This window comes from Mesorhizobium sp. USDA 3734, from assembly GCF_056279665.1.
In genome coordinates, this window is record NZ_JBWCCW010000001.1 from 6,124,604 (window position 1) to 6,579,280 (window position 454,677).

The window sequence follows — 454,677 nt, forward strand, 5'->3', positions numbered from 1 at the left end:
CGGTTCGACGGCAGCGCAGATCGCCTGCGCCTTAAAGCAGCGCGTGCGGAAGCGGCAGCCGGATGGCGGATTGAGCGGGCTCGGCACGTCGCCGGTCAGCACGATCCGCTCGCGCTTGCGCTCCTTCTCGGGATTGGCGAGCGGCACCGCCGACAGCAGCGCCTGGGTATAGGGATGCAGCGCCCTCGAATAGAGCTCGGCCGCCGGCGCGATCTCGACGATCTTGCCGAGATACATCACCGCGACCTGATGCGAGATGTGACGCACGACCGAGAGGTCATGGGCGATGAACAGATAGGATGTGCCGAAGGACTGCTGGATATCCTTGAGCAAATTGAGCACGCCGGCCTGCACCGAAACGTCGAGGGCCGACACCGGCTCGTCAAGGATCACCACTTGCGGGTTCAGCGCGAGCGCGCGGGCGATGACCACGCGCTGACGCTGGCCGCCGGACAGTTCGTGCGGATAGCGCTTGCCGTGCTCGGGATTGAGCCGGACGAGTTCGAGCAGTTCGGTGACGCGCGCGCGGCGGTCGGACGCCGACATGTCGCTCATGCGCAAAGGTTCGGCGATGTTGTCGGCAATGCGCATGCGCGGATGCAGCGAACCGTAGGGATCCTGGAAGACCAGCTGGATGTAGCGCCGCATCAGGCGCATGTCTTCGTGGTTGAGCGCGAGCAGGTTCTGGCCACGGAACCAGCTCTCGCCGCTGGTCGGCTCGATCAGCCGCATCAGGCAGCGCCCGAGGGTCGACTTGCCGCAACCGGATTCGCCGACGAGGCCCAGCGTTTCGCCGGGCGCTACGTCGAACGAGACATCGGCGACCGCCCGCACATGGGCAACGGCGCGGTCGAAGACGAGGCCGCCGCGAACCGGAAAGTCCTTGACGAGATGGCGAACCGACAATGCCGGCGCCGGTTTGGTTTCCGCCTGGAGTTGCTCCGCTGCGCTCATGGGGCCACGCTTCCATTGTCCAGGCTTACCGCCGCCAGCGCGGCGCTGTGGAACGGCGGCAAGGTCGTCGCGAAATGGCAGGCCGAGAACCGGCCGCCGATGTCGTGCAGTGGCGGGTCCTCGGTCCGGCAGCGCGCCTCGGCATAGATGCAGCGCGGATGGAAGGCGCAGCCGCCCGGCAAGCGGCCAAGTGCGGGCGGCGAGCCGTCGATCGAAAACAGCCGCTCGCGGCTTTCCTCGAGATTGGGGATCGAGGCGATAAGGCCGCGCGTGTAGGGATGGCGCGGGTCGTCGAACAACTCGGACACGCCAGCCTGTTCGACGACGCGGCCGGAATAGACGACCGCGACACGGTCGGCATGACCGGCGACGACGCCGAGATCATGGGTGATCAGCACCAGGCCGAGACCGAGCTTTTCCTGCAGCGAGCGCAGCACCGACAGGATCTGCGCCTGCACGGTGACATCGAGTGCCGTGGTCGGTTCGTCGGCGATCAACAGGTCGGGATCGTTGGCAACGGCCATGGCGATGACGGCGCGCTGGCGCATGCCGCCGGAGAATTCATGCGGATACTGGTTGACGCGGCGCTCGGGCTGCGGGATCGCCACCAGATGGAGCAGTTCCACGGCGCGCGCCATCGCCTGTTTGCGCGTCACGCGCTGATGCAGCCTGACCGCCTCGGCGATCTGGGCGCCGACGGTCATCACCGGGTTGAGCGAAGACAGCGGGTCCTGAAAAATCATGGCGATGCGCGCGCCCCTGATCTTGCGCATCTCGCGCGCCGGTTTGCCGACCAGTTCGTCGCCGTTGAAGCGGACCGAGCCGGTGACCACCGCGTTCTTGGAGGTCAGGCCGAGCGCGGCGAGCATGCCGACGGACTTGCCCGAACCGGACTCGCCGACAATGCCGACCACCTCGCCCTTGGCGACATCGAGGTCGATGCCGCGCACCGCTTCGAACTGATTGCCCGCCCGCCTGAACCCGACCCGCAGGCCGCGTATGGACAGCAGCGGCTCGCGCTCGCCCGCCTTGTCGACTGCGCCGGACTGCGCTGAAGATATCTGTGCGCTCATCGCCTAGTCCGACCTTGGATCGAGAATGTCGCGCAAGCCGTCGCCGATAAAGTTGAAGCCGAGCACGATGGTGAGGATGGCGACGCCGGGACCGAAGGCGATCCACCATTGGTAGAAATGGACGGCGCCATCGGAGATCATCGACCCCCATTCGGGCGTCGGCGGCGTGGCGCCCAGCCCGATGAAGCTGAGCGACGCGGCAAGCAGCACGACCTGGCCGAGATCCATCGTCGCGCTGATCAGCACGGGGGTCCAGCAAAGCGGCAATATGTGCGTGAACAGCACGCGGCGTGGCCTGGCGCCGGCGGCGATCGCCGCCTCGACATGCTCGCGCTCCTTCACCTCCAGCACCTGCGCCCGCATAAGACGGGCATAGACCGGCCACCAGACGAGCACCATGGCGATGGCGGCATTGCCGAGGCCGGGCCCAAGTGACGCCGCGACGGCCATGGCGAGCAGCATCGGCGGGAACGACAAGGTCACGTCGACAAGCCGCATGATCGCCGCACCGGTCAGGCCGCCGACGAAGCCGGAGATGGCGCCAAGCAGTGAGCCGATGACGACCGCAGAGACGACGACCAGAACCGCGATCGGCAGCGAATGCGCCGCCCCGTGCAAGGTGCGGGCGAGCACATCGCGGCCGAGCGCGTCGGTGCCCAGCCAGTGCGCCCAGCTCGGCGGCTGGAGCCGGCGCGCCACCATTTCGAGCGGATCGAACTGCACGACCAGATTGGCGAAGACGGTCATGAACAGCCAGAACAGGATGACGACCGTGCCGATGACCAAAGGCGCGGTCAGCCACTCGGGAACGGCAGCGGAACGGGATCTGGTTGCGGCCGCCGACATCAGCTCAATCTCACGCGCGGATTGGCCACGACATAGAGTATGTCGGTGATGAGGTTGGTGACCAGGAAGGCGAGGCCGCCGACAATCGTGACGCCGATGATCGCCGGGAAGTCGAGAGCGCGGGCCGCCTCGACGGCATAGGAGCCCATGCCTGGCCAGGAAAAGATGGTTTCGGTCAGCACCGCGCCGGTGATCAGATAGGCGAAGGAATAGCCGATGACGGTCAGGGTCGGCACCATGGTGTTGCGCAGCGCGTGCACGATGACGACGCGGAACTCGCTCGCCCCCTTGGCGCGCGCGGTGAGCACGAACTCGCGGCTCATCACGTCCAGCATGTTGGCGCGCACCAGCCGCGATATGGTGCCCGAAACCGTCCAGCCGAGCACGAAGGCCGGCAGAAGCAGGTGCCAGAGCGCGTCCTTGAAGACGGTCCAGTCGCCAACCAGCAGCGAATCGATGGTCAGGAAGCCGGTGATGCCGGGCGGCAATGCCAGCCGGGCATCAACCCTGCCCGGCCCCGGCAGCCAGTTCAGCATGACAGAGAAGATGAAAAGAAGGCCGAGCCCCGACCAGAACACCGGCAGCGACGAGCCGAACAAAGCGAACAGCCGCGCACCATGGTCAATCAGGCTGTTGCGGAAATAGGCGGCCAGCACGCCAAGCACGATGCCGAGCGTGGTGCCGAAGATCATCGCGGCGAAAACCAGTTCGAGCGTTGCCGGCAAGCGGTAGAGAATGTCGGTGCCGACATTGCGCTTGGTGATGAAGGAGGTGCCAAGATCGCCGCTCAGCAGATTACCAAGATATATCATATAGCGTTCCGGCAGCGGACGATCGAGACCCCAGCGCGCCTTGGCCGCGGCCACCACCTCCGGGTTGCTCATCTGCTGTTCGGCGACAATGGCTGTCAGCGGATCGCCCTTGGTCACCGTGGTGATCAGGAAGGCGATGGTGACGATGCCGAGCACCAGAAACGGCATTGCGATAAGCCGGCGCAAAATATAGCGAGACACGTGGCTACCTTCACAAGGAGGGGCTTCGTAGGATGGCACAAGGCGCTGAGAGATGCCATCGATGGAAGCATATTGACAGCGCCGGAAAGGGCCTGTCAATATAAATGGAATTTAATTTCATTTTTGATCGACCGTACCGGCGGCACCGGCCCGACAGGCGGACGACAACGCCAGAAAGACCCAGCGTGCGCAAGCGAGCGACCAGGGACGAGACGGAGCTTGAAGGCGAAGGCGCGCAGCTTTCGTCGTCGCTGGTGCGCGGGCTCGGCATCCTGCGCGCCTTCCGGCCAGGCGACGCCTCGCTCGGAAACCAGGACATCATCGCGCGGACCGGCCTGCCCAAAGCCACGGTGTCGCGCATCACCTATACGCTGAGCGCGCTCGGCTATCTCCTGTACGACAAGGATCTTGGCCGCTACAGCCTGGGACCGGCCACTGTGGCGCTGGGTTATTCCGCGCTGAGTTCCAGCGCCGTCGTGCACGTCGCCAGGCCGCTGATGCAGCCGCTGGCCGACCTGACGGGCGCGGCGGTGGCGCTCGGCACGCGCGACAGCCTCAACATGGTCTATCTGGCCAACTGCCGGTCGGAGAGCCTTGTCACGCTGCGGCTCAATCCCGGCTCCTATCTGCCGATCTGGAAGACATCGATGGGGCTGGCCTATGCGGCGGCCTTGTCACCCGAGGAGCGCGCCGGCCTTGTGCGGGCTTTGCAGGAGGCGGAGTCGGACAAGGCAGTGATGATCCATGCTGCGATCGACGATGCGATCGCCCAGTATGCACGGCAGGGCTACGTAACGTCGTTCGGCGCCTGGCACAGTTATATCCATGCGGTCGGCGTGCCGTTCCGCCCGCGTGACGGCTCGCCGCTGGTTGCCATCACCTGCGGCGGTATCGGCGAGATCATCACCGAGGACCGCGCGCATGCCGAGATCGGACCGGCGCTGGTGGCGATGGTGAAAGCACTGGACGACCAGCTCGAGGGAAATCCCGTGTGATCCCGGCACGGGATTGGCCCAGACGATCGGCCTGCATGCAGGCTTGAACTTGCCTGGTGGTGCCCGCACAGTCGCCGCCGATGGTACAGCGGTCGCGCGTCGTTGGCGTCCATCGGGTTCAGGTGACGGGGGAAATCAGATGCCGATGAATTTTGCAGGACGATTCAGCGATCGGGCGGCGGTCATCACCGGCGGCGCATCGGGCATCGGTTTGGCGGTGGCTCAGAGAATCGTCGAAGAGGGCGGACGGGTTTGCGTCTGGGATCGCGATCCTGCCCAGATCGAACAGGCCAAGGCCAGCCTTCCCGGCCTCCACGGGGTGACAGTGGACGTTGCCGATGCCGTCGGCGTTGCAAATGCCGCCACACGGACGATCGAAGCGCTTGGCGGTGTCGATATCCTGGTCACCAGTGCGGCGATCACCGGGCCGAACATGACGACCTGGAACTATTCGACCGAGGATTGGCAGAAGGTCATCAACATCAACATCAACGGCGTCTTCTACTGCAACAAGGCGCTCGTCCCGCACATGCTCGAGCGCAACTATGGCCGCATCGTCAACATCGCCTCGATCGCCGGCAAGGAAGGCAATCCCAACGCCTCCGCCTACAGCACCTCGAAGGCCGCGGTGATCGGTCTGACCAAGTCGCTCGGCAAGGAACTGGCCAAGACCAAGGTGACGGTCAATTGCGTCACACCGGCGGCCGTACGCACCGCGATCTTCAAGCAGATGAGCCAGGAGCACATCGACTTCATGCTGTCCAAGATACCGATGGCGCGCTTTGGCGAAGTCGACGAGGTGGCGGCGCTGATCTGCTGGATCGTCTCGGAGGAGTGTTCGTTCACGACGGCCGCCGTGTTCGACGTTTCCGGCGGCCGCGCCACCTACTGAGGCCGGACGCATCTCAATTCCGCGTGACGGTGCAGCGAACGGGAGCGTACGGGCGTATAGTTGCAGGCTCCGAATCGGCAAGTCGCAACAAGGTAGCGGGAAACCATGACACGGGATGCAGCCATCCGGCGGGAGCTTGCTTTTGCTTAGAGCCGAGCCTGCCGCACTGTCCGACGACGAGCTTCTGGAGCGCTATCAGCGCGCCGCCTTCGGCTATTTCCTCGAGAATGTGAACCCGGAAAACGGATTGGTCGCCGATACGTCGCGGTCGAATTCGCCGGCCAGCATCGCTGTCGTCGGCTTCGCGCTGTCCTGCTATCCGATCGGCGTCGAGCGCGGCTGGATGACACGCGAGGCGGCGGTGAAGCTGACGCTTGCCGCGCTGCGTTTCTTCTCGACCAGCCTGCAAGGCAATGGCGACGAGGTCACCGGCCACAAGGGTTTCTATTACCATTTCCTCGACATGCGGACCGGCCTGCGCGTCTGGCGTTGCGAACTGTCGATGGTGGATACCGCATTGCTGATATCAGGCATGCTGGTGGCGGCATCCTATTTCTCCGGCGAGGATGAGGAGGAGGCGAGAATCCGGGAACTGGCCGAGGCGCTCTACCGGCGCGTCGACTGGCGGTGGGCGCAGGGAAGCACGCCCACCTTGCGGCAGGGCTGGAAGCCGAAGAGCGGCTTTCTCCACTATGGCTGGGAAGGCTACAACGAAGCGACGATCCTCTACGTGCTGTCGATGGCCTCGCCCGACAGCCCGACCTCGGACAACAGCTACGAGGGCTGGACGGCGACCTACCAGTGGGAAAACATCTACGGCTACGACGTGCTCTATGGCGGTCCGCTGTTCATGCACCAGTTCTCGCATGCCTGGATCGACTTTGCCGGCATCCGCGACGCCTTCATGCGAGAGAAGAACTCCGACTATTTCGAAAACAGCCGCCGCGCGACCTACCTGCATCGCGACTATGCGCGCCACAACCCTTACGGCTACGGCGGCTACGACGAGAATTTGTGGGGACTTTCGGCGGGCGACGGCCCAGGCGGCTTTCGCACCAGCGTGGAGCGACAGCGCCGCCGGTTTTCCGGCTATGCCGCGCGCGGCGCGCCGTTCGGACCTGATGACGGGACGATCGCCCCATGGTCCTATCCGGCATCGCTGCCTTTCGCGCCGGACATCTGCCTGGCGGCCTTGCGCCATCTCGGGGATCGCTATCCCGAGGTGATCGATAATTTCCGGCTGCCGAGCGGCTTCAACCCGACATTGGCGAACCGGCGGAAATTCGGCCGGCACGGCTGGGTGTCGGAAGGCCATTACGGGCTGGATCAGGGCATCGTGGTGATGATGATCGAGAACCATCGGTCAGGACTGATCTGGAGGCTGATGCGGTCCAATCAGCATATCCGCCGCGGCCTGAGCAAGGCCGGATTCAGCGGCGGCTGGCTGTCGTCGCCGGCAAGCCCGGCGAGGGATGGCGGCGATGGCGCGTGACCGGACCAGGGCTCCCGCCTTCCCCGTCGACAGCAACGACATCAACCTGATCAAGAGCGCCCATCCGCCGCACTGGAAGAACCCGCAGCCCGACGGCCCTTACAATCTGGTCGTCATCGGCGCCGGGCCGGCCGGGTTGACCGCCGCGCGCGAGGCGGCAAACCTCGGTGCGAAAGTCGCGCTGATCGAGCGCGGGCTGATCGGCGGCGCCCGCGTCAATGTCGGCTGCATCCCGTCGAAAGCGATCATCCGCACGGCCAGGCTCTATGCCGATATGCGCGATGCCGAGACTTTTGGCGGCGACACGCCGGACCGTCTTCACGTCGACTTTCAGCGGGCCATGACGCGGATGCGGCAGATTCGACAACGGATCAGCCGTGCCGATTCGGCCGCGAGCCTGGCCTCCGAAGGCATGGACCTTTATTTCGGCGAAGCGCGATTTTCCGGACCGGACGCTGTCACGGTTGCCGGGCAAACCCTGCGTTTCAGGAAGGCGCTGGTTGCGACGGGCGCACGGGCGGCCCTGCCGACGATTCCGGGTCTCACCGAGGCCGGCTATCTCAGCAACGAGACCATGTTCGATCTCACGAACTGCCCGAAGCGGCTTCTGGTCATCGGTGGCGGCCCGCTCGGTTGCGAGGCGGCGCAGGCCTTCTGCCTGCTGGGTGCGAAGGTCATCCTGGCGCAGCGGGAACCGATGTTCCTGCCTGGCGAGGAACGCGATGCCGCCCAGATCCTCTCGGACGCTCTGGCGCGCGAAGGGGTCGAGGTTCGCCTCAACACCGAGGTGGTCGCGGTGCGCACAGGAGGCGGCAGGAAGCTCGCCGACCTGGTGCGCGACGACGAGACGACGACGATTTCCGTCGACGAGATCATCACCGGCATCGGCCGTTCGCCCAATGTCGATGGTCTCGATCTGGAGAACGCCGGGGTGGCGTACGACGCCGCCGGCATCAAAGTGGACGATTATCTCCGGACCACCAATCCGCGCATCTATGCGGCGGGCGACGTCTGCCTCGCATACAAATTCACCCATACCGCCGAGGCAACGGCTCGCATGGTCGTGCACAACGCCTTGTTTCTCGGACGCAGCAAACTGAGCGAACTGGTCATTCCGTGGTGCACCTACACCGATCCGGAGATCGCCCATGTCGGCCTCTATCCGGCGGAGGCGCGCCAGAACGGTATCCCGGTCAAGACCTATACGGTGCTGATGCACGATGTCGCCCGTGCGGTGATGGACGGCGAGGAAGAGGGCTTTGTCAAAATCCACGTCCGGGAGGGCTCCGACCGCATCCTGGGTGCCACGGTCGTCGCCAGCCATGCCGGCGAGATGATCAATGCGGTGTCGCTGGCGATCAAGTCAGGCATGGGACTGCTCGCGCTGGCCGACGTCATCCATCCCTTCCCGACGCAGGCACAAGGCATAAAGATGGCCGCCGACGCCTACAGGCGAACGCGGTTCACCTCATTCTGGAGACATGTCACGACGCGTTGGCTGGAGCGGTCCAGACGATGACGCCATCCGGCGCTTGACGAAAGACCCGTTCCGCTCAACAAGTCGAAGCTGGTTCTATGGCTGCGGGGCCGTCTTGAATGCCGTCTGGAATAAAGTCTTTGGTGCAGTTGCGGGCGCACAGCCCGGGGCGCACGTTTCGAACACCATGAGTTCGCACGTGGCCCTGCCGGCGCGGAATGCCGAAAGGCGTACGCTTGTCGTGACCCACGATCCAGCCTTTCCGCCGACCTCCGGCGCGGATCTGAGAAATCACCGCAACGCAGCGGCGGCCGCCGAATTCGGCCCGGTCTGCCTGGTGTCGGTGCGGCCGCAAGCCGTGGAAGCTGCCGATCCGTCGATCCGCACCGAGGCCTTGTCGATCGAGGGAGAGGCCCGCTCCGGCTCGATCGGTTGGTGGCGCATAAGGGCGGAGCATCGCATTTCGCGTGCCGCCTTGACGCGGCTGGAGACACTGGTTCGAGACTTCCGCCCGGACACCGTGCTGGTCGAGGGTATCGGCCTGTTCAAGCTGCTGCGGCCTTTGCGAGGGCTGACGAAACAGCTCATCCTCGACATGCACAATGTCGAGTCCGACCTGGCAGGACAGTTGCGGGGCGTCGATGCGAAGCGACCTGCCGTGGCGACGATCACCGCCGGCCTTGGCATCAGGCGTCTCGAGCGAAAGGCGCTTGCCCTTGTCGACAGGGTCTGGGTCTGCTCGGGTCAAGATCGCGACAGGCTGACGGCCTTCTCCCGGCACAAGGTGCCGATCGATGTCGTTCCAAACGGAATTCCCCACGCCGCGCACAGTCCCGAAACGCTACAAGCCGAGCCCGGGGCGGGCAACGGCTTTCCGGTGATCCTGTTTATCGGCCATCTCGGCTATCCGCCAAACGTCGATGCCGTCGGTCGGTTAGCCGGCTCCATATTGCCGCGCATCCGACAGGCCTTGCCGGCCGCGACGCTGGTTCTCGCCGGACGCAACCCGAAGCCCGCCGTGCAGGCGCTGGCCGGATTGCCTGGCGTGGAGCTCGTCGAAGACCCCGAGAGCGTAGCACCGCTGCTATCCAGGGCGCATCTCAGCATCATGCCGCTTGCGGCAGGCGGCGGTACGCGCATCAAGATCCTCGAGGCGATGGCCTGGGGCGTGCCGGTGATCGCGACGCCGCTGGCGGCCGAGGGTCTGGACCTGGTCGAAAACAAGGAGTTGCTGCTGTCGGATACCGATGAAGGGCTTGCCGACATGGCTGTCGGGCTTAGCCTGGAGACCGACCGCAGGGCACGCCAGCGCATACGCGCGCATCAAGCGGTATGGGCCAGGTTCGGCCCGCAAGCCATCCGCAAGGCCGTCCGCGGCGGACTGGGACTGGACGAGGCCGGCGCATGATTCCAACGATCCTTCACCAGACGTGGAAGAGCGACATCGTTCCGGCCCGTTTCCAGGCCTATGTCGAGAGCTGGAAGCGGCATAACCCGGACTGGACATTCCTATTCTGGAACGACCGGATGCTGCTGGAATTCATCGCCGAGCACTATCCGGATTTCCTGCCGACCTTCTGCAGCTATCTGAACGGCGTGCTGCGCGCCGACGCGGCGCGCTACCTGCTGCTCTATCATTTCGGTGGGGTCTATGCCGACATCGACTGCGAATGCGTCGCCCCTTTCGATCCTGTCATGGACGAGGACCGCATCGTGCTGTGCAAGGAACCCGCTTCGCACACCAGCGTCCAGGCGGAATTCCGCGGCTTGCCCTATCTGCTCTTCAACGGAACGATAGCGAGCCCGCCCAGGCATCCCTTCTGGCTGCATGTACTGTCGCTGTTGCCCGGACTGGCTCAGGCCAAGGACGTTCTCGACGCGACCGGCCCTTGCCTGCTGACATCAGCCCAGCGCGGCTATGGCGATCAGAAGGCCTTCCTCATACATCCCCCGACGCTGTTCTCTCCGGTGGATTCGGCCGGATCGAGAGAGCCAGACAGGGGAACAACGCTTTCAGTTCACCATTGGGCGGGCACATGGTGGACGCCGGAACCAGCGCCGGGGTGGGGCACCAGGCTGCGCAATCATCTCTACCGTGGCTGGTATCATCTGACGCGAGGCGCCCATCTTGATGAGGCCACGGCAAGGGCAAGTGTCAGCCAGTCGGCGCTTGTGGCAGCGTCGCCGGCGGGCCAGAATATTGCCGTCCTGGTGCCGCTTCGCGATGCGGCCGAGCATATCCAGCCGTTCCTCGATCTCCTGCGGACGCTGGACTATCCCAAGGACAGGATCAAGCTGGTGTTCTGCGAAGGCGACAGCGTCGATGGAAGCTGGGAAAGGCTACAGGCGGCAACGGCGCAATTGGCCGGCAAATATCGTGACATTGTCCTTCTGCAGAAACATGTCGGCACCATCCTCGACAGGGCAAAGCGGGCAAAGCCGCGCATGCAACGCGTCCGGCGCGGCACCATTGCCAAGGTGCGCAACCACCTGATCGATCATGGGCTGGACGACGACGACGACTGGGCGCTGTGGATCGATGTCGATGTCTGGCGTTTTCCCGGCGATGCCTTGAACCGCCTGATCGCCACCGGACATCGCATCGCGGTCCCCAACTGCGTGAAGATCGCCGGCGGCGCCAGCTTCGATCACAACAGTTTCATCACGACGCGGTCGACGAGGGACTACCGGTACTATCGCCATATGCGCGGCGGGCTTTACCAGCCGCCCCTGCAATCGCAGGGCCGCCTCCATCTCAGCGATGTCAGGCATCTCGACATCATCGGTCTCGATGCAGTCGGCGGAACCATGCTTCTCGTCGATGCCGCTTTGCATCGCGGCGGCCTTCGTTTCCCCGAGCTTCCCTACCGCGATCTTATCGAGACCGAAGGCCTCGGCGCCCTTGCCAACGATCTCGGCATCAGGCCGGTCGGCCTGCCCAAGCTGGAAATACTACATGTTCCCTGGTGAGGCGGCGGCCTGCCGAAGCTCTTGCCGAATGGGCTCAAGATAGGTTTGCGGCCGCAGACGTTCCCACAGATAGTCCCGGTCGGTCAGATGCGCGACCTCATCTATCCAGCGTTTCGGCGCCTCGGGGTCCCTGACCTCACGCCATTCGTCGACGACAATGACAGGAAGCCCTTGGTAGAGCGGGTCGAGTGGCGAGGTTCTGGTGACGACGATGCAGCCGAGATAAAGCAGTTCCCATGTCCTGTGACAGTCCAGACCATTGCCTTCGGTGGACAGCACAAGCGGGTATTGCGAGTACAGCTCCCAGATCGAGCGCTGCGATACACGTTTCGTCAGGAAATCGACATGAGGGCACCCCTCCAGGGCGTCGAGCAATTCCCGGCGCTGCCTGGACCCTTTGCTGATGCTGAAGTCGCAGAAAATTCTGGCCGGGCGACGACCCGCATTGTCCTGCCGGTCGCGCATGGTTTCCAGTTGCCTCACCAGCCCCGCGGGCGTTGCAAGGGAACGTGGCGTGTGAAGATCGAGCCCGATGGGGAAAGGTTTGATCCTGGGGTGGTCGCCATCGCAGTTCTGGCTGTACCAGGACACCAGGAAAGGGTTGGCAAGAAGCCGGTCGACCGTATCCTTCGCCAAATCGGACGGCACCGAGGCGTCGCCGTCGGTGGTCAGCAGCGTGAATGGCGCCTTGATGGTCGGCAGCACGACCTTGGCGAATGTATCGAGATCGCAGGTTTGCGGATCCCTGGCCAAGGTGCTCAGGCGCACCCAGACGATGCCATGCGCGCCGCCAAAGTGATCGCGGAAAAATGCCTCGCTCTGCGTCGATTCGGTCGGCGCGTAGCGATACCAGGGCGGTCCGGCGAAATCGCAGAAATGCCCGATCCCCTGCGACCACAGAACCGGAGGAACGCCGAGAAACCTCAGCGCCCTGGGATAGACGTCTTTCTTCAGACGTGCCCATCGCAACCTGCCCATCGGTAACGCTTAGCCCAGACGCCAGCATCGTTGCAACGTCTCGTCTGGCAAGGACACAGCGTCAGGCGGCGGTCTCGCGCGCCGCAACTGGCTGACGATCTCGCCGGCCGCGTCGGCGATGTGTTTTCTCGACAAGCGCGCGGTCTCGGCGATGTCCCTTCGGCGATAGGCCTCGAAGAGCTCGCGATGCTCCTGCAGAGCTTTGGCCTGTGCCTTGGCGGGCTCGATCTGCAGACCCAAATAGCGGTCGGCGGAGTTGTAGAGCCTCTGGACGACGGCCATCGAACGCGGCCGCATCGAGGGTTCGAGCAATGCGGTGTGGAACGCCCAGTTGAGACGGCTGAGGTCCTTGGGATCATCGCCTCGGGCGGTGGCAGCCTCATAGGCGCGCATCGATTTTTCGATGGCCGCAATGTCCTGATCCGAGACGTGCGCGATCGCCTTTTCGACCAGGAAAGGCTCAAGCATACGCGCATCGAAAAGGTCGATCGCATCGTCGGCGGACAACTCCGACATGACAGCACCGCGATGCGTCCTGATGACGACCAGGCCGTCCGCCTCCAGTTGCAGAAGCGCCTCGCGCACCGGGATCCGGCTCACGCCAAGCTCGGCGGCGATGGCTTCCTGGCGGATTTGATGTCCGCCAGGGTAATCTCCGCCGATGATCCTGGCGGCAATGCACTCGGCGACCGTCGCCGTCACGGTCTGGCGCTGCAGCAGCGGCTTGTTGGTGGCGGCCATGGGCGTCCTGCGTCAGTCCTGCTGCCTGAGCTCTTCGATCGCCGCCTCGATGATGGCGGTGACGCGTGCGCGCTCTTCGCCGACCAGGGGCAGACGCGGCGTCGAAATGCTTACGGTTCAGCGCGGCAGCGCACGCCTCAATCGTGCATCTCGCCGTCGATGGCGTGGTGCGGCGGCGGGTTAAGCCAGGTCAGGTTTTGCACTGTCATTCCTTCGCGCCGCTCCAATCTAGATGTGCGTGGCGGGTTGCCGGCCCGATCATCCTGCACGCCCGATCAGCCCGGCATGATCAGATGATCAGCCCGGCATGATCAGATGATCAGCCCGGCATGATCGGCCGACGGCCGATCAGCCTGCGAACGTATAGGCGGTCTTCACCGTGGTGTAGAATTCCGCGGCGTAGCGGCCCTGTTCGCGCGGGCCGTAGCTCGAGCCCTTGCGGCCGCCGAAGGGAACATGGAAGTCGACACCCGCCGTCGGCAGGTTGACCATCACCATGCCGGCCTCCGAATTGCGCTTGAAGTGGGTGGCGTGCTTGAGGCTTGAGGTGCAGATGCCCGAGGTCAAGCCGAAGGGCGTGTCGTTGGCGACGGCAAGCGCCTCGTCATAGTCCTTGACGCGGATGACGCTGGCGACAGGTCCGAAAATCTCCTCGCGCGAACTGCGCATGGCGTTAGTGGCCTCAGTCAGCAATGCCGGCTGCAAGTAGAAGCCCGGCGTCTTGCGGTCGAGCCGCTCGCCGCCGAAGGCGAGCGTAGCGCCTTCCCTGACGCCGATGGCGATATAGTCCTCGTCCTGCTTCAGCTGTGTCGCGTCGACGACCGGACCGATCTGGGTCTGCGCGTCGAGCGCGTCGCCGATGACCAGTTTGCTCATGCGATCCTTGAGGGCATCGACGAAACGGTCGTGAATGCCGTCGGTCACGATCAGCCTGGACGAGGCGGTGCAGCGCTGGCCGGTCGAGAAGAAGGCGCCATTGAGCGCGCAATCGACGGCGATCGCGAGGTCGGCATCGTCGAGCACGACCAGCGGGTTCTTGCCGCCCATTTCAAGCTGGAACTTGCGCATATGCTCGATGCTTGCAGCGGCGACACGCTTGCCGGTGCCGACCGAGCCGGTGAAGCTGATGGCGTTGACATCAGGACTGTCGAGCATCGCCTGGCCGACGACCGAGCCCTTGCCCATGACGAGATTGAGCACGCCCTTCGGCAGGCCGGCGCGATGCAGGATGTCGACGATCGTCCAGGCGCTCTCGGGGACAAGTTCGGCCGGCTTGAAGACGACGGTGTTGCCGTAGGTCAGCGCCGGGGCGATCTTCCAGGCCGGAATGGCGATGGGAAAATTCCACGGCGTGATGATGCCGACCACGCCGACCGCCTCGCGCGTCATCTCGACGCCGACGCCAGGCCGCACGCTCGGCACGACCTCTCCGGTCAAGCGCAATGTTTCGCCGGCAAAGAAATCGAATATCTGCGCGGCACGAATGGTCTCGCCTATGCCCTCGGCCCGCGTCTTGCCTTCCTCACGCGCCAGATTGCGGCCGATCTCGTCCTTGCGCGCCATGATCTCGTCCGCCGCCTTTTTCAGCACCGCGTGGCGCGCCAGCGGACCGGAGCGGGACCATGCCGGAAACGCCGCCTTGGCCGCCGCGATCGCCTGCCCCGCCTGCTCGGCTCCCGCGGATGCATAATCGCCGACGACATCGCCGGTATCCGAGGGGTTGATGTTGCGCGAACCGGCCTCGCCGACCCATTCGCCATCGATGAGATTCTGTCGAAACAGCGTCATGTCCTTGTCTTCCTGCTGGTTGGCCGCGCGGGCATCTGTCTGAACTGGTATTTGCCAGACAATTGCCTTGCGGGAAAGCACGCACTGAGCCTGGCGCCGCGACAAAAACCCCCCTCACCTGCGCTGTACCGATGGCGTGGCGGTGACAGCGCCATAGTGATCCCCAATCCGGCTAACATCCGCGCGGCATCGTCGAAGGCCGGTTGAATAGCTCTGTACAGTCATGTCCATAGCCTTGATTTGCCTGATGCAGCGTGTCATTCGTCGTGTCGATGGCAGCTCTCGAGACGACGATCCAGCGCGCCGGCGCAACCGGTAACATCAAGGCCACTCGCGAAGACTGGCTGAAGCTTGCGCTTGAAACGTTGATCTCGGATGGCGTCGAGCGTGTCCGCGTGCTGACGCTGGGCCAGAAGCTCGACGTGTCGCGCTCCAGCTTCTACTGGTATTTCAAGAGCCGACAGGACCTGCTCGACCAGTTGCTCGACTATTGGCGGCAGACCAACACTAAATTCATCGTCGAACGCGCCAGGCGGCCTTCCGCCACCGTCATCCGCGGGGTGATGAGCATTTTCGAATGCTGGGTGGACGAAAGGCTGTTCGATCCGCAGCTGGATTTCGCGATCAGAGCCTGGGCACGTCGCTCGCCTGCCATCCGGCGCGCGCTCGACGAGGCCGACGAGGAGCGCGTCAACGCCATTCGCGACATGTTCATGCACCATGGCTATGACGAGGTGGATGCGTTCGTGCGGGCCCGTGTGCTCTATTTCATGCAGATCGGATATTACTCGCTCGAACTCAACGAGCCGATGAGCAGCCGCATTTCATACGTCGCGTCCTATCTGCGCAGCTTCACCGGCCAGGAGCCTTCGGCCGAGGATATCGAGGACTTCTCGCGCTATGTCGAGAAGACGCTCGCCGGCAACCGGTAGGCACACCCAGCGCCCATAAATCGCCACGGCTCCCAAACAACCAGCACGTTTGCTTCGCTGACAGGCGAAGGCGGCTTCCTCTCGCTCCGGCGATCGGGTTAAAGGTCCGCAACCTACTAGACACATATGTACAATGCCGATACGCTGTGCCTCACGACTGGGTGGAGTGCGACAGGATGAAATCCCAATACCGGGCTATCGTCATCGGCGGCGGCGTGGTTGGAGCCTCGGTGCTCTACCATCTGGCAAAGTTCGGCTGGAGCGACGTCGCGCTGATCGAACGCGAGGTGCTGACCGCAGGGTCGAGCTGGCACGCGGCCGGCGGTTTCCATGCGCTCAACGCCGATCCCAACATCGCCGCCCTGCAGGCCTATACGATCGACCTGCTCTCGGAGGTCGAGAAGGAATCGGGTCAAAGCATCGGCATGCACATGACCGGCGGCATCTCGGTCGCCTCGGCGCCGGAGCGCTGGGAATGGCTGAAGGCCTCCTACCGCATCTTCCAGACCATGGGCATCGACGATGTCCACCTCGTCGGCGTCGACGAGATCCGGGAACGCTGCCCGATCCTCAACACCGACGGCATGCTGGGTGGACTCTATGCCGCGCGCGCGAAGGCCATATCGATCCCTCGGGCGTCGTGCACGCCTATGCCAAGGCAGCCAGGCTGCGCGGCGCCGACATCATCGAGCACAACCGCGTGCTGGAACTGAACCGCCGCGCCGACGACAGCTGGGACGTGGTCACCGAGAAGGGCACGGTGATTGCCGAGCACGTCGTCAATGCCGGCGGGCTGTGGGCCAAGCAGGTCGGCAGGATGGCCGGCATCGACCTGCCGGTGTCGCCGATGGAGCACCATTATCTCGTCACCGAGGCGCTGCCCGAAATCCAGGCGCTGGACAAGGAATTGCCGCTGATCGTCGATCTCGAAGGCTTCACCTACATGCGCCAGGAGCAGAAGGGCCTGTTGCTCGGCATCTACGAGATCAACCACAAGCACTGGAACATGGACGGAGCGCCGTGGGACTACGGCATCGAACTGATCCAGGAAGACACCGACCGCATCGCCGACGAACTTGCGCTCGGCTTCAGCCGTTACCCCTGCCTGGAGAATGCCGGCATCAAGCGCTGGGTGAATGGCGCCTTCACCTTCTCGCCGGACGGCAACCCGCTGGTCGGCCCGGTGCGCGGCGTTCCCAATTACTGGGTGGCGTGCGGCGTCATGGCCGGCTTCCTGCAAGGCGGTGGCGTCGGCAAGTCGCTGGCCGAATGGATGATCCATGGCGAGCCGGAAGCCGACGTCTACGGCATGGACATCGCCCGCTACGGCGACTTCGCTTCCAACCGCGAATACATCAGGCAGACCACCGGGCAATTCTACTCGCGCCGTTTCGTCATGAGCTATCCCAACGAGCAGCTGCCTGCGGGACGACCCTTGAAGACGGCCGGCGCGCATGACGCCATGGATGCCGCCGGGGCGCGCTGGGGCAATTCCTGGGGCATGGAAGTGCCGCTCTATTTCGGGCCGCAAGGCTTCGTCGAAACACCGACATTGAAGCGCTCCAACGCTTTCGACATCGTCGCGCAGGAATGCCGCAAGGTGCGCGAAGGTGTAGGCCTGCTCGATATATCAGCCTTCTCGCGCTACGAGATTTCTGGGCCGCAGGCTGAAGCCTGGCTCGACCGGCTGCTTGCCTGTGCACTGCCGAAGCCTGGACGCGCCAAACTCGCGCCGATGCTGGGCGAAAACGGGAAGCTCAAGGGCGACCTCACCGTCTTCAACTGGGGCGATGGCTCCTGGTGGATCATGGGGTCCTACTATCTACGCCAGTGGCATATGCGCTGGTTCGAGCAACATATGAGCGACGGCGTCACCGTCCGCGACATTTCCGACACGGTCGTCGGCTTCTCGCTGGCCGGTCCCAATGCGCGAACGCTGCTGGAGCGCCTGACACATCAGGATGTCTCGCACGAGGCTTTCGGCTTCCTCGCCTGCAAGACGCTGGATGTCGGCCTGGTGCGGGCCAAGGTCGGGCGGCTGTCGGTCATCGGCGAGCTTGGCTACGAGATCCACTGCCAGGCCAATGAACACGCCGGACTGCGCCGCGCGCTGCTGGCGGCGGGCAAGGATCTGGGCGTGACCGAGTATGGCTTCGGCGCGGTCAATTCGCTGCGGCTCGAAAAGAGCTTTGGCATCTGGTCGCGCGAGTTCACGCAGGACTATACGCCAGCCGAGACCGGGATGGACCGCTGGGTCGCCTTCGACAAGGGCGATTTCATCGGGCGTGAGCCGGCCCTGAAAGAGCAGAAGGCTCCATCGAGGCGCACGCTGGTGACGCTCGAAATCGACGCGGAGGATGCCGATGCCGGCGGCTACGAGCCGGTCTGGAACAGAGGCAGGCTTGCCGGCTTCGTCACCTCCGGCGGCTATGGCCATACGGTCGGCAAGAGCCTCGCCATGGCGCTGGTCGAGCGCGAGGCGGCCGATATCGATACGCAGTTGACAACCCACATCGTCGGCGTCGAAAGAGGTGCGCGCGTCATCGCTTCCTCGCCATACGATTCACTGGGCAAGGCGATGCGGGCATGACCGATCGAACCGGCGCCATCGGTGCAAAAGACCATGCGATGATCCACGCTCCTTTCCGAAAATCAGGCCTGTCCGGCACGCCATGACCCGACGCTATTCCGCTCTGTCGCTGTTCAAGGAGGGTCTGGCCGGCCAGACCGGCTGGCAGCCGGCCTGGCGCTCGCCCGAGCCGAAACCGTCCTATGACGCGATCGTCATTGGCGGTGGCGGCCATGGGCTGGCGACGGCTTACTACCTGGCCAAGAACCACAACATCGCCAGAGTGGCGGTGCTGGAAAAGGGCTGGATCGGCGGCGGCAATACGGGCCGCAACACCACCGTGGTGCGCTCCAACTACTATTATCCCGAAAGTGTCGAGCTCTACGGGCTGGCGCACCGGCTCTATGAGGGGCTGGCCAAGGACCTGAACTACAACGTCATGCTGTCGCAGCGCGGCATGGTCAATCTGTGCCACTCGACCGCCGAGATGGAGATCGGCGCGCGCACCGTCAACGCCATGCAGATCAACGGCATCGATGCCGAGCTGTTTTCGCCTGACGATGTGCGCCGGGTGGCGCCGATCTACAATTTTTCGCCGGATGCGCGCTTCCCGGTGTTCGGCGGCATCTGGCAAGGCAGGGCCGGAACGGCGCGCCATGACGCGGTCGCCTGGGGCTATGCGCGGGCGGCAAGCCGGCTCGGGGTCGACATCATCCAGAATTGCGAGATCACCGATTTCATCATCGAGGGCGGCCGCTGCCGCGGCGTCCAGACGACGCGTGGCGCGATCCGGGCCGAGCGCATCGGCATGGCGGTGGCCGGTCACTCGTCGGTGCTGGCGGCCAAGGCCGGCTTCCGCCTGCCGATCAATTCCTATGCGCTGCAGGCCTGCGTTTCCGAGCCGGTCAAGCCGATCCTCGACACGGTGGTGCTGTCGCCCGGCTGCGGCGTCTATGTCAGCCAGTCGGACAAGGGCGAGATCGTCATCGGCGGCGGGCTCGACCGCATCCCCTCCTATGCGCAACGCGGCAATCTGCCGACGCTGGAGGCGGTGATTGCCGGCCTGCTGGAGATGTTCCCGATCTTCGGCCAGCTCAAGCTGATGCGGCAATGGGCCGGCATTGTCGACGTCGTGCCGGACTCCTCGCCGATCATCGGCGAATCGCCCCTACCGGGACTGTTCCTCAATTGCGGCTGGGGCACGGGCGGCTTCAAGGCCATTCCAGCCGGCGGCACGCTGCTGGCGCACTTGCTGGCGACAGGCAAGCACAACGACATCAGCCGCCCCTTCGACCTCGATCGCTTCGCCACCGGGCGGCTGATCGACGAAGCGGCCGGCTCCGGCATCGCGCATTAGAGGTTTGCCATGCAGCTCTTTCCTTGCCCATTCTGCGGCCCGCGTGACGAGACCGAATTCCACTATGGCGGCGATGCCGGCAACATCAGGCCGGATGGCGCCAACGTTCCGATCGATCGCTGGGCCGGCTACCTCTATCTGCGCACCAATCCGAAAGGCACGGCGCGCGAGATCTGGGTCCACATGACCTGCGGCGAGTTCTTCGTCATGGAACGGGACACCGTCACCCACAAGGTGCTGTCCTCGGCCGCTCTCGGCGGGGAGCACGCGGCGTGACCGCCTCGCGTCTTGCCACAGGCGGCAGCGCCCTCGACCGCTCGCGCCCGATCCGTTTCAGCTTCGACGGCGCCGCCGTACATGGCTTTGCCGGCGACACCATCGCCTCAGCGCTGCTGGCCAGCGATGTCGCGGTGGTCGGCCGCAGCTTCAAATATCACCGGCCGCGCGGCATCTGGGGCGCCGGCGTCGAGGAACCGAACGCGCTGGTCGATCTCGGCGGTAGTTTGCCGGCGACGCCCAACACGCGCGCCACGACCGAGCCGGCACGCGACGGGCTGGTGGCGAGAAGCGTCAACGCCACGCCCAGTGCACTGGCCGACCGCAACGCCTTCCTCGACCGTTTTGCGCGCTTCATTCCGGCGGCGTTCTACTACAAGACCTTCATGTGGCCGGACTGGCACAGGTTCGAGCCGCGCATCCGCGCCATGGCGGGGCTGGGCAAGGTCGATGCGGACTGGACCTCGCCGGGCACAGCAGACCAGATCAACCATCATTGCGACCTGCTGGTGGTGGGCGCGGGACCGGCAGGGCTGGCGGCGGCAAGACTGGCGTCTGGTGCTGGTTTGACCGTCACACTGGTCGACGATCAGCAGAATCCTGGCGGATCGCTCGGCCATCGTGCCGGTGAGGTCGATGGCAAGCCGGCGGCTGCCTGGATCGAGGAGACGGTTGCAGAGCTTGCCGCTGCCGGTCAGCTGTTCCTGCCTTCGACCACCGCCTTCGGCATCTACGACCACAATCTGGTCGGGCTGAACCAGCGCCATCCCGACGGCCGGCCGGATACGCTGTGGCGGCTCAGGCCGCGCCAGATCGTGTTGGCGACCGGCGCCATCGAGCGGCCGCTGCCTTTCGCCAACAATGACCTGCCGGGCATCATGTCGGCGGATGCGGCGCTCGCCTATCTCAGGCGCCACGCTGTGCTGGTCGGCCGCCGTATCGTCGTCGCCACCAACAATGACAGCGCCTATGAGGTGGCCATGGCGCTCGCCGAGGCCGGGGCTGAAGTCACGCTTGTCGACATCGGGCGCGACGGCACGCCCGCCGCGCCCGCCAATGTCCGGCTGGTCAAAGGGCGCGCCCTGACTTCCGCCAGCGGCAGACTGCGCGTCGATGGCGTGACGCTCGACGACGGCACGAGGTTGGATGCCGATTGCGTGCTGGTCTCCGGCGGCTGGACGCCGACGATTCATCTCTTCGGCCAGGCCAAGGGCAAGCTCGCCTGGAGCGAGGCGCGCGCGGCCTTCCTGCCGGGCGATCCGGTCGACGGCATCGCCGTGGCGGGTGCGGCAGCCGGCACGGTCTCCCTGTCGGACGTGTTCGCCAGTTCGGCGACGGCTGTTGCATCGATTGGCCAGGCGAAAGCAACGATTCCACGCAGCACCGGATCGGAGGCGACGGGCGGCATAGTGGCGGCATGGCCGATGCCAGGCTCGAAGGGGCGCATCTGGATCGACTACCAGAACGACGTGACGGTGAAGGACGTCGAGCTTGCGGCCCGCGAAAACTTCATCTCGGTCGAACATCTGAAGCGCTACACCACGCTCGGCATGGCGACCGATCAGGGCAAGACCTCCAACCTGCCGGGCCTGGCGCTGATGGCCGGCATCACCGGCCGCACGGTGCCGGAGGTCGGCACCACCACGTATCGGCCGCCGTTCACGCCGGTGCCATTGGCAAGCTTTGCCGGCGCGCGCGTCGGCGAATTGATGGCGCCGGTGCGCCGGCTGCCGCTGGAGACTATCCACCGCGCCAGCGGCGCTGTCTTCCAGGAATATGGCGGCTGGCTGCGCCCGGCCCACTATGGCGGCGGCGCTGACGCGGAACGCTCAATACAGGATGAGGCGCGGCGCGCCCGCCAGTCGGTCGCGCTGTTCGATGGTTCGACGCTCGGCAAGATCGAGGTGATCGGGCCGCAGGCGGGCGCGTTCGTCGATTTTCTCTATTACAACACCATGTCGACGCTGAAACCGGGCCGCTGCCGCTATGGCTTCATGCTGTCGGAGAACGGCGTGGTCTTCGACGACGGCGTTCTGGTGCGGCTGGACGAGCATCGCTTCGTCGTGTCGTGCTCGTCCTCGCATGTCGCTGCCGTGCATGCGCGGCTGGAGGAATGGCGCCAGGACCGTTTTGGCCGCGGCGCGGTCTACATCCACAACGCCACATCAGACATGGCAACGCTGACCGTTTCGGGGCCGAACGCTCGAAAACTACTCGAAACTCTGGATCTCGGTCTTTCGCTCGACGATGCCGACCTGCCGCATATGGCCATCGGTCATGGGACCTATGCCGGCGACGAGATCCGCATCGCCCGCGTCAGCTTCACCGGCGACCGGAGCTACGAAATCTCGATCCGGGCGGATCGCGCCGAGCCGTTATGGGCGCAACTGCGCCAGGCCGGCCAGACGTTCGACGCCGTCGTCATCGGCCTCGAAGCGCTGATGATCCTGCGCGCCGAGAAAGGTTTCATCGTCATCGGCAAGGACACCGACGGCACCACGCTGCCGCACGATCTCGGCGTCGAGGGTCCGCGTGCCAAACGCCAGAGCGAGTTCGTCGGCCGTCGCTCGCTGTTTACCGAAGAGGCCTCGCGCGGAAACCGCATGCAGCTTGTCGGGCTTACGGTGCCGCAAGGCGAAGCGCCGCTGCCAACCGGCGCGCATGGCATCAAACGGATCGACGGCAGATTGCGCAGCCAGGGCTTTGTCACCTCGAGCTACCAGAGCCCGACGCTTGGCCGCCCGGTTGCGCTTGGCCTGATCGAGCGCGGCGCGGCCCGCCACGGCGAGGCGATCGAAATCCAGCACCTCGGCAAGATCAGCAAGGCGACGATTACCGCCCCTTGCGCCTTCGACCCGGCAGGAGACCGGCTGCATGCGTGATCTCGCGGAAAAATGGGCTGTCGCGCCGGACTGGCAGTCGGCGGTGATCACGGCGCCCGGCCTTGTGGTGCGCGCGGTCTGCGGCCTCAACCAGTTGCTGGTCAGCGGCGACCTCGACGCCTGGACACGGGCTTCCGGCGTCGATGGAACTGGCGTGGGTGCCTTTGGCATCGCGCAGGGCGACCGCTACGCGGCGCGGCTGGCGCGCGACCGGTTGCTCGTCGTCTCCAACAACCCGCTCGCCATCGCGACGGGCTGGCACGCAGACGGGTTCGCGGTGACGGCGATCAGCGCCGGGTTGCAAATATTCGAGGCCGAGGGCACGGCGCTCGACGCTTTCATCGCGCGAGGGACAACGCTCGATCCCGGCCAAGCGAGTGCCAGTGCAGCACTTTCCTTCGCCGGCATCAGCGCCATAGTCTATCGCCACGACGGCAAGCTGCGTATCCATGTCGACCGCGGTCTTGCGGCCTATCTCTGGACATGGATGGAAAGTGTCGCCGGCAACATTGCCGCCGGATCAGCCGCTTAGCCGGCGACACGTCAGAGCGTGAACGACCAGAACAGGCAGGCCAGCGTCGCGGCGGCAAAGACGACGAAGAACAGGCTGCGCAGCAGCACGTTGCGGCGCAGCTCGTTCATGACGAAGTGACAACCGACGATCGCCGCCACAAACAGGAACCGCCAGTTCAGCAATGCCCACACGGCGCTGCCCTGGCCGAAAGCCCATCTGGCGACCAGGCAGCCGACGATGGTCGCGAACAGCGCGATCACGGTCCAGAAGAGGGCGTCGGCGGCATGGGTCAGGACAATGCCGGCCGCCCTGATCGGCAGGATCATCATCAGCATCGCGCTGAAGAAATAGACAGCGGCAATCGGGATGAACGCGCCGGCATCGGCAATACCGTCAAGGCGCCTGACGCCGATCGCGCCATAGGGATAGCCGTGCCTGGCCACAGCCAGGCTCAACGCCATGAGCAAGGCGGTCAGCACCGCGACCAGTGCGAAGGAGGTGAGGGCTTTGCTCATGACGTTCCTGTCCCAGACGAATCAGACAGGAACGTTTTTAGCGGCTGGTCGTAAATTGCGCGTAAGCGAGGGCGCTACCCTCGCTTATTTCGATCGCGGCGCAATCTGGTGACGGCAGGCTATTCGGCGGCGATCCTGCCTGCCGAGCGGTTGGCCAGCACGAAGCCGACCTCGTCGACCGCCTGCGCCGCACGCTTCAGGATGGCCTCGGAGCGCAGCACGCCGTCGGTGAAATCCTTGTCGGTGGCGTAGACGGCGGTCGGCAGGGCAAAGGCCTCGAAGAAGCCGAACAGCGGCCGCAGCTGATGCTCGACGATCAGGGCATGGCGCTCGCCGCCGCCGGTCGCCGTCAACACGATGGGCTTTCCCCGCAATGCTGCCGGATCGATCAGGTCGAAGAAATGCTTGAACAGACCGGTATAGCTGCCCTTGTAGGTCGGCGACCCGACGACAAGCACGTCCGCGGCGAGGATTTGTTCCAAGATCGCGCGCGCCTGGCCGTCGAGATCGCGGGCCCATTTCGCCGTTCCCAGCGACGGGCCGAGATCCTCGATATCATAGGTGTTCGCCGACAGGCCGTGGCTGGCGGCGATGTCCCTGGTGACCAGATCGACGAAGGCGCGCGTCTTTGACGGCCGGGTGATGTTGCCGGAAAAGCCGACGACTGTTGGGGTTGACATGGCAGTGGGCCTCTCTTGGATGGTCGAAGTTTTGATGCGGCGGGCCGTCGGCCCGCCGGGTGGAGAATCAGCTCCAGGCGTGCAGCGGCGGATTTTCGCCGTTGAGGAAATATTTGCCGAGGATCGAATATTTCCAGCGCACCGGATCGTGCAGCGTGTGCGTGCGCGCGTTGCGCCAATGCCGGTCGAGATTGTGTTCGGCCAGCGTCGAGCGGGTTCCCGCCAGCTCGAACAGCTTGTTGGTGGCGGCGATGGCGATCTCGGTCGACAGGATTTTCGCCTCGGCGGTGACGATCTGGGCGTGCGCCACCGTCTCGGCGGTCGGTTCGACCACCGCGCGGTCGATTGCCAGGCCGGCCTTTTCCAGCAGCGCCTGCGCCGCGTGCAGGCGCAGCGTCAGGTCGCCGACGGCCTGGATGGTGTAGGGATCGTCCCAGGCATTGTCGACGCCGCTGTCGATCCAGGCGCGGCTTTTGGTTTTGACGAAATTGACGGTCTCGTCGATCGCCGCCTGGGCGATACCGGTATCCACCGCCACCTGGATGATCTGGAAGATAGCGCCGTCGGCGGTCGGTCTGTCGTAGCCCTTGTAGCCCGGCACCAGATGCGTCTTCGGCACCTTGACGTTGTCGATGATGACGGTGCCGGACAGCGTCGTGCGCTGGCCGAAGCTCGACCAGTCGTCGATGACCGTCAGGCCCGGTGCGCCACGGTCGGCGATCGCATACCAGGCGCGGCCTTCGTCATCGAGCGCCACGATTGGCACCAGATGCGCAAGCAGCGCGCCGGAGGAATAGAATTTGCGGCCGTTGACGACGACATGGTCGCCGGCATCGGTGAAACGGGTCTCGAAATCGGCGGCGCGCTTCGAGCCGAACTCGGAAAAGGCATTGCCGAAACGCGTGCCCTTCAGCGCTTCGGCGAACAGCAGCTTCTGCTGGTTGGCGTCGGAAACGGTACGGATCGCGGCGACGACGCCGAGATGGTTCTGGGCGATCTGGCCGATCGAGGAATCGGCCGCCGAGATGATCTCGATCACCTTGGCCAGCGTCACGTAGGACACTTCCGGCCCGCCGAATGCCTTGGGCACATTGATCGACCATAAGCCGCTTTGCGAAAATGCATCCAGCTCCGCAACCGGCCAGATGCGCTCGCGATCGCGCTTTGAGGAATCCTTGACGAATTCGGCGGCGAGCGCACGGGCAATCGCAATCGCTTCGGCATCATCCCTGATGACGTGAGCCGGCGCCGACGGCCTTGCGACCGGCGGCACGGCGGCGGAGGCGTGGTCTGTCTTGACGGTCGAGACGGTCATTTCACTGCTCCTTGATACTAGATTTCAGGCAACGGCATGGAGATGGGCTGGCTTGGCAGCCGGCGATGGCTGCTGGCCGAGATAGAAGGCCCTGATGTCCTCGCGCTGGCGAAGCTCGGCGGCCACCCCGGAGAGAACGGAGACGCCGTTTTCCAGCACCGTGGCTTGGTCGGCATAACGAAGCGCCACCGCCGAGTTCTGCTCGGCGACCAGGATCGACAGGCCGGTCTCGCGGTTGAGTTTTCTCAAGCTCTGGAAAATGTCCTGGACGATGAGCGGGGCCAGCCCCATCGACGGTTCGTCGAGGACCAGCAGGCGCGGCCGCGACATCAGCGCCCGGCCAATCGCCGTCATCTGCTGTTCGCCGCCGGAGGTCAGGCCGGACAGTGTCCGGCGCTTTTCCCGGAGACGCGGGAAATAGCCATAAATACGTTCGAGGTCCGCGCCGATCTCGGCACGGCTACCGCTGCGGCCGATGCCGCCCGCGACAAGATTTTCTTCGACAGTGAGGCTCTTGAAGCAGTGGCGGCCTTCCAGCACCTGAACCAGCCCGGCACGCACGAGATCGCCCGGTTTGCGGCGTGAAACATCTGAGCCTTCATAGCGGATGGTGCCGGCATTGACCTGGCCGCGCTCGGCCGGGAGCAGGTTGGAGACGGCCTTCAGCGTCGTGGTCTTGCCGGCGCCATTGGCGCCGAGCAGCGCCAGGATCTGGCCGCGCCGAAGCTCGAAGCTGACGCCATGCAGCGCCGTGATGGCGTGGTTGTAGGTGGCATGGACAGCGTCCACTGCAAGAATGACGTCATCGTCCGGCATGGGCTCTCGTTTCCGTGGTTCGATGAACCGAAACAGGCCGGGCGCTATGGAAACCGATCCGCAGCGCCCGGCCTTGGCTGATCAGTTGGTGGTCACCGCGTCGGCATCGTCGGCGGTGCGCAGCTTGATGCCCTTCTCGGCGGCATAGGCCTCGGCGGACTTCTCGATGATCGGCCGCAGCAGCGCCCAGTCCGGCGCGATCCAGTCGGAGACGACGTTCCACTTCTTGCCGTCCCACTGCTGGAAGGTCACGTAGCCTTCGCCCTCGTGGTTGTCCCAGCTGACATTGATGGAGTGGAACAGGTCCTTGGCACCGAGCGCCTCGACCTTGGCCGGATCAAGCTTGAGATGTTCGAAGCCCCAGCGGACCTCGTCGCCGGTCAGCGTGCGGTGGCCGAACTTCTCCTGCGCAACGCGGATCGCCTCGACATTGAGGATGCCGTTGACGATGCCGAGGTTGTGGTAGACTGAGCCGATGCGCGACTTATCTTCCAGATTGCCCTTGCCGGCGTCGTAGACCGTCTTCACGATCTCCTGCACCACCGGGTAGGAGTTGCCGGAAGCCTGGGTGGTGATCGCGGTGTAGCCCTTGGCGGCATCGCCGGCCGGGATGACGTCCTCTTCGGAATTCGACCAGACATTGCCAACGATGTGATCGACGGGATAGCCGACCTTGACCGCCGTCTTCAGCGCCACCGGGTTCATCACGCCCCAGCCGCGCAGGACGACGAAGTCTGGCTTTGCGCGGCGGATCGTCAGCCACTGCGATTGCTGCTCGTTGCCGGGATGCGGCACCTCGATCTGCTGCACGGTGAAGCCGTATTTCTGCGCCAGCAGTTCATAGATCGGTATGGTTTCCTTGCCGTAGGGCGAGCCGTGATAGAGCACGACGATCTTCTTGCCCTTCAACTTGTCGATGCCGCCTTCCTTCGAGGCGATGTAGTTCACGATGCCTGAGGTCTCGCTGTAGGGATTGAGCAGCAGCGGGAAGACGTAAGGAAACACCCGCCCGTCGGTGGAGTCGGTGCGGCCATGGTTGACGGTGATCAGCGGCACCTTGTCGGCGGTGATGCGGTCGATCATGGCATAGGCGATGCCGACCGAGAGCGGGTTCCAGGCGGCAGCGCCAGCATGGCTCTTCTGCCGCTCGTAGCATTCGACGCCGCGCTCGACCTCATACTGGGTCTCGCATTCATCCCAGGTCAGCTTGACGCCGTTGACGCCGCCGTCGCGGATGTTGATGAGGTTGAGATAGTCGATGAAGCCACCGAAGAAGCCGGTCCCGCCGGCCGCATAAGGCCCGACGCGATAGCTCTGCAGCGGGAAATATTGTTCGTCGGCGTGCGCGGCGGGCAAGGCCACCGACACGATCATCGCCGCGGACAGCGCCGCCGCCTTGATTGTGCTGAGGAAATTCATTGTCGAGGTACTCCCGGTATGGGGCCGTCTTGGGTTCGGCCTTTGGTTCATTTTCGGATGCGGTTCATTTCAGATGCATGGAGCTCAAGTCGTCTGCCAGGCGAACAGGAGCCGTCTTCGGATCCTGTCCCACAGCGCCACCAGCCCGTCGGGTTCGAGGATCAGAAACAGGATGATGAGCGCGCCCAGCACGATGCGCTGGCTCATGTCAAGCACGCCCGAGTCGAAGAGATCGCCGAGCAGGAAGCCGCCGAGGCGCGATAAGCCAAGTGGAAAGACGACGATGAGGGCGGCGCCGAAGAAGGCGCCACGGATCGACGCCAGGCCGCCGATGATGATGATGAACAGGATCTGGAACGAACGATCGAGATCGAAGCCGTCCGGCTCGACGGTTCGCAGATACGCGAAGGCCCAGATGACGCCGGCAACGCCGATGATGAAGGACGAGATGGCAAAGGCCAGGAGCTTGGTCTTCAGCACCGGGATGCCGATGATGCGGGCGGCGGTTTCATTGTCGCGGATGGCGATGAAGTTGCGCCCGGTCTGCGACGTGACAAGCCGGTGTGCGAGGAAAGTGAGGACGCTGACGATTGTTAGCGCGAAGAGATAACGGCCGATGGCGCCGTCAAGCGCGAAGCCTGAAATCGAAAGTCGCGGCGCATCGATGACGCCGGAAGCCGAGTTATTGGAGAACCAGCTGAATTTGGTCAGCGCCCATTGCACGAAGAACTGCGCGGCAAGCGTCGAGACGGCGAGATAAAAACCCTTCAGCCGCAGGCTGGGCAGGCCGAAGACGATGCCGATCGCGGCGGCGACGATACCGGCCAGGAAGATGCTGCCGATCAACGGCAGGCCCTCGACGCGCAGGTTGAAATTGTAGGCGGCGAAGGCGCCCGCCGCCATGAAGGCAGCGCTCCCGAGCGACACCTGGCCAGCATAGCCGGTCAGGATGTTCAAGCCCACTCCGGCGAGGCTGAGCGCCAGGAACGGCAGCAGGATGGCTTCGAACAGATAGCTCGAGCCAATCAGCGGCACGACGCCATAGGCGAAGGCGAGCAGCAGGACTGGTACGACCCATTTCGGCAGCACCGGCGCGGAGGAGAAGTCGCTTGTTATCGCGGTCATCGCTCAGATCCTCTCGACGAGCTTCTGGCCAAACAGGCCGGAAGGGCGGATCAGCAGGAAGACGAGCGCGACGACATAGGCGAACCAGCTCTCTATGCCGCCGCCGAAATAGTCGCCGATATAGACCTCGGCGAGCTTCTCGCTGGCGCCGATCAAGAGCCCGCCGACGATGGCGCCGAGGATGGAGTCGAAGCCGCCGAGCACCAGCACCGGCAGCGCCTTCAGCACCACCAGGGACAGCGAGAACTGCACGCCGAGGCGTGCGCCCCAGAGCAGTCCCGCCACCAGCGCGACGAGGCCGGCGGCAGCCCAGACGGTGGCCCAGATCAAGGGCAGCCTGAGGCCGACCGCGAGAGCCGCGAACTGGTCGTCGGCGACGGCACGGAAGGAGAGCCCTATGCGGGTGTAGCGGAAGAACAGCGACAGCAGGAGGACCATGCCGGCGGCAACCACGGCGGCGAAGATGTCGAACTGGCTGATCAGCACACCGCCGATTTCGAGCGGCACATCCTCGATGCCGAGATCGAGGCCATGGACCTGCGTGCCCCAGATTAGCTGGGCGGCGCCCTCGATGATGTAGGACAGGCCGAGCGTCGCCATGAACAGGGTGATCGGCGGCTTGTTGGTCAGCGGCCTCAGCACCGTACGCTCGATGGCGACACCCATCGCCACCATGATGGCGAAGGTGATCACCAGCGCCAGTGCGAACGGAATGCCGCGCTCGACAAGGCTGACGAAGGTGAGGGCCGCGAACAAGAGCATCGCGCCTTGCGCGAAATTGAGCACGCCCGAGGTCTTGTAGATCAGCACGAAGCCGATCGCGACCAGCGAATACATGACGCCGGAGAGCAGGCCGCCGACGAGCACTTCGATGAAGAACTGGTAGTCGAAATCGGCGATCATATGCCTGCCCCGTCCTCATTGTCGGAGGTGACGCCGAGATAGGCATCGATGACGCGCTGGTCGTTCCTGACTTCATCGGGCGTGGCGTCGGCGATCTTGCGGCCGTAATCGAGAACGGCGATGCGGTCGGACAGGCCCATGACGACGCCGACATCGTGCTCGATCAGTACAACGGTGGTGGCGAAGCGGTCGCGCGCGGCACGGACGAATCCCGCCATCTCGCTCTTTTCGCTTGATGTCATGCCGGCCATCGGCTCGTCGAGCAGAAGCAGGCGCGGCTCAGCGACCAGCGCGCGAGCCAGTTCGACCCGCTTCTGCAGCCCGTAAGGCAGCGTGCCGGCAAGACGGTCGCGGACAGCGGTGAGATCGAGGAATTCGAGGATCTGTTCGGCACGGCTGAGAGAGTCGCGCTGCTCGCCGCGCGAGCGGCCGATGCCGAGCACCTGGCCGGCGAAGTTGGAGCGGACCTTGTAAGCGAGGCCGGAAGCAACATTGTCGAGGACACTGAGGCCCTTGAACAGTGCTAGGTTCTGGAAGGTCCTGGCGACGCCGAGATGGGCCAGCCGCTGCGTCGGCACCTGGGCATAGACGGCGCCGTCGAGTTGGACATGGCCGCGATCCGGCCGGTAGACGCCGCTGATGACGTTGATCAGCGAACTCTTGCCGGCGCCATTCGGGCCGATGATGGCGCGGATCTCGCCGGGGCGGACCGACAGGTCGACATCGGCCAGTGCCACGACGCCGCCGAACGACAGGCCGATCCCCTGGAGCGAAAGCAGCGGAGAGGCGACGCCGGCAACGGAGCCGCTCGGATCGCCGTTGGCTGCGGGCTGCTGCTCCGGCGGGCTTGACGGCAGGCCGCGCGCAAAGACTTCCGGTGCATAGGCGGAAGCCTCCATCACTCCGAGCGTATAACTGGGCAGAGGCATTCCATCGTCCTCGATTGCTGCAGCAGGCGCGCAAATCCTCATTGCGGCTCGATGGCTCGAGCGCGCCGGATAGCTTTCATGCGTGTGCCGGCGGGAGCCTGTCCGGCCAGCCTGTGGGGTGACTACTCCGCCGCCAGCGACGCTGCCGCCTCGGCGTTTTCCAGTTCGCGAACGAGCGGGATGACATGTTTGCCGAAATACTCGACCTCTTCCTGGAAGTGCAGGAAGCCGAGCAGGATGAGATCGGCCCCAGCGCGCTTCAGGTCGACGATGCGCTCGGCGACTTGCCTCGGCGTGCCGATCAGGTTCGAGCGGAAGCCGTCATTGTACTGGACCAGATCGTCGAAGGACGATTTTGCCCAATTGCCCTCGCCTTCCGGCGAGGCCTTGCCGGCATTCTTGACCTCGTGGCCAAAGGCGTTGACCGCCTCGGGGTTGGCCTTGGCGATGATTTCGGCGAGCACTGCCCTGGCCTCGTCCTCGGTCTCGCGGACAACCGCGAAAGCGTTGACGCCAACCTTGACGGAATGGTTGTTGGCCTTCGCCTTGGCCCTGATGTCGTCGACCTGCTTGGCGATCTCGGCCGGCGTGTTGCCGTTGGTGAAGTACCAGTCCGAGACGCGCGATGCCATGTCGCGCGCGGCGCGCGACGAGCCGCCCTGGAAGATCTCGGGCAGCGGCTGCTGCGGCTTCGGCTTCAGCGAATATTCGTTGAAGCGGTAGAAATCACCGCGGAAAGTGAAGCTGTCCTCAGCCCATATTCCGCGTAGCGCACGGATGAATTCCTCCGAGCGGCGATAGCGCTCGTCATGGTCGAGCCAATGCTCGCCGATGGCGTGGAATTCGCCACGGAACCAGCCGGAGACGAGGTTGATGGCGACACGGCCGTTGGTCAAATAGCTGATGGTGGCGATCTGCTTGGCCGCCAGCGCCGGGTTCCAGGGTCCGGGCAGGATCGCCGCGATGACCTTGAGTGTGGTGGTCGCCGCCAGCAGATCATGGCTGAATGCCACCGATTCATGCTGCTCGTCAGCGCCATAACCGGCGGTGAAACGGATCTGGCTGAGCGCATAGTCGAAGCCGGACTTCTCGGCGATCTGCGCCAGCTTGCGGTTGTACTCAGCCGAATGGTTGGTGCGCTGCTCGATGTTGGAGATCACCAGGCCACCCGAAACATTGGGCACCCAGTAGGCGAATTTGATCGCGTCGGTTTCTGCGTGTGCCATGAACTGTCTCCCATTCAGGCCGTGTCGTTGATCACTCCGGCCGCGCCGGCTTTCCCAATATTTATTATGTTTATAGAATATATATACAAAGAAGGATTTTCCGTTTTTGGAGCCCTATTGGGACGGAAATACCAATTTTATCAGGCCAACCCGGCTTGCCGGGGTCAGCCCGCGACCGAACCACGAGCGGTGTTTGCGCTGACGGCCCCGACTGGCGTGTCGAGCAGCTTTGCAATTTCGGCCGCAACCGTCTGGGCATGGCGGGCAACCTCGGGCAGGCCCATGAGTTCGCCGAAAGTCCCTCGTGCCAAAGGACCCGCGACGAAGAGGGTCGTGACTGCCTTGCCATCCCGGCCGACGGCGCGGCTGTCGAGACTGGTCTCGATGCCCAGCCCGTATTGATCGGCCCTGATCAGCCCCGCCTCGGTCAGCGAGCGCAATGCCGGGTTGAGCTGCAGTGCCTGCCCATGGGCCGGACCCGTGGTGTTGATGACGGCATCGAAGCGCGCCGTCTCGATCCGCGTCTGCCCGCGCCGTTGAAAGCTGACCGCCAGGCTGCCGTCCTCATCGTTCGATGCGACAAGCCTGGCGGCGATGGTGTCGAACGTGCCGGCAGCACGGCGCCGGTCGAGCACGGAAGCGACCTGTGGAGCGATCCTGAAGCGATGAACGTCCCAGAACACGCGCAGCTGGCGGACCAGCCTTGCCCGCTCCGGCGGCGAAAGTGCGGCCCACAGCACCGGCCCCTGCAGGCGCAACTGATCGAAGACCGACTGCCAGTTGACATTGGCCGCACGCGCGGCCGCCAGCGACACACGGATGTCTTCCAGCAGCCGAAGCGCCGTTGTGGCCGGGACCGAGGCAAAATCGCCGAAGGGCTCACCCCTGGTATCCGGGTGGCCGCGCGAGCGTAAGCCGCGGCGCGACAGCGACAGGATGCGGCCGCGATGTCCGCGGCGGTCGAGCTCGGCGACCATGTCGGCCGAGGTCAAGCCAGAGCCGACGATCAACACCGGCGCGTCCGGACCGATCCCGGCAAGTGCTGATGGCGCGTACGGATCGGCGATGAAACCCGGCGCCTCCGACAGGTGGATCAGCGCGGCTGGAATCCCGGGCCGCGGGTGCGTCGCTGCCAGGACGACGATGTCGGCGGCGACTGGCCCTGTGCTGGTGTGCACGGTCCAGCCCGCGCCATTGGTATCGTGCGTCACGCGTGTGGCGGTCCCTTCAACATGGTGGACAACGCCGGAACCGAGATAGGGCGCCAGATGCTCGGCAACATAGCGACCGAACACGCGCCGGCGTGGATAGGCGTCGCCATTCTTCCAGATCGCGTCCGCGTCGCGCTCGAGTTCCCCATTGTCCGTCAACCAGCGTGCAAAGTGCTGCGGATCGTCCGGAGCCATGCTCATCCTGACCGCAGGGACATTGACCCGGTGCGACGGCTCCCCGCTGGAATAGGCAAGGCCGCCGCCAAGCAGCGGTCGCGGCTCGATCACGGAAATCGACAGGTGCGCCGGTCGATGTGACCACGCCAGGTGCCAGGCCACCGCCGCGCCGGAAAAGCCGCCGCCAATTATGGCGACACGCAGCCGGCGGATCGGAGGGAGCGCGTTCATGAAGCGCTGGCGAGCGACTTCGGCCGGTGGTCGCCGGCGATGGTCTCGCCGAACGGGCCGGTGTTGACGGACGAAGCGGCAGCTTTGACCGGATGATCGGTCGGCAGTTTCGGCAGCACCAGTTCACCGAAGCGGTAGGCTTCTTCGAGATGCGGATAGCCGGACAGGATGAAGGTGTCGATGCCGAGGCGCCGGTATTCGTCGATGCGCTCGGCGATCGTGTCGGGGTCACCGACCAGTGCGGTCCCCGCGCCGCCGCGCACCAGACCGACGCCGGCCCAGAGGTTGGGCGCGATCTCGAGCTTGGCGCGATTGCCGCCATGCAGCGCGCTCATCCGCGCCTGGCCGACCGAATCCATGCGGGCAAAGACCTTCTGTGCCGAGGCGATCGTCGCGTCGTCGAGCCGGCTGATCAGCCGGTCGGCGGCGGCCCAGGCTTCCTCGGTCGTTTCACGGGCGATGACATGCAGGCGAATGCCGAAGGAGAGTTTGCGGCCCGCCTTCTCGGCCAGTTCACGAACGCCATCCAGCTTGCGCTCGACGTCGGCGGGCGGCTCGCCCCAGGTCAGGTACTTGTCGATCTCCTGCGCCGCCACCACGGATCCGGCGTCGGATGAGCCGCCGAAATAGAGCGGCGGATAGGGCGTCTGCACCGGCGGAAACAGCAGCCTTCCATCTTCGATGCGGAAGTGCTTTCCCTCGTGCTCGACCGTCTCGCCGCTCAGCACCCGCTTGTAGATCCGCAGGAACTCCTGCGTCACCTCATAGCGTTCGGCGTGCAACAGGAAGATGCCGTCGCCCTTGTTCTCCAGCGGATCGCCGCCGGTGACCACGTTGATCAGCAAGCGCCCGTTGGAGATGCGGTCGAGCGTCGCCGTCATGCGCGCGGCCAGCGTTGGCGATTGCAGGCCCGGTCGCACGGCGACGAGGAAGCGCAAGCGCTCGGTCAGCGGCACAAGCGCTGACGCGATCACCCAGGAATCCTCGCATGCCCGACCGGTCGGCAGCAGCACGCCGTAGTAACCCAGCGTGTCGGCAGCCTTCGCCACTTGCGTCAGATAGGGCAGATCGACGGCCCTGCCGCCTTCTGTCGTGCCGAGATAACGGCTGTCGCCATGCGTCGGCAGAAACCAAAGCACCTTGATGCGTTCTGGAATGTCCTTGGTCATGGCCTGTCTCCCGCGGTCTGAGGGAGGCGGCCGGCTATGCCTGCTGTGGTTGAGCGCTGGCGTAAGAGAGTAGGCATGGCGTGGTCCTGTCCGGATAAAACCAGATCGCCAGTGCAGATTGCTTATTCCACAAATTCTGTAGAGTTAGTTTATTCTAAATCCGCTGACCGGATTAGAAATTCTCTCCATCCGCCCGAACCCGAATTCACGGGCTGCCACGCTTTGCTCGGGCGGCCAGGCGGCTGGCCTGTTATCCCCGGCATCGGATTCCGGCAGCGACGGGCGAATTGCAGGCCGAAGCCGCCCCACGTATTAGGGGCTTTCTGATTTTCATTCTAATCTGACCATTTCCGGCGACCTAAGCCACGGATTTCCCATGGACCTGGATCCTTCGACTCTCAATCGGGCTGTTCCGCTCCGCGATCAGATCTATCACCAGATTCGCAACCTTATCGTCGTCGGACAGATGAGGCCCGGGGAAGTGATCAACGAGGTGGCCATCGCGGAAGCGCTCGGTGTTTCGCGTACCCCGGTGCGCGAAGCGGTCAAGCGCATCAGCGACGAGGGTCTGGTCACCATCCTGGCGCAGACCGGCACCTATGTCGCACCGATCAGCCGGGCCGACCTGGAAGAAGCCTACGTCATCCGCCGGGCCCTGGAGATGGAAAGCGCAAGGCGCGCGGCCGCCAAGTTCTCACCGGCAGCCGGCGAATTGCTGGAAGACAATATGGCGGCGCACCGGCTTGCCATATCGCAGGGCAGATATGCCACCGCGATACAACTCGACGATGTCTTTCACCGCACCATCGCCGAAATCTGCGGCCTGCCGATGATCTGGAGAGCCGTAGACATCTCCAAGGCGCAGATGGACCGCGGCCGCCATCTCGTCATTCCGAAGCCAGGCTATGGCGAACAGACGATCGAGCAGCATGAAGCCATCTTCGAGGCTTTGAGGCATCACGACGCCGAGGGCGCCGCGCAAGCGATGGAACGCCATCTCGAGACGTCGTTGCGCAACACGCTCGAAGTCGCGGCCGACCTTCTCGGCTGAAACCGCTGGAGGCACGCCGCCAGCTTCGCTAAGGCCGTGACGATCGACCTGTCGGGCGGGCTGACGGCCTATTGGTCAGGAGCTGGCGCTAGGCAACCGGCCGAGGCCGGCCGCAAAGCGCGCCACCATCGCCAGGCCGATCTCGCTGGGCCGCATCGCCGGAGCGCGGTCGTGGATCGGGATGCCGGCACGGGCGCCGAACAACCGTTTGCCGTAGCAGATCAGGTTTTCGATGCCTTGCATGACGAAGACCGCCGCCGGCAGCATTCTTGCATACTCGGCCTCGGCCGTTGCTTCGTCTGCGGCCCGGAACGCGTTGTAGGCGCGCAGGGCGAGGTCGATGCTATCCGGCGCCAGGATCATGCCACGGCAACCGATGCGGAAATTGTCGACCAGCTCCAGGCCGCCGCGTCCGTTGAAAACCGGAATCCGGCCTTCGGTGCGTTCGATCACTCCGGCAATATCGGTGACCGGACCCTCGCCCTTGATCAGCCTTATGTTGGGATGCAGCGTGACGAGCTCACGGATTTCGTCTGATGACAGGCCGCGCCCGAAAAAGGCCGGCGCATTCTGGATCGCCACCGGCAGGTCGGTCGCCTCGGCAACGCGGCCGAAGAACTTGATGTATTCCGGCGCACCGTAGACCCCGACCGGCGGCGGCTGCAGGATCACCCAATCCGCTCCCACGCTTTCAGCATGGCGAAGCTGTGCCACCTGCTCGGCCACCGAAGCGCCGAAGATGGTGAAGGCGAGCGGCACTTTTCCGGCGGTGTCTTCCGCCGTCCAGTCCATGATCGTGAGGCGCTCGGCCTCGGTCAGCTTGGCGACTTCCGTCGCCAGGCCAAGCGAAGCCATGCCATGAACGCCGGTCGCCAGGCAGATCTCGACCTGCCTGCGCATCGCCGCGCGGTCCAGCCGTTCGTTCTCATCAAAGAGCGTGTAGAGGATGGCGTGAATGCCATGGAAATCATCGGGCTTGAATTTTGTCACGCGGACCTCAATGGCTTTCGCGCGGAATGGCGTGGCCACGGCTGCCGACGAGAAAGTCGAGGTCGGCACCGCGATCCGCCTGCAGCACATGGTCGACGTAAAGGCCCTGATAGCCGCCGCGCATCGCCGGCTCCGGCGCAGCCCAGGATGTCCGCCGCCGCGCCAGCTCCTGTTCGGACACGTCGAGATGCAGCTTCCGCGCTTCTACATCGAGCTCGATGAAGTCGCCGCTCCTGACCAGCGCCAGCGGGCCGCCGACAGCGGCTTCGGGTGCGGCATGCAGAACGACGGTGCCGAAGGCAGTGCCGGACATGCGGGCATCGGAGATGCGGATCATGTCGCGGACGCCTTGCTTCAGCAGCTTCCGAGGCAGCGCCATGTTGCCGACCTCGGCCATCCCCGGATAGCCCTTGGGGCCACAATTCTTCAGCACCATGATCGAGCCCTCGTCGATGTCGAGCAAGGGATCGTCGACGCGCGCCTTGTAGTCGTCGATGTCCTCGAAGACGACGGCACGGCCGCGATGCTTCATCAACTGTGGTGAGGCGGCTGATGGTTTGATGATGGCGCCGTCGGGCGCCAGATTGCCGCGCAGCACCGCAATGCCGCCCTGCGGCGTGAGCGCCTTGTCGCGCGGGCGGATAACCTCGGGATTGTAGTTTTGGGCATTCGCGATGTTGTCGCGCACGCTCTTGCCGGTGACGGTCAACGCGTCGAGATCGAGCAGATCGGCGATCTCTTTCATGACAGCCGGAATGCCGCCGGCATAACAGAAATCCTCCATCAGGAAGCGGCCCGACGGCATCAGGTCGAGGATGGTCGGCACGTCGCGGCCATATCTGTCCCAATCGTCCAGCGTCAGCTCGGTGCCGACACGGCCGGCAATCGCCAACATATGCACGACCGCATTTGTCGAGCCGCCGATGGCGCCATTGACGCGGATCGCGTTGGCGAAGGCTGCCCTCGTGAGGATGGCCGACGGGCGCAAATCCTCATTGACCATCTCGACGATGCGCCGCCCGGTCATGCGGGCGATGCGGCTGCGGCGCGCGTCGACGGCGGGATAGGCGGCGTTGCCGGGCAGTGCCAGGCCGAGCGCCTCGACCATCGAAGCCATGGTCGAGGCGGTGCCCATGGTCATGCAATGGCCAGGCGAGCGCGACATGGCGCTCTCGGCATTGGCGAAATCCTGTTCACTCATGACGCCGGCGCGGACATCCTCGGAGAATTTCCACACATCGGTGCCCGAGCCGATCTCGCGGCCCTGGAAGCGGCCATTGAGCATCGGCCCGCCCGAGATGACGATCGACGGCAGGTCGCAGGAGGCCGCACCCATGACCAGCGACGGCGTGGTCTTGTCGCAGCCGGCCATCAGCACGACGCCATCCATCGGATTGCCGCGGATCGCCTCCTCGACATCCATCGAGGCAAGGTTGCGAAACAGCATCGCCGTCGGGCGCAGATTGGATTCGCCGCAGGAGAACACAGGAAATTCGAGCGGCAGGCCGCCGGCTTCCAGCACGCCCGCCTTGATGTGCTCGATCAGGCCACGGAAATGCACGTGGCAGGGCGTGAATTCGGAGAAGGTGTTGCAGATGCCGATCACCGGGCGGCCGTCGAAAGCATCGTCGGGCAGGCCGTTGTTCTTCATCCAACTGCGGTGGATGAAGGCATCCTTGCCCAAACCGCCGAACCAGTGCTGCGATCGTCTCTTGGTCATGGTTTTTGCCGGCGCTCAGGCGGGATGCTGGAGCTGGCTCAGCCCGCCATCGACGACGAGCGTGGCCGCGTTCATGAACGGGCACTCGTCGGAAATCATGAACACGGCTGCAAGCGCGATCTCGCGCGCCGAGGCGATGCGGCCGCCGGGATGCAGCGCCATGGTGTTCGCGCGTGCTGCGGCCGGATCAGGAAAACCGTTCCAGTAGTCGATGGCCTTCTGGGTCTCGACATAGCCGGGCGCCAGCGCGTTCACGCGCACGCCTTGCGCCGCATATTCGAGCGCCAGCGATTTAGTCAGGCCGAGCAGCGCGTGCTTGGCGACCGGATAGGGGAAGGTGTGCGGGATGATGGTGAAGCTGTGCGTCGAGGCGATGTTGAGGATGCCGCCGCCGCCGCTCGCGATCATGCCGGGCAGCACCGCCTTGCTGCAGTTCCAGGCGCCCTTGACGTTGACGTCGAAATTGCGGTTCCACTCCTCCTCGGTCGCCTCGAGTGGCGTCGAGAACACATTGACCCCGGCATTGTTGATCAGCGCGTTGATCGGACCGATTTCGGCGGTCGCTTGGCTGACGGCAGCGGCAATCGCGGCGCCGTCACTGATGTCAGCTGCCGCATGCCCGACATGGCCTTGCGGTGCGGCGAGGCCGGCGACGGTCTTGTCCAGCAACGCGCCGTCGCGGTCGACCAGGAACAGCCTTGCGCCTTCGGCAAGGCAGGCCTCGGCGATGGCCAGACCGATGCCTTGCGCGGCGCCGGTCAGGAAGATGCGTTTGCCGGAAAGGCGCTCAGCCATTTTTGTCCCTCCAGCTTAACGCCGACCCAGTGCCGACGAGCGCAGATTGTCGAGCAGCACGGCCAGCAGCAGGATCACGCCACGCACGATGTACTGGTAGAAGGCCGGGATGTTGAGCAGGTTCATGGCGTTCTCGGCGATACCCATGATCAGCACGCCGACGATGACGCCCGACATGGTGGCGCGGCCACCGGCAAGCGAAACGCCACCGAGCACACAGGCCGAGATGACCGAGAGTTCGAGCCCGACCGCCGCGTTGGGCTGGCCCGAGGTGATGCGCGACGCCAGCAGGATGCCGGCGATGCCGCAGACGACGCCCTGCAGCGCAAAGATCCAGATGCGCGTCCGGTCGACATTGACGCCGGCAAGACGCGAGGCCTCCGGATTGCCGCCGATGGCCAGCGTGTTCTTGCCGAAGACGGTGCGGTTGAGCACGAAGCCGAAGATGCAAAACAGGATGGCGAGCACCCAGACCGGTGTCGGTATGCCGAGCAGTTTCGACAGCGCGAGCTGGTAGAAATCCGGGCTGTTGATGCCGACGGCGCGGCCGTCGGACGCGATCAGCGCAAGGCCGCGCACGATCTGCATGGTGGCCAGCGTCGTGATCAGCGCGTTGATGCGGAATTTGGCGATGACGACGCCGTTGATGAAGCCGACGAAGGCGCCGCAGGCGATTGCCGCCAGGAGGCCGAGCAGGATCGAGCCGGTGGCGTTCGACGCCATAACCGCGACCATGCCGGCAAAGGCGACGATGGAACCTACCGACAGGTCGAAGTCGCGGGCGGCAAGGCAGAACATCATGGTGCAGGCGACGATGCCGACGGTGACCACCGACTGCAGCAGGCCGAGCATGTTGCGGTCGGTGAGGAAGTTCGGCACTAGCAGCGACACCAGCGCGAAGGCGACGATGAAGATGACGACGAGCCCCTGTTCGCCGAGCAGGATTTTTTTCAACTGGTCGGTCATGCCAAGTCCTCAGGATGCGATCGCGTCGGGGGTTTTCTGATCGGGGAGAGCAGCGGCCAGGATCGCCCTTTCGGCGAACTGGTCGCGGGTGAGTTCGGCACTGACGCGGCCGCCGCACATCACCAGGATGCGGTCGCAGATGCCCATCACCTCCGGCAGTTCGGAGGAGACGACGACGATCGCCATGCCGTCCTGCGCAAGCTGGTAGAGCAGCTCGTAGATCTCCGATTTGGCACCGACATCGATACCGCGCGTCGGCTCGTCGATGATGAGAACCCGCACGCCCTGTTCGGACAACCAGCGGCCAAGGATGACCTTCTGCTGGTTGCCGCCGGAGAGGTTGATGATGTCCTGCTTGCGTGACGGCGTGCGCACCTTCAGCTTCTTGATGAAGGTTTCGGCCGTGGCGATCTCGCTGGCGCGGTTGAGCATGCCGAAGCGCGTGTGATGGCGCCGCGACGAGATGTTGATGTTCTCCTCGACCGAGCGGCCCTGGATGATGCCGTCATGCTTGCGATCCTCCGAGCACAGCACGATGCCGGCCCGGATCGTGCCACGCGGATCGGTGGCGCGGACCAGCTTGCCGTCGACGGTGACGGTGCCGCCCGAGCGCGGATCGGCGCCGTAGACCAGCCGCATCAGTTCCGAGCGCCCGGCGCCAATCAGGCCGAAGAAGCCGACGATCTCGCCGGCGCGGGCCTCGAAGCTGGCCGGTGTCTTCAGCTTGGCTCCGGACAAGGCCTCGACCTTCAGTCTGATATCTCCGGGCTGGCGCGGGCGAAAACCCCAGATATCGGATATTTCGCGGCCGACCATTTCGGCGACGACCTGGTCGCGGGTGACGCCTTTCAGGGACGCATGGTGCGCCGCGAGCTTGCCGTCGCGTAGCACGGTCAGGCTATCGCAGAGCCGGAACACTTCGTCGAGCCTGTGCGAGACATAGATGATGACCTTGCCCTCGCCGCGCAGGCGGTCGATCAGGGCAAACAGGATTTCGCTTTCGCGCGAGGACAGCGACGAGGTCGGCTCGTCCAGCGCGATGACGCGTGCGTCCAGCATGATCGCCTTGGCGATCTCGACCATCTGGCGTTCGCCGATCGACAGCGTCTTGACCTTGCGGCGCATGTCGATGTCGATGCCGGCCGATTTCAGCTTGGCGCCGACGTCGTCCAGCATCCGGCGGCCGGCGATGATGCCGACGTTGGCGGGGAAACGCCCGAGGCTGAGGTTTTCGGCAACGGTGAGTTCCGGAACCAGCTGCAATTCCTGGTGGATGACGATGACGCCATTGTCGAAGGCATCCCGGGTCGAGGCATAGGCCTGGACCTTGCCGTCGATGCTTATCTCGCCCTCATCGGCATGCTGGTCGCCGGACAGGATCTTGATCAGGGTGGATTTGCCGGCGCCGTTCTCGCCCATCAGGCCGTGCACGGCGCCCTTGTCGACGCCGAACGAGACGTCCGACAGCGCCTTGACGCCCGGATAGGTCTTGGTGATGTGCGAGAAGTCGAGATAGGACAAGGGCGCCGATCCTTCTTGTGCCATGGCAAACAGGCGGCGGGATGAGCCGCCGCCTGTTTGTACAGGGAGGATTATTCGATGCCGAGACCCTGGCGGACCTTCTGGTAGTCGTCGCGCTTGGCGAGTGCACCCGAGGTCAGGATCAGCTTCTCCGGTTCCTTGTTGTTGGCAACCCAGTCGTACATGTTGAGCGCGGTCTCGTAGCCATGGCGCTTCGGTGAGATGATCACCGTGCCGACGAAGCCGGTGGCGGTCGGCTTCTTGAACTCGTTGATCGCCGAATCCGCACCGCCAATGCCGACGCCGATCATGCCATCCGCCGGAATGCCGACACTTTCGGCTGCACGCACCGCACCCAGCACCGCCTCGTCGTTGAGGCCGAAGGAGACCCACTTCTTGATGTCGGCATGAGCGTTGAGCACGACCGTCGCGGCATTGAGGGCAGCTTCCGTGTCGGTCTTGGCTTGCGGCGCGTCGAAGATGTTCTCAGCCTTGAAGCCGTTCGCCTTGAGCACCGAGATGGCGCCTTCGACGCGATCGACCGCGGTCGGCAGCTGGTCGTAGGAGACGCGGATGGCCCCGACCTCGTCGGCCTTCCAGCCGCGCGCCTTCATCTCGTCGACGATCGCCTGGCCGACGGCCTCGCCGATCTTGGTTGCCGAGATGCCCATATGCGGCACGTCTTCCAGCGCCTTGCCGTCAGCGCCGACCAGACGGTCGTCGACGGTCATCAGCTTGAGATTGTTGGCAGCGGCCTTGGCGACGATGCCGGGTCCGAGTTTCACGTCGGGCGTGCAGACGATGAAACCCTGCGCGCCCTGGGCGCCGAGATTGTCGATCGCCGACATCAGCTTCTCACCGTCCTCGGCGCCGATCTTGACCAGGGTAAAACCCTTTTCCTTGGCGGCCTGGTCGGCGAATTTCCATTCGTCCTGGAACCACGGCTCCTCGGGCTGTTTGACGATGAAACCGATCTTGGTGTCCTGAGCATATGCAGCGATGGCCGTGACGGACAGCACGGCAAGCGCGCCCGCTACGAGCGCGGTCTTCAAAAGTCGCATGATTTCCTCCCAGCGATAGGCCGGGCGCTCAGCCCGGATGTCGGAGTGTCTATTCGTTTTTATCATACTCGTCAATTGATCTGGTATGATAATTAATGTACATGCTCAGACCAACGACCGCTGGCGCAAATCATCCGCATCCTTTAAGGCCGGACCGGTTGTGCGAAACCAGCGGGTTCGCCGCCTTGGAGGAGGGCTGAGGTGACCGAGATTTTGAAGAAGGCACCCGGCGACACCCGCCGCCCGCGCGTCATGCCCGATGTGACCAAGGCGATGGCCTCGGACATCTTTTCCGGGCGCTACCCGGCCGGATCCTCCTTGCCGACCGAAAACGAACTCGGCGTCGAATATGGCGTCAGCCGCACCGTCATCCGCGAGGCCCTGAAGGTGCTGGCGGCCAAAGGGCTGGTGCTGTCGCGGCCGCGCGTCGGCACCATCGTCTGCAACGAGGACGACTGGAACATCATCGACCCGCAGGTGCTTGCCTGGCACGCACCGCATGCGCTGGACGACAAGCTCTTCGACGCCATTCTTGAAACGCGCCGGGCCATCGAGCCGCTGGTTGCCGAACTGGCTGCCACCCGCGCGACGCTGCAGGAGATCGCCGATCTCGAAGCCGCCTGGCGCGGCATGGCCGGCGCCGGCGAGGATCTCGCCGCCTTCTCGCGCAGCGACATCGCTTTCCACCAGATCGTCTATGCCGCGAGCCACAACCCGATCTTTCGCCAGATCGGCAATCTGATCGACACAGGGCTGAAATTCTCGCTGGAGGCGACGGCGGTGATTTCGCTCGACCGGCGCATGGAGGCCGTGGCGGCGCACCGCGAGGTGGTCGAGGCACTGCGCATGCGCGATGCCGAGGCGGCACGTGGGGCGGCAAACAGGATCCTCGACCTCGCGGCGCGCGACCTCGTCAGCGCCAAGAAACTCAAGAGCAACTGAGACAGCGCATGAAAATCATCTCGCTCACCACCTACATCGTTCCGCCGCGCTGGCTGTTCCTGAAGATCGAAACCGATGCCGGCGTCACCGGCTGGGGTGAGCCGGTCGTCGAAGGCCGGGCGCTGACCGTCGAGGCAGCGGTGAAGGAGCTTGGCGATTACCTCATCGGCAAAGACCCCCGCCTGATCGAGGACCACTGGACGGTGATGCATCGCGGCGGCTTCTATCGCGGCGGACCGATCCTGATGAGCGCCATTGCCGGCATCGACCAGGCGCTGTGGGACATCAAGGGCAAGGCGCTCGGCGTGCCCGTGCACGAACTGCTCGGCGGCAAGCTGCGCGACACGATCAAGGTCTATTCCTGGATCGGCGGCGACCGGCCTGCGGAGGTCGCGGCCGGTGCCAGGGAAATGGTGGCGCGCGGCTTCCTGGCGCTGAAGATGAACGGCACCGAGGAACTGCAGATCGTCGACAGCCATGACAAGATCGATGCGGCGGTCGAACGCGTCGCCATGGTGCGCGAGGCTGTCGGACCCAACATCGGCATCGCCGTCGATTTCCACGGCCGCGTGCACCGGCCGATGGCGCGCGCCCTGGTCAAGGAGCTCGAGCCCTACCGGCTGATGTTCATCGAGGAGCCGGTGCTCAGCGAAAACCGCGAGGCGCTGAAGGAGATCGCAGCGCTTGGCTCGACGCCGATCGCGCTCGGAGAGCGGCTCTACAGCCGCTGGGACTTCAAGTCGGTGTTCGAGGAAGGCGTCGTCGACATCATCCAGCCCGACCTGTCGCATGCCGGCGGCATCACCGAATGCCGCAAGATCGCGGCGATGGCGGAGGCCTATGACGTGGCGGTGGCGCCGCACTGCCCGCTCGGGCCGATCGCGCTTGCCGCATGCCTGCAGCTCGACGCGGTCAGCTACAACTGCTTCATCCAGGAACAGAGCCTCGGCATCCACTACAACGCCGCCAACGACCTGCTCGATTACGCCGCCAACAAGGATGTCTTCCGCTACGAGGATGGCTATGTCGCCATCCCCGACGGCCCGGGCCTGGGTGTCGAGATCGACGAGGACTACGTCAAGGAACGCGCCAGGGAAGGCCACCGCTGGCGCAATCCGATCTGGCGCCACAAGGACGGCTCCTTCGCCGAGTGGTGACGGGATTGTCGCTCGCCTTTCACCGGTTGCCGGTCCGGGTAAAAAGCCGCTTCCAGTTCCTGATCCGTTTTGCGGTCGGCACCGTCATTGTGTCTTCGGGCGATTGCGCGGCCTGACTGTTTTCGACGGAGCCACCACGTGCTTGCAGGAATTGCTGGAGACGTGGCCTGTCGATCTTGCCGGTTGGTGTCAACGGCAACGACTCGATCGCATGGATTCGGCCTGGAATTTTCCACGGCGGCAGGATCAGCCTCAAGCCGGCCCGCAGCGCGTCAGACCGAAACAAGGCCCCCGGCTTCATCACGACGAAGGCAGCAAGGGAATGGGCATCCTGGCGGAGCTCGGTGATGACGGCGGCTTCACCCACCGTTGGAAGCTGCAGCAAAGCCTGCTCGATTTCCCGTATTTCGACGCGATAGCCGCGAATCTTGACCTGGTCGTCGCGGCGCCCGAGGAATTCAAGACTGCCATCGCTCGACAGGCGGCCGATGTCGCCTGTGTGAAACAGGCGCTGGTCGGGAAAACCGGGGGCGTCGCGAAAATACTTCGCCGTTTCGGAAGGCTGGCGCCAATAGCCGTCGGCCAGAAAGGCACTGCGCACGACGAGTTCACCGACGCCGCCCGGTTCGACCGGTTGCCCGTCCTCATCGACGACCAGGAGAAACTTGTCGGCGACCGGTCGGGGCGCCGGCACCGTGCCTGATGTGGGTATCTCGCCCGGAGCCACCGATGCCACGGCGATATGGCCGGCCTCGGTGGAAGAGAAGCGATGGCGCAAGCCGCAGGACGGGGCGAAGCGACGGCGCCATTGCTCGATGTCGGAGGCAATGACCGTCTGACCTGCCAGCGCCACCAGCCGGACCGAAGGATGCAGGCCCTTGCCGTCGATCATCTCCAGATATTTGCGAAACAGCATCACGGGCGGGTGCAGCAGCGTGATGCGACGCTCGTCGATCCACGCGCCGAGATCGCCGAGACCGCGCGATGCGGCGTCGTAGAGTTCGAGCGTGGCTCCGTTCAGCAGCGCTCCGAAGACATCCGCCTCCGATGAAGCGAAACTGCAATAGGTCAGAAGAGACTGCCGGTCGGTGGCGGCCAGCCCGTCATACCCTGCACAAAGCCAGGCCCTGTGCAGCACGGTGCGATGGCTCTTGACCACACCTTTCGGCCGCCCGGTGCTTCCCGACGTGTAGAAGATCGCGGCCGGGTCGCGCGGGTCGACCGGAACATGCAGTGCATCGGCGGAGTAGCGCAGGTCGATGTCTTCGAGCAGGAGAAGCCGGCTGTCATCGCCGACAAGGTCGCGCGCTGCTGCGGCGTGAGCCGCGTCGGTCAGCAGCAGGTCCGGGGCGGCATCGCCGATGATGTCACGCTGGGCCTTGAGCGGCATTGCCGGATGGACGCACAGGAATGCCTTCGCCGCCTTGAGCACGGCCAGCGCGCATATCACCATCTCAGGCGAATGGTCGACAAGATAGGCGACGCATCCGTGCCCGGGCTGCGTGCGCTCGAGGATCGCCCGGGCCAGTTGATTGGTCCGCCGGTCGACCTCGCCATAGGTCCACGGCCTGTCGCCGCCACCAATCGCCACGTGCGAGCCGAAGCTGCGCACCACATTGTCGAATCGCGCCGGGATGCTTCCGTCCAGCTCGGTTCGATCGAACGTCAGCAGCTCAGCCATGGCTTTCGGCAAACCGGCTTTCCCCGACGATCTCCAGTCTGGCATCGAACCCGGCCTTGCGCGCGTAGGCGAGGAGTACCTTGTAGGTCGATGACCTCAGCCGCACGCCTTCACTCAGGCTCTGTTGGCGGGTGCGCAGTTCCATTTCGCCCGGGATGAGGATTTCATTGGCGTTTTCGGCGTGTTCGCCATTCCTGGTCTGCTCGATGAGACGATCGACGCGCTCGGTGAAGTCGACGATGGGCATGAACCGCTCGGGATCGAGCGCCATGAAGAAATGGCCGTAGTCCGGCGCGTGAGAGCCTTCACGTAACCTGTCCTGATGGTGGTCGCTGCCAAAACCGGCGCCTGTGAGCACGCCGGCAAGCACTTCCATCACCATGGCCAGACCGTAGCCCTTGTGTCCGCCGATCGGTACGCCGAGCCCGGCCGCGAGATCGCTAAGGTCTGTCGAAGGCCGCCCGAACCGGTCCAGAATCCAGCCCGCCGGCAACGGACTGCCTTCGGCAACCGACAGGCCGATCTTGCCGCGCGGCGCAACGCTCATGGCGACGTCGAGAAGGATGGGAAAATGGCGCCCCGCCGGAATGCCGACGCCGAGCGGGTTGTTGCCGAATGTCGGCGTGACGCCGCCGGTCGGCGCCAGGATCAGCGGTCCGTTGGTGGTGCACAGGCCGATCAGCCCTTTCCGTGCTGCCTGCCAGACATAGTGGCCGGCGGCGCCGAAATGATTGGAGCGGCGGACACTGACAATGCCGACGCCGTGCTTGCCCGCCTTTTCAATGGCGAGGTCCATCGCCACCATGCTGATCCACTGGCCGGGGCCGTTGTCGCCATCGATGCGGGCGATGATGGCGCTGTCATGCTCGATGCGGATTTGCGGATGCGCATTGATCTTGCCCGAAGCAATCCGCGTGGCGTAGCGGGGAATGCTGACAATGTCGTGCGTTGGCTGTCCGCGCAGGCTTGCCTCGAGCTGCACTTCCGTGACGATCGCCGCCCCCTGCGCGCCCAGCCCGGCCCGTGCCAGCGCTTCGCGGCCATAGGCACGGAGGCTTTCGATCGTCACCAGAACTTTCGCCGCGTCCGCACCCGCCGGTGCAGCCGCAACGGTTTGCCCAAGGCCCGCCTGGGAGGCAGAGCGCGCTAGATCGGCGATCGTCTGGTGCTGGTAGAGCTGACGCAGATCGATGGCCAGGCCGGCTTTGCCGGCTTCGACGACGATGTTGATGCTGAGGAGGGAATTGCCTCCGAGGTCGAAGAAATTGTCGTGCAGGCCGACCTCCTCCAGCCTCAGCACCTTCTTCCAGACCGCCGCCAGGATCGTCTCGGCCTCCGTTCGCGCCACGCCATGCAACCCGGTCTGGCTCAAAGGGGGTATGCCGGCAATTGACCGCGTCGCCGCTTGCGGCTGGCTGGCGAGCAGAGCCCGCCGGTCGATCTTGCCGTTTGGCGTGCGCGGCAAGCGATCCAGGATGACGATGCGTTGAGGCAGCATGTATCGCGGCAGCTGCCGTCGCAGAAAATCGCGCAGTTGCCGAGACAGAGTTTGCGCATCATGCGGCGCATTGACCGCAACGAAGGCGACCAGGCGTTTGCGATCGCCGATATCGTCATCTTCGATGGCATCCTCGACAACACCAACGAGACATTCGCGCACCTCCGGATGCGTGTGGAGTGCAGCCTCGATCTCACCCGGTTCGATGCGGAAGCCGTGAATCTTGATCTGTTCGTCGGCACGCCCGACGATTTCGATCGTCCCGTCAGGCAGGTAGCGCGCCAGATCGCCGGTTCGCTGCAGCCGCTCGCCCGCGCTGAACGGGTTCGGCACGAGGTTGCTGGCCCCGGAGCGATTGATATAGCCGCGACCGACACCAGCGCCGCCGATATACAGCTCGCCGCTGATGCCGACCGGAACCGGACGGCGGGACGTGTCCAGCACATAGGCCTGCGTATTGGCGATCGGCCACCCGATCGGGATCATTCCCGCCGTGCCGGCCTCGACCGGAATGGGATGGACCGTCACGATTCCCGTCGTCTCGGTCTGGCCAAACATGTTGATGAATTCCGTCGCCGGCTTGCAGAGGCGCCGCCACTTTTCGACCAAGGCGCCCGGCAGGGGCTCGCTGGCCCACAACATCAGCCGCACCCGATTGTCGAGCAGTCCTTGGCCCACGGATGGATCGAGCGACATCAGCACATGCAGGCAGCCGGCCGAAAAGGATGGAACGAGATCCACCACCGACACGCGCTGGCGGCGCACCATCTCGAACAGCATATGCGGGTCGCTGATTTCCTCGGCCGAGGCGATCGAAACCGCCGCACCGCACGACAAGGGAACGGCAAACTGGCGTATCGACGAGGAAAACGAAAACGAGGCGGTGTGCAGCCATGTGTCGTATGGTTCGAGCCCGACGGCGCGGACCATTGCCTGCGCATAGTGACCGACATTCGCCTGCGTGATCATGGCGCCCTTGGGCCGGCCGGTGGAGCCCGACGTGTAGATGACGTAGGCGAGCGCATCAGGCAGAGCGAGGATGCCCGGATTGCCGGGATCCTGTTCCGCGACGGACGCCTGGCAGGCGTCGATGCAAATGGCCTGCCTAGCGGCAGCTTGGCCCGGTGCCTCCGGCTGAAACGCGGCGCCGAATTTCGGCAACAGCGATGTCTCCGTGATGAGCAGTGCCGCACCCGCATCGGCCAGCATGAAGGCAATGCGATCGGGCGGGTAATCGGGATCGAGCGGCAGAAACGCGCCGCCCGCCTTCCACACGCCAAGCAGCACCGCCAGCACCTCGGCCGACCTTGGCAGACAGACCGCCGTTAGTGTCTCGCGGGCGACGCCGCAACTGCTGAAATAGCCCGCGAAGCGGTTGGCCCGCTCATTCAGTTCGCGATAGGTGAACCGCTGATCCTGGTCCAGCACGGCGACAGCGTCTGGCGTCCGCTGGACCTGCGCCTCAAACAGCTGGATATAGTCCTTCCCCAGCAATTCGTCGGCTTGCGTGCGGTTCCAGCCGGTCTCGATCTGGCGACGATCGACCTCGGGCAACAGCGGCAATTGCGAGAGCGTTTGCGCGGGATCGCTTGCTATGCCTTCGAGCAAGGTCTGGAACTGCCGGGCCAGCCGATCGATGGCGGCAGGCTCATGGAGATCGGCGTTGAATTGCCAGGTCGCGGCCATCCCGTCCGGGGTTTCCGACAGGTACAGAGTGAGATCGAATTTCGCCATCGCCTTGTCGATGGCCAGCTTCTGTGCAGCAAGACCCTGCGCGAAATCGAAAGACGGTCCCGCCACATGATCCGGGACGTTCTGGAACGCGAACATGACCTGGAACAGGGGCGTGTGGCCGGGATCGCGCGCGATCTTCAGCTGGTCAACGATGCGTTCGACAGCGACATCCTGATGCGCGTAGGCGTCGAGCGCCGTCGAGCGGATGCGGCCGAGCAATTCGACGAAGGACGGGTCGCCGCCAAGCGTCGTGCGCAAAACCAGCGTGTTGGCGAAGAAGCCGATGAGCGGCTCCAGTTCCCTCCTCGGGCGATTGGCGATCGGCACGCCGACGACGCAATCATCCTGCCCGTTGTAGCGGAAGAGCAATGTCTTGAAGGCCGCCAGAAAGACCATGAACACGGTCGCGTCCTGGCTTCGGCCGAGGATCTTCAGGCGATCCGTCGTTTGACGATCGATCTCGACCTGCACTGTGCCCCCGCGATGGGACTGGACCGCCGGGCGGGGCCGGTCTGTCGGCAGCGTGCAGGTCGGCGGCAGAGCCTTGAGTTGCCGGACCCAGTATGCGGTCTGGCGTTCGATCTCCGCGGTCTCGATGCCGCGCTGTTGCCAGGCGGCGAAGTCGCCGAACTGCAGCGGCAGCTCCGCGAGCGGCGACGCCCTATTGTCATGAAAGGCTTGGTAAAGCTGCTTCAGCTCGGCATGCAGCACACTGATCGACCAGCCATCGCAGATGATGTGGTGCATGGTCAGCAGGAGGGCATGGTCCTGCTCGGCCAGCCGAACCAGGCTGGCGCGAAACAACGGACCTTGCGCCAGATCGAACGGTGCAGCACTTTCCTGCGTGGCGATGCGCATGGCCTCGGCGGTTCGCGCGTCCACCGCGTGGCCGGTCAGGTCGATCGTCTCCAGCCTGGTTTCCTGAGATCCGGAAACGACCTGGACCGGGTCGCCGTCGCGCAGGTGAAAGGTCGTGCGCAAGATGTCGTGGCGTCGGCGTATCTCGTCGAGCGCCAACGCCAGTGCACGCTCATCAAGCGCGCCTCTCAGCCACAGCGAGGCCGACATGGTGTAAGCGCTGCCGGCGCCCATCCGGTCGAGAAAAAAGACGCGCTGCTGGGCTGAGGAAAGCGGTGCAGGCATCCCTTCTTGTCGACGAGGAATGCGTATCGTTGCCGGCCCGGACGTCGATCCCCGCTCCAGCCGCGCCAGACCATCCGCGACGAGGTTGGCCATCTCTTCGCCGATGCGCCGGGAAAGCCGCGCCACTGTCGGGTAGTCAAACATGCAGTCGACCGGCAATGTGACCTCGAATATGGCATGCAACCGGGCGAGAACCTGCATTGCGGTCAGTGAATGACCGCCAAGGTCGAAGAAGTCGTCATCGATGCCGGGCGGTTCGGTTCCCAGAATCTCGGCAAAGACCGCCGCCACCCGGCGCTCGATCGCGGTTCGCGCAACCATCTTGCCGGCCTGCGACGGAACAGGTTGACCGTCCTGTTCTTGCAGGTTCAGCGCCAGAGCCAGATGCCTGCGATTGAGCTTTCCGCCGGCATCGACCGGAATCTCATCCACCAGCGCGATCCGCTGCGGCACTTTGGAGCGCGCCAGCCGCTCGGCGACAAAGCCGCGGATCTGCTGCGTCGACAGCGCTTTCCCCGGCCTGGGAATGACCGCCGCGGCAACAGTCTCGCCAAGCACTGGATGGGGGATGCCGAAGACGACCGCCTGTTCGATGTCGGGATGGTCGAGCAGGACTTGCTCCACCAGCGCCGGCGCGATCTTTTCGCCGCCGCGATTGATGGTGTCCGCCAGGCGGCCGGAAACGAACAGATAGCCGTCTGCGTCGAGATGGCCCCTGTCTCCTGTCCGCAGCCAGCCATCGACGAAAGCAGCCTCATTGGCGGCGGGATTGCCATCGTAGCCAGGCATGACATTGGCGCCACGAATGACGATTTCGCCGCTCTCGTCCGGCATCAGGAGACGTCCGGCGTCATCCATGATGGCGATCCGCGGGCCAGCGGACCTGCCGACGGAGCCGCGCTTGCGTTCGAACGGCGGCAGGCCGTTGCTGGCAATTTGCGGCGCCGCCTCGGTCATCCCATAGGCCTCGACGAACGGTACGCCGAATATGCCTTCAATATCCGCGATCCATTGGGATGGCATTGGCGCAGAAGCCGAACGGATGAAGCGCAGCCCGGCCCGACGCGGGTCTCCCCGGTAAAAACGTATCTGGTCGAGGATCGTACGATGGATGGCCGGCGAAGCCGAATACCAGGTCGGCCTGAATTCTTCGAGGCCGCTGAAAAAGCGGTCGGCGGAAAAGCCCGCCAGGCTGACGTAGCAACTCCCTGAAACCAGCGATGCCAAAAGACTGCTGATGCCATGGATATGGAACAGCGGCATCACGCCCAGGCAGCGGTCGGTGTGCCGCAGATCCAGTGCCGCGCAGATGTCCTGTGCCGAAACGCAGAGGTTTCGATGGGTCAGCGGCACCAGCTTGGGCCGCGCCGACGTGCCCGAGGTGAACAGCAGCAGCGCGGTATCGTCCGGCGTTGCCGCATCCTGTCGTGAGGCCTTGCGCCTGTTATCGCGATGCGTCTCGCCGGCACCGGTCAGCGAAAAGCGCCCGGCCGCCGCACCCGGCTCGGCAAGCAATTGCAGGACGCGGATATCGAGCGACGCCGCCACGGCAAGCAGCGGCGATTGCCAGCCATGCGGCACGATCAGCGTCGTGGCACGCAGCACGGCCAGCTGCGATTCAAGTTCGCGCACCGGCCAGGCGGGGTTCAAGGGAGCGCATGCCGCATTGGCTGCGACGGCCACGATCGCTACCGCGGCTTCCGCACCCTCGGGCAGCAGCAACGCGACACGGTCGGATAGGCCGATGCCCTCCAGCGCCAGCGCCTCGCCGACATAGCGGATCTGGGCAGCCAGCCCTTCAAAGGTCAGCGCTGGCCGTCCCTCGGCCAGAAGGGCCACCGTCTGCGAATTGTGTCCGGCATGCCGGTCCACATGGTCACGTATCGTGCCCATCAGATCCCGATCCGGGATCGACGTCGATCAGAAATAGCCACCGCTCAACCCAAAAAGCCTTTGCCCGGTCCCCTGAGTGCTTGCTGGCGGCGCGGCTGTCAACGCGCGGAGAGCTCAAAACATGAAAACAGGGTTCCGTCGCTGCTGCCGAAGCGACCCTCAAAACAGCGGCTGTCGATCGCCGCCAGGCGCTTTGAGGGAACGATCTGGGCCTTGGCGGCGTGTTTCTCCACATCCAGTTCGACGCGAACATCGTGAAACGCCAAAAACCGGCCGGTAAGCGGGAAATACATTTTGTAGAACGCTTCCTTGATCACGAACAGAAGCTTTGGCTGGTCGCAGCCGAGACGCCTTTCGATCTCGTCCCGCCCCTCTAGTTCGGCAGCGTCGGACACCAATTGCGCCAGTTCGCACGAGAGGAAAGAGGCCTCCTCGATGTCGATGCCGATGCCGAGGAATTCGGCGGATGATCCGACGGCGACGACGCACAGGTTTCGGGTATGAGAGATGGAACCGACAAACCCTGTCGGCCATAGCGGCGCACGATTGTCCCCGATCGGGATGACGCTGCCGCCCGCGCCAAAGCCCTGCAACGCCTGCCGTGCGTAAAAGCGTCCTGCGCGAAATTCACGGCGTCGCGCCGGCACGACATTGCCCAGCGAAAGTTCTTCCTCAAGCAGCAGGTCGCGATCGGCTGGTGTGAGATCGCCGCCCTCGACGACGATGCCATGGCTAACCAACCGCCGGAAAGCTGCCACCAGCTGGACTGACGAACGATCGTCGCGGAGTTCCGGCTCAACAGGCAATGCCATTCCTTTGCCGGTGCAATTGCCGCCATTCGATGCTGTCGCGAGTTGTATCAGAGCGTCGGCGACCCGGCCAAGGCCCAGGGCTGAGACAAGCGCCGTCCCTGTCAGGCGTCGTAAAACGCGACGCTGGCAAGCCTTTGAAGAGGTGCGGTTATTCCTGCAAGGAAAGAGCCGGTTTTGCAGAAAGACTGTTTGGTGGAGCCAATCGGGATCGAACCGACGACCTCTTGAATGCCATTCAAGCGCTCTCCCAACTGAGCTATGGCCCCACTTCCGGCAGTCAACCGGCACCGTTTCCGGCGAAGAGATCCGGCGCGGGTTGGAGACCGCGCCGTTAGTGCAGGCGGCTTCTAACCCCGCCTTTCCCAGATATCAAGCCTTCGAGAGCCGCTTTTTCTTCACAGGCCACGAAAGCCTGCAAACGCCCGCTTTCAAGGCCGATCAGACCTCGTCGTCGTCGTCGCCGACGCCGATCATGTCGGCGACGTCGTCGTCTTCTTCCTCTTCGTCGGCAAGGAAAGTGTCATCCTCGTCGTCGCCGAGGTCGACATCGTCCTCGTCATCGCCAAGATCCGGCAGGTCGTCGCCCTTGACGTCCTCGTCCGCCTCTTCGAGCGAGACGACCTCAACGCCCTCTTCTTCCTCGGCGTCCACTTCCTTCTCGGCCACTTCCTCTTCCTCCTCGAGAGCGGCAATCTTGCCTTCCTCGAAATAGGAACGCGGATAGGTCTTGCCGGTGTAGGGCGAGACGATCGGGTCCTTGTTCAGGTCGTAGAATTTTCGGCCCGTCTCCGGGTCGATACGTTTTGTGCCAAGTTCGGTTTTTGCCACGGCAAGCCTCGTCAATAAAAGAGTGGTCCCCTTAACCACAGTTTGCAGCGCTGTCAAAGCGAAAAGCCGGCGTCACAAAACCATGCATTGGAAGGCCTCGCGTCAAGTGACGACCATTGGGGATGACCATTTCGACCCGCCGTGATACGAGACCGCCGCAACAAATGAAAAGCGCCGGCCCGCCGGCATTCCGTCCAGGGAAATTCCATGTCTCACGCCGCCGCCCCCAAGCCGGCCACCGCCCGTCGATCCCCAGCCCTTTCCGGCACCGCTCGCGTGCCGGGCGACAAGTCGATCTCGCACCGTTCCTTCATGTTCGGCGGCCTCGCCTCCGGCGAGACCCGCATCACTGGCCTGCTCGAAGGCGAGGACGTGATGCGCACGGGCGCGGCCATGAAGGCGATGGGCGCGCATATCGAGAAGCATGGCGCCGAGTGGGTAATCCGCGGCACCGGCAATGGCGCGCTGCTGCAGCCGGAAGGGCCGCTCGATTTCGGCAATGCCGGCACCGGCTCGCGGCTCACCATGGGCCTTGTCGGCACTTATGACATGGAAACGACGTTCATCGGCGACGCCTCGCTGTCGGGCCGGCCGATGGGCCGCGTGCTCGAACCGTTGCGCCAGATGGGCGTGCAGGTGCTGAAGGCGACGCCGGGCGACCGCATGCCGATCACGCTGCATGGGCCCAAGCACGCCGCACCGATCACCTACCGCGTGCCGATGGCCTCTGCGCAGGTGAAGTCTGCGGTGCTGCTCGCCGGGCTGAACACGCCGGGCATCACCACCGTCATCGAACCCGTGATGACGCGCGATCACACTGAAAAGATGCTGAAAGGATTTGGCGCCAACCTGTCGGTCGAGACCGACGAGCGCGGCGTGCGCCACATCTTCATCGAAGGCCAGGGCAAGCTGACGGGGCAGACCATCGCGGTGCCGGGCGACCCGTCCTCGGCCGGTTTTCCGCTGGTGGCCGCACTGATCGTGCCGGGTTCGGACATTGTTATTGAAAACGTGCTGATGAACCCGACCCGCACCGGACTTCTGCTGACGCTGCAGGAGATGGGCGGCAAGATCGACATCCTCAACCCGCGCAATGCCGGCGGCGAGGATGTCGCCGACCTGCGCGTGCGTTACTCCGAACTGAAGGGCGTTATCGTGCCGCCGGAGCGGGCGCCATCGATGATCGACGAATATCCGGTGCTCGCCGTCGCCGCCAGCTTCGCCGAGGGCGAAACGCTGATGCAGGGGCTGGAGGAACTGCGGGTGAAGGAATCCGACCGGCTGTCGGCCGTCGCCAACGGGCTGAAGCTAAACGGCGTCGACTGCACCGAGGGCGAAGCCTCGCTCGCCGTGCGTGGCAAACCGGGCGGCAAGGGGCTTGGCGGCCATCCCAACGGCCAGGACACGACCGTGCAGACCCATCTCGACCACCGCATCGCCATGAGTTTTCTGGTGATGGGGCTGGCGACGGAAAAGCCGGTCACTATCGACGACCAGGCGATGATCGCGACGAGTTTTCCGGAATTCATGGGGTTGATGACAGGACTGGGCGCGGAGATCGAGTGAGCCTAGAGATCAAACATGGCTGAGCTCAAAAGAGTATTCATCTCTTATTCGCACGATTCCCAAGTTCATAAAGAATGGGTTCTCAACCTCGCATCTTTCTTGGTGGAGCGCGGGGTGGATGTTGCCTTAGACCAATGGGACGTGGACCTTGGCGATGACCTAGCAAAATTCATGGAGCAGTCGCTCAGGGAAACCGATCGAGTTCTTTTGATCTGCACCGACAACTACGTGGAAAAGGCGAACGCTGGCATTGGCGGCGTAGGTTATGAAAAAACAATCGCTACGGCTCAAATTCTATCCAACAAATATCGCCGCAGGCGATTCATCCCTATTGTACGGGACGTTGCGGGGGACGAGAAGGTGCCAACCTTCTTTGGTGCAGCGCGATACCTCGATCTCTCGGTGGGGAAAGATACTCCCGAAGCTCGCGAGGCCTTGCTTCAAAGCATCTACGAAGTGAATTCCTCCAAGCCAACACTAGGCTCAACCCCCTACATTCCGCCTTCCGCACCCGCTCTTGCTAGTTCTCGGTCCGAGACGCGACGCATTAAAGAAAGTGACCCTTTGGTCGCCTTCAGCGAACGTTTCTCGCAGGCATTTCCTGGCGTACGTGGCGTCGAGTGGTTCAACGAACCTAGGGTCGTAGCAGAGCGGTTAGCAATCTTGCTATCGCCACCCTTGTCATTCGAGGATGGCCAGCATCTTGCTTGGTGGTGGCGCGGCCTTCGAAACATGCAGATCGAACGCTTCGAACATCTAGAGGCGCAAAACTTCCTGATGGACGCGGATGAAATCAATGTGAAGCGAATTGCCGCTGTCAATAATGGACTCTATTATCGCAATTTTGTTTACGTTGAAACTAATCCCGATCCCGAAACTGGCCTATACTCTTGGCGCGATGGTGAGATTAACAGCGCTATTGAGGGAACCGGCTTTGCAAATGAGGAATACGGCTTAGTCGATGGAAGGCTCCTTGTGCGGCGATCGGAGTATGATGATGGGGCTGCAATTATCGACGGCAAGCCAGTCGACATACGCGGCAGGGTAGAGCTAAGGATACGGTATATAACTCCATACAACTTCCTGATTGCTCCGAACCAATCACCTATAAACAACCCAGAATTTGATTTACCACTCCAAAAATACCTCGACTCCTTGGTTCAAGGAACCAACACCTTCGACGAAATGTGTGATGCGATTCTGAAATTGCGTAGGCAACGCAGGTTAAGTTGAGTACGTCTTGTGAATGACACCACCTTCACCATCGCCATCGACGGACCCGCCGGCGCGGGCAAGGGCACCCTCGCCCGGCGGCTCGCCGACCACTACCGGCTGAACCTGCTCGACACCGGTCTCACCTATCGCGCAGTGGCCTATGCGCTGATCCAACACGCGCTGCCGCTCGACAATGTCTCGGCCGCCGAAACCGCTGCCCGCCAGGTTGATCTGGCCAAGCTCGACCGCACGGTGCTGTCGGCGCATGCAGTCGGCGAGGCTGCCTCGAAGGTCGCCGTGTATCCGACAGTGCGGCGCATCCTCGTCGAAAAGCAGCGTGACTTCGCCAAGACACCGCCGGGTGCGGTGCTGGACGGGCGCGACATCGGCACTGTCGTCTGCCCCGACGCCGACATCAAACTCTATGTGACGGCCAGCGCCGAGGTGCGGGCGCGGCGGCGGCTGGCCGAGATCGAAAGCATCGGCGGCACCGCTGATTTCACCGAGATCCTCGCCGATATCGTGCGCCGCGACGAGCGCGACATGGGCCGTGCGGACTCACCTTTGAAGCCAGCGGCCGACGCGCACTTGCTTGATACCAGCGAAATGGCTATAGAAGCCGCGTTTCTTGCAGCCATGGCGATCATCGACGACGTCTTGGCCAAGAGAGACAAGGCCTGATCCGGGTTTTCCCTCGTGTTTCCGTTGTCGGAGGCGAAGAAAATACCCATATCGGGCACGAACCAGCCTGCCAGCATTCTTCATGCGCCGGAATTGCCGCTTAAAGAGCGGCCCAGGGCTTTTGTAGCCCGGAACGCCGGCAGGCCAACGCAACGCTAACCCACGGCGCCCGTCCCGCATGAGATGCGGGGCACTCCAGGAGAAACAATGTCAGCTGCAAATCCCACTCGCGATGATTTCGCGAGCCTGCTCGAAGAATCATTTTCCGCCGGCCATTCCGGCGAAGGCCAGGTCGTCAAGGGCACGATCACCGCGATCGAAAAGGACATGGCCATCATCGACGTCGGCCTCAAGGTCGAAGGCCGCGTGCCGCTGAAGGAATTCGGCGTCAAGGGCAAGGACACCACCCTGAAGGTTGGTGACACCGTCGAAGTCTATGTCGAGCGCATCGAAAACGCGCTTGGCGAAGCGATGCTGTCGCGTGAGAAGGCCCGCCGCGAAGAGAGCTGGGTCCGTCTCGAAGAGAAGTTCACCAAGGGCGAGCGCGTCGAAGGCGTCATCTTCAACCAGGTCAAGGGCGGCTTCACCGTCGACCTCGACGGCGCCGTGGCCTTCCTGCCGCGCAGCCAGGTCGATATCCGCCCGATCCGCGACGTCTCGCCGCTAATGCACAACCCGCAGCCCTTCGAGATCCTCAAGATGGATCGCCGCCGCGGCAACATCGTGGTGTCGCGCCGTACCGTGCTCGAGGAGAGCCGCGCCGAACAGCGTTCGGAAATCGTGCAGAACCTCGAAGAAGGCCAGGTTGTCGAAGGCGTCGTCAAGAACATCACCGATTACGGTGCGTTCGTCGACCTCGGCGGCATCGACGGCCTGCTGCATGTCACCGACATGGCATGGCGCCGCGTCAACCATCCGACCGAAATCCTCAACATCGGTCAGACGGTCAAGGTGCAGATCATCCGCATCAACCAGGAAACCCACCGCATCTCGCTCGGCATGAAGCAGCTCGAGAGCGATCCGTGGTCCGAGATCGGCACCAAGTTCCCGATCGGCAAGAAGATCAAGGGCACCGTCACCAACATCACCGACTACGGCGCGTTCGTCGAGCTGGAGCCGGGCATCGAGGGTCTCATCCACGTTTCGGAAATGTCGTGGACGAAGAAGAACGTGCATCCCGGCAAGATCCTGTCGACGACCCAGGAAGTCGACGTGGTGGTGCTCGAGGTCGATCCGGCCAAGCGTCGCATCTCGCTCGGCCTCAAGCAGACGCTCGAGAATCCGTGGCAGGCTTTCGCCTCTAGCCATCCGGTCGGCAGCCAGGTCGAGGGCGAGGTCAAGAACAAGACCGAGTTCGGCCTGTTCATCGGCCTCGAAGGCGACGTGGACGGCATGGTGCACCTTTCCGACCTCGACTGGACCCGTCCGGGCGAGCAGGTCATCGAAGAGTACAATCGCGGCGACATGGTCAAGGCGCAGGTGCTCGACGTCGACATCGACAAGGAGCGCATCTCGCTCGGCATCAAGCAGCTGGCCAAGGATACGGTCGGCGAAGCGGCGACTTCCGGCGAACTGCGCAAGAACGCGGTCGTCACCTGTGAAGTCATCGGCGTCAAGGATGGCGGTCTGGAAGTGCGGCTGGTCGACAGCGGCATCGAAACCTTCATCAAGCGCTCCGATCTGAGCCGTGACCGCGACGAGCAGCGCCCCGAGCGCTTCACCGTCGGCCAGAAGGTCGACGCCCGCGTCATCGCCTTCGACAAGAAGACCCGCAAGCTGCAGGTCTCGATCAAGGCGCTGGAAATCGCCGAAGAGAAGGAAGCGGTCGCTCAGTACGGCTCGACCGACTCCGGCGCTTCGCTGGGCGACATCCTGGGTGCCGCGCTGAAGAAGCAGGGCAGCTAAGTCCTTCGCATAGCGAAGTCCTTCGCACAGGCTCGAAAACAAAACCCCGCCGGAGCGATCCGGCGGGGTTTTTCTTTGACCGACGTGAAAGGTTGGAAGGTTACGCCCTGCCGTAAAGCGGCACCAGCGTGCCGCTCATCGCCTGGTTGGCCGGCGAGGCAAGGTAGGCGATGGCCTCGGCGGCGGCTTCGAGGCTGACCCATCTGGTGACATCGGCATCCGGCATGTCGGCGCGGTTTGCCGGCGTGTCGAGCGTCGACGGCGCCACGGCATTGACCAGGATGCCCTTGTGCTTCAGTTCCTCGGCCATCGCCACAGTCATCGCCGCCACCGCCGCCTTGCTGGCCGCGTAAGCGACCGAACCGGCGCCCCTGCGCGGTTCCAACGCCGCCCGTGCGGCGATGTTGACGATGCGGCCTGCCGTGCCTGACGACAGCATCGAACGGACCGCGGCGCGGCAGCACAGGAAGGCGGTGCGTGCATTGGTGTCCATCATCTCGGCAAAGGACGCCGACTCGATCTTTTCCACAGGTGCCGAGGTGAAGCCGCCGGCCAGGTGGATCGAGCCCCAGAGGCCTGGAACCTGACTGTAGAACGCCTCGACCTTGGCGGGGTCCGAGAGATCGACATTGTGCACCAGCTGGACACGGTCATGCGTGGTGAAGGGGAAATGCGTAGGTGCGGCGGCATGGGCATTGGGCACATGGCAGATCGCGCCGTCACTCAGCAGTTTGCCGACAACCGCACCGCCGAGCGCACCGGTTCCGCCGGTCACGACGATATGCTTGCCTTCAAGTGTTTCCGTCATCTTGGACGCTCCTGTCATTTTTTTATCGTTAGGTCGTTTCTTAGCCACGCCGACGCGAAGCGTCGCGCCTTTCGAGCCGTCACTCAATTGAAATCTCGACATGGCAGTTGTCGCGTCTTTGCATGCGTCCGCCCACAGGTCAGCCGTGGGTCATGCCAGCCGGGACGGGAACCACACGCCACTGATATTCAGTCAACCGTGATTTCGATGACGCGCGGCAGTCCGGTTGCCCGTGCGCGTTTCAGCGCGTCCGCCAGAGCGTCGATATCGGCAAGCCGTTCGGCGCCGATGCCATAGGCCTCGGCCAGCTTGCAGAAATCCGGCGGCGCCGGCGACACGCCGACCGGCTCGACGCCGACATCGAGCATCGAGGTTTCGATCTCGCGATAGCCTCTGTTATTCCAGACGACGAAGATGACCGGTGCCTGGGCATCGAGTGCGGCGCCCAGTTCCGGCAGCGTGAACTGAAAGCCGCCGTCGCCGGTGAGGCAGACAACCGGCGCATCGGGCACCGCAAGGGCGGCGCCGATCGCCGCCGGCGGGCCATAGCCGAGGGCGCCGAAGCCGGTGGCGGCATTGAACCAGCCGCCCGGCCGGTCATGGTCGTAATAGAGGTTGGCGGCGTAGATCGGCTGCGTCGAATCGCCGACGATGAGCGCGCCCGGCAAGGCGTCGCGGATCATCTCGACGGCGCACACCTGCGCCTGCAGGGTCGGATTGAGTTCGGCAAAGGCCGCTTTTCGTGCAGCGGCGGCGCGCGACGACCCGCCCTCGCTCGCCGGGACATGGCCCGTTTCCAGAAGCAGCGCTTCGAGCGCCTCGGCGCAATCGGCCTGGATCGAAACCGTCGCCGGGCGGCGGGCAAGCTGGTCGGCGCCGATATCGATGCGGATCAGATTGGCGGGCAGGACGAAGCCGCCATCGCTGTAGCCGTCATAGTCGGTCGGGCCGAATTCGGTGCCCGCGGCAATGACCAGATCGGCGTCGGCCATCAGCGCCCGCACTGCCTTCAGGCTGGGACTGGCTGGCACGCAAAGCGGATGCCCATGCAGCAGGCCGCGCGCATTGGCGGTCTGGACGACCGGCGCTCCCAGACGTTCGGCCAGACGCCGCAAGGGCGCTTCGGCGCGTTTGGCGCCGCCGCCGACCAGGATCAGCGGGCGGCGCGCGGCCGCGATGAGTTCGGCCGCGCTGGCAATTGCAGCACCTTCCGGAGCGGGTGGCGCCACATTGCTCAGCAGGGCAGCGATGCCATCCGCCGGCTTGACCATGACGTCGGTCGGGATCTCGATATGCACCGGCCCGGGCCGCGCCGATGAAAACAGGGCGAAGGCCTGCGCCAGGGCACCGGGCAATTCGCTGGCCTCGGTGACGCGTTGCGAAAACAGCGCCACTTTCTCCATCATGCCGCGCTGGTCGGGCAATTCATGCAGAAAGCCCAGACCCTTGCCCAGCGTCGGCATGGCGTTGACGCCTGATATCACCAGCATCGGCACCGAATCGGCGCGTGCCTGGCCCATGGCGGTGATGGTGTTGGTCAGCCCCGGTCCGGTGATGACGAAAGCGACACCCGGCCTGCCGCTGGCGCGCGCATAGCCGTCGGCCATGAAGCCGGCGCCCTGTTCGTGGCGCGGCGTGACGTGGCGGATCTTGGAGCGCGCCAGCCCACGGTAGAGTTCGACCGTGTGCACGCCGGGAATGCCGAAGACCGTATCGACGCCATGGGCTTCGAGCAGTGAAATGAGCGCCTCGCCGACGGTGGACCCAATGGTGGTTTCAGTGGTGGTCCCAATGGTGGTCATTGGCGCAGCACCGGGCGCGTCAGGCAGGTCGGGCCGCCCTCGCAGGCGATGCAGAGCGCATCCGCCTCGAAGGTGGAAACCACGCAACCGGCCGCCTGCATGGCAGCCGCCGTCCTGGGAAAACCGGCAACGGCGATGACCTGGCGCGGCGCGGTCGGCAGCACGTTGAGGCTGAGCCCGTTGGAAGCGAAGAACTCGTCGGCGTCGCCCTCGACCAGCTTGATGCCGCGCGCGCGCAGCAACTGGTAGAAGGCGGCCGGCAGCAAGGGCGCGTAGACCAGCGCCAGATCGTCGGCGAGCGGACTGATCACCGACATCAGATGCAGGCAGGCTTCCTCGCCGTGCCACAGCGGCAGGTCGAAGCCAAAAACCGAAATGCCCTTCGGCGAAAGCAGGTTCGACAGCTGCTGGATACCGTCCTGGTTTGTGCGCACGCCACGGCCGACGGCCAGCGTGTTTGCATCTACCCAGACGCAATCGCCGCCTTCCACCTGGCCAGGGCTTTCGAGACGGCCAAGGATGGGAATGCCCATGCGCTTGTAGGCTGTCTCATGCAGACCGGGCTCGGCCCGGCGCAGCGCCTTACCCATGGCAAGAATGATCGCGCCATGATCGGTCATCAGCGACGGATCATGGGTGAAGACGGAATCGGCCAGCCCGTCATCGGCATCCGTCAGCCATTCGATCTCGGCGCCGGAGGCCGCGACCATGCCGGTCAACTGCTCATGCTGGGCTGCGGCCTTTTGCGGATCGAAACCCGGACCATAGTGCCATTCCTGTGCCCTGGCATGACGCATGGCGCTGGCGGCGGACCGCATCAGCACGCGTTTCAGGGGTCCGGCCATGGACTGCGACCCGTATGATTTGCCCACTAACTTCTCCCGAAACGTCCGTTGCCGCCACTAACCACTACAGCAAGCTGTGATCAATAGTCCAAAAACCATGGTTGACGGAGGCAAGCGGAACGGTCCATCCTGAGAATGGGAACTCTGTCCAGTGACGGTTAATGGGTAAAAGAATCCAGCAGCGACCAATTCGACAGCTCCGAGAAGCGTCGAAGGGATGACGGCCACAAGCGCCGCATCCGTACTGAAACACACGGCGCAGGACGGCGCCGCCGAAGCCATCCATGTCGAGAACCTGCACAAGAAGTTCGGTGAATTGCATGTGCTGAAGGGTGTCTCGCTGTCGGCGCGCGACGGCGAGGTGATCGCCATCATCGGTGGTTCAGGCTCGGGCAAATCGACGCTGCTGCGCTGCATCAACTGCCTGGAGAACCCGACCAGCGGCATCATCCGCGTCAATGGCGAGGAGATCAAGCTCAAGGCCGACAGCCATGGCCACACGGTTCCGGCCGACCGCAAGCAGATCGAGCGCATCCGCTCCAAGCTCGGCATGGTGTTCCAGAATTTCAATCTGTGGAGCCACATGACGCTGATCGAGAACGTCATCGAGGTTCCCGTGCATGTGCTTGGCGTCAAGCGCGATGTGGCGATAAGCGAAGCCGAAAAGCTGCTCGCTCGCGTGGGGCTGGCCGAAAAGCGCGACGTCTATCCGGCCTATCTGTCGGGCGGCCAGCAGCAGCGCGCCGCGATCGCCCGGGCACTGGCCATCAATCCGCGCGTCATGCTGTTCGACGAGCCGACCTCGGCGCTCGATCCCGAGCTGGTCGGCGAGGTGCTGAAGGTGATCGGCGACCTGGCGCGCGAAGGCCGCACCATGGTGCTGGTCACCCACGAGATGAAGTTCGCCCGCGAGGTCGCGACGCATGTCGTCTATCTCTACAATGGATTGGTCGAGGAAGAAGGACCGCCCGAGCAGATCTTCGGCGCGCCCAGATCCGAAAGGCTGAAGCAGTTCATCCGCAACATCGGCTAGGACAGGCCGGGACGGAAGAAAACCGGGAACCAACAACAAACTGGGAGTCGTGACATGAAGACCGTTCTGAAGACATTCGCCGCAGCGCTGCTGCTCGGCGTCGCCGCCATGGGCGTGGCCAAAGCCGATCCGGTCAAGATCGGCGTCGCCGCCGAGCCTTATCCGCCCTTCACCTCGCCCGATGCTTCGGGCAAATGGGTCGGCTGGGAGATCGATTTCATCGACGCCGTCTGCGCCGAAGAGAAGCTCGACTGCGTCATCACCCCGGTTGCCTGGGACGGCATCATCCCGGCGCTGACGACCAAGAAGATCGACCTCATCGTCTCCTCGATGTCGATCACCGCCGAACGCGAGAAGACGATCGACTTCTCTGACAAATACTATAACACCCCGACCGCGATCATCGGCCCGAAGGACCAGAAATTCGGCTCCTCGCCGGACGACCTCAAGGGCAAAGTGCTCGGCGTGCAGGTTTCGACGGTGCATGCCGTCTACGCCAAGAAGCACTTTGGCAGCACAGCTTCCGAGATCAAGGAATACCAGACACAGGACGAAGCCAACAATGATCTTGCCGCCGGCCGCCTCGATGCGGTGCAGGCCGATTCCATTGCTCTTGGTGAATTCCTCAAATCGGACCAGGGCAAGGCCTGCTGCGATCTGAAGGGCATGGTCGCTCCGGACGACGAAGTGCTCGGACCGGGCGTCGGCGCCGGCGTGCGCAAGGAAGACACCGAGCTGAAGGGCAAAATCAACGCCGGCATCAAGGCGATCCGCGCCAACGGCAAATATGACGAGATCTCGAAGAAGTATTTCGACTTCGACATTTACGGCGGCGGCGCCCAGTCGAACTGACGATCCTCGCATGAGCTGAGGGGCATGGCGCCGATGCCACGCCCCTCCTGCCCGATCTTTCCCAGGCATGTTTGCCACCGACGTTGCCGTCGGTGGTTAGAGCCAACACTTCGGGGGCGACGCTGATCGACGCATTTCTTTCGGCCTCGGCGGCCGGTATCATCGAACTTCTCTCGCCCAATCCGCCGGGCTGGGGCCGGGTTCTTTTGGTTGGACTGCTCCATTCGATCGAAATCGCGCTGGGCGCCACCTGCCTCGGCCTTTTGATCGGCACCGGCGGCGCCTATGGCAAGCTCTACGGCGGGCCGGTGGTGCGCGATCTGCTGGCGGTCTACACCACCATCGTTCGCGCCGTGCCCGAACTGGTGCTGATCCTGCTGCTCTATTATGCCGGAACCGACCTGATCAACCAGGCGCTGACGGCGATGGGCTATCAGCGCGTCGACATCAGCGGCCTCGCCGCCGGCATCGTCGTGCTCGGCTTTGTGCAGGGCGCCTATTCGACCGAGGTGATACGCGGCGCGATCCTGGCCATTCCGCAAGGCCAGATCGAAGCGGCCCGCGCCTATGGCATGTCCCCCGGCCTGCTGCTGCGGCGCATAACACTGCCAGCAATGCTGCCTTTTGCGATACCGGGCCTCGCCAATCTCTGGCTGATCGCCACCAAGGACACCGCGCTGCTGGCGGTCGTCGGTTTCTCCGAACTGGCGCTGGCAACGCGGCAAGCGGCCGGTGTCACCAAAGCCTATTTCACCTTCTTTTTCGCTGCGGGCGTGCTCTATCTGCTGCTGTCGCTGTTTTCCAATCTGCTCATCGGCCGGCTCGAGGCCTGGTCGCGACGCGGCATGCCTTCGCTCAAGGAGGCGCGCTGATGGCGAATGAAGCGGCCATCATCAACGCCGTCGCGCGAACGTCGCTGTGGCTGCAGCCGCACCGCATCGTGCTGATCCTGATCGCACTGGGCCTGGTTCTGTCGGCGGCCTTTTTCATGCGCTGGGACTGGCTGCCGCAATATTATGAAATGGGCTTGATCGGCATCTGGCGCTCGCTGTGGATCCTGGCCGTCACCTGCGTGCTGGGCTTCCTGCTCGCCGTGCCGCTCGGGCTGGCGCAGGCCACCGGCTCCTTCTGGTTCGCCGCGCCCGCCAAGGTGTTCTGCACGGTGATCCGGGGCACGCCGCTGCTGATCCAGCTGTGGTTGCTCTATTACGGCCTGGGTTCGCTGTTCCCGCAATATCCGTGGATCCGCGAATCCTGGATGTGGCCGTATCTCAGGCAAGCCTGGCCCTATGGCGTGCTGGCGTTGACTTTGTCGTTCGCCGGCTATGAGGGCGAGGTGATGCGCGGCGCCTTTGCCGGCGTGCCCAAGGGACAACTGGAGGCCGCCCGCGCCTTCGGCATGAGCCGGTGGAAGACGTTCCGGCGCATCTGGCTGCCGCAAGCCATCTACCGGGCGCTGCCGACGCTGACCGGCGAGACCGTGCTGCAATTGAAGTCGACGCCGCTGGTGGCGACGATCAGCGTCATCGACATCTTCGCCGTTTCGTCCAAGGTGCGGCAGGACACCTACCTCACCTACGAGCCCTTGCTGCTGCTGGCGCTGATCTACATGACGATCACCGGCATTCTGGTCTTCGCCTTCAGCAGGATAGAGGCCAGGATCCCGAACAAGATCGGCTAGTGAGTTAGCGAATAGGGAATAGCGAATAGCAAGCGCCCGCCATTTCCGGTACTCCCTACTCGTTATTCGCTATTCGCTTAGGAACTCAATGTGATGCAACTCAGTCTCGACCAGGCAAAAGGACTGTGCCGGATGGCGGCACTTGGCGCCGGCGCCAATGAGGAAGCGGCACAATCGCTCACCGCTTCGATCGTCGCAGCCGAGGCGGAAGGGCTTTCGAGCGTAGGCCTGTCGCATTTCATCGATTACCTCGAGGCCCTGGAAGCCGGACGCATCGACGGCAACGCCGACCCGGTGATCACCCGGCCGGCGCTGGCGGTCTATCTCTCCGATGCACGCGGCGGGCTGGCGCATACAGGCTTCGACCGCACCATCGACGACCTCGCCAAGGCGGCAAAACTGTTCGGCGTCGCCATCTTCTCGCAGAAGAACGCCTATACGTGCGGCGCGCTCGGCTATTTCACCGGGCGCCTGGCGGCGCAGGGACTGGTGTCGTTCGCCGCCACCAACGGCCCGGCCGTGCTTGCCGGCTCGGGCTCGGTCAAGCCGGTCTACTGCACCAACCCGATGTCGTTTGCCGCGCCCGCAGCCGACGGCGCGCCGCTGGTCATCGACCAGTCGTCGAGCGCCACCGCTTTCGTCAACATCCGCAAGGCGGCCGAGGACGGCAAGACAATCCCCGAAGGCTGGGCGCTGGACGCCAGCGGCAACCCGACCACCGACCCAGCCGCCGCCATGAAGGGCGCCATGCTTGCCTTCGGCGGCCAGCGCGGCGCCAACATCGCGCTAATGGTCGAGGTGCTGGCGGCGGGCCTGTCGGGCGCCAACTGGTCGCTCGACGCACCATGGTTCAGCGGCGGGCCGGACAGCCCCGGCACCGGGCTGTTCGTGCTCGCGGTCGAGCCCAAGCTGCTCGATCCCGATTTCGAGCAGCGGATGAAGGACCAGCTCGACCGGCTGCGGCGGCGCTTCGGCGTGCACGTGCCCGGCCGTGCCCGGGCCGAAGCCGCCGAGAAGGCGCAAGCGCGCGGCATCACCGCGTCCAAGGCGGTGGTGCAGCGCATTTCCGAATTCGCCGCCCGCTATTCTTCCTGAACAACCCATTAGATATCAGATAGTTATCCGAAATCTGCCCGCCTGAGGCGCGGCGCGGTGCGATTTTCTTTGCGCGCCGCTGAACCTTTCCGCGCCTTGCGGCGACACAGCTTTGTCCAGGGCAAGGCGAGCTTGCCCGATCCACACCGAGGGAAGCAGCAAACCGAAAGCGAAAGCCTGTCTCACACAAAGGATGATCCTTTGCGCCTCGGAAAACTCAACCCAAATCAAAAGGAAATTGTCATGACCAACACCAGGATCACCATGCTGACCGCCGTCCTTCTGCTCGGCTCGTTCATGGGTGCCACACAAGCAGCCGGTCTGAAGGCCGCGCCGGTCAGGCCGTCCAGCCCGGGCGTGATCACCGCCCCGAGCGGCGGCGCCACCGAAGATCATTACTGCAAGAACGGCCATGCAAAATTCGCCAACTGCAGCGCCGATTTCGTCGCGGCCTGCAAGAAGGTTGGTGGCACCATGTCGGATGTTCAGGGCTGGGGTGGGCGTACTTGCTTCACGCCCTCCTGATACCGTCTCAGGTCAGGCCGCTCCGTCGGCCCCTGACTTCGCATGGATGTCACCCGGAAAATCCCGCTTCGGCGGGGTTTTCTGCGTTTCGCCGCCGCAATGATAAACATTCGTGTTTTGGTCAACTTTTGTTTATTTGACTTCGCCCGACCTGACCGGCCGTTTGCGCTGATTGAGCAAACAGAGGAGCTATAATGTCGGCAAGCACGGACAATACCCGCAACAGCCTTGTCATCCCGGGCCTTGGCAGGGTCTACGCAGCCTTGCATGATGGTGCGGAAACCGTTCTTCGCGTCGTCGCAGGTGCGTTTCTTGCCATCCACGGTTCGCAGAAGATCACCAGTCCTTTCGGCGCCGCCGAGATGGTCGAGGGCCTCGGCTTTTATCCGGGCGCCTTGTGGTCATTGCTTCTGGCCTGCACCGAATTCTTCGGCGGTATCTTCATCGCCGTCGGGCTTTTGACGCGGCCGGCGGCCTTTGCCGGGCTGTTCGTGCTGCTGGTCACGGTCTGGTTCCACTGGGTCACCATGGGCCAGGGCTATTCGGGCGCGGAAAAGTCGCTGCTATGGGCGGCAATCCTGCTCTTCTTCGTCATTCGCGGCGGCAACCGCCATTCGGTCGACGCCCGCATCGGCAGGGCGTTCTGATAGGGCTGGGATTGCTCTGAAAACAAGGGCGGCAGCGACCACGCGTCGCCCTTTGCCTTTGGCGCGAAACGGATTATGAAACGGCTTCAGCCAAGCTTGCGAGCACCGGAGCCAGCCATGACCGAAATCCTGCAGACCCCAAAGCTCGTCGTCGTCTTTGGCGGGTCAGGCTTTGTCGGTCGCCATGTCGTGCGCGCACTGGCCAAGCGCGGCTATCGTATCCGTGTCGCCTGCCGGCGGCCCGATCTCGCCGGCCATCTGCAGCCGCTTGGCAATGTCGGCCAGATCCAGCCGGTGCAGGCCAATGTGCGTGTGCGCTGGTCGGTCGACCGCGCCGTTCAGGGCGCCGACCATGTCGTCAATCTGGTCGCCATCCTGCATGAGGGCGGCCGGCAGAAATTCTCCGCCGTCCACGAGTTCGGCGCCCGCGCGGTGGCCGAGGCGGCGCGCTCGGTGGGCGCCGGCTTGACCCATATTTCGGCGCTAGGCGCGGATGCGAACTCCGAATCGAACTACGCGCGCACCAAGGCGCTTGGCGAAAGGGCCGTGCTGGAGACGATCAAGGACGCCGTGATCTTCCGGCCATCGATCAATTTCGGGCCCGAGGACGGCTTCTTCAACCGCTTCGCCAACATGGCACGCTATTCACCGGTGCTGCCGCTGATCGGCGGCGGCCAGACCAAGTTCCAGCCGGTCTATGTCGGCGACGTAGCCGAAGCGGTGGCGCGCTCGGTCGACGGCAAGGTCGATGGCGGCCAGATCTATGAACTCGGCGGGCCGAAGGTGCTCACCTTCAAGGAGTGCATGGAAGAGCTGCTCGAGGTGATCGAGCGCAAGCGCCTGCTGGTGCCAGTGCCATGGTGGGTGGCCAACATCCAGGCATCGATCCTCGGCCTCTTGCCCAATCCGCTGCTGACCAAGGACCAGGTGATGCAGTTGCGCGAACACAACATCGTTTCGGACGCGGCGGCCAAGGACAACCGGACGCTTGCCGGGCTTGGCATCCAGCCGCAATCGATCGCGACGATCCTGCCCAGCTACCTCTGGCGCTACCGCGCCGCCGGCCAATTCCAACAGCGCAAGCCGGCAGCTTAATTCGCGCAACTACCTGAGGTGTCACGCCTATCTCGGCGTGACGCGCATCGGCAAACCGCCTTGCGGCTGTGTCGTCAGTTTCTGCACCGGCCAGGGTTTCGTTTCGGCGGTGGTGTCGAAGCGGAAGCGCGACAGCATGATCGCCAGCGCGATGATCGCCTCCTGCATAGCGAAACTGGCGCCGATGCAGACGCGCGGGCCCGCGCCAAACGGCAGATACTGGAAGCGGTCGATCTTTTCGCGATTTCCCGGGTGGAAGCGCTCCGGCAGGAAGGCATCCGGCCGGTCCCACAGCTTCCTGTGGCGATGGACGACCCAAGGCATCACCAGAACCGCGGCGTGCTTCGGGATATAAAGATCCTTCCACATTTCCGGCTCGATCGGCTCGCGGTTGATCGACGGGGCCGGCGGATAGAGCCTGAGCGCTTCGTCGAAAGCCGCACGCGTGAATGGCATGGCATCGAGCCATTTCGTCGGATCGGGCTCGCGCGCCAGCACCCGATCGATCTCCTGCTCGACCCGGTTGCGCTCCCACGGCGATTCCGCGAGGCAATAGAGCGTCCAGCCGAGCGCGCGCGCCGTCGTCTCATGGCCGGCGCCGATGAAGGTGATGATGTTGTCCTCGACCTCGGCCCGCGTCAGTCCTTCCGGCCCTTCGGCCTTGAGCAGCAGCGTCAGGAAATCCTGCGGCACGGCATCGGGATCACGCTTGAATTTCGCTTCGCGCATCTTGACCGTGTCGGTGACGATCTTGCGGAAATAGGCCATGGTCTTGCGGCCACGGATGCGGGTGAGACGCGGCAGCCAGTCGGGCGCGCGCAACAGGTCGAGCGGGTCGACACGGCCCATGGTCTCGAACAGGCGGTCGATCTCGTTGCCGAAACTGCCGGGCTCGCCAGCGATCTCGCCGGAAAACAGCGTTTCAGCCAGGATGTCATAGGTGAGCAGCGTCATGTCATGGGCGATGTCAGACGTGCCGCCATCTTCGTACCGGGCGACGAACTCCTGCGTGCACCTGAGCATCGGCTGGGCGAAGCCGAAGATGTGGCGCGGCGTGAACACCGGCGCCATCGCCTTGCGCGACCGCTTCCAGACCTCGCCCTCGGCGGTCAGCAAGCCGTCGCGCAGGATCGGCCGCAGTATCTTCTGGCGCACCGTCGCCATCTTGTAGTTCTTGGCGTTGTCGACCAGCACGTGGCGGATCAGGCCGGGATCGTTGGCAACGATCAGATGTCCACCAACGCCATTCGCCGAAATCCAGGGCTCGTTATAGGTATGCTCGCCCCACAGTTCGAGCGGGTTGCGGTAGACGATGCGGATCATCTCCAGCGTCGAGGGCGGTGTCGTGCGCGGCTTCGGCGCCGGGGGGACGAAGGGGGCGGGCTGGATGTCCATGGGCTGCTCCGCTGATACACCAATGTAGTGAGCCGCAAAGCAGGCGTCCATGTGACCGAACGGCAAGGCCCCTGCTCCCCGGAATGTGACCGGTTACCGCGAAGTGCCTTCTTGTTGCCCCGGACGGGATGCCTTAGGTGGCAGTCACCAATAGATACCGCCACCGCAGGAGCCCACCTTGAAGCACCAGTTGAACATCATCATCGGCAGCACGCGGCCAGGCCGCGCAGGACCGGTTTTTGCCGAGTGGCTGGAGAGGTTCGCGCGCGAGCATGGAAAATTCGAGCCGGTACTGACCGACATCGATACGTTCAAGCTTCCGGTGCTGGACGAACCGCATCATCCAAGGCTTGGCAACTACCAGAACGACCACACCAAAGCCTGGTCCAAGGCGATCGATGCCGCCGATGCCTTCGTGTTCGTGGCGCCGGAATACAATTATTTCGTGGCGCCGGCGATCGTCAACGCGATCGACTATCTGTCGCGCGAATGGAAGTACAAGGCAGCCGCCATTTTCAGCTATGGCGGCGTCTCCGGCGGCTTGCGTGCGGCGCAAGCGCTGAAGCCGCTGCTGACCTCGGTGGGTGTCATGCCGATCTCGGAAGGCGTCGCGCTGCCGATGTATCAGAAACTGCTCGACGAGAACGGCGCTTTCGATGCCAGCGAGCAGGTGCAGGGCGGAACCAAAACCATGCTCGACGAGCTGTTGCGCTGGAGCCAGGCTTTGAAGCCGATGCGGGCCGCCTGAAAGCGCTGGTCTTCCGCCAAAAGCCCGGCTTGCTCATGCCGTAAAGAGGTGGAATGTTCGCGCAAATGAACAAGCCGGGGGGCGGTTCGACTTGCGTTTGCTTCTTGCCTTGCTGCTGATGCTCATGACCACCGCCACCGCGGTGGCTGAGCGGCGCGTGGCTTTGATCATCGCCGACGACGATTACCGCCTGATCCGGCCGCTTGCCAATCCGGTCCATGACGGCGAGGCGATGGCAGCGGTGCTGAAGAAGCTCGGCTTCGAGGTCGTCCTCGAAACCAATCGTGACCTGCGGCGCATGCGACGCGCGTTCGACGATTTTCGCGAGGATGCCAAAGGCGCTGACGTGGCGCTGGTCTATTTCTCCGGCCATGGCGTCGAAATCTCGGGCGACAATCGGCTGCTGCCGATCGACGCCGACGCCTCCTCGCTCGATGCGCTGGAGAAGACCAGCCTGCCACTGGAGGAGGTGCGCGACACCGTGGCCGCCACCGCCAAGGTCGGCCTGATCATGCTCGACGCCTGCCGCAGCGATCCCTTCTCGGGAAGCAGCGGTGAAGGGCGTGGCGCGACCTCACTGGCAAAGGATGTCGCCGAAAAGGTCAAGCCGGGTCTCGGCCGGACTGGCCGCGCCGAAAACATCCTGTTTGCCTTTTCGGCCGCACCGGGCGAGACGGCCGCCGACGGAACCGGCCAGAACTCGCCGTTCACGACCGCGCTGACCAAATATCTCGGCACCGATGGGCTCGAGATCCGCTCGGTGCTGACGCTGGTGCAGCAGGAGGTCTATGACCTGTCGCGCGGCAAGCAACTGCCTTACGTCGAAAGCGGTCTGCCGCAGCTGTTCTTTGCCGCGAAGGCGAGGCAGGACTTGCCCGAGCGCGAGCGCCTGTTGCTCGCCATGGCCGATGTGACGCCCGAAATGCGCGGCCAGGTCGAGCAGATCGCCAGTGACGTCGATATGCCGCTGGCGCCGCTCTATGGCGCACTGATCGGCCTCGACACCAAGCACCTCTCCGCCGAGAGCCTTGATGCCAGCCTGCGCGAGGCGGCGGACGCTTTCGTCAAGGTGCGCGGCGAAATGAAGACGCTGGCCGCCGACGATCCGCGTGTGACGGAGCTGCGCCGGCAGGCCGAGGAGCAGCTGGCCCTGGGCGCCTTCGGCGCGGCACAGGCAAAACTGGCGGAAGCGGTCGATATCGACGAAATATCGCGCAAGGCGCTGAAGGTGAATTTCATCGATCGCACGCTGTCGCAAGCCGCAACGCTGTTCCTGTCGGCGGGCGCGGCACGCGCCGACCTCAACTATGCAGCGGCCATCAAGGGTTATGAAACCGTGCTGTCATTGTATGGCGAGGCCGGGCAGACCTCGCTCAGCCTGGAACAGACCGACCGCCAGAGCCGCACGCTGGAGGAACTCGGTATCCTCTATACCACGGTCGGCAATGTCGAGGCAGCCGGCCGTGCCTTTGCCGCGTTGTTGGCCAACCTCGAGCAGCGCTCGCATCAGGAAACCGATCCCAGCGTCAAGCGTGATCTCGCCATCGGCCATATCAAGCTCGCCAACACTGAGATGGCGCAAGGCGACCTGCCAACCGCCCTGGAAAACTACGAGGCGGCCAGGGACATGCTGCAGGGCCTGACCGAAAGCCGGCCGAACGAGAAAGGCTGGCTTGGCGATCTGGCCATGGCCAATGACAAGATCGGCAACGTGCTGGCGACGCAAGGCGATGTTGGCGCGGCCGCCCAAGCCTATCAGCAAAGCCTGTCGATCAAGCAGCAATTGGCCGATGCGGAGCCAGACCGCGCCTATCTGTTGCGCGATCTGACCATCACCTATGATGAAATCGGCGACCTTGCCCGTACCGCCGGCCAGTTGGGCAGCGCCCAGACGGCCTTTGAAGAGAGCCTGAGAATTCGGCTGGCGCTGGCCGAGAACAAACCTGATGAGCCTGAGCCCCAGCGCGCTGTCGCCATCAGCCATGAAAGGATCGGTGACGTGCTGCGTGAGCGCGGCGACCCCGCCGGTGCACTCGTGGCCTACAACAAGAGCCAGGCGATCGCCGAAGAGCTGGTGCGCCGCGACCCCAACGATACCGACTTGAAGCGCGACCTGTCGATCAGTTACGCCAAGGCCGGCAATGCGCTGAGCGACCAGAAGAGCTGGTCGCCAGCACTGGCTTCCTATCAGCAAGCGCTTGATATAGCGCGTGAACTCGCCGCCACCGATCCTGGCAACACAAACTGGCAGCGGGACCTGTCGGTCTGTCTGGAAAAGGTCGCCGGTGTGCTCGATGTCCAGGGCGATGTCGGCGGCGCGCTGCAAAACTATCAGGACAGTTTTGCCATTGCCGACCGCCTGGCCAAGCTCGACCCAGCCAATTCCGACTGGCAACGCGATCTGTCGATTACGCTCTCGGAAATCGGCATGCTGGAGACCAAGCAGCGCCACTTCGAGGGCTCCAGGAAAGCCTTCGAAGCCAGCCTCGGCATTCGCCAGCAACTGGCCCTGTCCGATCCGGACAATGCGATCTGGCAATTTGATCTGGTACAGGCCTACATCAACTACGCCTATGTGGCGAAGGATCCGAAGGCGGCGCTGACCAAGGCGCTGAACCTGACGCTGGCGCTCGATCGCACGGGCCGGCTGGCGCCGAGAGACAAATCCACGATCAACTATTTGCGCGGCCTTCTCGCCAAATTCGGCGCCCGAAAAAAATAGCCGGCTGCCGGCTGGGCGTTCGCCCCCGAAATGCGCGCAAACCTTGGAAAAACCGCCTTTAGCGCCTATATCTAGTCGATATCAGAGGCGCGATTCGGGGCCGATTTTTAGCGCCGTGCAAGCGGCATCCAGACAACAGGTTTTCATGAGCGATCAGATCGACAACAACAACGGCGCTGAAGCCGAATACGGCGCCGATTCCATCAAGGTTTTGAAGGGGTTGGATGCTGTCCGCAAACGCCCTGGCATGTATATCGGCGATACTGACGACGGTTCGGGCCTGCATCATATGGTCTATGAGGTGGTCGACAACGCCATCGACGAGGCGCTGGCGGGTCACGCCGACCTCGTCACGGTGACGCTCAACCCCGACGGTTCGGTCACAGTGATCGACAATGGCCGCGGCATTCCGACCGATATCCACACCGGAGAAGGCATTTCGGCGGCCGAAGTGATCATGACGCAGCTGCATGCCGGCGGCAAATTCGACCAGAACTCCTACAAGGTCTCGGGCGGCCTGCATGGCGTCGGCGTCTCGGTGGTCAATGCGCTTTCAGCGTGGCTGAAGCTCAGGATTCGCCGCAATGGCCAGATTTTCGAGATGAGCTTCACGCATGGCAATGCCGACGCGCCGCTGAAGGCCACCGGCAGCTATGAGCAGGACAAGCAGCCCGGCACCTATGAAGGGCGCAGCGGCAGCGAGATCACCTTCTTCCCGTCGTCCGAGACCTTCACCATGGTCGAGTTCGATTTCGGCACGCTGGAACACCGGCTGCGCGAGCTCGCCTTCCTGAATTCCGGCGTGCGCATCATTTTGACCGATGCCCGCCATGCCGACATCGTGCGCCATGAACTGCACTATGATGGTGGGCTGGAAGAGTTCGTCAAATATCTAGACCGAGTGAAGAAGCCGCTGATCGACAAGCCGATCGCCATCAAGGCCGAGCGCGACGGCATTACCGTCGAAGTGGCGATGTGGTGGAACGACAGCTACCACGAGAACGTGCTGGCCTTCACCAACAACATCCCGCAGCGCGACGGCGGCACCCATCTGGCCGGTTTCCGCGGCGCGCTGACACGCCAGATCACCGGCTATGGCGAATCCTCGGGGCTGACCAAGAGGGAAAAGGTGGGGCTGATCGGCGACGATTGCCGCGAAGGCCTGACGGCGGTGCTGTCGGTCAAGGTTCCCGATCCGAAATTCTCCTCGCAGACCAAGGACAAGCTGGTCTCGTCCGAAGTCCGCCCGGTGGTTGAAGGATTGGTCAACGAGGCTCTCGGCACCTGGCTCGAGGAACATCCGGCCGAAGGCAAGGTGGTGATCGACAAGGTGATCCAGGCTGCCGCGGCGCGCGAGGCGGCACGCAAGGCCCGCGACATCACCCGCAAGAGTTCACTCGGCATCACCTCGCTGCCCGGCAAGCTGGCCGACTGCCAGGAACGCGACCCGGCGAAATCCGAGATCTTCATCGTCGAGGGTGACTCCGCCGGCGGCTCGGCCAAGGGCGGCCGTTCGCGCCAGAACCAGGCCATCCTTCCGCTGCGCGGCAAGATCCTCAATGTCGAGCGCGCCCGTTTCGACCGCATGCTCGGCTCCGAGATGATCGGCACGCTGATCACCGCGCTCGGCACCTCGATCGGCAAGGACGAGTTCAACGCCGACAAGCTGCGCTACCACAAGATCATCCTGATGACCGACGCCGACGTCGACGGCGCCCATATCAGAACCTTGCTGCTCACCTTCTTCTTCCGGCAGATGCCTGAGCTGATCGAGCGCGGCCATCTCTACATCGCCCAGCCGCCGCTCTACAAAGTGACGCGGGGCAAGAGTTCGCAATACATCAAGGACGAGAGCGCCTTCGAGGAATTCCTGATCGGCTCGGGGCTGGAGGAAGCATCGCTTACGCTCGGCTCGGGCGAGGTTCGCATCGGACAGGATTTGCGCGGTGCCATCGACGATGCGCTGGCGGTGCGACAGCTCATCAACGGCCTGCACACGCGCTACAACAGAGGCGTGGTCGAGCAGGCGGCGATCGCCGGCGGCCTCAACCCGGACGTCTTTACCGATCTCGCCCAAGCCAACGCCATGGCCGAGCGCATCGCCAAGCGTCTCGACATCATTGCCGAGGACACCGAACGCGGCTGGACCGGTCGCATGTCAACCTCGAACGAGGGCATCGGCGGCTATGTGTTCGAGCGCACGGTGCGCAGCGTCAAGGAATACGCGCATCTCGACCTGGGGCTCATCAATTCGGCCGATGCACGCCAGCTCGACCGCTATGCGCCGCGCCTTACGGAAGTCTATGGCGAGCCACCGGTGCTGCGCCGCAAGGATGTCTCCGAGACCATCTCGGGGCCGCTGGCGCTGCTCAATGCGGTCTTCGCAACCGGGCGCAAGGGCTTGACCATGCAGCGCTACAAGGGTCTCGGCGAGATGAACGCCGAACAACTCTGGGAAACCACGCTCGATCCGAACGTGCGCTCGCTGCTGCAGGTCAAGGTCAATGACGCGACGGATGCGGACAGTCTGTTCTCGCGGCTGATGGGCGACGAGGTCGAACCCAGGCGTGAGTTCATCCAGGACAACGCGCTGTCGGTCGCCAATCTGGATATCTGATCTCGATATTCTCTGACATTGGCGCGCTGCGGCGCGCCGATTGTTCCACCCTTGGCAAACAAAATCATTTTATAACCCGCCGGAACGGAAGTCCCTTCGGGACATTGTGACAACATCGATCACAATTTCTCACAGGAGGCCTTCATGGGACGCGGCATTTTGCTCTGGTTGCTCGGTATTCCGATTCCGATCATCATTCTCATCATGCTTTTCGTACGGTAGGGGGAATTGATGCAGTCCACCCTATCGGCTGTCGACGTTTCCACTTCAACAGAATCATCCGCCACTGCCGTCAGTTGGGGACCGATCATCGCCGGCGCCTTCGCCGCCTCGACGTTGACCTTCATCCTCATGCTGCTTGGTTCAGGCCTTGGGCTGAGCATGGTGTCACCCTGGTCGGGCTCCGGCGCTTCGGTCACCACTTTCGCGGTGTCGACCGCGATCTGGCTGGTCATCGTGCAATGGCTGTCCTCCGGTGTCGGAGGTTACCTTGCCGGACGCCTGCGCACGAAATGGGTCGGCATCCACACCGACGAGGTCTATTTCCGTGACACCGCCCACGGCTTCCTCGCCTGGGCATTAGCCACCCTGATCGTCGTCGGTGTCCTGGGCTCGGCGCTTTCCGCCGCAGTGGGTTCAGGCGTGCAGGCAGTCTCGACCGTGGCGTCGGGCGCCGCCATGGGTGCATCGGCCGGTGCATCCGCCAATGCCGGTGGCGCTGCTGCTGACAATGCGACGTCGTATCTGGTGGACTCGCTGTTTCGTCCGGCTGATCCGAGCAAGCTCGCGGCAGCCAGTCCGGACGGCGATGCAGCCGCGGCAGGCCAAGCCTCGCGCATTCTGGTTGCCAGTGCCGCGGCAGGCGAAATCTCGGCCGACGACAAGACCTACCTATCGCAACTGGTCGCCGCACGCACCGGCCTCTCCGAGGCCGATGCCAAGGCGCGTGTCGATGCGCTGGTCGCCAAGGTCCAGGACGCCAAGGTCAAGGCCCAGCAGGCCGCCGACACCGCCAGGAAGGCCAGCGCGACCTTTGCGCTGCTTGGTGCGCTGTCGCTGGTGATCGGCGCCTTCATCGCCAGTGCGGCAGCCGCTCTCGGCGGCAGGCAGCGCGATGACGAAGAAGGGGTGTTCCTGACCAACCGCTGATCTGGACCTGAAGCAGATCGATCCACTCCGGGCGAAAACCCGGGGTGGATTTTTGTTTGAATTGCCAGGCGGCGCGTGGAGTCTCGATCCCGTTCTCCGTTTTCATTTTTCGGGAGGTATCGCCCGCGCTTCCGCCTGGCTCGGCTCCAGCTTTCGGCCGAGGTCGACAGCGTCGCGCAGCACGGCAAGGTGCGAGCGCGGCCGGTCGCCGGCGGCGACCTCGACACCGGTCGCCGCCAACGACCAGTACAGCGTGTGGGTGAAGACGCGACCAAGTGAGCCGCGCAGCTCGACCTGGATATTGTCCACACCCGGGCCGAAATTTTCCGTCATCGGTCCGGAGATCGGATCGCCCGTCAGCCAACCATTGCCGCGATCGAAGATATTGGTCCAGCGCGTCGCCGCAAACACAGCGCCATGATGCACGGCGCGCTGCGGCTTGCCCGAACGGTTGCGGCCTTCGTGATAGAGTACGGTGCCGCCGGTCGCGCTCTCGGCGATCGGCGGGCATGCCGAGAACAGCCGCTCGGCAATGCCGCACCTGAACTCGGCGAGATTGTACGTCACCAGAAATTCGCTGTGGGTCAGCGGGCTGCCAAGCGTGACGAAATCGCTGATCTTCCAAGGCCGATGGTCGGCATCGCCAGTGCGCAGCTGCCGGTAGAGCTCCCACTGATCGCGCCGGAACCCGGCGAGATCGTCCAGGCTGCCGGGCCATGCCGAACCGTCGGCAACAAGCGTCGCCTTGTCGATGGCGTGGATCGCCTTCAGTTTCGCCTTGTCGCGGATGGCCTCCAGTTTTCGCGGCCTGAAATCGGCCCACAAGATCTGCAGCAGATCATAGGCGATCATCGACCCAAGGCTGTGCGAGACCAGCACGATCCGGTCGTAGCCATCGTCCATCATCAGACGCTTCAGCAGCCTCAGACCGCGGTCGCGGATCAGCGCGCGCTTCTCGACCGTTGCCGCTTCGGCGCGCACATATGCCGCGACATCGCCGAAATAGGGAAGGCCAAACCGGTCCACCGACCAGATGATGAACGAGGCCAGAATGGTGACGAACAGAGCGGCGACCCAGGAGATATAGTGCTGCCAAACCGAGGTCGCGAGCGCGAGCATCGCGCACAGGACGACGATGACGGCGAAAAGAGTGGCGAGATAGAGCTTGCGGGCGTCGCGCGGAATGTCAGCGGGCCTGCGCCACAGCAGGTTTGTCACCCAGGCAGCAAGCCGGCCCCGCGTCGTGCCCTGCGTGATGTCGGCCCAGTAAAGCTCGTAGAAATCGGTGCGGCGGCCATCGACATCGTAAGGCGTGGTGATGCGGCGAAGTTCGTATGAATTTGTCCGGCTGTCGGGTGTGATCCAGCTCTGGTTGGTCTTCGTGCCCGCGGGGTCGGCCGGATCGGCGACGTGGGCATAAAACGGCGCACGGCTGGGATCATGGCTCCAGACGGCCTGGACAAAGCCGCGCAGCGTATCCATCGGCCGCTGTTCGCCCATGCCATGCACGATCACCACCGCCTGGCTCGGCTTGTGCGGCGCTTTTCCGGTGACCGGCGATGCGACGGGATCGGGCACCAGCGTCTCCGTTGACGACAACCCCGTCGGTGAGACGGGAAGTCGTCATCGTAGCCCTGAAACCGCTGTCAGCCAAGAAAAAGCCCGGCGTGAAGCCGGGCGTTTCTTGGCGTGTCGCTGATCTTTGATCAGTGATCCATCGCCTTGACGATCTCTTCGGTCATCTTCTTGGCGTCGCCGAGCAGCATCATGGTGCCGTCCTTGTAGAACAGCGTGTTGTCGATGCCGGCATAGCCGGAGCCGAGCGAGCGCTTGACGAACAGGCAGGTGCGGGCCTTGTCGACGTCGAGGATCGGCATGCCGTAGATCGGCGACGACTTGTCGTCGCGCGCGGACGGGTTGGTGACATCGTTGGCGCCGATGACATAGGCAACGTCGGCCTGCGCGAATTCGGAGTTGATGTCCTCGAGTTCGAACACTTCGTCGTAAGGCACGTTGGCTTCGGCGAGCAGCACGTTCATGTGGCCGGGCATGCGGCCGGCCACCGGGTGAATGGCGTATTTGACGTCGACGCCGTTGGCTTTGAGCTTGTCGGCCATTTCGCGCAGCGCGTGCTGCGCCTGGGCGACCGCCATGCCGTAGCCGGGCACGATGATGACTTTTTGGGCGTTCATCATGAGGTAAGCGGCATCATCGGCAGACCCCTGCTTGACCGTGCGCTCGATGCCGTCATCTGCAGCAGTCGCCGTCTCGCCGCCAAAGCCGCCGAGGATGACCGAGATGAAGCTTCGGTTCATGCCCTTGCACATGATGTAGGACAGGATCGCGCCGGATGAGCCGACCAGCGCGCCGGTGATGATCAGCGCCAGATTGCCGAGTGTGAAACCTAGGGCCGCCGCCGCCCAGCCCGAATAGGAGTTGAGCATCGAGACGACGACCGGCATGTCGGCGCCGCCGATCGGGATGATCAGCAAGATGCCGAGCACCAGCGAGGCGGCAACGATCAGCCAGAAGACCAGCTTGGACTCGGTGGTGACCAGCAGCACGATCAAGACGACGAGCGCGATGGCAAGTGCCGCATTGATGAAGTGACGGCCGCCGATCATGATCGGCTTGCCGGACATGCGGCCATCGAGCTTGAGGAAAGCGATGACGGAGCCGGTGAAGGTGATGGCGCCGATGGCGACGCCAAGGCTCATCTCGATCAGGGCCTGGGCATGTATGTCGCCATTCGTGCCGATGCCGAAGCTTTCCGGGGCATAGATGGCGGCGGCTGCCACCATGACGGCGGCAAGGCCTACCAGCGAGTGGAAGGCAGCGACCAGTTGCGGCATCGAGGTCATGGCGATACGGCGCGCGGTGACGGCGCCGACACCGCCGCCAATGGCAAGGCCGAGCACGATCAGGCCGAAACGGCCGGCAGAGGGAGTCGCCAGCGCCAGTGTGGTGGCGATGGCAATGCCCATGCCGATCATGCCGTAGAGATTGCCCTGGCGGCTGGTGGTCGGATGCGACAGGCCGCGCAGCGCCATGATGAACAGGACGCCGGAGACCAGATAGAGGAAGGACGCGAAGTTGGCGTTCATGGCGCTCTACTTGTCCTTCTTCTTGTACATGGCCAGCATGCGCTGGGTGACGAGGAAGCCGCCGAAGATGTTGACCGAGACCAGCATCAGCGCGACGAAGCCGAAGCCGGCGGCAATGCCAGAGGCGGCGATGCCGACGGCAAGCAGCGCGCCGACGACGATGACCGAGGAGATGGCGTTGGTGACCGCCATCAGCGGCGTGTGCAACGCCGGCGTCACCGACCAGACCACATAGTAGCCGACGAAGATCGCCAGGATGAAAATGGCGAAGCGGAAGACGAAGGGGTCGATGGCGCCACCGGACAGCGCGTGCGCGGCGTCACCCGCCGCATCGGCACCACCGGGCGCGGTCGCCATATTGTGCACCGCCAGCCGAACGGCGGCGGAGGCCTGGTCGAGCTGGTCGAGGGCTTTTTGCAGGGTCTGGTCCATCACGCGATCCCTTTCGGCTTCGACGAGGGCGACTTGGGCGCGGCCGCCTTCTTGGGCGCGGCCTTCTTTGCAGTGGCGGGTTTGACTGAAGCGTCGGCGACCATGGTCGTGGCCGGGATCGCGGCCGGCTCGACACGCGGCTGCTGATCGGCCTTCACGAAAGCTGGATGAACCACCTTGCCGCCATCGGTAAGCATCGTCGCCTTGACCAGATCGTCGGCGCGATTGATGGCAAGCGTCTTGGTCGTCTTGTCGACCAGCGTTTCGAGGAAGGCAAACAGGTTCCTGGCGTAAAGCAGCGATGCCGATGCCGCGATGCGGCCGGGCACATTGAGATGGCCGACGATTTTTACCCCATTGGCCGTTGTCACCACTTGGCCCGGCACAGCACCCTCGACATTGCCGCCGCGCTCGACCGCCAGGTCGACGAGCACCGAGCCCGGCTTCATCGAGGCGACCATCGCCGCCGACACCAGCTTCGGCGCCGGCCGGCCGGGGATCAGCGCCGTGGTGATGACGATGTCCTGCTTGGCGATATGCTCTGATGTGAGCGCCGCCTGCTTGGCCTGGTATTCCTTAGACATTTCCTTGGCGTAGCCGCCTGCCGTTTCCGCAGCCTTGAATTCCTCGTCCTCGACCGCGAGGAACTTTGCGCCGAGCGAGGCGACCTGTTCCTTGGCTGCGGGGCGAACATCGGTGGCGGTGACGACCGCACCAAGCCGGCGCGCGGTGGCGATCGCCTGCAGGCCGGCGACGCCGACGCCCATGATGAAGACCTTCGCCGCCGGGACCGTGCCAGCCGCCGTCATCATCATCGGCAACGCCCTGTCATATTCCGAGGCGCCGTCGATCACCGCCTGGTAGCCGGCAAGATTGGCCTGCGAGGACAGAACGTCCATCGATTGCGCCCTGGTGATGCGCGGCATGAACTCCATCGAAAAAGCGGTGACGCCGGCCTTGGCAAGTGCCGCGACAGCAGCATCATTGCCGTAGGGATCCATGATGGCAATGACCGCCGTACCGGGCTTGTAGCTCTTCAGCTCGGCATCACCGGGCCGACGCACCTTCAGCACCACATCGGCCTTGGCGACATCGGAAGCCTTGCCGATGGCAGCGCCTGCGCTCGCATAGTCGGCATCGATGATTCGCGAATTCTGACCGGCACCGGCCTCGACAATGACGTCGAAGCCCAGCGCCACCAGCCTTTTCACCGTATCGGGCGAGGCCGCGACGCGCGGCTCGTTGGCATCAAGTTCACGAGGAATGAAAACCGTCTGTCCCACCGCATGATCCTTTCGGCCGGAAGGTGTTTCCCGCAAGACGCCGGCCGGCCTCGCGGCGGCGCCATGGACAAGGTGTCGGAAAAATCTATCGGAGGATAAAGGCGCCGACGGCCAGAATCAGCACGAACAGAATGGTCGCCGAGAAGAAGCCCCCCGCGAAGAAACCAAAAGCCATCGCCAGAAGCAGGGCGCCGCAAAAAAGCGATCCGTATTTGGCCAGCGCGACGAAGCCCGCATAGGTGCGGTCATGCTCTGCATAGTCCATCTTCGCGCCCAGTTCGACAGGACCGGTCGGCGAGTGATCAGCCATAGGAATACCCCTTCGAAGACATCTTTCAGGCACATAGCGAAAAGCCGGGCCGAGAGCAATGGCGCTATTGCCGCATAACAGCCAACAACTGCCTCAAAGGAAAATTGAAGCCGGCTGCCGACGGGCGGCGGAGTCCGATCGCTGGATCCGGGTGTTTGATGCGGAAAGATGGTCCGAAAGCGGTCGAGGCGAACGTTGGCGCTGCCTCAAACGGCACTTTCAGCCGGCAAGATGCGGGAAAAGCCCGAGCAGTCCGACGACGATCAGATAGATCGCGACGATGTAGTTCAACAGCCTTGGCATCACGAGGATCAGCACGCCGGCGATCAGCGAGATGAGCGGGGTGAGCGCAAGCGTGGAAATGGTCATGTCGGGTTCCTCAAAGACTTCGTGGCGTGCCACAGTGCTGCAGCGCCCTTGGTGTCATCCAGAACGCCTAAGCTGCCGAAAGGCTCCATGTCCATCCGGCAAAATCGTGCGATCCTGCCGTATCAGGCGGCTTCGTGATAGTATTTTGCCGTGGGCAGGATGGTCAGCGGCGCGAGCTCGCCGACATGCGGCGTATCGAACAGCATACGCTGTTCCATCGGCGTCGAACGGAAGAACGGGAACCGCAAGAAGGACCGCTCGCGGATGGCGTTGACGTCGGCACGGTAGAGCACGACCTTGTTGAACACGCCCGGATAGGCGCGCGACTCGCTGATCTTCTCCGAATAGTAGATGCGCTTGTAGAAGCCGGCGTGATCCTCGCGAATGGTCGACAGGCAGTAGGGCGCGTTGAAATGGAAGCACGCCATGCCGGCCAGCCGCAACGTCAGATAGGGGATCTGCGGATAGACGCGCGACCATTCTGGATCGGACGCAAACCGGCTGGGGCAGATGAAACTCAGCCCTTCACGAAGCATCGGCATGACGATGTCGCCAAAGGCCTTGGTGGAAGGCGACATCGGCGTCGCCAGAGTGACGTGATGGATACGCAGCGTGCTGACGAGCTCCTGGTCGATATAGACCCCGAAACGATACACATTCGGTGCCTCGTCGAGCTCATCATGAATGGTATGGTTTTCGTTGTCGGGCACCATATCGTTCGAGCGATATGACTTGTAGCGCAGGCGGTAGATATCCTCGAGATCTTCGCCCTTGTCGCAGCGGCGATACTCTGTCCGCTCAAGCATCGCCGAGACGTTGCGGGCGAAGCTGGACATGTTGTCGGCGGTATCCTTGCCGTCCTCACCCGTCGCCGGGCGAAGCGAACTCAACTGCACAATCATAAACTCAATCCCCGTACATTGCCGCCGCGATCCGACACTACGTCAGGGTCATGGGATGTAAAGATGAAAATGGGAAGGAGGTCGTTTACCAGACGTTAAGGTTAACAATTGGTAAAATATTATTAAAATTTAATCGTTTTCTTCGTTTTCCGCATCGCGGCGGAGAAAAGAACCGTTCTCAAACCTGACGGGAGGCCGCGGCAATTCTGGCATGGCGCCGCGACGTGCGAGGAAATCTCGGGGGCATGATCTCCATGCTCCACGCGCAAATCAGCGGCGTATCGCCTTTTTGGCAGTCCTGATGTCCTTGGCGAAGGGCCAGACCGTGTTCGACATGGTCTCGATGCCGGAGGCGCTGAGCGCCGAACCGAACAGGAACCCCTGGACGAGGTCCGGCTTGACCTGCAGCGCCAGGATCTTGAGCTGCTCGAAGGTCTCGACACCTTCGACGGTCACCGAAAGCCCCAGTGGCCGCGACAGGTTGACGATGCCCTTGAGCAGCTCGAGCGAACGGGGATTCTGGGTGACGTCCATAAGGAAAGAGCGGTCGATCTTGATCTTGTCGAGCGGCAGCTTGTGCAGGTAGCTCAGGCTCGAATAGCCGGTGCCGAAATCGTCGAGCGCGATGCGCACGCCAATCTGCTTCAGCTCCTCGATGTACTGGCGCGTCAGCGACTTGTCGTCGAGCAGCGCCGTTTCGGTGACCTCGATCTCGAGCCGGCCGGGCGGCGAGGCCGGAGCCGGCCAACGCATCGCGAACCTTCTGGATGACGTCGCGGTTGCGGAAATCCTTGGCGGAGAGATTGACCGAGACGCTGGTGTGATCCGGCCATTTGGCGCATTCGGCGCAGGCTGCCTGCAGCACGAAGGTGCTGATCTCGGAAATGATGCCCATTTCCTCGGCCAGAGGAATGAAGATGCTGGGCGAGATCGGCCCGAGATCGGGATGATCCCACCGGCACAGCGCCTCGCAGCTGGCGATGCGCATGGTGCTCATCGCCACGATCGGCTGATAGACCACCCGCAGGCCCTTGCTTTCCACGGCGCTGCGCAGATCCGCCTTCATCAGCTGACGGTTGCGGAAGGCGGCATCCATCGAGGCTTCGAACAGCCGCCAGCTGTTCTTGCCGAGCTCCTTGGCCTTGTAGAGAGCCAGGTCCGCCTTGACGATCATGGCGTCGACATCGCTATCCTTGACCCGCGACAGCACCGCGCCGCCGCTGGCCTGGATGCGCAGCCCGTGGCCGGCGACGTCCACCTCCCCCTGCAGTTCGGCGAAAATCTCGTCGAGTTGGCTGGTCAGATGGCTCTCATCCTCGACGCGGTCGAAGAAGATCATGAACTCGTCGCCGCCGAAACGGCTGACCGTGATGCCTTGCCCGGCAATGGCGGCAAGCCGCTCGGCAACGGCGTAGATCAAGCCGTCGCCGATCGGATGGCCAAGCGTGTCGTTGACGCTCTTGAAATCATCGAGGTCGAGCACCGCCAGGCCGCAGAGACGGTCGCGATCGCCTGATACCATCGCCTCGCCGATCAGTTCGTGGAAATAGGCGCGGTTGGGCAGGCCGGTGAGGTTGTCGTAGCGTGCCATGAAGCGAATCTTGTCTTCCGCCTCGACACGGGCGGTGACGTCCTCGAAGGTGATGACGCCCAGCTCCTGGCTGCCTTCGCGAGCCGAGAATTCGTAGTGCTGGCCGTTGGCGAGGGAAACCAGCACCTTGCGGTCGCGGCCCTCGCGCAGGGCGCGCGTCAGCTGAGCCTCGATATAGCGGCAATCCTTGGGCGCCAGCATGCCGCCGGCGACGCCGCGCATCAACAGACCATGGATCGACCGCCCGAGCAGCGCATCCGGCGACTTCAGCGACATCAGATGCGCTGCCTCGGCATTGGCAACCGCGACGCGGCCGTCCGGGCCGAGCATGACAAGGCCATGCGACATGGTGTTGAGCGCCCGGTTGAAGCGCTGGGCGATGCGGTTGGCCTTCTTCTCTTCCGATACCGCCGCAAAAAGCACATCGCGCACGGTGTTGGCGAATTTCCGGATGGCGAAAAGGAACGGCGCGGACAGGAGCCCGAGGAGGACATGGTAGATATCGCCGCGCAACAGGAAGCCCAGCGAGATCGGCCAGGTCAAGGCAAGGGTCAGGATGGTGACCATGCGCGGCGAGCCGTAGTTTCGGCCGGCGATGGACGTCGCCGTCGCCAGCGTCAGGCAGACGGAGGCGATTTCGGCAAAATTGTCGCGCGCAAAATAGATGCCGAGCAGACAGAAGGCGCCAAGCGTCAAGCCGTGCAGGGAGCCGTAGAGAATGTAGTCATTCTCGCGCTTGTGGGCCTCTTCCCAGGTCGTCGGCGACGGCATGCTGTTGTATTTTCGAAAGTTTCTCATGCGGAAGATGCCGACGAGAACCATCGAAATGGCGACCAGCAAATACAGCGGATCGCCGTTTTTCCACCAGACAAGGCCAATCAGGAAGGTCTGCGCGAGGATGCCGATCGAAAGCGTCAGCCCGTCGCGAAACAGGGTTTCCACGAACGGAATGTAGACGTCGACCGGGATCTCGTTCTTTTTTCTCAGATTCAACGCCTGAATCCCAACCCTTGGGGACCCAAGCAGTGTCACATCCGCCTTAAGAAAGATTTAGAGAGCCCCTCGCGCGCCCTCCGTCAAGCCGGGTGACGCTGCGGAAAGTGAGGAAACTGTCGTTCAGGTAAACAAGGCGTATCGATCATTCGGCGGCTTGAAGTTCCGGCCGCGCCGGCGTGCCCGACAGGCGTTCGAGCAGTCTTTGGCGTTCGCCGGCGGCCTTTTGCGCGCTGGCTTGGCGGACGTGGCCATAGCCGCGAATGAGGGCCGGCACCGAGGCCAGCGCAACCGCCGCATCGACCCTGGCCGGGGCCAGCGATCCGGCGATGAGCTCCAGATCCGCCTCGTACCGCGCCAACAGCTGCCGCTCCATGCGCCGCTCGGCGGTGTAGCCGAACAGGTCGAAGGCGGTGCCGCGCAGACCTTTCATCGCCGCCAGCAGGCGAAAACCCTTCATCATCCAGGGGCCGAAGCTCGATTTTCTGGGGCTGCCGTCATTGCCGCGCCGGCCCATGATCGGCGGCGCGAGATGGAATTCGAGCTTTTCGTAGCTCTGGAACTGCTTTCCGAGTTCAGCGGCGAAAGAGCCGTCCGTGTAAAGACGCGCCACCTCGTATTCGTCCTTGATCGCCATCAGCTTGAACAGGTTTTTCGCGGCGGCTTCCGACACCGCTGTCGAACCCGGCACGGCCTTGGCTTCGGCGGCACGCAACACGGCCAGTTTCTCGGCATAACGCTTGCCGTAGGCGGTATTCTGATAGGCGGTCAAAAAGGCGACGCGGCGAGCGATGATGTCGTCCAGCGTCTCGGCGACATCGGCGGCCTGGTCGGTCTTGCCAGCGACGGTTGGGCCCGGCTGGGCGACGAGGCCGCGCACGAAATCCGGCTGATGGGCAGCGCGACGGCCCCAGCGGAAGGCGGCGACGTTCATCGCCACGGCTTCGCCATTGAGTTCGATCGCCTTCTCGACGGCCTCGGCCGACAAAGGCAGGCCGCCATGCTGGAAGGCAAAGCCCAGCATGAACATGTTGGCGCCGAGCGAATTGCCGAAAAGTGCCGTGGCGGTGCGGGTAGCGTCGAAGAAATGCGCCTTGTCGTCACCCGCGGCCGCACGGATCGCCTTCTTCAGGCGTTCTATCGGCAACGAGAAATCGGCCGAACGGGCGAATTCGCCGGGCATGATCTCGGCGGTGTTGGCGACGAAGATGGTGTGGCCCTCGCGCACCGCGGTCAGCACCTTCTTGGCGCCCGACACGACGAGATCGCAGCCAAGCACGAGATCGGCCTTGCCGGCCGAGACGCGGATGGCATGGATGTCGTCCGGGGTGCGGGCGATGCGGACATGGGTGAACACCGAACCGCCCTTCTGGGCGAGGCCGGCCATGTCGATCATGCCACAGCCCTTGTCCTCGAGATGCGCCGCCATGCCAAGCACCGCACCGACAGTGACGACGCCGGTGCCGCCGACGCCGTCGATGATCGCCGCCCAGCCTTGTTCGCCAAGCGGGAATTCGGCCGGCACGGGCACGCCGTCGAGCGGATCGGTCTTGCCGGCAAGGCCCTCGGCCTTGCGGATCTTGGCGCCGTGCACGGTGACGAAGGACGGGCAGAAGCCGTTGACGCAGGAGAAATCCTTGTTGCAGCTCGACTGGTCGATCTTGCGCTTGCGCCCGAATTCGGTCTCGACCGGCTGGATCGAGACGCAGTTCGACTGTACGCCGCAATCGCCGCAGCCTTCGCAGACCAGCTCGTTGATGAAGACCCGCTTGTCGGGATCGGGGAATGTGCCGCGCTTGCGGCGGCGGCGTTTTTCGGCAGCGCAGGTCTGGTCGTAGAGCAGCACGGAAACGCCTTTGACATCGCGCAACTCGCGCTGGACGAGGTCGAGGTCGTCGCGGTGATGAATGCTGGCGCCGGCCGGGAATTCGACCTTCCCGGCATATTTGTCCGGTTCATCGGTGACGATGGCGATGCGGTCGACGCCCTCGGCGCGCACCTGCCGGGCGATCATGTCCACGGTCAGGCCGCCTTCGTGCGGCTGGCCGCCGGTCATGGCGACGGCGTCGTTGTAGAGGATCTTGTAGGTGATGTTGGCGTCGGTCGACAGCGCAAAGCGGATCGCCAGCGTGCCGGAATGGTTGTAGGTGCCGTCGCCGAGATTCTGGAAGATGTGGCCGCGCTTCGAGAACGGCGCCTGGCCGACCCATTGCGCGCCCTCGCCGCCCATGGCCGTGAAACCAACGGTGTTGCGGTCCATCCACAGCGCCATGAAATGGCAACCGATGCCGGCCGCGGCAATCGAGCCGTCCGGCACCTTGGTGGACGAATTGTGCGGGCAACCGGAACAGAAGAACGGCGTGCGCGAGCCGATGTCGGTGGCGTCGGCGAGCATTGCCTGGAACTGGCGCAGCTTTGCCACCCGCGCCAATATCTCTTCGGACGGGCCGATGGTCCTGACGATCCTCTCGCCAAGCGCGATGGCGATCTCATTGGGGTCGAGCGCGCCCTTGGCCGGGAACAGCCAGTCGCCGCGTTCGTCCTTCTTGCCGACAATGACTGGCTGCGTGGCGGTGCCGTAAAGGCTTTCGCGCAGCTGCACCTCGATCAGCGAGCGTTTCTCCTCGACGACGACGATGGTGTCGAGGCCGCGGGCGAAATCGGCGATGTGATGCAGGTCGAGCGGCCAAGGGCAGCCAACCTTGAACAGCCGCACACCGATGCGGTTGGCGGCCGCCTCGTCGATGCCGATGTCCTCCAGCGCCTGGCGGACGTCGAGATAGCTCTTGCCCAGCGTGATGATGCCGATCTTGGGGTTGCGGCCACCCGAATAGACGATGCGGTTCAGCCCGTTGGCATGGATGAAGGCGGAGGCCGCGGCGCGCTTGTGCTCATGCAGCCGCTCCTCCTGGCCGAGCATGTCGATCTCATGGCGGATGTTGAGACCGCCTGGAGGCATATCGAAGTCCGGCACGATGATGTTCAGCCGCTCGAGCGAGGCATCGACCGAGGCCGTCGATTCGATGTTGTCCTTGACGCATTTGATCGCCGCCCAGGTGCCGGCAAAGCGCGACATGGCAAAGCCGTAGAGCCCGTAGTCGATGATCTCCTGGACGCCGGCCGGGTTGAGGATCGGCACCATCGTGTCGACGAACAGGAATTCGGTGGCATGCGCGTTGGTCGAGGATTCGGCCATATGGTCGTCGCCCATCAGGGCGAGCACGCCGCCATGTCTGGACGAGCCGGCGAGATTGGCATGGCGGAACACATCGCCGGAGCGATCGACGCCCGGCCCCTTGCCGTACCAGACCGAAAAGACACCGTCATGGGTACCCTCGCCCAGCAGTTCCGTCTGTTGCGATCCCCAGCAAGCGGTGGCGGCAAGCTCCTCGTTGAGCCCTGGCTGGAAGACGATGTCGGCCTGCGCGAGTTGTTTCTTCGCCTTCCACAGCTGCATGTCGAGGCCGCCAAGCGGCGAACCGCGATAGCCGGAGACGAAGCCGGCCGTGTTCAGACCGGCGCGGCGGTCTCGCTCGCGCTGCATCAGAAGCATGCGGATGACCGCTTGCGCGCCGGACAGGAAGATGCGCTCCTTTGCGAGATCGAACTTGTCGTCGAGCGCGACGTCGTGCAGCGTCATCAGGAATTTCCTCTGCGGAGGCCACGCGGGAGCAGGCAGCCAACGTCGGGGTCGGATGACGCATCCTTTCTCCCCTTGCAATGCAGGTCAAACAAAATCGCAGGTGCCAGGCAACGCGCAACGAACAGTCCGTTGCCATCGCGAATCGGGTACGAAACCGATTCGCGGGCATTGTCCGCCGCACGAAAATTTCAGCAGCAACCAGAGCTGGAAGCGACGCGTCAGCTGCCCTTCGAGCAATCCGGCTTCGGTTCGCCCGGCAGCTTGCCGTCGGGATGGCCGACGAGATCGGGATTGGCCGTATAGAGCTGGTCGATGACCAATGGCCGGTCGGGCAGCACCGACTGGTCTTCCGTCGACATCAGCGTGGTGTCGATCTTCTGCAGGACCGCGCCGTCGGCGCCCTTGATGCTGATGGCAATCGCATAGGGCTTGTTCTTGACGACGCAGGTCAGCGCCGGGCTCTCCAACGTCACCTTGTCGAGCTTCGGCCACACCTTCTGCTCGACCACCAGAGGCGCGCCGCCGGCGGGATCCTGGAAGCTGGCGACCGCCACCTGGCCATCGCCCATCGGCTTCAGCGGCCGCAGGGTCACCACATAGGTAGCCCTCGCCAAGCGGTAGTTGAAGACGAATATCTTGCCGGAAATCTCGAACAGTTTGCCTTCGGCGTTGCCGGTATCGCGGCAGGCGCCGAGCGCAACGGCCGCAATGAGTGCCGCGCCGACAACGATCGAGCGGGAAAAACCTCTAGGCATTCTTGACCTCATTGGCCGCCATGCGGCGGCGACGATAGTGGCGACTTGCCTTCTGCCTGTTGCCGCACACCGCCATGTCGCACCAAAGGCGGCTGGAATTGCGGCTTCTGTCGACAAATAGCCAGGTGCAGTTTGGACAGATCCTGAGCCTTGCGACGGTGTCGTCGCGCAGCAGCGACAGAGCGGAAACCGCCAGCGCCGCCTCGAACGCGATCGGCGTCAGGGGATCACCGAACGGCCTTCCCGGCGCACCGATCTCGGTCCGGCTGCCGGCCAGACCATCGGCGCAGGCTCTCAGGAACCCCGGCAGATCGGTGGTGACAACCGCGCCCTTCGACACCGCGCCGCGAAACAACCGGTCCGTCGTTTCGCGGATCGACAGCACGACGGGTGCGATTGTCTCCGGTGCCGGTGCAGCCAGCGGCCTGTCGCCAAGCTCGGCGGCGCGAAAGCGGCTCGCCGCATCGGCGAAGCGGGCAATCTCGGCCGGATCATCGAAACGGTCGAAGGTCCGCTCCGGATCGCCGCGCAGCACGACAGTGTTCGCCGTGTCGAGCGCAAGCAGGCCTCCGGTGAAGCGGTGCGGGGTCCAGGATACCGTCATGCCTAGAATCTAACCGATAAATCGCATTTGACAAGTTAGATTCAGCGATGCAATTTCTCTACCGGGCGCGGACTCCGCAGCCTTTGTCTTGAGCATGTCGTTGTCCCAAAACCGCTTTGCACTTTTGGGCGACATGCTCCGAGGGTTTCGCATGCTCTATTTCTTCCAGCAGGTGCTGAACGGGCTGCATTCGGGCGCGCTCTACGCGCTGCTCGCCTTCGGCTATGTGCTGACCAACGGCATCCTGCACCGCACCAACCTCGCCTATGGCGCGCTGTTCGCCTTTTGCGGCCAGACGATGATCCTGACCGCGGCCTTTGGCTATCAGGTGCTGTGGCTGACGCTTCTGGCGGCGGTGGCGCTCGGCGTCGTGGCGGCTTTCCTCTATGCCGCGCTGATCAGCCACGTGCTGTCGCGCAGCGTCTTCGAACCTTTGGCCGACCGGACACCCAACGCGATCGTGGTGACGACGCTCGGCATATTGCTGCTGTTGTCGGAGGCAAGCCGCATCGCCGCCGACACGCATGATCTGTGGCTGCCGCCGATGCTGGCGCAGCCCATCGTTTTCGCTCAAAACGCCAGCTTCAAGGCGACGCTGACGCTCATCCAGCTCATCGATTGCGCCGTGGCGCTGGCGGCAATCGCGCTGGCCAGCTGGGCATTTGCCCGATCGAGCTTCGGCCGGCGCTGGCGCGCCGTCTCCGACGACCCCAAGGCGGCGGCGATGTGCGGCGTCAACGTGCGCGCGGTGTTCCGGCATGCGGTGCTGTTCGGCGGTTTGTGCGCCGCGCTGGCCGGCGTCATGGCCGGCCTCTATTACGGCAATGTCAGCTTCGGCTCGGGCCTGGTCTACGGGTTGAAGATCCTGTTCGTGACGGCGGTCGGCGGTTATCTCTCGCCGCCGCGAGCGGCGCTGGGGGCGGCGGCGTTCGGCATGGCCGAATCGCTGTGGGCCGGCTATTTCCCGGTCGAATGGCGCGATGCGTGGATGTATCTGTTCCTGGTCGCGACGCTGATCCTGATCGGCGCCGGCCGCGACACCGGCAAGATCGCCTGAGCCATCAGACTTTGGTTGCATGACGCTGGGCAGACCGCCAGTATCCGGCACTGCCTGCCATGCGATGGTATTTTGCTGCCTCTATCCTTGTTGACCCGTCAGTCCACGCGCGGCATACCGTTGGACCATGCGGCGTGACGGACAAGAAGGGGGAAGCCGGCACGCCTCCGCTACAAGGGAGGAATGCATGGCAGGGCTGCTCGCTCTATCCAGGACCATTGATCGCGCCAACGAATTCATCGGCAAATGGGTCTCGTGGCTGATCCTGCTGGCGATCCTGGTGAGCGCCGCCAACGCCATCATCCGCAAGGTGTTCGACATATCCTCGAACGCCTGGCTCGAGCTGCAGTGGTATCTGTTCGGCGCCGCCTTCATGCTGGCCGCCGCCTATACGCTGAAGCAGAACGAACATATCCGCATCGACATCGTCTACGGCCTGTTTCCACGCCGCGTGCAGCACTGGATCGACCTTTTTGGCCATGTCTTCTTCCTGATGCCGTTCGTGACGCTGATGGTGGTCTATTTCGTCCCCTATGTATCGCTGTCGTTTCGCAGCGGCGAGATGTCCAACAATTCCGGCGGGCTGATCATCTGGCCGGCCAAGGCAATCCTGCTCGTCGGCTTTTTCCTGCTCGCACTGCAGGGCATCTCCGAAATCATCAAGAAGATCGCCATCATGCGCGACGACATGGACGACCCCAATCCCTTCATATCGGCACATGAACAGGCCGAGCTCGAAGCCAAGGCGCTGGCCGACGAGGTGCGCTCGTGATGGAGTTCATCGCGCAGAACATGGCGCCGATCATGTTCGCCTCGCTGATCATCTTCCTGCTGATCGGCTATCCCGTCGCCTTCTCGCTGGCCGCCAACGGCTTGATGTTCTTTTTCATCGGCGTGCTCCTGTCGCCCTATTCCGGCGGATCGATCAACCTCGCCTGGCCGCTCCTGCACGCATTGCCGGATAATTTCTACGGCAGCCGGGTGATGTCGAACGACACGCTGCTGGCCATTCCGTTCTTCACCTTCATGGGCATCGTGCTCGAACGATCGGGCATGGCCGAAGACCTGCTCGACACGATCGGCCAGCTGTTCGGGCCGATCCGCGGCGGCCTCGCCTACGCCGTGATCTTCGTCGGCGCGCTGTTGGCGGCAACCACCGGCGTGGTGGCGGCTTCCGTTATCGCCATGGGCCTGATCTCGCTGCCGATCATGCTGCGCTATGGCTATGACCGCCGGCTGGCATCCGGGGTCATTGCCGCCTCGGGCACGCTTGCCCAGATCATCCCGCCCTCGCTGGTGCTGATCGTGCTTGCCGACCAGCTCGGCCGCTCGGTCGGCGACATGTATGCCGGGGCGCTGATTCCTGGACTCGTGCTCACCGGCCTCTACGCGCTTTACATCCTCATCGTTTCGGTCGTCTGGCCAAAAATGGTGCCTGCGCTGCCGCTGGAAGCGCGCACGCTTGGCCATGGCGTGATGTCCCTGCTGGTGGCATTGCTGGTCACTGTGGCGGTTTCCTACGCGGCGTATCGCTATCTCGCGCCGGCGCATGGCGACAATGCCGACATTCTCGGCGCCACTGCCGGGGTGCTCTTCATCTACATCGTGGCGATTGCCGACAAACGCCTGAACTTCAACATGATGTCCAGGCTCGCGCAGCAGGTGATCATCGTGCTGATCCCGCCGCTGGCGCTGATCTTCCTGGTGCTGGGCACCATCTTCCTTGGCATCGCCACCCCGACAGAGGGCGGCGCGATGGGCTCTGTCGGCGCCTTGATCATGGCGGCGGCAAAGGGTCGGCTGTCGCTGGATGTGGTCAAGCAGGCCCTGACCGCGACGACGCGGCTGTCGTCCTTCGTGCTGTTCATCCTGATCGGCGCGCGGGTGTTCTCGCTGACCTTCTACGGCGTCAACGGCCACATCTGGGTCGAACATCTGCTGACCTCGCTGCCGGGTGGCGAAGTCGGGTTCCTGATCGGCGTCAACATTCTCGTCTTCTTCCTCGCCTTCTTCCTCGACTTCTTCGAGCTCGCCTTCATCATCGTGCCGCTGCTGGCGCCGGCCGCCGACAAGCTCGGCATCGACCTGATCTGGTTCGGCGTGCTTCTGGGCGTCAACATGCAGACCAGCTTCATGCATCCGCCCTTCGGCTTCGCGCTCTTCTATTTGCGCTCGGTGGCCGCCCGCGTGCCCTATCTCGACCGCCTCACCGGCAAACAGATCGCGCCGGTCACCACCGGACAGATCTATTGGGGCGCGGTGCCCTTCGTCTGTATCCAGGTGATCATGATCGGGCTGACCATCGCCTTCCCGCAAATGGTGATGCACTACAAGGGAACGACCGTCGATCCGGGCACCATCGACTACAAGGTGCCGGAGGTGCCCGGCCTGTCGCCGCTCGGCGCACCCCCAGCGGATGGTGCAGCGCCTACTGGTGGCGGCACGGCGCCGGCAGCCCCTGACCTTTCGCAACCGCCGAGTTTCGGCGATCCGGCACCAGCCCAACCGGCAGCGCCACAGCCGGACCTGTCGCAGCCGCCAAGCTTCAATTGAGACCGACGTGGCGACGATGATGAAAGCGGTGCGGCTTGAAGCGGTGGGCAGCATCGCGCTGCGCGAAGTCGACAAGCCTGACATCGGGCCGGACGAGCTTCTGGTGCGGATCGAAGCCTGCGGTGTCTGCGGCACGGATCGGCACCTGTTTCACGGTGAATTCCCGTGCACGCCGCCGGTGACGCCCGGCCATGAGTTTTCCGGCATCGTCGAGGCGATCGGCAAATCCGTCTCGGGCTTTGCCGTCGGCGACCGCGTCACCGGCGACCCCAACATCGCCTGCGGGCGTTGCGCGCATTGTCATGCCGGGCGGGTCAACCTCTGCAGCAATCTGCGCGCCATCGGCATTCATCGCGACGGCGGCTTTGCCGACTATCTTGCCTTGCCGCAGAAGCAGGCTTTTGTCCTGCCTGCGGGCCTGGATCCGATGCACGGTGCGTTCTGCGAGCCGCTCGGCTGTTGTTTGCACGGCGTGGACCTTGCCGGGATCAAACCTGGCAGTTCGGTGGTGGTGCTTGGCGGCGGCGTCATCGGCCTGCTCACCGTGCAACTGGCAAGACTGGCCGGAGCCACGACCATCGTGCTGTCGACCAAGCAAGCCTCGCGGCGCGCCCTCGCCAGGGATTTCGGCGCGACAGTGACGGTCGATCCGACCGCCGCCGATGTCGTCAAGGCCATCGCCGGACCAGCCGGCCTGGTGCCAGGCGGAGCCGACGTGGTGTTCGAATGCGCGGGCGTGCGAGAGACCGTCGAGCAGTCGATGCGGCTGGCCCGCGCCGGTGGCACGGTCGTCATCGTCGGCGTGACGCCGCAAGGCATGAAAGCGGAATTCGAGCCCTTCGACCTGCTGTTCCGGGAACTGAAGGTGCTCGGTTCCTTCCTCAACCCCTACACCCATCGCCGCGCCGCCGAACTTATTGCTTCGGGTGCGATCGAGATCGACAGGCTGATCTCCAGGCAGGTGCCGCTCGAAGACGCGGCGGCGGTGATCGCCAATCCACCGGCGCCCGGCGAGGTCAAGGTGCTGGTGGTGCCGCGCCGGGGCTGAGCTGCTGGCTTTCAGACGCTTGCGCTGCCCCTCATCGCCCTGCCGGGCACTTCTCCCCGTATAGTGACCAGGGGAATCGCATATGCGGAACAAAGATGGAATCTTGCGAAGTTTGTTCTCGACGCGATTCCGATTTGTTCGCCGTTCGATTCCTCGAAAGAGGCCATATGCGATTGCCCTGGTATAGTGACGGGGAGAAGGACGCTTTCATCTCCGGTCTTCGCCAATTGGGAACATTGCCGGAAGATGCGCCAAGGGTGCGGCAACTCCCTTCTCCCCGTCACTATGCGGGGAGAAGGTGCCGGTGTCCGAACCGGATAGATAGGTAACAGAATGGACCGATAGCATGGGTGACAGTTTTCTTGTCCGCCGGAGGACCGGCGATGGTTTGGCGAGAGACTGGCATCATGGACGAGCGGCTTCGGTTTGTTGTGGAGTGTCTTTCTGGAGATGAGACGATGGTGGCGCTTTGTGCGGCCCACGAGATCTCACGCAAGACCGGCTACAAATGGCTTGGACGCTATCGGGAGCTAGGCCCGGAAGGTTTGCACGACCGGCCGCGAGCCCCGCTCAATCATGGCCGGGCGACAGCTCTTGATCTGGTTGAGCAGATCGTCGCGGCGAAGGAGACGCATCCGCTCTGGGGTCCCAAGAAGATCGTGGCGCGGCTCAGGCGCACGGCTCCCGAATTCATGTGGCCGTCGGCCTCGACGGTGGGGGCGATCCTTGCGCGGCATGGGCTTGTCAGCGCCCGCAAACGGCCGCGTCTGCGGGCCTGCGGCAATGGACCGTGGCCGCAAGCCGAGAGGCCGAATGCAGTGTGGACTGGCGATCACAAGGGCTGGTTCCGGACCCGTGACGGGTGGCGCTGCGAACCGCTGACGGTGATGGATGCGTCAAGCCGCTATCTTCTGGCGCTCGAAGCGACGGGATCGACGGCCGATAGCGAGGCTTGGCCGGTGTTCGAACGGCTGTTTGAGGAGCATGGCCTGCCGGATCGCTTCAGAAGTGACAACGGCCCACCCTTCGCATCGGCCGGCGTCACCGGGCTGACGCCGCTTGTGGTGCGCTTCATCAAGCTCGACATCGCGCTGGAGCGGATCGCACCCGGCAAGCCGCAGCAGAACGGACGCCACGAGCGCTTCCATCTGACCATGCTACCGCTGGCAGAGGCGCCGGAAGCCGACAGAACGGCCCAGGGTCAAGCCTTCGAGGCCTTCCGGCAAAGCTACAATGAGGAGCGTCCGCATGAGGCACTCGCCATGGACACCCCAGCCCAGCATTACCGCCCCTCGCAGCGCGCCATGCCAAGGACGCCACCCGAGCCTGACTATCCGGCCGAGGCTGCGGTCCGCCGTGTGCGCCACAATGGTGAGATCAGGTGGAATGGCGGCTTCATCTATGTCTCGCAAGCGCTGGCCGGCGAGCCGGTCGCTGCCGCGCAGACCGAGGACGGCGAATGGACACTCTCCTTCCATGCCCATCCGCTCGGCATCATCGACACCAGGCGCATGAAGCTTGTCCGCCGCAGCGCCGCCCCAACCAATCCGCTTGGCGCTGCGCCGGACGCATAGGGGAGAGAAGTGTTACCTATGTATCCGGTTCAATCTGTTACCCATCTATCGGCTGGACACCGGCAGGCGGATGAGGGCGGCGCAGACTTCGGCTATTAGCCGGCGCGAACCCTCTCCAGCCAGGTCTACAGCTTGCCGTTGCGCTGCTGCACCATCATGAAGGTGTCGTAATTGTATTCGGCCACCTGTGCCCAGAGATAATGCTCCTTGCGGAAGCCCTTGATCGATTCCCAGATCTTCTTGAACGGGGCGTTGGAGGCTTCCATTTCGGCATAGACCTCGTTGGCCTTTTCGAAGCAGGCGGCCATGATCTCCTGGCTGAACGGCCGCAGTTTCGCGCCGCCAGCCACCAGCCGCTTCACCGCTGCAGGGTTCAGATAATCGTATTTCTGCAGCATGTTGGCGTCGGCAGCCTGCGCGGCAGTGCGCAGCAGCGACTTGTACGTCGGCGAAAGTTCGTCGTATTTCGCCTTGTTGAACATCAGGTGAACGGTCGGGCCGCCTTCCCACCAACCGGGATAGTAATAGTAGGGCGCGACCTTGTAGAAGCCGAGCTTCTCGTCGTCATAGGGGCCGACCCATTCAGCGGCGTCGATGGTGCCTTTTTCCAGCGCCGGATAGATATCGCCGCCGGCGATCTGCTGCGGCACGACGCCGAGCTTCTGCACCACCTTGCCGGCAAAACCACCGATGCGCATCTTGAGGCCGGAAAGGTCGGCCACCGTGTTGATCTCCTTGCGGAACCAGCCGCCCATCTGCACGCCGGTATTGCCGCCCGGCAGGCCGAAAAGGCCCTGCGTGGCGAGAAACTCGTTGAACAGGTCGATGCCGCCGCCATGGTAGTGCCAGGCATTCATGCCGCGTGCGTTGAGCGAAAAGGGAACCGCCGCACCGAGCGCCCATGTCGGGTCCTTGCCCCAGTAGTAGTATGCCACCGTGTGGCAGGCTTCGACCGTGCCGGCCGTGGTGGCGTCGGCGGCCTGCAGGCCGGGGACCAGCTCACCGGCGGCGAAGACCTGGATCTGGAAGTTGCCGTCGGTGGCTTCCGACAGCATCTTGGAGAACACCTCGGCGCCGCCGTAGATGGTGTCGAGCGACTTCGGGAAGGACGACGCCAGCCGCCACGTGATCTTGGGATTGGACTGGGCGATTGCAGGCGCTGCCAGCGTGGCAGCCGCCGCTGCGGCACCGACGCCGGTGACACCGGCCTTGCGAATGAATGCACGACGATCCATGAAGTTCCTCCCTTTGAATCAACAGACCGACATACGGAAATCCTCGGTTTCCGTGTCGGTTCGTTCGAGACAATACACAGGCAAGAAGTCGAGTCCAGCACGCCGGCCCGATTTGACGGCGAAGCCACGCTGCCCTGCAACTATAGTCTAACAGGCCGCTCGTGGCCCATGCGACACGCTGAAACTTGGCATGGAAAAATACCCAGGGATCGCCTATTTTAGTGGCAGGACATCCCTTGCCCAGATGGAACACAGAGCCAAAATGCACCAGCCGCTCGTCGCCATATCGACCGACGTCCGTCAGTTCGACAACTACACTTGGCATGCCGCCCCGCAGCAATATCTGGAAGCGGCGATCACCGGGGCCGGCGTGTTCCCGCTGCTGGTGCCATCGTTCGGCGACCGGCTCGACTTCGACGAGTTGCTGTCGTCAGTCGACGGCGTCATGGTCACCGGCTCGAAATCCAATGTGCATCCTTCGCTGTATGGCGGCGACGCCAGCGAAGCCAATGGCCCCTATGATCCGGCGCGCGACGCCACGACGCTGCCGTTGATTCGCCGGGCGATCGAGCGCGGCGTGCCGCTGCTCGCCATCTGCCGCGGCATCCAGGAATTGAACGTGGCGCTGGGCGGCACGCTGGGCACCGAGATCCAGGAGCGCGAGGGTTCGCTCGACCACCGCGCGCCGGTGAGCGACCAACAGGACGAACGCTTCGCCATCCACCAGACCATTTCGATCAAGCCGGGCAGCTGCCTGGCCGGCGTGTTCGGTGCCGGCGACATCAAGGTCAATTCGTTGCACCGCCAGGCGATCGACCGGCTCGGCTCGAAGCTGCAGATCGAGGCGGTCGCCAGCGACGGCACGGTCGAGGCGGTTTCGGTGCGCGACTCCCGCGCCTTCGCCGTCGGCGTGCAATGGCATCCTGAATATTGGGTCAAGTCGGACAGCAACTCGGTGAAAATTTTCCGTGCCTTCGGCGATGCGGTTCGCCTGCACGCCGCAGCGAAGGCTGGAGCGCGGGCCGCAGCGGAATAATCAGTCGCCGGATTTCGTATCACCGGTGGCCGCCAGCGACAGCAGCGGCAGCGCCGGGGCATAGGATTCGTAGCCGTCGCCATCAGCGACGCCGAAAGTGACGATCGGATCGATGCCGTTCGCACTGAAGGCGACCGTGCCGTCGTTTTGCTCGCGCCAGAACTTCGCCTGCTCTATGCCCGGCAAGAGCCGGCGGCATTTCGGAGCAACGGTGAGCAGCGACAAGCCGTCCGAAATTTCGGCCCCGCGGCTGACTGCACAGGCCGCCTCATCGCCATTGGCGACCAGCCTGTAGCTGTTGGACGGGGCGGCCTCGTTGGCCACGCTTTCCCCGCTGCCTAGATGAAACAGCTGAACGCCGCCAAACAGCGCTGCGACGGCGATCAATGCGGAAAGTGTTTTCATCATTCTTCATCCACGCACACGGACAGGATGGAGAATGATTCCAAAGGGTTAAGCTGACGTTAATAAGTGTGGCAGCCTGCCATTCAAGCTCGCGCCTTGACGTGCGCTGTCTCGGGCACCGGGGTCAGTGGCCGGCGCTCGGCGAACCAGGACACCAGATTGTCGACACATAGATCCGCCATGGCGCGGCGTGTGTGGTCCGAGGCCGAGCCGACATGCGGCAGTAGCGAGGTGTTGGGCGCGTCGAGCAACGCCTTGGGCACGTTCGGCTCGTCGGCAAAGACATCGAGACCGGCAGCGGCGATGGTGCCATTGGCAAGCGCTGCCGCAAGCGCTGCCTCATCGACCGTGCTGCCGCGACCGATGTTCACGAAGACGCCGTTGGCGCCAAGCGCCGACAGGATTTCGGCATTGACAGCCTTCTCCGTCGAGGCGCCGCCCGGCGCCACCGAAATCAGCGTATCGACGGCTTCGGCAAGCCCTTTCAGGGTCGGGTGATACTGGTAGGAAAGACCTTCTACACGGCGCCGGTTGTGGTAGGCGACCGGCAAGCCAAAGGCTTCCAGACGCCGGGCGACGGCTTGCCCGATACGGCCCATGCCAAAGATGCCGACCTTGCGCCCGCGCAAGGTCAGCCGGCTCAGCGGATAGTTGCCCTTGCGCACCCAGCTGCCGTCGCGCAGCCAGGTTTCGGCACGCGGCAGGTCGCGGACAGTGTTGATCAGCAGCCCGATGGCGGTGTCGGCAACCTCCTCGGTCAACACGTCAGGCGTGTTGGTGACCATGATGTTCTTCGCTCGGGCATGGCCGACATCGACCGAATCATAGCCGACGCCGAAGGAGGCGATGAGTTCGAGATTGGGCAAGGCATCCATCATCGCCGCGTTAATGCCGGCGAACGAAGCGATGCCGCGCACCTCGCTGCGCATCTCGTCGGTGACGAGGGACGGATCGGCGCGTTGGACTGTGACACGCCTGAATGTTTGGTTGATGCGGTCGACCGCATGGTCGTTGAAATCACCCGGCACCAGGATGGCGACGGTCTGCAGCTGTTCGGCCTTGGTCATGCACGCTCCACCGGCTTGCCGGTCGACTGACGCACATGCAGTTCCGGCTTGATCAATTCCTGCGAGGGTCGCACCGTCTGCCCGTTGAGCTTGTCGAGCAGCGCGCTGGCGGCGCGACGGCCAACCTCGCGCTGGCCGTTCCAGACGGTGGTCAGGGCCGGCGTCGCGATCGCCGCCTCTTCGAGGTCGTCGTAGCCGGTGACGGAAATGTCGACGCCCGGCACCAGGCCGGCACGGGCGATGCCGTTCATCAGGCCGATGGCGACAAGGTCGTTCCAGCAGCAGGCGGCCGTCGGTCTGTCCTTCAGCGCCAGGAACTGCCCGGCAGCCTCGAAGCCGGCCTGCTTGGTGCGCGGGCCGGCGATGCGCCAGGACGGCCTGACTTCCAGCCCGGCCGCGTCCATGGCGTTGACATAGCCCTGGTAGCGGTCGCGGCCGGTCGAGGTCTGGTCGGTACCGCCGATCATGGCGATGCGCTTGTGGCCGAGCGAGATCAGATGGTTGGTGGCGAGGCCTGTTCCATAGGAGTCGTCGCCGCGGAAGACCGGCACGTCGGCGCCCTCGACGGTGCGTGCGATCAGCACCGCCGGCAGACCATTCTCCTCGGCCATCACGATGTCGGAAGCCGGCGTGCCGATGGCCGGCGACATGATGACGCCGTCGGCGCCGAGCTGCAAAAGCGTATCGATGAAAGTGCGCTGCTTTTCGAGCTGATCATAGTGGTTGGACAGGATGAAGGTCTGCCGGCTGCGGTCGAGCTCGCTTTCGATCGAGCGCAGTATCTCGGCGAAGAACGGGTTCATGATGTCGTGGACGACGACGCCGACAATGCCCGACCGCGAGGTGCGCAGGCTGGCGGCGCGTCGGTTGTAGATATAGCCGATGGCGCGGGCATGTTCCTTGATGCGGTCGCGGGTGGCCCCGGCAACCAGAGGGCTGTCGCGCAGCGCCAGCGAGACCGTGGCCGTGGACACGCCGAGCGCATCCGCGATCGTCGAAAGCTTGATTTTCTGTGCCAGCGCCTTGCGCTCCCCGGACCTGAATTTCCAGACCTAAACTGTTTAAAGGCGGCGTTATGCCACCGATCGGGGGCAAATCAAAGTTTTTTTGCCAGCGCTTCGGCCTCGACATCGGAGGCCGCGCGGCTCTGCAGCCGAAGCCGGTGCTCACGATGGACGATGTAGAGGCCGCTGGCGACGATGATGGCGGCGCCGACCAGGGTCCAGCGGTCGGGAAACTGCTGGAAGACGATCCAGCCGGAAATGATCATCCACACCATCTGCGAATAGGGATAGGGCGCCAATGCCGTGGTTGTCGCCAGCCGGTAGGCCTGGACCAGCAACCAGTGACCGACGCCGCCGAACACGCCGAGCATAAGCAGCACGAACCAGTGCCAGCCGTCATGCGGCAGGGAAAACGAAAACGGCAGCAAGGGCAACAGCAGCAGCGCCGGCGCCAGTGCCGAGAACAGGATGAGGCTCTCCGACGTCTCGGTCGCCGACATGCGGCGCGTCATGATGACGTAGAAGCAGTTCGACAGCATCGAGCCGAGCGCGAAGAGATGCCCGATGCCGAAAACGCCGACGCCCGGCCTAGTGATGATGAGGACCCCGGCGAAGGCCGCCAGGATCGCCAGCCAGCGCCGCCAGCCTGCCCACTCGCCAAGCAGCGGACCGGCCAGCGCCGTGATCACCATCGGCCCGAAGAAATAGATCGAGGTGGTCTCGGCCAGTTGCAGGGAGCGCAGCGCCAGGATGTTGAAGATGGTCGAGCCGAACAGGAATAGGCCGCGCAGGACATGTGCCGGCAGGTTGACCGGGCGAAACCGCACCGGTTGGCGCCAGCCGCGCAGCAGCGTGCCGACCAGCACGACATGCACGGCAAAGCGCACCCAGGCAACGATCAGCACGGAAACGCCGGCAAGGACGAGATATTTGCTTGAGGTGTCGAGGAAGGTGAAGAAGACGTAGGTGGAAAGCATGCACAGGATCGCCACCGGGGGCGTCGCGCTTTCTACATGTCTCTGGGGAGCACTCACTTGCAGGCCGGGTCGAAAGCTGGGCTGAAGCCCACCTTTGCGGGAATTGCCGGCTGCCGGCAAGCCAATTGTCGCCTGCCGCCACACCAAAGCCGGCTGGCACAACAAGAGCCCCGGCAGGCTTGGTCCATGCTTCGGAAAACTAGGCGTGCATGCGGGCACCCTTGGTGATCTTGTCGACCAGCTTCTTGTCGGCGCGTATCGCGATACCGACCACCTTGGCGTCTTCAGGCGCGAATTCGGCGAAGACGGCGCGGTTGGCCGCGTCAAAGCCGGTCGCGAACATCTCCTCGACATAGAGCGAGGCGGTCAAGCCGCGCTCCAGCGTGCGCCGGTGGATGGTGCCCAGCGTCGCCTGGTCGGCGGACAGCACGATGACTGGCTGGATCGACAGCGGATTGTAGAGATTGCCTGTACGGTCGCGATAGGGTTCGCCGATGATGTCCGGAAACTGGGCGACGATGCCGCTGGTCAGGAAGGCCGTGACGTTGAGTTTCTGCCAGACCGGCAGATCCTCCCGCAGCACGATTGCAAATTTCGTATCGAACATGAGACATTGACCATTCGAGCTTGTGCCCCAATGCGAGGCTGAAGGAGACGATGCCGCACGATCTAGACAGCCAGGCCTTCAGGGGTCTTGGACGTTTGTGCGTTGATGCGGCGGAAAACTGCATCATCTCCGCTCCCGATCCCGCCGGCATGGAGCGGATCGAGGCGCGCTTCCATGGCAGCGCCTTCGACCTGCATCGCCACGACACCTATGCGATCGGGGTGACGCTGCAGGGGGTGCAGACGTTTCGCTATCTTGGTAGTGCGCGCCACAGCCTGCCCGGCCAGATCATCGTGCTGCATCCCGACGAGTTGCATGACGGCGGCGCCGGTACCGAGGACGGCCTGCGCTACCGGATGCTCTATTTGGAGCCGTCGCTGATGCTCGACTGCCTTGGCGGCGCGTCGCTGCCTTTTGTCAGGGATGGCGTGGTGACGGACACCACATTCTGCGCAACGCTGCTTTCGGCGCTGGGACCGTTGGAGCAGGAACTCGACGAGTTGTTCGTCGACGATTTCCTGACGCAACTGATGCAAAGCCTGACACGGCATGCCGGCCAGCCGGCGAAGCCGATGACTAGGACGGCGTGGCGGGCGGCTGCACTGGCGCGCGACTATCTCACGGAAAACCTGACTCGACCGGTGCGCTCCGGCGAACTGGAAGCGATAACCGGGCTCGACCGCTATGCCTTGTCACGGCATTTCCGCGCCGCCTTCTCGACCAGTCCGCATCGCTTCCTGGTAATGCGCCGGCTTCAGCGCGCGCGGCGGATGATCGCCGCCGGCGAGCCACTTGCGCAGATCGCGGTCGAAGCCGGCTTCAGCGACCAGAGCCATTTCATCAGGCAATTCAAGAAGGCGTTCGGAATGACGCCGGGGCGCTGGTCGTCGCTGGTCCATGGATCCACCGCGACGGCGGCCTGATCGCCTGCCGCGACAATCGGCTGATCAGTCGTCCGACTCGGCGTCGTCGTCGATGAGCACCAGTTCCTCGTTCGAGAGGTTCGCCTCGATGCGGGCAAGCAGCTTGAACAGCGCCTTCTGGTCCTTCTTGTCGAGGCCCTTCAGCGCCTGCTTCTCGGTCTTCTTCACCGATTTCTCGATGGCGTGGATGATGTCGCGACCGGTGTCGGTGAGGAAGATATGCGCCTGGCGAGCATCGGCCGACGAGGCGCGCTTCTCCAGGAAACCCTGGGCCTGCAACCGGTTGATGGTCTTGGTGATGGTGGGTGGGCGCACGCCGAGGCGGCCGGCGAGATTGCCCGGCGTCTGGCCATCCTCGCGGTCGAGCGCCAGCATGATCTGGTCCTGGCCGGCATAGAAGCCGTGCGCCAGGAGCCGTGCCGCCAGCGCGGTTCTTGCCAGCCTTGCCGCCGAATGCAGCCGGCTCATTGTCGCAGTCTTGTCCGCCTTGGCCATGGTCATCCCTCTTCGGCCGTACCGGTGCGGGCAGCATAGAGACAGCCGGCCGGTTGGCAATCGACGATCAAAAGATTCCGGAGCTTCAAACAGCTTTGCCGGCAAGCATTGTGGTGTCCGCCGTGGCTAATGCCAGATGTTTATTTCAGTTAGATGACAAACGAGTTTTCGCGGCCGGAGTTTTCGCCGCGAGCAGGCGGGTGAGGGAATGCCGATCAGCCGGGCTTCACCGCGACGATCATCAGCGCCTGATAGGCATCCTCCACCTCGCGCAGCGCGGCCTGCGACTGCGGTCCGGCCCGCCTGGCAATGCCGTCTTTGGCATTCGAGGTGTCGCGCTTGCCAGGCCGGTCATTGTAGGGCGCGACAGTGGTGAATATCTGCTCGCTGAGGCTGTCGGGGAAGAACAACTGGCCGGTCATTACCGAATTGTCGTCGGGGAAGACCTTGAAATGGATATGGGTGGTGCGGCCGCGATACCAGCCGGGATAGATGGTGGCGAAAGAAACGATGCCGCTTGCATCGGTCTTCTGCCAGCCGCGCAGGAAGGTCTGGCCCGACGTGTCGACGTCGCGACCGTCACCCTGTCCCGGATAGCCGGAATAGGCACCTTGCGCGTCGCAATGCCATATGTCGACACGGGCGCCGGCAAGCGGGCGGCAGGCCGCGTCGACGACCTGTAGCCGAACGTCAAGGGCGATGCCCTTCTTGCCCTCGGTGACATCGGCACGTTCGAGTTTCGGGTCGAAATAGAACGGTCCCTCGGTCACTTCAGGTGTAATGGCGCACACGCCGGCGCCGGTTTCGAACAGGGCCAGTCCGGCATAAAGCGAGGCCTGCGTGGCCAATTGGGCGGCCATTGCCGAGGCCGGCAGGAAGGCACGACCTCCGGCGGTGACCGCGATCAAGCCGAGCGCCTTGCGACGACTCAGTGAGAAGGAAGATGGCTTGCCGGACATATCTTGCCTCTCGAATTGGCTGCCGCATCCTGATCCAGGCGGTCACGGCGGCTCTCGCCAGTCAATATTCGGTAATGTCGGCAAGCCGGTTTGGCCCATCGGTTTGCCCCGTGCAAAAGCCCGGCACACATCCTATATGGAGCCGACAATCCCTTTTTCGAGGGCCGGATTTTTCGCGGCCCAGCACCTTCGAGGCAAGCCATGAGCGACGCACAGACGCAGATCCCCGTAACCGTTCTCACCGGCTATCTCGGTGCCGGCAAGACGACACTGCTCAACCGCATCCTGTCGGAAAACCACGGCAAGCGCTACGCTGTCATCGTCAACGAGTTCGGCGAAATCGGCATCGACAATGATCTGATCGTGGAATCCGACGAGGAAATCTACGAGATGAACAATGGCTGCGTCTGCTGCACGGTGCGCGGCGACCTGATCCGTGTCGTCGAGGGCCTGATGCGCCGCCCCGGCCGCTTCGACGCCATAGTCGTCGAGACCACGGGGCTCGCCGATCCCGTGCCGGTGGCGCAGACCTTCTTCATGGACGACGACGTGCGCTCCAAGACCAGGCTTGATGCGGTGGTGGCGCTGGTCGACGCCAAGCACCTGCCGCTGCGGCTCAAGGATTCCAGGGAGGCCGAGGACCAGATCGCCTTCGCCGATGTCGTCGTGCTCAACAAGACCGACCTCGTCACGTCAGAAGAACTCGCCAAGGTCGAAGCGACGATCCGCGCCATCAATCCGGCGGCGAAGATCCATCGCACCACCCGCGCCGGCGTCGCCTTGTCCGAAGTGCTCGACCGCGGCGCGTTCGACCTGTCCAGGGCGCTGGAAAACGACCCACATTTCCTAGAGGCGCATGACGATCACGATCATCACGACCATGACCATGACGGGCACGATCATCATGATCATGACGGGCACGACCACCACCATCACGCGCATGCTTCCGACATCCATGACGTGACGGTGCAGTCGGTGTCGCTGCGCGGCGGCGAGATGGACCCGAAGAAGTTCTTCCCGTGGATCGAGAAGATCACCCAGATGGAAGGCCCCAACATCCTGCGGCTGAAGGGCATCATCGCGCTCAAGGGCGACGATGAACGCTATGTCATTCAGGGCGTGCATATGATCATCGAGGGTGACCACCAGCGCGCCTGGAAGGACGGCGAGAAACATGAGAGCCGGCTGGTGTTCATCGGCCGTGAACTCGACGCCGAGCGGCTGAAGAAGAGCTTTGACGCCTGCCAGGTGGGCTGACCGCAACGAATGCCCCGTTTGCTCGATCTCGCCGATGATTTTCTGACCATCGGCGATGTCATCAGACTCTCCGAGAACTACGATCTTGGGCCGGATTCCGGCCCGGTCGATCTTCTGATCTTCGATCCCCGCGAAGACGAGGCCGGGCTCGGTCTCATTGTCACATCCGGCTACAAGGCAGGGCTGGTCTTCGCGGTGCTGCCCGAGGAAAGCCGGTACGAGAAAAAACCCGGGCTTTCGAGAACCTGGCTGATCGAAAACTGGGACAAATGGTTCGTCTTCACCTATCAAGGCGGCCCGGTTCCGATCGAGGAAACCGTTATCCTGCGCTGGAACGAACGAATGACCGTTGAGATTTGCCATGCCGACCGTCGCCCCGCTTGATCTCGAAGGCCACTGCGTTGCCGCGGTCTTCCTCGGCGACGTGCCGCATTTCGCGCTGGCTGACGGCGCGATCCACCGGCTCGACCATGGTCACAAGACGGTTCAGGCCAATGACGGGCTGCTCGCCGCCTTCCATGATGCGGCCAACGACCGGCTGATCACCGGCGGCGAGGACGGCAAGGTGTTTGCCGTGAAAGCGGGCGGCGAGGCCACGGAATTGACCAGTGCCGGAAAGAAATGGATCACCGGCGTCGCCGCAGGACCGCAAGGCGCCATCGCCTATGCCTCAGGCAAAACCGCCTTCGTGCGCTTTGCCGACGGCAAGACCCGAGAATTCATCCATCCGCGTTCCGTGGAGGGACTGGCGTTCTCGCCCAAGGGCATGCGCTTCGGCGTCGCCCGCTACAATGGCGCGACGCTGCATTTCCCGGCCGCCGAGGGCAAGCCGGTGGAGCTCGAATGGGCCGGCGCCCACACCGGCATCACCTTCTCGCCCGATGGCGCCTTCCTCGTCACCACGATGCAGGAAAACGCGCTGCACGGCTGGAAGCTCGCCGATGGCAAGCACATGCGCATGACCGGTTATCCCGGCAAGGTCAAAAGCCTGTCGTGGAGCGTGAAGGGCAAGTGGCTGGCGAGTTCCGGCGCGCCGGCGGCGATCGTCTGGCCGTTTTCAGGCAAGGACGGGCCGATGGGCAAGGCGCCGCTGGAGCTCGGCACGCGCGGCAACGCCATGGTGACGGCTGTCGCCTGCCACCCGAGCCAGGATGTCGTCGCCGTCGGCTATGATGACGGCATGGTGATGGCGGTGCGTTTTGCCGACGCCAGGGAAGTGCTGTTGCGGCGGCCAGGCAAGGGCGCCATCACCTCGATGATGTGGGACAAGGAAGAACGCCGCGTCGCCTTCGGCAGTGCCGCCGGCGACTGCGGCGTCATCGACATCACGGCCTGAAACCCGCGCCATCGGGGTCAAGCCCGACACCATGCTTGCGCGCTGCCCTTGTTGAGCGCATCCTCTTTCCGTTGGACAAGCTTCCGATGGGAGGAGACCTTGCCAAGCACGGTTACACTTCATGCCTGGGCAACGCCGGCATTTGTCAGCGGCTCGCCGGTCGACCATACCTGGGTCACCACCTACGACAACCAGCAGCACCACTATGCCAATGCAGCCGCTGTCGCCGCCGCCGGCAAGGACTACTGGTTCTGTTGGGGCAGCTATCATCCAACCGGTGGAACACCCGGTAATCCGACGGGAACTCTCGGTAAGCAGTCCGGGCATCTGGCGCTGGCGCAATGCCTTGTCCAGTCGAATGCGGATTCGGCGACAGTTCCTGCCGCCCAGGGAACCATACTGATCTACGGCATCGATGGCGTCTGCCACCAGCTTGCCAATCAGGTGCTCTACGCGACCACCGGGACGCGGCTGACGGTGAAGAAAGCGCGTGGTTATGGGGCGAGCAGCTTCCTATATGGGACCTATGGGCTGCGGCACGCGGCGTGGGCCAGCAAGATCCAGCATTGCTTGGGAACGAGTGCCCTGGCGGCCGGTGGAGCAGGCGGAGTGACCAAAATGCAAGGATTGCCCGACGATTTCGAGGAGCACGCACGATCGGTGCTCGGCGACGAGGAACCCGAACTGCTGGCCAAGCTCCTGTCGCTGAAGGGCGAGGTGCAGAATTTCACAGCGCAGCGAATTCCAGGCTTTGCGCCGCCAAGCCCGGAAACGATCAATGCGCGCAACCAGCATTTGCTCGATCAAGCAGCCTTGCTGCTTGGCCCCAAGCACTTCGAACGTGTGTTCGGCTTTCCGCCCGCCGAAAAGATCAATCTCGTCGATCCATCGGTGACCTCCCGGAAATAACGCGGCGCCGCTGTCATACCGTGTTTGCGCGCTGCCGCATCAGATCGATCTACTCGGCGCCGCAGGATACTGTCCCGCTCAGATTTGCGGGTTTGCCGTCGCCGTCCTTGTCACCCGTGCTGTCATAGACGGCAAGCGTGTACTGCCCGTCATAGACGCCTTCGTCTCTGGCCTTGGTCAGGATCGTCAGCTCGACATAGTCGTAGGCATCCGCGAGCTGACGCTCATGGTAGATGTTCAGCCGCAACTCCTTGCCGTCCAGCCAGTACTGGGTCAGGTTGGAATCCTCGAACACCGTCTTGCGCAGATGATCGCCAACCGGCCTCGCCTTGATTTCGAGGTCGCCGCGAAAATTGAAGGTCGGGCCGCCCATGCCCCTGGTGACGCCGGCGCCGACGTCGAATGTCACCGCCGCATCGTCGACGTCGCACCAGATGCCGCCGGATGCGAAAGCCGCGCTGGCCGACGACAACAGCGTTGCCACACAGATGATCGTCCGCATTTTTTGCCCCACCTCAATTCCCAGCCATATTGGCGCTGACTTCGGCAGCACGGTCAAGCGCCGCTGCCAGAGGCTGAGCCAACGCAGGATGGATGCGCGGCCAATTGCGGATGCGGACACGGATTGTCTAAGAGGGACAGACCAGAGGGGTTTTCATGCATAGCGACACGTCCAAGACGTCCATTGGCGGCATCGGCCGCGACCGCATTGCCGATCTGCGCGACACCGAGGGGGCGGCTTTCCGCAAGGCGCGGCCGAAATCACTGGCGAAGGTCGGCAACGGCCTGCCCGGCTTCTTCGGCGGCGTGCCGATGCACTGGATGAACGACTGGCCGACGCCGTTTCCGATCCTGGTCGACAGCGCCAGGGGCGCGACCATCATCGACATCGACGGTATCAGGCTCGACGATTTCTGCCTTGGCGACACCGGCTCGATGTTCGGCCATTCGCCGCCGCCGGTGGCGCGCGCCATACGCCGCCAGGCCGGACGCGGCCTGACCTATATGCTGCCTTCGGAAGACGCGCTCGCCATCGGGCCGCTGCTGCAGCAGCGTTTCGGCCTGCCGTTCTGGCAGATCGCGACGACGGCGACCGACGCCAACCGCTTTGCGTTGCGCGTTGCCCGCGCCATCACCGGCCGGGCGAAGATCCTCGTCTTCAATGGCTGCTATCATGGCTCGGTCGACGAGACGATGGTACGGCTGATCGATGGCAAGCCCGTCAACCGGCCGGGATTGGCCGGCGAATTCCGCGACCTGACCCGTACGGCCAAGGTCATCGAGTTCAACGATGTTTCAGCACTCGAAGCCGTGCTCAGGGATAAGGACGTCGCCTGCGTCATCGCCGAACCGGTGCTGACCAATTCCTGCATGGTGCTGGCCGATCCGGGCTACCATGACGCGCTGCGCAAAATGACGCATCAGGCCGGCACACTGCTTCTGATCGACGAGACGCATACGATCTCGACCGGCCCCGGCGGCTACACGAGGAAGTATGGTCTCGACCCAGACTTCTTCGTGCTCGGCAAGCCCATCGCCGGCGGTGTACCGGCAAGTGTGTGGGGCATGAGCGACGACGTCGCCTCGCGCTACGCAGATTACAACAGGACCAAGGAGCCGGGCTATTCCGGCATGGGCACGACGCTCTCGGCCAACCCGCTGCAGTTCGCGGCGATGCGCGCCACGCTCGAAGAGGTGATGACCAGTGAGAATTATGACCGGATGGATCATCTGGCGCGGCGGCTCGATGCCGGGCTGACCGGGGTGATCGATCGCTACCGCCTGCCCTGGCATGTTTCCCGTGTCGGCGCCCGCGTCGAGTTCATCTGCGCGCCGGGTCCGCTGCGCAATGGCGCCGAGGCGGAACTGGCGCATGCACCGGAACTGGAGGCTGCCATTCATGTCGCGCTGGTCAATCGCGGCGTGCTGATCGCACCCTTCCACAACATGATGCTGATCTCGCCGGCGACATCAGATGCCCAGGTCAACCGGCTGATCACCGCCTTCGGCGCGGTTGCGGCAAAGCTTGCGGCATGAGACAAGCGGCGATGGACCACCCCAATGCCATGATGACCTCACCTTCGGGCTCGACACCCGCCGAGGCGCAAGCCTTTCTCGACGCCCATCCCGAGATCGAAGCCTTCGATATCGTGCTGACCGATGCCAACGGCGTCGGCCGTGGCAAGATCGTGCGCCGGCATGAGCTGAAGAGCATTTTCGAGGGCGGCCGCCATATGCCGATCTCGATCCTCGGCCTCGACATCACCGGCGAGGATGTGCACGAGACCGGGTTGATCTGGACGACCGGCGACGGCGACCTCAGGGCATGGCCCATCCCCGGCACGCTGGTGCCGCTCTACGGCACAAATCCGCCGCGTGGCCAGCTGCTGATGGCGATGTATATGCTCGACGGCCGGCCGATGTCGTCGGACCCCCGGCTGGCGCTGGCGAGGCAAGTCGATATCCTGGCGGCCAAGGGTCTCTACCCGGCCGGTGCCTTCGAGCTGGAATTCTTCCTGCTGGCCAATGAGCGCGATGCCGACGGCAAGGTGCAGCCGGCGCGCGCCGTGCTCGATGGCCGAGTCTCGGGCAAGACCGAAGTCTACTCCGTCGACCATCTGCATGGCATGGAGCCGCTGTTTTCCGACATCTATGCGGCGGCCAAGGCGCAAGGCATTCCGGCCGAAACGGTGATTTCCGAATATGCGCCCGGCCAGTACGAATTGACGCTGAACTACCGCAAGGACGTGATGCGGGCGGCCGACGATCTGGTCATGTTGAAGCGCCTTGTGCGGGCGCAGGCGCGCCGCCACGGCGTCACCGCCTGTTTCATGGCCAAGCCGATCGAGAAATATGCCGGCTCGGGCATGCATTTCCACGTCTCGCTACAGGACAAGGCCGGACGAAACGTCTTTGCCGAATCCGGCGGCGAGAGCTGGTCGCTGCCATTGTTGCAGGGGCTCGGCGGCCTGATCCAGACGATGGCGGAATCGATGCTGGTGTTTGCGCCGCACGCCAATTCCTGGCGGCGCTTCGTCTCGCAATCCTATGCGCCGGTGGCGCCGACCTGGGGCGTCAACAACCGCTCGGTGGCGCTGCGCGTGCCGGCGGGCGATGCCAAGAACCGGCGCATCGAGCATCGCCCATCCGGCGTCGACGCCAACCCCTATCTGATCGCCGCGACGGTGCTGGCCGGTATCATCAAAGGTCTGGATGAGGGTCTCGACCCTGGCCCGGAAACGACCGGCAATGGCTACGAGGCGGCGGTCACGCGCACGACCATGCCGGTCGACTGGCGCGCCGCCATCGAGGCGGCCAGGGCGTCCAGCTTCCTGAAGGGCGCGCTCGGCGAGGACCTGCACCGGACCTTCGTGGCGATCAAGCAGTCCGAGTATCTGCGCGTGGCGCGCACGGTCAGCGAGTTGGACTACCACCTCTATCTGCACGAGGTTTGAGGGGTTCATGATGGGCGGCGATCACTTTTTCGCCGCCTCCATCGAATGAGGTAGCGCATCTTCTGCTTAGAACATATCATGAACATATGAGCGCGCTCCCCGTCCGAGAAAAGCTGGCGATCCTGTCCGATGCCGCCAAATACGATGCCTCCTGCGCCTCGTCCGGTGCGGCGAAAAAGGATTCGCTGAAATCCGGCGGCATCGGCTCCACCGAAGGCATGGGCATCTGCCATTCCTATGCGCCGGACGGCCGCTGCATTTCGCTGTTGAAGATCCTGCTGACCAATTTCTGCATCTACGATTGCAGTTATTGCATCAACCGCTCGTCCTCGAATGTACGGCGCGCCCGCTTCAGCATCGACGAGGTGGTGAAGCTGACCATGGATTTCTACCGGCGCAATTACATCGAGGGCCTGTTCCTCTCTTCGGGCGTCATCCGCTCACCGGACGAAACCATGGGCGAGATGGTCGAGGTGGCCCGGCGATTGCGGCTGGAGGAGAAATTCTCCGGCTATATCCATCTGAAAACCATACCTGAAAGTTCGACGGAACTGGTCGAGAAGGCAGGGCTTTATGCCGACCGGCTGTCGATCAATGTCGAGTTGCCGACCGACGAGGGTGTGAAGCGGCTGGCGCCGGAAAAGAAGCCGGAAACGATTCGCCTTTCCATGGCCAGGTTGCGCCAGAAAATGGAGGAGAAGGCCGAGCCGACACTGAGGACCAAAAAGCGCGAACGCTTTGCGCCGGGCGGGCAATCGACGCAGATGATCGTCGGCGCCGACAAGACCTCCGACGACGGCATATTGCACACCAGCGCGCGGCTCTATAGCAGCTATCATCTGCGGCGCGTCTACTACTCGGCCTTCAGCCCGATCCCGGATTCGTCGTCGTCCCTGCCGCTGCAGAAACCGCCGCTGATGCGCGAACACCGGCTTTATCAAGCCGATTGGCTGATGCGCTTCTATGGATTTTCACAGCCGGAGATCCTCGCCGGCAGCGGCGACGGCATGCTCGACCTCGCCATCGACCCGAAGCTGGCCTGGGCGCTGCGCAACCGGGGGCAGTTTCCGGTCGACATCAACCGCGCCGACCGCGAGGCGCTGCTGCGCGTTCCGGGTCTCGGCACCAAGGTGGTTGCAAAAATCCTGGAGACTCGCCGCCACCGGCGGATGCGGCTGGAAGATGTCGGGCGGATTTGCCAGTCGATTGCCAAGCTCAGGCCGTTCATCATCGCCGAAGGCTGGTCGCCGGGAACGCTCACCGACAAGGGCGGCCTGCGCGACACGATCGTGCACTCCTGCGAACAGCTGTCGTTGTTTTGACCATGCAGCCGGCTGAGTTCGATCTTACCAGATACAGCGTGCGGCTCGACAGCGAGACCGATTTTGCCGGCTGGCGCGACGCAGCACGGCGGCTGGCGCTGAATGAGATCAAGCCCGAGGATATCAGTTGGCATGTCGCGCCCGACTCCAGGCCCGATTTGCCCGAAGTGCCTGGGGGCGCACAGATCGTCGTGCCGCGCGACTTCATCGGGCATGCGGAAACCGCCTTCTGCCATTCCGATCCCACCCGGTTCGCATTTCTGTACCGGATGCTTTGGCGATTTCGCGACGAGCCGAAACTGCTGGAAATAGCATCGGATCCCGACACCAGGCGTCTCGAGGCCATGGAAAAGGCGGTACGGCGCGACAGCCACAAAATGCATGCCTTCGTGCGCTTCCGAAAGATCGGCGACGGCGCCGATGAACGCTACGTCGCCTGGTTCGAGCCGGATCATTTCATCGTCGAGCGGAACGCCGATTTCTTCGTCAGGCGTTTCACCGGCATGCGCTGGACGATTCTGACGCCCTATGCCTCCGCCAACTGGGATGGCGAAAGGCTGGCGATCGGACCGGGTGCGGCCAAGGACGATGCGCCTGATCAGGACGATACTGAGGCGCTGTGGCGAACCTATTTCGAGAACATCTTCAACCCGGCACGGCTGAAGGTGAAAGCCATGCAGAAAGAGATGCCGAAGAAATATTGGCGGAACCTTCCCGAGGCCTCGCTCATTCCAGACATGATCGCAGGAGCGGACAAGGCCGCCAAAGACATGATTGCCAGAATGCCTACAGCACCCGCGCCGCACCACGCCAAGGTGCAGGCACTCCATTGGCCGAAGCAACAACTAGGCGAGACAGCACAGGACGATGGCGCAAGCACCATTTCCGAACTGCGCGAGGCTTCGAAAGGTTGCCGCCGCTGCCCGCTGTGGCGCGACGCGACGCAGACCGTGTTTGGCGAAGGGCCGGACAATGCCAAGGTGATTTTCGTTGGCGAACAGCCGGGCGATCAGGAGGATCTCGCCGGCAAACCTTTCGTCGGCCCCGCTGGCAAGGTGTTCGATTCGATCCTCGATGAAGCCGGTGTCGACCGCCAAAAAGTCTATGTCACCAATGCGGTCAAGCACTTCAAATTCGAGCCGCGCGGCAAGCGCCGCATCCATTCCAAGCCGAATACCGGCGAGGTTCAGGCCTGCCGCTGGTGGATCGATCGGGAATTCGAGCTGATCAAGCCGGATATCGCCGTAGCGCTTGGTGCAACGGCGGCGTTGTCGCTGCTGGGCAAGGCGGTTCCGGTGACAAAGATGCGCGGCCAGGTGATCGAGCGCGAAGACGGCCTGCGCGTCTTCATCACCATCCACCCGTCCTTCATCCTGCGCATCCATGAGCCGGCGGACAAGGAAGCCGAACGCGACCGGTTCCTGCACGACATGAAGCAGGTCAAGCGGCTGATGGTCGGCTGAAAACGGCCCTCGGACAAATCAGCCTTTTGCGGCGCGCAGGATTGCCATGCGGTGGGCCGCCCCGCGCGTTCGCTGCGTGGTTTCGATCGAGGAGGTGCGGCAGAAGACAAGGAACGCGTCGACCAGGAAACCGTTGTCGCGTTTTCCGACGCCGGCATACTCGAACTCCACCACATTGGATCCGGGAAAAGTTCGTCGCGGTTCGCCTCGCGGCGGAGCGATGGTCTCGCCAATGTCGATCGATGCACGCACAAAGGACCCGAAGTGGCGCCCGGCCAGCCGAGAGCCCCACCTAAGGGTCCAGTCGTCCCGGTCCTTCGTGACATCCAGCATGGGATTTTGCACTTCTGCGGTCAGATCGTCCGCCGCAATCAGGTATCGATCCGCACCACAAGGAGCGATGATCGCGGCTACCCGCTTGTGCCCGGTGATTTCGACGCGCCTGCGTACCAGGGTCGTCGTCGCAGCGTCACGTGGCATTTCGAAATACGTGTCGGCAATTTCGTATCGCCGATAGGAATAGCCTGACAGGCGTTCTCTGAGAAACGTATGTACCGCGGCGGTTGCCGACTCAGGAAAAAGGAACGAGACTTCTATGTTGCGGGCAATGATCCCGACTTCTGGACCCGGGGACGTCATTTGCGGGTCAGCAGAATCGTCCCCTTCGACGAATACCCCGCGCCCTGTTTCGAATTCGCATCCGTATAATACCACCCCTCGGCCCGGCCGCGATTCAAGAAGGTCAGCACCGCCGTTCCATAATGGTCGTTCTTGCCGTCTTTCATGCAACGGTAGAGATACTTGATCCGGCTCTTGCCCGCGCTGTCCTGGTCATAAGCCATCAGCACAGCGTTGCTGGTGAAGTTACCGCCGGACACCGATTCCATGTCGACCTTGTTAAGGGTCTGGCGGATGTTCATGGTCATCGGGATTGGTTGCGGCAGTTGTTCGGCCGTTATTGTGCCTTCCCAGACGCCATCGATGATCGGAAGGTCGAAAAGCTTCAATCGGGAAAAGAGCCGCCAAACGTAGGAGCTGTACAGGAAATAGATGATGCCAAAAACCGCGAAATAGCCGATGGGGTCGATAGTCTGAGCGATGATGCCGTAATTTCCTGTAAAATATTTCGAATATATATAGGTGTCGGCTAAACTTCTTGCCAGAAGGAACGCTGGTACGCTCAGTATCGCGATGCTGACCACCTCTTTGATATTGGTCGCATCACGTCTTTCGTTGATAAAAGGGACCATATGTCAAAGCCCACCCTAAGCTTGCCCAAGCTTTTGGACTCTGCCTTAGAGGTCGGCGCATTTCAAGGGGGCGGACAAGTATGGCGGCGGTCGGTGAGGCACCGACTTGAAGAACGACGCCCGAGGTGGGCTGGCCAAAACGTTACCGGACAAGAACCGCCCTGAGATCATTCACATTCGTGCCGGTCGGGCCGGGTACGAAAAGATCGTCGACCGCATTGAACGCCGTCCAGGCGTTGTTGCCGGCCAGCATCGCCTTGGCGTCGACCCTGGCGGCGCGCATGCGCGAGACGGTCGAGCCGTCAGCGAAGGCGCCAGCATTGTCTTCAGAGCCGTCTATGCCGTCAGTGTCGGCCGCCAGCGCATGGATATTTTCCATACCGCTGATACCGATGGCGAAGGCGAGCAGGAATTCCGAGTTGCGGCCGCCTTTGCCTTTTGCCCGCAACGTCACCGTTGTCTCACCGCCGGACAGGATCAGCACCGGCTTCGAAAATGGCCGATTGCGCGTCGCCACTTCGCGCGCGATTGCCGCATGCACGCCGCCGACCTCGCGTGCTTCGCCTTCAATGGCATCAGAGAGGATGACAGCTTCGACGCCTTGCCTTTTCGCTTCTGCCGCCGCTGCTTCGAGCGAAACGCCGGCCGAAGCGATCAAGTGTACCTCGTTGCGTGAAAAGCGCTCATCATCCGGGCTTGGTGCGTCGGCGGCCGGCGAATTGATGTGAGCCATCACCGCAGCCGGCAGTCTCATGCCATAGGCTGATATCGACGCCAGCGCGTCTGCGCGGCTGCCTGTGTCCGGTACTGTCGGGCCGGAGGCGACCAGCGCCGGATTGTCGCCAGGAATGTCGGACACGACCAGCGACACCACCTTGGCCGGCCAGGCGGCGGCGGCCAGTCGGCCACCCTTGATGGTGGAAAGGTGCTTGCGGATGGTGTTCATCGCCGCGATCGGCGCGCCGGAGGCGAGCAGCGCCTCGTTGACGGCGATCTCGTCGGCGAGCGTCAGGCTGCCAGCGGGCGACGGCAGCAGCGCCGAGCCGCCACCCGAAATCAGCGCCACGACCAGATCGTCCGCCGTCAGTCCCTGGACCCTGGCGAGCAGGCGCCGCGAGGCTTCGAGCCCGGCGGCGTCCGGTACCGGATGCGCCGCCTCGATGATCTCGATGCGCTCGCAGGTCGCGCCATAGCCGTAACGAGTGACGACCAGCCCTTCGATGGGGCCGTCCCAGGCCTTCTCGAACGCCGCCGCCATCTGCGCCGAGCCTTTTCCCGCGCCGATGACGATGGTGCGGCCCTTGGGCTTGGCCGGCAGATGATCCCTGATGGTTCTTTCCGGATCCGCGGCGGCGACGGCCGCGTTGAAGATGGAGGTGAGGAAGGTTTTGGGATCGAGCACGGTCATTCGGTTTCCCGAGGCAATGCCAGGCCACGCTTGTCGACGCCCAAATGATCGCACAACGCATCGACCACGACGCCGTGATCCTCGCGCTCCGGCAGTCCGGAGACGGCGATCACACCAATGACGCCGGCGCCCTTGACCGTCACCGGAAAGCCGCCGCCAGCCAGCACATAGTCCAGAATGTCGAGGCCCTCGCCAACCTTGAAGGTGCGGTCGGAGCGCTGCTGTTCCAGCACCATGCGATAGGTGCTTTTCAGGAACCGTTTGACGACATTGATCTTGCGCCGCGCCCAGTCGGGATTGGAAGCGTTCGAGCCCGGCAGCGCGGCATAGAAGAGCGGCCTATCGAAGGTCCTGATGTCGACGATAACAGGCAGGTTCTCGGCCAGCGCGCGATCGCGGATGGCTGAACCGATCTTGAACGCAACGGCCTCGTCGAAGGCGGCGAAGACCAGGACTTCTTCCTGTCTCTTGATCAGAGCGATGTCGTCAGCAACGGCCATGTCGTTCCCCTGTCAACTTCGCCGCACGCTTTGACCGATGGCTGCCGCCGGGTCAAGCAAGGAACACGTCGGAGCGCTCTAATTCGCCATGTCGGTCTTCGCCGCCCTACCGGCGACATAGACTTCGCGGACAGTGCGGTCGTCGCCAAGCGTCTGCAAAAGAAACAGTTCCTGCGCCAGTGTCTCGACCGTTTCCATCCTGAGCCGCATCGCCGGCGTCGCCCTGGCGTCGAGCACGACGATGTCGGCATCGGTGCCTGCGTCCAGCGTGCCGATCTTCTGCACCACCGACAGCGCCTCGGCATTGCCGCGCGTCATCTGCCAGAAGGACTGGAACGGATTAAGCTTCTCGCCATTCAGCGCGATCACCTTGTAGCCCTCGTCCATGGTGCGCAGCATGGAGTAATTGGTGCCGCCGCCGACATCGGTGGCGGCGGCGATGCGGATCGGCTTGTCGCGGTGGCGAAAGCGTTGGTAATCGAACAGGCCGGAGCCGAGGAACAGGTTCGAAGTCGGGCAGAACACCGCCACCGAGCCCGAGTCCGAAAGCGCATCCGCCTCGCGCTCCGAGAGATGGATGCAATGGCCGAACAGGCTCTTCTTTCCCAACAGCCCGTAATGCTCGTAGACGTCGGTGTAGTCGCGCGACCACGGATAGAGTTCCTGCGTGAAGGCGATTTCAGCGTGGTTTTCCGACAGATGCGTCTGCATGTGCAGGTCAGGATGTTCGCGGCAGAGTGCTGCGGCCATCTCCATCTGCTCCGGCGACGAGGTGACGGCGAAGCGCGGTGTGATGGCGTAAAGCTGCCGCCCCTTGCCATGCCATTGCGCGATCAGCGCCTTGCTGTCGTCGTAGCCGGATTGCGGCGTGTCGAGCACGCCATCAGGCGCATTGCGATCCATCATCACCTTGCCGGCGATGTTGAGCATGTTGCGGTCATGCGACTCGGCAAAGAACGCCTCGGCCGAGGCTTTATGCACCGAGCAGTAGGCGGCGACCGTCGTGGTGCCGTGGCGCACCATCTCGTCGAGGAACAGCCGCGCGATGCGACGGCCATGCTGCGCGTTGGCGAACTTGGTCTCTTCCGGGAAGGTGTAGGTGTTGAGCCAGTCGAGCAGTTCAGCACCATAGGAGGCGATGACCTGCATCTGCGGAAAATGCACATGCGCATCGATGAAGCCCGGCAGCAGCAAATGTGGCCGATGGTCGATTTTTGTCACCGCCTCGCCGGCCTGCTTTTCAACCTCGGCATAGGTGCCCGCGGCGACGATCCTGCCGTCGCGGATCAGCAGGCCGCCATCATCCTCGTAGCGCCAGGCGGAATGGTCGTCGATGGTTTCGGGCCAACGCACAAAGGACAGCGTGCGGCCGCGCAGAAGCGTGGAGGTCATGCTATTTCCCTGCGCCTTCGAACCAGGCCACCAGCAACGCCCGCTCCTTGTCTGATATCTGCGAGACGTTGGCGGGCGGCATGGCGTGGCTGCGGCCTGCCTGCAGATAGATCTCGCGGGCGTGGTTGGCGATGTCGGCATCGGTGTCGAGCATCACGCCCTTCGGCGCATGATAGATGCCCTCATAGACAGGCTCCGCCGCATGGCACATCGAGCAGCGGCCGAGCACGGTGTCGCGTACCGCCGGGAAATGCGCTGAAGCGACATAGATTTGCGCCGACGCCGATTCCCTGGGTTCGCCGGTCAGCACCTTCGGCGCGGTCGACAGCCAGATGATGATGATGAACAGGACAAGGGCGCCCAGCCAAGTCCAATGCGGGTTGCCCTTGCGCGCGTGGACGCTGTTGAAATAGTGCCGGATCAAGACGCCGATGATGAAGACCAGCGAAGCGATGACCCAGTTGAACTGCGTGCCGAACGCCAGGGGGTAGTGGTTCGACAGCATCAGGAACAGCACCGGCAGCGTCAGATAGTTGTTGTGGAGCGAGCGCTGCTTGGCGATCTTGCCATATTTCGGGTCAGGCTTGCGGCCGGCGATGAGGTCAGCGACGACGATCTTCTGGTTGGGGATGATGACCATGAAGACATTGGCCGACATGATCGTGGCGGTGATGGCGCCCAGATGCAGGAAGGCGGCGCGCCCGGTGAACAAATGCGTCAGCCCCCAGGCGATGAACACCAGCACGCAGTAGAGCACCAGCATCAGACCGGTATCGCTTTTTCCCAGCGGCGAGCGGCACAGCAGGTCATAGACCACCCAACCGACGCCGATCGTTGCCAGCGACAGCAGGATGCCGACCGGCACAGACATCGGCAGCACGTTGGGATCGATCAGGAACAGATCGGCTCCGGCATAATAGACGACACACAGCATGGCGAAGCCGGACAGCCAGGTGGCATAGGATTCCCATTTGAACCAGGTCAGGTGTTCCGGCATCTCGGCCGGCGCCACCAGATATTTCTGGATGTGGTAGAACCCGCCGCCATGCACCTGCCATTCCTCGCCGAAGGCGCCGACCGGCATGCCCGGGCGCTGGCGCAGGCCGAGATCGAGCGCGACAAAGTAGAAGGACGAACCAATCCAGGCGATGCCGGTGACGACATGCAGCCAGCGCACGGCAAAACTCAGCCAGTCCCAGAAAATCGCGAAATCCATCATTGAAGTCGTCCCTGCCGATTGGGTGACTTTACGGGCTGGAGCGCAAACCGAAAGAGGCGAGGTGCACGATGACTTTCAAAAAAAAATGGAAAATACTACAGCGCCGCGCGTCCTCTTGGACGCGCAAAGGACGCTGTAGCACTTTGATCTGGCGCATGATCCTTTCCGAAAATCGATTCCCGATTTTCGGGGTCATGCGCTAGGCTGATCGCTGCAAACCGGCGAAGGTGCTCCGCATGGCCTATCTCGACAACATCGCCGTCTTCGTTCGCGTCGTCGAACTCGGCAATCTGTCGGCGGCCGGCCGCGACATGCGCATTTCACCGGCGGTCGCCTCCAACCGCATCAAGGAGTTGGAGAAGCATCTGGGCGTGCGGCTGTTCAACCGCACCACACGGCAATTGATGCCGACCGAGCACGGCACGGTTTTTTACGGGGGCGCCAAGCAGGTGCTGGAGGCGATCACCGAGGCGGAAGCCGCGGTCTCGGCGCTTTCCGGCCAGCCGCGCGGCACCATCCGCGTTACGGCACCCTTGGGCCTCGGCCGCCGGCTGGTGGCTTCGGGCATTCCCGATTTCCACGACAAATATCCTGATATCGAGGTGCGGCTGAGGCTCTCGGACCACAATGTCGACATCATGAAGGAAGGCATCGACGTCGCTTTCCGGCTCGGCATCATCGAGGATTCCAGCCTCAGGATGCGCGGCATCATGGAATGCGAACGCGTGCTGGTGGCGGCGCCGAAATATCTGGAAGCGCGCGGCGAGCCAATTGAGCCGCAGGAGTTGATCGGCAAGAAGCACGACTGCCTGATGCTGCGCTATTCCGGCGCGCGCGAATATGTGTGGACGCTGCAGACCCCCACAGGCCCGCAGAAATTCGAAGTGCACGGGCCTTACGACACCGACGACGGCGACGTGCTGACCGGCTGGGCACTGTCGGGGCGCGGCATCATCAACAAGCCGCGCTTCGAGGTCGAGCCCTTCATCCGCGACCAGCGGTTGAAGGTGATCCTGCCCAGCACCCCGCCGACCCCGGTGCAGTTTGCCGCCGTCTATCCGCACAAGAAGCTGCAGGATCCGAAGGTGCGGCTGCTGCTCGACTTCATGGCCGAACGCTGCCAGCGGCTGATCAACGACCTTCTCGCCGGCAAATAGGACCGCCTGCGGCAAGGAAGGCACCGGTCAATCCTTGACGCCTGCGTACGAGATTGGCCGAAGCTCCCAAACGTCGTCATCCCAGGGCGGAGCAGGAGCGAAGCTCCGTCGCGGAGACCCTGGGATCCATGCCGCGACCTTCACCAAGCAGTGCAGCGGAGCAGAATTCTGCAGCGCAGCAGCGCTCTGAAGTCGCGGCATGGATCCTATGGTCTGCGCCGCGTCGCTTCGCTCCTTGCTCCGCCATAGGATGACGAAGTGATTGATGTCTCGGCCAATCGTCGAGGTGTGAGCTGCCAACGCAAGCACATACGACCTGTCCAAACGTCTGGACCCAGACCTAGCCGCAGACCAGTTACTGGCCGGCACATGACCGGCGGTTGGCCCAGCGCCGGCGGTTGCCATCCCAGGACGTGGCGAACATAGTTCCGCTCCACTTCGTCTCGCAGGGATCATCGATGGACAACGGCGCCACAATGCATCTTGCCGTTTCACTGCTTGCGGGAACCGCCGATCCGGGGCCGGAATTCAGCCGCCTGGCTGGTTTCGTGCAAAAAGCCGAAGCTGCCGGGCTGGACATGGTGCTGTTCGCCGATTCCGCGCCGGCTGCCGGCGGCGATTCAGCGAACACTCCGATGCCCTTCGAAGCGACGACTTTGCTGGCCGCATTGGCGACGGTCACAAGCAGGATCGGCCTCGTTGCCGCCGCCTCGACCATTGCCCACCAGCCCTACAATCTGGCGCGCCGTTTTGCTTCGCTCGACATCATCAGCCATGGTCGCGCCGGCTGGAACGCGACCATGACGCAGGCGCCACGCGAGGCGGCGAATTTCAGCCGGCCGGAAGGATTTTCGGCTGACTATTTCCGCCGCCGCACGGAGGAATATATCGGCATCGTTCAGGGCCTGTGGCAGGGCTGGGACACGGATGCGCTGCTGTTCGACAAGAGCGGCGGCCGCTTCCACGATCCCCAAAAGATGCACCTGCTTGAGCACAAGGGCGCGTTCTTTTCGGTGCGCGGACCGCTGAACGTCGCACGGTCGCCGCAGGACAGGCCGGTGCTCGCTTTATCGGGTCTGTCGGTATCAGACTTGGATATTGCCGCCCGCACCGCCGATGTCATTCTGCTGGATGGCGGACCGGTGGGGGCCGCGACAGCACGCTATGACGATATCAGGCGCCGCGTCGCAGCCTGCGGACGCGACCCGGATGTAGTGAAGGTGCTGACGAACATCGCGCCTATCGCCGATAGTAAGCCGGCTGCCTTCGCCGACAGCATGGAAAAAGAATTCCAGGCGAAAAGCTGCGACGGGTTCAACATCCTCATACCGGCACAACTCTCAGCGCTCGACGATTTCGTCGATCTGGTCTTGCCGGCGCTCAGGCGGCGCGGCCTGTTTCGAGAGCGCTATCGCGGCGCAACCTTGCGCTCGCATCTCGGGCTTGCCGGCGGAGGTGACCGATGACCGCTCGCCAGATGAAGCTCGGCGCCTTCCTGTGGGCGACAGGTCATCACATCGCCGCCTGGCGCCACCCCAAGGCTCATGTAACAGCCGGCATCGACATCGACCATTACATCCAGCTGGCGCGCACGGCGGAAGCGGCGAAGTTCGACATGATCTTCTGCGAGGACGCCGCCGGCCTGCGTGAAGCCAATGTCGGCATCGCCAGCCAGACATCGCGCTCGATCGGCTTCGAGCCGATCAGCCTGCTTTCGGCGCTCGCCGTCCAGACCAGCCGCATCGGTCTCGTCTCGACAGCGTCGACAAGCTACAACGAGCCCTATGGACTGGCACGAACCTTCCTGTCGCTCGATCATCTAAGCGGCGGCCGCGCCGGCTGGAACCTGGTCACCTCGGCCAGTCCCATCGAAGCCGCCAATTTCGGCTCGACAGGCCTCAAGCCCCATGCCGACCGTTATGAGCGGGCGCGCGAATTCGCCGAGGTGGTTACCAAGCTTTGGCATGACAAGCTCGGCGCCTCCGGCCATGACGGCCAAAGCTTTTCGGTACGCGATCCGCTGGATTTGCCGCGTTCGCCGCAGGGCGCGCCGGTGATGGTTCAGGCCGGCGCCTCGGATGTCGGCCGCGACCTTGCCGCCCGCACCGCCGACGTGGTGTTCACCGCGGCGCAGACCTTCGAGGAAGCCAAGGCCTTCTACGACGATCTCAAGGGGCGGCTGGCGGCCTATGGGCGCGAACTGGACGACATCAAGATCATGCCCGGCGTCGCACCCGTGGTGGCGGAAACCGAGGCTGAGGCCCGTGAAAAATATGAGGAATTGCAGGCGCTGATCCCCGACGATGTCGGCGTTGCGCTGCTGTCCAGCTATCTCAGCATCTCCGACCTGTGGCGCTATCCCATCGATGGGCCGCTGCCGGAGCTGCCGGAGAGCGAGGGGATGAAGAGCCGGCAAGCGCTGGTCGTCGAGCAGTCACGCCGCGACGGCCTTTCCATCCGCCACCTGGCCCGGCACTTCGCCGGCGCGCGCGGCCATTGGCGCATCGTCGGCACAGCGGCCCAGGTCGCCGACGAGCTGCAGGCGCGGTTCGAAGGTGGCGCGGCCGACGGTTTCAACGTCATGCCCTCCTATTTCCCCGGTGAACTCGATACCTTTGCGACGCTCGTCGTGCCGGAGCTGCAGCGGCGCGGCCTGTTCCGCACGGAATACGAGGGCCGCACACTGCGCGACCATCTGGGTCTGAAACGGCCTCGCTGAGATGCGTCGAGCAGATGGGTTTTCGGGCGCCTGAAATCGAAGAGCGGTCCGACAGAGCTTAGCCGGCTATCACCTTGTCATGCAGGACTTGATGCTCTGCATTCGATGCGGCGGCGTGCATGACCAGCGCCGTCATGATCTCGGCCGCCGCCAGCGCCGCGATGACTTGCGGGCGCTTGTCCTTGACGGTGTCGCCGCCAATTGGCGAGACGAGGCGGGCAAACTCGGCTTGGCTGCCGTCCGCCGATTTCAGGAACCAGTTCCTGAATGTCGCTTTCTTGGTCTTCGAACCGATCATGCCGACATAGGCGGCATCGTCGCGCTTCAGCGCTTCGGCGACGATCAGGAAATCCAGCGCATGATCATGCGTGAGGATGGCGAAGGCGGTGCCGGCGGGGGCGTCTCGCACCTCGGCCTCGGGCATCGGCGTCAGCCGCGTCTCCACGGTTTCCGGCATGCCTTCCAGTGCTTCAGCCCGCGTCTCGATGACGACGCCGTGCACAGGAAGAAGTGCGATCGTCGACGCCAGCGCCTGGCCGACATGGCCGCCGCCGAAGATGTAGACATGCGGCAGGTGCGCCTCCTCGGCTTCCGCAGCCGCAACCAGCTCAGCGGCGAGCGTGGCATCGATGAGCCGGATCAGCACTTCAACGCGCCCACCGCAGCATTGCCCGATTTCCGGCCCGAGCGGGACGTCGAGGGTTGCGCAGCTCTCCCTCCCCCTTGAGGGGAGGGTGGCGGCGAAGCCGCCGGGTGGGGTCGGATCGACCGGGCTCAACGCCCTGGCGATGCCTTCTGATAGGACCCCCTCTGGCCGCCTTGCGGATTGCCCTTCGCTATGGCTCCGGGCGCTCGTCACTGAAAAAGCCAAATCGTTGGCTTTTTCTCGGCCTTCGGCCGATCGCTCCTCACCCCCCTCAAGGGGCATATGCGCTAAGATAGTTTTGGCATGGACTGAAATTTGCGCTTTCGTGGTGGCTCACGCCATCGATGTCGCAAGGCAGGGAGATTTTGGCGCAGGATTGCCAAGGGAGGTTGAGCAAAGATCGCTGCGATCAGAGAGGCGACGATCTGGCGGGTGGCGCGCCACAGTAGCGGGCGCCCGTCGCTCAAGGGGGAGAGACACCAAACTCCTGCGAGAGGGGTTCGGTCACAAGCGCGATGAGGAAGTGGGCAAGAATCCAAGGCTTTGCGATCCTTGGGTCTTTGGCGGGGGGAGCGCGCAGTCCGATCAGGCTCTTCAGACGTTTGAAGGCGAGCTCGATGCGCCAGCGCATGCGATAGAGCTTGAGAACTGTGTCGGCGTCAAACTCATCCTGGTCGAGCGAGGTCACAAGGATCACGAAGCCGGCAGCAATCAGCGTCTCCTGTCGAACCTGCGTGCCCTTGGCCTTGGCTTCCTTGTTGATCTTGCGTCGTGCTTCTTGTGCCGCGGCCTCGGATTTGCGCAAGGCGATCAGGCGCATCTTCAGGGGATCGCCCTTCTTGAGGCCCAGCCAGACAGGCGTTTCGATGACCTCCTCGCGGCAGCTCTTCAGGTGGCCGATGAGATCGAACGCCGTGCCGCTGGCGTCGAGCCATCGCACATTCTTCCACGCCGCGCGCACGAGAACGTCGCCGCCTTGCGCCAGGACCTTTGCGATCCGCTCGGCCTGCAGATAGGCGCGGTCGCCGATGCGGATCTCGCCCGGTATCACCGGCACGCGGTCGATCAGCTCGGCCTCGCTCTGGTCGGTGATCTCGATGAAATCGAACTGCTCGCGCTCAAGCTCGAAGGCGCAGTGCATCCGCCAAAGGCCATTGTTCTTCTTCTCATGCACACCGGCCTTGGCAACCGCCGTCGCATCGAGGATGCGGATCAGCCGGCCTTTGGCCAGGCCTTTCTCCTCGCGCTTCAAAAGATACCCAATCAACTGCTGCAGCCACGGCCCTGCATTGCGCAGCCGGCCGAGCAACGCCACATCCGAGATGTCGGCGATCCCGCTTGCCGCCGCCCAGGCCACGACGCCCCGCATGCCCACCTTGCCAAGGCAATAAGCCAGCGTCAGGCGCAACAGATCAGTAGCCGACCTGACACCCCGCGGCCGCAGGAACGCCCTCGTCTCGCGAGCACTCCCTGTGATCAACTCTTCACCGCCGAGGAGTTCAATCGTCTCGGCCCAGCCGTCATCTACAAGCGATTCGTGAGTCATCGCAGCGTAGAATCACAACCGATTCCCCGCTGCAACACCTATCTTAGCGCATATGCCTCAAGGGGGGAGAAAAGCATCTGCCTGGCCTTGTCGATCGCCATATATTCGAGCTGACCGCCGCCGATCGTGCCCAGGATTGCCGCCTGCGAGACGAGCATGAAGGCGCCCTTCTCGCGTGGCGTCGAGCCTTTTGTCCCGGCCACTTCGACCAGGGCAACCCGGCCGACGCTGGCGAGAAAGGCTTTCAGGCTTTGCACTTTCGAGTTCATGGCTCACGTTCCCGAATGGGAATTATAGGTTTTTTCGGCCCGAATTGCACGTTCTGCCGGATTCAGGCGACGGCCTCCTTCTTCAGTCGCTCAATCGCCATCAGCACCTGCTCCGGCGTTGCCGGCGCATCGAGGCGCGGGCAAATTTTGTGATCGGCTACGCTGGCCACCGCGTCCGACAGGGCGTGCAGCACCGACATGCCGAGCGGGAACGGCGGCTCGCCGACCGCCTTGGAGCGGTGAATCGTCGGCTCGCTGGCTTCCGGCCAGTCGGCCAAGGTGACGTTGAAGATTTTTGGGCGGTCTGAGGCGAGCGGAATCTTGTAGGTCGACGGCGCGTGCGTGCGCAGCCGGCCCTTGGCGTCCCACCACAGTTCTTCCGTCGTCAGCCAGCCCATACCCTGGATGAAGCCGCCCTCGATCTGACCGATGTCGATGGCGCGGTTCAGCGATCGGCCGCAGTCATGGAGAATATCGGTGCGCTCGACCATATATTCGCCGGTCAGCGTGTCGACCGAGACTTCCGAGCACGAGGCGCCATAGGCGAAATAATAGAAGGGGCGGCCCTCGCCCTTGTCGCGGTTCCAGTGGATCTTCGGCGTCTTGTAGAAACCCGCCGCCGACAGCTGGATGCGGGCCATATAGGCCTGCTTGACGAGGTCGGCGAAGGCGATTTCCTGGTTGCCGATGCGCACCCGGTTGGGCAGGAACAGCACCTGATCGCGCGGCACCTGGTATTTTTCGGCGGCGAAATCGATCAGCCGATCCTTGATCTGACGAGCGCCATTCTGCGCCGCCATGCCGTTGAGGTCGGAACCGGAGGACGCTGCCGTGGCCGAGGTGTTCGGCACCTTGCCGGTCGTGGTCGCGGTGATCTTCACCTGATCGAGGTCGATCTGGAACTCTTCCGCCACCACCTGCGCCACTTTGACGTAGAGGCCCTGCCCCATCTCGGTGCCGCCATGGTTCAGATGCACCGAACCGTCGGTGTAGACATGCACCAACGCCCCAGCCTGGTTGTAATGCGTGGCGGTGAACGAGATGCCGAACTTGACCGGCGTCAGCGCCAGGCCGCGCTTGATGAAACGGCTGTTGGCGTTGAAGGCCGATATTTCGCGCCGCCGCCGCGCATAGCTGGCGCTTTCCTCCAACTCGGCGACGATGCGCTGGATGATGTTGTCCTCGACCGTCTGGTGGTAGGGCGTGACGTTGCGGTCCGATGTGCCGTAGAAATTCCTCTTACGGATTTCGAGCGGATCCTTGCCGACGGCAAAGGCCACCTCGTCGATGACGCGCTCGGCGCCGACCATGCCTTGCGGACCGCCGAAACCACGAAATGCGGTGTTCGACACGGTGTTGGTGTAGAGCGGCGCCGATTGCGCATGCACCGCCGGCCAGAAATAAGTATTGTCGCAGTGGAACAACGCGCGATCGGTTACCGGGCCGGAAAGGTCCGACGAGAAACCGCAGCGCGCCGCGAACATGAAATCGACGCCGAGGATGTTGCCCTCGTCATCGAAGCCGACTTCGTAGTCGACCAGGAAATCGTGACGCTTGCCGGTGGCGATCATGTCGTCGTCGCGGTCGGGCCGGATTTTCACGGCGCGATGGTGTTTCTTCGCGGCGATCGCGGCCAATGCCGCAAACTGATTACCTTGCGTTTCCTTGCCGCCGAAGCCGCCGCCCATGCGGCGGATTTCCACCGTGATGGCGTTGCTCGGCACGCCGAGTGCATGGCTGACCATGTGCTGGACTTCGCTTGGATGCTGGGTCGAGGAATAGATGGTGACGTCCTGGTCCTCGCCGGGCACAGCCATGGCGGTATGGCCTTCGAGATAGAAGTGTTCCTGGCCGCCGACGCGCATTTTTCCTTTCAGCCGGCGCGGCGCCTGACGGATCGCTGTAGCGGCATCGCCGCGCTTCAGGGTGAGAGGTGGCGTGACGAGCTTGTCCTTCTTCGGGTCGAGCGCGCCAATGTCGGTGACGAAAGGCAATTCCTTGTATTCGACCTTGGCCAACCTGGTGGCGCGGCGCGCCTGCTCGCGCGTCTCGGCAATGACGCAGAAGATAGGCTGGCCGTAGAATTGCACCTTGCCGTCGGCCAGCACCGGCTCGTCGTGGCGGCCGGTCGGCGAAATGTCGTTTTCGCCCGGCACGTCGCTGGCCGTCAGCACGTCGACAACACCGGACGCTGCACGCACCGCCGAGAGATCCATGCTGGCGATGGTGGCATGCGTGGCAGCCGAAAGCCCGAGGCAGCCATGCAGCGTGCCGGCTGGTTCCGGCATGTCGTCGATATAAACGGCGGTGCCGCTGACATGTTTGTGGGCGGAGTCATGGCGCTGATCGGTGGCAACGCCGCCAGCGATCTTTTCGGCCCTAGGATTGGTGCTGGCGTGCTTGTTCATCGTGCCGCCTCGTTGCGTGACACCTGGAATGGTGCCCGGGTATCCGTGGTTTCGACAAAGAAGCGCAGCAGCAGGTTCTTCGCTGCCAGGGCGCGATACTCGGCCGAGGCCCGCATATCGGTCAGCGGGGTGAAATCCCTGGCATATTCCGCCATCGCTGCTTCAACCGTCTGTTCGGTCCACGGCTTGCCAAGCAGCGCTTTTTCGACAGAAGACGCCCGCTTCGGCGTCGCGGCCATGCCGCCATAAGCGATGCGCACATCCGCCACCGTGCCATCGCCGGCCAGTGTCAGGAAGAAGGCGCCGAGGGCCGCCGTAATATCCTCGTCGCGACGCTTGGTGATCTTGTGGACGGCGAATTTCGTGCCCTTGGCGGGAACAGGAACATGCACGGCCTCGACGAACTCGCCAGGCTGCCGGTCCTGCTTGCCATAGGCGATGAAGAAGGTTTCCAGCGGGATCGTGCGCCGCTTCTTGCCCTTGCGCAGGGTGAGGCGCGCACCGAGCGCGATCAAGGGCGGCGGCGTATCGCCGATCGGCGAGCCGTTGGCGATGTTGCCGCCGATGGTGCCCATGTTGCGCACCTGTTCGCCGCCGATGCGGTCGAACAACGGCCCCAGCGCCGCGATACGTTTGGCGAGCGTCGAGAACGCGTCGGTGTAGGTGACGCCGGCGCCGATTGTGATGACGCCGTTGTCTTCCGAGATGGTGCAAAGCCCGTCAAGATCGCCGATGAAAATGGCCGGCGAAATATCGCGCATGTGCTTGGTCACCCACAGGCCGACATCGGTTGAACCGGCAACGATGGTGGCGCCGGGTTCCTTGTCCAGCACGGCGGCGAAATCATCGACGTTGGCCGGTACGACCAGCCGCGCCTTGGCCGAATCGATCTCGACCCGGGCGCCGTCATGCATGGCCTCGAGCCTTGCGGTGATCGCCTTGCGCTCCGCTGCCAGCGGATCCTTCGCCGTCTTGCCGTAGCTGGAGATGGCATGCGCCGCGCGCACGATCGCCTCGTAGCCGGTGCAGCGGCAGAGATTGCCTTGCAAAGCCTTTTCGATAGAAGCGTTCGACGGGTCGGGTGATTTCATCCACAAGCCATAGAGCGACATGACGAAGCCCGGCGTGCAGAAGCCGCATTGCGAGCCGTGGAAATCGACCATGGCCTGCTGCACCGGATGCAACTGGCGGGGTGAACCACGCAGATGCTCGACGGTCACGACATGGGTGCCGTCCAGCGAGCCGAGGAAGCGGATGCAGGCATTGACGCTTTCATAGACCAGACCGCTCGCCGAGAGCTTGCCGACCAGCACGGTGCAGGCGCCGCAATCGCCTTCCGCGCAGCCTTCCTTGGTGCCGCGCAGCGAACGGTCGAGCCGCAACCAGTCGAGCAGGGTCGCATCGGGCGCCACTTTTGCAAGCACGATGTCCTCGCCATTGAGGATGAAGCGGATCTCGTTGCGGATATTGACCTTGGCCATGCCTCAGCTCCCCCTGTAGGTCGAATAGCCGTAGGGCGAGACGAGCAGCGGCACATGGTAATGCACCGGTTCGGCCATGCCGAAGCGGATCGGTATCACATCGAGAAAGGCGGGTTTCGGCAGGCTCAGCCCCTGCTGGCGCAAATAGTCGCCCGCGGCGAAGAGCAGTTCGTATTCGCCAGTGCGGAACTCCGCGTCAGCGAGCAGCGGCTTATCGCACCGGCCGTCGGCATTGGTGACAACAGTCTTCAGATGTGTCCGGGCCTTGCCCTCGAGGTGATAGAGCGCGATCGACAGTCCCGCCGCCGGCTTGCCGGTCGCCGTGTCGAGGACATGGGTCGTCAGACGCCCGCCATCGGCTTTCGACGTTTCTGCCATTGGCCGCCTCCCATTTCCGGTACGAGCGAATTGGCCCGGTACGATCAAGTATCAACAGTGAATTGTGCGCCAATTAAAGGCGATGCATAAGTCCCGGTCGAGCGGAGTGCGACAAAAACACTTTCAAAAATTTTCGGGGGAATGCGAGAAGCACCCTTTCGATATCCTGATCATACTTCGGGCCATGCCCGGCGGGAGGGACGATGCGTTACACCAGAGACATGCGCGGCTACGGAGCCAATCCGCCGGACCCGAAATGGCCTGGCGGTGCGCATGTCGCCGTGCAGTTCGTCGTCAATTACGAGGAAGGCGGCGAAAACTGCGTGCTGCACGGCGACAAGGCCTCTGAAGCCTTCCTGTCGGAAATCGTCGGCGCGGCACCCTGGGTGGGTCAGCGCCACTGGAACATGGAATCAATCTACGAATACGGCGCCCGCGCCGGCTTCTGGCGTCTGCTTCGTCTTTTCACCGAGTCGCAAGTGCCCATCACCTGCTACGGCGTCGCCACCGCACTCGCCCGTTCGCCCGATCAGGTCACGGCCATGCAGGAAGCCGGCTGGGAGATCGCTTCGCACGGGCTGAGATGGATCGACTACCGCGACCACAGCGCCGAGGATGAGCGCCGCGACCTCGAAGCCGCGATCAAATTGCATTACGAGGTGACGGGGACACGCCCCACCGGCTGGTACACCGGCCGCACTTCGGTCAACACGGTGCGGCTGGTGGCTGAAGAAGGCGGTTTCGACTACGTGTCGGACACTTATGACGACGAACTGCCTTACTGGTTCGAGCATGAGGGCGGCACGCAGCTCATCATCCCCTATACGCTCGACGCCAACGACATGCGCTTCGCCACGCCGCAAGGCTTCAACTCGGGCGACCAGTTCTTTGCCTATCTGAAGGACAGCTTCGACACGCTCTATGCCGAGGGCCAGGCCGGCCGGCCGCGCATGATGAACATCGGCCTGCATTGCCGCCTCGTCGGGCGGCCGGGCCGGGTCGCGGCGCTGAAGCGCTTCGTCGACTATGTGAAGTCGCACGACAAGGTCTGGCTGGCGCGGCGCATCGACATCGCCCGCCACTGGCAAGAGGTCAATCCTTACAAGCCAGCGGCACTGCGGCCATCGAAGATGGAATTCGAGACGTTCGTTCATACCTTCGGTGGCGTATTCGAGCATTCGCCCTGGATCGCCGAACACGCCTACGAGCTGGAACTGGGTCCGGCGCACGACACATCGGGCGGCCTGCACAATGCGCTTTGCCGTATCTTCCGTTCCGCCAGCGAAAGCGAGCGGCTTTCGGTGCTCAACGCCCATCCCGACCTTGCCGGCAAGCTGGCCAGGGCCAAACGGCTGACGGCGGAATCGACCAGGGAACAGGCTTCGGCCGGCCTCGACGCGCTGACCGACAAGGAGCGCGAACTGTTTTCCAAGCTCAACGCCGCCTACGTCACCACCTTCGGCTTCCCCTTCATCATCGCGGTGAAAGGCAAGACGAAGGAGGAAATCCTGGCGGAATTCGAGGCGCGCATCGGCAACAGCCGCGGTGTCGAATTCGAGACCGCCTGCAAACAGGTCGAGCGCATCGCGCTGCTCCGCCTCAAGGACATGCTCCCGCAATAGGTTTGAACCCATGGATACGATCAGGATGCCCGAGCGAACCTATTACGCACCGCATGGCGGCCATCCCGGCCAGAGCGAGCTTCTGACCGGCCGCGCCGCGTTCACCGAAGCCTACGCCGTCATCCCCCGGGGTGTGATGCAGGACATCGTCACCAGTGCCTTGCCGTTCTGGGACAAGACCCGCGTCTGGATCTTGTCGCGACCACTGTCCGGTTTTGCCGAGACGTTCTCGCAATACATTGTCGAGGTCGCGCCCGGCGGCGGCAGCGATCGGCCGGAACCCGATGTCGATGCGGAAGGCGCCCTGTTTGTGGTTGAAGGCGAACTGACGGTTCTGCTTGCCGGCAAGAAACATGTCATGCGGCCCGGTGGATTTGCTTTCCTGCCGCCGGCTAGCGGCTGGACAGTTCGCAACGAAGGCAAGGCCGATGTCCGCTTCCACTGGATTCGCAAGGCTTACGAGGCGGTCGACGGTCTCGATACACCGGAAGCCTTCTTCACCAACGAACAGGAGATCGCGCCGACGCCGATGCCCGGCACCGAAGGCCGCTGGGCGACGACGCGGTTCGTCGATCCGGCCGATTTGCGCCACGATATGCACATGACCATTGTGACGCTGGAGCCGGGCGCGGTCATCCCCTTCGCCGAGACCCATGTCATGGAGCACGGCCTCTATGTGCTTGAAGGCAAGGCGGTCTACCGCCTCAATCAGGACTGGGTGGAGGTCGAAGCCGGCGACTACATGTGGCTGCGCGCCTTCTGCCCGCAGGCCTGCTATGCAGGCGGCCCGGGTAAATTCCGCTATCTGCTCTACAAGGACGTCAACCGGCACGCCAAGCTCGGCGGCGCAGGCATCGCAAAGCGCGCGCCATGACGCGGATCGTCGCGCGGCCGCTGACCCGCGAGAGCTTTGCCCCCTTCGGCGACGTCATCGACATGGGCGGCGACAACCACTACCCGATCAATGGCGGCAAGGCCGAGCGCTATCACGATCTCGCAACCGCTGAAGCAACTGGACCGAACGCCCGCGTGCTGATCTCCATGGTGCGCGGCACGCCCTACGAATTGCCGCTGAAGCTAGGCATGGTCGAGCGCCACCCTTTCGGCAGCCAGGCGTTCATTCCACTGTCGCCACGCCCGTTCCTGGTCGTCGTCTGCCATGACGGCGATCAGGGACCGGGGGAGCCGCATGCTTTCATCACCGCACCCGGACAAGGCATCAACTACCGGCGCAATCTGTGGCACGGCGTGCTGACGCCACTCGGCGAGGTCCAGGATTTCCTGATCGTCGATCGCGGCGGAGATGGTTCCAACCTCGAGGAATTCCATTTCCCGCACGCCTACGAGATCCATCTCCCCGACGAGAGCCTATAATGACCGATATCTCACTGATCGACCGCCTGCTCGATGTTATCGAGCACGACATCGTGCCGAAGACGGCCGACGGCGTTGCCCATGGCAACAAGCTGTTCGGCGCGGCCATCCTGCGCAAGGACGACCGTTCGCTGGTGCTGGCCGAGACCAACAACGAGATCGAGAACCCGCTCTGGCATGGCGAGGTGCATTGCCTGAAGCGCTTCTACGAAATGCCGAAGGCGGAGCGCGTCGATACGAAAGACGCCATCTTCATCGCCACGCACGAGCCCTGCTCGCTGTGCCTGTCGGCGATCACCTGGACCGGCTTCGACAATTTCTACTATCTGTTCAGCCACGAGGATTCGCGCGACAGTTTTGCTATCCCGCACGACCTGAAGATCCTGAAAGAGGTCTTCACCCTCGATCCCGGCGGCTACAACACCGAGAACGCCTATTGGAAGAGCTTTTCCATCCGCGGGCTGGTGCGGGCGTTGCCCGAGGCAGAGCGCCAGCGCCTGGAAACGCGCATCGGCGAGATCTCGGCACGCTATGATGAACTGTCCGGCGCCTACCAGGCGAGCAAGGGCGAAAACGATATTCCGCTGAACTGACGCGCGGATCGCCTAGCTTACCTTCGTGTTTTTCAGCACTTCATTTATTCTGGCCTGCCAGCCCTTACCGGTCGCCTTGAACTTTCTGACGACATCCTGGTCCAGACGGATGGACACAACTTGCTTGGGCTTCTCCACGGCTGGCCGGCCGCGAGCACGCCTTATGCTTTCGAAAAGCTCCGGAAACACTTCCGCGAAAGGCTTGGCTTGCGACAGCTGTTCGTCGGTCGCTTCAGCGTCGTCGGGATCAGCGGCAATTTGTCTTTGAATTTCCGCTTCTTCCTCATCGGTAAGCGGTCGAATATGTGATTTAGGATTGCTCATGTGCTGACCTTTCCTTTCGGCTGGCACGGCGCATCGAGATCACCGAAATCGCTTCGGAACCAAGCGGCTTGAAGATCACGGCGACAATTATCTCTCCGAATTCGCCAATCGCCTTGAACCGGCCGGCCTTAGCCGGGAGGACCGTTGAAGTGGCAAAAAACTCAATATCGAGTTCGGCAAAGTCGAGACCTCGGTTTTCGAGGTTCGTCAGGCGCTTTGGCTCATCCCAAACGATTTTCAGGCGAGATCGTCCTCAGAGCGTCGGGTCTAGTGAATAAAAGTAATACATAAATTAATAGGGTGGTGCAAGATAGAAAGTGTGAATCGGACCCACGACGCGTCGTCCCGGGGACACAGGCCGTCGTCCGTTTGACTTCATGACGTGCACGCTTCATGCGTCACTGACATCCTTGGAGTCCCCCTATGAAAACCGTCACCGAATTTCCCCGCAAGGTCGTCGAATTCCCGGACATGGGCATCGTCATGCCCGATGGCTGCCGGCTGTCGGCGCGGGTGTGGATGCCGGAAGACGCCGGCGATGATCCGGTGCCGGCAATCCTCGAGCATCTGCCTTACCGCAAGCGCGACGGCACCATCTTTCGCGATCAGCTGACGCATCCCTATTTCGCCGGCCACGGATATGCCTCGATCCGCGTCGACATGCGCGGCAATGGCGATTCCGAAGGGCTGATGGACGACGAATATTCCGAGCAGGAATTGCAGGATGCCTGCGACGTCGTCGCCTGGGCGGCAAGCCAGCCCTGGTGCAACGGCAAGGTCGGCATGATGGGCATTTCCTGGGGCGGCTTCAACTGCCTGCAGGTGGCGGCCAAGCAGCCGCCGGCGCTGAAGGCGGTGATCAGCCTGTGCTCGACCGTCGACCGCTATGCCGACGACATCCACTACAAGGGCGGCTGCTTGCTGATCGAGAATTTCGGCTGGGCCTCGACCATGCTCTCCTACTCGTCGCGGCCGCCGGACCCGCTGATCGCCGGCGACAACCGCTGGCGTGATCTGTGGCTGTCACGACTGGAGAACCAGTCCTTCCTTTTGCCGCTCTGGCTCAGCCACCAGCACCGCGATGCCTACTGGAAGCGCGGCTCGATCTGCGAGGATTATTCCGCCGTAAAAGCCGCGGTGCTGTCGATCGGAGGCTGGCATGACGGCTACCGCAACACGATCTCGCACCTCGTCACCAACATCGAGGCGCCGGTCAAGGGCATCGTCGGCCCCTGGATCCATAAATATCCGCATTATGCCGGGCCTCAGCCGGCCATTGGCTTCCTGCAGGAGGCGTTGCGCTGGTGGGACCATTGGCTGAAGGATATCGACACCGGCGTCGAGGCCGACCCTGCCTACCGCGCCTATGTGATGGACAGCGTGCGTCCGGCGCGCTGGCATCCGGAGCGTCCGGGCCGCTGGGTGGCGGAAAAGCAATGGCCGTCGCCCAACATCAAGACGCAGGCGATTGAGCTCATCCCCACAGGTGAAAAACCCGCCATCGTCGCCTCGCCGCAAAGCTGCGGCCTGGCCGGCGGCGAGTATTTCCCCTTCACCTTCGGCCCGGAACTGCCCGGCGATCAGCGCCCCGACGATGCCTTGTCGGTGTGTTTCGACCAGCCGGAACTCAACGAGGCGATCGACATTGTCGGCGCGCCCGAAGTTGCGGTGCGGCTGTCCTCCGATCGTCCGCAGGCCAATATCGCGATCCGGCTGTGCGACGTGCATCCCGACGGTGCTTCGGAGTTGATCTCCTACGGCGTGCTCAACCTGACGCATCGCTATTCACATGAATTCCCTGAAGCGCTGGTGCCGGGCGAAACCGTGTCTGCGCGTGTCGTGCTCGATCAATGCGCCTATCGTGTGCCGGCCGGCCACCGACTGCGTGTTGCCGTTTCGAATGCCTATTGGCCTGTCATCTGGCCGTCGCCGGAGCCGGTACGGCTCACCCTGTCGGCAGCGATGCTCAGCTTGCCGCTGCGGCCGCTGGCGACAGGCGACGAAGCAACGTTCGCCGAGCCGGAAGGGGCCACTCCCTGGGCAACGGAGACGATCCGCGCCGCCAATTCCGAGCGTCATGTCGATCGCGACGAGAAGACCGGAATTGTCACGCTTTCCATCGTTGATGATTTCGGCGAGGTCCGCGATCTCGCCCATGGCCTGGCAAACGGCAGCGTCGCCCGCGAGACCTGGACGATCCATCCCGACGATCCGCTGTCGGCCTCGGGAAAGACGCACTGGACGCAGACCCTGTCGCGAAATGGATGGTCGGTGCGCACCGAGACATCCGCCGAAATGCGGTCGGACGCGCAAAACTTCATCGTCAGCGCCAGAATTGAGGCCTATGAGGGCGAGAAACTCGTTTTCGAGCGCAATTTCGAGGAGAAGGTGCCGCGCGCGCTTCTTTGAGCGCCGACTTCATTGGTCCAATTGCGACGTACGATTTACGCCACGGCATGTCGCATTCGGTCTTGCTTACCGCTTTCCCTTGCGGTCATTATTCTCCTCACAAGAAACAAGAAAAACGACCGCAGAGTCGAACCAACAGAGTGAGGAACTCAATATGTCAAACGAACTCGAATTCCTTAGCCGGCGTGTCGCGTCGGACAAACTGAGCCGTCGTGACTTTCTCGGTCGGGCGGCAGCGCTCGGCATCTCAGCGCCCTTCGCCAACTCGCTGCTTTCAAGTGCTGCGCGCGCGGCGGGCCCGGTCAAGGGCGGTACGCTGAAGGCCGGCCTGGTCGGCGGTGAATCCACCAACAGCCTCGATCCGGCGCTGATGATGACGCAGGTGCCGTTCGCCTTCGGCAAGTGCTGGGGCGAAATGATCGTCGAACTGTCCCCCGAGGGCAAGCTCGAGAACCGCATCGCCGAGGAGATCGGCTCGTCAGACGACGCCAAGGTGTGGACGCTGAAGATCCGCGACGGCGTCGAATTCCACAACGGCAAGACGGTGACCGCCGAAGACGTGGCCGCCACACTCGAGCGCCATTCCGACGAGAAGTCGAAGTCCGGCGCACTCGGCTACATGAAGGGCATCGAAACCATCAAGGCCAGCGGCAAGGAAGTGGTGCTGACGCTGAAGGAGGCGAACGCCGACCTTCCCTACCTGCTTAGCGACTATCACCTGATCGTCCAGCCGAACGGCGGCAAGGACAAGCCAGATGCCGGCATCTCGGCCGGCCCTTACGTGGTCAAGACCAACGAGCCTGGCGTGCGCCATGGCGCGGAGCGCTTCGCCAATTACTGGCAGGGCGACAAGATGGGCCATGCCGACCAGATCGAGGTCATCGTCATCAACGATGCCACCGCACGTACCGCGGCCCTGCAGGGCGGCCAGGTCAACATGATCAACCGCGTCGAGCCCAAGATCGTCGACCTGATCAAGCGCCTGCCGGGCGTCACCATCCGCAATCACGCCGGTCCCGGCCACTACGTGTTCATCATGCATTGCAACACGGCGCCGTTCGACAACGCCGATTTGCGCATGGCACTGAAGCTGGCGATCGACCGCGAGGAAATGCTGGACAAGATCCTGCGTGGCTACGGCTCGCTCGGCAACGACTTCCCGATCAACGCGTCCTATCCGCTGTTCACCGAGATCGAGCAGCGCAAGTACGACCCGGACAAGGCCAAGTTCCACTTCAAGAAATCGGGTCACGACGGCTCGGGTGCTGCTGCGCACTTCGGATGTCGCCTTCCCCGGCGCCGTCGATGCAGCGCAGCTCTTCCAGCAGAGCGCGGCCAAGGCCGGCATCACGCTCGAGATAAAGCGCGAGCCCGGCGACGGCTACTGGAACGAGGTCTGGAACAAGCAGCCGTTCTGCGCCTCCTACTGGGGCGGCCGTTCGACCCAGGACCAGATGTATTCGACGGCCTATCTGTCGACTGCCGACTGGAACGACACGCGTTTCATCCGTCCGGACTTCGACAAGATGGTGCTGGCGGCGCGCGCCGAGCTCGATGAGGCCAAGCGCAAGCAGATGTACCACGACATGGCCGTCATGGTGCGCGACGACGGTGGCCTGATCCTGCCGATGTTCAACCAGTTCATCGACGCGACCGGCGCCAAGGTCGGCGGCTGGGTCGACGATCCGCATCAGGAGCTGATGAACGGCTACGCGCTGGCGAAGTGCTGGCTCGAAGCCTGAGCTTGGCCTTGCGGATATGTCTTCACCCATCTTGAAACTGGTGGCCCAGCGCGTTGCGCTGGGCATTCTCCTCTTGTTGGCCGTTTCGGTCCTGATCTTCGCCGGCACCCAGATCCTGCCCGGCGACGTCGCGCAAGCCATTCTCGGACAGTCGGCGACGCCGGAGTCGCTCGCCAATCTGCGCGAGCAGCTCGGCCTCAACCAGCCAGCCTATCTCAGGTATTTCCATTGGCTGGGCGGCGTGCTGACCGGCGATCTTGGCACGGCCATGTCGAGCGGGCAGGATATCGCCACGTCGATCAAGGGACGGCTGTGGAACACGCTCTTCCTCGCCTTCTGGGCGGCGATCGTCGCCGTGCCGCTGGCGATCATCCTCGGCCTGATCGCGGTGCGCTACCGCAACGGCTGGGTCGACAAGCTGATTTCCGGACTGGCGCTCGCCTCGACGTCGTTTCCCGAATTCTTCATCGGCTATGTGCTCGTCTATTTCTTCGCCGTGAAATGGCAGATATTCCCCGGCATTTCGACCGTCTATGACGGCATGCCGTTCGGCGAGCGGATGCAGGCGATCGCACTGCCGGCGACGGCGCTGACGCTGGTCGTGCTCGCCCACATGATGCGCATGACACGTGCGGCGATCCTCAATGTCATGCAGTCGGCCTATGTCGAGACGGCGGAACTGAAAGGCCTGTCGGCCTTCAACGTCATACGCAAGCACGCCTTCCCCAATGCCATCGCGCCGATCATCAACGTGGTGATGCTCAACCTTGCTTATCTCATCGTCGGTGTCGTCGTGGTCGAGGTGATCTTCGTCTATCCGGGCATGGGACAGTATCTGGTCGACCACGTCACCAAACGCGACGTGCCGGTGGTCCAGGCAGTCGGCCTGATCTTCGCCGCCGTCTACATCAGCCTGAACATCATTGCGGACATAGCGGCGATCGTCGCCAATCCGCGTCTCAGACATCCGAAATAGGGGGCGGATATGCTCGATATCAAACGCATCCCCATCCCCGCACTGATCGGCATAATCCTGACGGCACTGTTCGTGCTGGCGGCGGTCTTCGCACCGTGGATCGCGCCGCACGGCAATGGCGAAATCGTCGGCGATGTCTGGGAGCCTATGTCGGCGACCCATTTGCTCGGGACCGACAATCTCGGCCGCGATCTCTTGTCGCGCATGATCTACGGCGCCCGCATCACTCTGTTCATCGCGGTGCTGGCCACCGCGCTGTCGTTCTCGCTCGGCGCCATCCTCGGCTTCTCGGCGGCGGTCTTCGGCGGCTGGTTCGACACGCTGCTGTCGCGCCTCGTCGATCTGCTGATGTCGATCCCGACGTTGATCATGGGTCTCGTCGTGCTCTCCGTGCTGCCGACCAACCTGGTGACGCTGATCCTGGTGATGGGCATTCTCGACTCGACCCGCGTCTATCGCCTGTCGCGCGCGGTCGCCGTCGACATCAATGTCATGGACTATGTCGAGGCAGCGAAACTGCGCGGTGAAGGCAGCGCCTGGATCATCTTCCGTGAGATCCTGCCCAATGCGCTGTCGCCGCTGGTTTCCGAACTCGGCCTGCGCTTCATCTACGCCGTGCTGTTCCTGTCGACGCTGTCGTTTCTCGGCCTTGGCGTGCAGCCGCCGGATGCCGACTGGGGCGGCATGGTCAAGGAAAACAAGGACGGCATCGTCTTCGGCATCGCGGCCGCGCTTATCCCGGCGGCGGCGATCGCCTTGCTGGCGATTTCCGTCAACCTGGTCGCCGACTGGGTGCTCAACCGGACGACAAGCCTCAAGGGAGGACGCGGGTGATGGCTGACAGCAAAGCGAAACCTGGCCTTCTGCTCGACATCCGCAATCTGCGCATCGAGGCCACCGTCTTCCCGCCCGGCGAACCGCCGAAGAACATTGTGCTGGTGCACGATGTCTCGCTGACGCTCGAGAAGGGCAAGGTGCTCGGCCTGATCGGCGAATCTGGCGCCGGCAAGTCGACCATCGGCCTGTCTTCGATGGGCTATGGACGCGGCGGCGTGCGCATCACCGGCGGCGAGGTCATCCTCAACGGCCGCGACATCCTCAAGGGTGGCAAGGATGGCTTCCGCAAATTGCGCGGCCGCGAAGTCTGCTATGTCGCGCAGTCGGCGGCAGCGGCCTTCAATCCGGCCCACAGACTGATGGATCAGGTGGTGGAAGCCACGCTGCTGCACGGCACCGCGACACGAGCCGAGGCCGAGAAGCGCGCGGTTGCGCTGTTCAAGAAGCTCAGCCTGCCAAACCCCGAGACCATCGGCGAGCGCTTTCCGCACCAGGTCTCGGGCGGCCAGTTGCAGCGTGTGATGACGGCGATGGCGCTATGCTCCGAGCCGGACCTGATCGTCTTCGACGAGCCGACCACGGCGCTGGACGTGACGACGCAGATCGATGTGCTGGCGGCGATCAAGGACGCCATCCGCGACACCCATGTCGCTGCGCTCTACATCACGCACGACCTTGCCGTCGTCGCCCAGGTCTCGGACGAGATCATGGTGCTGCGCCATGGCCGGCTGGTCGAATGGGGCGGCACGCGGCAGATCATCAAGGAGCCGCGCCAGGAATACACCAACGCGCTGGTGTCGGTGCATGAGATCGAACATGCCGAGCAGAAGCCCGGCATGACGCCGTTCCTGTCGGTAAAGAACGTCACCGCCGCCTATGGCCGCAGCCACATCAAGGTGCTGAAGAACGTCTCGGTCGACATCTATCCGGGTCAGACGCTGGCCGTCGTCGGCGAGTCCGGCTCCGGCAAGTCGACGCTGGCGCGCGCCATCACCGGCCTGCTGCCGCCCGAACAGGGGACCGTCACCTTCGACGGGCGCCCGCTGGCAAACCGGCTGGCCGATCGGCCGAAGGAGGATCTGCGCCAGCTGCAGATGATCTACCAGATGGCCGATGTGGCTATGAACCCGCGCCAGACCGTCGGCACCATTATCGGCCGGCCGCTCGAATTCTATTTCGGCATACGCGGCCGCGAGCGCGACAAACGCGTCGCCGAGCTGCTCGACAAGATCGAGATGGGCAAGGGCTTTTCCGACCGCTATCCGGCCGAGCTTTCCGGCGGCCAGAAGCAGCGCGTCTGCATCGCCCGGTCGCTTGCCGCCAAGCCGAAGCTGATCATCTGCGACGAGGTGACCTCGGCGCTCGATCCGCTGGTCGCCAACGGCATCCTCAAGCTGCTGCTCGAGCTGCAGAAGGAGGAGAACGTCGCCTATCTGTTCATCACCCACGACCTCGCCACGGTGAAGTCGATCGCCGATTCGATCGCGGTGATGTATCGCGGCGAAGTGGTGCGCTACGGCCCCAAGAGCAAGGTGCTGGCGCCACCCTTCGACGCCTATACCGATCTTCTGCTTTCCTCGGTCCCCGAGATGGAGATCGGCTGGCTGGAAAAGGCGATCAAGGGACGGCGCATGGCCAGCGCGGGGAACTAGAGCAATTCCAGGAAAAGTGGGAACCGATTTTCTGTCCGGAATTGCGTCAGAGCAAGCCAGGCGGTCCGCCAAGGTCAGGGGAACCGGCGGCCGTCATCCGGATGCAACACTAGAGCGCCACACGTCCTGCGGACGGGCGGCGCCCGCAGGTTTTTTTCTTAAAAGGGGTAGGACATGAAGACTGAACTCGACCATCTCGCTGAGCTCGCCGGCCAGGGCCGGATATCGCGCCGCGACTTCCTCGGCCGCACAGCCGCACTTGGCGTGTCGGCGGCACTGGCAACGACGCTGGCCGGCAAGGCTTTTGCCCAGACGCCCGTCAAGGGAGGAACGATCAAGGCCGGTCTGCAAGGCGGCGAATCGACCAACAGCCTCGACCCGGCGCTCAACCTCAGCCAGGTCACCTACAGCTTCGGCAAGCAGTGGGGCGAATACCTCGTCCGGCTGATGCCCGACAACAGCCTGACAAATCTGATCGCTGAGGAGATCGGCGCCGCCAAGGACGCCAAGACCTGGACGATCAAGGTGCGCGACGGCATCGAGTTCCACAATGGCAAGACCGTCACCGCCGAGGACATCGCGGCCACCATCGAGCGCCATGCCGACGAGAAGTCGAAATCCGGCGCGCTCGGCATCCTCAAGAACATCAAGGGCGTCAAGGCGAGCGGCAAGGAAGTGATCGTCACGCTCGGCGACGCCGATGCCGACTTCCCCTATCTGATGGCCGACTACCATCTCGTCATCCAGCCGAATGGCGGCAAGGACGATCCGAATGCCGGCATCAGCGCCGGGCCCTACAAGGTCACCGTCAACCAGCCGGGCGTGCGCCACGGTGGCGAGCGCTTCGCCAATTACTGGCAAGGCGACAAGGCCGGCCATGCCGACCAGGTCGAAATCGTCGTCATCAACGACGCTACGGCGCGGTTGGCTGCCTTGCAGGGTGGTCAGGTGCACATGATCAACCGCGTCGAACCCAAGGTGGTGGATCTGGTCAAGCGCATCGCGGGCGTCACCATCGAGAACGTGTCGGGCAAGGGCTACTACCCGTTCAACATGTTCTGCGACACAGCCCCCTTCGACAGCAACGACCTGCGGATGGCGCTGAAACTCGCCATGGACCGCGAGGAAATGCTGGAAAAGATCCTGCGCGGCTATGGTTCGGTCGGCAACGACTTCCCGATCAACGAGGCCTATCCGCTGTTCTCCGCCGACATCGAGCAGCGCAAATTCGACCCGGACAAGGCGGCGGCAGCCTACAAGAAATCAGGCCATAGCGGCTCGATCGTGCTGCGCACCTCGGATGTCGCCTTCCCGGGCGCTGTCGATGCCGCCCAGCTCTATCAGCAGTCCTGCGCCAAGGCCGGCATCAAGATCGAGATCAAGCGCGAGCCCGGCGACGGCTATTGGTCGGAGGTCTGGAACAAGCAGCCCTTCTCGCTCTCCTACTGGGGCGGACGCGCCACGCAGGACCAGATGTATTCCACCGGTTACGTCTCGACCGCCGACTGGAACGACACGCGTTTCAAGCGCCCGGAATTCGACAAGATGCTGTTTACCGCGCGCGGCGAACTCGACCAGGCCAAGCGCAAGGCGATCTACCACGACATGGCGGTGATGATGCGCGACGAAGGCGGGCTGATCGTGCCTTTCTTCAACCAGTTCATCGACGCCGCCGCCACCAACAAGATCAGCGGTTTCGCCAAGAGCCCGATCGGCGAAATGATGGACGGCTACGCGCTCGGCGAGTGCTGGCTCAACGCTTAGCCGAAATCTGATCGTCCGATTTCATTTATCAAGAACGCCGTGTGCCCAAAACGGCACACGGCGTTCCCGTTTCAACTGCCAAACCGCATGGAGCAGCCCATGGCGCTCAAATCCAAGCTTCTGCTGATCATCCTCGACGGCGTGCCCTACAGGAACTGGCGTCGGCTGATGGGCAATCTCGAAGGCTGGGTGCAATCGGGCGAGGCGCGGGTCTGGAAGATGCGCTCCGTGCTGCCGTCGACCTCAGCCTGCTGCTACGCCTCGATCCACACCGGGGTTTCGCCGCAGGTGCACGGCATCCTGTCCAACGAGAACCGGTTCCGCGTCGGGCAGCCCGACATCTTCTCCGAAGTCAGCAAGGCCGGCGGCAAGACGGGTGCGGTGACGCATTCCTACTGGTCGGAGTTCTTCCGCGCCTATCCCTTCGACCTGGTCGAGGACATGGAATTCGACGAGCCAAGCGGGCCGATCACGCATGGCCGCTTCCACACCATGACCGGCTACAACGCCCGCAACCAGATGACGCCGAGCGACGTCGACCTGTTCGCGACGCTGACCATGCTGACCAAACGCCACGGCATCGACTACGGCATCCTGCACACCTGCACGCTGGACTCGATGGGGCACCGCTTCGGCCATGACTGCCACGAGATGGACCATGCCGTCTATGCGATGGACGGCATGCTGGCCGCCTTCCTGCCGCGCTGGATCGAAGCCGGTTATGAGGTGATGGTCACCGCCGACCATGGCCAGACCGATCGTGGTCATCATGGCGGCCATGACGACGAGATGCAGGATTTCGCGCTGTATTATTTCGGTGCCGGCAAGGGTCCGCAGGCCGACACGCTGCTCGACCAGCTGCAATTGGCGCCAACGGTTCTGAGCCGGCTGGGTGTTCCCGTGCCGGCGACGATGAAGGCGAAGCCGTTCTTGGGGTGAGAAGCGGTCCGCGTAGCGGACGAGAAGCCAACTGCTTGGCTTTTCGAGCTTCGAACGCCCTGAGCCTGCGAAGGGCCGGGCAGTGATAGCCTACCTCCCCTGCCGGCCCTACGCTATGGCTTCGGGCGTTCGTCACTTCAATCGACAAATCGTTGTCGATTGACCCGCCTCCGGCGGGACGCTCCTCACCCTCTGGCCACGTCCCCGCTCTTCGGTTAGCCTCCACAAAATTCCTTGGCGGAGGATGAACCTTTTTGGGCCGATCAGCGACAGAGCAGACAGGAGCCAGGCGGCTCGACCGGCCATGACGGCAGCGACGGAGACCGATCGCGCGCTTGTCGACCGGGTCGCGAAGGGCGACCGTGCCGCCGTGCGGCTGCTGTTCATGCGTCACCACGCGCGGGTCTACCGCTTCGTGGCGCGCCAGACGGGATCGGAAATGATGGCTGACGATATCGCCAATGAAGTGTTTCTCGAACTGTGGCGCCAGGCGCCTGGCTTCGAAGGACGCTCCGAAGTCTCGACATGGCTGCTCGGCATCGCCCGTTTCAAGGCGCTGTCCTTGCTACGCAAGAAGAAAGAAGACTGGATCGACGACGAGGCCGCCGCCGCGGTGCCCGATAGCGCCGACACGCCGGAAGTCGTCACCATGAAGGAAGACAAGGCTGCCGCCTTGCGGCGCTTCGTCGATGCCTTGCCCCAAGAGCATCGCGTGGTGATCGACCTTGCCTATTATCACGGACAGTCGGTGAGCGAGATCGGCGAGGTGCTCGACATTCCGGTCGCCACCGTCAAGACCCGGATGTTCTACGCCCGCAAGAAACTCGGCGAGGCCCTCAAGGCCGCCGGTTACGACAGGGGGTGGCCATGAGCGCCGCTGAAAAGATGTCGCGCCGCGACGAACTGGAAACGCTGCTGCCGTTCTATCTGAACGGCTCGCTGGAAGGTTCGGATCTGGAAGCCGTCGAGGAATGGCTGGCCAGCGATCCGGCCGCACTTGCCGCCCTTGGCGAAGTGGAAGCCGAATTCTCCGGCACGACGGCCGCCAACGAAGCGATCCGGCCGCCGGCCGATGCGCTCAGTCGCTTCGCCAAGGCGTTGGACGCCGAGGCTGGACCTGCGCGCAAGCCGGCGGGTTCATCCTGGCTGGCGCAGGCCTGGGGCCACTTCATGGCGGTGCCGGTCGGTGTCGCCTGGGCCGCGGCCGCGGTTTTGCTGGCCCTGGTCATGGTGCAGTCGTTTGTCGAGCCCGGCGGCAAGGGCAATGATTTCGAAATTGCCGGCGCGCAAGACGATCTGGCGAAAATGCCGTTCGCCCTGGTCAAGTTCAAGCCGGATGCAAGGATGTCGGACATTTCCGCCTTCCTCGGCGGCAACGGGCTGAAGATCATCGGTGGACCGACCGCCGACGGCGTGTTCCGGCTTGGCGTCCCCGCCGCCAACGCAGCCGACTATGCGAAGCAAATCGGCCTTATTGCCGCCCAGCCTTTTACGGAAACTGTGATCGCGGGAAGGAAACCGGTTGATGGCGGCTGAGGCGGCCCTTCGATTTGCGGCAATGCTAGCGGCGGCGATGACAATCGCCGCCGTGCCCGCGTCGGCGCAGACCAGCGCCGATCCCGACCAGACGAAAACCGACTGCCGCAACGGGACCAGCGCGGCGGGAGCCGATTGCGCCAAGGACGGCAATGACACAAAGAGCGGATCGGACGCCGGTCAATCCGGCGCTGTCTTCCTGCCGGCGCTGATCGTCGACCTGTTTCCCAACCCGGCGGCGCCGCCGGCACCGGTGCCGACGCCACGGCCGGCGCCCGCGACACCGCCGGCCGATACTCAAGCCGGCCCCCCGCCTGGTGGCCCGATCGTCTCGCCGACCGATCTCATCGCCGTTCAGTCGCCGCGCGCGGTGGTCGGCGATTTCGTGCCCGACGAGGTGCTGGTGACCGTCGACGGTGATGCCGGCACTGTCCAGCAGATCGCCGCTTCCTTCGGCCTGCAGGTGCGCTCGCAACGCCAGTCGCGGCTGCTTGGCACCACGCTGGTGCGCTTCGGCATTCCCGACGGCCGGCCCGTCGGTGTCGTTCTGGCGCAACTGGCCGCCGACGGCCGCACCCAGCGGCGCGAGCCCAACCATGTCTATTCGCTGCAGCAGGCCGCCGGCATCGTCAACTATGCCTTCGACCGCATCGCGCTCGATTCCAAACAAGCCAGTGGCGAAAACGTCCGCATCGCGGTGATCGACACCGGCATCGACGACACCAACCCGGCGCTGGCAGGCGTCATTGCCGGGCAGTTCGACGCCATGCCCGACGTGCCGATCGAAAAGCGCGATCACGGCACGTCGATCGACGGCCTGATCGCCGGCGTCGGCGCGCTGGAAGGCATGGCTCCGGGCGCCAGGATCTACCACGCGCGTGCCTTCGAGGGCGGCAAATCGACCATGGACGTCATCCTGGCGGCACTCGACTGGGCAGCCGAGCAGGACGTGCGCATCATCAATATGAGCTTTGTCGGGCCGAAGAACGACCTGCTCAGCGTCGCCTGCCGCAATGCAAGGGCGCTGGGCATGGTGCTGGTCGCCGCCGCCGGCAACAACGGGCCGAAAGCGCCCTATGGTTATCCGGCCGCCTTCGACGGCGTCATCGCGGTGACTGCCACCGATGCCAAGGACGGGCTGATGCCGCAGGCCAATCGCGGCGCCTATGTCTTCATCTCCGCGCCCGGCGTCGAGATGGTGGCGCCGAGCGGCGCCGGCTCGGACGTGGTCACCGGCACCTCGTTTGCGGCGGCGATCGTGAGCGGCGCCATCGCCAATCTCCTCCATGCCGCGCCCGATCGCTCGGCCGACGATATCGAGAAGGCGCTCGCGGCAACGGCGAAAGACCTCGGCCCCAAGGGGCGAGATAATGACTTCGGCTATGGGCTGCTGGACATCAAGGCGGCGGGAGCGGCGAAGGAATGAGTTTTGGTCGAGATGGATCGGGTCAAAACTCAATCGATTGACTTGCCGCCAATGGCCTAGATGGGCGGGCAGCCGAAGCCCGAGGCTGACGCGAGGAACAACCGTATTACGCCAGGAGCGGTCATTCGCCCCCAATTCTCGAATGACCGGAATGGGGCCGGAAGCGGACTATCCGCTATCCGCGGGAATCCACCAGCAAGCAGCCGCTGCATTAACGCGCTCACGGAAGGCGTCACACCGACGTAAGCTCAAGTTCCAAAAACGGACACCTTGGTGCAGCTTTTGAGACAAGGTGTGCGTCGATGGCAGCGACGGTTATGAGGTCGCTGTCAGGGTTGAAAATAGGACCTGTCGATTCCTTCTTCACAGACCGGCATTGATCGGTTTTCGCAGCAAGCAAAGAATACCGTCATTTCCCTTGGGAGATGGCGCATCCCAGCGCCATCTCCCAAGGCCAGGGTTCAGAAAAACCCGAGTGCTTTGGTCGAGTAGCTGACCAGCAGATTCTTTGTCTGCTGATAGTGGTCGAGCATCATCTTGTGGTTCTCCCGCCCGAACCCGGAAGCTTTGTAGCCGCCGAAGGCGGCATGAGCAGGATAAGCGTGATAGCAATTGGTCCACACCCGCCCGGCCTGGATGCCGCGCCCGACCCGGTAGGCGTCGTTGCCGTTGCGCGACCAGACCCCGGCGCCCAGACCATAGACGGTATCATTGCCGATGCGGATCGCATCTTCTACGGTCTTGAACGTTGTGACCGACAGCACCGGGCCGAAAATCTCCTCTTGAAATATCCGCATGCTGTTGTCTCCGCTGAACACGGTCGGCTTCAGGAAGTAGCCCTTTTCCAGGTCTCCACCGAGATTGGCGCGCTCGCCGCCAGTCAGGCATTTGGCACCTTCCTGCTTGCCGATCTCGATATAGTCAAGGATCTTGGTCAACTGATCTTCGGAAGCCTGCGCGCCCATCTGCGTCAAGGGATCGAGCGGATCGCCGACCTTGATCTTAGCGACCCGAGCCACCGCGCGCTCCATGAACTTGTCAAAGATCGACTCCTGGACAAGCGCTCGCGAAGGGCAGGTGCAGACTTCCCCCTTGTTGAAGGCGAAAAGGGCGAAGCCTTCAAGCGCCTTGTCGAAGAATTCGTCATCGGCATCCATGACGTCGGCCATGAAGATGTTCGGCGATTTGCCACCCAACTCCATGGTCTGCGGAATCAGGTGCTCGGCCGCATATCCCATGATCTGCCTTCCCGTTGTCGTCTCGCCGGTGAACGACACCTTGGATATGCGCGGATTGGCGGCGATCGCCCGTCCGACCGACCCGCCCGGGCCCGTGACGACGTTGAGCACGCCGGGCGGCAGGATGTCTGCCGTCAGATTAGCGAAGATCAAGAGCGTGAGCGGCGTGTTGGAGGCAGGCTTGATCACTGTGCAATTGCCGGCGGCAAGCGCCGGCGCAATCTTCCAGGCCGCCATCAGCAGCGGGAAGTTCCAGGGAATTATCTGACCGACGACACCCAGCGGCTCCTTGAAGTGATAGGCGACCGTGTCGTCATCAATTGTGGAAATGGAGCCTTCGTCGGCGCGGACACAACCCGCGAAATACCGGAAATGATCGATGGCAAGCGGCACATCGGCAGCCCGCGTCTCGCGGATCGGCTTGCCGTTGTCCAGCGTTTCGGCCAGCGCCAGCAGTTCGAGATTCTCCTCCATACGGTCGGCGACCTTGTTGAGCAGCCGCGACCGCTCGGCGGGTGCCATGCGTGCCCAGCCGTCCTTGGCCTTGTAGGCCGCATCAAGCGCGGCTTCCACGTCCGCAGGCGTCGACTTCGCCACCTCGACGAGGCGTTGGCCGTTGATCGGGCTGTAGTCGGTGAAATACTGCCCGTCCAACGGCGCGACCCATTTCCCCCCGATGAAGTTGCCATAGCGGGCTGGAATATTTCCCTTGGAGCGGACGAGTTCGAGGGCGTGCTGGGACATGACAACTTCCTTGTCTTGAAACCCGGGAAGATCCCAGGGCCACGGAGACCCCAGCTTTATGCCCTGCCCAAATAGGCACATTGATTTCGGTCAAGGCACCTCCTGCCGCAGCGCTTAGTCTGCCCTCATCGACAAAGGAGTTGCATCATGGTGAAGACGATGAAGGCCGCCGTCGTACGGGCATTCGGCAAGCCGCTTACGATCGAGGATGTGCCGGTGCCAGTGCCGGGGCCAGGTGAACTGCTCGTCAAGGTTATCGCCTGTGGTGTTTGCCATACGGACCTGCATGCAGCCTCCGGCGACTGGCCGGTGAAGCCTGTGCCGCCCTTCATCCCCGGCCATGAGGTGGCGGGCATCGTGGCCGCACTCGGGCCAGGCGTGATCGATTTCAAGGAGGGCGATCCGGTCGGCGTGGCCTGGCTGCACGATGCCTGCCTGAGCTGCGAATATTGCGAAACCGGTTGGGAGACGCTGTGCGAGCATCAACACGATACCGGCTATAGCTGCGATGGCGGCTTCGCGGAATATGTTATCGCGTCGGCAGCCTTCACCGCGCGACTTCCAGTTGGTGTCGATTTCGCCCAGATTGCCCCGATCCTGTGCGCTGGCGTCACGACCTACAAGGGGCTGAAGGAGACCGAAGCCCGTCCGGGCGAATGGGTGGCGATTTCCGGCATAGGCGGCCTCGGCCATGTGGCGATCCAGTATGCCAAGGCGATGGGGCTCAAGGTCGTGGCACTCGACATCGCACCGGACAAACTCGCCCTGGCGAGTGCGACCGGAGCGGATGTGGTCATTGACGCCCGCTCCCCGGACGCAGTGGCCGATGTCCTCAAGGCGACCGGCGGCGGCGCCCACGGCATTCTGGTGACGGCCGTCTCGCCACCAGCCTTCTCTCAGGCGATAAACATGGTGCGCCGCAAGGGCACAGTCGCTCTTGTCGGTCTCCCGGCAGGGGAATTCCCGACCCCGATCTTTGACGTCGTGCTGAAGCGTATCACCCTGCGCGGATCCATCGTCGGTACGCGACGCGATCTCGACGAAGCCATTGCCTTCGCCGCCGAGGGCAAGGTACGGGCCGAAATCACCAAAGCGCCGTTGGGCGATATCAACGAGATCTTCGCGCGGCTCAAGGCGGGCAAGATAGACGGCCGCATGGTGCTGGATCTCACAGCGCCGATAAAGACTGGAGTGAGGGAGATCGAAGCCGCATATGCATAGGCCAATCCGGTGGCCGCGTCTTTCGGCCACCTTTGCCTGACGAGGCCCCGGGTGAGTGGAATGGATACTCCCGCATCAATCGCGCATTTCTTCCGAGCGTCCGCGCCACACCACCGGCGCGGACGCTCTCGTCCGGGATCCCGGTTGGCCAAGGAAGGGTATCGATCGAGCAGCGTCCTCCAAGCCGCCACGGCAGTTCGCTGGCGACAGCATCGAAATCGACTTCCCGATTTCGATGCCGGACATTGCCAAAATGACCGGGACCACACTTCATCGATCTGATGCTCCCGGCAGGCCGCGATTATCTCCGCGCGCCTGCGGGGGCTGACCGACTTCCACGGCCCCTCGCCGCTGTGGATATTGGTGAAGTGCAATTCCTCGGCGCCAAACTCGTCGCGTACGCCCGTCAGGAAGATATCCATACGCACGTGGTTACGAGCGAGATGAACAACGGCAGCTTTTGGGAAGAAGCGAACGGGCGCTGAATGGCCGGCATGCGGCGCGAAGCGGCCATTCGCGTCATGGAAAGCGGACGCCGCCTCGAGTCGAACTCCGTCGCTGCCAATGATTGAGTTTTGGCCTCTAAACCGGCGCCCCGGCGACCGATCCCCTGACCACCAGGTCGACCGGCCAGACCTCGCCGCGGGCGCCCTCCTCCAACCCCGAGATGCGTGCCGCCAGCCGCTCGGCGATGCGGGCGCCGGCGAGACGGATGGATGAACGCGTCGTCGACAGCGGCACCGAAAAATTCTCCGGCCTCAGCCAGGGGAAGACATCGTCATGGGCGATCAGCGAGACGTCACCCGGAATGCTCAGGCCGAGGTCGCGCACCGCACGCACGACACCCAGCGCCATGATCAGGCTGGAGCAGGCGATCGCCGTCGGCGCGTCGCCCTCTTCCAGCAAACGCCTTGTGGCGCGATAGCCGTTCTCCTCGGTCATCGCCACCGAGCAGACATGGCGCTCGCCCAATGTCAGCCCGCTCGCGGCGAGCGCCCGGCGCACGCCGCGCTCGCGATGGATGGCGAAGGTCTCGCGATCGTCGCCGTTGATCAGCGCCAGCCGCCGGTGACCGAGCTGGATCAGCAGCCTGGCCGCCTCGTGGAAGGCGCCCTCATTGTCGATGTCGGTGAAGGCATAGTCGAAATCGAAACCTTCGCTGCGGCCATGGACGATGAAGGGAATGCCGAGCGTGTTGACCAGCGCCACACGCCGGTCGGCGGGCCTTGGCGAGGAGATGTAGACGGCGTCGACCTGCCGGTTGGCGACGATGCGCCGGTAGGTCGTCTCCTGATCGTCGGCGTCGGCCGGCGACAGCACCAGGTCGAGTTCGTGCGAGCGGGCGTAGTCGCCGAGGCCGGACAGGAACTCGACGAAATGCGGATCGATGTCGACGGCGGCGCCGGTCGGCAGGACATAGCCGATCATGCCGGTCTTGCCGGTCGCCAGCCGGCGCGCGCTCGGATTGGGGCGGTAGCCATGGCGCTTGGCGGCATCCATCACCCGCCTTCGCGTTTCCTCGTTGACCTCGGGATAGCCGTTCAGAGCGCGGCTTACCGTGGTCTGCGAAAGTGCCAGCATATGGGCGAGCTGCTTGAGGTTCACGAAAGGTCTCCATTCCCTCAAAGCGCTTTTAAATTGAATCGACCCAAGTGCCGCAAGGGCCGGTCCATAGGAGGATGAAGCATAGACGCGGTTTGGGCCGGTTTGAAACAAAAATTGCTGCTGCACTGCCATAAAAGCATGTTGCAGCGCACTTTTTCTGCCGCAAATGCGCGAAGTTAAATCGATTAGTTCGCCACCCTCTTGACTTCCAAGCGATTCAATGGCGTGATCAAAAAAGCCAAAGCGCTTTGGAAGACTCTTCGAAAGGTTGCGGTTCCTTTCTGACTGAGTCACAGTCCTGCGGCGTCGGCGGGCGGAATGGAGGTTCCGTCCGGTGTGTGACCCACTGGGAGGAATACCGATGAAGAAAATGCTTTTGCTGGGTGCCGCGTTTGCCACGCTCACCCTGAACGCGCCCGCGCATGCCGAATTGAAGTTCAAGCCGGGTGAGGACAAGCGCTTCAACTGGGCGAACTACGAAGAGCTCAAGAAAGTCGACCTCAAGGGTGAGACGCTGTCGATCTTCGGACCGTGGCGCGGTGAGGACGAAGGCCTGGTGCGCGGCGTTCTCGACTATTTCTCGGAAGCCACCGGCGTCGAGATCAAATACTCCTCCTCGGAGAATTACGAACAGCAGATCGTCATCGACACACAGGCCGGCAGCCCGCCCAACATCGCCGTGCTGCCGCAGCCGGGTCTGATCCAGGACCTGGCATCGAAGGGCCTTTTGACGCCACTCGGTGACGACACCGCCAAATGGGTCAAGGACAATTACGGCGCCGGCCAGTCATGGGTCGATCTCGGCACCTTCAAGGACAAGGACGGCAAGCCGGGCTTCTTCGCCTTCCCCTACAAGGCCGACGTGAAGTCGCTGGTCTGGTACTCGCCGGACAATTTCGAGGAAGCCGGCTACAAGGTGCCGAAGACGCAGGAAGAACTCGCCGATCTCGAAAAGAAGATCATTGCCGATGGCGGCAAGCCGTGGTGCATCGGCCTCGGTTCGGGCGGCGCCACCGGCTGGCCGGCGACCGACTGGGTCGAAGACCTGATGCTGCGCACCCAGTCTCCGGAAACCTATGACAAATGGGTGAAGAACGAGATCCCGTTCAACGATCCGGCGGTGGTCAACGCCATCGACATCTTCGGCAAGATCGCGACCGACGACAAGATGGTCGACGGCGGCGCCAAGGCGGTTGCGGCGACCGATTTCCGCGACAGCCCGAAGGGCCTCTTCTCGGTGCCGCCGAAATGCTACCTGCACCATCAGGCGTCGTTCATCCCGACCTTCTTCCCGGAAGGCACCAAGGTCGGCCAGGACGCGGACTTCTTCTACTTCCCGCCCTATGCCTCCAAGCCTGAACTGGGCACACCCGTGCTCGGCGCCGGTACGCTGGCGATGATCACGAAAGACAGCAAGAGCGCCCGCGCGTTCATCGAATTCCTGAAGATGCCTCTCGCCCATGAGATCTGGATGGCCGAGGGTGGTTTCGTGACGCCGCTCAAGTCGGTCAACAAGGATGCCTACGCCAGCGACGCGCTGAAGAAGCAGGGCGAAATCCTCGCCAACGCCTCGACCTTCCGCTTCGACGGTTCCGACCTGATGCCGGGCAAGATCGGCGCCGGCGCCTTCTGGACCGGCATGATCGACCTGGTCGGCGGCAAGTCCGCGCAGGATGTCGCCACCGACATCCAGAAGAGCTGGGACGCCATCAAGTAGACGGTCGACAGGTAAGCAGCCGATCGTTCGGCTGGACGTTTGGACTATCCCATCCCAAGTGGATCCGGGCCCTGGAGGCCCGGATCTGACCGGCGGCCCATGCCGCAGCGACTATCATGAGCACACAGACATCCGGCATGAAGCGCGATCAGCAAAAGGGAACACCCGTCTTGCCTGGCGATCGCACTCTGAACAACTGAATCGGCGCATCCACCGCCCGGACCGTTCGGCTTTGGCTAATGATGCGCAGGGGGAGGGACCCATGGCGGCTCAGATTTTCTCGGCCATTTTCGTCATCATCGTCGGCGTCGGCGGTTGCGTCGCCTATTTCTGGGGCGCCAACAAGCTGGTCGACCTGATATTCCCGTCGCGCGGCGTCGCCGGTGCCGCGGCCATCGACAATCTGCGCCGGCAAGGGCTGGTCCGTCCCTGGCTGTTTGTTGGCCCGGCGATGATCATCCTGACCATCTACCTGATCTATCCGGTGGTCGAGACGCTGCGGCTGTCGTTCCTCGATCGCGGCGGCATCAACTTCGTCGGCTTGGCCAATTACGAATGGGCCTTCGGCGACCGCGAGTTCCGCAACTCGATCCTCAACAACATCATCTGGCTGGCGGTCGTTCCCGCCGCCTGCACCTTCCTCGGGCTGATCATCGCCGTGCTCACCGACAAGATCTGGTGGGGCACCATCGCCAAGAGCCTGATCTTCCTGCCGCTGGCGATCTCCTTCGTCGGCGCCAGCGTGATCTGGAAATTCATCTATGAGTATCGTGGCGAGGGCCAGACGCAGATCGGCATCCTCAACGCCATCATCCAGCATTTCGGCGGCCAGCCGCAGGTCTGGATATCGCTGCCGTTCTGGAACAATTTCTTCCTGATGGTGATCCTGATCTGGATCCAGACCGGCTTTGCCATGGTCATCCTGTCCTCCGCCTTGCGCGGCATCCCGGAAGAGACGCTGGAAGCCGCCGTCATCGACGGCGCCAATCCATTCCAGATCTTCTGGAAGATTATGGTGCCGCAGATCTGGGGCACCATCGCCGTCGTCTGGACCACGATCACCATTCTCGTGCTGAAAGTGTTCGACATCGTGCTGACCATGACCAACGGCCAGTGGAACAGCCAGGTGCTGGCCAATCTGATGTTCGACTGGATGTTCCGCGGCGGCGGCGATTTCGGCCGTGGCGCCACCATCGCCATCATCATCATGATCGCGGTCATTCCGATCATGGTCTGGAACATCCGCCAGGCGAACAAAGAGACGGGAGGACATTGAGATGGCCGTTGCGACCGGAAATTCCTTCGCCAGCCGCTTTGGCGTCCACATCGCCGTGCTCGTCTTCGTCGCCATCTGGACCATCCCGACGCTCGGCATCCTGGTCTCGTCGCTGCGCGACAAGAACCAGATCATCGCCTCGGGCTGGTGGAATTCGTTCTCCAGCTCCACCCAGACCGAAGCCGGCCGTCTGCCGGCCGCCTCGACGCAAGTCGAAAAGGACGGCAAGTTCGTCCTTCAGGGCAACATCTTCGGTGACGGTGCTGCCCGCAACATCAGCGCCTTCGGCGTCAAATCGGCGGCACCGACGCAGTATCCCGCCGGCACGACAGCCGATCTCGGCGACGGCGTGACATTGCTGCTCAACGCCGACGGCAGCTTCGTCATGGCCTCGCCCAAGGCGTTCGAAGGCGATCGTGGCCAGCGCATCTACTATGCCTCGTCGGCGCCGCCGAAATTCACCACCGACAATTACAAGACGGTGTTGTTTTCGGAGGGCATCGGACGGTCGTTCATGAACTCGCTGACCGTCACCATCCCGGCGACCGTCATCCCGATCCTGATCGCGGCCTTTGCCGCCTATGCACTGGCCTGGATGCGGTTCCCCGGCCGGGCGCTGCTGATCGCGGTCATCATCGGCCTGCTGGTGGTGCCGCTGCAGATGTCGCTGATCCCGCTGTTGAAACTCTACAATGGCGTCGGCTCGTTCTTCGGCATGCCGTCGAAGACCTATCTCGGCATCTGGCTGGCGCATACCGGCTTCGGCCTGCCCTTCGCCATCTATCTGCTGCGCAGCTATATTGCCGGCCTGCCGCGCGAGATCATGGAATCGGCGCGCATCGACGGCGCCAGCGATTTCGAGATCTTCGTCAAGATCGTCTTGCCGCTGTCATTCCCGGTGCTGGCTTCGTTTGCCATCTTCCAGTTCCTGTGGGTATGGAACGATCTGCTGGTGGCGATGGTTTTCCTGGGTACAGAGGCAGACCAGATCGTGCTGACCGCCAAGCTCAATGCGCTTTTGGGCTCACGCGGCGGCGACTGGGAGATCCTGACGACATCGGCTTTCGTGACCATCATCGTGCCGCTGATCGTCTTCTTCTCGCTGCAGCGCTATTTTGTCCGCGGGCTGCTTGCCGGCTCGGTGAAAGGAGGCTGAGACGATGCAATCCGCTTTGAAGGCCAGCTCGAAGCCTGATCTCGCCATCGATCGCGACTGGTGGCGAGGCGCGGTGATCTACCAGATCTATCCGCGCAGCTACCAGGACTCGAACGGCGACGGCATCGGTGACCTCAAGGGCATCATCGGGCGGCTGCCCTACATCGCGGCACTCGGTGCGGACGCCATCTGGATTTCGCCGTTCTTCAAGTCGCCGATGAAGGACTTCGGCTATGACGTGTCGGATTACTGCGACGTCGATCCGATGTTCGGCACGCTGGCCGATTTCGACGCGCTGACCGCCGAGGCACACAGGCTGGGCCTCAAGGTGATGATCGACGAGGTGCTGTCGCACACCGCCGACAACCACCCATGGTTCAAGGAAAGCCGGTCGAGCCGCACCAACCCGAAGGCCGACTGGTACGTCTGGGCGGACGCCAGGCCGGACGGCACGCCGCCCAACAACTGGCTGTCGATCTTCGGCGGCTCGGCCTGGCAATGGGACACCAGCCGCCAGCAATATTACCTGCATAATTTCCTGGCCGAGCAACCCGATCTCAACTTCCACAACCGCCAAGTCCAGGATGCGTTGCTCGACGTCACCCGCTTCTGGCTGGAGCGCGGCGTCGACGGTTTCCGGCTCGACACCATCAATTTCTACTTCCACAGCCAGGGCCTGGAAAACAACCCGCCGCTGCCGCCGGAAGAGCGCAACGACCAGACCGCACCGGCGGTCAACCCCTACAACTACCAGGACCATCTCTACGACAAGAGCCGGCCCGAGAACCTCGGCTTCCTCGAACGGTTCCGCGCCCTGCTCGACGAGTATCCGGCAACCGCAGCGGTTGGCGAAGTCGGCGATTCGCAGCGCGGGCTGGAAGTGGTGGCGGCCTACACCGCCGGCGGCAAGCGCGTGCACATGTGCTATTCCTTCGATTTCCTGGCGCCGGAGAAGATCAGCGCGACCAAGGTCCGCTCGGTGCTGGAATCCTTCGGCAAGGTCGCCAGCGACGGCTGGTCGTGCTGGGCCTTTTCCAACCACGACGTGATGCGCCCCGCCTCGCGCTGGGCCACCAATGAGGCCGACCCGACCGCCTACCTCAAGGTCATCTCGGCACTGCTGATGTCCTTGCGCGGTTCGGTCTGCATCTATCAGGGCGAGGAGCTTGGGCTCGGCGAGGCCGACCTTCGGTTCGAGGATCTGCAGGACCCCTACGGCATCCGTTTCTGGCCGGAATTCAAGGGCCGCGACGGCTGCCGCACGCCAATGGTGTGGGACGGCAGTGCCAGCAATGGCGGCTTCTCCCAGGCAAAACCCTGGCTGCCGGTGCCGGCCAAGCATCTGGCGCAAGCGGTCAATGTCCAGCAGGGCGACGAGACTTCGCTGCTCGAGCATTACCGGCGCTTTCTCAGCTTCCGGCGCGCCCATCCGGCGCTGGCCAAGGGCGATATCACCTTCATCGAAAGTGAGGGCGACACCGTCGCCTTCACGCGCCGCGCCGGCAACGAGCAGATTGTCTGCGTCTTCAATCTGGGCGCCAGGCCGGCCGTGGTTGACCTTGGCAACCGATCGCTGCAACCTTTGCCGGGACACGGATTTTCGGGGCAGACGAGCAGCGGCGCCATAAAGCTCGGCGGCTACGGCGCCTGGTTCGGGCGTATCGACTGAATTTCTAATCACTTGAGTTTCAAATTACTGGGAGGAAACCCAATGGCCGATGTCACGCTAAGACAAGTGAAGAAGTCCTACGGCACTCTGAACATTCTCCACGGCATCGACCTCGACATAAAGTCGGGCGAGTTCATCGTCTTTGTCGGTCCGTCGGGTTGCGGCAAGTCGACATTGCTGCGGTCGATCGCCGGGCTCGAGGAAATCACCTCCGGCGAGCTCAGAATAGCCGGCGAGGTCGTCAACGACGTGCCGCCGTCGAAGCGGGGCATCGCCATGGTGTTCCAGTCCTACGCGCTCTACCCGCACATGACCGTCTACGACAACATGGCGTTCTCGATGAAGATCGGCAAGGAGAACAAGGCTGAGATCGACCGCCGTGTGCGCCAGGCCGCCGAGATCCTGCAGCTGACCAAATATCTCGACCGCCTGCCCAAGGCGATGTCAGGCGGCCAGCGCCAGCGCGTCGCCATCGGCCGCGCCATCGTGCGCAATCCGAAAGTGTTCCTGTTCGACGAGCCGCTGTCGAACCTTGACGCCGCACTTCGCGTCGCCACCCGCATCGAGATCGCCAAGCTCAAGGAATCGATGCCCAACACCACCATGATCTACGTCACCCACGACCAGGTCGAGGCGATGACGCTGGCCGATCGCATCGTGGTGCTCAAGGACGGCCATATCGAGCAGGTCGGCACGCCGATGGATCTCTACAAGAAGCCCGGCAATCTGTTCGTCGCCCAGTTCATCGGCTCGCCGGCCATGAACATCCTGCCAGCGACCATCGACAAGACCGGAAATCCGACCGTCGTCAGCCATGTCGGCGGGCGCAAGGCAACCGTGCCGATCACGACGCCGGCTTCGGCAAAGGGTACCGCGGTGAGTTTCGGCGTACGGCCGGAAGACCTGATCATCGCCAGCGGTGCTGACTATCTGTTCGAGGGAACGGTCGACTATGTCGAGCAGCTCGGCGAGGTCCAGCTGGTCTATATCGACATCGGCCGCGCCGATCTGCCGCTGGTGACCAAGCTGCCCGGCAATGTCGAGGTCAAGCGCGGCTCGACATTGCGGCTCAGCGCCAATGGCGAGGACTTGCATATCTTCGATGCGGACGGACATTCCTTCGCGCTGCAAAAGCCGGAAGCAAAGGCGGCCTGAGGCAGGACCACGTCTTGGACGTAAAAAAGAGCGGCGGGCTTGGCCCGCCGCTCTTTTTCTGAAGATCGGCTTCGGGTGTTAGTGGCCGAAGAGATTCCGGTCACTGCCCTGAGGGGCGGACTTCTGTACGTCACCCGACGAATTGAGCAGCTTCTCGACGAGGCCACCGCTGTTGCGGATCGAGCTCGTGTGCGCGGTGTCAACCGAAGTGACGGCAGGCTGGTTGGCGTTGTTGGAGCCAAAGTTGTCGCTGCCGGCGAAGGCACTGCCGGTGATGGCCAGAACGGTGGCGGCAGCAATGAGGATCTTGTTCATTTTAGTCTCCTGAATTTTTCAAGCCTCTCCAGGGCGGCGGGACAGACCCGCCGTCCGCGTGGAGTTGGCTGTTAGTGGCCGAAGAGGTTGCGGTCGCTGCCCTGAGCGGGCGTCTGGGCAACCGGTTCCGACGTCTTGGTGGAGGCCGTGTACGACTGGTCCACCGCGGCTGCGGGCTGGTTGGCGCCATTGGAGCCAAAGTTGTCACTGCCGGCGAAAGCGCTGCCCGAGATGGCCAGAACGGCGGCGGCAGCAATAAGGATCTTGTTCATTTTAGTCTCCTGAATTTTCTGGATTTCGCCAGGACGGCGGGCAGACCCACCGTCAACTGCGAATCCGCTGTTAGTTGTTGCCGAAGAGGTTGCGGTCGCTGCCCTGAACGACGGGCTGCTTCTCAGCCGGAGCCGACTTCTGCTGGACCGAAGCCGTATACGAGCTGTCAACCGAGGTGACGGCAGGCTGGTTGGCGCCATTGGAACCAAAGTTGTCGCTGCCGGCGAAAGCGCTACCCGAGATGGCCAGAACGGCGGCGGTAGCAAGAATAATCTTCTTCATCTTAAGTCTCCTGAATTTTTGGATTTCGCCAGGGCGGCGGGCGAACCCGCCGTCAACTGGTGATTCGGCTGTTAGTGGTTGCCGAAGAGGTTACGGTCGCTACCCTGAGCAGGCGTCTGAGCAGCCGGTTCCGACTTCTTGATCGAAGCGGTGTACGAGCTGTCGACAGCAGTGGCTGCCGGGGCGTTCGAACCATAGTGGTCGCTACCATTAGCGAAGGCGCTGCCGGAAATGGCCAGAAGGGCGGCGGCAGTGAGAATGATCTTTTTCATTTTATGTACTCCAGTATTTTTCCCGTCCGTCTAGCGGCGTGTCTTGGGAGGAAATCGCGTCGTTCGGACAGCCCCGATGTGGTAGGGCCGGTCTGCCTTTTCCAATCACGAAGTTGTTCCATGTGGACCATGAATCCGGCGCTTGAAATTGCGCCCCAGGCTCCCCACGGGATAATTTTTTCTTTATTTATCAGACAGTTATTACATCACGAATATTCACCGCTTAGGCGGTTTTCGAGCCGGCGTTCACACCGTCCTGCACGCACTGTCAACAGAAACGAACCGTTCGGTTCGATTTTAGAGCGAGCTAATAGTCACTTTTCGAAACTGTTAACCTTTTCTGACCCCGATCAGGGGGCGGCTTCGGGGAAGTTGCAGAAGGGAATGACTGCCGCGGAGATAGGGTTTCAGCTTCGCAATCGCCAACCGGAACGTTTCGCATGCGTGTCGCGCCGCATGGATACGATGTCGTTTTCATGCCGATGACGCGCCCGCGATCGTGGTTAGATCATGCCATCTCAGGTGCCGCTTCGTGACGACGAGGCGGAGAATTGGGAAGCCGGTCAGAATCCGGCGCTGCCCCCGCAACGGTGGTGGAGTTCAAGTCGCAACGGGAGACCACTGGGCAACTGCCTGGGAAGGTGTCGCGATGGTCCGCAAGGACAACTCCAGAGCCCGGAAACCAGCCCGAGATTTCTAGACTCGACTGATCGCGGTGGGCGGTCAAGAGGTGGATCGCGCGTGTCCGGCCCATTGCCGACCTGCGTCCAATCCTTCCTCCGTCACCACCAGTTCAGTCCTTAAAGCGAGGACAGGACATGGATATTCGCAACGACATGCTGAGGCTCTTGAACGGCCGCCGGCAAGGCTTTTCGCTAGAGCAGCCCTTCTACACCGATCCGGACTATTTCAAGCTCGACATGGAGCTGATCTGGTATCGCGACTGGCTGTTCATCGGCCATGATTGCGAACTGCCGAAGCCGGGCAGCTACATCACCGTGCAGATCGGCGACTATCCGGTCGTTCTTGTCCGTGACCAGCAAGGCAAGATCAACGCCTTCCACAATTCCTGCCGACATCGCGGCAGCCGCGTCTGCAACACGGAGAAGGGTACGGCGGCAAAGCTCGTCTGTCCCTATCATCAGTGGACCTATGAACTCGACGGCCGCCTGCTGTTTGCCCGTCAGATGGCCGACGGTTTCGACAAAAGCCAGTTCAGCCTGAAGCCGGTCGCCTGCGAGAGCGTCGGCGGCTACATCTTCATCTGCCTGGCCAAGGAGCCGGCTGACTTCGCGCCGATGCGGGCGATGATCGAACCCTATCTTTTGCCGCACCGTTTGCGCGAGGCAAAGATCGCCTTCGAGAGCACGATTATCGAGAAAGGCAATTGGAAGCTGGTCTGGGAGAACAACCGCGAGTGCTACCACTGCGTCGCCAACCACCCTGAGCTGTGCAAGACCTTCCCCGAGGCGCCGACGGTGACCGGCGTCAACGGCGCCGACAGCGACCCCGAGATGGTCGCGCACTGGGCCAAATGCGAGGCATCAGGCCTGCCGAGCAAATTCCGCATCGATCCGGCCGGACAGTATCGCGCCACCCGCGCGCCGCTGCTGCGCGACGCCGTCAGCTACACCATGACCGGCAAGCTGGCGGTGAAGAAGAACCTCTCCGACACTGTCTCCACCGAAGGGATCGGCACCTTGATGCACTATCATTATCCGACGACATGGAACCACATCCTCATCGATCACGCGGTGACGTTCAGGGTGCTGCCGATCAGCGCCACGGAAACGGCGGTGACGACCAAGTGGCTGGTGCACAAGGATGCGGTCGAGGGTGTCGATTACACCATCGAAGACCTCACCCATGTCTGGACCGAGACCAACGACCAGGACCGCCGCATCGTCGAGGAAAACGCCTTCGGCATCCTGTCGCCCGCTTATGAGCCCGGCCCCTATTCGGAGCTGCATGAGGGTGGCGTGATCCAGTTCGTCGAATGGTACGCGTCGTTCATCGGGCCGCGCCTTGCCGAGGGCGGCCGGCCGACGTTGCGCAGCGTCGCCTAGCATAAAACAAAGGGACAAGAGGATGAATGCGATGACGGATCTTGGCCTCTATCGCCATCTCGACCAGATGACGCCGTGGAACGACAGGCTGCAGGTGCTGGAAGTGATCGGCGTCAGCGACGAAGCGCCTGACGTCAAGACCTTCACCTTCCGCTCCGACAACCAGACCTGGTTTCGCTACAAGCCGGGCCAGTTCGTGACGCTTGAACTGCCGACATCAGACGGGCCGCTGATGCGCACCTATACGCTGTCGTCCTCGCCGTCGCGGCCGTTCTCGATCGCGGTGACGGTGAAGGCGCAAGCGGGCAGTGCAGGCACGCGCTGGATGTTCGACCATCTCACGCCGGGCTCGCACGTCAAGGCCTACGGGCCGACCGGCGATTTTTCGCTGCACAGCCACCCGGCGGCCAAGTATCTGTTCATTTCGGCAGGCTCCGGCGTGACGCCGATGATGTCGATGCTGCGCTGGCTGAATGACTGTGCGCCATGGACCGATGTCGGTTTCGTCAACTGCGCGCGCCGCCCGGAGGAGATCATTTTCCGCAAGGAACTCGAACTGCTCGGCAGCCGCATGCCCGGCCTGTCGCTCGGCTTCATGATCGAGGAACGGTCGAGCCGCGAGGGCTGGTTCGGCCATATGGGTCGCATCGATGCGATCCGGCTGCCGCTGCTGGCGCCCGATTTCCGTGAGCGCGAAATCTTCTGCTGCGGCCCCGATCCCTTCATGCGCGCCGTGCGCGGCATGCTGGACTCCGCCGGCTTCGACATGACGAAATACCATCAGGAGAGCTTTGCGGCGCCTGTCGTGGAAGAAATCCCGGCGCCGTTCACCGCGCCGACTGAAAACGGTGCCGCCATTGTCGTCGAAGCCGCGACGCCGATCCGTTTCGCGCTTTCGGATGTCGACGCCGAATGCGTCGCCGGCCAGACCGTGCTGCAGACGGCACGGGCCTCGGGCGTGCGGATTCCCGCCGCATGCGAGTTCGGCCTGTGCGGCACCTGCAAGGTTAGGAAGGTCGCGGGCGACGTCGAGATGAGCCACAATGGCGGCATCCTCGATCACGAAATCGACGACGGTTTTATCCTCGCCTGTTGCTCAAAACCGCTTTCGGCCCTCGAAATCGAGGCGTGATCCGCTTGGAGCCGCCGGTGCACGCTGGCTTGCCAAGAAAGAATCGAGTGTTTACAGGCCTTATAAGCTGAGCGACCGCGCCGACCGACGATTGCTCGCGCAGCTGCGGGGGCCAAAAGCAATGCGTCATACCGATGTCTACGCAATTTCGAGCAAGGACATTGTCTTTGAATCCTTCGACGGCGAAGCCGTCGTGCTCGATCTTTCGAACGGGAAGTATTTCGGATTTTCCGATTCGGGCAGCAGGATCTGGCAGGCGCTATCGTCCGGCGTCGATGCCCAGGCTTTGATCGGGCTGACCGCTGGCGCCTCGACGATTGACCAGGCTGAACTCGAAGGCTTCGTATCACAATTGCTCGAGCTGGGACTGCTGGTTCGCCTGGATGAGCCGCCGCGGCCGCTGCCCGGCGAACTGCTTGCCGAGCTTGCCACCACGAGCGAGCCGCTCACCGTGAGCGTTCACGACGACCTGGCGGACCTGATCGTCGTGGATCCTATCCATGAAGTCGAGGAACCGGTTGGCTGGCCGGCGGTCAAGCAGGCATCCTGACGAGCGCCGGTTGCATCGCGATAGAAGGGCGCTGGAGCTGGCCATGTCGCGCGTCACTCTCGAAACCTTGCCGGATTATGCCCGATATCTCATCGCCGCCGCTGGGCGCGCGTCCGCCGACAATCCGGTCGCGCGCAAGATCCGCCTGCCCGGGCTGGAGCTTACCGTGCATCTCGGCCCCGGCGTGCTGGCGGATGCGCTCGGCAGTGCTTTTGTCGAGAGCAGGGATGATCAAGCGGAACCGTCCCGTTGCCGCATTTTCATTGCTCATCCAGGCATCCCCGGCATCCCCGAGCCGGCCAAGTGGGGCGACGCGCATTTCACCGAGCACGGCTTTGCCAAGCGGCTCGCCGAGGCTGGATTGCGTGGCCACCATTTTCACGACCTCGACTTCTGGCAGTTCTACGATCCGCAACGTCGCGTTGGCGTGCAATTGATGGCCTCGGCCGACGCCTTTCCACCGTGGGAGCCGGGAGCGCCGCTGCGGGCTTTCCTGCATTGGGAGTATGCGGCGCGCGGCATGCGGCTTGCCCATGCCGGCACGCTCGGCGCCAATGGCAAGGGCGTGCTGCTGGCCGGCGCGGGCGGCGCCGGGAAATCCGGGACCGTCGCTGCCGGCCTCCTCAACGGCCTGGACAGCGTCGGCGACGACTATGTGCTGATCGACCTCGCCAACGGTGTGAGTGCCCGCCCGCTGTTTTCGACGCTCAAGCAGGATCCCCAGGGGTTTGCGCGGCTTGGGCTGGAGCGCCGCCTGCCGGCTCATGGTCCGCTCAACTGGCAAGGCAAGCATGCTTTTCACATTGGCGATATTGCGCCTCGGCCGATACCTGAAACTCTGGACATCGTTGCGCTGGTGGTGCCACATATCAGCGGTGGCGGGACAAGTTCGATCGTGCCGGTGTCGCGCAGGGATGCCATGATCGCCCTGGCGCCGTCCGGCATAGCGCAGATGCCGGGCGAGCGGGAAAGCGGCTTTCGCTTCTTCAGCGACCTGACCCGCCTGCTGCCATGCTACCGTCTGTCACTGGGTACGCAGCCACAGGAGATAGCCGGCATGATCGAAGATTTTCTCGCGCGGGGCGCTTCGTGAAACTGAGCGTGATAATGCCTGTCTACAATCGCGAGCGCTATGTCGCTTCGGCATTGCGCTCGCTGGTGCGGCAGCGCGACGCCGCCGATCTAGACATCATCGTCATCGATGACGGCTCGACCGACGGCTCAGTGGAGGCCGTGCGCTCGGTGATGCGCGAGACCCCCTGCATCCGACTGTTCCGGCAATCCAACATGGGCGTCACCAAGGCGCGCAATGCCGGGCTGAAACAGTTGCTGCCGCAGACTCGCCTGGTGTCGTTTCTCGATTCGGACGACATCTCCCCGATGGGGCGCTTCACGGCGGATCTCGCCTGCTTCGAAGAGGATCCCGGCCTCGACCTGACCTATTCGCGCATGACGCTGGTGGACAAGATAGATGGCGAGACGCTGGAACCGGCCGCCGACAGCCACTCCATCACCGTGCGAGGGATCCACCTGTCAGCCGGGATCTTTGCGCGAGACCTCATCGAGCGCACCGGCGGCTTCGACGAGGACTTCAAACAGGCCGAGGACACCGACTATCTGTTGCGTATCTTTGAGAGCCAAGCAAAATACGTCATGCCCGATACCGTGGCTCTCTATTACAGGCGTCATCCCGGCAACATGACCAAGGAAGCCGATGTGCCCTTTCGCGAGTTCATGCGCGCCATTCACAAGTCGATGAAGCGTCGCAAGGCCGACCCCAGCTTGCGCCGAGTGGAGGGAATCTTCGACTTCAAGGATCTCGCACAGTGGCGTTTCCTGTAATGGCAGGCTACGGCGTCATCATTCCGGCTTTCAACGCGGCCGCGACCATAGGCGCGACCCTGAACTCCGTTCTGGCTCAGACGGCAAAGGCGGAGGCCATCGTCGTGGTCGATGACGGTTCGACCGATGATACGGCTGCCGTGATCGACGCCATGAACCTGCCGGTGACGGTGCTGCGGCAAGAGAATGCGGGGCCTGGAAGCGCCACGACCAAGGGTTTTGCCGCGCTCTCGACACCGTTCGTCGCAACGCTCGATGCCGACGATTTGTGGCTGACCGACAAGATCGAAAAGCAGCTGGCCTATCTCGACCGCCATCCCCGGACAGCGGGCGTCTTTACGCACTGGCGGACGTTTCGCGGTGACAGGCCCGATTTGCCCGAGGCGGCCAGTGTGGCGGGCTGGTCGCGCACGACGATGATGATCCGGCAGGAGGTGGTGCCGGCCGTCGGTCCCATCATCGACCCACCAGGTGGACGCGGCGAGATGATCGACTGGATCGCCCGGGTTCGTGAGGCAGGCTTTGTCCTTGCCATGCTCGACGACGTGCTTGCATTGCGCCGCATCAGGCCGGGCAGCCTTTCCTATGGCCGCGATCCGGAACGCGACCGGGGCTATCTCCAGGTGGCAAGGCTCGCCATGCAGCGGCGAGCCCAGAACAAGGCGGGCTCCAGTTGAAAGCCAGGCCCGTTCGCCGCATCGGGCGTCGCTTCCCGGACTATGGTTGGTCCTGGCCGACCGGCCAGCTCGACCAGTTGCTCAAGGCGGCGCTGCTCTCCGATGAAGACGCAGCCGCCGGCTGCGCCGCGCGCTGGCTGGACGAGAACGACATCGACCTTGTCTCATTTAGAGAACACCGGTTGCTCGCTGCCATCTCCGACAGGTTCGGCAGGAAGCTTGCCGGCCATTCCGCCTATCCGCGCCTTGTTGGCCTGCAGAAGATGCTGTGGACCAAGTCGCGCATGGCGATGCGCGAGGCCGAGCCGGCGCTGAAGGCAATGGCCGACGGCGGCGCCGACATCATGCTGATAAAAGGCGCCAGCCGCATTGCCTTGAATGCGTCGGCGCAGCGTGGCCGGGTGTCGCACGACATCGACATACTGGTGCGCCCGCGCGACATGGCTGCCGTCTTCGACATCCTGCGCGATCGCGACTGGCAGATCGCCTCGGGCGTCAGCGCGCAGTATCTGCGAACCCGGTTGGCGTCGCTGCGGTCGATGAACTTCTTCAAGGGCCGTTTCGGCGACATCGACCTGCACCAGCTCGGCTATGACGGGTCGCAGACGAGCGCGGAAGACGATCTGGCGATCTGGCAACGGGCGATCCCCGCCGAATTCAGCGGCGTCGCGGTCTTCGTGCCGTCGCCGGCCGATCGGATGACCCTGGCCATCGCCCATGGCGGCCTCGACGCCCACACCCATAGCGACTGGCTTGTCGATTGCGCCGTCGCCATCCATGGCGGAGACGTCGACTGGGACGTGTTCCTCGACATCGTCGGCAGACGCGGCCTGGCTGTTCCTGCTGCGGTGGCATTGTCCTATCTGGTGTTTGAGATCGGCGCTGCCGTGCCGGAGCCGACATTGGCCAGAATCTTCGAGATGGCCGACCGTACCGGCCTGTCGCGCTGGTCGTCGGTTCTGCAGGCCAAGCCGCGCACGGATTTCGGCGCCCTTGTCTGGCTGTCGCGCGGGCTTGCCAAGCAATTGCGTCTGAAACGGAAGAAGGGCCGGCTGCAGCAGGAGCCGCCCGACAAACCTTGGCGTGGCAGACCGGCTGCTCGCAAGCCGCAAGCCGCACCGGCGCCATTGGCGTTTTCGCAAGCCATCGCCTGTCCGCAAACGACCGGCGACATGATGCTTGATATCACCGTCAGGATCAGTGTTCCGCCAGTCCGACGCCGCATCGAAATGGAAATCAATGCCGGTGACGAGCATATCGCTCGGCTGCGCGCCATGGCCATCAGCCGATCCGGTAGGGAACGCGTGCTGCATTTTCGCGGCAAGGTGACGCTCGACGGCGCGCGGGATGCGTTGACGCTCGAAGCGCGGCCATCGCGCCAGTTTCGCGAATGGAACGACGAGGCCACAGTGGCTGCCTATGGCGCCTTGCCTTTCCAGCTGCTGTCGGCGGATTTCTCGCCGGCTGGCTGAAGAGCGAAGACACTCCGGCAGTCATCGGGGTCCGAAGTGATCAGCCTCAAGGATGGGAAATAAGTCCGGTAGCGGCCGACATCACGGGTCAGAAGCGGAAGCCGAGCAACGGCGGCATGGGCGCCAATGAAGAAGTCGGGCAAGACGCCGGTCCTCGATCCTCCTGATCGGCGGTATTGCGTAAATACCTTGCCAGCAAGGAAAAGCGCAGCTCTTGGCATCGGAGCCATTTCGAGACCGGCCGCATCCAGAAATACCTCAAGATCCTCGATGCTGGTGTAGCGAACGGCAAGTTCTGCGTAGACCGCGTCATTGATCAACAATGGCCCATCGAGGCTCGCTGCCTCAAGCTGCGCAACCGACCAATCCGCCCAATTAGGATCGTTCGTGACAAGGTCGAGCAGAACGTTGGTGTCGACGAACGTCACACTTCGCCACGCGTCAGCGCCATGATCGCGTCGGTCGTGAGCCCCTCGCCGGCATGGCCGCGCAACCTGGCGAAGCGGCTCGCAGGCGGCTTTTTGTCAACACGAGCCAGCACCACGCTGCCATCGGCGGCGCGTCGGAAATCAACCTTGCTGCCCGGGACGATCCCCAGGAGATCGCGGACCGGTTTGGGAATGGTCACTTGTCCCTTTGCTGTAACGGTGGTGGCCATCTTCATTCCCTGGTAATACCATATTTCAGCAAGGTATTACCTCACTGGTCGATTTTCAAGGCTTGAAGCATCGAGCCCTCGACCGAACCGTCAGAGACAAGACCGACGTGCATTGGGAATGTCCGCTCAGACTCCGTATCGTTCGGTGCGAATGTTTTCCGCTGCAACGTCAGCATCGATCAGCGCCTGGGCAGCGGCGGAAACAAAGGCATTAGAGCCGCAGACAAAGGCAAGACCGGGCGGCACGGGCAGCCGCGCCATTGCTTGCGCCATCATCGCAACATCCACCCGCCGCGCATAGTCGGCCGGGCGACGTGCGGCCTCGCGCGTCAGCGTCAGCACCAGATCGAAGCCGTCCTTGCGGTCGTCGAGAGCGATCAGTTCGTCACGAAAGATCACCTCGTCCCAGACCCGGGCTGAAAAGACCAGGACGACAGGCACGCTTGAATTCTGCGCGGCGCGGTGGCGGACCATCGACATCAAGGGAACGACGCCCGAACCGCCGCCGACCAGCACAAGCGGGCCATTCTCATCTTCTGGCCAGACGAAATGCCCGCCGAGCGGTCCGCGCAATTCGATTTCGTCGCCAATTGCCGCGACCTCGTGGAAAAATGGCGAGACCTCGCCGTCGTCGAGTTTTTCAATCGCCAGTTCGATCACGCCGTTCGTTTCGGGTGCGGAGGCGATGGAATAGGAGCGGCGCGCCTGATAGCCGTCCGGCGCCGTCAGCCTGACGTCGACATGCTGCCCGGCGCGATAGGCAAAGGGCCGAGACGGCTGGAAAAAGAAGCTGGTGACACGCGGCGTGCGCTTTTCGATGCGGACGATCCTGGCTATCTGCCAAGGCGACTGTACTGCTGCCGCATCGCTCATGGATCGTCCGTGTAGCGCTGTTCGCGCCATGGATCGCCATAGATGTGATAGCCGCGCAATTCCCAGAAACCAGGTTCGTCGCGCGTCGTGAATTGCAGTCCGTTCAGCCATTTGGCCGACTTCCAGAAATAGAGATGCGGCACCAGCAGCCTTGCCGGGCCGCCATGGTCCGGTGTGATCGGCTTGCCTTCGTAAAACAGCGCCACCATGGCCTTGCCGGCGGTGAGATCCTTGACCGGCACATTGGTCGTGTAACCGTCGAACGCGTGCGCCAGCGTGAAGCCGGTCGGCGGCTCCAAACCCGCGTCGGCAAGGATATCGTCGACCAGCACGCCCTGCCACGGCGTGTCGAACTTGGTCCATGCGGTCACGCAATGGATGTCGCGCGTCATCTTGGTCAGCGGCAGCGCGTTGAACTCGGCCCAGTTCCATTTCTTGATCGGCCGTGGCCCATGTTTCAGCGTGAAAGACCAATCCTGCGTGCCCACGCGCGGCGTGGGGCCGGCCGACAGGACTGGAAAACCCTGTTCGAGATATTGGCCGGGCGGTATGCGCGCATCGTCATCGGTTGGCGGGCGCCGTCCTGAAGAGAAACCCCGGGTGACCATCGCGGCAATCCCCATTGCATCAGGCCACTATCGGCCTGATGCAATGTTCTCGAAGATGTCGTGGCGGGCAACCGAAATCTTGATCGGCAGAGGCCGGCAGGGATCGTCACCGACGAGCCCCTGCCGATCCTGCGTTTATGTCAATGTTGCGTTTCAGCCATTGGCGAAAGGCACCGCGACATAGATCTGGCCGCCGTCGCGCTCGACCAGCAGAAGGACAGATTTGCGGCCGGACTTGCCGGCCTGGGCGATCGCCTGCGTCACTTGCCTGGCGCTCTTCACCGGCACCTGATTGACAGCGACGATGATGTCGCCGGCCTGGATTCCGGAAGCCGCTGCCGCCTTGTCGGGATTGACGCTGGCAACCACCGCGCCGTGTTGATTGTCGGCGAGTTTCATCTGCTCGCGGATGTCGGGGGTGATGTCCATCAGGCCAAGCCCGATCGCCGGAACGCGCGAGCCATGCTCGGCGCCTGGCGCGCCGGACCCGTCGTCCGCCGACGCGGTCTTCACATCGTCGGTGTTGCGGCCGACAGCGACGGAAATCTGCATCGCCTTGCCCTTGCGCCAGACCTCCAGCGTCTCCCTGGCGCCGGGCGCGACATCGGCGACCGCCCGCGACAGGTCCTTGGGATCCTTCACGTCCTGCCCGGCAAAGCTGGTGATGACGTCGCCCGTCTGGACACCGGCGCTTGCCGCCGGCGAGCTGTCATTGACTTGCGAAACCAGCGCGCCGCCGGGATGATCGAGCCCAATGGCGCTCGCCACGTCCGGCGTCACCGGCTGTATCTCGACGCCGAGATAGCCGTACTGGATGGAACCGTCCTTCATCAGCTTGGCGACCACTTTCTGGGCCTGATCCGACGGAATGGCGAAGCCCACGCCAACGCTGCCGCCATTGGGCGAATAGATCGCCGCGTTGATGCCGACGACATTGCCGTTTACATCGACCAGCGGACCGCCGGAATTGCCGTGATTGATCGGGGCGTCGATCTGGATGAAGTCGTCAAACGGTCCGCTGTGCAGGTCGCGGCCGCGTGCAGAAACGATGCCTGCGGTGACCGTGGTGCCGATGCCGAACGGATTGCCGATCGCCAGCACCTGGTCGCCGGTCATCAACTTGTCGGAGTCACCCCATTTGACCGTCGGCAGGGACTTGCCGGCCTTGATCTTGAGCACGGCGAGATCGTTCTTGGCGTCGCTGCCGACGAGCGTTGCGGGAAATTCTGTGCCGTCGTCGAGCGTCACCTTGATCGAAGAGGCGCCATCGATGACGTGATTGTTGGTGACGATGGTGCCATCGGAGGCGACGATGAAGCCGGAGCCGAGTGCCTCGGCCCGCTGTGCCGGCTCCTGCGGCGGCGTGCGCGGAGCGGGCATGCCCTGGTCGCCGAAGAACTGGCGGAAATAGTCGTCGAATGGCGAGTTGCCGAGAGGCACACCGTCGTCAGTGCTTTCCGGCTGTGCCTTCATGACGGTGGTAACCGTCACCACCGCCGGCTTGTCGGCGGCAACGATGGGGGCGAACGAGCCGTTGGGCGCGGTGATGCCGGCGACAGGTGTCTGGGTTGTCGGAACGGTGTTGCCCGCGCTTTGGGCGAAAGACATGACGAAGGGGGATATGATCAGCGCAGCGCCCAGCAAGGCCGCGACGCGATGTCTGCGAAGGATATCTGACATGGTCGTTTGTCCGGGCGAGAGTTGATCCGTCGCCGTGGCCGCTCCCGTGCGAGGAAACTGGCCATCAGGCGTGTCGAGGGTCGCGATTGCCCGTCTCGCCTGGCATGGCAGCCGACCGGATCGACAGCCTGCATCTAGGGCGCGGATTGGCCCGATTTAGGGTTTTCGGCCGACCTTACGAAGATTTAATATCCGGACGACGGCAGGTCACAATGTCGTCAGGCGTGGCTTTTCTACCCCGCCGGGGGCGTCACATCCCGGCAGTTCGCCCGAGATAGGTCGTGGCAATCGCGCGCATGCGCTTGCGGTCGAAGCTCGGTCCGTGTCCGCCATGACCGATGCGGATTGGCAGGTCGAGCAGGCGCTGCATCGTGCTGATATAGGCGGCTCGGTCCGAATCCGGCAGGTCGTCGATCAGCGTGTCGTCGTAGATGGCGTCGCCGCTGAAGAATAGGCCGTCAACCTCATCGAACAGCGCGATCGAATCCGGGGAATGGCCGGGCAGATGCAGCACACGGAACTGCCGGTCGCCGAGATCGACCACATCGCCCTCATCGAGGGTCCGCGTCAATGGAGCGGACGGGATCTTGTAGTCGGCTGCCTTCCAGCCCGGCGCAGGCAGTTTCGAAACGGCGCCGTCGAGATCGTGGAACATGTAAGCGTAGGTCGCCGCCTCATCCATGCTCTCGAATTGTTCTGCGCTATGCCTTGGTCCGGCCCGCCACGGGAATTCGTGCAGCGAACCGACATGGTCGAGATGGATATGGGTGGCGACGACCAGCAGCGGCTTGCCGTCGAACGTCTCGATCTCGGGCGCCAGCGGACAGATGCCCATGCCGGTGTCGACCAGCAAATCGGCATCCCGGCCGCGCAGATGCCAGATGTTGGCGCGCAGGTACTCATGCACGAACGGTTCGGTCAGCATCGTCGTCTTATCGTCGATGATGCTCCTGCTGAACCAGTCCGGCATCAGGTGTGACCCTGGCATCAAACGAACGGCTTCCCGACCTTGTATTTTTCCGGCACCAGCCGCTTGAGGTAGGCCATGCCGGCCTCGGACAGCTGATTGACATCGGGCTTCATGAAGTCGTCCGGCATGTGGCGGGTCTTGCCGGCGACGTTCTTCAACGGCACCTTCTTCAGCACCGTTTTGGTGCCGTCATATTGCAGCGCCACCGAGCCGCCGCCCTGTTCGGCGACAGTGACGGCGAAAGCGCCGGCATCGAAAGCCTCCTGGGCATCGACCGCGCTGATGGCGCCGATATAGCCGCGCGGCATGTAGCCCAACGCATCGACACGAGCCCGCTTGCCCGGCAGGCCTTCAGCCAGTGCGCGTTCAAGTGCGGCCGGCAGATCGCTGCCCGACAATTTGACGTTGCCATGCGCGTCGCGCTCGAGCTTGTCCGGCGGCACCAGGCTTTCGACCAGCGCCTTGCCGTCGGCGGTGCTGACGCCTTCCGATACGGCGACGATACAGCGCTTGTGGCGATCGAGCGTGGCGCGCACGTCGTCGATGAAGCCGGCGGCCGAGAATGGGCGCTCGGGCACATAGACGAGGTGCGGTCCGCTGTCGGGGTCGAGCTGCCATGCCGCCGCGGCTGCGGTCAGGAAGCCGGCATGCCGGCCCATGACGATGCCGACATAGATGCCGGGCAGGGCGCGAAAATCGAGGTCGACGGAGAGGAAGGCCCCGGCGACGAACTCGGCCGCCGAGATGAAGCCCGGCGTGTGGTCGTTTTCCTCGAGATCATTGTCGATGGTCTTCGGCGCATGGACGAAGGCGATCGTGCCGCCGGCGGCGTCGGTCAGGATCTGCTGCGTTCCGGAAGTGTCGTTGCCGCCGATGTAGATGAAAGCGTCGGCGCCGGCCTTCTTCAGGCCGTTGAGGATGACGTCGCAATAGGCGGCATCCGGCTTGTCGCGGGTCGAGCCAAGGGCCGCGCTTGGCGTGCCGGCTATCAGCCGCAGACGGTCCTCTGATATGGCGGAGAGGTCGACATAATTGCCGTCACGAATGCCGCGCACGCCGTGGATGGAGCCGAGGACCTTGGCGCCGGGATGCCGCTTGCGGATCTCCAGCGTCGCCCCGACCACCGTCTGGTTGATGACGGCGGTTGGGCCGCCGCCCTGCGCGATAACAAAAGTTCCGGCCATTCCTGACGTCTCCCGAGCGATGAATTCGCAGGCACATTCGCCTGTCTTGCGGCATCGCGCAACGGGAGAGTCGGCGGACTAAACGATCAGACGACCACCACCGGGTTTTTCTTTGAGACGCGGCTGTAGAGGTCGATGATGTCCTGGTTGATGAGGCGCACGCAGCCCGACGACATCGCCTGGCCGATGCTCCACCATTCGGGCGAGCCGTGGATGCGATAGCCGGTGTCCTTGCCGTCCTGGTAGATGTAGAGCGCGCGCGCGCCGAGCGGGTTGGTCAGGCCACCGGGCTGGCCGGCCTGCCATTTCACCAGTTCCGGCTTGCGCGCGATCATTTCGGGCGGCGGCGTCCAGGTCGGCCATTCCCTGCCGTACTGGATGTTGGCGCGGCCGGACCAGCGGAAGCCGTCCTTGCCGATGCCGACGCCGTAGCGGATGGCATCGCCGCCCGGCTGGATGAGATAGAGCATGCGCTCCTGCAAATGGACGACAATGGTGCCGGGTGCCTCACCTGTCGTGTCGACGACGATCTGACGGCGGAATTCCGGCTTGACCTTGAGATAGGGCACTTCCGGCACGTTGAAGCCACCATCCGTCATCGCGGCATACATCACGCCGGGGCTGGTGATGTTCTTGTCGACACTGATGCTCGGCCGGATCGGCCGCACGGAACCGGTGACCGTATCGTCGAGTTCGAGCGCCGGCAGGCCGCCGCCCGAGGTCGAGCAACCGGCGGCGCTCAGCAGCGCCAGCGCCCCTGCCCCCGACAGGATGGCACGGCGGGAAAGATGATGATCGGTTTCGAATGCGTCGCCGTTTCGCGGCGGCGTCAGACCTTGCGGCAACTCACGCATATACCCAAACCCTACGCTGTCGGCGGGAAGCACGGTCCGGCCGGATAGCAGGCATTTTCATCATTCATGGTTGATAAAGCGTGAAGACCTTGCACAGCTTGCGTTTGCGCATTGCCCGGCGGGCGCTCGAGCTTCCTGCCTGACCATTGACTGGGAGCTGCTGCACAAAAAGACCTCGGTCGGGTCATAATCCCGGCACTGGTGTTTCCTACCCCTCAAGCGATCAGCGAGGGGCCTCCATGTGCAAGACCTTAAAAACCGACATCAAGCTTTTTGCCGCTGCCATTGTCGCAGCCGCAACCGTTCTCGGTGCCAATGTCAGCCTGGCCGATATCGTGAGCACGCTGAGCGGCGCGAACTGACGCCGACCTGCCGCTGGCGCAGTTAGGGAAATCGCCTCTTTACATTGTGCCGGCCTTAAGGATTTATCCTCTTCTTTGAGCTCAAGGGAGACGAGCATGTCCTTCGAAAACTGGGCCGCCTTCGCCGCTGCGTCGACGATCCTTCTCATCATTCCGGGCCCGACCATCCTGCTGGTCGTGTCGTACGCGCTGGGCCAGGGCTGGCGCACCGCCCTGCCGATGGCCGTCGGCGTGGCGCTGGGCGACTTCACCGCGATGACCTTGTCGATGCTGGGCATCGGCGCGCTGCTGGCCGCTTCGGCGACCGTCTTCACCATCCTGAAGCTGATCGGCGCCGGCTATCTGATCTATCTCGGCGTGAAACTGTTTCGCGCCGGCGGCGCGCTGAAAGCCGAACCGCGCACCGATGCAGTGTCGGCGCTCAAGATGATGGCGCATGCCTGGCTGGTCACCGCGCTCAACCCGAAAAGCATCACGTTCTTCGTCGCCTTCCTGCCGCAGTTCCTCGACCGGCACGCCGATTTCTGGACGCAGATGCTGATCTTCGAGACGACCTTCCTGGCGCTCGCCTTCGCCAATGCCTTCGGCTACGCGCTGATAGCCGCACGCGCACGCAACGTCGTGCGCAATCCCAAGGCAATCCGCATCTTCAACCGCACCGGCGGCACGCTGCTGGTCGGCGCCGGCATCGCCACGGTGGCGATGCGTTCGGGCAATTAGGCTCTCTGTATGGCCATGATCCCGAAACCGGTTCCGGGATCATGGTCAGCCTCACCATTTGACGCTGAACCCCAGATTGCCTTCCAGGATACGGCGTTTGTCGCCGCCGAGATTGGTGGTGTAGTCGCCGGTGGCGAAGATGCTGACCTTGTCGGTCACCTTGGCAATCACGCCGCCGCCGAATTCGAACGAGGTCGATTTGCCCTCGGTCGAGATGTCGGTGGTGTCGAAATTGACATGGCTGGTGCCGCCGAAATCGTGCCAGATGTTGGCCTTGAGGTAGGGCTGCAGCGCCACGCCGTTGATCGTTGTCTCGCCTTGCAGCCGTGCGCCCAGCCGGCCGGTGACGCTGCCGTCGGAACCGAAGGAAACCGAAGCAAAGCGGTCCGAGGTATCGTCGAGCGACAGATGCTGCCAGACCAGTTGCGCCTGCGGCTCGAGCGTCCAGCCTTGTCCTAGCGCTATGGGGTAACCGCCCTCCAACGAAGCTGTGACGCCGGTGCCGCCGACATCGATGCCGATGTCACGCGACGAAGTCGCGTTTCCACCGAAGAAGGTGGCCATCAAGACGCCGTCCATATACCAGCCGCTTTGGCCGATGCGGGTCCAGTAGCCGCCGACACTGGTGCCATCGAGATCGATACCGCCGGCGGATAGATTGTCCTGCCCCAGCGCCTGGCCGCGCACATCACCATTCATGCTGGCATAGGCGATGAACAGGCCGGCGCGATCGACCGAACCGGAGCTGGTTTCTCGGCCGAACACGTCGAAGCCGCCCTGGAAGCCGAACAGTGTGCCGTCGAAGGACGGCGACACCGTTCCCGAATACGCCATCTTGCTGTCCTGGCCGAAAATGCGGCCCCAGACCGGCGACAGCTCGGTGTTCGACAACAGGCTCTGCTCGCCGCGCCGTTCGTGGAATGTACCGAGCGTCGTCATCGCCAGATGTTCGGCGACCGGCGGCAAGGCCGAATAGACCGGAACCTCGATGCGGTAGAGCAGGATTTCCTCTCCCGCGGCCGGTGTTGGCAGGTCGGGCGCGCCCGTCGGCACCACCGGTGGCGGGGGTGGCGGATCCGCCACCGGTGCCGGTGGCGGCGGCGGTGGTGGCTCGGGTTCCGGATCGCTTGCCTGCACCGGTGGTGTCGGGTCGACAGGCGGGTTGTTGATGTCGCCCTCGGTCGGCGGCGGCGTCGGCGGCAGCTCGGAAGGCGGGGGCGGGGGTGGTTCGGCCGCCGGTGGCTCCGGTTCCGGCGGCGGGGTGGGTTCGAGCGCTGGCGGGGCTGGGGCCGGCGAGGCCGGCGTGTTCAGCGTCGAGCGCAGGTACCAGTTCTCTTCGCTGCCGGCGCTGACGCCGCCCTTGAACAGATAATATTCGAAGGCACCGGCGGCGACCGGTGCATCGAGCGCAAAGGTGGAGGCGCCGGAGGTGGCGCCGTTGACCGCCTGGACGACCATGATGCCGTCCTGCGTGGTCGCCGCACCGGCGCCGCCGAGATTGACCACGGTGATGCCGGTCGAACCGGAAGCTGTTCCGCCCGACAGGACCAGCCGGTCGGATGCTGAACTGTCGTCACCAAGCTCGATCTGGATAAGCAGCAGGCCACCCAGGCCGGTATAATTTCCTGATATCGTCAGCCTATCTGTCGCACCGGTGCTGCCATTGGTCAGGTCGATGCGTCCGGCATTGGTGACCTGCGCCAACTGGCCGGCCGTGAAGGCCTGGATCGCCGCATTGAAGCCGCCGCCATAGAGCGTGCTGGCGGCGTCGACGCTGAGCGAACCGGTGCCGGTGCCGCTGTCGCCGAGCACCAAATTGCTATCCAGCGTCAGCTGGGTGTCGTTGGTGGCGCCGATGCTTTCCCAGTTCTGGAGCCGGCTGATCCCATCGAGCTTGACGTTGTCGAGGGTCAGCGCGTCGGTGCCAAGGCCACCTGATATGGCATCCGTGGCGCCGAGATTGGCGTTGGTGAGGTTGCTGAGCTTGGCGGTGTCGTTGTCGCCGCCGAGATCGACGGCGCCATAGATGATGCCGCCGCCGTTCCAGACGAAGTTGTCGGCGCCAAAGCTCATCAGGATATCGCCGCCGACCGTGCCGCCGGTGACCGTCACGCTGTCATTGCCGCCGCTGACGCTGATGTTGCCGCCGATGGTGCCGCTCGACAGGATGATCGTGTCCTCGTCGAAGCCGGTGACGAGGTTGCGGTCTATGGTGCCGCCGGACATGTTGAAATAGTTCTTGTCGAGCTTCATGTTGACGCGGCCGATGCGGCCGCCGGTCATCACGGCGCGGTCGCCATCGTCGAAGAAATCGACGATGCGTCCGCCGGTCATGGTGAAAGTGTCGAGGCCATCGCCCTGGTTGAGCGAACCGATCTGGCCGCCGCTCATATTGAAATCGTCGATGCCGGCGCCCTGCTGGACATTGCCGGCGACAGTGCCCGCGCCAATGGTGAAGAAATCCGTGCCGCCGCCCTGGTCGACGGTGCCTGTGATGGTGCCGGACTGCATGTCGATGCGGTCCGTGCCGACGCCAAAGGTGACGTTGCCTGATATCTGCCCGGTGCCACCGGCGGGAAAATTCAGCGTGTTGTCGCCGTCGGCATCGGTGAGGCTACCGCCCGATGAGCCGCTATCGCAGGTGTAAACGGTGTTCCCGGCGGACGGACCCAGCACGCATGCGGCAAAGGCAGCGGAATTGGGCAGCAACGCAAAGGCTGTAGTTGAGATGGCGCTAATAAGCCATGGATGTAGCTGACGGGACCTTCGCCGCGGCAAAGCAACTGCGGCTTCCGTATCCTCCGAACGACTGTTCTGAGGCCTGTTCTTCAGATGCCGCATCGCGTCCCTCTCGATTCGCGATTTCAAGCCCCCCGCCCGGCGCCGCAATGAAGACACAATTCATTCTCTTTTACAAAGCCTAATCTGCCCTGCATGGTTGCTAAACTGCAAAGACTACTGAAATGGTCTGGCGCAGCGCGTGGTTGGCGTGTCCGTGGCCCATGCGTTAGGATCGCCTTGGGCCGAAGGATCGAGGGCCTGTCACGGGTCGATGAAAGGACATCGCATGGCAATCAGGGACGCATTCGGGCTGACGCTTTCTGGTGCAACGGAGGCGGGATTCACACCCTACAGCCAGGCGGTGCGTGAACTGCAGTGCTTCATCGGCGATCCAGTGGCGTCCATCGACCGCGCCATCGCGGAAGATCCAGGCTTCGTCATGGCGCATGTCTTCAAGGGTTATCTCTTCGGCCTCGCCACCGAGCGGGAGGCGACGGCGGTGGCCAAGGCTTGCCATGAAGCGGCACTGCCGCTTGCCGCGACGACGCGCGAGCAGGCACATGTCGCAGCCCTTGGTCATCTGGCCAACGGGCGTTGGCATGATGCCGGAGCCATCCTCGAGGATATCGCCATCGACTTCCCGCTCGACGCGGTGGCGCTGCAGACCGGTCATCAGATCGATTTCTTCACCGGCAATGCGCGCATGCTGCGCGACCGCATCAGCCGCGCGTTGCCGTCCTGGCAAAACGGCATGCCGGGCTACCACGCCATGCTCGGCATGCAGGCGTTCGGGCTGGAGGAGATGGGTGACTATATCAGGGCCGAGAAGCTTGGCCGAACGGCAGTCGACATGGAGCCGCGCGACGGCTGGGCACAGCATGCCGTCGCCCATGTCATGGAGATGCAGAGCCGGCAAAGGGATGGCATTGCCTGGATGCGCGCCAATCCGGAAGCGTGGGCTCGGGAGAGTTTCCTGCAGGTGCATAATTGGTGGCACCTGGCGCTGTTTCACTACGATCTCGCCGAGACCGACCAGGTGCTGGCCCTCTATGACGGACCGATCTATGGCACACCATCGGCGATGGCGGTGAACATGGTCGACGCGTCGGCACTCCTGTGGCGGCTGCATCTCGGCGGCATCGATGTCGGCGACCGCTGGACCGCGCTCGCCGCCAATTGGCCTAAGGCCGGCCTCGGCCTCTATGCCTTCAACGATGCCCACGCGATGATGGCCTTTGTCGGTGCAGGGCTCGATGGCCCGGCCCAGATCTTGCTCGAGGCGCAGCGCGAAGCCATGCGCGGTAACGACGACAATGCGGCTTTCACCAGGGACGTCGGCCATCCGCTGACGCTTGCCATCAAGGCGTTCGGTGAAGGCAACTACGCCGAGACCGTGCGCCTGATCCGGCCGATACGGGCGATCGCTCACCGTTTCGGCGGCAGCCACGCCCAACGCGACGTCATTGACCTGACGCTGATCGAGGCGGCCCTGCGCTCCGGTGAAGCTGCGCTGGCCAGGGCGCTCACGGCAGAACGTTCGATGGCGCGACCCGACAGTCCGCTCTCGGCGCTGTTTCTGCGACGCGCCGCCGATTTGTCCGAGAATTGACCCGAAGCGGATCTTGTTTTAAAAACTGGCCAAGCCAGATTTTTTCGAGACCCGAAAAAATTAATGGCATGGGAGGAAATCATGTATCTCGGCCTCGATCTCGGGACATCGGGCGTCAAGGCGCTGCTGATCGATGCCGGGCAAACCGTCATCGGTTCCGGTCATGCGTCGCTCGATGTTTCACGCCTGCATCCTGGCTGGTCGGAACAAGATCCCGACGACTGGATCCACGCCTGCGAAGAGGCGATTGCCGACCTCAAGGCCAGGCATCCCGGGGAATTCGCCGCGGTCAAGGGTATCGGCCTATCCGGCCATATGCATGGTGCCACGCTGCTCGACGCCGCCGACAAGGTGCTGCGTCCCTGCATCCTGTGGAACGATACGCGTAGCCATGCCGAGGCCGCCGTCCTCGATGCCGATCCGCGCTTCCGCGCGCTGACCGGCAACATCGTCTTTCCCGGTTTCACCGCGCCGAAGCTTGCCTGGGTGAAGAACAACGAGCCCGCTGTCTTCGCCAAGGTCGCCAAGGTGCTGCTGCCCAAGGATTTCCTGCGGCTCTGGCTGAGCGGCGAACACATTTCGGAAATGTCCGATTCGGCCGGCACCTCGTGGCTCGATGTGGGCAAGCGCCGTTGGTCCGCCGAATTGCTCGCGGCGACATCGCTGGATGAAAAGCAGATGCCGTCGCTGGTCGAGGGTACGGAGAAGGCAGGTGCCTTGCGCGCCGACTTGGCCTCGAAATGGGGCGTCACTGCCGGCATTCCGATCGCCGGCGGCGCCGGCGACAATGCCGCCTCGGCCTGCGGCATGGGCACGGTCGGCGCCGGCCACGCCTTCGTTTCGCTCGGCACATCGGGCGTGCTGTTTGCCGCCAATGCTTCCTACCTGCCCAACCCGGCAAGCGCCGTGCATACCTTCTGCCACGCGCTTCCCAACACCTGGCACCAGATGGGCGTCATCCTGTCGGCAACCGATTCGCTCAACTGGCTGTCCGAAATCACCGGGAAGAGCGCCGGCGAGTTGACCACTGAGCTCGGCGATACATTGAAGGCGCCCAGCGGCGTGTCCTTCCTGCCTTATCTCTCGGGCGAGCGCACACCCTACAATGATTCCGCCATTCGCGGCGCGTTCGCCGGGCTGGCGCATGAATCGAGCCGTGCCGTGCTGACGCAGGCCGTTCTGGAAGGCGTCGCCTTTGCCTTCCGCGACAGCCTCGAAGCCCTGGCCAAGGCCGGCACGACCTTGACGCGGGTGACGGCGATCGGCGGCGGTTCGCGCTCGCGCTACTGGCTGAGGGCGATTGCCACCGCGCTTCAGCTGCCTGTCGACGTTCCCGCCGATGGCGACTTCGGCGCCGCCTTTGGCGCCGCGCGGCTCGGCCTGATCGCGGCGACGGGTGCCGATCCGCTTGAAATCTGTACGGCCCCGAGGACGGATGCCACGATCGAACCGGACACGGCGCTTGGCGGCGTCTATGCCGATGCCTATCAGCGTTACCGGGCGCTGTATCCGGCAATCAAGGTCGCCACGGCGTGAGCGGTTTCTCGCCCACGCCGCAACTGAGCGGCTCACTGCGCTGGCACCTTGTCGAGGAAGCCGGTGATGCTCTTCAGGCGGCCGTTCTCGATGACGCCGATGTCGGTGCCCTTGATGACGGAAGGAGTGCCTTCCGGGCCAAGATTCCACGAGAAGCGGATCTTGTCGGCAAACCCGTCCGGCGTGCCCTTCAGCGAGAACCGGAAGCCGGCAAAGCGCTGCTGGACGCCGTCGATCAGAGCCGCGACGCCTTCATGGCCATCGCCTTGCATGAGCGGATCGCGATAGCTGACGTCTTCGGTGAAGGTCGCCTCGAGCAACGCCGTACGGCGGTTCGCATCGCTCTCGTTCCAGGCAGTGATGTAGTTTTGGGCGATCGTGTTGAGGTCGGTCATGGTTTGTCTCCTTCGTTTGACGGTTTTGACATGACCCTTTTCGACCGGCGCCGGGGTGAAACCAATTACGCCTGAGGTAATGGCGGCAGAACTTTGTGAGAGGACAGAAATCATGAGCAGCGGATTTTTCGGCGACATCCAGAAGATCAAATATGAGGGGCCGGATTCGACCAATCCGCTGGCCTACCGTTTCTACAATCCCGATGAGGTCGTCGCCGGCAAACGGCTGGAAGATCATCTGCGCTTCGCCGTCGCCTATTGGCATTCCTTCGCTTGGCCGGGCGGCGATCCGTTCGGCGGCCAGACCTTCGACCGGCCGTGGTTCCCCAAGGCAGGCGGCGTCGACACGATGGAACTGGCGAAACTGAAAGCAGACGTCGCCTTCGAGATGTTCTCGCTGCTCGGCGCGCCCTATTTCTGCTTTCACGACGCCGATGTGCGGCCGGAGGGCAAGGACTTTTCCGAAAGTGCGGCCCGCCTCGACGAGATATCAGACTACTTCGCCGGAAAGATGAAGCAGACCGGCGTCAAGCTTTTGTGGGGCACGGCCAACTTGTTCTCCAATCGCCGCTTCATGTCGGGTGCGGCCACCAATCCCGACCCGGATGTCTTTGCCTACGCGGCGGCGACGGTGAAAAGCTGTATCGACGTCACCAAGCGGCTGAAGGGCGAGAACTATGTGCTGTGGGGTGGGCGCGAGGGCTATGAGACGCTGCTCAACACCGACCTCGCCCGCGAGCAGGAACAGGCAGGCCGCTTCCTCAGCATGGTCGTCGACTACAAGCACAAGATCGGTTTCAAGGGCACGATCCTGATCGAGCCTAAGCCGCAGGAGCCGACCAAGCACCAGTATGACTACGATGTCGCCACCGTCTACGGCTTCCTCAAGCGCTTCGGGCTGGAGAAGGAGGTCAAGCTCAATATCGAGCAGGGTCACGCCATCCTGGCCGGCCATTCCTTCGAGCACGAGTTGGCGCTGGCCAATGCGCTCGGCGTCTTCGGCTCGATCGACATGAACCGCAACGACTACCAGTCGGGTTGGGACACCGACCAGTTCCCCAACAACGTGCCCGAGATGGCGTTGGCCTACTACCAGGTCCTGCAGGCCGGCGGCTTCAAGACCGGCGGCACCAATTTCGACGCCAAGCTGCGCCGCCAGTCGCTCGATCCGCAGGACCTGCTGATCGGCCATATCGGCGGCATGGACTCTTGCGCACGCGGTCTGAAAGCCGCGGCCCGCATGGTCGAGGACAAGGCGCTGTCCGCGCCGCTGGCCGAACGCTATGCCGGCTGGAACACGGCCGAGGGCAAGGCGATGCTTTCCGGCAAACGCACGCTGGAAGATATCGCCGAGCGCGTCGTCAAGAAGAAGATCGAGCCGCAGCCAAGGTCCGGCCGCCAGGAACTGCTGGAAAACATCGTCAACCGGTACGTGTGAAGCCCGATCCCTGGACCGACATCCGCCACCTCTGGCTGAAAGCCGCCGCCATCGCCATCTGATAGTCAGCCCATTTCGCGCGAGGCTGCCGAGGATCGCACAGATCTTCGGCAGCCAACGTGAGATCAAGATGCCACGCGTGTCGTCGAAAGAGGGCCCGTGCGGCAGCTGGCAGGAGACGAAAATGGCAGAGGATCGAATCATCGTGCGCCCGGCGCAGGCAAGCGATATCCCGGCTTTGAAGCGGGTCCTGCTGGACACATTCGAAGGCACCTGGCTGCCGAACATCACCGAGGCAGCGGCGCAGCGCTATATCGAGACGGATATTGGCGGGCGTTATGTCGACCGGAGCTGGCCTGAATTTGCCGTTGCCGAGATCGATGGCGCGGTCGCCGGCCTGATCCATTGGCGCGCGGACTTCATCGAAGCCCTTCACGTCATGGCGTCCCGTCAAGGGCAAGGTGTCGGCCGCAAGTTGCTTTCCCATGCCGAACAGGCGATCGGCGCCGCCGGATTGCCGCAGGCGCGGCTGGAAACCGACACGTTCAACCTGCCCGCACAAGCACTCTACAAGGCGGTCGGCTATGTCGAGAAAAATCGCTATCCGGATGACGAATGGGACAGTGGCTTCACCACGGTGCTGTTCGAGAAGCGACTGTAGATTTCTCCTTGACCTGCGCTGCCCAGACGCAGGAACAGCTTTGCGCAAGGCCGGGTCAGACGACACGGTTTTGCCCTTTGCCGCCCTTCAATGACCTCGCTCTTGCCTTCAAACAGCCGTCACGTATCTCGTATAAGACTGGCTCGTGGCGGGAGAGGAAGAAGGAGGCGAACCGATATGCAGAACGAACGTGAAATCGACGCCCTGCTCTCACCGGGCGAGGCCGGATCGGTCATCGACCGGTTGATGGCAATGCCGAGGAAAACCGACGACGCCAAGATTTCGAACGAGTGGGATCGCGCCGTTGCCAGCCGCTTCGAAACCCGTCTGGCCAGACAGATGCGCTCGCAGATCGACGGCGACCGTCAGAACGCGGCCTGATCTTTCTTTCGAACTACCCTCTCCGCAGCCTGACCGGCGCTTCGCCGAAAGCCCTTGAAAATGCTCTCGAAAACGCCGCAGCGGACGAAAATCCGGTCCGCCCGGCAATGTCGGCCATCGCCACTCGCGTGTCGACCACCAGCCGGCGCGCAGCGCCGAGGCGCAGCCTGAGATAGTAGGCGCCCGGCGTCTCGCCGATCGACTTGCGAAAGATGCTCTCCAGTGTCCGCGCCGTCACCCCGGCGCGTTTTGCCACCGCTCCTATGGTCAGCGGCTGGTCGACATGCGCTTCCATCAGCCGGATGGCTTGCGCAAGGCGCGGGTCGTAGCCGTCGAGCCGGCCGAGCGAGACCAGCGGCTGCGCGTCGGTGGCGGCGCGTGCCTGGTCGTAGATGAAGACGCTGGCGACATCGAGCGCGACGGCCATGCCGAGCCGCGTGCGAATGAGATGCAGCATCAGGTCGAAGGTCGGCGACGCGCCGCCCGACGTGAACACCGGCCCGTCGATGACATAGCGGTCCGGGCGAACATCGACGCCTGGGAAGGCCGACGAGAAATCCTCCATGTCCTCCCAGTGGGTGGTGGCACTGCGCCCTTCCAGCAGGCCGGCGCGCGCCACCAGCCAGGTGCCGGCCTCGACACCGCCGCAAGCGCGTGCCGTCCGTGCCGCCCGGCGCAGGCCCGACAACAGAGCCGAGGTTGCATAGTTCTGGGTGCCGAAGCCGGCGACGACGACAAGAACGTCGGTTGGCTCAGCCGCGTCGAAGCGGCCACTGACCGCCACCGGCAGGCCGCATGTGGTGACCGGAGCCTCGCCGGTTACCGAGACCAGCCGAAAATCGAACAAGGTCTCGCCGGAGATGCGGTTGGCGGCGCGCAGCGGATCGACGGCCGACGCCACGCACATGATGGACGAGCCGGAAAACACCAGCAGCGTCACCTTGAGCGGCAGGCGCTCGGCACGAAAGATCGTCGGTTTTTCGCTTTTGATCATGCAACCTTCGTAAAACGCAAAACAGTTTCCGGCAAGTCAGTCATTGTTGAGGTCTGTCTTGATTGGAGGAGAGTTCCATGCCGCTTGCGATGAACCGCGAGGTTTTCATTACCTGTGCCGTGACCGGGTCCGGCGGCTCGCAGGATCGCAGCCCGCATGTGCCACGCTCGCCCAAGCAGATCGCCGATTCGGCCATCGATGCGGCCAAGGCGGGTGCGGCGATCGTGCACTGCCATGTCCGCGATCCCGAAACCGGCAAGCCCAGGCGCGACGTGCATCTCTATCGCGAAGTGACCGAGCGTATCCGCGAGGCCAATGTCGACGTGGTGCTGAACCTGACCGCCGGCATGGGCGGCGACATGGTGTTCGGATCGCCGGAAGCGCCGCTGCCGCTCAACGAAAAAGGCACCGACATGGGCGGCGCCACCAACCGCATGGAACATGTGCGCCAGTGCCTGCCGGAAATCTGCACGCTCGACTGCGGCACCATGAATTTCGCCGAGGCCGACTATGTCATGACCAACACCCCCGGCATGCTGCGCGCCATGGGCGGCATGATGACGGCGCTCGGCGTCAAGCCGGAGATCGAGGCTTTCGACACCGGCCATCTGTGGTTCGCCAAGCAACTGGTCGAGGAAAAGGTGCTCAACCCCGACGCGCTGGTGCAGCTCTGCATGGGCGTGCCGTGGGGCGCGCCTGACGACCTCAACACCTTCATGGCCATGGTCAACAATGTGCCGTCGACCTGGAACTGGTCGGCCTTCGCCATCGGCCGCAACCAGATGGCCTATGCCGCGGCAGCGGTGCTGGCCGGCGGCAATGTCCGCGTTGGGCTGGAAGACAATCTGTGGCTCGACAAGGGTGTGCTGGCGACCAATGCGCAGCTGGTTGAGCGTGCCGCCAGCATCGTCACCAATCTGGGCGCCAGGATCATCGGCCCGGAGGAAGTGCGCAAGAAGCTGAACCTGACCAAGCGGGCGCCGATCGCGGCATAGGCATGATCCCGAAAAGTGGGAACCGGTTTTCGGACAAGATCATGCTGAAACAAGAAGGTTCATTCGCTGGGAGGGTCGACATGACTACCGTCAAATTCACCGCTATGAAGGATGGCGACCGGGACGATTACGAGTTCCTGACCGCGCATGAGATCGACTATGCGGCCAGGACCGGCGAGCGGCTGCTCGACGCGCTGGTGCAACTCGACGAGGGCCTGTCCGGCTACAAGATCACCAGGCTCGGCCATTCGCTGCAGGCGGCGACGCGCGCCTGGCGCGACGGCGCCGACACCGACTGGATCGCCTGCGCGCTGCTGCACGATATTGGCGACATCTATGCACCTTACAATCACGACGAATATGCCGCGTCGATCCTGAAACCCTTCGTGCGCGAGCAATGCACCTGGGTGGTGGAAAAGCATGGCGACTTCCAGCGGCTCTACTATGCCCATCATCTGGGCGGCAACCGCCACGCCCGCGACCGCTTTGCCGGCCATGCCTATTTCGACGATTGCGACCAGTTTTGCGAACGCTGGGACCAGTCGAGCTTCGACCCCGACTACGACACGCTGCCGATCGAATTCTTCCGACCCTTCGTGCTCGAGGTCTTTGCCCGCAAGGCTTACGATCCCTCGGTGATCCGCGCTGGCGAGCGCGTGCCTCTCATCGATCCTGCAACAGCCATGACAAGAACCGGAGCCTCCGCATGAGTATCATCAACAAGGCGGCCGCCATCGGCGGCGGTGTCATCGGCGCGGGCTGGGTGGCGCGCCTGCTGCTCAACGGCATCGACGTGTCGATCTTCGACCCGGACCCCGAGGCATTGCGCAAGGTCGGCGAAGTGATGAAGGGCGCGCGCCGCGCCTACAAGCAGATGGTGCCCGGCGGCTTGCCTCGGGAAGGCAAGCTGACCTTTGCCAAGACCATCGCCGAGGCGGTTGCCGATGCCGATTTCATCCAGGAGAGCGTGCCGGAACGGCTCGACCTGAAACACCGCGTGCTGGCCGAGATCGACGCCCATGCGCCGGCCAATGCGATTGTCGGCTCCTCGACCTCAGGCATCAAGCCGACCGACATGCAGGTGGCGATGAAGAAGCATCCGGAGCGGCTGGTGGTCGGCCATCCGTTCAACCCGGTCTACCTCCTGCCGCTGGTCGAGATCGTCGGCGGCGAGCAGACCTTCCCCGAGGCGATCGAGGTCGCCAAGGAGATGTATGCCTCGATCGGCATGAAGCCTGTCGTGATCCGCAAGGAGATCGAGGCCTTCGTCGGCGACCGCCTGCTCGAAGCGGCATGGCGCGAGGCGCTGTGGCTGATCAAGGACGGCATCTGCACGGTCGAGGAACTCGACGACATCATGCGCTATGGCTTCGGCCTGCGCTGGGCGCAGATGGGCATGTTCCAGGTCTATCGCGTCGCCGGCGGCGAGGCCGGCATGCGCCACTTCATGGCGCAGTTCGGCCCGTGCCTGAAATGGCCATGGACCAAGCTGATGGACGTGCCGGAGTTCAACGACGAGCTGGTCGATCTGATCGCCACGCAGTCGGACGACCAGGCGCACGGCCTGTCGATCCGCGAGCTGGAAAAGATCCGCGACGACAATCTGGTCGCCATCATGGATGCGCTGTCGAAGCAGAACAAAGGCAAGGGCTGGGGCGCCGGCGCGCTGCACAAGGACTATACCAGGCAGCTCGCCAAGCTGGCGGCGAAGAAGCCGACGGCCTCCAAGGCGGCCGAGAAGGCCAAAGCCTCCAAGCCGGTGAAAAAAGCCGAAAAGCCGAAGAAGAAGAGCGGCAAGAAGAAAGGCTGAGAGCATGGATTTCGGGCTGTCGGAGGAACAGCGGCTCATCGTCGAGACGACGCGTGCGTTCGTCGAGAATGAGCTTTATCCGCATGAGCGCGAGGTCGAGCGCACCGGCGTGCTGCGCCGCGAGCTGATCGAGGAGATCAAGGTCAAGGCGATCGAGGCTGGGCTCTATGCCGCCAACATGCCGGCCGATGTCGGCGGCGCCGGCCTGGATACGGTGACCTGGCTGCTCTACGAAAAGGAGCTCGGCCGCGCCAACTATGCGCTGCACTGGACCTGCGTGGCGCGACCCTCCAACATCCTCTTGGCCGGCACGCCCGAGCAGCGCGAAAAATATCTGTTCCCCTGCATCCGTGGCGAGAAATGGGACTGCCTGGCGATGACCGAGCCGGGCGCCGGCTCCGATTTGCGCGGCATGAAAGCGACCGCTGTGCAAGACGGCGACGACTGGGTTCTGAACGGCACCAAGCACTTTATCTCCCACGCCGACCTGGCCGATTTCGCCATCGTCTTCATGGCCTCAGGCGAGGAAGAGTCCGCGCGCGGCAAGCGCAAGAAGATCACCGCGTTCTTCGTCGACAAGGGCACCAAAGGCTTCACCGTCCGCGACGGTTACCGCAACGTCTCGCATCGCGGCTATACCAACGCCATCCTCGAATTCGATGATTGCCGGCTGCCGGCCGCCCAAATGTTGGGCGAAGTCCACAAAGGGTTCGACGTCGCCAACTCCTGGCTCGGCGCCACCCGGCTGCAGGTCGGTGCCACCTGCCTCGGCCGCGCCGAGCGGGCGCTTGGCCATGCCGTCGAATATGCCGCGCAACGCCAGCAGTTCGGCCAGCAGATCGGCAAGTTCCAGGGCGTGTCGTTCAAGCTCGCCGACATGGCGACCGAACTGAAGGCCGCCGACCTGATGGTGTTCGAAGCTGGCTGGAAGTACGATCAGGGCACCGTCACCGACCAGGACATGGCCATGGCCAAGCTGAAGGCCACCGAAATGCTCGCTTTCGTCGCCGATGAGGCGATCCAGATCCACGGCGGCATGGGGCTGATGGACGATCTGCCGCTGGAGCGCATCTGGCGCGACGCGCGCGTCGAGCGCATCTGGGAAGGCACGTCCGAGATCCAGCGCCACATCATTTCAAGGGCGCTGCTGCGCCCGTTCGGGGCATAACATATGCATAAACTTGAGCGTCTCCTGCGGCCGAAATCGATCGCCGTGTTCGGCGGTGCGCAGGCCGCAGCCGTCGTCGCGCAGTCGATCAAGATGGGCTTTGCCGGCGAGATCTGGCCGGTGCACCCGACCAAGGACGAGGTCGCCGGCCGCAAGGCCTATCGCTCGGTGGCCGATTTGCCTGACGCGCCGGACGCCGCCTTTGTCGGCGTCAACCGGCATTTGACCATCGAGGTGGTCAAGGCGCTGGCCGAGCGCGACGCCGGCGGCGCCGTCTGCTTTGCCGCCGGCTTCCTCGAGACAGAGGCTTATGACGACGACGGCGAGCGGCTGCAGGCCGAGCTGGTCGCAGCAGCCGGCTCGATGCCGATCATCGGGCCGAATTGCTATGGCCTGATCAATTATGCCGACGGCGCGCTTCTGTGGCCCGACCAGCATGGCGGCATAAGACTGGACGAGGGCGGCAAGGGCGTCGCCATCATCACCCAGTCCTCCAACATCGCCATCAACATGACCATGCAGAAGCGCGGCCTGCCGATCGCCTTCCTGATGACCGCCGGCAACCAGGCGCAGACCGGCCTGTCCGAAATGGCACTTGGCCTGATCGAGGACGAGCGGGTCACATCGCTCGGCCTGCACATCGAGGCTTTCGATTCGGTAGCCGGCTTCGAAAAGCTGGCGGCGCGAGCCCGCGAGCTGAAGAAGCCGATCATCGCCATGAAGGTCGGCCGTTCCGAACAGGCGCGGCAAGCGACTGTTTCGCACACTGCCTCGCTGGCCGGCTCGGATGCTGCCTCCGGCGCGTTCCTGAGGCGGCTTGGCATTGCGCGTGTCGATTCCATCCCTGCCTTCATCGAGGCGCTGAAGCTGTTGCACATCACCGGGCCTTTGCCCGGCTATAGGCTGTCGTCGATGAGCTGCTCGGGCGGTGAGGCCTCTGTCATGGCCGACAGTGCCGAAGGCCGCTGGGTCAATTTCCCGGTCCTGACCGACCAGCACCGTGCCCATGTCAAATCGACGCTTGGGCCGCTGGTTGCGGTGGCCAACCCGCTCGACTACCACACCTTCATCTGGAACAACGAGCCGGCGATGACCGCCACCTTCACCGCCATGGTGTCGGGCGGCTTCGACCTCAACATGCTGGTGCTTGACTTCCCGCGCCCCGACCGCTGCTCGGACACAGACTGGTGGGCGACGCTGCGCGCCTTCGAATCGGCGCTGAAGACAAACAAGGCGCAAGGCGCGATCGTCTCCTCGCTGCCGGAAAACCTGCCCGAGGAATACACCGCCGGGCTGATGGCGCGCGGCATGGTGCCGTTGTTCGGCATTTCCGAAGCCATGGACGCCGCCCAGGCGGCAGCCTTCATCGGCTGGGCTTGGGCTGAGCCGCAAGCGCAGCCGATCGACACGTCGGCTGCCGGTGCGCCTGGCGGTGACCACGTCACCCCTGATGAGGCCGAGGCGAAATCACGCCTCATCGAGGCCGGCCTGCCGGTGCCCAAAGGCGAACGCGCCGCCAATGCCGTCGAGGCGGTGATTTCATCGATGGCGCTCGGCTTTCCGGTGGCGCTGAAGGCGCTCGGCGTCACCCACAAGTCCGAGGTTGGCGCTGTCAGGCTCAACCTCAAAGATGCGGAGTCCGTCAGCACCGCGGCGCATGACCTGTTGCCGCTCGGCACCGGCCTCTATGTGGAACGCATGGTGCGCGACGGTGTCGCCGAACTGATCGTCGGCTTCACCCGGGACCCGATGTTCGGCGCGGTGATGACCTTGGGCACTGGCGGCGTGCTGGTCGAGCTGTTGCGCGACAGCGTCACGCTGATGCTGCCGGCAACCCGCGACGACATCGAGGCGGCCTTGCGTGGCCTGAAACTCTATCCGCTGCTCGAAGGCTATCGCGGCCGGCCGAAAGCCGATGTCGCCGCTGCCATCGATGCCATCTCGGGCATAGCCGGCTTCGTGCAGAAGAATGCCGGCGAGATCGAGGAACTCGACATCAACCCGCTGATCGTCTGCAGCGAAGGCAAGGGCGCCTGGATCGCCGACGCACTGCTGGTGCTGGGAGACAAGAAGAATGTCTGACGTCATTTCGACCCGCCGCGAAGGCACCATCCTCGAGGTCACGCTCGACCGGCCCAAAGCCAACGCCATCGACCTGAAGACCTCGCGGCTGATGGGCGAGACCTTCAAGGCATTCCGCGACGATCCCGGCTTGCGCGTCGCCATCGTCAAGACCGCCGGCGACAGGTTCTTCTGCGCCGGCTGGGATTTGAAGGCGGCTGCCGGCGGCGATGCGGTCGACGGCGACTATGGCGTCGGCGGCTTTGCCGGCCTGCAGGAATTGCGCGATCTCAACAAGCCGGTCATTGCCTGCGTCAACGGCATGGCGGTTGGCGGCGGCTTCGAACTGGCGCTGTCCTGCGACCTGATCTACGCCTCGGACCATTCCTCCTTCGCGCTGCCCGAAATCCGCGCCGGGACGCTGGCCGACGCGGCGACGATCAAACTGCCCAAACGCATCCCCTATCATGTCGCCATGGACCTTTTGCTCACCGGCCGCTGGATGGATGCCGCCGAGGCGTATCGCTGGGGCCTCGTCAACGAAGTGCTGCCCAAGGAAAAGCTCGAGGAGCGCGTCTGGGAGATCGCCCGGCTGCTGGCCGGCGGCCCGCCGCTGGTGTTCGCCGCGATCAAGGAGACGGCGCGCGTGGCCGAGGCGCTGACTTTCCAGGACGCGATGAACAAGGTGACGCGCCGGCAATTGCCGACCGTCGATGCCCTCTACGGCTCCGAGGACAATATGGAAGGTTTTCGCGCCTTCGCCGAAAAACGCGACCCTGTGTGGAAGGGGAAGTAGTGGGAACGATGGCGTTCCATCACACCCCCCTCGGCCCTGCCGGGCATCTCCCCCGCAAGGGGGGAGATCGGGTGTCATTTCTGCTTTCACCAACCGTCAACGTTGCAAGAAGAGCGCCGCGATCGACGCTGCCGATCTCCCCCCTTGCGGGAGAGATGGCCGGCAGGCCAGAGAGGGGTGCCCAGGCTCGCCCTCGGGAGCCCGTTCAACACCCATGACCGACTACAGAATCCTCATCGACGCCGAAACCTGGGCCTTTATCGAGCGGACCAATTCCTACTATCCGCCCGACACGATCGACTACACGATCGCGCAGCAGCGCGAGATCTATGATCGCATGTGCCGCGAATTCTTTGCCGGCTACCCCAAAGGCGTTGCGGTTGAAACGTCCGCCATTGCAACGCGCACGCACGACATCCCGATCCGCACCTACCAAGGCGCTCGCCAGGCAGCCGCGACGGTGCTTTATTTCCATGGCGGCGGCTTCATCCTTGGCGGCTTGGACAGCCACGACGATGTCTGTGCAGAGCTGTGCGCCCGCACCGGCTATGACGTGGTCTCGGTCGATTACCGGCTGGCGCCGGAACATCTGCATCCGGCCGCCTTCGACGACGTGATGAGCGCCTTCGAATGGGCCGTAGCCACCCGCACGAACCCTATCGTCCTTTGTGGCGACAGTGCCGGCGGCAATCTGGCCGCCGCGGTCAGCCACGCGACACGCGGCCATGCGCGAAAACCGATCGGCCAGGTGCTGATCTATCCCGGCCTCGGCGGCGATCGGTCGAAGGGATCCTATATCACGCATGCCGAAGCACCGATGCTGACCATGCGCGATCTCGAATTCTACAAGCAGATCCGCACCGGAGGGCAGGACCGCAGCGGCGATGCGACACTGGCCCCACTCGCCGACACCGATTTCTCCAACCTGCCGCCAACGGTGCTGATCACCGCGCAATGCGACCCGCTGTCATCGGATGGCGAGGTCTATCGCGACCGCATCGTCGCGGCGGGTGGGCGCGCCACCTGGGTCGAGGAGCCAGGGCTGGTGCATGGTTACCTCAGGGCGAGGCACACGGTCGCCCGCGCCCGCGCGAGCTTTACCCGGATCACTGAAGCTGTAGCGGTTTTGGGAAGAGGCGAATGGGCCTCGTGAGCGCCGTCCGTACCTATGCGGCCTTTATAACTCAGGCCGAAACCTGCTCTCGAATTCCTATGCGGCCAGCGACTATGTAATTCCGGGCCGCCGCCTGACGGGCGGCCGGAACGACAGACTGGCTTCAAACGAACATGAAATCACATTCAGTCTGGCTGGCCTCCGGGGTCAGCCGCAGGGTGCCGACGGAGTATTTCGTGCTGGCAAACCTCAGGGAACAGGGAACGATCATCGGCCGGCTCGCTGGCCACCCGATCGCCGATACGGTCGTCGATGCGAGCGGCCTCCAATATCGTTTTGTCGGCGTCGCACCGCGCGACCGCAGCGGGCGCTTCGATGTCGAAGCGCTCCGGGCTGGCGAATGGATCGTCCAGCCGGGACTGGTCTATGCCGTTGACGGCAAAGCGCCTTCCGTGCCGTCAAAGCCGCCACGGCGCGGACGTGGGCAGCACCGGGCTTGATTGCGCAACGCCGGGGTTCCCGCTCAGGGCCAGCATGGCCTCCCGTATTGCGGTTTCAGTTTCGGGACGGACAGCTGTCATCGGCAAGCGAACGTCCGGGCTCAACCCCAGCGCCAGGTTTAGGGCGTATTTGACCGGAACCGGATTGCTCTCCAGCTCGAGCGCAGCGATCAGTGGGCGCAAGCGATGATGGATGGCGCGGGCGGTGTGGTGGTCGCCTTGCCTGCACGCGTCATGCATCTCGACGCACAGCCGCGGCGCGACGTTGGAGACCACGGAGATGGTGCCGCGCCCGCCCATCGTGTTGAAGCCGAACGACGTCGCGTCGTGACCGGACAGACAGATGAAGCGGCGCCTCAGCACAGCGGGAAGCGAGGATAGCCGGCTCACGTCGCCGGTAGCGTCCTTGATGCCGACGATGGTTGGGATCTGCGCCAGGCGCTCGATCGTTTCCAGCGACAGGTCGACGCCGGTTCGTGCCGGGACATTGTAGACAATGATCGGTATCCTGACCTTGCTGGCGACAGCTTCGAAGTGGCGAAAAATCCCCTCCTGGCTCGGCCTGTTGTAGTAGGGCGTCACGATAAGGGCGGCGTCGGCACCGAAAGCTTCGGCGGCGGTCGAAAAGGCAATCGTCGTCTCGGTGCTGTTCGTCCCGGTGCCGGCGACGATCGGAACCCGGCCGCCGGCAATTTTCACGCAGAGCGCGATGATGTCGAGGCGCTCCTCCCAAGACAGGGTCGGGGCCTCACCTGATGTGCCGCACGGGACCAGCCCGTTGATCCCTTGTTCGATCTGCCAACGCAACAGCATGGTCAGCTGCTTCAGGTCGACCTCGCCGTCGGTGAACGGCGTTACCAGTGCGGTCATCGCTCCGGTCAGGCGCAGTCGTGCTTGTTCTGGTGTCATGGGATTCTCCTAAGTAATTTTGTGGGTACGCGGCCTGTTCGAGGTGCGAAGAGAGCAGGGCCGACAACATCGCGGCCGCCAGATCCATATGGACCGCTTCGAATTTGCCCGCCTTGGCCGGCGCCTCTGCAGGCGTGGCTTTCAGGCTGCAAAGCCAACGCTCGCCGGTCCTGTTGATGGACGACACCGAACGCTCCGGCTTCGACAAGGCGATGAGCAAGAGGACGGCGTCTAGCATGGCGCCGGCCTCGACCAGCTGGGCAAACCGGCGGCCTTGTCGGGATGATCTGTCAAGCGACAGGGCGCGTGCGGCTTCCCACAGCTGGTGTTCGAGCAATCTGCCGACATGCGGGAGACGATCGAGCAGTCCGGTCAGGTCGGCGGTGCTGGAATTGTCCATGGCCAGATCGTTCCGATGAGGACGGAACTGGGCGCGATCAGTTGAAAAGGGAAAGCCGCACACTTGCCGGTGCGAAGCGTATCGCGCCGGCTCGATGACCGCTTTCCATCGTGGCAAAGCGCACAGCGGAACTCCTGTCGGCGAAAACGCCGCCGGTCAGGCCTTCTTCGTCGCGCGCGATCCAGTGGCCTTCGCCGTCGCGTCCGACCACAAAGCGATGAAAAGCGTTTCCGTCGGGGGAAATAGGGGAGGTTTGCATGGTCATCTCCTGCCTTGCGATCAGGAGACTTGGGCAGCTACGGTCGCGGCGGCCAGCAAGGCACCGACGACCAGGAGCCACCATGTGGCTGTGAATGGCGCGAGCAGGCTGCCCGGCCGGCGATTGCCGTTGGCCGCGAGCCGCGCCTGTTCGAGCTGCGCCTTCGGTATCGGACGATGGGTGGGCAGATAGAGCCCGTCTGAGAGGAACATCGGAGACTTCCTTCTTTCTAACTGTCACCACGAGGTGGTGACCGCCTGCAGCGGCTCAGGACCGGCTGCACTGCGAAAGATAAAAGCATCCGCATTTGTATTCGAGGCGGGCCAAAACTGAAAAATATAAAAAAGTCATATGTTTATCAACTGGGCGTATGTGGGACCCAGGCCGGAATTCAGACCACGACAGCGCCGTTTCACACCACCGAGGCGGCGGCCGCCCGGCCGGCGCCGCGGCCGGAGAAGATGCAGCCGCCGAGGAAGGTGCCCTCAAGCGCGGCATAGCCATGCACGCCGCCGCCGCCGAAACCGGCGGCTTCGCCAACGGCGTAGAGTCCGGCGACCGGCTGGCCATCGGCACCCAGCACGCGGCTGTCGAGATCGGTCTGCAGGCCGCCCAGCGTCTTGCGGGTCAGGATGTTGAGCCGCACCGCGATCAGCGGGCCATTCGCCGGGTCGAGCATCTTGTGCGGCTTGGCGGTGCGGATCAGCCGGTCGCCGAGATAGGCGCGAGCCCCGCGCAAAGCGGTGATCTGCATGTCCTTGGAGAACGGATTGTCGAGCTGCCTGTCGCGGGCGCGGATCTCGCGCTCGACCTCAGCCAACTCAAGCAGCGGCTCGCCGCCGGCCAGCGCATTCATGCGCGCGACAAGCGTCGGCAGGTCGGCCTCGACGATAAAATCCTCGCCCTTCTCCATGAACGCCTCGACCGGACCCGGAATGCCTGACGTGGCGCGGCCGAGCACCTGGCGCCAGCTCTTGCCGGTCAAATCGGGGTTCTGCTCGGAGCCCGACAACGCGAACTCCTTCTGGATGATCTTTCTGGTCAGGATGAACCAGGAATAGTCGAAGCCGGTGCTCATGATGTGGCTGAGCGTCCCCAGCGTGTCGAAGCCGGGGTAGAGCGGCACCGGCAGGCGCTTGCCGCGTGCGTCGAGCCACAGCGATGACGGGCCGGGCAGGATGCGGATGGCATGGTCGGTCCAGATCGGCGCCCAGTTCTTGATGCCCTCGACATAGTGCCACATGCGGTCGCGGTTGATGATCGAGCCGCCGGCCCGTTCCGTGATCGCCAGCATGCGGCCGTCGACATGGTCGGGCACGCCGGTGATCATGCGCCTGGGCGCCGCACCCAGCCGTTGCGGCCAGTTTTCGCGGACAAGCTGATGGTTGGCGCCGATGCCGCCGGAGGCGACGATAACCGCTTGCGCGTGAAGCTCGAAATCGCCGGCAACGTCGCGCGAGCTCTTGTGGCCGCGCTCGACAGTGCTGGGCTGCAGGACGTCGCCACGCACGCCGTCGACGGTGGCCCCCGTTCGGGTCAATTCATTGACGCGGTGGCGGAATCTGAAACTGATCCGTCCACTTTTCTCGGCCTCGCGCACGCGCAGGACGAAGGGTTCCAGCACGCCGGGGCCGGTGCCCCAGGTGATGTGGAAGCGCGGCACCGAATTGCCGTGGCCGATGGCATTGCCGCCGCCGCGTTCGGCCCAGCCGACGACGGGAAAGAATTTCAGGCCGCGCTGCAGGAGCCAGGAGCGTTTCTCGCCGGCGGCAAAGCCGACATAGGCTTGCGCCCATTTGCGCGGCCAGAAATCCTCCGGCCGATCGAAAGCGGCCGTGCCCATCCAGTCTTCGAGCGCCAGATCATGCGAATCGCGGATGCGCATGCGCCGCTGCTCGGGCGAATCGACGAGGAAAAGGCCGCCGAACGACCAGAACGCCTGGCCGCCCAGCGACTGCTCCGGCTCCTGGTCGACTATGATGATTTTCTTGCCGGCCTCGGCAAGCTCGGCGGCGGCAACCAGCCCGGCGAGGCCGGCGCCGACAATGATCACGTCCGCGTCGTCAGCCATCTTTCCTCCCAGAATTAGCCGGCTACTTCAGGGTAAGGGGTCAGACGGTCTCCCAGCCGCCCGTGCCGCCGGCGCGGAAGATGGCGTCGATGACTTTCTGATTGAGCACGGATTCCTCCAGCGTGAAGACGCGCTCCTTGCCGCCCTGTGCCGCACGCGCGAAGGTCTCCACCTCCAGCCGGTACTGCTGCGTGCCGGGAAAGCGGAACACTTGCGCCTCGGTGTGGTTCTGGTTGTGCAGTTCGACGCGGTGGTGGTCGTAGAGCCCGGCGTTGAAGGGCGAGAACACCTCGATGAAACCTTTCTCACCGTGGAACACCATGACCTGGCGCGCCGCCATCTGCGTCGACAGGTAGAAGGACAGTTCGAAGTCGCCGAAATCGGCGCGGATCGAGGAATAGATGTCGGTGCCGAATTTCTTGTCGCGCTCGATCGTCGCCTGCACACGGCTAGGCTCCTTGCCGGTCGAAAAGCGCGTCGACACGGTCGGGTAGACGCCGATATCGGGCAGCGCGCCGCCGCCGAGATCGAGCTGGTTGCGCATGTTGTTGGGGTCGACATTGTAGTAGGAGAAGGCGCCCTGCACATGGCGCAGCCTGCCGATGGCGCCACTGGCGATGAGATCGCGCACCTTGATCCATTGCGGGTGGTAGATGACCATGAAGGCCTCGCAGACCAGCACCTTCTTCTGGTCGCGCAGCTTGATCAGCGGGAGAATGTCCTTGGCGTCGAGCGCCAGCGGCTTTTCGACCAGCACATGCTTGCCGGCTTCGATGGCCTTGGCCGCCCATTCGACATGCTGCGAGGTTGGCAGCGGGATATAGACGCCGTCGACCTCGTTGGAGGCAAGCAGGTCCTCATAGGAGCCGAAGGCATGGCGTGCACCGAAGCGCTCGGCCAGCGCCTTGGCCTTCGACAGGTCGCGGCTGGCGATTGCCGACAGTACGCCGTTCTCCGCCTCGACCATCGCCGGCAACAAATGCTCGCGGCCGATCTTGGCCGTCGACAACACACCCCATCGGAACATCAGGCTTCTCCATCACGATTACAGGCAACGAGGTTTGCCCGAAATCGCCGGAAAAGCCAATTGGAGACTGGTCCTGCCAACGGCACCTTCGTCATCCTCGGGCTTGACCCGAGGATCCATGCCGCGACATCAGCCTAGGAATGCAGCCGAACGGATTCTGGACCGCCGCAACGCCTTGATGTCACGGCATGGATCCTGGGGGTCTGCGCCGCGTCGCTTCGCTCCTTGCTTCGCCCCAGGATGACGACGCGGGAGGTGTCTCTGCCAATCGCGAAGGTGTGCGATTGCAGACAGAGAAGCTACCCCCGCTTACCCGTCAGCGTCATGTCGAAGTCGACGATGTTCGAATAGATCGGCGTGCCGACATCCATGCCGTAGCGTGACCTGAGCACCTTGCCGGTGACATGGAATTTGATCGTGCCGGCCTTGAGACCGCCAAGCTCGGCCGTGAATTTTTCCGGGAACGTCTTGCCGCGTGCCGTCAGCCGGCCGGTGACGAGGGCCGTGGTGTCGCTGGTGCGGGTCACGCTGGTCGAGCGGAACTGGATTTCAGGGCTGTTGGCGGCATCGAACACCGCGTCGGAGCGCAGGAAGGCATCGATGCGGCCCTGGCCGGTGCCGACGCTTTCGGGAAAGATGGTGAAATTGACCTGCGAGCGGCCGACGTCGCTGTTGTCGATGCGGATCGAGCCCTTGAAGCGGGCGAAGGCGCCATTGAGGCCGCCACCACCGACCTTGCCGATGGAAAAGCGGATGCTGGAGGAGGCCGGGCTGATCGAATAGCTGCCGGCGGCGTCGCCAAGCGCGACGGCCGCTGAAACAGGCATGGCAAGGCAAGCGGCGAGCGCCGCAAATCCGAGGATGCGCGTGTACATGGGGATGTTCCTTGTTGGAGGCAGCGCATTTCCTGCGCCCTCCCCCCATGAACGAATGAACCGCCCGCTCTATTCCTGATCTGACGAAGGCGTGATCATGCGCGTGAGCACGCCATCCCTGAGCTGGAAATGGTGCCGTAGCGCCGCCACGGCATGGAGGGCGACCAGGGCGATGCCGGCATAGGCGAGATACAAATGCGTTGCCGCCCAGAAGCTTTCGGCGCCATCCGATTCGGCCAGCGGCAGGTTCGGCATGATGAACAGATTGAACGGCAGGCTGGGGATCTCCAGCATCGACACCGACACCAGCGCCCAGCCGGACAAAGGCAAGGCAAGCTGAAACGCGTAGAGCGCAAAATGGGCCAGCGGTGCGGCCCGACGCTCCAGGGTTCCGACAGAGCGCGGCAGTGGCGGCCATACATTGCCAAGGCGCCAGGCGATGCGCAGCACCACCAGACCGAGCAGCAGAAAACCGAAGGATTTGTGCAGCTGGATCAGTTCGAAGGCGGTGCGCTGGCTGGTGAGCCGCACCATGATGAAGCCGAGCCCGAACTGGCCGATGAAGATCAGCGCAATCAGCCAGTGGAGAATGATCGCGCCCCAGCCATAGCGGGTTGGAGTGTTGGTGATCGATGTTTGCATGATTGGCAAACGCCGCCGAACTACGCTTTCTTCCCGACGGCAGCGCTGCCCCTCATTGCCCTGCCGGGCATTTCTCCCCGTAAACGGGGGAGAAAGAAGCTGGCCGCGACGCCTGCGCAATCCTTGCGACGTCGGCGACTGGCGAAATCATCGATAAGGGCGTCCCTCTCCCCGTTTACGGCAGGGCTATCGCATATGAGTGATGGCCTGGATGAGATAGTCGTCATTCCACGCGCATTTTTTGATACGGTGGCTGATGGGGACTTTGTCGATGTCGGCGGCCTGAAGGATATTTCTGGCGATGCGGTTTAGGAGCGCGGTGTTGGCAGGGGCGTTGTCCTTGCGGGCACGGCTGAGGTCCTCGCGCAGATGAACGTCGAGCATCCAATGCAGCCCGTTCTCGATCTGCCAATGGGCTCTGGTGAGATCGATCGCCTGCTGCGGGGACAGCAGCGTTGAGGCCATGAACAGGCGCGTCAGCGGCTTGGCCTGATCGCGCCGGCTGGTGATGCGGATGAAGGCCTTGTGCCCAGGCATCAGCGGGTCGGGCGCCGCCACGACTTCTGCCTGCCGCCATTCGTTGCGGCCATGGCTGGTCTCGGTCCGCTCAGTGACGGCGGGAGTGGTCTGGGCCAGTTGTTGTTTGGCCCGAGCCAACCAATGCCGGCGGTTTCCCTTGAGCGTGAGCAGATAGTCGCCGCCGCGCTGAATGATGGCCTTGGCCATGCGCGTGTGGCAATGAAGCGCATCGGCCGTGACCAATCGACCAGTAAGATCAATGAGTTCGACGACCTTGAGGGCAGCCTCGACCTCATTGTCTCCATCGCCGGGCGAGGCCGCCGCCAAACACAGCCGCGTCTGGCTGGCAAAGGCTGACACCGTCAGGGGCGGGCTGGCCGCAAGGCCTTTCTCATAGGCCCGTCGCAGCGCCTTGCCATCAAGTGCGACCACACCCTGGCGTGCCTGGGCAAAGCCCGCGGCAAAGGCGGCGAACGCACGTCCGAAGGCCTCCGGATCGAGCAGGCGCAACAGCCGCGAGAAGGTGTCGTGGCTGGGCGCCTCCTCATAGTCGATCAAGCGCGACAGCGCCTGTTTGCGCTCTTGCGCGAACAACGAAAACTCCGTTGCGCTGGTCGCGCCACACAGGCTCGCAGCGATCATCATCACGATCAGGTCGCCAAGCCGGTGCGTGGCGTTGGCCGCGCGCGGATCAGGGACCGCGCCGAAATAGCTCTCAAGGCTAGAAATGGCAGTCACTCCTCAGTGGACTGCCTTCCCAAAGAATCCCTTCTCAAACCAACTTCAAGCTCAAAATCGCCATATGCGATTCCCCTGCCGTTTACGGGGAGAGGATGCCGGCAGGCAGGTAAGGAGCGGCGCCAGCCTTGACTAGGCATACCCCCAAACGGAGACGATTGCGCCGCCGCTCTCTACCCACTCACCTTGAAGAAATCCACAAACGCCCTGAGCGCCGGACGCATCTGGCGGCGGCTCGGATAATAGACGAAGAAGCCATCGAAGGACGGACACCAGTCCTCCAGCACGCGGATCAGCCTGCCGTCGGCGAGCGGCGCGCGGACATAGTCCTCGAAGACGAAGGCGAGCCCGGCGCCGTCGGCCGCCGCCTGCGCGATCAGATGGTCCTCGTCGAGGATCAGGGGTCCTTGCGCGGAGATTTCGATTTCCTCGCCGCCCTTCGCGAATTCCCAGCGGTAGAGAATGCCGCTGGAGAAGCGGAAGCGGATACAGCGGTGATCGACCAGATCGCGCGGGTGGCGCGGTCTTGGCATGGCATCGAAATAGGATGGCGCGCCGACCACCGCGCCGCGAATGTCGGGCCCGATGCGCACCGCGATCATGTCGCGCTGCAGGCTCTCGCCGAGCCGCACACCGGCATCGAAACCGCCTTCGACGACATCGGTGAACCGGTCCTCGATGACGATCTTCAGCACGATGTCGGGATAGGTCCTGGCAAAAGCGCCTAGCCGTGGCGTCAGCACCAGATGCGCCGCCGTGCGTGGCACGCTCAGCCGTAGATTCCCAGCCGGCCGGTCGCGCGCCTCGACCGCCGTCTCCAGCGCCAGGTCGATTTCGGAGAGCGCCGGCCGCAGCCGCTCCAGCAATTGTGCGCCCTCTTCGGTGGGCGCGACGCTGCGCGTGCTTCGTGCCAGCAGCCGCACGCCAAGCCGCGCCTCCAGACTGGAAACCGCGTGGCTGACCGCCGACGGTGCGATGGCCAATTCCCTGGCGGCGCCGCGAAAGCTGCCGCATTGGGCGACTGTCGCCAACACGGCCAATTGGGAAAGATGTGCTCGGTTCATTGATCTATTTATTGGAACAGCCTGTACGAAGATGATCCCATTATCGAACATAGTGCAAGGCGCTATCTCCTTTCCATCACAACAAGGAGACGCGTGATGCAAACCCGCAAGCTAGGAACTGAATTGAACGTCTTCCCCGTCGGCCTCGGCTGCATGGGCATGAGCTTTGCCTATGGCGGCCAGGCGGAAGCCGATGCGATCGCTACGCTGCACCGCGCTGTCGACATCGGCGTCAACTTCTTCGACACGGCGGAAGTCTATGGCCCCTACGAGAACGAGATCCTGCTCGGCAAGGCGCTGAAGTCGGTTCGTCACAAGGTGGCGATCGCGACCAAGTTCGGCTTCAAGATTCTGGAGGAAGGTACCGGTATGGGCCGCATGGCTGGCGTCGACAGCCGCCCCGAGCACGTCAAGGCCGTCGCCGAGGCTTCGCTGAAGCGGCTGGGCACCGATGTGATCGATCTCTACTACCAGCACCGCGTCGACCCCAACGTGCCGATCGAGGATACGGTCGGCGCCATGGCCGAGCTGGTTCGCCAGGGCAAGGTGCGCGCGCTCGGCCTGTCTGAGGCGAGTGCCGCGACCATCCGCCGGGCCCATGCCGTGCATCCGATATCAGCCGTGCAGAGCGAATATTCGCTGTGGAGCCGCGACCCGGAAGACGAGGTGTTCGCTGTCTGCCGCGAGCTCGGCATCGGCTTTGTCCCCTACAGCCCGCTCGGCCGTGGTCTTCTCACCGGCACGATCGCCAAACCCGAGGCTTTGAGCGACGACGACTGGCGCCGCGGCCTGCCGCGCTTCCAGGCCGACGCGATGGCGGCCAATGCCGCTGTCATCGCCACGCTGGAGAAGCTGGCGGCTGAAAAGGGCGTAACCTCGGCGCAGCTGGCGCTGGCCTGGGTGCTGCATCAGGGCGATTTCATCGTGCCGATCCCCGGCGCAAGAAAGATACGCCATCTGGAGCAGAATACGGCGGCGGCCGGGATCGAACTGAGCGCCGCCGAGGTGGCGGCCATCGGCGATGCGCTGTCGCCGGACAAGGTTATGGGCAAGCGCTATACCGAGGAGCTGCTGGCGCTGGTGAATGGGTGAGCGGCGCAATTTGCCAAAACGAAGAGGGCGCTTCGGCGTCCTTTTCGTGCACCGCGCGGCGCAGAAGGGCGCGAGATGTTGGCGCGAGGCACCCCCCTCTGGCCTGCCGGCCATCTCCCCCGCAAGGGTGGAGATCGGATATCGTCGCTGCTTTCGCCGACAATGCCGAAGCTGCCAATCTCCCTCCTTGCGGGGGAGATGTCCGGCAGGACAGAGGGGGGTGCCTCGCGCCGACATTCCGGCAACTCCTACCAAGGTACCACCGTAATCTCCGGCCATGCCTCCCGTGCCCGCGCGCCCTTCGCCTCATGCGTCCGCCGATTGTCCGTCACCGGGTTGGGCACGATGCGGAACGAGAACATATCGTCGAGCCCGAATGGCGCCACCAGCTCCAGCTGCCCTTCAGCATTGTATCGGACCCCAACCGCATGGGTCTTCGAAGCAAAATTGCCGAGCGGTTCGCTGGAGCCGGTATAGCGCGGACAGGGCCGGCCGAACTTCTGCGGATACCACAGATGCACTCGCGCCTGGTTGCGCACCTCGACCGGCAGCGGCAGTCCTTCGAAATGCGCCGCCGCTCGTAGGATCACCGCGTCCTCCGCCTCATAGGACAGGTCGCTGTCATCGAAGTAGAAGAGATCAACGTCCTTGATGCCGTAGCCCGACGGTTTTCCTGTCAGATGGTTCCAGACCGTGTTGTAGAGCGCGCCGGAAACGATCAGCCAGTCGGGCAAGGCAAGCCCTCTTGCCCGAACCAGCGCCTCGCGGATCAGCGGCTCTTGCGACACGATGGCGAGGAACGCTTCGCGTTGTGCTTCGAACGGGAGCCCGGAATAGTGCAGATGATCCATCACCCTTTGGAGGGCGATTCGCTACTTCCGGGCAATCCTCAAAAGGCAAATGCGTAGAGCGGCGTTGGCCGCTCTACGTCCTCAGAACGCCGCCGGTCTGCTTGCCGACATTCTCGACGATGCGCTTGGCCAGCGCCTCGAAATCCTCGTCGGTGAGCGTCTTTTCGACCGGCTGGATCGACACTTCGATGGCGATCGATTTCTTGCCCTCGCCGAGCGAAGCGCCTTCAAAGATGTCGAAGACCGAGACAGCAGTGATCAGCTTCTTGTCGGCGGCGAGTGCGGCGCGGACCAGCGTGCCGGCCTCGACCGCCTTGTCGACGACGAAAGCGAAATCGCGCTTCACCGCCTGGAAGGCGGACAGCTCGAGCCTGGGCTTGGTCTTCGTCGGCTTGGCCTTCGGTTCGGGCACTGCGTCGACGAACACTTCGAAACCGCAGAGCGGTCCGGAGACATCCAGGCCCTCAAGGGTCTTCGGGTGGAATTCGCCGAAGGTGCCGAGCACGGTTTTCGGGCCGAGCTTGATGGTGCCGGAACGGCCGGGATGATACCAGGCCGGGCCGCCCGCCTCGATCTGCAGCCGCTCGACCGGCGCACCGCAGGCTTCGAGCGCGGCGATGGCGTCGGCCTTGGCGTCGAACACGCCGACCGGGCCTGAATTGCCGGCCCAGTTGCGGCCGGAGCCGTCGAGCTTGGCGGTGCCGCGGCGCACGCCGGCGGCGACGCGCCGCTGCTGGTCGGCGCCGTCGCCTTCATAGGTGCCCGAAACTTCGAACAGCGCCACGTCGCCAATGCCCTTGTCGGCGTTGCGCTGGGCAGCGGCGATCAAGCCCGGCAGCAGCGACGGCCGCATGTCGGACATGTCGGCGGCGATCGGGTTGGCAAGCTTCAGCGCGGTCTGGCCGCCGCCGAACAGTTCGGCGTGCTTGGCCGGAATGAACGACCAGGTGACGGCCTCCATCATGCCGCGCACGGCAAGCGCGCGCTTGGCGGTGCGGGTACGGACCTGCAGCGTGGTGAGGATCCTTGCGTTGACCGCGTCATGCGCGCCGAGCGGCTGTGGCACGATGTTGTCGACGCCATGGATGCGCATGACCTCCTCGACCAGGTCGGCCTTGCCGTCGACATCGGGACGCCAGGACGGCACGGCGACATTGACGACATCGCCCGAGCCCTCGGGCCTAAAGCCGAGGCGCGACAGGATGTCGAGGCTTTCCGCCCTGGGAACCTCGATGCCGGTCAGCCGCTTCACTTCCGAAAGCGGGAAGGAAACGATCTTCGGCTTGTGTTCGGCATAGCCGGCCACTTCGATCTCGGTCGGCGTGCCGCCGCAGAAATCGAGCACCAGTTTCGTTGCCAGCTCGACGCCGGGAACCATGAATTCAGGATCGACGCCGCGCTCGAAGCGGTAGCGCGCGTCGGTGATGATGCCGAGCGTGCGGCCGGTACGGGCGGTGGTGATCGGGTCCCAAAGGGCCGATTCGATCAGCACATCTGAAGTGTTCTCGTCGCAGCCTGAATGCTCGCCGCCCATGATGCCGGCGATCGACTCGACGCCGTTGTCATCAGCTATCACGCACATCTCCGGCGTCAGCGTGTATTCGCGGCCGTCGAGTGCCTGCACCTTTTCGCCATCGCGCGCGCGCCGCACGACGAGATTGCCGGCAACCTTCCTGGCGTCGAACACATGCAGCGGACGGCCGCGATCGAAGGTGACGTAATTGGTGATGTCGACCAGCGCGCTGATTGGCCTGAGACCAATGGCGATCAGCCGCTGCTGCAGCCATTTCGGCGACGGGCCGTTCTTGACGCCCTTGACCAGCCTGAGCGCAAAGCCGGGGCAGAGTTCTGGCGCCACGATCGTCACCTTGACCGGACACATGCCGCTGCCGGCATGGGGCATGATGGCGCCACCGACGAGACGGCCAAGCCCGCTCGCCGCCAGATCCCTGGCGATGCCATAGACGCTGGTGGCGTCCGGCCGGTTCGGCGTCAGGTTGATCTCGATGATCGGATCGTCGATGTGCGCATAGGCGGCGAAGCTGGTGCCGACAGGCGCATCCTCAGGCAGGTCGATGATGCCGTTGTGTTCGTCGGACAGTTCCAGCTCGCGCTCGGAACACATCATGCCGTGGCTTTCGACGCCCCTGATCTTGCCGACTGTCAGCGTCACGTCGATGCCGGGCACATAGGTGCCGGGCGCGGCAAAGGCGCCGATCAGGCCCGCACGCGCGTTGGGCGCGCCGCAGACGACCTGTACCGGTGGCTTGCCGTCGCCGGTATCGACGGTCAGCACGCGCAGGCGGTCGGCATCAGGGTGCTGAACCGCGGTCAGCACCCTGGCGATGACGAAGGGTTTCAGGCTCGACTTGTCGTCGACATGCTCGACTTCGAGGCCGATCGAGGTCAGCCGCTCGACAATGTCGTTGAGCGAGGCGTCGGTCTCGAGGTGGTCCTTGAGCCAGGAGAGGGTGAATTTCATGGGACTGTTCCGTCTGGTCTTTTGACGCTTGATTTCAGATGTCTCGGCAGGTCGTCGGACATATGCAGGAAGGGGAGCTGTTCGCTGACATAGGCATGCAGCGTGGGTTCAAAATCGGCCGGCACGTCCATGGCGCCGAGCATGAAGTAGATGTCGTCCTCCAGCCGCTCGTCGACATAGGCGATGGGTGAGCCGCAGACGCCGCAGAAGGAGCGCGTCACCGGGCCGTTCTCGAACATCTTCAGCGCCTTGCCGGTGAACGCGACCTGATCGACCAGGAAGCCGACAAAGGCCGATACCGGCGCACCGCTCGCCCGCCGGCAATCGCCGCAATGGCAATAGCTGACGTGGTGCGGTTCGGCCAAGGCCTCGAACCGCACGGCGCCGCAGCGGCAGCCGCCGGTGTGCGGCGCTGTCATGCGCTCAGGCCCCCGAACAAGGTCGGCATGTCGAGTGGCCGGAAGCCGTAGTGCGACAGCCAGCGCACATCCGCATCGAAGAAGGCGCGCAGGTCCGGCATGCCGTATTTCAGCATGGCGATGCGATCGATGCCCATGCCCCAGGCAAAGCCCTGATATTCGTCCGGATCGAGCCCGCCATGGCGCAGCACGTTGGGGTGCACCATGCCGCAGCCGAGGATCTCCATCCAGTCGGAACCTTCGCCGAAGCGCACTTCGCCAGGCCTTGAGCGGTCGCACTGGATGTCGACCTCGAGGCTCGGCTCGGTGAACGGGAAGAAGGACGGCCGGAAGCGCATCTTGACCTGCGGCACCTCGAAGAAGGCCTTGCAGAACTCCTCCAGAACCCACTTCATGTTGGCGACATTGGCCGTCTTGTCGATGACCAGCCCCTCGACCTGATGGAACATCGGCGAGTGGGTGGCGTCCGAATCCTGCCGATACGTCTTGCCAGGAATGACGATGCGGATCGGCGGCTTCTTGGTCTCCATGGTGCGGATCTGCACCGGCGAGGTGTGCGTGCGCAAAAGCTTGCGCTCGCCCTTCTCGTCCGGCTGGAAGAAGAAGGTGTCGTGCATCTCGCGCGCCGGATGGCCTTCGGGGAAATTCAGCGCGGTGAAATTGTAGTAGTCGGTTTCGATATCCGGCCCTTCGGCAATGGAGAAACCGAGATCGCCGAAGATCGCCGCGATCTCGTCGATGACCTGGCTGATCGGATGGATGCGGCCGCGCTCGGCCGGCGACTGCCGCACCGGCAGCGTCACGTCGACCTTTTCGGCGGCGAGGCGGGCGGTGATCGCCACGTCCCTCAGCTCGACCTTGCGGGCCGTCAGCGCGTCGGTGACGCGGTTCTTGAGGCCGTTGATGACAGGACCCTTGACCTGCCGCTCCTCGGCGGTCATGGCGCCAAGTGTCTTCAGCATCTCGGACACGGTGCCCTTTTTGCCGAAGGCAGCGATGCGCACGGCCTCGATGGCCGGCTCATCGGCGGCCGACGCGATGTCGGCCAGAAGTGAGTTTTCAAGCGTATCCAAGCTGGTGGTTGCGTCGTTCACGGTCAAACTCGCTACGTTGGAAATCAGCTTCAAAGTGAAAGTCACTTTTAAGTTGAAAGTTCAGGCATAAGAAAAACCCGCGCCAGCCGTGCCAGCGCGGGTTCCCCAAATCAGAATTGCGAATGCTTGGGAAGCGCTGGTCTTAGGCGACAGCGCTTTCAAAAGCGTTCGGCGTGGTGTTCTTCAGATATTCGAGCGCCACCTTGGCCTTGGCGACCAGGGCTGCGAAAGCCTGCGGCTCGTGGATGGCCATGTCCGACAGGATCTTGCGATCGATCTCGATGCCCGACTTGTTGAGGCCGTCGATGAAGCGGCCATAGGTCAGGCCATGCTCGTGCGTCGCGGCGTTGATGCGCTGGATCCACAGCGCGCGGAACGAGCGCTTGCGGTTCTTGCGGTCGCGATACGCGTACTGCATCGACTTTTCCACCGCCTGCTTGGCGATGCGGATGGTGTTCTTGCGGCGGCCGTAGAAGCCTTTCGCGGCTTTCAGGACCTTCTTGTGTTTGGCGTGCGAGGTGACGCCTCTCTTTACGCGTGCCATGTCATGATCTCCTTAAAAGCAATTCCAGGAAAAGTGCCTTGCGGTTTTCCGTTCGGAATTGCGTAAAATAAATGCGTGTCCGGACCGAATGCCTTAGAGGCCGTTCGGAAGAAAATTCTTGATGACCTTCTTGCCATCCGGTTCAGCCAGAACCATCGTGCCGCGGGCATTTCGAATGAACTTGTTGGAACGCTTGATCATGCCGTGACGCTTGCCGGCCGCAGCCGACAGGACTTTACCCGTACCTGTGATCTTGAACCGCTTTTTGGCGGCCGACTTGGTCTTCATCTTGGGCATTTTGCTACTCCGTCTAGTTGGCGCACTATCGCGCTTCTTGTTCGCTTCAGGCCGACCAAAGCCCGAAAAGCAAATGAAACCGCCACGGCATGCCCTGCCGGGCGGTTTTCTTGAACGGCGGTCCTATACGTCAAAGACGGCCGGCGCGCAACACCTCAGCTTGTACGAAACTCTGAGGTACTCATGGTCCTCTCCATGCAAAATTAATTCTGCCTATCGTCTCACCGGGAATCTTCAGTGGAGTTATACCGCCCCCGGCCGCTAGGAACCTCTCGCGCGGCCAGCTAAGCCAAGGCAGGATCGGTTCAACTTTCCCAAATGCCGGTTTTTCATCGGTAATTTCGAGCATGACACGCATTAAAGAAGCACCAGGACCAAACGTCGCCGAAAGATTGTGCGGATCCACCTTGCGCATCGTTTTCGGATTGTTGTTATCCGTGAAGGTGACGAGAACCGGAAAGCGGTCGGCAGGCACGTCCTTTGCTCCGCGAAAACGCATGATAGCGGGCAAAAGTCCTTCGTAGTCGCCGCGATTGTAGCCCAGTTTGTCATGGAGGGTGTATTGGGCGATGTATTTGGTCTCTTCGCCGATCAACGCGAAGAGCTTGCCTCTCGGCCCGAGGTCAACCACCGTCGCCTCGCCTTCATAGCCTGATGGATAGACGTCAAACGCATTGGCCTCCTGCCACCAGACATGAGACACGGCCGAGCCGGAAAAGATCTTGCCGTCGACAAGTACCTCGACAGTCAGCTTCTGGTTCCATTCCCATACGTCGGCGAAGAGGCCGCAAGAGGTGAGGAACAGCGAAGAGATAAGGGCCAGGATACGCAATAGAGGCCGGGCCAACCGAGCGGCTAATCCACACCTGGAGACATTCGCAGATATGGCAATGCCTGGCCCGGCGCTCGACACCATGAATTTCTCCGCCGCGTTCACTCGCGGCGGTTATCGCTACACGATCTCGGAAGACAAATTATTAAGATATCGAAGACCGCGATCTGCAGAGTGGCACTAGCTGCCTGCCTATCCACGTCTAGGGCAGTGTAAATAACACCGGCAGCAAGCCCGACTGCTGGGCGCCGTCGATCAGTTCGAAGGCAGGCAGCGCGACCAGGAACACCAAGCCGTCGAGCAGCGTGGTCAACAGCAGGCGCGGCTTGAAGCTGCCTGTATCGCCCTCCTGGTAGAGCGACAATTTCGGGAAGAAGCGCGGCACCCGCTCCAGATAGGCCTGGTATGTGGCGCCGAGCGCTTCCTTGAGGAATTTCTCCTCGCGCAGGATGACGATGTGGAAGGCGCCCGCGCACAGAACCGCGAAGAGAACGATGCCGGAGAAGGAGCCGATCTGCGCGCCGACGCCGGCCGCGGCCACGGTCGAGAACACATAGAGCGGATTGCGGGTGATCGAGTATGGTCCGCCGGTCACCACCTCGGAAGCCTTGCGCCCGCCTATGTAGAGCGTTGCCCAGAGGCGCCCGACGATGCCGAGGAAAATCAGCAGCACGCCGAACATTTCGATCGACTCATGTACCGGTGTGTCGGGCGGAAACGTCGATTGGCCAAATAGCAGCGCTGCGAACAGCACGGCCACGAGCCCGGTAAGCACCATCCTGCGCGTATGCTGGTAGTTACCCAGCCCGTATTTGAGTTCTTTGTCCAAGGTGGAATCCGATCGTCGAGGAACTTGGCCAGCGATCGCAGCCTTGGCCAAGAAAACAGGCGTCCCGCCGATCGCCGGGACGCCTTGGGATGTGATTCAGGCGGATTTAAGCGCGACAACCAGGCCTGACGTCATCGTGATCTCAGGTCTGTTGGTGTTCAGCACACCTTAGCGCGGCGACAGCACCATCATCATCTGGCGGCCTTCGAGCTTCGGTTCCGCCTCGACCTTGGCGATGGTCGCCACTTCCTCGCGGACCTTGTTCAGAAGCTGCATGCCGAGTTCCATATGCGCCATTTCGCGGCCACGGAACCGCAGCGTCAGCTTGACCTTGTCGCCTTCCTCGAAGAAGCGGCGAACCGCCTTCATCTTGGTCTCATAGTCATGGCTGTCGATGTTCGGGCGCATCTTGATCTCCTTGATCTCGATGACCTTCTGGTTCTTGCGCGCCTCGGCCGCCTTCTTCTGGTTGGCGTATTTCAACTTGCCGAGATCGAGGATCTTGACGACGGGGGGCACCGCGTTGGGCGATATCTCGACGAGATCGAGCCCAGCCTCTTCGGCGAGCAGCAATGCGTCGTTGATGGAAACATCGCCGCGGTTCTGGCCTTCGGCGTCGATAAGCTGGACCCGGGGAACCCGGATGTCACGGTTGGAGCGCGGGCCATCCTTGGTCGGCGCCGCTGCTTTGAAAGGTCTGCGAATGGTCGTGGTCTCCTTGGCCGTTTCGTTCAGGGTTTTTCAGTGTTGATGCGTGGACGCGCCAATGTGGTGAGCGCGCGGGCGGAGTCAATAGCACAGCATTGATAGAAAATCACCCTGATCGCTGCCCTGCACCAAACAAAGAAACATCGCGAGCACTTTTCGCCACGCCATCGGCTGTGCCAAAAGACCGGCTTGAGGAAAAAGCCATGAACGCCAAGCCCCCCGTCTTTATCAATGTCGATGGATCGCGCATGGCGGTGCGCCATACGGCTGGCTCCGCGCCCGGCATCGTCTGGCTCGGCGGCTACAAGTCGGACATGCTGGGCACGAAGGCGCAGACGCTGTCGGACTGGGCGGCACGAGAAGGCCGCGCGTTCCTGCGCCACGACTATTCCGGCCATGGCGAATCCGGCGGCGCCTTTGCCGATGGCACGATTTCGACATGGCTTGCGCAGAGCCTTGCCGTGTTCCGGCATTTCACCGAGGGCAAGCAGATCCTGGTCGGTTCCTCGATGGGCGCCTGGATCGCGCTGCGCATGGTGCAGGAATTGCGCAAGGCCGGCGATAGCAACGTCGCAGGCCTGGTGCTGCTGGCGCCGGCGCCGGATTTCACCGCTGAACTGGTCGAACCGGCGCTGACGCAAGCGCAAAAGCGCGATCTCTCGGAGAAAGGCTTCTTCGAAGAGCCGTCGGACTATTCCGCCGAGCCTTACATCTACACACGTGCGCTGATCGAGGACGGACGCAACAACCTGGTGATGACAGGCCCTATCGACACGCATTGCCCTGTGCACATCTTGCAGGGCCTGGCCGATGCGGACGTGCCGACAAGCCACGCGCTGAAGCTGGTCAGTCTGCTGCCAGCCGACGATGTGACCTTGTCGCTGATCCCTGACGGCGACCACCGCCTGTCGCGGCCGCAGGATCTCGACATGCTGGTGCGGGCCGTCGATGCGATGGCGCAGAGGGGAAACTGATGCGCCTTTCCATTCCGATATCGGCGTTCGTCGCTGCGATCGTCGGCTTCGGCGGCACGCTGGCCATCGTCATCGCCGCGGCCAACGCAGTCGGTGCGACGCAGATCGAGACGGCAAGCTGGGTGACGACCATCTGCCTGGCCATGGCGATCGAGAGCCTGTGGCTGTCCTGGCGCACGAAAATGCCCGTCATCACCGCCTGGTCGACGCCGGGCCTGGCGCTGATCGCGGCCTCGAGCGGCTTTTCGATGGGCGAGGCCGTCGCCGCCTTCATCGTCACCGGCATTCTTCTGATCGCCACCGGGCTGTTCCGGCCGCTGACGCAGTTGATCTCGAAGATACCGCCCTCGGTCGCCTCGGGCATGCTGGCCGGCATCGTCGTCACCTTCGCGCTCAATGCGGTGAAGACCATTCCTGTCGACCCGTGGCTGATCCTGCCGCTGATTGCAGCCTTCTTCGTTATCAGGCTGTTCAACCCGGCCCTGTCGGTGCTGGCAGTGCTGATCGGCGGAGGCCTCGCCGCTTTCCTCACCGGCCGTGTCGGCGGCCTGCCGACACCGGAACTGTCGACGCTGACGCTGATTGCACCCGATTTCACCGCCAAGGCGATGATAGGCCTGGCACTGCCGCTCTATCTCGTCACCATGGCTTCGCAGAACCTGTCCGGCCTCGCCGTGCTGCGCGCCGCCGGCTATCATCCGGAGCCAGGCCCGCTGATCGGCGTCACCGGCCTGTTTTCGCTGCTGTCGGCGCCGTTCGGCGGCTCGACCACCAATCTGGCGGCGATCTCGGCAGCGATCTGCACCGGGCCGGACGTCCATCCCGATCCCGCCGAGCGCTGGAAGACCGGACCGTTCTATGCGCTTGCCTATCTCGTCTTCGCGATTTTCGGCGCTTCGCTGGTGGCGATCTTCGCCGTGCTGCCGCAGAGCCTGATCGTGCTGGTGGCGGGTCTGGCGCTGATGGCGTCGCTTGCCAATGCGCTGTCGATCGCGCTGAAGGAAGAGGGCGACCGCATGGCCGCCACGGTCACCTTCGTCGTCACCACGTCAGGGCTGACACTGTTTGGCGTCGGCGCCGCATTCTGGGGACTTGTTGCCGGCCTGGTCGTGCTTTTCCTCGACAGGCTCAAAAAGCGATAATCATTTCAGATGCTTGTCCGGTTTTGGCGGACATTGTCTTGAATCGCCGTTTTTCTCTTCCCATTTCGATTCCACGCAGCCGGGTTTGGCTGTCTCCAACCGAAGGAATGGGAGAAAATGAACACATCTGCATTGATCCGTCCGGCCTGGACGCCGGCGACCATCGCGTTGATGGTTGTGGGTTTCATGGTGTTCTGGCCACTCGGCTTCGCCATGCTTGCCTACATCATCTGGGGCGACCGCCTCGACGGCTTCAAGCGTGACGTCAACCGTGCGACCGACGGCATCTTCGCCGGCTGCCGCCGTGGTTCCGACAAGGCCGCGCGCTGGGGCAATGGCTCCGCCCGCACCGGCAACGTCGCTTTCGACGACTGGCGCGAAAAGGAACTTGAGCGCCTGAACGAAGAGCGTCGCAAGCTCGACGAGATGCTGAACCAGTTCGACGAGTATGCCCGCGAATTGCGTCGCGCCAAGGACCAGGACGAGTTCGACCGCTTCATGGCCAACCGCAACAAGTCGACGGCGCCGACGAAGACCGATCCGAGCACCGGAACGACGACCACCAAGCGTGGCAAGGGCTCGAACCTGCTTGACGACTGAGGCCAAGCGACAGGCCACATCGTGAAAAAATGGCGTCGCGCGAGCGGCGCCGTTTCTTTTTTGTTCTACTCGTTTTCCTCGAATCACGTATCGTTGCGCCATGTCATTCGGCTTCTTCCGCAACCTGACAAAGCCCAAGCCCGCGCCTGTCGAAGAGCGCGAGCACGTCGTTGCCGGCCGCTCATTGCCGCTCAAGATCGTCGAGAACGACCGCGCGCGGCGGCTGACACTGCGCATAGATTCCGGCGGCCGGGGCCTGCGCATCACCGTGCCGCCGGGCCTGCGCCGGGGCGAGGTGGAAAAATTCCTCGACCGCCATCAGGACTGGCTGGAACAGCGGCTGGCCAAGGTGCCGGCCCGACCGCAGGTGCGGCCCGGCATCAAGATTCCGGTGCGCGGCGTGGCGCACCGCATCGTCCATGAGCCTTCGAAGCGCGGCACCGTCACCGTGTCGCACGACGAGCGCGGTCCGCTGCTGATCGTGCATGGCGATCGCATACACCTGCCGCGCCGCATCGCCGATTTCCTCAAGCGCGAGGCCAAGCGCGAGATCGAGAAGCTGGTGGTCAAGCACACCGAGGCGCTTGGTAAGCGCGCCAAGGCGATCCGCTTCAAGGACACGTCAAGCCGCTGGGGCTCCTGCACCTCCGACGGCAATCTGTCGTTTTCCTGGCGCATCATGATGGCGCCGTCGCCCGTCATCAATTATCTCGTCGCGCATGAAGTGGCGCATCTCAAGGAGATGAATCACGGTCCGAAATTCTGGAAGCTGTGCGAGCAGCTCTGTCCGGACACCGAGCGCTGCAAGGCCTGGCTGAAGCGCAATGGCGGCGCGCTGCAGGCGATTGCGTTCGAGTAGTTCCCTCAATCGTCGTTGGCTGCGTTGAGCTCGTCCGGTCGCAACCCCTCGTCGCCATGATGCGGCCACGGCAGAAAATTGCCGTCGAAGGCATCGCTGCCGAAATAGTCGAGCGCGCGGTGCGCTTCGGCGCCGTTGAAGGCGGCCTTGTCCATCAGATGCGCAATGACCTCGCGCGCCTGCGTGATCTTCTGCCTGAGTTCGGCAACGGTTCTGTCGGCCATGATCGTGCTCCCGCCTTGCATCCTGTCCATCCATAGGTAGCGCCTTTGGCCTTGCCGGCAAACAGCATGCTTTTTCTCGACTCTTTTCGCTTTTCATGCCAATTCCCGCGCCATGGCACTCGACATCAAGATCTGCGGCTTGAAGACCGACGCGGCAATGGCCGCGGCGCTGGCCGGCGGCGCCAGCCATGTCGGGTTTATTTTCTTCGCGAAAAGCCCTCGCTATGTCGAGCCTGCCGAGGCTGGCCGTCTGCGCGAGGCGGCACGCGGCAAGGCTTTGGCGGTTGCCGTCACCGTCGATGCCAGCGACACCTTCCTTGATGAAATCGTTGCCAAAATGCAGCCCGACATGCTGCAGCTGCACGGCGCGGAAACGCCCGAGCGCGTGGCCGAGGTCAAAGCCCGCTACGGCCTGCCGGTGATGAAGGCGCTGCCGCTCAGCGAAGCCGCCGATCTCGACCGGATAAAGCCGTTCGTCGGCATATCAGACCGCTTCCTGTTCGACGCCAAGCCGCCAAAGGGCTCGCAACTGCCGGGCGGCAACGGTGTGGCCTTCGACTGGCACATCCTCGCCGGCCTTGACGCCGGCGTCGATTACATGCTTTCCGGTGGGCTCAACGCCGCCAATATCGGTGATGCCCTTCGGCTTGCCAACCCGCCCGGAATAGACATTTCCTCAGGCGTGGAAAGCGCGCCGGGCGTCAAGGATCCGGCGCTGATCGAACAGTTTTTCCGGGCCGTCCGGGCAGCACGCGACGACCGCGCCGCCTAAAGCCCTAAACGACAAGCCAGGAGATCGGCGATGAACAAGCCGGCGACACCCAATTCCTTCCGCACCGGACCCGACGAACAGGGCATGTTCGGCATTTTTGGCGGTCGTTTCGTCGCCGAAACGCTGATGCCCCTGATCCTCGACCTGGAGCGGCACTGGAACGAGGTCAAGAACGATGCGGATTTCAGAGCCGAGCTGACTGACCTGTCGACCCATTATGCCGGGCGGCCCTCGAAACTCTATTTCGCCGAGGGGCTGACCAGGCATCTCGGCGGCGCAAAGGTCTATTTCAAGCGCGAGGATCTGAACCACACCGGTTCGCACAAGATCAACAACTGCCTCGGCCAGATCCTGCTGGCCAAGCGCATGGGTAAGAAGCGTATCATCGCCGAGACCGGCGCCGGTCAGCATGGCGTCGCATCCGCCACGGTCGCGGCCCGCTTCGGCTTTCCCTGCGTCGTCTATATGGGCGCGACCGACGTCGCCCGGCAAAGCCCCAATGTCTTCCGCATGAAGCTGCTCGGCGCCGAAGTGCGGCCGGTGACATCAGGCCACGGCACGCTGAAGGACGCCATGAACGAGGCGTTGCGCGACTGGGTAACCAATGTCGAGGACACTTATTACCTGATCGGCACCGCCGCCGGCCCGCATCCCTATCCGGAGCTGGTGCGCGACTTCCAGTCGGTGATCGGCATCGAGGCGCGGGCGCAGATCCTCGAGCAGGAAGGCCGGCTGCCGGACACCATCATCGCCGCTGTCGGCGGTGGCTCGAACGCCATCGGCCTGTTCCATCCCTTCCTCGACGACAAGGAGGTTCGCATCATCGGCATCGAAGCCGGCGGCCGCGGCCTCGACGGCATCGAGCATTGCGCCTCGATGAATGCAGGAAAGCCCGGCGTGCTGCATGGCAACCGCACCTATCTCCTGCAGAATGCCGACGGCCAGATCATGGACGGGCATTCGATTTCGGCCGGTCTCGACTATCCCGGCGTCGGCCCGGAGCATTCATGGCTGCGCGATTCGGGCCGCGTCGAATATATACCGATCCTCGATGACGAGGCATTGGAGGCTTTCAAGCTGACGACGCGCGTCGAAGGCATCATCCCGGCGCTGGAATCGGCCCATGCCATCGCGCATGCGGTGAAGATCGTGCCTGCCATGGACAAGGACCAGATCGTCATCGTCAACCTGTCCGGCCGTGGCGACAAGGACGTGCACACGGTGGCCAGCATGCTGGGCATGGAGATCTAGGCCCTTTGGACAGTTTCGATTTGGGAGTTGATTATGAGCAAAATTCGTCCAAAGGGCCAGACATGACCACCCGCATCGACCGCCGCATGGCGAAGCTGAAGACCGAAGGCCGCCCGGCGCTCGTCACCTATTTCATGGGCGGCGACCCCGACTACGACACCTCGCTGTCGATCATGAAGGCGCTGCCCAAGGCTGGCGCCGACATCATCGAGCTCGGCATGCCGTTCTCCGATCCGATGGCTGATGGCCCGGCGATCCAGGCGGCGGGCTTGAGGGCGCTGAAAGGCGGCCAGACGCTGGTCAAGACGCTGAAGATGGCGGCGGACTTCCGCACCGGCGACAATGAAACGCCGATCGTGCTGATGGGCTACTACAATCCGATCTACATCTATGGCGTCGATCGCTTCCTCAAGGACGCTATCGCCAGCGGCATCGACGGACTAATCGTCGTCGACCTGCCGCCGGAGATGGACGAGGAACTATGCATTCCGGCGCTCAAGGCCGGCATCAATTTCATCCGGCTGGCGACGCCGACCACCGACGACAAGCGCCTGCCGAAAGTGCTGCAGAACACGTCCGGCTTCGTCTATTACGTGTCGATGACCGGCATCACCGGCTCGGCACTTGCCGACACCGGCAAGGTGGCGGCGGCGGTCAAGCGCATCAAGGGCCATACCGACCTGCCGGTCTGCGTCGGCTTCGGCGTCAAGACCGCCGAGCAGGCTCGGGTCATCGGCGCCAATGCCGATGGCGTCGTCGTCGGCACCGCGATCGTCAATGCGGTGGCCAATGTGCTGGGGCCGAAGGGCGAGAAGACCGCCGACCCCGCTGAAGCCGTCGCCACGCTGGTCAGCGGCCTTGCGCAAGGTGTACGCTTGGCCCGCCTTGCTGCTGCCGAATAGTTTCCCTACGTCTTTACCCAACTCTTCGTCAGGACAGGAGCCGAAGCGATGAACTGGATCACCAATTACGTTCGCCCGAAGATCAATTCGATGCTCGGCCGGCGCACCGACATGCCCGAAAACCTCTGGATCAAGGATCCGGAGACCGGCGAGATGGTGTTCCACAAGGATTTGGAATCCAACCAGTTCGTCATTCCGTCCTCCGGCCATCACATGAAGATCTCGGCCAAGGAGCGGCTGAGATTCTTCTTCGACGACGGCAAATACGAGACCCTGGACAACCCCAAGGTCATGCAGGATCCGCTGAAATTCCGCGACGAGAAGCGTTATGTCGACCGGTTGAAGGACGCCAAGGCCAAGACCGGCCTGGAAGACGCGATCATCAATGCGCTCGGCACCGTCGAAGGCCTGCCGGTCGTGGTCACGGTGCAGGATTTCGCCTTCATGGGCGGCTCGCTCGGCATGGCTGCCGGCGACGCCATCGTGCATGGTTTCGAAGCGGCCCTGCAGCGCAAGCGGCCGCTGATCCTGTTCGCCGCCTCCGGTGGCGCCCGGATGCAGGAAGGCATTTTGTCGCTCATGCAATTGCCGAGGACCACGGTCGGCGTCGATCGGCTGAAGGAAGCCGGCCTTCCCTATATCGTCGTTTTGACCAATCCGACCACCGGCGGCGTCACTGCCTCCTACGCCATGCTGGGCGACGTGCACATCGCCGAGCCCGGCGCGCTGATCGGCTTTGCCGGACCGCGCGTCATCGAACAAACCATCCGGGAAAAACTGCCCGACGGCTTCCAGCGCTCCGAATATCTGATGGAGCACGGCATGGTCGACATGGTGGTGTCGCGGCTGGAACTGCGCGAAACCATCGCGCGCCTGCTGAAGATGCTGCTCAAGCTGCCGGAGGAGCAAAAGCCGCTGGAGCCGGAAATCCTGCCACCGGCAACAATTCCGGCCGAGGCACGTCCGCAGGCCTGACGCGACAAGAAGCGCCGCGAACAGCGATTGCGCCATATCCCTGGCGCGCAGTAGCTTTTTGAATTGCCATGGCCTTTGCGAAACCGATTCTGGTTTTCGGGGTCATGCGCCAGGATTGCGCCATGACAACGCTTGCCGCCGACCGTGAAATCGAAGCCCTGATGGCGCTTCACCCGAAAGGCTTCGACCTTTCGCTCGACCGCATTTCGCGGCTTCTGGAGCGGCTTGATAATCCGCAGGACCGGCTGCCGCCGGTCATCCACATCGCCGGCACCAATGGCAAGGGTTCGTGCGCTGCCTTTTCGCGCGCCCTGCTCGAGGCGGCGGACTACCGCGTCCATGTCCACACCTCGCCGCATCTGGTCAACTGGCACGAGCGCTACCGGCTGGCCGCCGATGGCGGCGGCAGGCTGGTCGAGGACAGGGTTTTCGCCGATGCCATCGCGCGCGTCGCCAGGGCCAATGAAGGCGAGACGATCACCGTCTTCGAAATCCTCACCGCCGTCACCTTCCTCTTGTTTTCCGAACACCAGGCCGACGCCGCCATCATCGAGGTCGGGCTGGGCGGGCGCTTCGACGCGACCAATGTCGTCAAGGAGCCAGCCGTGTCGGTGATCATGCCGGTGTCGCTCGACCACGAGGCCTATCTTGGCGACCGTGTCGAACTGATCGCCGCCGAAAAGGCCGGCATCATCAAGCGCGGCTGCCCGGTGGTGATCGGTGCCCAGGAGAGCGAGACGGCGCTGCAGGTGCTGATCGAAACCGCCGAGCGGCTGGAGTGCCCGACCTTCGTCTACGGCCAGGATTTCCTCGCCTTCGAGGAAAACGGCCGCATGGTCTACCAGGACGAAGACGGCTTGATGGACCTGCCGCCGCCCCGGCTGCCCGGACGCCACCAGTTCGCCAATGCGGCGGCGGCGATCGCCGCGGTCAAGGCGGCCGGTTTCGAGATCAGCCATCGCGCCGCCGAAAAGGCGATGATCAACGTCGCCTGGCCCGGCCGCATGCAGAAGCTGGCGCAGGGCCGGCTGGCCGAACTGGCGCCGAAGGGCGCCGACATCTGGCTCGACGGCGGCCACAATCCGGGCGCTGGCGTGGTGATTGCCGAAGCGCTGGCCGAGCAGGAAGAAAAGAACCCGCGGCCGCTCTTCCTCATCTCCGGCATGATCAACACCAAGGACCAGAGCGGCTATTTCCGTGCCTTCAAAGGCCTCGCCCGGCATGTCTACACGGTGCCGGTGAGCCTGAGCGAGGCCGGCGTGCCGAACGACGAACTGGCGATCCGCGCTACGGAAGCGGGACTGACGGCCGAGCCGGTGAGCTCCGTCGCCAGCGCGCTGATGCTGCTGCGCGATACCTGGGACGGCCCGGCGCCCCGCATCCTGATCGGCGGTTCATTGTACCTGGCCGGCGCTGTCCTGGCCGAGAACGGCACGCCACCGACCTGAGGTCGGATTTTCTGCGAGGAACCCGTCATGATCAAGGTCAAGCAGCTCGCCCACGTCTGCATCTTCGCGCATGACCTGGAGGCAACGCGAAGCTTCTATCGCGACGTCCTTGGCCTGGATACACAGTTCAATTTCCTGCGCGACGGCAAGATCTTTGGCTTCTACCTAAATTGCGGCGGCAGCAGCCATGTCGAGGTGTTTCAGAAGGACGGCACTGCATACAGCGAGCAGAACCAGATCAACCACTTTTGCCTTGAGGTTGAGAACATCGACGCTGCGATCGCCCATATCAAATCGAAAGGCGTCGATGTCACGGACAAGAAGCATGCCTGCGACGACACGTTTCAGGCCTGGATACGCGATCCTAACGATGTGAAGATCGAGCTGTTCGAATACACCGCCAAAAGCGCGCAATTCGCCGGCGGTGATCGTATCGCCGACTGGTAGAGCATTCCGCCTTTTCCGTGAAACGGTGAAACGCCCTAGAAATCCCAAGGTGAGATCAGCTCAAGTTTGGCCGGGCCGAAGTCGTTCAGGTTACACGTTGCCAGCCGACCGCCATTCACGCGCACTATCGCTGCAATCATGCCATCGGGTGCCGACATGCCCCGGCCCTGACGTGTCGCGGTTCCCATAATCTCGCCATAAGCCAGAGCCGCCTCCTCCGTCAGCCCAAAAATGCGACCGGCAAAGCGATGGCGCCATTGGGAGAGACCTTGCTCCAGGCGATCGGCACGTTCGTCAGGTCGTATCTTTTGGATGCCGAAAGCGATTTCGGCAATCGCCACCGTGGGAAGCCCCAGTTCGGCATCGTTGCTGACCAGCCAAGCCATGACAGCCGCGTCAGGCGCCTTTCCAAGGCTCTCTGAAATCACATTGGTGTCGACGAAAATCAAAGCTCCGGCCCTGTATGGACCTTACGGCTTTCCCAGATGATTTCTTCCAGATCGATGTCGACGCCAACGCTTGCCGTCAGGCGAGAGTAGAAGGCGGATGCCGGTTCTCGCCCGGCCTCCCGAATCTCATAGGATTCAAGCGCGCGTTCGACGATATCAGCTATTGAGCGGTTTTCGCGACGAGCGAGTCGATGCGCAAGATCACGTGCTTTTGCGCTGCGGACGGAAAGCTGGGGTTCGGCCATTTCAAACTCCCTTTTTGAGAAAGATATGCCTTTCCTGCGCCTGCCATCAAGATGGCAGCTGATGGCACGCCATCACTTCAGTTCAATCTCGATAAAGGCGTATTCGCCTTCATTGGCGTTGATGACGTCATGCTCGACGCCTTCCTTGCGGAAATAGGGCGCGCCCTTCTTCATCTCGGCAAAGGATTCGCCATCCTTGGTCAAAAGCTTCACCTTGCCGTCCATCAGCGGCACAACGACATAGTCGTGGCCGTGACGGTGCCAGCCGGTGTTCTCACCCGGTGCGAAGCGGTATTCGGTGACGATGACACGCTCATTGTCGATGAAGACGGTGGCCTTGGCGGATCCGGTCATGGAGTTCTCCTGTCTACCTCAAGCAGATGACATGGAGTGGCTGGACGCGAGGGCCAGAGCGACGCACCGATGACGCCAACAAAAAGCCCGGCGCGAGGCCGGGCTTGATATCGGGAATTTCAGATGGGTCAGGCGAGGTTGCCGTTGATCCAGTGCGACAGCGCGGTCTTCGGCGCTGCACCGACCTTCATGTCGGCCATTTCGCCACCCTTGAAGATCATCAGCGTCGGGATCGAGCGCACGCCGAACTGGGCGGCAAGCTCCGGATTCTCGTCGATGTTGAGCTTGGCGATCTTCACCTTGGCGCCGAGTTCGGTGGCGATGTCTTCGAGCGCCGGCGCGATCATCTTGCAGGGACCGCACCATTCCGCCCAGAAATCGACGACGACCGGTACGTTGGCGTCAAGCACGTCAGCCTGGAAGTTGCTCTTGTCGACCTTCACGGTTGCCATATGGAAAAATCCTTTTGAAAGTTTTTGTCCCACCAAATGTGGTGGTGATCGCGCCCTTCTTCAAGCAGGTGTTGTGTCACGCTCCCGTGAGTCGAGCAAGGGCGTCGTCCATGGCACTGGCCGGCAGTTCGATCAGCCGCGGCGCCTCGGTGAACAGCAAGGCCGCCTTGACCGTGCGACCGGGATAGAGCGGTTGCAGCAAGGCGCGATAGAGGGCGAGCTGGAGCAGGTAGGCTGGCGGCACCTCGGCCAGAGTGGCTGGCGCCGGCCGGTTGGTCTTGTAGTCGACGATCGACACACTGTCCGATGTCACCGCCAGCCGGTCGATCTTGCCGGAAATCGAGCGGTTCTTGCCCTTGACCTCCAGGCTGCCCATGATTGCGACCTCGGCACGCGACGATGGCGCAAACAGCTGACCGAAGCCGGGATCAGCAAGGATTGATGTGACCGACGCCAGCGCCTTTTCGCGCTCTAACGCAGGCCAGCCCGCGCCCGTTCGCAAGAGATAGCGCTCGGCCGCGCCCGCGCGTTCGGGCTCCGCGATGCCGGGCAACATCTGCAGCAGTTTGTGCAGGGCAAGCCCGCGCAACACGGCAAAGCCCGGCTCGGCATCGGCGTCGAGCACCGGCGACGCCTTGTCGACCACGGCTTCCTTGCCCTCGTCGATCAGCGCCGAGGCGCCGGATGGCGACAGCGGAAGCGGCAAATCCTCGAAAGGCGGCAAGGGCCGGAACAGGGTCGCCGGCAAGGGCCCGAAAGCGTCGGCCTGCCGTACCTGCTCAGCGGAACTTGGCGCGACGGGCGGCAGCTTCGTCACATGGAAACGATGCACCGGCTCACCGCCGGCGGGATGCGGACGTTGTTCGCTCTCCGGAGCGCCCAGCAGCGCACGGCTGACGATCGAGTGCCAGGTGCCGGCGTTCGGCGCCCGCTTGCCGTGATAGCCGCAGACGATCAGCCGGTCCTCGGCACGGGTCATGCCTACATAGAGCAGCCGTCGGTATTCGTCATCGGCGAGTTCCCGTGCCCGCGCTGCCGCCGCTTTCGAAAAGCCATTGGCGACATCGCTGGCCGAGCGCCAGAGATAACCCTTGCCGTCCCAGTTTGCGCCGGAGCCGTCGAAGGGCATCAAGCGCGGCAGATGCTGGTCGCTGAATGGGGCGGAACCGCCATCGACCAGGAACACGACCGGCGCTTCGAGGCCCTTGGCGGCGTGCACGGTCATGACCCGAACCTCGTCGCGGGTCTGGTCCATCTCGCGCTTGATCTCGGGACCGGCATTTTCAAGCGTCGACAGGAAGGCTTCCAACCCCGGCAGGCCGGTCCGCTCCTCGGCAAGGCAGAAACTCAGGAACTCGTCGAGAATGTCTCCGGCCTCAGGGCCAAGCCGCGCGATCATCCTTTTGCGCACACCATCACTTCTGCCCACGCCGTCACGCGCCAGTAGGCCAGCGTAAAACTCGAACACCGGCTTGAAGGCGGCCTCGCTCGCCCAGGTATCGAGTTGGGTGACGACCGCCGCAAGTCTCTCGCTGTCGCCGGCGTGAGTGCGCAGCGATGCGATCAACGACAACCCGGCCGGTCTCTCCGCGGCGAGCGTGAAAAGCGTCTCTTCCGGCAGATCGAAGATCGGGCTGCGCAGCACGGTGGCGAGCGACAGGTCGTCCTGCGGCTGGATGAGGAGATGACCGAGCGCGATCAGGTCCTTGACGGCGATGTGTCCGGGCAGGCTCAGCCGGTCGGCGCCGGCAACGGGAATGTCGCGGCGTTTCAAGGCACGGGTCAGTGCATGGACGAAGCGATCGCGCTTGCGCACCAGCACCAGCACGTCGCCCGGCCGCAGCCGCTTGCCACGGCCTTCGATGATCTCACCAGTGCCGATCCAGCCGGCAATGGTGGCGGCGACATTCTCGGCCACGCGCACCGCCGGCGCATGCGCATGGTCGATGGCTTGCGTCCAGTCGTCGGGCTCGTCGACGATGTCGGCGCCGACCGACGGCCATACCTCGACATAGCCGGGCGCGTCGGTGCGGATCGCCTGGTGGCGCAGCGGATCGGGATCATGGCTGATGCCGCGCCGCACGATCGGATCGGCAAAGACGCGATCGACCGCGGTAAGGACGTCATCGGTCGAGCGAAACGACCAGGTCAGCTTGAGGTCGGCAAAGGACGCCTCGGCTTGGCGCACCCGTCCGGCAAACAACAGCCGGCTGTCGGCGAAGGAGTCCGGTGCTGCACCCTGGAACGAATAGATCGACTGCTTCTCGTCGCCGACGGCAAAGACCGTGCGATGGACCCTGTCGCGGGCGCCAAAGCCGGCAAAGAATTCTTCCGCCAGCCGCTTCACCACTTCCCATTGATCGGGGCTGGTGTCCTGCGCCTCGTCGAGCAGGATGTGGTCGATGCCCTGGTCGAGCTTGTATTGCACCCAGGGGCCGGCATCGGGCCGCGCCAGAAGGTTGACGGTGCGGGTGATCAGGTCGTTGAAGTCGAGAAAGCCGCGGCTGCGCTTCAGCACTTCGTAACGGGCGATCAGCCAGTCGGCGACGGTCAGTGCGGCGCTTGTGCCTTCCAGCATCCGAAACAGGGCCAGCCGGTCGGCTGTTTCGATGATGGCTTTGGTCGCCGAGAGGTAGCGCTCCGCCAGATCCGGCAGTCGGTCGACCAAAGCCTTCTTGAAGGCCTTTGCCGGGTCGTAGGCGTCGCCATCGGTCTTGAGGAAGGCTCTCGCGAGCAGTTGCAGGCGGCGAATGGGATCGCCCTCGGCAAAAGCCTGGCGCGCATAGGGCAGGATATTGTTCAGCACCGATCTGGCGTCAGCGGCTTCTGCGGCCTGGGCGAAGCCGGCAAAATAGTCCGGCAGGAAGCCCGGCAACGGCCACACCGAAGCGGCTATGCCTTCGGCGGTCTGGCCGGGGCGAAAATCGAACTCATCGAACAAGGCCTGGAAACGCGTGCCGTCGCGCCCGGCGGCGTCGATGAAATTGCGCAAGCCGTCGCGCTTGCGCACGATCTCGCCCAGCAAGGCATCGAGCCCGGCTTCGCCGCCACGGTCGAGAATGGCGGCAAAGGCCTCGGCCAGATCCCGGTCGCCGGCGGCGGTGCCGGAGATCATGTCGCGGCGCGCGGCGGCAAACAGCGACGCCTCCATCTGGCCGTCGAGCATCTCGAAATGGGCCGGGATGTTGGCTTCCAGCGGGAACTGGTGCAGCACCGATTCGCAGAAGGCATGGATGGTCTGGATCTTCAGCCCGCCGGGTGTTTCCAGCGCTTCGGCGAACAGGCGCCGCGCCCGGCGCATGGTCTCGAGATCGGGCCGGCGCCCCTCCAGAGCCTCGACCTTTGCCGCAAGGTCGGCGTCACCGAGCGTGGTCCATTCCGACAGCGTTGAAAAAACCCGGTTCGACATGTTGGCGGCAGCGGCGCGCGTGTAGGTCAGGCACAGGATCTTCGACGGGTCCGTGCCGCGCAGCAGCAGCCGGATGACACGCTGGGCCAGCACATGGGTCTTGCCGGAGCCGGCGTTCGCCGACACCCAGGCGGAATTGCCGGGATCGGCGGCGCGGGCCTGGCTGTTCGCGGTGTCGCTGGGGATGGGATAGGCCTTCTTCATGCCTCCCCTCCCTCGTCACCGGCATCGCCGCCTGCCGACCATTCGAGCACGCGGGCGAGATGGTCGTAGTCGCCATCGGTCTCGCCTTCGCGAAACGGCAGCGCGCGCGACAGATAGCCGGTCGCCGGGTCGGCATAGTGGATCAGGAGCTTTTCCAGCCGCGCCCAGGCCTCTTCGGCAAGATCGGCTGCGGTGCGCGGCTGGCGGTTGTGTTCGAGGATGGATTCTTCGAACACCTCGCCATTCGGCTTCAGCCTGATGAAGGCCAGTTGCGAGGGCTCGCGCGCGCCCAGATCCTTGAAGGCGCCGCGCCTGAGCAGCGCACCCTCCAGCGCCAGCTGCGGCGCCAGCAGCGTGTGCGCCTGCGCCTTGGACGGCGAGGAGCCGGTCTTGTAATCCAGTATGTCGGCCATGCCGCCGGCCAGAAGATCGACCCGGTCGGCGTAGCCGGACAGCGTCACGCCGGATTGGCCGACGACGGTCTTGCCGGCGCGCTCCTCGGCATGCCGGCGGATCACCGCGTCAGCGCGCGTGCGCTCCCACTCGATGATGTTGGCGGCGAGCTTTTCGAAACGCGGCCACCACACCGCCTCGACATCGGCCGGAAGTGAAGCTTCGGCAAAACAGGCGCGGCCAGCGGCGATAAGGCCGGCGAGCGCATCGGGCGCGCGCGGATCGGCGACGCGCGCCGAGAAGAGGTGCAGGATAGCGTGAAACAGCGTGCCGCGCTCAGCCGCACCGGGGTCGCGAATAACCGGATCGAGCGGCATCAGACCAAGGATCCGTCTGGCATAGACAGCGTAGGGATCCCGGCGCAGGGTCTCGATCTCGGTGACCGAAAAATGGCTCGGCCGGACGGACAGCGGCGGTTTCGGTTGCGGTCGCGGCGCGAAATCCTGCCTTGGCCCGGTATCGAGCGCACGTGCCCAGGTAAGCAATTCGTCGCCACGGCGACGCAGCTCCGCCGCCTGGTCGTTGCCTATGAAAGTGAGCAGGCGCTGCAGCCAGCGTGACGGCACGGCGGGGGCGTCGCCGGCGCGTGCCGAGCGGGACAGCACCACCTTCCTGGCGCCCATCGCCATCTGGAAATCATGCGCGGCAAGGCCGATGCGCCGTTCCGGCGGTTCGAGATCGATGCCGGTCTTCATCAGCCGCGACATGAAGCGGTCGCTCTCCGGCTTGCGCGGCCATACGCCCTCATTGAGCCCGCCGATGACCAGCGTATCGACCGTCTGCAACCGCGCTTCCAGCGCGCCCCAGATGGCGATGTTCCTGTCGGTGCCTTGCGCCGGCTTGACCGTTTCGGCCGCGATCAGCGCCGCCATTACGTCGGGCCACTCGCCCGCCGCGAACGACAAGGACGCCGATGCGGCGACCAGCCCGCGCAGCAGTTCGGCAAGCTTTTCACCGGCGTCACCGGCATAGAGTTCGCCAAGGCCGCCATCGGCGGTGCGGCCGAGATTTTCGAGTGCGACGACGCTGGCCCTGACCAGCGCGGCAAGGTCGGCGTCCGCCTGGCCACGGAAAGCCGCGAGCGGCTCCAGCGCCTGCTTGAGACGTTCGAGCGAATTCCGCGCGCTTTCGATGGAGCGCACGGTCAACCGGGAAAACCAGAAGGGGGGCCGGCTGCCGCTGCCGAGGCCGGTGAGGCGGGCCTCGAACAGTTCCGGCAGCGAAACGATGTCGGGGCGACCGGTGCCGCCGCGCAGCGCCACCAGTTCGACCAGTTCCGCCGCGTGGCGCACATCAGCCCGTTCGAGGCCGAGGCCAAGCAGCGGATGCTTGAGCAGCGACAACAGGCCAACCGGATCGCCTGGCCGGAACAACGCCTCGAGCGCCAGCCTGAGCAGGCTGGCCGCCGGGGTGTTGGCGAGCGGCGTACCGCCGGAATCGTCGGCAACGACGCCGAAGCGCTGGAGCTCGATCGAGACGCGCCGCGCCAATGCGCGGTCGCCGGTGACGAGAGCCGCCCTTTGGCCGGGTTGTTCGACCGCGCGCTTGAGCGCGACGGCGATGGCAACGGCTTCATCGCGTTCGCTGGCCGCTTCGAGCAAGGTCACCTCGGCGAAGGCGCTGGCAATGTCGGATGCCAGGAAATCGGCACGTGTCTCGGCCCAGAGTTCGGTGGTCTCGGCCGGCCGCAATGCTTCGCCGACAAGGGCAGCGCGAAGCGCAAGTTGCGGTTCGCCCGCGCCGATCTCCTCGACATCGCCGCGCAGCACGCCGATCTTGCCGATCAGCCTGGCCAGGCCATATTGCGGGTGGCCAAGCACGGCCGGACGTGCCCCGGGCGCGGCGATTGCCTGGAACGACGCTTCGTCCAGCGTCCGGTCGAGACCGGGCAGCACGATGGCACCGCCGGGCAAGCGCGCGATCACGGCAAGCAGTTCTGCCGTGGCGGGGATCGAGCCGGTCGATCCCGCGGCGATGACCGGGCCAGCAGGCGGATTGCGCTGCAGCCGTGCGGCCTCGGCGCGGATCAGCGCGCTGCGATGCGCGGCCGGATTGGAGCGGTCGCTCTCTTCAAGGAATTTCGGCCAGGCGTCGGTGACGATGCCGAGGAATTCGAGTGTCACCTGCCACCATCCGGCAAGGTTGCCGGTCACCAGGCCGGTGAGCTTGGCCCAGTCCGTGCCCTCCGTCTCGATCTCGTCCATCAGCCGGGCGAGATCGCGCGCCAGCCAGATCGCATCGGCGGTGGAGGCCGGGATGACGATCTCCTCAGCGAAAAGGGCGGCGACATGTGCCGGCAGCCGGCGTTTCCAGGCGCGCACCAGCGGCGTCAGCAGCAACAGGCGCTCAGTCGCTGCGATCGGCGGTGCGAGATCGATGGCCGCCGATGCCTCGGGCTCGAATGCGGCCTCGTCCTCGTCGAACTCGCCGAGTGGCCGGATGACCGGCAAGATCGCCGAACCGCCGCCACCGCGTGCGGCCAAGCTGTCGACGAAGACACCCCGCAGAGCGCGCGCGGCACGGCGCGTCGGCACATAGATGGTGACATCGGCCAAAGCGAGCGGGTCGCCGTCGAAGCGAAATCCCGGAACGAGACGGCCGGCAAGAAGCGCCTCGGCAAGCGTCGGCAGAAACGGCGCTCCGGGCGGAATTGAGAAAACGCGGCTTGAGCCGCTCATTGCGACTCGGCTAGCGCGCCGGCGACCGCTGCTTCCGCGAGCGCAATGGCATCGGGCGTACCGACGGTGATCCAGTGGCCATGCATCGGCATGCCGAACAGGCGCCCCGCGGCGATGGTCGAATCGAAATAGGTGTTGAGCGAGTGCGGCCCGGCCGGTGCTTGCTCGAACAGGCGTGGATGGACGATCGCCGCCCCGGCATAGATCAGGCCCGCCGGATCCCCCTTTGAGCGCCGCAAGCCGCCATCCGGCGCCACCAGGAAATCGGTGCTGCCGCAGTGTCCTGTCGCCTGATGGAGGTCCGCCAGCATCAGCAGAATATCCATTTTCGCCGCGTCCCATGCAAGGGCGAGGCGCTGGAGATTGAGAGGACCGTCGTCGACCCAGAAGGTATCGGCGTTGAGGATGTAGAAGGGTTGCTCGCCCAATTCCGGCAACGCCTTGACGATGCCGCCGGCGGAATCGAGCAGTTGTTCGCTCTCATCGGAAATGACGATCCGTGGCGCCCGGCGGGCGGCGACATGGGCGACGATCTGTTCGGGAAAATAATGGACGTTGACGACGGCCTTGGCGACACCGGCGGCGGCCAGGCTGTCCAGGCTCCAGTCGAGCAACGTCTTGCCGGCGATCCTGACCAGCGGCTTGGGAATGGTGTCGGTGATCGGCCGCATGCGCTTGCCCAGCCCGGCGGCGAGTACGATGGCGGTGTCCGGTCTTGCTGTCACAGCGCCCGCTCCTCCAGCAAGCCGTTGGCATTGTAGAAATCCCGCAGGCTTGCCAGCGCCGGATGAGACAAGGCCCGGCGCAGATAATCGCGAATGCGCGGCAGGTGTTTCAGATAATAGGGCTTGCCGTCGCGCTTTTCGAGACGGACGAAGATGCCGAGGATCTTGGAATTTCGCTGCGCCGCCATGATGGCGTAGGATTCCAGGAAGCTTTCTTCGTCGAAAGCACCGGCTGCGTGGCGCGCGGCGACATAGGCATCCAGCGTCTGTTTCTCGATCTCGGGCGAGATGGTGACCCGCGCGTCCATGGCGAGCGAGGCGACATCGTAGGCCGAAGGGCCGATCAGCGCATCCTGGAAATCGACAATGCCCAGCCGATCATGCCCTGAACGGTCGCCGCGCCAGATGATGTTGGGCGAATGGAAGTCGCGCAGCATCAGCGTGTACTCGCGGCCTTGCAGCCGGTCGAGAAGCGCGTTCCATTGCTTGTGGTAACCGGCGCGCAAGCTGTCGCTTGCCGGGCCGCCCGATATCGCCGGCACGTACCAGTCGACCAGCAGGTCGGCTTCGATCATCATGGCGTCGCGGTCGAAAGGCGGTACGTCGTGGAAGCCGCCCAACCCTGTATCCAGGCGCTGCGGCCAGGTCCTGCCGTGCATCATGGCCAGCAGTTCGGCCGCCGCTGCGTAGCGCTCGGCCAGCGGCTGGCCATCGCTGCCGAGAAACCCTTCCGAACCAAGGTGTTCGAGCAGCAGGAACCCCTGCTCCTGGTCCTCGGCATGGATTTCCGGAACGCTGACGCCGCCGGCCTTCAAGGCGCGGTCGATGGCGACGAAGGCTGAGACCGACTGGGCAGTGTGTGCGATCTCGGCGTAGGGCTTGCCGTCGCGAACCGGCGGGCCAAGCACCAGCCGTGGCGAGTTCATCAACACTTGCGGTTTCTGTTCCGGCAGCGAAACGATCTCATAGGAGCGGGCCGAGGCATCGCCGATGAAGTGGCGGCGCTGCGCTTCCCCCCAGCCTGCCTTTTCGAGAAAGTCGCGCATGGCCAGCGATCGTGCCACACGATCGAAGGCAGCGCCCTGCCCCGACAATCGCGCCAGCCGGCCGTCGCCATGCTCGACGAGTTCGATCAGGACCGTGGCTTTCGGCAGATAGGTCTCCGCCCGTTCCGGCCATTCGACCAAAGCGGCGCCTTGCGCCAGGGCTTCGTCGAACCCAAGCTCATTGAACTCGGCCGCCGAGGACAGGCGGTAGAGATCGAAATGATGGACCGGAATGCGGGTGTCGTAGCTCTGCACCAGCGTGAAGGTCGGGCTCGGTACATCGAGGCCGGCATCGTCGGCCAAAGCCCTGATCAAGGCCCGTGCCAGCGTCGACTTGCCGGCGCCGAGATCGCCCTTGAGGGCAAGCACATCACCCGGGCGCAGCGACAGCGCCAGATCTTCGCCCAGCCGTGCTGTCTGTGTCTCGTCGGCGAGTAGACGCTCCAGCACCAATCCCGTCATCGAGCGCGCTACTCGGCCGCGGCGCGGATGCCCGGCATGTCGGGAAAGGTGCAGATGACGGTCGTGCCCTTGTCCCTGCCGGTTTCGATGCGAACGCTGCCGCCATGCAGCTCGACAAAGCTCTTGACGATCGACAGGCCGAGACCGGCGCCGCGCCGGCGGCCGCCATTGGCGCGCGGCTCGAAGCGGCGGAACACCGAATCGAGCAGGTCCGGCGGCATGCCGGGGCCGTCGTCATGAACCGAGAATTCCACCCCGTCCGCCAGATGGCGGCAGGTGAGCCGGATGGTGCTGGCTTCCGGCGCGTAGTTGGCGGCGTTGCTGAGCAGGTTGTAGAGGATCTGGCGGATGCGGATCTCATCGCCGTGGAACGTCTTCGGTGCAGCGGTGGCGTCGACCTCGAGCCTGATCGAATGCTCTTCCAGCCGGTCGGCCACCAGTTCGGCCGCGGCAGCGATGGTGCGATCGACCTGCACCTCGGAAATGTCGAGTTGCATGATGCCGGCGTCCACCGTCGCCAGGTCGAGGATGTCGTTGACGATGGTGAGCAGGACCGAGGAGGACGAGCTGACATGCTCGACATATTCGCGCTGCTTCTGCGTCAGCGGACCGGTCGTGGGCAGCGACAGCAATTCGGTGAAGCCGATGATGTTGGTCAGCGGCGAGCGCAATTCGTAGGAGACGTGCTGGACGAATTCGTTCTTGAGCTGATCGGATTTTTGCAGCGCCTCGTTCTTGTCCTTCAGCGCCCGTTCGACATTGACGCTGTCGGTGACGTCGACAAAGGTCATCATCACTTGCCCGTTGGGTAACGGGATGATGGCGTAGCTCAGCACATTGCCATTGTTGAGCTCGGTCTGGCCGTGGCGGTCGCGGCGCTCGTCGTCGAAGCCGGTAATGGCGGCAACGAAGCCTGGCCAAGGGCTGTCCGCCGCCTGCCGGTCGCAAAGGTCGCGGATCGTGGACACGTGGACATTGGGCTTGGCGGCCTCAGTGCTCAACCCCCAGAGTTTGGCAAAAGCCGGGTTCGACAGCCGGAGCTTGCCATCGGGACCGAACACCGCCACGCCTTCGGCAAGATTGTCGAGCGTCTCGCCCTGGACCCGCACCGCTGTCTGGTAGCGGCTTTCGAGGTCCATCTTCTCGGTCAGGTTCTCGAACACCCAGGTCACGCCGCCCTTGGGCTGCGGGTTGGCGACGACGCGGATGGTCTTGCCGTCCGGCAGATGCCACCAATGTTCCTGCGATTCGACGGCGCGATAGGCACCGAGCAAGCCTTCCTTCCAGCGGCGCCATTCAGGTTGCTCGGCGATCTTGCCCTCGCTGCGCAGCCGGTCGAGCAGCAAGGCATTGTCTGGAGCGCTGTGCAGGAAGCCGCTGTCGAGGCCCCACAGTTTCTGGAAGGCCTGGTTGAAGAACCGCAGCTTCTCGTCGGTGTCGAAAATGGCAACCGCGGTGTTGAGCTGGTCGAGCGTGTCGGCGTGGCTCCTGACGGTCCGTTCGTATTCGCCGCGAACCGCCTCTATGGCGCTGGTGTCGCAAGCAAGTCCGGCCGAGCCATCGCTGCCGGCGAAATCGGTGACCGCAAACACACGCCGGTCACCTCCGATCACGGTGGAAAGCGACTGCTCGAAAACCGGATGCGTCTTGTGCTGGGCGGCAATCGCATCGCGTGCCTGGCCGCCCAGGAACTCTTTTGCCTCCCGAACCGCGGCTTCGGCATTTTCGGCTTCGACCCCATCGGCATAGGCCCGGTTGACCCACTTCAGCCGCCCATCCTCACTGCGAAGCCATGCCGGCATGTTCAGCGCGTCGAGCAGGCCGATCATCGTGTCATGGTCGGCGGCCAGCCGCTGGTTCTCGATCTTCAGCCTGGCTTGGCTGCGCTGCGTCTCCGAGAGCGAGACGAAACGCACGAGCACATGTGCCGCGCTCTTGCGGCCATGCACTTCGAGCGGCGCGCCGGCCTGCGATTCGATGACGAGATCGAAAGGTCTCGCCTTCTCGCGCAATCCCGCAACGGCATGTTCAAGTGCTGCCGCCGAACGCGGCATCAGCCAGCGGCCGAAAGCGAGGAAAGCGGCCCGGTCCTCCGGAGCGCCGCTTTCGACGGGCAAGGTGCCGATGAGTTCGGGCTTCTTGTTTTCCGCGGCCCAGACGACCACGCGCTGGTCGCGCAGATTGAGCAGCGCCTCCGAGCGGCGGAGCGCCGCATTGATGTCAGCGAGGCGGCTCCTGAGTTCGACATTCTCGGTCGAGGTGCGGGCTCTTTCGCGGATGAGAACGATGGCCGATAGAAGTGCGGCTCCCGTGACGCCGACAAACACGGCAAGCTGCATGACCTCGACGGCGCTCACCGACAATCCGGCCACAGCGGTTTCGGCATGCGCGGCAGCAATAGACAAGGGACTGGCCAGCGCGGAGGTGGCAAGGAAGATTGACGCGCGGGCGCGCCATGACAGGCTTCCGCTTTGCAAAGCGGAGCCGGTGATCCCCGAATCGTCATGGCCGCCGGAAACGGCCCGTCCCGCTCTGTGCGGGTGTTGCCCCGGCATGTCTTGGTCCTCTCCGCCGCCTGAATGCAAGACCGCCCTGATGCGCACCTCTCTCGAGCCCCTCTCGGGGTGGAAGCATCGCCGAATCACCTGACAATAACCCCTCGCCGAATCGCCGTGAAGGCTGATGGCGCGCAAAAATAAAGCCGGGCGAAAAGTCAATCGCCCGGCCTCAATATCTGGTAGGAAATTTAGCTTTGGTTAATAGCGGTAGTGTTCCGGCTTGAACGGGCCCTGCGGCGTGACGCCGATATAGGCGGCCTGCTCACCGGACAATTCGGTCAGACGGGCGCCGAGCTTGTCGAGATGCAGGCGCGCAACCTTTTCGTCGAGATGCTTGGGCAGGACATAGACCTGATTCTCGTACTGGCCGGGCTTGGTGTACAGCTCGATCTGGGCCAGCACCTGGTTGGTGAAGGACGCCGACATGACGAAGCTCGGGTGGCCGGTGGCGTTGCCGAGATTGAGCAGCCGGCCTTCCGACAAAAGGATCATCCGCTTGCCGTCCGGGAAGGTGATCATGTCGACCTGCGGCTTGACGTTTGTCCATTTCAGGTTGCGCAGCGACGCCACCTGGATCTCGTTGTCGAAGTGGCCGATGTTGCCGACGATCACCATGTCCTTCATCGAACGCATGTGGTCGAGGGTTACGACATCCTTGTTGCCGGTGGTGGTGATGACGATGTCGGCGGTGGGTGCCGCATCTTCCAGCGTGACGACTTCAAAACCGTCCATGGCCGCCTGCAGCGCGCAGATCGGATCGACCTCGGTGACCTTGACGCGGGCGCCGGCGCCCTTGAGCGAGGCCGACGAGCCCTTGCCGACGTCGCCATAGCCGCAGACGACCGCGACCTTGCCGGCCATCATCGTGTCGGTGCCACGGCGGATGCCGTCGACCAGTGATTCCTTGCAGCCATATTTGTTGTCGAACTTCGACTTGGTGACCGAGTCGTTGACGTTGATGGCGGGGAAGGGCAGCAGGCCCTTCTTCTGCAGCTGGTAGAGCCGGTTGACGCCGGTGGTCGTCTCTTCGGTGACGCCGCGGATCGCCGCCTTCTGCTTGGTGAAGAAGCCGGGCGAAGCCTTCAGGCGCTTCTTGACCTGGGCGTAGAAATATTCCTCTTCCTCGCTCTGCGGGTTGGACAGCACGTCTTCGCCGGCCTCGGCGCGGGCACCGATCAGGATGTACATGGTGGCGTCGCCGCCATCATCGAGGATCATGTTGGAAAGGCCGCCGTCGGCCCACTGGAAGATCTTGTCGGTGTAGTCCCAGTACTCCTCGAGCGACTCGCCCTTGACGGCGAACACCGGGATACCGGCTTCGGCAATGGCCGCGGCCGCATGGTCCTGGGTGGAGAAGATGTTGCAGGAGGCCCAGCGGAGATCGGCGCCGAGCGCCTTCAGCGTCTCGATCAGCACCGCCGTCTGGATCGTCATGTGCAGCGAGCCGGTGATGCGCGCGCCCTTGAGCGGCTTCTTGGAGCCGAATTCCTCACGGCAGGCCATGAGGCCCGGCATTTCGGTTTCAGCGATATCGAGTTCCTTGCGGCCCCAGCCGGCAAGCGAGATGTCGGCGACCACATAGTCCTTGCTACCCGTCATGGCAGTGCTCCGATGCGAATTGTTATGCTTGCGAATTGGTTGCGGATGCGCCCGCGCCGGTCGGCGCGTCGAAGGGCGCGAATTGCCGGCCTGACTAGCAGATCGGGGCGAAGACGACAATGGGATATAAAGAAATCTTTATCCCTGCATGTCTCCCGGACCTGCATTCGCGGTGTACGAGTTCAGCTTTCCTCGCCGAAGCGGGACGCCACCAGCTGCTCCAGCGCATCGATGACCTGCCGGGCCTCCGGCCCGCTGGCGGTGACACGGATGGAGTAGCCGGGGCTTGCCGCCAGCATCATCAGGCCCATGATGGAGGTGCCGCCGACCTTGACGCCGTCCTTTTCGACATGCACCGAGGCGTCGAAGCCGCTGGCCAGCTGGACGAATTTCGCCGAGGCGCGCGCGTGCAGGCCGCGCTGGTTGATGATGGGAAAGTCCCTAGTGATCGGATCTTTGGCGATATGATCTTTTTCCGGGGACAGCGCGTTCATTTGCTGCTCAGGAGCTGGCTGGCGACGTTGATGTATTTGCGCCCCGCGGCCTGGGCCTCGTCGAGGGCCGTTGCCATATTGTCGCCCTTGCGGATCGAGGAGAGCTTGATCAGCATCGGCAGGTTCATGCCGGCGATCACTTCGGTGCGGCCGGACTCCATCACCGAAATGGCAAGGTTGGACGGCGTGCCGCCGAACATGTCGGTCAGCACGATGACGCCCGTCCCGGTATCGACACGGGCAACCGCATCGACGATGTCGCGGCGACGCTGCTCCATATCGTCGTCGGCGCCGATCGCCACGGTTTCGAAATTGTCTTGTGGCCCGACGACGTGTTCCACGGCATGTCGAAACTCGGCGGCCAGTTGACCGTGCGTTACAAGCACGAGTCCGATCATTCTTTGGTGGCTCCCGTCATCGCCGCTTCACAGGCGCATTTTATGCTCGCCAGCCATTCCAGGCGGCGGGAGCGCTATCTTGTCGACGCGCGGCCCGTTGACAAGCCCAAAATTGCGCAGGCCCATGCCATTTTGACGCATTGCAGCAAAAAAGCCGGGGCGGATCATAGAAAAGGCGCGATCGACAGCCGCGCCATCACGGCGGGCAAGGCCGTGGCGGCGTTACGCTCGGCAAGGTCGATACGCGGCACTGGGCAGCCTGCGACCGGCTCGCTGATTTCCTCCTGGAAACGGGCCATCTCTGCCTTTGGCACCAGCCTCACATGCAGATCGATCACTCCGCCCGGCTCGAACGGCAGCGGGCGTGGCATGAACCCAGGCACTTCGGCGAGACCGGCGATGGTCGCCGGCACGCGACAGACCAGTCGCCCGGCGCGGGCCGCGGCAAGCAGCCTGTCGTCACCGATCAGCCGCGAGAACAGCCCGCGCGCCCGGCAATGGTCCAGGAGTGTCAACGCCAGCGTCGTCTTGCCGGCGCCGGACGGCCCGGTGATAAGAACGCCGCGCTCGCCGATCAGGATCGCGGTTCCGTGAATGTTTTCAGGCTGCGCAACTGGATCATGCACGATCTTGCCCGATCATGTTTTTGGATGAAGCATGATCTCTGGACGAACGGAACCGTTCGTCCGAGAAAACCGGTACCCACTTTTCGGGGTCATGCTTCGGCCGGCAATGTCACGACAAACCGTGCACCCTTGATCTCGCCGGGTTTGGTGCCGGGGATGTTCTCGGCGGTCAATGTGCCGCCATGGGCCTCGACGATCTGCCTGGATATCGACAGGCCAAGGCCCGAATTCTGGCCGAACGCCTCGCCGGCCGGACGGTCGGTGTAGAAGCGTTCGAAGATGCGGTCGATGTTGTCGGCGCGGATGCCGGGACCATTGTCGTCGACCGTGACGATGTTGAACTTGCCGGCGCGCGCCAGCGACAGGCTGATGTGGCCATGGTCCTCGGGAACGAAGGAACGGGCGTTCTCGATCAAATTGGTGATGACCTGGCCGATGCGCAGATCATGCCCGACGACGACATAGCCTTTGACGCCCTGCGGCAGCTTGGCGACCTTGAACTCGATTTCGACCGCCTTCTTGTTGCGCGTTGCCTCACGCGAAACGGCGACCAGATCGGTGATGAATTTCTTCAGATCGACCGTCCCGGCATCCTCGCGCGCCAGTTCGGCGTCCAGGCGCGAGGCGTCGGAAATATCGGTGATGAGCCGGTCCAGCCGCCTGACATCGTGCTGGATGATGTCCATCAGCCGGCCGCGCGAATCGTCGTTCTTGGCCAGCGGCAAGGTCTCCACCGCGCTGCGCAGCGACGTCAGCGGGTTCTTCAATTCATGCGACACGTCGGCCGCGAAGCTTTCGATCGCCTCGATGCGGGCGTAGAGCGCGTTGGTCATGTCGCGTATGGCGATCGACAGATTGCCGATTTCGTCCTGGCGGTCGGAAAAGTCGGGGATTTCTTCGCGGCTCTTGACGCCGCGCCGCACGCGCACCGCCGCCGCCGACAGCCGGCGCAGCGGATTGGCGATGGTGGAGGCGAGCAGCATCGACAGGATGGCGGTGACCAGCGCCGCGATGCCGAAGACGCGCAGGATCGCCTTGCGCTCGGCGGCGACGATCTTGTCGATGTCGCCACCTTCGGTCGACAGCATCAGCACGCCGAGAACGGCGCGGAAGCGCTGGATCGGCACGGCCACGGAAACGATCTGCTCGCCCTGTTCCGAGATGCGCACGATGGTCGACGGGCTGCCGGTGAGCGCCTTGACCACTTCCGGGAAAGCGGCGCCATTGCCGCCCGGCTGCTCGTGATAGACCGGCAGCTCGGTGTTGCGGAAGAAGTCGAAGACGAATTTCTGGATGCGCTCGACCAGATCGGGCTCTTCCTCGTCGACCGGCGGCAGGTCGTAGCGCAGGATCTGGCCGCGCGAATAGAGATGGCGTGAATCGAGCAGCAGGTTGGCGTCGCGGTCATAGATGCGGGCACGCGTGCGGGTCGGCGAGATCAGCCTTCTCAGCACCGGCGCGACACGCTCCGGGTTGATCGGGAAGTCGAGATTGTCGAGCTGGTCGGAGCCCGGTCCCAGGCTTTCGCCGGCCTGCAGCTCGAGCAGCTTTTCCGGGTCGATGCTGATCGAATCCGTCTCGACCGTCGCCGACGCGGCGATCGCACCGGCGATGATCTCGCCCTGGGTCATCAGGCTTTCGACGCGGGCGTCGATCAGCCCGTCGCGGAAGGTGTTGAGATAGAGGATGCCGGTCACCAGAACGGCCAGGCCGGCAAGGTTGAGGAAGAGGATACGCCGCGTCAGGCTGGAAAAGATGTGATGGCCGAGAAAGCGACGCATCGGCACCGTGATCTTCGACACGAAGGACGGCATGATCCGCGACGGCCGCCTAGAGGCGCCCGCCGGTCTTGTTCGCTGTGCCTCGACTGCCATCGAATAGCAGCTCCCGCCTAGTCTTTGGTCAGATGCATGTCGTTGTCCCAAAACCGGGACCACTTTTGGGCGACATGCATCAACTTACGCTTCGCGGAACCGGTATCCGACTCCGTAAAGGGTTTCGATCATTTCGAAGTCGTCGTCGACGGCCTTGAACTTCTTGCGCAGCCGCTTGATGTGGCTGTCGATGGTGCGGTCGTCGACATAGACCTGCTCATCATAGGCCGAATCCATCAGCGCATCACGGCTTTTTACGACACCGGGACGCTGCGCCAGCGAATGCAGGATCAGAAACTCGGTGACGGTGAGCGTCACCGGCTCGCCCTTCCAGGTGCAGGTGTGGCGCTCCTGGTCCATGACAAGCTGGCCGCGCTCGAGCGAGCGGGCCTGCTGGCTGGGTGTCTTGGCGGCGGCCTCGCGAGCGCTGGCCCGGCGCAGCACGGCGCGCACCCGCTCGACCAGCAGACGCTGCGAGAACGGTTTGCGGATGAAGTCGTCGGCGCCCATCTTGAGGCCGAACAATTCGTCGATCTCGTCATCCTTGGAGGTCAGGAAGATCACCGGAAGGTCGGACTTCTGGCGCATCCGGCGCAGCAGTTCCATGCCGTCCATGCGCGGCATCTTGATGTCGAGGATGGCAAGATTCGGCGGGCGTGCCGCCAGTCCTTCCAGCGCTGACGCACCATCCGTGTAGGTCTCGACGCGATACCCCTCGGATTCGAGGGCGATCGACACCGATGTCAGAATGTTGCGGTCGTCATCGACAAGCGCGATAGTTGCCATTTCAAGCGGCTCCCTCATGAGCTGTCCCTTCTTTCGTAGAGAAGGGGCTTTTGCAGGACAAATTAGGTACAAAATGTGGCATAGGCCTTGTCCGCTGTCACGCGCGGCATGCCGGCGGCCACAATCCTACCTCGATATGGATTGGACGAACGAACACCGCCAATCCTTTGGGCAACCGCGAAACTTTTTGCACATATAAACGATTTAAACAACTTTCAAAATATTTAAATCGATTAATGATTTGATATCATTTGGCTTTTCTGGTTCTGACCATCTCAGCCTGCGGTGCGGGCATGCCGGAAACGTGCCGGCAAAGATGCGGCAAATCCAAGAAGGGACACCCATGTCGGAAGTCGGCAAACGCAATTCCGCCTGCGCGATCGATCATATCGGCCTGAAAACCACCGGCGTGGTGCGCTATAATTTCGGTGCGGCTGCCCTTTATGAGGAATCGATCCGGCGCGGCGAAGCCCGGTTGACCGCGCATGGCGCACTGGTCGCCGAGACCGGCCAGCACACCGGCCGCTCGCCCAAGGACAAGTTCGTCGTCCGCGACGACGCCACCGAGCCGCATATCTGGTGGGACAACAACAAGGCGATCTCACCGGCCCAGTTCGACACGCTGCTTGCCGATTTTCGGGCGCATGCCGCGGACAAGGATCTTTATGTCCAGGATCTGATCGGCGGCGCCGATGAGGAGCTGAAACTGCCCACCAGGGTGATCACCGAATTTGCCTGGCACTCGCTGTTCATCCGCAATCTGCTCATCCGTCCGGATGTCGCCGAGCTCGAGCATTTCGTGCCTGACATGACGATCATCGACCTGCCGTCCTTCCGCGCCGATCCCGCCCGCCACGGCAGCCGCACCGAAACGGTGATCGCCGTGGATCTTTCGCGCAAGATCGTGCTGATCGGCGGCACTTCCTATGCCGGCGAGATGAAGAAGTCGGTGTTCACCATGCTCAACTATCTGTTGCCGGCGAAAGGCGTGATGCCGATGCATTGCTCGGCCAATGAGGGTGCGGCCGGCGACGCCGCCATCTTCTTCGGCCTGTCGGGCACCGGCAAGACGACACTCTCTGCCGATCCCTCGCGCACGCTGATCGGCGATGACGAGCATGGCTGGGGGCCGCACGGCATCTTCAATTTCGAAGGCGGCTGCTACGCCAAGACGATCAAGCTGTCGGCGGAAGCCGAGCCGGAAATCTTTGCCACCACGCAGCGCTTCGGCACCGTGCTGGAAAATGTCGTGCTCGACGCCGATGGCGTGCCGGATTTCAACGACGCAAGGCTGACCGAGAACACACGCTGCGCCTACCCGCTGGATTTCATCCCCAACGCCAGCAAGACGGGACGCGCCAGCCATCCGAAGAACATCATCATGCTGACCGCCGATGCGTTCGGTGTGATGCCGCCGATCGCGCGGCTGACACCGGCGCAGGCAATGTATCATTTCCTCTCCGGCTACACCGCCAAGGTGGCCGGAACCGAAAAGGGCGTAACCGAGCCCGAAGCGACGTTTTCGACCTGTTTCGGCGCGCCGTTCATGCCGCGCCATCCATCGGAATACGGCAATTTGCTGCGCGAACTGATTGCCCGCCACGACGCCGATTGCTGGCTGGTCAACACGGGCTGGACCGGCGGCGCCTATGGCACCGGCAAGCGCATGCCGATCAAGGCGACGCGGGCCTTGCTAGCCGCCGCACTCGACGGCTCGCTGAAGACGGCCGAGTTCCGCACCGATGCCCATTTCGGTTTCGAGGTGCCGGTGGCGGTTCGAGGCGTCGACAGCGCCATTCTCGATCCGCGCTCGACCTGGGCCGACAAGGCCGGCTATGACCGGCAGGCGGCAAGACTGGTCGGCATGTTCGCCGTCAACTTCGAGAAATTCGAAAGCCATGTCGACGCCGTGGTGCTGGGTGCAGCGCCGCGCATGCAGGAAGCGGCGGAGTAATCGCCCGATCGGGCTCTGCCTATCGTTGAAAGGCCCGGCTTCGATCGGGCCTTTTCTTTTTCGATCCGCCGCGCCATGACTGCGGCATGGCGAGCGACGACAACATCATCATTGCGCACGATGCGGTGATCTACCCGGGCGACCTGCACGAGGACTTCATCCGCTCGTCCGGTCCCGGCGGCCAGAACGTCAACAAGGTGGCGACGGCGGTGCAGCTGCGCTTCGACGCGGCCAACGCAGCGGGTCTGTCGGAGCGCGTGCGCGAGCGCACGATCAAGCTTGCCGGCCAGCGCGCCACCAAGGACGGTGTCATCGTCATCGAAGCGGGCCGCTTCCGCACCCAGGAACAGAACCGGGCGGACGCTCGGGCCAGGCTTACGGCACTGGTCGCCAAGGCCGCCGAGCCACCGCCGCCGCCGCGCAAGAAGACGCGGCCGTCGAAAGGCGCGGTGGAACGGCGGCTGAAGAGCAAGGCCGGACGCGGCACGATCAAGAAACTGCGCGGCCGGGTGGAAAACGATTAAGCACCACACCAAGCGCGTGCACAAAACGACTTCCCATTTCGCACCGCAGATGCAAGGTTCCCCATTGCCACAGAAAGGGAGACCAAAGATGGGCATGTTCGATTTCGTCAAGAGCGTCGGCAAGAAACTGGGCATCGGCGGCGACGAAGAAGCCGCACCCACTGCCGACACGCTCAAGAAGGAACTCGATTCGCACAAGCTCGGCACCGATGGCGTCGAGGTCGTCGTCAAGGGTGACACGGCGGTGCTGAAGGGTGTGGTCAAGGACCAGTCGATCTTCGAAAAGGCGGTCATCGCCGTCGGCAACACGCTCGGCGTCTCCAAGGTGCAGGCGGACGAGTTGCAGGTCGCGCCAACAGCGGGCACGGCCGCTGCCCCGGCCAAGGCGCCAACCTTCTACACTGTCCAGAAGGGCGACAACCTCTGGAAGATCGCCGAGAAGAGCTACGGCAAGGGCAAGGGCGCCAAGAACACGCTCATCTTCGAAGCCAACAAGCCGATGCTGACCCATCCCGACAAGATCTATCCGGGCCAGGTGCTGCGCATTCCGGATCTCGCCTGATCAAGGCGACTGCCAATTTGCCAAGAGCAATTCCAGGAAAGGCGTGAAACGGTTTTCCCGGGAAAAGCGCATAGCGCTTTCCCTTGGGAATGCGTTGAACAAAGAGGTAGAATGGCGGCTTTCGGGTCGCCGTTTTCATTTGGCGATGGCATGCTTGGCTTTTGACGAACGGATCAAGCGACCAACCTCATGCTCGTCCTGCCCAAAGGCGTCCGCCACATGCCGGCCTACCTGTCCCGCAGCGTGCAGGAAGCGCTGGTCGAAGATGTGAGAAGCATCGTGCAGCAAGCGCCGCTGTTCGTGCCGGCCATGCCGCGCACGGGCAAGGAGATGAGCGTGCGCATGACCAATTGCGGCCCGCTCGGTTGGGTCACCGACAAGGCGCATGGCTACCGCTACCAGCCGACGCACCCGGTGACCGGCTCACCATGGCCGCCAATCCCGGAGGCGCTGCTCGAGCTGTGGCGGCAGGTCTCGGGCTACCCCAAGCCACCGGAAGCGTGCCTGATCAATTTCTACACGCAGGACGCAAGAATGGGCCTGCATCAGGACCGCGACGAGGCCGATTTTTCGGCGCCGGTGGTTTCCGTCTCACTGGGTGATGATTGCCTGTTCCGGGTCGGCCAGACGACGCGTGACGGCGCCACGAAGTCGTTCAGGCTGCAAAGCGGTGACGTCGTGGTGCTCGGTGGCGAAGGGCGGCTGTGCTTTCACGGCGTCGACCGCATCTACCCCTCGACTTCGGCACTGCTGAAAAATGGCGGCAGGATCAATCTGACGTTGCGGCGGGTCAACCCGTGACTCTCAGTCGATCGAGGTGATTTTTCCTGAACCCTTGCGAAGGTAGACGCGAATGTTCTCATCTTCGCTCAGAACTCGATAGTCATTCATGAAGCTCGAAAAATCGTCACGCTGCATGACGCGTGAAACCCAGAAAGGATCGGTTTTCTGAACGATCATCAGGTCGGGCTTCGCGGTCTTCAGCTCGCGTATCTTGGCGTCGAGAAAATTGCGCACGATCGCGTCAAGACGTGCCGCTTCGGCCGTGTCGCCCTGCGCACGTGCAATTCTCGCAAAAGGGACAGCGAGGCCGCCAAGCCAATCGCTGCAATAGGCTGATATCCACCGGCCTCCGATCGTCCGAGTGAGCGGATGGCCGTTTTCCATACCCGAACCGATCAAGCCGACGGTGGGATGATCTACCGCGGCGCGCAGGCTCGCAACAAAGTCCGCCTCGAGCTTCCCGCTATATTTGAAAGGCAACCAGTTGACTGCAACGATGGCGGCCAGCAGCATTTTCTGGACAATGCCCAACCGCGCCACGCCGCGTGCCGATGACCGCTCGACAGCACAGCAGGTGATCGCCGCCAGCATCAGCACCAGCGCCGGATAGGCATGATAGGCCCAACCCTTGCCCTGGTAGACAAGGGGAACAAAGCCGGCAACAGAACCGATCGCCAGCACCATGACCAGGGGCGACAGCGCCCGGCCGTCGCGCAAAAACAGAAGGAAGCAGATCGAAACAAGGTATGCTCCGCCATAGGTGGCGAGCACCGGCCCGTACTGTTTGTAGCGCAAATAGGTGTCGGCCAGATTCGGGTAGACGTCGCGCATGAACTCGGGATAAAGCCAGAGCACTGCGGCCAGATAGCTCAGGCAGACAAAGCCGACGATCCAGTATTCGATTGCAAACAGCGACCTGATGCTGCGTTGGCGCCATGCTACATAAAATGCCGGCGCCATGATCATGATCGCATAGTAGGGCTTCACCAGCACCATGGCACTGCCGGACAGACCGGCCAATGCGGCTACCCACCATTCCGGCGCCGATGACGGGTCATTCGCCGCGCGCCAGGCCATGAGCACCAGCAACGGCAAGAGCAGGGCGACCCCCAGATTCTCGCGCTCGCTGAAACTGTTGCCGGGAAACAGCACGAGCAAAGCCAGAAACGCCGGTAACAGCGTGTAGAGCCCGGAATTTTCGGGGAATCGGGCGCGACGCGCAACGAAGCTGGCAAACCACAGGCCAAAAATGCACAACGCATAGCTGTAGGCATAGACCAGATATTCCGGCGCCACTCCGAGCAGTTTCGCGAGATACACCGCCGGCAGGTATAGCCATACGGTGAAGGGCGGATTGGTCTCGATCACATCGATATAGAGGCGATCGCCGGCCAGCAGCCGCTCGCTGATTGTGATGTTCCAACTCGTATCGCCATTGACGCCCCAGTGCATCTGCCAAGGGACGGCAATGGCCAGAACGGCCATCGACAGAACAAGCGGCCAAAGCCGCTCAGTCCGGCCGCTGGCGGCGAGGGCATCAGGACCAGGACGGACCTCGATCGCGCTCATCCCGGCCAACCAATGTGAAGGAATGGCGCGTTCATTGCCTGTCGGAGCCCGCGAAGTGTCCTCGGTTCGACAGTAGGAAAGCGGGGTTAAGATGACTTTAAGGGCCCCAGAAATCAAGGAACGTCCCGGGAAATTCAGAGTTTCCTGAGCGCCACTTCCTCGATCAGGTGGTCGGCGCCCTTGCGCAGGATGAGGTCGGCGCGGGCTCGTGTCGGCAGGATGTTCTCGCGCAGATTCTTCAGGTTGATGTTGGTCCACAGACCTTCGGCGATGGCGCGGGCAGAATCTTCCGAGAGCTGCGAATAGCGGTGAAAGAAGGAGTCCGGGTTGCGGAAGGCGGTCTCGCGCAGCCGCATGAAGCGGGAAATGTACCAGTTGTGGATCAGCTTCTCGTCGGCATCGATGTAGATGGCGAAGTCGAAAAAATCCGACAGGAAGGGCACGATCTTGCCGTCCTGCGGCAGCTTGCCGGGCTGCAGGACATTGATGCCTTCGAAGATCAGGATGTCGGGCCGGTCGATGGTGACGAACTCGCCGGGAATGACGTCATAGGTCAAATGCGAATAGACCGGTGCGCGGACATTGGGCAGCGCCGACTTGATGCCCGAGAGGAAGCGCAGCAGCGCGCCGACATCATAGCTGTCGGGAAAGCCCTTGCGTTCCATCAGGTTCTCGCGGCGCAGCACCTCGTTGGGCAGCAGGAAGCCGTCGGTGGTGATGAGATCGACCTTCGGGCTCGACGGCCAGCGCGCCAACAGCTCCTTCAGCACGCGCGCCGTGGTCGATTTGCCGACCGCGACGGAACCGGCAATGCCGATGATGAAAGGCGTCTTGATGATGTCCACCGCGTTGAAGAACGCCTGGCGCTGCCTGAACAGCAGCTGGCTTGCTTCGACATGTGCGGACAAAAGCCGCGACAGCGACAGATAGATGCGCCTGACCTCTTCGAGGTCGACCGGATCGTTGAGCGAGCGCAGGCGGCGGAATTCATCCGCGCTCAGCGTCAGCGGCGTGTCGGCGCGGAATTGCGACCATTGCTCGGCGGAAAAGAAACGAAAGGGGGAATACTTCTCGGTTGGCGCGAGCTGATCCATCGAGATACCTGCCCTCCTCGCGGTCAGCCCTTGGGCCGTGACGCCTTCTCGGCGATGCCCGAACGCCCGGTGCGGCCTTCGAGTTCCCTAAGCACGTCGCTCAGCGGAACCCCGGAGAGGCCGAGAACGACGAGCCAATGATATATAAGATCGGCACTTTCCGAAACGAGGGCCGGTTTGTCGCCCTTGACGGCGGCAATCACCGTCTCGACCGCCTCTTCGCCGAGCTTCTGCGCCGCCTTGTCGATGCCGCGCGCGAACAGTTTTGCCGTCCACGAGTCCGGGTCGCCGGAATGCGCGCGTTCCCTGATGGTTTCTTCAAGATCTGACAGCGAGAACTCGGTCATGGCCGTCATCTATCTGCTTGTTTAAGCATGATCTTTTTCCGAAAACCGGTTCCCACTTTTCGGGACCATGCTTTAAGACCGATTACCGAGGGAGTCCAGCCGCATCGGCAGCCCCGCGGCGGCCATATGGGCCTTGGCTTGCCCTATCGTATAGGTGCCGAAATGAAAGATCGACGCCGCGAGCACCGCGCCGGCGTGGCCATCGCGAATGCCTTCGACCATGTGATCGAGCGTGCCGACCCCACCGGAAGCGATCACCGGCGCGCGCACCGCATCCGCAATCGCGCGGGTCAGCGCGATGTCGTAGCCGGCCTTGGTGCCGTCACGATCCATCGATGTCAGCAGGATCTCGCCGGCGCCGCGATCGACCATGTGGCGCGCAAACTCGACCGCGTCGATGCCGGTCTTCTCACGCCCGCCATGAGTGAAGATTTCCCAGCGATCGGCCTCGCCAGCGCCGGACACTTTCTTGGCGTCGATGGCGACGACGATGCACTGGTTGCCGAACTTGTCGGCGGCCTCGGCGACGAAATCCGGATTTTTCACCGCCGCCGTGTTGATCGACACCTTGTCGGCGCCGGCCAGCAGCAGCTTCCTGATGTCGGCGACCTGGCGCACGCCGCCGCCGACGGTCAGCGGCATGAAGCATTGCTCGGCGGTGCGGGCGATGACATCGAAGATGGTTTCACGGTTGTCGGACGAAGCGGTGATGTCGAGGAAACAGAGCTCGTCGGCGCCGGCCGCGTCATAGGCCTTGGCCGCCTCGACCGGATCGCCGGCGTCGATGAGATCGACGAAATTGACGCCCTTGACGACGCGACCGTTCTTGACGTCGAGGCAGGGGATGACACGGGCTTTCAGCATCAGCGGCCCTCTATCGTGGCGATGAGATCGTTGAGCAACTGGCCGACCAGCGGCGGAACATCGGCCTGCCCGTCGAAGGCCGGGTCGTAGGCGGAGACGGTAATGCCGACGACCGGCACCGCAAGCGCCATGGCGCAAGCCGCGTCGCGCAACTGTTCCGGGCTCGGGCCACCGGATGTGACGTAGCGGTTGGCCTGCAAGTCCTGGGGATCGTGCACGTCGAGATCGAGATGCATGTGCACGCGTTTGGCGCCAGCGACCTTCAGTCTTTCGGTCGCCTGGGCCACGCCCGGACATTCCGTCCGGACGATCGGCAATGTCTCGAGAAGCTGTTTTTCCGCCGGATCGAGATCGCGGGCGTTGACGAGCACGCAGCGCGACGGATCGATCGGCTTGAAGCCGGGAATTGCCGCCGCCATCGGCCGCCAGCACAGGCCAAGCACGGTCGCCAGCGCCATGCCATCGAGAAAGCCATGGATGGATGTCTCGGGCGTGTTGAGGTCGCCATGCTGGTCGGCCCAGATGATCGCATCGGCGGCTTCGCCGGCGACAGCACCGGCGCTGGTCAGGCAATTTCCGGCAAGGACGATTGGAAACCGACCGGCGTCACGAGAAAGGCGAACCTCGGCCGCAACCGCGTTGCAGACGGCAAAACCGGTGGCGATCTCGCGCTCCTGGATGTCTCCGACCTTGCCGATGTCTTCCACCGTAACGTCATGGCCGGCCATGGTCAGGGCGTCGACGAGACCGCCCGATATCAGCGCGTCCGGGCCCTGGCCCATGCCGCCATGGTAGTGGCCGCTGTCGTAGGGCGCCAGGATGATGGAGATTTTCACGGTCGCGTCCCCGCCGCTGGCCTGCCTTGCAGGATCGCCAGAGCTTCCGCCGGATCGATGCGGCCATCATAGAGCGCGCGGCCGGAGATCGCGCCTTCGAGCTTTTGCGCATCGGGCATGGTCATGCGCACGATGTCGGCGATCGAGGCGAGGCCACCCGACGCGATGACCGGGATCGACACGGCGTCGGCAAGATCGATGGTGGCGTCCCAGTTGATGCCGGTCAAAACGCCGTCACGGTCGATGTCGGTGTAGATGATGGCGGCGACGCCGGCGCCCTCGAACTTCTTCGCCAGCTCGATGACGCCGAGGCTCGACGCCTCGGCCCAACCCTCGACGGCAACCTTGCCGCCCTTGGCGTCGATGCCGACGGCCACTTTGCCCGGGAACGCCTTGCAGGCCTGCTTGACCAGGTCGGGATCGCGCACCGCCACCGTGCCGAGGATGACGCGGGCCAGCCCGCGATCGAGCCAGTCCTCGATCTGCGCCAGCGTGCGGATGCCGCCGCCGAGCTGCACCGGGTTTTTCGTCGCCTTGAGGATGGCGCCGACTGCCGCGCTGTTGACGCTCTGGCCCTGGAAGGCGCCGTTGAGGTCGACGACATGCAGCCATTCGAAGCCCTGTTGCTCGAAGGCTTTGGCCTGGGCCGCCGGGTCGTCATTGTAGATGGTGGCGGTCGCCATGTCGCCGTGCTTGAGGCGCACGCACTGGCCGTCCTTGAGGTCGATGGCAGGGAAAAGGATCATCCGTTCAGGCGCCTTCAACGATGACGAAATGGCCTGATGAGGCGGCAAGCCGGAATTTCGAGGCATGCTGATATTCCGGCGAATGATAGCATTCGACCGCCCTATCATAGGATTCGAACTCCACCAGGACGTGACGGTTTCCGGTCGGTCCTTCAGGGCTCTCATGGCGGCCGGCCCGCACCGCGAATTTCGCGCTATATTTCGCAAAGGCGACGGCATTCGCCTCGATGTACTGCTTGTAAACCTCGGGATCGCGGACATCGATCATCGCCATCCAGTAGCCCTTCTTGCTCATGGTTTGTCCCTTTGCTTGATCTCTTCCGAAAACCGAGGGCCACTTTTCGGGATCATGCTCTAAGGCCTCCAGCGCAGGAAATTGGTGATCAGCGCCAGGCCCAGCGCCTGGCTCTTTTCGGGATGGAACTGCGTGCCGACGAGATTGTCGCGGGCGACGGCCGCCGTCACCGGACCGCCATAGTCGGCGACCGCCAGGACTTCGTCCGGCTTGCGCGCATCGAGATGGTAGGAATGGACGAAATAGGCGTGCAGTCCCGTGGTCCCGGTGGGAATGCCGGCAAACAGCGGATGCTGGCGTTTGAGGTCGATCGTGTTCCAGCCGATCTGCGGGATTTTCAGCGCCGGATCGGCTGGCGTGATCTCCTTGACGTCGCCTGATATCCAGCCGAAGCCGTTGGTGATTGTCTTTTCCAGGCCGCGCTCGGACATCAGCTGCATGCCGACGCAGATGCCGAGGAACGGCCGGCCCTTGTCGATAGCCACCTCCTCGACCGCTTCCCACATGCCTTCGACGGCATGCAGGCCGGCCGCGCAGTCGGCATAGGCGCCAACGCCGGGCAGGACGATGCGATCGGCGGTGCGGACCCGTTCGGCATCGGATGTCAGGTCGATCTCAGCCGAAATGCCGGCTTCACGCGCGGCACGTTCGAAAGCCTTGGTGGCCGAGCGCAGATTGCCCGAGCCGTAGTCGATGATCGCAACCCGCATGTCAGCTTCTTCCGGGGATGTGGGTGAGCCCCAGCGCGATGCCCGGCTGCGCAGGGCGCGCCAGGGCAGCATCGGGAACCATGCGCGGCATCGGCGCGGCCTCATCGGCAAGCGTTTCCGACCCCAGCGCATAGCGGATATCGGCATCGTCAAGCCTGCCGGCCTGTACCACGCCCCATTCGTGCCAGCCGCGCCGGCGAAGGGCCGAAATGCGCAGCCCCTGCCCTTCCAGGCCGACATAGAGCGAGACCAGCAGCGACAGCAGCGAGCCTGCCAGTCCAAGGCCGAGCTTCTGGCCCAGCATCGAAAGCAGGCCCATGACGACGAAGGCAAGGGCTGCTTCGATCCACAGCCGGTGCCAGGCGAACCACAATGGCGGCACCAGGAAACCGAGCCAGGTGAAGCCATCACGGACAAGGGCCGTCGTATCGACCCTCTCGCTGCGGCCGGGCGGTTCCATCACGACATAGATGGCCATGGCCTTACCCCTTCAACGATCCCTTGGTGGAAGGAACCGCGTCCGGCTGGCGCGGGTCGCGTTCGAGAGCCGCGCGCAGCGCACGCGCCACCGCCTTGAAGCAGGTTTCGGCGATATGGTGGTTGTTGGCGCCATAATGGTTGGTGACATGCAGCGTGATGCCGGCATTCTGCGCCAGCGCCTGGAAGAACTCGCGCACCAGTTCGGTGTCGAACGTGCCGATCTTCGGCGACGAGAAGGAAACGTTCCAGACCAGGAACGGACGGCCGGATACGTCGATCGCCGCACGCGTCAGCGTCTCGTCCATGGCAAGGTCGATCGAGGCATAGCGCATGATGCCGCGCCGCTCGCCGAGCGCCTTGGTCAAGGCCTGGCCGAGCGCGATGCCGGTGTCCTCGACGGTGTGGTGGTCGTCGATGTGCAGGTCGCCCTTCGCCTTGACCGTCATGTCGATCAGGGAGTGGCGCGACAGCTGGTCGAGCATATGGTCGAAAAAGCCGACACCCGTTGCGATATCCGACGTGCCGGAGCCGTCGACATGGACCGACACGGAGATGTCGGTTTCCTTCGTCTTGCGGCTTGCTTCGGCGGAACGGGGCGGCATCACTCAATCCTTGTCCCAGAGGTTCACATCGTGACCGGCTCAGAGGCTTCAAGCGCTCGCAGGCTTGAAAACGAATGCCTTCTAGCAGCATGGTCCGGCGATTGCCAGTTGCCTCTGACAGGGGTATCGGCCTTGCCAGAGAGGCGATTTGCAATCATCGGTCCCATGCATACATATGGCCGATCAAAGTTACTCGTACCGCGCCAATCGCCTTTTTGGGATGGCGCTGCTCGGAGCCAGGAAATGTCCAATGAACTGACCATGCACGCCACGACCATCGTGACGGTGCGCAAGGGCAACAAGGTGGTGATCGCCGGCGATGGCCAGGTCAGCCTTGGCCAGACCATCATGAAGGGCAACGCCAAAAAGGTGCGCCGCATCGGCAAGGGCGGCAATGTGATCGCCGGTTTCGCCGGCGCCACCGCCGACGCCTTCACGCTTCTGGAGCGGCTTGAAGCCAAGCTCGAACAATATCCCGACCAGCTGACGCGCGCCTGCGTCGAGCTCGCCAAGGATTGGCGCACCGACCGCTATCTGCGCCGGCTGGAAGCGATGATGCTGGTGGCCGACAAGTCGGTCTCGCTGGCGCTGACCGGCACCGGCGACGTGCTCGAACCCGAATTTGGCGTCATGGCCATCGGTTCGGGCGGCAACTACGCGCTGGCCGCGGCACGCGCGCTGATGGACACCGACAAGGACGCCGAGGAGATCGCCCGCAAGGCGATGCAGATCGCGTCCGACATCTGCGTCTACACCAACAACAATTTTGTCGTCGAAACGCTCGATGTCGGCTGACCCGGCCGCCAACCATGATCCCGGAAAGTGGAAACCGGTTTTCGGAGAAGATCATGGTCAAACAGGAAGATAGAGCCCCATCCCGATCTCATCGGGATGAATCGGGCTCGCTCTACGATTTTCGGCCGGTGACTGAGAAAGACCTGCCGATGATCGCCGGCTGGCTGGCCGAGCCGCATGTTGCCGAGTGGTGGGACGATCCTGAGACGGAAATCGCCGAGATACGCGAGCACATCGATAGCATTTCCGTCGAGCCGCTGATCGTCGAGCTCGACGGCAAGCCGATTGCCTATCTGCAAAGCTACGATCCGCATCTGGAAGACGACCATCCCTATGCCGACCAGCCGTTCGGGACGCTCGGCATCGACCTGTCGATCGGCCGGCCGGAGTTGATCGGGCTCGGCCATGGCTCGGCGATCGTGCGTCAGTTCGTCGAACAGCTTTTCGAGGAAGGCGTCCCGCGCGTCATCATCGACCCCAACCCCGCCAATATCAGGGCCATCCGCGCCTATGAAAAGGCCGGCTTTGTTGCCTTTGACACCAGAACAACGGAATATGGGCCAGCCCTGATGATGGCGTGCGACGCGCCGCAGGAGCCCAATTGATCAGCGCCGAAACACTCGACAAGGCAGTCGCGAAAGGTTTGATCTCGCAGACGCTGCGCGATCAGTTGGAGGCCATGGAACGCGCGGTCGCTCTCGCCCCCGAGGCAAGGCGCGCCGATGACGAGGGTGACGAGGAAAACCTCCGGCTGGTCGGCGGCGGCAACGATCTGTTCGTCACCGTGGGAACCGTTCTGCTCAGCGCCGGCTTCTTCTTTGTCCTCACCACCTTGCTTCCAGGCCAGACATTCTGGATCGCTGGCATCCTCGCGGTTTTCGCCTGGGGACTCGCCGAAATTGTCACGCGTCAGCACCGGATGAAATTATCGTCGTCCGTGCTTGCCCTGATTTTCATGGCCGCCATTCTGGTCGCCCTGGGGCTACAAGTGGAGGCCAGCATCGGCATACGCAAGCCGGAGACTATCTGGCAGCTATTGGCGTTGCGCCAGACGGCGTCCCGGGCCGGATATCTGTTCCTGGGCGGAGGAATAATTGCGGCGGCGATCTATTTCTGGCGCTTTCGCGTCCCCATCATTGCCGGGGTTATCGCCATCGCCTTCACACTGCTGGCCTTCCTGCAAACGGCGATAATCCTGTATGACAGTGTGACAACGGGCGCGATTGCGCCGCCGCGCCTTGAGGATGTTCCCGAATTGCTCCGCGCGGCACTTTACATGCCGCTGATCTGCGGCCTTATCGTGTTCGCGACGGGTGTAGCTTTTGACATTTACGATAGGGATCGACGCAAGATCTGGTCTGACTGCGCTTTCTGGCTGCATGTCGTCTCGGCGCCCATGCTGGTGCATCCGCTCTTTATCATGGCAACCGGCCAGAACGTCGTATTCGGACATATCGCGCCGGATGCCAATGCAACCATCATGCTGACGATTCTGATCCTTGGCTTCCTCTATGTCGCGCTTGCCATAGACCGCCGGTCGCTTCTGGTTCCTACATTGGCTTACTTCGGCTCGCTGGGCATCTATTATCTGGTGAATTCCGCCTCCGATTCGACTGACATTCCGCCTTTTGCCTTGATCCTGGTCGTTGTTGGCGCGCTGATTATTCTGTTCGGGGCTGGCTGGCAGCGTATCCGGCGGATTGTCGTCAAACCCACCTTGCCGGCGACCGTGATCCGCCGGCTACCGCCGCTGAAGGCGTGACGGGCTTTATCATGGTCGAGACGGCGACGGGGAAGAGGGGCAATAGGGCATGAACGCATCCGGCGAGGACAAAGACCTCTCGGCCTACGAAGACAGCTGGCGAATGGGGCTTCTGCTCGTGCTCGCGCTGATCATCTTCCAGGCCGGGGCGCTCTACGGCATGGGCCGGACACCGATCTGCACCTGCGGCTACGTCAAGCTCTGGCATGGCGTCGTGCAGAGTTCGGAGAATTCCCAGCACATTTCGGACTGGTACACATTCTCGCACATCATCCACGGCTTCCTGTTCTATGCCCTGGCGCGGTTCCTGTTCCCGCGCTCGCCGATCGGCTTGAGGCTGGCCTTCGCTGTCCTCATCGAGGGCGGCTGGGAGCTGCTCGAGAACAGCCCGTTCATCATCGACCGCTATCGCGCCGGCACGATCTCGCTCGACTATTACGGCGACAGCATCATCAATTCGGTGTCCGACACACTGGCCATGGTGCTGGGATTTGTGATGGCGCGAAGGCTACCTATATGGGTGGTCGTCAGCCTCGCCATCATCTTCGAACTCGGTACCGGCTATCTCATCCGGGACAATCTGACACTCAACGTGATCATGCTGCTGCATCCGTTCGAGGCCATCAAGCAGTGGCAAAGTGGAATTTAGTGATATGAGCACCTTCTCTCCCCGCGAAATCGTTTCGGAACTCGACCGCTTCATCATCGGCCAGAAGGACGCCAAGCGCGCCGTGGCCATTGCCTTGCGCAACCGCTGGCGCCGCCAGCAGCTGGAAGGCCAGATGCGCGAAGAGGTGATGCCGAAGAACATCCTGATGATCGGGCCGACCGGCGTCGGCAAGACCGAGATCTCGCGCCGCCTGGCGCGTCTCGCCGGTGCGCCTTTCGTCAAGGTCGAGGCGACCAAGTTCACCGAAGTCGGCTATGTCGGCCGCGACGTCGAGCAGATCATCCGCGACCTGGTCGAGATCGCCATCGGGCTGGTGCGCGAGAAGATGCGCGAGGACGTCAAGGCGCGCGCCCACGTCAACGCCGAGGAACGCGTGCTGGAAGCGCTGGTCGGCAAGACGGCGAGCCCGGCCACCCGCGATAGCTTCCGCAAGAAGCTGCGCGACGGCGAACTCGACGACAAGGAGATCGAGGTCGAGGTCGCCGACACCGGCAATGGCGGCATGCCCGGTTTCGAGATCCCCGGCATGCCGGGCGCCAATATCGGCGTGCTGAACATCAACGACATGCTGTCGAAGGCGATGGGCGGCAAGAAGACCAAGTCGCGCAAGACGACTGTGAAGGAATCCTACGCGTTGCTGGTCAACGACGAGTCCGACAAGCTGCTCGACCAGGACGAGGTGGTGCGCCGGGCCCTCGATGCGACGGAGAACGACGGCATCGTCTTCCTCGACGAGATCGACAAGATCGCGTCGCGCGAAGGCGGCATGGGCGCCGGCGTTTCTCGCGAAGGCGTGCAGCGCGACCTGCTGCCGCTGATCGAAGGCACCACGGTGGCGACCAAATACGGACCGTTGAAGACCGACCACATATTGTTCATCGCCTCCGGCGCCTTCCACGTTTCGAAGCCGTCCGACCTGTTGCCGGAATTGCAGGGCCGCCTGCCGATTCGTGTCGAGTTGCGAGCGCTGGAGAAGGACGATTTCGTCCGCATCCTGACCGAGACCGAAGCCAGCCTGATCAAGCAGTATATCGCACTGATGAAGACCGAGGGCGTCGACCTGACCTTCACCGACGACGCCATCGATTCGCTGGCCGGCATCGCCGTCGACCTCAACGCCAGCGTCGAGAACATCGGCGCCCGACGGCTGCAGACGGTGATGGAGCGGGTACTGGACGAGATCTCCTACGACGCGCCCGACCGCAACGGCACCAGCGTCACCATCGACGCCGCCTATGTGGAAAAGCATGTCGGCGACCTCTCCAGGAATACCGACCTGTCGCGGTTCATCCTTTGAGAAAAGGCGGCGGCGGCGGACAAGGCTGTGGACTCAAAAACGGCTAAGCGAGGATCGAGCTTCACCGACCAATTCATGGGTGTTATTGGCGTCTCGTACGTTCCGCCAAGCCCTCCAGAATAAGCGCCAGCCCCGCCTCGAAAGCTGCCGCATGATCCATCTGCGGGACGTCGGTGATGCGGTTCGTGTCGGCGGCCAGGCTGGCCTCGGCCTGTTCCTCCAGCACGCTGCCGACCGTGAAGCGGCTGGCGGCAAGCATCGCCATCTTGGCGTCCTGCTCAGGCACACCAGACGCGACCAGAAACGCAATCTTATGTGTAATTCGGTCCATGTCTGCCGCTCCCGGGCGGGTTCCGGCGTGGAGCCGTGCGCCGTCGCGGCGCATCAGCAGCGTTCGCCGGAAGCTGCGCGTATTGTCGGCGAACCAGTCATGCCAATTGTCGGATGGCATCGGAAGCCGAGCGGTCGCATGGGACGCCATTGCAGCTTCTGCCATGGCCGCGAGCAGTTCCTCCTTTTTTCGAAAATGCCAGTAGAGCGACGGCTGCTCGACGCGCAGCCGCTTCGCCAGCTGCCTGGTGCTGATGGCATCCAGGCCAACCTCGTCGAGCAGGTCCAGTGCTTCGGCAATCACGATTTCACGGTTCAGTTTTGTCATCTTGACAATCTATCACTGATAGGGAAGGTTGCAACAAACCTATCAGTGATAGATTAGGGATTTCGTATGGCAAGTGGATCGGGAACTTCCTCCCTCAAAATCCTCATCTGCGGCGGCGGCATTGCCGGGCCGGCCCTGGCCTATTGGCTCGCCCGAGGCGGTCACCGGGTCGTCGTTGTCGAACGTTTTCCGGTTTTCCGGGCCACAGGTGCGCAGGTCGACCTTCGCGGCCAAGGCATCGATGCCGTCAAGCGAATGGAACTGCTTGACGTTGTCAGGAGCAGGCTTGTCGATGAAGCCGGTGTCTCTTTTGTAACCGCCAAAGGCAAGGCCATAGCGACGATCATGGCGAACACTTCAGGCCGAGGCCGTCAGTCCCTGACGTCCGAATACGAGATCATGCGCGGGGACCTGGTGCGCATTCTCTTCGATGCAACGAAGAACGCCGTCGCCTACGTCTTTGGCAAAACCGTCGAGCGTTTCGAACAGGATGAGAGGCAGGTCATTGCCCATTTCTCCGACGGCTCTTCCGACGGCTCTTCCGACGGGTTTGACCTCCTGGTTGGGGCGGATGGTCAAGGGTCGCGCATTCGTAAAGCCATTCTGCCGATCGCTTCTCCCGATCCCTACCTGCGGCTGGGGATGCACATGGCTTACTGGTTCATTCCGCGCCTTCCGTCGGACAGCAACATTCGCGACACCTACCTTGCACCCGGCGGCAGAATGATCATGCGCAGGAGCCACAGCCCAACGGAGACCCAGGTCTACTTTGTGCTCAGGGACGATTCCGAAGAGACATCGGCTATTCACAAACAGTCGATCGAGCGCCAGAAACAGTTTTGGACAGACCGTTTTCAAGACGCAGGATGGCAGACCCAACGGTTTCTCGAAGGCATGGCGGTGACTGAAAATTTTTACTCCCAGGAAGTGGTGCAGGTGCGTACGGATACATGGTCCAAGGGGCGAGTGGCCCTGGTCGGCGATGCCGCACATTGTGCTTCTCCCTTTAGCGGCATGGGGGTCTCTGGTGGCCTGGTGGGAGCTTATGTCCTCGCCGGTGAGATCAATCGGAACACTCAAAACCTGCCGGAGGCCCTAGCAAATTACGACAAGTTGCTGCGGCCGTTCGCCAATGAAATTCAAAAGGCGGTCAAGCCGCTCCTCCTGCGATTGGGTATGCCCAGAACGCAGTTGGGAGTTGACGCTTTTCATGCTGTTACAGCATTGGCCTGCGGCCTGCGAATTCCGGATCTGATCGCCCGGCTTTCGAAGGAAGACCGGGGCGGCGACTGGCAGCTGCCGGAATATACCTGAATCAATAACCCATCCTCGACCGTGCGGCGAAATGGCGATAATCCGGCCCGCCGCGACGTTTATGCGTCTCGACTCAGACCGGACACCGGTCCAGGTAACACGTTCGGCAACAAAATCATGTGTGGCCAGATGGTACCATCTGGCCACCTTTCGTCTTGCCGGGTGAAGGGGCGCTCTCGACTCGACCAAGAGCTTTACCTAGTTTGCGCGGCAATTCTCGATCTCTTGGTTTGACGCAATTCCGGGCGGAAAACAGTTTCACACTTTTCCTGGAATTGCTTGGGCGGCGGCGCATGAAAAAACTGATCCTGATCATTCTCGGCTTGACGCTGGCGGCGACGCTGTTCGCGGCCGAGGCGGCGACATTGGTGCCGCCGGGGAACCGCAATGCGGAGCAGCCCAACATTCCCGGCGCCTCCAGCCGGCGGACGCAGGCGACCAACACCACCTTCCAGGCGAAATACCGCAAGGTCTACGCCCTGCTGCAGAACGACGCCGAATTGCGCGGCAAGATCAGGAAGGCAGCAAGCGCCTACGGCATCGATCCGATGCACATCGTCGGTGCCATCGTCGGCGAGCATACCTACAATGTCGACGCCTACGACCGGCTGCAGACCTACTATGTCAAGGCGATCTCCTACCTCTCAAGCAAGCTGTCCTTCGCCTATGACGGCGAGGACATCACCGATTTCGTGCAGCGGCCGGAATTCAAGAAATGCGCCGGGATGTCCGACAGCTACGATCTGTGGGAATGCCGCGAGCAGGTGTGGAACCATTCGTTTCGCGGCAAGTCGGTCGGCGGGACCAGCTTTCCTGACGACCGTTTCGGCGCCACCTTCTTCCAGCCCTACTACGCCGGCCAGACCTTCGGTCTCGGCCAGCTCAATCCACTGACCGCCTTGCAGATGAGCGATCTCGTGCACAAGGTTTCGGGCCTGCCGAAGCTCGACGTCGGCGATCCCAATTCGGTCTACAAGACCATCATGGATCCCGACCTGACGCTGCCCTACGTCGCGGCGACGATCAGGAAATCGATCGACGCCTACAAGAGCATTGCCGGCTTCGACATTTCGGGCAATCCGGGGCTGACCGCCACACTCTACAATGTCGGCAATCCGGAGCAGCGCGCCTATGCGCTGAAGGCGGAGAACGACCGGCGCCGCGCCGGCGGCGAGCCGGAAAAGCTGCCGGAGGAGAATTATTACGGCTGGCTGGTCAACGACAAGCTGCCTGAGCTGAAGGCGCTGTTTTAGCGTTTTCGGCCCTGTATTCCCAGCTGTTGCCGCCTTCGCAAACTCAGGCCGCCAGCAACGACTTCAGCTTGATCGCCTGTGAACCGAGCGCTTCCGGCGCCGGCTTCGCCCGCTTGCCGATCAGCATTTCGGCCAGCCTGATGTCGCGGGCGACCGCGTTGCCGGGGCCGATGCCGCTGGCCGCGACCAGCCTGCCGTCCTGCGCCAGATGGAAGAGGATGAAGGCGCCGTCGCCGAGGTCGCGGCGCACGGTGCTGCGGCCCTCGTCGGAGAGCCCGGCGATCTGCAGCGACAGCCCGTACTGATCCGACCAGAACCACGGCACCGCCGCATGCGCCTCACCGGCACCGAGCATGTTCCTGGCCGCCAGCGCGCCTTGCTCCTGGGCGTTGCGCCAGGCTTCCAGCCGCACGCGGCGGCCGCCATAGACGGCGAGCGGAAACGAGCAGCAATCGCCGGCGGCAAAGATGTCGGGATCGCTGCTGCGCAGCTCGGCATCGACAGCAATGCCGTTGTCGATGGTCAGGCCCGCTTCGGCCGCAAGCCCGGTCACCGGCATGGCGCCGATGCCGATGACGGCGAGATCGGCTGATATCTCCTGTCCGCCGGCAAGTGTGATCCGCACCTCGTTGCCATCGTCGGCGATGGACGCGATGCCATCGCCACACAGGATCTTCACGCCCTCGGCGACATGCGCATCATGGATGATCTCAGCGATCTCGGCCGGCACGCCGCGCATCAGGATGCGCGGCTGTGCCTCGATGACGGTGACCGCGGCACCGAGCTTGCGTGCCGCGGCTGCGAGTTCGAGACCGATGAAGCCGCCGCCGATGACGGCGATACGGTTGCCGGCGGCGAGATGCGCGCGAATGGCGAGCGCGTCGGCGAAGGTGCGGAGATAGACGCAGCGCGGACCCAGCCCCGGCATCGGCAGCTTGCGCGGCGTCGAGCCGGTCGCCAGCAAGAGCTTGTCGTAAGGCAGGGCCGAACCGTCCGACAGGCGCACCGCGTGCACCGCACGGTCGATCGCGACAGCCTGAATGGAATGGATATGCCGGATCGATTTCTCGGCCAGAATTGCGTCGCTGGCGATCGCCTTGATTTCAGGCGCTTCGCTGACCATCGCATCCTTGGACAGAGGCGGGCGCTCGTAGGGCAGATGCGGCTCATCGCCGACCAGCGTCACCGGCCCCTCATAACCGAGATCGCGCAGCGCCATTGCCGCACGCCCACCGCACTCGCCGGCGCCGATGATGACCATTCCCCGCGCCATATCAGTCATGCGATCTGGATCAAGACTTTGCCGGCATCGACCTTGACCGGATAGGTTTTCAGGTTGACGCAGACCGGCGCGCCGCGGGCGTCACCCGTCTTGTAGTTGAAGCGGCCATTGTGCTTGGGGCATTCGATGATGTCGTCCATCACCAGCCCGTCGGCCAGATGCACCTTTTCGTGGGTGCAGAGGCCGTCGGTGGCGAAGAACTCATCCTCGGGGCTGCGATAGATGGCAAAGGTGCGGCCGCCATGATCGAAGCGCATCACATCCTCCTCGTCGATGTCGCCGGTGGCACAGGCCTCGACCCAGTCGCTCATTGATTCCTCCTTCAAAAATCGGGCCTCCCTGGAATTCCGGACGACTGAGCAATCATTCCGCGGCAGCGGCGACGGCATTGTCATGGAATTCCTCGCGATAAGGCCTGGCAGTCGGCGGCAGTTCGCGCTTGAGGAAATAGTCCTCGTTGCGCAGCTGGCGCAGGAAGGCAGGGATCATCTCGCGGTAGCCGGCCAGGATCGACGGTGTCGGCGCCGGCAGGTCGTGCTTGATCAGTTCGTGCAGCTTCGGCAGCGCATGATAAGGCACCATCGGGAACATGTGATGCTCGACATGGTAGTTCATGTTCCAGTAGATGAAGCGGCTGATCGGGTTCATGTAGACGGTGCGGCTGTTGAGCCGATGGTCGGTGACATTCTCGGCCAGGCCGCCATGCTGCAGCAGCCCGACCATGACGTGATGCCAGGCGCCGTAGAGCCTGGGCAGACCGACCAGCATCAGCGGCAGGAACGAACCGGAATACAGCGCCAGCGCGACGGTGGCGGCGTAGATGGCCGTCCAGATGCGGGCGATGCGGATCGCTTTTGGCTGTTCCTGCTCGGGAATGAAGGTCTTTTCCGCCGCGCTGATGTTGCCGGCGGCGTTGCGCAGCATATCGCTCATCGCATGCCAGGCGTCTGTTACACCGACGAAGGCCAGGATAACGCGAACCAGATCCGGCGGCCGCATGACCGAGATTTCCGGGTCGCGGCCAACGATAATGGTGTCGGTGTGATGGCGCGTGTGGCTCCAGCGCCAGGTCACCGGATTGCGCATGATCATGAAGCAGGCGGTCTGATAGACCACATCATTCATCCACTGCGTCCGGAACGCCGTGCCATGGCCGCATTCGTGCCAGCGTGAATCGGTGGAGGAGCCGTAGAGGACGCCATAGACGAAGAAGAACGGCACGCACCACCAGCTACCCCAGAACCAGGCGCCGCCGGCGCCGCTGACGATCAGCGCGGCGAACCAGATGATGGTATCGCGGATCGCCGGCCCGTCAGAGCGTTGCATCAGCTCCTTCATCTGCTTGCGCGGAATCTCGGTGTGATACCATTCGGCTGCCGACAGGCCGGTCTCGACGGCGAGCTTCGCGTCGCGACCGATCAGGCTGTAGTCACGCCGGGACGGTGTTGCGGTCATGATTGCCTCCCACGGCAAACGGCGCTCGCCATAGCGAATGCCAGCCACACATTGGCTTCGAGCCTGAAAATAGCGCCGACCGATGATAGACTCAACATCACAAAGATAGTTTCTATCATTTCCTATCAGAATGATGTAGGACACCCCTGGCGATCCAATGAGGCAAGCATGGCGAAACGGCCGACCATATCAGACCTGGCGCGCATCTCCGGTGTCAGTGTCGCCACGGTGGACCGCGTGCTCAACAGCCGCCTGCCGGTGCGCGAGGAAACGGCGCGCCGCGTCTACGAGGCGGCGACCGAGATCGGCTATCACGCCGCGGGCCTGATCAAGCAGCGGATGCGCCATGAATTGCCCGAATACCGGCTCGGCTTCCTGCTGCTCAAGGGCAACTACGTCTTCTACAGCGAGTTCGCCCGCGAGCTTGAACTTGCCGTTTCGCGATCGCCGCGTTTCCGCGGCGTCGCCATGATCGATTTTGCGGACTCGCTGGCCCCAGACGAAATCGTCGAGCGCGCGCGCAGGCTGGCGACCAAGTGCAGGGCCGTCGCTTTGGTCGGGCCGGACCATCCGACGCTGACGGTCGCCGTCGAGGAGATGAAGGCGAAAGGACTGCCGGTGTTTTCCCTGCTGTCCGACTTCGCCGCGGGCATCCGCGAAGGCTATGTCGGCCTCGACAACCGCAAGGTCGGCCGCAGCGCGGCCTGGATGATCTCGAAGGCGGCGAAACGGCCGGGCAAGGTCGCCCTCTTCGTCGGCAGCCACCGCTTCCACGGCCACGAACTGCGCGAGATCGGCTTTCGCTCCTTCTTTCGCGAACAGGCGCCGGAATTCACCTTGCTCGAGACATTGGTCAATCTCGAGGCCAACCAGATTACCCAGGACACGCTGCTCGATCTCCTTGGCCGTCACGCCGATCTGGTTGGCTGCTATGTCGCCGGCGGCGGCATGGAAGGCGCTGTCTCCGCCCTCAGGCAGGCAAAGCCGGCCGAGATGCCCGCGGTCATCTGCAACGAGATCAACGCGACATCGCGCTCCGCCCTGGCGGACGGCATCCTGACGATGGTGATCTCGACGCCGTTGGCCGCCCTGTGCCGCGAACTCGTCGACCTGATGGCGCATGCCATCGAGACGGGCGCGGCGAACGCGCCTGGCCAGACCTTCCTGCCGTTCGACATCTATCTGCCTGAGAATATCTAGGGGAGGTTGACCTAAACATCCCCGAATTCGTCATCCACGGGCGGAGCAAGGAGCGTAGCGACGCGGCGCAGACCCGAGGATCCATGCCGTGACGCTGATCGTAGAGCGCAGCGGCTGCGAATAGCCACGCCAAGCATCGCCTTTTGATCCCCCAGATCCTGCACCGCAGAAGCGCACATCTGTCACGGCATGGATCCTAGGGCGTGGACTCAACGTGTCGCAGCCAAATCCTTAGGGAGGCGAGGGTAAGAGTTGCGAGGAAGTTTCGACCAAGTTTGTCGAAGCGGGTAGCGGCCCTGCGGAACTGCTTGAGTTTGCAGAAGAAGCGCTCGATGCGGTTTCGCTCGCGATAGAGGTCTGGCGCGACAAATCTCTTTGCCTTTACGTGCCGACGGGTCGGGATGTGAGCGCACCCGCCAGTCTCGGCAACAAGGGCGACGAACGGCCAACTGTCATAGCCTTTGTCGGCGACAAGCGCCTTTGCTGGCGCCAGCCCTTCGATCAATTGCGGGGCGAATGTCTTGTCGGATGCCTTTCCCTCCGAGATGAGGAGACGGATCGGCAGGCCGTCTTGATCGAAGAGCGCGTGGACCTTGGTGCTCAGTCCGCCATGAGAACGGCCAATGGCGTTATCCGGACCCCCTTTTTACCTCCCGCCGCATGCTGGTGGGCGCGGATTATCGAACTGTCGATCAGGTGCAAAGACTGTGGTGACTTAGCCGCCAGCGCTTCAAACATCGCCAACCAGACACCTCTTTTGGCCCAACGGTTGAAGCGGTTGTAGACCGTGGTGTAGGGGCCATACCGCTCGGGCAGATCGCGCCAAGGCGATCCGGTCCTCAGAACATAAAATATGCCATTGACCACCCGCCGATCGTCGACCCGCTTCTTGCCCAAGCCATGTGGCGGCAAAAGCGGTTCCACGATTTGCCATTCTGCTTCGCTTAGATCGTAGCGTGCCATCATCGCCTCCTAATCAAAGGCGTTGAATCACTGCTTCAAAGGCCATGCAAGGGTTGAGTACGCGCCCTAGGGTCTCCGCGACGTCGCTTCGCGACTGCTTCGCCCTAGGATGACGAAGTCGAGATGCTTCGCGGGCGGTGGTGGCTGCAAGGCTGCCAGCGCCTTAGGCCCCGATCCACTTATGGCCTCGGCCTCGGCCTCGGCTTCGACCATCCATCATCCGAAAATCGCGCATCGGGTTTTGGAATCTCCCTTGACGCCTCAGGGCAAAATGGAATAAATATTTCACCAACTGTGTATTTTGGTTCTTTCGTTCCGAAGCATCTGTTTCAAACAGAGAGCTTGGCGTTCCAGCAAACGGCAAGGCTCCCCGGAACGAGACGATATCAGGGAGAGATTCCCCGGGGAGATCGGGGATTCCGGATAGATCGGTGCAACCGGACACCAAAAGTGGAGGAGAGATAAAATGAAGAAACTGCTTTTGGGCGTCGCATTCGCGGCGCTGATGAGTTCATCCGCCATGGCCGCCAAGATCGGCGTCTCGATGGCCAAATTCGACGACAACTTCCTGACCGTGCTGCGCAACGGCATGATCGAGCAGGCCAAGGGCCTGAGCGGCGTCGAGCTGCAGGTCGAAGACGCGCAGAACGACGTCGCCAAGCAGCTCGACCAGATCAAGAACTTCGCCGCCTCGGGCGTCGACGCCATCATCGTCAACCCGGTCGACACTTCGGCCACGCAGGCGATGTCGGATGCCGCGGCGGCCGCCAAGATCCCGCTGGTCTACGTCAACCGCGAGCCGGTCAATGTCGACACGCTGCCGGACAACCAGGCATTCGTTGCCTCGAACGAGGCCGATTCCGGCACGCTCGAGACCAAGGAAGTCTGCCGCCTGTTCACGGAAGCCGGCAAGAAGGAAGCCAATGTCTATGTGATCATGGGCGAGCTTTCCAACCAGGCCGCCGTGCAGCGCACCAAGGATATCGAAGAGGTGATCGCCACGCCGGATTGCAGCTTCATCAAGATCATCGACAAGCAGACGTCGAACTGGAACCGCGACGAGGCCCAGAACCTGATGACCAACTGGCTGTCGACCGGCAAGCCGTTCGATGGTGTGATCGCCAACAATGACGAAAGCGCCATCGGCGCCATCCAGGCGATGAAGGCCGCCAACATCGACATGAAGACGGTCGTGGTCGGCGGCGTCGACGCCACCCAGGACGCGCTTGCCGCCATGCAGGCGGGCGACCTCGACGCAACCGTGTTCCAGGACGCGGCCGGCCAGGGCGCGGGTGCACTGGATGCAGCATTGAAGCTGGCCAAGGGCGAAAAGGTCGAACACAAGGTCTACGTCCCCTTCCAACTGGTGACGCCGGCCAACATCGACAAGTTCCTGAAGAAGAACTGAGCAGCGGACATACGGAGCGGCGCTCACGGCGCCGCTCCTCTTTCCCTCAGCGCCGGTAGGGCAGCGAGGGCGACCGTGGCTGACGGAGGACAGAATACGTGGCACAGACATCTCATGGGGTCGGCGGGGTCGGCTATGACGCGAAGAAGCGCGCATGGCCTGCCGAAATCAACGTCTTCCTGGCGCTCGTCATTCTTGTTGTCGTCTTCGAATTGATCGGCCGGATCTTTCTCGGCGACAGCTTCCTGTTCAACACCCGCAGCGATGTCAGCGCGATCTTCAACGAAGCCCGCCTGCAGATCATCATCCTGCAGGTCTCGATCGTCGGCATCATCGCCATCGGTGTGACGCAAGTGATCATCACCGGCGGCATCGACCTGTCCTCGGGTTCGATCGTCGGCGCGACCGCCATGATTGCCATGAGCTTTGCCCAGGTGGCGACGGTCAACGGCAACCCCAACCCCAAGGCGATGTTCCTCGCGCAAGGCTGGACCGATCTGCCCGTCATCGTGCCGGTGCTGGTGGCGATCGGCTGCGGCCTGTTTGCAGGTCTGGTCAACGGCGCCTTGATTGCCTACACGCGCATTCCGCCTTTCATCGCCACGCTCGGCATGATGGTCACCGCACGCGGCATCGCCAAATGGTGGTCCAAGGGCCAGCCGATCTCGTTTCCCACCGAAGGTTTCGCGGCCATCGGCAAGGGACTGATGCCCGTCATCATCTTCCTGTCGCTGGCGGTGCTGTTCCAGCTGATCATGACCTACACACGGTACGGCAAGCATTGTTACGCGATCGGCTCCAACGAGGACGCCGCGCGCATGTCCGGCATCAAGATCGCCAACCACAAGATCCTGGTCTACGTCATCGCCGGTGTGCTTGCAGCACTCGCCGCCGTGGTGCTGAGCTCCAAGAACCTGACTGCGCAGTCCGGCATGGGAGTCATGTACGAACTCGACGCCATCGCGATGGCTGTCATCGGCGGCGTCTCGCTGTCAGGCGGCCGCGGCTCGATCATCGGCACGGTGATCGGCTCGCTGATCTTCGGCGTCATCATCTCCGGCTTCACCTTCCTGCGCCTCGACGCCTACTACCAGGAGATGGTCAAGGGCGTGATCATCGTCGGTGCGGTGGTTCTCGACCAGTGGCGCCAACGCCTGCGGGCAATGAGGGCTTGACCATGTCAGACATCGTCCTGAAGACCGAAAACCTGACCAAGCGCTATGGTGGCGTGCATGCGCTCGAAGGCGCGAACTTCGAGCTGCGCAAGGGCGAGCATGTCGCCATCATGGGCGACAACGGCGCCGGCAAGTCGACCTTCGTGCGCCAGATCACCGCCGTCGAGCAGCGCACCAGCGGCCAGATCTGGTTCGACGGCAAGGAAGTGAATTTTGCCGGGCCGATCGAGGCCCGCACGGCGGGCATCGAGACCGTGTTCCAGAACCTGGCGCTGGCCGACGATCTCGACGTGCCGTCGAACCTGTTCCTCGGCCGCGAAAAGGTGCTGTTCAACCTTGGGCCGTTCTCGATCCTGGATCGCAAGTATATGCGCAAGGCGACGGAAGCGGCGCTGATCCGTACGGCGGTAAAAATCCCCAATCTGTCCAACACCATCCGCCATATGTCTGGCGGCCAGCGCCAATGCGTGGCGATCGCCCGGACCGCGACTTTCGCGTCCAAACTCGTCATCATGGACGAACCGACGGCGGCGCTCGGCGTGCAGGAGACGGCGCAGGTCGAGAACATCATCCGCACGCTGAAGGACAATGGCGAATCGCTGATCCTGGTCAGCCACAACATGCGCCAGGTGTTCGACCTTTGCGACCGCATCGTCGTGTTCCGGCGCGGCCGCATCGTCGCCAATCTGCGCAAGCAGGACACCGACGGAAACGATATCGTCTCCTACATCACCGGCGCCAAGACCGGTGAGGCCGAACTCGCGGCTTGAGGCCGGGCGCGGAGGCGGTGGTCACCGCCTCCCTGTCGATCTTGTCTTGACCGTAAATCACCCGCGCCCATCACCGGCGCCCCGCTTCGAACCACCCTCAAAGGACATTCCATGACTCTCCGCTTCGCCCTCCTCGGTGCCGGCCGCATCGGCAAGGTCCACGCCCGCGCCGTCGGCTCCAACCCGCAGGCCAAACTGGTTGCCGTCGCCGACGCGTTCGAGAAGGCCGCGAAGGAACTGGCATCGGCCTATGGCGCCGAAGTGCGCACCATCGACGCCATCGAAAAATCGGCGGATATCGACGCCGTCGTCATCTGCACGCCGACCGACACCCATGCCGATTTGATCGAGCGCTTCGCCAAGGCCGGCAAGGCGATCTTCTGCGAGAAGCCAATCGACCTCAACGTCAAGCGGGTCGAGAAGTGCCTGGCTGTGGTCGAGAGAACCAAGGCGACGCTGATGGTCGGCTTCAACCGCCGCTTCGATCCGCATTTCGCCGCCGTGCGCAAGGCGATCGACGACGGCGCCATCGGCACCGTCGAAATGGTCACCATCACCTCGCGCGATCCGGGCGCGCCGCCGATCGACTACATCAAGCGTTCGGGCGGCATCTTTCGCGACATGACCATCCATGATTTCGACATGGCGCGCTTCCTGCTCGGCGAGGAGCCGGTGGCGGTCAGCGCGCACGCCTCGGTTCTGGTCGACAAGAAGATCGGTGCTGCCGGCGATTTCGACAGCGTCAGCGTCATCCTGGAAACCGCTTCCGGCAAGCAGGCCGTCATCTCCAATTCGCGCCGTGCCACCTATGGCTACGACCAGCGCATCGAGGTGCACGGCTCGAAGGGCATGGTCGCTGCCGAGAACCAGCGGCCGGTGTCGATCGAGCTGGCCAACGAAAAGGGCTACACGCGCCCGCCGCTGCACGACTTCTTCATGACCCGCTACCTCGATGCCTATGCCAACGAGATCGCTGCCTTCATCGCAGCGGCGACGTCAGGCAAGAAGGCGGCACCGAGCGGCGCTGATGGGCTGGTGGCGCTGAAGCTGGCGGATGCGGCGCTGAAGTCGGCGACGACAGGCAAGACCGTCCGCCTCGACAAGTAAGAATTCGGGCCCAAGGCACAGGAGCAGAGCGATGAGCGCAACAGCCGATCGCAATTCACAGACACGCGCCATCGTCACCGGCGGTGCGCAAGGCATCGGCTTTGCCGTCGCCACGGCACTGGCCGACGAGGGTTGCCGGGCACTGGCGCTTATCGGCCGCTCGCAGGAGAAGGGCGACAAGGCCGTCGCCCATTTCAAGAAGTCAGGCGTCGACGCGATCTTCATCAGCGCCGACGTTTCAAAGGTGGCGGACTGCAAGCGTGCGGTCGCCACCGCGATCTCGCATTTCGGCACCATCAACGCCCTGGTCAATGCCGCCGCGACATCGGCGCGCGGTTCGCTGGTCGAAACCAGCGAAGAGCTGTTCGACACGATTTTCGACACCAATGTGCGTGGGCCGTTTTTCCTGATGCAGGGCGTGGTGGCGCATCTCTTGGAGAAGAAGGCACCCGGCTCGATCGTCAATGTGCTGTCGATGTCGGCGCATACCGGCCAGTCGTTCCTGACGCCCTATTCGACCAGCAAGGGCGCGCTGATGACGCTGACCAAGAACGTCGCCAATGCCTATCGCTATAACCGCATCCGCTGCAACGCGGTGCTGCCCGGCTGGATGGACACCGAGGGCGAGGACATCGTGCAGAAGAAATGGCACGACGCGCCCGACGACTGGCTGGCGAAGGCCGAGGCGGCGCAGCCGATGGGGCAATTGGTCAAGCCGGACCAGCTTGCCCGGCTGATCAGCTACATGGTCAGCCCGCAGTCCGGTGTCATGACCGGGTCGCTGGTCGACTATGACCAAAGCATTGCAGGGGCGTCGCCCGAATAGCAGCAACCGAGCAGCCTCGCGTCCAGAACAAGCTCGGCCGTGCGTCGGTGCGACCAAACCATCAGGCATCCGCGCTCTGAGTGCCGGTAGCGTCTCAGTGGGAAATAAGCGCACCGATCAGCACGAAGCCGACCTCAATGACGGGGATTGCAGCGTAGACGGCAAGAAAACCAGCAATCCACATCCCAATTTTGACCAGCCAGGACGGATGAGGAATAGCCTTCCAAGCGAAAAATACGCTCGCGACGCCCAAACACAATGCGACAATGCCAATGACCGGAGACCGCGTCATTGGCAGCATCAGGTCATCAAAAACAAGAAAGACCGCGCTAATGACGATTAGCTGGGTCGCGAGGCCAAATAGAAACGCGCGCTTCACGCGGCCCTCCCCGTGCTATCTTTATCGGCATCAGGCGACGCTTTCGTTTTGTAGGGCCGCGCTTTCCCGGTTTCGGAGCAACGACATCCATCATCCGGCAAAGATCGTCCATTGACCAGAGGGGCTTGAAAAACGCCTATCAACATTGCAGGCGACATTTTCGGCGTCTTGTGCACTTCCTGTTGCCGCCGCATCTCCAGTGTCTAGATAGTCAGGAGGTCGAGATGGTGTCTGCGCCCGAAGAACGTACCAACTGGACAGTCGCCGGGGCAAAAGCCCGGCTCTGGCAGGTTATCGAGCGCGCGCAGTCTTCGCCGCAGACGATCACCAGAAACGGCAAACCAAGCGTGGTTGTCGTCTCGGTCGAGGAATGGCAGCGCAAGACCGCGCGCAAGGGTACACTTGCGGAATTCCTGCTGGGGTCGCCCCTGCGCTGCGCCGATCTCGACCTTGAACGTTTGCGCGACGAGTATCGTGATCTGCCGCTGTGAGGCTACCGCTCGATTGCCGTCAGGGCACGTGACAAACGCCTCCGCTTCGACTATATGAGCCTCATGATCAACCTGTCCGCCACGTATTGGTACTTTAGGAGCTCGCTGGCGGCGGGAGGATTGCGCTCGATCTGAAGATTGCAGCAACAACATCCGAACAGCCGCCATACCTGGCGGCTTTTTTGTTTTCAGCCGGCAGGTTTCCCAAACAGGAGCAGAAAGCCGTGTTGACCACCACAGATGATCTTCGGGTCAAGGAAATCAGGGAATTGAGTACGCCGGATCAGGTGATGCGGGAGATCCCGCGCACGCTGACGGCGACGCGCACCGTGACAGCGTCGCGCAACGCGATCCACGCCATCTTGAACGGTACCGACGACCGACTGCTCGTCATCGTCGGCCCCTGTTCGATCCACGATCCGGTCGCCGCCGTTGACTATGCCAGCCGTCTGGCGGCGCTGCGTGAGACTCTATCCGACCGACTCGAGATCGTGATGCGGGTCTATTTCGAAAAGCCGCGCACGACGGTCGGTTGGAAGGGCCTGATCAACGATCCCGACCTCGACGGCAGCTTCAACATCGACAAGGGGCTGCGGATGGCACGCAACGTGCTCTCCGCCGTCAACAATCTCGGCCTGCCGGCGGCGACCGAATTCCTCGACATGACGACGCCGCAATACATTGCCGACCTCGTCGCCTGGGGCGCGATCGGCGCGCGCACGACCGAAAGCCAGATCCACCGCGAGCTTGCTTCCGGCCTGTCCTGCCCGGTCGGCTTCAAGAACGGCACCGACGGCAATCTGCGGATCGCCGCCGAGGCCGTGAAATCCGCCGCCCAGCCGCATCATTTCATGGCGGTGACCAAGGGCGGACGCAGCGGCATCGCGACGACATCAGGCAATGAGGACTGCCACGTCATCCTGCGCGGCGGCGTTCAGCCGAATTATGACGCGGCCAGCGTCGAGGCCGCCAGCGCCGAACTCGCCCGCATCGGCGTCGCGCCCAGGCTGATGATCGATGTCAGCCACGCCAACTCGAGCAAGAAGCCCGAGAACCAGCCCAAGGTGGCGGCCGATGTCGCCGGCCAGGTCGCGGCGGGCGACGAGCGCATCATCGGCGTGATGATCGAGAGCAATCTCGTCGCCGGCCGGCAGGATGTCGTGCCCGGCAAGCCGTTGGTGTATGGCCAGAGCATCACCGATGGCTGCATCGACTGGGCGACCACCGAGACGGTGCTGCACGGCCTTGCCGGTGCCGTCGAGTGGCGCCGCTCGGTGCGCCGCGCCATGATCGACAGCCGCCAAGGTGCTGCCTGATACGGATGGCGATATGGGAAGGGCGGCGGTTCCGGTTTCAACCGGGATTTACGCCGCCCTCAGCCCCTCCCATGCGGTGAGTACGGAAACCGCAACCAGAAGCAGCCCCGCCGCCCGGCCGGCAAAGGCGGTCGCACGGGGATTGGCGACCAGCAGATTGCGGCTGCGGCCGGCTGATATGGCGAGCCCGCCATAGACCGCAAACTGCATGGCGATCGTCATCAATCCCATGATGGAAGCCTGCATCCAGATCGGACCGTAGTCCGGCTTCAGAAATTGCGGATAGACCGCGAAGACGAAGAGATAGGCCTTCGGATTGATCAGGCAGATCACCACCCCCTGGCGAAACGCCTTCCATGCGGAGCGGCTGCCGGCAGGTCCCTCATGGCCGACCTTGATCGAACTGCGCATCAGCGTCAGCCCGATAAAGGCCATGTAGGCGGAGCCGGCGATCAGCAGCGGATTGTAGAGGATCGGCACGAAGTGCATCAGCAGGCCGACGCCGAGCGCGCCGTTCAGCGTATGCACCATGCCGCCCAGCATGATGCCGCCGGTCGCGGCAAGTCCCCTGTTGCCGCCACCGGTCAGCGCATTGGCAAGCACGAAAAGCATATCCATGCCGGGCACGATGATGATGCCGAAGAGGAGGAGACAGAAGAGCCAGAGGTTTTCCGCGTAACCCATGTCAGTTGCCTGTCCCTTCGCCCGGCCAAGCCGCAGCGGAATGTGTTGATTCACAACTCGATAGACGCTCCTATAGGTCAGCCCAACTGACGATGGTGTGTCAGTTGCGATCGGAATACGGGTGAAAAATGCGCAAGGCGTCACGCCTGTTCGAGATCATCCAGATCGTGCGGCTGGCGCGGCAGCCGGTGACGGCGGCAACGATTGCCGAGCGGCTGGAAGTGACGGTGCGCTCGATCTATCGCGATATCGCAGCACTGCAGGCGATGCGCGTGCCGATCGAGGGCGGGCGTGGCATCGGTTATATACTCCGCCCCGGCTTCGACCTGCCGCCGCTGATGTTTTCCGTCGAGGAGATGGAGGCGATCGTCCTGTCGCTCGCGTTGCTGGAGCGCACAGGAGACAGCGAGCTCAAGCAGGCGGCCAAGCGCGTCAGTGCCAAGATCGCCGGCGCGGTGCCGCCGCCCTTGCGCCAGGCGTTCGACGCCAATGCCTTGCATGCATGGGGGTTCGCCGCGCCTTCGACCGGCGCGATCGATCTGGCGCTGGTGCGCCGCGCCATCCGCGACGAGGAGAAGCTCGACCTCTCCTATCGCGACGAAATGGGCCGCGCCTCCGAGCGGCTCGTCCGGCCGATCGCCCTGATCTATTACGCTGAAACCGCCAACATCGTCGCCTGGTGCGAGTTGCGCCAGGCGATCCGCAATTTCCGCAGCGACCGAATCGAGGATTGCCAGGCGACGGGGCTACGATTCAAGGGCGAAGGCGACCGGTTGCGGCAGGTCTGGGTCAACGGCTGGGAGACGAACGTCGCTACCGCCGCCGTCTGAAGCCACCTTCGCTTAGTGAAAACCGGGTGCGAGACTACCTCACATCCACCCAGCGCTTTTCCTCGAACGATCTCGCCATTGCGTGCACCGTGCGCTCGATCTCCAGCCCTTCGGCAAATTCGATGAGCCGCGCCGGTTTGCCGGCAAGCCGCGTCAGCAGTTCGTGGCATTCGATGATCTTGAGATCGTTGAAGCCGAGCCCATGGCCGGGCGCCGGCAGGAAGGCGTCGTAGGGCTTGTGGTGCGGCGCCACCAGGATGGTGCGATAGCCCTGTTCTGTCGGCCGGTCGGCGGTTACATAGAGCTGGATTTCGTTCATCCGCTCCTGATCGAACAGGATCGACCCCTTCGAGCCGAAAATCTGGATGGCGATGCGGCCCTTGCGGCCCCAGGCCGAGCGGTTGACCAGCAGCGTGCCGGCAATGCCGTTTTCCAGATGCATCAACACGCTGGCGATGTCATAGGTCTCCACCGCGCGACGGCCGCCGGCGGCCACCTTGCGGTCGGCATAGGGTTTGGCCATGTCGCAGATGACGCTGGCGACGCGGCCGAACAGGGCTGAGACCAGCGACAGCGGATGCACGGCGAAATCGTCGAGCGCGCCGTAACCGGAAGCCGCCTCGTGCTTCCAGAAGAACAGCGCCTCCGGGTCGGCCATGAAATCCTCGTCCATCTCGATGCGCAGATGGTTGACCTCGCCGATGATCTTCTCGTCGAGCAGCGCGCCGATGTGACGGATGGCCGGGCTCTGGATGTAGTTGTAGCCAAGGGCTGCGACCTTGCCGGACTTTTTCGCCGCGGCCGCCATCGCCTCGGCTTCGGCGAAGCTCGGCGCCATCGGCTTTTCGCACCACAGATGCTTGCCGGCTTCCAGGATGGCGATGGCCATTTCCGGATGGAACTGGTTGGGCGTGGTCAGCGAGACGATATCGACGTCAGGGTCGTTGACGACGGCGCGCCAGTCGCCGGACGCCTTGGCGAAGCCGAACTCGCCTGCCTTGCGTTGGGCAAGCTCCTCATTGACCTCGCCGAGATGGACGAGCCGCGGCTTGGGCACGTCGGGAAAGACGGCGCCGACGGCACTCCATGCGATGGCGTGACACTTGCCCATGAAACCCGTGCCGATGAGACCGACGCCGACCATTTTTCGTTTCTCCACTGCCTGAAGCATCAGATGGATGAATTAGTCCATTTTTTCTTGGAATGGAATGTCTGCCTCATTTTTTATGGCGTTCTTGCGCAAGCTCGCTATGATGATGCACAGAGGGCGCTTCACGCATGAGCTTGGACAGAGCGACGATGGACGAACGGGTACCTCGCGACTTCGAGACATTGCGCGCCACGATCCTGGATCGGCGCGAAAGCCTGCCGAAGCGCATCGCCCAGATCGCCGCCTATGCGCTCGACAATCCCGACGATATCGCCTTCGGCACCGCCGCCAGCATCGCCGCTTCGGCCGGCGTGCAGCCTTCGACCCTGATCCGCTTTGCCCAGCAGCTTGGCTTCGATGGTTTCACCAGCCTGCAGCAAGTGTTTCGCGAGCGGCTGCGCGAGCGCAACTCATCCTATGACGAGAGGCTGCAGGCGCTGCGCGCGAAGGCCGAGGGCGGTGCCGGCCACCGCGCGATCTTCGACGGTTTCGTCGCTGCCGCCAGCACCTCGCTCAACGATATCTCGCGCACGCTGGACGAAGCGCATCTGGAAGACGCCATTTCCCTGCTGGCGAAGGCAGAGACCATCTACGTGCTGGCCAAGCGCCGCTCCTATCCGGTGGCGTCTTACATCGCCTATGCGCTGGGCAAGCTGAAGATCCGCAACCAGCTGATCGAATCGGCGGCCGGCCTGAATGCCGAGATGATCGGCTTCGCCACGCCGGCGGATGCCGTCATCGCCATTTCCTTCTCGCCCTACGCACCGGCCACCATCGAGGAGGCACGCAGCATTTCGGAACGGGGCGTACCGATCGTCGCCATCACCGACAGCTCGTTTTCGCCGCTCGCCCAGTTCGCCAAGGTCTGGTTCGAGGTTGCCGAGGCGGATTTCGCCGGCTTCCGTTCGCTGTCGGCGACGATGGCGCTGGCCATGGCGCTGACCGTCGGCGTCGGCGAGAAGCGACGCGATACGGGCCGCAAGCGCAAGGTCTAGATAATTTCTGTCGCCGCTTCGGCTCCTGCCGAAAGCCGCGCTGCGTCGCGCGCGGGCGGCGACCCGAACTGGCGGGCATACTCGCGGCTGAACTGGGAAGCGCTCTCATAGCCGACGGCGAAAGCGACGCTTGCAACATTGCCTGGCTGGGCAAGCAGCAAATGGCGGGCCTCCAACAGCCGGATCTGTTTCTGATACTGGATCGGACTCATGGCCGTCGCGGCCTTGAAGTGGCGGTAGAAGGCAGCGTTGCTCATATGGGCGATTTCAGCCAGATCGCTGACCCGGACCTGCTGATGGCAATGTGTGCGGATCCAGGCAATCGCCTGGCCAATCCGGGACAGATGGCCGTCGGCGCGCGCAAGCTGGCGAAGCTTTCCGCCCTGGGGGCCTTGCAGCAGCCGAAACAACATCTCGCGTTCGAGCATGGCCGCCAGCACGGGAATCTCCGCTGGCCGGTCGAGCAGCCGCATCATTCGACGCAAGGCATCGAGCAGGTCCTCATTGACGGGTGAGGTGGAGAAACTGTCGCCGCCGAGCGCCGGCTCGTGCTCTACGAGGAGCGCGGCGACGGCCTGCAGGTCGAGGGTGAAGCCGATCGCCAGGTATGGATGTCTGGCGCTCGCCGCGACCAACTGGCTGATGGTGGGTGTGTCGACAGTGTAGATGAAATAGCTGGCGGGATCGTATCGAAGGGTCCGGTCCCCGATCAGAACCGTTTTCGCGCCCTGCAGCACAAACAGGACCCCCGACCCCCATACCCCCGCCATTGGGGCCGTGGCGACTTCGCTGCGGCCGATCGAAACGCGGGGGATCGCCGTTGTCGTTCGTCGCCCGCGCGCATGACGGCCGGCAATATCGATCAACTCCTGCAGTGCCTCGCTCATGACCTCAGCATCGCGCATCCATGCAAGCCGCACAACCCATATGAGAGGATTAGGCAAGAGCCGGAGAGTTTCCGGCGCGCGGCTTTTCGCGCGAGGCGCCATCTCTGAGGTCTTCGACATGGAGAGATGGAGAACCCAGATGACGAGATCGAAAACCGCCGTGGTGACGGGCGCCAACAAGGGCATCGGCCACGAAATCGCCCGGCGGCTGGCGACGATGGGCTTCAAGGTGTGGCTCGGCGCCAGGAATGCCGAGCGTGGCATGGCGGCAGCACAGGAATTGCGCAGCGAAGGTCTGGACGTTCAATGGCTTGAGCTGGATGTCACGCAGGACGAAAGCGTGGCGGCTGCAGCCAGGACTGTCGGGGCGGAAAGCCCTTGTCTCGACGTGCTGGTGAACAATGCCGGCATCGCCATCAACTACGAACTGCCGCCGAGCCAGCAGCGTCTTGCCGATGTCAGAGCCACCTATGACGTCAATGTCTTCGGACCGATCCGCGTGACCCAGGCCTTCCTGCCGCTGCTGCTTGCAGCGCCGACCGCCCGCATCGTCATGGTGAGCAGTTCCACGGGATCCATCGGGCGCGCGCTCGATTCCGGTACGCCGAACCAGTCGGTCAATTTGATGGGCTATGGCAGCTCCAAGACGGCCCTGAATGCCATCACCGTCGCGTTCGCCCGCGAGCTTGCACCGAAAGGCATCAAGATCAATGCAGCGGCGCCCGGCTATACCGCCACCGACCTGAATGGATTTAGGGGCCACCGCACCGTGCAGCAGGCGGCCGAGATCGTCATCCACCTGGCAACCCTGGATGCCGACGGTCCGAACGCCGGGTACTTCAACGACGATGGCCCGCTTCCGTGGTGAACGGAGCCAGGCCCGCCAAAGTCTCTTCCCGCACGCGACACCTGGTGGTACTTTTCGCAGAAGGAATGCTCATTCCATATTGACTATGGATTGGAATTATTATTTCATATTCCCGGCGCCACGCTGCCGCTCGCGCGTGTACCCCAAGACAACAAGGCCGACGGGAGGTTCCAATGAGCGAAGCCGTGGACGCGAAACAGGCGCCGCTCGACGTCATCACCATCGGTCGCGCTTCCGTCGACCTTTATGGCCAGCAGATCGGCTCGCGGCTGGAGGATATCACCTCCTTCGCCAAGTCGGTCGGCGGTTGCCCGGCCAATATTTCGGTCGGCACCGCGAGGCTCGGCCTGCGTTCCGCACTGCTGACCCGCGTGGGCGACGAGCAGATGGGCCGCTTCATCCGCGAGCAGCTGACGCGTGAAGGCGTCAACGTCGACGGGCTGAAGACCGACAAGGAGCGGCTGACCGCTTTGGTGCTGCTGTCGGTCGAGGATGAAGGCGTTTCGCCGATGATCTTCTACCGCTCGGACTGCGCCGACATGGCGCTGGCGCCTGAGGACATCGATGAGGCCTTCGTCGCCTCGGCCCGCTCGATCGTCGTCACCGGCACGCATTTTTCCCGCCCCAACAGCGACGCCGCGCAGCGCAAGGCGATCCGCATCATGAAGGCCAAGAGCGGCAAGGTGGTGTTCGACATCGACTACCGGCCCAATCTGTGGGGTCTCGCCGGCCATGCCGAAGGGTTCGAGCGCTATGTGAAATCGGACCGGGTCTCGGCCCAGCTGAAGACGGTGCTGCCCGACTGCGACCTCATCGTCGGCACCGAGGAAGAGATCATGATCGCCTCGGGTGCCGATGATTGCCTGAGCGCCTTGAAGACGATCCGCTCGCTGTCGTCCGCCACCATTGTGCTCAAGCGCGGCGCCATGGGTTGCATCGTCTATGACGGACCGATCAGCGACGATCTGGAAGACGGCGTCGTCGGCAAGGGCTTTCCGATCGAGATCTACAATGTGCTTGGCGCCGGCGACGCCTTCATGTCCGGCTTCCTGCGCGGCTGGCTGGGCGGAGAAGACCATGCGACTGCCGCGACCTGGGCCAATGCCTGCGGCGCCTTCGCCGTGTCGCGGCTGCTCTGCGCGCCGGAATATCCGACCTTCGAGGAGCTGCAGTTCTTCCTCAAGCACGGCAGCAAGCACCTCGCTTTGCGCAAGGACGAAGCGATCAATCACATCCATTGGGCAACGACGCGCCGGCGTGACATTCCCTCGCTGATGGCGCTCGCCTGCGACCACCGCGTGCAGCTCGAGGATGTGGCTGCGAAGGCCGGCGCCGATCCGGCCCGCATCCGTGATTTCAAGGTGCTGGCGGTCAAGGCCGCCGCGAAGGTCGCCAACGGCCGCGACGGTTACGGCATGCTGATCGACGAGAAACATGGCCGCAAGGCGATGTTCGAGTTCGCCCGTCATCCCTTCGCCTGGCTTGGCCGGCCGGTGGAGCTGCCGGGCTCGCGGCCGCTGCGCTTCGAATTCTCGCAGGACATCGGCTCGCAGCTCACCGAATGGCCGGTCGATCACTGCATCAAGTGCCTGTGCTTCTACCATCCCGACGATCCGGCGGCACTGAAGGAAGAGCAGCAGCAGAAGCTACGCTCGCTGTTCGAGGCCGCGCGCAAGGTCGGCCGCGAATTGCTGGTCGAGATTATCGCCGGCAAGCATGGCAAGCTCGACGACACGACCATCCCGCGCGCGCTGGAGGAGCTCTATGCGCTCGGCATCAAGCCGGACTGGTGGAAGCTCGAGCCACAGGCGTCGAGCGGCGCCTGGGCGAAGATCGAAGCCGTCATCCTGAAGCACGATCCATGGTGCCGGGGTGTCGTGCTGCTTGGCCTGGAGGCGCCGCAGGACGAGTTGGAAGCGGCTTTCGCCGCCACCGCCAAGGCACCCATCGTCAAGGGCTTTGCCGTCGGCCGCACCATCTTCGTCCATGCAGCAGAACAATGGCTGGCCGGCAAGATGTCGGATGACGAGGCTATCGCCGACATGGCTTCGCGCTTCGAACAGCTGACCGAAGCGTGGCTTGCCGCGCGCGGCCGCAAAGCAGCATAAGAAGACGCGACGCAGGACTGCGGAGGAAAACATCATGAGCAAGACAATCCGCCTGACGATGGCGCAGGCGCTGACCCGCTTCCTCAGCCGCCAGATGACCGAGATCGATGGCAAAAAAGTCCCGATCTTCGGCGGCGTCTGGGCGATCTTCGGCCACGGCAATGTCGCGGGCATCGGCGAGGCGCTCTACCAGGTGCGCGACGAATTGCCGACCTTCCGCGCCCACAATGAACAGGCGATGGCGCATGCGGCGATCGCCTATGCCAAGGCCAATTTCCGCCGCCGCTTCATGGCCGCGACCTCTTCGATCGGCCCCGGCGCGCTCAACATGGTGACGGCGGCGGCGCTTGCGCATGTAAACAGGTTGCCCGTCCTGTTTCTGCCCGGCGATGTCTTCGCCAACCGCATCCCCGATCCGGTGCTGCAGCAGGCCGAGGATTTCTCCGACGGCACGGCGACGGTCAATGACTGCTTCCGTCCTGTGTCGCGCTATTTCGACCGCATCACCCGGCCGGAGCAGATCATTCCAGCGCTGAGCCGCGCCATGCAGGTGCTGACCGATCCGGCTGATTGCGGCCCGGTGACGCTGTCGCTCTGCCAGGACGTCCAGGCCGAGGCCTATGACTATCCCGAGAGCTTCTTTGCCGAGCGGGTCTGGCACCAGCGCCGGCCGCGCCCGGACCGCCATGAGCTTGCCGCCGCGGTGGCGGCGTTGAAGGGGGCGAAGAAGCCGCTGGTGATCGCCGGCGGCGGCGTCCTCTATTCGCAGGCGTCGGACGAACTGGCGAAATTCGCCGAGGGCGCCGGCATTCCTGTCTGCGAGACGCAAGGCGGCAAATCCTCGCTGCCGGACGATCATCCGCTCAACATGGCGGCGGTCGGCGTCACCGGCACTTCCGCCGCCAACCGGCTGGCGGAGGAAGCCGATGTCGTGCTTGCCATCGGCACACGCCTGCAGGACTTCACCACCGGCTCGTGGGCGCTGTTCAAGAATTCCGGCAAGACCATCATCGGGCTCAACGTGCAGCCTTTCGACGCCGGCAAGCACCGGGCGCTGCCGCTGGTCACTGACGCGGCCGAGGGCCTGGCTGAACTCGGCGCGGCACTGAAGGGCTGGAAGGCACCTTCCACCTGGACCGAGAATGCAGCCACCGGCAAGAAGGCCTGGCAGACCGAGGCGGCCAAGGTGACGGCGTCGACAAATGCCGCCTATCCATCGGATGCACAGGTGATCGGCGCCGTGCAGCGCGCCATGGGCTCCAGTGTGACGCTGCTGCATGCCGCAGGCGGCCTGCCGGGCGAACTGCACAAATTATGGCAAGCAGGCGCGCCCGGTTCCTATCACGCCGAATACGGCTTCTCGACCATGGGTTACGAGATCGCCGGCGGGCTCGGTACCAAGATGGCCAAGCCAAACGAGGAGGTCGTCGTCATGATCGGCGACGGCTCCTATCTGATGCTGAATTCCGAGATCGCCACGTCGGTGATGCTCGGCCTGAAGCTGACCATCGTGCTGCTCGACAACCGCGGCTATGGCTGTATCAACCGGCTGCAGATGGCGACCGGCGGCGCCAACTTCAACAATCTGCTGAAGGACTCGCGCCACGAGGTCCTGCCTGACATCGACTTCGCCGCGCATGCGGCGAGCATGGGCGCGATTGCCGAAAAGGTGCCGTCGATTGCCGGGCTGGAGAACGCGCTGGCACAAGCCAAGAAGAATACGCGCACCACGGTGCTGGTCATCGACACCGACCCGCTGGTTTCCACCGATGCCGGAGGCCATTGGTGGGATGTGGCGGTGCCGGAAGTGTCGGCACGGCCGCAGGTCAACGCGGCGCGCAAGGCGTATGACGAAAAGCGGCAGATGCAGACCATTGGCGATTGATATAGGCGCTGAAGCTCCTCCTTCTCCCCGTCTCTATACGGGGAGAAGATGCCGGCAGGCAGATGAGGGGCGGCGCCAACGAGCAAGAAATGAACTGTTTTAGGACCGGAGTGACGACTTGAAAGCCAAACTGGGCATGTCCCCCATTGCGTGGTGGAACGACGATCTTGCGGAGCTCAGCGATGATGTGTCGCTGGAGGAATGCTTGCGCCAGTCGCGCTCGGCCGGTTTCACCGGCATGGAGATGGGCCGGCGTTTTCCCAATGATCCCGATGTCATGCTGCCGATCCTGAAGGCAGCCGACGTGAGGCTGTGCGGTGGCTGGTTTTCGGGCACGCTGGTCGATGGGGAGATGGCTGACAACAAGGATCGCATCCAGCCGATGATCGACCTGTTCAAGGCCGTGAACGCGCCTTGCATCGTCTATGGCGAGGTCGGCCGCTCGATCCAGGGCGACCGCTCCAAACCGCTGGCCACCAAGCCGAAGCTGTCGGATGACGAGATGAAGGCCTATGCCAAGCGCCTCACCGCGTTTGGCGAATGGTGCGCCGAACAGGGCATGCCGCTTGCCTATCACCACCACATGGCGGCGGTGGTCGAGACCGAGCCGGAACTCGATGCTTTCATGCGCTATTCCGGAGCCGGCATTCCGTTGCTGCTCGATGCCGGCCATCTGGCCTTCGCCGGCGGCGACGTTCTGCGCGCCATCGACAACCATCACACCCGCATCAGCCATGTGCATGTGAAGGACGTGCGCATGGGCGTGATCGACAGGCTCGACCGCACGAAACAGTCCTTCCTCGACGCCGTGGCGCTGGGCGCGTTCACAGTGCCGGGCGACGGCTCGCTGGATTTCGGCGCCATCGTGCAGCGCTTTGCCGACCATGGCTATGAGGGCTGGTTCGTGGTCGAGGCCGAGCAGGATCCAAAGAAGAACCCGCCGCTCAGGATGGCAGAGGTCGGCTACAAGGAATTGATGCGCGTCATGACCGCCGCCGGATACACGGTTGAGACGCAAGGCTTTCCGAATGCCTAGAGCTTTCCCAACGCCTGATGCGGCGGTTCTCGGCGAAGCCGGGTTGCTGTAGGTTGGTCAGATGAAAGATTCCGAGCACCCCTTCTTCCGGCCTTTGTGGCGGCGTGTCGCCGTCGTCGCAGTCTGCGTCATCTGGTCGATCATCGAATTCGCCACCGGCACGCCGTTCTGGGGCATGATCGCGCTCGGCTTCGCCGGCTACGCCGTCTGGCAGTTTTTTTATCTCTACAAACCGGCCGAAGAGGGCAAGGCAACGGTCGAGCCCGAACCGAAGGAGTAACCCGATGTCGAAGCTGCTGGTGAAGGCCGACAAGGGCCATGGCCGGGTCGCCCATGTGACACCGCAAATCGCGGGCTGGACCTATGTCGGTTTCGACCTGCATCGGCTGAAGCCCGGTGAGACGGCTTCCGGAAAAACGGAGGATCGCGAAGTCTGCCTGGTGTTCGTCACCGGCAAGGGCAATGCCAAAGCTGGCGGCAAGGATCTCGGCCTGCTCGGCGAGCGCATGTCACCCTTCGAGGGCAAGCCGTGGTCGGTCTATGTCCCTGAGGGATCGGACTGGTCGGTGAGCGCGGATACCGAGCTGGAACTCGCGATCTGCTCGGCGCCGGGCCTTGGCGGCGGCCTGCCGGTTCGCGTCATCGGACCGGACGATCTCGGCCAGGAGGTGCGCGGCAAGGGCACCAACACGCGCTACGTCACCAACATTCTGCCCGAAGGCAAGCCGGCCGATTCGCTGCTGGTGGTCGAGGTCATCACGCCCGGCGGCCACACGTCGAGCTATCCGCCGCACAAGCACGACCAGGACAATCTGCCTGATGAATCCTATCTCGAGGAAACCTACTACCATCGGCTCAACCCGCCGCAGGGCTTTGCCTTCCAGCGCGTCTATACCGACGCCGACAAGAATGGCCATCGCGCGCTCGATGAAGCGATGGCGATCGAGGATGGCGATGTCGTGCTGGTGCCCAAGGGCTATCACCCCTGCGCCGCCTGCCATGGCTACGACCTTTACTATCTCAACGTCATGGCCGGACCGAAGCGGACGTGGAAATTCCACAATGCGCCCGAGCACGAATGGCTGATGAAGGCCTGATCGACCCGTTCAGCCTTCGCGACAACTGGTCCAGCACGAAAAAATCGTCGGCTAATGACCCGGCCGCACCGTTTTGTTACCTGAATGCCTGCAAGGCTTCGTCAATCCGTCATGGAAATCACCTATGGCAGCGGAGCTGACGAGGACTATCCATGCGCTACGCCATCTATTTCACCCCCCGGCAGGACGAATCGCTGGCGCGGATCGCCGCCAACTGGCTCGGCCGCGACCCGTTTGGTGCCGCGACAAAGCCGGTCGAGGCGGTGGCCGACCTGTCGGCGGCCGAAGTCGCTTTCCACACCGCTTCGGCGCGCCGCTACGGCTTCCACGCGACGCTGAAAGCACCCTTCCGCCTGGCTGCCAACGAGACGGAAGCCTCGCTGCGCGCCGCACTCGACCATTTTGCCGATGCGACGCCGGTGGTGACCATCCCGCGCCTCGTCGTCAGCCAGATCGACGGCTTCTTCGCACTGGTGCCGGAAGGACCGCTGCCGGCGCTCAATCGCTTCGCCGATGATGTGGTGCTCGGCTTCGACCGGTTCCGCGCGCCATTGACCGAGGCGGAAATCGAGCGGCGCAGCCCGGATTCGCTGAAGCCGGCCGAGTTTCGCAATCTCTGCCAGTGGGGCTACCCCTATGTCTTCGAAACCTTTCGCTTCCACATGACGCTGTCCGGCCGGGCTGCGTCACAGGAAAGCCCTCGTCTTCGCCTAGCAATCGACAATCTGTTCGCACAGGTGTTGCAGCAGCCGGTGCTGGTGGATGCGCTGACGTTGTTTGTCGAAACCGAACCGGGCGGACCGTTCATGGTGCTCTCGCATCACGCGCTCGGGCGCCGCCCGGCCAGAAAAACTGCCTGACACCCTGCCGGAACAACCCCAGCCGGAACAACCAAGGACTGCCTGAGATGACCGCCGAAACTGTCCTCCACAACGCCCGCATCGTGCTTGCCGACGAGATCGTCGAGGGTTCGCTGGTGCTGCGCGACGGCTTTATCGCCGGCATCGAAGCCGGCACCAGCCGGATAGGCGAGGATATGGGCGGCGACTACATCATTCCCGGACTGGTCGAACTCCATACGGACCACCTTGAGGGCCACTACGCGCCGCGGCCCAAGGTGCGCTGGAACCCGATCGCCGCCGTGCTTGCCCATGACGCGCAGGTGGCAACCGCCGGCATCACCACCGTGCTCGACGCCTTGCGCGTCGGCATGGACGAAGACGCCGACCTGACATTAGCCGATATCCGCAAGCTGGCCGATGCGATCGAGGACAGTGTCCAACAGGATCGTCTGCGCGCCGACCATTTTATCCATCTGCGCTGCGAGGTTTCGGCGCCGGACTGCCTCAGGGCATTCGCCAATTTCGACGGCGACGAACGGGTCAAGCTGGCATCGCTGATGGACCACGCGCCCGGACAGCGCCAGTTCGTCAATCTCGAAACCTATGCCTATTACTACCAGCGCAAGCTGAAGCTGACCGACCGCGACTTCAAGCTGTTCTGCGAAAAGCGGATGGGGGAATCGGCCGTAAATTCGGGACCGAACCGTGTCCACATCGCCGCCGCCTGCCGTGAGCGCGGCATCGTGCTGGCCAGCCATGACGACGCCACGACAGGCCATGTCGGCGAGGCGATCGAGCAGGGCGTGCGCGTCGCCGAGTTCCCGACCACGGAAGAAGCCGCCAGGGCCTCGAAGGAGGCCGGGCTCGGCGTGCTGATGGGTGCGCCCAACGTCATGCGCGGCGCCTCGCATTCGGGCAACGTCTCGGCCCGCACGCTGGCCAGCGACGGGCTGCTCGACATCCTGTCGTCGGACTACATTCCCTTCAGCCTGATCCAGTCGGCGTTCTTCCTCGGCGATGTCGTCGAAGGCATTTCCCTGCCGCAGGCGGTCGCCATGGTGTCGAAAAACCCGGCCGAGGCGATTGGCCTGACCGACCGCGGCGTCATCGAGCAGGGCCGTCGCGCCGATCTGGTGCGCGTTCGCGTCGACGACCATGTTCCGGTCGTGCGCACCGTCTGGCGGCAGGGACGCCGGGTCGCATGATGGTGTCGGCGTTGATCGAGCGTGAACTGTCCGCGGAGACGTTTCCGATCCGCGATGGCGTCTTCGTCGCCGTGGTCGGCCCAAGCGGCGCCGGCAAGGACACGGTGATCGGTTACGCCCGCAACCATTTTGCCGACGAGACAAGGCTAGAGTTCGTCCGTCGCGTCATCACGCGGCCGAGCGATGCCGCCAGCGAGGATCACGACACGCTGGCCGACGCCGCCTTCGTCGAGGCCGAAGCCGATGGCGCCTTCGCTATCTCCTGGGAAGCGCACGGCTTGCGCTATGGCATCCCCGCCGATGTCGACTGGTCTGTCGCCAATGGCCGTGTTGCTGTCGCCAACGTGTCGCGCGCGATCATCCCCTCCTTGCGCGAACGCTATGCCAATCTGGCCATCGTCGAGATCACCGCCTCGCCGGAGGTGCTGGCCGAGCGGCTGGCAATGCGGGGACGTGAATCGCGAGGCGAAGTACTGGCGCGGCTGGCACGCAGCGCCAGTGTTACCCTATCCGGCCCTGGCGTCACCTCGATCGACAACAGCGGCCCGCGCGAGGCGGCCGGTGAACGCTTCGCCGAAGTGCTGCGCAAGGCGATGGCTTTTTCCGACATGTCGGGCCTGATCTAGGCCGACGGTTTCCGAACTCGATTCCCAGCCACGCAGGCCACGGCTTTGCGCCAAGCGCCTATCCAATCCCCATGGCGACTTGACGGCATCCATAAAATGGAAAATTATGGTACCGGTACCAATCAGGACTGCCGGAACTGGTAGCGCGCTCATGGACAGGCTTTACATATTATAATAGCATACCATTATAAGTCGCGGAGGAGCGCTGCGCCCCGGTTTTGCAAGGGGAACCCAGCGCGCGAAATACCGATCCTGTTTTACGTCGTCGAGCGGTCTGCGCCCCGCACGAGCGATGCCACACGGGCGCTCAAAAATGCATGGGAGGAAAACATGCGGACTTTCCTGAGAAGGGTTGGCCTGAGAGGGGCCGGTGCCTTGCTGGCCGGCATTGTGCTGGCGCTGTCGGCGCTCAAGCCGTCAATCGCTTCGGCGCAGACTGTCGACGAGATCATCTCGCGCGGCAAGCTGGTCGTCGCGATCGACACCACGACGCCGCCCTACGGCTTTCTTGACGCCAACCTGAAGCCGACCGGCTTCGATATCGAAGTCGCCAACAAGATGGGCGAAGCGCTGGGCGTGCCGGTCGAATTCGTCACCGTCACCTCGCCCGGCCGCATTCCGGCGCTGCTGACCAAGCAGGTCGATGCCGTGATCTCGATCTTCTCGATCACACCGGCGCGCGCCATCCAGATCGACTATTCGATCCCCTATGCCGGACAGTCGGCTGTAGTGATCGCGCCGAAGAGCACCGCGATCAAGGGCGTTGCCGACCTCGTCGGCAAGAAGGTTGGCCTGACGCGCGGCACCGGCGAGGACGGCCTGCTGACCAAGGCGGCTGAAGCCAATCCGGGCATCGAGATCCTGCGCTTCGATGACTATTCCTCGCTGCTGCAAGCCATGGTCTCGGGCCAGATCGACGCCATGGGCGGCGGCGACTACGGCGAGATCTATCTGAAGAAGGCGCAGAACGGCGATGCCTTCGAACAGAAATACGTGCTCAAGACCTTCTACTTCGGCATCGGCGTCGCCAAGGGCAACGACAATCTGCGCCAGTGGGTCAACACTTGGCTGTTCACCATGAAGACCGACGGAACGCTGGATGCACTGTCGATGAAGTACCGCAACCAGCCGCTGCCGACGCTGCCGGTGTTCTGATCATTCCTCAATGAAGGCGGGGCCTTGCCGGCCCCGCTTGCCTGACCTCGTGACGGGATATCAGTGCAAACCGCCCTGCAATTCGGCCCGATCCTCATCCATCTCGACCTGCTGCTGCGCGGCCTGGCGAAGAGCATCCAGCTGGCTGCGCTGTCGATCCTGTTCGGCACCGCCATCGGCATCCTCGGAGCCGTCGGCCGCAGCTTCGGCCCGCGCTTCCTGTCGTGGCCGATCGCCTGTTATGTCGAGCTGATCCGCAACACGCCGCTGCTGATCCAGCTCTATTTCGTGTTCTTCTCGCTGCCGCTGTTCGGCTTCAAGCTGTCGAGCAACACGGCGGCCGTCGTAGCACTCTCGATGCATCTGGGCGCTTACGCCACCGAGATCCTGCGCGCCGGTATCGAATCCATTCCCGAAGGGCAGATCGAGGCGGCCAAGTCGCTCGGCCTCGGCCGCTACCGCATCATCCGCCATGTCGTCCTGGTGCCGGCGGCGCGCGCGGTCTACCCGTCGCTGTCGGCGCAGTTCATCCTGCAGATCATGGGGACTTCGATCGTAGGCGCCATTGCGGCCGAGGAACTGACGGCGGTCGCCAACAACCTCGTCATGCAGACCTTCCGCAGCTTCGAGGTCTACATCATCATCGCCATCATCTATTTCGCGCTGGTGCAGGCCGCCAGCCTGCTCTTTGCCGGCATCGGCAAGCTCATGTTCCGATGGAAGGTCTAGACCATGAGCCTGCGCGATTTCGGCCCCAACGAATTGATGTTCCTGCTTTTGGCGACACGCTGGACGATCCTGCTGGCGCTGATCGCCTTTGCCGGCGGCGGCCTGATCGGCCTGGTGGTGGCGGCGATCCGGGTGGCGCCGGCGCGGCCGCTGCGCTGGCTGGCCGCCGGCTACATCCAGTTCTTCATGGGCACGCCGATCCTGATCCAGCTGTTCATGGCCTATTACGGCTCGTCTTTCCTCGGCCACCGGCCGGACCCGTGGGTGGCGGCGGCCGTCACCTTTTCGCTCAACGGCGGCGCCTTCTTCGGCGAGATTTTTCGCGGCGCCATCGAGGCGATTCCGAAGGGGCAATGGGAAGCGGCAACCGCGCTCGGTTTCCGTTTCACGCGAACGCTGCGCCTGGTGATCATCCCGCAGGCGGTGCGGCTGATGCTGCCGCCGACAGTCGGCTTCATGGTGCAGATCGTCAAGACGACGTCGATCGCCTCGCTGATCGGTCTGACCGAGCTCGCCCGCGCCGCCACGCAGGTCAACACGGTGACCTTCCAGCCGGTGATGGTGTTCGGCACGGTGTCGCTGATCTACTTTGCCTTGTGCTGGCCGCTGTCGCTCTATGCCGGCTATCTCGAGCGTCGTTTCGCCACCGGAATGATCCGCAAGATCGAGACACCGCTGGTCATGTCGGCTGTTTAGTCACCCCCTGAACGCCGGCAGGGTCAAGCCCTTGACGCCGACGTCGAGCGCGAACAATCCCCCCGGATTTTTCTGGCCGACGAAATGGCTGGCCGGACGCCGGAGCACGGCCGAGGTGACATAGAGGATGTCGAGATCCTTGCCGCCGAATTCGCAGCAGGTCGGCAGATCGGTCGGCAACAGCACGGTCTGCATCAGGCGGCCGTCGGGATCGTAGCGGCTGACCTTGCTGGTCACCGGAATGGTCACCCAATAGCAGCCCTCGGCATCGACGGTGGCGCCGTCGGCTAGGCCGCCGGTCACCGTCATGTCGATGAAGGTGCGGCGGTTCTCGATGTCGCCGGTGGCCGGATCGAAATCATAGGCCCAGACCGCGCCGGCATGGCTGTCGGAGAAATACATGGTCTTCGAATCCGGGCTCCAGGCCAGGCCGTTGGAGCAACCGATGCCATCGATCATCCTGTGAACCGAAAGGTCGGGATCGAGCCGGTAGAGCGCGCCGATGAATTCGATCGGCTGGCCCATCATCTCGAACATGGTGCCCGACCAGAAACGCCCCTGGCGGTCCGGCTTGCCGTCGTTGAAGCGGGTCTTCGGCATATGCGCTTCCGGGTCAACGATCGCTTCGAACGTTCCGGTCGCCGGATCGAAGAAATGGAAGCCGTTAGTCATCGTCAGGACCAGGCCGCCCTTCTCGCGCAGGCCGAGGCAGCCGAGATATTCCGGCGTCTCGAACACATCGTCCTTGCCGGTCGACGGATCGTAGCGGTGGATCAGCTTCTTCCAGATGTCTATCCACCAGAGCACACCGGCCTTGGGGTCCCAAAGCGTGCCTTCGCCAAGCTCGGCTCCGGCATCGACGACGCAAGAAATTTCGACCATGGTCAGCCCTCTCTTCTGCGCAGCCTGCCGCCGAGGCCGGCGAAGGTTTCGCTGCCGATCGACACGGTGAGCAGGATCACCGCGCCGTAGACGATGAGCAGTGCGCCGCTCGACAGGTTCAGTGCCGGCAGCAGTCCGGTGAGGATTGTCAGCACCATGGCGCCGGCGACGGTGCCGAGATAGTGACCGCTGCCGCCAAGGATCGAGGCGCCGCCGATGGCGACAGCGGCGATCGAGGTGAACAGATAGGCGTCGCCCATGCCGAGATAGGCCTGGCCGGAATAGCCGGTGAGCAACATACCGGCGAAGGCGGCGGTGAGACCCGAGATGACATAGGTGAGGATGGTGGTGCGCACTGTGGGCACGCCGGAGAATTCGGCGACCGTGGCGCTGGTGCCGAGCGCATAGAGATGGCGGCCGAACGCCGCCTTGGAAAGCAGCAACGTCGCCACCAGGGTCAGAGCCAGCCAGATCAGCGCGATCACCGGGAAACCACCAATGCGCCCGACCGACAGGAACTGGATCAGGGCCGGCGCCGACGGGGTCGGCGAGCCACCGGTCAGCACCAGGATCAGCCCTTGCAGGATGACGTTGGTGGCCAGCGTCATGATGATCGGCGGCACGCCGAATTGGGCAACCCCGACGCCATTGATCAGGCCTATGAAGGCGCCGCCGGCCAGCAGCAACGGCATGACCCAGACCAGCGGCAGATCCTGGCCGCCGCACAGCAGCGCCATGACGATGGCCGCCGAATTGAGCACCCAGGGTACCGACAGGTCGATGCCGCCGCCGATAATGACGAAGGTCTGGCCGAGCGCGACGATGCCGACGAAGGCGGCCAGGACCACGGTGGAGCGCATGTTGGAGACCGACAGGAAGCCCGGCGAGAACAGTGCGGTGACGAGAAGCAGCACGACCATGCCGGCATAGGCGAGCACGATGAGCCGGTTGCGGGCGAGGAAGGCGCTCATTGGACACGGTTCCTTGCGGCCTTTTCGGCGACGGAACTCGCCAGCACCGAGAGCAGAAGGATGACGCCAGAAGCAACCGGCTGCCAGTAGCTCGACACATGCAGGACGAAGACCAGATTGCCGATGAGGGTCAGCACGAAGGCGCCGATCAGGGTGCCGGCCAGATGCCCGCGGCCGCCGAACAGGCTGACACCGCCGATGACCGCCGCCGCCACCGAAGGCAGGATGTAGTCCTTGCCGATGGTCGGGGAGCCGGCGCCGGTCTGCGTCGTCAGATAGAGTGCCGCACCCGCCGCGAACAGGCCTGAGAGACCGTAGGTGATAACATTGACCCGGGTGATCGAGACGCCCGACAGGAAGGCCGACTTTTCGTTGGAGCCCGTCGCCTGGATGGTGACGCCGACGCGCGTCGCCCGGAACCACCACCAGAACAGCAGAAGGGCCAGCAGCATCCAGACCGGGCTGGTCAGGCCGAACAGCTGGGCATAACCGAAGCCGACCCACCAGCCGGGAACGCTGCCGCCATCGGTCGGCAGTATGATCATGGCGACGCCGTTGAGGATCGACCAGGTGGCGAGCGTGACCAGGAAGGGCTGCAGCTTGAGCAGCGAGATCAGCAGGCCGTTGAGCGCACCGATCATGAAGCCAAACGCCAGAATGACAAGGGTCCACAAGGCGACGGTCGACGGATCGTCGGTGAAGCGCGTTGCCGCGATCACCGTGCCGAGGCTGATCATGCCGCCGATCGACAGGTCGATGCCGCCCCGCACCAGCACGATGGTCTGGCCGGTTGCCGCCAGCATCAGCGTCATCGCCGCCGCCGTGTCGAGGTTGATCTCGTCCAGCGAGAAGACACCGGACTGCAGGCTGCCATAGATGGCAACGATCAGGGCCAGCATCAGGCAGGCGACCAGGAATGGCGCGCGGTCGAGCGCGCGGCCGCGCCAATCGATGCCGGGCCTGGCGGGTTTCATTTCGACTGGCCTTTGCGCCATCTCAACAGGTCTCTCTGCGACTGACATCACCATGCCTCAGGCCGCCTCGCTTTCAAGCATGGCGGCGCGCAAAATGCTTGCTTCCGAGATACGGTCACCCTCCAGAGTGGCGGCGATACCGCCGTTGCGCATCACCAGCACGCGGTCGGCGACATGGACGAGTTCCGGCATGTCGCTTGAATGGAACAGGATTGCATAGCCCTTGGCCGCGAGATCCCGCATCAGCTGGAAGATCTCACCCTTGGTGCCGACATCGACGCCGCGCGTCGGGTCGTAGAGCAAGAGCACGCGCGCTTGCGTCAGCAGCATCTTGCCGAAGATCACCTTCTGCTGGTTGCCGCCCGACAGCGTGCCGGCGAGCTGCTCCGGCGTGCCAGCCTTGATGCGAAGGAAATCGACCATCTCCTTGACCAGAGCCGCTTCCTTTTGCCGGCTCAGCAAGCCGTTCTCGGTGAAGCGCTTGATGACCGACAGGGTCAGGTTCTCGCGCACGCTTTTGGTCAGAAGCAGGCCCTGTCCGCGCCGGTCCTCGGGCACCAGCGCGATACCGTCCTTGCCGGTCAGCGCCTGGCGCGGATTGGCGATCGAAACCGGCTTGCCCCACAGTTCGACGGTGCCGCTCGCCTTGCTGGCGCCGAACAGCGACTGGAACAGTTCGCGCTGGCCGTGACCTTGCAGGCCGCCGACGCCGAGCACCTCGCCTTCGCGCAGCGCAAAATCGACGCCGGAGAGCCGGCTGCCGCTGGAAAAACCCTTGACCCTCAGCGCGACGCGATCGGTCGCGGTGGCAATCCGTTCGGGATAGAGCCGGTCGAGATGCCGGCCGATCATCTGGGTGACGATCTCATTGTCGGACACCGCATTGGCCTCATGCACGGCGATGGTGCTGCCATTGCGGAAGATGGTCAGCCGGTCGGCGATGGCGCGCACCTCGGCCATGCGGTGCGAGATGAAGATGACCAGCCTGCCCTCGGCGGCAAGTTGCCGGGTGAGCTTGAGCAGCCACTCCGCCTCCCGCGCGGGCAGCGCCGAGGTCGCCTCGTCGAGGATCAGGATGCGTGGATCCTTGGCCAGGCCCTTGGCGATCTCGACGATCTGCCGTTCGGCCAATGTCAGCCGCCGCAACTCCTGCTCGGGGCGCAGCGCCGGGAATTTGTACCTGTCGAGCAGCGCCAGGGTCTTGCGGCGCATCTCCGCGCGATTGACGGTGCGCAGAAGCGTCCTTGGTTCGTGACGAAACCAGATGTTCTGCTCGACGCTGAGGTCGGGGATCAGCGACAGTTCCTGGAAGACGGCGGCGATGCCGCGCGCCTGCGCAGCATCCGGATTGGCGGGACGATAATCCTGGCCGTCGACCAGGATCGAGCCGCCATCATGCCGCACCGCGCCGGACAGGATCTGGATGAAGGTGCTCTTTCCGGCGCCGTTTTCGCCGAGCAGGGCGTGCACCTCGCCGGCGCGGGCACTGAATGTCGCTTCGCTCAGCGCGACGATGCCGCCATAGCGTTTGGACAGGCCTTTGACGGTGACGAGGTCCATGAATGCGCCTTCGAAAAGCTCTCCCGACATCCTGCGATGCCGGGAGACAGGGTCGTGGTCACGGGATGTTACTTGCTGCCGGCGGCTTCCGCAGCGGTGATCTCCACCCAGTCGGGCGTGATCGGCAGCGTCAGGCCGGGCGCCTGGTCGGGGAAAGCATTCTCGCCGACCGCGATCTTGATCATCTTGGTGCCCGGGTAAAGCTTCGACTCGAACGGATCGGTGGTGACGAAATCACCCTTGACCGAGACGGAGCGCTCAGCCGGCTTCTTGCCGGTGTCGAGCATGTCGACCGCCAGCTTGATGGCTTCCGAAGAGAGATAGGCCGGATTTGAGCCGAGGATACACTTGGCGCCTTGCGTCTGCGCGCAGGTGAGGGCGGCGACATTGTAGGAGAAGCCGACGACCGGGACGATCGGCCGGCCGGCATCCTTCAACGCCTGGATGGCGCCCGAGCCGTAGCCTTGCGTCATGATGCCGTCGATCTGCGGATTGGCGGCAAGCAGTGCCGCCACGCCGGACTGCTCCGGTCCGAGCGCGTAGTTGCCGTTGTAGTAGCCGACCACCTTGATGTCGGGATATTTGGCCAACACCTTCTCATAGCCCTGCTGCAATTGGGCCGAGATCGGCGCGCCGGCAAGGCCGCGGTCGAGGATGATGTTGCCCTTGCCACCAAGTTGTACGGCCATCCACTCGGCCATGACGGAGGGGATACGGTCCCAGTCGGAAGCGACGGCATAGGCGCAGGGCTCGGTCACCACCTGGTCGAAGCTGATGACGACGATGCCGGCGTCGCAGGCCTTCTTGATGGTCGGATTCAGGGCCGAATCCGAGCCGGCATCGACCAGGATCGCGTCCGGCTTCTGGCGGATGATGTTGTTCAGAGAGTTGATCTGCGCCTGAACGGTGTTCTCGACATTCTCGATCTTGAGGTCGACGCGCCCCTTCAGCGGTCCCTTGTTGACCGAAACGGTGGCGACGCGCTCCATCTGCTGGCGCCAGTCATTGCCGACGAAATTGTTCGAGAGGTAGATGGTGTAGGGCTTCTTGTCCTCGGCGCGGCTTGGCGCCGTGCTGATGGCGATTGCAGACATGGCAAGGGCTGCCAATCCTATGCAAACTGTCTTCAGTTTCATGGTCTCTCCTCCTTCGTGTTTCCTGCATCAGCCAGCGACGGACTTCGCCATCTTGGTGGGTGCTGCACATAAATTGATACCGGTACCAATACGCCTTGTCAATTTAAGCCAAGGCGCATTGGGGAGCTTCAAGGCGACCATTCGCCGCCGGCTTGCAGACGTCGCTCATTTCGCGCCGGCGGCCTCGGCCGGGGTGATTTCAACCCAGTCCGGGCTGACCGGAAGGAACAGGCCCGGAGCCATGTCCGGAAAGGCGTTCTTGCCGACCTCGATCTTCTGCATTGCCGCGTCGGGATACAATTCCGACGGGACCGGATCGGTGGTGAGGAAGGCATTGCGCAGCAGGATCTTCTTCTCGGCCGGCTTCTTGCCGTCGAGAATCTCGACCGCCAGCTTCAGGGCCTCGGCCGACAGGTAGGCAGGGTTGGGCGCCAGAATGCACTGGGCGCCTTGCGTCTGGGCACAGGTCGTCGTCGTCAGATTGAACGGACTGCCGGTGATCGGAACGATCGGACGGCCGGCATCCTGCAGCGCCTTGATCGCTCCGGCCCCGTAGCCCTGGACGAAGATGGCGTCGACCTGCGGGTGGGCGGCCAGCAGGCTGGCGACGCCGGCCTGCTCCGGTCCCAGCGCATAGTCGCCGTTGAAATAGCCGACCACTTCAATGCCGGGATATTTCTTGATGACCTCCTCGAACCCGCCCTGCAGCTGAGCGGAGATGGGGGCGCCGGCAAGCCCGCGGTCGACGAGGATCTTGCCCTTGCCGCCGAGTTTCTTGACCAGCCATTCGGCCTCCACGCGCGGCGCCCGGCCCCAGTCGGACTCCATCGTGTAGGCGCAGGGCGCGCTGACGATCTGATCGAAGGCGATGATCAGAATGCCGGCGTCGCAAGCCTTCTGGATCGTGGGGTTGAGCGCTTCGCCCGAGCCCGCATCGATGACAATGGCGTCGGGCTTGTTGCGAATGATGTTGTTGAGGGAATTGATCTGCGCCTGGACCGTGGTCTCGACCACTTCGACCTTCAGATCGACACGACCGGCCAGCGGCGGTTTTTTCACCGCGATGTCGGCGCTGCGCAGCATCTGCTGACGCCAGTCGTTGCCGACGAAATTGTTGGAGAGATAGATGGTGTAGGGCTTCTTGTCCTGTGCGTTGGCCGGCACGGCATCGATCGACAGCAAAATCGTCGCGATCACCGCAAGGCCGGCGAAAAATGCGCCTGCTTTCATGACTTCCTCCTCCCGTGTTTGTTGTCGGCCGCGCGAGCGCCACCGCCTATCATGTGCCTTGCAGGCACCCCCTTATGGACAGACTTTGTTTTTGTGCATGCCGTTACCCCCGGAAACGCTGTGCATTTTTGGTGACATGCACCGGGCAAATGCCAAGCGTGGGAAGTGGCGACACATCCACGTTCGATCGTGGTCCTCCGCGCAGCCGTCATCCTAGCTATGATGCTATTATAATTTTATAAAGCTGTCCATGGGCGAGCCGGGGAAATCCGCGTGGACAATCGCGCCAATCGGCCCGCCGATCGGGTTCAGGCCAGATCGTTCGGCGCGTCGTAGCTGATGCTGAAGAGATCGGCCGGATGCCGGGCAATGGTGAACTCGATGCTCTGCTGGTCGGCCGACTGATAGAGCATCTCCACGCTCAGCACCGCACTGCCGAGCGCAACGCCGAGGTCTTCGGCGATGGCCTCGTCGGCGATTTCGGCGCGGACCGTGACATGCGCGACGTCCAGCCTCAGGCCGAGATGCCGTTGCACCGAACGAAAGATCAGCACGTCGGAAAAATCGTCCCGCTTCAGCTTCGCTCCGACAGCAGGCGGGAAATAGCTGGTGATCTGCGCCTTCTTCTGCTCGCCCACCGACAGGATGCCGCGCAGGCAGTAACCCGCTTCGTCCTTGGCCATGCCGAAATGGCGCTGGAGCACGGGTGAAACCTCCTTGCGATAGGATTTCACCGTCAGCTGCGCGTCCTTGGTGAAGGCCGCCATGTCGGCAAAATTCTTGAATTTCCAGCTCAGATTGACCGACGGATTGCGCGCCGTGACCACCGCCGGTTTCGCCGACCGCTTCCGGATCAGCCCGTCGGCCTCAAGATCACGCAAGGCCTGACGCACGGTGATCAGGCTGACGCCGAAATGCTCGGCGATGGTCGCCTCCTTCGGCAATTCGCCGCCGACGGGGAAGGTGCCGTTGCCGATCGGCTCGCGCAGGATGTCGGCGAGCTGGCGATACAGCGGCCCGTTCGAGCGGCCGAGTGTGCGCCGGGGAAGACTGTCGATGGTGGGAACGGAGTTATCCATGAGCCTCGTCGCGCCTGTGTCGAAGCTTTTATAATAGCTTCTTTGGCTCGAGGCTATGCATGTCGCCCAAAAGTGGCTCCGGTTTTGGGACAACGACATGCATAAAGTCAAAAACCAAGGCTGATGACCATCAACCGTCCTAGACGAAGAGCCGAAGCGGGTGTTCGATCGCCGATTTCAGGGCGGCGAGCCACGCAGCGGCGATACCCTCGTCAACGCTTGCCGCGTCTGTGACGAGCAGGCATTCGGCATGGTCACCCACGGTGCTGATGGAGACAGCCAGACGCATGGCGCGGCCCGGCAGCAGCGGCAGCATCACCGGCCGGATGTCGCCCGCCAGCAGCAGGCGGATCGAAAGCAGCGCCGGCATTTCGGCGTCGTCGCGGTTGACGGCGAGGGCCGCAAGCCGCGTTGCGTGCAGCGACGTCAGGGGCATCTCGGGGACGGTCGCAAACACCGCTTGCCGGCCCGCCAGTTCCAGCGCCACCGAAGCGTCGCCGGCCTTGGCGGCATCCGGGACCTCGTCAAATACACGACCCGCCGCGCGCAGCAGCACGTCGTCGAGGTCGAACGCTCTCCCTGTGCTTTCCAGCGCGGCCAGCAGGTCTCGTAGCGCGGTCAGCGCGACCGACGCCGCAAAGGCGGCAATGCGGTGAGCGGCAACAGAAGGGGCGACGACGTCAGGCAGATTCACGGGCGCGGCGGCCGGAACGAAGCCCAGCACGTCGGCGGCCAGGATGCGGCCACCCGGACCGCTGCCACGAAGGGCTTCGAGCGGGAGAGAGCGCTCGCGCGCCAGGCGGCGTGCATAGGGCGAAACAGCCAGCCGCGGGGACTGCGCCATCGCCATGTTCATTTGAGATACTCTGAATTGACGCAGTTGGTGAGGCGGCCCTCGGCTAGATAGGCGTGCACCACCTCGATCGATTTCAGCCTGAGGTCGCGCATTGATGCCGGGCTGTAGAAGGCCGCGTGCGGGGTGACGATCAGCCGGTTGGCGATCCACGGCTCGCGGCGCCGCCATGCCGCCAGCAGCGGATGGTCGAGATCGCCGGGTTCGTTCGGCAGCACATCGAGCCCCGCTCCCGCGACCGTACCCTTGCGCATCGCGGCTTCCAGCGCATCGAGATCGACGATCGGGCCGCGCGCGGTGTTGATGAGGACAAGCCCGGGCTTGGCGGCGGCGAAGGCGGCCGCGCCCAGCAGCTTGCGGGTCTCCTCGCTCAACGGCGCGTGGACGCTGACCACATCCGCCCGCCCCATCAGCTCGGCCAGTGAATGGACCCGCTCGTAGCCGGTCGACAGGTCGACGCCGGACAGAAGATGCGGATCGTAGAACACCACCTTCATGTCGAAGGCTGCGGCGCGGCGGGCGGTGGCCAACCCGATGCGGCCAAGCCCGACAATGCCGAAGGTGGCGCCCTTGTGCCGGCGCACCAGGGGCGCCTTGGAGAAATGCCAGCCTTCTGCACCGTTGCCGGAAAGCTCCGCGCCATAGGCCGAAGTGCCGCGCGTCAGCGCCAGCATCAGGCCAATGGCGTGGTCAGCGACTTCCGTTGTGCCGTAGTCCGGCACATTGCAGGCTGGCATCCCGCGTGCGCCCCAGCCCGCCGTGTCGATGTTGTCGAAGCCGACGCCGGAACGCACCGCGATTCGTGCCTTGGGAAAGGCTGACGGGGCGGCGGCGACATTGTGGGTCGGCGAATAGTTGATGACGGCATCGACCGTCTCGCAGACAGCCGGATCGAGACTGGCGGCCTTGTCGTTGGTCGACCGGGCGAGGATGAGCTCGATGTCAGGATAGTGCTCGCGCTCGAGTTCGGCCTCGTCGGCGGCTTGCCAGTTGGCGCACAGGATCTTCATGCTAGCCCTTCGGATTTCATGCTGGATGGTGATTACTTCTCGATGCCACCTATACGGCCGCCCATCGGCACGACGGCGCCGACCGGCTGGTCGATCGCGCTTAGCGTGCCGCTGATCGGCGCCTCGATCTCGACCACGGCCTTGTCGGTCTCGATCTCGGCGATCAGTTCGCCCTCCTTGACCGCATCGCCGACTGCCTTCAGCCATTTGACGACGGTGCCTTCGCTGACGGTGAGGTCACCAAACGGCATCGTTATCGGCTCATCGTCGCTGGCGCTGGCGGGCGCCTGGGCCGGCGCGGCCGGCGCCACCTTGGCCGGAACAGGCGCAGGCTTAGCCGGCGCAGCATTTTTCAGGCCGACCGTGTACCAGTGATCCGGTACCGGCGGCTTGCCCGCGATGACGTCGCGCACGCCCTGGACGATGCGCGCCGTGTCGACCAGCATGGCGCGCTCCAGCACCGGCGCGAAGGGGTGCGAGGTCGGCGCCGTGTGCAGCCTTCCGGGCGGGGCGTCGAGTTCGTCGAAGGCGAGTTCGTTGATGGCTTGCGCGATCTCGCCGCCAAGGCCGCACATCGCCCAGGCTTCATCGACGATGAGCAGGCGATGGGTTTTCCGTACACTGGCGACGATCGTGTCGATGTCGAGCGGCATGATGGTGCGCGGGTCGATGACCTCGGCCTCGATGCCTTCGGCGGCGAGCGACTGCGCCGCCTCCAGCGCGCGTTGCACCATTTGCCCGGCGGCAACGATGGTGATGTCGGTGCCGGCCCGGGCGATGCGTGCAACGCCGAACGGCACATAGTGTTCGCCGACCGGGACCTCGCCCTTCGAGGCGAACAGCGCCTTGGGCTCGAGCATGATGACGGGATCACCGGCCCTGAGCGCCGTCTTCATCAACCCCTTGGCATCGGCCGGGGTCGAGGGCACGCAGACGATGAGGCCCGGCATGTGGGCGAAGACCGGGTGGTAGATGCCGCTGTGGTGCGGGCCGGAGCTGCGCAGCGCGCCGGCGCCGACGCGCACCACCATCGGCGCGCTCATCAGGCCGCTGGTCATGTAGCGCAGCTTCGCCGCTTGCAGGAAGATCTGCCCGGCGGTCTCGAAGGCGAAGTCGGCGAACATCAGGTCCGAGACGGTGCGGGCGCCGGTGGCCGAGGCGCCGACGGCAGCGGCGGTGAAGCCCTGCTCGGAGATCGGCGTGTCGACCATCCGCTCGGCGCCGAACTCCTGCCAGAGATTCTTGGTGTGGGCGAAGCTGCCGCCGCGTTCGCCGGTGCCTTCGCCGAAATAGAGGATCGCCGGATTGGCGCGCATCTCTTCGGCAATGCCGTCGCGCACCGCTTCGAGCCAGCCTTGCGTGCGCGTCTCGCCAACCGCTCGCGGCTGCAAGGCGGCCGGCGGGTTGATCGGATCGGCAAAGACATGCAGCCGCACGGTCGCCGGATCGGGCTCGGGCGAGTTGCGGGCGAAGGCCAGCGCCTCCTCGACCACCTTCTCGATCCGGCTTTCGATCGCCGCCAGCGCTTCCGTATCGGCGACGCCATAGTCCTCCACCAGCTTCTTGCGGAACATGTCGATCGGATCGCGCTTGATCCAGGCGTCGAGTTCTTCCTGCGTCCGGTAGGTGCCGATGACCGGATCGCCCTCATGATGACCGACGGTGCGGTAGGTCTTGGCCTCGATCAGCGTCGGGCCCTTGCCGGCGCGGGCGCGCTCGGTGGCTTCCTTCATCGCCAGCCAGACGGCGAAAACGTCGTTGCCGTCCACCGCGACGCCGGGCATGCCGTAGGAGGCGGCCTTGGTGGCGATCTCGGGATTGAGCGTGACGGAGTTGAGCGGCGTCGCCGTGGCGTAGAGGTTGTTTTCGCAGACGAAGACCGCCGGTGCCCGCTGCACGGCGGCGAAGTTGAGTGCTTCGTGGAAGCCGCCATGGTTGGCGGCGCCGTCGCCGAAGAAGGCGACGCCGATGTCGTCACGCCCCTGCTGACGCGCGCTCATGCCGATGCCGACGGCATGGCCGATGCCGGCGGCGACGATGCCGTTGGTGCCGAACAGGCCGACCGAGCGGTCGTAGAGATGCATGGTGCCGCCGCGACCGCCGCAAATGCCGTCGGCCTTGCCGAACAATTCGGCCATCACCCGCCCTGGGTTGGCGCCCTTGGCCAGGGCATGGCCGTGGCCGCGATGGGTCGAGGTGACCCAGTCGGTCGCGCGCAGATGCGCGCAGACGCCAACACCGGTCGCCTCCTCGCCAATATAGAGATGCAGGAAGCCGGGGGTCTCGCCCTTGCGGCAAGCGATCTGGGCAATGCTTTCGAAGCGGCGCAACAGCACCATGCGTTCGAACAGGTCGAGCAGGACCTTCCGGTCGGGGAGGTTTGGCGCACCCCTAGAATGCTCGCGTGTGCGCGCCGCAGAAATTGCCACCAAAGCCTCCCTGAACCCGTCTGCGCCGGGCGGCAAAGCGCCGGCGGCGAGCTTGTGGATCGCCCGCTTCGGTTCATCATAGATTATAATAGCATAATGTCTACTGGCTCTGAAAAGAGCCTGATGACGGCTAGATTTTCGTGATGCGTACCGTCGCGTCGGGCCGCTGGAACAGCTCGGGCCGCAGGCTGAGACCAAGCCCCGGCCCTTCGAGCGGCGCGACATGACCAGTGCTGACCGGCGGTATGTCGGCGACGATCTCGGTGTACCAGCCGGTGAAATAGGCGCGCACCGCTTCCTGGTAGTTGACGTTCGGCAAGGTGGCCGAGAGCGCGCAGCTGGCGGCATAAACGATCGGCCCGGTGCAGTCGTGCAAGGTCACCGGCAGTTCGCTGGCCTCGGCCATGTTGGCGATCTTGCGCGCTTCGGAGAGGCCGCCGCACCAGGCAAGGTCGATCATGATCACGCTAGCCGCGCGCTTGTCGATCAGCTGCTTGAACATTTGCCGCGAGGCTAGCCTTTCGCTGGCGGCGACGGGTATCGAGGTGTGGCGGGCAAGCTCGGCCATGGCGTCGAGCTCGTTGTAGCGGATCGGCTCCTCCAGCCAGGCGACGTCGTAGGGCTTCAGCGCCTCGGCGATGCGCAGCACTGGCGGCAGGGTCCACAGGCCGTGCAGTTCGACCATGATTTCCATGTCGCGGCCGACAGCGTCGCGAATCTTCTGGAACGGCTCCAGCGCCTTGTCGAGATCGGCAAGCGAAATGCGGGTGCCGTTCGACGCTTCGGCGGCGATGTCGAACGGCCATATCTTCATGGCGCCGATGCCTTCCGATTTCAGGCTCTTGGCGAGGTCGCCGGCATTGTAACGCCAGGCGAGGAGATCTTCATACGGACCTTCATTCGAATCGCCAGCCTTGAGCGACCAGTCCTCGCCACGCTCGAACAGGGCATTCTTCTGAGTCGCGCGGACATGTTTGTAGCCGGCGCAGGTGTTGTAGATCGGCACGGTTCTGTGGGTACGACCACCAAGCAGTCGCCAGACCGGCTCGCCGAGCGCCTGGCCATAGATATCCCAGAGCGCGATGTTGACGGCGGAATTGCCGCGCACCTCGGCGCCGGAATCGCGCGCGCCGACATAGACGCTGCCCAGCGTGCGGTCATGCAGCTCGATGTCGCGCGGGTCCTTGCCCAGGAGATAGGCGGCGACATTGTCGTGGATGTAGGAGGCGACCGGCCCCGGCGCCCAGAAGGTCTCGCCGGTGCCGATGAGGCCGGCATCGGTGTGGACGCGCAGCCAGAACAGGAACGGAAATTCCGCCAGCTGCAGCGTTTCGAGCGCAACGACTTTCATCTTTTCCTCCCCATTGCCGACCAACCGTACGGCGAGCGGACAATAGCACATCCCCGTTGACAGCCATTTATGGTACCGGTATCAATCCCGTCAAGATGGCCACCGGGAGGGTGCTCGCTTGCCTGCCGAAATTCACGATATCACGCGAGCATTGGTCACCGGTGCCGCCGGCGGCCTCGGCCGCGAGGTGGCGATCCAGTTGGCCCGGCGCGGCTGTGCCGTCGCAATTGCCGACATCAATGGCGAAGGGCTGGCCGAGACCGCCCGGCAAATCAGGGAAATCGGCGCGGAAACCGAGGCCATAACAGGCGATTTCACCAGGGAAGGTGCGCCGGAAGCGGCGGTGGAAAAAGTGGTCGCACGCTGGGGCGGCATCGACATCCTGGTCAACAACGCCGGCTATGGCGTGATCGAACCTTTCCTCGACGCCACGTTCAAGGCCTGGACGCGCACTCTGGCGCTCAATGTCACCGCACTTGCCATGGCCTGCAAGGCGGCTGGCCGGGTGATGCGCGAGCAGCGTTCGGGGCGCATCGTCAATATCACCTCGCCGGGCTCGCGCATGGCGCTGCCCGATTACACCGCCTACACGGCGAGCAAGGCGGGCGTCGATTCCATCACCCGCGCCGCTGCGGTAGCACTGGCACCCTACGGCGTGCTGGTCAACAGCCTGGCGCCGGGCATGATGGACACCGAGATGCAGCGCTCGACGGAGGCCGATCTCGCCCGCGCCAATGGCCGCAACGATCTGCAGGCCTTTCTCGACGAACGCACCCGCCGCATCCCGCTCGGCCGCCGCGCCGAGATTTCCGAGGTGGCCGAAGCCGTCGTCTGGCTGTGCCTCGATTCGCCTGATTACATGACCGCCGAGCGGCTCAACATGTCGGGCGGGCTCGACAAGGACTGATCCTATGCTGCGAAACTCCCCTCCCGGCAACGCCGACATCGGCGCGCTCGAACGCAAGGCAGAGCGGTTGCGCCGCCACATGCTGACCATGGCGCGCGGCCAGGGCCAGGGCTATATCGGCCAGGGTCTCGGCATCGCGGACACGCTGGCGGCGCTGTATTTCCACGAACTGCGCTACGACCCGCACAATCTGGCGTGGCCCGACCGCGACCGCTTCCTGCTATCGACTGGCCACTATTCCATCGCACTGTGGGCAGCACTTGCCGAGGCCGGCATCATTCCGCTCGAGGAACTGGTCACCTATGGCGCCGACAACAGCCGGCTGGAGATGTCGACGCTCGACACCACGCCCGGCGTGGAAGTGATCGGCGGTTCGCTCGGCCATGGTCTCGGACAAGGTGTCGGCCAGGCGCTGGGTCTGCGCGTCGACCGCTCCGACGCGCGCGTCTTCGTCGAGCTGTCCGACGGCGAGATGCAGGAGGGGTCGACCTGGGAAGCGGCGATGTCGGCCAGCCATTTCAGGCTCGACGGGCTGGTGGCGCTGATCGACTGCAACGGCATCCAGGCCGACGGACCTGTCGTGCTCGACATGGAACCCGTGGCCGACAAATGGTGCGCCTTCGGCTGGGAAACATTCGAGATCGACGGCAACGACATGATAGCGGTGGTCGGCGCGCTGGCTGGTGCGCGTGAGCGCAACGGCAAGCCGAAGGCGATCGTGCTGCGCACGCTGCCCGGCAAGGGTGTGCCGCGCATCGAGGCCAGCGAGAAATCGCACTTCTTCCGCATCGACGTCGCGCAATGGGACGGCATCATCGCCGAGTTCGAGAAGACCGCGGGAGCAGCCCAATGAGCGGCGCGGCAATGGAGGCCGGCCGCACGCTGGCCATGGGCCAGGACGAGGCGGTCGGCGGCGGCCGTCGGAGCGTCGAGGCGCCGTTCGGCCGGGCCCTGGCCAGGCTTGGCCAGAGCCGCCCCGACATTGTCGGGCTGACCGCCGACCTCGGCAAATACACCGACATCCTGCCGTTCCGCGACGCCTTTCCGGACCGCTTCTTCAATGTCGGCATGGCCGAGCAGAATCTCGTCGCCGTCGCCGCCGGACTGGCGCGCACCGGCAAGGTGCCGTTCGCCACCACCTACGGTGTGTTCGCGACGCGGCGCGCCTATGATTTCGTCGCCATCGCGCTCGCCCACTCCAACCTCAACGTCAAGATCGTCGCCGGCCTGCCCGGCCTGACGACCGGCTATGGCGGCACGCATCAGGCGATCGAGGATCTGGCGCTGATGCGCATGATTCCCGGCCTGACAATCATCGATCCCTGCGACGCGACCGAGATCGAGGCCGCGACCGAAGCCATCGCCGAGCATCAAGGCCCGGTTTATATCAGGCTGCTGCGCGGCAGCGTGCCGGTCGTGTTCAAGCCGGGTTATCGCTTCGAGATCGGCAAGGCGCGGCGGCTTCGTGAAGGCAACGATGTTGGCATCATCTCGACCGGCTTCATGACCGAGCGGGCGCTGGACGCGGCGGAGGCTTTGCAGAAGCACGGCGTCTCCGCCGGTGTGCTGCACGTGCCGACCATAAAACCGTTCGACGCCGAGGCAGTGGCTGAGTTTGCGGCCGGCGTCAGCCGTGTTGTCACGGCGGAAAACCATGTCGTGGTCGGCGGGCTGGCGAGCCTGGTCGTCGAGACCTTGTACGATGCGGGCCTTTTGAAGACAGTGACCCGCATCGGCCTGCCCGACCGCTACATCGAATGCGGCGCGGTGCCGACCTTGCAAGCGAAGTATGGCCTGACCACCGAGGCCGTCATCGCAACGATTGCCGCGCTGGGCTAGGACTTTCGCATGAAGATTACCGAGATCGAGACCTTTGCCGTCGGCGCCGAGTGGAAGAACTGGCTATTCGTCAAAGTCCATACCGACAAGGGTATTCACGGCGTCGGCGAAGGTACGCTGAACGGCTTCATCAAGACCACCGAAGCCGGCGTGCATGAACTCAAGCATCTGGCCATCGGCCAGGATCCCCGGCGCATCAATGCGCTGGCCAAACGCATGCTGGACAGCGTCTCGCTCGACGGCGGCCATATCCACCGCACAGTGATCGCGGCGATCGAAGTCGCCTGCTGGGACATTCTGGGCAAGAGCCTCGGCGTGCCGATCCACCAGCTTCTTGGCGGCCGGGTGCGCGACAGCGTGCTCGGCTACGCCAACGGCTGGTACCGCACCGAGCGCACGCCGGAAGCCTTCCTCAAGGCGGCCAAGGCGGTGCTGGCCAAGGGCTTCAAGGCGTTCAAGCTCGACCCGTTCGGCACCGCGCAAGGTTTTATCGCGCGCGAGGAGCTGGAGCTGTCCTACGCCATCTGCCGGACCTTGCGCGATGAGCTGCCCAAGGACACGCTGATCCTGATCGACGTGCATGCGCGCTTCACCGAGATCGCCGCGCTGCAGGCGGCGCAAAAGTTCGCCGACCTCGACATCTACTGGTGGGAGGAGCCGACCTCACGCGACCGGCAGGAGACGGTGCACGAAGTGGCGCATCGCTCGCCGATCCCGGTGGCGACCGGCGAGATGTACGACACGGTCGGCCAGTTCTACACGCTGGCGGCGGGTGGCGGCGTCAACATCTTCCAGCCCGAGCCGATGTCGCTCGGCGGCATCACGCCGTCGATGCAGGTGGCCAACCTCGCCCTCGCCCATGGCAGCCAGATCGCGCCGCACCAGAGCGGCGGGCCGGTGGCGACGGCTGTGTGCCTGCAGCTGGCCGCGGCCGTGCCAAATTTCCTCATCCAGGAGCATTTCGACGCCTTCAACGATCCGTGGACGCGCGACCTCGTGACCTGGCATCCGACCGTCAACCCGGACAACGGCCATCTGTCGCTGCCGGACGCGCCGGGACTCGGCATCGATCTCAACATCGATGCGATCAAGGAGCACCCCTACGATCCCCACGCCTATCTCAACGTCCATGCCGAAGGCTGGGAGAAGCGGCTTGGTCGGCGTGAGGAGGCGGGGAAGCGCGGTTAGGTATCTCAGATACCGATGACCGTTCGAAGCAAATCGCTAGCCTTCGAGATTAGCCGAATCCTCCCTGCCTTCGTCATCCTATGGCGGAGCAAGGAGCGCAGCGACGCGGCGCAGACCATAGGATCCATGCCGCGACCGCGAAGCGTTGCTTCGGTGCAGAATTCTGCTCCGCTGCACTCCATGGCAAAGGTCGCGGCATGGATCCTAGGGTCTCCGCGACGCCGCTTCGCGGCTGCTCCGCCCTAGGATGACGAAGCTGAGGGAGGCTTGGCCAACGAGAAAGGCCGTCACGCGCTCTCGCGGTCGACGATCTCGAAGCCGAGGCTGGTGATGGTCGGCACCTTGGTGTTGCCGCCGAGCCTTGCCAGCAATTGCCGCACCGCGCGCCGGCCCATCTCGTAGCGGTTGACCTTCACCGTGGTCAGCGGCGGATAAAGCTGTGCGGCCAGGTCCATGTCGCCATAACCGGCAATGGCGATCCTGCCCGGCACCGCCCAGCGGCGCCGGTGGCATTCCTGCACGGCGCCGACAGCCAGGGTATCGCTGGAAAAGAAGATGGCGTCGATGTCCTTGTGGCGGGAGGTCAATGTCACCAGCGCCTCGGCGCCGCCTTGGGCGGTGATCGGCACCTCGACCTCCATGTCGTCATGGTTCTTGAACCCGAGTTCGGTGAGTGCCGCGTGATAGCCGGTGCGGCGCTGCTGAAGTCGGTCATTGCCATGGATCGGCGTCGAGACGAAGCCGATGCGCTTGTAGCCCTTGGCCGCCAGATGCATGGTCATGGCATAGGCGGTCTCGAAATTAGAGACGCCGACCACCATATCGATCGGCTTGCGGCCCTTGATCTCGGATATCTCGACCACCGGTGCGCCGCTGCTCTTGAGAAGCGCGCGGGCGACCTCGCTTTGTACGAAGCTCTGCAGGATCATGCCGACCGGGCGCCAGCCGAGCAGATTGCGGATCGATTTCTCCTCGGCTTCCTGCGTGAACTCGCCCTGGACCAGCAGCATCGAATAACCGCTCTCATGGCACTCGTCGGACATGCCTTGCACCTGTTCGGCGATGCCCGAATTGATCAGCGGCGGCACCACGGTGCCGATCATGCGGCCATTGCCGCGCATGCTCGACGCCAGCCGGTTCGGCACGAAGCCGGCCTGCTCGATCGCCTCGAGCACCTTGGCGCGCGTCTCCGGCGACACCATGTCGGGATTGGAGAGCGCGCGCGACACCGTCATCGGCGCAACGCCGACGCGCTTGGCGATCTCGCGGACGCCAAGGCGCTGCGGCTTCTTCTCGCCCGCCGGCGGTCTATCGGTCATCACCATGCTCCAAGAGAGCGCGATCCATCGAAAACAATCTCCGGACCACGCGACATCAGCCCATTCATAGCGGTTGCGGCGCGCGCTTTCCAGCGATGCGCCGGTTGCAGCAACCTCCAAACATTTCGCCGTTGACAAGTTATAATATTATAATCTTAATGGGATCGAGGAGCGTGCCAGGTTTGGCGCGGGTAAATGGTGCCGGACGCAGAGCCGGCAGCAGGCACCGCCAGGGAGGTCAGGATGAACAGCGCGGCAGACGTGAGCTCGCCGCCCCGGGACGCGCAATCGTTCCGGCGGCGACTGATTGGCTTCATTGCCGTCGGCGAAGTCGGCGTGCTGGCCGCCATGGCCCTGCTGATCGCCTTCTTCTGGCTGCTCGAGCCGGCCTTCCTGTCGGAACGAAACATCCGCGCCATTCTCAACGTCGTGTCGTTTGTCGGCATCATCGCCATCGGCCAAACCATTCTGCTGGTCGCCGGCGAGTTCGACCTGTCCGTCGGCTCGGTGGCCGGACTGTCCGCCGTGGTCGCCGCCAAGCTGATGACCGCGGCCGCCTTGCCGGTCTCGATCGCCATACTCGGTGGTGTCGGTGTCGGCGCGCTGATCGGCCTCGTCAACGGGCTGATCGTCGTCAGGCTCGGCATCCCCGCCTTCATCCAGACCCTCGGCATGCTGTTCATCGGCCAGGGCCTGATCCAGGTGGTGACCGGCGGCTATCCGGTCTACCCGCTGCCACAGACGATCAATACGATCGGCGGCACCGATCTCGCCTTCGGGCTCGGCTGGAGTTTTGCCTTCTTCATCATCGCCGCCGTCGTCGCCGACTTCGTCCTGCGGCGCACCGTGCTCGGGCGCAACATGTACGCCACCGGCGGCAACAAGGAAGTGGCGCATCTCGTCGGTATCAACACCAATGCCTACAAGATCGGCGCCTTCATCGTCGTTGGCGCGCTGTCGGCGATCGCCGGCATGTTCGTCATGGCCGATCTCGGCAGCGGCGGCACTTCGATCGGCAGCGGCTGGGAACTGACCGTCATCGCCGGCGTCGTGGTCGGCGGCGTCAGCCTGTTCGGCGGCGCCGGCACGGTTGCCGGCGGCGTCGTCGGCATCCTGATGCTGAAAGTCGTGCAGAGTGGCCTCGTCGTCATCGGCGTCAACTCCAACTGGCAGCAGATCGCGGTCGGCGTGATCATGGTCATGGCCGTCGGCCTCGACATATTGCGCCGCCGCTACTTCATCGCCGGCGCCTGAGCAAACCGCGAGCGTGGATATTGCGCCGGCAAAATACCGGCAAACCAAGGGAGGTTATGACATGAGAAACAAACTGAAGAACGGCCTGATCCGCGCCGCGCTGGCGGCGGCGGTTGTTGCCACGTCGCTGGGCTCGGCGAGCCTTGCCCGGGCGGCCGACATCCATCTGCTGTGGGTGCAGGCGATGAAGGATCATCCGGTGCACCGGCTGATGCAGGCGGGCTTCCTCAACAAATGCAAGGAGCTCGGCTACACCTGCGAGGTCGTCGGCGACCCGAGCGCCACCAACTGGGATATTCCAGCGACATTGCCATTGGCCGAGGCGGCCCTTGCCCGCACCAAATACGACGCCATCGGTGTCTACGGCCCGGATCCGGCGATTTACTCCTATATCTCCAAGCTGGCGAAGGAAGGTTTCCCGATCGTCACCTGGCATGTGCTGCCGCCCGAGGGCACGGTCCAGGGGCTGAGGGCTGCAACCGGCGAAGACATTGCCGACGCAGGAACCAATGCCGCGATCGCCATTGGCGACAAGCTGGGCGGAAAGGGCACCGTGGCGCTGACACAAGGCGCTTCCAACGACACTGAAAATGCCATGTCGGATGCCTTCCGCAAGACCATCGCGGCAAAGTACCCCGGCATCAAGGTGCTCGACACGCAGATGGAAGGTTTCGAGCCATCGGCGGCCGAGGCCAAGGCCGTGGCGATCCTGCAAGGCAATCCGGACGTGACCGCCGCCTTCGGCACCACCGGCAACAGCATCCAGACCTGGTCGGGCGCCTCCCGCAAGGCCGGGCGCGATGTCGTCATCATCGGCATGGACTATATCAGGCAGAACCTCGATCTGGTGAAGTCGGGCGCCGCCTACGGCATCGTCGCGCAGCCGCTCTATGAAGAGAGCGCCAAGGTTGCCGAACTGCTCGGCGACCTCGCCCAGGGCAAGAGCGTGCCCTACAGCAACCCGCTACCGGCCAAGGTGATCACATCAGCCGACCTCGACCCCTATTACAAAATGCTGGATAGCGCCGGCCAGTAGCGCCTGCGCCGGGTCCGCGCCTTGCGCGGATCCGGCATCTCCCGGGAGGATCGTCGTGTCCAGCACCACGCAAGAGCCGCTGTTTTCGGCCACCGGCATCGCCAAGAATTTTGGCGGCGTGCAGGCGCTGCGCGGCGTCGATTTCGATGTGATTCCAGGCGAAATCCACGCCTTGCTGGGCCAGAACGGCGCCGGCAAGTCGACGCTGGTCAAGATCCTCAACGGCGTGCATCCCGCCGGCTCCTACGCGGGCGCCATCAGGCTCGACGGCCGGGCCGTCAGTTTTGCCTCGCCCGCCGATGCGCGGTCGAACGGCGTCGGCTACGTGCCGCAGGAAATCGAAGTGCTGGAACAGCTCTCGGTCGCAGAGAACGTCTTTGCCGGCCGCACCGGCCTGGGTGACGGCATGCTGGTGCATCAGCGCAAGCTCGAACAGAGGGCCGGCGAGATCTTCGCCGAGCTTGGCATCGACATCAATCCCAGGGCCTATGTGGCGTCGCTGACCTCGGCGCAACGCCATCTGGTGATGATTGCGCGTGCCATCGTGCTGAAACCACGCGTGCTGATGCTGGACGAGCCGACAGCTTCGCTCTCAGGCATCGAAGTCGACGCGCTGTTCAGCGTGCTGCGCCGCCTCAAGGCGCAAGGCGTGGCGATGATCTACATCACCCACCGCCTGCCCGAAGTGCTCGCCATCTGCGACCGCGCCACCGTGCTGCGCGACGGACAGGTGGCGGTGCGGATCGCGCGAGAAGATTTCGATGCCGAGACCTTCATCTTCTCGATGTCGGGCCAAAGGCTGCAGCGGCTGTTTCCCGAACACGCGGCGCCCGCCGGCGCTCCGATCGCGCTAGAGGTTCGCCGGCTCACGGTCGCGGGTCACGGCGGCGCTGTTCATGGCGCCAGGGATATCAACCTCTCCGTGGCCGCCGGCGAGATCGTCGGGCTGGCAGGCCTGCTCGGCTCCGGCCGCAGTGAGATCCTGCATGGCATCTATGGCCGCGTTCCAGCAGACGGCGAAATCCGTGTTGCCGGCGAGCCCATATCGATCAAATCGCCGAGCGATGCGCGTGCCGCCGGCATCGCGCTGCTGACCGAGGACCGCAAGCGCGATGGCCTGCTGTTCAACCTGCCGGTCGGCGCCAACGTCACCATCGGCAACCTCGCGCCCTTGTCGCGGTACGGCATGGTGCGCGGCGGGCTCGAACGCAGCTCCATCCTGAGCGCCATGCGTGCGCTCAACGTCAAGGCGTCATCGCCGCAGGCCGCGGTCACCCATCTCTCGGGCGGCAACCAGCAGAAACTGCTGTTTGCCCGCGTGTTGATGCGAGCGCCGAAAGTGCTGCTGCTCGACGAACCGACCAAGGGCGTCGACGCGGCGACCCGGCACGAGATCTACCGGCTCGTGGTCGAGCTGGCAGAGAAGGGCGTGGCCCTCCTCATTGTTGCGTCGGAACTCGAAGAGCTGATCGGCCTGTGCGACCGCTGCCTCGTCGTCGCCGATGGCCGCATCGTCGACGAATTCAGCCGTGGCGAGGGCGGTGAGGATCGCGTGCTGCGTTCGGTGACGGCAGCGCAGGCGCAACGCCACGCGTTGGCTTCACAGGCTTCGTCATGAGCTTTGCCGGCAAACACATTTTCGTCACGGGAGCGGCGACCGGCATCGGCCGGGCGACCGCAGAATACCTTGTCGCGCAGGACGCCAGGGTCTTCGGAGCCGGGCTCGATGCCGAGGAAGGACGGGCGCTTGCCGGCCGCCATGGCGAGAGCAATCTGATCTTCCGCGCGTGCGATCTCACCCGCGAAGTCGAGGTGCAAGCGGCCGTGGCGGCGGCGGCGGCTCGGTTCGGCGGGCTCGACGCTGTCGTCAACTGCGCCGGCATCTATCCGACCGGCAAGCGGCTCGAAGAGCTCTCCGACGACGAATGGGACAGGACCATTGCCGTCAATTTGACAGCCATCTTCCGGGTCTGCCGTGTAACCCTGCCGCTGCTGCGCACGGCCGGCGGCGGCTCGATCGTCAACATCGCCTCGGTGCATGCCGACGCCACCGTGCCCGGCGTGCCGGCCTATGCCGCGACCAAGGCGGCGGTCGTCGGCTTGTCGCGACAGATGGCGCTCGACTATGCCGTCGACCGCATCCGCGTCAACGCCGTGCTGGTCGGCTCCGTCGCCACAAGGATGACGCTGGACGGGCTGGAGGCGGCGGGCGGCGCGGAAGCGCTGGGCTTGTCCTTCGAGCCCAACAGGATCGCGCGCATCGCCAATCCTTCCGAAATCGCCACGGCAATAGGCTTCCTGATCTCCGACGCCTCGTCCTTCGTCACCGGCAGCGCCATGCAGGTGGATGGCGGACTTTTAGCGCGGCTACTCTAGTTCAAAAGGCATGAACCAGACGGTGCCGGCGGCGCTTTCGCCGGCGGCAAGCACAATCACGCCCTCGTCCGGATCATCCCATCCGCCCCGATTGAAGGCCCCAGAAGCGTTGGTTTGCGGCTCGACGCAGAAATACGGCTTTGTCGGATCGGCGTAGAACATCAGGTGCTTGAAGACGGGATCGGCCTGGACCCGCAAACCTGCGCCACGCGTTGGAAAGCGGATCGTCGCCTCCCCCGCCCAGCCGCCGTAATCATTGTTGCGCCAGCCGTTCGGCAAAGGCCGGTCCTTGGCGAAGTCGAGTTCGGGTGGAAGCGTGATCGGGTCGCCGGAAATGCCGTCGGGTTCTTCGAGGTAGAAGCGCCTTGCCTTGAACTGAAGCATCACATCAGGGTCGCGATCGAACCAGGGATGCAGACCAAAGCCGAACGGCAGGGAAACCGGCCCGGTGTTGGTCAATGTCATAGCGACGCCGAGGCCCTGTTCGGTGACCGTAAAAGCCTGCGTCGCGCGGTAGGAATAGGGCTCGGCACCGGCGGCGATGTCCAGCGACAGCGTCGCGCTGGCGGCGGCTGCCTCGGTGACGGTCCAGGCGTGTTGCCAGCCGCTGCCGTGAACGTTGAATTTCTCCGGCGGATTGTTGGGCAGGACCTGCCAGCGCTTCGCCCCAAAGTCGAAGGCGTTCCCAGTGATGCGATTGGCGTAGGGCGTCATCGGAAACATGGCGACGCCAAGCACATTGCCGGCCTCGCGATGCCGATTCGAAAGCCGGCGCATGAGATCGATGCCGTGCCAGCGCAGCGAACTCACCGAGCCGCCGATCTGCGGCACGAGCCCGACCTCGAGCGGCCCGGCTTTCAGCATCAACGGCTCAGAAATTGCGCCCATAGCCTGCCATCCATCCACCGTCGACACAAAGCATCTGGCCCGTCGTATAGGTGTTCAGGGGATCGCAGAAGAACAGCACGGCTGCAACCGCTTCCTCGATGCTGCCGGCGCGGCCGACAGGGGTGTGGCTGAGCATCGCCTTGTCGCCGGACACCATGGTTTCATCCTCGACCGCGCCGACGCCGACGGCGTTGACCAGCACCTTGGGGCCGAACTCCATGGCCAGCGTGCGCATGCCGGCAAGGATCGAGGCGTTGTCCATGGAAAAGCGCGGATGACGGCGCATCGGCATGCCGGCGGTCGCCGACAGCAGGAAGACGATGCGGCCGCGCCCACGCTCGGTCATGATCACGGCGGCCTTGCGCGCATCGGCGTAAAGCGATCGCGGATCGCCCGCCACCGTTCCCGGCCGCAGCGGACAGGACATCAGCAGGATATCGGCGTCACGCGCATGAGAGCCTTCGACCAGCCGGCCGCCATTGGCCTGCAGCGCGGCAAGCGCTGCCTCGGCGATCAGGTTGCTGTCACCGTCATGGGCAACTACTGCGCCATCAAGGTCGATTTCCATGGCCGCACTCACATCATGTATCCCGCCGTCCAGCCGCCATCGACGGCCAGCACCTGGCCGTTGATGTAGCTGGCGGCCGGCGAGGCCAGGAACAGCACGGTTTCCGCGATCTCCTCGGGCTGGGCAGGTCGGGCGAGCGGCACGTGGGCGAGGAATTCCTGGGTGCGGCCGGCAAACTTGCCGTCATCGCCATAAAACAGTTTTGCCGTCAGCGCCGTCATCACCGAGCCCGGTGCGATGGCGTTGGTCAGGATGCCCTTGGCTCCGAGTTCGATGGCCATCGACCGCGTCAGATGGATGATGCCGGCCTTGGCGGCAACGAACGGGCTCTGCAGCCGCATGGCGGCGAGGCCGACGACCGAGGCGATGTTGACGATGCGCCCGCCCTTGCCGGCGGCAAGCATCGGCGCCAATGCCGCGCGGCTCATGATGTAGAGGCCGTCGAGATCGATGCCGGTGATGCGGTCCCATTCCTCGGGGGGAAATTCGTCAATGGTGACGCGATGCGCCAGCGTGTTGACGCCGGCATTGTTGATGAGGATATCCAGGCGACCGTAGCGGTCCATGATGGCGGCGATGGCACTGTCGACCGAGGCGGCATCGCGGATGTCGACGGTGCAGGCGATCGCATCGCTCAAACCGGCCGCGACCTGGCTCGCACCATCGCTGTTGATGTCGGCGACGATGACCGCGGCGCCGTTGTCGGACAGGCGTTTGGCGATGGAACTGCCGATCGCACCCGCGGCTCCGGTGACCAGCGCTACCTTGCCTCGCAAATCGCAGCGCATGTCTCGTCCGCCCCCGACCAAGTTCGGGTTATGCTATTATAATAATCTCAAAGCGCGGACAAGCTTTCGTGTCGCGGCCGGCGGTTATTCCGCGGCCGCGCCGGCAGCGCTTTTGCGGGTGGCGTCGACCATCAGCCGCCGTGCCCGGAAGACGCCCCATTGCTGGTCGACCAGCACGCCGATGAGGATGACGCCGCCCATCACCGCGAAGTTGAGCGAGGACGGGATGCCGAGCAGGTTGACGAGGTTCTGCAGCTCCTGCAGCAGCACGGTGCCGAGGATGACGCCGATCAGCGAGCCCTCGCCGCCGCGCAGCGAGAAGCCGCCGAGCACGGCGGCAGCGATGGCGTAGAGCTCGTAGAACTGGCCGTGGCTGGCCGGTGAGATCGAGCGCGTGTACATGGCGAAATAGATCGCCGACAGCGCCGTCAGCACGCCGCAGATGACATAGGCGGCCATGACGACACGGCCGGTGCGGATGCCGGAATATTTCGCCGCCTCCTCGTTCTTGCCGATGGCGTAGAGGTAGCGGCCGAACACCGAGCGGTGCAGCACCACCCACATGACGATGGAAATGACGATCAGCGCGATGAAGCTGTTGGGCACGCCATAGGAGCGCCCGGCGGTCAGGAATTCAAGATCGGGAAAGTTCTGGCCGAAGGCGAAGCCGGCGGTGCCGTCGGCGGTGTAAAAGCGGGCGACGCCGCGATAGATCAGGAGGCCGCACAGCGTGACGACGAAGGGCTGCAGCTTGAGCCTTGTGATCAGCCAGCCATGCACCAGGCCGATGATGGCGCCGAGCACGAGGATCAGCACGAAGGCCAGCGGCCACGCCACCTCGCGCACGGCGATGAAGTCGATGAACAGCGTTCCCAGCAGCGCGACCACCGAGCCGACCGACAGTTCGATGCCGCCGGTGATGATGACGAAGGCCTGGCCGATCGACAGGATGCCGAACAGGCCGATGAGGTTCGAGGTGTTGGCGAGGTTGATCGGCAACAGGAAGCGCGGATTGATGATCGCCACGATCGCCCCGACCACCAGGATCAGGATCAGCAGGCCGAGATCTTTCTTGCTCATCGTCTTCTCCCCAATGCCCGCCCTGGAAGTTCCGGACCGGAACCCGTGGCAAACAAAAAACTATTTCGGCTGCTTGCCCACCGCCAGCAGCAGCACGTTTTCCTGGCTGAACCGGTCCTTGTCGAGAATGCCCGAGATCTGGCCCTCATGCATGACCGCGATGCGGTCGGACACGCCGATCACCTCTTCCATGTCGGAGGAGATCATCAGCACGGCGACGCCGGCATCGGCCAGCGCCCGCATCAGCCCGTAGATTTCGGCCTTGGCGCCGATGTCGATGCCGCGCGTCGGCTCGTCCAGAATCATCACCTTGGGGTTCATGGCCAGCCATTTGCCGAGCACGACCTTCTGCTGGTTGCCGCCCGACAGCGTGCCGGTGCGCGTCTGCACCGACGGCGCCTTGATGCCGAGATTGCTCTTCTGCTTCTCGGCGGTGGCGGTCTCGGCGCTGGCCGAAACCAGGGAGCGGCGCGCATGCGCCGGCAAATTGGGCAGCGAAATGTTCTGGGCGATCGACAGGTCGAGCAGGATGCCGGTCAGCTTGCGGTCTTCCGGCACCAGGAAGATGCCATGCGCGACGGCGTCGGCCGCGGAAGCCAGCGCAAGCGGCTTGCCGTCGAGTTCGAGCGCGCCACCAAGGCTGCTATCGATGCCGAAGAACACCCGCGCCAGTTCGGTGCGGCCGGAGCCGACAAGCCCGGCGAGGCCGAGGATTTCGCCGCGCCTGACATCGAGATCGACCGGCCGGCCGGGATAGGCCGGGGTGCGGATGGCCTTGGCCGAAAGTGCCGTGGCGCCCGGCGCACGCGCCGCCTCGGAGGCCTTTTCGCGCTCCTTCAGCATGCGGCCGATCATCAGCTTGACCATCTGGTCGTGGCCGATGTCGTGCTTGCCCAGCGTGCCGGCCAGCATGCCGTCGCGCAGCACGACGACGCGGTCGGCGACGCGCTCGACCTCGTGCAGGCGGTGCGAAATGAAGATGACGCTGATGCCGTCCGCCTTCAGCGCCTTGATGACGTCGAGCAATTTGTCGGTTTCGGCGAGCGGCAGGCTCGATGTCGGCTCGTCGAGGATGACCAGCCTTGCCTCGATCGACAGCGCCTTGGCGATCTCGACCATCTGCTGCTGGGCCAACGACAGGGTCGCAACCTGCGTGTCGGCGGAAAAATTGGCGCCGACGCGTTTCAGCAGCGGCGCCACCATGGTGCGCAGTTTTGCCCGGTCGACGAGCCTGAGCGGCCCGGCGCGCAACGGCTCGCGGCCAAAGAAGATGTTGGCGGCGACATCGAGATTGTCGAACAGGTTGAGTTCCTGGTGGACGAAGGCGATGCCCGAACCGAGGCTCGCTTCGACGGTCAGGCCCTTGTGGGCGGTGCCGTCGACCGTGATCGTGCCGCTGTCGGGCGTGGTGACGCCGCCGAGTATCTTCATCAAGGTCGATTTGCCGGCGCCGTTTTCGCCGACGAGGCCGATGACCTCGCCCGGCCTGACCTCCATCGAGAAGCCGTCCAGCGCGACAACGCCCGGATAGGTCTTGCGCACGTTCTCGAGGCTGAGGAACGGAGTAGTCGCGACGATGGATGTATCGGAATAATTCATCATGCCTGACAGCGATTGGCGGGCCGACTTTTTGGCAGACTGACGATCCTCGCGTGGTTCGTCAATGCGAGCAGCCGGCTCAAATCAAGTTGAGCCGGCTGAACTGCTTCAAGTCTTAGTTTCCGGCCATCGCCTTCAAATTGGCGGCGTAGGCGTCGACGTCATCCTTGCCGATGATCTTGGTCGGGATGATGATCAGGCCGCCTTCCGGGATGCCCGACTTGTCGCCCTTGAGATAGGCGGCCATCAGCTTCATGCCCTGATAGGCCCATTCGAAGGGCTGCTGCACGACGGTGGCGGCAACGGTGCCTTCCTTGACGCCGCCCAGCGTGATCGGATCGTCGTCGAAGCCGACAACGGTGATCGAGCCGAGCTTGCCGGCGTCGCGCAGCGCTTCATAGATGCGCGGCGTGTTGTAGGAGTAGAAGCCGACCATGCAGGTGACGTCGGGGCTGGCGACCAGCGCGTCCTCGACATTCTTCTTGGCGCGCGCCTGGTCGATGTCGTCGCCGCGCACGTCGATCAGCTCGATCTTGGTGCCGGCCAGACCATCCTTCATGCCCTGGATGCGCTCCTTGGCATTGTCGGCGCCGAGCAGGCCGACGAAGCCGAGGCATTTTCCCCCATTGGGCATCGCCTTCTTGGCGATTTCGGCCGCCTGCTTGCCGGCATCGACATTGGACGAGCCGATATAGGCGACGCGCTTGGTCTGCGGAGCGTCGCTATCGGTGGTGAACAGCGCCGTTTCCGAAGCGATCTTGTTGAGGCCATCGGTCGAGGTCTTCGGATCGACCGCCGAGACCATGATGCCCTTGACGCCGGCGGTCACCAGATCGTCCATCAGCCGCTGCTGGATGGCGACCGAGGACTGCTCGGGATATTTGAGCTCGAGATTGTAGTCCGGCAGTTCGCCCTGCGCCTTCTTGACGCCGGCTTCGGCGGCCTTCCAGAAATCGGAAGCGCCGTTGACGACGAAGGCCAGCGTCGGCTTGTCGTCGGCACGCGCGATTGCTGTGGCCGACAGGCCAAGCAGCAGCGCGGTGGCGGCTACGGATGCATTTCGTATCAAGGATTTCATGTTCAACCTCCCGTTTGGTTCAGTCGTCAGACTGACCGATCTTGCACTAACCTGATTTTGGCACTGACCTGACTTTGCCGTTTGCAGCTTGGACGCCCTCCTCCTCAAAGGGGTTCCCGGCACCGAAAGAATGGCGTCGTTCCAGCCACGATCATGGACCTTAGAGACTCATCCCTCGTTCGTAAATAGTCCGATTTGTCTGACATATCACATATACAAGACAAGGCTTGCGGGGGTAGATCCGCTTGCCGTCGGGCCATCCGCGTACACTTCCGCCGCTCCCGGACCCAACCGGCCGGACGCGACGGATTGACGGTACAGCGCATTTTTGTATTAGTAAACAGTATTAGTTCCGAGGCGATACCCCTGGGCATGATTGCGGTTCGCGGCACATCCGCTGGCGAACCGCAGCCTCTCCTGCGCCAAAGCCTATGCCTTATGCCGTTTGAACTTCGGGCTGTATGAAGATGCAGGATGGATAGACCTCGAGGCTACTAATAGATATAAATTCGCGTGACGATCTCTATAAGTCGACGGCGTCACGCCATCTTGCCGGCCCGACAGGCCGCCGCTAGACAGGCTGGGGAGTGACATGAGCGACACGAAGGATCCGGCCATCGACACGGCGAAGCGACGCAAGGCGCCGGCGAAGAGCGCCAGGGGCCGCGTCACCATGACCGACATCGCCAGGGCCGCCGGCTGCTCGCAGGCGACCGTTTCCTTCGTGCTCAACAATTCGCCCGGCATCAAGCTGTCGCAGCAGACCCGCGAACGGGTGATCGAGGCCGCGCGGACCCTTGGCTATACCGCGCCCGCTTTCGAGGCGCTTCACCCGGCGTTGCCGGCCTTCGGGGGGCCCGCTTTCGAGGGACTCGACGGGGTGATCGGCTTTGCCGTCGACCAGCTCGCCACCAGCCCGGAAGCCGTGGTCGCCATCGAGGGCGCGCGCCAGGCCTCGTGGAATGCCGGCAACGTGCTTCTGGTGGCGCAGACGCTGGGCGATTCCGTCATGGAGCCGCGCGCCATCGCCGCGCTCACCAAGCGGGGCATTTCGGCGCTGATCTACATGACCATCTTCACCCGCGAGATCACAGCGCCCGATTACCTCTACGGCCTCGACATCCCGGTGATCCTGCTCAACTGCTACACGGCCGACTACGCCTTCCCGGCCGTGGTGCCGAGCGAGATCGCCGGCGGCCAGAGCTCGACCCGCCATTTGATCAGCCACGGCCACCGCCGCATCGCCACCATCACCGGCGAACCGTGGATGCAGGCGGCACAGGACCGGCTGAAAGGCTACCGCCGCGCGCTCGCCACCGCCGACATCCCGTTCGATCCGGAACTGGTGGTCGAGGGCGACTGGTCGGCCAGCGCCGGCTACGCCGCGACCGTCAAGCTCCTGGCGCTGAAGGACAAGCCCACCGCCATCTTCTGCCAGAACGACCGCACCGCGATCGGCTGCTACGAAGCGCTGAAGGAAGCCGGCCTGCACATCCCGCAGGACATTTCCGTCGTCGGCTACGACGACGAGGAAATCGCCCGCCACCTCTTCCCGCCGCTGACCACCTCGATCCTGCCGCACATGGCGATGGGCCAATGGGCGATCGAACAGCTGGAGGCGCCGGCGGCGCCTGGACGGGGACGGTATCCGATTACGAAGCTGGAGTGCCCGCTGGTGGAGCGGGAGAGCGTGAGGGGGGTGGCGGGCTGAATAGATGAGTATAATGGGCGTTGCGCGCTCGACAGAGCCAATTTCGTAGCCAAGTTCCAAAGCAACAATTGCGGCAGGATCATGAAGGAACAGCATGGTCCTTCGAAGGGAGTATGGTCTTGGTTCAGCGGGTCATCCAGAGGGGCCGCGGAGACCTAGAGAGGCTGTTCTTCGAGGTTGAGCACGCTTTTACGCGACGGGCGGCGAAGGCGGACTGGCTCCGCTGACCGTGGGAAAGCCTTTTTTACAATCGCGGCGTAACCCATTGATTTCCAATTAGCGCGTTTTGGCGCATTTTACAGGCAAGCCGTTGGAACCCGGTCGATAGGGCTAGCTTCCCAAGCTTACTGGCCAACTACCGGATCTCGACGCCATCGATTGGAATGTACCAGCCACAAGCGTTCAGCAATGCTTTTTCTTGCGATCCGGTAAACTTATCGGCTCGAGGAGCGGTGCCCCACACTTCGCAGTGGTACGGATTGCCATCCACCGGATCGTAGCCAATCCGTAGTGCTACTGCTCGAGCGTCTGGCGCTTGGAATTGGATAGCTGCCACATAAATGGGCGTTCTGACAAAGGCAACAGGGTCATTACCCTCTTCCAAAATCGACCTCTCATGATCGACGGACATGCCGCCACCCTGAGGCTTCATCAGCTTAGAAGACAGCCTACGACAATTCCGGTTTTCATCCATCACTACGTGCTGGGCCGGATTGACACGGCGAATTAGGGTATCCCCGGGAAGAATCTCGGCGTGATCATGCGGGATCACATTGCCGTCGTCGTCACGCGGCGGCTGGGACAGCATTAGCAGCTCGCCTTGCCATTTCGTCGATGCTTGCCCTCACGATCTTGAAGTCGACAGTGAGCTCTGCGCGCTGCGCGCCACCATTATCAACAATCAAACAGTCGACCTTGTTGACGCTCAGAATGTCGAGTTCAATATCAAGGCCGTAGGTGTGCCATTCGATCTGCAAAGTACCGTCCGACCCTGGTACCAGGCTGGGGCATGGCGCGCCTGGCACATAGATCGCCTGTAAGAGATTTGCTGCGAAATACGCGATAGTGAAATCGACGGATTTTCCGAAATAGCCGTCCCATCCAGTCGGCAATTTCACCAGTTCGTCGAGTTTGCCCATAACGGCTTCCGACCAAGCATAATCGGGGTTTTGGACGATGAGGCGGTGAACAGCCCACTCACTGTCCCTTCCACGGTTCCAATGCGACGTGGTCGAGTACACTGCGACTGACGAACTCGTCATTGCTTTCGTTGCCATATCTTGTGCGCCTGCTCGGTTGTTATATCGCAGAATCGTTTGATGATTTGTGTACGACCGGCCGCAAGAAAATTCCCAACTGAAGGCCCTTCCGTTTGGCTTGGGGCTCCTCGATAGGTAATTCCAAGTCGGATAGCTCTCTTAACCTCACGGCTACTGTAAAGGCTGACCTCGTAGTGCATCCTAGCGACAGGGTGCTTTCCGTCAGATGAAAAAACCACTTCCGTGAAATTGGCGTTGAGTTGCTCTATATTCAAGCCTGTTGGCCGCACAATGCTCAGCCAGTCGTTAAGCCGAGTGCCGTCGCTCAGAGGAATTACGTTTATGTAGGAAACCTCGGCTTGGTTGATCTCTAGTGGCGATCGCTCGTCATTAAATTTGGTACGAAGGCGGGCGAGAAAACCTTCAAACATGGCCGAAATAGCTTCGTACCGGGGATAGGCACGGTTGCCGCGTCTCCTCCAATTTAGTAGAAATCGGTCGTCTTGGAATTGCAGAAGATGGCTATCGTCCTCGGCGATGAACCAATAGCGTTTACTCGGCTCGGAGTTTGAGAACGAGATTTGGAAGTTTGACATCGTTTCGGCCCCGCCAAAGACCTCAAAGCGGGGATCGAGCCGGGGGACTTCAACGTAGTTTGGGAACTCCGCTTTAAATTCTTCCCGGACCTGCCAAGCGAACAGATCCGTGTACCCTGGGTGGCGTGCAAACTGGACTCCCAACACCACCTCATCGAGCGGCGGACTGCCAAAATCGGGCAGGTCTTTAGGCCTTGTCACGGCTGCGGCCCATACGAAAATAGCAAAACGAAGCACCCCCAATTTGTCCGGACACTGCCTCAGAGTAACTTGCAATACAAGTGGCGCCGCACTCCCAAGGTGTGCAGTATTTATGGCGCAGCCACTTTTTGCCAAGCCTTCGCCCGGCGGAGGTCTGACGAGTAAGCAGCTCGGTTCTTAGAACGAAGCCGGATTCCCTATACGGGTTTTGTACGGAAACTGCCTGCAAGTTGCCGTTCTGTTCTCGCATTTCTCTGCACGTAAGTATGAGGGTAAACAAAACGAGCCTGCCCTAACAGCTGATATTCATTGAGAAATTTGGCGCACCCGACAGGATTCGAACCTGTGACCTCTGCCTTCGGAGGGCAGCGCTCTATCCAGCTGAGCTACGGGTGCTTCCCGGAATCCGGAAAACGAACCAGCCGGTGAACCGGCAAGTCACGGCTTCTTAGCGGAAGCAGGCGCGGGCTTCAACGGGCAATTGGAGATTGGCGGCATCGCATGGTGGGTTGGTCCTCTCACGGGTGCCCGCTTGTTGGATATGGCGCTCCCCCTCTCCGTCTCGGCTTCGCCGAGCCACCTCTCCCCCACCTTGTGGGGGCGAGGAACCCTCTCACTGCCCCGTCTCGCTCTTCACTGCCCGCCTCCGCCTCACCGCCCGCTTCGGCTTCTTCGCCCCTGTCAGTTCGTGCATCGCATCCAGCTGCATCTGTTGCATTTCGGCCAGTCGCGTCCACTGGCGCGAGATGAGGTAGTCGAGCTTTTCGTGCAGATGGCGCACTTCGAGCTCGGCCTTGAGGTTGACGCGGTAGTCGTTGAAGGAGCGCAGGCGGTCCTTGGACTCCTGCCGCCTCTGGCTCATCATGATGATCGGCGCCTGGATGGCGGCGATGCAGGAGAGCAGCAGGTTGAGCAGGATGAAGGGGTAGGGATCGAAGGCGCTCGTCGTGCCCTCGAGCAGGTTGATGCCGATCCACACCAGAAGCACGCTGCCGAAGGAGATCAGGAACCACCAGCTGCCGCCGAAGGCCGCCATGTTGTCGGAGACGCGGTCGGCAAAGGTCCGGTGCTCCTCGAACTCCTCCTCCGAGTTTTCGGAAATCGTGTCTTGCCGGGCGATCGATTCGACCACCTGGCGGTCGAGCTCGGAGAATTCGCCGTGCTCCTGCTGGAGCAGCTCCTCCATGTAGCGCATGCGGTAGCGGCCAAGCTCGGCGCGGCTGATGCGGGCGCCGGTCGGCAGATCCGGGTGATCGGCGTGGATGCGGTCGGCGAGGCTCGGGCGCAGCGTGTCGATGCGCACCAGATCGCGCTTGCGGAATTTGCGGCCCGATATCGCCGATGGTTTTTTCTTCGGCTTGCCGCGCGATGCGCCTGGGGCGGATGGTTCGGAGTCCGGCACGTCAGGTGTTTCGAGGTGCTCGTCCGAACCCGGATCGGCCTCGTGCTCACCGACGATCGGCGCCTCGAAATATTCGCCGCCGCTGTCGTTCTCCGCCGCCTGCTCGGGTGCTTTCGGGACGGTGCTCATGGTGCGGGCTCCTGCTGAGGTGCTGGGCGACGATACGCCTATGCCGCAACATCGCCAGCTTCGCGACGGATTTCGCAGCACTACAAGTCTTTTTGATCGATGCCCAACTTCGTCATCCACGGGCGGAGCGGGAGCGAAGCGGACGCGCAGACCCGAGGATCCATGCGATGACCTGCGAGTGTCGCTTGCGGTGAAGAACTTGCCCGATGTTGGCGGACCCCCCTCTGTCCTACCGGACATCTCCCCCGCAAGGAGGGAGATCAGCAGTTTGCTCCGATGGCGCTTTCTTTTCGGCGTTGAGGATTGGCGAAAGCAGTCATGAAATCCAATCTCCCCCCTTGCGGGGGAGATGTCCGGCAGGACAGAGGGGGGTGCTGTCCCGCCAGCGTCCCGCAAAGTTCTGCACCGCTGCGGCGCTTTGAAGTCGCGGCATGGATCCTCGGGTCTGCGCCGCGTCGCTTCGCTCCTTGCTTCGCCCGTGGATGACGAAGTTGCGCCGATCGCCGAGGCATGCGACGGCAACAAAAACCCGCCTTGCGGCGGGTCACAGTGGATCAATTGGCGCAAATCAGCACCATGGCCAAATCTATAGCACAGTTGCCTTCACCGGGCAATCCGTCAGGGGCAGCCGGGCGCGATGCTTGCTACCGGCAGCTCGCCCTTCGCAGGCTCAGGGCGTTCGTCATTCAAAAAGCCAAGCAATTGGCTTTTTGTCCGCTGCGCGGACCGCTTCTCACTGCTCCGCGAACATCAGCCTCGTCTTGGTGCCGTCCATGGCCGGCGATAAACTGCGCTGGATCAGCGCTTCGACGTGATCGTTGCGCTGGCGGGCGCTGTCGGCGCCCATCACCACGACGATCAGGTTGCGGCCGTCGGCGTTGTAGGAGGTGACGATGTTGAAGCCCGAGGCCCTGATGTAGCCGGTCTTGATGCCGTCGACGCCGCGCACGCGGCCGAGCATGTCGTTGTGGCCGCGCACCAGCCTGCCGCGGAACATGAAATCGCTTTCGGAGAAATAGTGGAACTGCTGGGGAAAGCGCTGATGCAGCGCCATGCCGAGCACCGCCATGTCGCGCGCGGTGGTCATCTGGCTGTCGTCGGGCAGGCCCGATGCGTTGCGGAAGGTGGTGCTGGTCATGCCGATCTGGCGCGCCTTGGATGTCATCATGGCGGCGAACTGATCCTCCGAGCCGCCGAGATATTCGCCGACCGCCACCGCCACGTCATTGGCCGATTTGACGACGATGGCGCGGATCGCCGAATCGACGTCGATGCTCTCGCCGCGCCGGAAGCGCATCTTGGTCGGTGGCTGCGAGGCGGCATGGTCCGATACCGGGATCTGCGTTTCCTTGGTGACGCGGCCGGACTCCAGCGCCTCGAACAGCAGATAGAGCGTCATCATCTTGGTCAGCGAGGCCGGGTAGCGCTGCGCCGTCGAGCTGACCTCGAACAGCTGCTTGCCGGTCCTGGCATCGACGACGATGGCGGCATATTTCTGCGCCGGCGCCGGCACGGCCAGTACGCTGTCGGGCGGCGTCGTGGTGGTGCAGCCGGCCAGCAGCACCAGCAGGGCGAGTGCCGCAAAAACTCTCTGGATGAGCGGAAGGGGACGCAGGTTGGACAAGGGCAAGTCTGTTCGGGTCAAGCTGTTGCTGAGATGAGGCGAAGCTAACGTAACGCGGCTGTTGCGTCCATTTGGTTAATGGCTGACAGGCCCGGGATTGTCGAGGCCTCGCAGGCTTGCCGTCCGCCCCGAAAACGCCCGTTTCCCCATGTCTTTCCTTGCCAAAGCCGCGTTTCCTGTGGGAAGGGGCGTGGTATTCGAGGGCTTGGGGGCTTGGCATGACTGACATCGGAGCCGGGGGCGCAGCGCCCTCGCTTATCAGGGCATCGCTCAGCCGCACCGGCAAATGGGCCGGCAGCGTCGCTTTCATCAGCGGCGCCGTTGGCGACGTGCTCAATCCACTGGCGCCGTTCGCCGCTTATATCGCGCTCGTCGCCTCGGTGGCTGCGGCCATCATCGCAATTGCCATCGTGCTCAGGCTGGTGCTGGCGGCCAAGGCGCTGCCGGCCTTGATCTTCGCCACAAGTGCCGCGGCCGTCGCCGGCGGCGTCTACGGCCTGCAACAGCAGACCAACGCCCAGAACGGGGTGATCGCCAGCCTGGTGCCGGCCATTGCCGAGCTGCAGAAATCGATCGGCATCGTTTCGGCCAAGGTGGCCAAGATCGAGCAGACGGTCACGCAAACGCAGAAGACGGTCGAAGAGGTCAAGCAGTCGGCCGACACAGTGGTGAAGAAGACCGACGAGATCGCTAACGCCCAGCAGCAGCAGACGCAGCAGACGGCGCAGGTGCAAAAGACCACCGAAGAGGTGAAGAAACAGACCGAGACGCTGGCCGCCGGCCAGGCGCAGCAGCAGGCCCGGACCGAGAAGCTGCAGGCGACGACGCAGCAGATCGCCGCATCGATCGACACCATCGCCAAGGGCTTTGCCGCGCTCGCCGCACAGGGCGGGGCGATCGCCGAGCCGAAGCGGCCGGACGAGTTCTACCACAATGCCCGCGTCTACGAGCTGTCCGGCGACATGCTCAACGCGCGGCGCTCCTATCTCGCCTTTGCCGGTTTCGATGTCGATGCCATCGACCCCTATACGCGCTTTGCCACGCTGCTTCGGGTGCAGGACGGCAAGGCCGGCGCGCGCGAAGTGTTCGGCGCGCTTGCCGACAGGGGCAAGGCGCTGTCGGTCAAGCTGGTGCATATCCAGCAGTTCGACGACGCCCAGCGCCTCGACAAGCTCAACGCCTTCATCGCGGCCCATGCGGATTTCGCGCCGGCCTATTTCCTGTTGGCGCAGGAGTTTTCGGAGGACCGCCTCGGCGCCCAGACGCTGGCCGACAAGCGCAACGAGGCCAAGGCGCTGACCAAATTCGTGTCTTACGAAAAGGATGGCGGACTGCTGAAATATTTCGTCGACCAGACGCAGTTGGCCGACTGGCTGGACCGCAGCCGCAGCCGGCTGGCAGCGCTTGGCGATGTGCTCGACCCCGCCCGCTTCGTGCCTTCACTGACGCCGATGCGCTCCAACCAGGGCTGGTCGATGACCATCTCGCTGCCGGAGCCGGCGACCGCCATCTCCTGGCGCATGGGCGACAGCGGCCCGTTCACCGACACCGGTTTTCTGGCCATGAACGACCAGACGACCGGCAAGCCGATGGCCAATCCGAGTTTCGAGCTGCCCGACAGCACCGTGGCCGGGATCATCGCCATCAAATATCTCGATATCAGGGGCCGCGAGACCGGCCCGTTCGACATCCGCTTCGATCCGGAGACAGCCCTTCAGCAAGGCAACAAGCAGATCCTCGACCAGTTCTGGACGTCGTGGATCGCCTTCGATGCCAGCGGCAATCACGGCCTGGTCTATTTCACCCAGATGCTGTCCTACCGCTGCGCCATCAAACAGGTGCACTACAGCCTGAACGGCGCGGCACTCGATAAGGAGATCAAGATGCCGCCTTGCGACAAGAAGGACCCTTACGCCATCCCCTACGACTACCAGCCCTATTTCAAGGTCGCCGACAGCGTGACATCGATGTCGGTGCAGGTCACCTACACCGACGACACCAAGTCGCCGGTGCGGGAATACAAGCGGCAGTAGATCTGCTTACCCTCCCTTGTGGGCCCTCTGGGAGAGTGAGAACTGATGCGAAATGCCGACATCAAGCTTGCGCAACCGGCGCCGAACGGGTTCTGTTTGCGCCTTCAGAATCGGTGAGAGCGCAATGACTGTCAGCACCATCAAGGCCAGAGGCATTTCGGTTTCGCTCGACCTCACGGTCGGCCACATCGCCGACATGGTGGTCGAGGGCGGCGGGCGGCAGCTGAAGCCGCTGCACCGCGCACCCTGGGTCGATGCCAACGAGACGCTGCCGGACAATCTGCCGGAAGGCACGGTTCGGCTGTCCGGCGATTTTCTCTGCGCGCCGTTTTCACGCAGCGATGTCGAGGAGGCGCCGCTGCATGGCTGGCCGGCCAACAGCGCCTGGGATGTCGTCGAAAGTGCCGCGACAGAGGATGGCTGGCGCGCGGTCTACCGGCTGCGGCACAAGGTCATGGGCGCGAGCGTCGACAAGATCCTGACGCTGCGCGACGATCATCCCTTCCTCTACCAGGAGCATGAGTTTTGCGGCGGCCATGGCGCGATCTCGGTCGCGCATCACCCGATGACGGCGATGACGGGCGGCGGCAGGCTTGCCTTTTCGCCAAAGCGGTTTGCCGCGACGCTGGACGATCCGCTGGAGCCCGACCCCGCCCGCGGCCGCTTCATGCTGGCCTATCCGGCACGGTCCGCCGATCTCGGCCATTTTCCCGCCGCCGGCGGCGGTACGCTCGATCTCACGCAATACCGCATGGATGACCGCCGCGAGGATTTCATCACCCTGGTCGAGGCCGATCATGGCGGGCCGGGTTGGACCGCGCTTGCGCGGCAGGCCGAAGCGGACCTGGTGCTGGTGCTGAAGAACCCGGCCGAGCTGCCGATCACCATGCTGTGGCTCAGCAATGGCGGGCGCGACTACGCGCCCTGGAGCGGCCGCCACCTTGGCGTGCTCGGCATCGAGGACGGCCGCGCCGCCGTCGGCCATGCCGCCTCGATCGGCGACAACTGGCTGAAGCGCGAAGGCGTGGCAACCGCGTTTGCGCTGGGCGAAGGCCAAAGCGTTTCCTTTCGCCATGTCATCGGCGCCATGCCGCTCTCCGGCGGCGAGCCGCCGCAGGAGATCGCGACGGCGGATGGCCGCATGCGGCTGGTGGCCGGCGTCTCGTCCTGGGAGGTCCCCTTCGACAGCGATTTCCTGCTCATCGGGCGAACGGCGGCTGCCTGATCGGATTTGCGCAGCCACAGGGTTTGAAATTTCCACGAACTGCCGCCAAGATGTGGCCGAAATCATCATGCGGAACATGGTGGATTTGAAGCTCCTGCCGGAGAGGCTCTCATGTCCGAAATCGCCCATCTCGCCGCCACCATCTTCAAGCGTGCCGGCAAGGCAAACCGCTTCATCGTCGCCATTGCCGGGCCGCCGGGGGCCGGCAAGTCGACGCTGTCGGCACGGCTGCATGAGCTGCTGCCCGAAGGTGCTTCGGAAGTCGTGCCGATGGACGGCTTCCACTATGACGACGCCGTGCTCGACCGGCGCGGCCTGCGCGCGCGCAAGGGCGCTCCGGAAACCTTCGACTTTGCCGGTTTCGAGGCCCTGCTGAAGCGTATCCGGGCCGGCGAACCCGACATTGCCATCCCGGTCTTCGACCGCAACATGGAATTGTCGCGCGCCGCCGCCTCGATCGTCGCCACCGAAACCAAATTCATCCTGGTCGAGGGCAATTACCTGCTGCTCGACGAGGAGCCGTGGTCGCGGCTGGCGCCGTTGTTCGATTTCTCGATCTTCGTCGACGTGCCGCGCAATGAACTCGAGCGCCGCCTGCTGGAGCGCTGGCACGGGCACGGCCGCTCCGACGAGGATGCGCGCGCCTGGATCGCCTCCAACGACATGCCCAATATCGACCGGGTTATTGCTCGCCGCCGGGCCGCCGATCTGGTGATCGGCGATTCCGCTTGATTCTACGGATTGCGCAAGGGGAACCTTAAGACATTCAGGCCGTTATCGCCGACAAGGCAATTTTGCCAAACAGGGATTCCGTCCGATGGCACAGAAGGCAAGAAAGCCCGCGCCCGCCAAGGGCAAGGCGACCCAATCCAAGGCAGGCGCCGGCCCGGCGATCGCCGAGCGCTCGAAGGACGCCAAGCCGGCATTCGGCAAGGCGGCGCCGAAGAAAGTGGTGCCGACAACGGCAAAAACCGCGCCGAAAGCCGCAAAGCCCAAAAAGGCAGCGAGCGCTGATGCCTCGATCTCGGGCAGCGCCATGCGCACGGTCAAGGCCGCGGCCAATGTGGCTGCGGGTGCGGTCGTCATCGCCGCAAGGGGCACCGCATCGTTTGCAGCCTCCGTGGTGGGCAAGGGCGGTTCAAAAGCCAAGGCGAAGGCAAAGTAGCCTTCTCCAAAGTTTGCGTCAGGCCTTGGCGGGTATGGTCAGGCCTTTTTGCACCGCCGGCCGCGCCAGACCGCGCTCCAGCCATGTCCCCACATGGACGAAATCGTCGAAGCCGACGAGTTCGCGCGCTTCGTAGAAGCCGATCAGGTTGCGCACCCAGCCGAGCAGCGAGATGTCGGCGATGGTGTAATCATTGCCCATGATCCACTTGCGGCCTTTCAACCGGCCGTCCAGCACGCCGAGCAGTCGCTTTGATTCATCGCGATAGCGCTCCAGCGGGCGCTTGTCGGCGATCTCGCGGCCGGCGAATTTGTGGAAGAAGCCGACCTGGCCGAACATCGGCCCGACCGAGGCCATCTGGAAGAACACCCACTGGATGGTCTCGTAGCGACGCGCGGCGTCCACAGGCATGAGCAGGCCGGTCTTTTCGGCGAGGTAGAGCAGGATGGCGCCGGATTCGAACAGGCCGATCGGCTTGCCGTCGGGACCGTTCGGATCGATGATCGCCGGTATCTTGCCGTTGGGATTGAGCGACAGGAATTCCGGCGTCCAGCTTTCATTCTTGCTGATGTTGACCAGATGCGGCTCGTAGGGCAGGCCGAGCTCCTCCAGGGCGATCGATATCTTCACGCCATTCGGCGTTGTGGCCGAATAAAGCTGTATCTGGTCCAGATGCCTGGCCGGCCAGCGTGTTGCAATCGGAAAGGCGGACAGGTCAGCCATGGAAAACTCCTGAATGGGGATTGGCGCCGAGCGGCGCTGTTTGGCGGGTCCATCAAGGATTAGGCGCGCGGCCGATCCTGATCAATATGGCGGCGGCAGTTTCGCCATGCACGGACAGTCAACAGAACGGATGGCGCGGGACGCTCGGGATCGCCCGGGGCAGGTGTAACGCCCGGGCAGGTGTGACCGCCCGGGGCATATCAGGGATCAGACGGCCTTGAAGGCCAGCACCGCATTGGTGCCGCCGAACGCGAAGCCGTTGCTGATCGCGGCGCGCACCTTGCGCTCGCGCGCCACATTCGGCGTGACGTCGAGGTCGCAATCGGGATCGGCCTCGCGAAAATTGGCCGTCGGCGGCACGATGCCTTCGCGGATCGCCATCACGCAGGCGATCATCTCCAGCGCGCCCGATGCGCCGAGGCAATGGGCGTGCATCGACTTGGTCGACGACACGGAAAGCTTGTAGGCATGGTCGCCGAAGACGCGCTTGATCGCCGCCGTCTCGATCTGGTCGTTGGCCTTGGTGCCGGTGCCGTGGGCATTGAGATAGTCGACATCCTCGGGATTGAACCCGGCGTCGGCCAGGCAGGCGCGCATGGCGGCCGTTGGTCCGTCGATGGTCGGTGCGACAATGTCGGACGCGTCGGCGGAGAGGCCGGCGCCGGCAATTTCGGCAAGGATGGTGGCGCCCCGCGCCATGGCGTGCTCGTAGGTTTCCAACACCGCCATGCCGGCGCCCTCGCCGAGCGACAGGCCCTGGCGATCGGCCGAGAATGGCCGGCAGGTGTCGGGCGCCAGCACGCGCAATGCTTCCCAGCCCTTCAGGATACCCCAGACCAGCGGCGCATCGGTGCCGCCGGCAACCATCACGTCGGCGCGGCCGAGCCTGATCTGGTCGACGGCCGAGGCAATGGCGTGGTTGGACGACGAACAGGCCGAGGTGACGCCGAAGACCGGGCCGCGCAGACCGAGATTCATGCTGACATGGCCGGAGGCCGCACTTGGCATCACCTTTGGTACGGTGAAGATGCCGGCGCGATTCTTGCCCTCGATCAGGATAGCCCGATAGCTCTCTTCGATCGCCTCCCAGCCGCAGACGCCGACACCGACAATGGTGCCCATCCGATAGGTGGTGGCCTCGTTCGAAACCAGGCCGGACTGCTGCATGGCTTCCCTGGCCGCGATCGTTGCCAGCAGGCTGAAGCGGTCCATAGACACGGTCTGCTTGCGGTCGATGCCGTGATCGGGAAGCGTCTTGATTTCGCAGCCGACCTTGACCTTCAAATCATGCAGCTGCGGACTTGTGATCTGGCCGATGGCCGAGCGGCCGGCGCGCATCTCGTTCCAGATCGCAGGCGCGCTGGTGCCGAGCCCGCAAATACCGCCCATGCCGGTGATGACGACGCGCTGCTGCATTCAGGTCAGGCTTTTTTCGCGATCAGCGCGCGGACAGCTTCGACCATATCGCCGACATTCTTCAGATTGCTCCAGGCGTCGACCGTGTTCATCTCGATCTCGATGCCATACTCTTCCTCAAGATCGAAGATGATCTCCGTCAGCTCGAGCGAATGAATACCAAGCGAGGTCAATTCGGTGGTGGTGGTGATTTCTTCGCCGCCCGGCTCGGCATGAGCCTTGATCTTCGCGATGATATCCGTTGCCAGCTGGTCGGCCATTCGGTTCCTTCCCCACTATGTCGCGTTTCCCGACGCCAACTGAGCAGCGCCCCTTTTTCTCCTGGTATCAAGCCGCCGTCGTCGTTTTATACCCCCGCCAAGCGCTGCATGACCGTACCAAGGTGGTTCCCTCTATAGAAACCGAAACGTTGTCAAGCAACAAGCTATATCGAACTCTATATCGACAAAGCCGCCGGAGTGCTTAACGTGCCGGCATGGATACGGTTGAACATGGCGGGATTTCGACGCAGCGCGTTGCGGGCGTGGCGCGGCTTTCCTGCGCCCTCAGTGAGGGTCGCACGCGCCTGCGGCGCCTCTATCAGGACGGCGCCGCCAAGATCAGGATGCCGGCCGTCTCGGCCGATCCGCTCGAAGCGGTGCTGATCAACACCGCCGGCGGGATGACCGGCGGCGACCGTATCGCCTGGGACTTGGATGTCGGCGCCGCTGCCTCAGTGTCGATCACGACCCAGGCCTGCGAGAAGATCTATCGCGCGGCATCCGACCGTGCCGAAGTGCGGGTCAATCTGTCGGTCGGTGAAAACGGCCGCATTGCCTGGCTGCCGCAGGAAACCATCGTCTTCGACCGGGCGGCCTTTGCCCGCAAGCTCGACGTCGAGCTTGCCGTCGACGCCGAGGCGCTGGTGCTGGAAGCCGCCGTCTTCGGCCGCCTGGCGATGGGCGAACGCGCCACGCAGGGGCATTTCCACGACCGCTGGCGTGTCCGCCAGGATGGCTCCCTCATTCATGCCGAGGATTTCCGCATCGGACCCGATATCGCCGCCACGCTCGACCGCCCGGCGATTGCCGGCGGCGCGATCGCGGTAGCGACGTTGCTTTTGGTGTCGCCGCGGGCCGAAGCCCTGCTCGATCCCGTTCTGGAGATCGTCGGCGACCACGGCAGCGCAAGCGTCTGGAGCGTGAAGAAATCTGGCAAGCTTCTTGCGAGGCTCTACGCCGGGGATGGCTACCGGCTGCGCCAGCGGCTGGTTCCACTCGTCGAATTGCTCAACGGAAGGGCGGGGTTGCCCAAATTATGGTCACTGTAGGCCTGTCTCTACCAGCCTGGGAAAGCGCATGAACCTGACGCCGAGGGAAAAGGACAAGCTGCTGATCGCCATGGCGGCGATCGTGGCACGCAAGCGGCTAGAACGCGGCGTCAAGCTCAACCATCCGGAGGCGATCGCGCTGATCACCGACTTCGTCGTCGAGGGTGCCCGCGACGGCCGCCCGGTTGCCGAACTGATGGAGGCCGGCGCCCATGTCGTCACCCGCGCGCAAGTCATGGAAGGCATCGCCGAGATGATCCACGACGTTCAGGTTGAGGCGACGTTCCCGGACGGCACCAAGCTGGTGACCGTGCACGAACCGATCCGCTGAGGAGAGAAGAATGCTTGAGCTGCGCCCCAACTGCGAATGCTGCGACAAGGACCTGCCGCCGGAGGCGACCGATGCGTTGATCTGCACCTTCGAGTGCACCTTCTGCGCCGGCTGCGTGGAACAGGTGTTGGGCGGCGTCTGCCCCAATTGCGGCGGTGGTTTTTCAACGCGGCCGATTCGCCCGGCGGCGATGCTGAAGAAATATCCCGCCTCGACCAAACGCGTTCTCAAGGCCGAAGGCTGCGGCCCCCGCAAGGCTGCGTGAACCTTAACCAGAAGGCATTTCGATGATCCCCGCTCCGATGAAACGCGCTTCACTTTCGGCAATTCTACTTCTGGCCGCTTCGATGCCGGCCTATGCCCATGTCGGCATCGGCACGACCTCCTCCTTCACGGCCGGCTTCATGCACCCGCTCTCCGGCCTCGATCATATGACGGTGATGATCGCGGTTGGACTGTGGGCAGCGCTCAAGGGCGGCAAGGCGGTTCTTGCCTGGCCGGCGGCCTTTGTCGGCGTCATGCTGGTTGGTGGCGCGCTCGGCATGCTGCATATGCCACTGCCCTTCGTCGAACCGGGCATTCTCGCCTCGGTCGTGGCGCTCGGGCTGCTGGTGGCGCTGGCGGTCGATCTGCCGGTCTCGGCCGGCGTCGCCATCATCGGCCTGTTCGCGCTGTTCCACGGCCACGCCCATGGCACCGAGGTGCCAGAGAATGCAGGCGGGCTTGAATACATGGCCGGCTTTGCCGTCGCCACCGCGGCTCTCCATGCCACAGGCATCGCCGCCGGGCTCGGTCTCGGCATCCGGTTGCGTGGCCTGACCCGCGCCGCGGGTGCGGCCTGCGCTGCGGTTGGTCTCGGTCTCGTCTTCGGCGTTCTGTGAGGTGACGATGATCCCCGGTGAAATCATCACGGTGAGCGGCGACATCGAGCTGAACAAGGGTCTGCCGACCGTCACGCTGAAAGTCGCCAACAGCGGCGACCGGCCGATTCAGGTCGGCAGCCACTACCATTTTTTCGAGACCAATGAGGGGCTGAAGTTCGACCGCGAGCGTGCCAGAGGCATGCGCCTCGACATCGCCGCCGGCACGGCCATGCGCTTCGAGCCGGGACAGGAGCGCGACGTCACGCTGGTGCCGCTTGGCGGCAAGCGCGAGGTCTACGGATTTCAGCAGAAGGTGATGGGTAAGCTGTGAGATCTCCCAGCGCGCTCAGCTCAGTTCGACGGCTTGGCCGCAGCGTAGATGACGATCTTTCCGGGATCGCCGAATTCGACGGCGAGAACATCCTGCGCAAGCACGCGCTGCGATTCGATGGCGTTGAACAGCAGCGCGTTGGCCTCGATCTCCTTGCGCAGCTCCGCGATGTCGTCCTGATGCTGTCTGACCTTGCTCTCGATCGCTGGCGGCGGGCCGCCTTCGCTGCGCGCGGCATCGGTGAGGAACACGATGTCGACCTTGTCGAGCTTGGACGTCTTGCGCACGGTACCGATGTTTTCACGCGTCCGGTCGATTGCCGTGTTGACGTTTCCGGCTTCGGCGGTGGCGTTGGCCTCTTCCTGCTTGACCTGCGAGCCGACGATGCGGTTGACGGTCTCCGTGCTTTCGAGCCCTTGCGCGTTCAGTTGCGCAGCAGGACCAACCGCCGCCAGGAACACCATGGCAGCGACTGCCTGCAACAGTCTTTTGGCAAAAAGGGGAATGGTCGCCATAGCTCGCTCCTGAGAGAAGTCGTTTCGGGGCGCGGTTTAGCGCGAAAGAAACAAAACGATTCCCATCCGGCGAAGGTTCCTTTCCCGATGCGGCCGGCGGGCCGGATACTGGCCCGCCGCGCCGCTTTGTCAGCTCGCCTTCTTGGTGATCAGGGTCAGTGCGCCATTGGGTTCCATGCTGGCAGCGACGACTTGCGCCGAACTGAGCCCCTTGGCCTCCAGCGCCGACTTCACCTTGGGCGTGGCGTCGATCGAGCTGCGCAGTTTCTTCAAGCCGTCATCACCACGCTGGGCAATCACCTGGTTGACCTGCGTCTGGGTGTCCTTTGGCAGCTCGGTGATGTCGACGATGCTGACGCTCTGGATCGTCGGCACGGCCGGCTGAGCGCCGGGGGCGGGCTTGGTCGCCCCGGGGGCAGGCGCGGTCGGCGCCGGAGCGGGCTGTTGCGCGGGTTGCTGCTGGGCACTGGCGGCGCCCGCCAGTATGAGCGTGGCAGCGGCGGCAAGAACTATCGTTTTGCGCATGGATTTTCCTTTCCATCGATTGGCAAACGGTCGGTTTGGGGTGACCCCGCAAGCTCAACCGCCAAATGGGAACACAAGGTGTCGCCCAGCGGGTCATTCCGTGACCATTGGATGGCGGCAATGTGCAGCCGGGCTTCAATTACACCGCATTTCGGCAAAACGCATTTCGGGAGCAATCGCTGATGGCCAGAATTACCCGTGCCGCCTACGCGCAGATGTATGGCCCGACGGTCGGCGACAGAGTGCGGCTGGCCGACACCGAGCTGTTCATCGAGGTCGAGAAGGATCTCACCATCCACGGCGAGGAGGTGAAGTTCGGCGGCGGCAAGGTGATCCGCGACGGCATGGGCCAGAGCCAGGTTTCCCGGGCGCAAGGCGCCGTCGACACCGTCATCACCAACGCGCTGGTGGTCGACGCCAGCGCCGGCATCTTCAAGGCCGATATCGGTCTGCGAGATGGGCGCATCGCTGCGATCGGCAAGGCCGGCAATCCTGACACTCAAGATGGCGTCACCATCATCATCGGTCCCGGCACCGAGATCATCGCCGGCGAAGGCAAGATTCTGACATCAGGCGGCTTCGACGCCCACATCCATTTCATCTGCCCGCAGCAGATCGAGGAAGCGCTGATGAGCGGCATCACCACCATGCTCGGCGGCGGCACCGGCCCGGCGCATGGCACATTGGCGACGACCTGCACGCCGGGGCCATGGCATATGGCCCGCATGATCCAGTCTTTCGACGCCTTTCCGATGAACATCGGCCTGTCGGGCAAGGGCAATGCCTCCTTGCCCGCAGCACTCGAGGAAATGGTGCTTGGCGGCGCCTGTTCGCTGAAGCTGCACGAGGACTGGGGCACCACGCCGGCGGCGATAGACTGCTGCCTGTCGGTCGCCGACGACTATGACGTGCAGGTGATGATCCACACCGACACACTGAACGAATCCGGTTTTGTCGAAAACACCGTCGCGGCCATCAAGGGTCGCACCATCCATGCCTTCCACACCGAGGGCGCCGGCGGCGGCCATGCGCCCGACATCATCAAGGTCTGCGGCCTGCCCAACGTCATCCCGTCCTCGACCAATCCGACGCGGCCCTATACGGTCAACACGCTGGCCGAGCATCTCGACATGCTGATGGTCTGCCATCATCTGTCGCCGTCTATCCCCGAAGACATCGCCTTTGCCGAAAGCCGCATCCGCAAGGAGACCATCGCGGCGGAAGACATCCTGCATGACATCGGCGCCTTCTCGATTATCTCGTCGGACAGCCAGGCCATGGGCCGTGTCGGCGAAGTTGCGATCCGCACCTGGCAGACCGCCGACAAGATGAAACGCCAGCGCGGCTCGCTGCCGCAGGAAACCGGCAACAACGACAATTTCCGCGTCCGCCGCTACATCGCCAAATACACGATCAATCCGGCCATCGCGCATGGGCTGTCGAAGGACATCGGCTCGATCGCGGTCGGCAAACGCGCCGACCTGGTGCTGTGGAATCCGGCCTTCTTCGGCGTCAAGCCGGACATGGTCCTGATCGGCGGCATGATCGCCGCCGCCCCGATGGGCGACCCAAACGCCTCGATCCCGACGCCGCAGCCAATGCATTACCGGCCGATGTTCGGCGCCTATGGCAAGGCCAGGACCAACTCGTCGGTAACGTTCGTCTCCAAGGCCGCGCTCGAATCCGGCCTGCACGGCAGGCTTGGCGTCGACAAGCAGTTCGTCGCCGTCGAAAACACCCGCGGCGGCATCGGCAAGCATTCGATGGTGTTGAACGACGCCACGCCGCATGTCGAGGTCGACCCGGAAACCTACGAGGTGCGCGCCGACGGCGAGTTGCTGACCTGCGAGCCGGCGACGGTGCTGCCGATGGCGCAAAGGTATTTCCTGTTCTGAAGTGGCGATTCAACCGAGTGAGCAATATCCGTTGCAGCCCTTGGCGGGACACAGCAATATGCGGCCAACCAACAGCTGCATTGTGATCAAGCATGGCCACCGAAATCGCTTCCGCCCACGACATCTTTCCGCACATCCGCATCGTCATGGGCATGGTGATCGGGCTTGGTGTCGCCCGCCTGCTGTCGGGGGTGGCGCGCATCGTCCAGCATCCCGGCCAGTACAAGCTCTATACCGTGCATCTGGCCTGGGTCGTCTCGGTGCTCCTAATGCTGGTGCATTTCTGGTGGTGGGAGTTCGGCCTCTACGCCATCGAGACCTGGACCTTCGGCAAATACCTGTTCATCATCTTCTATGCGATCACACTGTTCCTGCTCTGCGCGCTGCTGTTTCCCGATTCGATGCTGGACTACACCAGCTACGAGGATTTCTTCTATTCGCGCCGGGCCTGGTTCTTCGGCCTGCTGGCGGCGACCTATCTGCTCGACGTGGTCGACACGCTGCTGAAAGGACCCGAGCATTTCGCCCGCTTCGGCAACGAATATCTGTTCCGCACGCCGGTGTTCGTCGCGCTCTGCATCGTCGCGATCCTGGTGCGCGACCGCCGCTTCCACATCGCTTTTGTCACGGCGGCGCTCATCTATCAGATATCGTTCATCCTGCGGCTCTTCGACACCATCGTCTGAGGGGACGCGATGGTCTAGCTTGTTCGGGAAAGGCAGGGTTTTGCATGTACAAAGCCGTTGGGTCGCGCGGATCCCGGGTCAGCCGAGTCCTCTGGATGCTCGAGGAGCTCGGGCAGCCCTATGAATTCGTCGAGGTCAAGCTTCGCTCGCCGGAAGCCTACGCGCTCAACCCTTCGGGCAAGGTGCCGATCCTGATCGACGGCGAGCTGACGGTGACGGATTCGGCGGCGATCTGCGTCTATCTCGCCGACAAGCACGCGGACAAGGGTATGGGCGCCAATCCGGGCATTGCCGGCCGTGCCGAGATGGATTCCTGGATGCATTTTGCCCAATCGGAATTCGAAGCACCGCTGTGGAACAAACTGCGCCATCGCTTCCTGTTGCCGAGGGAAATTCGGGTCGATGTCGGTCCTGCGGCAGCCTACGATTTCGCCTCGGAACTCAAGGCGCTGGACCGGCGGTTGGGCGACAAGCCGTTTGCGCTGGGCGATCGGTTTTCGGCAGTCGACGTGCTGCTCGGCGACATGGGCGGCTGGGCCCGCGCAGGAAAATTCCCGATCGAGTCCGAGCGCGTCAACGCCTATTTCGACCGCGTGCTGGCGCGGCCTGCCCGTGCACGGGCGCAGGCCAATGCATCGGCCCGAAAACCGCAATCGGTTTTAGGAAAGCACGATGCATAGATTCAAAAATGTTAGAGCGTCCTTTGCGCGTCCAAGAGGACGCGCGGCGCTCTAATGGAGGCTCCATGAAATGAAGCTCAACCTCAACACCGACTTCACCAAATTCCCGCGCGCCATCTCGGTGCTGACCGCTGGCAATGCCGGAACCACCCTACCGTCCGGTCGTGCCATTCTCGCCCATGACGAGCGGCATCTGCGCCGCCGGGCCATCGAACTTGCCGACGGCAGCAAGGTGCTGGTCGACCTTCCCGAACCCGTCGCCTTGAACGATGGCGACCGGCTTGTGCTGGAGGATGGCGAACATATCGAGATCATCGCGGCGGCGGAAGAGGTCTACGACATCCGCGCCCGCGACGGCGTGCATCTGGCCGAGCTCGCCTGGCACATCGGCAACCGTCATCTCGCGGCGAGCATCGAGGCCGGGCGCATCCTCATCCTGCGCGACCATGTCATCAAGGCGATGCTGGAGGGGCTGGGTGCCAAGGTGACCGACGTTTCCGAACCGTTCAAGCCGGTACGCGGCGCCTATTCCGGCGGACACGATCACGGCCATGCGCATGCCCATAGCCACGCCGAAGCGCACAGCCATTCCCATAGCGAATCGCATTCCCATTCGCACAGTCATGCCGGCCACCACCACGACCATGACTGACCAGCCTTCGCACATCGCCCTGCTGCGGCTGATGGCGTGGCTGTCGCCGGCCTTTCCGGTCGGCGGCTTTTCCTACAGCCATGGCCTTGAGCGCGCGGTGCATGACGGGCTGGTTGCCGACGGCGAAAGTCTCGCCGGCTGGCTGGAAACGCTGGTCGAGATGGGCTCGGGCTGGAACGACGCCGTGCTGTTCGCAGAAAGCTGGCGCCGGGCACGCGGCACCGGTGATCTCGATGACATAGCCGCACTCGCCGAAGCGCTGGCCGGTTCGCGCGAACGCCACAACGAGACCATGCTGCAAGGTGCGGCCTTCCTCAAAGCGGCGGCGGCCTGGTCAAATCCGGTGCTGGAGCGCTTGCCGGCCGAATGCGCCTATTGCGTCGCCGTCGGCGCCATTGCCGGCGGCAATTCAATTGCGCTTCAGGATGCGCTGTCGGCCTTCCTGCAGACCTTCTTCTCCAACCTCGTCCAGGCGGCGATCCGGCTTGGCATCGTCGGTCAGAACGGAGCGACGGCACTGCTGGCCGGCTTCGAGACGCTGGCGCTATCGACCGCCGCCCGCGCCGCGCGCTCGACATTGGATGATCTCGGTGGCTGCGCCTTTGTCTCCGATGTCATGGCGATGAAGCACGAAACCCAATATTCGCGATTGTTCCGCTCATGATCATCCTCGCCTTCGCGCTGTCCCTTGTCCTGCTGCTGATCACCGCGCTGCATGTCTATTGGGGCCTTGGCGGCATCTGGCCGGGCGAGGATGCAGCCTCCTGCGCCCGCGCCGTTGTCGGCTTTCGCGGCGTCGATGAGATGCCGACGCCGTTCGCCAGTTTCGCCGTTGCCGCGTGCCTGTGCCTGGCGACGCTGTGGCCGCTGGCGCTCGAAGGCGTCTTTGCTTCACCCTTCCCAAAGGAGGGGCTCGCAGCCACGTCACTGCTCATCGGGCTGGTGTTCCTTGGACGCGGCATAGCCGGCTTCACACCATGGTGGCGGCGGCTGGCGCCGGAACAGCCTTTCGCGCGGCTCGACCTGCGCTACTATTCGCCGCTGTGCCTATTGATCGGGCTCGGCTTTGCCATCCTCGCCACCACGGAGTTTCCCGCATGACACAGACAAATGGCCCGCTGCGCGTCGGCATCGGCGGCCCGGTCGGTTCGGGCAAGACGACGCTGACCGAAAAGCTGTGCAAGGCGCTGCGCGACGAGTTTTCCATCGCCGTCGTCACCAACGACATCTACACCAAGGAAGACGCCATGATGCTGGCGCGGCTGCAGGCGCTGCCCGAGGATCGCATCATGGGCGTCGAGACCGGTGGCTGCCCGCACACCGCGATCCGCGAGGATGCCTCGATCAATCTGCAGGCGATCGCCGAGATGAACCGGAAGTTTCCGGATCTCGACATCGTCTTCATCGAATCCGGCGGCGACAACCTCGCCGCCACCTTCTCGCCCGATCTCGCCGACCTGACGCTCTATGTCATCTCGGTTTGCCAGGGCGAAGAAATCCCGCGCAAGGGCGGGCCGGCGATCACTCGCTCAGATTTCCTGGTGATCAACAAGAGCGATCTCGCTCCTTACGTGAACGTCAACCTCGACGTCATGGAGAGCGACGCCGGCCGCATGCGCGGCAAGCGGCCGTTCGGCTTCACCGACCTGTCGCGCGGCAAGGGGCTGCAGGAGGTGATCGATTTCATCATCGAGCATGGCGGCCTGCGAGCCGGTGCTGCTGCCAGCACGGCTGCATGAGATAGTCCGTCCTGCACCAACCAAAACCGGTTGCGGGCATGGGCTGGTCACGGCATTCTTGCCAAAACCGGAGGATTTTAGGATGAGCATCGCCCGCCTGCAAAAGGAAACGCTGACCAACCTGCCCCACTATGAGGAGCGCGTCGATCTTGCCGCTGCCTTCCGCTGGACGGCGCGGCTCAACATGCACGAGGCGGTGGCCAATCATTTCTCGCTGGCCGTCAACGACGACGGCACGCAGTTCCTGATGAACCCCAACCAGGTGCATTTCTCGCGCATCAAGGCGAGCGACCTTCTGATGATCGACGCCAACGACCCGGATACGCTCTCCGGTCCTGACGCGCCCGACCCGACAGCGTGGGGGCTGCACGGCGCCATCCATCGCAATGTGCGCCACGCGCGCTGTGTCATGCATGTGCACTCGATCCACGCCACGGTGCTGGCCTCGCTCGCCGACTCTCGCCTGCCGCCGATCGACCAAAATTCGGCGATGTTCTTCAACCGCCATGTCGTCGACGCGCATTATGGCGGGCTGGCCTTCGAGGAGGAGGGCGAGCGCTGCTCGCAGCTTCTCGTCGATCCCAAGGTCAAAGTGATGGTGATGGGCAATCACGGCGTGCTGGTCATCGGCGATACGGTCGCCGATGCCTTCAACCGCATGTTCTATTTCGAGCGTGCCGCCGAGACCTACATCAAGGCGCTATGGACCGGCCGGCCGCTGCGCACGCTGTCCGACGCGATCGCCGAGAAGGCGGCAAGCGAGATGGACGACTATCCCGGCCAGGCCGAACGCCATCTCAGCGAATTGAAGGCTATCCTCGACGAGCAGGAACCGGTCTACCGGAACTAAAGGCTACAGGCCCAGTTCAGCCCGCAATTCCTCGGCGCTGTTGATGACGACGGCGCCGGGCGGGCCTTCCATGGGCTTTTCCGGCCAGAAGATCGTCTTCATTCCCGCCGCCAGTCCAGCCAGGGCTCCCGGCCAGCTGTCGTCGATGGCCACGGCATGCGCGGGGTCGACATCGGCCAGATACGCGGCGCGCAGGAACGGCTCGGCATGCGGCTTGCCTTCGCGCACGTCGTTGCGGCTGATCGTCTTCATGCCGGGGTAGATCAGGCCGACCATGCTCAGATTGGCATCGACGATCATCCGGTCCGAATTCGAGACCACGGCTTGCGCAACGCCCCTTGCCCGCAATTCGTTGAAGACCTCGATCGCGCCGGGGCGCGGCTTCAAACTCTCGACCAGCGGCAGATAGTGCTCGTATTTGCGCACGATCCAGTCGTCGAAAGGCAGATCCAGGCCGAACTCGTCGCGCATCATCTCGTAGACCGGCCAGGCGGCAACGCCCAGCACGCGCTCGTGCAGATCATCAGGCGGTACGAGGCCGACATTGCGCATCGCCGCCACCAAGGCTGCCTCGTGCAGCGGTTCGCTGTCGACCAGCGTGCCGTCCATATCCCAGAAAACCGCCTTCGGTGTCATGCAGCGCTCCTTTTTGCGATCCCTTAAAGGGTTTGCGCCGTGAGATAAACCTTCGGGATCGAAGAACCTGCGGCCCGTCGGGACCGCAACCGCGCTTCTTTACCTGATACCGACATCGTAGGAGAAGAAAACTTGGCCCGCCTGCGCCGATGGGCGGCAAGCAATTGCCCTGGAGATTGACAATTGCGCAGCAGGCCGTTCCCTGCGAAAGTAGGCGTGGGCCGCTCTCACATGGTCGGCGGTCTCGGGAGGCAGGACGTGAATACCCGGCAGGATGGTGGCAGCAACAGGCTGGACGACGCGGCGCGCGCCGGCTGGCTTTATTATGTTGCCGGCAACACACAGGACCAGATTGCCGCCACGCTCGGCATCTCACGGCAGACGGCGCAACGGCTGGTGTCGCTGGCGGTGTCGGAGGGTCTGATCAAGGTTCGCGTCGATCATCCGATCGCCAACTGCCTTGATCTGGCGGCACGGCTAAGATCGCGCTTCGCGCTCGATCTGGTCGAAGTGGTGCCGAGCGATCCGAATTCATCCTCCACAACCATCGGCATCGCCGAGGCGGCTGCCGCCGAGATCGAGCGGCGGTTGCGGTCGCCGACCCCGATCGTCATGGCGATCGGCACCGGCCGCACGCTGAAGGCGGCGATCGAGCAGTTGCCGCCGATGGAATGTCCGCAGCACAAGGTGGTGTCCTTGACCGGCAACATCTCGCCGGACGGCTCGGCCGCCTTCTACAACGTCATCTTCACCATGGCCGACAGGGTCAAGGCGCGATCCTTCCCGATGCCGCTGCCGGTCATCGCCTCTTCGCCGGAAGAGCGCGAGATGCTGCTCAACCAGCCGATGATCCAGCCGACGCTGGCGCTTGCCGCCGAGGCCGACGTCACCTTCATCGGCATCGGCGATCTCGGCCCCAAGGCGCCGCTCTATGAGGACGGCTTCATTTCGGAAAGCGAATTGAAGGCGCTGCAGAAAGCTGGCGGCATAGCCGAGATCGTCGGCTGGGTGTTCGACAGGGAAGGCCGCATGATCGAGGGCATCACCAACGACCGGGTGTCGTCGGCTTCGCTGCCGTCGCGCGAAAAATCGCTGGTCATCGCATTGGCCATGGGCGAACGAAAACTGCCGGGCATCCTGGCGGCCGCCAACCGGCGGCTGATCAACGGCCTCATCACCGATGAGCGGACCGCCGCCGCCCTGCTGGCCAGCATCTGACCAGAACCACGGCGGCAGCGCGCCTGATTTGCGATAAAGCAGGCCACACTATCTGTGCCGGCCGAAAGGGTCGTTGCCATCGAGGAGGCCGAGGTCGCGCTGCAGATGCGGCGACAGGTCCCTGACGTCCAGATGTGCCCGCTTTTTTATCGCGAACCAGCCAAATCCGTCCGTGAGCCACGAAATCCAGCGGTGATCCGGAGCGGGAGTGCATTTTTGCTGCGCCATGGTCATGATCGTCAACCTCCGCTATCCTGAGCCCGAATGATGGGTTGATCCTGTATGTCGGCCTTGCCGGCCGCCTTCGCCAATCGAACATTGATCATGGCCCATAAGGACGCCTTATGCCTGACCTCAGCTCGCGACAGGTTTCGCAACTCCCTCCGCTGCAGGCGATCAGGGTGTTCGACGCGGTGGCGCGGCATCTTTCCTTCACCAAGGCCGCCGGCGAACTCGCCATGACGCAGGCGGCGGTCAGCTATCAGATCAAGGTGCTGGAAGAGCGCGTCGGCTCACCGCTGTTCCTGCGCCGGCCACGCCAGATCGTGTTGACCGAGGCCGGACAACGTCTGGCGCCCGCTGTCGGCGAAGCCTTTGCCATTCTTGGCCAGGCCTATGCCGCGGCGCGCGCCGGGGCCGACGGGTTGCTGTGCGTCACCACCGTGCTGACCTTTGCCTCGAACTGGCTGGCGCACCGGCTGGGGTCGTTCCAGATCGCTCATCCCGCACTTGCCGTGCGGCTCGAGACGTCCAGTCGCCTGACAGACTTTGCCCGCGAGGATACCGATATCGCCATCCGATCGGGTGGCGGCAAATGGCCCGGCCTGGAAGCACACAAGCTGCTCGATGCCGATTTCACGCCGATGCTGAGCCCGAAGCTCGCGGCAAGCATAGGCGGCGTCAACGAACCCGCCGACCTCTTGCGGCTGCCGATCCTCGATCCTGGCGACATCTGGTGGACGGAATGGTTCTCGGCTGCCGGCGTGCATTCGCATGATCTTGCCAGACGACCCGGCAGCAGCATGGGCGCGCAAGCCTATGAAGCCAATGCGGCAATCGCCGGCCATGGCGTTGCGATCCTGACCAGGGCGCTGTTCAAGGCGGAACTCGCCGACGGACGCCTGATCCAGCCTTTCGACCTGGTCGGCGATGACGGCCACGCCTATTGGCTGGTCTATCCCCAGGCGCGCCGCAACGTGCCGAAGATCCGCGCCTTCCGCGACTGGTTGTTGGCCGAGATCGCCTGCTGACGGCAAGCCGTCCGGTACCGCGCCAAGTCCCGCAAACCCTTCCGCTATCGTCACCCCGATGTCCGGGCGACGGGCTAGGCTCACGCTGGCAATTTCCACACATTCCCGGTCCGAGGCGTCACCGAGTGCTGCGCTGCAGCATCGAATCCGACTTGACATAATTAACGCCAAGTGAGTAATTGCCCAAAGCCAAGGCAAATGCTCATCTTGGTTCAAGGGAGGAATTTGATGAAACTTCGCACGCTCACCCTGGGCTTGTTGTCGGCCAGCGCGCTTGCGTTCGCCGCACACGCCGAATCCATCACCATCGCCACCGTCAACAATGGCGATATGGTCCGCATGCAAAAGCTGACGGAAGACTTCACCAAGGCGAACCCCGACATCCAGCTCAACTGGGTTACGCTTGAGGAAAACGTGCTGCGCGAGCGCGTCACCACCGACATCGCCACCAAGGGTGGCCAGTACGACGTGATGACCATCGGCACTTATGAAGTTCCGATCTGGGCCAAGCAGAGCTGGCTCTTGCCGCTCGACAAGCTCGGTGACGACTATGACGCCAAGGACATCATCCCGGCCATTGCCGGCGGCCTTTCGGTCGACGGCAAGCTCTATGCCGCCCCCTTCTACGGCGAAAGCTCGTTCGTCATGTACCGCAAGGACCTGATGGACAAGGCCGGGCTGAAGATGCCCGACGCGCCGACCTGGGATTTCATCAGGCAGGCCGCCGACAAGATGACCGACCGCGCCAATGGCGTGAACGGCGTCTGCCTGCGCGGCAAGGCCGGCTGGGGCGAGAACATGGCCTTCCTGACCGCGATGTCGAACTCCTTCGGCGCACGCTGGTTCGACGAGAACTGGAAGCCGCAGTTCGACCAGCCCGAATGGAAGAACACGCTGCAGTTCTATGTCGACCTGATGAAGGCCGACGGACCCGAGGGTGCATCCTCAAACGGCTTCAACGAGAACCTGGCACTGTTCCAGCAGGGCAAATGCGGCATGTGGATCGACGCCACCGTCGCAGCGTCCTTCGTTTCGGATCCGAAGAACTCGACCGTCGCCGACAAGGTCGGCTATGCGCTGGCTCCCGACAACGGTCTGGGCAAGCGCGGCAACTGGCTGTGGGCATGGTCGCTGGCCATCCCCGCCGGCACGCAGAAGGCTGACGCCGCCGAGAAGTTCGTCTCCTGGGCGACCAGCAAGCACTACGCGGAGCTCGTCGCTTCGAAGGAAGGCTGGGCCAACGTTCCTCCGGGCACGCGCTCTTCGCTCTATGCCAATGCCGAGTACCAGAAGGCGGCTCCATTCGCCAAGATGACGCTGGACTCCATCAATGCCGCCGATCCGACGCATCCGACCGTCAAGCCGGTGCCCTATGTCGGCGTCCAGTTCGTCGCCATCCCCGAGTTCCAGGGCCTTGGCACCACCGTCGGCCAGCTCTTCTCGGCGGCTCTTGCCGGCCAGTCGAGCGTCGACGATGCCCTCAAGCAGGCCCAGGACGCTGCCACCGCGGCAATGACCGAAGGCGGTTATATCAAGTAAGGCTCCTCCCGGTGCCGAATGCCGGTCGCCTCCTTGACCGGCAACGGCCGCCCGAGTTCCCAGTTCGGGCGGCCGCCTTTAACGCCTTTTGAAAATTCTGTCTGACCAGTGAAGGGTGACCGTCATGGCTACTCAGCAGACCCGTTCGCTTGCCCGTTTCATGATGGCGCCATCCGTGGTGCTGCTGTTCGTCTGGATGATTGTACCGCTGGTCATCACCATCTGGTTCTCCTTCCAGCAGTACAATCCGCTCAATCCGATCCGCGACGGCTTCGTCGGCTTCTCGAATTACGCGCTGTTCTATTCCAACCCGGCCTTCCTGCAATCGATCCTCAACACGCTAACCCTGGTGGTCAGCGTGCTTCTGATCACGGTGATCGGCGGTATCCTGCTGGCGCTGCTGATCGATCAGCCGATGTGGGGCCAGGGCATAGTCCGCATCCTCGTCATTTCGCCGTTCTTCGTCATGCCGCCGGTGGCCGCATTGGTCTGGAAGAACATGATCATGCACCCGCAATATGGGGTGTTCGCCGATATAGCGCGCTTCTTCGGGGCCCAGCCGATCGACTGGTTCGGGCAGCATCCGATGCTGGCGATCATCATCATCGTCGCCTGGCAATGGCTACCCTTCGCGACGCTCATCCTCTTGACCGCGCTGCAATCACTCGACGGCGAGCAGAAGGAAGCCGCCGAAATGGACGGCGCCGGCTTCATCAGCCGCTTCATCCATCTGACGCTGCCGCATATGTCGCGCGCCATCACGGTCGTCATCCTGATCCAGACGATCTTCCTTTTGTCGGTCTATGCCGAGATCCTCGTCACCACCAATGGCGGCCCGGGATACGCCTCCACGAACCTGCCCTTCCTGGTCTACCAGAAGGCCTTGCTGGAGTTCAAAATCGGCCAGGCATCCGCCGGCGGTGTGATCGCCGTCATTCTCGCCAACATCGTTGCCTTCTTCGCCATGCGCGCCGTCGGCAAGAACCTGGACAAGTAAGGGAGGATACGATGGCCCGCTCAGTCACCACCCAGCACAAGACGATCGCGACAGTTGCCGCCTGGATCGTCGCCCTGCTGATCTTCTTCCCGATCCTCTATACGATCATCACCTCGTTCAAGTCGGAGCAGGAAGCCATCCAGGGTTTCAGTATCATCCCGTCGGGGACCTTCGAGAGCTATACCGAAGTCCAGGCGCAGAGCGGCTACTTCAAGTTCTTCTTCAACTCGGTGCTGCTGTCGGTCGGCTCGACCATCCTGGCCCTGCTGGTCGCCATACCGGCGGCATGGTCGATGGCTTTCTCGCCGACCAAGCGGACCAAGGACATATTGATGTGGATGCTGTCCACCAAGATGATGCCCGCGGTCGCCGTGCTGTTCCCGATCTACCTGATCTTCCGCGACACCGGTCTGCTCGACAGCCGCATCGGGCTGATGGTCATGCTGATGCTGATCAACCTGCCGATCGTGGTGTGGATGCTCTACACCTACTTCCGAGAAATCCCGGGCGAGATCCTGGAAGCGGCGCGTATGGACGGCGCTTCGCTGTGGAACGAGATCGTCTATGTGCTGACGCCCATGGCGGTACCGGGCATCGCCTCGACGATGCTGCTCAACATCATCCTGGCCTGGAACGAGGCATTCTGGACGATCCGGCTGACGACCACGGAAGCCGCACCCTTGACCGCCTTCATCAGCTCGTTCTCCAGCCCGCAAGGCCTGTTCTGGGCCAAGCTTTCGGCCGCTTCGACACTGGCCATCGCGCCGATCCTGATCATGGGCTGGTTCAGCCAGAAGCAGCTGGTGCGCGGCCTGACATTCGGTGCGGTGAAGTAACGGAATTTGCCCGAAGCAATCGGCAGAAATAACCCCTCGGGGAGGAAACCATGGGAAACATCACGCTCAAGAACGTCTCCAAATCCTTCGGAGCGACGTCCATCATCCCCGGCCTCGACCTGGTGATCGAGAATGGCGAGTTCGTCGTCTTCGTCGGCCCGTCGGGTTGCGGCAAGTCAACGCTGCTGCGCCTGATCGCCGGCCTGGAAGACACCAGCGGCGGCAGCATCAACATCGACGGCCGCGACGTCACCGGTGAGGCGCCGGCCAAACGCAAGCTGGCCATGGTGTTCCAGTCCTATGCGCTCTATCCGCACATGACGGTGGCCAAGAACATCGGCTTCCCGCTGAAGATGGCCGGCGAAGACAAGGCGACCATCGACAGGAAGGTGGGAGACGCGGCGCGCGTGCTCAACCTTACCAACTACCTCGAACGCCGGCCCGGTCAGCTTTCCGGCGGCCAGCGCCAGCGCGTCGCCATCGGCCGTGCCATCGTGCGTCAGCCGACCGCGTTCCTGTTCGATGAACCGCTGTCCAACCTCGATGCAGCACTTCGCGGCACGATGCGGCTGGAGATCAGCGAGCTGCACCATCAGCTCAAGACGACCATGATCTACGTCACCCACGACCAGGTCGAAGCCATGACCATGGCCGACAAGATCGTCGTGCTGAACGCCGGCAACATCGAGCAGGTCGGCTCGCCGATGGAACTCTACAAGACGCCGAAGAACCTGTTCGTCGCCGGCTTCATCGGTTCGCCGAAGATGAACCTGATCGAAGGCGCGCCGGCTGCCAAATACAGCGCCAAGACGATCGGCATCCGTCCCGAGCACCTGGAGATCTCGACCACGGCGGGCGAATGGAAAGCCACTGTCGGCGTTGCCGAGCATCTGGGTTCCGACACCTTCCTGCATGTCCAGGCCGATGGCGTCGGCCCGCTGACGGTGCGCGCCGACGGCGAACTCGCCGTCCATCATGGCGACACCATCTATCTGACGCCCGACAAGGCCAAGCTGCATCGCTTCGGCGCCGACGGAAAGGCGATGTGAGCATGCGACTGGTCGGCAAATCCGCGCTGATCACGGGTTCGGCCCGTGGCATCGGCAGGGCCTTCGCGGAAGCCTATGCCGGCGAAGGCGCCACCGTCGCCATCGCCGACATCAATCTCGAGGCTGCGCAGAAAACGGCCGCAGAGATCGGCGGCAAAGCCTATGCGGTCAAGCTCGACGTCACCGACCTCGCCTCGATCGAGACGGCGGTGAAAGCCGTCGAGGCCAAGACCGGCGGGCTCGATATCCTGATCAACAACGCCGCTCTGTTCGACCTGGCACCAATCGTCGAGATCACCAAGGCAAGCTACGACAAGTTGTTTTCCGTCAATGTCGCCGGCACGCTGTTCATGCTGCAGGCTGCCGCCCGCTCGATGATCGCCGCTGGCCGGGGCGGGCGGATCATCAACATGGCGAGCCAGGCCGGGCGACGCGGCGAGGCACTTGTCGGCGTCTATTGCGCCACCAAGGCCGCCGTCATCTCGCTGACCCAGTCGGCGGGGCTCGACCTCATCAAGCACCGCATCAACGTCAACGCGATTGCCCCTGGCGTCGTCGACGGCGAGCATTGGGATCACGTCGATTCGCTGTTCGCCAAATATGAAAACCGGCCCAAGGGCGAGAAGAAGAGACTGGTCGGCGAGGCGGTGCCCTATGGCCGCATGGGCACAGCGCAGGACCTTACCGGCATGGCGGTTTTTCTCGCCAGCAGCGACGCCGAATACATCGTCGCCCAGACCTACAATGTCGACGGCGGCCAGTGGATGAGTTGAGGCGGGGACGGCCTCTGCTCCTCGTCCCTCCGCGGGGAGCAGAGGCCGACATCAGAGGCTGTATCGACCTCAAGAAGTGCCACCCCTTATCCTCTCCGCGTGAAGACGGGAGAGGGCGTAACGAAGGCCGAGACCCGGCCAAAGGGTAAAACAGATGACCGTGAAACTCTCGTCCTCAAACCTCTCCAGGCTGCCCACCGAGGTCGCCGGCCCGAAGTATGACCGCGCGACGCTCAAGGCCGGCATCGTGCATTTCGGCGTCGGCAATTTCCATCGCTCGCATCAGGCCGTCTATCTCGACGATTTGTTCAATGCGGGCATCGGCCATGACTGGGCGCTAATTGGCGCCGGGGTATTCGAGGGCGAGAAGATCGGCCGCGCCAAGCTGCAAGAGCAGGACTGGCTGACCACCGTGGTCGAGCAGGATAGCGGCCATATGAGCGCCCGCGTCACCGGCGCCATGATCGACTTCCTGATGCCCGGCGATGCAGCCGCTATCATCGAACGTCTGGCCGACCCGGCGATCAAGATCGTTTCGCTTACCATCACCGAAGGCGGCTATTTCATCGACCCGGCCTCCGGCGTGTTCAACCCGACCCATCCCGACATCGTTGCCGACGCCCAACCGGGCGCCACACCGAAGACGGTGTTCGGTATCATCCTTGCCGGGCTGGTGCGCCGCCGTGACGAGGGCACCGCGCCGTTCACGGTGATGTCGTGCGACAATATTCCTCACAATGGCCATGTCACCTCCGACGGCGTCATTGGGCTGGCCCGCCTGATCGACGAGGATCTGGCGAACTGGGTCAGCGAGCATGTCGCCTTTCCGAACGGCATGGTCGATCGCATCACGCCGGCCACCACCGACCGCGAGCGCGGCATCCTGGTCAAGGATTTCGGGCTGGAGGACAACTGGCCGGTGTTTTGCGAGCCGTTCCGGCAATGGGTGCTGGAGGACCATTTCACCGATGGCCGTCCGCCGCTGGAAAAGGTCGGGGTGCAGTTCGTCAAAGACGTTGCCCCCTACGAACTGATGAAGATCCGTATCCTCAATGGCGGCCACGCGACGATTGCCTATCCGGCCGGCCTGATGGACATCCATTTCGTCCACGAGGCGATGCAGGAGCCGCTGGTGAGCGGGTTTCTGGCCAAGCTCGAACGAGAAGAAATCATCCCGACCGTGCCGCCGGTGCCGGACACGGTTCTGGAAGACTATTACCAGCTCATCGAGAGCCGCTTCTCCAACCCGAAGATCGGCGACACGGTGCGCCGGCTGTGCCTCGACGGCTCCAACCGCCAGCCGAAATTCATCATCCCGACCATCGCCGATCGTCTGAAGGCCGGGAAAAGCGTCGCCGGCCTGGCGCTGGAATCGGCGCTTTGGTGCCGCTACTGCTTCGGCACGACCGACAGCGGCGCCGTCATCGAGCCCAACGACCCGAGCTGGGACCGGCTGCAGGCAACGGCAAAAGCGGCAAAGGATGCGCCGGCCGCCTGGCTTGCCATGGAGGACATCTATGGCGATGTCGGCCGCGCCACGGCGTTTGTCGAGGCCTTCGCCCATGCGCTCGCCGTGCTGTGGGCAAACGGCACGCGTGCGACGCTGACGCGCTACCTCACCGGCAAGCTCTGAGAGCCATTCGCCGCCATGACGCCTGAACTGGTCATCTTCGACTGCGATGGCGTGCTGGTCGACAGCGAGGCGCTCTCCGTCTCGGCGCTGCTCGGCATGATCAAGCTGGCCGGCGGCAGCGTTGGCGAGGATGCCGCCTACGAGCATTTCCTCGGCAAGAGCATGAAGAGCGTGCGCGAGATCCTCGGCCGCGACTTCGGGCTTGAGATCACCGACAGCCACCTGACCGATATGCGCGTCGAATTGATGCGCAAATTCCGCGAGGAACTGAAGCCGATCGCCGGCGTCAAGGAGATGCTGCCCAGGCTTGGGCTGCCGTTCTGTGTCGCGTCCTCGGGCACGCTCGACCGCATCCGTTATGCGCTCGACGTCACCGGATTGCTTGGGCTGATGGAGCCGCATCTGTTCAGCGCCGCCATGGTGGCCAGGGGAAAGCCAGCGCCGGACTTGTTCCTCCACGCCGCCGCCAGCATGCGGGCTCATCCGCGCAAATGCCTTGTCGTCGAAGATAGCCCGGCCGGCATCACCGCGGCGCGGGCGGCGGGCATGCGCGTGTTTGCCTTCACCGGCGGCTCGCATGCCGGCAACCCCACATTGAAAGCGCGGCTTGCGTCGAGTGAACCGGACTTTATATTCGCTGACATGCTGCAATTGCCCGATCTGATTGCAGGCCTGGGAGCGAGAGTTAGAGCATCTTGACGAAACAGTTCGTTTGCGCGGTCGATGTCGGCACCGGGAGCGCTCGCGCGGGCATTCTCGACACCAGTGGCACCTTGCTCGGCCGCGCCGAGCGGCCGATCGTCATGAACCAGCCGAAGCCCGATCACGCCGAGCATGATTCGCGCGATATCTGGTCTTCTGTCTGCGCTGCCGTGCGCGCTGCGCGCGAAAAGGCCGACGTCGCCGCCGAGGATGTCGTCGGTATATCCTTCGACGCCACTTGTTCGCTGGTGGTGCGGGGTGTTGATGGCGGCCAGCTCAGTGTTTCGGTCACCGGCGACAGGCGGTGGGACACCATCGTCTGGCTCGACCACCGCGCCATTGCCGAGGCGGACGAATGCACGGCAAGCGGCCATGCCGTGCTCGATTACGTTGGCGGCGTCATGTCACCGGAAATGGAGACGCCGAAGCTGATGTGGCTGAAGCGGAACCTGCCCAGGACCTGGAATGAAGCCGGCTATCTATTCGACCTCACCGATTTCCTGACCTGGCAAGCGACGGGCTCGGTGGCCCGTTCACAATGCACGCTGACCGCCAAATGGACCTATCTGGCGCATGAAGAGACTGGTTGGCGCCATGATTTCTTCGAACTCGTCGGCCTCGACGATCTTTTCGAGCATGGCAACCTGCCGGAGCGAGCCAGTCCGGTCGGCGCCGATATTGGGCAATTGACGGCGCAAGCGGCGGCCGAACTTGGCCTGACCGAGAAATGCCGGGTCGGCGCCGGCGTCATCGATGCCTATGCCGGCGCGCTTGGCGTGCTCGGCGGCTTTGCCGGCAACGAACAGGATATCGGCCGGCACCTGGCGCTGATTGCCGGCACGTCGAGCTGCGTGATGGCGATGTCGCCCGATCCGCAACCCTTCGCCGGCGTCTGGGGCCCATATTACGGCGCGGCACTGCCGAAGCTGTGGCTGTCGGAAGGCGGGCAGTCGGCAACCGGCGCCCTGCTCGACCACATTATCCGCTGGCACGGTGCCGGTGGCGAGCCGGATGCCGCCATGCATGCAAGGATTGCCAGGCGTGTCGCCGAGCTGCGCGCCACCGAGGGTGAGAACCTTGCCGCAAGGCTGCATGTGCTGCCGGATTTCCATGGCAACCGTTCGCCGCTCGCCGATCCGCACGCCGTCGGCGTCGTCAGCGGGCTGACGCTGGATTCGTCCTTCGACAGCCTGTGCAAGCTTTACTGGCGCACCGCCGTCGGCATCGCGCTCGGCGTGCGCCACGTGCTGGAGGCGCTGAACGAGAACGGCTACCTGATCGACACGCTGCATGTCACCGGCGGCCACACCAAGAACCCGCTGTTGATGGAGCTCTATGCCGACGCCACCGGCTGCACGGTGATCGAGCCGCTGGCCGACGAGGCGGTGCTGCTCGGCACCGGCATGATTGCTGCTACCGCGGCCGGGCTGTTTCCCGACCTCAATGCGGCCTGTCTTGCCATGCAGCAAGGCGGCAGGACACGCGCGTCGAACCCGAAATCATCAGGGCGTTTCGACCGCGATTACAAGGTTTTCCTCGAGATGCACCGCCAGCGGCAAATGCTGGACGCGATCCGTTAGAGCGACTGTCTCAGCAGGGACATGCCCGACTTGGCATCGAACAGATGAAGGCTCGTTTCGTCAACCGTATAGCGGACATGGCTGTTGACGGCGGGGCATTCGCGGGTTGGCACCAGTGCGCTGATTTCCTTGCCGCCGGAACAGAAGATCACCAGCGCGTCGTTGCCATGAAACTCGATAAGGTCGGCCGTGCCTTCCAGAAGGCTGTCGGCATTGGCGCCGGCGGTCTTCAGGTCCGGAGGCCGGATACCAAGCACCGCACGCTCGCCGTGCTGAAGCTTGAAGCGTGAGCCATCCATGGTGAAGACGGTTCCGGCACTGGTCAGTGTCCAACCGTTGCCTTTGCGGCCGACAGTGACATCGATGAAATTCATGTTCGGCGTGCCAATGAACCCGGCGACGAACAGGTTTCCTGGCCGCTCGTAGATTTCCGCCGGTGAGCCGATCTGTTCGATCTTGCCGTCGCGCAGCAGCACGATGCGGTCGGCGAGCGTCATCGCCTCCAACTGGTCGTGGGTGACGTAGACGGTCGTGGTCTTCAGCGACTGGTGCAGCCGGGCGATCTCGATGCGCATGTGATTGCGCAATTTGGCATCCAGATTGGACAGCGGCTCGTCGAACAGAAAGACTTTCGGCGTCTTGATCATGGCGCGGGCAATCGCCACGCGCTGCTGCTGGCCGCCGGACAGTTCGGCCGGTTTGCGGCCGAGATAGGGATCCAGCCCCAGCGTCCTCGAGACCGCCTCGACGCGCTTTTGTATCTCGGCCTTCGGCACCTTCTGCCGCTTCAGGCCGAAGGCGATGTTGTCGAAGATCGTCATATGCGGATAGAGCGCGTAGTTCTGGAACACCATGGCAATGCCGCGGTCGCCCGGATCGAGATCATTGACCACCTTGCCGCCGATCGAGACCTCGCCGGCGCTGATGTCCTCCAGCCCCGCCAGCATACGCAGCAAGGTCGACTTGCCGCAGCCGGATGGGCCGAGGAAGACGACGAATTCGTGTTCCTCGATGGCGAGGTTGAGGTCGCGGATGACGGTCGTGGCGCCATAGGATTTTTCGACATGGGAACAGGTAATCGCGGACATGGTTCGGTCAGTCCTTCTCGCCGGAAACCAGGATCTGCAGCTTGACGTCTTCCGGCTTGCCCGCGGCCGCCCGCTCGAACGCCTTGATGCTGTCGTCGAATGGATAGGTGCCGGTTATCAGCGGATTGAGGTCGACCTTGCCTGACGCGATCAGTTGCAGGGCACGGTCGAAGATGTTGGCGTAGCGGAACACCGTCTCGATGCGCACTTCCTTCGATATGGCCGCCGGCACGTTGAGCGCCACCGGCTCGACCGGCAAGCCGACGAGGACCACCGCGCCGCCGGGGCGTACGACGTCGAACAGGTTGGCGAACGCCTTCGGGCTGCCGCTGGCCTCGAAGACGATGTCGGCCCCCCAATGGTCGGTCGCCTCAGCCACCGCATCTACCAGTGACTGCTCGCCGATGTTGACCGGGACGATGCCGGGATAGCGCGCCGCGATTTCGAGCTTTGGCGCGGAGAAGTCCGAAATCAGCACCTTCGAACAGCCGCCGGCAAGGGCTGCCAGCGCGATCATGATGCCGATCGGGCCGCAGCCGACGACGACCGCCACGTCGCCCGGAACGATGCGCGCACGGGCCGCCGCCTGCATGCCGATGGCAAAGGGTTCGACCATCGCCCCTTCGGCGAAGGAGACGTTGTCCGGCAACCTGTAGGTGAACGCCGCCGGATGGACGGCTTGCGGCGCAAGAATGCCATGCACCGGCGGCGTCGCCCAGAAGCTTACGTCGGGGTCGACATTGTAGATGCCGAGTTTTGTCGCCCGCGATGACAGGTTCGGCACGCCCGGCTCCATGCAGACGCGATCGCCGACCTTCAGTGTCCTGACATTGGTGCCAATCTCGATGATTGTCCCCGAGGCTTCGTGGCCAAGCACCATCGGCGCGCGCACGACGTAACTGCCGATGGCGCCATGGGTGTAATAGTGCACGTCGCTGCCGCAGACACCGACCGTGTGGATGGCGATCCTGACGTCGTCCGGCCCGACCTCGAGCGGCAACGCAATTTCGCGCAGGGCCAGCTCGCCCTTTTTCTCAAGCACCAGTGCCCGCATCGTGTCGTCCTCGTTTCAAGTCTTTTTTTGCCGGAAAACGGAATTCAGGAAGCCGCTGAGCACGCCGAGAAACAGAAGGGGCGGCAGCGACAGAAGCACGACCGAGGCATTCAGGATGCCCCACGGCACGTTCATGCCTTGCTGGGACAGTTCCGAAGCAACGATCGGCAAGGTCTTGGCGTTGGAGCTGGACAGCATCAGTGCGATCAGGAACTCGTTCCAGACCAGCACGAAACTGAAGGCAACAGCACCGATCAGCGAGCGCGCCGCGACGGGCAGCGCGATCCGCCAGAACACCGAATAGGCGCCGTAGCCATCGACGAAGGCGGCTTCCTCGACCTCCTTCGGAACGGCCTGGAAGGCCGGGATGGCCAGCCACATGATCACCGATATGGTGAGCAGCGAATAGGTGACGATCAGCGCCGCGAGCGTGTCGTAGAGCCCAAGCTGCAGCCAGATCACCATCAGCGGTATGGCCACCGCCACCGGCGGCAGGAAACGCAGCGACAGCACGAAGAACTGGATGTCGCCGGCCCAGCGGTTGGGGTAGCGCGCAACCGCATAGGCTGCAGGCAGGCCAAGCACGACGCCGATCAGCACCGCGACGCCGCACGCGATGACCGAGTTGTAGAGGCCGGTCATGACGCTGTCGCGGCCGATGATGTAGCTGATGTTGGCCAGCGTCGGCGTGAACACCACGCGCGGCACGCGGGTGATGATGTCGACATTGTTCTTCAGCGAATTGAGCGCCGTCCACAGCAGCGGAAACACCGCCATGAAGCCGGCAAATCCCAGAACGGCCTTGCCGATCAGGCGGCCCAGTCTCATGCGATATGGTCTCATGCCTGCACCCGCTTCCACAGCATGGTGAAGGTGATGACGGTGGCGATCATCATCAGTACGGCCATGGCCGAGGCATAGGACACCTTGCCGGACTCGATGAAGCCCTGCGAGAACGCGTACATGTCGAGGGTTTCGGTCGCCACGCCCGGTCCGCCGCGGGTCATCACATAGATCAGGTCGAAGGAGCGCAGCGACTCGATCATCTTCACGAACATCAGGCTGATGAGCGGCGCCTTCAGCATCGGCAGGGTGACGTAGGCGTGGATTTGCCAGCGCCTGGCATGATCGAGCCGTGCCGCCTCGATCGGCTGTGGTGGCAGCGTTTCCAGGAGCTTCAGCACGATGACGGCGAAGAAAAGGCCCCATTGCCAGACGTCGACCGAGGCGACCGCGAACAATGCCGTCGCCGGCTTGGACAGCGGGTCGAAGATCAGCCCGCCGGTCAGCAGCCGATAGGGATAGGTGGCGATGCCGTAGAGGGGATGGTAGGCGAACTTCCAGACGAAGGCGGCCGAGACACGCGGCAGCAGGACCGGGATGATGAACAGCAGGCAGTAGATGTTGCGCAGGCGCGGCGACGCGACCTCGAACATCAGCACGCCCAGTCCAATCGCCACGGCCATCGTCGCGACAACGGTGACGACCTCCCACTTCACCGACACCCAGACGGCGTTGAGAAAGCGGCGGTCGAAGAACAGGTCGACGAAATTCGAGAACCAGACATAGGAATAGGCTGTCGAGGACAGCTCACGGTTCTGCAGGGCGATGACGATCGCGTAGAGCGTCGGCACCATCGACAGCACCAGAAGAATGACCAGCGTCGGCACGACGAAGGTGACCGGCAAGGATGAGCGTCGGGGCATCTGTCTATCCCTGGCTGCGTCTCGAGCGATTGAACATGGCTGGGCCTTTTCGCGCGATGTCCGGCTCAAGCGGCGGTGGTGAGAAAGGGAGACCTGCGGCCACAGGCCCCGGCATTCGGTTGAATGCCGCGGACCGCGCGCCGCAGGGGGAGGATGGCCTATTTCTTCACCAGCTCGTTGGCATAGGCTTCAAGCTCGGTGAGGCCGCCCTTGATGTCGGTGCGGGTGCCGGTGACCAGTTCCTCGAGGATGATGCCCCAGCGGTCGCCAAGATCCGGCCAGCGCGGATCCTGCCAGAAATTGACTGCCGTGACCTTGCCTGTCTCGGCCAGCGCCTGACCGAGATCGGCGCCGTAGATGTCGGCAAATTCCTTGCTGGACAGGATGCTGGTGCGGTTCAGCTCGCCGAACTGGTGGGCGTCGAGCCGGCGCTTCTCGTTTTCCTTCGATGTCGCCCAGGCGATGAACAGGCCGGCGCATTTCTTCGACGCATCGTCGGCATTGGCCTTTGCCGCGATGGCGAGGCCATGGCCATAGCCACCACCGGTGAGCGGCGCCGGCGGCGGCAGGAAGCCGATCTTGCCGACCACCTGCGAGGTCTTCGGATCGACCGCCATGCCCGACAGCGGCGTCGATTCGACGAGGATGGCGACCTGGCCCGACAGGAAGGCGCCGGTCGATTCATCCCAGCTGCCGGTCTGCGTGCCGGGCGCCGAATCCTTGAACAGCTTCAGATAGGTTTCGGTCGCCTTGACGGCGGCATCCGAGTTGAAGGCCGGCTTGTCGCCGTCGAACCACTGGCCGCCATAGGCCTTGAAGAACGGCATCCAGCGCCAGACATTGGCGCCCGAACCGCGTGCGCCACGCAGCGCGATGCCATAAATGCCCTTGTCCGGATTGGTCAGCTTCGGCACGTCGGCGATCAGTTCGTCCAGCGTCTTCGGCGGCTGGATTCCGGCCGCTTCCAGGATATCCTTGCGGTAGACCATCAGGTCACCACCGCCGGTCAGCGGCGCGAACCAGACCTTGCCGTCATAGGTGGCGACCTTCTGGCGGCCCGGATCGAAATCGGCATAGTCATAGTCCGCCGGATAGTAGTCGGTGAGCGGCACGATCCATTTCGACGAGGCAAACAGCGCCACGTTGGCTTCGTCGACATAGTAGACGTTGTAGTTGCCAACGGTGGACGCATCGGCGCGCGATTTCGCCCGGCGGTCGTTCTCGTTCAGATAATCGATCTGGAAGCTGGCGCCGGCAAGCTTCTGGAACTCGTCCTTGGAGTCCTCCAGAAGCGTTAGGCCGTCGCGTGGCTGCGCCAGCACCTTGACAGGCGCCGAGCAGACCGGCGCCTGCGCCAAGGCGATGGTGGAAACGGTAGCGGAAAGCATAAAAGCTGCGCCAAGGCTGGCAGCAAGCCGAACTGGTTTCATGATCTTTTCTCCTCCAGGAAAACGTCGCAGGAAGCGGAAGTCCTCGGGTTACGCGATCCTCACCATCGCCCGAGTGACATGCCACCCATCGCCAAGATGCGGAGTTACGGCGAGCCACGCTAGAAGCCTCGTTGCAACAGACCTGTACTTTTATGCATTGTGCAGCGCAAAAACTGGTGCCCGGCCACGGAGCCTGTCACATGAGTATCGATTGGGTCTGAGACGTTGTTTTCAGGAGGCGCTCACGCCCGCATAGTCAGCCGCTGTCGCGACAGCCTTCGGTAGGACGATGGCGTCATCCGATGCTTGCGCATGAACGCCCGGTTGAAGTTCGAGATGTTCATGTAGCCGACCTGGAAACAGATGTCGGTGATCGGAATATCGGTGTCCGCCAAGAGCTTGCAGGCCTGCCACAGCCTGAGCTTGGCAAGGTGGTCGCTGAAGCTGTTGCCGGTGTTCTTCTGGAAGAACCGCGAAAACGTGCTCTCCGTCATGCCGGCCAGTTCCGCCATTTCCGGCAGCTTCAGATCTTCGGCGAAATGCTGGAACAGATAGGTCAGTGTGCGCTGGATGATGTCCAGCGAGGCCGCATCGAGAACCGGCGAGAAATCCGGTGACGACAACAATTCGTATTCGTCGGTCCTGGCGAGAAGATCGACGAGGTTCAGGAACAGACAAAACCTGCTTAGCCCGCTAACCTCGCCCATCTGCTCCATCAGCTCAGCGCCTTCCAATGCGGCCCGGCCGTGAAAGACCATCCCGCGCAGCGAGCGTTCGAGGAACGGTTCCAGTTCACGCAATTCCGGCAAAAGGCCTGCCGACCCCCGCAGCCTCTGCGCATCGAACTGCAGGACGATGTCGCGGCCTTCGATCAGCTCTCCTGGCTGTACCGCGGTCACCCAATCATGCGGCAGCCCGCCACCGACGATGGTCAGGTAGCCCGGCCCGAACTCGCCGATGTGATCGCCGACCAGCACCACGCCGGAGGACTTTCGCAGCAGATGGATCTCGTATTCCGGATGGAAGTTCCAGACATTGCGTTCCCAGGGGTAGTCGTCGAGCCGCCACAGGAAACTGTCGCTCGCTTCGGTGACGATGTGCTCGAAGGACGGCGCCGTGCGTGGGATCGCGGCCGGATTCTTCCTGCGCCTGAACTGCATTCTGCCTCCTGGAGAATCCGGGAACTGTCGTCGCACCTCGTCGTCCATGCAATCCGTAGCAGCCCACCGCCTGCATGTGAAATAGACCTCAGCGGCGAGCATGGGTGGTCCGAGTGTTCCGGCTGGCTCAATCCGTTCCCGCCCCTCCTCTCTTGCCTTCATGTCGCGTTTCGTCCAAAAGCTGGCGCAAACGCCGCGAAACCGAAGGTTTTGCCGTTTGACATGCGGATTCCGGCTCCTTGCCGACGCGCCGCAACTGGAAAGAGCAGGAAAATGTCTGCGATCGAAGCCGGCGCTCGCGCGCCGGAAAATCTTTGGCGTCAGGAAATCAGGGCGACGCTGGCGCTCGCCTGGCCGATGGTGCTGACCAATCTCGGCCAGACCGCGATGACGGCCACCGACGTCATGATGATGGGTCGTCTGGGGCCCGATACGCTGGCCAGCGGCGCGCTTGGCGCCAACCTCTATTTCATGCCACTGATCTTCGGGCTCGGCCTGATGCTGGCAACCTCGCCGATGATCGCCACCGAGCTTGGCCGCCGCCGCTATTCGGTGCGCGACCTGCGCCGCACCGTGCGCCAGGGCCTGTGGCTGGCGATCCTGATCTCGATCCCGATCTGGCTCGTGCTCTGGCACGGCGAAGCCATTCTTTTGGCCATGGGCCAGGACCCGGTGCTGGCCCATCAGGCCGGCATCTATCTGCGCTGGCTCGAATGGGCGGTGCTGCCGTTCTACGGTTATATCGTGCTGCGCTCGTTCATCTCGGCGCTGGAACGGCCGGGCTGGGCGCTGGTCATCGTCTTCGTCGCTGTCGCCTGCAACGTCTTCTTCAACTGGGTGTTTATGTTCGGCAATCTCGGCGTCGCCCCGATGGGCATTGCCGGGTCGGGCCTTGCCACCTCGCTGTCCAGCACGCTGATGTTCGTCGGCATGGCTGTCGTGGTGATGCTGGAGACGAAGTTTCGGCGCTACCGTCTGTTCGGGCGTTTCTGGCGCGCCGACTGGCCGCGCTTCAAGGGCCTGTTGCGGCTCGGCCTGCCGATTGCCGGCATTCTCGCCTTCGAGGTGACGATCTTCAATGCGGCAGCGCTGCTGATGGGCCTGATCGATGCGGATTCGCTGGCCGCGCACGCGATCGCCATCCAGATCGCCTCGATCAGCTTCATGGTGCCGCTAGGCCTCAACCAGGCGGTGACGGTGCGTGTCGGCCTTGCGCACGGCGCCGGCAATCCGGAAGGCGTTTCGCGCGCCGGCTGGACCGCCTTTGTCATCGGCGTTTCGTTCATGGCCCTGATGGGACTGGTGATGATCCTGTGGCCGCATCCGCTGATCAGCGCCTTCATCGATCTGGGCAATCCGGCCAATGCCAGGGTGATCGCGCTTGCCGTGTCGTTCCTGGCCTTTGCCGCGCTGTTCCAGGTCTTCGACGGCGCACAGGCGGTGGCCGCCGGCATGCTGCGCGGCCTGCACGACACCAAGGTGCCGATGATCTACGCCGCGATCGGCTATTGGGGCGTCGGCCTGCCGCTCGGCGTGCTGCTCGCCTTCCATTTCGGCTTGCATGGCGTCGGCATCTGGATCGGCCTGTCGTCGGGGCTGGCCGTGGTGGCGGCGCTGCTTCTCGGGCGCTGGCTGCGGCGGGACCGATTGGCGCCGCCCTTGGCGTTTGGGCATTGAGAGCAAAAGCGGCCCCCGTTTCAGCGGCCGTTTGTTCTAACATTGTGGCTCATTAAACTGCGCCGGCAGAACTGCAGTGAAACGTCCGCTAAGCGCCGTGAGCCGGCGCTTGGCACCCAGGCAATGAACGTCTCAATAGGGCCGAGAGCGGAACTATGTTCCCTTCACGATTCTCGGTTTAGTCGGTCGGCGGGACTGAGCCGCGCTCTCGAGGGCCAAGGCCAATCGCTTCTCGTCTTCGAGGGCGCGATCGACTGCCTCAATTTCCTCCTGGAGCGCCTTCAGCTCGGCTCCGTAGCTGGACCCATCGCTGTCCCCTATCTGAAAGCCACTTGCCCGCATTGCGTCGCGAGTATGGTGCACGTTGCGGACTCCTTCGCGTCGAGTCGCGACCAGGATTTCCCTGAACTCTTCAAGACGTTCAATGTGATTGCGAGTCATTGCGTTCTCCTATTTTCGTCGTTCATCGTCGCCGACGGCGATTCAAAACGGCTAAAACTTACGGCGCACACGGTTTAGGTGATTACAGGAGATACTCTCGACAAAGCATGAGTGCGGAAGCTCAAATTTGAACGTTTTGCAACAACGTGCGCGCGGCAGGTGGAATTTGGCTTGAGAGCCGACCGATCCCCTCCGCCCTTGAACGACCAAAGAAAGCGCTAGTCGCAGGGACGGCTTGCAGTCGCAGTCTATGTTCGCCAACACACCATGCCTGCGCCTCAGCGCGCCGGCGCCTGCTTTTCGAGCTTGCGCGCGTATTGCGTCAGCGGAAAGCACATGACGAAGAAGATCAGCGCGACCAGCCCGTAGACCTTGAACGGTTCGAAGGTGGCGTTGTTGATGGCGTTGGAGGTTCGCACCAGCTCCTCGAAGCCGATGATCGAGGTCAGCGCCGTCGATTTGATCAGCTGTACCAGGAAGCCGACGGTCGGCGCACGGGTGATCGAAAAGGCCTGCGGCAGGATGATCAGCCGCAGCTCCTGCAGATAGTGCAGGCCGAGGCTGGCGCCGGCGTCCCATTGGCCTAATGGCAGCGCCGCGACGCCGGAGCGCCAGATTTCGGCCAGATAGGCGCTGGCGAAGAAGGTGAGGCCAAGTACCGCCGCCGTCCACGGCTCGATGCGCAAACCCAGCATCGGCAGGCCGAAGAACATCAGGAACAGCTGCATCAAGAGCGGCGTTCCCTGGAACAGGGCGATGTAGCCTGAGGCGATGCGCCGGCTCCATTTATTCTCAGCGATCCTGAAGAACAACACGATCAGGCCGACGATGCCGCCGCCGATGAAGGCGGCCAGCGACAAAAGCACCGTCCAGCGGGCGGCGAGCAGCAGGTTGCGCACGATGTCCCAGAAGGTGAATTCGATCATGACACGCCAGCCCCCAGGACGCGGCGTCCGCCCGTGACCAGCAGTCGGCGCAAGGCCATCGACAGGACGAGATAGACCATCGTCACGACAAAATAGGTCTCGAAGGAACGGAAGGTGCGCGCCTGCAGCATGTCAGCCTCGTAGGTCAGCTCGCGCACCGCGATCTGCGACACCACGGCCGACTCCAGCATCATGATGACGATCTGGCTGGTCAGCGCCGGAAAGATCACCTTGAGCGCCTGCGGCAGCACGATCTTGATGAACACCTGGCGTGGCCGCAGGCCAAGCGCGAGCGCTGCTTCCGTCTGTCCGTGAGGCACGGCGTCAAGCCCAGCGCCGACGATCTCGATGGTGTAGGCCGCCATGTTGAGCGTCATCGCCAGGATGGCGGCCAGCACCGGATCGAGCCTGATGCCGAGGCTGGGCAGGCCGAAGAAGATGAAGAACAACTGCACCAGGAACGGCGTGTTGCGGATGATCTCGACGTACCACGCGATGGCCCGCCTGAGCAGCGCCGGGCCGTTTCGGCGACCCGCGGCACCCAGGATGCTGAGGAACGTTCCCGCGAGCGTGGTCACGGCGATCAACAGGATCGTCGTGAGTGCTCCGCGCGCGATGTCGCCGACGGCACCTGGAAGCCAGGCAAAAGCCACGGAAACTCAATCCTTGAGGTTGTCGGGATTGAGCGGCGTCTTCAGCCAGGCCTTCGAGCTCTCGTCGAGCTTGCCGTCCGCCAGCATCTTGGCGACGGCATCGTTGACCGCCTTCTTGAGACTGTCCTCGTTCTTGTTGAGGCCGATATGCGAAGGCGAGGTCAGAAGCTGGAATTTCTGCTCCGGCTTCAGTGCGTCCTGCTTGGCCAGCACCTGCGCGCCGACGTCGTTGCCGACGACCATCAGCTGGGTCTGGCCGGAGATGAAGGCCTGGATCACTGAATTGTAGTTGTCGAAGCGCTTGATGTCGGCCGACGCGGGGGCGGCTTCAGTGAGCGAGGTGTCTTCGAGCGTGCCGCGGTTGACGGCGATCGACTTGTCGGCAAGATCCTCCTTGCCCTTGACCGCCAGTGCCGCCGGACCGATCACGGCGATGTAGTAGGGCGCGTAGGCGACAGCGAAATCGATGACCTGCTCGCGTTCCTTCGAATAGCCGACGCTCATCAGGATATCGACTCGGTGGTCGTTGAGGTACGGGATGCGATTCTGGCCGGTGACGGCGACGGGATTGAGCTTCACCTTGAGCGTGTCGGCAATGTATTGCGCGACATCCATGTCATAGCCCTTGAGGCTCATGTCGGCGCTGGCCGAGGAGAACGGCGGAAAATCGGCGAAGACGCCGACATTGATGGCTCCGGCCTTGGTGATGTCTGCCAGCGCATCGGCGCTGGCAGCCTGAATTGCGAGGCCGAAACCGGCCGTGCCAAGCATCAGCACGGCAGCGATGGATGTAAATGTCTTGCGGATCGTCATTGTTATTCCCCTGTCTGGACGCTTTGTTTGTTTGATACGGCCGCCGGCTCCAGCGCGGCGGCCGCCTTTGCTTTTCTGAACGTCAGGCTCCCTTGCCTGTTATCGCCGGGCTGAACACCATCAGGCTCAGTATCTCGAACAGCACCTGTGCGGCGGCATGCGCCGTGTTGGTGGTCGCGTCATATTGCGGCGCCACCTCGACGACGTCGCCGCCGACGATGTTGAGGCCCTTGAGGCCGCGCAGCAGTTCGAGCACTTCGCGCGTCGTCAGCCCGCCGATTTCCGGCGTACCTGTGCCGGGCGCGAAGGCCGGATCGACGCTGTCGATGTCGAAGGAGACATAGGTCGGCCCGTCGCCGACGATCTTGCGCGCCTTCTCGATGATGGCCGGAATGCCGAGACCGGTCACCTCCTCGGCATGGACCACGGTCATGCCGGACTCATAGGTGAACTCCCACAGATATTCGGCCGAGCCGCGGATGCCGATCTGGATGGTGCGCGTCGGATCGAGCACGCCGTCGAGCACCGCGTTGCGGAACGGCCCGCCATGGTGGAACTTGGTCATGTCGAACAGGCCACTGGTGTCGCAATGGGCGTCGATATGGATGAGGCCGACCGGCGCCTTCTTGCCGACGGCCTTCAGGATCGGATGGCTGATCGAATGGTCGCCACCGATCGACAGCGGGATGACGCCGGCATCGACGATCTGGTTGGTGCGGCGCTCGATGTCCTCATGGCTGATCTCCAGCCGGTAGCGGCTGCGGAACGGCGTATCGCCGATGTCGGCGACCCGAAGTTCATGCGTCGGCGCGCATTCCAGCACGTGATTGTAGGGACCAATGCGCTCGATGGCGCGCAACGCCCTTGGCCCGAAGCGGGAGCCCGGCCGGTTGGTGACGCCGAGATCCATCGGCACGCCGATCATCGCCACCTGCAAATCGCCGAAATCCGGATTGTCGGCTGATATTTCGCGGTAGGGCGCGGCGAGGAAGGTCGGAATGCCGGAATAGGGCGCCAGCCGCGTGCCGCTCTTGGAAAAGATCTTGTCGGCGACCTTGCGGAATTTCGGGTCGAACATTTCGCCGCCATGGCTTTCACCATATTTGCGACGCAACGCGTCGAGCTTGCCGCGATCGTAACCCATCTGCACTCCTCCTGCCGGGCTGATGCAGTGCGACCGTTGGCGATGCCTGGCGAACCGACCGTCATCCGGCCGGGTCGCTGTCCCGCTGGCTGCCTGCAGATTTCACGTCTTGATGCTGTTCCGGGCTCAAGTGTCTGGCAGCGGCATTGAAAAATCAATTGATATTGTTAGGGTGTTTCTTGTGAGAAAATCTCACAATGAACTCTGGGCACGATCTCATCCGAAAACCGGCCTCCGCTTTTCGGGATCGTGCTTCAATGGATGCTCATGACCAAGCGCCTGCCGCCCCTCAATCCGCTGCGCGCCTTCGAGGCAACGGCCCGGCATGGCTCGCTGACTAAGGCGGCCAGTGAGCTGAATGTCACGCACGGCGCCATCAGCCACCAGATCAAGGCGCTCGAGCAGTCGCTCGGCGTCAAGCTGTTCGAGCGGGTCGGCCAGCGGGTCAAGCTGACACCGCACGGCGCGGAGTTGCTGCCGGCGGTATCGACCGCCTTCGACAGCATCGCCGCCGCCACCCAGCGCATGACAAGGCCAGCGAGCAGCGGCACACTTTCAGTCTCCTGCGTGCCGGCGCTGCTGTTGCTGTGGATGACACCGCGGCTCGGCAGTTTCATGGCGCAATATCCCGACATCATGCTGACGCTTATCCCCTCCAATGACCCCAAGGATCTGCGGGCGCCGAACATCGATGTCTGCGTGCATTACGGCGACGGCAGCTGGACCGATTGCTGGATACGCAAATGGTCGGGCCTCGAACTCTTTCCCGTGGTCAGCCCGACCTTGATCAACAACCGCCCGATCCGCAGCGTCAGGGACCTTGCCGACCATGTCTTCCTGCATGGCGACGACGGCCGCGAATGGCACACCTGGCTGGCGGCGGCCGATGCGCTGGACCTGGAGCGGGGCCGCCGCCATCACCTTGGCGATGCGCGCATGGCGACCGAGGCGGCAGTGCATGGCCACGGCGTGGCGTTGGGCGATTCGGTGACGGCAAGCGCGCTGCTGGCAAGGGGCATGCTCGTCGCGCCGTTCAGCCTGTCGGTGCCGGCGGTCGACGACTTCTATGTCGTCTGCCGCAACGAGATGAGAGCTACGCCGATCGTGCAGGTGTTCATCGACTGGCTGTTTGCCGAGAAGGCGCAGGACGACGGCCGCGCCGACGCCCCGGTGGCTGGCCGCATCGTCAGCCGCCGCAAGCGTCCGGCGCTCAGGGTCATCGGCGCCAAAACCGGGACCTGACACCTCAGCGACCGACGGTGGTCGTCCGTCCATGCAGGGTTTTCTTTTTGTCGGGCCAGCCTGAAACCGGGAAGCGTTTTGGCCAATTCGATGCTATGAGGCCTGTCGCGGTTGTGGATTGCTGGCAGCGAAGGCGGTGTTGAGACATGGCTAAGACCGATATTGCGCGGCGGGTCTACAACCACACATGGAAGCTCGATCCGATCGTGCGCAGCCTGCTCGACACGGATTTCTACAAGCTTTTGATGCTGCAGATGATCTGGGGCATGTATCCCAAGGTCGACACCACCTTCTCGCTGATCAACCGCACAACTTCGGTGCGCCTTGCCAACGAGATCGATGAAGGCGAACTGCGCGAGCAGCTCGACCACGCCCGCACGCTGCGATTCTCCAAGAAGGAGATGATCTGGCTCGGCGGCAACAATTTCTACGGCCGCAAGCAGATCTTCGAGCCTGAATTCCTCGCCTGGCTGGAAGGCTTCCGGCTGCCCGAATACGAGCTGTCGAAGCGCGACGGCCAGTACGAGCTGACCTTCAGCGGGCCATGGATGTACACCACGCTGTGGGAGATCCCGGCGCTGGCGATCATCAACGAACTGAGATCTCGCGCGGCCATGCGGGCGTTCGGGCCGTTCGCGCTCGACGTGCTCTATGCCCGCGCCAAGGCCAAGATGTGGGCCAAGACCGAGCGGCTGAAGGCTTTGCCCGGCATTCGCATTTCCGATTTCGGCACGCGCCGGCGCCATTCCTTCCTGTGGCAGCGCTGGTGCGTCGAGGCGTTGAAGGAAGGCATCGGTGAAGCGTTCACCGGCACCTCCAACGTGCTTCTGGCGATGGACAACGATCTCGAAGCGCTCGGCACCAACGCGCATGAACTGCCGATGGTGTTTGCCGCACTCGCCAATTCGGAAAAAGAGCTGAAACAGTCGCCCTACAAGGTGCTGCAGGACTGGCAGCGTTACTATGGCGGCAATCTGCTGATCGTGCTGCCCGACGCCTTCGGCACCGCATCGTTCCTGCGCGACGCGCCGGACTGGGTCGCTGATTGGACCGGCTTCCGCCCCGACAGCGCACCGCCGATCGAGGGTGGCGAAAAAATCCTGTCCTGGTGGCGCGACAAGGGCAAGGATCCCCGGCAGAAACTGCTGATCTTCTCCGACGGGCTCGAGGTCGAAACGATCGAGGAAACCTACCGCCACTTCAAGGGCAAGGTGCGCATGTCCTTCGGCTGGGGCACCAATTTGACCAATGATTTCGAGGGCTGCGCGCCGACGGAAACCAACAGCCTGGACGCCATATCGCTGGTCTGCAAGGTCACCGAAGCCAATGGCCGCCCGGCGGTGAAGTTGTCAGACAATCCGGCCAAGGCAACCGGCGACGAGAAAGAGATCGAGCGGTATTTGCGGATTTTTGGCGAGAAGGACCGCGTGGAGCAACTGGTCAAGGTGTGAGGGGTGGTGTGCTCGCAAGTGACATGACCGCCAAGTCGCATTCCTTCACACCCCCCTCTGTCCTGCCGGACATCTCCCCCGCAAGGGGGGAGATTGGCCGCTTCGACCGGCCCGCCTTTTTCTCCGACGTTGAAAATTGGCGAAAGCCTGAACGACATCCGATCTCCCCCCTTGCGGGGGAGATGGCCGGCAGGCCAGAGGGAGGTGCTAAGGATCGCGGCGGCGAAGGTTGTTGCCTCTTAAAGACAAGCTTCACTTGCTTATTCGCTTCTCTTCCCACCCCCGCCTTCGCGCACGCCTCAGACCGCGGCCACGTCCTGCTGTTGCCCACCGGCTACTACCTGATCGGCGGCGCCTTTGCCGTTGCCGTCAGCTTCCTCGTCCTGGCGCTGCTGCCGGCGGATTGGCTTGACCGCTTCTGGCGCCGCCGCCTGCCGCTTTTCGCCCTCAGTGACCGCGCCCACACTGTTGTCCGCGTGATATCCTTTGCCGGCTTAGCAATCCTCATCACCGCCGGCGTTTTCGGCAGCCGCGACCCGCTTTCCAACCCACTGCCTTTGGTGATCTGGACGCTGCTGTGGGCTGGCATCACCTTGCTGCAGGGCGTCTTCGGCGATCTCTGGTCCTGGATAAACCCTTGGTTTGGGCCGTGGCGTCTCGTCTCGCGCCTGTGGGGCGGAAACAATGAAGGAAGATGGTGTCTCCCGCGATGGCTCGGCTGCTGGCCGGCCGTCTTGCTGTTCTTCGCCTTTGCCTGGTTCGAACTCATCGATCCGGCGCCCGACGATCCGGCTCGGCTGGCCTTGGCCGCCGGCCTCTACTGGTCGCTCACCTTCCTTGCCATGCTGGCGTTCGGCTATCGAAACTGGAGCCGCAGCGGCGAATTCCTGACGATTTTCTTCTCTATGGTGGCGCGTTTCGCTATCGTCGAGCGCAACGAAAACGGCCGGCTTGCCCTGTGCTGGCCGGGCGCCAAACTGCTGACCGCCGAACCGTTGCCGACCAGCGGCATTGCCTTCCTGCTGCTGGCCCTGTCGTCGGTCTCGTTCGACGGCCTGTCGAAAACCTTCTTCTGGCTTGGCCTGTTCGGCATCAACCCGCTCGAATTTCCCGGCCGCACCGCGCTGATCGGCAGCGGCACGCTCGGGCTCGTCCTGACATTCGTGCTGCTGGCGGCGGTGTTCCTGCTCGCCGTCTGGCTCGGCCAGCGTCTCGCAAGGAGTGATCACACTCTCGGCCAGGCGGCTGGACTGCTGGTCTGGTCGATCGTGCCGATCGCGCTCGCCTATCATGTCGCGCATTATCTGACGGCGCTGCTCGTCGACGGCCAGTATGCACTTGCAGCACTTTCCGACCCGTTCGCGCTGGGCTGGAACCTGTTCGGCACCGCCGACATGCAGATCGAGGCCGGCATCGTTGCCGGGGCGGACTCGGCGTGGTGGCTATGGAATGTCCAGGCCGGCGCCATCATCCTTGGCCATGTGCTCGCCGTCCTCGTCGCCCACGGCTTCACCTGGCGCCTGCACCCGCAGCCTGCCCGCGCAGCACTCAGCCAGTTCCCGCTCACTCTGCTGATGATCGCCTATACCGTCTTCGGTCTCTGGTTGCTTGCCACGCCGACCGTCGGATGAGAAAAGGGCGGCCCCGATGTCGTTGGGGAACGTCGCTTGCCACATCAAGGCTTTGGTGATTTAGTTTGTACACATGCAATTTTTTGCACCCTCTGAGCGAGGATGCCGAAGCCGCCTTATCGTTGGTCAAGACTGAAAAACAGGGGAACGAACATGGCTGACAAGAACGGATTTTTCGACCTCTCCAAGACTCGCCTCACCTCCAAGACTGCCCTCACCCGCCGCACGGCGCTGAAGGGTCTGGCCGCGGGCGCCGGCCTCGCCGTCGCACCGGGCTTCGTCCGTTATTCCCAGGCGCAGAGTTCGGCGCCGATCAAGATCGGCTTCCAGTCGCACCGCACCGGCATCGGCGCCGCCTATGGCCGCTGGTACGAAAAGACCACCGCTGCCGCGGTCAAGGCGATCAATGCCGCCGGCGGCATCAATGGCCGCCAGGTCGAGGTGATCATCGAGGATGACGGTACCGATCCCGGCCGCGGCGCCGAAGTGGTCGGCAAGTTCGCCACCCAGCACAAGACCGACATCGTCTTCGGCACGCTGTTCTCGCATGTCGTCATCGGCTCGGCGCCCGCCGCCGGCGAAAACAAGATGCCCTATTTCGTCGTCAGCGAAGGCCACCACGTCGCCTCGACCAAGCTGAACCGCTATGTCTTCCAGCCCGGCATCACCGACGTGAAGAGCCAGATCCAGTCGATGGCGCCGTGGATCGCGGCCAATGCCGGCAAGAAGGTGACGCAGATATTCCCGGATTTCGCCTTCGGCTACGACCATCGCGACTATCTGCCGCCAGCACTGAAGGCGCAAGGCGCCGAGGTCATCGCGCAGATCGCCATCCCGCCGACGGAATCGTCCTTCACCAAATACTTCCCGCAAATCCCGGCCGAGACCGAGGTGATCTACCACGTGATGGTCGGCCCGGCCGTGCTCACCTTCGTCAAGGAGCTCGGCGAGTTCTACGGCTCCAACCGGCCGCAGTTGTTCGGCTTCATCGATTCGCTCGAGGCCACCGACATCAACAGCCCCGGGCTGGAGTTCCTCGACGGCAGCCATTTCTGGGAAGGCTCGCCGCGCTATGCACAAGCCGATGATTCCGAGGCGCAAAAGGCCTATCGTGCCGCTGTCGGCATCGACGACAATGGCGCTGCCGTCGGCGACCCCAAGGACGTCTCCACCGCCGCCCACATGTTCGGCTGCTGGGAAACGCTCTACGTCGTCAAGAAGGCGATGGAAGATGCCGGCTACAAGGGACCGGAAGACCGCGCCAAGCTGGTCGAGGCGACCGAAGCGCTAACCGAATTCGCCGAGGGTCCGGAGCATCCGCAGGGACCGAAAACCTTCAACGGCAAGATCCACCAGTGTTTTGGCATCCAGAACATCTCCAAGGTCGAAGGCGGCAAGCTGAAGGTCGTGCACAAGACCAAGATCGAGGACGGGCTTTACGAGGCCGAAGGGGATTATACGACGCAAGCGCTGTGAGCTTAGCTCCAGCAGCGTGAGCGCCAAGCAACCCCCCTCTGGCCTGCCGGCCATCTCCCCCGCAAGGGGGGAGATCGACGGTTCTTGCGGCGGCACATATCTGCCGACGTTGGCGATTGGCGAAACCCTAGGTGAAATCCAATCTCCCCCCTTGCGGGGGAGATGTCCGGCAGGACAGAGGGGGGTGCCTCGCGCCTCCGCCGGTGCATAACCGATGCACTTCGGTCCCCACCTTCTCCTCGCCGCCCTAGAAGGCCTCGTCACTTCCGCAGTGCTGGCGCTGACGGCGCTCGGCCTGTCGCTGGTGTTCGGTGTCATGCGCGTCGTCAATGTCGCGCATGGCGATTTCTTCATGCTGGGCGCCGTGCTTGCCTGGGCGATCACGACAGCTATCGGCGGCCACCCGGCGCTCGGCTTCCTGGCGGCGCTGGTGATCGCGCCACTGATCGTCGGCGCCATAGCGCTGGTCGCCGAACGGCTGGTGCTGCGCCGGCTCAACTACAATCCGGAAGCCACCATCGTCGCCACCATCGGCATGCTCTACATCATCCAGCAGTTGGCGCTGACCTTCTACGGTCCGGAGGCGCGGCCGGTGGAGCCGCCGTTCAGCTACCGCATCCTTTTGCCGTGGTTCGGTTACTCCGGCTACAAACTGTCCGTTATAGCCACTTCGGCGCTGCTGCTAATCGCGACCTGGCTGGTGCTGACGCGCACCAGGATCGGCCTCATCATGCGCGCCACGCAGTATGACAGCGAGACGGCGCAAGCCTTCGGCATCCCCGTCGGCCGCGTCTATGGCGGCGTCTTCGCGCTTGGCGCCATGCTGGCGGCCATTGCCGCGGTGCTGATCGTGCCGATCAGCCAGGCGCATTATTTGATGGGGCAGGACCCGCTGCTGCTCTCCTTCATCGTCGTCATCATCGGCGGCCTCGGCTCGCTGCGCGGCACGGTCGTCGCCGCCGTGCTGATCGGCCTCTCCGACGGCATCATCTCGATGTTCTTCTCGCCGACTTTGGCCAAGATCATCGCCACGCTGCTCGTCGCCATGGTGCTGGTGTTCCGGCCGCAAGGCCTGTTCGGGACGGCATCGCGATGAGCGAAGCTTCGCCGGCAAAGCCCTATGCGTTGCATCTCGGCGTCATCGCGCTGCTCTTCGTGCTGAGTTTCCTGCTGCCGGAGTACTATCACGGCCTGCTCGCCCGCATCATGGTGCTGGCGGTCTTTGCCATGGGCTACAACATGCTGTTCGGCTATGTCGGCCTGCTCAGCCTCGGCCATGCGATGTTCTTTGCCGCCGGGCTCTATGGCGCCGGCCTTGCCGTCATCCAGCTCGGCTGGAGCGTACCAGCGGCATTCGCTGCGGGGCTTACCTGTGGTGTTGTTCTTTCGCTCCTCATCGGCCTGCTGGCGCTGCGCACCACGGGTGTCGCCTTCATGATAGTCACCATGATGTTCGCTCAGGTTTTTTATCTCCTCATTCTTTATTTTGCGACGTGGACCGGCGGCGACCAGGGCATGGTCGTGCCGCAGCCAGCGCGGGTGCTGGCTTTCGGCGCAACATCGCTCGAGCTCACCAATCCGACCGTGCGCTACATGATAGCGCTCGGGCTGTTTTCGATCGTGCTGCTCGGCACATTGGCCATCGTCCGCTCCCGGTATGGCCGCGTGCTGGTCGCCATCCGCGAGAACGAGGAGCGGACGAAGATGCTGGGCTACGACACCTTCTCCAACAAGCTCGCTGCCGTCGTCATTTCCGGCACCATCTGCGCGGCCTCGGGCGCCGCCTATGCACTGCTGTTCGGCTATGTCGGATCGAGCTTCGCTTCCGTGCAGTATTCGATCTTGCCGCTGCTCTGGGTGCTGCTGGGGGGTGCCGCCACCACGCTAGGGCCGCTGATCGGCACGCTGTTCATGTATTACGTCATCGACATCACCAGCGGCTACACCTCCGCCTATCTGCTGATCGTCGGCATCGCGCTCATCCTTTTGGTGCTGTTCTTCCCCAAAGGCATTCTGGGCAGCATCCGCCAGCGCTGGCTCGGGTGGCTGCCATGATGCCGCTTTTGACCACCAAGGGCCTGTCGCGCAATTTCGGCGGTCTGCGCGCCGTCGACGGCGTCGACTTCGCCCTGATGCCGGGAGAGATCCGCGCCGTCATCGGTCCCAACGGGGCGGGGAAGACCACCTTCGTCAGCCTGGTCAGCGGCCGCATTCAGCCGTCATCGGGCATGATCGTCTTCGATGGCGCCGACATCACCAGCCAGCCGGCCTATATCAGGGTTCGCCGGGGCATCGCCTACACGTTCCAGATCACCAGCGTCTTTGCCAATCTCTCCGCCTACGACAATGTCGCGCTGCCGGTGCAGCGGACCTTGAGCGATGGCCGTTCGAAGGGTGCGGTGCGTGCCGGCGTCATGACTGCGCTCGAACGCACCGGCCTGGCCGACCGCGCCCACATGCCGGCCGGGCAATTGTCCTACGGCCATCAACGCCTGCTGGAAGTGGCGATGGGGCTGGCGCTGAAACCGCGCCTGCTGATTCTCGACGAACCGACGCAAGGGCTGGCCGACAGCGAGATCGACAATTTCATCACCCTGGTGCGCGAGATCGCTAAGAACGCCACCGTGCTTCTGATCGAGCACAACATGCCGGTCGTCATGCAACTCGCCGACCGCATCACTGTCTTCAATACCGGCAAGATCCTCGCCGAAGGCACGCCCGAAGCGATCCGAGAGAACGCAGCGGTGCAGGAAGCCTATCTGGGGACTGCCCCATGACCGAGACAAACAAGGCCGAGGCGACGTCTCAAGCACTCACCATTTCGGGGCTCGATTGTTTCTATGGCGAGGTCCAGGTGCTCTATGGCCTCGACCTCGTCCTGAACAAGGGCGAGGTGCTGTGCCTGTTCGGCCGCAATGGCGCCGGCAAGACGACGACGCTCAAAGCCATCATGGGGCTGGTTCCCTCAAGCGCCGGCTCGATCAGGCTCGACGGCCAGGAATTGACCGGCCTGCCGGCGCACGAGGTGCCCAAGGCCGGCGTCGCCTATGTGCCGCAAGGCAGGCGGCTGTTCGCCGAGATGACGGTGGCCGAAAACATCGAGATCGGCCTGATGGCGCGCGGCAAGGGCAAGGCGACGCGGGAAAACGTTCTCGACCTCTTTCCGCTGCTGCGCCAGCGGCTGCGGCAACGCTCCGGTACGCTGTCCGGCGGCGAGCAGCAGATGCTGGCCATGGCGCGCGCGCTTTGCCTCGAGCCGCAGGTGCTGCTGCTCGACGAGCCGACCGAAGGGCTGATGCCGTCGATGATCGCCAAGATCCGCGAGACGGTGTCGAAGCTGCGCGACATGGGCGTTTCGACCATCCTGGTCGAGCAGCGTGTCGATGCGGTGCTTTCAGTCGCCGACCGCGTTGCCTTCATCGAAAACGGCCGCAACCGCGAGACGGTTGATGTCGAGGATCTACGCGCCGATCCGTCGGCCGTTCGCCGCTATGTCGGAGTGGGCTAATCAGCCAAAGAACAGAAAGCCCGCAACCAAGAATGTCGGGATCAGCACCAGCCCCGACCATGCCATGTAACCGAAGAAGCCCGGCATCCTGACGCCGCGATGTCGGGCGATGGCGTAGACCATGAAGTTCGGCGCATTGCCGATATAGGTGTTGGCGCCCATGAACACGGCACCCGCCGAGATCGCCGCCAAAGTCGAGGCGACCTCCGTCATCAGGTGCTGGGGGTCGCCGCCGGCAAGCTCGAAAAACACCAGATAGGTCGGCGCATTGTCGAGGAAGGACGACAGCGCCCCGGTCAGCCAGAAATAGGCGAGATCGTTGGGCTGGCCCGAGGGCGAACTGACAAGCGACACCAGCGGTGCCAGTGCCCCCTCATGGCTTGCCCTGAGGATGGCGATGACCGGCACGATGCAGATGAAGATGCCGGCAAACAATTTGGCCACCTCCGTTATCGGACCCCAGTTGAAGCCGTTGGCCTCGCGGTGGCTCTTGTAGGAGAGCGGAAGCGACAGCAGGGCCAGCGCCAGGATGATGGCGTCGCGCACCAGATTCTGCAGTTCGAGACTGACGCCGAACACGGAAAAGCTCACGCCCGGTTTCCAGGCCGCCGACAGCAGGATTGCGCCGATCACACCCGCCAGCAGCGGAAGGTTGGCCAGGCCGCGCAGGCGCACCGTCTTGTCCGGCGTCGGGTCCTTGATCTTCGGCGCACCGGCCTCGCGCCGATGCAGGATGATGTCAATGCCCAGGAAGACGGCCAGCACGGCGGCGCCGACAAACAGCGTCTCACGCCAGAGGTTCGTCATCGTCCAGAAGAAGTCGACGCCGCGCAGGAAGCCGACGAACAGCGGCGGATCACCCAGGGGCGTCAGCGAGCCGCCGATGTTGGACACCAGGAAGATGAAGAAGATCACGACATGGGCGTTGAATGGCCTGTTATCGTTGGCGCGCAGGATCGGCCGGATCAGGATCATCGAGGCGCCGGTCGTGCCGATGACCGAGGCGAGCACAGCGCCGACCAGCAGCAGCCCGGCATTGACCAGCGGCGTGCCGTGGATGTTGCCGGAAAGCAGGATGCCGCCTGAAATCGTGTAGAGCGCAAACAGCAGGATGATGAACGACATGTATTCGGTGAGCAGCGCATGCAGCACCGCTTCGGTCGCCATGGGGACACCGAAGGCAAGCGCCAGCGGCACGATCACCAGCGCCGCCCACAGGGCCGTGATCTTGCCGTAGTGATGCTCCCAGACATGGTGGAAGAGCAGCGGACCGGTGGCGATCGACAACAGCAGCCCGGCAAAGGGCAGCGCCCACCACAGCGGCATCACGGCGCCGGGCAGGCCGTGTTCCTCTGCCGCGAAAGCCTGCGCTGGAAACAGCATGGCGACGGCGATTGCAGCGCCCGCCTTTGTCGCGATCCGCAAAAAGCCCCCCTTGCGCCCCACGGTCCGGTCAGTCCGACAAATGGTCTTCGAGCGTCACGCCGGCGTCGCGCATGCGCTGCAGCATGGCCTCGAGCGAACCGTTGAGATCGATGCCACGGCAGGCATCGAGCCGGACTGTGGTTTTGAAGCCCTGGCTGACGGCGTCCAGCGCCGAGAAGCCGACACAGAAATCGGTCGCCAGCCCGACTAGGGTTACTGTGTCGATGCCACGTTCCCGGAGGTAGCCGGCAAGGCCAGTCTGCGTCGTGCGGTCATTCTCGAAGAAGGCCGAGTAGCTGTCGATATCAGGCCGAAATCCCTTGCGGATGACGAGCTCGGCCTTGGTCCAGGCGAGGCCGGAATGGAAATCCGAGCCGAGGCTGCCCTGGATGCAGTGGTCCGGCCACAGCGTCTGCTGGCCATAGGGCATTTCAATCATGGTGAAGGGGCTGCGCGCCCGGATGGCTGGAGGCAAAGCTGGAATGACCGGCGGGATGCCAGTCTTGCGTCAGCACGACATGGTCGGTTCGCCGGATCAGGTCGTTGACCAGCGGCACGATCTCATCGCCGCCGGCAACCGCCAGCGCGCCACCCGGACAAAAGTCGTTCTGCAGGTCGATGACAACAAGCGCTTCGTCGGCCATGGGGGCTTCCTTGTGGGTTGTCTTGGGAGCTTGCTCTAGTGAAAAAATGCCGCTGCCGCGACCGGAGGCAGAAACTCGACCAGATGGCCGGCTGCGTCAACCTCTGGCTGCGTAACAAATGCGTGCCGGCCGAGCCGCCGCAAACTCCGGCTTTGACAAATCCTGCCGGCTTGATATCATTTGCATACGAATGAATTTACCCGGCAGCTGATGCTGGCAGAGTCTTGGGAACACCGGTTTCTGGAAGACCCCTTTTCTGGAAGGCAAAGCGTGATCCGTTACGCGAAACCCACCTCGGTCGACGAAGCGCTCGCTTTGCTTGGCGAGGGCGCCTGGCGCATCCTGGCCGGCGGCACCGATTTCTATCCGGCACAAGGCAGCAAACCCTTCCGCGACAATGTCCTAGACATCAACGGCCTGGCTTCGCTGCGCGGCATTGCCGAGACGGACGACCATGTCGTCATCGGTGCGCGCACGACCTGGACCGACATCATCCGCCACCCCTTGCCGCCAGCCTTCGATGCGCTGAAACAGGCGGCGCGAGAGGTCGGCTCGGCGCAGATCCAGAACGTCGCCTCGGTCGCCGGCAATCTCTGCAACGCGTCGCCTGCCGCCGACGGCGTGCCGGCCCTGCTCGTCCTCGATGCCGAGGTCGAGCTGCGCTCCGTGGCAGCCACGCGGCATTTGCCGTTGCAGGACTTCATTCTCGGCAACCGCCGCACGGCTCTGTTGCCCGGTGAGATGGTGACGGCCATCCGCGTGCCGAAGCCCCGCGGCAAATCGGCTTTCGTGAAACTCGGCGCAAGGCGCTACCTCGTCATTTCCATCGCCATGGTGGCGGCACGTCTGGTCGTCGACAACGACATCGTTGTGGAAGCGGCGGTCGCCGCCGGCTCCTGCTCGGTGGTGGCCAGGCGGCTGGCCGGCGTCGAAGCCGCGCTGCGCGGGCTGCCGGTGGACGGCGGACTTGCCGACGCGGTCCTGGCCGCGCCGATGGCTGAACTGTCGCCCATCGCCGACGTGCGCGGCAGCGCCGAATACCGGCTCGATGCGGTGCGCGAGATTATCGCCCGCGCCGTGCTTGCGGCCGTGGGGCGAACGACTGGCGACGAGGTGGCCGCGGCATGAGCCAGGTTCAACCTGAAGCGAGCGAACCCCTGCCGGATCTGGGCGTCATCCAGCCTGGCTTCGGCGCTGAGCGCGCCGATATCGCCTTCGAGGTCAATGGCACTGCCATCTCTGTCAACGTACCGCCGCTGCGCCGGCTGTCCCTGGTGTTGCGTGATGAATTGCTGCTGACCGGCACCAAGGTCGGCTGCGATGCCGGCGACTGCGGCGCCTGTACGGTGCTGGTCGACGGCGATCCCGTCTGCGCCTGCCTGATGCCGGCTGCGTCCGTCGCCGGGGCGTCGGTGACGACAGTCGAAGGCCTCGCCAATGGCCGGCTGTCGGCGCTGCAGGCGTCGTTCCTTGCCCACGGCGCGGCGCAGTGCGGCATCTGCACGCCGGCGCTGCTGGTCGCGGCAACCGCATTGCTGGACAAGCAACCCCGCCCGACCGAGACCGAGGTGCAGGACGCACTAGGCGGTATTCTCTGCCGCTGCACAGGCTACCGGAAGATCATCGCGGCGGTGATGGATGCCTCCCTGCAGGCCGCAAGCCTCGATTTCCGCTTGCCTCAATCGGGCCATGCGATCGGCTCCTCACCCATCCGGCTCGACGGCGTGCCGAAGGTCACCGGCGGGGAGAAATTCGGCGGCGATTCCTTCCCCGTCGATGCGCTGGCCGTGCTGGTGGTCCGCTCGCCGCATTATCACGCCAGCTTCGCCTTCGGCGACCTCGACGGCTGGGCGAAGGCGCATCCCGGCATCGCCGGTGTCTTCACAGCAGCCGACATTCCGGGAAAGAACTGTTTCGGCGCTATCGGCCCGTTCGCCGACCAGCCGGCTCTGGCCGAAGGGTTTTCACGGCTTCGCGGCGAGGCGGTGGCGCTGGTTGCCGGCGAGCGCGAGGCGATCCTCGATCTCGATTTGTCGGATTTTCCTATCCGCTGGAGCGAACTGCCGCATTTTCTGCAACCTGCCGAAGCGCAGGCCAAGGGTGCCGCGCCGATCCACGAAAATCGACCGGCGAACCTGCTCACCTCCGGCCTGGTCGAACGCGGCGACCCCGAGACGGCGCTTGCCGGTTCTGCTTTCACCGTGTCCGGCGCCATCGACACCTCCTATGTCGAGCACGCCTATATCGAACCGGAAGCCGGCTATGCTTATCTGGACGGCGACACGCTGGTGGTCGTCGCTTGCACCCAGGCGCCTTACATGGACCGCGACGAGACGGCGAAGGTGCTCGGCCTTGCCGTCGACAAGGTGCGCATCGTGCCGACCGCGACCGGTGGCGGTTTCGGTTCGAAACTCGACGTTTCGCTGCAGCCGCTGATCGGCCTTGTGGCGCTGAAGACCGGGCGGCCGGCGGCACTCGCCTACACCCGCACCGAATCGATGACATCGACCACCAAGCGCCATCCAGCCGTGATGAAAGCGACCGTCGGCGCCGATGCCGATGGCCTTGTCACCGGCATGACCTTCTCAGGCGATTTCAACACCGGCGCCTATGCGAGCTGGGGGCCGACCGTCGCCAACCGCGTGCCGGTGCATGCGTCCGGCCCCTATGCGACGCCAAACTACCGCGCCGAGGGCCGCGCCATTCACACGCATGGGCCGATCTCCGGCGCCTTCCGCGGCTTCGGCGTGCCGCAGGCGACAATCATGCAGGAGACGCTCTATGACGAACTGGCCGGCAAGCTCGGCATGGACCGGCTCGACTTTCGCTTGAGGAACTGCCTTCGTAACGGTTCCGAAACGGTTACCGGACAGCGACTGGACTCCGGCGTCGGCATAGCCGAGTGCCTCGAATCGCTGCGGCCGCATTGGGTGCGCGCGACGGCTGATGCGGACGCATTCAACAGTGCCAACAGGGATAGAAAGCGCGGCGTTGGCGTCGCGTCCTGCTGGTATGGCTGCGGCAACACCTCGCTGCCCAACCCGTCGACAATCCGTGTCGGCATCGCGGCTGACGGCACGGTCATCCTGCACCAGGGCGCCGTCGATATCGGCCAGGGTTCGAACACCGTCATCACACAGATCTGCGCCGACGCGCTCGGCCTGCCGCTGGAAAGATTCCGGCTGAAGAGCGCCGATACATCAATCACTCCCGACGCCGGCAAGACATCGGCCTCGCGCCAGACCTTCGTCACGGGCAAGGCGGCCGAAAAGGCCGGCCGCGCCTTGCGCGAAAAGATCCTGCGCTTTGCCAATGTTTCCGGAAACGCAGCCCTGCAACTCGACGGCCAGGCGATCGTCATCCGCGAGGGCGAAGCCACCCGCCGCATCGACCTCGCCACATTGGACGTGGATGCCGATGGCTTCGTCTTCCGCGCAGAGGAGACCTACGACCCGCCGACGCTGCCGCTCGATGCCAAGGGCCAGGGCAAACCCTACGCCGTCTACGGCTTTGGCGCGCAGATCGCCGAACTGGAGGTCGACCTCAAGCTCGGCACGGTCAAGCTGATCAAGATCACCGCCGCGCACGATGTCGGCAAGGCGATCAACCCGCTGCTGGTCGAAGGCCAGATCGAAGGCGGCATCGCGCAAGGCATCGGCATGGCGCTGATGGAGGAGTACATCCCCGGCCGCACCGAGAATCTGCACGACTATCTCATCCCGACCATCGGTGACGTGCCGCCGATCGAGACCATTCTGATAGAAGTTCCGGATCCGGAAGGACCCTTCGGCGCCAAGGGGCTGGGCGAGCATGTGCTGATCCCGACGGCACCGGCTATTCTCAATGCCATCCGCCACGCCACCGGTGTTCTGGTCACCAAGGTCCCGGCGACGCCGACGCGTATCCGCGCTGGCATCCGTGAAAAAGATGGCATTCGCGAAAAGGAGGCACGCCGATGAGCGAGCTTGCCGAACGCTTCGAAACGCATGATCCCGGCGAGAAACTGGTGGCGGAGAAGATCCGCTGCGATGCCTGTCCGGTCATGTGCTACATCGCCGATGGACGCACCGGCGCCTGCGACCGCTACGGCAATGTCGGCGGCAGGATCGTGCGGATGGACCCGCTGACCATCCTCGACCATGCGGCGGAGACCGGCGCGGCAATCGTGCCCTTCGTTGCCGAGGGCGAGGCATGGGACGGCGAATTGGTCAACACCGGCCGCCGCTTCGTCACCGCCATCGGTGCCGGCACCACCTACCCCGACTACAAGCCGGCCCCTTTCATCGTCAGCCAGGAGGTCGAGGGCGTCGATCTCGTCACCGTCGTCACCGAGGGCATTTTCTCCTACTGCGGCGTCAAGGTGAAGATCGACACCGACCGGCATATCGGACCCGAGACGGCTATTGTGCGATCGCAAGGCGAGGCGATCGGCCATGTCACGACGGGCGAATATGGCTCGCAAATGCTGTCGCTGGGCGGTGTGCATCATCTGACCGGCGGCTCCAAGGCCGAGGGTCGCGCGACCTGCGACGCGCTGCTCAATCTGTGCAACCGCAAACCGGTGGAACTGGCCATCGACGGCGGCGCCACCATAACAGTCGAAGCCGGCAAACCGCCAGTCATCGACGGCAAGCAGGAACACCGCATGCGTGTCGGCTGCGGCTCGGCCACCATCGGCATGTTCGCCACGCAATGGCGTGGTCTGGTCGACGAGGTGGTGGTGGTCGACGACCACATCACCGGCGTCGTTTCCGAGCATCAGGCCGGCAAGGTGCTGGGCTGGCAGGATACCGGGATAAAAATCATCGGCCGCCGTTCAACGCCGGGCCGCTATTTCAAGGTCTCCGAACCCGGGCTGGGCTGGGGCGGCACCAGCATTTCCGACCCGCTGTCGATCCTCGGCGAATGGAACGCCAAGAAGGGCGCGCGGCCGGGCCTGTCGTTGCTGATGGTTTCGACCACCGGCGAGCAGTTCGCCTATTACGAGCTCGACGACGAGTTGAAGCCGGTCCAAAAACCGTTTCCCGAGCGGCTGCAAAAGTCGGTCGGGCTGATCGAGGACAATTGCGAGCCGGCGCTCTGCACCGTGCTGTTCATCGGCGGTGCCGGCGGTTCACTGCGCGCCGGCGTCACCGAAAACCCGGTCAACCTCACGCGATCGGTGCAGGGCCTGACCACCTATGTCACGGTCGGCGGCGCGCCGGTCTATGTCTGGCCGGGCGGCGGCATCACGCTGATGGTCGATGTCACCAGGGTGCCGGAGGGCGCCTTCGGCTATGTGCCGACCCCCGCACTGGTGGCGCCGATCGAATTCACGCTCCGCCGCGACGACTATATCAGGCTCGGGGGCTACGAGGCAGAGATTCGCAGCGTCGAGGATATCGTTGCCAAGGGTGGCGAATATTTCAATCCGCGCCGCGGCACCGGTGCCGCAGCCAGCAATCCATGGCCACCACTGGCGCAACTGCGCCGCGCTGCGTCTGATGAGACCGGATGATGGACGGCCCGCAAACGCATTGGCTGCAGGACGGCAAGCGGCTGCATCTCAACCACGGGCCGATCGACCTGATCGTCGAGGCCTTTGGCGACGCGGATGAGTGTCGTGCTGCCTACACTCAAGCCGTCGCGCGCTTTCAGACGATCCTGATCGAGTTGGTCGAGGAGCTCCCCGAATTGCGGCTCCCGGCGTTTTTCCTGGCGCCTCGCACCTTCGCCGGCCCGACGGCGCGCCGCATGGAAGCAGCCGTCATGCCCCTGGCGGAATGTTTCATAACACCGATGGCCGCCGTCGCGGGATCGGTAGCCGACGAAATGCTCGCCGCGTTGCTTGCCGGTCGCAAGCTCGATCGCGCCTATGTCAACAATGGCGGTGACTGCGCAATCCATATCGGCAAGGGCCAGTCGATGGGCTTGGCGATCGCCGGCACCGGCAACCATTTGGCGGATCGGATCACGATCCGCGCAGAAGATGGCGTTCGCGGCGTTGCCACCAGCGGTTGGCGCGGCCGCTCCTTCTCGCTTGGCATTGCCGACGCCGTCACCGTGCTCGCGCGGACTGGCGCCGAGGCCGATGCGGCGGCGACGCTCATTGCCAACGCGGTTGACCTGCCCGGCAATCCCGCCATCAGGCGCATTTCCGCACAGGAACTGTCGCCAGACAGCGATCTTGGCGCGCGGCTGGTGACACAAGGCGTCGGCACGCTTGCGCCTGGCGAGGTGGCGCGGGCGCTGGACAATGGCCTTGCCGTCGCCGAAGATTTTCGCCGGCGCGGCCTGATTGCCGGATCGGCGCTGTTTCTTGGCGGTGAGGCCCGCATCAGTGGCTCGGTCGCACTTGCCGCGCCCAACAAAAGTTCGAGGGAGGAAGTTGCCCATGCCTGAGTTTCCGATCCGCAAGATCGCGGTGCTGACCGAAGAGATTTTTCACGAGGGCGGGCCGATCGCAAAAGTACCGCGCCGCCGCGCGGCCGCCATGGGGCTGGTGAAAAACCCGTTCGCCGGGCGCTATGTCGAGGACTTGCAGAGCGCCATGGACGATCTGAAGCCGCTCGGCCTGCTGCTCGCCGATCGACTGATCGCGGCACTCGGCGGCGACGTCAAGCAGATCGACGGCTATGGCAAGGGCGCCATTGTCGGCACGGCGGGCGAACTCGAGCACGGTGCGCTCTGGCATGTGCCTGGTGGCTACGCCATGCGCGAACGGCTCGGCGACGCCAAGGCGATCGTGCCGTCGGCGAAGAAGGTCGGCGCTTTCGGTTCAAAACTCGACGTGCCGCTCGGCCATATCAACGCCGCCTATGTGCGCAGCCATTTCGACGCCATGGAAGTCGGCATCAGTGACGGGCCGCGCCCCGACGAGATCCTGTTCTGCCTCGCCATGACCTGTGGCCCACGCGTGCACGACCGCATGGGCGGGCTGGCTGCTGGGGATATCAAGGCCTGGGACGGGCTGCGGTGAGCGCCGAGGACAATCTGCTCAAGCTGGTCGAGGTCGAGACGCCGGACGATCAGGACTACCTCTTGCAGGAGCAGGTCGGCTTCATCCTGCGCAAGGCGCACCAGCGTCATGTCTCGATCTTTGCCGCGCATATCGGCGATCTGACGCCGCCGCAATTCGCCGCACTCGCCAAGCTGCGCGATGTCGGCGAGACCTCGCAGAACCAGCTCGGCACGCTGATCGCCATGGATGCGGCGACGGTGAAAGGCGTCATCGACCGGCTGAAGGCGCGCGGCCTGGTCGAGCTTTCCAGGCACGAGGTCGACAAAAGGCGGCTGCTGGTCAATCTGACCGCGGCAGGCCGCGATGCGATCGAGCGCCTGATCCCGCTGGCGCGCGAGATCACGCAGGAAACGCTGGCGCCGCTCTCGGCCAAGGAGATCGCCACCTTCATGAAATTGCTGGCGAAGCTGGCGTAAGGGCGACGGCGTGGTTCTTTCCTCTCCCTCCGGAGGAGGGAGAGGTGGCGCTGCGAAGCAGCGACGGAGTGGGGGAACCACCTGGCAACCGCCGCCAACGAATATTGAAAAGGGACCACTGCGCAAGAATCTTCCTGCACCGCGCCAAGGGTCGACCCCCACTCCGTCGAGCTGCGCTCGACACCTCTCCCCCGATCGACGGGGGAGAGGAGAGGTGAGGTGCCAAGCTGTCCCTGGGACGAAGAACCTGGACCTTGGGCCGGCACTTATCCCCGGCGAAAACTCAGAGGCCGTTGTCTTTCAGCACCTGGGCGGCGTTTTCTTTGGTGATCTTCTCGGTCGGCAGAGTGATGGTCTTTTCGACCTTCTCGCCGTTGAGGAACTTGATCGCCTGCCGCAAGCCTTCGGCGCCCGGGGTGACATAGGTGAAGGTCGCCGTCAGCTCGCCCTTGTTGACCATCTGCACGCCTTCGTTGGGCAGACCGTCGATGCCGATGAACTTGATGTCCTTCTCGCGACCGACATCCTTGGCGGCGAGATAGGCGCCATAGGCCATCGGGTCGTTGTGGCCGTAGACGAGATCGATCTTCTCGTTGCTCTTCAGCGCGTTGGCCATCAGATTATAGGCCTGGTCCTGCTTCCAGTCGCCCGACTGCTGGTCGAGCAGATATTTGATGCCCGGTTCCTTGTCGGTGAACTCGTGGAAGCCGTCATGGCGGTCATGCGCCGGCTGGGTGCCCATGCCGCCCCAGATCTCGACGACGTTGCCTGAAGCCTTGCCCTTGCCGCCAAGCAGCTCGACGGCATATTCGCCGGCGGCGCGGCCGATCAGCGCGTTGTCGCCGCCGACGAACTGCGTGTAGTCCTTGGTGTCGACATTGCGGTCGAGCACAAAGACCGGGATCTTGGCGTCGATCGCCTGCTGCACGACGCCGGTCAGGCCGGCGGATTCCTTCGGTGACACCAGCAGTGCGTCGACCTCCTGACGGATCAGGTTCTCGACATCGGCGACCTGCTTTTCGGTCTTGTCCTCACCGTCGGTGATGATCAGCTCGACCTCGGGATGCTTGGCGGCTTCGGCCAGGATGTCCTTGTTGAACTGCGCGCGCCAGGGCTCGATAGTCGTCACCTGCGAGAAGCCGATCTTCCACTTCTTGTCCTGGGCGAAGGCATTGCCGGTGGTCATGAGCGCGGTGGTGGTCAGCAGTGCCGCGGTCATGGCGGCAAGCTTCAGCATGTCACGTCGTTTCATTTTTGTTTCCTCCGAGATTGAGAGACGGTGTCTCTTGCGACGGCCGCTTTGCCGCGGTCGTTTCCTTGTGCGCCGCTTGCCCGCCGGGCAGGCGCAGATAGGCCAGGAGATCACCGGCATTGCGCTCCTGCACGAGCACGGTGCCGATGATGATCATCCCCTTCAGCACCAGCTGAAGGTTCGAATTGATGTTGTGGAGCTGCAGGATGTTGGAGAGCAGCCCGAAGATCAGCACGCCGCAGAACGTGCCGATAAGGCTGCCGCGCCCGCCCATCAGGCTGGTGCCGCCGATGACGACGGCGGCGATGGCGTCGAGCTCCAGCCCCGCGCCCGCATCCGGCTTGCCTTGCCGGTATTGCGCGACATAGAGCACGGCGGCGATGCCGGCGAGCAGCCCGGAGATGGCATAGGTGGCGATCTTGACGCGGCCGGCGGCGATACCCGAGAGCCGCGCCGCTTCCTCATTGCCGCCGATGGCGTAGACATAGCGGCCGAACGGCGTGAAGCGCAGCACCGCGCCGTAGATCAGGATGGCGCCGAGGAAGAACAGCCCCGGCATCGGGATGACGCCGAACACCAGCGAGCGCAGGATCTCGAAATCGGCGGTGGCGTTCGAGCCGGTATAGACCGGCAGCACCGCATTGTTCTGGCCGGCGGTGAGGCGGGCGATGCCGAGCGCCGTCACCATCATCGCCAGTGTGACGATGAAGGGCTGCAACCGCCCGGCAACGATGATGAAGCCGTTGAGCGCGCCGAACAGCAATCCCACGCACGGCGCGACCAGCAGCACGCCGAGAACGCCGAATTTGGGCTCGATCTGCGGCAGCAGGTACCACAGGGACAGGCAGCACAGGACCACGCCGACGACGGCGGGCGTGACCAGACCGCGAATACCGTCAAGCCTGATGTCGCGGGCGAGGTCGACGCCGGCACGGGATTTTGCGAGGTTCTGGAAGATGAAGCGGGTGACGACGAAGCCGAGGCAAAGGGCCACCAGTGCGACGGTCGGCACGCCCAGCACGACGCCCGGCGTCACGCCAGGAACCGTCAGCAGCATGGCGCAGACCACCGAGCAGATGGCCATCAGCGAGCCGACGGAAAGGTCGATGCCGCCGGTGATGATCACCGCCGTCATGCCGGTGGCGATCAGGCCGGTGGTCGACACCTGGCGCAGCACGTCGAGCAGATTGCCGTAGGAGAGGAAGATGTTGTTGCCCTTCGAACTCATCGGCGAGCCCAGCACGCCGATCAGGAAGATGGCGATCAGACCCCAATAAAGCTTGGTCCGGGATAGGAGTTTCAGGGCGGTCATGCGGCTGGTCTCGATATGGTCCGGCGCGGGGCGGCGAGGCGCATGATGGCCTCCTCGCTGGCCGCATCGCGGGAAAGAATGCCTGTCTGGCGGCCATCGGCCATCACCAGGATGCGGTCGGAGAGATGCAGAAGCTCCGGCAGTTCGGAGCTGATGACGGCGATGGCGAGACCGTCGCGCGCCAGCTTGAAGATCAGGTCGTAGATCTCACGCTTGGCGCCGACATCGATGCCACGCGTCGGCTCGTCCAGCAACAGCACTCTTGGCCTGGTCGCCAGCCACTTGCCGATGACGACTTTCTGCTGGTTGCCGCCCGACAGCGTGCCGGCGGGCTGGTCGATGCCCTGGCAGCGGATGCCGAGCGCCTTGACCGCCTGCCGCGCCAGCCCCTGTTCGCCGGCCAGAGAGCGGATGCCGAAGCGCGCCAGCGATCCGACCAGCGGCAGCGCGACATTGTCCGTGATCGATGCCTGCAGATGCAGGCCTTGCGTCTTGCGGTCCTCGGTGACCAGTGCGATGCCCAGCCGCCTTGCATCGCGGGGCGAACGGATATCCACGGGTTGGCCATCGACCTGGATTTCGCCACCGGTACGACCATCGCTCGAGCCGAAGATCGCTTCCAGGATCTCGGTACGGCCCGAACCCAGCAGCCCGCCAATGCCAAGGATTTCTCCGGCGGCAAGATCGAAGCCGACGCCGTCGATCACCGTGCGCCAGCCATGGGCATCGGGCTTCGACAGCGACAGGTTTTCGACCGAAAGCACGATCTTGCCGCCGGAGTGGCGCTCTTCCTGGGAGGAAGCGAGCAGGTTTCGTCCGACCATCGCGGAAATGATCGCATCTTCGTCGAGCCTGGCCATCGGCTTGGTCAGCACATGGCGTCCGTCGCGAAACACGGTGACGCGGCTGGCCAGATGCATCACCTCGTCGATGCGGTGCGAGATGTAGACGATGGCGACACCGCTCTCGGCAAGCTGGCGGATGATGCGGAACAGCCGCTGGCATTCGGCCGGCGACAGCGCCGAGGTCGGCTCGTCCATGATCAGGATGCGTGCCGACATCGACAAGGCCTTGGCGATCTCGACCAGTTGCTGCTCGCCGACACGCAGGGCGCCGACGCGGGCTTGCGGATCGAGTTCGATGCCGAGCCGCTGCAACAAGGCGCCCGCCGCGCGGCTGCTCGCCTTGCGGTCGACGATCAGCCCGGCGATCAGCTTCTCGCGGCCGAGGAAGATGTTGTCGGCGACGCTGAGTTCGGGCACCAGGTTGAGCTCCTGGTGGATGATGGCGATGCCGGCATCCTCGGCGTCACGCACGCCGGCGAAGCTGACGGGACGGCCATCGACGCTGACCGTGCCTTCATAGCCGGTGTAGACGCCGGAGAGGATCTTCATAAGCGTCGACTTGCCGGCGCCGTTCTCACCCATCAAGGCATGAACCTCGCCGCGTCTCAGCTCGAAGCCGACATCGACCAGGGCAGCGATGCCGCCGAAGCTCTTGGAGATGCGCTCAGCGCTCAGAACGGTGTCTGACCGATCCGCCGCACCGTGCTCCGGGGAAAGGGAACTCGCGTGTTCCATGACAATGGCGGCCTCCCTTCCGTCGTCGTCAACTTCCCGCAAACGCTAATCTAAACGTTTCGATCGTGTCAAGCCGATATCCAGTGACGGAAGTTTGATGCATTTCGATTCTTGCTAAAAAATACGGTATTCCGTAGGTATTGGCAGCAAGGGGTGACGAAACGTTTCGAAAATGACAGCGTCAGGGCGAAAAAAACAGCGCAAATCAACCGCACCCACCATGCTTCATGTGGCTGAGGCAGCGCGTGTCTCGGTCGCCACCGTGTCGGCGTTGATCAACGGCACGGCGACGGTCAGCCCGGAACTCAGCCAGCGCATCGAACAGGCGATCCGCGATATCGGCTACAAGCGCAATGCGATCGCCCGCAGCCTGAAGATGGGCACGACCCGCACCATCGGGTTGACCGTGCCGCACATCACCAACCCGTTCTTCACCGATGTCGTCTCGGTTATCCAGCAGGCCTTCGACCGGGCCGGCTATGCCGTCATGCTGTGCTGCACGGACGAGGATTTGAACACCCAGGACGACCAGATCCGGCTGCTGCTCGACCGCATGGTCGACGGGCTGATCGTGGCGCGAGTCGGCGACGGCGCGATCCTCAAGCGGATCGTCGACGACGCCAATGTGCCGGTCGTGCTGCTCGACCGCATGTGCGAGGGCGTCGACACCGACACCGTGGTGCTCGACAACCAGCGCGCGGTGTTCGACGCCATCACCTATCTGATCAATCTCGGCCATCGGCGCATCGGCTACATCACCGGCACATCGGACATTTCGCCGATGCATGATCGCATGGCAGGATATCGCGAGGCGCTTCACGCCGCCGGCCTGCCGATCGCGGAGGAGCTGGTCCGCTTCGGAAATTTCCACGAGATAGACGGCTATAACGCCACCATGCAGATGCTTTCCTCGCATGATCGGCCAAGCGCGATTTTTTCTGCCAACAACCCGATGGTGATCGGCACCATGAAGGCGATCCGCGACATCGGTCTTACCTGCCCGGAAGACATTTCGGTCGCCTGCTTCGACGATTTTCCATGGTCCGACGTGTTCCAGCCGCAGCTGACCACGGTGGCCCAGCCGGTGCAGGCGATCGGCGAACAGGCGGCCAATCTGCTTCTCGACCGTCTCGCCGGCAACAGGGACGCGCCACCGCGCAAGCTGGTGCTCAAGGGTAGGCTGATGATCCGCAATTCATGCCGCCCGCTCGGAGCGATGGCGCAGAGCGTGAGCGCCTGACCCTGTCATATCCTAGAGCTTGAACGCTTCCAAACAAAGCGCGTGCAGTGTCGGGAAGACCCCCTTGCCGCCGGTGATGACCAGGGTTCCGCCCTGCAGCACCGTCTTCGGATCGGGTTTCACGACCGTACCGCCGGCTTCCTCGACCAGAAGCATGCCGGCCAGGCAATCCCAGGCGTTCATGTGCTCTTCGACGTAACCAAGCAGCCGGCCGGCAGCGACATAGGCGAGCATCAGCGCGCCGGATGCATTGCGGAAGAAGACGCCGCCGTCGGCCAGGATCAGGCGGATCAGCACGGCGACATTTTCGGTGTCGGCGCGGTTCGAAAATCCGGTCCCGACAGATCCTTCCTCGATGCTGGTGGCCGCACTGGTCCTGATCGGCCGGCCGTTGACGAAGGCGCCGCCGCCGAGCCTGCCGTGGAACGTCTCGCCGGTCGACGGCTCATGGATGACGCCAACCACGGCCTCCCCGTCCCTGGCGCAGGCGATCACCACGCACCAAGCCGGAATGCCGCGCACGAAGTTGGCGGTTCCGTCGATGGGATCAATGACCCAGACACAGCCTGTCTGCCCGGCAACCGAGGCATGTTCCTCGCCGACGATGCCGTCTTGCGGATAAGCAGCGGCGATTGCCGCCCTGATGAACAGCTCAACCTCGCGGTCACCATCCGAGACCAGGTCCTGATGACCCTTGCTCTCGATGGTCAGGTTTTCCAGATCGCGAAAATATTTCAGGCCGAGCTCGCCTGCCCGACGCGCCAGATCGATGGCAAATTGCATGCGGGCGTCATGGTCATTGTTCACGGGGGCGCTCAATTGCGGAAGGGTGCCCTGCCTTAGCAGAGGCGGACCACACCTTCCAAGCCAAGAGTATCTCGCATCAGGACTGTCAGGCCGCTTGCGACAGCGATTTATGGGCCTCGGCCAGGATCTCGAACGACCGCACCCGCGCCGCATGATCTGATATCTGCGCGGTGACCATCAGCTCGTCGGCACCGGTGCGGCGCACGAAGGCATCGATGCCTTGCCGGACCGTTTCCGGGGAGCCGACGACGGCGCAGGACAATGCCTGGTCGAGCATGGTCTTTGCCATCGGATCGAGATCGCGGTCATAGTTCTCGACAGGCGGCGGCAGCCGGCCGGCTCGGCCGGTGCGCAGATTGACGAAAGCCTGCTGCAACGAGGTGAACAGCAGCCTAGCCTCCGCATCGGTGGGCGCGGCAAAGACGTTGAGGCCGAGCATGACATGCGGCTTGTCGAGCTGCTCCGACGGCTGGAAGCGCGAGCGGTAGACGTCCAGCGCGTGATCCAGCTCCGCCGGCGCGAAATGCGAGGCGAAGGCGTAGGGCAGGCCGAGCATGGCGGCGAGCTGCGCGCCGTAGAGGCTGGAGCCGAGGATCCAGACCGGCACGTTCTGGCCTTCGCCGGGCACGGCGCGGATGCGCTGGCCTTCCTCGGCCGGCTGGAAATAGCCCATCAGCTCGACGACATCCTGCGGGAAATTGTCGACGCCAGCTTCAAGATTACGGCGCAGCGCCCGCGCGGTGCCCATGTCGGTGCCGGGCGCGCGGCCGATGCCGAGATCGATGCGGCCCGGATGCAAGGCGGCCAGCGTGCCGAACTGCTCGGCAATGACCAGCGGCGCATGGTTCGGCAGCATGATGCCGCCGGCACCGACACGAATGGTCTTGGTGCCACCGGCGACATGGGCGATGACGACAGCGGTTGCCGCACTGGCAATGCCCGGCATGTTGTGATGCTCGGCCAGCCAGTAGCGTTTGTAGCCCAGCCGCTCGGCATGGCGGGCAAGATCAAGCGAGTTGGCCAGCGACTGCGAGGCATCGCTGCCTTCGATGATCGGCGACAGGTCGAGAACGGAAAGGTCGGTCATGAACGGTATCCTGTGTCAGGACCGCATGTAGGAAGCGCCCGGCGACGCCGCAAATTCAAAAATATTGATCAGCCTTTGACGGCGTCGATGTCGTCCACCTCGACGACGGTCGTCTGCTGCGCGGCGAGAAAATTGCCGACGTGGCTGAGCCCGTCGAAATGATCGCAGAACACCTTGATGACGACCAGCAGCGGCACCGCCATCAGGGCACCGACGAAGCCCCACAGCCATGACCAGAAGGCGATGGCGATGAAGATCGCCACGGCGTTGATCTCGAGCCGCCGGCCAACCACCATCGGTGTGACGAACTGGCCTTCGACGATGTCGCACAACAGCACGAAAGCCGGCGCCAAGAGCGCGTAGGAGATCGTGTCGAAGCTGATCAGCGCCATCACCGCGACAAGCACGATGGTCATCAGTGCGCCGACATAGGGCAGGAAATTGAGCAGGGCGGCAGCGACGCCCCAGACCAGCGGATTGGGCATGCCGAGTGCCCACAGGCCAAGGCCGATGACGGCGCCGAGACCGGCATTGATGATGGTGACGGTGAGCAGGTAGTGCGAGATTTCGCGTTCCACGTCATAGACGACGCGCAGCGCCCGCTTCTTTTCGCTGAGACGGGCGAAGGACTGGATGATCTTTTCATAGAACATCGTGCCGGACGCGAGCAGGAACAGCGACAAAACGAAGATGATGGTGAGGCTTGTTCCCGCCGACAGGATGTTGCTGGCCGCCGCCGACATCATGCCGGACTGCGCCACTGCCACCTTCTGGATGCCCGACTCCTGCGACGTCTGGGTCAGCTGTTCGACCTGATGCGATATCTGCATGATCCTCTCGAACGGCCGCCGCAATTGCGCCAGCCGTTCGGTGAGCTGCTGGCCGATCGACGAGGTGTTGTTGATGAGGTCGATGATCGGGCCGCTGAGCAGGTAGCCGGCGCTGGCAAAGATGCAGATCGACAACAGCACGAGAAGGGTCGCTGAAATCACTTCGGGGATGCCGTGCTTGCGCAGGAGCCGAACGATGGGCGTCAGCGTCAGAGCCAGCAGGAAAGCCAGGATGACCGGCATGAAGAAGGCGCGGCCAAAGTAGAGCGCGTAGACGGCCATGAACAGGAAGATGCCGATGAGCAGTGAACGCATCAGGTGCGTGTCGGCGCGAGCCGCCACGCGCGCGTCTTCGATCTCGGCAGCGCCTGCGCCCAAAGCGGCGGGGTCGGCTCTCATCACGGTCCCTCAACGGCGCACCGCAATTGGTGCAATCCGTCGACCGAAAACGCTGGCGTGGCTTCAAGGTTCCGTTAGCCGGCAAGGCCCGCGCCCGTAGGCCTTGCCGTTGGCTCAGGCGACGGGCGCTGCCAGTGCCGGTGCGGCCTTGGCCGTTTCCTTGCGCACGATCGGCGCCACCCTGGTGCCGTAGAGCTCGATCGCCTTCATGATCTTGGCATGCGGCATGGTGCCGATCGCCATCTGCAGCAGGAAGCGATCATTGCCGAAGATCTTGTGCTGGGCGACGATCTTCTCGGCCACCTGCTCGGGACTGCCGACGAACAAGGCACCGTTCGGACCACGCGACTGGTCGAAATGCGCCCGCGATGTCGGCCCCCAGCCGCGCTCGCGGCCGATACGGTTCATCACTTCCGCCTGCGGGCCGTAGAAGTCGTCGGCCGCCTGCTCGGTCGTCTCGGCGATGAAGCCGTGCACGTTGATGCTGGTGGCGAGGCCCGCCGGATCGCTGCCGGCGCGCTTGGCTGCCTCGCGGTAGATGTCGAACAGCGGCGCGAACCGTGCCGGCTCGCCGCCGATGATGGCGAGCGCCAGCGGCAGGCCGAGCGCGCCGGCGCGGGCGGCGGATTGCGGCGTCCCACCTATGGCGATCCAGACTGGCAGCCTGTCCTGGAAGGGCCGGGGATAAACGCCGCGATCGTTGATCGGCGCGCGCAGATTGCCGGACCAGGTGACCTTCACGCTATCGCGGATGGCAAGCAGCAGGTCGAGCTTTTCGGCGAACAGCTCGTCATAGTCCTCGAGGTTGTAGCCGAACAGCGGGAAGGATTCGATGAACGAGCCGCGCCCGGCCATGATCTCGGCACGGCCGCCAGAAAGGAGATCAAGCGTGGCAAATTGCTGGAAGACGCGTACCGGGTCATCGGAGGACAGAACGGTGACCGCGCTGGTCAGCTTGATGCGCTTCGAACGCTCGGCGGCCGCGGCCAGGGCCACGACCGGTGCCGAGGCGGCATAATCGGGCCGGTGGTGCTCGCCGAGGCCGAAGACGTCGAGGCCGACCTGGTCGGCCAGTTCGACCTCCTCGATCAGGTTGCGCAGCCGCTCATGCGGGTCGATGGCGCCAGGACCCGGCTGTGGGCTGACGTCGGCGAAGGTGTATAGACCGAGTTCCATTTGATGTCATCCTGGTGTTGGGTTTTCCGGCTAGACGTAGCCATCCGCCAGCCGCCTCGCCAGAGGGGCGGACGGTGAACAGTGCATGTCGGTTTCGGCCGAAAAGGCGTCTCCCGGCTGCCACAGCCAACAATTTCATGGCTGCCATGCCGTTTTGGCGCTTGAACTCTCGGTATTCGCGCGTATGTAAGCGTCGCGAATTGACTTCAGGGAAGTGGACTTGGCTATCTACAGGGAAAAAGACGTTTTCGAGCGGCGCAACGCCGCAAACGAGGCAAAGAAGGCGCTCCTCGAGCGCTTCAAGGCAAAGCCGGCGGCGGATGATCCCGCAGTGCTGGCGCGGCAAGCCGAACGCAAGGCGATCCTCGAGGCCCGCGAAATCCGCGAGGCCGAGAAGGCCCGGCTGAAGCAGGAAAAGCTGGCACGCGAAGCGGTCGAGAAGGCCGAGCGCGAGGCAGCAGCCGAGGCGGCACGTATCGCCGCGGAGGAAGCTGCACAGGCTGAGGCCAAGATTCGGGAGTCCGAAGAGAACGAGCGCATCGCCCGTTTTCTGGCGGACGAAGCCGAACGCAAGGCCAAGCGCGACGCGCGTTATGCGGCGCGCAAGCAGCGTACCGGCAGGACGCCTCCAGGCTTCTCCGCCCGCTAGCCTCCAGGCTACGAAGCAATCTGCTTCGAGAATCAGGGTCGCCTCACAGCGGCCCTGAAGGTGTTTGTCCGCCGCTATGCTCAGGCGGCGAACTTCAGCCCCATGATGCCGCACACGATGAGCGCGATGCAGGCCAGCCTGATCGCGGTGGCTGGCTCGCCGAGCAGCCAGATGCCGAGCAGTGCCGTACCGACGGTGCCGATGCCGGTCCACACCGCATAGGCGGTACCGACCGGCAGCGCCTTCAGCGCCAGGCCGAGCAGAGTGAGGCTGACGACCATAGAGGCAACGGTCAGTACGGTCGGCACCAGTTTCGAGAAGCCGTCGGTGTATTTGAGGCCGATTGCCCAGCCGATCTCGAACAGACCGGCAAAAAAGAGAAGAATCCACGACATCGACAACGCTCCATCAGAGCATCGGACCGAAAAAGGATTTTCGCAGTCCGACGCTCAGTCAAACAATGGCGGGTCGTCCCGTCCGGATTTTTGGGGAAGCGCGAGGTCGTCCCCGCCACGCCAATATAGAAATTTCGGGCGCTCGATCAACAGCGACCGGCAACAGTGTCGCCGGTCGTAATCTTATTCCGAAGCGGATGGGCCGGACTTACTTGTCCTTGAGCTTCATCGCCTTGACCGGGGGGGCCTTCAGGGCCGGAGCCGGGGCTGGCTTCTTGGCATCCTTCTTCGGCTTGCGGGCTTCCTTGCCTGCCTTCATCGCACCTTTAGCCATGATTCGTTCCTCCTGATGTGGGAAGCGAAGTGAAACAAGAGAACCGCCCGACCGCAAGGGGTTAGCGGCCGCTGCGGCCGTCAGCGGATCGCTTTCAACCGGTTTCTAATTTGCTCGTAAACCGTGGCGGTCCGTGCCATGGTTGTCTTCGCACTGCAGCATCAACCCGTGCCTTCGCCGGGTGATCGTCAGGCAGGCCGTCAGGACGACAATGCGAATCCACATCGGCTGCGAGATGAGCTTCGACTTTCCTCAGGAAACGCCGCTCATCGCGATGCTGAATGTCCACTATTCGCGTGCCTCCGATCTTGAGCGGCCGGATTTCCTGATCTCCAACCCGCCAGTGCCGATCGAAAGCTATCGTGACAGCTTCGGCAACTGGTGCAACCGGTTCGTCGCGCCGCCCGGGCGTTTCACCTTCGGCACCGACTCAGTGATCCGCGATCCCGGCACCTTCGAGATGGGCGACCTGATGGCCTGGCAGCACGAAGTGCGCGACCTGCCGGCGGACACGCTGCTGTTCCTGCTGCCCAGCCGTTTTTGCGAGAGCGACCTTCTGGCTGGTGAGGCGTGGCGGCTGTTCGGCAACACGCCGCTTGGTATTCCACGCGTGCAGGCGGTCTGCGACTTCGTCCACAACCATATCGTCTTCAACTACGGCAATGCGCGGCCAACGCGCACCGCTGCGGAAGCCTATCGGGAACAGAGTGGCGTGTGCCGCGACTACGCGCATCTCGCCGTCACCTTCTGCCGGGCACTCAACATACCGACGCGGTACTGCACCGGCTACATCAGCGACATCGGCATGCCGAAGCCGTGGGCGAGCATGGATTTCTGCGCCTGGATGGAAGTCTATCTCGGCGGCCGCTGGCATGTCTTCGACCCGCGCAACAATGCGCCGCGCATCGGCCGCGTCCTGATCGCCTCCGGCCGCGACGCCGCCGACGTGCCGTTGACCCATATTTTCGGGCCGGGCACGCTCGCCGGCTTCAAGGTGTGGACTGAAGAGATCGTCGAATAATCGCCGGCTCCTGCCGCCGGTCTTTGGCCAGCGACCTCTTTGGCAACCGCCGTCTTGAACGATCGGGCTACTCGCGCGTTGCCTGTAGAGCTTCGGCGGTCTTGCCGTTAGACTGGGTGCCTGGAACGGGGACTATACGATGGCCGGGCACGGCGGCTCAAAGAAAGTCATCTACGCCGCACTCGCTGGCAATCTCGCCATCGCGCTGACCAAGTTCGGCGCCGCCTTCTTCACCGGCAGCTCGGCAATGCTGTCGGAAGGCGTGCACTCGCTGGTCGATACCGGCAATGGCGGCCTTCTGCTCTACGGCATGCACCGCGCCGCCCGCCCGGCCGACAGCTCGCATCCGCTCGGGCACGCCCGCGAGCTGTATTTCTGGAGCTTCATCGTCGCACTCCTCGTCTTCGCGCTGGGCGCGGGCGTGTCGTTCTACGAAGGCGTGGTCCATATCATGGCGCCGGAGCCGGTCGTCAACGCTGAGGTGACCTACATCGTCCTGGGTCTTTCCTTCCTGTTCGAAGGCAGTTCGTGGTGGGTGGCGCTGCAGGAGTTTCGCAAGCAGAAGGGCAAGGAGGGCTGGCTGCAGGCCGTGCAATCGAGCAAGGATCCGAGCGTCTACACCGTGCTGTTCGAGGATAGTGCGGCCCTTCTCGGCCTGATCGTCGCTTTCGCCGGCATCCTGGCGGCGGAACTGCTGGAAATGCCGGAACTCGACGGCGCCGCCTCGATCGGCATTGGACTGATCCTTGGCGCGACGGCGATCTTCCTGGCGCGCGAAAGCAAAGGCCTTCTGATCGGCGAGCCGGCATCGCTCGAGGTGCAGAGACAAATGCTGGCGATCGCCCAGCAGGATCCGGCTGTGCAGCGGGCGAACGGCGTCCTGACCGTCCATATGGGGCCAACAGAGATCGTCGCCGGCCTGAGCATCGAGTTCGAGGATCATCTGACGGCGCCGGAGATCGAAGCCTGTGTGGAGCGCCTGGAGGCGAAGCTGAAAAAGGAGATGCCGGAGATCACCCGGCTCTTCGTCAAGCCGCAGACCACCGGGACCTGGGAAAAGCGACGCAAGGTGGTCGAGGCGGCATCCGGAGAGGCCCTGGACTAGCCGCCAGCCATTGCCTGGCGACGCCGCTACGGTAAAGATTGCAGGACGGATTTCGGGAGGAGCCAGGATGAAAATCGACGGCGGCTGCCATTGTGGCGCCATCACCTACGAGGCGGAAGTCGATCCGGAAAAGACGAACATCTGCCACTGCACGGACTGCCAGCAACTGACCGGCACGGCTTTTCGCGTGACGGTCCCGGCGCCCGAAAACAACTACCGCATCACCAAGGGTACACCGAAAATCTACATCAAGATCGTGGCGAGCGGCGCCAAGCGCGCTCAGGCCTTTTGCGCCGACTGCGGTTCGCACCTTTACGCCACGTCGGTTGGAGATGGTCCAAAGGTCTATGGAATTCGCGTGGGGACCGCGCGGCAACGCCAGGACTTGATACCGACACAGCAGAAATGGCATCGCTCGGCGCTGCATTGGCTTCCGGAATTTCAAGGCATGACGACTATTGAGGAGCAGTAGCGCGGCTTAATCGTCGCCTTCGACAACCCTCAGCCTGAGCTGTCCGGTCTTCGAATCGGCAACACGCGCGCCCGTATCGACCTTCGCCGCCGGAGCCCGTGACGCGGCGTCCGCGGCGGCATCGCCGTCGGGCTGCGCGCCGAACTCCAGCGCCTCGATCTTCTGGCCGCGCTTGGTGACCTTCGACGTCGAAACCAGGATGTCGTCAATGTCCTTGGCCGACTGGCCGAAATGCACCTGCAGCTTGCGCACCCGCTCGTCGACACGCGCGACGTCCTCCATCAGCCGGATGACCTCGCCCTGGATCAGGTGCGCCTGTTCGCGCATGCGGGCGTCCTTGAGGATCGCCTGGATGACCTGGATCGACAGCATCAGCAGCGACGGCGAGACGATGACGACGCGGGCGCGGTGCGCCTTGTGCACGATCGCTTCGAAATTCTCGTGGATCTCGGCGAACACCGATTCCGACGGCACGAACATGAAGGCGGTGTCCTGTGTCTCGCCCTGGATCAGGTATTTTTCCGAGATATCGCGGACATGGATCTCGATGTCGCGGCGGAAGGCCTGCGAGGCGACCTTCTGCAGGTCGGCGCCGTCGGCGGCTCGAATGGCGTTCCAGGCTTCCAGCGGAAATTTGGCGTCGATGGCAAGCGACGGCGCGCCGTTCGGCATTTTCACCAGGCAGTCGGGCCGGCTGCCGTTCGACAATGTCGCCTGGAATTCATAGGCGCCGTGCGGCAGGCCGTCGGCGACGATCGCTTCCATGCGCGACTGGCCGAAGGCGCCGCGCGTCTGCTTGTTGGAGAGGATCGCCTGCAGCTGCACCACCTGGCCGGCGAGCGACTGGATGTTGCCTTGCGCGACATCGATGATCGCCAGCCGTTCCTGCAATTTGGCCAGGCTCTCATGCGTGGATTTCGTCTGCTCGGTCATGGTCTGGCCAAGGCGGCCGGTCATGGCGTCGAGGCGCTGGCCGATCGACTGCGTCAGCTCCGCCTGGCGCGCGCCAAACACTTCGGCGATGGCGCCCATGCGGCCCTGCATCTCGGCCTGGCTTTGCAAAATGCCGGCCATCCGCGCCTCGCCGTCGCGGGCATGATCGGCGGCCTCGGCTGCCGCCACGGCGCGCGCCTTGGCCGACCGCCACAGCGCGATGACGAGCGCCACGAACAGGCCAAGAAACAGCAACGCGCCGAAGGCCAGCGCATGGCCGAGCGTGATCGTGGTGGCGCCAAGCCGGGCGACGGGCTCCGAAAGGATAGTGCTCAGATCATTCATGTGGACAGCATAGCCGATTCGGCAGTCTGGCACAGATCAAAACGTGAACGAGCCTTAAGCCCACCGGTTGACGCTTTTCGCTGGAGGTCTTAGGTGGAACGCCATGCCGATCAAGCCGCTCATCATCCTTCCCGACCCCATCCTGCGCCAGGTTTCCAAGCCGGTGGAACGCGTCGATGCGCCCTTGCGCAAATTAGCCGACGATATGCTGGCGACGATGTATGACGCACCTGGCATCGGCCTGGCGGCAATCCAGATCGGCGAGCCGCTGCGCATGCTGGTGATCGATCTGGCCAAGGAAGACGAGACGCCGGCGCCGCAGGTCTTCATCAACCCGGAAATCCTGGAGAGCGCCGACGCGCGCTCCGTCTACGAGGAAGGCTGCCTGTCGATCCCGGACTATTACGCCGAGGTCGAACGTCCGGCCTCCGTGCGGGTCAAGTATCTCGACCGCGACGGCAAATTGCAGGAGATGGAGGCCGAGGGCCTGATGGCAACCTGCCTGCAGCACGAGATCGACCACCTCAACGGCGTCTTGTTCATCGACCACATCTCGAAGCTGAAGCGCGACATGGTGGTGAAGAAATTCAAGAAGCTCGCCAGGGACAAGGCGCCGGGCAAACTGGCGGGATAGGGGAAATGCCCCTTCGCGTCATCTTCATGGGCACGCCTGAGTTTTCGGTGCCGACGCTGCGCGCGATTGCCGAAGCGGGACATGAGATATCAGCCGTGTACACCCAGCCGCCGCGCGCCGCCGGACGGCGGGGGCTGGAGCTGACACCGTCACCGGTGCAGCGCGAGGCGGAACGGCTGGGCATCGAGGCGCGGACACCGACTTCGCTCAAGGGCGAGGCCGAGCAGGCGGCTTTCCGTGCCTTGCAGGCCGATGTCGCCGTGGTCGTCGCCTATGGTTTGCTGCTGCCGAAAGCGGTTCTCGAGGCAACCCGGCTTGGCTGCATCAACGGCCATGCATCGCTGCTGCCGCGCTGGCGTGGCGCCGCACCCATCCAACGCGCCATCATGGCCGGCGACCTGGAAAGCGGCATGATGGTGATGCGCATGGAAGAGGGTCTGGACACCGGCCCGGTCGGAATGGTTGAAAAATGCGCCATCGAACCCGATATGACTGCCGGCGATCTGCATGATCGGTTGATGAGTGTCGGTGCAATCCTGATGGTGGAAGCGCTGACGCGGCTGGAAAGGAAAACCCTGACATTTGCCGCCCAGGCGGTGGAAGGGGTGACCTATGCCAAGAAAATCGATAAATCCGAGACGCGCGTGGACTGGACTCGCTCGGCGAGCGAGGTCCACAATACCATTCGTGGCCTGTCGCCCTTTCCCGGCGCCTGGTCCGAGATAGGAATTGGCGGCCGCCCGGAGCGGCTGAAACTGCTTCGCTCGACGCTGTCCGAAGGCCTGTCGCTTTCGGAAGATTTGGGCGAGTCGGGAGGAATTCTCGATGACCGGCTGACGGTCGCCTGCGGGGCAGGCGCGATCAGACTGGTCGAAGTTCAACGGGCGGGCGGAAGGCCCGCTGCCGCGTCGGAATTCCTGCGCGGGGCCAAGATCGAAAAAGGAATGAAATTCTCATGAGCATGATGTCGATACGCGCGGCGACGCCGCGGGATCGCGAGGCCATTCGCCTCGTCGAGGAACACGCTTTCGGCCAGCAGGCGGAGGCCGGACTGGTCGACGCGCTGGTGACGGGCGGCGACGCCGTTGCCGAACTGGTGGCGGAAGAAGACGGCCAGGTGGTCGGCCACATCCTGTTTTCCCGGCTGTTCGTCCAGAATGGCGGCAAGAATTTTGCGGCCGTGGCGCTCGCGCCGCTGGCGGTGGAGCCTTCGTTCCATGGCAGCGGCATTGGCGGCGCGCTGATCCGCGAGGCGCATATCCGCCTCAGGGACGGCGGAGAGACGCTGGCCGTGGTGCTGGGCGATCCGGCCTATTACAGCCGTTTCGGCTACAGCCACGCCCGCGCCGAAAAATTCGAGAGCGAGTATCAGGGCGAGGCATTGCAGGCACTGGCCTGGGGCGACGCCCCGGAAGCCGGCAGGCTGGTCTACGCCTCGGCCTTCGGCTCAGCACTCGCCGCCTAGGCGAGTGCAAATTGCCGCGTTTTCGCCTCGACATCGAATATGACGGCAGCCTGTTTGCCGGCTGGCAGCACCAGGCGGACCAGCCTTCGGTGCAGCAGGCGATCGAACAGGCGATCGAGAAATTCTGCGGCGAAGAGGTGAGGCTGCGCGCCGCCGGCCGCACCGATGCCGGCGTGCATGCGACCGCCCAGGTGGCGCATGTCGACCTCGCCAAGGCGTGGCCCGGCGACAAGGTGCGCGATGCCATCAATGCTCATCTGCAGGCCGCCGGCACCCATATTGCCATCGTGAAGGCGTCGGTCGTCTCCGACGGTTTCGACGCTCGCTTCTCGGCCACTGGCCGCCACTATCTCTACCGCATCCTCAACCGCCGGGCGCCGGCCGCGCTCGACAAGGGCAAGGTGTGGTGGGTGCCGAAGCGGCTCGACGCCGGCGCCATGCATGAGGCGGCGAAGGTCTTGCTTGGGCGGCATGACTTCACCACCTTCCGTTCGACCCAATGCCAGGCCAACAGCCCGGTCAGGACGCTGGAGCGGCTCGATGTGACGAGGCAAGGCGACCTGATCGAGGTAAGGGCCTCGGCGCGCTCCTTCCTGCACAACCAGGTGCGGTCGATGGTCGGTTCGCTCAAGCGCGTCGGCGACGGCGGCTGGACCGAGGCCGACCTGAAAGCGGCGCTCGAGGCGCACGACCGCGCCGCCTGCGGCCAGGTGGCGCCGCCCGACGGTCTGTTTCTCATCGGCGTCGATTATCCTGGGGTCGACTATCCAGGATAGAGGCGGAAGGCTCTATCCCGGGGTAGAGGCCGGAAGGCTCTACCCGGAGACGAACCCGGAAAGGCTCTGAGCCCCGACATCATCCGGCACGGTGATACCGAGCAACGTCTGCAGGCCGAACAGCACCAACAGCGAAGCGATGAACATGCCGACGAAAACGGCGGTGCCGACGGCTGCGCCCTTGCCGATGGTGGCGTTGGTCATGCGCCAGGTCAGCACCATCGACAGGGCAAACAACAGCAGCGACACAAGGCTTGAAATCTGGCTTGCTGACGACAGGAAAAGCCGGATCAGCGCCGAGGGCAGCATCAGCCAGGCGGTGATGGCCGAGGCCCAGTTGCTGGCGACGACGTAGTGGACTAAGCGGCCGCCTATGCCGGCGCGCGGCGCGATCAGGGCGAGCGCGATCAGCGGCAACACCCAGGAGCCGATATCGACCGTCGCCAGGCGCACCAGCATGCTGAAGCGACCCGCGAAGGCATCGGGATCGCCGATCTCGTTGGCGATGCCGACCCAGCCGACGATCAGCGCCGGTGCGGCAACGACAATGGCGAAGAAGGAATTCCAGAAGCCGTCCGCCGACAGGTCGAGCAGGCGCAATCCATCGGCCTTGCCGAGCATCAATCGCCAGGCGCCCGTCAGCGAAGCTTGGGTTTCGTCCGCCGAAAGCATGCTGCTCAGCCCTGTCCGAACCAGTCTTCGATGAAGCGCTGGTAGATTTGCGTCAGCGTTTCGAGATCGGCAATGGCGACGCGCTCGTCGACCATGTGCATGGTCTTGCCGACCAGCCCGAACTCGACCACCGGGCAATAGTCCTTGATGAAACGTGCGTCGGACGTACCACCGGAGGTCGACAGCGTCGGCTCCTTGCCGACCGCCGACTTGATCGAGCCGCGAAGCGTTTCGATCAGTTTGTCGTCGCGGGTCAGGAAAACATGGCTTGGCCGGTCGCGCCAGACGAGCTCATAGTCGACCGGCGTCTTCTTGCCGGCCCGGTACTTCTTGCGCCTGGCTGCCTGGTCGAGCCGGTTGTGGATCTCGGCCTGCAGGGTCTCATCAGTCCAGGTGTCGTTGAAACGGATGTTGAAGGTAGCTAGCGCCTTGGCCGGAATGACATTGGTGGCCGGGTTGCCGACATCGATGGAGGTGATCTCCAAATTGGTCGGCTGGAAATCCCTGGTTCCCTTGTCGAAGACGGGATGCAGCAAGGCGTCGACCAGGCTCATCAGCCCGCGCACCGGATTGTCGGCAAGCTGCGGGTAGGCGACATGGCCCTGGCGGCCATTGACGGTGACGGCGCCAGACATCGAGCCGCGGCGGCCGATCTTGATCATGTCGCCGAGCGCGTCCGGGTTGGTCGGCTCGCCGACGATAGAGGCATCCCATTTCTCGCCCCTGGAAGCCGCCCATTCGAGCAGCTTGACGGTGCCGTTGATGGCCGGACCTTCCTCGTCGCCGGTGATCAGCAGCGAGACCGACCCTTTCGGACCACCATTCTGCTCGACATGGCGCGCCACGGCGGCGATGAAACAGGCGATGCCGCCCTTCATGTCGACCGCGCCGCGGCCATACATCTCGCCATTGGCGATCTCGGCGGCGAAGGGCGGATGCGTCCAGGCGGCTTCATCACCGACCGGCACCACATCGGTGTGGCCGGCGAACATCAGATGCGGGCCGTTGCCGGAGCGCCTCGCATAGAGGTTTTCGATGTCGGGCGTGCCGTCTTCGGAAAACACCGGCCGATCGACCAGGAAGCCGAGCGGTTTCAGCATCGTCTCCAGCGCGGTCAGCGCACCGCCCTCAGTGGGCGTCACCGAAGCACAACGGATAAGGGCGGCAAGGTTTTCGGCGGGATCGGTCGGCAGCGTCATGGCAAAAGCGATAGTCGAAAGCGCAGGGCCTGTCACGGCCAGACATAGGGGCCAGCGTCATGGCTGGCGATACCGCCGACATTATGGTTTTCATGTCGTATAGTTGCGGGCCGGATGCGGGGCGACGGGATGGCAAACGGGGACAGAAGGATCGTCATCGCCGGCGCAGGCAGCATCGGCTGCTATGCCGGCGGCTGCCTGGCGCTCGCCGGGCGCGAGGTGATTCTGCTGGCCCGGCCGCGCGTCGAGGCGGCGCTGCGGCAGGATGGGTTGCGGGTCAGCGACCTTGACGGCCGCGATCGCTTGATCAAGCCGGAGGCGCTTGCCGTCACCACCGATCCGGCCGCCGCCCTGCCTCGGGCGGATGTAATCCTGGTCACGGTCAAGAGTGGCGCGACGCAGGATATGGCAGCTCTCATCAAGGCCCATGCCCGCCCCGATGCTGTGGTGGTCAGCCTGCAGAACGGCGTCGATAATGCCGACAGGCTGCGCGCCGGACTTGGCCAGCGCACGGTGCTGGCCGGCATGGTGCCGTTCAATGTCGTGCAGTCACCGGACAGCGAACTGCCGCTGCGTGTGCACCGCGCCAGCGACGGCACAGTGATGGTCGAGGATGGCGACGCCGGCCTGGTCGGCCTGCTCGGCGTCGAAGGCTTTGCGGTCGAAGCCCATGGCGAGATGAAGGCCGTGCTGTGGGGCAAGCTGCTGATGAATTTGAACAACGCGCTGGTGGCGCTTTCCGGCCTGCCGCTGGCAACCCAATTGGCCGATCGGCGCTGGCGGCTGATCCTGGCCAGCCAGATCGACGAGGCGCTCGAGGCGATGAAAGCGTCCGGCATCGAGCCGGCACGGATCGCCGGCCTGCGGCCGGCGCTGCTGCCGAAAGTGCTCCGGCTGCCGGACTGGCTGTTCAAGCTCTTGGCGCGGCGCATGCTGGCGATCGACCCGCAGGCGCGCTCGTCGATGTGGGACGATTTGCAGCGCGGCCGGCCGACGGAGATCGATGACTTGCAAGGCGCCATCCTGCGGCTGGCGGAAAAGGCCGGCACGCCGGCACCGATGGTCCAGCGGATCACCGCCTTGGTGCGCGCGGCGGAGGCGGAGCAGCTTGGCTCGCCGGGCCTGGTGCCGGAGCAAGTCGTTGCGCCGCCGGCTGGCCGTCGATCAACGTGATCTTCTGCCAGATTTTCCGCGACAGGTTGGACGCCAGGTTTTCGATGTCGTTGACGCCGTCGATGACCACGTCGTCATTGACCGACTGCGCGAACAGTGCTGCGATCTTGCCGGTGATCGACAGCATTTCAGAGCAATAGTCGAGGTAGCGCGCCAGGTCGGCGGCATTGGTGATGCGGGCCGGCGAGTGCGCCGTCGGCTTGAAATCAGCCGAAAGGGCCGCCGGATCCTTGGTCAGCTGGTGCATGTCGATGACATGGATCAGCGAGCGCAGGCCGTGCAGCTGGCGAAACACTCGCTTGCGCTTGATACGCTCCTCGGTGCGGATCAACGCCAGGAAGCCGAGCACGGCCAGGATCATCATGTTGATCGTGGCTTCGATGCCTTGCACCGACTGCACCGCATCGTCGGCCTGGGAGATGTGGATGAGCGGCAGGATGGTGCCGACGAACAGGAAGATCAGCGCGCCGGCGATGACGGCGGCGATGATGAGCCCGCGCAGCCACCAGATCGGCGCTTCGAGAGCCTGAGCCGCCTTGGCCAGATCGCGCGACAGCGAGACCAGTTCGGCGGCGACGCCACGCAATCCCGCTTCGGGGAAACGGTCGGCGATCCGCTCCTCCAGCCGCTCGGCGGTTTCGACGATCAGCTTCGGATCAAGCGTGCGGTAGCGCATGTCCGATCGGCCCTCAGGGTTGCGCCGGCTCGTTGGTGCGCCGGCCATAGCGGTTAGGCCCAGGCTGCCCTGGAAACAGGCACAACACAAGGAAGGCGACGATCGAGACCACCGGCACGAACAGGATCAGCGCGGCAATGCCCGGCTTGTCGAGGTCGTGCAGCCGCTTGACCGCCAGTGCGATGTTGGACCACAGCGAGGCGATGAAGGCGACGAAGAAGATGAACGACCACATGTTGCTCTCGGCCGAACCTTCCGGCACCAGCGTGAAGCGGTAGAGCGGAAAGGCCTGGATGATGGCGACGAGCAACCCGCCAAGAAAATAGGCCGCGCGACTGACGCGGCCCGAGGTTTTGAAGAAAAGCCAGGTGAGATCTGATCTGTCAGGCAAGCGGGTCCGGTCCATATTGATTGGCGCCCCTGGCGCCTTCGAGAATGCCGCATTCCACCAGAAACCAGATCGGGCCGACGAAAGGCACCAGCATGATCAGGCTCCACCAGCCCGACTTGCCGCGATCATGCCAGCGCTTGGCGTAGACTGCGAGTGCGAAATAGATCGAGGCCAGAGCGACGAGAATGCCGATGATGCCGATCTGGGCGCCGCTGGCAGTGCTGATGCGTGTGCCGAGGATCGCATCGAGAATAAAGGCAACGATACCAATGACGACGAAAACTCCGATCGCGGCCCAGAACTTGCCACGGTTGATGCGACCATCAAAGCTTGTGAGCAGATATTTCCAGTCCATGTCACCCCTCCATATTGAACCAGCGCGACCGATTGTCGCGCCGGCGGAAGGTGCGCTCGCTTTGCGGAAAGATCAATCGCGCAGCAATTCGTTGATCGAGGTCTTGGACCGGGTCTTCGCATCGACGCGCTTGACGATGACGGCGCAGTAGAGGCTGGGACCAGGCTCGTTGTTCGGAAAAGGCTTGCCCGGCAGCGAACCGGCGACGACGACGGAATTCGGTGGCACTTCGCCATAAAAGATTTCGCCGGTGGCGCGGTCGACGATCTTGGTCGACTGGCCGATGAAGACGCCCATGCCGAGCACCGAGCCTTCGCGCACGATGCAGCCCTCGACCACTTCCGAGCGCGCACCGATGAAGCAATTGTCCTCGATGATGGTGGGGCCGGCCTGCATCGGCTCCAGCACGCCGCCGATGCCGACGCCGCCGGACAGATGGACGTTCTTGCCGATCTGGGCGCAGGAGCCGACCGAGGCCCAGGTGTCGACCATGGTGCCTTTATCGACATAGGCACCGACATTGACGAAGGACGGCATCAACACGGCGCCAGGCGCGACATAGGCCGAACGGCGCACGATCGACGACGGCACGGCGCGGAAGCCTGCCTTCTCGAAGTCGACGGCGCTCCAGCCGTCGAACTTCGACGGCACCTTGTCCCACCACACCGCCTCGCCCGGACCACCCTTGATGATCTCCATCGGGTTGAGCCGGAACGACAACAGCACGGCCTTCTTCAGCCACTGGTTGACATGCCATTTGCCGTCAGCCTGCCGCTCGGCGACACGGGCGGCGCCGCGGTCGAGCAGGTCGAGCGCCGACTGGATGGCGTCACGCGTTTCGCCACGCGTCGCAGTCGAAATCGCGTCGCGTTCCTCGAAGGCCTTCTCAATGGTCTTTTCGAGGCTCGCCAGATCGGGTTTCGACATGAATTCGCTCCATTACCAAGCTGTTAAGGGGCAACGCCTTAACCTGTTTCCAAAGTCGCGCGGCCCCTTGGCAGGCTTTGCCTGCCTGGGTCTTTGCATGTAGCAGGTTCTTGTCACAAAACCGCCGGACACTTTTGCGGAACCTGCTTATGTGAAGCCTTGGTGAGGGTCAATCGCGGGTGCGTCATGGGACGGCGCAAGTGAAAGAATTGGACGGGTAAAGCATATGACTCCTATGGAAAAGGCGGGGTGGACGCCGCTGCCGCATTCGGACGAGGATCTGGAGCGGTCGAAGAGCGTGCCGGACACGCCGCAGACGCGTGCCGAGACCTACCGGCTGGCCTGGAACGATCCCGACTTCATGACGCGCCGCGAATTGCGCGCGGTCAGGCTGCAGCTCGAACTCTTGAAGCCCGAGATGATCCTGGCCGAACGCGGCATCCGTTCGACGGTGATCCTGTTTGGCGGCGCACGCCTGCCGGAACCCGGCGGCGAGGCCTGGGCGGCCAAGAACGAGACGCAGAGGAAGAACCTCGAGGAAAACAGCAAATACTACGAGGAGGCGCGCAAGTTCGCCCGCCTCTGCTCGCAGCAGTCGGCTGCTTCATACTACCGCGAATATGTCGTGGTGACTGGCGGCGGCCCCGGCGTGATGGAAGCGGGGAACCGCGGCGCCGACGATGTCGGCGCCCCGTCGATCGGCCTCAACATCGTCTTGCCGCATGAGCAGGCGCCGAACATCTATGTGACGCCGGAGCTGTGCTTCAACTTCCACTATTTCGCCATCCGCAAGATGCATTTCGTCATGCGTGCCAAGGCCGTGGCGGTGTTTCCCGGCGGCTTCGGCACGATGGACGAGTTCTTCGAGACGCTGACCCTGATCCAGACCGGCCGCATGGAGCGCGTGCCGGTGATCCTGTTCGGCAAATCCTTCTGGAAACGGGCAATCGATCTCGATTTCCTCGCCGAACAGGGCACGATCAGCCCCGGCGACCAGGATATCATCGACTTCGTCGACACTGCCGACGAGGCCTGGGGGATCATCAGCCGGTTCTACAAGTTAGGGGAGTAGGGCTGGGAGTTGGAGAACTGGGGAATTGAGGAATTGAGGAATGATCGATCCCCAATTCGTCAGTTCTTCAATTCTTCAATTCCCCTCCCCCCTCTCCACAATCGCCGTCAGGAACCCCGCCAGATCGTCGGTGACGAAATCGACGTCGTCTTCCTGCGTCGGGTCACGCTCCCAGATCTCGGCAAAGGTCGGCTCGAAATTGCGCGGCACGATAAGCACCGTGGTCATGCCGAGCGACTTCGGCACCGAAAGATTGCGGGCAAGGTCTTCGAACATCACCGCATTGTGGCCGGTGACGGCATGCAGCTCGGCGAACTTCTCGTAGGTCTGGCGCGCCGGTTTGGGATTGAGCCCGGCGGCGACGATATCGAAGATGTCGTCGAAATGGTCGAGGATGCCGAGCTGGCGCGCGGTGCGCTCGGCATGCCTGCGGTCGCCGTTGGTGAAGATGAACTTGCGGCCCGGAAGCTGGCGGATGGCGGTGCCGAGAACGGGATCGGGTACCAGCCATGAATAATCGATGTCATGCACCTTCTCGAGGAAATCGTCGGGGTCGATGCCATGTCTCGTCATCAGCCCGTTCAGCGTCGTGCCATATTCGCGGTAGAGCTCCTTCTGCAGCTTGCGCGCTTCGTCGCGCGGCAGCGCCAGCAGTTCGCCGACATAGGCGGTCATCTTGACGTCGATCTGCGAGAACAGATTCGAATGGTGCGGATAGAGCGTGTTGTCGAGATCGAACACCCAGTCGGTGACATGGGCGAAGCGCGCGGGGTCGGGGAGCGTGGTCATGCGCTCCTTATGGCATGAAACAAGCGTCCTGAAAGAGACTTTATCCACAACTTCTGCTCGTTGAGGTTGCGTAAATCGCCTCACGATTCAAATTTTATGCATCCGGGAAAGGTGGCCTTCAGGGCTTGCTGGCACAGAGACAAGTCCCGTGGGAGCAAGCGATGAACAGCATAATCTTGAAATCCGCCGCCATTGCTTTCGCCTCTGTCGCAGCCTCTCTTCTGCTGACGCTGATCATCGTTCCGGCGATGGGATTTCCAGTCAACCGCACGATCTGGCTGACCTCCACGCTCTGTCCGCTGGTGCTGGCATGGGTCGCCAGCGCAAGCACGTTCTGGCAAAGCGACAGGCTGAAAAATGCGCATCGCGAGCTTGCCCGGGCCCATGCCCAGCTCGCCGCCGCACATCGCCGCCTGGCGGAAAAGGCGAGCCGCGACGACATGACCGGCATGCTCAACCGGGAAAGCTTCTTTGCCACGCTCGACGGTTCGCGCCGCAAGTCCGATCGCGGCTCGCTGCTGATCATCGACGCCGACCACTTCAAGAAGATCAACGATAATTTTGGCCACCTGACCGGGGATGACGCGCTGCTTCTGATCGCCAGCGCGATCCAGCGCGGCGTGCGCAGCGGCGATGTGCTCGGGCGCATCGGCGGCGAGGAGTTCGGCGCCTTCCTGGTCGGCGCCACCGAACAGGAGGCCAAGCGCGTCGCCGAGCGCATTCGCCGCGAAGTCGAGCTGATCCGCTTCCGGCCCGTCGACGAGCGGACCATTCCGCTCACGGTCAGCATCGGCGGCACCGTCTGTGGCGACGATGTCAGCGTATCGGACCTGATGCGCGCCGCCGACCGGCGCCTCTACCAGGCCAAGCATCAGGGCCGGAACCTGACGATCCTCGATACGGACATTTCCGCAGCGGCCTGATCAGGCGGTCGATTCGCTACACCCGGCCCATTAAGGAAATTCTAACCCTGTTTGCACTCGGTTGCATCGCCTAACCGGGTTTTCGCTGCTTTGTGGTGAAGCTTGGCACGATACTGGCTTCTGCACCGATGCATGTGCCGTTCAGAGAAAACGCCATGCGTCGTCGAAGCCCCATCCGAGAGACCAGTCATGAGTTTCTTCATCAAAAAAATGTCGCGTCGCACGCTCGTGCAGGCGCTGATCGCGCTGCCTGCCCTGTCCTTGTTCCGCAAGCTGCCTGATGCCGATGTCGCCCAAGCTGACCCAAACCGGGCCGACCCGAACGAGATCGTCGAGGTCAATGGCTGGATCCTGAAGCGGAGTGACCTGGCATGATCTTCGACAGCTACGAGGCATATCGCGCCGCAAACTTCACCCCAAAGGTGTGCATCCTCGGCTCCGGCCCGGCCGGCACCACCATTGCCCGCAAGCTTGGCGCCGCCGGCATTCCGGTCGTGGTGCTGGAGGCCGGCTCGCGTGAGTACAGCGACGAGTCGCAGGATTTCTACCGTGGCACCACGGTCGGCGATTTCTATTTCGATCTCGACATCACCCGGCTGCGGTTCATGGGTGGCAGTTCCAACCACTGGGCCGGCTGGTGCCGCGTGCTCGACAAACAGGATTTCGAGCCGAAGGCCTGGGTGCCCGATACGGGCTGGCCGATCCGCCGCAGCGACATCGAGCCCTATCTACCGGAAGTGCGCGATATTCTCGACCTTCCGGCTTTCCGGCCGGACATGCCGATCTCGGACGACATTCGCTGGGTGCAGCTGATCAAGAGCCCGGCTGTGCGCTTCGCCGAGAAATTCGGCGACGAACTCGACAAGGCCAGGAACATCGCAGTGGTGCTCAACACATGCGTCACCGAACTTGCCGGCGACGGCAAACGCGTGACCGGTGCCAGACTGTGGTCGAACGGGCAGGATGCCGGCTCCTTCAGCGCGGACTATTTCATCGCCTGCACCGGCGGGCTGGAGAATTCGCGGCTGCTTCTGTGGTCGAACCAGCGTTCGAACGGCGGCGTCGTGCCGAATGCGGCAGCACTTGGCCGCTACTGGATGGAGCATCCGACCTTCGAGGGCGGCAACGCCATCCTCGCCGACTACAACGCGTTCGAGGTTGACGCTGTCAACGAGGCCTTCTTCTCGCCGACCCTTGCCGCGATGGAGCGGCTGCAGATCATGAATTTCGGCATCAGATTGATCGAGACGCCGTATCCCGGCGTCAAGAGCCTTATCGCGGACCTCGCCTGCACGGCGCCCGACATGGCCGAGTGGATGTCCTCCAAGCTCAGTCAGAGACTGCGCTGTGCCGCCCAACTCTACGTCGCATGGGAGCAGGCGCCGCTGGCCTCCAACCAGATCGAGCTGTCGATGACCGATGTCGACCATGCCGGCGTGCCGCGCATCGAATTACACTGGAAGAAATCCGAGCTGGAACATCGCACCCTGCTCGAAGGGCTCAGACTGTTCGGCACGACGCTGATCGAGAAGAATCTCGGCCGGGTGCGCATCGCCGACTGGATCAGCAATGGTCAGGACTATCCGACCAACGACGAGACGGCGGGCCATCACCATATGGGCGGCACGCGCATGGGCACCGACATCAGCAAGAGCGTGGTCGACGCCAACTGCAAGGTGCACGGCATGGACAATCTCTATGTCGGCGGCTCCTCGGTGTTCTGCACATCGGGCCAATGCAACCCGACGACGACGATCACCGCACTGGCCTGCCGGCTGGGCGATCATCTGAGCAAGGTGGTCACCGTCTGACGGTCCCACGGCAACGTCCTGAATTTCGAGGCATTCAACAATGCCGGCGCCAGTGATGGCGCCGGCAGATGCGCGGCATGGCTCAAAAGCCGTAGACGGCGATGCGCACAAGCACGGCTGCTGCGGCCAGCGAGACGAGCAGAATGCCGAGGCCGATGGGGGAGCCCCAGCCATACCATTCCATCGCCAGCTTGGCGTATTTGAACTCCTCCTCATGCGAGAGCGGCGCGCGCTGTTGAATCAAGCTCATTTTTCACTCCTTGTCGGCGGCCGGCTCTTGCCTTGCAGGCATTGCGGTCGCATATTGTTGCGATAGTCTAAATGTTAGACAGATTGATAGTTAGATGATCGAAGTAAATTCGTCAAGCGAGAATCGCGCCGATCTGACGAAGGCCATCGGCATTGCCATCATGCAGTGGCAGGACGCGACGCAGGCCTATGACGAAGCGGTGGGGGTGAGGCTCGGGCTGAACATGGCCGAACGCCATTGCATCGGGCTGCTGCATGGCGGCCCGCAATCGGCCGGCGCGATCGCCACCGCGACCGGGCTGACGCCGGCCGCGGTGACCGCGCTGATCGACCGGCTGGAGGCGCGCGGGCTGCTGACGCGCACGCGCAGTCTCGAGGACAGGCGCAAGGTGGTGATAGAGGCGACCGAGGCGACACGGGAGCTGTCGGCGCGCTACTACGGCGCCATCGCGCGGGAAGGTGAAAAGGTGATCGCCAGCTTCGACGATGCGGAGCTCGTCACCATATCGCGCTTCGTCAACGCCGCACTCGGCCTGCAGCGCGACCAGCTGGCGCGGCTGAAGGCCGAGGGGTCCGACACTCCAAACGGGCGATAGGAGTGCCGATGGCTCCCGCCCCATCGAGGCGGGAGTTCGCGACACGCTTGCGGAAGGCTAGACCGTTGCCGGGTCGAGCGCCGGCTGGCCCTTGCGGCGGGCGACGATCGCCTCGAAGTCGGCAGTCTGGAAGGCATCGCGCAAGGCGTCAAACGACGGCAGCACGAAATAGGCGCGCTGGAACTTGTCGATCTCGTAGCCGGTCCGCATCACCGTTTCCAGGTCGAAAGGCACGTGGTGGGCGTCCTTGCTGTCGACGGCGAACTGCAATTCGGTGAACGACGACATCAGGCCGGCGCCAAAGGCTTTCAGCGGCTGGCCGGCCTCCTGCATCAGGCCGTATTCGGCCGTGTACCAGTAGAGCCGGGTGATCATCTCGTCGCCACCCAGCGCAATGATGTCGCCGGCCTTGCGGCCATACATCTGCATGAAATCGGCGAACACCGGTTGCGACAGCACCGGAACGTGACCGAAGAAATCATGGAACATGTCGGGCTCGACGATGTAGTCGAGTTCCTGCCGGGTCCGCAGCCAGTTGGTGACCGGGAAGCGGCGATTGGCGAGATGATCGAAGAACGGGGCGGCGGGAATGAGGCCCGGCACGGCGACGATCTCCCAGCCGGTCAGCTCGCGCAGCTTGGCGCTGACCGCGTCGAAATCGGGGATGCGGTCGAGCAGGCCAAGCTTTTCGACACCGTCGAGATAGGAATGGTGGGCGAGCTTGCGCGTCAGTTTGGTCTGGCGGTCGCACAGCGTGCGCCACACCGCCTGCTCCTCGGCGCTGTAGTCGTAACCCTGCGCCACGGTGAAATCGGAACGGCAGACCGAGTAGTCGCCGCGCAACCCTTGCGCCGCGCAGTCGCGGGCGTATTCGGCAACGCTCATCGTCGTCATGGTTTTTCTCCTCGCAAATCATGAATGGCGAATGGTGCGAAAGGCTAACCGGATTTGCGGAGGCAAATCGGTTTTGATGATGGCTCGGATGCAGGAATCGGGATAATATTCACTCAGAAAGTGTCTCCAAGGAGTGAAAATGCCTCAATTCGATGATTTCGAGATCAAGATGCTCGATGTCCTGCAGCGCGACGGACGCAAGCCGGTGTCCGAACTGGCACAAGAGATCGGCTTGTCGACGACGCCATGCGCGCGGCGCTTCGAGGCGCTGCAGGAGGCCGGCATCATCAAGGGTTTTGCCGCGGTGATCAGCCGCCGCGCGGTCGGGCTGATGGTCGAGGTGTTCATCCAAGTTCGCCTTGTCAGCCACAGCGACGGCTCGCCCGAAAGCTTCATTGCCGCCGTTCAGCGCATGGACGAGGTGTCCTCGTGCTGGACGATGACCGGCGACCACGATTTCCTGCTGCATGTCATGGTGCCGTCGGTCGACGAGCTCAACGCCTTCGTCATGCACCGGCTGATGCGGCTCGACGGCGTGCGCGACGTCCACACCCAACTGGTGCTGCAGAACATCAAGGGGCCCGGCCACGTGCCGCTCGCCCACCTCAAGCGGTGACAATGCCTGTCTTCGCACTCCTTTAAGGAAAAGCTGCACGCAAACTGCTGAAACGGGCCAAGCCCGTGTCCACATCGCCGGCCAGCTTGCGCGGACCAAATCCCCAGGAGGTCCGCCATGAAAATCGTCCTGATCAATCCACCGCACACGGCCATCGGCAGCCGCGTGCCCGACGATCATCTGCCGCCGCTCGGCCTGCTGGCGCTGGGCGGCCCGCTGGTCGATGCCGGCCATGAGGTGCGGCTCGTCGACGCCGAATTGGGGCCTATGCCGCTCGACAGGGTGGTGCGCAACGCGCTCGCCGATCGCCCCGACTTCATCCTGATCGGCCATTCCGGCTCGACCTCGGCGCATCCGACCGCCTTGCTGATCGCCGAGATGATCAAGGAGCAAGAGCCGGCGACCATCGTCATCTATGGCGGCGTCTTTCCGACCTATCACTGGCGCGACATCCTGGCCGCAACGGATGCCTTCGACTTCATCGTGCGCGGCGAGGGCGAGGCGACCGTGGTGGCGCTGGTCGAGGCGCTGGAGATGCACCAGCCACCGGCGAGCGTGGCCGGCATCGCCTTTCGCGACGATCTGCGCCGTCCCTTCGCCACGCAGCCGGCCATGACCATTGCCGACCTCGACGCCTACCGCGTCGGCTGGGAGTTGATCGACCATATCAACTACAGCTACTGGGGCGGCAAGCGGGCCGTGGTCATGCAGTTTTCGCGCGGCTGCCCGCATCTTTGCAACTATTGCGGCCAGCGCGGCTTCTGGACCCGCTGGCGGCATCGCGATCCGGTGAAATTCGCACAAGAGATCGCCCGGCTGCACCGCGAACACGGCGTCGAGCTGATCAACCTCGCCGACGAGAATCCGACGGTTTCGAAGAAAGCCTGGCGCGCCTTTCTCGATGCGATGATCGCTGAAAACGTGCCGGTGCTGATCGTCGGCTCGACCCGTGCCGACGACATCGTGCGCGACGCCGACATCCTGCTTCTCTACCGCAAGGCCGGCATCATCCGCTGGTTGCTCGGCATGGAAAACACCGACGAGCAGACGCTTCAATTGATCCGCAAGGGCGGCAGCACCTCATCCGATCGCGAGGCGATAAGGCTGCTGCGCCTGCACGGCATCCTGTCTATGGCGACCTGGGTGGCCGGCTTCGAGGACGAGGGCTTTCGCGACCTGTGGCGCGGCTTTCGCCAACTGATCGCCTACGACCCGGACCAGATCCAGGCGCTCTATGTGACGCCGCATCGCTGGACGCCGTTCTTCCGGATCGCGCGGGACCGCAAGGTGATCCAGCAGGACGCCCGCCTGTGGGACTACAAGCACCAGGTGCTGCAGATGACGCGTCTGAAGCCGTGGATGCTGTTCTTCAGCGTCAAGCTGATCGAGCTGGCCGTGCAATCGCGGCCGAAGGCGCTGGCCCGTATCCTGTTCCACAGAGATCCGGTGCAGCGGCACTCGATGCGCTGGTACACGCAGATGGGCCGCCGCGTCTGGTTCCGCGAGGTCTGGGGATTTCTGGTCCGCGACATCAGGGTGAAAGACGGCCCGACGCTGGCCGAATTCTGGGGCGCGCCGCAGGACGCCGACGAGGAATCGATGGTCTTTCAACGCTCCACGCGCAAGCCGACACCGCCGAGGATCACGATTTCGCCGAGTGCTTGACCCTTGGCAATCTCCTGAGAACATACGCGACGCATGTGTATTGACATACGCAACGTATGTACCCACATCAAATATACGGGGCGTATGTCAATAACCGTCCCGGATGTTGTAGTGCAGCGATCCAGAACCTGAAGCCTTGCGGCCTGCTCTCGCCTTTTCGGCGAAGCCACGTCGCGATTCTCGGGAGGTCCGGCCTGCTTTTTTTGAACGGAGTAAAAATGACCAAACGCGACGCGATCTTCCCTGCCGGCCGGCAGGCCCTCTACGAGATCAACCGCTATTCGGCGGCGATCCGCTCGGGCGACCTTCTGTTCGTCTCCGGCCAGGTCGGCAGCCGCGAGGACGGGTCGCCCGAGCCGGTCTTCGAAAAGCAGGTGCAGCTTGCCTTCGACAATCTCGCTGCCGTGCTGAAGGCCGCCGGCTGCACGTTCGACGACATCGTCGACGTGACCACGTTCCACACCGATCCGGCAGCGCAGTGGCAGGCAATCGACGCCGTTCGGCTGAAGGTGTTCGGTGAACCGCCCTACACGAACTGGACCGCGGTGGGCGTGAACTGGCTGGCGGGCTTCGATTTCGAGATAAAGGTCATCGCGCGCCTTCCTCAGGCGGCCTGATCGATCGGTGGCGAGCGGCCAAGCGGCCGTTCGCCGCTCAGGGCACGATCAGCGTGCCGGCGCCGTGTTCGGTGAACAGTTCCAGCAGCACCGCATGCGGCGTCTTGCCGTTGAGGATGACGACGCCTTCGACGCCACGCTCGATCGCTTCGATGCAGGTCTCGACCTTGGGAATCATGCCGCCCGATACCGTGCCATCCTTGATCAGCGCCCTGGCCTCGGCCACCGTCAGTTCGTCGATCAGCTTCTTGTTCTTGTCGAGCACGCCCGGCACATCGGTGAGGAACAGCAGGCGCGTCGCCTGGCAGGCGCCGGCAATGGCGCCGGCGAAGGTGTCGGCATTGATGTTGTAGGTGTGGCCGTCGCGGCCCGGCGCCACCGGCGCCAGCACCGGGATCATTTCGGAGCGTGCCAGAAGGTCGAGCAAGGTGCGGTCGACCTCGACCGGCTCGCCGACAAAGCCGAGATCGAGCACGCGCTCGATGTTGGAGTCAGGGTCGATCATGGTCTTGCGCGCCTTTTCGGCAAAGACCATGTTGCCGTCCTTGCCGCACAGGCCGATCGCCCATTCGCCCTCGGCGTTGATCAGCGCGACGATCTCCTTGTTGATCGAACCGGCCAGCACCATTTCGACGATCTCGACGGTCTTCTGGTCGGTGACGCGCAGGCCGCCCTCGAATTTGGATTCGATGCCCATCTTGGCCAGCATGGCGCCGATCTGCGGGCCGCCGCCATGCACGACGATCGGGTTGACGCCGGATTGCTTCAGGAGCGCGATGTCGCGGGCGAACGCCTTGCCGAGCTCGATATTGCCCATGGCGTGGCCGCCATATTTCACCACGACCGTCTTGTTCTCGTAGCGCTGCATGTAGGGCAACGCCCGCGACAGCAGGGCGGCCTGCATTTCGGCGGTGGCGGTTATTTCCGTCATCGGCTTGTTTCCCTGGAGTCGGTGAGGACGGCGGCGTCTTAGCGGGAATTGGCGCCGCCGGCAAATGGCTTTGCTGTCATATTCGAGCGCTTCACGACCTCGTCATCATGACGGCATCATCAGCGGCGCCCGGCGGCCCAACCACCCCGAGATCTTCTCCATCTGAGCGGCAAGCGACAGCAGCGTCTCCTCGTCGCCCGGACGGCCCGCTGCCTGGATGCCGATCGGCAGGCCGGCGTCGGTGACATGGACCGGCAGGGCGATCGAGGGCTGGCCGCTGACATTCTGGATCGCTGGCCAAGGGGTGAACCAGAGACTCTTGTCCATCAGTTGGCCGAAGAACGGCTTCAGCTTCAGCAACGGCGTCAGATGCAGCTTGTCGAGCAGGTTCTCGATGAGCTCGTCGGCGCCTTTCGGATCCATGGCGCCGCAGGCGAGCGGCGGGTGGGCAATGATCGGCATCAGCACGGCGTCATACTGCGCGGTCTGTGCGATCAGTTGCCGCGAGGCGGCATGCAGCCGCTGCAGGTCGGCATAGGTCTCGCCGGCCGACACCATTTCACCGAAGCGGGCGAGCACGCGCGTCGCCCGCTCGATGTCGCCCATAACGGAACGGCCGACACGCAACGCTTCCGCACGCATCGTGCCGGCGACGGCAGAGGCAACCGTCCTGCAGAAGTCGGCGAAGAAATCGCGCCCGATAGAGGGCAGGTCGATGTCCTCGACCGTATGGCCGCCCTCGCGGGCAAGCGCCACCGCCGTGTCGAGCGCCTTGAGCGTCTCGTCCGAGATCGGCAGGCCAAGCGGCGATTTGCGATATACGGCCAGCCTGAGCTTGCCGGGATCGCGCGCGGCAGCGGCTGTGAACGTGCCTTTCGGCGGCGCCGCGGCATAGGGCGACAGAAGGTCGGGACCGTGGGTGAGGTCGAGCAGCAGCGCACAATCGCGCACCGAACGGGTGAGCGCATGATCGACGACCATGCCGTACCAGCTTTCGCTCACCAGGGGCGTCAGCGGTGTGCGGCCACGCGAAGTCTTCAGGCCGACAAGCCCGGTGCAGGCAGCAGGCACGCGGATCGAGCCGCCGCCATCCGAGGCATGCGCCACCGGCACCACGCCGGCGGCGACCAGTGCCGCCGCACCACCCGACGAGCCGCCGCTGGTATGGCCGGTGTTCCAGGGATTGCGGGTGATGCCGAAGGCCTTGGATTCGGTCATCAGCCGCAACCCGTGTTCCGGCGACGTCGAGGTGACGATCGGAATGAGACCGGCGGCGAGATAGCGGTCGGTCAGCACCGAATTGACATCGGCCAGCCATGCCGGAATGCGGCTGCCGCCATGCGTCGGCACGCCCTTGATGGCGATGCCGAGATCCTTGATGGCGAAGGGAACGCCGGCCAGCGGCAGCGAGCGGTCGACGGTCTTCGCCCTGGCGCGGGCGGCATCGTAGAGCGGTTCGGCCGTGGCGTTGATGTCGGGGCGGGTGGCCTCGGCACGCGCGATCGCGGCTTCGGTCAGCTCGACGGCTGAAATGTCGCCCTTGCGGACCAGGTCGGCGAGGCCGGTTGCGTCCTGCGCCCACAGTGTATCTTCAACCGACATGCGCGCCCCCGTCACTTCAGGCAAGCTAGCCAGTGGCGACTTCATTGGCAATCGAGGGAGAGAGCCGGGCTGGCGACAGGCAAGGCTTAGGCGTGCACAAGATTATTTCCGCCGTTGCAAATACATTGCAATCGCCTAATTTGCCTGAGATGACGCCGCAGGACATCACCAAGCTGATCGTCCGGACTTCGATGAAGGATCGGGCTGCGTTCGATCTGCTCTACCGGCAGACCAGCGCGAAACTTTTCGGCGTCTGTCTTCGTGTATTGAACGACCGGGGAGATGCTGAAGAAGCGCTACAGGAAGTCTTCGTCAAGATATGGACGAAGGCGGATCGTTTTGCCGTCTCCGATCTGAGCCCGATCTCCTGGCTGGTGGCGATAGCGCGCAATCATGCGATCGATCGCATACGAGCGCGACGCAAGCCTGCCGCCGATATCGACGCCGCGCTCGACGTGGCCGATCCGGCGCCGGGGCCTGAAGCAATGGTGGTGGCGGGCGACGAATCCGAACGCATCCACCATTGTCTCGATGAGCTGGAGAAGGACCGGGCGGCGGCCGTTCGGGGCGCCTATCTCAAGGGCGAAAGCTATGCCGAACTGGCGGAGCGCCACGGCGTGCCGTTGAACACGATGCGTACCTGGCTGCGCCGCAGCCTGTTGAAACTCAGAGAATGCCTGGAAAGATGACGCTGGCGGAAAACACAGGACCGGAACGTGGAGGCGACGACCTGCTCGCCGCCGAATACGTTCTTGGCGTGCTGGATGCCGACGAACGACAGATCGCCTCCCGTCGCATCGACGCCGAGACGGATTTCGCCCGCCTGGTCGATGGCTGGGAGGTCAAGCTTTCGCCACTGGCTGCCGCCTATCCGGAAATCGAGCCGCCGGCTTCGGTCAAGCCTGCGATCGATCGCCGCCTGTTCGCTTCCGTGGCGACTCCTGCTGGATCGCGCGGCCTGTGGTCCAGCCTGGCCTTCTGGCGTGGCCTTGCCGCGGCGGCGGTTGCAGCACTGGCGATCTACATCGCCGTGCCCATTCTCAACCCGCCGGTAGAGCAGCCGCAGGCGCGCCTCGTCGCTTCGCTCACCGCCGAGGGCAGCGATGTGAAATATCTTGCCGTCTACGATGCCGCGCATCACGAAGTCGGCCTGTCGCACGTCTCCGGTGAGCGTGCCGCAGGCAAGGACTTCGAACTGTGGATGATCGAGGGCAAGAACCCGCCGGTCTCGATGGGCGTCATTCCGGCCGGAACGACAGCGCATATCGTCGTCTCGCCGGCTGCCCAGCAGAAGCTCGCCCAGGGCGCGGTGCTTGCCGTCAGCCTCGAGCCGGCAGGCGGTTCGCCGACCGGCCAGCCTACCGGACCGGTGGTCGCCGCGGGCGATCTGAAGAGCATCTGACCGGCCCTTGACGTCGGCAGACTCAAAATAGACTCCCTGAAGTCTATCTGCCGCCTCACATGCCTATAGACAGCATGTTAGCCGGCAAGCGGTTGCACCGCAAAATCTCTCCGGCTGAGCGGATAAAATAAAAAATCAAAATATTTCTGAAACTCGCGCATTTTTATTCCGTATCTCCTCGCGTCCCCAAAGATGGGAAGAGAAAAACCCGAGGAGTTTGACATCATGCGTAGATACGCCACCCTTTTGCTTGCCGGTACGATCGCCGTTTCCGCTCTTGCCACTGCCGCCTATGCCGAAAACCCGATGGTTGGCGGCGCCGCCATGTTTGCCAACAAGAACATCGTCGAAAACGCCGTGAACTCGAAGGACCACACGACGCTGGTCGCCGCCGTGAAGGCTGCCGGCCTGGTCGAAACGCTGCAGGGCGCCGGTCCGTTCACCGTGTTCGCGCCGACCAACGACGCCTTCGCGGCACTTCCGGCCGGCACGGTCGAGACGCTGCTCAAGCCCGAGAACAAGGACAAGCTCACCAAGATCCTGACCTGCCATGTCATCGGTGCCAAGGCGATGGGGGCGGACGTCGCCGCGATGGCCAAGGCCGACGGCGGCACGCACAAGGTCAAGACGGTCGGCGGCTGCGAACTGTCGCTCAAGGCCGACGGCGGCAAGGTCACCGTCACCGACGAGAACGGCAATGTCGCCAATGTGACGATCGCCGATGTCGAACAGTCCAACGGCGTGATCCACGTCATCGACAAGGTTCTGCTCCCTAAAATGTAAAAAGGGGGGCCAAGATGTAACAAGTGATTTGCTGCCGGCGAACTTGCAGCAAGGACCCTCCGTCGATTGCATGGTCTCGCTCCCGTGATCCGCAATTGACCCGCGCACTCCGCGTCGCCCACGTTCAGATGTGGGACGGCGCGGAGTGTTCGTTCGAGGGCCACCGTCACCGGCTTTTGATTTCCGCGCGGCGGTATAGTTTGGCAAAGAGACATCAGGAGGAACTGGTCATGAACCGTCGCGACTTTCTTTTGAGCGGCGTCGCCGCCATCGGCGTCGTCGGGGCAGCGGCAACAGTGCTGCGCATGAGCAACCCGCAGGCCGCGCAGGCCGCCGAAAAGTTCGAGGTCACCAAGACCGAGGCCGAGTGGAAAGCCATGCTGTCGCCGGCCGCGTTCGACGTGCTGCGCAAGGAAGGCACGGAATATCCCGGCACCAGCCCTCTGCTCAACGAACACCGCAAGGGCATCTTCGCCTGTGCCGGCTGCGACCTGCCGGTCTACCCGTCGGAGACGAAATTCGAGTCCGGCACCGGCTGGCCGAGCTTCTGGCAGGAGATCCCCAAGGCGATCGGCACGACCGTGGACCGGTCGCTCGGCATGACGCGCACCGAGGCGCATTGCCGCCGCTGCGGCGGCCATCTTGGCCACGTCTTCGACGACGGCCCGGCGCCGACCGGCTTGCGTCACTGCATCAACGGTGTCGCGCTGACCTTCAAGCCCGCCACGGCCTGATAAGATCCAACTCAGATACGAAAAAACTCCGGGCTTGCGGCCCGGAGTTTTTTTGCGCGGTCAGAGCTTTTCGGGCGTGGACTGGAGGAGCTTCCCGAAACCGCTGCCCACGTCTGGGTTCAATGACCCCCGCCGCCGCCACCACCGGCCGCGGCCGGCTTGCGGATCAGCATGGTGAACAGGCCAAGCGTCGCAAACAGCACCGTCAGCATGAAGAACACATCCATGAAAGACAGCAACGCCGCCTGTTGCTGGACCATACCCGACAGCTTGGAGATGGCGGCACTCGTCGCGTCCAGGCCGGGGGTCTGCTCGAAATTGAGTGTCATGTTCTGCAGCTTGGTCTGCGCGGCTTCACTGCCCCATTGCACGTGCTCGGAGAGCCTTGCGTAGTGGAAGGCATTGCGGTCGATCAGCACGGTGTTGATCAGGGCAAGGCCGACGGCGCCGCCAAGGTTGCGGGTGAGGTTGAACAGGCCTGACGCGTTCTTCAGCCGCTCGGGCGGCAGCGTGCCGAGCGCGATATTGTTGATCGGCACCATGCACAGCATCATCGAACAGCCGCGCAGGATCTGCGGGATGAGCAGTTCGTAGAAATCCCAGTCGGCGGTCAGATGCGTCATCCACCAGGTGCCGGTGGCAAAGCCGAAGAAGCCGACCATCATCATCAGCCGCGGATCCATCTTGTTCGACAGGATGCCCGAGATCGGCGCGGTGAAGAACATGGCCAGTCCGCTGACGAACAGCGCCTCGCCGATCATCATCGAATCGTAGCCGCGGATGCGCCCGAGGAACACCGGGTAGAGATAGGTCAGGCCGTAGAGGCCGATGCCGATGACGAAGGAGAACAGCGAGCCGAAGGCGAAGTTGATGTTGGTGAACGCCTTCAGGTCGACGATCGGCTCCTCGGCGGTGAACACGCGCCAGAAGAACAGCACCCCGCCAATGGTCATGACAATGGCGCAGATGAACACGCCCTGGTCCTGCAGCCAGTCATTGTTGGGGCCTTCCTCGAGCACATATTCCATGCAGCCCAGGAGCGCCGCCATGCCGGCGAGGCCCCACCAGTCGAACTTGTTGAACAGCTTGAGGTTCGGCTTGTCGAAGTCGATCAGCGTCCAGGCGGCCGTCGTCACCAGGATGCCGGGCACGACATTGACCAGGAACAGCCAATGCCAGGACATGGCATGGCTGATATAGCCGCCGACGGTCGGGCCGATGGTCGGCGCCAGCGTCGCCACCAGGCCGATCATCGGCGACACGACGGCGCGGCGCGACGGCGGGAAGATGGTGAAGGCGGCAGCGAAGACGCTCGGGATCATGCCGCCGCCGATGAAGCCCTGGACGGCGCGGTAGACGATCATCTGGTCGATGTTGGTGGCGGTCGCCGCCAGCGCACTGGCCGCGGTGAAGCCCGCCGCCGAGATCGTGAACAGCACGCGTGTCGACAGCATCCGGCTGAGGAAACCCGACAGCGGGATCATCACCACCTCGGCGATCAGATAGGCGGTCTGCACCCACGGGATCTCGTCCGAGCTGGCGCTCAGGCCGGCCTGGATCTCGGCCAGCGAGGCGGAGACGATCTGGATGTCCAGGATGGCCATGAACATGCCGAACACCATCGCCAGGAACGCGATGACGCGCCGCGTCGAAATGGTGTCAGGCACGGCCGGCCTCGCCGGCGGCGCTCCTGCTGTCAGGGTTGCGGTTGCCATGGTATTGCTCCCTGGCGATCGCTCAGTTCGATGCGGCCGCTGATGCCGACCCGGATGGGGCGGTGCGGCTGTCGACGGCGACGACGACGCTCAGGCCGGCGCGCAGCTTGCCGCTCTTCAGCACGTCGGCGGGCACGTCGATGCGGACCGGAACGCGCTGCACCACCTTGGTGAAGTTGCCGGTGGCGTTTTCAGGCGGCAGCAGCGAGAACACGGCACCGGACGCCGGCGCCAGCGACGAGACGGTGCCCACGAAGTCCTGGCCGTCGGTTGCATCGACCGAGATCTTGACCTTCTCGCCGGGAACCAGCCGGGCAAGCTGCGTCTCCTTGAAGTTGGCGACGATGTAGAGCTTGTCCATCGGCACGATGACGGCGAGCTTCTGGCCGGGGCTGACGAGATCGCCCTGTTCCACGGAACGGTTGCCGACGACGCCGTCATAAGGCGCCTTGAGCACGGTGAAGGAAAGATCCCGCTCGGCCTTGTCCCGGCTGAGCTGCAAGGACGCCAGCGTGCTTGCCGATTCGGCGCGTTGCGCCTGCAGCACGCCGATATTGGCCTGCGCCGCGGCGATCGTCGCGTCGGCGCCGACAAGGGCGGCATTGGCCTGCTGGACAGCCGTCTGGGCGTCGTCCAGTTGTGCCTGCGTGCCGACATGCGTCTTGAGCAGTTGCGAGGCGCGCGCCGCGACCTTGGCCGCATTGTCGGCCGCGGCCTGGTCGGCGACCTTCTGCGCCTGCGCCTGCTGCAGCGAGGCGCGCGCCGCTTCGGTCTGGGCGTCGATACGGTCGAGCGTCTTGCTCAAAGTGGCAATCTGCGCCTCGGCCTGGGCGACTGCGATCTTGTAGTCGCCATCATCGACGACGAGCAGCGGATCGCCGGCCTTGACCGACTGGTTCTCGCTCACCTTGACCTGATCGACATAGCCGGAAATCTTGGGCGAGATGAACGCCATGTCGGCCTGGACATAGGCGTCGTCCGTCGAGATCATGAAGCGCCCAGTGGTCCAGTAATCGTAACCGTACCAGGCGCCGGCGCCCAGCAAGGCAACGCCGATAATTGGCAGCAGAAAGGGCCGCACCGAACGCTTCTTCTTGGCCGGAGCTTCTGCTGGCGGCGACGAGACGGGCTGGGTGGGCACTTGCGGTGCTTCCGTCGCCGGCGCAACCTTGGCGTTGGGGAAGGGACGGACTTCGGCTGACGTCGGCGCGTTCGAGGACATGACATCTCTCTAAAATTATAATACTGAACCGTTCGGTTCGATCCGGGCGTTGACATAGCGCGTAAAGAGGACCATATCAAGGGCAATCGAACCGGTTGGTTCGAATTATTTTCGAGGTGTGACTTTCATGACCGAGACTCCGCCCAACGTCGAAACCGACCAGTGTGGCGACCTGCTGGACAGCCTGCGCCGTGGCCGCCCGGCGGCCGGACAGGATCCGATCAAGCGCAGCCAGATCATCGATGGTGCCCGTCGTGTCTTCATCGACAAGGGCTTCGAAGCCGCCTCGATGAACGACATCACCCGTGAGGCCGGCGTCTCCAAGGGCACGATCTATGTCTATTTCGCCAATAAGGAAGAGTTGTTCGAAGCGCTGATCGAGGAAGAGCGCGGCTCCATCTTCAAGAACATGTATGACGTGCTGGACAAATCCGACGACCTGCGCGAGACGCTAGTGAAGTTCGGCAAGGTGCTTGCCCTCAAGATCACGTCGGCCAAGGTGATTCAGGCGCAGCGCACGGTGATCGGGGCATCCGACCGGATACCCGACATGGGCGCGCGTTTCTATGAACGCGGTCCCAAGCGCGGTCACGACAAGGTCGCTGCCTTTCTCAATGCCGCCATCGAGCGCGACCTGCTGCGGATCGACGATGTCGATCTCGCCGCCTATCAATTCACCGAACTGTGCCTGGCCGGCCTGTTCCGCCAGTGCATCTTCGCCTACCGCACCAAAGCCCCGACCCAGGACGAGATCGACCACATCGTCAGGTCAGGCGTCAGCATGTTCCTCAGGGCATACGGCACCGAAAGGCTTGTGGCGGAAGAAGGCCATCAGACGATTGCTATCGAAGCCAAGCCCTAGCCATTTGTTTTTGCGGAATTCCCGGACGGAAACCGGTTCACGCTTTCCTGGAATTGCTCTAGCCGCCGTTGGCGGCAAGCACGATGGCGGCCTGCAATTCCTGCAGGCCCTCGGCCTTTTCCGAAGACGTCGCCAGAACGAAGGGAAACGCCGCCGGCCGCTTCTTGATCTTCGCCAGCGTCTCCTCGATCAGCCGCGGCACGCCGGCAGTCTTGATCTTGTCGGTCTTGGTCAGCACGATCTGGTAGGACACCGCCGCCTTGTCGAGCAGCGACAGCACTTCATCGTCCTTGGCCTTGATGCCGTGGCGGGCGTCGATCAGCACATAAACCCGCTTCAGCGTGACGCGGCCCTTGAGATAGTCGAAGACCAGCTTGGTCCACTCGTCGACCTTCTCCTTCGGCGCGGTGGCATAGCCGTAGCCGGGCATGTCGACCAGCGCCAAGGGCGGCAGGTCGGCACCCTCACCTGAAAATCCGTCCGGCACGAAATAGTTGAGCTCCTGCGTGCGCCCCGGCGTGTTGGAGGTGCGCGCCAGCCCCTTCTGGTTGACCAGCGCGTTGATCAGCGACGACTTGCCGACATTCGAGCGGCCGGCAAAGGCGATTTCCGGCGGTCCCTCCGGCGGCAGGAACTTCATGGCCGGCACGCCGCGGATGAAGATCCACCCTCGCGTAAACAGTTCGGTGCCGATTATGCTGCTGTTCAGAGCGTTCAAGCTGCTGCCTCCAGAAGAGAAATATTGGCACCCCGGATAGCATCGAGGTTGCGGCTGACCTTGTCCACCGGCCAATCCCACCACGCCACCGCCAGCAGCCGCCTGATTGTCCGGTCGTCGAAACGCATCCTTACCACCTTGGCCGCGTTGCCGGCGACGATCGCATAGGACGGCACGTCGTGTGTCACCACTGATTTCGCACCGACGATGGCGCCATGGCCGATCGACACGCCAGGCATGATCACCGCCTCCATGCCGATCCAGACGTCGTTGCCGACGATTGTGTCGCCGCGCACTTCCTTCGACCATGTCGCCGGGTCAAAACCCTTTTCCCAGCCATGACCGAAAATATTGAACGGATAAGTCGAAAAGCCGGACATGGCGTGGTTGGCGCCGTTCATGATGAAGCGCGCGCCCTCGGCGATGGCGCAGAACCTACCGATGATCAGCTTGTCGCCTATGAACGGATAATGGTGCAGGACGCATTTTTCGGCGAATTTGTCCGGTCCGTCGGGATCGTCATAATAGGTGTAGTCGCCGATCTCGATGTTCGGCGCGCTCACCAGCCCCTTGAGGAAGCCGACGCGGGTATGCATCGGGATCGGGTGCTTGATGTTGGGGTTGGGTCCGTCCATGTCGATGTCCGTTAAAGAATTGGGGTCCGTCAAAGAAATGGCCGCCAGGCGCATCCTAAATCCGCATGCGCCCGTTCAAAATAGCGTGATCCGCCCTATAGCACCAATCGGCTGACGAGCGAGCTTTCCTTGGCGGCTTTGCTCATTTGCTGCCGCGGCAGATCACGATCGGATCGGACAGCGCACTGTCGAAACCGCTGCCCTGATAGACGGTGACATTCGAAGCGCCGGGCGGCAACATGAAGGTGCCCTCGACGATTTTCTGGTCGCCGGCCGGCGTGTGCAGAGCCCAGCTATAGGTGCAAAACTGAGGCGGCGCCTGGGGTTCGACGTGGCTGCAGTTCAATTGTGCGCCGCCCAGCATGGCGGCACCGCCGCAACTGACGGCCTCCTTTGCGAGCGCAATTCCAGGCCATGCTGCGAGGGCCGCCACGGTCGCGATCTTCAACCAGTTTATCGTCATATCCTCGCCCGGCAACGGCCTGTCACCGGGTCCTTTTTGTTGCGTCGCAGCCCATGCGTCATTTTTTTCAGGCGGCTTAGTCCGTCTTGCGCATCGCGTCCAGCGGGATTATGTGCATGATGATAATAAGCATGCTCACTAAAAGTCGCGCCGAAAACCCCAGTACCTCCCATGCCATCCCCCCCCAACATCAGCTTCGTGCTGCACGATGTCGCGCGCCTGCTTCGAAAGCGGTTCGAGCAGCGGTCGCGGGCGTCGGGGCTGACCCGCGCCCAGTGGCAGGTGCTGGCCTATCTGTCCCTGCATGAAGGCATCCACCAGAACAAGCTCGCCGACCTGATCGAGATCATGCCGATCACGCTCGCCCGGCTGCTCGACAAGATGGAAGTACGCGGCTTCATCGAGCGCCGGCCCAATCCCACTGACCGCCGGGCATGGCTGCTTTACCTGACGCCGCAAGCCCATCCGCTGATCGAAATCATGCGCAGCAATGGCCAGAAAACGCGTGACGAGGCCTTCGTCGGCCTTTCCGCGGATGCCCAGCTGCATCTGCTGCAAACCCTGTCCCACATCAAATCCAATCTGCTCGCGGCTTGCACCCAGCCTGCCGTCGACCGGGAGAAAATACATGGCTGAATCAACCTCACCCAAAAAGCCTGTCGAAGACGACGGACCTTCCGCCGACCGGACGAGCGACCAGATCATCCGGCTGGACAGCGAACGGGAGCAAAGGCGTGCCAACACCGTCATCGACGATGACGAACTGGAGGCACCGGTTGCCCTGGAGCCGGCGGCACTCGAGGCTCCGTCAAAAGAGCCGCGGCAGGCCACGGTCGCCGTTGCGCCGCCGGCCCCGGTCAAGCCCAGGCGCAGCCTGACGCGGCCCATCCTGTTCGCGCTGCTTCCGGTCGCGCTGGTCGTCGGCGGCTATTACTACGTCATCGGCGGCCAGGTCATGACGACGGACAATGCCTACATTCAGGCGCAGTCGCTCGGCGTCTCCACCGATGTCTCCGGCACCGTGCTCGAGATCGACGTGCACGAGAACCAGGCGGTGAAGAAGGACCAGGTGCTTTTCCGGCTGCGGCCGGCCTCTTTCGAAACCGCTCTTGCCGCGGCCGAGGCCCAGCTCGGGACCGTGCGCAACCAGGTGCTGACCTTGCAGGCGAGCTACCAGCAGTCGCAGGCGCTGATCGAGCAGGCGCAGGCCGATATCCCCTATTACGAGGCCGCTTTCCAGCGCCAGCAGGATCTTCTCAAGACCTCCACCTCCTCCAAGGCGACCTTCGACAGCGCCCAGCATGACCTCGTTGCCGCCCGCCAGAAAGTGTCCGTTGCCGAGGCGCAGGCGCAGGCGACGCTTGCCCAGCTCGGCGGCGACGCCAACCAGCCCGTGGAGAAGAACCCCTTCTACCTCCAGGCCCAGTCGGCGGTGGACGACGCCCAGCGCAATCTTGCCGATTCCATCGTCAAGGCGCCGTTCGACGGCATCGTCACCAATGTCGACGCGCTTCAGGTCGGCAAGTACCTGCCGGCTTCGCAGCCGGCGTTCAGCCTGATTTCGGCGACCGATCTGTGGATCGCAGCCGAGCCGAAGGAAACCGAACTGACCTATGTGCGGCCGGGACAGACGGCGACGATCAGCGTCGACAGCTATCCGGGTGCCGTCTGGCACGGCACGGTCGCCTCGATCAGCCCGGCGTCGTCGTCGAGCTTCTCGCTGCTTCCGGCGCAGAACACCACCGGCAACTGGGTCAAGGTCGTGCAGCGCATTCCGCTGCGCGTGACGGTCGATGATCTCCAAGGCAAGCCGCCGCTGCGCGGCGGAATGAGCGTCGTGGTCGGCATCGATACCGGCCATGCGCGCGGCCTGCCGGACTTCGTCACCGACCTCATCAACCGGTTCGGGCAAAAGTCATGACCGGCGCGTCCGCGACGGGTGGCGTGATCGCCAATCGCGGCGCCATCACCGCCTGCGTGATCCTGGCCGTGATCATGCAGGCGCTGGACACCACCATCGCCAATGTGGCGCTTCCCTATATCCAGGGCAGCGTTTCGGCGAGCGCCGACCAGATCAACTGGGTGCTGACGTCCTATATCGTGGCGGCGGCCGTCATGACGCCGCCTTCGGGCTACCTTGCCAATCGTTTCGGCCGCAAGCGCATCCTGCTGATATCCATCACCGGCTTCGTCGTCGCGTCGGTGCTGTGCGGCTTCGCGCAGTCGCTGCCGCAGATCGTCGGCTTCCGCCTGCTGCAAGGCCTGTTCGGCGCGGCCCTGGTGCCTTTGGCGCAGAGCATCCTGCTCGATATCTACAGCGTCGAAGAGCGCGGCTCGGCGATGGCGCTGTTCGGCGTTTCGGTGATGGTCGGGCCGGTGCTCGGCCCGGTCATCGGCGGCTGGCTGACCGAAAATGTCAGCTGGCGCTGGGTGTTCTACATCAACGTGCCGATTGGCGCCCTGGCTTTCGCCGGCGTCTCGATGTTCGTCCTGGAGACCAAGACCGACCTGAAGGCGAGGCTGGACTGGCTGGGCTTCGGCATGCTCAGCGTCACCATCGCATCGCTGCAGATGTTCCTCGATCGCGGCGAGCAGCTCAACTGGTTCTCGTCCTCCGAGATCATCGTCGAGGCGCTGATCTGCGCGTCGGCCTTCTACACCTTCCTCGTCCACACCTTCACCGCCCGCAACACCTTTGTGAACCCGAGGCTCTTCCTCGACCGCAACTTCGCCGTCGGCATGATCTTCATCTTCATCATCGGCATGACCTATCTGGCCTCGCTGGCCCTGATGACACCCTATCTGCAGACACTGATGGGCTATCCGGTGGTGACGGCCGGCATCGTCATGGGGCCGCGTGGTCTCGGCACCATGGCGTGCATGTTCCTGGTCGGCAGGCTGATCGGCAAGGTGGACACGCGCTGGCTGCTGTTGACCGGCCTGCTGGTCACCGCCTGGGCGATGTACGACATGACCGGCTGGACGCCTGACGTCTCGCAATGGACGATCATCAGCACAGGCTTCATCCAGGGCGCGGGCCTGGGCTTCCTGTTCGTGCCGCTGACCACCATCACCTTCGCCACGCTGGCGCCGGAGCGGCGCGCGGAAGGCACCGGGCTGTACAATCTGTCGCGAAACATCGGCTCCAGCGTCGGCATATCGGTCGTCACCGCGCTGTTGACGCAGAACGTGCAGATCAACCACGCCAACATCGCCACCTATGTGACGCCCTACAACCAGGCGTTCGGCAATCCGGCGATCTTCCAGGCGATGAACCCTTACAGCGCCGCCGGCCGGGCCGCGCTCGACGGCGTGGTGACGCTGCAGGCGACTGTTATCAGCTACATGAACGACTTCAAGCTGATGATGATCCTGTCGCTTGCCGCCATTCCGCTGGTTCTCTTGCTGCGCAAGCCGGCGACGCCGGCCAAGATCGACCACAGCGCCGTCATGGAGTAACGGGCGACGCAGTCAAAAAGAAACCGGGGTCCTGTGAGGGACTACAGGACCCCGGCCGATACGGCTTCCCAAGAAACATGGCGCCTCGTCATGAGGTGGGGACGGCAGGCCCGAGAAAGCCCCAACGGTCCTGCCTGTATCCCCTCGCCGGAAGCCGTTACTTCGGCAACAGCACCTTGTTGACGACATGGATGACGCCGTTCGACTGGTTGACGTCGGCGATCGTCACCTTGGCCTCGCCACCGGACTCATCCATGATGTAGAGCTTGCCCTTCTTGACCTCGGCGGTCAGCGTGTCGCCGGAAACGGTCTTCATCTCATACTTGCCGCCCATCGCCTTGGCCTTCTTCATCATTTCGGCGCCCGAGATCTTGCCGGCCACGACATGAGCGGTCAGCACCTTGTTCAGTTGGTCCTTGTTCTCAGGCTTCAGCAGCGTGTCGACGGTGCCCTTGGGCAGGGCCGCGAAGGCTGCGTTGGTTGGCGCGAAGACGGTGAACGGGCCGGCGCCCTGCAGCGTGTCGACAAGGCCGGCCGCCTTCACGGCGGCGACCAAGGTCGTGTGGTCCTTCGAATTGACGGCGTTCTCGACGATGTTCTTGGTGGTGTACATCGGCGCGCCGCCAACGTTCGGGTTCTTGGCATAGGCGGGAGCGGCAATCGCCACGCTGGCGACAAGTGCGGAAATGGCGACGGTCCTGAATGACGGCAAGCGCATGTGTTCTTCCTCCGGGTGAGGGCTGATCGGAATTGATAGCCTTTGGAAACGCACACGCAGTCACGCCGCTTGTGGGGCGCTAGTTTCGTCGGTCACGGGAACGTGATGAAAGGGTTCGTTCAACAAAAAAGCCCCGGCGAAGCGGGGCTCTTTTGAATGCTGGAGAAAGCTCGGTGCCTTCTATTCCGCTGGTGACGGTTTCTTTCGGAACAGTGCGATCAGATTGTCCCACAGCTCGATTTTGGCGCCCTGGCGCTTCATGATCACGCCTTGCTGGAGGATCGACAGCGTGTTGTTCCAAGCCCAGTAGATGACCAGGCCGGCCGGGAAACCCGCCATCATGAAGGTGAAGATGACAGGCATCCAGGTGAAGATCGCGGCCTGCGTCGGATCCGGCGGCGTCGGGTTCATGCGCATCTGCAGGAACATGGTGACGCCCATGATCAGCGGCCAGACACCGATCATCAGCATGTGCGGCAAGGTGACCGGAACGAGGCCGAACAGATTGAAGATCGACGTCGGATCGGGTGCCGCCAGATCCTGGATCCAGCCGAAGAACGGCGCGTGCCGCATCTCGATGGTGATGTAGAGCACCTTGTAGAGCGAGAAGAAGACCGGGATCTGCAGCGCCACCGGCCAGCAGCCGGCAAGCGGATTGATCTTCTCGGTCTTGTACAGCTCCATCATCGCCTGCTGCTGCTTCATCTTGTCGTCCGCGTATTTCTCGCGGATCTCGAGCATCTTGGGCTGCACCTTCTTCATGTTCGCCATCGACGCGTAGGACTTGTTGGCTAGCGGGAAGAAGATGGCCTTGACGATGACGGTGGTGGCGAGGATCGCCAGGCCGAAATTGCCGAAGAATTTGTAGAGCGTGTCTATCAGCCAGAACATCGGCTTGGTGATGAAGTGGAACCAGCCCCAGTCGATCAGCAGGTCGAACCGCTTGATATGGCGATCTTCCGCATAGGCATTGATCTTGCCGACTTCCTTGGCGCCGGCAAAGATTTCACTCTCCACCGTCGCCGACTGACCGGCATCGACGGTGATCGGGTCGGTGAGGAAGTCGGACTGGTAGCGATGGCGGCCATCCTCGAAATAGGCGTAGCGCGGCTGGAACGGCTGCTTCTCGGTCGGCACCAGCGTCACCGCCCAGTATTTGTCGGTGATGCCGAGCCAGCCATCGGTCGACTTGCCCGGCGTGAACTGCTTGTCCTTCTCGATGGACGCGTATTTGTGTTCCTGCAGGCCCTCGGTGCCGGTGAAGCCGATCAGGCCCTCATGCAGCACGTAGGTGCTGGCAACGGCCGGCTTGTCGAAACGGGTGACGCGGCCGTAATTGGACAGCGAGACGGCAGCGGTACCCGAATTCTGCACCGTGTCGGAAACCGTGAACATGTAGTTGGTGTCGACGGAAAAGGTGCGCTTGAAGGTCAGGCCCTTGTCGTTCGAATAGGTCAGCGTGACCGGCGTTGTCGGAGTCAGCGTCGCATTGCCGTCGATGGCCCACACGGTCTCGGGACCGGGCACCGCGCCGGTCTTGTCGTTGCCGACGAAGCCGATCTCGGCATAGTAGCCATTGGGGAGTGCTGCCGGGTTGAGCAGGCTGATCTCGGGCGAATTCTTGTCGACCGTCTCGGTGTAGTGCTTGAGTTTGAGGTCATCGAGACGGGCACCGGTCAGGTTGATCGAACCCTCGAGGCTCGGCGTATCGATCTTGGCGCGGGTCGTGGTGGCGAGCGCCTGTTCGCGGCCGGCCGGCGTCACTGCGTCGGTGCCGGGTGCATTCGGAATGGCGCCCGGTGCGGCGGGCGTTCCGGTGTCGGCGCCGGGATTGGTGCCGGCGGCCTTCTTCTGCTCCTCGACGCGCTGCTGTTCGACGCGTGCCGCCTCGCGCTGGGCTTCGCTGCGCGGCAAGACGTAAAAATATTGCCATACCGCCAGGATCAGCACCGACAGCGCGATGGTGATGAAGAAGTTCCGGTTGTTTTCCATCGAAAGCCCTTGGCCTATCGTGTTCCGCGCAGTCGGCGGGAGAGTTCGGCCTTCAACTGGCCGAACGGAATGGTAAGCACGTCTTCACGCCCGACGATGACATAGTCATTGCCAGGCGCCATGTCACTTGCCGCATGCGTACGGACGGCTTCTCGCAGCCGCCGGCGGACGCGGTTGCGGACAACCGCATTGCCGACCTTCTTGGTGACGGTGTAGCCGACACGCGGCGACAGGCCGTCGCCGCGGTCGAGAACTTCAACGAGAAAAAGCCGCCCGCGTCGCTTTTCACCACGACGGACGGCCAGGAATTCCGCGCGCTTCAGAAGCCGCTTGGGATTTGGTCCCACTGGCTTGCCGGATGCGGGCAACGATCTCGTCTTCCGTTCAGGCGCTGAGCCGCTTGCGACCGCGGTTGCGGCGAGCTGCGACGACGCCGCGACCACCCTTGGTGGCCATGCGGGCACGAAAGCCGTGCCGACGTTTGCGGACGAGTTTAGACGGTTGGTAGGTACGCTTCATTTGTTTTAATACCGCGGGGTGCGGCCCTTCTTGATTCTGTCACTGTGTAACAGGAGCTTTGCCGGGCCGGCTTTGGCGCGATCGAAACCGCGCCGGGACGAATGGCCCGAGCGTGTGCGGGCTTATAGAAAGAAGGCTTTTGGAAGTCAATCCGGAGTCGTCGGGCCGAAGCCGGGCGTTGTTCAGACCGGTTTGTGTTTCCGACCAAGGATGAAATTGGCAAAAAAGCCGTAATCGCCTAATCTGCGTTGATCAAGTGATTGTGAAGACATGGACCGCATGAGCGAAACCATACAAGCGCAGGAAAGGATCGGCACGGCGGAGCCAGCCATCGTGCGCACGGTGCCACTGTCGCGCGGCCTGTCGACCAAGCTGCTGCTGCTCACCATCGTCTTCGTGCTGATGGCCGAAGTGCTGATCTTCCTGCCCTGGATCGCCAGCTACCGGCTGAACTGGCTGAAGGAGCGGCTGAGCACGGCGGCGGCGGTGTCGATCGTGCTGGTGCAAGGTGAATCCACCTCTTTGTCGCGCACGGCCCAGAACGACGTGCTGATGGCGATCGGTGCCAAGGCGATCGCGGTGCGCGACGGCGGCGTCTCGCGGCTGCTGGTGGTGGCCGAAATGCCGCCGAAGGTCGACGAACACATCGATATCGCCAGCATCGGCATGATCAAGGGCATGACCGGCGCGCTCGACACGCTGTTTTTCGGTGGCGACCGGATGCTGCGCGTCTTCGGCCCGGTCGGCGACTCGGACAAGGAGTTCGAACTGATCATGCCGGACAACAGCCTGCGCAATGCGATGCTGCGATACTCCCGCAACGTCGCCTTCGTCTCGCTGCTGATCTCGCTGTTCACCGCCATGCTGGTTTATGCCGCGATCGACCTGATCATGATCGGGCCGATCCGGACCATGACGCGCTCGATGCTGTCCTTCTCCGAAGCCCCTGACGATCCCGGACGCATCATCCATCCGGCCGCCCGCGCCGACGAGATCGGCGTTGCCGAGCGCGAACTGTCGCAGATGCAGGAGCGGCTGCAAAAAATGCTTTCCGAGCAGAAGCACCTTGCCGACCTTGGCCTTGCCGTCTCCAAGATCAACCATGACATGCGCAACATCCTGGCCTCGGCGCAGCTGATGTCGGACCGCCTGCGCCAGGTCAAGGATCCGACCGTGCAGGCCTTCGCGCCGAAACTGCTGCGCGCGCTCGACCGTGCCGTCTCCTATTCCGAAGGCGTGCTCGCCTATGGCCGCACCCAGGAGCCGCCGCCGGCGCGCCGACGCTTGAGGCTGCGCCAGCTGGTCGAGGACGTCCACGGCCTGCTCGACATCGAGCAGGGCATCGAGTTCGTGAATTCCGTCGAGCCGGCCTTCGAGGTGGACGCCGATTCCGATCAGCTGTTCCGCGTACTCACCAATCTGTGCCGCAACTCGGTGCAGGCGATGGCGGCAGACAGTGAAAACGCCCTGGTTCGCCGCCTGGCGGTGTCGGCCGTGCGCCTGGGCAGCGTCAGCCGCATCGCCGTCAGCGACACCGGCCCCGGCCTGCCGCCGAAGGCGCGCGAAAACCTGTTCGCGGCCTTTCGCGGCTCGGCGCGCAGCGGCGGCACCGGCCTTGGCCTGGCGATCGCGCACGAACTAATCCGCGCGCATGGCGGCACGGTGGAACTGGTCGAGAGCATTGGCGGGCGCACCACATTCGCCGTCACCATTCCCGACCAGCCGGTCCGGCTCGACCAGGCCCGCAACGGCCTGCGCCGCCCGGCATGATGGTTCGGGCGCGTTTTGCCCGATGCTCCTCCCTGTAGGTCCGGCGCTCATTTCTCAGGGATCGGTGTTCTTCCCTCCAAGGATTGAGTTCGGGCTCGACTTCGGAGCCATTTCCAAGCGCCGGAATCCGCGCCGTGATCGCCGACCAGGGCACTTGTGACAAAACTTTTACCGGATCGACTTGCTTTTCGGAAATTCAGTCGCTAGGGAACACGTCTCGTCGCGGCCGGTCGTTCACGATCGGCTCGCGGGGTCATGGAAAGCATGGCCTGTTGCGCGCCCGTAGCTCAGCTGGATAGAGCACCAGACTACGAATCTGGGGGTCAGGAGTTCGAATCTCTTCGGGCGCGCCATTCTATCCACCCTTCTAGATTCATGCCGCTCAGCGGACGCCAGCGCTGCAGCTAGCCGCGCTGGCGCTTCTTATTATTTGTTATTTGCCGTCTTGCCCGCGACGGACGCGTCGACTGGCATCGGCGTGAGCGTCGCCGTGGCTGGCCAGACGACGCCTGCCGTGCCGATGCGGAGGCGCGCATGATCGCGACCTACCGCAGCGCAGCCGCATGGATCTAACAGGCGCTGGGGCGCTGGGTAGAAGCGGTCGAGCGCTTGCCGAAACCAAGATCACAGACCGAGGGTCTGACTGGCTTCCAGATGAGGTGCGATCGTCACGTCTATGGCAGGTCGACGGGTGGCCTCGACCAAAACGGCCGCTGCCTGTTCAACCTGATCGGCCGCATGGTCAACCAGGTCGAGCTTCTTCGCCAGCCGGTCGTGCAGCGTCGAAAGCCGTGCTGCGTGGTAGACGGCGCTTCGCTTTCGGCCGTCCAGGTTGAGCGGTTCAAAGAGCATGGTGACGGCTCCTTACTGTGCGTGTCGGTGGCAACGATCCTCAGCAGTCGCCTTCTGGCTGCTTTCGCATGTCGAGCGACCTCCCGTTCCAAAACCCCAAGTTCAATCTTTATGCCGCGTCCTCACACGGTTTGCGATCCCTTCAAAAGGAGAACCGTGGCCTATCCCTTTGGTCCGCCTTCGGGGGGCCAGTCGACCTCCGGGCCAATAAGCTGGGGACCGCTCGCCGATCCAAATCTTTCACGATGGCAAACTAAATTCCTGGAGGTCCAATTCCATGAAGCAAGGAAAGCGACAACTTCCAGGCCGCTTGCGTCTGATCGAAGGCACCTATCGCGCCAATCGGCACGGGCCTGAAGGAAGCGCACAAGAACGACTCGCCAAGCCCGCTTGGCTGCGCTTCCCGGAAGGTGGGACGAATGAGCGGGCGCCTTCCTGTCAAAACAGCGCCAAAAACAGGCGAACGGTTGCGGCCGCCGAGCACCTTCAGCTTCGGGAATACATCTCAAAGATATCCATTTATCACGGCAACTATTCGCTCAGGTACACCTCAGAGGACATTCTCTACCGGCATCCCCTCCCAGAGCCGTTGCAGGAGCACCTGAAGAAGGTTCAGGATTTCACTCAGCAGTACGTCCAATATCCTCCCGCTATTGTGACGACTGGACCAGCCCACCCATAAAACCACCGATCAACGCGCCAAATTTCCCCCACCACGCCGCGTCATAGTTTGCTTCCCCAAAAGAATCCCAAACATGCCCAGACGTGCGGAATACCACATCCGCTGATCGCCTGCGATTCTCGGCCTCGAAAACAGGGGCAGGAGAATAGGGAGAATGGCCTTTGTAGCTAGCAATCTGGGTAACGGTCAGGCCACGTCTGTCAGCGTGGTACCCATGTGCCATGACGACATGATGGGTGTGAAGGCTGCCACCGACTACGCGTATTGGGACGACAAGACGATCGGGCGCTGGTGTATGCTTATGATATTAGTCGCTGGGCAGGGCGCAACGCTCCGCTTGATTGCGCAACTGTCCGACTTCGAGGACAGGCGGAGACCAACGAGCCTGATTTGAACATGTCCCCCACCAGCACCAAGCGCGCTTTGATCACCGGGGCGGGCGCCGCCGACGGCATCGGCTTTGCCATTGCCCGGCAACTCGGCCGTGCTGGCCATGCCGTTTTCCTCACAGGCGCCAGTGGGCGTGTGCTCGATCGCGCTGTTGAGCTTTGCGCCGAAGGCATCGATGCCAAAGCCGTTGTCGCCGATCTCACCATCGCGGCTGATGTCGCGCGGCTGCGGGCTGATGTCGGCGCGGTCGATATCCTGGTCAACAATGCCGGCATGGGCTCGCTGGCATCGCCCTCGGTCGACAAGGCGTTTCTCGCCATGACCGAGGCCGACTGGGACCAAGGGATCGACATCAGCCTGAAGACCGCGTTTCTGGTCACCCGTGCGTTTCTGCCGGCGATGGTCGAAGCGGGCTATGGGCGCCTCGTCAATGTGGCGTCGGTCACCGGACCGCTGGTGTCTTTCGAAGGCACATCAGCCTATTCCGCCGCCAAGGCCGGCATGGTTGGTCTGACGCGCACGCTGGCGCTCGAAGTGGCGAGACACGGCATCACAGCCAATGCCGTGGCCCCCGGCTGGATCGAAACGGGGTCGTCGAGCGAGATGGAGCGGCAGGCCGCCCTGCATACGCCGCCGGGACGGGCCGGGCGACCCGACGAGGTGGCCGCCGCGGTCGTGTTCCTGGCGTCGGATGGCGCCAGCTATGTCAATGGCGCCCTGCTGGTGGTGCCTTCAGGAACGCAAGGGCTGAGGGCTCAAAGGCGTTTGTCGTCGACGTCAGCCGGCGGGCAGGCCTCGCCGAAGATCCTCGCCCCTCAGGACGCCTTGGCCAGGAAATTCCGACAGTCCGACTTGGCCTGCAGCAGGCGCGGAACATTGTCTCGCGATCCGCGCACATGGGCGCGGCCCAGCGTGCCGGCCCGAGCGGCGTCGCCGGCGCAGATCGCCTCGACGATCTCGGCATGCTCGTCGCGGGCGATCTGCGCCCTGGCGGCATCATTTCCTTCAGCGCCCAATTGGCTATGTGCGAAAAATCGTGGCCCGTGGATGGAGGTCCACGGGCCACAGGCCGAACCAGTGGGAGTGGTCTGGTTCAGCAAAGTGACGGCCGGCACCGCTTCTGGCGACTGCGAAACGGATTGGCGTTGCCCCATGTCATCTGGGCCACTTGTGTCTCGCCACACCTCGGCCAGGCATCCAGCTTGACCTATGCCGGCGAGCGACGTGTCGATCCGCGAGGCAGGGAATATGTTTGCGGCCGCTCAACCTCGATGCGGCGTCCTTCGTCGGCCGAGCGTCGCACGGCCAAGGCAGTGGCCAAAGATGCGACACCATCCCATCCTGTAGCGGTGGGCTTTGCGCCATCTAGTACGGCGTTGTTAAACTGAGAGACAGTCGCTTCGTAGAGATCGACAGGGGTCGTTGGTATTTCGACCACCTCTCTTCCCACGCGAAGAAAAACCTGCCCGACCGGTGCTTCATCAAGGATCCCGCGACCGTAGATCGAACCGTCGGTCCCGTGGATTTCCAAAGCTGTTTCGTGGTGCGCGAAAGCTTGCCCTTCGTGCATGTAGGCGATCAGCCCCGAGCCAAATCGAACAATCGATTGCGCCTGATCCTCGACACCATTTCTTCCAATTAGCGAGCTCGCCTTCATCGCCATAACGTCAATGGGTTCATCTTCAAGAACAAACCGCAAGACATCCGCATTGTGGACTGTAAGATCGTAAATGACACCGCCTTGGGCCTTGTCATTTGTTCGCCATGTCTGCAGCTCTTCCGGCAGGTATTCGCAATACATCACCCTCGCCGCGAGCGGTTTTCCTATCCGTCCGCTCCGCACGAGATCGCGAATTGCACGATGTGTCGATGCACCTCGCATGTGGTGATTTGTGCCCAAGACAACGCCCGCTCGATCGCATGCTTCGGCCATTGCAACGGCATCCGCAACTGTCAGTCCCAAAGGTTTTTCGCAGAGTACATGAAGCCCCATTCCCGCTGCTTCAAGCGTGACGGCGTGGTGCCGTTCATTCTGGGTGGAAACGTAGACAGCGTCGATGCTCGTCAGTTTGTGAAGTTCACTCAGGCTGGTGGCCGCGAACGGAATGTCAAACTGCTTTGCAAAGTCACGACCGCGTCCAATGTCACTGCTGACAATGCCGACAAGTACCCCTCTGGGAGCGGACTTGATGGCCTTCGCGACCCAGGTCCGTGCAATTTGGCTGGCACCCACGATGGCCCAGCGCACCGGGCCTGGAGCTGCGGCAGATGCCTCAGTTTCAGCAACCAGCTTTTCAGTCATGGAGTTCCCTCGCGATGGGAGGCCCTATCTGAAAGTCACGGAACGTAGCCTCGAAGCCCTCGCGTTCTGGCGAGCAGCACATCAATCCAACGTCAACGGCCTCGGATGGAGGGAAATAGGCAAGACGAACAGGTTTCCAGAGTTGATCGGAAGCATCGAGGTACTGGACGCGGATTGCTTCGCGATGCCTGGTGAGCCTGATTCCAATTCCATTCTCGTCAGCCGGAATGCTGACCAACGACCAATCGGAGACATCGTTTGTAACGACAACCGAAAAATACAGTCGCCCGTCTGTGAGCTCTATACCAGCCTTGATCCAATGCGTTTCACTCAACCTGATCATCAATCCGGCCTGGTCATAAAGCGACTCGTACGTCCCTTTGACAAACACCTGAACCGTAAAATCGCCATCGACTCTTCTGTGAAAGAAATGACCAGAGTCCCGCCAGAAACCATAAAACGTCTCTCTCCAGAAATCCGTCTTGTCCCCGGTTATGACCTTCAGACTGCCATCGCCATATTTGTATTGAAGAGGCTGATTTAGCCATCTCATGTTGTCAGCGTCCATTTCTTGACTGCTCCTGCTTGCTGGAATCACCAATTCAAGTGGGTCCGCCCACGACCAGGTGTCGGCGCTTGCCGACTATGCAAACCAGGTGTCTGAAAGCCTGTATCCTTCGGGAAACGGATCTTCCGGATCGACACCGTAGTAGCTGACGCCCGTTAGCCAGGCGCGCCCCGAGACCTGAGGGATTACCGCCGGGATTTCCCCTGCCTTCGCGGTTTCAACGATCGTGCAGTTAAAAACCGTATCAAGAATGGACAGATGGCGGAACGCCTCTCCAACATCGAGGTCTCCGCGCGCATGAAGAAGCGCCAAGCGCGCGGACGTGCCCGTCCCGCAGGGGCAACGGTCAAGGCGCCCGGGTGAGACCACGACCGCGTTCTTCGATGTCTTAACCCCATCTACGATCTTGAGGGGGTCGACGAACAGCGTCTGGTTGATTGTGTGGATCTGCGGGTTTTCAGGATGAATGGAAGGCAATTGGGCCGCCGCCGCGCTCTTGATTCTTTCACCCACCTCGACGAGCTTCCTGGCTTCACCACGATCAAGCGCAAGCCCGACATCTGCAACTTCAACAATGCAATAGATCATCCCGCCGTACGCCACATCCACGCGCAGTGAACCGATTCCAGGGACCTCAATCGTCTTGTCTCTGTGCATGACGAAGGAAGGAACATTGCGAAATGTAATGCGACGGCATTTTCCGGCCCGGCATTCTGCCACCACCTCCACAAGTCCTGCGGGGGTGTCGACCCGCACGATCGTCTGGGGCTCTCTCATGGCTATCATACCGGTCTCAAGAGCGACCGTGACCGTGCAGATAAGGTTGGAGCCCGACATCGGAACGAAAAAATCGGACTCCATCACGATCATTCCGAAGTCGGCCTCAGGCCGCATCGGTGGCGTAATGAGGTTGACCGCGGCGTTGACACTTCCACGCGGATCAAACAACAGCATGTTTCGCAGCCATGGACTGTCGCTCTCGAGATTCTGCATGCGCTCGAACATATTGGCGCCCCTGGGCGGAAGCACGCCACCGGTAATCACACGGCCGACTTCACCTTCAGCGTGGGCACCAACCACGGTAATTGCTCGATCCAGTTGCATCAGCGTTTTTCCTTCATGCCTGCGAATATCGGATTCAAAGATCCAATATATCATATCCAAAAATACGGAGGGGCCACAGCATCCAGTTTAGACCGGCTCTCGGCTCTCGAAGAGCGGCTAGACGTTCCCCGAGAGCACAACCGAGCTCTCCGATTGCCAACCAATTCTGACCGTATCGCCAATCTTCGGCGGCAGGAGCGCAGGAGTGTTCTGGACCTGTATCCGCACTTTGTGCCCCGCTTCTGTGGTTGCGGTGAAGAATGACCGACTGCCGGTGAAAAGAATGTCCACAATCTTTGCCGATAGCGAATTGTCAGATCGGCTATCGATACCCTGAAAGAACAGGGTTTCAGGACGCACAGACATCGTCGCCAAACTCCCTGGCCGCACGTTGTGATCTGATGCGCCGATAAGGAACCGACCCTCGGAAGCCTCCAAAAACAACTTGCCACCTCCTGGATCGACGACGACCTCGCCCTCAAACAGGTTGGTTTCGCCGAGGAACTTGGCTGCAAAAAGCGTTCGCGGCCGATTGTACATGGCTTGGGGAGGATCGATTTGGACAATATTGCCACGATCGATCAACACCACTCGATCCGATAGGATCATGGCTTCATCCTGATCGTGAGTAACGTAGATGAACGTCGCGCCGGTTTCAGCCTGAATGCGCTTCATTTCGATGAGCATGTGCTGGCGGATTTTCAGATCAAGCGCGGCAAGCGGCTCATCAAGCAGTAGCACCTTCGGACCATTCACCAAGGCTCGCGCCAACGCAACACGCTGACACTGGCCGCCGCTGAGTTCATGAATGTAGCGATGCGCCAGCTGCTCCATCTGAACAATATGCAGCATCTTCTGGACGCGCTCGCGGCGTGTTTCCTTGTCTATTCCCTTGACCTTTAAGCCATAAGCAACATTCTCGAAGACATCCAAATGTGGGAACAATGCATAGCGCTGGAACACCATATTGACCGGACGCTTCTCCGGAGGGAGGTTCGCGACGTCCTGTCCATCAATGCGCAACGTACCTGCCGAGAGAGACTCGAAACCAGCGATGATGCGCATCAGGGTCGTCTTGCCACAACCGCTCGGCCCCAAAAGGGTAACGATCTCACCCTCCTGAATCCTGATATTGATGTTGGTCAGAGCCTGAAATTGTCCAAAGCGCTTCTGTCCCCCGGTCACCTCTATTATGGGTTGAGCATTGTTCATATTTTCACCACTAGGATTGACGGGCCGACAATGCGGACGCCCTTTTCAGGTGCGAGATCAGATAGGCAACCGCCATCACCACGATCGAGAACAATAACGCGAGAGTTGAAACCGCGTTGATGAGCGGAGTGACCGTTCTTCGCATCATCGACCAAATATACATTGGAAGTGTGGTCTCTGTTCCCGACACAAAGGACGTCACCACGAATTCGTCAAAAGACAGAGCGAAGCTTAAGATCGCGCAAGATATCAGGGTTGGCGCAATAATCGGAAGTGTTACGCGCCTGAACGTCGTGAGCTGAGAAGCACCGAGATCACGTGACGCCTCTTCAAGTGTCCGGTCGAAGAGCGCCAAGCGAGCCCGCATGGCGATCATCAACATTGGAAGAGCGAGCACGACATGAGAAATCACTATGGTAACGGAAGACAATTGAACGCCGAGTTGGGCAGCAAGGACCAGAAGCGAGACACCAAGGAAAAGACCGGGCAACGCAATTGGGGTAATGCAAAGGAAATCGAGAACCGCCCGACCTCGTTTGCCCAGTCTGAGCCAAGCCAGCGAAGTCGCCGAGCCAAGAAGCAGCGTCACGACAGCAGTCGCCAAGGCTATCAGCAGGCTCAGCATCAGCGCCGATCCCAGCTGTGGCACTTCAAAAATCTGCTGATACCAACGGAGGCTATAGCCAGTAATCGGAAACGAGAACGATTGAGTCGCGTTGAAGCTGAACAGCACGATCAGAACGAGCGGGAGCAGTAGAAAGCCAAGCGTTAAGTAGACGACGGATTTCAGAAGCATCACTTCGGCTCCCTGGCAATCATGATTTTCCTGCGCCGCGGCATCAATCCGCATAGGCGGGATATCGCTACGACGATCACGTAAATCACCAGCGAAAGCAGAAACATCAAGAATGCCTGCGCAGCGCCAAGCGGCCAGTTGCCTGTTTTTCGAAATTGGTCAGCGATAAGCAAGCCGGTTGTTTGTCCAGACGAACCGCCAACCATCTGGGGAGTCACGTAGTCCCCGGCCGCGAGTATGAATGTCAGCATGAATGCACCAATCAATCCCTGGGCAGCATTCGGCGCCACGACGCGAAAGAACGCGCCAAGGGCAGACGTGCCAAGATCACGAGACGCATCGATCAATTCCGATTTGATTTCGCTCATCGCCGCGACGACCATCAAAATGGCGAAAGGCAAATAGATATGAATGAGTGTGACCGCGACTGCGAATGGACTGAACAGAAACGCACCGATCGGCGTGTTTATGATTCCAAGCTGAATAAGGGCAGTGTTGAGCAGCCCATTTGTCCCGAGTAACGTCCTCCACGCATAAATCCGTACCAGATAGCTAGAGAACCAAGTTATCAAAATAAGATAGTATATGACTTTCGAACGCGTTACATAAGTCAGATAATAAGCCATAGGCACAGCCAGAAGCAATGTCGCCACAGCTGTAATTAAGCCGATCACAATCGCATTCAACGTAACGCGAATAAACAAGGCTGATCCGATTGCGTCCAAATAGTTTTTTGCGACAAAATCGGGAACAATTCGGAAGGCGCTGGCCGTCCAAAAGCTGTACGAAAACAATAATATGGCTGGAGCAGCGAAGAAAGCTACCATGTATAGCGCTGCTGGCGCAGCCAGCATGCTGCCCGATTTCTGCGAAGCGTTCACGATTCAGCTCCTGACTCTGTTGGACGCAGGAGATGAGGATATCTCCTGCGATCATCAACAATTTGTCGGTCGACAGACGCTTTACATCCCAGCCTTGAACTCTTGCCAAGCCTGGACCCAGTCCGCGTATGAAGCGTGCTCGGTATCTCCCTCGACGGGCGGAATGCCCGGAAGCCCCGCAGCGAAAAGCTCGGCTACCTTGGAGTAGTCGATGCGCTTTTTCGCATTTTCGTCCAGAAACTCGACTGCTTTCTTGGAGACTGGAGCCTGAGACACAGCCATCGCGACTTCAGCTTGAATCTTCGGATCCAGCGCCTGGTTGATAAATGCATGCGCGGTATCAATGTTGTCGGCAGAAACCGGAATGAACCAGGCATCCACCCAGAGTACCGGCCCCTCCTTCGGAATAGCCATTTCGAGCTCGATACCCTGCGGCTTAACCTGCGCGATGATTGCCGGATCCGCTACGACAACGGCGACAACCTCGCCCGACGCAATGAAGTTAGCCACATCTCCCATATTAATCGAAATTAGACGCGCCTGATCACGATAGGCGATAAAGCCGTCAAAGGCGCTCTTCAACTCAGCCTTGGTCAGCAGCGGATACTTCTCACCGAAACCAGCAAGTCTGGCAATGAGCGGCCAGTTGCCGGTTGCATCGTCCATGATCGCGATCTTACCCTTCAATTCGGGCTTCAGGAGATCCGTGTAGGAAGTCGGCTTTGCCATCACCTTCGAGTTATACAGGAGCGAGTTAAAGCCCCAGGAGTATGGAGCTCCCCAATGCTGCCCACCCGAGAACCAGGTGGGCTTGTCAAAAAATACGTCAAAGAGATTTTCTGGATTATAATTTGGGATTTTTTGGACGTCCAATGGATGAACGATCTTCATGTCATTGATGTATAGTTTGCTATAGGCCTGATTGTATTCCGCCAGATCAATTGGTGGGGGATTTCCGGCGACGAATTTGGCTTGAACATCGTCCTGCGACGCGATTGTTGCCGTCTCAACGGTGATCCCATTTTTCTCACGCCAGTCCTTCAACTGCACTGAGAGGTCGTAGCCCTCCCAAGCCATGATCTGCAATTCTCCGCCCGCGGCTGCGTTTGCCGGCGTCACAAACAAACGCCCCGTCATCAAACCGAGGCCTGCGCCCGCAATGCCGACCAGCGCGCGACGACGCGTCATTTCAACGCCGTTGGATACCAATCCTTCCGGTGACATGGACATTCCCCTTTGCTCTTCGCGTTTCGCGAAATTTTGATATAAAGGATATTGGATACAAATCTGCGGTCTGTCAATCAGCTTGTCACGACCGACTTGATTGACCCATCACTGAGAGGGAAGATACGTTGTCCCTCTCGCCACCAATCGGAAGCGATCAAGCACATACCCTCAAGACTGATTTAGCTCTTGCTAAGGATCACACCCGCTTAGGTGTGCTCGACCACGGCTCTTGCGATTTGTACGGCTCCCCCGCCGTGCTCAAGTCATCAAAGCTTATGCCGTTCAAACATTTAGCCATTGGGTAAGGATACGGCGCAAGTGTGCCCTGGCAACATACCCCCTTTGGCATATTGAGCGGCCGAGTTGGCCTGCTGGATGACACAAGCAGGCACGGACTCGCGGTTTGTCCCACCCTAGCCCTTGCTTCTAAGCGCCCCACGAAGCTCTGGCAGGCGAAGAGAAGGCGCACTGAAAGCAACTCGATAGACGCCAGGCCGAACGCCTTGGGGGAGCGCAGATTGCCGGGCGCAGTAGTCACAGAGGAACTAGAGAGCATCGCCGCCGTCCGCCACAATCAACGGCGTTCGACGGTTCGAGAGAGCATTCGACCAACGAATGCCGCCGGCAATCCCTTGCGATCGGAAACGTGGACCAGACCGGCAATCCGCCCGGAATGAGCGTATCACTCGCCTCTGCGGATACCGCTACCGGCGGCGGCGCTGATCAATGTAAACAGCAACCACCAAGATAACGCCCACCGCTATCTGCTGCCAAAAAGACGACAGTCCGACGATGACAAAGCCGTTGCGCAGAACGGCAGGAATGAAAACGCCAATCACGGCACCCATTATCGATGCAACTCCACCAAAGAGGCTGGTTCCGCCAATCACCACGGCAGCAATTGCCTCTAAACTGAGGTTGGAATACGCGCCCACGGCAGTTGTGGAAAAGCGTGCAAGATCGACAATTGCACCCAGGCCAGCACATCCCCCCGAGATGACGTAGACACCGATCTTGATAGCAGCGACGTTGACGCCAGATCGGGTCAGCGCTTGTTCCTTGGAGCCAACCCCAAGGACGTGCAGGCCGAAACGCGTCGTGTTCAGCAAGACTGCGGCGGCGAACACCACGGCGAGTGCGACGAGCGACACATAAGGCAGCAAGTTGAATAACCGCCCTGTCCCGATGGTGAGGGTCAGGGTATCCGGAATACCCGCTCGGATGTTAATTCCGTCGGTCAGCAACAGAGCACTCCCACCGGCCGTGCCCAAGGTGCCGAGAGTGGCGATAAGCGGTGGAATGCGGAATTTTGCAACCATGATGCCGTTGATAGCCCCCCAGATCATGCCAGTTGCAATGCTGGCGACAACGCCGACGATAGTGGCAACCCATCCCTCACCACCAAACATGATCATCGTCTTGGCAGCGACTATCTGGCTGAAAACCAGCACCGAACCGAGCGACAAATCGATCCCCGCCGTAGCAACCACGAAGGTCACTCCGACAGCGACTATAAGGAGCGTGGAAGCGTCCCCGATTATGTTGCGAATATTGTAGGCGGAAAGCACGGCATTGGGATTCCATGCGCCGAAGAATCCGAACAGCAGCAAAAGGCATACCAGCAGCCACAGCCATCGGACGCGCCCCGACGTCACAATTTGGCGAAGCATATAAGTCCTGTCCGTGACGTCCGACATGGTCAACGTGCCCCTGTGATCGAGGCGACCAGCCCCATTGTGTCAGTCTCGCCCCGCAAAAACACCGCAGCTGTTTGGCCACGACGCAGGACATGAATTCGGTCGGCGATATCAATGACCTCAGGCAGGTCATGGCTTATCAAGACGATACCCAGTCCTTTTTGGCGCACCCGCTTGATCATTTCGTGCACTCCTGCCCTCTGGATGACCCCCAACGCCGCTGTAGGCTCATCGAGAAAGAGCACCTTGGAAGCCCAATGCGCAGCGCGCGCGACAGCAATGCCCTGTTGCTGGCCGCCTGACAGTTCAGACACTTGGCAGCGTTCATTCTTGAGTTTGACATTAAGGGCGACCAGGGCGGCAATTGCCTGTGTGCGCATTTTAGCCCGGTCGAGGATTCCGAGTTTTCGAGCAAACGGGCCTGATTTGTATAACTCACGTCCGAGAAAGAAATTCTCAGAGGGTTCTAGGTGCGGAGCAAGTGCCAGGTCTTGATAGACAATTTCTATTCCGGCCACGCGCGCTTCCGACGGATTGGAAAACGAGACTGCACGCCCCTCAAACTCGATCTTGCCCCCTGTCGGCTCTTCCGCGCCCACGAGGATCTTGGTCAAGGTGCTTTTGCCCGCACCATTGTCGCCGATCAGCGCGGTAATCTCACCGGGATAGACGTCGAAATCGACGCCGCGCAACGCCTCGATAGAACCATAACGCTTGCCTATGCTACGCGCGGAAAGGATGGGTTGGTTCATTTTCGTCCTTCGAGAAATGAGTCGAAAGTGTTTTTGGTGTTGGTTGATCCAGGATTTTCAAAACCGTGAGGGCTTCCCCACCGATCGAACTCGTTTCGAGAACTCGACTGCCGCCTGGGACATGGCCCTGGCCGCGGACCAGCGTCGGGAGATATTGATATCGACTTCAGATCGTTGCTGCCGACGGCATTGTTTTAAGATCAAACGCAAGCACTGCCGGGCAGATTTTTTGGCGCACAGGTTCGGTTGGCACTTCGCTCGGCCTCGACAGAATGGCTTTCTGACTGTCTGGATCTCACCTTGGCCAGCCGGACAAGGCGGACGACCGCCTTGCCCTTGCCCGCTTATGCGAGCGGAAATGTGCTGCGCCAGCCCATAGCTAGAGGCGTCAAGGTAGGCCGCGCAGAGCCTCGTTCATGCCCGCTCCATTCGATCCGATAAACTGCAAGACCTAACGAAAGCCGCCGTCAATTCTTGCAGGTGAAGGTGTAGAGCGTCGCCTGAGCCTCTGGCGATGTGAGGCTTTCCAACGTCACCGGCAGGTAGCCCTTGAGGACCTTGGGTTCTACCTTTTGCCCATCGAGCTGCGCTGCAACATTCTTCACGCCAAGATATCCCAGTTCGTCAGGATTAAACGGCAGCAGGACATCGAGATAGCCCTGCTTTAGCCAGTCGACCTCGGTTGGACTGGCATCGAACGCGACGGCTGGGATATCTGCGCGATCGAGGTTTCGCAGCGTCGCACCGACAAACTCCCCGATCAGAGTTGCATCAGAGTGAATACCCGCAAGATCAGGATGCGCTGCCAATGCACCGCGGATCGCATTCGACACCTTGTCTGGGCTGTCACCCGCAAACTGCTTCTCCAGCACAATTAT

The 454,677-nt window shown here is 63.3% G+C and carries 429 protein-coding genes, 3 tRNA genes, 6 pseudogenes and 1 riboswitch (2 of these 439 only partly in view); of the genes and pseudogenes, 217 read left to right on the forward strand and 221 right to left on the reverse strand.

What is annotated here, in order from left to right:
• The 4 genes in view from ACZ89F_RS29285 to ACZ89F_RS29300 are tightly spaced (at most 3 nt apart) and all read right to left on the reverse strand, a layout consistent with a single transcriptional unit that may run on beyond the window.
• On the reverse strand, window positions 1-954 hold the 5' portion of the coding sequence (locus tag ACZ89F_RS29285) for an ABC transporter ATP-binding protein (RefSeq protein WP_476095557.1). It extends 78 nt beyond the left edge of the window; 954 of the gene's 1,032 nt are visible here — the first part of the coding sequence; it begins with the start codon at window positions 952-954; the stop codon falls past the left edge of the window.
• Entirely contained in the window at window positions 951-2,027 is a 1,077-nt protein-coding gene (locus tag ACZ89F_RS29290; protein ID WP_476095559.1) for an ABC transporter ATP-binding protein, read from the reverse strand. The genes ACZ89F_RS29285 and ACZ89F_RS29290 overlap by 4 nt, the downstream gene beginning before the upstream one ends.
• 3 nt (window positions 2,028-2,030) lie before the next feature.
• Window positions 2,031-2,873, reverse strand: coding sequence for an ABC transporter permease (locus ACZ89F_RS29295; protein WP_476095561.1), 843 nt, complete (start codon window positions 2,871-2,873; stop codon window positions 2,031-2,033).
• Window positions 2,873-3,886 carry an ABC transporter permease gene (locus ACZ89F_RS29300; protein WP_476095563.1) on the reverse strand — a complete coding sequence of 338 codons (1,014 nt, stop codon included), beginning with the start codon at window positions 3,884-3,886 and terminating at the stop codon, window positions 2,873-2,875. Before ACZ89F_RS29300 ends, ACZ89F_RS29295 begins: the two co-directional genes overlap by 1 nt.
• Before the next feature lie 185 nt (window positions 3,887-4,071).
• Here ACZ89F_RS29300 and ACZ89F_RS29305 point away from each other — a divergent pair, with 185 nt between their 5' ends.
• The 6 genes from ACZ89F_RS29305 (at window position 4,072) to ACZ89F_RS29330 (ending at window position 11,712) form a co-directional block, all read left to right on the forward strand.
• Window positions 4,072-4,881 carry an IclR family transcriptional regulator gene (locus tag ACZ89F_RS29305; RefSeq protein ID WP_476095565.1) on the forward strand — a complete coding sequence of 270 codons (810 nt, stop codon included), beginning with the start codon at window positions 4,072-4,074 and terminating at the stop codon, window positions 4,879-4,881.
• 139 nt (window positions 4,882-5,020) lie between these two features.
• Window positions 5,021-5,773, forward strand: a complete 753-nt coding sequence (locus ACZ89F_RS29310; RefSeq protein WP_476095566.1) for an SDR family NAD(P)-dependent oxidoreductase — start codon at window positions 5,021-5,023, stop codon at window positions 5,771-5,773.
• Window positions 5,774-5,915: 142 nt separating this feature from the next.
• Window positions 5,916-7,265, forward strand: coding sequence for a glucoamylase family protein (locus tag ACZ89F_RS29315; protein ID WP_476095568.1), 1,350 nt, complete (start codon window positions 5,916-5,918; stop codon window positions 7,263-7,265).
• On the forward strand, window positions 7,255-8,784 hold the full coding sequence (locus tag ACZ89F_RS29320; protein WP_476095570.1) for a mercuric reductase: 1,530 nt from the start codon (window positions 7,255-7,257) through the stop codon (window positions 8,782-8,784). Before ACZ89F_RS29315 ends, ACZ89F_RS29320 begins: the two co-directional genes overlap by 11 nt.
• 199 nt (window positions 8,785-8,983) lie before the next feature.
• Window positions 8,984-10,150, forward strand: coding sequence for a glycosyltransferase family 4 protein (locus ACZ89F_RS29325; protein ID WP_476095572.1), 1,167 nt, complete (start codon window positions 8,984-8,986; stop codon window positions 10,148-10,150).
• On the forward strand, window positions 10,147-11,712 hold the full coding sequence (locus tag ACZ89F_RS29330; protein WP_476095574.1) for a glycosyltransferase: 1,566 nt from the start codon (window positions 10,147-10,149) through the stop codon (window positions 11,710-11,712). The genes ACZ89F_RS29325 and ACZ89F_RS29330 overlap by 4 nt, the downstream gene beginning before the upstream one ends.
• On the opposite strand, the gene ACZ89F_RS29335 is transcribed toward ACZ89F_RS29330, so the two are convergent.
• The 3 genes from ACZ89F_RS29335 to ACZ89F_RS29345 form a co-directional block, all read right to left on the reverse strand.
• Window positions 11,695-12,690: a hypothetical protein gene (locus tag ACZ89F_RS29335; protein WP_476095575.1), complete on the reverse strand. Its 996-nt coding sequence runs from the start codon at window positions 12,688-12,690 to the stop codon at window positions 11,695-11,697. The genes ACZ89F_RS29330 and ACZ89F_RS29335 overlap by 18 nt on opposite strands.
• Before the next feature lie 9 nt (window positions 12,691-12,699).
• Complete coding sequence (locus ACZ89F_RS29340) at window positions 12,700-13,431, reverse strand: GntR family transcriptional regulator (protein WP_476095577.1); 732 nt, start codon at window positions 13,429-13,431, stop codon at window positions 12,700-12,702.
• Between the two features lie 348 nt (window positions 13,432-13,779).
• Window positions 13,780-15,219: an aldehyde dehydrogenase family protein gene (locus tag ACZ89F_RS29345; protein WP_476095579.1), complete on the reverse strand. Its 1,440-nt coding sequence runs from the start codon at window positions 15,217-15,219 to the stop codon at window positions 13,780-13,782.
• Between the two features lie 272 nt (window positions 15,220-15,491).
• Between ACZ89F_RS29345 and ACZ89F_RS29350 the strand changes: the two genes are divergently transcribed.
• From ACZ89F_RS29350 to ACZ89F_RS29380, 7 genes and pseudogenes are all read left to right on the forward strand, one after another.
• Window positions 15,492-16,151, forward strand: coding sequence for a TetR/AcrR family transcriptional regulator (locus ACZ89F_RS29350; RefSeq protein WP_476097424.1), 660 nt, complete (start codon window positions 15,492-15,494; stop codon window positions 16,149-16,151).
• A gap of 176 nt (window positions 16,152-16,327) precedes the next feature.
• A pseudogene (locus ACZ89F_RS29355) lies at window positions 16,328-17,535 on the forward strand (FAD-dependent oxidoreductase); the annotation flags it as partial.
• A 117-nt stretch (window positions 17,536-17,652) separates the two neighbouring features.
• Entirely contained in the window at window positions 17,653-18,741 is a 1,089-nt protein-coding gene (locus ACZ89F_RS29360; protein WP_476097425.1) for an aminomethyl transferase family protein, read from the forward strand.
• Window positions 18,742-18,823: 82 nt separating this feature from the next.
• Window positions 18,824-20,077: a sarcosine oxidase subunit beta gene (locus tag ACZ89F_RS29365; RefSeq protein ID WP_476095581.1), complete on the forward strand. Its 1,254-nt coding sequence runs from the start codon at window positions 18,824-18,826 to the stop codon at window positions 20,075-20,077.
• A 9-nt stretch (window positions 20,078-20,086) separates the two neighbouring features.
• Window positions 20,087-20,353 (forward strand): sarcosine oxidase subunit delta, encoded by a 267-nt coding sequence (locus ACZ89F_RS29370; RefSeq protein WP_476095583.1) that lies wholly within the window; start codon window positions 20,087-20,089, stop codon window positions 20,351-20,353.
• Complete coding sequence (locus tag ACZ89F_RS29375) at window positions 20,350-23,235, forward strand: sarcosine oxidase subunit alpha family protein (protein WP_476095585.1); 2,886 nt, start codon at window positions 20,350-20,352, stop codon at window positions 23,233-23,235. Before ACZ89F_RS29370 ends, ACZ89F_RS29375 begins: the two co-directional genes overlap by 4 nt.
• Window positions 23,228-23,767, forward strand: a complete 540-nt coding sequence (locus tag ACZ89F_RS29380) for a hypothetical protein (RefSeq protein ID WP_476095586.1) — start codon at window positions 23,228-23,230, stop codon at window positions 23,765-23,767. Before ACZ89F_RS29375 ends, ACZ89F_RS29380 begins: the two co-directional genes overlap by 8 nt.
• An 11-nt stretch (window positions 23,768-23,778) precedes the next feature.
• Here ACZ89F_RS29380 and ACZ89F_RS29385 read toward each other — a convergent pair whose 3' ends face one another.
• From ACZ89F_RS29385 to ssuD, 11 genes are all read right to left on the reverse strand, one after another.
• Window positions 23,779-24,264 carry a hypothetical protein gene (locus ACZ89F_RS29385; RefSeq protein ID WP_476095588.1) on the reverse strand — a complete coding sequence of 162 codons (486 nt, stop codon included), beginning with the start codon at window positions 24,262-24,264 and terminating at the stop codon, window positions 23,779-23,781.
• A gap of 119 nt (window positions 24,265-24,383) precedes the next feature.
• Window positions 24,384-24,944: an FMN reductase gene (gene msuE / locus ACZ89F_RS29390; protein ID WP_476095590.1), complete on the reverse strand. Its 561-nt coding sequence runs from the start codon at window positions 24,942-24,944 to the stop codon at window positions 24,384-24,386.
• Between the two features lie 67 nt (window positions 24,945-25,011).
• Complete coding sequence (locus ACZ89F_RS29395) at window positions 25,012-26,259, reverse strand: SfnB family sulfur acquisition oxidoreductase (protein WP_476095592.1); 1,248 nt, start codon at window positions 26,257-26,259, stop codon at window positions 25,012-25,014.
• A 24-nt stretch (window positions 26,260-26,283) separates the two neighbouring features.
• Window positions 26,284-27,075: an ABC transporter ATP-binding protein gene (locus tag ACZ89F_RS29400; protein WP_476095594.1), complete on the reverse strand. Its 792-nt coding sequence runs from the start codon at window positions 27,073-27,075 to the stop codon at window positions 26,284-26,286.
• An 81-nt stretch (window positions 27,076-27,156) separates the two neighbouring features.
• Window positions 27,157-28,494, reverse strand: coding sequence for an ABC transporter substrate-binding protein (locus tag ACZ89F_RS29405; protein ID WP_476095595.1), 1,338 nt, complete (start codon window positions 28,492-28,494; stop codon window positions 27,157-27,159).
• 84 nt (window positions 28,495-28,578) lie between these two features.
• On the reverse strand, window positions 28,579-29,619 hold the full coding sequence (locus ACZ89F_RS29410; protein ID WP_476095597.1) for a branched-chain amino acid ABC transporter permease: 1,041 nt from the start codon (window positions 29,617-29,619) through the stop codon (window positions 28,579-28,581).
• A gap of 3 nt (window positions 29,620-29,622) precedes the next feature.
• Window positions 29,623-30,522 (reverse strand): branched-chain amino acid ABC transporter permease, encoded by a 900-nt coding sequence (locus tag ACZ89F_RS29415; protein WP_109665847.1) that lies wholly within the window; start codon window positions 30,520-30,522, stop codon window positions 29,623-29,625.
• Complete coding sequence (locus ACZ89F_RS29420) at window positions 30,519-31,451, reverse strand: ABC transporter ATP-binding protein (protein ID WP_476095599.1); 933 nt, start codon at window positions 31,449-31,451, stop codon at window positions 30,519-30,521. Before ACZ89F_RS29420 ends, ACZ89F_RS29415 begins: the two co-directional genes overlap by 4 nt.
• Before the next feature lie 122 nt (window positions 31,452-31,573).
• Window positions 31,574-32,677: a dimethylsulfone monooxygenase SfnG gene (gene sfnG, locus ACZ89F_RS29425; protein WP_476095601.1), complete on the reverse strand. Its 1,104-nt coding sequence runs from the start codon at window positions 32,675-32,677 to the stop codon at window positions 31,574-31,576.
• Window positions 32,678-32,841: 164 nt separating this feature from the next.
• On the reverse strand, window positions 32,842-34,296 hold the full coding sequence (locus ACZ89F_RS29430; protein ID WP_476095603.1) for an FAD/NAD(P)-binding protein: 1,455 nt from the start codon (window positions 34,294-34,296) through the stop codon (window positions 32,842-32,844).
• Window positions 34,293-35,465 (reverse strand): FMNH2-dependent alkanesulfonate monooxygenase, encoded by a 1,173-nt coding sequence (ssuD, locus tag ACZ89F_RS29435; RefSeq protein WP_476095605.1) that lies wholly within the window; start codon window positions 35,463-35,465, stop codon window positions 34,293-34,295. The genes ACZ89F_RS29430 and ssuD overlap by 4 nt, the downstream gene beginning before the upstream one ends.
• Before the next feature lie 376 nt (window positions 35,466-35,841).
• On the opposite strand from ssuD, the gene ACZ89F_RS29440 reads away from it, so the two are divergent.
• On the forward strand, window positions 35,842-36,516 hold the full coding sequence (locus ACZ89F_RS29440) for a GntR family transcriptional regulator (protein ID WP_476095607.1): 675 nt from the start codon (window positions 35,842-35,844) through the stop codon (window positions 36,514-36,516).
• Window positions 36,517-36,591: 75 nt separating this feature from the next.
• On the opposite strand, the gene ACZ89F_RS29445 is transcribed toward ACZ89F_RS29440, so the two are convergent.
• The 6 genes from ACZ89F_RS29445 to ACZ89F_RS29470 all read right to left on the reverse strand — a co-directional run bounded on the left by ACZ89F_RS29445 (window position 36,592) and on the right by ACZ89F_RS29470 (window position 43,569).
• Window positions 36,592-37,506 (reverse strand): dihydrodipicolinate synthase family protein, encoded by a 915-nt coding sequence (locus ACZ89F_RS29445; protein ID WP_476095609.1) that lies wholly within the window; start codon window positions 37,504-37,506, stop codon window positions 36,592-36,594.
• 7 nt (window positions 37,507-37,513) lie between these two features.
• The gene (araD, locus tag ACZ89F_RS29450; protein ID WP_476095611.1) at window positions 37,514-39,226 is read right to left on the reverse strand and encodes an L-arabinonate dehydratase; all 1,713 of its coding nucleotides are present in this window, start codon (window positions 39,224-39,226) and stop codon (window positions 37,514-37,516) included.
• Between the two features lie 15 nt (window positions 39,227-39,241).
• The gene (locus ACZ89F_RS29455; protein WP_476095613.1) at window positions 39,242-40,021 is read right to left on the reverse strand and encodes an SDR family oxidoreductase; all 780 of its coding nucleotides are present in this window, start codon (window positions 40,019-40,021) and stop codon (window positions 39,242-39,244) included.
• A gap of 15 nt (window positions 40,022-40,036) precedes the next feature.
• Complete coding sequence (gene araH / locus ACZ89F_RS29460; RefSeq protein WP_476095615.1) at window positions 40,037-40,987, reverse strand: L-arabinose ABC transporter permease AraH; 951 nt, start codon at window positions 40,985-40,987, stop codon at window positions 40,037-40,039.
• Between the two features lie 9 nt (window positions 40,988-40,996).
• A complete protein-coding gene (araG, locus tag ACZ89F_RS29465) occupies window positions 40,997-42,508 on the reverse strand; it encodes an L-arabinose ABC transporter ATP-binding protein AraG (protein WP_476095617.1) in 1,512 nt (503 codons plus the stop codon).
• A gap of 71 nt (window positions 42,509-42,579) precedes the next feature.
• A complete protein-coding gene (locus ACZ89F_RS29470; RefSeq protein ID WP_476095618.1) occupies window positions 42,580-43,569 on the reverse strand; it encodes an arabinose ABC transporter substrate-binding protein in 990 nt (329 codons plus the stop codon).
• Between the two features lie 201 nt (window positions 43,570-43,770).
• On the opposite strand from ACZ89F_RS29470, the gene ACZ89F_RS29475 reads away from it, so the two are divergent.
• Both ACZ89F_RS29475 and dgoD read left to right on the forward strand, forming a co-directional pair.
• Window positions 43,771-44,511 (forward strand): FadR/GntR family transcriptional regulator, encoded by a 741-nt coding sequence (locus ACZ89F_RS29475; RefSeq protein ID WP_476095620.1) that lies wholly within the window; start codon window positions 43,771-43,773, stop codon window positions 44,509-44,511.
• 8 nt (window positions 44,512-44,519) lie between these two features.
• Window positions 44,520-45,668 carry a galactonate dehydratase gene (gene dgoD / locus ACZ89F_RS29480; protein ID WP_128309496.1) on the forward strand — a complete coding sequence of 383 codons (1,149 nt, stop codon included), beginning with the start codon at window positions 44,520-44,522 and terminating at the stop codon, window positions 45,666-45,668.
• 19 nt (window positions 45,669-45,687) lie between these two features.
• Here the strand turns inward: dgoD and ACZ89F_RS29485 are convergent, their stop codons facing one another.
• The 5 genes from ACZ89F_RS29485 to ACZ89F_RS29505 all read right to left on the reverse strand — a co-directional run bounded on the left by ACZ89F_RS29485 (window position 45,688) and on the right by ACZ89F_RS29505 (window position 55,257).
• Window positions 45,688-47,349 (reverse strand): AMP-binding protein, encoded by a 1,662-nt coding sequence (locus ACZ89F_RS29485; protein WP_476095622.1) that lies wholly within the window; start codon window positions 47,347-47,349, stop codon window positions 45,688-45,690.
• Window positions 47,342-53,617: an amino acid adenylation domain-containing protein gene (locus ACZ89F_RS29490; RefSeq protein ID WP_476095623.1), complete on the reverse strand. Its 6,276-nt coding sequence runs from the start codon at window positions 53,615-53,617 to the stop codon at window positions 47,342-47,344. Before ACZ89F_RS29490 ends, ACZ89F_RS29485 begins: the two co-directional genes overlap by 8 nt.
• Before the next feature lie 98 nt (window positions 53,618-53,715).
• Window positions 53,716-54,429 (reverse strand): 4'-phosphopantetheinyl transferase family protein, encoded by a 714-nt coding sequence (locus ACZ89F_RS29495; RefSeq protein WP_476095625.1) that lies wholly within the window; start codon window positions 54,427-54,429, stop codon window positions 53,716-53,718.
• A 190-nt stretch (window positions 54,430-54,619) separates the two neighbouring features.
• Window positions 54,620-54,695, reverse strand: a tRNA-Ala gene (locus ACZ89F_RS29500).
• A gap of 172 nt (window positions 54,696-54,867) precedes the next feature.
• Window positions 54,868-55,257, reverse strand: coding sequence for a TIGR02300 family protein (locus ACZ89F_RS29505; RefSeq protein ID WP_013528180.1), 390 nt, complete (start codon window positions 55,255-55,257; stop codon window positions 54,868-54,870).
• Window positions 55,258-55,464: 207 nt separating this feature from the next.
• Here ACZ89F_RS29505 and aroA point away from each other — a divergent pair, with 207 nt between their 5' ends.
• The 4 genes from aroA (at window position 55,465) to rpsA (ending at window position 60,624) form a co-directional block, all read left to right on the forward strand.
• Entirely contained in the window at window positions 55,465-56,823 is a 1,359-nt protein-coding gene (gene aroA, locus ACZ89F_RS29510; RefSeq protein ID WP_476095627.1) for a 3-phosphoshikimate 1-carboxyvinyltransferase, read from the forward strand.
• 15 nt (window positions 56,824-56,838) lie between these two features.
• Complete coding sequence (locus tag ACZ89F_RS29515) at window positions 56,839-58,056, forward strand: toll/interleukin-1 receptor domain-containing protein (RefSeq protein ID WP_476095629.1); 1,218 nt, start codon at window positions 56,839-56,841, stop codon at window positions 58,054-58,056.
• A gap of 9 nt (window positions 58,057-58,065) precedes the next feature.
• The gene (cmk, locus tag ACZ89F_RS29520) at window positions 58,066-58,719 is read left to right on the forward strand and encodes a (d)CMP kinase (RefSeq protein WP_476095631.1); all 654 of its coding nucleotides are present in this window, start codon (window positions 58,066-58,068) and stop codon (window positions 58,717-58,719) included.
• 207 nt (window positions 58,720-58,926) lie between these two features.
• The gene (gene rpsA, locus ACZ89F_RS29525) at window positions 58,927-60,624 is read left to right on the forward strand and encodes a 30S ribosomal protein S1 (protein ID WP_476095633.1); all 1,698 of its coding nucleotides are present in this window, start codon (window positions 58,927-58,929) and stop codon (window positions 60,622-60,624) included.
• Between the two features lie 100 nt (window positions 60,625-60,724).
• Here the strand turns inward: rpsA and ACZ89F_RS29530 are convergent, their stop codons facing one another.
• The 3 genes from ACZ89F_RS29530 to ACZ89F_RS29540 form a co-directional block, all read right to left on the reverse strand.
• Complete coding sequence (locus ACZ89F_RS29530; protein WP_476095635.1) at window positions 60,725-61,432, reverse strand: SDR family NAD(P)-dependent oxidoreductase; 708 nt, start codon at window positions 61,430-61,432, stop codon at window positions 60,725-60,727.
• Window positions 61,433-61,620: 188 nt separating this feature from the next.
• Window positions 61,621-63,234 carry a 5-guanidino-2-oxopentanoate decarboxylase gene (locus tag ACZ89F_RS29535; protein ID WP_476095637.1) on the reverse strand — a complete coding sequence of 538 codons (1,614 nt, stop codon included), beginning with the start codon at window positions 63,232-63,234 and terminating at the stop codon, window positions 61,621-61,623.
• Complete coding sequence (locus ACZ89F_RS29540) at window positions 63,231-64,079, reverse strand: dimethylarginine dimethylaminohydrolase family protein (RefSeq protein ID WP_476095639.1); 849 nt, start codon at window positions 64,077-64,079, stop codon at window positions 63,231-63,233. The genes ACZ89F_RS29535 and ACZ89F_RS29540 overlap by 4 nt, the downstream gene beginning before the upstream one ends.
• A 217-nt stretch (window positions 64,080-64,296) precedes the next feature.
• Between ACZ89F_RS29540 and ACZ89F_RS29545 the strand changes: the two genes are divergently transcribed.
• The 8 genes from ACZ89F_RS29545 to ACZ89F_RS29580 all read left to right on the forward strand — a co-directional run bounded on the left by ACZ89F_RS29545 (window position 64,297) and on the right by ACZ89F_RS29580 (window position 71,007).
• A complete protein-coding gene (locus ACZ89F_RS29545; protein ID WP_476095641.1) occupies window positions 64,297-65,112 on the forward strand; it encodes an ABC transporter ATP-binding protein in 816 nt (271 codons plus the stop codon).
• 54 nt (window positions 65,113-65,166) lie between these two features.
• Complete coding sequence (locus ACZ89F_RS29550; RefSeq protein ID WP_476095643.1) at window positions 65,167-65,964, forward strand: transporter substrate-binding domain-containing protein; 798 nt, start codon at window positions 65,167-65,169, stop codon at window positions 65,962-65,964.
• A 158-nt stretch (window positions 65,965-66,122) separates the two neighbouring features.
• Window positions 66,123-66,836 (forward strand): ABC transporter permease, encoded by a 714-nt coding sequence (locus tag ACZ89F_RS29555; protein ID WP_476097426.1) that lies wholly within the window; start codon window positions 66,123-66,125, stop codon window positions 66,834-66,836.
• Window positions 66,836-67,645: an ABC transporter permease gene (locus ACZ89F_RS29560; RefSeq protein WP_109665767.1), complete on the forward strand. Its 810-nt coding sequence runs from the start codon at window positions 66,836-66,838 to the stop codon at window positions 67,643-67,645. Before ACZ89F_RS29555 ends, ACZ89F_RS29560 begins: the two co-directional genes overlap by 1 nt.
• 93 nt (window positions 67,646-67,738) lie before the next feature.
• Entirely contained in the window at window positions 67,739-68,740 is a 1,002-nt protein-coding gene (locus ACZ89F_RS29565) for an Ldh family oxidoreductase (protein ID WP_476095645.1), read from the forward strand.
• A 243-nt stretch (window positions 68,741-68,983) separates the two neighbouring features.
• Window positions 68,984-69,265, forward strand: a complete 282-nt coding sequence (locus ACZ89F_RS29570) for a hypothetical protein (RefSeq protein WP_476095647.1) — start codon at window positions 68,984-68,986, stop codon at window positions 69,263-69,265.
• Between the two features lie 194 nt (window positions 69,266-69,459).
• The gene (locus tag ACZ89F_RS29575) at window positions 69,460-69,912 is read left to right on the forward strand and encodes a DoxX family protein (protein ID WP_476095649.1); all 453 of its coding nucleotides are present in this window, start codon (window positions 69,460-69,462) and stop codon (window positions 69,910-69,912) included.
• Window positions 69,913-70,029: 117 nt separating this feature from the next.
• Complete coding sequence (locus ACZ89F_RS29580; protein WP_476095651.1) at window positions 70,030-71,007, forward strand: complex I NDUFA9 subunit family protein; 978 nt, start codon at window positions 70,030-70,032, stop codon at window positions 71,005-71,007.
• Between the two features lie 27 nt (window positions 71,008-71,034).
• On the opposite strand, the gene ACZ89F_RS29585 is transcribed toward ACZ89F_RS29580, so the two are convergent.
• The gene (locus tag ACZ89F_RS29585; protein WP_476095653.1) at window positions 71,035-72,402 is read right to left on the reverse strand and encodes a cytochrome P450; all 1,368 of its coding nucleotides are present in this window, start codon (window positions 72,400-72,402) and stop codon (window positions 71,035-71,037) included.
• 178 nt (window positions 72,403-72,580) lie between these two features.
• Between ACZ89F_RS29585 and ACZ89F_RS29590 the strand changes: the two genes are divergently transcribed.
• The 4 genes from ACZ89F_RS29590 (at window position 72,581) to ACZ89F_RS29605 (ending at window position 79,638) form a co-directional block, all read left to right on the forward strand.
• A complete protein-coding gene (locus ACZ89F_RS29590; protein WP_476095654.1) occupies window positions 72,581-73,150 on the forward strand; it encodes an NADPH-dependent FMN reductase in 570 nt (189 codons plus the stop codon).
• 91 nt (window positions 73,151-73,241) lie between these two features.
• Window positions 73,242-75,872: a caspase family protein gene (locus ACZ89F_RS29595; RefSeq protein ID WP_476095656.1), complete on the forward strand. Its 2,631-nt coding sequence runs from the start codon at window positions 73,242-73,244 to the stop codon at window positions 75,870-75,872.
• 145 nt (window positions 75,873-76,017) lie between these two features.
• Complete coding sequence (gene gyrB, locus ACZ89F_RS29600) at window positions 76,018-78,489, forward strand: DNA topoisomerase (ATP-hydrolyzing) subunit B (protein ID WP_476095658.1); 2,472 nt, start codon at window positions 76,018-76,020, stop codon at window positions 78,487-78,489.
• A gap of 231 nt (window positions 78,490-78,720) precedes the next feature.
• Window positions 78,721-79,638, forward strand: coding sequence for a hypothetical protein (locus tag ACZ89F_RS29605; protein WP_476095660.1), 918 nt, complete (start codon window positions 78,721-78,723; stop codon window positions 79,636-79,638).
• Window positions 79,639-79,740: 102 nt separating this feature from the next.
• Here ACZ89F_RS29605 and ACZ89F_RS29610 read toward each other — a convergent pair whose 3' ends face one another.
• From ACZ89F_RS29610 to ACZ89F_RS29660, 11 genes and pseudogenes are all read right to left on the reverse strand, one after another.
• Window positions 79,741-81,216 carry a hypothetical protein gene (locus tag ACZ89F_RS29610; protein WP_476095662.1) on the reverse strand — a complete coding sequence of 492 codons (1,476 nt, stop codon included), beginning with the start codon at window positions 81,214-81,216 and terminating at the stop codon, window positions 79,741-79,743.
• Between the two features lie 128 nt (window positions 81,217-81,344).
• Window positions 81,345-82,742 (reverse strand): NAD(P)(+) transhydrogenase (Re/Si-specific) subunit beta, encoded by a 1,398-nt coding sequence (locus ACZ89F_RS29615; RefSeq protein ID WP_476095664.1) that lies wholly within the window; start codon window positions 82,740-82,742, stop codon window positions 81,345-81,347.
• Between the two features lie 6 nt (window positions 82,743-82,748).
• Window positions 82,749-83,174, reverse strand: coding sequence for a proton-translocating transhydrogenase family protein (locus ACZ89F_RS29620; RefSeq protein WP_032901432.1), 426 nt, complete (start codon window positions 83,172-83,174; stop codon window positions 82,749-82,751).
• Window positions 83,174-84,457: a Re/Si-specific NAD(P)(+) transhydrogenase subunit alpha gene (locus tag ACZ89F_RS29625; RefSeq protein ID WP_476095666.1), complete on the reverse strand. Its 1,284-nt coding sequence runs from the start codon at window positions 84,455-84,457 to the stop codon at window positions 83,174-83,176. The genes ACZ89F_RS29620 and ACZ89F_RS29625 overlap by 1 nt, the downstream gene beginning before the upstream one ends.
• Window positions 84,458-84,542: 85 nt before the next feature.
• A complete protein-coding gene (locus ACZ89F_RS29630) occupies window positions 84,543-84,767 on the reverse strand; it encodes an aa3-type cytochrome c oxidase subunit IV (RefSeq protein ID WP_476095668.1) in 225 nt (74 codons plus the stop codon).
• A gap of 219 nt (window positions 84,768-84,986) precedes the next feature.
• Window positions 84,987-85,136, reverse strand: coding sequence for a DUF3096 domain-containing protein (locus ACZ89F_RS29635; RefSeq protein WP_476095670.1), 150 nt, complete (start codon window positions 85,134-85,136; stop codon window positions 84,987-84,989).
• Window positions 85,137-85,258: 122 nt separating this feature from the next.
• Window positions 85,259-86,038, reverse strand: coding sequence for an N-acyl amino acid synthase FeeM domain-containing protein (locus tag ACZ89F_RS29640; protein WP_476095671.1), 780 nt, complete (start codon window positions 86,036-86,038; stop codon window positions 85,259-85,261).
• Window positions 86,039-86,308: 270 nt separating this feature from the next.
• Window positions 86,309-88,622, reverse strand: a pseudogene (locus ACZ89F_RS29645) (putative bifunctional diguanylate cyclase/phosphodiesterase).
• 145 nt (window positions 88,623-88,767) lie between these two features.
• Window positions 88,768-92,262 (reverse strand): indolepyruvate ferredoxin oxidoreductase family protein, encoded by a 3,495-nt coding sequence (locus ACZ89F_RS29650; protein ID WP_476095672.1) that lies wholly within the window; start codon window positions 92,260-92,262, stop codon window positions 88,768-88,770.
• Window positions 92,263-92,483: 221 nt separating this feature from the next.
• Window positions 92,484-93,020 (reverse strand): hypothetical protein, encoded by a 537-nt coding sequence (locus tag ACZ89F_RS29655; protein ID WP_476095674.1) that lies wholly within the window; start codon window positions 93,018-93,020, stop codon window positions 92,484-92,486.
• The gene (locus tag ACZ89F_RS29660) at window positions 93,013-93,624 is read right to left on the reverse strand and encodes a CGNR zinc finger domain-containing protein (protein WP_476095675.1); all 612 of its coding nucleotides are present in this window, start codon (window positions 93,622-93,624) and stop codon (window positions 93,013-93,015) included. The genes ACZ89F_RS29655 and ACZ89F_RS29660 overlap by 8 nt, the downstream gene beginning before the upstream one ends.
• A gap of 151 nt (window positions 93,625-93,775) precedes the next feature.
• Here ACZ89F_RS29660 and ACZ89F_RS29665 point away from each other — a divergent pair, with 151 nt between their 5' ends.
• The 5 genes from ACZ89F_RS29665 (at window position 93,776) to ACZ89F_RS29685 (ending at window position 99,856) form a co-directional block, all read left to right on the forward strand.
• Window positions 93,776-94,681, forward strand: a complete 906-nt coding sequence (locus ACZ89F_RS29665) for a branched-chain amino acid ABC transporter permease (RefSeq protein ID WP_476095677.1) — start codon at window positions 93,776-93,778, stop codon at window positions 94,679-94,681.
• Window positions 94,682-94,868: 187 nt separating this feature from the next.
• Window positions 94,869-95,453, forward strand: a complete 585-nt coding sequence (locus ACZ89F_RS29670; protein ID WP_476095679.1) for a TRAP transporter small permease subunit — start codon at window positions 94,869-94,871, stop codon at window positions 95,451-95,453.
• Window positions 95,453-97,234 (forward strand): TRAP transporter large permease, encoded by a 1,782-nt coding sequence (locus tag ACZ89F_RS29675; RefSeq protein ID WP_476097427.1) that lies wholly within the window; start codon window positions 95,453-95,455, stop codon window positions 97,232-97,234. Before ACZ89F_RS29670 ends, ACZ89F_RS29675 begins: the two co-directional genes overlap by 1 nt.
• A gap of 19 nt (window positions 97,235-97,253) precedes the next feature.
• On the forward strand, window positions 97,254-98,282 hold the full coding sequence (locus ACZ89F_RS29680) for a zinc-dependent alcohol dehydrogenase family protein (RefSeq protein ID WP_476097428.1): 1,029 nt from the start codon (window positions 97,254-97,256) through the stop codon (window positions 98,280-98,282).
• A 383-nt stretch (window positions 98,283-98,665) separates the two neighbouring features.
• Complete coding sequence (locus ACZ89F_RS29685; RefSeq protein ID WP_476091744.1) at window positions 98,666-99,856, forward strand: helix-turn-helix domain-containing protein; 1,191 nt, start codon at window positions 98,666-98,668, stop codon at window positions 99,854-99,856.
• Window positions 99,857-99,981: 125 nt separating this feature from the next.
• Here the strand turns inward: ACZ89F_RS29685 and ACZ89F_RS29690 are convergent, their stop codons facing one another.
• Window positions 99,982-101,091 carry a TRAP transporter substrate-binding protein gene (locus ACZ89F_RS29690; RefSeq protein ID WP_476095681.1) on the reverse strand — a complete coding sequence of 370 codons (1,110 nt, stop codon included), beginning with the start codon at window positions 101,089-101,091 and terminating at the stop codon, window positions 99,982-99,984.
• A 262-nt stretch (window positions 101,092-101,353) separates the two neighbouring features.
• On the opposite strand from ACZ89F_RS29690, the gene ACZ89F_RS29695 reads away from it, so the two are divergent.
• Complete coding sequence (locus tag ACZ89F_RS29695; protein ID WP_476095682.1) at window positions 101,354-102,127, forward strand: gamma-glutamyl-gamma-aminobutyrate hydrolase family protein; 774 nt, start codon at window positions 101,354-101,356, stop codon at window positions 102,125-102,127.
• On the opposite strand, the gene ACZ89F_RS29700 is transcribed toward ACZ89F_RS29695, so the two are convergent.
• From ACZ89F_RS29700 to ACZ89F_RS29720, 5 genes are all read right to left on the reverse strand, one after another.
• Entirely contained in the window at window positions 102,128-102,532 is a 405-nt protein-coding gene (locus ACZ89F_RS29700; protein WP_476095684.1) for a hypothetical protein, read from the reverse strand.
• A gap of 83 nt (window positions 102,533-102,615) precedes the next feature.
• Window positions 102,616-103,599, reverse strand: a complete 984-nt coding sequence (locus tag ACZ89F_RS29705; protein WP_476095686.1) for a 2-hydroxyacid dehydrogenase — start codon at window positions 103,597-103,599, stop codon at window positions 102,616-102,618.
• On the reverse strand, window positions 103,596-104,618 hold the full coding sequence (locus tag ACZ89F_RS29710; RefSeq protein WP_183454510.1) for a LacI family DNA-binding transcriptional regulator: 1,023 nt from the start codon (window positions 104,616-104,618) through the stop codon (window positions 103,596-103,598). Before ACZ89F_RS29710 ends, ACZ89F_RS29705 begins: the two co-directional genes overlap by 4 nt.
• A 77-nt stretch (window positions 104,619-104,695) precedes the next feature.
• Complete coding sequence (locus ACZ89F_RS29715) at window positions 104,696-105,580, reverse strand: DMT family transporter (RefSeq protein ID WP_476095688.1); 885 nt, start codon at window positions 105,578-105,580, stop codon at window positions 104,696-104,698.
• A 199-nt stretch (window positions 105,581-105,779) separates the two neighbouring features.
• Window positions 105,780-106,187, reverse strand: coding sequence for a DUF2000 family protein (locus ACZ89F_RS29720; RefSeq protein WP_476095690.1), 408 nt, complete (start codon window positions 106,185-106,187; stop codon window positions 105,780-105,782).
• 50 nt (window positions 106,188-106,237) lie between these two features.
• On the opposite strand from ACZ89F_RS29720, the gene ACZ89F_RS29725 reads away from it, so the two are divergent.
• Complete coding sequence (locus tag ACZ89F_RS29725) at window positions 106,238-107,110, forward strand: AraC family transcriptional regulator (protein ID WP_476095692.1); 873 nt, start codon at window positions 106,238-106,240, stop codon at window positions 107,108-107,110.
• 24 nt (window positions 107,111-107,134) lie between these two features.
• On the opposite strand, the gene ACZ89F_RS29730 is transcribed toward ACZ89F_RS29725, so the two are convergent.
• Both ACZ89F_RS29730 and ACZ89F_RS29735 read right to left on the reverse strand, forming a co-directional pair.
• A complete protein-coding gene (locus ACZ89F_RS29730) occupies window positions 107,135-107,605 on the reverse strand; it encodes a MarR family winged helix-turn-helix transcriptional regulator (protein WP_109666695.1) in 471 nt (156 codons plus the stop codon).
• A gap of 215 nt (window positions 107,606-107,820) precedes the next feature.
• Window positions 107,821-108,564, reverse strand: a complete 744-nt coding sequence (locus ACZ89F_RS29735; RefSeq protein WP_476095694.1) for an intradiol ring-cleavage dioxygenase — start codon at window positions 108,562-108,564, stop codon at window positions 107,821-107,823.
• 201 nt (window positions 108,565-108,765) lie between these two features.
• On the opposite strand from ACZ89F_RS29735, the gene ACZ89F_RS29740 reads away from it, so the two are divergent.
• The 4 genes from ACZ89F_RS29740 to ACZ89F_RS29755 all read left to right on the forward strand — a co-directional run bounded on the left by ACZ89F_RS29740 (window position 108,766) and on the right by ACZ89F_RS29755 (window position 112,066).
• On the forward strand, window positions 108,766-109,821 hold the full coding sequence (locus ACZ89F_RS29740; RefSeq protein ID WP_476095695.1) for a CobW family GTP-binding protein: 1,056 nt from the start codon (window positions 108,766-108,768) through the stop codon (window positions 109,819-109,821).
• Between the two features lie 9 nt (window positions 109,822-109,830).
• Window positions 109,831-110,205 (forward strand): Imm45 family immunity protein, encoded by a 375-nt coding sequence (imm45, locus tag ACZ89F_RS29745; protein WP_476095697.1) that lies wholly within the window; start codon window positions 109,831-109,833, stop codon window positions 110,203-110,205.
• Window positions 110,183-111,157, forward strand: a complete 975-nt coding sequence (locus tag ACZ89F_RS29750; protein WP_476095699.1) for a WD40 repeat domain-containing protein — start codon at window positions 110,183-110,185, stop codon at window positions 111,155-111,157. The genes imm45 and ACZ89F_RS29750 overlap by 23 nt, the downstream gene beginning before the upstream one ends.
• 99 nt (window positions 111,158-111,256) lie before the next feature.
• The gene (locus ACZ89F_RS29755) at window positions 111,257-112,066 is read left to right on the forward strand and encodes a hypothetical protein (protein ID WP_476095701.1); all 810 of its coding nucleotides are present in this window, start codon (window positions 111,257-111,259) and stop codon (window positions 112,064-112,066) included.
• A gap of 49 nt (window positions 112,067-112,115) precedes the next feature.
• Here the strand turns inward: ACZ89F_RS29755 and ACZ89F_RS29760 are convergent, their stop codons facing one another.
• Window positions 112,116-112,568, reverse strand: coding sequence for a hypothetical protein (locus tag ACZ89F_RS29760; RefSeq protein WP_476095702.1), 453 nt, complete (start codon window positions 112,566-112,568; stop codon window positions 112,116-112,118).
• 155 nt (window positions 112,569-112,723) lie between these two features.
• Between ACZ89F_RS29760 and ACZ89F_RS29765 the strand changes: the two genes are divergently transcribed.
• The 4 genes from ACZ89F_RS29765 to ACZ89F_RS29780 all read left to right on the forward strand — a co-directional run bounded on the left by ACZ89F_RS29765 (window position 112,724) and on the right by ACZ89F_RS29780 (window position 118,306).
• The gene (locus ACZ89F_RS29765) at window positions 112,724-114,103 is read left to right on the forward strand and encodes an aspartate aminotransferase family protein (RefSeq protein WP_476095704.1); all 1,380 of its coding nucleotides are present in this window, start codon (window positions 112,724-112,726) and stop codon (window positions 114,101-114,103) included.
• A gap of 32 nt (window positions 114,104-114,135) precedes the next feature.
• Window positions 114,136-115,521 (forward strand): glutamine synthetase family protein, encoded by a 1,386-nt coding sequence (locus ACZ89F_RS29770; RefSeq protein ID WP_476097429.1) that lies wholly within the window; start codon window positions 114,136-114,138, stop codon window positions 115,519-115,521.
• Between the two features lie 86 nt (window positions 115,522-115,607).
• Complete coding sequence (locus tag ACZ89F_RS29775; RefSeq protein WP_476095706.1) at window positions 115,608-116,843, forward strand: putative DNA modification/repair radical SAM protein; 1,236 nt, start codon at window positions 115,608-115,610, stop codon at window positions 116,841-116,843.
• Between the two features lie 2 nt (window positions 116,844-116,845).
• Window positions 116,846-118,306, forward strand: coding sequence for a UdgX family uracil-DNA binding protein (locus ACZ89F_RS29780; RefSeq protein ID WP_476095708.1), 1,461 nt, complete (start codon window positions 116,846-116,848; stop codon window positions 118,304-118,306).
• Window positions 118,307-118,324: 18 nt separating this feature from the next.
• Here ACZ89F_RS29780 and ACZ89F_RS29785 read toward each other — a convergent pair whose 3' ends face one another.
• The 6 genes from ACZ89F_RS29785 to ACZ89F_RS29810 form a co-directional block, all read right to left on the reverse strand.
• Window positions 118,325-118,945 (reverse strand): hypothetical protein, encoded by a 621-nt coding sequence (locus ACZ89F_RS29785; protein ID WP_476095710.1) that lies wholly within the window; start codon window positions 118,943-118,945, stop codon window positions 118,325-118,327.
• The gene (locus ACZ89F_RS29790; RefSeq protein WP_476095711.1) at window positions 118,942-119,556 is read right to left on the reverse strand and encodes a hypothetical protein; all 615 of its coding nucleotides are present in this window, start codon (window positions 119,554-119,556) and stop codon (window positions 118,942-118,944) included. Before ACZ89F_RS29790 ends, ACZ89F_RS29785 begins: the two co-directional genes overlap by 4 nt.
• A 142-nt stretch (window positions 119,557-119,698) precedes the next feature.
• Window positions 119,699-120,964 (reverse strand): glycerate kinase type-2 family protein, encoded by a 1,266-nt coding sequence (locus ACZ89F_RS29795; protein ID WP_476095713.1) that lies wholly within the window; start codon window positions 120,962-120,964, stop codon window positions 119,699-119,701.
• Window positions 120,961-121,464, reverse strand: coding sequence for a heme-degrading domain-containing protein (locus tag ACZ89F_RS29800; RefSeq protein WP_476095715.1), 504 nt, complete (start codon window positions 121,462-121,464; stop codon window positions 120,961-120,963). Before ACZ89F_RS29800 ends, ACZ89F_RS29795 begins: the two co-directional genes overlap by 4 nt.
• A gap of 78 nt (window positions 121,465-121,542) precedes the next feature.
• Window positions 121,543-122,856, reverse strand: coding sequence for a guanine deaminase (gene guaD, locus ACZ89F_RS29805; RefSeq protein ID WP_476095716.1), 1,314 nt, complete (start codon window positions 122,854-122,856; stop codon window positions 121,543-121,545).
• Between the two features lies 1 nt (window position 122,857).
• A complete protein-coding gene (locus ACZ89F_RS29810; RefSeq protein WP_476095717.1) occupies window positions 122,858-124,075 on the reverse strand; it encodes a urate hydroxylase PuuD in 1,218 nt (405 codons plus the stop codon).
• Between the two features lie 236 nt (window positions 124,076-124,311).
• Between ACZ89F_RS29810 and ACZ89F_RS29815 the strand changes: the two genes are divergently transcribed.
• The 3 genes from ACZ89F_RS29815 to ACZ89F_RS29825 all read left to right on the forward strand — a co-directional run bounded on the left by ACZ89F_RS29815 (window position 124,312) and on the right by ACZ89F_RS29825 (window position 127,951).
• Window positions 124,312-125,232, forward strand: coding sequence for a LysR family transcriptional regulator (locus ACZ89F_RS29815; protein WP_476095718.1), 921 nt, complete (start codon window positions 124,312-124,314; stop codon window positions 125,230-125,232).
• 458 nt (window positions 125,233-125,690) lie between these two features.
• Complete coding sequence (locus ACZ89F_RS29820; RefSeq protein ID WP_476095720.1) at window positions 125,691-126,698, forward strand: LLM class flavin-dependent oxidoreductase; 1,008 nt, start codon at window positions 125,691-125,693, stop codon at window positions 126,696-126,698.
• Window positions 126,695-127,951 carry an LLM class flavin-dependent oxidoreductase gene (locus tag ACZ89F_RS29825; RefSeq protein ID WP_476095722.1) on the forward strand — a complete coding sequence of 419 codons (1,257 nt, stop codon included), beginning with the start codon at window positions 126,695-126,697 and terminating at the stop codon, window positions 127,949-127,951. The genes ACZ89F_RS29820 and ACZ89F_RS29825 overlap by 4 nt, the downstream gene beginning before the upstream one ends.
• Window positions 127,952-128,009: 58 nt before the next feature.
• Here the strand turns inward: ACZ89F_RS29825 and xdhC are convergent, their stop codons facing one another.
• The 6 genes and pseudogenes from xdhC to uraH all read right to left on the reverse strand — a co-directional run bounded on the left by xdhC (window position 128,010) and on the right by uraH (window position 134,679).
• Window positions 128,010-128,879, reverse strand: coding sequence for a xanthine dehydrogenase accessory protein XdhC (gene xdhC, locus ACZ89F_RS29830; RefSeq protein ID WP_476095724.1), 870 nt, complete (start codon window positions 128,877-128,879; stop codon window positions 128,010-128,012).
• A gap of 181 nt (window positions 128,880-129,060) precedes the next feature.
• On the reverse strand, window positions 129,061-130,143 hold the full coding sequence (locus tag ACZ89F_RS29835) for a transposase (RefSeq protein ID WP_123150424.1): 1,083 nt from the start codon (window positions 130,141-130,143) through the stop codon (window positions 129,061-129,063).
• Window positions 130,144-130,208: 65 nt separating this feature from the next.
• A pseudogene (locus tag ACZ89F_RS29840) lies at window positions 130,209-130,412 on the reverse strand (XdhC family protein); the annotation flags it as partial.
• 62 nt (window positions 130,413-130,474) lie between these two features.
• Window positions 130,475-132,820, reverse strand: a complete 2,346-nt coding sequence (xdhB, locus tag ACZ89F_RS29845; RefSeq protein ID WP_476095726.1) for a xanthine dehydrogenase molybdopterin binding subunit — start codon at window positions 132,818-132,820, stop codon at window positions 130,475-130,477.
• Window positions 132,817-134,301, reverse strand: a complete 1,485-nt coding sequence (gene xdhA / locus ACZ89F_RS29850) for a xanthine dehydrogenase small subunit (protein WP_476095728.1) — start codon at window positions 134,299-134,301, stop codon at window positions 132,817-132,819. The genes xdhB and xdhA overlap by 4 nt, the downstream gene beginning before the upstream one ends.
• A 3-nt stretch (window positions 134,302-134,304) precedes the next feature.
• Window positions 134,305-134,679, reverse strand: a complete 375-nt coding sequence (gene uraH / locus ACZ89F_RS29855; protein ID WP_109665587.1) for a hydroxyisourate hydrolase — start codon at window positions 134,677-134,679, stop codon at window positions 134,305-134,307.
• A gap of 203 nt (window positions 134,680-134,882) precedes the next feature.
• On the opposite strand from uraH, the gene puuE reads away from it, so the two are divergent.
• The 4 genes from puuE to ACZ89F_RS29875 are packed head-to-tail and all read left to right on the forward strand — an operon-like array spanning window position 134,883 to window position 138,268.
• Complete coding sequence (puuE, locus tag ACZ89F_RS29860) at window positions 134,883-136,301, forward strand: allantoinase PuuE (RefSeq protein ID WP_476095729.1); 1,419 nt, start codon at window positions 134,883-134,885, stop codon at window positions 136,299-136,301.
• 10 nt (window positions 136,302-136,311) lie between these two features.
• On the forward strand, window positions 136,312-137,175 hold the full coding sequence (locus tag ACZ89F_RS29865; RefSeq protein WP_476095731.1) for a bifunctional allantoicase/(S)-ureidoglycine aminohydrolase: 864 nt from the start codon (window positions 136,312-136,314) through the stop codon (window positions 137,173-137,175).
• The gene (locus ACZ89F_RS29870) at window positions 137,172-137,675 is read left to right on the forward strand and encodes an ureidoglycolate lyase (RefSeq protein ID WP_476095733.1); all 504 of its coding nucleotides are present in this window, start codon (window positions 137,172-137,174) and stop codon (window positions 137,673-137,675) included. Before ACZ89F_RS29865 ends, ACZ89F_RS29870 begins: the two co-directional genes overlap by 4 nt.
• The gene (locus ACZ89F_RS29875) at window positions 137,675-138,268 is read left to right on the forward strand and encodes a nucleoside deaminase (protein WP_476095735.1); all 594 of its coding nucleotides are present in this window, start codon (window positions 137,675-137,677) and stop codon (window positions 138,266-138,268) included. The genes ACZ89F_RS29870 and ACZ89F_RS29875 overlap by 1 nt, the downstream gene beginning before the upstream one ends.
• 12 nt (window positions 138,269-138,280) lie before the next feature.
• On the opposite strand, the gene ACZ89F_RS29880 is transcribed toward ACZ89F_RS29875, so the two are convergent.
• Both ACZ89F_RS29880 and ACZ89F_RS29885 read right to left on the reverse strand, forming a co-directional pair.
• Entirely contained in the window at window positions 138,281-138,592 is a 312-nt protein-coding gene (locus ACZ89F_RS29880) for a BrnA antitoxin family protein (RefSeq protein ID WP_476095737.1), read from the reverse strand.
• A complete protein-coding gene (locus ACZ89F_RS29885) occupies window positions 138,579-138,833 on the reverse strand; it encodes a BrnT family toxin (protein ID WP_476097430.1) in 255 nt (84 codons plus the stop codon). Before ACZ89F_RS29885 ends, ACZ89F_RS29880 begins: the two co-directional genes overlap by 14 nt.
• A gap of 182 nt (window positions 138,834-139,015) precedes the next feature.
• On the opposite strand from ACZ89F_RS29885, the gene ACZ89F_RS29890 reads away from it, so the two are divergent.
• From ACZ89F_RS29890 to ACZ89F_RS29935, 10 genes and pseudogenes are all read left to right on the forward strand, one after another.
• Entirely contained in the window at window positions 139,016-141,001 is a 1,986-nt protein-coding gene (locus tag ACZ89F_RS29890; protein WP_476095738.1) for a CocE/NonD family hydrolase, read from the forward strand.
• A gap of 154 nt (window positions 141,002-141,155) precedes the next feature.
• Window positions 141,156-142,743: pseudogene (locus ACZ89F_RS29895) on the forward strand (ABC transporter substrate-binding protein).
• Window positions 142,744-142,759: 16 nt separating this feature from the next.
• On the forward strand, window positions 142,760-143,719 hold the full coding sequence (locus tag ACZ89F_RS29900) for an ABC transporter permease (RefSeq protein WP_013528249.1): 960 nt from the start codon (window positions 142,760-142,762) through the stop codon (window positions 143,717-143,719).
• A gap of 9 nt (window positions 143,720-143,728) precedes the next feature.
• Window positions 143,729-144,553: an ABC transporter permease gene (locus ACZ89F_RS29905; protein ID WP_109665561.1), complete on the forward strand. Its 825-nt coding sequence runs from the start codon at window positions 143,729-143,731 to the stop codon at window positions 144,551-144,553.
• Window positions 144,553-146,208 carry an ABC transporter ATP-binding protein gene (locus tag ACZ89F_RS29910; RefSeq protein WP_476095740.1) on the forward strand — a complete coding sequence of 552 codons (1,656 nt, stop codon included), beginning with the start codon at window positions 144,553-144,555 and terminating at the stop codon, window positions 146,206-146,208. Before ACZ89F_RS29905 ends, ACZ89F_RS29910 begins: the two co-directional genes overlap by 1 nt.
• Before the next feature lie 174 nt (window positions 146,209-146,382).
• Window positions 146,383-147,972, forward strand: a complete 1,590-nt coding sequence (locus ACZ89F_RS29915; RefSeq protein WP_476095741.1) for an ABC transporter substrate-binding protein — start codon at window positions 146,383-146,385, stop codon at window positions 147,970-147,972.
• A 99-nt stretch (window positions 147,973-148,071) separates the two neighbouring features.
• Complete coding sequence (locus ACZ89F_RS29920; RefSeq protein WP_476095743.1) at window positions 148,072-148,911, forward strand: alkaline phosphatase family protein; 840 nt, start codon at window positions 148,072-148,074, stop codon at window positions 148,909-148,911.
• A gap of 304 nt (window positions 148,912-149,215) precedes the next feature.
• Window positions 149,216-149,782, forward strand: coding sequence for a sigma-70 family RNA polymerase sigma factor (locus ACZ89F_RS29925; RefSeq protein ID WP_476095745.1), 567 nt, complete (start codon window positions 149,216-149,218; stop codon window positions 149,780-149,782).
• On the forward strand, window positions 149,779-150,447 hold the full coding sequence (locus tag ACZ89F_RS29930; RefSeq protein WP_476095747.1) for an anti-sigma factor: 669 nt from the start codon (window positions 149,779-149,781) through the stop codon (window positions 150,445-150,447). Before ACZ89F_RS29925 ends, ACZ89F_RS29930 begins: the two co-directional genes overlap by 4 nt.
• Window positions 150,437-151,873 (forward strand): S8 family serine peptidase, encoded by a 1,437-nt coding sequence (locus ACZ89F_RS29935; protein WP_476095749.1) that lies wholly within the window; start codon window positions 150,437-150,439, stop codon window positions 151,871-151,873. Before ACZ89F_RS29930 ends, ACZ89F_RS29935 begins: the two co-directional genes overlap by 11 nt.
• 461 nt (window positions 151,874-152,334) lie before the next feature.
• On the opposite strand, the gene ACZ89F_RS29940 is transcribed toward ACZ89F_RS29935, so the two are convergent.
• Window positions 152,335-153,855: an aldehyde dehydrogenase family protein gene (locus ACZ89F_RS29940; RefSeq protein WP_476095750.1), complete on the reverse strand. Its 1,521-nt coding sequence runs from the start codon at window positions 153,853-153,855 to the stop codon at window positions 152,335-152,337.
• A 147-nt stretch (window positions 153,856-154,002) separates the two neighbouring features.
• Between ACZ89F_RS29940 and adhP the strand changes: the two genes are divergently transcribed.
• Complete coding sequence (gene adhP / locus ACZ89F_RS29945; RefSeq protein ID WP_476095752.1) at window positions 154,003-155,076, forward strand: alcohol dehydrogenase AdhP; 1,074 nt, start codon at window positions 154,003-154,005, stop codon at window positions 155,074-155,076.
• Window positions 155,077-155,658: 582 nt separating this feature from the next.
• Here the strand turns inward: adhP and ACZ89F_RS29950 are convergent.
• The gene (locus ACZ89F_RS29950) at window positions 155,659-156,681 is read right to left on the reverse strand and encodes a substrate-binding domain-containing protein (RefSeq protein WP_476095754.1); all 1,023 of its coding nucleotides are present in this window, start codon (window positions 156,679-156,681) and stop codon (window positions 155,659-155,661) included.
• Window positions 156,682-157,042: 361 nt separating this feature from the next.
• On the opposite strand from ACZ89F_RS29950, the gene ACZ89F_RS29955 reads away from it, so the two are divergent.
• From ACZ89F_RS29955 to ACZ89F_RS29975, 5 genes are all read left to right on the forward strand, one after another.
• The gene (locus ACZ89F_RS29955; protein ID WP_476095756.1) at window positions 157,043-158,398 is read left to right on the forward strand and encodes an ABC transporter substrate-binding protein; all 1,356 of its coding nucleotides are present in this window, start codon (window positions 157,043-157,045) and stop codon (window positions 158,396-158,398) included.
• 262 nt (window positions 158,399-158,660) lie between these two features.
• Window positions 158,661-159,674, forward strand: coding sequence for a carbohydrate ABC transporter permease (locus ACZ89F_RS29960; RefSeq protein WP_183445972.1), 1,014 nt, complete (start codon window positions 158,661-158,663; stop codon window positions 159,672-159,674).
• Window position 159,675: 1 nt separating this feature from the next.
• Window positions 159,676-160,830, forward strand: coding sequence for a carbohydrate ABC transporter permease (locus ACZ89F_RS29965; protein WP_109666831.1), 1,155 nt, complete (start codon window positions 159,676-159,678; stop codon window positions 160,828-160,830).
• A 4-nt stretch (window positions 160,831-160,834) separates the two neighbouring features.
• The gene (bglA, locus tag ACZ89F_RS29970; protein WP_476095758.1) at window positions 160,835-162,499 is read left to right on the forward strand and encodes a beta-galactosidase BglA; all 1,665 of its coding nucleotides are present in this window, start codon (window positions 160,835-160,837) and stop codon (window positions 162,497-162,499) included.
• Window positions 162,500-162,541: 42 nt separating this feature from the next.
• Window positions 162,542-163,654, forward strand: a complete 1,113-nt coding sequence (locus tag ACZ89F_RS29975) for an ABC transporter ATP-binding protein (protein ID WP_476095759.1) — start codon at window positions 162,542-162,544, stop codon at window positions 163,652-163,654.
• A 78-nt stretch (window positions 163,655-163,732) separates the two neighbouring features.
• Here ACZ89F_RS29975 and ACZ89F_RS29980 read toward each other — a convergent pair whose 3' ends face one another.
• The 4 genes from ACZ89F_RS29980 to ACZ89F_RS29995 form a co-directional block, all read right to left on the reverse strand.
• The gene (locus ACZ89F_RS29980; RefSeq protein ID WP_476095761.1) at window positions 163,733-163,969 is read right to left on the reverse strand and encodes a DUF680 domain-containing protein; all 237 of its coding nucleotides are present in this window, start codon (window positions 163,967-163,969) and stop codon (window positions 163,733-163,735) included.
• 71 nt (window positions 163,970-164,040) lie between these two features.
• The gene (locus ACZ89F_RS29985; RefSeq protein ID WP_109666841.1) at window positions 164,041-164,241 is read right to left on the reverse strand and encodes a DUF680 domain-containing protein; all 201 of its coding nucleotides are present in this window, start codon (window positions 164,239-164,241) and stop codon (window positions 164,041-164,043) included.
• A gap of 70 nt (window positions 164,242-164,311) precedes the next feature.
• Window positions 164,312-164,524 (reverse strand): DUF680 domain-containing protein, encoded by a 213-nt coding sequence (locus tag ACZ89F_RS29990; RefSeq protein ID WP_476095763.1) that lies wholly within the window; start codon window positions 164,522-164,524, stop codon window positions 164,312-164,314.
• A gap of 71 nt (window positions 164,525-164,595) precedes the next feature.
• On the reverse strand, window positions 164,596-164,796 hold the full coding sequence (locus ACZ89F_RS29995) for a DUF680 domain-containing protein (protein WP_183445987.1): 201 nt from the start codon (window positions 164,794-164,796) through the stop codon (window positions 164,596-164,598).
• 503 nt (window positions 164,797-165,299) lie between these two features.
• Window positions 165,300-165,501, forward strand: a riboswitch (cobalamin riboswitch).
• A 113-nt stretch (window positions 165,502-165,614) separates the two neighbouring features.
• Here ACZ89F_RS29995 and ACZ89F_RS30000 point away from each other — a divergent pair.
• The 7 genes from ACZ89F_RS30000 (at window position 165,615) to ACZ89F_RS30030 (ending at window position 172,535) form a co-directional block, all read left to right on the forward strand.
• Entirely contained in the window at window positions 165,615-166,862 is a 1,248-nt protein-coding gene (locus tag ACZ89F_RS30000; protein WP_476095765.1) for an aromatic ring-hydroxylating oxygenase subunit alpha, read from the forward strand.
• A 31-nt stretch (window positions 166,863-166,893) separates the two neighbouring features.
• Window positions 166,894-167,994, forward strand: coding sequence for an FAD-binding oxidoreductase (locus tag ACZ89F_RS30005; RefSeq protein WP_476095766.1), 1,101 nt, complete (start codon window positions 166,894-166,896; stop codon window positions 167,992-167,994).
• A gap of 91 nt (window positions 167,995-168,085) precedes the next feature.
• A complete protein-coding gene (locus ACZ89F_RS30010) occupies window positions 168,086-168,544 on the forward strand; it encodes a PqqD family peptide modification chaperone (protein ID WP_476095768.1) in 459 nt (152 codons plus the stop codon).
• 43 nt (window positions 168,545-168,587) lie between these two features.
• Window positions 168,588-169,637, forward strand: a complete 1,050-nt coding sequence (locus ACZ89F_RS30015) for a serine kinase (RefSeq protein WP_476095769.1) — start codon at window positions 168,588-168,590, stop codon at window positions 169,635-169,637.
• Window positions 169,634-170,386 carry a glycosyltransferase family 2 protein gene (locus tag ACZ89F_RS30020; RefSeq protein WP_476095771.1) on the forward strand — a complete coding sequence of 251 codons (753 nt, stop codon included), beginning with the start codon at window positions 169,634-169,636 and terminating at the stop codon, window positions 170,384-170,386. Before ACZ89F_RS30015 ends, ACZ89F_RS30020 begins: the two co-directional genes overlap by 4 nt.
• The gene (locus tag ACZ89F_RS30025; RefSeq protein WP_476095773.1) at window positions 170,371-171,063 is read left to right on the forward strand and encodes a glycosyltransferase family 2 protein; all 693 of its coding nucleotides are present in this window, start codon (window positions 170,371-170,373) and stop codon (window positions 171,061-171,063) included. The genes ACZ89F_RS30020 and ACZ89F_RS30025 overlap by 16 nt, the downstream gene beginning before the upstream one ends.
• Window positions 171,060-172,535 (forward strand): nucleotidyltransferase family protein, encoded by a 1,476-nt coding sequence (locus tag ACZ89F_RS30030; RefSeq protein ID WP_476095775.1) that lies wholly within the window; start codon window positions 171,060-171,062, stop codon window positions 172,533-172,535. The genes ACZ89F_RS30025 and ACZ89F_RS30030 overlap by 4 nt, the downstream gene beginning before the upstream one ends.
• A 35-nt stretch (window positions 172,536-172,570) precedes the next feature.
• On the opposite strand, the pseudogene ACZ89F_RS30035 reads toward ACZ89F_RS30030, so the two are convergent.
• The 8 genes and pseudogenes from ACZ89F_RS30035 to ACZ89F_RS30070 form a co-directional block, all read right to left on the reverse strand.
• A pseudogene (locus ACZ89F_RS30035) lies at window positions 172,571-172,963 on the reverse strand (type II toxin-antitoxin system VapC family toxin); the annotation flags it as partial.
• On the reverse strand, window positions 172,960-173,193 hold the full coding sequence (locus ACZ89F_RS30040; RefSeq protein WP_476095776.1) for an AbrB/MazE/SpoVT family DNA-binding domain-containing protein: 234 nt from the start codon (window positions 173,191-173,193) through the stop codon (window positions 172,960-172,962). The gene ACZ89F_RS30040 and the pseudogene ACZ89F_RS30035, both read right to left, overlap by 4 nt.
• 126 nt (window positions 173,194-173,319) lie before the next feature.
• Window positions 173,320-174,066 carry an FAD-binding oxidoreductase gene (locus ACZ89F_RS30045; RefSeq protein ID WP_476095778.1) on the reverse strand — a complete coding sequence of 249 codons (747 nt, stop codon included), beginning with the start codon at window positions 174,064-174,066 and terminating at the stop codon, window positions 173,320-173,322.
• The gene (locus ACZ89F_RS30050) at window positions 174,063-174,674 is read right to left on the reverse strand and encodes a molybdopterin-dependent oxidoreductase (protein WP_476095779.1); all 612 of its coding nucleotides are present in this window, start codon (window positions 174,672-174,674) and stop codon (window positions 174,063-174,065) included. The genes ACZ89F_RS30045 and ACZ89F_RS30050 overlap by 4 nt, the downstream gene beginning before the upstream one ends.
• Before the next feature lie 153 nt (window positions 174,675-174,827).
• Window positions 174,828-176,354, reverse strand: a complete 1,527-nt coding sequence (locus tag ACZ89F_RS30055) for a DegQ family serine endoprotease (RefSeq protein ID WP_476095780.1) — start codon at window positions 176,352-176,354, stop codon at window positions 174,828-174,830.
• 250 nt (window positions 176,355-176,604) lie between these two features.
• Complete coding sequence (locus ACZ89F_RS30060) at window positions 176,605-177,324, reverse strand: MBL fold metallo-hydrolase (protein WP_476097431.1); 720 nt, start codon at window positions 177,322-177,324, stop codon at window positions 176,605-176,607.
• Window positions 177,325-177,341: 17 nt separating this feature from the next.
• Window positions 177,342-178,508, reverse strand: coding sequence for a diphosphate--fructose-6-phosphate 1-phosphotransferase (locus ACZ89F_RS30065; RefSeq protein ID WP_476095782.1), 1,167 nt, complete (start codon window positions 178,506-178,508; stop codon window positions 177,342-177,344).
• 86 nt (window positions 178,509-178,594) lie between these two features.
• Complete coding sequence (locus ACZ89F_RS30070; protein ID WP_476095784.1) at window positions 178,595-179,362, reverse strand: L,D-transpeptidase; 768 nt, start codon at window positions 179,360-179,362, stop codon at window positions 178,595-178,597.
• Window positions 179,363-179,601: 239 nt separating this feature from the next.
• On the opposite strand from ACZ89F_RS30070, the gene ACZ89F_RS30075 reads away from it, so the two are divergent.
• Window positions 179,602-179,724, forward strand: a complete 123-nt coding sequence (locus ACZ89F_RS30075) for a hypothetical protein (RefSeq protein WP_013528283.1) — start codon at window positions 179,602-179,604, stop codon at window positions 179,722-179,724.
• Between the two features lie 96 nt (window positions 179,725-179,820).
• Window positions 179,821-180,444 carry a LysE family translocator gene (locus ACZ89F_RS30080; protein ID WP_476095786.1) on the forward strand — a complete coding sequence of 208 codons (624 nt, stop codon included), beginning with the start codon at window positions 179,821-179,823 and terminating at the stop codon, window positions 180,442-180,444.
• A gap of 51 nt (window positions 180,445-180,495) precedes the next feature.
• Here ACZ89F_RS30080 and ACZ89F_RS30085 read toward each other — a convergent pair whose 3' ends face one another.
• Window positions 180,496-183,285, reverse strand: a complete 2,790-nt coding sequence (locus ACZ89F_RS30085) for an autotransporter family protein (protein ID WP_476097432.1) — start codon at window positions 183,283-183,285, stop codon at window positions 180,496-180,498.
• Between the two features lie 226 nt (window positions 183,286-183,511).
• Between ACZ89F_RS30085 and ACZ89F_RS30090 the strand changes: the two genes are divergently transcribed.
• Window positions 183,512-184,834 carry a tetratricopeptide repeat protein gene (locus ACZ89F_RS30090; protein ID WP_476095788.1) on the forward strand — a complete coding sequence of 441 codons (1,323 nt, stop codon included), beginning with the start codon at window positions 183,512-183,514 and terminating at the stop codon, window positions 184,832-184,834.
• 81 nt (window positions 184,835-184,915) lie between these two features.
• On the forward strand, window positions 184,916-186,370 hold the full coding sequence (gene xylB / locus ACZ89F_RS30095; protein ID WP_476095789.1) for a xylulokinase: 1,455 nt from the start codon (window positions 184,916-184,918) through the stop codon (window positions 186,368-186,370).
• 32 nt (window positions 186,371-186,402) lie between these two features.
• Here xylB and ACZ89F_RS30100 read toward each other — a convergent pair whose 3' ends face one another.
• Window positions 186,403-186,765, reverse strand: coding sequence for a nuclear transport factor 2 family protein (locus tag ACZ89F_RS30100; RefSeq protein WP_476095791.1), 363 nt, complete (start codon window positions 186,763-186,765; stop codon window positions 186,403-186,405).
• 112 nt (window positions 186,766-186,877) lie between these two features.
• On the opposite strand from ACZ89F_RS30100, the gene xylA reads away from it, so the two are divergent.
• From xylA to ACZ89F_RS30115, 3 genes are all read left to right on the forward strand, one after another.
• Window positions 186,878-188,203 carry a xylose isomerase gene (gene xylA, locus ACZ89F_RS30105; protein WP_476095793.1) on the forward strand — a complete coding sequence of 442 codons (1,326 nt, stop codon included), beginning with the start codon at window positions 186,878-186,880 and terminating at the stop codon, window positions 188,201-188,203.
• Between the two features lie 184 nt (window positions 188,204-188,387).
• A complete protein-coding gene (locus tag ACZ89F_RS30110) occupies window positions 188,388-188,864 on the forward strand; it encodes an N-acetyltransferase family protein (RefSeq protein WP_476095795.1) in 477 nt (158 codons plus the stop codon).
• 177 nt (window positions 188,865-189,041) lie between these two features.
• Entirely contained in the window at window positions 189,042-189,245 is a 204-nt protein-coding gene (locus ACZ89F_RS30115) for a hypothetical protein (protein WP_476095796.1), read from the forward strand.
• Between the two features lie 13 nt (window positions 189,246-189,258).
• Here ACZ89F_RS30115 and ACZ89F_RS30120 read toward each other — a convergent pair whose 3' ends face one another.
• The gene (locus tag ACZ89F_RS30120; RefSeq protein WP_476095798.1) at window positions 189,259-190,239 is read right to left on the reverse strand and encodes a GlxA family transcriptional regulator; all 981 of its coding nucleotides are present in this window, start codon (window positions 190,237-190,239) and stop codon (window positions 189,259-189,261) included.
• Window positions 190,240-190,316: 77 nt separating this feature from the next.
• On the opposite strand from ACZ89F_RS30120, the gene bcoG reads away from it, so the two are divergent.
• From bcoG to ACZ89F_RS30160, 8 genes are all read left to right on the forward strand, one after another.
• The gene (bcoG, locus tag ACZ89F_RS30125) at window positions 190,317-191,234 is read left to right on the forward strand and encodes a 3-dehydrocarnitine:acetyl-CoA trimethylamine transferase BcoG (protein ID WP_023775990.1); all 918 of its coding nucleotides are present in this window, start codon (window positions 190,317-190,319) and stop codon (window positions 191,232-191,234) included.
• An 80-nt stretch (window positions 191,235-191,314) separates the two neighbouring features.
• A complete protein-coding gene (locus ACZ89F_RS30130) occupies window positions 191,315-191,944 on the forward strand; it encodes an HD domain-containing protein (protein ID WP_476095800.1) in 630 nt (209 codons plus the stop codon).
• Window positions 191,941-193,044, forward strand: a complete 1,104-nt coding sequence (locus ACZ89F_RS30135; RefSeq protein WP_476095802.1) for a carnitine 3-dehydrogenase — start codon at window positions 191,941-191,943, stop codon at window positions 193,042-193,044. The genes ACZ89F_RS30130 and ACZ89F_RS30135 overlap by 4 nt, the downstream gene beginning before the upstream one ends.
• Before the next feature lie 4 nt (window positions 193,045-193,048).
• Complete coding sequence (locus tag ACZ89F_RS30140) at window positions 193,049-194,212, forward strand: acyl-CoA dehydrogenase family protein (protein ID WP_476095803.1); 1,164 nt, start codon at window positions 193,049-193,051, stop codon at window positions 194,210-194,212.
• Window positions 194,213-194,215: 3 nt separating this feature from the next.
• Complete coding sequence (locus ACZ89F_RS30145; RefSeq protein WP_476095805.1) at window positions 194,216-196,294, forward strand: acetate--CoA ligase family protein; 2,079 nt, start codon at window positions 194,216-194,218, stop codon at window positions 196,292-196,294.
• Complete coding sequence (locus tag ACZ89F_RS30150) at window positions 196,287-197,069, forward strand: carnitinyl-CoA dehydratase (protein WP_476095807.1); 783 nt, start codon at window positions 196,287-196,289, stop codon at window positions 197,067-197,069. The genes ACZ89F_RS30145 and ACZ89F_RS30150 overlap by 8 nt, the downstream gene beginning before the upstream one ends.
• A gap of 214 nt (window positions 197,070-197,283) precedes the next feature.
• On the forward strand, window positions 197,284-198,222 hold the full coding sequence (locus ACZ89F_RS30155) for an alpha/beta hydrolase (RefSeq protein WP_476095809.1): 939 nt from the start codon (window positions 197,284-197,286) through the stop codon (window positions 198,220-198,222).
• 134 nt (window positions 198,223-198,356) lie between these two features.
• Window positions 198,357-198,683 carry a hypothetical protein gene (locus ACZ89F_RS30160; RefSeq protein WP_476095810.1) on the forward strand — a complete coding sequence of 109 codons (327 nt, stop codon included), beginning with the start codon at window positions 198,357-198,359 and terminating at the stop codon, window positions 198,681-198,683.
• Here the strand turns inward: ACZ89F_RS30160 and dapA are convergent.
• From dapA to ACZ89F_RS30205, 9 genes are all read right to left on the reverse strand, one after another.
• On the reverse strand, window positions 198,642-199,592 hold the full coding sequence (gene dapA, locus ACZ89F_RS30165) for a 4-hydroxy-tetrahydrodipicolinate synthase (RefSeq protein ID WP_476095812.1): 951 nt from the start codon (window positions 199,590-199,592) through the stop codon (window positions 198,642-198,644). The two genes, ACZ89F_RS30160 and dapA, sit on opposite strands and share 42 nt — an antisense overlap.
• Before the next feature lie 437 nt (window positions 199,593-200,029).
• The gene (locus ACZ89F_RS30170; protein ID WP_476095814.1) at window positions 200,030-200,257 is read right to left on the reverse strand and encodes a hypothetical protein; all 228 of its coding nucleotides are present in this window, start codon (window positions 200,255-200,257) and stop codon (window positions 200,030-200,032) included.
• A gap of 14 nt (window positions 200,258-200,271) precedes the next feature.
• Entirely contained in the window at window positions 200,272-200,463 is a 192-nt protein-coding gene (locus tag ACZ89F_RS30175; protein ID WP_476095816.1) for a hypothetical protein, read from the reverse strand.
• Between the two features lie 200 nt (window positions 200,464-200,663).
• Window positions 200,664-202,322 (reverse strand): FAD-binding dehydrogenase, encoded by a 1,659-nt coding sequence (locus tag ACZ89F_RS30180; RefSeq protein WP_476095818.1) that lies wholly within the window; start codon window positions 202,320-202,322, stop codon window positions 200,664-200,666.
• A gap of 40 nt (window positions 202,323-202,362) precedes the next feature.
• Window positions 202,363-203,349, reverse strand: coding sequence for a Gfo/Idh/MocA family protein (locus ACZ89F_RS30185; protein ID WP_476095820.1), 987 nt, complete (start codon window positions 203,347-203,349; stop codon window positions 202,363-202,365).
• Window positions 203,350-203,648: 299 nt separating this feature from the next.
• Complete coding sequence (locus tag ACZ89F_RS30190; protein WP_476095822.1) at window positions 203,649-204,224, reverse strand: YceI family protein; 576 nt, start codon at window positions 204,222-204,224, stop codon at window positions 203,649-203,651.
• Between the two features lie 69 nt (window positions 204,225-204,293).
• A complete protein-coding gene (locus ACZ89F_RS30195) occupies window positions 204,294-204,866 on the reverse strand; it encodes a cytochrome b (RefSeq protein WP_476095824.1) in 573 nt (190 codons plus the stop codon).
• Window positions 204,867-205,052: 186 nt separating this feature from the next.
• Window positions 205,053-206,123, reverse strand: coding sequence for an ISAs1 family transposase (locus tag ACZ89F_RS30200; RefSeq protein WP_476091432.1), 1,071 nt, complete (start codon window positions 206,121-206,123; stop codon window positions 205,053-205,055).
• A 173-nt stretch (window positions 206,124-206,296) separates the two neighbouring features.
• Complete coding sequence (locus tag ACZ89F_RS30205; protein WP_476095825.1) at window positions 206,297-207,187, reverse strand: LysR family transcriptional regulator; 891 nt, start codon at window positions 207,185-207,187, stop codon at window positions 206,297-206,299.
• A 96-nt stretch (window positions 207,188-207,283) separates the two neighbouring features.
• Here ACZ89F_RS30205 and ACZ89F_RS30210 point away from each other — a divergent pair, with 96 nt between their 5' ends.
• Window positions 207,284-208,279, forward strand: a complete 996-nt coding sequence (locus ACZ89F_RS30210) for an aldo/keto reductase (protein ID WP_476095827.1) — start codon at window positions 207,284-207,286, stop codon at window positions 208,277-208,279.
• A gap of 248 nt (window positions 208,280-208,527) precedes the next feature.
• Here the strand turns inward: ACZ89F_RS30210 and ACZ89F_RS30215 are convergent, their stop codons facing one another.
• From ACZ89F_RS30215 to infC, 9 genes are all read right to left on the reverse strand, one after another.
• A complete protein-coding gene (locus ACZ89F_RS30215; protein ID WP_476095829.1) occupies window positions 208,528-209,130 on the reverse strand; it encodes a nucleotidyltransferase family protein in 603 nt (200 codons plus the stop codon).
• 73 nt (window positions 209,131-209,203) lie between these two features.
• Window positions 209,204-211,612 carry a phenylalanine--tRNA ligase subunit beta gene (gene pheT, locus ACZ89F_RS30220; protein ID WP_476095831.1) on the reverse strand — a complete coding sequence of 803 codons (2,409 nt, stop codon included), beginning with the start codon at window positions 211,610-211,612 and terminating at the stop codon, window positions 209,204-209,206.
• The gene (locus tag ACZ89F_RS30225; protein ID WP_476095833.1) at window positions 211,609-212,031 is read right to left on the reverse strand and encodes a GFA family protein; all 423 of its coding nucleotides are present in this window, start codon (window positions 212,029-212,031) and stop codon (window positions 211,609-211,611) included. The genes pheT and ACZ89F_RS30225 overlap by 4 nt, the downstream gene beginning before the upstream one ends.
• Complete coding sequence (gene pheS / locus ACZ89F_RS30230; protein WP_476095835.1) at window positions 212,028-213,125, reverse strand: phenylalanine--tRNA ligase subunit alpha; 1,098 nt, start codon at window positions 213,123-213,125, stop codon at window positions 212,028-212,030. The genes ACZ89F_RS30225 and pheS overlap by 4 nt, the downstream gene beginning before the upstream one ends.
• A gap of 142 nt (window positions 213,126-213,267) precedes the next feature.
• Window positions 213,268-213,669, reverse strand: a complete 402-nt coding sequence (gene rplT / locus ACZ89F_RS30235) for a 50S ribosomal protein L20 (protein WP_023672281.1) — start codon at window positions 213,667-213,669, stop codon at window positions 213,268-213,270.
• A 93-nt stretch (window positions 213,670-213,762) separates the two neighbouring features.
• Window positions 213,763-213,966, reverse strand: coding sequence for a 50S ribosomal protein L35 (rpmI, locus tag ACZ89F_RS30240; RefSeq protein ID WP_006201248.1), 204 nt, complete (start codon window positions 213,964-213,966; stop codon window positions 213,763-213,765).
• Between the two features lie 181 nt (window positions 213,967-214,147).
• Window positions 214,148-214,882 carry a hypothetical protein gene (locus tag ACZ89F_RS30245; RefSeq protein ID WP_476095837.1) on the reverse strand — a complete coding sequence of 245 codons (735 nt, stop codon included), beginning with the start codon at window positions 214,880-214,882 and terminating at the stop codon, window positions 214,148-214,150.
• Window positions 214,883-215,000: 118 nt separating this feature from the next.
• Window positions 215,001-215,627: a methyltransferase family protein gene (locus ACZ89F_RS30250; RefSeq protein WP_476095839.1), complete on the reverse strand. Its 627-nt coding sequence runs from the start codon at window positions 215,625-215,627 to the stop codon at window positions 215,001-215,003.
• A gap of 168 nt (window positions 215,628-215,795) precedes the next feature.
• Window positions 215,796-216,332 (reverse strand): translation initiation factor IF-3, encoded by a 537-nt coding sequence (gene infC, locus ACZ89F_RS30255; RefSeq protein ID WP_013528312.1) that lies wholly within the window; start codon window positions 216,330-216,332, stop codon window positions 215,796-215,798.
• Window positions 216,333-216,538: 206 nt separating this feature from the next.
• Here infC and ACZ89F_RS30260 point away from each other — a divergent pair, with 206 nt between their 5' ends.
• The 4 genes from ACZ89F_RS30260 to ACZ89F_RS30275 all read left to right on the forward strand — a co-directional run bounded on the left by ACZ89F_RS30260 (window position 216,539) and on the right by ACZ89F_RS30275 (window position 219,910).
• On the forward strand, window positions 216,539-217,309 hold the full coding sequence (locus ACZ89F_RS30260) for an alpha/beta hydrolase (RefSeq protein WP_476095841.1): 771 nt from the start codon (window positions 216,539-216,541) through the stop codon (window positions 217,307-217,309).
• Complete coding sequence (locus tag ACZ89F_RS30265; RefSeq protein ID WP_476095843.1) at window positions 217,309-218,451, forward strand: benzoate/H(+) symporter BenE family transporter; 1,143 nt, start codon at window positions 217,309-217,311, stop codon at window positions 218,449-218,451. The genes ACZ89F_RS30260 and ACZ89F_RS30265 overlap by 1 nt, the downstream gene beginning before the upstream one ends.
• Window positions 218,452-218,568: 117 nt before the next feature.
• A complete protein-coding gene (locus ACZ89F_RS30270) occupies window positions 218,569-219,051 on the forward strand; it encodes a DUF2852 domain-containing protein (protein ID WP_476095845.1) in 483 nt (160 codons plus the stop codon).
• 100 nt (window positions 219,052-219,151) lie between these two features.
• The gene (locus ACZ89F_RS30275; RefSeq protein WP_476095847.1) at window positions 219,152-219,910 is read left to right on the forward strand and encodes a M48 family metallopeptidase; all 759 of its coding nucleotides are present in this window, start codon (window positions 219,152-219,154) and stop codon (window positions 219,908-219,910) included.
• Between the two features lie 5 nt (window positions 219,911-219,915).
• Here ACZ89F_RS30275 and ACZ89F_RS30280 read toward each other — a convergent pair whose 3' ends face one another.
• On the reverse strand, window positions 219,916-220,134 hold the full coding sequence (locus ACZ89F_RS30280) for a hypothetical protein (protein ID WP_126067293.1): 219 nt from the start codon (window positions 220,132-220,134) through the stop codon (window positions 219,916-219,918).
• Window positions 220,135-220,246: 112 nt separating this feature from the next.
• Between ACZ89F_RS30280 and ACZ89F_RS30285 the strand changes: the two genes are divergently transcribed.
• The 6 genes from ACZ89F_RS30285 (at window position 220,247) to ACZ89F_RS30310 (ending at window position 225,929) form a co-directional block, all read left to right on the forward strand.
• Window positions 220,247-220,906, forward strand: coding sequence for a phosphoribosylanthranilate isomerase (locus tag ACZ89F_RS30285; protein ID WP_476095849.1), 660 nt, complete (start codon window positions 220,247-220,249; stop codon window positions 220,904-220,906).
• A gap of 30 nt (window positions 220,907-220,936) precedes the next feature.
• Entirely contained in the window at window positions 220,937-222,157 is a 1,221-nt protein-coding gene (gene trpB, locus ACZ89F_RS30290; protein ID WP_476095851.1) for a tryptophan synthase subunit beta, read from the forward strand.
• 62 nt (window positions 222,158-222,219) lie between these two features.
• Entirely contained in the window at window positions 222,220-223,059 is an 840-nt protein-coding gene (gene trpA, locus ACZ89F_RS30295) for a tryptophan synthase subunit alpha (protein ID WP_476095853.1), read from the forward strand.
• A 48-nt stretch (window positions 223,060-223,107) separates the two neighbouring features.
• Window positions 223,108-224,034, forward strand: a complete 927-nt coding sequence (gene accD, locus ACZ89F_RS30300) for an acetyl-CoA carboxylase, carboxyltransferase subunit beta (RefSeq protein ID WP_476095855.1) — start codon at window positions 223,108-223,110, stop codon at window positions 224,032-224,034.
• 122 nt (window positions 224,035-224,156) lie between these two features.
• Entirely contained in the window at window positions 224,157-225,482 is a 1,326-nt protein-coding gene (locus ACZ89F_RS30305) for a bifunctional folylpolyglutamate synthase/dihydrofolate synthase (protein ID WP_476095857.1), read from the forward strand.
• A gap of 27 nt (window positions 225,483-225,509) precedes the next feature.
• Window positions 225,510-225,929, forward strand: coding sequence for a VOC family protein (locus ACZ89F_RS30310; RefSeq protein WP_476095858.1), 420 nt, complete (start codon window positions 225,510-225,512; stop codon window positions 225,927-225,929).
• Window positions 225,930-225,964: 35 nt separating this feature from the next.
• Here the strand turns inward: ACZ89F_RS30310 and ACZ89F_RS30315 are convergent, their stop codons facing one another.
• From ACZ89F_RS30315 to ACZ89F_RS30385, 15 genes are all read right to left on the reverse strand, one after another.
• Window positions 225,965-226,378 (reverse strand): PIN domain-containing protein, encoded by a 414-nt coding sequence (locus ACZ89F_RS30315; protein WP_476095860.1) that lies wholly within the window; start codon window positions 226,376-226,378, stop codon window positions 225,965-225,967.
• Window positions 226,375-226,623: a type II toxin-antitoxin system VapB family antitoxin gene (locus ACZ89F_RS30320; RefSeq protein WP_476095862.1), complete on the reverse strand. Its 249-nt coding sequence runs from the start codon at window positions 226,621-226,623 to the stop codon at window positions 226,375-226,377. Before ACZ89F_RS30320 ends, ACZ89F_RS30315 begins: the two co-directional genes overlap by 4 nt.
• Before the next feature lie 72 nt (window positions 226,624-226,695).
• Window positions 226,696-226,977: a cupin domain-containing protein gene (locus ACZ89F_RS30325; protein ID WP_013528325.1), complete on the reverse strand. Its 282-nt coding sequence runs from the start codon at window positions 226,975-226,977 to the stop codon at window positions 226,696-226,698.
• A gap of 128 nt (window positions 226,978-227,105) precedes the next feature.
• A complete protein-coding gene (trxA, locus tag ACZ89F_RS30330) occupies window positions 227,106-227,429 on the reverse strand; it encodes a thioredoxin (RefSeq protein ID WP_013528326.1) in 324 nt (107 codons plus the stop codon).
• Window positions 227,430-227,505: 76 nt separating this feature from the next.
• Window positions 227,506-231,042 (reverse strand): double-strand break repair helicase AddA, encoded by a 3,537-nt coding sequence (gene addA / locus ACZ89F_RS30335; protein ID WP_476095864.1) that lies wholly within the window; start codon window positions 231,040-231,042, stop codon window positions 227,506-227,508.
• Window positions 231,039-234,173, reverse strand: a complete 3,135-nt coding sequence (addB, locus tag ACZ89F_RS30340; protein WP_476095866.1) for a double-strand break repair protein AddB — start codon at window positions 234,171-234,173, stop codon at window positions 231,039-231,041. The genes addA and addB overlap by 4 nt, the downstream gene beginning before the upstream one ends.
• A complete protein-coding gene (locus tag ACZ89F_RS30345; RefSeq protein WP_476095867.1) occupies window positions 234,170-234,898 on the reverse strand; it encodes a nucleotidyltransferase family protein in 729 nt (242 codons plus the stop codon). The genes addB and ACZ89F_RS30345 overlap by 4 nt, the downstream gene beginning before the upstream one ends.
• Entirely contained in the window at window positions 234,895-236,406 is a 1,512-nt protein-coding gene (tsaE, locus tag ACZ89F_RS30350; RefSeq protein WP_476095868.1) for a tRNA (adenosine(37)-N6)-threonylcarbamoyltransferase complex ATPase subunit type 1 TsaE, read from the reverse strand. Before tsaE ends, ACZ89F_RS30345 begins: the two co-directional genes overlap by 4 nt.
• Before the next feature lie 8 nt (window positions 236,407-236,414).
• Complete coding sequence (locus ACZ89F_RS30355) at window positions 236,415-238,961, reverse strand: sensor histidine kinase (RefSeq protein ID WP_476095869.1); 2,547 nt, start codon at window positions 238,959-238,961, stop codon at window positions 236,415-236,417.
• 201 nt (window positions 238,962-239,162) lie between these two features.
• Window positions 239,163-240,563 (reverse strand): adenosylhomocysteinase, encoded by a 1,401-nt coding sequence (gene ahcY, locus ACZ89F_RS30360; protein ID WP_476095870.1) that lies wholly within the window; start codon window positions 240,561-240,563, stop codon window positions 239,163-239,165.
• Window positions 240,564-240,745: 182 nt separating this feature from the next.
• Complete coding sequence (locus tag ACZ89F_RS30365; RefSeq protein ID WP_056589312.1) at window positions 240,746-241,057, reverse strand: HPr family phosphocarrier protein; 312 nt, start codon at window positions 241,055-241,057, stop codon at window positions 240,746-240,748.
• Window positions 241,054-241,455: a PTS sugar transporter subunit IIA gene (locus ACZ89F_RS30370; protein WP_476095871.1), complete on the reverse strand. Its 402-nt coding sequence runs from the start codon at window positions 241,453-241,455 to the stop codon at window positions 241,054-241,056. Before ACZ89F_RS30370 ends, ACZ89F_RS30365 begins: the two co-directional genes overlap by 4 nt.
• Before the next feature lie 164 nt (window positions 241,456-241,619).
• On the reverse strand, window positions 241,620-242,081 hold the full coding sequence (locus ACZ89F_RS30375; protein ID WP_183446114.1) for an HPr kinase/phosphorylase: 462 nt from the start codon (window positions 242,079-242,081) through the stop codon (window positions 241,620-241,622).
• Between the two features lie 89 nt (window positions 242,082-242,170).
• Window positions 242,171-243,955, reverse strand: a complete 1,785-nt coding sequence (locus tag ACZ89F_RS30380; protein ID WP_476095872.1) for a stimulus-sensing domain-containing protein — start codon at window positions 243,953-243,955, stop codon at window positions 242,171-242,173.
• An 84-nt stretch (window positions 243,956-244,039) separates the two neighbouring features.
• Window positions 244,040-244,741: a response regulator transcription factor gene (locus ACZ89F_RS30385; protein WP_013528337.1), complete on the reverse strand. Its 702-nt coding sequence runs from the start codon at window positions 244,739-244,741 to the stop codon at window positions 244,040-244,042.
• 343 nt (window positions 244,742-245,084) lie between these two features.
• On the opposite strand from ACZ89F_RS30385, the gene ACZ89F_RS30390 reads away from it, so the two are divergent.
• From ACZ89F_RS30390 to ACZ89F_RS30405, 4 genes are all read left to right on the forward strand, one after another.
• Window positions 245,085-246,695, forward strand: a complete 1,611-nt coding sequence (locus ACZ89F_RS30390) for a phosphoenolpyruvate carboxykinase (protein ID WP_476095873.1) — start codon at window positions 245,085-245,087, stop codon at window positions 246,693-246,695.
• Window positions 246,696-246,781: 86 nt separating this feature from the next.
• Complete coding sequence (gene arfB, locus ACZ89F_RS30395; RefSeq protein ID WP_476095874.1) at window positions 246,782-247,219, forward strand: alternative ribosome rescue aminoacyl-tRNA hydrolase ArfB; 438 nt, start codon at window positions 246,782-246,784, stop codon at window positions 247,217-247,219.
• An 88-nt stretch (window positions 247,220-247,307) separates the two neighbouring features.
• A complete protein-coding gene (gene lysM, locus ACZ89F_RS30400) occupies window positions 247,308-247,781 on the forward strand; it encodes a peptidoglycan-binding protein LysM (RefSeq protein ID WP_476095875.1) in 474 nt (157 codons plus the stop codon).
• 189 nt (window positions 247,782-247,970) lie between these two features.
• Window positions 247,971-248,582 carry an alpha-ketoglutarate-dependent dioxygenase AlkB family protein gene (locus ACZ89F_RS30405; RefSeq protein WP_476095876.1) on the forward strand — a complete coding sequence of 204 codons (612 nt, stop codon included), beginning with the start codon at window positions 247,971-247,973 and terminating at the stop codon, window positions 248,580-248,582.
• 1,685 nt (window positions 248,583-250,267) lie between these two features.
• Here the strand turns inward: ACZ89F_RS30405 and coaA are convergent.
• The 9 genes from coaA to hisB all read right to left on the reverse strand — a co-directional run bounded on the left by coaA (window position 250,268) and on the right by hisB (window position 256,107).
• Window positions 250,268-251,227, reverse strand: a complete 960-nt coding sequence (gene coaA / locus ACZ89F_RS30410; RefSeq protein ID WP_476095877.1) for a type I pantothenate kinase — start codon at window positions 251,225-251,227, stop codon at window positions 250,268-250,270.
• Window positions 251,228-251,250: 23 nt separating this feature from the next.
• Complete coding sequence (locus ACZ89F_RS30415) at window positions 251,251-251,574, reverse strand: phosphoribosyl-ATP diphosphatase (RefSeq protein ID WP_476097433.1); 324 nt, start codon at window positions 251,572-251,574, stop codon at window positions 251,251-251,253.
• Window positions 251,575-251,646: 72 nt separating this feature from the next.
• The gene (gene hisF / locus ACZ89F_RS30420) at window positions 251,647-252,441 is read right to left on the reverse strand and encodes an imidazole glycerol phosphate synthase subunit HisF (RefSeq protein ID WP_476097434.1); all 795 of its coding nucleotides are present in this window, start codon (window positions 252,439-252,441) and stop codon (window positions 251,647-251,649) included.
• A complete protein-coding gene (locus ACZ89F_RS30425) occupies window positions 252,438-253,274 on the reverse strand; it encodes an arginase family protein (protein WP_476095878.1) in 837 nt (278 codons plus the stop codon). The genes hisF and ACZ89F_RS30425 overlap by 4 nt, the downstream gene beginning before the upstream one ends.
• Window positions 253,271-254,020: a 1-(5-phosphoribosyl)-5-[(5-phosphoribosylamino)methylideneamino]imidazole-4-carboxamide isomerase gene (gene hisA / locus ACZ89F_RS30430; protein ID WP_476095879.1), complete on the reverse strand. Its 750-nt coding sequence runs from the start codon at window positions 254,018-254,020 to the stop codon at window positions 253,271-253,273. The genes ACZ89F_RS30425 and hisA overlap by 4 nt, the downstream gene beginning before the upstream one ends.
• A 4-nt stretch (window positions 254,021-254,024) precedes the next feature.
• Window positions 254,025-254,315: a DUF1330 domain-containing protein gene (locus ACZ89F_RS30435; RefSeq protein WP_476095880.1), complete on the reverse strand. Its 291-nt coding sequence runs from the start codon at window positions 254,313-254,315 to the stop codon at window positions 254,025-254,027.
• A 59-nt stretch (window positions 254,316-254,374) separates the two neighbouring features.
• Window positions 254,375-255,025: an imidazole glycerol phosphate synthase subunit HisH gene (hisH, locus tag ACZ89F_RS30440; protein ID WP_476095881.1), complete on the reverse strand. Its 651-nt coding sequence runs from the start codon at window positions 255,023-255,025 to the stop codon at window positions 254,375-254,377.
• A 1-nt stretch (window position 255,026) separates the two neighbouring features.
• The gene (locus ACZ89F_RS30445; protein WP_476095882.1) at window positions 255,027-255,503 is read right to left on the reverse strand and encodes a DUF2628 domain-containing protein; all 477 of its coding nucleotides are present in this window, start codon (window positions 255,501-255,503) and stop codon (window positions 255,027-255,029) included.
• A 4-nt stretch (window positions 255,504-255,507) separates the two neighbouring features.
• Complete coding sequence (gene hisB, locus ACZ89F_RS30450) at window positions 255,508-256,107, reverse strand: imidazoleglycerol-phosphate dehydratase HisB (protein ID WP_476095883.1); 600 nt, start codon at window positions 256,105-256,107, stop codon at window positions 255,508-255,510.
• 243 nt (window positions 256,108-256,350) lie between these two features.
• Between hisB and hslV the strand changes: the two genes are divergently transcribed.
• Genes hslV through hslU form a run of 5 tightly spaced genes read left to right on the forward strand, consistent with a single transcriptional unit; the run spans window position 256,351 to window position 260,631 of the window.
• Entirely contained in the window at window positions 256,351-256,902 is a 552-nt protein-coding gene (gene hslV, locus ACZ89F_RS30455; protein ID WP_476095884.1) for an ATP-dependent protease subunit HslV, read from the forward strand.
• 53 nt (window positions 256,903-256,955) lie between these two features.
• A complete protein-coding gene (locus ACZ89F_RS30460; protein WP_476095885.1) occupies window positions 256,956-257,507 on the forward strand; it encodes a GNAT family N-acetyltransferase in 552 nt (183 codons plus the stop codon).
• Window positions 257,504-258,664, forward strand: coding sequence for a hypothetical protein (locus tag ACZ89F_RS30465; protein WP_476095886.1), 1,161 nt, complete (start codon window positions 257,504-257,506; stop codon window positions 258,662-258,664). Before ACZ89F_RS30460 ends, ACZ89F_RS30465 begins: the two co-directional genes overlap by 4 nt.
• A gap of 49 nt (window positions 258,665-258,713) precedes the next feature.
• On the forward strand, window positions 258,714-259,313 hold the full coding sequence (locus ACZ89F_RS30470) for a DUF2585 domain-containing protein (RefSeq protein ID WP_476095887.1): 600 nt from the start codon (window positions 258,714-258,716) through the stop codon (window positions 259,311-259,313).
• 4 nt (window positions 259,314-259,317) lie between these two features.
• Window positions 259,318-260,631 (forward strand): ATP-dependent protease ATPase subunit HslU, encoded by a 1,314-nt coding sequence (hslU, locus tag ACZ89F_RS30475; RefSeq protein ID WP_476095888.1) that lies wholly within the window; start codon window positions 259,318-259,320, stop codon window positions 260,629-260,631.
• Window positions 260,632-260,713: 82 nt separating this feature from the next.
• Here the strand turns inward: hslU and ACZ89F_RS30480 are convergent, their stop codons facing one another.
• Entirely contained in the window at window positions 260,714-261,289 is a 576-nt protein-coding gene (locus ACZ89F_RS30480; protein ID WP_476095889.1) for a TetR/AcrR family transcriptional regulator C-terminal domain-containing protein, read from the reverse strand.
• A 66-nt stretch (window positions 261,290-261,355) separates the two neighbouring features.
• Between ACZ89F_RS30480 and ACZ89F_RS30485 the strand changes: the two genes are divergently transcribed.
• Window positions 261,356-262,603, forward strand: coding sequence for an FAD-dependent oxidoreductase (locus tag ACZ89F_RS30485; protein ID WP_476095890.1), 1,248 nt, complete (start codon window positions 261,356-261,358; stop codon window positions 262,601-262,603).
• Between the two features lie 293 nt (window positions 262,604-262,896).
• On the forward strand, window positions 262,897-263,856 hold the full coding sequence (locus ACZ89F_RS30490; protein ID WP_476095891.1) for a DUF1402 family protein: 960 nt from the start codon (window positions 262,897-262,899) through the stop codon (window positions 263,854-263,856).
• Between the two features lie 43 nt (window positions 263,857-263,899).
• On the opposite strand, the gene ACZ89F_RS30495 is transcribed toward ACZ89F_RS30490, so the two are convergent.
• The 3 genes from ACZ89F_RS30495 to ACZ89F_RS30505 are packed head-to-tail and all read right to left on the reverse strand — an operon-like array spanning window position 263,900 to window position 266,593.
• Window positions 263,900-265,138, reverse strand: a complete 1,239-nt coding sequence (locus ACZ89F_RS30495) for an NAD(P)/FAD-dependent oxidoreductase (protein WP_476095892.1) — start codon at window positions 265,136-265,138, stop codon at window positions 263,900-263,902.
• The gene (locus ACZ89F_RS30500; protein WP_476095893.1) at window positions 265,135-265,449 is read right to left on the reverse strand and encodes a MocE family 2Fe-2S type ferredoxin; all 315 of its coding nucleotides are present in this window, start codon (window positions 265,447-265,449) and stop codon (window positions 265,135-265,137) included. Before ACZ89F_RS30500 ends, ACZ89F_RS30495 begins: the two co-directional genes overlap by 4 nt.
• A gap of 52 nt (window positions 265,450-265,501) precedes the next feature.
• Window positions 265,502-266,593, reverse strand: coding sequence for a fatty acid desaturase family protein (locus ACZ89F_RS30505; RefSeq protein ID WP_476095894.1), 1,092 nt, complete (start codon window positions 266,591-266,593; stop codon window positions 265,502-265,504).
• A 168-nt stretch (window positions 266,594-266,761) separates the two neighbouring features.
• Here ACZ89F_RS30505 and ACZ89F_RS30510 point away from each other — a divergent pair, with 168 nt between their 5' ends.
• Window positions 266,762-267,793: a LacI family DNA-binding transcriptional regulator gene (locus ACZ89F_RS30510; RefSeq protein WP_476095895.1), complete on the forward strand. Its 1,032-nt coding sequence runs from the start codon at window positions 266,762-266,764 to the stop codon at window positions 267,791-267,793.
• A gap of 196 nt (window positions 267,794-267,989) precedes the next feature.
• Here ACZ89F_RS30510 and ACZ89F_RS30515 read toward each other — a convergent pair.
• Window positions 267,990-268,756 (reverse strand): IS5 family transposase gene (locus tag ACZ89F_RS30515; protein ID WP_476095896.1). Its coding sequence is split into 2 segments (ribosomal slippage): window positions 267,990-268,432 and window positions 268,432-268,756, totalling 768 coding nucleotides; the frame shifts between segments, so codons are not numbered across the junction.
• Window positions 268,757-269,222: 466 nt separating this feature from the next.
• On the opposite strand from ACZ89F_RS30515, the gene ACZ89F_RS30520 reads away from it, so the two are divergent.
• The 5 genes from ACZ89F_RS30520 (at window position 269,223) to ACZ89F_RS30540 (ending at window position 274,042) form a co-directional block, all read left to right on the forward strand.
• Window positions 269,223-270,164: a sugar ABC transporter substrate-binding protein gene (locus tag ACZ89F_RS30520; RefSeq protein ID WP_476095897.1), complete on the forward strand. Its 942-nt coding sequence runs from the start codon at window positions 269,223-269,225 to the stop codon at window positions 270,162-270,164.
• Window positions 270,165-270,262: 98 nt separating this feature from the next.
• The gene (locus tag ACZ89F_RS30525; protein ID WP_476095898.1) at window positions 270,263-271,339 is read left to right on the forward strand and encodes an ABC transporter permease; all 1,077 of its coding nucleotides are present in this window, start codon (window positions 270,263-270,265) and stop codon (window positions 271,337-271,339) included.
• A 2-nt stretch (window positions 271,340-271,341) separates the two neighbouring features.
• On the forward strand, window positions 271,342-272,109 hold the full coding sequence (locus tag ACZ89F_RS30530) for an ATP-binding cassette domain-containing protein (RefSeq protein ID WP_476095899.1): 768 nt from the start codon (window positions 271,342-271,344) through the stop codon (window positions 272,107-272,109).
• A gap of 111 nt (window positions 272,110-272,220) precedes the next feature.
• A complete protein-coding gene (iolG, locus tag ACZ89F_RS30535; RefSeq protein WP_476095900.1) occupies window positions 272,221-273,216 on the forward strand; it encodes an inositol 2-dehydrogenase in 996 nt (331 codons plus the stop codon).
• 31 nt (window positions 273,217-273,247) lie between these two features.
• Window positions 273,248-274,042, forward strand: coding sequence for an SDR family oxidoreductase (locus tag ACZ89F_RS30540; protein WP_476095901.1), 795 nt, complete (start codon window positions 273,248-273,250; stop codon window positions 274,040-274,042).
• Window positions 274,043-274,136: 94 nt separating this feature from the next.
• Here the strand turns inward: ACZ89F_RS30540 and ACZ89F_RS30545 are convergent, their stop codons facing one another.
• Window positions 274,137-274,421 carry a hypothetical protein gene (locus tag ACZ89F_RS30545; protein ID WP_476095902.1) on the reverse strand — a complete coding sequence of 95 codons (285 nt, stop codon included), beginning with the start codon at window positions 274,419-274,421 and terminating at the stop codon, window positions 274,137-274,139.
• A 224-nt stretch (window positions 274,422-274,645) separates the two neighbouring features.
• Here ACZ89F_RS30545 and ACZ89F_RS30550 point away from each other — a divergent pair, with 224 nt between their 5' ends.
• Together ACZ89F_RS30550 and ACZ89F_RS30555 are read left to right on the forward strand one after the other, a co-directional pair.
• Complete coding sequence (locus ACZ89F_RS30550; protein ID WP_476095903.1) at window positions 274,646-274,912, forward strand: type II toxin-antitoxin system prevent-host-death family antitoxin; 267 nt, start codon at window positions 274,646-274,648, stop codon at window positions 274,910-274,912.
• A 224-nt stretch (window positions 274,913-275,136) separates the two neighbouring features.
• Window positions 275,137-276,228 (forward strand): 3-deoxy-7-phosphoheptulonate synthase, encoded by a 1,092-nt coding sequence (locus ACZ89F_RS30555; protein WP_476095904.1) that lies wholly within the window; start codon window positions 275,137-275,139, stop codon window positions 276,226-276,228.
• A gap of 48 nt (window positions 276,229-276,276) precedes the next feature.
• Here the strand turns inward: ACZ89F_RS30555 and ACZ89F_RS30560 are convergent, their stop codons facing one another.
• Window positions 276,277-276,912 (reverse strand): LysE family translocator, encoded by a 636-nt coding sequence (locus tag ACZ89F_RS30560; RefSeq protein ID WP_476095905.1) that lies wholly within the window; start codon window positions 276,910-276,912, stop codon window positions 276,277-276,279.
• Window positions 276,913-277,040: 128 nt separating this feature from the next.
• On the opposite strand from ACZ89F_RS30560, the gene ACZ89F_RS30565 reads away from it, so the two are divergent.
• Window positions 277,041-277,742, forward strand: coding sequence for a helix-turn-helix transcriptional regulator (locus ACZ89F_RS30565; RefSeq protein WP_476095906.1), 702 nt, complete (start codon window positions 277,041-277,043; stop codon window positions 277,740-277,742).
• 34 nt (window positions 277,743-277,776) lie between these two features.
• Here the strand turns inward: ACZ89F_RS30565 and ACZ89F_RS30570 are convergent, their stop codons facing one another.
• On the reverse strand, window positions 277,777-278,886 hold the full coding sequence (locus ACZ89F_RS30570) for a Gfo/Idh/MocA family protein (protein ID WP_476095907.1): 1,110 nt from the start codon (window positions 278,884-278,886) through the stop codon (window positions 277,777-277,779).
• Window positions 278,887-279,041: 155 nt separating this feature from the next.
• On the opposite strand from ACZ89F_RS30570, the gene ACZ89F_RS30575 reads away from it, so the two are divergent.
• Complete coding sequence (locus ACZ89F_RS30575) at window positions 279,042-279,887, forward strand: MurR/RpiR family transcriptional regulator (protein WP_476097435.1); 846 nt, start codon at window positions 279,042-279,044, stop codon at window positions 279,885-279,887.
• On the opposite strand, the gene ACZ89F_RS30580 is transcribed toward ACZ89F_RS30575, so the two are convergent.
• Window positions 279,884-280,774, reverse strand: a complete 891-nt coding sequence (locus ACZ89F_RS30580; RefSeq protein WP_476095908.1) for an AraC family transcriptional regulator — start codon at window positions 280,772-280,774, stop codon at window positions 279,884-279,886. The genes ACZ89F_RS30575 and ACZ89F_RS30580 overlap by 4 nt on opposite strands.
• A 139-nt stretch (window positions 280,775-280,913) precedes the next feature.
• On the opposite strand from ACZ89F_RS30580, the gene ACZ89F_RS30585 reads away from it, so the two are divergent.
• The 12 genes from ACZ89F_RS30585 to ACZ89F_RS30640 all read left to right on the forward strand — a co-directional run bounded on the left by ACZ89F_RS30585 (window position 280,914) and on the right by ACZ89F_RS30640 (window position 293,021).
• The gene (locus ACZ89F_RS30585) at window positions 280,914-281,642 is read left to right on the forward strand and encodes an SDR family oxidoreductase (RefSeq protein WP_476095909.1); all 729 of its coding nucleotides are present in this window, start codon (window positions 280,914-280,916) and stop codon (window positions 281,640-281,642) included.
• Window positions 281,643-281,815: 173 nt separating this feature from the next.
• Window positions 281,816-283,750, forward strand: coding sequence for a bifunctional 5-dehydro-2-deoxygluconokinase/5-dehydro-2-deoxyphosphogluconate aldolase (locus ACZ89F_RS30590; RefSeq protein WP_476095910.1), 1,935 nt, complete (start codon window positions 281,816-281,818; stop codon window positions 283,748-283,750).
• Between the two features lie 34 nt (window positions 283,751-283,784).
• Window positions 283,785-285,635, forward strand: coding sequence for a 3D-(3,5/4)-trihydroxycyclohexane-1,2-dione acylhydrolase (decyclizing) (gene iolD, locus ACZ89F_RS30595; RefSeq protein WP_476095911.1), 1,851 nt, complete (start codon window positions 283,785-283,787; stop codon window positions 285,633-285,635).
• A gap of 118 nt (window positions 285,636-285,753) precedes the next feature.
• Window positions 285,754-286,671: a myo-inosose-2 dehydratase gene (gene iolE / locus ACZ89F_RS30600; protein ID WP_476095912.1), complete on the forward strand. Its 918-nt coding sequence runs from the start codon at window positions 285,754-285,756 to the stop codon at window positions 286,669-286,671.
• Between the two features lie 61 nt (window positions 286,672-286,732).
• Window positions 286,733-286,951 carry a hypothetical protein gene (locus ACZ89F_RS30605; protein WP_056589211.1) on the forward strand — a complete coding sequence of 73 codons (219 nt, stop codon included), beginning with the start codon at window positions 286,733-286,735 and terminating at the stop codon, window positions 286,949-286,951.
• Window positions 286,952-286,955: 4 nt separating this feature from the next.
• Window positions 286,956-287,768, forward strand: a complete 813-nt coding sequence (gene iolB / locus ACZ89F_RS30610; protein WP_476095913.1) for a 5-deoxy-glucuronate isomerase — start codon at window positions 286,956-286,958, stop codon at window positions 287,766-287,768.
• Window positions 287,769-287,920: 152 nt separating this feature from the next.
• Window positions 287,921-288,628, forward strand: coding sequence for a DUF1045 domain-containing protein (locus ACZ89F_RS30615; protein WP_476095914.1), 708 nt, complete (start codon window positions 287,921-287,923; stop codon window positions 288,626-288,628).
• A 47-nt stretch (window positions 288,629-288,675) separates the two neighbouring features.
• On the forward strand, window positions 288,676-289,815 hold the full coding sequence (locus ACZ89F_RS30620; RefSeq protein ID WP_476095915.1) for an alpha-D-ribose 1-methylphosphonate 5-triphosphate diphosphatase: 1,140 nt from the start codon (window positions 288,676-288,678) through the stop codon (window positions 289,813-289,815).
• Window positions 289,812-290,441, forward strand: coding sequence for a phosphonate metabolism protein/1,5-bisphosphokinase (PRPP-forming) PhnN (phnN, locus tag ACZ89F_RS30625; protein WP_476095916.1), 630 nt, complete (start codon window positions 289,812-289,814; stop codon window positions 290,439-290,441). The genes ACZ89F_RS30620 and phnN overlap by 4 nt, the downstream gene beginning before the upstream one ends.
• Before the next feature lie 330 nt (window positions 290,442-290,771).
• Window positions 290,772-291,596, forward strand: coding sequence for a transporter substrate-binding domain-containing protein (locus ACZ89F_RS30630; protein ID WP_476095917.1), 825 nt, complete (start codon window positions 290,772-290,774; stop codon window positions 291,594-291,596).
• Between the two features lie 63 nt (window positions 291,597-291,659).
• Entirely contained in the window at window positions 291,660-292,325 is a 666-nt protein-coding gene (locus ACZ89F_RS30635; RefSeq protein WP_476095918.1) for an amino acid ABC transporter permease, read from the forward strand.
• A gap of 3 nt (window positions 292,326-292,328) precedes the next feature.
• Window positions 292,329-293,021: an amino acid ABC transporter permease gene (locus ACZ89F_RS30640; protein WP_476095919.1), complete on the forward strand. Its 693-nt coding sequence runs from the start codon at window positions 292,329-292,331 to the stop codon at window positions 293,019-293,021.
• Here the strand turns inward: ACZ89F_RS30640 and ACZ89F_RS30645 are convergent, their stop codons facing one another.
• The 11 genes from ACZ89F_RS30645 to ACZ89F_RS30695 all read right to left on the reverse strand — a co-directional run bounded on the left by ACZ89F_RS30645 (window position 293,022) and on the right by ACZ89F_RS30695 (window position 306,496).
• Window positions 293,022-293,903, reverse strand: a complete 882-nt coding sequence (locus tag ACZ89F_RS30645; RefSeq protein ID WP_476095920.1) for an SMP-30/gluconolactonase/LRE family protein — start codon at window positions 293,901-293,903, stop codon at window positions 293,022-293,024.
• Between the two features lie 2 nt (window positions 293,904-293,905).
• Window positions 293,906-294,874 (reverse strand): ABC transporter permease, encoded by a 969-nt coding sequence (locus tag ACZ89F_RS30650; RefSeq protein WP_476095921.1) that lies wholly within the window; start codon window positions 294,872-294,874, stop codon window positions 293,906-293,908.
• The gene (locus tag ACZ89F_RS30655; RefSeq protein ID WP_476095922.1) at window positions 294,871-295,848 is read right to left on the reverse strand and encodes an ABC transporter permease; all 978 of its coding nucleotides are present in this window, start codon (window positions 295,846-295,848) and stop codon (window positions 294,871-294,873) included. The genes ACZ89F_RS30650 and ACZ89F_RS30655 overlap by 4 nt, the downstream gene beginning before the upstream one ends.
• A 57-nt stretch (window positions 295,849-295,905) precedes the next feature.
• Window positions 295,906-297,408: a sugar ABC transporter ATP-binding protein gene (locus ACZ89F_RS30660; RefSeq protein ID WP_476095923.1), complete on the reverse strand. Its 1,503-nt coding sequence runs from the start codon at window positions 297,406-297,408 to the stop codon at window positions 295,906-295,908.
• A gap of 68 nt (window positions 297,409-297,476) precedes the next feature.
• Window positions 297,477-298,544 carry a substrate-binding domain-containing protein gene (locus tag ACZ89F_RS30665; RefSeq protein WP_476095924.1) on the reverse strand — a complete coding sequence of 356 codons (1,068 nt, stop codon included), beginning with the start codon at window positions 298,542-298,544 and terminating at the stop codon, window positions 297,477-297,479.
• Window positions 298,545-298,709: 165 nt separating this feature from the next.
• On the reverse strand, window positions 298,710-299,774 hold the full coding sequence (locus ACZ89F_RS30670) for a sugar ABC transporter substrate-binding protein (protein WP_476095925.1): 1,065 nt from the start codon (window positions 299,772-299,774) through the stop codon (window positions 298,710-298,712).
• A gap of 308 nt (window positions 299,775-300,082) precedes the next feature.
• A complete protein-coding gene (locus tag ACZ89F_RS30675) occupies window positions 300,083-300,853 on the reverse strand; it encodes a GntR family transcriptional regulator (protein WP_126067234.1) in 771 nt (256 codons plus the stop codon).
• Between the two features lie 139 nt (window positions 300,854-300,992).
• Window positions 300,993-301,709, reverse strand: coding sequence for an E3 binding domain-containing protein (locus ACZ89F_RS30680; protein WP_476095926.1), 717 nt, complete (start codon window positions 301,707-301,709; stop codon window positions 300,993-300,995).
• Complete coding sequence (locus ACZ89F_RS30685) at window positions 301,706-302,716, reverse strand: C-terminal binding protein (protein WP_476095927.1); 1,011 nt, start codon at window positions 302,714-302,716, stop codon at window positions 301,706-301,708. The genes ACZ89F_RS30680 and ACZ89F_RS30685 overlap by 4 nt, the downstream gene beginning before the upstream one ends.
• 32 nt (window positions 302,717-302,748) lie before the next feature.
• Window positions 302,749-305,145, reverse strand: coding sequence for a thiamine pyrophosphate-dependent enzyme (locus ACZ89F_RS30690; RefSeq protein ID WP_476095928.1), 2,397 nt, complete (start codon window positions 305,143-305,145; stop codon window positions 302,749-302,751).
• 130 nt (window positions 305,146-305,275) lie between these two features.
• Window positions 305,276-306,496: a mandelate racemase/muconate lactonizing enzyme family protein gene (locus tag ACZ89F_RS30695; protein ID WP_476095929.1), complete on the reverse strand. Its 1,221-nt coding sequence runs from the start codon at window positions 306,494-306,496 to the stop codon at window positions 305,276-305,278.
• 118 nt (window positions 306,497-306,614) lie between these two features.
• On the opposite strand from ACZ89F_RS30695, the gene ACZ89F_RS30700 reads away from it, so the two are divergent.
• The 4 genes from ACZ89F_RS30700 to ACZ89F_RS30715 are packed head-to-tail and all read left to right on the forward strand — an operon-like array spanning window position 306,615 to window position 310,430.
• On the forward strand, window positions 306,615-307,403 hold the full coding sequence (locus ACZ89F_RS30700; RefSeq protein ID WP_476095930.1) for an SDR family NAD(P)-dependent oxidoreductase: 789 nt from the start codon (window positions 306,615-306,617) through the stop codon (window positions 307,401-307,403).
• 4 nt (window positions 307,404-307,407) lie between these two features.
• Window positions 307,408-308,256, forward strand: coding sequence for a transketolase (locus ACZ89F_RS30705; RefSeq protein WP_476095931.1), 849 nt, complete (start codon window positions 307,408-307,410; stop codon window positions 308,254-308,256).
• Entirely contained in the window at window positions 308,253-309,242 is a 990-nt protein-coding gene (locus ACZ89F_RS30710) for a transketolase family protein (protein WP_476095932.1), read from the forward strand. Before ACZ89F_RS30705 ends, ACZ89F_RS30710 begins: the two co-directional genes overlap by 4 nt.
• Window positions 309,243-309,251: 9 nt before the next feature.
• Window positions 309,252-310,430, forward strand: a complete 1,179-nt coding sequence (locus ACZ89F_RS30715) for a mandelate racemase/muconate lactonizing enzyme family protein (protein WP_476095933.1) — start codon at window positions 309,252-309,254, stop codon at window positions 310,428-310,430.
• A 287-nt stretch (window positions 310,431-310,717) separates the two neighbouring features.
• Here the strand turns inward: ACZ89F_RS30715 and ACZ89F_RS30720 are convergent, their stop codons facing one another.
• The gene (locus tag ACZ89F_RS30720; RefSeq protein ID WP_476095934.1) at window positions 310,718-311,749 is read right to left on the reverse strand and encodes a substrate-binding domain-containing protein; all 1,032 of its coding nucleotides are present in this window, start codon (window positions 311,747-311,749) and stop codon (window positions 310,718-310,720) included.
• A 243-nt stretch (window positions 311,750-311,992) separates the two neighbouring features.
• Here ACZ89F_RS30720 and ACZ89F_RS30725 point away from each other — a divergent pair, with 243 nt between their 5' ends.
• The 4 genes from ACZ89F_RS30725 to ACZ89F_RS30740 all read left to right on the forward strand — a co-directional run bounded on the left by ACZ89F_RS30725 (window position 311,993) and on the right by ACZ89F_RS30740 (window position 316,415).
• Window positions 311,993-313,003, forward strand: a complete 1,011-nt coding sequence (locus tag ACZ89F_RS30725) for an ABC transporter permease (RefSeq protein ID WP_476095935.1) — start codon at window positions 311,993-311,995, stop codon at window positions 313,001-313,003.
• 61 nt (window positions 313,004-313,064) lie between these two features.
• On the forward strand, window positions 313,065-314,039 hold the full coding sequence (locus ACZ89F_RS30730) for a sugar ABC transporter substrate-binding protein (protein WP_476095936.1): 975 nt from the start codon (window positions 313,065-313,067) through the stop codon (window positions 314,037-314,039).
• A gap of 55 nt (window positions 314,040-314,094) precedes the next feature.
• Window positions 314,095-315,657, forward strand: coding sequence for a sugar ABC transporter ATP-binding protein (locus ACZ89F_RS30735; protein WP_476095937.1), 1,563 nt, complete (start codon window positions 314,095-314,097; stop codon window positions 315,655-315,657).
• Window positions 315,654-316,415 carry an SDR family NAD(P)-dependent oxidoreductase gene (locus ACZ89F_RS30740; protein WP_476095938.1) on the forward strand — a complete coding sequence of 254 codons (762 nt, stop codon included), beginning with the start codon at window positions 315,654-315,656 and terminating at the stop codon, window positions 316,413-316,415. Before ACZ89F_RS30735 ends, ACZ89F_RS30740 begins: the two co-directional genes overlap by 4 nt.
• Here ACZ89F_RS30740 and ACZ89F_RS30745 read toward each other — a convergent pair.
• The 6 genes from ACZ89F_RS30745 to ACZ89F_RS30770 form a co-directional block, all read right to left on the reverse strand.
• Entirely contained in the window at window positions 316,407-317,303 is an 897-nt protein-coding gene (locus ACZ89F_RS30745; protein ID WP_476095939.1) for an aldose 1-epimerase, read from the reverse strand. The genes ACZ89F_RS30740 and ACZ89F_RS30745 overlap by 9 nt on opposite strands.
• Window positions 317,287-317,871: an SDR family NAD(P)-dependent oxidoreductase gene (locus ACZ89F_RS30750; RefSeq protein WP_476095940.1), complete on the reverse strand. Its 585-nt coding sequence runs from the start codon at window positions 317,869-317,871 to the stop codon at window positions 317,287-317,289. The genes ACZ89F_RS30745 and ACZ89F_RS30750 overlap by 17 nt, the downstream gene beginning before the upstream one ends.
• 8 nt (window positions 317,872-317,879) lie before the next feature.
• A complete protein-coding gene (locus ACZ89F_RS30755; protein WP_476095941.1) occupies window positions 317,880-318,659 on the reverse strand; it encodes an SDR family NAD(P)-dependent oxidoreductase in 780 nt (259 codons plus the stop codon).
• A gap of 84 nt (window positions 318,660-318,743) precedes the next feature.
• Complete coding sequence (locus tag ACZ89F_RS30760) at window positions 318,744-319,739, reverse strand: ABC transporter permease (protein WP_136616552.1); 996 nt, start codon at window positions 319,737-319,739, stop codon at window positions 318,744-318,746.
• A gap of 60 nt (window positions 319,740-319,799) precedes the next feature.
• The gene (locus ACZ89F_RS30765; protein ID WP_476097436.1) at window positions 319,800-321,338 is read right to left on the reverse strand and encodes a sugar ABC transporter ATP-binding protein; all 1,539 of its coding nucleotides are present in this window, start codon (window positions 321,336-321,338) and stop codon (window positions 319,800-319,802) included.
• Window positions 321,339-321,453: 115 nt separating this feature from the next.
• The gene (locus tag ACZ89F_RS30770; RefSeq protein WP_476095942.1) at window positions 321,454-322,416 is read right to left on the reverse strand and encodes a sugar-binding protein; all 963 of its coding nucleotides are present in this window, start codon (window positions 322,414-322,416) and stop codon (window positions 321,454-321,456) included.
• Window positions 322,417-323,008: 592 nt separating this feature from the next.
• On the opposite strand from ACZ89F_RS30770, the gene ACZ89F_RS30775 reads away from it, so the two are divergent.
• The gene (locus ACZ89F_RS30775; RefSeq protein ID WP_476095943.1) at window positions 323,009-324,127 is read left to right on the forward strand and encodes a LacI family DNA-binding transcriptional regulator; all 1,119 of its coding nucleotides are present in this window, start codon (window positions 323,009-323,011) and stop codon (window positions 324,125-324,127) included.
• Window positions 324,128-324,482: 355 nt separating this feature from the next.
• Here ACZ89F_RS30775 and ACZ89F_RS30780 read toward each other — a convergent pair whose 3' ends face one another.
• The 6 genes from ACZ89F_RS30780 to ACZ89F_RS30805 form a co-directional block, all read right to left on the reverse strand.
• Complete coding sequence (locus tag ACZ89F_RS30780) at window positions 324,483-324,935, reverse strand: hypothetical protein (protein WP_476095944.1); 453 nt, start codon at window positions 324,933-324,935, stop codon at window positions 324,483-324,485.
• Window positions 324,913-325,266, reverse strand: coding sequence for a hypothetical protein (locus ACZ89F_RS30785; RefSeq protein ID WP_476095945.1), 354 nt, complete (start codon window positions 325,264-325,266; stop codon window positions 324,913-324,915). The genes ACZ89F_RS30780 and ACZ89F_RS30785 overlap by 23 nt, the downstream gene beginning before the upstream one ends.
• A gap of 119 nt (window positions 325,267-325,385) precedes the next feature.
• Window positions 325,386-326,219, reverse strand: coding sequence for a TIGR04255 family protein (locus ACZ89F_RS30790; RefSeq protein WP_476095946.1), 834 nt, complete (start codon window positions 326,217-326,219; stop codon window positions 325,386-325,388).
• A 283-nt stretch (window positions 326,220-326,502) separates the two neighbouring features.
• A tRNA-Arg gene (locus ACZ89F_RS30795) sits at window positions 326,503-326,579 on the reverse strand.
• Between the two features lie 217 nt (window positions 326,580-326,796).
• Window positions 326,797-327,714, reverse strand: coding sequence for a DUF1003 domain-containing protein (locus ACZ89F_RS30800; RefSeq protein WP_476095947.1), 918 nt, complete (start codon window positions 327,712-327,714; stop codon window positions 326,797-326,799).
• Between the two features lie 733 nt (window positions 327,715-328,447).
• Complete coding sequence (locus tag ACZ89F_RS30805) at window positions 328,448-329,338, reverse strand: D-alanyl-D-alanine carboxypeptidase family protein (RefSeq protein ID WP_476095948.1); 891 nt, start codon at window positions 329,336-329,338, stop codon at window positions 328,448-328,450.
• A 218-nt stretch (window positions 329,339-329,556) separates the two neighbouring features.
• On the opposite strand from ACZ89F_RS30805, the gene ACZ89F_RS30810 reads away from it, so the two are divergent.
• The 4 genes from ACZ89F_RS30810 (at window position 329,557) to ACZ89F_RS30825 (ending at window position 333,761) form a co-directional block, all read left to right on the forward strand.
• Window positions 329,557-331,371 carry a methyl-accepting chemotaxis protein gene (locus tag ACZ89F_RS30810; RefSeq protein WP_476095949.1) on the forward strand — a complete coding sequence of 605 codons (1,815 nt, stop codon included), beginning with the start codon at window positions 329,557-329,559 and terminating at the stop codon, window positions 331,369-331,371.
• Window positions 331,372-331,495: 124 nt separating this feature from the next.
• Window positions 331,496-332,596, forward strand: a complete 1,101-nt coding sequence (locus tag ACZ89F_RS30815; RefSeq protein WP_476095950.1) for a hypothetical protein — start codon at window positions 331,496-331,498, stop codon at window positions 332,594-332,596.
• A 111-nt stretch (window positions 332,597-332,707) separates the two neighbouring features.
• A complete protein-coding gene (locus ACZ89F_RS30820; RefSeq protein ID WP_476095951.1) occupies window positions 332,708-333,328 on the forward strand; it encodes a nucleoside triphosphate hydrolase in 621 nt (206 codons plus the stop codon).
• An 85-nt stretch (window positions 333,329-333,413) separates the two neighbouring features.
• Entirely contained in the window at window positions 333,414-333,761 is a 348-nt protein-coding gene (locus ACZ89F_RS30825; protein WP_476095952.1) for a hypothetical protein, read from the forward strand.
• 18 nt (window positions 333,762-333,779) lie between these two features.
• Here ACZ89F_RS30825 and ACZ89F_RS30830 read toward each other — a convergent pair whose 3' ends face one another.
• From ACZ89F_RS30830 to ACZ89F_RS30840, 3 genes are all read right to left on the reverse strand, one after another.
• Window positions 333,780-334,484: a glutathione S-transferase family protein gene (locus ACZ89F_RS30830; protein WP_476095953.1), complete on the reverse strand. Its 705-nt coding sequence runs from the start codon at window positions 334,482-334,484 to the stop codon at window positions 333,780-333,782.
• A gap of 207 nt (window positions 334,485-334,691) precedes the next feature.
• Window positions 334,692-335,900 (reverse strand): beta-ketoacyl-[acyl-carrier-protein] synthase family protein, encoded by a 1,209-nt coding sequence (locus ACZ89F_RS30835; RefSeq protein ID WP_476095954.1) that lies wholly within the window; start codon window positions 335,898-335,900, stop codon window positions 334,692-334,694.
• A 5-nt stretch (window positions 335,901-335,905) separates the two neighbouring features.
• Entirely contained in the window at window positions 335,906-336,160 is a 255-nt protein-coding gene (locus ACZ89F_RS30840; protein ID WP_013528393.1) for an acyl carrier protein, read from the reverse strand.
• A gap of 215 nt (window positions 336,161-336,375) precedes the next feature.
• On the opposite strand from ACZ89F_RS30840, the gene ACZ89F_RS30845 reads away from it, so the two are divergent.
• From ACZ89F_RS30845 to ACZ89F_RS30865, 5 genes are read left to right on the forward strand one after another with little or no spacing between them, the layout of a single operon-like run.
• A complete protein-coding gene (locus ACZ89F_RS30845) occupies window positions 336,376-337,209 on the forward strand; it encodes an urease accessory protein UreD (RefSeq protein ID WP_476095955.1) in 834 nt (277 codons plus the stop codon).
• Window positions 337,210-337,237: 28 nt separating this feature from the next.
• Window positions 337,238-337,540: an urease subunit gamma gene (locus tag ACZ89F_RS30850; protein WP_023693076.1), complete on the forward strand. Its 303-nt coding sequence runs from the start codon at window positions 337,238-337,240 to the stop codon at window positions 337,538-337,540.
• Window positions 337,541-337,550: 10 nt separating this feature from the next.
• Entirely contained in the window at window positions 337,551-337,805 is a 255-nt protein-coding gene (locus ACZ89F_RS30855; protein ID WP_476095956.1) for a DUF1272 domain-containing protein, read from the forward strand.
• A gap of 22 nt (window positions 337,806-337,827) precedes the next feature.
• Entirely contained in the window at window positions 337,828-338,421 is a 594-nt protein-coding gene (locus ACZ89F_RS30860) for a HupE/UreJ family protein (protein ID WP_476095957.1), read from the forward strand.
• Window positions 338,422-338,428: 7 nt separating this feature from the next.
• A complete protein-coding gene (locus tag ACZ89F_RS30865; RefSeq protein ID WP_476095958.1) occupies window positions 338,429-338,734 on the forward strand; it encodes an urease subunit beta in 306 nt (101 codons plus the stop codon).
• 20 nt (window positions 338,735-338,754) lie between these two features.
• On the opposite strand, the gene ACZ89F_RS30870 is transcribed toward ACZ89F_RS30865, so the two are convergent.
• On the reverse strand, window positions 338,755-339,249 hold the full coding sequence (locus ACZ89F_RS30870) for a hypothetical protein (protein ID WP_476095959.1): 495 nt from the start codon (window positions 339,247-339,249) through the stop codon (window positions 338,755-338,757).
• Window positions 339,250-339,378: 129 nt separating this feature from the next.
• Window positions 339,379-339,774: a hypothetical protein gene (locus ACZ89F_RS30875; protein ID WP_476095960.1), complete on the reverse strand. Its 396-nt coding sequence runs from the start codon at window positions 339,772-339,774 to the stop codon at window positions 339,379-339,381.
• Window positions 339,775-339,956: 182 nt separating this feature from the next.
• On the opposite strand from ACZ89F_RS30875, the gene ureC reads away from it, so the two are divergent.
• The 8 genes from ureC to ACZ89F_RS30915 all read left to right on the forward strand — a co-directional run bounded on the left by ureC (window position 339,957) and on the right by ACZ89F_RS30915 (window position 346,276).
• On the forward strand, window positions 339,957-341,669 hold the full coding sequence (gene ureC / locus ACZ89F_RS30880) for an urease subunit alpha (protein WP_013528401.1): 1,713 nt from the start codon (window positions 339,957-339,959) through the stop codon (window positions 341,667-341,669).
• A gap of 92 nt (window positions 341,670-341,761) precedes the next feature.
• Window positions 341,762-342,355, forward strand: a complete 594-nt coding sequence (locus ACZ89F_RS30885) for a hypothetical protein (RefSeq protein ID WP_476095961.1) — start codon at window positions 341,762-341,764, stop codon at window positions 342,353-342,355.
• A gap of 44 nt (window positions 342,356-342,399) precedes the next feature.
• Entirely contained in the window at window positions 342,400-343,035 is a 636-nt protein-coding gene (locus ACZ89F_RS30890) for a glutathione S-transferase family protein (RefSeq protein WP_476095962.1), read from the forward strand.
• Between the two features lie 70 nt (window positions 343,036-343,105).
• Entirely contained in the window at window positions 343,106-343,687 is a 582-nt protein-coding gene (gene ureE, locus ACZ89F_RS30895) for an urease accessory protein UreE (RefSeq protein WP_476095963.1), read from the forward strand.
• Window positions 343,680-344,351, forward strand: a complete 672-nt coding sequence (locus tag ACZ89F_RS30900; RefSeq protein ID WP_476095964.1) for an urease accessory protein UreF — start codon at window positions 343,680-343,682, stop codon at window positions 344,349-344,351. Before ureE ends, ACZ89F_RS30900 begins: the two co-directional genes overlap by 8 nt.
• On the forward strand, window positions 344,348-344,788 hold the full coding sequence (locus tag ACZ89F_RS30905; RefSeq protein ID WP_476095965.1) for a DUF3995 domain-containing protein: 441 nt from the start codon (window positions 344,348-344,350) through the stop codon (window positions 344,786-344,788). Before ACZ89F_RS30900 ends, ACZ89F_RS30905 begins: the two co-directional genes overlap by 4 nt.
• A complete protein-coding gene (gene ureG / locus ACZ89F_RS30910) occupies window positions 344,785-345,426 on the forward strand; it encodes an urease accessory protein UreG (protein ID WP_476095966.1) in 642 nt (213 codons plus the stop codon). The genes ACZ89F_RS30905 and ureG overlap by 4 nt, the downstream gene beginning before the upstream one ends.
• 82 nt (window positions 345,427-345,508) lie before the next feature.
• Window positions 345,509-346,276 carry a class II aldolase and adducin N-terminal domain-containing protein gene (locus ACZ89F_RS30915; protein WP_476095967.1) on the forward strand — a complete coding sequence of 256 codons (768 nt, stop codon included), beginning with the start codon at window positions 345,509-345,511 and terminating at the stop codon, window positions 346,274-346,276.
• A 3-nt stretch (window positions 346,277-346,279) separates the two neighbouring features.
• Here the strand turns inward: ACZ89F_RS30915 and ACZ89F_RS30920 are convergent, their stop codons facing one another.
• Window positions 346,280-346,912 (reverse strand): HAD family hydrolase, encoded by a 633-nt coding sequence (locus tag ACZ89F_RS30920; protein WP_476095968.1) that lies wholly within the window; start codon window positions 346,910-346,912, stop codon window positions 346,280-346,282.
• Window positions 346,913-347,170: 258 nt separating this feature from the next.
• On the opposite strand from ACZ89F_RS30920, the gene ACZ89F_RS30925 reads away from it, so the two are divergent.
• A complete protein-coding gene (locus ACZ89F_RS30925) occupies window positions 347,171-348,130 on the forward strand; it encodes a sugar-binding transcriptional regulator (protein ID WP_136621096.1) in 960 nt (319 codons plus the stop codon).
• Between the two features lie 48 nt (window positions 348,131-348,178).
• Here the strand turns inward: ACZ89F_RS30925 and ACZ89F_RS30930 are convergent, their stop codons facing one another.
• Complete coding sequence (locus ACZ89F_RS30930; RefSeq protein WP_476097437.1) at window positions 348,179-348,364, reverse strand: hypothetical protein; 186 nt, start codon at window positions 348,362-348,364, stop codon at window positions 348,179-348,181.
• Between the two features lie 110 nt (window positions 348,365-348,474).
• Here ACZ89F_RS30930 and gcvA (ACZ89F_RS30935) point away from each other — a divergent pair, with 110 nt between their 5' ends.
• The 9 genes from gcvA (ACZ89F_RS30935) to ACZ89F_RS30975 all read left to right on the forward strand — a co-directional run bounded on the left by gcvA (ACZ89F_RS30935) (window position 348,475) and on the right by ACZ89F_RS30975 (window position 358,489).
• Complete coding sequence (gcvA, locus tag ACZ89F_RS30935) at window positions 348,475-349,380, forward strand: transcriptional regulator GcvA (protein WP_476095969.1); 906 nt, start codon at window positions 348,475-348,477, stop codon at window positions 349,378-349,380.
• Window positions 349,381-349,608: 228 nt separating this feature from the next.
• Window positions 349,609-350,919 (forward strand): ABC transporter substrate-binding protein, encoded by a 1,311-nt coding sequence (locus ACZ89F_RS30940; RefSeq protein ID WP_476095970.1) that lies wholly within the window; start codon window positions 349,609-349,611, stop codon window positions 350,917-350,919.
• A 124-nt stretch (window positions 350,920-351,043) separates the two neighbouring features.
• A complete protein-coding gene (locus ACZ89F_RS30945; protein ID WP_476095971.1) occupies window positions 351,044-351,916 on the forward strand; it encodes a carbohydrate ABC transporter permease in 873 nt (290 codons plus the stop codon).
• 11 nt (window positions 351,917-351,927) lie between these two features.
• Entirely contained in the window at window positions 351,928-352,752 is an 825-nt protein-coding gene (locus ACZ89F_RS30950) for a carbohydrate ABC transporter permease (protein WP_476095972.1), read from the forward strand.
• 50 nt (window positions 352,753-352,802) lie between these two features.
• Entirely contained in the window at window positions 352,803-353,801 is a 999-nt protein-coding gene (locus ACZ89F_RS30955) for an ABC transporter ATP-binding protein (RefSeq protein ID WP_109667165.1), read from the forward strand.
• 2 nt (window positions 353,802-353,803) lie between these two features.
• Complete coding sequence (locus ACZ89F_RS30960) at window positions 353,804-354,574, forward strand: L-iditol 2-dehydrogenase (RefSeq protein WP_476097438.1); 771 nt, start codon at window positions 353,804-353,806, stop codon at window positions 354,572-354,574.
• A gap of 154 nt (window positions 354,575-354,728) precedes the next feature.
• Window positions 354,729-356,207, forward strand: a complete 1,479-nt coding sequence (locus ACZ89F_RS30965) for a mannitol dehydrogenase family protein (RefSeq protein WP_476095973.1) — start codon at window positions 354,729-354,731, stop codon at window positions 356,205-356,207.
• A gap of 15 nt (window positions 356,208-356,222) precedes the next feature.
• Window positions 356,223-356,906: an HAD family hydrolase gene (locus ACZ89F_RS30970; protein WP_476095974.1), complete on the forward strand. Its 684-nt coding sequence runs from the start codon at window positions 356,223-356,225 to the stop codon at window positions 356,904-356,906.
• Window positions 356,903-358,489, forward strand: coding sequence for an FGGY-family carbohydrate kinase (locus ACZ89F_RS30975; protein ID WP_476095975.1), 1,587 nt, complete (start codon window positions 356,903-356,905; stop codon window positions 358,487-358,489). The genes ACZ89F_RS30970 and ACZ89F_RS30975 overlap by 4 nt, the downstream gene beginning before the upstream one ends.
• Here the strand turns inward: ACZ89F_RS30975 and ACZ89F_RS30980 are convergent.
• The 6 genes from ACZ89F_RS30980 to ACZ89F_RS31005 all read right to left on the reverse strand — a co-directional run bounded on the left by ACZ89F_RS30980 (window position 358,486) and on the right by ACZ89F_RS31005 (window position 364,927).
• Window positions 358,486-359,577: an ABC transporter ATP-binding protein gene (locus ACZ89F_RS30980; RefSeq protein WP_476095976.1), complete on the reverse strand. Its 1,092-nt coding sequence runs from the start codon at window positions 359,575-359,577 to the stop codon at window positions 358,486-358,488. The two genes, ACZ89F_RS30975 and ACZ89F_RS30980, sit on opposite strands and share 4 nt — an antisense overlap.
• 7 nt (window positions 359,578-359,584) lie before the next feature.
• Window positions 359,585-360,631 carry an NAD(P)-dependent alcohol dehydrogenase gene (locus tag ACZ89F_RS30985; protein WP_476095977.1) on the reverse strand — a complete coding sequence of 349 codons (1,047 nt, stop codon included), beginning with the start codon at window positions 360,629-360,631 and terminating at the stop codon, window positions 359,585-359,587.
• Between the two features lie 15 nt (window positions 360,632-360,646).
• Window positions 360,647-361,459: a carbohydrate ABC transporter permease gene (locus ACZ89F_RS30990; protein WP_476095978.1), complete on the reverse strand. Its 813-nt coding sequence runs from the start codon at window positions 361,457-361,459 to the stop codon at window positions 360,647-360,649.
• An 11-nt stretch (window positions 361,460-361,470) separates the two neighbouring features.
• On the reverse strand, window positions 361,471-362,337 hold the full coding sequence (locus tag ACZ89F_RS30995) for a carbohydrate ABC transporter permease (RefSeq protein ID WP_476095979.1): 867 nt from the start codon (window positions 362,335-362,337) through the stop codon (window positions 361,471-361,473).
• A 158-nt stretch (window positions 362,338-362,495) separates the two neighbouring features.
• On the reverse strand, window positions 362,496-363,767 hold the full coding sequence (locus ACZ89F_RS31000) for an ABC transporter substrate-binding protein (RefSeq protein WP_476095980.1): 1,272 nt from the start codon (window positions 363,765-363,767) through the stop codon (window positions 362,496-362,498).
• 242 nt (window positions 363,768-364,009) lie between these two features.
• Entirely contained in the window at window positions 364,010-364,927 is a 918-nt protein-coding gene (locus ACZ89F_RS31005; RefSeq protein ID WP_476095981.1) for a cupin domain-containing protein, read from the reverse strand.
• A 273-nt stretch (window positions 364,928-365,200) separates the two neighbouring features.
• On the opposite strand from ACZ89F_RS31005, the gene ACZ89F_RS31010 reads away from it, so the two are divergent.
• Window positions 365,201-366,604 carry an MATE family efflux transporter gene (locus tag ACZ89F_RS31010; RefSeq protein ID WP_476095982.1) on the forward strand — a complete coding sequence of 468 codons (1,404 nt, stop codon included), beginning with the start codon at window positions 365,201-365,203 and terminating at the stop codon, window positions 366,602-366,604.
• A gap of 153 nt (window positions 366,605-366,757) precedes the next feature.
• Here the strand turns inward: ACZ89F_RS31010 and ACZ89F_RS31015 are convergent, their stop codons facing one another.
• From ACZ89F_RS31015 to speB, 5 genes are all read right to left on the reverse strand, one after another.
• Window positions 366,758-367,045, reverse strand: a complete 288-nt coding sequence (locus tag ACZ89F_RS31015; RefSeq protein WP_476095983.1) for a hypothetical protein — start codon at window positions 367,043-367,045, stop codon at window positions 366,758-366,760.
• A gap of 278 nt (window positions 367,046-367,323) precedes the next feature.
• On the reverse strand, window positions 367,324-367,971 hold the full coding sequence (locus ACZ89F_RS31020) for an amino acid ABC transporter permease (protein ID WP_476095984.1): 648 nt from the start codon (window positions 367,969-367,971) through the stop codon (window positions 367,324-367,326).
• Window positions 367,968-368,624: an amino acid ABC transporter permease gene (locus tag ACZ89F_RS31025; protein ID WP_476095985.1), complete on the reverse strand. Its 657-nt coding sequence runs from the start codon at window positions 368,622-368,624 to the stop codon at window positions 367,968-367,970. Before ACZ89F_RS31025 ends, ACZ89F_RS31020 begins: the two co-directional genes overlap by 4 nt.
• 6 nt (window positions 368,625-368,630) lie before the next feature.
• Window positions 368,631-369,437 (reverse strand): transporter substrate-binding domain-containing protein, encoded by an 807-nt coding sequence (locus ACZ89F_RS31030; protein ID WP_476095986.1) that lies wholly within the window; start codon window positions 369,435-369,437, stop codon window positions 368,631-368,633.
• Between the two features lie 82 nt (window positions 369,438-369,519).
• Complete coding sequence (gene speB, locus ACZ89F_RS31035) at window positions 369,520-370,581, reverse strand: agmatinase (RefSeq protein WP_476095987.1); 1,062 nt, start codon at window positions 370,579-370,581, stop codon at window positions 369,520-369,522.
• A 267-nt stretch (window positions 370,582-370,848) separates the two neighbouring features.
• Here speB and gcvA (ACZ89F_RS31040) point away from each other — a divergent pair, with 267 nt between their 5' ends.
• The 8 genes from gcvA (ACZ89F_RS31040) to ACZ89F_RS31075 all read left to right on the forward strand — a co-directional run bounded on the left by gcvA (ACZ89F_RS31040) (window position 370,849) and on the right by ACZ89F_RS31075 (window position 379,889).
• The gene (gene gcvA / locus ACZ89F_RS31040; RefSeq protein ID WP_476095988.1) at window positions 370,849-371,823 is read left to right on the forward strand and encodes a transcriptional regulator GcvA; all 975 of its coding nucleotides are present in this window, start codon (window positions 370,849-370,851) and stop codon (window positions 371,821-371,823) included.
• 146 nt (window positions 371,824-371,969) lie between these two features.
• Complete coding sequence (gene pncB, locus ACZ89F_RS31045) at window positions 371,970-373,274, forward strand: nicotinate phosphoribosyltransferase (protein ID WP_476095989.1); 1,305 nt, start codon at window positions 371,970-371,972, stop codon at window positions 373,272-373,274.
• A gap of 182 nt (window positions 373,275-373,456) precedes the next feature.
• Entirely contained in the window at window positions 373,457-374,905 is a 1,449-nt protein-coding gene (locus ACZ89F_RS31050) for a hypothetical protein (protein ID WP_476095990.1), read from the forward strand.
• 153 nt (window positions 374,906-375,058) lie between these two features.
• Complete coding sequence (locus ACZ89F_RS31055; RefSeq protein WP_476095991.1) at window positions 375,059-376,381, forward strand: ABC transporter substrate-binding protein; 1,323 nt, start codon at window positions 375,059-375,061, stop codon at window positions 376,379-376,381.
• 214 nt (window positions 376,382-376,595) lie between these two features.
• Window positions 376,596-377,477, forward strand: coding sequence for a branched-chain amino acid ABC transporter permease (locus ACZ89F_RS31060; protein ID WP_476095992.1), 882 nt, complete (start codon window positions 376,596-376,598; stop codon window positions 377,475-377,477).
• Entirely contained in the window at window positions 377,474-378,436 is a 963-nt protein-coding gene (locus ACZ89F_RS31065) for a branched-chain amino acid ABC transporter permease (RefSeq protein WP_476095993.1), read from the forward strand. The genes ACZ89F_RS31060 and ACZ89F_RS31065 overlap by 4 nt, the downstream gene beginning before the upstream one ends.
• Window positions 378,433-379,158 (forward strand): ABC transporter ATP-binding protein, encoded by a 726-nt coding sequence (locus ACZ89F_RS31070; RefSeq protein ID WP_476095994.1) that lies wholly within the window; start codon window positions 378,433-378,435, stop codon window positions 379,156-379,158. The genes ACZ89F_RS31065 and ACZ89F_RS31070 overlap by 4 nt, the downstream gene beginning before the upstream one ends.
• The gene (locus tag ACZ89F_RS31075) at window positions 379,155-379,889 is read left to right on the forward strand and encodes an ABC transporter ATP-binding protein (protein WP_476095995.1); all 735 of its coding nucleotides are present in this window, start codon (window positions 379,155-379,157) and stop codon (window positions 379,887-379,889) included. The genes ACZ89F_RS31070 and ACZ89F_RS31075 overlap by 4 nt, the downstream gene beginning before the upstream one ends.
• Here the strand turns inward: ACZ89F_RS31075 and ACZ89F_RS31080 are convergent, their stop codons facing one another.
• Window positions 379,890-381,272: a sodium:proton antiporter gene (locus ACZ89F_RS31080; RefSeq protein WP_476097439.1), complete on the reverse strand. Its 1,383-nt coding sequence runs from the start codon at window positions 381,270-381,272 to the stop codon at window positions 379,890-379,892.
• Window positions 381,273-381,342: 70 nt separating this feature from the next.
• A pseudogene (gene pncA / locus ACZ89F_RS31085) lies at window positions 381,343-381,958 on the reverse strand (bifunctional nicotinamidase/pyrazinamidase).
• 270 nt (window positions 381,959-382,228) lie between these two features.
• Between pncA and ACZ89F_RS31090 the strand changes: the two are divergent.
• From ACZ89F_RS31090 to ACZ89F_RS31115, 6 genes are read left to right on the forward strand one after another with little or no spacing between them, the layout of a single operon-like run.
• Complete coding sequence (locus ACZ89F_RS31090; protein WP_476095996.1) at window positions 382,229-383,086, forward strand: FAD binding domain-containing protein; 858 nt, start codon at window positions 382,229-382,231, stop codon at window positions 383,084-383,086.
• Window positions 383,083-385,917, forward strand: coding sequence for a molybdopterin-dependent oxidoreductase (locus ACZ89F_RS31095; protein WP_476095997.1), 2,835 nt, complete (start codon window positions 383,083-383,085; stop codon window positions 385,915-385,917). The genes ACZ89F_RS31090 and ACZ89F_RS31095 overlap by 4 nt, the downstream gene beginning before the upstream one ends.
• A complete protein-coding gene (locus ACZ89F_RS31100; protein WP_476095998.1) occupies window positions 385,914-387,455 on the forward strand; it encodes a 6-hydroxynicotinate reductase in 1,542 nt (513 codons plus the stop codon). The genes ACZ89F_RS31095 and ACZ89F_RS31100 overlap by 4 nt, the downstream gene beginning before the upstream one ends.
• Complete coding sequence (locus tag ACZ89F_RS31105) at window positions 387,455-388,339, forward strand: UPF0280 family protein (protein WP_476095999.1); 885 nt, start codon at window positions 387,455-387,457, stop codon at window positions 388,337-388,339. Before ACZ89F_RS31100 ends, ACZ89F_RS31105 begins: the two co-directional genes overlap by 1 nt.
• The gene (locus tag ACZ89F_RS31110; protein WP_476096000.1) at window positions 388,332-388,916 is read left to right on the forward strand and encodes an amino acid synthesis family protein; all 585 of its coding nucleotides are present in this window, start codon (window positions 388,332-388,334) and stop codon (window positions 388,914-388,916) included. Before ACZ89F_RS31105 ends, ACZ89F_RS31110 begins: the two co-directional genes overlap by 8 nt.
• On the forward strand, window positions 388,913-389,374 hold the full coding sequence (locus ACZ89F_RS31115; protein WP_476096001.1) for a MarR family winged helix-turn-helix transcriptional regulator: 462 nt from the start codon (window positions 388,913-388,915) through the stop codon (window positions 389,372-389,374). Before ACZ89F_RS31110 ends, ACZ89F_RS31115 begins: the two co-directional genes overlap by 4 nt.
• Window positions 389,375-389,657: 283 nt before the next feature.
• On the opposite strand, the gene ACZ89F_RS31120 is transcribed toward ACZ89F_RS31115, so the two are convergent.
• Genes ACZ89F_RS31120 through ACZ89F_RS31130 form a run of 3 tightly spaced genes read right to left on the reverse strand, consistent with a single transcriptional unit; the run spans window position 389,658 to window position 393,518 of the window.
• Window positions 389,658-390,626, reverse strand: coding sequence for a substrate-binding domain-containing protein (locus ACZ89F_RS31120; RefSeq protein ID WP_476096002.1), 969 nt, complete (start codon window positions 390,624-390,626; stop codon window positions 389,658-389,660).
• On the reverse strand, window positions 390,613-391,938 hold the full coding sequence (locus ACZ89F_RS31125) for an ABC transporter permease (RefSeq protein ID WP_476096003.1): 1,326 nt from the start codon (window positions 391,936-391,938) through the stop codon (window positions 390,613-390,615). The genes ACZ89F_RS31120 and ACZ89F_RS31125 overlap by 14 nt, the downstream gene beginning before the upstream one ends.
• Window positions 391,935-393,518: a sugar ABC transporter ATP-binding protein gene (locus tag ACZ89F_RS31130; RefSeq protein WP_476096004.1), complete on the reverse strand. Its 1,584-nt coding sequence runs from the start codon at window positions 393,516-393,518 to the stop codon at window positions 391,935-391,937. Before ACZ89F_RS31130 ends, ACZ89F_RS31125 begins: the two co-directional genes overlap by 4 nt.
• Before the next feature lie 220 nt (window positions 393,519-393,738).
• On the opposite strand from ACZ89F_RS31130, the gene ACZ89F_RS31135 reads away from it, so the two are divergent.
• Window positions 393,739-394,758: a LacI family DNA-binding transcriptional regulator gene (locus ACZ89F_RS31135; RefSeq protein WP_476096005.1), complete on the forward strand. Its 1,020-nt coding sequence runs from the start codon at window positions 393,739-393,741 to the stop codon at window positions 394,756-394,758.
• 12 nt (window positions 394,759-394,770) lie between these two features.
• Here the strand turns inward: ACZ89F_RS31135 and ACZ89F_RS31140 are convergent, their stop codons facing one another.
• From ACZ89F_RS31140 to ACZ89F_RS31155, 4 genes are all read right to left on the reverse strand, one after another.
• Window positions 394,771-395,565, reverse strand: a complete 795-nt coding sequence (locus ACZ89F_RS31140) for an inositol monophosphatase family protein (protein WP_476096006.1) — start codon at window positions 395,563-395,565, stop codon at window positions 394,771-394,773.
• A gap of 85 nt (window positions 395,566-395,650) precedes the next feature.
• Window positions 395,651-396,652 (reverse strand): LLM class flavin-dependent oxidoreductase, encoded by a 1,002-nt coding sequence (locus ACZ89F_RS31145; RefSeq protein ID WP_476096007.1) that lies wholly within the window; start codon window positions 396,650-396,652, stop codon window positions 395,651-395,653.
• A 68-nt stretch (window positions 396,653-396,720) separates the two neighbouring features.
• Complete coding sequence (locus tag ACZ89F_RS31150) at window positions 396,721-397,881, reverse strand: AI-2E family transporter (protein WP_476096008.1); 1,161 nt, start codon at window positions 397,879-397,881, stop codon at window positions 396,721-396,723.
• A 114-nt stretch (window positions 397,882-397,995) separates the two neighbouring features.
• Entirely contained in the window at window positions 397,996-399,057 is a 1,062-nt protein-coding gene (locus ACZ89F_RS31155; RefSeq protein WP_476096009.1) for an LLM class flavin-dependent oxidoreductase, read from the reverse strand.
• Window positions 399,058-399,277: 220 nt separating this feature from the next.
• Between ACZ89F_RS31155 and ACZ89F_RS31160 the strand changes: the two genes are divergently transcribed.
• Complete coding sequence (locus tag ACZ89F_RS31160; RefSeq protein WP_109667244.1) at window positions 399,278-399,706, forward strand: DUF6481 family protein; 429 nt, start codon at window positions 399,278-399,280, stop codon at window positions 399,704-399,706.
• An 80-nt stretch (window positions 399,707-399,786) separates the two neighbouring features.
• Here ACZ89F_RS31160 and sugE read toward each other — a convergent pair whose 3' ends face one another.
• Complete coding sequence (gene sugE / locus ACZ89F_RS31165) at window positions 399,787-400,101, reverse strand: quaternary ammonium compound efflux SMR transporter SugE (protein ID WP_013528463.1); 315 nt, start codon at window positions 400,099-400,101, stop codon at window positions 399,787-399,789.
• Window positions 400,102-400,309: 208 nt separating this feature from the next.
• Complete coding sequence (locus tag ACZ89F_RS31170) at window positions 400,310-400,435, reverse strand: hypothetical protein (protein WP_013528464.1); 126 nt, start codon at window positions 400,433-400,435, stop codon at window positions 400,310-400,312.
• Between the two features lie 211 nt (window positions 400,436-400,646).
• Between ACZ89F_RS31170 and ACZ89F_RS31175 the strand changes: the two genes are divergently transcribed.
• From ACZ89F_RS31175 to ACZ89F_RS31185, 3 genes are all read left to right on the forward strand, one after another.
• On the forward strand, window positions 400,647-401,456 hold the full coding sequence (locus ACZ89F_RS31175) for a transglutaminase-like domain-containing protein (RefSeq protein ID WP_476096010.1): 810 nt from the start codon (window positions 400,647-400,649) through the stop codon (window positions 401,454-401,456).
• Between the two features lie 139 nt (window positions 401,457-401,595).
• Window positions 401,596-402,561, forward strand: a complete 966-nt coding sequence (locus ACZ89F_RS31180; RefSeq protein ID WP_476096011.1) for a cation diffusion facilitator family transporter — start codon at window positions 401,596-401,598, stop codon at window positions 402,559-402,561.
• A 67-nt stretch (window positions 402,562-402,628) separates the two neighbouring features.
• Window positions 402,629-403,033 carry a GFA family protein gene (locus ACZ89F_RS31185; RefSeq protein ID WP_476096012.1) on the forward strand — a complete coding sequence of 135 codons (405 nt, stop codon included), beginning with the start codon at window positions 402,629-402,631 and terminating at the stop codon, window positions 403,031-403,033.
• Between the two features lie 6 nt (window positions 403,034-403,039).
• Here the strand turns inward: ACZ89F_RS31185 and ACZ89F_RS31190 are convergent, their stop codons facing one another.
• The gene (locus ACZ89F_RS31190) at window positions 403,040-404,311 is read right to left on the reverse strand and encodes a DNA recombination protein RmuC (protein ID WP_476096013.1); all 1,272 of its coding nucleotides are present in this window, start codon (window positions 404,309-404,311) and stop codon (window positions 403,040-403,042) included.
• Between the two features lie 103 nt (window positions 404,312-404,414).
• Here ACZ89F_RS31190 and def point away from each other — a divergent pair, with 103 nt between their 5' ends.
• The 4 genes from def to truA are packed head-to-tail and all read left to right on the forward strand — an operon-like array spanning window position 404,415 to window position 407,186.
• Window positions 404,415-404,945, forward strand: a complete 531-nt coding sequence (def, locus tag ACZ89F_RS31195) for a peptide deformylase (RefSeq protein ID WP_126067163.1) — start codon at window positions 404,415-404,417, stop codon at window positions 404,943-404,945.
• 5 nt (window positions 404,946-404,950) lie between these two features.
• The gene (gene fmt, locus ACZ89F_RS31200; RefSeq protein ID WP_476096014.1) at window positions 404,951-405,904 is read left to right on the forward strand and encodes a methionyl-tRNA formyltransferase; all 954 of its coding nucleotides are present in this window, start codon (window positions 404,951-404,953) and stop codon (window positions 405,902-405,904) included.
• Entirely contained in the window at window positions 405,901-406,410 is a 510-nt protein-coding gene (locus ACZ89F_RS31205; RefSeq protein WP_476096015.1) for a GNAT family N-acetyltransferase, read from the forward strand. Before fmt ends, ACZ89F_RS31205 begins: the two co-directional genes overlap by 4 nt.
• An 11-nt stretch (window positions 406,411-406,421) precedes the next feature.
• A complete protein-coding gene (truA, locus tag ACZ89F_RS31210) occupies window positions 406,422-407,186 on the forward strand; it encodes a tRNA pseudouridine(38-40) synthase TruA (protein WP_476096016.1) in 765 nt (254 codons plus the stop codon).
• Between the two features lie 39 nt (window positions 407,187-407,225).
• Here the strand turns inward: truA and ACZ89F_RS31215 are convergent, their stop codons facing one another.
• Together ACZ89F_RS31215 and dapE are read right to left on the reverse strand one after the other, a co-directional pair.
• A complete protein-coding gene (locus tag ACZ89F_RS31215; protein WP_476096017.1) occupies window positions 407,226-407,858 on the reverse strand; it encodes a transporter in 633 nt (210 codons plus the stop codon).
• 5 nt (window positions 407,859-407,863) lie between these two features.
• Window positions 407,864-409,057, reverse strand: coding sequence for a succinyl-diaminopimelate desuccinylase (gene dapE / locus ACZ89F_RS31220; protein WP_476096018.1), 1,194 nt, complete (start codon window positions 409,055-409,057; stop codon window positions 407,864-407,866).
• Between the two features lie 129 nt (window positions 409,058-409,186).
• Between dapE and ACZ89F_RS31225 the strand changes: the two genes are divergently transcribed.
• Window positions 409,187-410,230 carry a 2-dehydropantoate 2-reductase gene (locus tag ACZ89F_RS31225; protein ID WP_476096019.1) on the forward strand — a complete coding sequence of 348 codons (1,044 nt, stop codon included), beginning with the start codon at window positions 409,187-409,189 and terminating at the stop codon, window positions 410,228-410,230.
• On the opposite strand, the gene ACZ89F_RS31230 is transcribed toward ACZ89F_RS31225, so the two are convergent.
• The 4 genes from ACZ89F_RS31230 to dapD all read right to left on the reverse strand — a co-directional run bounded on the left by ACZ89F_RS31230 (window position 410,130) and on the right by dapD (window position 412,579).
• Window positions 410,130-410,906 (reverse strand): hypothetical protein, encoded by a 777-nt coding sequence (locus ACZ89F_RS31230; RefSeq protein ID WP_476096020.1) that lies wholly within the window; start codon window positions 410,904-410,906, stop codon window positions 410,130-410,132. The two genes, ACZ89F_RS31225 and ACZ89F_RS31230, sit on opposite strands and share 101 nt — an antisense overlap.
• A 13-nt stretch (window positions 410,907-410,919) precedes the next feature.
• Window positions 410,920-411,297: a DUF805 domain-containing protein gene (locus tag ACZ89F_RS31235; RefSeq protein ID WP_024502086.1), complete on the reverse strand. Its 378-nt coding sequence runs from the start codon at window positions 411,295-411,297 to the stop codon at window positions 410,920-410,922.
• Window positions 411,290-411,652: a DUF805 domain-containing protein gene (locus ACZ89F_RS31240; RefSeq protein ID WP_476096021.1), complete on the reverse strand. Its 363-nt coding sequence runs from the start codon at window positions 411,650-411,652 to the stop codon at window positions 411,290-411,292. Before ACZ89F_RS31240 ends, ACZ89F_RS31235 begins: the two co-directional genes overlap by 8 nt.
• Before the next feature lie 72 nt (window positions 411,653-411,724).
• The gene (gene dapD, locus ACZ89F_RS31245; protein WP_476096022.1) at window positions 411,725-412,579 is read right to left on the reverse strand and encodes a 2,3,4,5-tetrahydropyridine-2,6-dicarboxylate N-succinyltransferase; all 855 of its coding nucleotides are present in this window, start codon (window positions 412,577-412,579) and stop codon (window positions 411,725-411,727) included.
• Between the two features lie 226 nt (window positions 412,580-412,805).
• Here dapD and ACZ89F_RS31250 point away from each other — a divergent pair, with 226 nt between their 5' ends.
• Entirely contained in the window at window positions 412,806-413,651 is an 846-nt protein-coding gene (locus tag ACZ89F_RS31250) for an LOG family protein (protein ID WP_476096023.1), read from the forward strand.
• Window positions 413,652-413,726: 75 nt separating this feature from the next.
• Here the strand turns inward: ACZ89F_RS31250 and ACZ89F_RS31255 are convergent, their stop codons facing one another.
• Window positions 413,727-414,440 (reverse strand): pyrimidine 5'-nucleotidase, encoded by a 714-nt coding sequence (locus ACZ89F_RS31255; RefSeq protein WP_476096024.1) that lies wholly within the window; start codon window positions 414,438-414,440, stop codon window positions 413,727-413,729.
• Window positions 414,441-414,601: 161 nt separating this feature from the next.
• Here ACZ89F_RS31255 and ACZ89F_RS31260 point away from each other — a divergent pair, with 161 nt between their 5' ends.
• The 3 genes from ACZ89F_RS31260 to ACZ89F_RS31270 all read left to right on the forward strand — a co-directional run bounded on the left by ACZ89F_RS31260 (window position 414,602) and on the right by ACZ89F_RS31270 (window position 417,174).
• Entirely contained in the window at window positions 414,602-415,363 is a 762-nt protein-coding gene (locus ACZ89F_RS31260; RefSeq protein ID WP_476096025.1) for a GGDEF domain-containing protein, read from the forward strand.
• 189 nt (window positions 415,364-415,552) lie between these two features.
• Window positions 415,553-415,738, forward strand: coding sequence for a hypothetical protein (locus ACZ89F_RS31265; protein WP_476096026.1), 186 nt, complete (start codon window positions 415,553-415,555; stop codon window positions 415,736-415,738).
• Window positions 415,735-417,174 carry a GMC oxidoreductase gene (locus tag ACZ89F_RS31270; RefSeq protein WP_476096027.1) on the forward strand — a complete coding sequence of 480 codons (1,440 nt, stop codon included), beginning with the start codon at window positions 415,735-415,737 and terminating at the stop codon, window positions 417,172-417,174. Before ACZ89F_RS31265 ends, ACZ89F_RS31270 begins: the two co-directional genes overlap by 4 nt.
• 82 nt (window positions 417,175-417,256) lie before the next feature.
• On the opposite strand, the gene ACZ89F_RS31275 is transcribed toward ACZ89F_RS31270, so the two are convergent.
• Window positions 417,257-417,424, reverse strand: a complete 168-nt coding sequence (locus ACZ89F_RS31275) for a hypothetical protein (RefSeq protein ID WP_164548546.1) — start codon at window positions 417,422-417,424, stop codon at window positions 417,257-417,259.
• 94 nt (window positions 417,425-417,518) lie between these two features.
• Here ACZ89F_RS31275 and ACZ89F_RS31280 point away from each other — a divergent pair, with 94 nt between their 5' ends.
• Window positions 417,519-418,019: a MarR family winged helix-turn-helix transcriptional regulator gene (locus tag ACZ89F_RS31280; RefSeq protein WP_476096028.1), complete on the forward strand. Its 501-nt coding sequence runs from the start codon at window positions 417,519-417,521 to the stop codon at window positions 418,017-418,019.
• A gap of 57 nt (window positions 418,020-418,076) precedes the next feature.
• Here ACZ89F_RS31280 and phhA read toward each other — a convergent pair whose 3' ends face one another.
• A complete protein-coding gene (phhA, locus tag ACZ89F_RS31285) occupies window positions 418,077-418,913 on the reverse strand; it encodes a phenylalanine 4-monooxygenase (RefSeq protein ID WP_476096029.1) in 837 nt (278 codons plus the stop codon).
• A gap of 139 nt (window positions 418,914-419,052) precedes the next feature.
• Between phhA and ACZ89F_RS31290 the strand changes: the two genes are divergently transcribed.
• The 3 genes from ACZ89F_RS31290 (at window position 419,053) to ACZ89F_RS31300 (ending at window position 421,811) form a co-directional block, all read left to right on the forward strand.
• Window positions 419,053-419,529, forward strand: coding sequence for an Lrp/AsnC family transcriptional regulator (locus ACZ89F_RS31290; RefSeq protein WP_476096030.1), 477 nt, complete (start codon window positions 419,053-419,055; stop codon window positions 419,527-419,529).
• 117 nt (window positions 419,530-419,646) lie between these two features.
• Window positions 419,647-421,194: a magnesium-protoporphyrin IX monomethyl ester anaerobic oxidative cyclase gene (gene bchE / locus ACZ89F_RS31295; RefSeq protein ID WP_476096031.1), complete on the forward strand. Its 1,548-nt coding sequence runs from the start codon at window positions 419,647-419,649 to the stop codon at window positions 421,192-421,194.
• Window positions 421,195-421,412: 218 nt separating this feature from the next.
• Window positions 421,413-421,811 (forward strand): RidA family protein, encoded by a 399-nt coding sequence (locus tag ACZ89F_RS31300; protein WP_183446452.1) that lies wholly within the window; start codon window positions 421,413-421,415, stop codon window positions 421,809-421,811.
• A gap of 37 nt (window positions 421,812-421,848) precedes the next feature.
• Here ACZ89F_RS31300 and argB read toward each other — a convergent pair whose 3' ends face one another.
• Together argB and ACZ89F_RS31310 are read right to left on the reverse strand one after the other, a co-directional pair.
• Entirely contained in the window at window positions 421,849-422,742 is an 894-nt protein-coding gene (argB, locus tag ACZ89F_RS31305; protein WP_476096032.1) for an acetylglutamate kinase, read from the reverse strand.
• 105 nt (window positions 422,743-422,847) lie between these two features.
• A complete protein-coding gene (locus tag ACZ89F_RS31310) occupies window positions 422,848-424,344 on the reverse strand; it encodes an amidase (RefSeq protein WP_476096033.1) in 1,497 nt (498 codons plus the stop codon).
• 149 nt (window positions 424,345-424,493) lie between these two features.
• On the opposite strand from ACZ89F_RS31310, the gene ACZ89F_RS31315 reads away from it, so the two are divergent.
• The 4 genes from ACZ89F_RS31315 (at window position 424,494) to msrB (ending at window position 427,263) form a co-directional block, all read left to right on the forward strand.
• Entirely contained in the window at window positions 424,494-425,033 is a 540-nt protein-coding gene (locus ACZ89F_RS31315; RefSeq protein ID WP_023761368.1) for a sigma-70 family RNA polymerase sigma factor, read from the forward strand.
• The gene (locus ACZ89F_RS31320; protein ID WP_476097440.1) at window positions 425,030-425,746 is read left to right on the forward strand and encodes an anti-sigma factor; all 717 of its coding nucleotides are present in this window, start codon (window positions 425,030-425,032) and stop codon (window positions 425,744-425,746) included. Before ACZ89F_RS31315 ends, ACZ89F_RS31320 begins: the two co-directional genes overlap by 4 nt.
• 225 nt (window positions 425,747-425,971) lie before the next feature.
• Complete coding sequence (locus tag ACZ89F_RS31325) at window positions 425,972-426,529, forward strand: fasciclin domain-containing protein (RefSeq protein ID WP_476096034.1); 558 nt, start codon at window positions 425,972-425,974, stop codon at window positions 426,527-426,529.
• Between the two features lie 230 nt (window positions 426,530-426,759).
• On the forward strand, window positions 426,760-427,263 hold the full coding sequence (gene msrB, locus ACZ89F_RS31330; protein ID WP_476096035.1) for a peptide-methionine (R)-S-oxide reductase MsrB: 504 nt from the start codon (window positions 426,760-426,762) through the stop codon (window positions 427,261-427,263).
• Between the two features lie 119 nt (window positions 427,264-427,382).
• Here msrB and ACZ89F_RS31335 read toward each other — a convergent pair whose 3' ends face one another.
• Together ACZ89F_RS31335 and ACZ89F_RS31340 are read right to left on the reverse strand one after the other, a co-directional pair.
• Window positions 427,383-428,978: a DHA2 family efflux MFS transporter permease subunit gene (locus ACZ89F_RS31335; RefSeq protein WP_476096036.1), complete on the reverse strand. Its 1,596-nt coding sequence runs from the start codon at window positions 428,976-428,978 to the stop codon at window positions 427,383-427,385.
• Between the two features lie 22 nt (window positions 428,979-429,000).
• A complete protein-coding gene (locus tag ACZ89F_RS31340) occupies window positions 429,001-430,200 on the reverse strand; it encodes an HlyD family secretion protein (protein WP_476096037.1) in 1,200 nt (399 codons plus the stop codon).
• A 127-nt stretch (window positions 430,201-430,327) separates the two neighbouring features.
• Between ACZ89F_RS31340 and ACZ89F_RS31345 the strand changes: the two genes are divergently transcribed.
• Complete coding sequence (locus ACZ89F_RS31345; protein WP_476096038.1) at window positions 430,328-431,062, forward strand: TetR/AcrR family transcriptional regulator; 735 nt, start codon at window positions 430,328-430,330, stop codon at window positions 431,060-431,062.
• 58 nt (window positions 431,063-431,120) lie between these two features.
• Here ACZ89F_RS31345 and yihA read toward each other — a convergent pair whose 3' ends face one another.
• From yihA to ACZ89F_RS31360, 3 genes are all read right to left on the reverse strand, one after another.
• On the reverse strand, window positions 431,121-431,780 hold the full coding sequence (yihA, locus tag ACZ89F_RS31350; RefSeq protein WP_024502094.1) for a ribosome biogenesis GTP-binding protein YihA/YsxC: 660 nt from the start codon (window positions 431,778-431,780) through the stop codon (window positions 431,121-431,123).
• Window positions 431,777-432,415, reverse strand: coding sequence for a CatB-related O-acetyltransferase (locus tag ACZ89F_RS31355; RefSeq protein WP_476096039.1), 639 nt, complete (start codon window positions 432,413-432,415; stop codon window positions 431,777-431,779). The genes yihA and ACZ89F_RS31355 overlap by 4 nt, the downstream gene beginning before the upstream one ends.
• A gap of 142 nt (window positions 432,416-432,557) precedes the next feature.
• The gene (locus tag ACZ89F_RS31360; protein WP_476096040.1) at window positions 432,558-432,863 is read right to left on the reverse strand and encodes a hypothetical protein; all 306 of its coding nucleotides are present in this window, start codon (window positions 432,861-432,863) and stop codon (window positions 432,558-432,560) included.
• Between the two features lie 186 nt (window positions 432,864-433,049).
• Between ACZ89F_RS31360 and ACZ89F_RS31365 the strand changes: the two genes are divergently transcribed.
• From ACZ89F_RS31365 to ACZ89F_RS31375, 3 genes are read left to right on the forward strand one after another with little or no spacing between them, the layout of a single operon-like run.
• Window positions 433,050-433,514, forward strand: coding sequence for a MarR family winged helix-turn-helix transcriptional regulator (locus ACZ89F_RS31365; protein WP_476096041.1), 465 nt, complete (start codon window positions 433,050-433,052; stop codon window positions 433,512-433,514).
• Complete coding sequence (locus ACZ89F_RS31370; protein ID WP_476096042.1) at window positions 433,507-434,799, forward strand: HlyD family secretion protein; 1,293 nt, start codon at window positions 433,507-433,509, stop codon at window positions 434,797-434,799. The genes ACZ89F_RS31365 and ACZ89F_RS31370 overlap by 8 nt, the downstream gene beginning before the upstream one ends.
• A complete protein-coding gene (locus ACZ89F_RS31375) occupies window positions 434,796-436,337 on the forward strand; it encodes a DHA2 family efflux MFS transporter permease subunit (RefSeq protein ID WP_476096043.1) in 1,542 nt (513 codons plus the stop codon). The genes ACZ89F_RS31370 and ACZ89F_RS31375 overlap by 4 nt, the downstream gene beginning before the upstream one ends.
• 157 nt (window positions 436,338-436,494) lie before the next feature.
• On the opposite strand, the gene ACZ89F_RS31380 is transcribed toward ACZ89F_RS31375, so the two are convergent.
• The 4 genes from ACZ89F_RS31380 to rpmH all read right to left on the reverse strand — a co-directional run bounded on the left by ACZ89F_RS31380 (window position 436,495) and on the right by rpmH (window position 439,566).
• Window positions 436,495-437,055: a fasciclin domain-containing protein gene (locus ACZ89F_RS31380; RefSeq protein WP_476096044.1), complete on the reverse strand. Its 561-nt coding sequence runs from the start codon at window positions 437,053-437,055 to the stop codon at window positions 436,495-436,497.
• A 180-nt stretch (window positions 437,056-437,235) separates the two neighbouring features.
• Window positions 437,236-439,047 (reverse strand): membrane protein insertase YidC, encoded by a 1,812-nt coding sequence (gene yidC / locus ACZ89F_RS31385; protein WP_476096045.1) that lies wholly within the window; start codon window positions 439,045-439,047, stop codon window positions 437,236-437,238.
• 14 nt (window positions 439,048-439,061) lie between these two features.
• Window positions 439,062-439,415: a ribonuclease P protein component gene (rnpA, locus tag ACZ89F_RS31390; RefSeq protein ID WP_111545239.1), complete on the reverse strand. Its 354-nt coding sequence runs from the start codon at window positions 439,413-439,415 to the stop codon at window positions 439,062-439,064.
• A gap of 16 nt (window positions 439,416-439,431) precedes the next feature.
• Window positions 439,432-439,566, reverse strand: a complete 135-nt coding sequence (rpmH, locus tag ACZ89F_RS31395) for a 50S ribosomal protein L34 (protein WP_008833937.1) — start codon at window positions 439,564-439,566, stop codon at window positions 439,432-439,434.
• 279 nt (window positions 439,567-439,845) lie between these two features.
• Here rpmH and ACZ89F_RS31400 point away from each other — a divergent pair, with 279 nt between their 5' ends.
• The gene (locus tag ACZ89F_RS31400; RefSeq protein ID WP_476096046.1) at window positions 439,846-441,336 is read left to right on the forward strand and encodes an ATP-binding protein; all 1,491 of its coding nucleotides are present in this window, start codon (window positions 439,846-439,848) and stop codon (window positions 441,334-441,336) included.
• A 276-nt stretch (window positions 441,337-441,612) separates the two neighbouring features.
• Window positions 441,613-441,689: transfer RNA gene (locus tag ACZ89F_RS31405), tRNA-Arg, on the forward strand.
• Between the two features lie 271 nt (window positions 441,690-441,960).
• Here the strand turns inward: ACZ89F_RS31405 and ACZ89F_RS31410 are convergent.
• Window positions 441,961-442,188, reverse strand: coding sequence for a hypothetical protein (locus ACZ89F_RS31410; RefSeq protein WP_476096047.1), 228 nt, complete (start codon window positions 442,186-442,188; stop codon window positions 441,961-441,963).
• A 277-nt stretch (window positions 442,189-442,465) separates the two neighbouring features.
• Between ACZ89F_RS31410 and ACZ89F_RS31415 the strand changes: the two genes are divergently transcribed.
• Entirely contained in the window at window positions 442,466-442,870 is a 405-nt protein-coding gene (locus ACZ89F_RS31415) for a hypothetical protein (protein WP_476096048.1), read from the forward strand.
• Between the two features lie 396 nt (window positions 442,871-443,266).
• On the forward strand, window positions 443,267-444,466 hold the full coding sequence (locus tag ACZ89F_RS31420; protein ID WP_476096049.1) for an SDR family NAD(P)-dependent oxidoreductase: 1,200 nt from the start codon (window positions 443,267-443,269) through the stop codon (window positions 444,464-444,466).
• 1 nt (window position 444,467) lies between these two features.
• On the opposite strand, the gene ACZ89F_RS31425 is transcribed toward ACZ89F_RS31420, so the two are convergent.
• The 10 genes from ACZ89F_RS31425 to ACZ89F_RS31470 all read right to left on the reverse strand — a co-directional run.
• Complete coding sequence (locus tag ACZ89F_RS31425; protein WP_476096050.1) at window positions 444,468-445,562, reverse strand: Gfo/Idh/MocA family protein; 1,095 nt, start codon at window positions 445,560-445,562, stop codon at window positions 444,468-444,470.
• Window positions 445,555-446,130: a DUF1349 domain-containing protein gene (locus ACZ89F_RS31430; protein ID WP_476096051.1), complete on the reverse strand. Its 576-nt coding sequence runs from the start codon at window positions 446,128-446,130 to the stop codon at window positions 445,555-445,557. Before ACZ89F_RS31430 ends, ACZ89F_RS31425 begins: the two co-directional genes overlap by 8 nt.
• Before the next feature lie 75 nt (window positions 446,131-446,205).
• Complete coding sequence (locus ACZ89F_RS31435; protein ID WP_476096052.1) at window positions 446,206-447,234, reverse strand: proline racemase family protein; 1,029 nt, start codon at window positions 447,232-447,234, stop codon at window positions 446,206-446,208.
• 117 nt (window positions 447,235-447,351) lie between these two features.
• On the reverse strand, window positions 447,352-448,446 hold the full coding sequence (locus ACZ89F_RS31440; RefSeq protein ID WP_476096053.1) for an ABC transporter ATP-binding protein: 1,095 nt from the start codon (window positions 448,444-448,446) through the stop codon (window positions 447,352-447,354).
• Window positions 448,447-448,456: 10 nt separating this feature from the next.
• Window positions 448,457-449,242 (reverse strand): ABC transporter permease, encoded by a 786-nt coding sequence (locus tag ACZ89F_RS31445; RefSeq protein WP_476096054.1) that lies wholly within the window; start codon window positions 449,240-449,242, stop codon window positions 448,457-448,459.
• The gene (locus ACZ89F_RS31450; protein ID WP_476096055.1) at window positions 449,242-450,123 is read right to left on the reverse strand and encodes an ABC transporter permease; all 882 of its coding nucleotides are present in this window, start codon (window positions 450,121-450,123) and stop codon (window positions 449,242-449,244) included. Before ACZ89F_RS31450 ends, ACZ89F_RS31445 begins: the two co-directional genes overlap by 1 nt.
• Before the next feature lie 81 nt (window positions 450,124-450,204).
• Entirely contained in the window at window positions 450,205-451,353 is a 1,149-nt protein-coding gene (locus tag ACZ89F_RS31455) for an ABC transporter substrate-binding protein (protein WP_476096056.1), read from the reverse strand.
• Between the two features lie 701 nt (window positions 451,354-452,054).
• The gene (locus ACZ89F_RS31460; protein ID WP_476096057.1) at window positions 452,055-453,047 is read right to left on the reverse strand and encodes an ABC transporter permease; all 993 of its coding nucleotides are present in this window, start codon (window positions 453,045-453,047) and stop codon (window positions 452,055-452,057) included.
• A 2-nt stretch (window positions 453,048-453,049) separates the two neighbouring features.
• Window positions 453,050-453,799 (reverse strand): ATP-binding cassette domain-containing protein, encoded by a 750-nt coding sequence (locus ACZ89F_RS31465; RefSeq protein ID WP_476096058.1) that lies wholly within the window; start codon window positions 453,797-453,799, stop codon window positions 453,050-453,052.
• Window positions 453,800-454,266: 467 nt separating this feature from the next.
• On the reverse strand, window positions 454,267-454,677 hold the 3' portion of the coding sequence (locus ACZ89F_RS31470; protein WP_476096059.1) for an ABC transporter substrate-binding protein. Its footprint extends 522 nt past the window's final position; only the last 411 of its 933 coding nucleotides appear in the window; the start codon falls outside the window, past its right edge; the stop codon is at window positions 454,267-454,269.

Coding starts and splice junctions, on each gene's coding strand:
- ACZ89F_RS30990 (WP_476095978.1), bottom strand. CDS start 361,459: ATGAGACTGGGCCGCCTGATCGGCAAGGCCGTTCTGGGATTTGCCGGC.
- ACZ89F_RS31340 (WP_476096037.1), bottom strand. CDS start 430,200: ATGTCCTCGAACGCGCCGACGTCAGCCGAAGTCCGTCCCTTCCCCAAC.
- hslU (WP_476095888.1), top strand. CDS start 259,318: ATGAGCACCTTCTCTCCCCGCGAAATCGTTTCGGAACTCGACCGCTTC.
- ACZ89F_RS30370 (WP_476095871.1), bottom strand. CDS start 241,455: ATGATCGGACTCGTGCTTGTAACGCACGGTCAACTGGCCGCCGAGTTT.
- ACZ89F_RS31175 (WP_476096010.1), top strand. CDS start 400,647: ATGCGAATCCACATCGGCTGCGAGATGAGCTTCGACTTTCCTCAGGAA.
- ACZ89F_RS30685 (WP_476095927.1), bottom strand. CDS start 302,716: ATGAAGATCCTGTGCGCCAACTGGCAAGCCGCCGACGAGGCCGAACTC.
- ACZ89F_RS31440 (WP_476096053.1), bottom strand. CDS start 448,446: ATGAACAATGCTCAACCCATAATAGAGGTGACCGGGGGACAGAAGCGC.
- ACZ89F_RS30995 (WP_476095979.1), bottom strand. CDS start 362,337: ATGCCCCGACGCTCATCCTTGCCGGTCACCTTCGTCGTGCCGACGCTG.
- ACZ89F_RS29655 (WP_476095674.1), bottom strand. CDS start 93,020: ATGCCTAGAGGTTTTTCCCGCTCGATCGTTGTCGGCGCGGCACTCATT.
- ACZ89F_RS31460 (WP_476096057.1), bottom strand. CDS start 453,047: ATGTCGGACGTCACGGACAGGACTTATATGCTTCGCCAAATTGTGACG.
- ACZ89F_RS31375 (WP_476096043.1), top strand. CDS start 434,796: ATGACCGGCGCGTCCGCGACGGGTGGCGTGATCGCCAATCGCGGCGCC.
- ACZ89F_RS31345 (WP_476096038.1), top strand. CDS start 430,328: ATGACCGAGACTCCGCCCAACGTCGAAACCGACCAGTGTGGCGACCTG.
- ACZ89F_RS29565 (WP_476095645.1), top strand. CDS start 67,739: ATGCAACTCAGTCTCGACCAGGCAAAAGGACTGTGCCGGATGGCGGCA.
- ACZ89F_RS30260 (WP_476095841.1), top strand. CDS start 216,539: ATGAACGCCAAGCCCCCCGTCTTTATCAATGTCGATGGATCGCGCATG.
- ACZ89F_RS31130 (WP_476096004.1), bottom strand. CDS start 393,518: ATGGAACACGCGAGTTCCCTTTCCCCGGAGCACGGTGCGGCGGATCGG.
- ACZ89F_RS30130 (WP_476095800.1), top strand. CDS start 191,315: ATGACTACCGTCAAATTCACCGCTATGAAGGATGGCGACCGGGACGAT.
- ACZ89F_RS30505 (WP_476095894.1), bottom strand. CDS start 266,593: ATGACCGCAACACCGTCCCGGCGTGACTACAGCCTGATCGGTCGCGAC.
- ACZ89F_RS29935 (WP_476095749.1), top strand. CDS start 150,437: ATGGCGGCTGAGGCGGCCCTTCGATTTGCGGCAATGCTAGCGGCGGCG.
- ACZ89F_RS29890 (WP_476095738.1), top strand. CDS start 139,016: ATGAAAACCGTCACCGAATTTCCCCGCAAGGTCGTCGAATTCCCGGAC.
- ACZ89F_RS31455 (WP_476096056.1), bottom strand. CDS start 451,353: ATGTCCATGTCACCGGAAGGATTGGTATCCAACGGCGTTGAAATGACG.
- ACZ89F_RS29815 (WP_476095718.1), top strand. CDS start 124,312: ATGGCCTATCTCGACAACATCGCCGTCTTCGTTCGCGTCGTCGAACTC.
- ACZ89F_RS30755 (WP_476095941.1), bottom strand. CDS start 318,659: ATGCGCTGCGATTTGCGAGGCAAGGTAGCGCTGGTCACCGGAGCCGCG.
- ACZ89F_RS30145 (WP_476095805.1), top strand. CDS start 194,216: ATGCATAAACTTGAGCGTCTCCTGCGGCCGAAATCGATCGCCGTGTTC.
- ACZ89F_RS30890 (WP_476095962.1), top strand. CDS start 342,400: ATGTACAAAGCCGTTGGGTCGCGCGGATCCCGGGTCAGCCGAGTCCTC.
- ACZ89F_RS29960 (WP_183445972.1), top strand. CDS start 158,661: ATGGCGGCTCAGATTTTCTCGGCCATTTTCGTCATCATCGTCGGCGTC.
- ACZ89F_RS30215 (WP_476095829.1), bottom strand. CDS start 209,130: ATGGATCATCTGCACTATTCCGGGCTCCCGTTCGAAGCACAACGCGAA.
- ACZ89F_RS29640 (WP_476095671.1), bottom strand. CDS start 86,038: ATGATTGTGCAGTTGAGTTCGCTTCGCCCGGCGACGGGTGAGGACGGC.
- ACZ89F_RS29615 (WP_476095664.1), bottom strand. CDS start 82,742: ATGAACGCCAACTTCGCGTCCTTCCTCTATCTGGTCTCCGGCGTCCTG.
- ACZ89F_RS30015 (WP_476095769.1), top strand. CDS start 168,588: ATGTCGCGCGTCACTCTCGAAACCTTGCCGGATTATGCCCGATATCTC.
- ACZ89F_RS30160 (WP_476095810.1), top strand. CDS start 198,357: ATGAAATCACATTCAGTCTGGCTGGCCTCCGGGGTCAGCCGCAGGGTG.
- ACZ89F_RS31380 (WP_476096044.1), bottom strand. CDS start 437,055: ATGCGCTTGCCGTCATTCAGGACCGTCGCCATTTCCGCACTTGTCGCC.
- ACZ89F_RS29685 (WP_476091744.1), top strand. CDS start 98,666: ATGGTTTGGCGAGAGACTGGCATCATGGACGAGCGGCTTCGGTTTGTT.
- ACZ89F_RS29290 (WP_476095559.1), bottom strand. CDS start 2,027: ATGAGCGCACAGATATCTTCAGCGCAGTCCGGCGCAGTCGACAAGGCG.
- ACZ89F_RS29965 (WP_109666831.1), top strand. CDS start 159,676: ATGGCCGTTGCGACCGGAAATTCCTTCGCCAGCCGCTTTGGCGTCCAC.
- def (WP_126067163.1), top strand. CDS start 404,415: ATGCCGATCAAGCCGCTCATCATCCTTCCCGACCCCATCCTGCGCCAG.
- ACZ89F_RS29410 (WP_476095597.1), bottom strand. CDS start 29,619: ATGACCGCGATAACAAGCGACTTCTCCTCCGCGCCGGTGCTGCCGAAA.
- ACZ89F_RS30560 (WP_476095905.1), bottom strand. CDS start 276,912: ATGGGTTACGCGGAAAACCTCTGGCTCTTCTGTCTCCTCCTCTTCGGC.
- ACZ89F_RS29470 (WP_476095618.1), bottom strand. CDS start 43,569: ATGCGACTTTTGAAGACCGCGCTCGTAGCGGGCGCGCTTGCCGTGCTG.
- ACZ89F_RS29985 (WP_109666841.1), bottom strand. CDS start 164,241: ATGAACAAGATCCTTATTGCTGCCGCCGCCGTTCTGGCCATCTCGGGC.
- ACZ89F_RS31335 (WP_476096036.1), bottom strand. CDS start 428,978: ATGGCAACCGCAACCCTGACAGCAGGAGCGCCGCCGGCGAGGCCGGCC.
- ACZ89F_RS30175 (WP_476095816.1), bottom strand. CDS start 200,463: ATGTTCCTCTCAGACGGGCTCTATCTGCCCACCCATCGTCCGATACCG.
- ACZ89F_RS29545 (WP_476095641.1), top strand. CDS start 64,297: ATGACGGCCACAAGCGCCGCATCCGTACTGAAACACACGGCGCAGGAC.
- ACZ89F_RS30480 (WP_476095889.1), bottom strand. CDS start 261,289: ATGACAAAACTGAACCGTGAAATCGTGATTGCCGAAGCACTGGACCTG.
- ACZ89F_RS31000 (WP_476095980.1), bottom strand. CDS start 363,767: ATGAAACCAGTTCGGCTTGCTGCCAGCCTTGGCGCAGCTTTTATGCTT.
- ACZ89F_RS31445 (WP_476096054.1), bottom strand. CDS start 449,242: ATGCTTCTGAAATCCGTCGTCTACTTAACGCTTGGCTTTCTACTGCTC.
- xylB (WP_476095789.1), top strand. CDS start 184,916: ATGTATCTCGGCCTCGATCTCGGGACATCGGGCGTCAAGGCGCTGCTG.
- rpmH (WP_008833937.1), bottom strand. CDS start 439,566: ATGAAGCGTACCTACCAACCGTCTAAACTCGTCCGCAAACGTCGGCAC.
- ACZ89F_RS30090 (WP_476095788.1), top strand. CDS start 183,512: ATGGCAATCAGGGACGCATTCGGGCTGACGCTTTCTGGTGCAACGGAG.
- ACZ89F_RS30185 (WP_476095820.1), bottom strand. CDS start 203,349: ATGTTCCGATGGGGTGTGTTGTCGACGGCCAAGATCGGCCGCGAGCAT.
- ahcY (WP_476095870.1), bottom strand. CDS start 240,563: ATGACGGGTAGCAAGGACTATGTGGTCGCCGACATCTCGCTTGCCGGC.
- ACZ89F_RS31095 (WP_476095997.1), top strand. CDS start 383,083: ATGAGCCAGGTTCAACCTGAAGCGAGCGAACCCCTGCCGGATCTGGGC.
- ACZ89F_RS30415 (WP_476097433.1), bottom strand. CDS start 251,574: ATGACCGAGTTCTCGCTGTCAGATCTTGAAGAAACCATCAGGGAACGC.
- coaA (WP_476095877.1), bottom strand. CDS start 251,227: ATGGATCAGCTCGCGCCAACCGAGAAGTATTCCCCCTTTCGTTTCTTT.
- ACZ89F_RS29915 (WP_476095741.1), top strand. CDS start 146,383: ATGAAGACTGAACTCGACCATCTCGCTGAGCTCGCCGGCCAGGGCCGG.
- pheT (WP_476095831.1), bottom strand. CDS start 211,612: ATGAAATTCACCCTCTCCTGGCTCAAGGACCACCTCGAGACCGACGCC.
- ACZ89F_RS30155 (WP_476095809.1), top strand. CDS start 197,284: ATGACCGACTACAGAATCCTCATCGACGCCGAAACCTGGGCCTTTATC.
- ACZ89F_RS29870 (WP_476095733.1), top strand. CDS start 137,172: ATGACGCGGATCGTCGCGCGGCCGCTGACCCGCGAGAGCTTTGCCCCC.
- ACZ89F_RS30740 (WP_476095938.1), top strand. CDS start 315,654: ATGAGCTTTGCCGGCAAACACATTTTCGTCACGGGAGCGGCGACCGGC.
- ACZ89F_RS29535 (WP_476095637.1), bottom strand. CDS start 63,234: ATGACCACCATTGGGACCACCACTGAAACCACCATTGGGTCCACCGTC.
- ACZ89F_RS30930 (WP_476097437.1), bottom strand. CDS start 348,364: ATGACCATGGCGCAGCAAAAATGCACTCCCGCTCCGGATCACCGCTGG.
- ACZ89F_RS31320 (WP_476097440.1), top strand. CDS start 425,030: ATGACGCTGGCGGAAAACACAGGACCGGAACGTGGAGGCGACGACCTG.
- ACZ89F_RS29440 (WP_476095607.1), top strand. CDS start 35,842: ATGGACCTGGATCCTTCGACTCTCAATCGGGCTGTTCCGCTCCGCGAT.
- trpA (WP_476095853.1), top strand. CDS start 222,220: ATGACCACCCGCATCGACCGCCGCATGGCGAAGCTGAAGACCGAAGGC.
- ACZ89F_RS31055 (WP_476095991.1), top strand. CDS start 375,059: ATGGCTGACAAGAACGGATTTTTCGACCTCTCCAAGACTCGCCTCACC.
- speB (WP_476095987.1), bottom strand. CDS start 370,581: ATGGGTTACGATCGCGGCAAGCTCGACGCGTTGCGTCGCAAATATGGT.
- ACZ89F_RS30500 (WP_476095893.1), bottom strand. CDS start 265,449: ATGAGCGACTGGGTCGAGGCCTGTGCCACCGGCGACATCGACGAGGAG.
- xdhA (WP_476095728.1), bottom strand. CDS start 134,301: ATGGCCAAGGTCAATATCCGCAACGAGATCCGCTTCATCCTCAATGGC.
- ACZ89F_RS30785 (WP_476095945.1), bottom strand. CDS start 325,266: ATGGGCAAACTCGACGAACTGGTGAAATTGCCGACTGGATGGGACGGC.
- ACZ89F_RS29905 (WP_109665561.1), top strand. CDS start 143,729: ATGCTCGATATCAAACGCATCCCCATCCCCGCACTGATCGGCATAATC.
- ACZ89F_RS30860 (WP_476095957.1), top strand. CDS start 337,828: ATGATCCCCGCTCCGATGAAACGCGCTTCACTTTCGGCAATTCTACTT.
- ACZ89F_RS29550 (WP_476095643.1), top strand. CDS start 65,167: ATGAAGACCGTTCTGAAGACATTCGCCGCAGCGCTGCTGCTCGGCGTC.
- ACZ89F_RS30150 (WP_476095807.1), top strand. CDS start 196,287: ATGTCTGACGTCATTTCGACCCGCCGCGAAGGCACCATCCTCGAGGTC.
- ACZ89F_RS31275 (WP_164548546.1), bottom strand. CDS start 417,424: ATGAGCTTGATTCAACAGCGCGCGCCGCTCTCGCATGAGGAGGAGTTC.
- ACZ89F_RS30075 (WP_013528283.1), top strand. CDS start 179,602: ATGTGCAAGACCTTAAAAACCGACATCAAGCTTTTTGCCGCTGCCATT.
- ACZ89F_RS30195 (WP_476095824.1), bottom strand. CDS start 204,866: ATGCAAACATCGATCACCAACACTCCAACCCGCTATGGCTGGGGCGCG.
- ACZ89F_RS30510 (WP_476095895.1), top strand. CDS start 266,762: ATGGCGAAACGGCCGACCATATCAGACCTGGCGCGCATCTCCGGTGTC.
- ACZ89F_RS31325 (WP_476096034.1), top strand. CDS start 425,972: ATGCGTAGATACGCCACCCTTTTGCTTGCCGGTACGATCGCCGTTTCC.
- addA (WP_476095864.1), bottom strand. CDS start 231,042: ATGAAGAAGGCCTATCCCATCCCCAGCGACACCGCGAACAGCCAGGCC.
- ACZ89F_RS30945 (WP_476095971.1), top strand. CDS start 351,044: ATGGCTACTCAGCAGACCCGTTCGCTTGCCCGTTTCATGATGGCGCCA.
- ACZ89F_RS29740 (WP_476095695.1), top strand. CDS start 108,766: ATGAGCGACGCACAGACGCAGATCCCCGTAACCGTTCTCACCGGCTAT.
- ACZ89F_RS31265 (WP_476096026.1), top strand. CDS start 415,553: ATGAGTTTCTTCATCAAAAAAATGTCGCGTCGCACGCTCGTGCAGGCG.
- ACZ89F_RS31125 (WP_476096003.1), bottom strand. CDS start 391,938: ATGACCGCCCTGAAACTCCTATCCCGGACCAAGCTTTATTGGGGTCTG.
- ACZ89F_RS29825 (WP_476095722.1), top strand. CDS start 126,695: ATGACCGCTCGCCAGATGAAGCTCGGCGCCTTCCTGTGGGCGACAGGT.
- ACZ89F_RS29785 (WP_476095710.1), bottom strand. CDS start 118,945: ATGACGTCCCCGGGTCCAGAAGTCGGGATCATTGCCCGCAACATAGAA.
- ACZ89F_RS30245 (WP_476095837.1), bottom strand. CDS start 214,882: ATGGTGTCGAGCGCCGGGCCAGGCATTGCCATATCTGCGAATGTCTCC.
- ACZ89F_RS30380 (WP_476095872.1), bottom strand. CDS start 243,955: ATGGCAGTCGAGGCACAGCGAACAAGACCGGCGGGCGCCTCTAGGCGG.
- ACZ89F_RS30715 (WP_476095933.1), top strand. CDS start 309,252: ATGAAGATTACCGAGATCGAGACCTTTGCCGTCGGCGCCGAGTGGAAG.
- ACZ89F_RS31365 (WP_476096041.1), top strand. CDS start 433,050: ATGCCATCCCCCCCCAACATCAGCTTCGTGCTGCACGATGTCGCGCGC.
- ACZ89F_RS29900 (WP_013528249.1), top strand. CDS start 142,760: ATGTCTTCACCCATCTTGAAACTGGTGGCCCAGCGCGTTGCGCTGGGC.
- ACZ89F_RS31005 (WP_476095981.1), bottom strand. CDS start 364,927: ATGCAGTTCAGGCGCAGGAAGAATCCGGCCGCGATCCCACGCACGGCG.
- ACZ89F_RS30920 (WP_476095968.1), bottom strand. CDS start 346,912: ATGACACCGAAGGCGGTTTTCTGGGATATGGACGGCACGCTGGTCGAC.
- ACZ89F_RS30040 (WP_476095776.1), bottom strand. CDS start 173,193: ATGGCCACCACCGTTACAGCAAAGGGACAAGTGACCATTCCCAAACCG.
- ACZ89F_RS29385 (WP_476095588.1), bottom strand. CDS start 24,264: ATGAGCAAAGCCCTCACCTCCTTCGCACTGGTCGCGGTGCTGACCGCC.
- sfnG (WP_476095601.1), bottom strand. CDS start 32,677: ATGGCACACGCAGAAACCGACGCGATCAAATTCGCCTACTGGGTGCCC.
- ACZ89F_RS29695 (WP_476095682.1), top strand. CDS start 101,354: ATGCACCAGCCGCTCGTCGCCATATCGACCGACGTCCGTCAGTTCGAC.
- ACZ89F_RS31420 (WP_476096049.1), top strand. CDS start 443,267: ATGTCCCCCACCAGCACCAAGCGCGCTTTGATCACCGGGGCGGGCGCC.
- ACZ89F_RS29380 (WP_476095586.1), top strand. CDS start 23,228: ATGCGTGATCTCGCGGAAAAATGGGCTGTCGCGCCGGACTGGCAGTCG.
- ACZ89F_RS29750 (WP_476095699.1), top strand. CDS start 110,183: ATGCCGACCGTCGCCCCGCTTGATCTCGAAGGCCACTGCGTTGCCGCG.
- pncB (WP_476095989.1), top strand. CDS start 371,970: ATGGCTAAGACCGATATTGCGCGGCGGGTCTACAACCACACATGGAAG.
- ACZ89F_RS30170 (WP_476095814.1), bottom strand. CDS start 200,257: ATGACCATGCAAACCTCCCCTATTTCCCCCGACGGAAACGCTTTTCAT.
- ACZ89F_RS29530 (WP_476095635.1), bottom strand. CDS start 61,432: ATGACGGAAACACTTGAAGGCAAGCATATCGTCGTGACCGGCGGAACC.
- gyrB (WP_476095658.1), top strand. CDS start 76,018: ATGAGCGATCAGATCGACAACAACAACGGCGCTGAAGCCGAATACGGC.
- ACZ89F_RS29920 (WP_476095743.1), top strand. CDS start 148,072: ATGGCGCTCAAATCCAAGCTTCTGCTGATCATCCTCGACGGCGTGCCC.
- gcvA (WP_476095969.1), top strand. CDS start 348,475: ATGCCTGACCTCAGCTCGCGACAGGTTTCGCAACTCCCTCCGCTGCAG.
- ACZ89F_RS29930 (WP_476095747.1), top strand. CDS start 149,779: ATGAGCGCCGCTGAAAAGATGTCGCGCCGCGACGAACTGGAAACGCTG.
- ACZ89F_RS29910 (WP_476095740.1), top strand. CDS start 144,553: ATGGCTGACAGCAAAGCGAAACCTGGCCTTCTGCTCGACATCCGCAAT.
- rplT (WP_023672281.1), bottom strand. CDS start 213,669: ATGGCACGCGTAAAGAGAGGCGTCACCTCGCACGCCAAACACAAGAAG.
- ACZ89F_RS30865 (WP_476095958.1), top strand. CDS start 338,429: ATGATCCCCGGTGAAATCATCACGGTGAGCGGCGACATCGAGCTGAAC.
- ACZ89F_RS31150 (WP_476096008.1), bottom strand. CDS start 397,881: ATGAGAGCCGACCCCGCCGCTTTGGGCGCAGGCGCTGCCGAGATCGAA.
- ACZ89F_RS30615 (WP_476095914.1), top strand. CDS start 287,921: ATGCGCTACGCCATCTATTTCACCCCCCGGCAGGACGAATCGCTGGCG.
- ACZ89F_RS30980 (WP_476095976.1), bottom strand. CDS start 359,577: ATGTCCGCGATTACCTGTTCCCATGTCGAAAAATCCTATGGCGCCACG.
- dapD (WP_476096022.1), bottom strand. CDS start 412,579: ATGTCGAAACCCGATCTGGCGAGCCTCGAAAAGACCATTGAGAAGGCC.
- yidC (WP_476096045.1), bottom strand. CDS start 439,047: ATGGAAAACAACCGGAACTTCTTCATCACCATCGCGCTGTCGGTGCTG.
- ACZ89F_RS30135 (WP_476095802.1), top strand. CDS start 191,941: ATGAGTATCATCAACAAGGCGGCCGCCATCGGCGGCGGTGTCATCGGC.
- ACZ89F_RS30800 (WP_476095947.1), bottom strand. CDS start 327,714: ATGAGCACCGTCCCGAAAGCACCCGAGCAGGCGGCGGAGAACGACAGC.
- ACZ89F_RS30285 (WP_476095849.1), top strand. CDS start 220,247: ATGGCACTCGACATCAAGATCTGCGGCTTGAAGACCGACGCGGCAATG.
- ACZ89F_RS31105 (WP_476095999.1), top strand. CDS start 387,455: ATGGACGGCCCGCAAACGCATTGGCTGCAGGACGGCAAGCGGCTGCAT.
- ACZ89F_RS30580 (WP_476095908.1), bottom strand. CDS start 280,774: ATGAGCGAGGCACTGCAGGAGTTGATCGATATTGCCGGCCGTCATGCG.
- ACZ89F_RS31080 (WP_476097439.1), bottom strand. CDS start 381,272: ATGCTGTTTCCAGCGCAGGCTTTCGCGGCAGAGGAACACGGCCTGCCC.
- ACZ89F_RS30325 (WP_013528325.1), bottom strand. CDS start 226,977: ATGACCGGATCCGCCAAGGCCACCGTCTTCATCGACAATGAGCGTGTC.
- ACZ89F_RS29730 (WP_109666695.1), bottom strand. CDS start 107,605: ATGGCCAAGGCGGACAAGACTGCGACAATGAGCCGGCTGCATTCGGCG.
- ACZ89F_RS30605 (WP_056589211.1), top strand. CDS start 286,733: ATGAAAGATTCCGAGCACCCCTTCTTCCGGCCTTTGTGGCGGCGTGTC.
- ACZ89F_RS31075 (WP_476095995.1), top strand. CDS start 379,155: ATGACCGAGACAAACAAGGCCGAGGCGACGTCTCAAGCACTCACCATT.
- ACZ89F_RS31230 (WP_476096020.1), bottom strand. CDS start 410,906: ATGCGCTACCGCACGCTTGATCCGAAGCTGATCGTCGAAACCGCCGAG.
- ACZ89F_RS29990 (WP_476095763.1), bottom strand. CDS start 164,524: ATGAAGAAGATTATTCTTGCTACCGCCGCCGTTCTGGCCATCTCGGGT.
- dgoD (WP_128309496.1), top strand. CDS start 44,520: ATGAAAATCATCTCGCTCACCACCTACATCGTTCCGCCGCGCTGGCTG.
- ACZ89F_RS30585 (WP_476095909.1), top strand. CDS start 280,914: ATGACGAGATCGAAAACCGCCGTGGTGACGGGCGCCAACAAGGGCATC.
- ACZ89F_RS29955 (WP_476095756.1), top strand. CDS start 157,043: ATGAAGAAAATGCTTTTGCTGGGTGCCGCGTTTGCCACGCTCACCCTG.
- ACZ89F_RS30050 (WP_476095779.1), bottom strand. CDS start 174,674: ATGGTCACCCGGGGTTTCTCTTCAGGACGGCGCCCGCCAACCGATGAC.
- ACZ89F_RS30965 (WP_476095973.1), top strand. CDS start 354,729: ATGACCGTGAAACTCTCGTCCTCAAACCTCTCCAGGCTGCCCACCGAG.
- msrB (WP_476096035.1), top strand. CDS start 426,760: ATGAACCGTCGCGACTTTCTTTTGAGCGGCGTCGCCGCCATCGGCGTC.
- ACZ89F_RS31110 (WP_476096000.1), top strand. CDS start 388,332: ATGCCTGAGTTTCCGATCCGCAAGATCGCGGTGCTGACCGAAGAGATT.
- iolD (WP_476095911.1), top strand. CDS start 283,785: ATGAGCAAGACAATCCGCCTGACGATGGCGCAGGCGCTGACCCGCTTC.
- ACZ89F_RS30640 (WP_476095919.1), top strand. CDS start 292,329: ATGAGCCTGCGCGATTTCGGCCCCAACGAATTGATGTTCCTGCTTTTG.
- rpmI (WP_006201248.1), bottom strand. CDS start 213,966: ATGCCCAAGATGAAGACCAAGTCGGCCGCCAAAAAGCGGTTCAAGATC.
- ACZ89F_RS30065 (WP_476095782.1), bottom strand. CDS start 178,508: ATGGCCGGAACTTTTGTTATCGCGCAGGGCGGCGGCCCAACCGCCGTC.
- ACZ89F_RS30775 (WP_476095943.1), top strand. CDS start 323,009: ATGAGCGACACGAAGGATCCGGCCATCGACACGGCGAAGCGACGCAAG.
- dapE (WP_476096018.1), bottom strand. CDS start 409,057: ATGACGCTGCCGACCGATCCCGCCGAAAACCTTGCCGCCCTTATCCGT.
- ACZ89F_RS29660 (WP_476095675.1), bottom strand. CDS start 93,624: ATGACGGTATCCTGGACCCCGCACCGCTTCACCGGAGGCCTGCTTGCG.
- ACZ89F_RS29715 (WP_476095688.1), bottom strand. CDS start 105,580: ATGCTTTCCACCTACGTCTTCTTCACCTTCCTCGACACCTCAAGCAAA.
- ACZ89F_RS31240 (WP_476096021.1), bottom strand. CDS start 411,652: ATGGACTGGAAATATCTGCTCACAAGCTTTGATGGTCGCATCAACCGT.
- ACZ89F_RS30120 (WP_476095798.1), bottom strand. CDS start 190,239: ATGATCAAAAGCGAAAAACCGACGATCTTTCGTGCCGAGCGCCTGCCG.
- xdhB (WP_476095726.1), bottom strand. CDS start 132,820: ATGAACAAGCACGCCAGCACCAATCCTAGGGCCGAAAAGATCGCTGGC.
- ACZ89F_RS30820 (WP_476095951.1), top strand. CDS start 332,708: ATGTCCGAAATCGCCCATCTCGCCGCCACCATCTTCAAGCGTGCCGGC.
- msuE (WP_476095590.1), bottom strand. CDS start 24,944: ATGTCAACCCCAACAGTCGTCGGCTTTTCCGGCAACATCACCCGGCCG.
- ssuD (WP_476095605.1), bottom strand. CDS start 35,465: ATGACCAAGGACATTCCAGAACGCATCAAGGTGCTTTGGTTTCTGCCG.
- ACZ89F_RS29575 (WP_476095649.1), top strand. CDS start 69,460: ATGTCGGCAAGCACGGACAATACCCGCAACAGCCTTGTCATCCCGGGC.
- ACZ89F_RS29330 (WP_476095574.1), top strand. CDS start 10,147: ATGATTCCAACGATCCTTCACCAGACGTGGAAGAGCGACATCGTTCCG.
- ACZ89F_RS30730 (WP_476095936.1), top strand. CDS start 313,065: ATGAGAAACAAACTGAAGAACGGCCTGATCCGCGCCGCGCTGGCGGCG.
- ACZ89F_RS30055 (WP_476095780.1), bottom strand. CDS start 176,354: ATGTCAGATATCCTTCGCAGACATCGCGTCGCGGCCTTGCTGGGCGCT.
- ACZ89F_RS31190 (WP_476096013.1), bottom strand. CDS start 404,311: ATGAATGATCTGAGCACTATCCTTTCGGAGCCCGTCGCCCGGCTTGGC.
- ACZ89F_RS29515 (WP_476095629.1), top strand. CDS start 56,839: ATGGCTGAGCTCAAAAGAGTATTCATCTCTTATTCGCACGATTCCCAA.
- ACZ89F_RS30720 (WP_476095934.1), bottom strand. CDS start 311,749: ATGACCGATAGACCGCCGGCGGGCGAGAAGAAGCCGCAGCGCCTTGGC.
- ACZ89F_RS29665 (WP_476095677.1), top strand. CDS start 93,776: ATGCTCTATTTCTTCCAGCAGGTGCTGAACGGGCTGCATTCGGGCGCG.
- ACZ89F_RS30680 (WP_476095926.1), bottom strand. CDS start 301,709: ATGAACATGGCGATGGCGCAGTCCCCGCGGCTGGCTGTTTCGCCCTAT.
- ACZ89F_RS30840 (WP_013528393.1), bottom strand. CDS start 336,160: ATGGCCGACCAGCTGGCAACGGATATCATCGCGAAGATCAAGGCTCAT.
- ACZ89F_RS30620 (WP_476095915.1), top strand. CDS start 288,676: ATGACCGCCGAAACTGTCCTCCACAACGCCCGCATCGTGCTTGCCGAC.
- ACZ89F_RS30850 (WP_023693076.1), top strand. CDS start 337,238: ATGAACCTGACGCCGAGGGAAAAGGACAAGCTGCTGATCGCCATGGCG.
- ACZ89F_RS31300 (WP_183446452.1), top strand. CDS start 421,413: ATGACCAAACGCGACGCGATCTTCCCTGCCGGCCGGCAGGCCCTCTAC.
- ACZ89F_RS31010 (WP_476095982.1), top strand. CDS start 365,201: ATGTCTGCGATCGAAGCCGGCGCTCGCGCGCCGGAAAATCTTTGGCGT.
- tsaE (WP_476095868.1), bottom strand. CDS start 236,406: ATGACGGGATTGGTGCTGGAGCGTCTACTCGCCGACGAGACACAGACA.
- ACZ89F_RS29570 (WP_476095647.1), top strand. CDS start 68,984: ATGACCAACACCAGGATCACCATGCTGACCGCCGTCCTTCTGCTCGGC.
- argB (WP_476096032.1), bottom strand. CDS start 422,742: ATGACGGAAATAACCGCCACCGCCGAAATGCAGGCCGCCCTGCTGTCG.
- ACZ89F_RS30275 (WP_476095847.1), top strand. CDS start 219,152: ATGTCATTCGGCTTCTTCCGCAACCTGACAAAGCCCAAGCCCGCGCCT.
- ACZ89F_RS30985 (WP_476095977.1), bottom strand. CDS start 360,631: ATGCGGGCACTGGTGCTTGAGAAAAAGGGCGAGCTGGCCCTGCGCGAA.
- ACZ89F_RS29335 (WP_476095575.1), bottom strand. CDS start 12,690: ATGGGCAGGTTGCGATGGGCACGTCTGAAGAAAGACGTCTATCCCAGG.
- ACZ89F_RS30830 (WP_476095953.1), bottom strand. CDS start 334,484: ATGGCTGACCTGTCCGCCTTTCCGATTGCAACACGCTGGCCGGCCAGG.
- ureE (WP_476095963.1), top strand. CDS start 343,106: ATGAAGCTCAACCTCAACACCGACTTCACCAAATTCCCGCGCGCCATC.
- ACZ89F_RS31410 (WP_476096047.1), bottom strand. CDS start 442,188: ATGCTCTTTGAACCGCTCAACCTGGACGGCCGAAAGCGAAGCGCCGTC.
- ACZ89F_RS29560 (WP_109665767.1), top strand. CDS start 66,836: ATGGCGAATGAAGCGGCCATCATCAACGCCGTCGCGCGAACGTCGCTG.
- ACZ89F_RS30675 (WP_126067234.1), bottom strand. CDS start 300,853: ATGGATAACTCCGTTCCCACCATCGACAGTCTTCCCCGGCGCACACTC.
- ACZ89F_RS30905 (WP_476095965.1), top strand. CDS start 344,348: ATGATCATCCTCGCCTTCGCGCTGTCCCTTGTCCTGCTGCTGATCACC.
- ACZ89F_RS30885 (WP_476095961.1), top strand. CDS start 341,762: ATGGCCACCGAAATCGCTTCCGCCCACGACATCTTTCCGCACATCCGC.
- ACZ89F_RS29795 (WP_476095713.1), bottom strand. CDS start 120,964: ATGACCGTGCTCGATCCCAAAACCTTCCTCACCTCCATCTTCAACGCG.
- ACZ89F_RS30770 (WP_476095942.1), bottom strand. CDS start 322,416: ATGAAATCCTTGATACGAAATGCATCCGTAGCCGCCACCGCGCTGCTG.
- ACZ89F_RS30045 (WP_476095778.1), bottom strand. CDS start 174,066: ATGAGCGATGCGGCAGCAGTACAGTCGCCTTGGCAGATAGCCAGGATC.
- puuE (WP_476095729.1), top strand. CDS start 134,883: ATGCGTTACACCAGAGACATGCGCGGCTACGGAGCCAATCCGCCGGAC.
- ACZ89F_RS29995 (WP_183445987.1), bottom strand. CDS start 164,796: ATGAAAAAGATCATTCTCACTGCCGCCGCCCTTCTGGCCATTTCCGGC.
- ACZ89F_RS30765 (WP_476097436.1), bottom strand. CDS start 321,338: ATGAATTATTCCGATACATCCATCGTCGCGACTACTCCGTTCCTCAGC.
- ACZ89F_RS30955 (WP_109667165.1), top strand. CDS start 352,803: ATGGGAAACATCACGCTCAAGAACGTCTCCAAATCCTTCGGAGCGACG.
- ACZ89F_RS29320 (WP_476095570.1), top strand. CDS start 7,255: ATGGCGCGTGACCGGACCAGGGCTCCCGCCTTCCCCGTCGACAGCAAC.
- ACZ89F_RS30405 (WP_476095876.1), top strand. CDS start 247,971: ATGCTCGTCCTGCCCAAAGGCGTCCGCCACATGCCGGCCTACCTGTCC.
- ACZ89F_RS31030 (WP_476095986.1), bottom strand. CDS start 369,437: ATGACGATCCGCAAGACATTTACATCCATCGCTGCCGTGCTGATGCTT.
- ACZ89F_RS30835 (WP_476095954.1), bottom strand. CDS start 335,900: ATGCAGCAGCGCGTCGTCATCACCGGCATGGGCGGTATTTGCGGGCTC.
- ACZ89F_RS29405 (WP_476095595.1), bottom strand. CDS start 28,494: ATGAATTTCCTCAGCACAATCAAGGCGGCGGCGCTGTCCGCGGCGATG.
- ACZ89F_RS31310 (WP_476096033.1), bottom strand. CDS start 424,344: ATGTCGGTTGAAGATACACTGTGGGCGCAGGACGCAACCGGCCTCGCC.
- ACZ89F_RS31020 (WP_476095984.1), bottom strand. CDS start 367,971: ATGATCGAATTCACCTTCTGGGACATCGTGCGCAACCTGCTGCTCGCC.
- iolB (WP_476095913.1), top strand. CDS start 286,956: ATGTCGAAGCTGCTGGTGAAGGCCGACAAGGGCCATGGCCGGGTCGCC.
- ACZ89F_RS30855 (WP_476095956.1), top strand. CDS start 337,551: ATGCTTGAGCTGCGCCCCAACTGCGAATGCTGCGACAAGGACCTGCCG.
- ACZ89F_RS29395 (WP_476095592.1), bottom strand. CDS start 26,259: ATGACCGTCTCGACCGTCAAGACAGACCACGCCTCCGCCGCCGTGCCG.
- ACZ89F_RS31205 (WP_476096015.1), top strand. CDS start 405,901: ATGAGCATGATGTCGATACGCGCGGCGACGCCGCGGGATCGCGAGGCC.
- ACZ89F_RS31270 (WP_476096027.1), top strand. CDS start 415,735: ATGATCTTCGACAGCTACGAGGCATATCGCGCCGCAAACTTCACCCCA.
- ACZ89F_RS29670 (WP_476095679.1), top strand. CDS start 94,869: ATGGCAGGGCTGCTCGCTCTATCCAGGACCATTGATCGCGCCAACGAA.
- ACZ89F_RS29800 (WP_476095715.1), bottom strand. CDS start 121,464: ATGGCCGTTGCTGACGACATCGCTCTGATCAAGAGACAGGAAGAAGTC.
- ACZ89F_RS29725 (WP_476095692.1), top strand. CDS start 106,238: ATGCCGCACGATCTAGACAGCCAGGCCTTCAGGGGTCTTGGACGTTTG.
- ACZ89F_RS29980 (WP_476095761.1), bottom strand. CDS start 163,969: ATGAACAAGATCCTCATTGCTGCCGCCACCGTTCTGGCCATCACCGGC.
- ACZ89F_RS30705 (WP_476095931.1), top strand. CDS start 307,408: ATGCTGCGAAACTCCCCTCCCGGCAACGCCGACATCGGCGCGCTCGAA.
- ACZ89F_RS29690 (WP_476095681.1), bottom strand. CDS start 101,091: ATGGATCGTCGTGCATTCATTCGCAAGGCCGGTGTCACCGGCGTCGGT.
- ACZ89F_RS31215 (WP_476096017.1), bottom strand. CDS start 407,858: ATGCTTTCGGCGGACGAAACCCAAGCTTCGCTGACGGGCGCCTGGCGA.
- ACZ89F_RS30365 (WP_056589312.1), bottom strand. CDS start 241,057: ATGAACGCGCTGTCCCCGGAAAAAGATCATATCGCCAAAGATCCGATC.
- ACZ89F_RS30780 (WP_476095944.1), bottom strand. CDS start 324,935: ATGCTGTCCCAGCCGCCGCGTGACGACGACGGCAATGTGATCCCGCAT.
- ACZ89F_RS30815 (WP_476095950.1), top strand. CDS start 331,496: ATGACTGTCAGCACCATCAAGGCCAGAGGCATTTCGGTTTCGCTCGAC.
- ACZ89F_RS30445 (WP_476095882.1), bottom strand. CDS start 255,503: ATGGCCATCTATGTCGTGATGGAACCGCCCGGCCGCAGCGAGAGGGTC.
- ACZ89F_RS29400 (WP_476095594.1), bottom strand. CDS start 27,075: ATGCCGGACGATGACGTCATTCTTGCAGTGGACGCTGTCCATGCCACC.
- ACZ89F_RS30900 (WP_476095964.1), top strand. CDS start 343,680: ATGACTGACCAGCCTTCGCACATCGCCCTGCTGCGGCTGATGGCGTGG.
- araD (WP_476095611.1), bottom strand. CDS start 39,226: ATGACCAAGAGACGATCGCAGCACTGGTTCGGCGGTTTGGGCAAGGAT.
- ACZ89F_RS29365 (WP_476095581.1), top strand. CDS start 18,824: ATGACCCGACGCTATTCCGCTCTGTCGCTGTTCAAGGAGGGTCTGGCC.
- ACZ89F_RS31400 (WP_476096046.1), top strand. CDS start 439,846: ATGAGCGAAACCATACAAGCGCAGGAAAGGATCGGCACGGCGGAGCCA.
- gcvA (WP_476095988.1), top strand. CDS start 370,849: ATGACCAAGCGCCTGCCGCCCCTCAATCCGCTGCGCGCCTTCGAGGCA.
- ACZ89F_RS31225 (WP_476096019.1), top strand. CDS start 409,187: ATGGCAAACGGGGACAGAAGGATCGTCATCGCCGGCGCAGGCAGCATC.
- ACZ89F_RS31430 (WP_476096051.1), bottom strand. CDS start 446,130: ATGGACGCTGACAACATGAGATGGCTAAATCAGCCTCTTCAATACAAA.
- ACZ89F_RS30950 (WP_476095972.1), top strand. CDS start 351,928: ATGGCCCGCTCAGTCACCACCCAGCACAAGACGATCGCGACAGTTGCC.
- ACZ89F_RS30320 (WP_476095862.1), bottom strand. CDS start 226,623: ATGGCCGAACCCCAGCTTTCCGTCCGCAGCGCAAAAGCACGTGATCTT.
- ACZ89F_RS29810 (WP_476095717.1), bottom strand. CDS start 124,075: ATGATGGATTTCGCGATTTTCTGGGACTGGCTGAGTTTTGCCGTGCGC.
- ACZ89F_RS29775 (WP_476095706.1), top strand. CDS start 115,608: ATGAGCGCGCTCCCCGTCCGAGAAAAGCTGGCGATCCTGTCCGATGCC.
- phnN (WP_476095916.1), top strand. CDS start 289,812: ATGATGGTGTCGGCGTTGATCGAGCGTGAACTGTCCGCGGAGACGTTT.
- ACZ89F_RS29310 (WP_476095566.1), top strand. CDS start 5,021: ATGCCGATGAATTTTGCAGGACGATTCAGCGATCGGGCGGCGGTCATC.
- ACZ89F_RS30695 (WP_476095929.1), bottom strand. CDS start 306,496: ATGAAAGTCGTTGCGCTCGAAACGCTGCAGCTGGCGGAATTTCCGTTC.
- ACZ89F_RS31180 (WP_476096011.1), top strand. CDS start 401,596: ATGGCCGGGCACGGCGGCTCAAAGAAAGTCATCTACGCCGCACTCGCT.
- ACZ89F_RS30670 (WP_476095925.1), bottom strand. CDS start 299,774: ATGAAAGCAGGCGCATTTTTCGCCGGCCTTGCGGTGATCGCGACGATT.
- hisB (WP_476095883.1), bottom strand. CDS start 256,107: ATGCCGCCCCGTTCCGCCGAAGCAAGCCGCAAGACGAAGGAAACCGAC.
- ACZ89F_RS29735 (WP_476095694.1), bottom strand. CDS start 108,564: ATGTCCGGCAAGCCATCTTCCTTCTCACTGAGTCGTCGCAAGGCGCTC.
- aroA (WP_476095627.1), top strand. CDS start 55,465: ATGTCTCACGCCGCCGCCCCCAAGCCGGCCACCGCCCGTCGATCCCCA.
- ACZ89F_RS30435 (WP_476095880.1), bottom strand. CDS start 254,315: ATGAGCAAGAAGGGCTACTGGATGGCGATGATCGATGTCCGCGATCCC.
- ACZ89F_RS29585 (WP_476095653.1), bottom strand. CDS start 72,402: ATGGACATCCAGCCCGCCCCCTTCGTCCCCCCGGCGCCGAAGCCGCGC.
- addB (WP_476095866.1), bottom strand. CDS start 234,173: ATGAGCGGCTCAAGCCGCGTTTTCTCAATTCCGCCCGGAGCGCCGTTT.
- adhP (WP_476095752.1), top strand. CDS start 154,003: ATGGTGAAGACGATGAAGGCCGCCGTCGTACGGGCATTCGGCAAGCCG.
- ACZ89F_RS29490 (WP_476095623.1), bottom strand. CDS start 53,617: ATGGGCACGATACGTGACCATGTGGACCGGCATGCCGGACACAATTCG.
- ACZ89F_RS30550 (WP_476095903.1), top strand. CDS start 274,646: ATGGTGTCTGCGCCCGAAGAACGTACCAACTGGACAGTCGCCGGGGCA.
- ACZ89F_RS31250 (WP_476096023.1), top strand. CDS start 412,806: ATGACTCCTATGGAAAAGGCGGGGTGGACGCCGCTGCCGCATTCGGAC.
- ACZ89F_RS30140 (WP_476095803.1), top strand. CDS start 193,049: ATGGATTTCGGGCTGTCGGAGGAACAGCGGCTCATCGTCGAGACGACG.
- ACZ89F_RS29605 (WP_476095660.1), top strand. CDS start 78,721: ATGCAGTCCACCCTATCGGCTGTCGACGTTTCCACTTCAACAGAATCA.
- ACZ89F_RS30725 (WP_476095935.1), top strand. CDS start 311,993: ATGAACAGCGCGGCAGACGTGAGCTCGCCGCCCCGGGACGCGCAATCG.
- ACZ89F_RS30845 (WP_476095955.1), top strand. CDS start 336,376: ATGGATACGGTTGAACATGGCGGGATTTCGACGCAGCGCGTTGCGGGC.
- trxA (WP_013528326.1), bottom strand. CDS start 227,429: ATGGCAACCGTGAAGGTCGACAAGAGCAACTTCCAGGCTGACGTGCTT.
- ACZ89F_RS30655 (WP_476095922.1), bottom strand. CDS start 295,848: ATGAAACCCGCCAGGCCCGGCATCGATTGGCGCGGCCGCGCGCTCGAC.
- ACZ89F_RS30575 (WP_476097435.1), top strand. CDS start 279,042: ATGGACGAACGGGTACCTCGCGACTTCGAGACATTGCGCGCCACGATC.
- ACZ89F_RS31435 (WP_476096052.1), bottom strand. CDS start 447,234: ATGCAACTGGATCGAGCAATTACCGTGGTTGGTGCCCACGCTGAAGGT.
- uraH (WP_109665587.1), bottom strand. CDS start 134,679: ATGGCAGAAACGTCGAAAGCCGATGGCGGGCGTCTGACGACCCATGTC.
- ACZ89F_RS31370 (WP_476096042.1), top strand. CDS start 433,507: ATGGCTGAATCAACCTCACCCAAAAAGCCTGTCGAAGACGACGGACCT.
- ACZ89F_RS29650 (WP_476095672.1), bottom strand. CDS start 92,262: ATGACGCTGCACGACGTCGCGCTCGACGACAAGTTCGATCTCGCAAAG.
- ACZ89F_RS30390 (WP_476095873.1), top strand. CDS start 245,085: ATGTCGGAAGTCGGCAAACGCAATTCCGCCTGCGCGATCGATCATATC.
- dapA (WP_476095812.1), bottom strand. CDS start 199,592: ATGACACCAGAACAAGCACGACTGCGCCTGACCGGAGCGATGACCGCA.
- ACZ89F_RS29540 (WP_476095639.1), bottom strand. CDS start 64,079: ATGGCCGGACCCCTGAAACGCGTGCTGATGCGGTCCGCCGCCAGCGCC.
- ACZ89F_RS30005 (WP_476095766.1), top strand. CDS start 166,894: ATGACGGATCTTGGCCTCTATCGCCATCTCGACCAGATGACGCCGTGG.
- araH (WP_476095615.1), bottom strand. CDS start 40,987: ATGACCGACCAGTTGAAAAAAATCCTGCTCGGCGAACAGGGGCTCGTC.
- ACZ89F_RS30100 (WP_476095791.1), bottom strand. CDS start 186,765: ATGACCGACCTCAACACGATCGCCCAAAACTACATCACTGCCTGGAAC.
- ACZ89F_RS30630 (WP_476095917.1), top strand. CDS start 290,772: ATGCGGACTTTCCTGAGAAGGGTTGGCCTGAGAGGGGCCGGTGCCTTG.
- ACZ89F_RS30310 (WP_476095858.1), top strand. CDS start 225,510: ATGATCAAGGTCAAGCAGCTCGCCCACGTCTGCATCTTCGCGCATGAC.
- ACZ89F_RS29680 (WP_476097428.1), top strand. CDS start 97,254: ATGAAAGCGGTGCGGCTTGAAGCGGTGGGCAGCATCGCGCTGCGCGAA.
- ACZ89F_RS30750 (WP_476095940.1), bottom strand. CDS start 317,871: ATGGAAATCGACCTTGATGGCGCAGTAGTTGCCCATGACGGTGACAGC.
- ACZ89F_RS29415 (WP_109665847.1), bottom strand. CDS start 30,522: ATGATCGCCGATTTCGACTACCAGTTCTTCATCGAAGTGCTCGTCGGC.
- ACZ89F_RS30760 (WP_136616552.1), bottom strand. CDS start 319,739: ATGAGCAAGAAAGATCTCGGCCTGCTGATCCTGATCCTGGTGGTCGGG.
- bglA (WP_476095758.1), top strand. CDS start 160,835: ATGCAATCCGCTTTGAAGGCCAGCTCGAAGCCTGATCTCGCCATCGAT.
- ACZ89F_RS31315 (WP_023761368.1), top strand. CDS start 424,494: ATGACGCCGCAGGACATCACCAAGCTGATCGTCCGGACTTCGATGAAG.
- ACZ89F_RS30080 (WP_476095786.1), top strand. CDS start 179,821: ATGTCCTTCGAAAACTGGGCCGCCTTCGCCGCTGCGTCGACGATCCTT.
- ACZ89F_RS29720 (WP_476095690.1), bottom strand. CDS start 106,187: ATGTTCGATACGAAATTTGCAATCGTGCTGCGGGAGGATCTGCCGGTC.
- ACZ89F_RS31100 (WP_476095998.1), top strand. CDS start 385,914: ATGAGCGAGCTTGCCGAACGCTTCGAAACGCATGATCCCGGCGAGAAA.
- arfB (WP_476095874.1), top strand. CDS start 246,782: ATGGCGAGCGACGACAACATCATCATTGCGCACGATGCGGTGATCTAC.
- ACZ89F_RS30265 (WP_476095843.1), top strand. CDS start 217,309: ATGCGCCTTTCCATTCCGATATCGGCGTTCGTCGCTGCGATCGTCGGC.
- xdhC (WP_476095724.1), bottom strand. CDS start 128,879: ATGCCCCTTGAGGGGGGTGAGGAGCGATCGGCCGAAGGCCGAGAAAAA.
- ACZ89F_RS29700 (WP_476095684.1), bottom strand. CDS start 102,532: ATGAAAACACTTTCCGCATTGATCGCCGTCGCAGCGCTGTTTGGCGGC.
- ACZ89F_RS29620 (WP_032901432.1), bottom strand. CDS start 83,174: ATGGACCAGACCCTGCAAAAAGCCCTCGACCAGCTCGACCAGGCCTCC.
- ACZ89F_RS30210 (WP_476095827.1), top strand. CDS start 207,284: ATGCAAACCCGCAAGCTAGGAACTGAATTGAACGTCTTCCCCGTCGGC.
- ACZ89F_RS30590 (WP_476095910.1), top strand. CDS start 281,816: ATGAGCGAAGCCGTGGACGCGAAACAGGCGCCGCTCGACGTCATCACC.
- sugE (WP_013528463.1), bottom strand. CDS start 400,101: ATGTCGTGGATTCTTCTCTTTTTTGCCGGTCTGTTCGAGATCGGCTGG.
- ACZ89F_RS29835 (WP_123150424.1), bottom strand. CDS start 130,143: ATGACTCACGAATCGCTTGTAGATGACGGCTGGGCCGAGACGATTGAA.
- ACZ89F_RS29630 (WP_476095668.1), bottom strand. CDS start 84,767: ATGGCTGATCACTCGCCGACCGGTCCTGTCGAACTGGGCGCGAAGATG.
- ACZ89F_RS30355 (WP_476095869.1), bottom strand. CDS start 238,961: ATGCCGGGGCAACACCCGCACAGAGCGGGACGGGCCGTTTCCGGCGGC.
- ACZ89F_RS31260 (WP_476096025.1), top strand. CDS start 414,602: ATGAACAGCATAATCTTGAAATCCGCCGCCATTGCTTTCGCCTCTGTC.
- lysM (WP_476095875.1), top strand. CDS start 247,308: ATGGGCATGTTCGATTTCGTCAAGAGCGTCGGCAAGAAACTGGGCATC.
- ACZ89F_RS30940 (WP_476095970.1), top strand. CDS start 349,609: ATGAAACTTCGCACGCTCACCCTGGGCTTGTTGTCGGCCAGCGCGCTT.
- ACZ89F_RS29875 (WP_476095735.1), top strand. CDS start 137,675: ATGACCGATATCTCACTGATCGACCGCCTGCTCGATGTTATCGAGCAC.
- ACZ89F_RS31415 (WP_476096048.1), top strand. CDS start 442,466: ATGAAGCAAGGAAAGCGACAACTTCCAGGCCGCTTGCGTCTGATCGAA.
- ACZ89F_RS30960 (WP_476097438.1), top strand. CDS start 353,804: ATGCGACTGGTCGGCAAATCCGCGCTGATCACGGGTTCGGCCCGTGGC.
- ACZ89F_RS31015 (WP_476095983.1), bottom strand. CDS start 367,045: ATGACTCGCAATCACATTGAACGTCTTGAAGAGTTCAGGGAAATCCTG.
- ACZ89F_RS29780 (WP_476095708.1), top strand. CDS start 116,846: ATGCAGCCGGCTGAGTTCGATCTTACCAGATACAGCGTGCGGCTCGAC.
- rpsA (WP_476095633.1), top strand. CDS start 58,927: ATGTCAGCTGCAAATCCCACTCGCGATGATTTCGCGAGCCTGCTCGAA.
- ACZ89F_RS31060 (WP_476095992.1), top strand. CDS start 376,596: ATGCACTTCGGTCCCCACCTTCTCCTCGCCGCCCTAGAAGGCCTCGTC.
- ACZ89F_RS29705 (WP_476095686.1), bottom strand. CDS start 103,599: ATGACCAAGGCCGAACAGCTGCAGACCGTCGCCATCCTGGTGCCGGGT.
- ACZ89F_RS30530 (WP_476095899.1), top strand. CDS start 271,342: ATGTCAGACATCGTCCTGAAGACCGAAAACCTGACCAAGCGCTATGGT.
- ACZ89F_RS30520 (WP_476095897.1), top strand. CDS start 269,223: ATGAAGAAACTGCTTTTGGGCGTCGCATTCGCGGCGCTGATGAGTTCA.
- ACZ89F_RS29790 (WP_476095711.1), bottom strand. CDS start 119,556: ATGGTCCCTTTTATCAACGAAAGACGTGATGCGACCAATATCAAAGAG.
- ACZ89F_RS30470 (WP_476095887.1), top strand. CDS start 258,714: ATGAACGCATCCGGCGAGGACAAAGACCTCTCGGCCTACGAAGACAGC.
- ACZ89F_RS30660 (WP_476095923.1), bottom strand. CDS start 297,408: ATGGACCTCGTCACCGTCAAAGGCCTGTCCAAACGCTATGGCGGCATC.
- ACZ89F_RS30915 (WP_476095967.1), top strand. CDS start 345,509: ATGAGCATCGCCCGCCTGCAAAAGGAAACGCTGACCAACCTGCCCCAC.
- ACZ89F_RS30115 (WP_476095796.1), top strand. CDS start 189,042: ATGCAGAACGAACGTGAAATCGACGCCCTGCTCTCACCGGGCGAGGCC.
- guaD (WP_476095716.1), bottom strand. CDS start 122,856: ATGACCTCCACGCTTCTGCGCGGCCGCACGCTGTCCTTTGTGCGTTGG.
- ACZ89F_RS30000 (WP_476095765.1), top strand. CDS start 165,615: ATGGATATTCGCAACGACATGCTGAGGCTCTTGAACGGCCGCCGGCAA.
- ACZ89F_RS29765 (WP_476095704.1), top strand. CDS start 112,724: ATGCATAGCGACACGTCCAAGACGTCCATTGGCGGCATCGGCCGCGAC.
- ACZ89F_RS30870 (WP_476095959.1), bottom strand. CDS start 339,249: ATGGCGACCATTCCCCTTTTTGCCAAAAGACTGTTGCAGGCAGTCGCT.
- ACZ89F_RS30650 (WP_476095921.1), bottom strand. CDS start 294,874: ATGAGCGCCTTCCTCGCCCGCAACCGGCTCATCGTGCTCGCCTATGCC.
- ureC (WP_013528401.1), top strand. CDS start 339,957: ATGGCCAGAATTACCCGTGCCGCCTACGCGCAGATGTATGGCCCGACG.
- ACZ89F_RS30645 (WP_476095920.1), bottom strand. CDS start 293,903: ATGGTCGAAATTTCTTGCGTCGTCGATGCCGGAGCCGAGCTTGGCGAA.
- ACZ89F_RS30745 (WP_476095939.1), bottom strand. CDS start 317,303: ATGGGCGCAATTTCTGAGCCGTTGATGCTGAAAGCCGGGCCGCTCGAG.
- ACZ89F_RS31355 (WP_476096039.1), bottom strand. CDS start 432,415: ATGGACGGACCCAACCCCAACATCAAGCACCCGATCCCGATGCATACC.
- ACZ89F_RS31050 (WP_476095990.1), top strand. CDS start 373,457: ATGGCCGGCAGGCCAGAGGGAGGTGCTAAGGATCGCGGCGGCGAAGGT.
- ACZ89F_RS31065 (WP_476095993.1), top strand. CDS start 377,474: ATGAGCGAAGCTTCGCCGGCAAAGCCCTATGCGTTGCATCTCGGCGTC.
- ACZ89F_RS31155 (WP_476096009.1), bottom strand. CDS start 399,057: ATGGAACTCGGTCTATACACCTTCGCCGACGTCAGCCCACAGCCGGGT.
- ACZ89F_RS31425 (WP_476096050.1), bottom strand. CDS start 445,562: ATGACTGAAAAGCTGGTTGCTGAAACTGAGGCATCTGCCGCAGCTCCA.
- ACZ89F_RS29880 (WP_476095737.1), bottom strand. CDS start 138,592: ATGAGCAATCCTAAATCACATATTCGACCGCTTACCGATGAGGAAGAA.
- ACZ89F_RS31465 (WP_476096058.1), bottom strand. CDS start 453,799: ATGAACCAACCCATCCTTTCCGCGCGTAGCATAGGCAAGCGTTATGGT.
- ACZ89F_RS30495 (WP_476095892.1), bottom strand. CDS start 265,138: ATGACTGATATGGCGCGGGGAATGGTCATCATCGGCGCCGGCGAGTGC.
- ACZ89F_RS31135 (WP_476096005.1), top strand. CDS start 393,739: ATGCTTCATGTGGCTGAGGCAGCGCGTGTCTCGGTCGCCACCGTGTCG.
- ACZ89F_RS29760 (WP_476095702.1), bottom strand. CDS start 112,568: ATGCGGACGATCATCTGTGTGGCAACGCTGTTGTCGTCGGCCAGCGCG.
- trpB (WP_476095851.1), top strand. CDS start 220,937: ATGAACAAGCCGGCGACACCCAATTCCTTCCGCACCGGACCCGACGAA.
- ACZ89F_RS30305 (WP_476095857.1), top strand. CDS start 224,157: ATGACAACGCTTGCCGCCGACCGTGAAATCGAAGCCCTGATGGCGCTT.
- ACZ89F_RS29770 (WP_476097429.1), top strand. CDS start 114,136: ATGACCTCACCTTCGGGCTCGACACCCGCCGAGGCGCAAGCCTTTCTC.
- ACZ89F_RS30665 (WP_476095924.1), bottom strand. CDS start 298,544: ATGAAACTGAAGACAGTTTGCATAGGATTGGCAGCCCTTGCCATGTCT.
- accD (WP_476095855.1), top strand. CDS start 223,108: ATGAACTGGATCACCAATTACGTTCGCCCGAAGATCAATTCGATGCTC.
- xylA (WP_476095793.1), top strand. CDS start 186,878: ATGAGCAGCGGATTTTTCGGCGACATCCAGAAGATCAAATATGAGGGG.
- ACZ89F_RS30110 (WP_476095795.1), top strand. CDS start 188,388: ATGGCAGAGGATCGAATCATCGTGCGCCCGGCGCAGGCAAGCGATATC.
- ACZ89F_RS29865 (WP_476095731.1), top strand. CDS start 136,312: ATGGATACGATCAGGATGCCCGAGCGAACCTATTACGCACCGCATGGC.
- ACZ89F_RS29925 (WP_476095745.1), top strand. CDS start 149,216: ATGACGGCAGCGACGGAGACCGATCGCGCGCTTGTCGACCGGGTCGCG.
- ureG (WP_476095966.1), top strand. CDS start 344,785: ATGACACAGACAAATGGCCCGCTGCGCGTCGGCATCGGCGGCCCGGTC.
- ACZ89F_RS29370 (WP_476095583.1), top strand. CDS start 20,087: ATGCAGCTCTTTCCTTGCCCATTCTGCGGCCCGCGTGACGAGACCGAA.
- ACZ89F_RS29485 (WP_476095622.1), bottom strand. CDS start 47,349: ATGGCTGAGCTGCTGACGTTCGATCGAACCGAGCTGGACGGAAGCATC.
- ACZ89F_RS29675 (WP_476097427.1), top strand. CDS start 95,453: ATGGAGTTCATCGCGCAGAACATGGCGCCGATCATGTTCGCCTCGCTG.
- ACZ89F_RS31120 (WP_476096002.1), bottom strand. CDS start 390,626: ATGAAACGACGTGACATGCTGAAGCTTGCCGCCATGACCGCGGCACTG.
- ACZ89F_RS29940 (WP_476095750.1), bottom strand. CDS start 153,855: ATGTCCCAGCACGCCCTCGAACTCGTCCGCTCCAAGGGAAATATTCCA.
- hisA (WP_476095879.1), bottom strand. CDS start 254,020: ATGATCCTTTTCCCTGCCATCGACCTCAAGGACGGCCAGTGCGTGCGC.
- ACZ89F_RS30490 (WP_476095891.1), top strand. CDS start 262,897: ATGAAAAAACTGATCCTGATCATTCTCGGCTTGACGCTGGCGGCGACG.
- ACZ89F_RS30280 (WP_126067293.1), bottom strand. CDS start 220,134: ATGGCCGACAGAACCGTTGCCGAACTCAGGCAGAAGATCACGCAGGCG.
- ACZ89F_RS29345 (WP_476095579.1), bottom strand. CDS start 15,219: ATGACGCTGTTTCGACAGAATCTCATCGATGGCGAATGGGTCGGCGAG.
- ACZ89F_RS29495 (WP_476095625.1), bottom strand. CDS start 54,429: ATGGCATTGCCTGTTGAGCCGGAACTCCGCGACGATCGTTCGTCAGTC.
- ACZ89F_RS30060 (WP_476097431.1), bottom strand. CDS start 177,324: ATGCCGGACTGGTTCAGCAGGAGCATCATCGACGATAAGACGACGATG.
- ACZ89F_RS29360 (WP_476097425.1), top strand. CDS start 17,653: ATGGAAGTGCCGCTCTATTTCGGGCCGCAAGGCTTCGTCGAAACACCG.
- ACZ89F_RS30385 (WP_013528337.1), bottom strand. CDS start 244,741: ATGGCAACTATCGCGCTTGTCGATGACGACCGCAACATTCTGACATCG.
- phhA (WP_476096029.1), bottom strand. CDS start 418,913: ATGACGACGATGAGCGTTGCCGAATACGCCCGCGACTGCGCGGCGCAA.
- ACZ89F_RS31185 (WP_476096012.1), top strand. CDS start 402,629: ATGAAAATCGACGGCGGCTGCCATTGTGGCGCCATCACCTACGAGGCG.
- ACZ89F_RS31070 (WP_476095994.1), top strand. CDS start 378,433: ATGATGCCGCTTTTGACCACCAAGGGCCTGTCGCGCAATTTCGGCGGT.
- ACZ89F_RS31170 (WP_013528464.1), bottom strand. CDS start 400,435: ATGGCTAAAGGTGCGATGAAGGCAGGCAAGGAAGCCCGCAAGCCGAAG.
- ACZ89F_RS30565 (WP_476095906.1), top strand. CDS start 277,041: ATGCGCAAGGCGTCACGCCTGTTCGAGATCATCCAGATCGTGCGGCTG.
- ACZ89F_RS29350 (WP_476097424.1), top strand. CDS start 15,492: ATGGCAGCTCTCGAGACGACGATCCAGCGCGCCGGCGCAACCGGTAAC.
- ACZ89F_RS29820 (WP_476095720.1), top strand. CDS start 125,691: ATGGACAACGGCGCCACAATGCATCTTGCCGTTTCACTGCTTGCGGGA.
- ACZ89F_RS30540 (WP_476095901.1), top strand. CDS start 273,248: ATGAGCGCAACAGCCGATCGCAATTCACAGACACGCGCCATCGTCACC.
- ACZ89F_RS30810 (WP_476095949.1), top strand. CDS start 329,557: ATGACTGACATCGGAGCCGGGGGCGCAGCGCCCTCGCTTATCAGGGCA.
- imm45 (WP_476095697.1), top strand. CDS start 109,831: ATGCCCCGTTTGCTCGATCTCGCCGATGATTTTCTGACCATCGGCGAT.
- ACZ89F_RS29580 (WP_476095651.1), top strand. CDS start 70,030: ATGACCGAAATCCTGCAGACCCCAAAGCTCGTCGTCGTCTTTGGCGGG.
- ACZ89F_RS29455 (WP_476095613.1), bottom strand. CDS start 40,021: ATGGCTGAGCGCCTTTCCGGCAAACGCATCTTCCTGACCGGCGCCGCG.
- ACZ89F_RS29340 (WP_476095577.1), bottom strand. CDS start 13,431: ATGGCCGCCACCAACAAGCCGCTGCTGCAGCGCCAGACCGTGACGGCG.
- ACZ89F_RS30180 (WP_476095818.1), bottom strand. CDS start 202,322: ATGGCTGACGACGCGGACGTGATCATTGTCGGCGCCGGCCTCGCCGGG.
- ACZ89F_RS31145 (WP_476096007.1), bottom strand. CDS start 396,652: ATGACCGACCTTTCCGTTCTCGACCTGTCGCCGATCATCGAAGGCAGC.
- hisH (WP_476095881.1), bottom strand. CDS start 255,025: ATGCGGGTTGCGATCATCGACTACGGCTCGGGCAATCTGCGCTCGGCC.
- bcoG (WP_023775990.1), top strand. CDS start 190,317: ATGCCGCTTGCGATGAACCGCGAGGTTTTCATTACCTGTGCCGTGACC.
- ACZ89F_RS29635 (WP_476095670.1), bottom strand. CDS start 85,136: ATGACCATTTCCACGCTTGCGCTCACCCCGCTCATCTCGCTGATCGCC.
- ACZ89F_RS30270 (WP_476095845.1), top strand. CDS start 218,569: ATGAACACATCTGCATTGATCCGTCCGGCCTGGACGCCGGCGACCATC.
- ACZ89F_RS29420 (WP_476095599.1), bottom strand. CDS start 31,451: ATGCCTCTGCCCAGTTATACGCTCGGAGTGATGGAGGCTTCCGCCTAT.
- ACZ89F_RS29975 (WP_476095759.1), top strand. CDS start 162,542: ATGGCCGATGTCACGCTAAGACAAGTGAAGAAGTCCTACGGCACTCTG.
- ACZ89F_RS30460 (WP_476095885.1), top strand. CDS start 256,956: ATGGTCAAACAGGAAGATAGAGCCCCATCCCGATCTCATCGGGATGAA.
- ACZ89F_RS30570 (WP_476095907.1), bottom strand. CDS start 278,886: ATGGTCGGCGTCGGTCTCATCGGCACGGGTTTCATGGGCAAGTGTCAC.
- ACZ89F_RS30825 (WP_476095952.1), top strand. CDS start 333,414: ATGGCACAGAAGGCAAGAAAGCCCGCGCCCGCCAAGGGCAAGGCGACC.
- ACZ89F_RS31290 (WP_476096030.1), top strand. CDS start 419,053: ATGCCTCAATTCGATGATTTCGAGATCAAGATGCTCGATGTCCTGCAG.
- ACZ89F_RS29430 (WP_476095603.1), bottom strand. CDS start 34,296: ATGAACGCGCTCCCTCCGATCCGCCGGCTGCGTGTCGCCATAATTGGC.
- ACZ89F_RS30225 (WP_476095833.1), bottom strand. CDS start 212,031: ATGACAGCGCCGCACACCGGCGGCTGCCGCTGCGGCGCCGTGCGGTTC.
- fmt (WP_476096014.1), top strand. CDS start 404,951: ATGCCCCTTCGCGTCATCTTCATGGGCACGCCTGAGTTTTCGGTGCCG.
- ACZ89F_RS30205 (WP_476095825.1), bottom strand. CDS start 207,187: ATGAACCGAGCACATCTTTCCCAATTGGCCGTGTTGGCGACAGTCGCC.
- bchE (WP_476096031.1), top strand. CDS start 419,647: ATGAAAATCGTCCTGATCAATCCACCGCACACGGCCATCGGCAGCCGC.
- ACZ89F_RS30070 (WP_476095784.1), bottom strand. CDS start 179,362: ATGCGTGAGTTGCCGCAAGGTCTGACGCCGCCGCGAAACGGCGACGCA.
- ACZ89F_RS30710 (WP_476095932.1), top strand. CDS start 308,253: ATGAGCGGCGCGGCAATGGAGGCCGGCCGCACGCTGGCCATGGGCCAG.
- ACZ89F_RS30190 (WP_476095822.1), bottom strand. CDS start 204,224: ATGTACACGCGCATCCTCGGATTTGCGGCGCTCGCCGCTTGCCTTGCC.
- iolG (WP_476095900.1), top strand. CDS start 272,221: ATGACTCTCCGCTTCGCCCTCCTCGGTGCCGGCCGCATCGGCAAGGTC.
- ACZ89F_RS30485 (WP_476095890.1), top strand. CDS start 261,356: ATGGCAAGTGGATCGGGAACTTCCTCCCTCAAAATCCTCATCTGCGGC.
- ACZ89F_RS30085 (WP_476097432.1), bottom strand. CDS start 183,285: ATGCGGCATCTGAAGAACAGGCCTCAGAACAGTCGTTCGGAGGATACG.
- ACZ89F_RS31280 (WP_476096028.1), top strand. CDS start 417,519: ATGATCGAAGTAAATTCGTCAAGCGAGAATCGCGCCGATCTGACGAAG.
- ACZ89F_RS30875 (WP_476095960.1), bottom strand. CDS start 339,774: ATGCGCAAAACGATAGTTCTTGCCGCCGCTGCCACGCTCATACTGGCG.
- hslV (WP_476095884.1), top strand. CDS start 256,351: ATGTCCAATGAACTGACCATGCACGCCACGACCATCGTGACGGTGCGC.
- ACZ89F_RS30970 (WP_476095974.1), top strand. CDS start 356,223: ATGACGCCTGAACTGGTCATCTTCGACTGCGATGGCGTGCTGGTCGAC.
- ACZ89F_RS31255 (WP_476096024.1), bottom strand. CDS start 414,440: ATGACCACGCTCCCCGACCCCGCGCGCTTCGCCCATGTCACCGACTGG.
- ACZ89F_RS29295 (WP_476095561.1), bottom strand. CDS start 2,873: ATGTCGGCGGCCGCAACCAGATCCCGTTCCGCTGCCGTTCCCGAGTGG.